The organism is Ornithinimicrobium humiphilum, assembly GCF_006716885.1.
Lineage (GTDB): Bacteria > Actinomycetota > Actinomycetes > Actinomycetales > Dermatophilaceae > Ornithinicoccus > Ornithinicoccus humiphilus.
In genome coordinates this window covers 1-461373 of the sequence record NZ_VFPU01000001.1, presented here as the reverse complement: position 1 = coordinate 461373, position 461373 = coordinate 1, and the positions used below count along the sequence as shown (strand labels likewise).

The 461373-nt window shown below is 73.2% G+C and carries 406 protein-coding genes, 5 tRNA genes and 3 pseudogenes (1 of these 414 only partly in view); 168 read left to right on the top strand and 246 right to left on the bottom strand.

All coding sequences use genetic code 11. The features are described from left to right. Both FB476_RS02065 and FB476_RS02060 read right to left on the bottom strand, forming a co-directional pair. Positions 1-89, bottom strand: partial view of a methylated-DNA--[protein]-cysteine S-methyltransferase gene (locus tag FB476_RS02065; RefSeq protein WP_141817309.1) — the start only. Its footprint begins 433 nt before the window's first position; the window shows 89 of its 522 coding nt (coding positions 1-89); it begins with the start codon at positions 87-89; its stop codon lies beyond the left edge, outside the window. Next, complete coding sequence (locus FB476_RS02060) at positions 86-1711, bottom strand: DNA-3-methyladenine glycosylase 2 family protein (RefSeq protein WP_272949386.1); 1626 nt, start codon at positions 1709-1711, stop codon at positions 86-88. Before FB476_RS02060 ends, FB476_RS02065 begins: the two co-directional genes overlap by 4 nt. A 58-nt stretch (positions 1712-1769) precedes the next feature. On the opposite strand from FB476_RS02060, the gene FB476_RS02055 reads away from it, so the two are divergent. Together FB476_RS02055 and FB476_RS02050 are read left to right on the top strand one after the other, a co-directional pair. Then, the gene (locus FB476_RS02055) at positions 1770-2777 is read left to right on the top strand and encodes an SAM-dependent methyltransferase (RefSeq protein WP_238329511.1); all 1008 of its coding nucleotides are present in this window, start codon (positions 1770-1772) and stop codon (positions 2775-2777) included. A gap of 10 nt (positions 2778-2787) precedes the next feature. After that, positions 2788-3960 carry an NADH-quinone oxidoreductase subunit D gene (locus FB476_RS02050; RefSeq protein WP_238329510.1) on the top strand — a complete coding sequence of 391 codons (1173 nt, stop codon included), beginning with the start codon at positions 2788-2790 and terminating at the stop codon, positions 3958-3960. Here the strand turns inward: FB476_RS02050 and FB476_RS02045 are convergent, their stop codons facing one another. The 10 genes from FB476_RS02045 to FB476_RS02000 all read right to left on the bottom strand — a co-directional run bounded on the left by FB476_RS02045 (position 3961) and on the right by FB476_RS02000 (position 14290). Then, on the bottom strand, positions 3961-4641 hold the full coding sequence (locus FB476_RS02045) for a class I SAM-dependent methyltransferase (RefSeq protein WP_141817307.1): 681 nt from the start codon (positions 4639-4641) through the stop codon (positions 3961-3963). A 19-nt stretch (positions 4642-4660) separates the two neighbouring features. Further along, complete coding sequence (locus FB476_RS02040) at positions 4661-5170, bottom strand: DUF3180 domain-containing protein (RefSeq protein WP_141817306.1); 510 nt, start codon at positions 5168-5170, stop codon at positions 4661-4663. Further along, positions 5167-6057: a dihydroneopterin aldolase gene (folB, locus tag FB476_RS02035; RefSeq protein WP_141817305.1), complete on the bottom strand. Its 891-nt coding sequence runs from the start codon at positions 6055-6057 to the stop codon at positions 5167-5169. The genes FB476_RS02040 and folB overlap by 4 nt, the downstream gene beginning before the upstream one ends. Beyond that, the gene (folP, locus tag FB476_RS02030; protein WP_475483643.1) at positions 6057-6947 is read right to left on the bottom strand and encodes a dihydropteroate synthase; all 891 of its coding nucleotides are present in this window, start codon (positions 6945-6947) and stop codon (positions 6057-6059) included. Before folP ends, folB begins: the two co-directional genes overlap by 1 nt. A 2-nt stretch (positions 6948-6949) precedes the next feature. Continuing rightward, positions 6950-7591 (bottom strand): GTP cyclohydrolase I FolE, encoded by a 642-nt coding sequence (gene folE, locus FB476_RS02025; RefSeq protein ID WP_141817304.1) that lies wholly within the window; start codon positions 7589-7591, stop codon positions 6950-6952. After that, on the bottom strand, positions 7569-9611 hold the full coding sequence (gene ftsH / locus FB476_RS02020; protein WP_420359345.1) for an ATP-dependent zinc metalloprotease FtsH: 2043 nt from the start codon (positions 9609-9611) through the stop codon (positions 7569-7571). Before ftsH ends, folE (FB476_RS02025) begins: the two co-directional genes overlap by 23 nt. A gap of 138 nt (positions 9612-9749) precedes the next feature. Beyond that, positions 9750-10301, bottom strand: coding sequence for a hypoxanthine phosphoribosyltransferase (gene hpt, locus FB476_RS02015; protein WP_141817303.1), 552 nt, complete (start codon positions 10299-10301; stop codon positions 9750-9752). A 68-nt stretch (positions 10302-10369) separates the two neighbouring features. Beyond that, entirely contained in the window at positions 10370-11413 is a 1044-nt protein-coding gene (gene tilS / locus FB476_RS02010; RefSeq protein ID WP_141817302.1) for a tRNA lysidine(34) synthetase TilS, read from the bottom strand. A gap of 3 nt (positions 11414-11416) precedes the next feature. Next, positions 11417-12565, bottom strand: a complete 1149-nt coding sequence (locus tag FB476_RS02005) for a zinc-dependent metalloprotease (RefSeq protein ID WP_141817301.1) — start codon at positions 12563-12565, stop codon at positions 11417-11419. A 96-nt stretch (positions 12566-12661) separates the two neighbouring features. Then, positions 12662-14290, bottom strand: coding sequence for a D-alanyl-D-alanine carboxypeptidase/D-alanyl-D-alanine-endopeptidase (locus FB476_RS02000; protein WP_170233499.1), 1629 nt, complete (start codon positions 14288-14290; stop codon positions 12662-12664). Positions 14291-14382: 92 nt separating this feature from the next. On the opposite strand from FB476_RS02000, the gene FB476_RS01995 reads away from it, so the two are divergent. Further along, a complete protein-coding gene (locus FB476_RS01995; RefSeq protein ID WP_141817299.1) occupies positions 14383-14907 on the top strand; it encodes an inorganic diphosphatase in 525 nt (174 codons plus the stop codon). Between the two features lie 285 nt (positions 14908-15192). Beyond that, positions 15193-16758 carry a DUF3352 domain-containing protein gene (locus tag FB476_RS01990; protein ID WP_170233498.1) on the top strand — a complete coding sequence of 522 codons (1566 nt, stop codon included), beginning with the start codon at positions 15193-15195 and terminating at the stop codon, positions 16756-16758. A gap of 65 nt (positions 16759-16823) precedes the next feature. Here FB476_RS01990 and FB476_RS01985 read toward each other — a convergent pair. From FB476_RS01985 to FB476_RS01960, 6 genes are all read right to left on the bottom strand, one after another. Continuing rightward, positions 16824-16897 (bottom strand) — tRNA-Thr (locus FB476_RS01985). Between the two features lie 117 nt (positions 16898-17014). Beyond that, a complete protein-coding gene (locus tag FB476_RS01980) occupies positions 17015-18610 on the bottom strand; it encodes an alpha/beta hydrolase (RefSeq protein ID WP_238329509.1) in 1596 nt (531 codons plus the stop codon). A 16-nt stretch (positions 18611-18626) separates the two neighbouring features. Further along, positions 18627-19829 carry a DNA polymerase III subunit delta' gene (locus FB476_RS01975; RefSeq protein WP_141817297.1) on the bottom strand — a complete coding sequence of 401 codons (1203 nt, stop codon included), beginning with the start codon at positions 19827-19829 and terminating at the stop codon, positions 18627-18629. Further along, on the bottom strand, positions 19826-20491 hold the full coding sequence (gene tmk, locus FB476_RS01970) for a dTMP kinase (protein WP_141817296.1): 666 nt from the start codon (positions 20489-20491) through the stop codon (positions 19826-19828). Before tmk ends, FB476_RS01975 begins: the two co-directional genes overlap by 4 nt. An 80-nt stretch (positions 20492-20571) precedes the next feature. Continuing rightward, the gene (locus FB476_RS01965; RefSeq protein WP_420359344.1) at positions 20572-21351 is read right to left on the bottom strand and encodes a MerR family transcriptional regulator; all 780 of its coding nucleotides are present in this window, start codon (positions 21349-21351) and stop codon (positions 20572-20574) included. Positions 21352-21385: 34 nt separating this feature from the next. Beyond that, positions 21386-21910 carry an Lrp/AsnC family transcriptional regulator gene (locus FB476_RS01960; RefSeq protein WP_141817295.1) on the bottom strand — a complete coding sequence of 175 codons (525 nt, stop codon included), beginning with the start codon at positions 21908-21910 and terminating at the stop codon, positions 21386-21388. A 132-nt stretch (positions 21911-22042) separates the two neighbouring features. Here FB476_RS01960 and FB476_RS01955 point away from each other — a divergent pair, with 132 nt between their 5' ends. Beyond that, complete coding sequence (locus FB476_RS01955; RefSeq protein WP_141817294.1) at positions 22043-23212, top strand: trans-sulfuration enzyme family protein; 1170 nt, start codon at positions 22043-22045, stop codon at positions 23210-23212. A 45-nt stretch (positions 23213-23257) separates the two neighbouring features. Here the strand turns inward: FB476_RS01955 and topA are convergent, their stop codons facing one another. After that, positions 23258-26038, bottom strand: a complete 2781-nt coding sequence (gene topA / locus FB476_RS01950) for a type I DNA topoisomerase (RefSeq protein WP_141817293.1) — start codon at positions 26036-26038, stop codon at positions 23258-23260. A 113-nt stretch (positions 26039-26151) separates the two neighbouring features. Here topA and FB476_RS01945 point away from each other — a divergent pair, with 113 nt between their 5' ends. Beyond that, positions 26152-26859 carry a hypothetical protein gene (locus FB476_RS01945; RefSeq protein ID WP_141817292.1) on the top strand — a complete coding sequence of 236 codons (708 nt, stop codon included), beginning with the start codon at positions 26152-26154 and terminating at the stop codon, positions 26857-26859. Between the two features lie 56 nt (positions 26860-26915). Here FB476_RS01945 and FB476_RS01940 read toward each other — a convergent pair whose 3' ends face one another. The 3 genes from FB476_RS01940 to FB476_RS01930 form a co-directional block, all read right to left on the bottom strand. Beyond that, positions 26916-28430 carry a DUF7059 domain-containing protein gene (locus tag FB476_RS01940; RefSeq protein ID WP_238329508.1) on the bottom strand — a complete coding sequence of 505 codons (1515 nt, stop codon included), beginning with the start codon at positions 28428-28430 and terminating at the stop codon, positions 26916-26918. Positions 28431-28547: 117 nt separating this feature from the next. Further along, the gene (locus tag FB476_RS01935; RefSeq protein ID WP_141817291.1) at positions 28548-29846 is read right to left on the bottom strand and encodes an HNH endonuclease signature motif containing protein; all 1299 of its coding nucleotides are present in this window, start codon (positions 29844-29846) and stop codon (positions 28548-28550) included. Between the two features lie 98 nt (positions 29847-29944). Then, on the bottom strand, positions 29945-32257 hold the full coding sequence (locus tag FB476_RS01930; protein WP_141817290.1) for a sodium-translocating pyrophosphatase: 2313 nt from the start codon (positions 32255-32257) through the stop codon (positions 29945-29947). A gap of 228 nt (positions 32258-32485) precedes the next feature. Between FB476_RS01930 and FB476_RS01925 the strand changes: the two genes are divergently transcribed. Both FB476_RS01925 and FB476_RS01920 read left to right on the top strand, forming a co-directional pair. Then, positions 32486-34822: a DEAD/DEAH box helicase gene (locus FB476_RS01925; protein WP_141817289.1), complete on the top strand. Its 2337-nt coding sequence runs from the start codon at positions 32486-32488 to the stop codon at positions 34820-34822. 94 nt (positions 34823-34916) lie between these two features. After that, complete coding sequence (locus FB476_RS01920) at positions 34917-35348, top strand: LapA family protein (RefSeq protein WP_141817288.1); 432 nt, start codon at positions 34917-34919, stop codon at positions 35346-35348. Positions 35349-35426: 78 nt separating this feature from the next. On the opposite strand, the gene FB476_RS01915 is transcribed toward FB476_RS01920, so the two are convergent. Genes FB476_RS01915 through FB476_RS17085 form a run of 3 tightly spaced genes read right to left on the bottom strand, consistent with a single transcriptional unit; the run spans position 35427 to position 36393 of the window. Then, the gene (locus tag FB476_RS01915; RefSeq protein ID WP_272949385.1) at positions 35427-35819 is read right to left on the bottom strand and encodes an Rv3654c family TadE-like protein; all 393 of its coding nucleotides are present in this window, start codon (positions 35817-35819) and stop codon (positions 35427-35429) included. 8 nt (positions 35820-35827) lie between these two features. After that, a complete protein-coding gene (locus tag FB476_RS01910; RefSeq protein ID WP_141817286.1) occupies positions 35828-36157 on the bottom strand; it encodes a TadE family type IV pilus minor pilin in 330 nt (109 codons plus the stop codon). A gap of 29 nt (positions 36158-36186) precedes the next feature. Then, a complete protein-coding gene (locus FB476_RS17085) occupies positions 36187-36393 on the bottom strand; it encodes a DUF4244 domain-containing protein (protein ID WP_170233497.1) in 207 nt (68 codons plus the stop codon). A gap of 155 nt (positions 36394-36548) precedes the next feature. Between FB476_RS17085 and FB476_RS01900 the strand changes: the two genes are divergently transcribed. Next, positions 36549-38108 carry a recombinase family protein gene (locus FB476_RS01900; RefSeq protein ID WP_141817285.1) on the top strand — a complete coding sequence of 520 codons (1560 nt, stop codon included), beginning with the start codon at positions 36549-36551 and terminating at the stop codon, positions 38106-38108. Here FB476_RS01900 and FB476_RS01895 read toward each other — a convergent pair. From FB476_RS01895 to FB476_RS01870, 6 genes are all read right to left on the bottom strand, one after another. Continuing rightward, on the bottom strand, positions 37997-38851 hold the full coding sequence (locus FB476_RS01895; protein ID WP_141817284.1) for a hypothetical protein: 855 nt from the start codon (positions 38849-38851) through the stop codon (positions 37997-37999). The two genes, FB476_RS01900 and FB476_RS01895, sit on opposite strands and share 112 nt — an antisense overlap. Positions 38852-40687: 1836 nt before the next feature. After that, positions 40688-41440: a hypothetical protein gene (locus FB476_RS01890; RefSeq protein WP_141817283.1), complete on the bottom strand. Its 753-nt coding sequence runs from the start codon at positions 41438-41440 to the stop codon at positions 40688-40690. A gap of 1025 nt (positions 41441-42465) precedes the next feature. Continuing rightward, the gene (locus tag FB476_RS01885; protein ID WP_141817282.1) at positions 42466-42969 is read right to left on the bottom strand and encodes a GNAT family N-acetyltransferase; all 504 of its coding nucleotides are present in this window, start codon (positions 42967-42969) and stop codon (positions 42466-42468) included. Beyond that, complete coding sequence (locus tag FB476_RS01880; protein WP_141817281.1) at positions 42969-46007, bottom strand: type I restriction endonuclease subunit R; 3039 nt, start codon at positions 46005-46007, stop codon at positions 42969-42971. The genes FB476_RS01885 and FB476_RS01880 overlap by 1 nt, the downstream gene beginning before the upstream one ends. Next, a complete protein-coding gene (locus FB476_RS01875; protein WP_170233496.1) occupies positions 46004-47161 on the bottom strand; it encodes a restriction endonuclease subunit S in 1158 nt (385 codons plus the stop codon). The genes FB476_RS01880 and FB476_RS01875 overlap by 4 nt, the downstream gene beginning before the upstream one ends. After that, on the bottom strand, positions 47154-48668 hold the full coding sequence (locus FB476_RS01870) for a type I restriction-modification system subunit M (protein WP_141817279.1): 1515 nt from the start codon (positions 48666-48668) through the stop codon (positions 47154-47156). Before FB476_RS01870 ends, FB476_RS01875 begins: the two co-directional genes overlap by 8 nt. Positions 48669-49700: 1032 nt before the next feature. Between FB476_RS01870 and FB476_RS01865 the strand changes: the two genes are divergently transcribed. Then, positions 49701-53393, top strand: coding sequence for a DUF3854 domain-containing protein (locus FB476_RS01865; protein ID WP_141817278.1), 3693 nt, complete (start codon positions 49701-49703; stop codon positions 53391-53393). Between the two features lie 201 nt (positions 53394-53594). On the opposite strand, the gene FB476_RS01860 is transcribed toward FB476_RS01865, so the two are convergent. Then, a complete protein-coding gene (locus FB476_RS01860; protein ID WP_170233495.1) occupies positions 53595-54797 on the bottom strand; it encodes an AlbA family DNA-binding domain-containing protein in 1203 nt (400 codons plus the stop codon). Between the two features lie 106 nt (positions 54798-54903). On the opposite strand from FB476_RS01860, the gene FB476_RS16330 reads away from it, so the two are divergent. From FB476_RS16330 to FB476_RS01850, 3 genes are all read left to right on the top strand, one after another. Next, entirely contained in the window at positions 54904-55131 is a 228-nt protein-coding gene (locus FB476_RS16330) for a hypothetical protein (protein WP_170233494.1), read from the top strand. Positions 55132-55176: 45 nt separating this feature from the next. Then, positions 55177-55737 (top strand): recombinase family protein, encoded by a 561-nt coding sequence (locus FB476_RS01855; protein WP_141817276.1) that lies wholly within the window; start codon positions 55177-55179, stop codon positions 55735-55737. Between the two features lie 149 nt (positions 55738-55886). Further along, complete coding sequence (locus tag FB476_RS01850) at positions 55887-56429, top strand: hypothetical protein (protein ID WP_141817275.1); 543 nt, start codon at positions 55887-55889, stop codon at positions 56427-56429. Here FB476_RS01850 and FB476_RS01845 read toward each other — a convergent pair. The 3 genes from FB476_RS01845 to FB476_RS01835 all read right to left on the bottom strand — a co-directional run bounded on the left by FB476_RS01845 (position 56426) and on the right by FB476_RS01835 (position 57973). Continuing rightward, positions 56426-56662: a hypothetical protein gene (locus FB476_RS01845; RefSeq protein WP_141817274.1), complete on the bottom strand. Its 237-nt coding sequence runs from the start codon at positions 56660-56662 to the stop codon at positions 56426-56428. The genes FB476_RS01850 and FB476_RS01845 overlap by 4 nt on opposite strands. A gap of 11 nt (positions 56663-56673) precedes the next feature. Next, positions 56674-57105, bottom strand: a complete 432-nt coding sequence (locus tag FB476_RS01840; protein ID WP_141817273.1) for a hypothetical protein — start codon at positions 57103-57105, stop codon at positions 56674-56676. 187 nt (positions 57106-57292) lie between these two features. After that, the gene (locus FB476_RS01835) at positions 57293-57973 is read right to left on the bottom strand and encodes a DUF3800 domain-containing protein (protein ID WP_141817272.1); all 681 of its coding nucleotides are present in this window, start codon (positions 57971-57973) and stop codon (positions 57293-57295) included. A gap of 802 nt (positions 57974-58775) precedes the next feature. Here FB476_RS01835 and FB476_RS01830 point away from each other — a divergent pair. Then, positions 58776-59207 carry a hypothetical protein gene (locus tag FB476_RS01830; protein WP_141817271.1) on the top strand — a complete coding sequence of 144 codons (432 nt, stop codon included), beginning with the start codon at positions 58776-58778 and terminating at the stop codon, positions 59205-59207. A 53-nt stretch (positions 59208-59260) separates the two neighbouring features. Here the strand turns inward: FB476_RS01830 and FB476_RS01825 are convergent, their stop codons facing one another. From FB476_RS01825 to FB476_RS01800, 5 genes are all read right to left on the bottom strand, one after another. Continuing rightward, positions 59261-59500: a hypothetical protein gene (locus tag FB476_RS01825; protein ID WP_141817270.1), complete on the bottom strand. Its 240-nt coding sequence runs from the start codon at positions 59498-59500 to the stop codon at positions 59261-59263. 1256 nt (positions 59501-60756) lie between these two features. Beyond that, positions 60757-61500: a type II secretion system F family protein gene (locus FB476_RS17080; RefSeq protein WP_141817269.1), complete on the bottom strand. Its 744-nt coding sequence runs from the start codon at positions 61498-61500 to the stop codon at positions 60757-60759. After that, the gene (locus FB476_RS01810) at positions 61497-62306 is read right to left on the bottom strand and encodes a type II secretion system F family protein (RefSeq protein ID WP_238329718.1); all 810 of its coding nucleotides are present in this window, start codon (positions 62304-62306) and stop codon (positions 61497-61499) included. Before FB476_RS01810 ends, FB476_RS17080 begins: the two co-directional genes overlap by 4 nt. Continuing rightward, positions 62306-63553, bottom strand: coding sequence for a TadA family conjugal transfer-associated ATPase (locus FB476_RS01805; protein ID WP_420359343.1), 1248 nt, complete (start codon positions 63551-63553; stop codon positions 62306-62308). The genes FB476_RS01810 and FB476_RS01805 overlap by 1 nt, the downstream gene beginning before the upstream one ends. Before the next feature lie 434 nt (positions 63554-63987). After that, the gene (locus FB476_RS01800) at positions 63988-64866 is read right to left on the bottom strand and encodes a Fic family protein (RefSeq protein ID WP_141817266.1); all 879 of its coding nucleotides are present in this window, start codon (positions 64864-64866) and stop codon (positions 63988-63990) included. Positions 64867-65176: 310 nt separating this feature from the next. Here FB476_RS01800 and FB476_RS01795 point away from each other — a divergent pair, with 310 nt between their 5' ends. After that, positions 65177-65656 carry a phage holin family protein gene (locus FB476_RS01795; protein WP_141817265.1) on the top strand — a complete coding sequence of 160 codons (480 nt, stop codon included), beginning with the start codon at positions 65177-65179 and terminating at the stop codon, positions 65654-65656. A gap of 10 nt (positions 65657-65666) precedes the next feature. On the opposite strand, the gene FB476_RS01790 is transcribed toward FB476_RS01795, so the two are convergent. Both FB476_RS01790 and nth read right to left on the bottom strand, forming a co-directional pair. Further along, on the bottom strand, positions 65667-66323 hold the full coding sequence (locus tag FB476_RS01790) for an NUDIX hydrolase (protein WP_141817264.1): 657 nt from the start codon (positions 66321-66323) through the stop codon (positions 65667-65669). Beyond that, positions 66320-67036, bottom strand: a complete 717-nt coding sequence (nth, locus tag FB476_RS01785; RefSeq protein WP_141819720.1) for an endonuclease III — start codon at positions 67034-67036, stop codon at positions 66320-66322. The genes FB476_RS01790 and nth overlap by 4 nt, the downstream gene beginning before the upstream one ends. Before the next feature lie 93 nt (positions 67037-67129). Here nth and FB476_RS01780 point away from each other — a divergent pair, with 93 nt between their 5' ends. Continuing rightward, positions 67130-67807 (top strand): Crp/Fnr family transcriptional regulator, encoded by a 678-nt coding sequence (locus tag FB476_RS01780; protein ID WP_141817263.1) that lies wholly within the window; start codon positions 67130-67132, stop codon positions 67805-67807. Positions 67808-67861: 54 nt separating this feature from the next. Here the strand turns inward: FB476_RS01780 and FB476_RS01775 are convergent, their stop codons facing one another. Genes FB476_RS01775 through FB476_RS01760 form a run of 4 tightly spaced genes read right to left on the bottom strand, consistent with a single transcriptional unit; the run spans position 67862 to position 70228 of the window. Next, positions 67862-68695 carry an MBL fold metallo-hydrolase gene (locus tag FB476_RS01775; protein ID WP_141817262.1) on the bottom strand — a complete coding sequence of 278 codons (834 nt, stop codon included), beginning with the start codon at positions 68693-68695 and terminating at the stop codon, positions 67862-67864. A gap of 5 nt (positions 68696-68700) precedes the next feature. Then, complete coding sequence (locus FB476_RS01770) at positions 68701-69585, bottom strand: NUDIX hydrolase (protein ID WP_202876873.1); 885 nt, start codon at positions 69583-69585, stop codon at positions 68701-68703. A gap of 2 nt (positions 69586-69587) precedes the next feature. After that, positions 69588-70061, bottom strand: coding sequence for a RidA family protein (locus tag FB476_RS01765; protein WP_141817261.1), 474 nt, complete (start codon positions 70059-70061; stop codon positions 69588-69590). A 5-nt stretch (positions 70062-70066) separates the two neighbouring features. After that, complete coding sequence (locus FB476_RS01760; protein WP_141817260.1) at positions 70067-70228, bottom strand: Sp36 family protein; 162 nt, start codon at positions 70226-70228, stop codon at positions 70067-70069. 69 nt (positions 70229-70297) lie between these two features. Here FB476_RS01760 and FB476_RS01755 point away from each other — a divergent pair, with 69 nt between their 5' ends. Together FB476_RS01755 and FB476_RS01750 are read left to right on the top strand one after the other, a co-directional pair. Continuing rightward, positions 70298-71107: an alpha/beta hydrolase family protein gene (locus FB476_RS01755; protein WP_170233493.1), complete on the top strand. Its 810-nt coding sequence runs from the start codon at positions 70298-70300 to the stop codon at positions 71105-71107. A 36-nt stretch (positions 71108-71143) separates the two neighbouring features. After that, the gene (locus FB476_RS01750) at positions 71144-73786 is read left to right on the top strand and encodes a transglycosylase domain-containing protein (protein WP_141817258.1); all 2643 of its coding nucleotides are present in this window, start codon (positions 71144-71146) and stop codon (positions 73784-73786) included. Between the two features lie 59 nt (positions 73787-73845). Here the strand turns inward: FB476_RS01750 and FB476_RS01745 are convergent, their stop codons facing one another. Next, positions 73846-74313: a GatB/YqeY domain-containing protein gene (locus tag FB476_RS01745; protein WP_141817257.1), complete on the bottom strand. Its 468-nt coding sequence runs from the start codon at positions 74311-74313 to the stop codon at positions 73846-73848. Between the two features lie 72 nt (positions 74314-74385). Here FB476_RS01745 and FB476_RS01740 point away from each other — a divergent pair, with 72 nt between their 5' ends. Then, a complete protein-coding gene (locus FB476_RS01740) occupies positions 74386-75372 on the top strand; it encodes a metallophosphoesterase (RefSeq protein ID WP_141817256.1) in 987 nt (328 codons plus the stop codon). A 100-nt stretch (positions 75373-75472) separates the two neighbouring features. Continuing rightward, positions 75473-75549 (top strand) — tRNA-Pro (locus FB476_RS01735). 125 nt (positions 75550-75674) lie between these two features. On the opposite strand, the gene FB476_RS01730 is transcribed toward FB476_RS01735, so the two are convergent. From FB476_RS01730 to FB476_RS01700, 6 genes are all read right to left on the bottom strand, one after another. Further along, entirely contained in the window at positions 75675-76367 is a 693-nt protein-coding gene (locus FB476_RS01730; RefSeq protein ID WP_238329506.1) for a biliverdin-producing heme oxygenase, read from the bottom strand. A gap of 71 nt (positions 76368-76438) precedes the next feature. Further along, entirely contained in the window at positions 76439-78232 is a 1794-nt protein-coding gene (locus tag FB476_RS01725; RefSeq protein WP_141817255.1) for an alkaline phosphatase D family protein, read from the bottom strand. A 26-nt stretch (positions 78233-78258) separates the two neighbouring features. Then, positions 78259-80508, bottom strand: coding sequence for a glycosyltransferase family 2 protein (locus FB476_RS01720; protein ID WP_141817254.1), 2250 nt, complete (start codon positions 80506-80508; stop codon positions 78259-78261). Further along, the gene (locus FB476_RS01715) at positions 80505-81617 is read right to left on the bottom strand and encodes a glycosyltransferase family 1 protein (protein ID WP_141817253.1); all 1113 of its coding nucleotides are present in this window, start codon (positions 81615-81617) and stop codon (positions 80505-80507) included. Before FB476_RS01715 ends, FB476_RS01720 begins: the two co-directional genes overlap by 4 nt. Further along, positions 81614-83524 carry a galactosyltransferase-related protein gene (locus tag FB476_RS17075; RefSeq protein WP_272949384.1) on the bottom strand — a complete coding sequence of 637 codons (1911 nt, stop codon included), beginning with the start codon at positions 83522-83524 and terminating at the stop codon, positions 81614-81616. Before FB476_RS17075 ends, FB476_RS01715 begins: the two co-directional genes overlap by 4 nt. After that, the gene (locus FB476_RS01700) at positions 83521-84714 is read right to left on the bottom strand and encodes a glycosyltransferase family 4 protein (protein WP_141817252.1); all 1194 of its coding nucleotides are present in this window, start codon (positions 84712-84714) and stop codon (positions 83521-83523) included. The genes FB476_RS17075 and FB476_RS01700 overlap by 4 nt, the downstream gene beginning before the upstream one ends. Before the next feature lie 268 nt (positions 84715-84982). On the opposite strand from FB476_RS01700, the gene FB476_RS01695 reads away from it, so the two are divergent. After that, on the top strand, positions 84983-85609 hold the full coding sequence (locus FB476_RS01695) for a superoxide dismutase (RefSeq protein ID WP_202876872.1): 627 nt from the start codon (positions 84983-84985) through the stop codon (positions 85607-85609). A gap of 120 nt (positions 85610-85729) precedes the next feature. Next, a complete protein-coding gene (locus FB476_RS01690; RefSeq protein WP_141817250.1) occupies positions 85730-87133 on the top strand; it encodes a sodium:proton antiporter in 1404 nt (467 codons plus the stop codon). Between the two features lie 12 nt (positions 87134-87145). On the opposite strand, the gene FB476_RS01685 is transcribed toward FB476_RS01690, so the two are convergent. From FB476_RS01685 to FB476_RS01655, 7 genes are all read right to left on the bottom strand, one after another. Beyond that, a complete protein-coding gene (locus FB476_RS01685; protein WP_141817249.1) occupies positions 87146-87718 on the bottom strand; it encodes a DUF5063 domain-containing protein in 573 nt (190 codons plus the stop codon). Between the two features lie 46 nt (positions 87719-87764). Then, entirely contained in the window at positions 87765-88382 is a 618-nt protein-coding gene (gene recR, locus FB476_RS01680) for a recombination mediator RecR (protein ID WP_141817248.1), read from the bottom strand. 30 nt (positions 88383-88412) lie between these two features. Next, complete coding sequence (locus FB476_RS01675; RefSeq protein ID WP_238329505.1) at positions 88413-89084, bottom strand: HAD family hydrolase; 672 nt, start codon at positions 89082-89084, stop codon at positions 88413-88415. Continuing rightward, a complete protein-coding gene (locus tag FB476_RS01670) occupies positions 89081-89755 on the bottom strand; it encodes a lysophospholipid acyltransferase family protein (RefSeq protein WP_141817247.1) in 675 nt (224 codons plus the stop codon). The genes FB476_RS01675 and FB476_RS01670 overlap by 4 nt, the downstream gene beginning before the upstream one ends. Before the next feature lie 10 nt (positions 89756-89765). Then, a complete protein-coding gene (locus tag FB476_RS01665; protein ID WP_141817246.1) occupies positions 89766-92348 on the bottom strand; it encodes a DNA polymerase III subunit gamma and tau in 2583 nt (860 codons plus the stop codon). Between the two features lie 25 nt (positions 92349-92373). Beyond that, a complete protein-coding gene (locus tag FB476_RS01660) occupies positions 92374-94635 on the bottom strand; it encodes a HelD family protein (RefSeq protein WP_141817245.1) in 2262 nt (753 codons plus the stop codon). 100 nt (positions 94636-94735) lie between these two features. Then, complete coding sequence (locus FB476_RS01655) at positions 94736-95773, bottom strand: helix-turn-helix transcriptional regulator (RefSeq protein WP_141817244.1); 1038 nt, start codon at positions 95771-95773, stop codon at positions 94736-94738. 349 nt (positions 95774-96122) lie between these two features. Between FB476_RS01655 and purD the strand changes: the two genes are divergently transcribed. Both purD and purL read left to right on the top strand, forming a co-directional pair. Then, on the top strand, positions 96123-98426 hold the full coding sequence (purD, locus tag FB476_RS01650) for a phosphoribosylamine--glycine ligase (RefSeq protein ID WP_141817243.1): 2304 nt from the start codon (positions 96123-96125) through the stop codon (positions 98424-98426). A gap of 14 nt (positions 98427-98440) precedes the next feature. Next, complete coding sequence (purL, locus tag FB476_RS01645) at positions 98441-102355, top strand: phosphoribosylformylglycinamidine synthase (RefSeq protein ID WP_141817242.1); 3915 nt, start codon at positions 98441-98443, stop codon at positions 102353-102355. A gap of 17 nt (positions 102356-102372) precedes the next feature. Here the strand turns inward: purL and FB476_RS01640 are convergent, their stop codons facing one another. The 3 genes from FB476_RS01640 to FB476_RS01630 are packed head-to-tail and all read right to left on the bottom strand — an operon-like array spanning position 102373 to position 103678. Then, complete coding sequence (locus FB476_RS01640) at positions 102373-102798, bottom strand: iron chaperone (RefSeq protein ID WP_141817241.1); 426 nt, start codon at positions 102796-102798, stop codon at positions 102373-102375. A gap of 23 nt (positions 102799-102821) precedes the next feature. After that, positions 102822-103229 (bottom strand): VOC family protein, encoded by a 408-nt coding sequence (locus FB476_RS01635; RefSeq protein ID WP_141817240.1) that lies wholly within the window; start codon positions 103227-103229, stop codon positions 102822-102824. Positions 103230-103234: 5 nt separating this feature from the next. Next, complete coding sequence (locus tag FB476_RS01630; RefSeq protein WP_238329504.1) at positions 103235-103678, bottom strand: helix-turn-helix transcriptional regulator; 444 nt, start codon at positions 103676-103678, stop codon at positions 103235-103237. 75 nt (positions 103679-103753) lie between these two features. Here FB476_RS01630 and FB476_RS01625 point away from each other — a divergent pair, with 75 nt between their 5' ends. Then, on the top strand, positions 103754-104281 hold the full coding sequence (locus FB476_RS01625; protein ID WP_141817238.1) for a pyridoxamine 5'-phosphate oxidase family protein: 528 nt from the start codon (positions 103754-103756) through the stop codon (positions 104279-104281). Continuing rightward, complete coding sequence (locus FB476_RS01620) at positions 104278-104934, top strand: YdeI/OmpD-associated family protein (protein WP_141817237.1); 657 nt, start codon at positions 104278-104280, stop codon at positions 104932-104934. Before FB476_RS01625 ends, FB476_RS01620 begins: the two co-directional genes overlap by 4 nt. 26 nt (positions 104935-104960) lie before the next feature. On the opposite strand, the gene FB476_RS01615 is transcribed toward FB476_RS01620, so the two are convergent. The 6 genes from FB476_RS01615 to FB476_RS01590 all read right to left on the bottom strand — a co-directional run bounded on the left by FB476_RS01615 (position 104961) and on the right by FB476_RS01590 (position 110193). Beyond that, positions 104961-106259 (bottom strand): adenylosuccinate synthase, encoded by a 1299-nt coding sequence (locus FB476_RS01615; RefSeq protein WP_141817236.1) that lies wholly within the window; start codon positions 106257-106259, stop codon positions 104961-104963. Between the two features lie 41 nt (positions 106260-106300). Beyond that, a complete protein-coding gene (locus FB476_RS01610; protein WP_141817235.1) occupies positions 106301-107287 on the bottom strand; it encodes a helix-turn-helix transcriptional regulator in 987 nt (328 codons plus the stop codon). 189 nt (positions 107288-107476) lie between these two features. Then, positions 107477-107878 (bottom strand): DUF3151 domain-containing protein, encoded by a 402-nt coding sequence (locus FB476_RS01605; RefSeq protein WP_141817234.1) that lies wholly within the window; start codon positions 107876-107878, stop codon positions 107477-107479. After that, a complete protein-coding gene (gene fbaA, locus FB476_RS01600; RefSeq protein WP_141817233.1) occupies positions 107875-108903 on the bottom strand; it encodes a class II fructose-bisphosphate aldolase in 1029 nt (342 codons plus the stop codon). The genes FB476_RS01605 and fbaA overlap by 4 nt, the downstream gene beginning before the upstream one ends. An 88-nt stretch (positions 108904-108991) precedes the next feature. Beyond that, complete coding sequence (locus FB476_RS01595; protein ID WP_202876871.1) at positions 108992-109612, bottom strand: TrmH family RNA methyltransferase; 621 nt, start codon at positions 109610-109612, stop codon at positions 108992-108994. Next, positions 109609-110193, bottom strand: coding sequence for a DedA family protein (locus FB476_RS01590; RefSeq protein WP_141819708.1), 585 nt, complete (start codon positions 110191-110193; stop codon positions 109609-109611). Before FB476_RS01590 ends, FB476_RS01595 begins: the two co-directional genes overlap by 4 nt. 304 nt (positions 110194-110497) lie before the next feature. On the opposite strand from FB476_RS01590, the gene FB476_RS01585 reads away from it, so the two are divergent. Together FB476_RS01585 and FB476_RS01580 are read left to right on the top strand one after the other, a co-directional pair. Further along, entirely contained in the window at positions 110498-112042 is a 1545-nt protein-coding gene (locus FB476_RS01585; protein WP_141817232.1) for a sunset domain-containing protein, read from the top strand. Between the two features lie 383 nt (positions 112043-112425). Then, positions 112426-114078 carry a C40 family peptidase gene (locus tag FB476_RS01580; RefSeq protein WP_141817231.1) on the top strand — a complete coding sequence of 551 codons (1653 nt, stop codon included), beginning with the start codon at positions 112426-112428 and terminating at the stop codon, positions 114076-114078. Positions 114079-114184: 106 nt separating this feature from the next. Here FB476_RS01580 and pyrE read toward each other — a convergent pair whose 3' ends face one another. Both pyrE and FB476_RS01570 read right to left on the bottom strand, forming a co-directional pair. Continuing rightward, positions 114185-114730, bottom strand: coding sequence for an orotate phosphoribosyltransferase (gene pyrE, locus FB476_RS01575; RefSeq protein WP_141817230.1), 546 nt, complete (start codon positions 114728-114730; stop codon positions 114185-114187). 22 nt (positions 114731-114752) lie between these two features. Then, positions 114753-115538, bottom strand: a complete 786-nt coding sequence (locus FB476_RS01570) for an SDR family NAD(P)-dependent oxidoreductase (RefSeq protein WP_141817229.1) — start codon at positions 115536-115538, stop codon at positions 114753-114755. Positions 115539-115619: 81 nt separating this feature from the next. On the opposite strand from FB476_RS01570, the gene FB476_RS01565 reads away from it, so the two are divergent. Next, positions 115620-116030, top strand: coding sequence for a hypothetical protein (locus FB476_RS01565; RefSeq protein WP_141817228.1), 411 nt, complete (start codon positions 115620-115622; stop codon positions 116028-116030). A 45-nt stretch (positions 116031-116075) separates the two neighbouring features. Beyond that, positions 116076-116876 (top strand): exodeoxyribonuclease III, encoded by an 801-nt coding sequence (locus FB476_RS01560; protein ID WP_141817227.1) that lies wholly within the window; start codon positions 116076-116078, stop codon positions 116874-116876. Positions 116877-117116: 240 nt separating this feature from the next. Here FB476_RS01560 and FB476_RS01555 read toward each other — a convergent pair whose 3' ends face one another. Beyond that, positions 117117-118295, bottom strand: coding sequence for an MFS transporter (locus FB476_RS01555; RefSeq protein ID WP_238329502.1), 1179 nt, complete (start codon positions 118293-118295; stop codon positions 117117-117119). Beyond that, a complete protein-coding gene (locus tag FB476_RS01550) occupies positions 118292-118873 on the bottom strand; it encodes an HhH-GPD-type base excision DNA repair protein (RefSeq protein WP_141817226.1) in 582 nt (193 codons plus the stop codon). The genes FB476_RS01555 and FB476_RS01550 overlap by 4 nt, the downstream gene beginning before the upstream one ends. Before the next feature lie 72 nt (positions 118874-118945). Here FB476_RS01550 and FB476_RS01545 point away from each other — a divergent pair, with 72 nt between their 5' ends. Then, positions 118946-119572: a transcriptional regulator gene (locus tag FB476_RS01545; RefSeq protein WP_141817225.1), complete on the top strand. Its 627-nt coding sequence runs from the start codon at positions 118946-118948 to the stop codon at positions 119570-119572. On the opposite strand, the gene FB476_RS01540 is transcribed toward FB476_RS01545, so the two are convergent. The 7 genes from FB476_RS01540 to clpB form a co-directional block, all read right to left on the bottom strand. Next, entirely contained in the window at positions 119569-121350 is a 1782-nt protein-coding gene (locus FB476_RS01540; protein ID WP_141817224.1) for an MFS transporter, read from the bottom strand. The genes FB476_RS01545 and FB476_RS01540 overlap by 4 nt on opposite strands. Before the next feature lies 1 nt (position 121351). Beyond that, positions 121352-122062 carry an LppX_LprAFG lipoprotein gene (locus FB476_RS01535; RefSeq protein WP_141817223.1) on the bottom strand — a complete coding sequence of 237 codons (711 nt, stop codon included), beginning with the start codon at positions 122060-122062 and terminating at the stop codon, positions 121352-121354. 54 nt (positions 122063-122116) lie between these two features. Beyond that, a complete protein-coding gene (gene pstB / locus FB476_RS01530; RefSeq protein WP_141817222.1) occupies positions 122117-122896 on the bottom strand; it encodes a phosphate ABC transporter ATP-binding protein PstB in 780 nt (259 codons plus the stop codon). Positions 122897-122916: 20 nt separating this feature from the next. After that, complete coding sequence (gene pstA / locus FB476_RS01525; RefSeq protein WP_141817221.1) at positions 122917-124074, bottom strand: phosphate ABC transporter permease PstA; 1158 nt, start codon at positions 124072-124074, stop codon at positions 122917-122919. Next, the gene (gene pstC, locus FB476_RS01520) at positions 124074-125015 is read right to left on the bottom strand and encodes a phosphate ABC transporter permease subunit PstC (protein WP_141817220.1); all 942 of its coding nucleotides are present in this window, start codon (positions 125013-125015) and stop codon (positions 124074-124076) included. Before pstC ends, pstA begins: the two co-directional genes overlap by 1 nt. Before the next feature lie 94 nt (positions 125016-125109). Then, on the bottom strand, positions 125110-126213 hold the full coding sequence (pstS, locus tag FB476_RS01515) for a phosphate ABC transporter substrate-binding protein PstS (RefSeq protein ID WP_141817219.1): 1104 nt from the start codon (positions 126211-126213) through the stop codon (positions 125110-125112). 228 nt (positions 126214-126441) lie between these two features. Next, positions 126442-129012 (bottom strand): ATP-dependent chaperone ClpB, encoded by a 2571-nt coding sequence (clpB, locus tag FB476_RS01510; RefSeq protein ID WP_141817218.1) that lies wholly within the window; start codon positions 129010-129012, stop codon positions 126442-126444. A 246-nt stretch (positions 129013-129258) separates the two neighbouring features. On the opposite strand from clpB, the gene FB476_RS01505 reads away from it, so the two are divergent. After that, a complete protein-coding gene (locus tag FB476_RS01505) occupies positions 129259-130296 on the top strand; it encodes a M14 family zinc carboxypeptidase (RefSeq protein WP_170233492.1) in 1038 nt (345 codons plus the stop codon). Positions 130297-130367: 71 nt separating this feature from the next. On the opposite strand, the gene zupT is transcribed toward FB476_RS01505, so the two are convergent. Then, positions 130368-131162 carry a zinc transporter ZupT gene (gene zupT / locus FB476_RS01500; protein WP_170233491.1) on the bottom strand — a complete coding sequence of 265 codons (795 nt, stop codon included), beginning with the start codon at positions 131160-131162 and terminating at the stop codon, positions 130368-130370. Between the two features lie 164 nt (positions 131163-131326). Here zupT and FB476_RS01495 point away from each other — a divergent pair, with 164 nt between their 5' ends. Beyond that, on the top strand, positions 131327-132442 hold the full coding sequence (locus tag FB476_RS01495; RefSeq protein WP_141817215.1) for a hypothetical protein: 1116 nt from the start codon (positions 131327-131329) through the stop codon (positions 132440-132442). 46 nt (positions 132443-132488) lie between these two features. Further along, positions 132489-133007: an O-acetyl-ADP-ribose deacetylase gene (locus FB476_RS01490; RefSeq protein WP_141817214.1), complete on the top strand. Its 519-nt coding sequence runs from the start codon at positions 132489-132491 to the stop codon at positions 133005-133007. 42 nt (positions 133008-133049) lie between these two features. Here the strand turns inward: FB476_RS01490 and FB476_RS01485 are convergent, their stop codons facing one another. Together FB476_RS01485 and FB476_RS01480 are read right to left on the bottom strand one after the other, a co-directional pair. Beyond that, positions 133050-134561, bottom strand: a complete 1512-nt coding sequence (locus tag FB476_RS01485) for a CYTH and CHAD domain-containing protein (protein WP_141817213.1) — start codon at positions 134559-134561, stop codon at positions 133050-133052. Positions 134562-134605: 44 nt separating this feature from the next. Beyond that, entirely contained in the window at positions 134606-134908 is a 303-nt protein-coding gene (locus tag FB476_RS01480) for a ribonuclease E inhibitor RraB (RefSeq protein WP_141817212.1), read from the bottom strand. Positions 134909-135016: 108 nt separating this feature from the next. Here FB476_RS01480 and FB476_RS01475 point away from each other — a divergent pair, with 108 nt between their 5' ends. Further along, the gene (locus FB476_RS01475; RefSeq protein WP_141817211.1) at positions 135017-135595 is read left to right on the top strand and encodes a GNAT family N-acetyltransferase; all 579 of its coding nucleotides are present in this window, start codon (positions 135017-135019) and stop codon (positions 135593-135595) included. On the opposite strand, the gene FB476_RS01470 is transcribed toward FB476_RS01475, so the two are convergent. The 6 genes from FB476_RS01470 to FB476_RS01445 form a co-directional block, all read right to left on the bottom strand. Continuing rightward, entirely contained in the window at positions 135582-136832 is a 1251-nt protein-coding gene (locus tag FB476_RS01470; protein WP_141817210.1) for an MFS transporter, read from the bottom strand. The genes FB476_RS01475 and FB476_RS01470 overlap by 14 nt on opposite strands. Beyond that, the gene (locus FB476_RS01465; RefSeq protein WP_141817209.1) at positions 136819-137928 is read right to left on the bottom strand and encodes an ATP-binding protein; all 1110 of its coding nucleotides are present in this window, start codon (positions 137926-137928) and stop codon (positions 136819-136821) included. Before FB476_RS01465 ends, FB476_RS01470 begins: the two co-directional genes overlap by 14 nt. Positions 137929-138154: 226 nt before the next feature. Continuing rightward, positions 138155-138907 carry a hypothetical protein gene (locus FB476_RS01460; protein WP_141817208.1) on the bottom strand — a complete coding sequence of 251 codons (753 nt, stop codon included), beginning with the start codon at positions 138905-138907 and terminating at the stop codon, positions 138155-138157. Between the two features lie 123 nt (positions 138908-139030). Next, positions 139031-139996, bottom strand: a complete 966-nt coding sequence (locus FB476_RS01455) for a threo-3-hydroxy-L-aspartate ammonia-lyase (protein WP_141817207.1) — start codon at positions 139994-139996, stop codon at positions 139031-139033. A 34-nt stretch (positions 139997-140030) separates the two neighbouring features. Beyond that, positions 140031-140654: a protein-L-isoaspartate O-methyltransferase family protein gene (locus FB476_RS01450; protein WP_141817206.1), complete on the bottom strand. Its 624-nt coding sequence runs from the start codon at positions 140652-140654 to the stop codon at positions 140031-140033. A gap of 17 nt (positions 140655-140671) precedes the next feature. Then, positions 140672-141466, bottom strand: coding sequence for an SIR2 family NAD-dependent protein deacylase (locus tag FB476_RS01445; RefSeq protein ID WP_141817205.1), 795 nt, complete (start codon positions 141464-141466; stop codon positions 140672-140674). 41 nt (positions 141467-141507) lie between these two features. On the opposite strand from FB476_RS01445, the gene FB476_RS01440 reads away from it, so the two are divergent. Beyond that, positions 141508-142419: a phosphotransferase family protein gene (locus FB476_RS01440; protein WP_141817204.1), complete on the top strand. Its 912-nt coding sequence runs from the start codon at positions 141508-141510 to the stop codon at positions 142417-142419. On the opposite strand, the gene FB476_RS01435 is transcribed toward FB476_RS01440, so the two are convergent. Both FB476_RS01435 and FB476_RS01430 read right to left on the bottom strand, forming a co-directional pair. Next, positions 142420-143106 carry a response regulator gene (locus FB476_RS01435; protein WP_202876870.1) on the bottom strand — a complete coding sequence of 229 codons (687 nt, stop codon included), beginning with the start codon at positions 143104-143106 and terminating at the stop codon, positions 142420-142422. After that, positions 143099-144400, bottom strand: coding sequence for a sensor histidine kinase (locus tag FB476_RS01430; protein ID WP_141817203.1), 1302 nt, complete (start codon positions 144398-144400; stop codon positions 143099-143101). Before FB476_RS01430 ends, FB476_RS01435 begins: the two co-directional genes overlap by 8 nt. A gap of 162 nt (positions 144401-144562) precedes the next feature. On the opposite strand from FB476_RS01430, the gene FB476_RS01425 reads away from it, so the two are divergent. Beyond that, on the top strand, positions 144563-145468 hold the full coding sequence (locus tag FB476_RS01425) for an ABC transporter ATP-binding protein (protein WP_141817202.1): 906 nt from the start codon (positions 144563-144565) through the stop codon (positions 145466-145468). After that, complete coding sequence (locus tag FB476_RS01420) at positions 145465-146301, top strand: ABC transporter permease (protein WP_141817201.1); 837 nt, start codon at positions 145465-145467, stop codon at positions 146299-146301. Before FB476_RS01425 ends, FB476_RS01420 begins: the two co-directional genes overlap by 4 nt. A 24-nt stretch (positions 146302-146325) precedes the next feature. Here the strand turns inward: FB476_RS01420 and FB476_RS01415 are convergent, their stop codons facing one another. The 4 genes from FB476_RS01415 to dnaK all read right to left on the bottom strand — a co-directional run bounded on the left by FB476_RS01415 (position 146326) and on the right by dnaK (position 150417). Then, positions 146326-146769: a heat shock protein transcriptional repressor HspR gene (locus FB476_RS01415; RefSeq protein ID WP_141817200.1), complete on the bottom strand. Its 444-nt coding sequence runs from the start codon at positions 146767-146769 to the stop codon at positions 146326-146328. Continuing rightward, positions 146769-147776: a DnaJ C-terminal domain-containing protein gene (locus FB476_RS01410; RefSeq protein WP_141817199.1), complete on the bottom strand. Its 1008-nt coding sequence runs from the start codon at positions 147774-147776 to the stop codon at positions 146769-146771. Before FB476_RS01410 ends, FB476_RS01415 begins: the two co-directional genes overlap by 1 nt. Positions 147777-147886: 110 nt before the next feature. Beyond that, positions 147887-148534, bottom strand: a complete 648-nt coding sequence (locus tag FB476_RS01405; RefSeq protein WP_141817198.1) for a nucleotide exchange factor GrpE — start codon at positions 148532-148534, stop codon at positions 147887-147889. Then, positions 148531-150417, bottom strand: coding sequence for a molecular chaperone DnaK (gene dnaK, locus FB476_RS01400; RefSeq protein ID WP_141817197.1), 1887 nt, complete (start codon positions 150415-150417; stop codon positions 148531-148533). The genes FB476_RS01405 and dnaK overlap by 4 nt, the downstream gene beginning before the upstream one ends. 294 nt (positions 150418-150711) lie before the next feature. Here dnaK and FB476_RS01395 point away from each other — a divergent pair, with 294 nt between their 5' ends. The 3 genes from FB476_RS01395 to FB476_RS01385 all read left to right on the top strand — a co-directional run bounded on the left by FB476_RS01395 (position 150712) and on the right by FB476_RS01385 (position 153438). Further along, entirely contained in the window at positions 150712-151014 is a 303-nt protein-coding gene (locus FB476_RS01395; RefSeq protein ID WP_006593175.1) for a DF family (seleno)protein, read from the top strand. Between the two features lie 1468 nt (positions 151015-152482). Next, on the top strand, positions 152483-152842 hold the full coding sequence (gene cmtR, locus FB476_RS01390) for a Cd(II)/Pb(II)-sensing metalloregulatory transcriptional regulator CmtR (RefSeq protein WP_114906267.1): 360 nt from the start codon (positions 152483-152485) through the stop codon (positions 152840-152842). Continuing rightward, positions 152839-153438: a cadmium resistance transporter gene (locus FB476_RS01385; RefSeq protein WP_114906266.1), complete on the top strand. Its 600-nt coding sequence runs from the start codon at positions 152839-152841 to the stop codon at positions 153436-153438. The genes cmtR and FB476_RS01385 overlap by 4 nt, the downstream gene beginning before the upstream one ends. Before the next feature lie 317 nt (positions 153439-153755). On the opposite strand, the gene FB476_RS01380 is transcribed toward FB476_RS01385, so the two are convergent. After that, positions 153756-154457: an 8-oxoguanine DNA glycosylase OGG fold protein gene (locus FB476_RS01380; protein ID WP_141817196.1), complete on the bottom strand. Its 702-nt coding sequence runs from the start codon at positions 154455-154457 to the stop codon at positions 153756-153758. A 193-nt stretch (positions 154458-154650) separates the two neighbouring features. Here FB476_RS01380 and FB476_RS01375 point away from each other — a divergent pair, with 193 nt between their 5' ends. Then, positions 154651-156078: an SNIPE associated domain-containing protein gene (locus tag FB476_RS01375; protein ID WP_141817195.1), complete on the top strand. Its 1428-nt coding sequence runs from the start codon at positions 154651-154653 to the stop codon at positions 156076-156078. Positions 156079-156138: 60 nt separating this feature from the next. On the opposite strand, the gene FB476_RS01370 is transcribed toward FB476_RS01375, so the two are convergent. Both FB476_RS01370 and FB476_RS01365 read right to left on the bottom strand, forming a co-directional pair. Continuing rightward, positions 156139-157290: a PDDEXK family nuclease gene (locus FB476_RS01370; RefSeq protein WP_141817194.1), complete on the bottom strand. Its 1152-nt coding sequence runs from the start codon at positions 157288-157290 to the stop codon at positions 156139-156141. A gap of 107 nt (positions 157291-157397) precedes the next feature. Next, entirely contained in the window at positions 157398-157742 is a 345-nt protein-coding gene (locus tag FB476_RS01365; RefSeq protein WP_141817193.1) for a MerR family transcriptional regulator, read from the bottom strand. 157 nt (positions 157743-157899) lie between these two features. Between FB476_RS01365 and FB476_RS01360 the strand changes: the two genes are divergently transcribed. Together FB476_RS01360 and FB476_RS01355 are read left to right on the top strand one after the other, a co-directional pair. After that, positions 157900-158220, top strand: coding sequence for a DMT family transporter (locus FB476_RS01360; RefSeq protein ID WP_141817192.1), 321 nt, complete (start codon positions 157900-157902; stop codon positions 158218-158220). 24 nt (positions 158221-158244) lie between these two features. Next, a complete protein-coding gene (locus FB476_RS01355; protein WP_141817191.1) occupies positions 158245-158649 on the top strand; it encodes a DMT family transporter in 405 nt (134 codons plus the stop codon). Positions 158650-158655: 6 nt separating this feature from the next. On the opposite strand, the gene FB476_RS01350 is transcribed toward FB476_RS01355, so the two are convergent. Together FB476_RS01350 and FB476_RS16810 are read right to left on the bottom strand one after the other, a co-directional pair. Continuing rightward, entirely contained in the window at positions 158656-159081 is a 426-nt protein-coding gene (locus FB476_RS01350) for an SRPBCC family protein (protein WP_141817190.1), read from the bottom strand. Between the two features lie 99 nt (positions 159082-159180). Further along, positions 159181-159294 carry a DUF1905 domain-containing protein gene (locus tag FB476_RS16810; RefSeq protein WP_238329501.1) on the bottom strand — a complete coding sequence of 38 codons (114 nt, stop codon included), beginning with the start codon at positions 159292-159294 and terminating at the stop codon, positions 159181-159183. Between the two features lie 638 nt (positions 159295-159932). Here FB476_RS16810 and FB476_RS01335 point away from each other — a divergent pair. From FB476_RS01335 to FB476_RS01315, 5 genes are all read left to right on the top strand, one after another. Beyond that, a complete protein-coding gene (locus FB476_RS01335; RefSeq protein ID WP_141817189.1) occupies positions 159933-160550 on the top strand; it encodes a flavodoxin family protein in 618 nt (205 codons plus the stop codon). Positions 160551-160655: 105 nt separating this feature from the next. Then, positions 160656-161246, top strand: coding sequence for an AMIN-like domain-containing (lipo)protein (locus FB476_RS01330; RefSeq protein WP_141817188.1), 591 nt, complete (start codon positions 160656-160658; stop codon positions 161244-161246). Between the two features lie 63 nt (positions 161247-161309). Next, the gene (locus FB476_RS01325) at positions 161310-162293 is read left to right on the top strand and encodes an NAD-dependent epimerase/dehydratase family protein (RefSeq protein WP_141817187.1); all 984 of its coding nucleotides are present in this window, start codon (positions 161310-161312) and stop codon (positions 162291-162293) included. Between the two features lie 21 nt (positions 162294-162314). Next, positions 162315-163199 (top strand): patatin-like phospholipase family protein, encoded by an 885-nt coding sequence (locus FB476_RS01320; RefSeq protein WP_141817186.1) that lies wholly within the window; start codon positions 162315-162317, stop codon positions 163197-163199. Positions 163200-163281: 82 nt separating this feature from the next. Beyond that, positions 163282-164070: a crotonase/enoyl-CoA hydratase family protein gene (locus tag FB476_RS01315; protein WP_238329500.1), complete on the top strand. Its 789-nt coding sequence runs from the start codon at positions 163282-163284 to the stop codon at positions 164068-164070. Here the strand turns inward: FB476_RS01315 and FB476_RS01310 are convergent, their stop codons facing one another. From FB476_RS01310 to FB476_RS01300, 3 genes are all read right to left on the bottom strand, one after another. After that, positions 164071-164739: an alpha/beta fold hydrolase gene (locus tag FB476_RS01310; protein WP_141817185.1), complete on the bottom strand. Its 669-nt coding sequence runs from the start codon at positions 164737-164739 to the stop codon at positions 164071-164073. A gap of 70 nt (positions 164740-164809) precedes the next feature. Further along, positions 164810-165169: a VOC family protein gene (locus FB476_RS01305; RefSeq protein WP_141817184.1), complete on the bottom strand. Its 360-nt coding sequence runs from the start codon at positions 165167-165169 to the stop codon at positions 164810-164812. A 54-nt stretch (positions 165170-165223) separates the two neighbouring features. Next, on the bottom strand, positions 165224-165775 hold the full coding sequence (locus tag FB476_RS01300) for an NADPH-dependent FMN reductase (protein ID WP_170233489.1): 552 nt from the start codon (positions 165773-165775) through the stop codon (positions 165224-165226). Between the two features lie 75 nt (positions 165776-165850). Here FB476_RS01300 and FB476_RS01295 point away from each other — a divergent pair, with 75 nt between their 5' ends. The 3 genes from FB476_RS01295 to FB476_RS01285 all read left to right on the top strand — a co-directional run bounded on the left by FB476_RS01295 (position 165851) and on the right by FB476_RS01285 (position 171452). Beyond that, positions 165851-168292: an excinuclease ABC subunit UvrA gene (locus FB476_RS01295; protein ID WP_141817182.1), complete on the top strand. Its 2442-nt coding sequence runs from the start codon at positions 165851-165853 to the stop codon at positions 168290-168292. A 500-nt stretch (positions 168293-168792) separates the two neighbouring features. Beyond that, on the top strand, positions 168793-170049 hold the full coding sequence (locus FB476_RS01290) for a glycosyltransferase (protein WP_141817181.1): 1257 nt from the start codon (positions 168793-168795) through the stop codon (positions 170047-170049). Between the two features lie 128 nt (positions 170050-170177). Further along, entirely contained in the window at positions 170178-171452 is a 1275-nt protein-coding gene (locus FB476_RS01285; protein ID WP_141817180.1) for a PQQ-dependent sugar dehydrogenase, read from the top strand. Here the strand turns inward: FB476_RS01285 and FB476_RS01280 are convergent. Further along, positions 171436-173388 carry a glycosyltransferase family A protein gene (locus FB476_RS01280; protein WP_170233488.1) on the bottom strand — a complete coding sequence of 651 codons (1953 nt, stop codon included), beginning with the start codon at positions 173386-173388 and terminating at the stop codon, positions 171436-171438. The two genes, FB476_RS01285 and FB476_RS01280, sit on opposite strands and share 17 nt — an antisense overlap. A 67-nt stretch (positions 173389-173455) precedes the next feature. On the opposite strand from FB476_RS01280, the gene deoD reads away from it, so the two are divergent. Then, positions 173456-174172 (top strand): purine-nucleoside phosphorylase, encoded by a 717-nt coding sequence (gene deoD, locus FB476_RS01275; protein ID WP_141817178.1) that lies wholly within the window; start codon positions 173456-173458, stop codon positions 174170-174172. Here the strand turns inward: deoD and FB476_RS01270 are convergent, their stop codons facing one another. From FB476_RS01270 to FB476_RS01245, 6 genes are all read right to left on the bottom strand, one after another. Beyond that, entirely contained in the window at positions 174173-174694 is a 522-nt protein-coding gene (locus tag FB476_RS01270) for an ASCH domain-containing protein (RefSeq protein ID WP_141817177.1), read from the bottom strand. A gap of 11 nt (positions 174695-174705) precedes the next feature. Continuing rightward, the gene (locus tag FB476_RS01265; protein WP_141817176.1) at positions 174706-176439 is read right to left on the bottom strand and encodes a substrate-binding domain-containing protein; all 1734 of its coding nucleotides are present in this window, start codon (positions 176437-176439) and stop codon (positions 174706-174708) included. A 33-nt stretch (positions 176440-176472) separates the two neighbouring features. Then, entirely contained in the window at positions 176473-177291 is an 819-nt protein-coding gene (locus tag FB476_RS01260; RefSeq protein WP_238329499.1) for an NUDIX hydrolase, read from the bottom strand. Positions 177292-177301: 10 nt separating this feature from the next. Continuing rightward, a complete protein-coding gene (gene paaN / locus FB476_RS01255) occupies positions 177302-179008 on the bottom strand; it encodes a phenylacetic acid degradation protein PaaN (protein WP_141817175.1) in 1707 nt (568 codons plus the stop codon). Between the two features lie 78 nt (positions 179009-179086). Continuing rightward, the gene (locus tag FB476_RS01250) at positions 179087-179995 is read right to left on the bottom strand and encodes an MSMEG_6728 family protein (protein WP_141817174.1); all 909 of its coding nucleotides are present in this window, start codon (positions 179993-179995) and stop codon (positions 179087-179089) included. Positions 179996-180045: 50 nt separating this feature from the next. Beyond that, complete coding sequence (locus tag FB476_RS01245) at positions 180046-181746, bottom strand: ABC-F family ATP-binding cassette domain-containing protein (RefSeq protein WP_141817173.1); 1701 nt, start codon at positions 181744-181746, stop codon at positions 180046-180048. Positions 181747-181979: 233 nt separating this feature from the next. Here FB476_RS01245 and FB476_RS01240 point away from each other — a divergent pair, with 233 nt between their 5' ends. Genes FB476_RS01240 through paaK form a run of 3 tightly spaced genes read left to right on the top strand, consistent with a single transcriptional unit; the run spans position 181980 to position 185059 of the window. Continuing rightward, entirely contained in the window at positions 181980-183269 is a 1290-nt protein-coding gene (locus FB476_RS01240; protein ID WP_141817172.1) for a 3-hydroxyacyl-CoA dehydrogenase NAD-binding domain-containing protein, read from the top strand. After that, entirely contained in the window at positions 183266-183703 is a 438-nt protein-coding gene (paaI, locus tag FB476_RS01235) for a hydroxyphenylacetyl-CoA thioesterase PaaI (RefSeq protein ID WP_238329498.1), read from the top strand. The genes FB476_RS01240 and paaI overlap by 4 nt, the downstream gene beginning before the upstream one ends. 42 nt (positions 183704-183745) lie before the next feature. Beyond that, positions 183746-185059, top strand: coding sequence for a phenylacetate--CoA ligase PaaK (gene paaK, locus FB476_RS01230; protein WP_141817171.1), 1314 nt, complete (start codon positions 183746-183748; stop codon positions 185057-185059). Positions 185060-185315: 256 nt separating this feature from the next. On the opposite strand, the gene FB476_RS01225 is transcribed toward paaK, so the two are convergent. Both FB476_RS01225 and FB476_RS01220 read right to left on the bottom strand, forming a co-directional pair. Beyond that, positions 185316-186110 (bottom strand): hypothetical protein, encoded by a 795-nt coding sequence (locus FB476_RS01225; RefSeq protein ID WP_141817170.1) that lies wholly within the window; start codon positions 186108-186110, stop codon positions 185316-185318. Next, entirely contained in the window at positions 186107-186640 is a 534-nt protein-coding gene (locus FB476_RS01220; RefSeq protein ID WP_141817169.1) for a SigE family RNA polymerase sigma factor, read from the bottom strand. Before FB476_RS01220 ends, FB476_RS01225 begins: the two co-directional genes overlap by 4 nt. 227 nt (positions 186641-186867) lie before the next feature. Between FB476_RS01220 and FB476_RS01215 the strand changes: the two genes are divergently transcribed. From FB476_RS01215 to FB476_RS01125, 19 genes are all read left to right on the top strand, one after another. After that, entirely contained in the window at positions 186868-190434 is a 3567-nt protein-coding gene (locus FB476_RS01215) for an FtsX-like permease family protein (RefSeq protein ID WP_141817168.1), read from the top strand. Beyond that, positions 190431-193217, top strand: coding sequence for an FtsX-like permease family protein (locus FB476_RS01210; RefSeq protein ID WP_141817167.1), 2787 nt, complete (start codon positions 190431-190433; stop codon positions 193215-193217). The genes FB476_RS01215 and FB476_RS01210 overlap by 4 nt, the downstream gene beginning before the upstream one ends. An 18-nt stretch (positions 193218-193235) precedes the next feature. Beyond that, entirely contained in the window at positions 193236-194255 is a 1020-nt protein-coding gene (locus tag FB476_RS01205) for an ABC transporter ATP-binding protein (protein WP_141817166.1), read from the top strand. Beyond that, positions 194252-195001 (top strand): ABC transporter ATP-binding protein, encoded by a 750-nt coding sequence (locus tag FB476_RS01200; RefSeq protein WP_141817165.1) that lies wholly within the window; start codon positions 194252-194254, stop codon positions 194999-195001. The genes FB476_RS01205 and FB476_RS01200 overlap by 4 nt, the downstream gene beginning before the upstream one ends. After that, positions 194991-195317 carry a hypothetical protein gene (locus FB476_RS01195; RefSeq protein WP_141817164.1) on the top strand — a complete coding sequence of 109 codons (327 nt, stop codon included), beginning with the start codon at positions 194991-194993 and terminating at the stop codon, positions 195315-195317. The genes FB476_RS01200 and FB476_RS01195 overlap by 11 nt, the downstream gene beginning before the upstream one ends. Before the next feature lie 54 nt (positions 195318-195371). Then, positions 195372-196394, top strand: a complete 1023-nt coding sequence (gene galE / locus FB476_RS01190; RefSeq protein WP_141817163.1) for a UDP-glucose 4-epimerase GalE — start codon at positions 195372-195374, stop codon at positions 196392-196394. Between the two features lie 69 nt (positions 196395-196463). Further along, positions 196464-196844 carry a BlaI/MecI/CopY family transcriptional regulator gene (locus tag FB476_RS01185; protein ID WP_141817162.1) on the top strand — a complete coding sequence of 127 codons (381 nt, stop codon included), beginning with the start codon at positions 196464-196466 and terminating at the stop codon, positions 196842-196844. Between the two features lie 8 nt (positions 196845-196852). Further along, positions 196853-197767, top strand: a complete 915-nt coding sequence (locus FB476_RS01180; protein ID WP_141817161.1) for a M56 family metallopeptidase — start codon at positions 196853-196855, stop codon at positions 197765-197767. 75 nt (positions 197768-197842) lie between these two features. Next, positions 197843-199309, top strand: a complete 1467-nt coding sequence (locus tag FB476_RS01175) for a cytochrome ubiquinol oxidase subunit I (protein ID WP_141817160.1) — start codon at positions 197843-197845, stop codon at positions 199307-199309. 32 nt (positions 199310-199341) lie between these two features. Beyond that, entirely contained in the window at positions 199342-200409 is a 1068-nt protein-coding gene (cydB, locus tag FB476_RS01170) for a cytochrome d ubiquinol oxidase subunit II (RefSeq protein ID WP_141817159.1), read from the top strand. Further along, positions 200409-203780: a thiol reductant ABC exporter subunit CydC gene (cydC, locus tag FB476_RS16805; RefSeq protein WP_141817158.1), complete on the top strand. Its 3372-nt coding sequence runs from the start codon at positions 200409-200411 to the stop codon at positions 203778-203780. Before cydB ends, cydC begins: the two co-directional genes overlap by 1 nt. A gap of 99 nt (positions 203781-203879) precedes the next feature. Further along, positions 203880-204212 carry a hypothetical protein gene (locus FB476_RS01160; protein WP_141817157.1) on the top strand — a complete coding sequence of 111 codons (333 nt, stop codon included), beginning with the start codon at positions 203880-203882 and terminating at the stop codon, positions 204210-204212. 37 nt (positions 204213-204249) lie between these two features. Next, positions 204250-205689, top strand: coding sequence for an adenylosuccinate lyase (gene purB, locus FB476_RS01155; RefSeq protein WP_141817156.1), 1440 nt, complete (start codon positions 204250-204252; stop codon positions 205687-205689). Beyond that, complete coding sequence (locus FB476_RS01150) at positions 205689-206060, top strand: barstar family protein (RefSeq protein WP_141817155.1); 372 nt, start codon at positions 205689-205691, stop codon at positions 206058-206060. The genes purB and FB476_RS01150 overlap by 1 nt, the downstream gene beginning before the upstream one ends. Next, positions 206057-206668: a guanyl-specific ribonuclease gene (locus tag FB476_RS01145; RefSeq protein ID WP_238329497.1), complete on the top strand. Its 612-nt coding sequence runs from the start codon at positions 206057-206059 to the stop codon at positions 206666-206668. Before FB476_RS01150 ends, FB476_RS01145 begins: the two co-directional genes overlap by 4 nt. A 60-nt stretch (positions 206669-206728) precedes the next feature. Further along, complete coding sequence (locus tag FB476_RS01140; protein ID WP_141819694.1) at positions 206729-207010, top strand: metal-sensitive transcriptional regulator; 282 nt, start codon at positions 206729-206731, stop codon at positions 207008-207010. A gap of 43 nt (positions 207011-207053) precedes the next feature. Next, on the top strand, positions 207054-207302 hold the full coding sequence (locus tag FB476_RS01135) for a heavy-metal-associated domain-containing protein (RefSeq protein WP_141817154.1): 249 nt from the start codon (positions 207054-207056) through the stop codon (positions 207300-207302). 92 nt (positions 207303-207394) lie between these two features. Continuing rightward, a complete protein-coding gene (locus FB476_RS01130; RefSeq protein WP_141817153.1) occupies positions 207395-209608 on the top strand; it encodes a heavy metal translocating P-type ATPase in 2214 nt (737 codons plus the stop codon). A gap of 89 nt (positions 209609-209697) precedes the next feature. Continuing rightward, entirely contained in the window at positions 209698-210348 is a 651-nt protein-coding gene (locus tag FB476_RS01125; protein WP_141817152.1) for a VOC family protein, read from the top strand. 93 nt (positions 210349-210441) lie between these two features. Here FB476_RS01125 and FB476_RS16800 read toward each other — a convergent pair whose 3' ends face one another. After that, the gene (locus FB476_RS16800; RefSeq protein ID WP_238329496.1) at positions 210442-211254 is read right to left on the bottom strand and encodes a TrmH family RNA methyltransferase; all 813 of its coding nucleotides are present in this window, start codon (positions 211252-211254) and stop codon (positions 210442-210444) included. Positions 211255-211291: 37 nt separating this feature from the next. Between FB476_RS16800 and FB476_RS16795 the strand changes: the two genes are divergently transcribed. The 3 genes from FB476_RS16795 to FB476_RS01105 are packed head-to-tail and all read left to right on the top strand — an operon-like array spanning position 211292 to position 213182. Beyond that, positions 211292-211996, top strand: a complete 705-nt coding sequence (locus FB476_RS16795) for a hypothetical protein (protein ID WP_170233465.1) — start codon at positions 211292-211294, stop codon at positions 211994-211996. Continuing rightward, positions 211993-212568: a hypothetical protein gene (locus FB476_RS01110; protein WP_141817150.1), complete on the top strand. Its 576-nt coding sequence runs from the start codon at positions 211993-211995 to the stop codon at positions 212566-212568. Before FB476_RS16795 ends, FB476_RS01110 begins: the two co-directional genes overlap by 4 nt. Next, entirely contained in the window at positions 212565-213182 is a 618-nt protein-coding gene (locus FB476_RS01105) for a hypothetical protein (RefSeq protein ID WP_141817149.1), read from the top strand. Before FB476_RS01110 ends, FB476_RS01105 begins: the two co-directional genes overlap by 4 nt. Here the strand turns inward: FB476_RS01105 and FB476_RS01100 are convergent. The 7 genes from FB476_RS01100 to serS form a co-directional block, all read right to left on the bottom strand. Continuing rightward, complete coding sequence (locus tag FB476_RS01100) at positions 213143-214516, bottom strand: hypothetical protein (protein ID WP_141817148.1); 1374 nt, start codon at positions 214514-214516, stop codon at positions 213143-213145. The genes FB476_RS01105 and FB476_RS01100 overlap by 40 nt on opposite strands. A gap of 31 nt (positions 214517-214547) precedes the next feature. After that, positions 214548-215408: an HAD family hydrolase gene (locus FB476_RS01095; protein ID WP_238329495.1), complete on the bottom strand. Its 861-nt coding sequence runs from the start codon at positions 215406-215408 to the stop codon at positions 214548-214550. A gap of 99 nt (positions 215409-215507) precedes the next feature. Then, positions 215508-216758: an ABC transporter permease gene (locus tag FB476_RS01090; RefSeq protein WP_141817146.1), complete on the bottom strand. Its 1251-nt coding sequence runs from the start codon at positions 216756-216758 to the stop codon at positions 215508-215510. Next, positions 216755-217636 carry an ABC transporter ATP-binding protein gene (locus FB476_RS01085; RefSeq protein ID WP_141817145.1) on the bottom strand — a complete coding sequence of 294 codons (882 nt, stop codon included), beginning with the start codon at positions 217634-217636 and terminating at the stop codon, positions 216755-216757. The genes FB476_RS01090 and FB476_RS01085 overlap by 4 nt, the downstream gene beginning before the upstream one ends. Positions 217637-217751: 115 nt before the next feature. Next, complete coding sequence (locus FB476_RS01080; protein WP_272949383.1) at positions 217752-218429, bottom strand: response regulator; 678 nt, start codon at positions 218427-218429, stop codon at positions 217752-217754. After that, complete coding sequence (locus tag FB476_RS16325) at positions 218426-219805, bottom strand: sensor histidine kinase (protein WP_170233487.1); 1380 nt, start codon at positions 219803-219805, stop codon at positions 218426-218428. Before FB476_RS16325 ends, FB476_RS01080 begins: the two co-directional genes overlap by 4 nt. A gap of 61 nt (positions 219806-219866) precedes the next feature. Further along, entirely contained in the window at positions 219867-221162 is a 1296-nt protein-coding gene (serS, locus tag FB476_RS01065; RefSeq protein WP_141817144.1) for a serine--tRNA ligase, read from the bottom strand. 97 nt (positions 221163-221259) lie between these two features. On the opposite strand from serS, the gene FB476_RS01060 reads away from it, so the two are divergent. Together FB476_RS01060 and FB476_RS01055 are read left to right on the top strand one after the other, a co-directional pair. After that, positions 221260-221496, top strand: a complete 237-nt coding sequence (locus FB476_RS01060) for a hypothetical protein (protein ID WP_141817143.1) — start codon at positions 221260-221262, stop codon at positions 221494-221496. Continuing rightward, on the top strand, positions 221493-222626 hold the full coding sequence (locus tag FB476_RS01055; protein ID WP_238329494.1) for a diacylglycerol/lipid kinase family protein: 1134 nt from the start codon (positions 221493-221495) through the stop codon (positions 222624-222626). Before FB476_RS01060 ends, FB476_RS01055 begins: the two co-directional genes overlap by 4 nt. Positions 222627-222645: 19 nt before the next feature. Here FB476_RS01055 and FB476_RS01050 read toward each other — a convergent pair whose 3' ends face one another. The 4 genes from FB476_RS01050 to FB476_RS01035 all read right to left on the bottom strand — a co-directional run bounded on the left by FB476_RS01050 (position 222646) and on the right by FB476_RS01035 (position 226685). Further along, positions 222646-223347 (bottom strand): response regulator, encoded by a 702-nt coding sequence (locus FB476_RS01050; protein ID WP_141817142.1) that lies wholly within the window; start codon positions 223345-223347, stop codon positions 222646-222648. Next, positions 223344-225317 (bottom strand): histidine kinase, encoded by a 1974-nt coding sequence (locus FB476_RS01045; protein WP_141817141.1) that lies wholly within the window; start codon positions 225315-225317, stop codon positions 223344-223346. Before FB476_RS01045 ends, FB476_RS01050 begins: the two co-directional genes overlap by 4 nt. Positions 225318-225386: 69 nt before the next feature. Next, complete coding sequence (locus tag FB476_RS01040) at positions 225387-226076, bottom strand: hypothetical protein (protein WP_141817140.1); 690 nt, start codon at positions 226074-226076, stop codon at positions 225387-225389. Between the two features lie 159 nt (positions 226077-226235). Continuing rightward, on the bottom strand, positions 226236-226685 hold the full coding sequence (locus FB476_RS01035; RefSeq protein WP_238329493.1) for a DUF4446 family protein: 450 nt from the start codon (positions 226683-226685) through the stop codon (positions 226236-226238). A 165-nt stretch (positions 226686-226850) separates the two neighbouring features. Between FB476_RS01035 and FB476_RS01030 the strand changes: the two genes are divergently transcribed. After that, complete coding sequence (locus FB476_RS01030) at positions 226851-229097, top strand: hypothetical protein (RefSeq protein WP_141817139.1); 2247 nt, start codon at positions 226851-226853, stop codon at positions 229095-229097. Between the two features lie 117 nt (positions 229098-229214). Here the strand turns inward: FB476_RS01030 and FB476_RS01025 are convergent, their stop codons facing one another. Then, a complete protein-coding gene (locus FB476_RS01025; RefSeq protein WP_141817138.1) occupies positions 229215-230027 on the bottom strand; it encodes a glycosyltransferase family 2 protein in 813 nt (270 codons plus the stop codon). Positions 230028-230043: 16 nt separating this feature from the next. Beyond that, positions 230044-230943, bottom strand: coding sequence for a DUF5926 family protein (locus FB476_RS01020; RefSeq protein WP_141817137.1), 900 nt, complete (start codon positions 230941-230943; stop codon positions 230044-230046). A 37-nt stretch (positions 230944-230980) separates the two neighbouring features. Between FB476_RS01020 and FB476_RS01015 the strand changes: the two genes are divergently transcribed. Continuing rightward, on the top strand, positions 230981-232045 hold the full coding sequence (locus tag FB476_RS01015; RefSeq protein WP_141817136.1) for a 3-hydroxyisobutyryl-CoA hydrolase: 1065 nt from the start codon (positions 230981-230983) through the stop codon (positions 232043-232045). A 54-nt stretch (positions 232046-232099) separates the two neighbouring features. Here FB476_RS01015 and FB476_RS17070 read toward each other — a convergent pair whose 3' ends face one another. The 7 genes from FB476_RS17070 to FB476_RS00980 all read right to left on the bottom strand — a co-directional run bounded on the left by FB476_RS17070 (position 232100) and on the right by FB476_RS00980 (position 241759). Further along, the gene (locus tag FB476_RS17070; protein ID WP_141817135.1) at positions 232100-235330 is read right to left on the bottom strand and encodes a helix-turn-helix transcriptional regulator; all 3231 of its coding nucleotides are present in this window, start codon (positions 235328-235330) and stop codon (positions 232100-232102) included. Then, positions 235327-235506: a hypothetical protein gene (locus FB476_RS01005; protein ID WP_141817134.1), complete on the bottom strand. Its 180-nt coding sequence runs from the start codon at positions 235504-235506 to the stop codon at positions 235327-235329. The genes FB476_RS17070 and FB476_RS01005 overlap by 4 nt, the downstream gene beginning before the upstream one ends. 268 nt (positions 235507-235774) lie before the next feature. Further along, on the bottom strand, positions 235775-237283 hold the full coding sequence (locus FB476_RS01000) for a UDP-N-acetylmuramoyl-L-alanyl-D-glutamate--2,6-diaminopimelate ligase (RefSeq protein ID WP_141817133.1): 1509 nt from the start codon (positions 237281-237283) through the stop codon (positions 235775-235777). Between the two features lie 89 nt (positions 237284-237372). After that, positions 237373-238284 carry a carbohydrate ABC transporter permease gene (locus FB476_RS00995; protein ID WP_141817132.1) on the bottom strand — a complete coding sequence of 304 codons (912 nt, stop codon included), beginning with the start codon at positions 238282-238284 and terminating at the stop codon, positions 237373-237375. Further along, positions 238281-239477 (bottom strand): carbohydrate ABC transporter permease, encoded by a 1197-nt coding sequence (locus FB476_RS00990; RefSeq protein WP_141817131.1) that lies wholly within the window; start codon positions 239475-239477, stop codon positions 238281-238283. Before FB476_RS00990 ends, FB476_RS00995 begins: the two co-directional genes overlap by 4 nt. After that, positions 239474-240853 (bottom strand): ABC transporter substrate-binding protein, encoded by a 1380-nt coding sequence (locus tag FB476_RS00985; protein ID WP_238329492.1) that lies wholly within the window; start codon positions 240851-240853, stop codon positions 239474-239476. The genes FB476_RS00990 and FB476_RS00985 overlap by 4 nt, the downstream gene beginning before the upstream one ends. Before the next feature lie 165 nt (positions 240854-241018). Then, positions 241019-241759, bottom strand: a complete 741-nt coding sequence (locus FB476_RS00980; RefSeq protein ID WP_238329491.1) for a SprT-like domain-containing protein — start codon at positions 241757-241759, stop codon at positions 241019-241021. 52 nt (positions 241760-241811) lie between these two features. Here FB476_RS00980 and FB476_RS00975 point away from each other — a divergent pair, with 52 nt between their 5' ends. Both FB476_RS00975 and FB476_RS00970 read left to right on the top strand, forming a co-directional pair. After that, complete coding sequence (locus FB476_RS00975) at positions 241812-242198, top strand: DUF6394 family protein (protein ID WP_141817130.1); 387 nt, start codon at positions 241812-241814, stop codon at positions 242196-242198. 12 nt (positions 242199-242210) lie between these two features. Then, a complete protein-coding gene (locus FB476_RS00970; RefSeq protein ID WP_141817129.1) occupies positions 242211-243968 on the top strand; it encodes an NAD-binding protein in 1758 nt (585 codons plus the stop codon). A gap of 16 nt (positions 243969-243984) precedes the next feature. Here the strand turns inward: FB476_RS00970 and FB476_RS00965 are convergent, their stop codons facing one another. The 3 genes from FB476_RS00965 to FB476_RS16770 form a co-directional block, all read right to left on the bottom strand. Continuing rightward, entirely contained in the window at positions 243985-244497 is a 513-nt protein-coding gene (locus FB476_RS00965; RefSeq protein ID WP_141817128.1) for a DUF3806 domain-containing protein, read from the bottom strand. 65 nt (positions 244498-244562) lie between these two features. After that, positions 244563-245378: a LysM peptidoglycan-binding domain-containing protein gene (locus tag FB476_RS17065; RefSeq protein WP_141817127.1), complete on the bottom strand. Its 816-nt coding sequence runs from the start codon at positions 245376-245378 to the stop codon at positions 244563-244565. A 196-nt stretch (positions 245379-245574) separates the two neighbouring features. Continuing rightward, on the bottom strand, positions 245575-246078 hold the full coding sequence (locus FB476_RS16770) for an ATP-binding cassette domain-containing protein (RefSeq protein ID WP_170233464.1): 504 nt from the start codon (positions 246076-246078) through the stop codon (positions 245575-245577). Positions 246079-246087: 9 nt separating this feature from the next. On the opposite strand from FB476_RS16770, the gene FB476_RS16765 reads away from it, so the two are divergent. After that, positions 246088-246678, top strand: a complete 591-nt coding sequence (locus FB476_RS16765) for a recombinase family protein (protein WP_238329490.1) — start codon at positions 246088-246090, stop codon at positions 246676-246678. A gap of 253 nt (positions 246679-246931) precedes the next feature. Here FB476_RS16765 and FB476_RS00945 read toward each other — a convergent pair whose 3' ends face one another. From FB476_RS00945 to FB476_RS00915, 7 genes are all read right to left on the bottom strand, one after another. Continuing rightward, positions 246932-247765, bottom strand: a complete 834-nt coding sequence (locus FB476_RS00945; RefSeq protein ID WP_141817126.1) for a CPBP family intramembrane glutamic endopeptidase — start codon at positions 247763-247765, stop codon at positions 246932-246934. Then, positions 247762-248760, bottom strand: a complete 999-nt coding sequence (locus tag FB476_RS00940) for a hypothetical protein (RefSeq protein WP_141817125.1) — start codon at positions 248758-248760, stop codon at positions 247762-247764. The genes FB476_RS00945 and FB476_RS00940 overlap by 4 nt, the downstream gene beginning before the upstream one ends. Next, positions 248753-249394 (bottom strand): TetR family transcriptional regulator, encoded by a 642-nt coding sequence (locus FB476_RS00935; protein ID WP_141817124.1) that lies wholly within the window; start codon positions 249392-249394, stop codon positions 248753-248755. Before FB476_RS00935 ends, FB476_RS00940 begins: the two co-directional genes overlap by 8 nt. A 789-nt stretch (positions 249395-250183) precedes the next feature. After that, positions 250184-250861 (bottom strand): response regulator, encoded by a 678-nt coding sequence (locus tag FB476_RS00925; protein WP_141817123.1) that lies wholly within the window; start codon positions 250859-250861, stop codon positions 250184-250186. Beyond that, entirely contained in the window at positions 250858-251142 is a 285-nt protein-coding gene (locus tag FB476_RS17205) for a sensor histidine kinase (RefSeq protein ID WP_420359342.1), read from the bottom strand. The genes FB476_RS00925 and FB476_RS17205 overlap by 4 nt, the downstream gene beginning before the upstream one ends. Before the next feature lie 82 nt (positions 251143-251224). Then, entirely contained in the window at positions 251225-252034 is an 810-nt protein-coding gene (locus FB476_RS00920) for a tetratricopeptide repeat protein (RefSeq protein WP_238329489.1), read from the bottom strand. 461 nt (positions 252035-252495) lie between these two features. Continuing rightward, complete coding sequence (locus FB476_RS00915; protein ID WP_170233486.1) at positions 252496-254370, bottom strand: M14 family zinc carboxypeptidase; 1875 nt, start codon at positions 254368-254370, stop codon at positions 252496-252498. A gap of 225 nt (positions 254371-254595) precedes the next feature. Between FB476_RS00915 and FB476_RS00910 the strand changes: the two genes are divergently transcribed. Continuing rightward, positions 254596-255078, top strand: a complete 483-nt coding sequence (locus FB476_RS00910; protein ID WP_141817121.1) for an SRPBCC family protein — start codon at positions 254596-254598, stop codon at positions 255076-255078. Positions 255079-255087: 9 nt separating this feature from the next. On the opposite strand, the gene FB476_RS00905 is transcribed toward FB476_RS00910, so the two are convergent. Both FB476_RS00905 and FB476_RS00900 read right to left on the bottom strand, forming a co-directional pair. After that, a complete protein-coding gene (locus tag FB476_RS00905; RefSeq protein ID WP_170233485.1) occupies positions 255088-255906 on the bottom strand; it encodes a serine hydrolase domain-containing protein in 819 nt (272 codons plus the stop codon). 40 nt (positions 255907-255946) lie between these two features. Further along, complete coding sequence (locus FB476_RS00900) at positions 255947-256987, bottom strand: cation diffusion facilitator family transporter (protein WP_141817119.1); 1041 nt, start codon at positions 256985-256987, stop codon at positions 255947-255949. A gap of 53 nt (positions 256988-257040) precedes the next feature. Here FB476_RS00900 and FB476_RS00895 point away from each other — a divergent pair, with 53 nt between their 5' ends. Then, positions 257041-257394: an ArsR/SmtB family transcription factor gene (locus FB476_RS00895; RefSeq protein ID WP_141817118.1), complete on the top strand. Its 354-nt coding sequence runs from the start codon at positions 257041-257043 to the stop codon at positions 257392-257394. On the opposite strand, the gene FB476_RS00890 is transcribed toward FB476_RS00895, so the two are convergent. Beyond that, a complete protein-coding gene (locus FB476_RS00890) occupies positions 257382-257738 on the bottom strand; it encodes a type 2 periplasmic-binding domain-containing protein (protein WP_141817117.1) in 357 nt (118 codons plus the stop codon). The genes FB476_RS00895 and FB476_RS00890 overlap by 13 nt on opposite strands. Before the next feature lie 65 nt (positions 257739-257803). On the opposite strand from FB476_RS00890, the gene FB476_RS00885 reads away from it, so the two are divergent. Next, positions 257804-258094 carry a hypothetical protein gene (locus FB476_RS00885; protein ID WP_141817116.1) on the top strand — a complete coding sequence of 97 codons (291 nt, stop codon included), beginning with the start codon at positions 257804-257806 and terminating at the stop codon, positions 258092-258094. Between the two features lie 341 nt (positions 258095-258435). After that, positions 258436-259104, top strand: coding sequence for a response regulator (locus FB476_RS00880; protein WP_170233484.1), 669 nt, complete (start codon positions 258436-258438; stop codon positions 259102-259104). A 12-nt stretch (positions 259105-259116) separates the two neighbouring features. On the opposite strand, the gene FB476_RS00875 is transcribed toward FB476_RS00880, so the two are convergent. From FB476_RS00875 to FB476_RS00860, 4 genes are all read right to left on the bottom strand, one after another. Continuing rightward, positions 259117-259797 carry a Pr6Pr family membrane protein gene (locus FB476_RS00875; RefSeq protein ID WP_170233483.1) on the bottom strand — a complete coding sequence of 227 codons (681 nt, stop codon included), beginning with the start codon at positions 259795-259797 and terminating at the stop codon, positions 259117-259119. Positions 259798-259851: 54 nt separating this feature from the next. Beyond that, positions 259852-260640, bottom strand: a complete 789-nt coding sequence (locus FB476_RS00870) for a phosphotransferase (protein WP_141817114.1) — start codon at positions 260638-260640, stop codon at positions 259852-259854. A 114-nt stretch (positions 260641-260754) separates the two neighbouring features. Next, a complete protein-coding gene (locus FB476_RS00865; RefSeq protein ID WP_141817113.1) occupies positions 260755-261963 on the bottom strand; it encodes an ATP-binding protein in 1209 nt (402 codons plus the stop codon). Between the two features lie 141 nt (positions 261964-262104). Next, positions 262105-262380, bottom strand: coding sequence for a hypothetical protein (locus FB476_RS00860; protein ID WP_141817112.1), 276 nt, complete (start codon positions 262378-262380; stop codon positions 262105-262107). A gap of 177 nt (positions 262381-262557) precedes the next feature. On the opposite strand from FB476_RS00860, the gene FB476_RS00855 reads away from it, so the two are divergent. Continuing rightward, positions 262558-263379 (top strand): putative acetyltransferase, encoded by an 822-nt coding sequence (locus tag FB476_RS00855; RefSeq protein ID WP_141817111.1) that lies wholly within the window; start codon positions 262558-262560, stop codon positions 263377-263379. Between the two features lie 9 nt (positions 263380-263388). On the opposite strand, the gene FB476_RS00850 is transcribed toward FB476_RS00855, so the two are convergent. The 4 genes from FB476_RS00850 to FB476_RS16760 all read right to left on the bottom strand — a co-directional run bounded on the left by FB476_RS00850 (position 263389) and on the right by FB476_RS16760 (position 267590). Beyond that, the gene (locus FB476_RS00850) at positions 263389-263718 is read right to left on the bottom strand and encodes a rhodanese-like domain-containing protein (RefSeq protein ID WP_141817110.1); all 330 of its coding nucleotides are present in this window, start codon (positions 263716-263718) and stop codon (positions 263389-263391) included. 72 nt (positions 263719-263790) lie between these two features. Beyond that, a complete protein-coding gene (locus tag FB476_RS00845) occupies positions 263791-264651 on the bottom strand; it encodes an Fpg/Nei family DNA glycosylase (protein WP_141817109.1) in 861 nt (286 codons plus the stop codon). Beyond that, entirely contained in the window at positions 264644-265771 is a 1128-nt protein-coding gene (locus FB476_RS00840; RefSeq protein WP_141817108.1) for an App1 family protein, read from the bottom strand. The genes FB476_RS00845 and FB476_RS00840 overlap by 8 nt, the downstream gene beginning before the upstream one ends. A 52-nt stretch (positions 265772-265823) precedes the next feature. Further along, positions 265824-267590: a peptidoglycan-binding domain-containing protein gene (locus tag FB476_RS16760; protein WP_141817107.1), complete on the bottom strand. Its 1767-nt coding sequence runs from the start codon at positions 267588-267590 to the stop codon at positions 265824-265826. A 445-nt stretch (positions 267591-268035) separates the two neighbouring features. On the opposite strand from FB476_RS16760, the gene FB476_RS00830 reads away from it, so the two are divergent. Then, the gene (locus FB476_RS00830) at positions 268036-270648 is read left to right on the top strand and encodes a cell wall-binding repeat-containing protein (protein WP_170233482.1); all 2613 of its coding nucleotides are present in this window, start codon (positions 268036-268038) and stop codon (positions 270646-270648) included. Positions 270649-270785: 137 nt separating this feature from the next. Further along, the gene (locus tag FB476_RS00825; protein ID WP_170233481.1) at positions 270786-271760 is read left to right on the top strand and encodes a MerR family transcriptional regulator; all 975 of its coding nucleotides are present in this window, start codon (positions 270786-270788) and stop codon (positions 271758-271760) included. Here FB476_RS00825 and FB476_RS00820 read toward each other — a convergent pair. From FB476_RS00820 to FB476_RS00790, 7 genes are read right to left on the bottom strand one after another with little or no spacing between them, the layout of a single operon-like run. After that, on the bottom strand, positions 271726-272751 hold the full coding sequence (locus FB476_RS00820) for an NAD(P)H-binding protein (RefSeq protein ID WP_141817104.1): 1026 nt from the start codon (positions 272749-272751) through the stop codon (positions 271726-271728). The genes FB476_RS00825 and FB476_RS00820 overlap by 35 nt on opposite strands. 12 nt (positions 272752-272763) lie before the next feature. After that, complete coding sequence (locus tag FB476_RS00815) at positions 272764-273483, bottom strand: CPBP family intramembrane glutamic endopeptidase (RefSeq protein ID WP_141817103.1); 720 nt, start codon at positions 273481-273483, stop codon at positions 272764-272766. A 41-nt stretch (positions 273484-273524) separates the two neighbouring features. Further along, positions 273525-274325: a TspO/MBR family protein gene (locus FB476_RS00810; RefSeq protein ID WP_141817102.1), complete on the bottom strand. Its 801-nt coding sequence runs from the start codon at positions 274323-274325 to the stop codon at positions 273525-273527. Then, the gene (locus FB476_RS00805; RefSeq protein ID WP_141817101.1) at positions 274322-274963 is read right to left on the bottom strand and encodes an anti-sigma factor; all 642 of its coding nucleotides are present in this window, start codon (positions 274961-274963) and stop codon (positions 274322-274324) included. Before FB476_RS00805 ends, FB476_RS00810 begins: the two co-directional genes overlap by 4 nt. Then, positions 274960-275556 (bottom strand): RNA polymerase sigma factor, encoded by a 597-nt coding sequence (locus tag FB476_RS00800; protein WP_141817100.1) that lies wholly within the window; start codon positions 275554-275556, stop codon positions 274960-274962. Before FB476_RS00800 ends, FB476_RS00805 begins: the two co-directional genes overlap by 4 nt. Next, positions 275553-276314 carry a class F sortase gene (locus tag FB476_RS00795; protein WP_141817099.1) on the bottom strand — a complete coding sequence of 254 codons (762 nt, stop codon included), beginning with the start codon at positions 276312-276314 and terminating at the stop codon, positions 275553-275555. Before FB476_RS00795 ends, FB476_RS00800 begins: the two co-directional genes overlap by 4 nt. 5 nt (positions 276315-276319) lie before the next feature. Then, the gene (locus tag FB476_RS00790) at positions 276320-277132 is read right to left on the bottom strand and encodes a DUF4397 domain-containing protein (protein WP_141817098.1); all 813 of its coding nucleotides are present in this window, start codon (positions 277130-277132) and stop codon (positions 276320-276322) included. A gap of 131 nt (positions 277133-277263) precedes the next feature. Here FB476_RS00790 and FB476_RS00785 point away from each other — a divergent pair, with 131 nt between their 5' ends. Next, entirely contained in the window at positions 277264-278625 is a 1362-nt protein-coding gene (locus FB476_RS00785; protein WP_141817097.1) for a cryptochrome/photolyase family protein, read from the top strand. Here the strand turns inward: FB476_RS00785 and FB476_RS00780 are convergent. Genes FB476_RS00780 through FB476_RS00760 form a run of 5 tightly spaced genes read right to left on the bottom strand, consistent with a single transcriptional unit; the run spans position 278622 to position 282457 of the window. Next, complete coding sequence (locus FB476_RS00780) at positions 278622-279077, bottom strand: hypothetical protein (RefSeq protein ID WP_141817096.1); 456 nt, start codon at positions 279075-279077, stop codon at positions 278622-278624. The genes FB476_RS00785 and FB476_RS00780 overlap by 4 nt on opposite strands. Then, positions 279074-280048: an ABC transporter substrate-binding protein gene (locus tag FB476_RS00775; protein WP_238329488.1), complete on the bottom strand. Its 975-nt coding sequence runs from the start codon at positions 280046-280048 to the stop codon at positions 279074-279076. Before FB476_RS00775 ends, FB476_RS00780 begins: the two co-directional genes overlap by 4 nt. Positions 280049-280068: 20 nt before the next feature. Further along, complete coding sequence (locus FB476_RS00770; protein WP_141817095.1) at positions 280069-280758, bottom strand: ABC transporter permease; 690 nt, start codon at positions 280756-280758, stop codon at positions 280069-280071. Continuing rightward, on the bottom strand, positions 280755-281396 hold the full coding sequence (locus FB476_RS00765) for an ABC transporter permease (protein WP_141817094.1): 642 nt from the start codon (positions 281394-281396) through the stop codon (positions 280755-280757). Before FB476_RS00765 ends, FB476_RS00770 begins: the two co-directional genes overlap by 4 nt. Continuing rightward, entirely contained in the window at positions 281393-282457 is a 1065-nt protein-coding gene (locus FB476_RS00760) for an ABC transporter ATP-binding protein (protein WP_141817093.1), read from the bottom strand. The genes FB476_RS00765 and FB476_RS00760 overlap by 4 nt, the downstream gene beginning before the upstream one ends. A 127-nt stretch (positions 282458-282584) precedes the next feature. Between FB476_RS00760 and ribA the strand changes: the two genes are divergently transcribed. Together ribA and FB476_RS00750 are read left to right on the top strand one after the other, a co-directional pair. After that, positions 282585-283997 (top strand): GTP cyclohydrolase II, encoded by a 1413-nt coding sequence (gene ribA, locus FB476_RS00755; RefSeq protein WP_141817092.1) that lies wholly within the window; start codon positions 282585-282587, stop codon positions 283995-283997. Next, complete coding sequence (locus tag FB476_RS00750; protein ID WP_141817091.1) at positions 283994-284521, top strand: hypothetical protein; 528 nt, start codon at positions 283994-283996, stop codon at positions 284519-284521. The genes ribA and FB476_RS00750 overlap by 4 nt, the downstream gene beginning before the upstream one ends. A 13-nt stretch (positions 284522-284534) precedes the next feature. Here the strand turns inward: FB476_RS00750 and FB476_RS00745 are convergent, their stop codons facing one another. From FB476_RS00745 to FB476_RS00730, 4 genes are read right to left on the bottom strand one after another with little or no spacing between them, the layout of a single operon-like run. Then, positions 284535-285398 (bottom strand): class I SAM-dependent methyltransferase, encoded by an 864-nt coding sequence (locus tag FB476_RS00745; RefSeq protein WP_141817090.1) that lies wholly within the window; start codon positions 285396-285398, stop codon positions 284535-284537. Next, positions 285395-286453 (bottom strand): glycosyltransferase family 4 protein, encoded by a 1059-nt coding sequence (locus FB476_RS00740; RefSeq protein WP_170233480.1) that lies wholly within the window; start codon positions 286451-286453, stop codon positions 285395-285397. The genes FB476_RS00745 and FB476_RS00740 overlap by 4 nt, the downstream gene beginning before the upstream one ends. Further along, positions 286450-286830, bottom strand: a complete 381-nt coding sequence (locus tag FB476_RS00735; RefSeq protein WP_141817088.1) for a 6-pyruvoyl trahydropterin synthase family protein — start codon at positions 286828-286830, stop codon at positions 286450-286452. Before FB476_RS00735 ends, FB476_RS00740 begins: the two co-directional genes overlap by 4 nt. A gap of 44 nt (positions 286831-286874) precedes the next feature. After that, entirely contained in the window at positions 286875-287849 is a 975-nt protein-coding gene (locus FB476_RS00730; RefSeq protein WP_141817087.1) for a zinc-dependent alcohol dehydrogenase, read from the bottom strand. A gap of 221 nt (positions 287850-288070) precedes the next feature. On the opposite strand from FB476_RS00730, the gene FB476_RS00725 reads away from it, so the two are divergent. The 11 genes from FB476_RS00725 to FB476_RS00680 are packed head-to-tail and all read left to right on the top strand — an operon-like array spanning position 288071 to position 296963. After that, positions 288071-289297: a polyprenyl synthetase family protein gene (locus tag FB476_RS00725; protein ID WP_170233479.1), complete on the top strand. Its 1227-nt coding sequence runs from the start codon at positions 288071-288073 to the stop codon at positions 289295-289297. Then, the gene (locus tag FB476_RS16320) at positions 289294-290175 is read left to right on the top strand and encodes a phytoene/squalene synthase family protein (protein WP_238329487.1); all 882 of its coding nucleotides are present in this window, start codon (positions 289294-289296) and stop codon (positions 290173-290175) included. The genes FB476_RS00725 and FB476_RS16320 overlap by 4 nt, the downstream gene beginning before the upstream one ends. Then, a complete protein-coding gene (gene crtI / locus FB476_RS00720) occupies positions 290172-291824 on the top strand; it encodes a phytoene desaturase family protein (protein WP_170233478.1) in 1653 nt (550 codons plus the stop codon). Before FB476_RS16320 ends, crtI begins: the two co-directional genes overlap by 4 nt. Continuing rightward, on the top strand, positions 291821-292180 hold the full coding sequence (locus tag FB476_RS00715; protein WP_141817085.1) for a lycopene cyclase domain-containing protein: 360 nt from the start codon (positions 291821-291823) through the stop codon (positions 292178-292180). Before crtI ends, FB476_RS00715 begins: the two co-directional genes overlap by 4 nt. After that, entirely contained in the window at positions 292177-292488 is a 312-nt protein-coding gene (locus FB476_RS00710; RefSeq protein WP_141817084.1) for a lycopene cyclase domain-containing protein, read from the top strand. The genes FB476_RS00715 and FB476_RS00710 overlap by 4 nt, the downstream gene beginning before the upstream one ends. Beyond that, entirely contained in the window at positions 292485-293393 is a 909-nt protein-coding gene (locus FB476_RS00705) for a prenyltransferase (protein ID WP_141817083.1), read from the top strand. The genes FB476_RS00710 and FB476_RS00705 overlap by 4 nt, the downstream gene beginning before the upstream one ends. Next, positions 293383-293943 carry a DUF2238 domain-containing protein gene (locus FB476_RS00700; protein WP_141817082.1) on the top strand — a complete coding sequence of 187 codons (561 nt, stop codon included), beginning with the start codon at positions 293383-293385 and terminating at the stop codon, positions 293941-293943. The genes FB476_RS00705 and FB476_RS00700 overlap by 11 nt, the downstream gene beginning before the upstream one ends. Continuing rightward, on the top strand, positions 293936-294694 hold the full coding sequence (locus FB476_RS00695; protein WP_141817081.1) for a glycosyltransferase family 2 protein: 759 nt from the start codon (positions 293936-293938) through the stop codon (positions 294692-294694). The genes FB476_RS00700 and FB476_RS00695 overlap by 8 nt, the downstream gene beginning before the upstream one ends. Next, on the top strand, positions 294691-295260 hold the full coding sequence (idi, locus tag FB476_RS00690; protein WP_141817080.1) for an isopentenyl-diphosphate Delta-isomerase: 570 nt from the start codon (positions 294691-294693) through the stop codon (positions 295258-295260). Before FB476_RS00695 ends, idi begins: the two co-directional genes overlap by 4 nt. Continuing rightward, positions 295257-295934, top strand: a complete 678-nt coding sequence (locus tag FB476_RS00685; RefSeq protein ID WP_141817079.1) for a CDP-alcohol phosphatidyltransferase family protein — start codon at positions 295257-295259, stop codon at positions 295932-295934. The genes idi and FB476_RS00685 overlap by 4 nt, the downstream gene beginning before the upstream one ends. A gap of 9 nt (positions 295935-295943) precedes the next feature. Further along, positions 295944-296963: an SDR family NAD(P)-dependent oxidoreductase gene (locus FB476_RS00680; RefSeq protein ID WP_141817078.1), complete on the top strand. Its 1020-nt coding sequence runs from the start codon at positions 295944-295946 to the stop codon at positions 296961-296963. Here FB476_RS00680 and FB476_RS00675 read toward each other — a convergent pair. The 3 genes from FB476_RS00675 to FB476_RS00665 are packed head-to-tail and all read right to left on the bottom strand — an operon-like array spanning position 296918 to position 299306. Next, complete coding sequence (locus tag FB476_RS00675) at positions 296918-297451, bottom strand: pyridoxamine 5'-phosphate oxidase family protein (RefSeq protein WP_141817077.1); 534 nt, start codon at positions 297449-297451, stop codon at positions 296918-296920. The genes FB476_RS00680 and FB476_RS00675 overlap by 46 nt on opposite strands. Beyond that, positions 297448-298125: a hypothetical protein gene (locus tag FB476_RS00670; RefSeq protein ID WP_141817076.1), complete on the bottom strand. Its 678-nt coding sequence runs from the start codon at positions 298123-298125 to the stop codon at positions 297448-297450. Before FB476_RS00670 ends, FB476_RS00675 begins: the two co-directional genes overlap by 4 nt. Continuing rightward, positions 298122-299306, bottom strand: a complete 1185-nt coding sequence (locus tag FB476_RS00665; protein WP_141817075.1) for a zinc-dependent alcohol dehydrogenase — start codon at positions 299304-299306, stop codon at positions 298122-298124. The genes FB476_RS00670 and FB476_RS00665 overlap by 4 nt, the downstream gene beginning before the upstream one ends. 86 nt (positions 299307-299392) lie before the next feature. Between FB476_RS00665 and FB476_RS00660 the strand changes: the two genes are divergently transcribed. The 4 genes from FB476_RS00660 (at position 299393) to FB476_RS00645 (ending at position 304054) form a co-directional block, all read left to right on the top strand. Next, positions 299393-300781: an amidase gene (locus FB476_RS00660; protein ID WP_141817074.1), complete on the top strand. Its 1389-nt coding sequence runs from the start codon at positions 299393-299395 to the stop codon at positions 300779-300781. A gap of 186 nt (positions 300782-300967) precedes the next feature. Continuing rightward, the gene (helR, locus tag FB476_RS00655) at positions 300968-303133 is read left to right on the top strand and encodes an RNA polymerase recycling motor ATPase HelR (protein WP_141817073.1); all 2166 of its coding nucleotides are present in this window, start codon (positions 300968-300970) and stop codon (positions 303131-303133) included. 52 nt (positions 303134-303185) lie between these two features. Next, complete coding sequence (locus tag FB476_RS16315) at positions 303186-303485, top strand: hypothetical protein (RefSeq protein WP_170233477.1); 300 nt, start codon at positions 303186-303188, stop codon at positions 303483-303485. Next, positions 303482-304054 carry a YdcF family protein gene (locus FB476_RS00645; protein ID WP_141817072.1) on the top strand — a complete coding sequence of 191 codons (573 nt, stop codon included), beginning with the start codon at positions 303482-303484 and terminating at the stop codon, positions 304052-304054. The genes FB476_RS16315 and FB476_RS00645 overlap by 4 nt, the downstream gene beginning before the upstream one ends. On the opposite strand, the gene FB476_RS00640 is transcribed toward FB476_RS00645, so the two are convergent. Together FB476_RS00640 and rfbA are read right to left on the bottom strand one after the other, a co-directional pair. Next, positions 304026-305174, bottom strand: coding sequence for a glycosyltransferase (locus tag FB476_RS00640; RefSeq protein ID WP_141817071.1), 1149 nt, complete (start codon positions 305172-305174; stop codon positions 304026-304028). The two genes, FB476_RS00645 and FB476_RS00640, sit on opposite strands and share 29 nt — an antisense overlap. A gap of 9 nt (positions 305175-305183) precedes the next feature. Then, a complete protein-coding gene (rfbA, locus tag FB476_RS00635) occupies positions 305184-306050 on the bottom strand; it encodes a glucose-1-phosphate thymidylyltransferase RfbA (protein WP_141817070.1) in 867 nt (288 codons plus the stop codon). An 84-nt stretch (positions 306051-306134) separates the two neighbouring features. On the opposite strand from rfbA, the gene FB476_RS00630 reads away from it, so the two are divergent. Next, a complete protein-coding gene (locus FB476_RS00630; RefSeq protein WP_141817069.1) occupies positions 306135-307271 on the top strand; it encodes an acyltransferase family protein in 1137 nt (378 codons plus the stop codon). On the opposite strand, the gene FB476_RS00625 is transcribed toward FB476_RS00630, so the two are convergent. Genes FB476_RS00625 through FB476_RS00610 form a run of 4 tightly spaced genes read right to left on the bottom strand, consistent with a single transcriptional unit; the run spans position 307235 to position 312455 of the window. Then, positions 307235-308644 carry a sugar nucleotide-binding protein gene (locus tag FB476_RS00625; RefSeq protein ID WP_420359341.1) on the bottom strand — a complete coding sequence of 470 codons (1410 nt, stop codon included), beginning with the start codon at positions 308642-308644 and terminating at the stop codon, positions 307235-307237. The two genes, FB476_RS00630 and FB476_RS00625, sit on opposite strands and share 37 nt — an antisense overlap. 2 nt (positions 308645-308646) lie before the next feature. Continuing rightward, a complete protein-coding gene (gene rfbB, locus FB476_RS00620) occupies positions 308647-309660 on the bottom strand; it encodes a dTDP-glucose 4,6-dehydratase (protein ID WP_141817067.1) in 1014 nt (337 codons plus the stop codon). Between the two features lie 13 nt (positions 309661-309673). Continuing rightward, entirely contained in the window at positions 309674-310675 is a 1002-nt protein-coding gene (locus tag FB476_RS00615; RefSeq protein WP_141817066.1) for a hypothetical protein, read from the bottom strand. After that, on the bottom strand, positions 310668-312455 hold the full coding sequence (locus FB476_RS00610; protein WP_170233476.1) for an ABC transporter ATP-binding protein: 1788 nt from the start codon (positions 312453-312455) through the stop codon (positions 310668-310670). Before FB476_RS00610 ends, FB476_RS00615 begins: the two co-directional genes overlap by 8 nt. Before the next feature lie 129 nt (positions 312456-312584). On the opposite strand from FB476_RS00610, the gene FB476_RS00605 reads away from it, so the two are divergent. From FB476_RS00605 to FB476_RS00595, 3 genes are read left to right on the top strand one after another with little or no spacing between them, the layout of a single operon-like run. Beyond that, positions 312585-313445, top strand: a complete 861-nt coding sequence (locus tag FB476_RS00605; RefSeq protein WP_170233475.1) for a glycosyltransferase — start codon at positions 312585-312587, stop codon at positions 313443-313445. Then, the gene (locus tag FB476_RS00600) at positions 313442-314467 is read left to right on the top strand and encodes a hypothetical protein (protein WP_141817064.1); all 1026 of its coding nucleotides are present in this window, start codon (positions 313442-313444) and stop codon (positions 314465-314467) included. The genes FB476_RS00605 and FB476_RS00600 overlap by 4 nt, the downstream gene beginning before the upstream one ends. Then, on the top strand, positions 314467-315438 hold the full coding sequence (locus FB476_RS00595; RefSeq protein WP_141817063.1) for a glycosyltransferase family 2 protein: 972 nt from the start codon (positions 314467-314469) through the stop codon (positions 315436-315438). Before FB476_RS00600 ends, FB476_RS00595 begins: the two co-directional genes overlap by 1 nt. Here the strand turns inward: FB476_RS00595 and FB476_RS00590 are convergent. Beyond that, positions 315398-316543, bottom strand: a complete 1146-nt coding sequence (locus tag FB476_RS00590; protein WP_141817062.1) for a glycosyltransferase family 4 protein — start codon at positions 316541-316543, stop codon at positions 315398-315400. The genes FB476_RS00595 and FB476_RS00590 overlap by 41 nt on opposite strands. Before the next feature lie 71 nt (positions 316544-316614). On the opposite strand from FB476_RS00590, the gene FB476_RS00585 reads away from it, so the two are divergent. Then, a complete protein-coding gene (locus tag FB476_RS00585) occupies positions 316615-317670 on the top strand; it encodes a glycosyltransferase family 4 protein (protein WP_141817061.1) in 1056 nt (351 codons plus the stop codon). On the opposite strand, the gene FB476_RS00580 is transcribed toward FB476_RS00585, so the two are convergent. The 6 genes from FB476_RS00580 to FB476_RS00555 all read right to left on the bottom strand — a co-directional run bounded on the left by FB476_RS00580 (position 317615) and on the right by FB476_RS00555 (position 325289). Then, positions 317615-318700, bottom strand: coding sequence for a glycosyltransferase family 4 protein (locus tag FB476_RS00580; protein ID WP_141817060.1), 1086 nt, complete (start codon positions 318698-318700; stop codon positions 317615-317617). The two genes, FB476_RS00585 and FB476_RS00580, sit on opposite strands and share 56 nt — an antisense overlap. After that, a complete protein-coding gene (locus tag FB476_RS00575; protein WP_141817059.1) occupies positions 318697-319845 on the bottom strand; it encodes a glycosyltransferase in 1149 nt (382 codons plus the stop codon). The genes FB476_RS00580 and FB476_RS00575 overlap by 4 nt, the downstream gene beginning before the upstream one ends. Next, a complete protein-coding gene (locus tag FB476_RS00570; RefSeq protein WP_141817058.1) occupies positions 319842-320846 on the bottom strand; it encodes a glycosyltransferase family 4 protein in 1005 nt (334 codons plus the stop codon). Before FB476_RS00570 ends, FB476_RS00575 begins: the two co-directional genes overlap by 4 nt. Continuing rightward, complete coding sequence (locus FB476_RS00565; RefSeq protein WP_170233474.1) at positions 320843-321760, bottom strand: glycosyltransferase family 4 protein; 918 nt, start codon at positions 321758-321760, stop codon at positions 320843-320845. The genes FB476_RS00570 and FB476_RS00565 overlap by 4 nt, the downstream gene beginning before the upstream one ends. A 203-nt stretch (positions 321761-321963) precedes the next feature. After that, a complete protein-coding gene (locus FB476_RS00560) occupies positions 321964-323286 on the bottom strand; it encodes an O-antigen ligase family protein (protein ID WP_141817056.1) in 1323 nt (440 codons plus the stop codon). Beyond that, positions 323283-325289: a glycosyltransferase gene (locus FB476_RS00555; protein WP_141817055.1), complete on the bottom strand. Its 2007-nt coding sequence runs from the start codon at positions 325287-325289 to the stop codon at positions 323283-323285. Before FB476_RS00555 ends, FB476_RS00560 begins: the two co-directional genes overlap by 4 nt. A 51-nt stretch (positions 325290-325340) precedes the next feature. On the opposite strand from FB476_RS00555, the gene FB476_RS00550 reads away from it, so the two are divergent. Continuing rightward, the gene (locus tag FB476_RS00550) at positions 325341-326861 is read left to right on the top strand and encodes a tyrosine-protein kinase domain-containing protein (RefSeq protein WP_170233473.1); all 1521 of its coding nucleotides are present in this window, start codon (positions 325341-325343) and stop codon (positions 326859-326861) included. Here the strand turns inward: FB476_RS00550 and FB476_RS00545 are convergent. Beyond that, positions 326853-327158, bottom strand: coding sequence for a hypothetical protein (locus FB476_RS00545; protein WP_141817053.1), 306 nt, complete (start codon positions 327156-327158; stop codon positions 326853-326855). The genes FB476_RS00550 and FB476_RS00545 overlap by 9 nt on opposite strands. Further along, positions 327155-328009, bottom strand: a complete 855-nt coding sequence (locus tag FB476_RS00540; protein WP_141817052.1) for a nucleotidyltransferase family protein — start codon at positions 328007-328009, stop codon at positions 327155-327157. The genes FB476_RS00545 and FB476_RS00540 overlap by 4 nt, the downstream gene beginning before the upstream one ends. A gap of 98 nt (positions 328010-328107) precedes the next feature. On the opposite strand from FB476_RS00540, the gene FB476_RS00535 reads away from it, so the two are divergent. Beyond that, positions 328108-329385 carry an NAD(P)/FAD-dependent oxidoreductase gene (locus FB476_RS00535; RefSeq protein ID WP_141817051.1) on the top strand — a complete coding sequence of 426 codons (1278 nt, stop codon included), beginning with the start codon at positions 328108-328110 and terminating at the stop codon, positions 329383-329385. 14 nt (positions 329386-329399) lie between these two features. Here FB476_RS00535 and FB476_RS00530 read toward each other — a convergent pair whose 3' ends face one another. From FB476_RS00530 to folE (FB476_RS00510), 5 genes are all read right to left on the bottom strand, one after another. Beyond that, complete coding sequence (locus tag FB476_RS00530) at positions 329400-331193, bottom strand: DUF429 domain-containing protein (protein WP_141817050.1); 1794 nt, start codon at positions 331191-331193, stop codon at positions 329400-329402. Between the two features lie 56 nt (positions 331194-331249). Continuing rightward, positions 331250-332491, bottom strand: a complete 1242-nt coding sequence (locus tag FB476_RS00525; protein ID WP_141817049.1) for a dicarboxylate/amino acid:cation symporter — start codon at positions 332489-332491, stop codon at positions 331250-331252. Between the two features lie 79 nt (positions 332492-332570). Continuing rightward, positions 332571-333866, bottom strand: a complete 1296-nt coding sequence (locus FB476_RS00520; RefSeq protein WP_141817048.1) for a cell wall-binding repeat-containing protein — start codon at positions 333864-333866, stop codon at positions 332571-332573. Positions 333867-333930: 64 nt separating this feature from the next. Beyond that, complete coding sequence (locus tag FB476_RS00515; RefSeq protein ID WP_141817047.1) at positions 333931-335148, bottom strand: NAD(P)/FAD-dependent oxidoreductase; 1218 nt, start codon at positions 335146-335148, stop codon at positions 333931-333933. Next, entirely contained in the window at positions 335145-335765 is a 621-nt protein-coding gene (gene folE / locus FB476_RS00510) for a GTP cyclohydrolase I FolE (RefSeq protein ID WP_141817046.1), read from the bottom strand. Before folE (FB476_RS00510) ends, FB476_RS00515 begins: the two co-directional genes overlap by 4 nt. A 105-nt stretch (positions 335766-335870) precedes the next feature. Between folE (FB476_RS00510) and FB476_RS00505 the strand changes: the two genes are divergently transcribed. Then, complete coding sequence (locus FB476_RS00505) at positions 335871-336578, top strand: helix-turn-helix transcriptional regulator (protein WP_141817045.1); 708 nt, start codon at positions 335871-335873, stop codon at positions 336576-336578. Here FB476_RS00505 and FB476_RS00500 read toward each other — a convergent pair. From FB476_RS00500 to FB476_RS00485, 4 genes are all read right to left on the bottom strand, one after another. Next, positions 336571-337332, bottom strand: a complete 762-nt coding sequence (locus tag FB476_RS00500; protein WP_141817044.1) for an SDR family NAD(P)-dependent oxidoreductase — start codon at positions 337330-337332, stop codon at positions 336571-336573. The genes FB476_RS00505 and FB476_RS00500 overlap by 8 nt on opposite strands. A 68-nt stretch (positions 337333-337400) precedes the next feature. Further along, on the bottom strand, positions 337401-338057 hold the full coding sequence (locus FB476_RS00495; protein WP_238329486.1) for a GTP pyrophosphokinase: 657 nt from the start codon (positions 338055-338057) through the stop codon (positions 337401-337403). Positions 338058-338129: 72 nt separating this feature from the next. Then, the gene (locus FB476_RS00490; RefSeq protein ID WP_141817043.1) at positions 338130-339668 is read right to left on the bottom strand and encodes an ATP-dependent DNA ligase; all 1539 of its coding nucleotides are present in this window, start codon (positions 339666-339668) and stop codon (positions 338130-338132) included. A 338-nt stretch (positions 339669-340006) separates the two neighbouring features. Continuing rightward, complete coding sequence (locus FB476_RS00485) at positions 340007-340936, bottom strand: alpha/beta fold hydrolase (protein WP_141817042.1); 930 nt, start codon at positions 340934-340936, stop codon at positions 340007-340009. A 155-nt stretch (positions 340937-341091) separates the two neighbouring features. Between FB476_RS00485 and FB476_RS00480 the strand changes: the two genes are divergently transcribed. Genes FB476_RS00480 through FB476_RS16310 form a run of 3 tightly spaced genes read left to right on the top strand, consistent with a single transcriptional unit; the run spans position 341092 to position 343939 of the window. Then, on the top strand, positions 341092-342474 hold the full coding sequence (locus FB476_RS00480; protein ID WP_141817041.1) for a sensor histidine kinase: 1383 nt from the start codon (positions 341092-341094) through the stop codon (positions 342472-342474). Then, a complete protein-coding gene (locus FB476_RS00475) occupies positions 342471-343160 on the top strand; it encodes a response regulator transcription factor (RefSeq protein WP_141817040.1) in 690 nt (229 codons plus the stop codon). The genes FB476_RS00480 and FB476_RS00475 overlap by 4 nt, the downstream gene beginning before the upstream one ends. Then, entirely contained in the window at positions 343157-343939 is a 783-nt protein-coding gene (locus FB476_RS16310) for a DUF4097 family beta strand repeat-containing protein (RefSeq protein ID WP_170233472.1), read from the top strand. The genes FB476_RS00475 and FB476_RS16310 overlap by 4 nt, the downstream gene beginning before the upstream one ends. 70 nt (positions 343940-344009) lie before the next feature. On the opposite strand, the gene FB476_RS17060 is transcribed toward FB476_RS16310, so the two are convergent. The 3 genes from FB476_RS17060 to FB476_RS00455 form a co-directional block, all read right to left on the bottom strand. Beyond that, positions 344010-347684, bottom strand: coding sequence for a cell wall-binding repeat-containing protein (locus FB476_RS17060; RefSeq protein ID WP_141817039.1), 3675 nt, complete (start codon positions 347682-347684; stop codon positions 344010-344012). A 117-nt stretch (positions 347685-347801) separates the two neighbouring features. Beyond that, entirely contained in the window at positions 347802-348170 is a 369-nt protein-coding gene (locus FB476_RS00460; protein ID WP_141817038.1) for a YchJ family protein, read from the bottom strand. 78 nt (positions 348171-348248) lie between these two features. Further along, positions 348249-349685 (bottom strand): LVIVD repeat-containing protein, encoded by a 1437-nt coding sequence (locus FB476_RS00455; protein ID WP_141817037.1) that lies wholly within the window; start codon positions 349683-349685, stop codon positions 348249-348251. 172 nt (positions 349686-349857) lie between these two features. Between FB476_RS00455 and FB476_RS00450 the strand changes: the two genes are divergently transcribed. Genes FB476_RS00450 through FB476_RS00440 form a run of 3 tightly spaced genes read left to right on the top strand, consistent with a single transcriptional unit; the run spans position 349858 to position 354404 of the window. Continuing rightward, a complete protein-coding gene (locus FB476_RS00450; RefSeq protein ID WP_170233471.1) occupies positions 349858-350592 on the top strand; it encodes a DUF305 domain-containing protein in 735 nt (244 codons plus the stop codon). A gap of 48 nt (positions 350593-350640) precedes the next feature. Continuing rightward, positions 350641-352371, top strand: a complete 1731-nt coding sequence (locus FB476_RS00445; protein ID WP_141817035.1) for an ABC transporter ATP-binding protein — start codon at positions 350641-350643, stop codon at positions 352369-352371. Beyond that, positions 352368-354404: an ABC transporter ATP-binding protein gene (locus FB476_RS00440; protein ID WP_420359340.1), complete on the top strand. Its 2037-nt coding sequence runs from the start codon at positions 352368-352370 to the stop codon at positions 354402-354404. The genes FB476_RS00445 and FB476_RS00440 overlap by 4 nt, the downstream gene beginning before the upstream one ends. Before the next feature lie 15 nt (positions 354405-354419). On the opposite strand, the gene FB476_RS00435 is transcribed toward FB476_RS00440, so the two are convergent. From FB476_RS00435 to FB476_RS00410, 6 genes are read right to left on the bottom strand one after another with little or no spacing between them, the layout of a single operon-like run. Next, positions 354420-355586, bottom strand: a complete 1167-nt coding sequence (locus FB476_RS00435) for an ABC transporter permease (RefSeq protein ID WP_170233470.1) — start codon at positions 355584-355586, stop codon at positions 354420-354422. After that, positions 355583-356755, bottom strand: coding sequence for an ABC transporter permease (locus tag FB476_RS00430; RefSeq protein ID WP_141817033.1), 1173 nt, complete (start codon positions 356753-356755; stop codon positions 355583-355585). Before FB476_RS00430 ends, FB476_RS00435 begins: the two co-directional genes overlap by 4 nt. A gap of 1 nt (position 356756) precedes the next feature. Further along, on the bottom strand, positions 356757-357698 hold the full coding sequence (locus FB476_RS00425; protein WP_238329485.1) for an ABC transporter ATP-binding protein: 942 nt from the start codon (positions 357696-357698) through the stop codon (positions 356757-356759). Beyond that, positions 357695-358681, bottom strand: coding sequence for an exodeoxyribonuclease III (locus FB476_RS00420; RefSeq protein ID WP_141817032.1), 987 nt, complete (start codon positions 358679-358681; stop codon positions 357695-357697). The genes FB476_RS00425 and FB476_RS00420 overlap by 4 nt, the downstream gene beginning before the upstream one ends. Positions 358682-358723: 42 nt before the next feature. After that, positions 358724-359092 carry a hypothetical protein gene (locus FB476_RS00415; protein WP_141817031.1) on the bottom strand — a complete coding sequence of 123 codons (369 nt, stop codon included), beginning with the start codon at positions 359090-359092 and terminating at the stop codon, positions 358724-358726. Between the two features lie 46 nt (positions 359093-359138). Further along, positions 359139-359528: a DUF2237 family protein gene (locus tag FB476_RS00410; RefSeq protein ID WP_141817030.1), complete on the bottom strand. Its 390-nt coding sequence runs from the start codon at positions 359526-359528 to the stop codon at positions 359139-359141. Between the two features lie 62 nt (positions 359529-359590). Here FB476_RS00410 and FB476_RS00405 point away from each other — a divergent pair, with 62 nt between their 5' ends. Continuing rightward, the gene (locus tag FB476_RS00405; RefSeq protein ID WP_141817029.1) at positions 359591-359905 is read left to right on the top strand and encodes a GNAT family N-acetyltransferase; all 315 of its coding nucleotides are present in this window, start codon (positions 359591-359593) and stop codon (positions 359903-359905) included. Positions 359906-360024: 119 nt separating this feature from the next. Next, positions 360025-360108, top strand: a tRNA-Leu gene (locus FB476_RS00400). Positions 360109-360187: 79 nt separating this feature from the next. Here the strand turns inward: FB476_RS00400 and FB476_RS00395 are convergent. The 3 genes from FB476_RS00395 to FB476_RS00385 all read right to left on the bottom strand — a co-directional run bounded on the left by FB476_RS00395 (position 360188) and on the right by FB476_RS00385 (position 366717). Then, positions 360188-360676, bottom strand: coding sequence for an SRPBCC family protein (locus tag FB476_RS00395; RefSeq protein ID WP_141817028.1), 489 nt, complete (start codon positions 360674-360676; stop codon positions 360188-360190). Position 360677: 1 nt separating this feature from the next. Then, entirely contained in the window at positions 360678-361004 is a 327-nt protein-coding gene (locus FB476_RS00390; protein ID WP_141817027.1) for an ArsR/SmtB family transcription factor, read from the bottom strand. A gap of 133 nt (positions 361005-361137) precedes the next feature. Next, complete coding sequence (locus tag FB476_RS00385) at positions 361138-366717, bottom strand: peroxidase family protein (protein WP_170233469.1); 5580 nt, start codon at positions 366715-366717, stop codon at positions 361138-361140. A gap of 349 nt (positions 366718-367066) precedes the next feature. Here FB476_RS00385 and FB476_RS00380 point away from each other — a divergent pair, with 349 nt between their 5' ends. Beyond that, complete coding sequence (locus FB476_RS00380; protein WP_141817025.1) at positions 367067-368551, top strand: MFS transporter; 1485 nt, start codon at positions 367067-367069, stop codon at positions 368549-368551. 9 nt (positions 368552-368560) lie between these two features. On the opposite strand, the gene FB476_RS00375 is transcribed toward FB476_RS00380, so the two are convergent. Then, positions 368561-369700 carry a lipase family protein gene (locus tag FB476_RS00375; protein WP_141817024.1) on the bottom strand — a complete coding sequence of 380 codons (1140 nt, stop codon included), beginning with the start codon at positions 369698-369700 and terminating at the stop codon, positions 368561-368563. Between the two features lie 334 nt (positions 369701-370034). On the opposite strand from FB476_RS00375, the gene FB476_RS00370 reads away from it, so the two are divergent. The 6 genes from FB476_RS00370 to pknB are packed head-to-tail and all read left to right on the top strand — an operon-like array spanning position 370035 to position 377692. Continuing rightward, positions 370035-370877: an FhaA domain-containing protein gene (locus FB476_RS00370; RefSeq protein WP_141817023.1), complete on the top strand. Its 843-nt coding sequence runs from the start codon at positions 370035-370037 to the stop codon at positions 370875-370877. Beyond that, entirely contained in the window at positions 370878-371345 is a 468-nt protein-coding gene (locus tag FB476_RS00365) for an FHA domain-containing protein FhaB/FipA (RefSeq protein WP_141817022.1), read from the top strand. A gap of 3 nt (positions 371346-371348) precedes the next feature. Then, the gene (locus FB476_RS00360) at positions 371349-372830 is read left to right on the top strand and encodes a PP2C family protein-serine/threonine phosphatase (protein ID WP_141817021.1); all 1482 of its coding nucleotides are present in this window, start codon (positions 371349-371351) and stop codon (positions 372828-372830) included. Further along, positions 372821-374215: an FtsW/RodA/SpoVE family cell cycle protein gene (locus FB476_RS00355; protein WP_141817020.1), complete on the top strand. Its 1395-nt coding sequence runs from the start codon at positions 372821-372823 to the stop codon at positions 374213-374215. The genes FB476_RS00360 and FB476_RS00355 overlap by 10 nt, the downstream gene beginning before the upstream one ends. 1 nt (position 374216) lies before the next feature. Further along, complete coding sequence (locus tag FB476_RS00350) at positions 374217-375674, top strand: peptidoglycan D,D-transpeptidase FtsI family protein (RefSeq protein ID WP_141817019.1); 1458 nt, start codon at positions 374217-374219, stop codon at positions 375672-375674. Beyond that, positions 375671-377692, top strand: coding sequence for a Stk1 family PASTA domain-containing Ser/Thr kinase (gene pknB / locus FB476_RS00345; protein ID WP_141817018.1), 2022 nt, complete (start codon positions 375671-375673; stop codon positions 377690-377692). Before FB476_RS00350 ends, pknB begins: the two co-directional genes overlap by 4 nt. A 96-nt stretch (positions 377693-377788) precedes the next feature. Here pknB and FB476_RS00340 read toward each other — a convergent pair whose 3' ends face one another. After that, positions 377789-378586, bottom strand: coding sequence for a DUF881 domain-containing protein (locus FB476_RS00340; RefSeq protein WP_141817017.1), 798 nt, complete (start codon positions 378584-378586; stop codon positions 377789-377791). 53 nt (positions 378587-378639) lie between these two features. Here FB476_RS00340 and FB476_RS00335 point away from each other — a divergent pair, with 53 nt between their 5' ends. Next, the gene (locus FB476_RS00335; RefSeq protein ID WP_141817016.1) at positions 378640-378903 is read left to right on the top strand and encodes a cell division protein CrgA; all 264 of its coding nucleotides are present in this window, start codon (positions 378640-378642) and stop codon (positions 378901-378903) included. A gap of 177 nt (positions 378904-379080) precedes the next feature. On the opposite strand, the gene FB476_RS00330 is transcribed toward FB476_RS00335, so the two are convergent. Both FB476_RS00330 and FB476_RS00325 read right to left on the bottom strand, forming a co-directional pair. Beyond that, entirely contained in the window at positions 379081-380025 is a 945-nt protein-coding gene (locus tag FB476_RS00330; RefSeq protein ID WP_141817015.1) for a rhomboid family intramembrane serine protease, read from the bottom strand. Positions 380026-380035: 10 nt separating this feature from the next. Beyond that, positions 380036-380554: a peptidylprolyl isomerase gene (locus tag FB476_RS00325; protein WP_141817014.1), complete on the bottom strand. Its 519-nt coding sequence runs from the start codon at positions 380552-380554 to the stop codon at positions 380036-380038. Between the two features lie 143 nt (positions 380555-380697). On the opposite strand from FB476_RS00325, the gene FB476_RS16305 reads away from it, so the two are divergent. The 7 genes from FB476_RS16305 to FB476_RS00290 all read left to right on the top strand — a co-directional run bounded on the left by FB476_RS16305 (position 380698) and on the right by FB476_RS00290 (position 390876). After that, positions 380698-381963: a hypothetical protein gene (locus FB476_RS16305; protein ID WP_170233468.1), complete on the top strand. Its 1266-nt coding sequence runs from the start codon at positions 380698-380700 to the stop codon at positions 381961-381963. A 236-nt stretch (positions 381964-382199) separates the two neighbouring features. Next, complete coding sequence (locus FB476_RS16570) at positions 382200-384476, top strand: acyltransferase family protein (RefSeq protein WP_238329484.1); 2277 nt, start codon at positions 382200-382202, stop codon at positions 384474-384476. A gap of 83 nt (positions 384477-384559) precedes the next feature. Then, the gene (locus tag FB476_RS00310; protein ID WP_141817013.1) at positions 384560-385780 is read left to right on the top strand and encodes an ATP-grasp domain-containing protein; all 1221 of its coding nucleotides are present in this window, start codon (positions 384560-384562) and stop codon (positions 385778-385780) included. Then, positions 385770-386825, top strand: coding sequence for a hypothetical protein (locus FB476_RS00305; protein ID WP_141817012.1), 1056 nt, complete (start codon positions 385770-385772; stop codon positions 386823-386825). The genes FB476_RS00310 and FB476_RS00305 overlap by 11 nt, the downstream gene beginning before the upstream one ends. After that, complete coding sequence (locus FB476_RS00300; RefSeq protein ID WP_141817010.1) at positions 386822-388003, top strand: alpha/beta hydrolase; 1182 nt, start codon at positions 386822-386824, stop codon at positions 388001-388003. The genes FB476_RS00305 and FB476_RS00300 overlap by 4 nt, the downstream gene beginning before the upstream one ends. Positions 388004-388039: 36 nt before the next feature. Further along, positions 388040-388591, top strand: a complete 552-nt coding sequence (locus FB476_RS00295; RefSeq protein WP_141817009.1) for an NYN domain-containing protein — start codon at positions 388040-388042, stop codon at positions 388589-388591. 140 nt (positions 388592-388731) lie between these two features. Further along, positions 388732-390876 (top strand): cell wall-binding repeat-containing protein, encoded by a 2145-nt coding sequence (locus FB476_RS00290; RefSeq protein ID WP_141817007.1) that lies wholly within the window; start codon positions 388732-388734, stop codon positions 390874-390876. Positions 390877-391233: 357 nt separating this feature from the next. On the opposite strand, the pseudogene FB476_RS00285 reads toward FB476_RS00290, so the two are convergent. The 5 genes and pseudogenes from FB476_RS00285 to FB476_RS00265 all read right to left on the bottom strand — a co-directional run. Further along, a pseudogene (locus FB476_RS00285) lies at positions 391234-392278 on the bottom strand (ISL3 family transposase); the annotation flags it as partial. A gap of 100 nt (positions 392279-392378) precedes the next feature. After that, entirely contained in the window at positions 392379-392852 is a 474-nt protein-coding gene (locus FB476_RS00280) for a hypothetical protein (protein ID WP_141817005.1), read from the bottom strand. A gap of 82 nt (positions 392853-392934) precedes the next feature. Further along, entirely contained in the window at positions 392935-393624 is a 690-nt protein-coding gene (locus tag FB476_RS00275; protein WP_141817004.1) for a YqeB family protein, read from the bottom strand. Beyond that, entirely contained in the window at positions 393617-394231 is a 615-nt protein-coding gene (locus FB476_RS00270; protein WP_006901568.1) for a TetR/AcrR family transcriptional regulator, read from the bottom strand. Before FB476_RS00270 ends, FB476_RS00275 begins: the two co-directional genes overlap by 8 nt. Before the next feature lie 161 nt (positions 394232-394392). Further along, positions 394393-394938: a TetR/AcrR family transcriptional regulator gene (locus FB476_RS00265; RefSeq protein WP_141819662.1), complete on the bottom strand. Its 546-nt coding sequence runs from the start codon at positions 394936-394938 to the stop codon at positions 394393-394395. A 150-nt stretch (positions 394939-395088) separates the two neighbouring features. Here FB476_RS00265 and FB476_RS00260 point away from each other — a divergent pair, with 150 nt between their 5' ends. Both FB476_RS00260 and FB476_RS16745 read left to right on the top strand, forming a co-directional pair. Further along, the gene (locus FB476_RS00260; RefSeq protein WP_141817003.1) at positions 395089-395370 is read left to right on the top strand and encodes a hypothetical protein; all 282 of its coding nucleotides are present in this window, start codon (positions 395089-395091) and stop codon (positions 395368-395370) included. Next, positions 395367-396419 (top strand): annotated as a pseudogene (locus FB476_RS16745) (recombinase family protein); the annotation flags it as partial. The gene FB476_RS00260 and the pseudogene FB476_RS16745, both read left to right, overlap by 4 nt. Here FB476_RS16745 and FB476_RS16740 read toward each other — a convergent pair. The 4 genes from FB476_RS16740 to FB476_RS00245 form a co-directional block, all read right to left on the bottom strand. Continuing rightward, positions 396402-396686: a hypothetical protein gene (locus FB476_RS16740; RefSeq protein WP_238329483.1), complete on the bottom strand. Its 285-nt coding sequence runs from the start codon at positions 396684-396686 to the stop codon at positions 396402-396404. The pseudogene FB476_RS16745 and the gene FB476_RS16740 overlap by 18 nt on opposite strands. Before the next feature lie 292 nt (positions 396687-396978). Continuing rightward, positions 396979-397051, bottom strand: a tRNA-Ala gene (locus FB476_RS00250). Between the two features lie 64 nt (positions 397052-397115). Continuing rightward, entirely contained in the window at positions 397116-397244 is a 129-nt protein-coding gene (locus FB476_RS16735; RefSeq protein ID WP_238329482.1) for a DLW-39 family protein, read from the bottom strand. 30 nt (positions 397245-397274) lie between these two features. Continuing rightward, positions 397275-397351: transfer RNA gene (locus FB476_RS00245), tRNA-Ile, on the bottom strand. 134 nt (positions 397352-397485) lie between these two features. Between FB476_RS00245 and FB476_RS00240 the strand changes: the two genes are divergently transcribed. The 3 genes from FB476_RS00240 to FB476_RS00230 are packed head-to-tail and all read left to right on the top strand — an operon-like array spanning position 397486 to position 399530. Further along, the gene (locus tag FB476_RS00240) at positions 397486-398418 is read left to right on the top strand and encodes an ABC transporter ATP-binding protein (protein ID WP_202876866.1); all 933 of its coding nucleotides are present in this window, start codon (positions 397486-397488) and stop codon (positions 398416-398418) included. Next, positions 398415-399275 (top strand): ABC transporter permease, encoded by an 861-nt coding sequence (locus tag FB476_RS00235; RefSeq protein ID WP_141817001.1) that lies wholly within the window; start codon positions 398415-398417, stop codon positions 399273-399275. The genes FB476_RS00240 and FB476_RS00235 overlap by 4 nt, the downstream gene beginning before the upstream one ends. A 6-nt stretch (positions 399276-399281) precedes the next feature. After that, positions 399282-399530: a helix-turn-helix transcriptional regulator gene (locus FB476_RS00230; protein WP_141817000.1), complete on the top strand. Its 249-nt coding sequence runs from the start codon at positions 399282-399284 to the stop codon at positions 399528-399530. A 21-nt stretch (positions 399531-399551) separates the two neighbouring features. Here the strand turns inward: FB476_RS00230 and FB476_RS00225 are convergent, their stop codons facing one another. The 8 genes from FB476_RS00225 to dnaA all read right to left on the bottom strand — a co-directional run bounded on the left by FB476_RS00225 (position 399552) and on the right by dnaA (position 411519). Then, complete coding sequence (locus FB476_RS00225) at positions 399552-400283, bottom strand: DUF3566 domain-containing protein (RefSeq protein WP_238329481.1); 732 nt, start codon at positions 400281-400283, stop codon at positions 399552-399554. Continuing rightward, positions 400280-402853, bottom strand: a complete 2574-nt coding sequence (gene gyrA / locus FB476_RS00220) for a DNA gyrase subunit A (RefSeq protein ID WP_238329711.1) — start codon at positions 402851-402853, stop codon at positions 400280-400282. Before gyrA ends, FB476_RS00225 begins: the two co-directional genes overlap by 4 nt. Positions 402854-403045: 192 nt before the next feature. Further along, positions 403046-405103, bottom strand: coding sequence for a DNA topoisomerase (ATP-hydrolyzing) subunit B (gene gyrB, locus FB476_RS00215; protein ID WP_141816996.1), 2058 nt, complete (start codon positions 405101-405103; stop codon positions 403046-403048). A 283-nt stretch (positions 405104-405386) separates the two neighbouring features. After that, positions 405387-405974, bottom strand: a complete 588-nt coding sequence (locus FB476_RS00210) for a DciA family protein (protein ID WP_141816994.1) — start codon at positions 405972-405974, stop codon at positions 405387-405389. After that, a complete protein-coding gene (locus FB476_RS00205) occupies positions 405967-407196 on the bottom strand; it encodes a DNA replication/repair protein RecF (protein WP_141816993.1) in 1230 nt (409 codons plus the stop codon). The genes FB476_RS00210 and FB476_RS00205 overlap by 8 nt, the downstream gene beginning before the upstream one ends. Positions 407197-407220: 24 nt before the next feature. Then, on the bottom strand, positions 407221-408297 hold the full coding sequence (gene gnd / locus FB476_RS00200) for a phosphogluconate dehydrogenase (NAD(+)-dependent, decarboxylating) (protein ID WP_141816992.1): 1077 nt from the start codon (positions 408295-408297) through the stop codon (positions 407221-407223). A gap of 40 nt (positions 408298-408337) precedes the next feature. Further along, positions 408338-409471, bottom strand: a complete 1134-nt coding sequence (gene dnaN, locus FB476_RS00195) for a DNA polymerase III subunit beta (RefSeq protein WP_141816991.1) — start codon at positions 409469-409471, stop codon at positions 408338-408340. Between the two features lie 584 nt (positions 409472-410055). Beyond that, positions 410056-411519, bottom strand: a complete 1464-nt coding sequence (gene dnaA, locus FB476_RS00190; RefSeq protein WP_238329480.1) for a chromosomal replication initiator protein DnaA — start codon at positions 411517-411519, stop codon at positions 410056-410058. A gap of 497 nt (positions 411520-412016) precedes the next feature. Between dnaA and rpmH the strand changes: the two genes are divergently transcribed. From rpmH to FB476_RS00150, 8 genes are all read left to right on the top strand, one after another. Then, positions 412017-412154 carry a 50S ribosomal protein L34 gene (gene rpmH, locus FB476_RS00185; protein ID WP_141816989.1) on the top strand — a complete coding sequence of 46 codons (138 nt, stop codon included), beginning with the start codon at positions 412017-412019 and terminating at the stop codon, positions 412152-412154. Positions 412155-412180: 26 nt separating this feature from the next. Next, positions 412181-412600: a ribonuclease P protein component gene (rnpA, locus tag FB476_RS00180; protein WP_141816988.1), complete on the top strand. Its 420-nt coding sequence runs from the start codon at positions 412181-412183 to the stop codon at positions 412598-412600. Beyond that, on the top strand, positions 412597-412968 hold the full coding sequence (yidD, locus tag FB476_RS00175) for a membrane protein insertion efficiency factor YidD (protein ID WP_420359339.1): 372 nt from the start codon (positions 412597-412599) through the stop codon (positions 412966-412968). Before rnpA ends, yidD begins: the two co-directional genes overlap by 4 nt. Positions 412969-412998: 30 nt before the next feature. Then, entirely contained in the window at positions 412999-413970 is a 972-nt protein-coding gene (yidC, locus tag FB476_RS00170) for a membrane protein insertase YidC (protein WP_141816987.1), read from the top strand. Between the two features lie 76 nt (positions 413971-414046). Beyond that, the gene (locus tag FB476_RS00165) at positions 414047-414706 is read left to right on the top strand and encodes a Jag family protein (protein WP_141816986.1); all 660 of its coding nucleotides are present in this window, start codon (positions 414047-414049) and stop codon (positions 414704-414706) included. Positions 414707-414723: 17 nt separating this feature from the next. Further along, a complete protein-coding gene (gene rsmG, locus FB476_RS00160; RefSeq protein WP_141816985.1) occupies positions 414724-415464 on the top strand; it encodes a 16S rRNA (guanine(527)-N(7))-methyltransferase RsmG in 741 nt (246 codons plus the stop codon). A 77-nt stretch (positions 415465-415541) separates the two neighbouring features. Continuing rightward, positions 415542-416723, top strand: coding sequence for a ParA family protein (locus FB476_RS00155; RefSeq protein WP_272949382.1), 1182 nt, complete (start codon positions 415542-415544; stop codon positions 416721-416723). Next, positions 416720-417775 carry a ParB/RepB/Spo0J family partition protein gene (locus tag FB476_RS00150; RefSeq protein ID WP_141816984.1) on the top strand — a complete coding sequence of 352 codons (1056 nt, stop codon included), beginning with the start codon at positions 416720-416722 and terminating at the stop codon, positions 417773-417775. The genes FB476_RS00155 and FB476_RS00150 overlap by 4 nt, the downstream gene beginning before the upstream one ends. A gap of 94 nt (positions 417776-417869) precedes the next feature. Here FB476_RS00150 and trxA read toward each other — a convergent pair whose 3' ends face one another. From trxA to FB476_RS00115, 7 genes are all read right to left on the bottom strand, one after another. Further along, on the bottom strand, positions 417870-418193 hold the full coding sequence (gene trxA / locus FB476_RS00145; protein WP_141816983.1) for a thioredoxin: 324 nt from the start codon (positions 418191-418193) through the stop codon (positions 417870-417872). Between the two features lie 56 nt (positions 418194-418249). Next, positions 418250-419236 carry a thioredoxin-disulfide reductase gene (gene trxB / locus FB476_RS00140; protein WP_170233467.1) on the bottom strand — a complete coding sequence of 329 codons (987 nt, stop codon included), beginning with the start codon at positions 419234-419236 and terminating at the stop codon, positions 418250-418252. Positions 419237-419462: 226 nt separating this feature from the next. Next, positions 419463-420335 (bottom strand): hypothetical protein, encoded by an 873-nt coding sequence (locus tag FB476_RS00135; protein ID WP_141816981.1) that lies wholly within the window; start codon positions 420333-420335, stop codon positions 419463-419465. 157 nt (positions 420336-420492) lie between these two features. Then, positions 420493-421065: an RNA polymerase sigma factor SigM gene (sigM, locus tag FB476_RS00130; RefSeq protein WP_141819649.1), complete on the bottom strand. Its 573-nt coding sequence runs from the start codon at positions 421063-421065 to the stop codon at positions 420493-420495. Between the two features lie 2 nt (positions 421066-421067). Further along, positions 421068-424979 carry a murein biosynthesis integral membrane protein MurJ gene (gene murJ, locus FB476_RS17055; protein ID WP_141816980.1) on the bottom strand — a complete coding sequence of 1304 codons (3912 nt, stop codon included), beginning with the start codon at positions 424977-424979 and terminating at the stop codon, positions 421068-421070. Then, positions 424976-427585: a DUF6049 family protein gene (locus FB476_RS00120; RefSeq protein ID WP_141816979.1), complete on the bottom strand. Its 2610-nt coding sequence runs from the start codon at positions 427583-427585 to the stop codon at positions 424976-424978. Before FB476_RS00120 ends, murJ begins: the two co-directional genes overlap by 4 nt. 6 nt (positions 427586-427591) lie before the next feature. Beyond that, positions 427592-428074, bottom strand: a complete 483-nt coding sequence (locus FB476_RS00115; RefSeq protein WP_141816978.1) for an NUDIX hydrolase — start codon at positions 428072-428074, stop codon at positions 427592-427594. Between the two features lie 79 nt (positions 428075-428153). Between FB476_RS00115 and FB476_RS00110 the strand changes: the two genes are divergently transcribed. Genes FB476_RS00110 through FB476_RS00100 form a run of 3 tightly spaced genes read left to right on the top strand, consistent with a single transcriptional unit; the run spans position 428154 to position 432728 of the window. Continuing rightward, complete coding sequence (locus FB476_RS00110; RefSeq protein WP_141816977.1) at positions 428154-429653, top strand: CCA tRNA nucleotidyltransferase; 1500 nt, start codon at positions 428154-428156, stop codon at positions 429651-429653. Further along, positions 429646-430347, top strand: coding sequence for a hypothetical protein (locus FB476_RS00105; protein WP_141816975.1), 702 nt, complete (start codon positions 429646-429648; stop codon positions 430345-430347). Before FB476_RS00110 ends, FB476_RS00105 begins: the two co-directional genes overlap by 8 nt. Then, positions 430344-432728 (top strand): acyltransferase family protein, encoded by a 2385-nt coding sequence (locus FB476_RS00100; protein ID WP_141816974.1) that lies wholly within the window; start codon positions 430344-430346, stop codon positions 432726-432728. Before FB476_RS00105 ends, FB476_RS00100 begins: the two co-directional genes overlap by 4 nt. 282 nt (positions 432729-433010) lie before the next feature. Here FB476_RS00100 and FB476_RS16725 read toward each other — a convergent pair. Together FB476_RS16725 and FB476_RS00090 are read right to left on the bottom strand one after the other, a co-directional pair. Next, positions 433011-433844: pseudogene (locus FB476_RS16725) on the bottom strand (glycosyltransferase 87 family protein); the annotation flags it as partial. 244 nt (positions 433845-434088) lie between these two features. Continuing rightward, positions 434089-436278, bottom strand: a complete 2190-nt coding sequence (locus FB476_RS00090) for a transglycosylase domain-containing protein (protein ID WP_170233466.1) — start codon at positions 436276-436278, stop codon at positions 434089-434091. Between the two features lie 122 nt (positions 436279-436400). Here FB476_RS00090 and FB476_RS00085 point away from each other — a divergent pair, with 122 nt between their 5' ends. Both FB476_RS00085 and FB476_RS00080 read left to right on the top strand, forming a co-directional pair. Further along, positions 436401-437471 (top strand): inositol-3-phosphate synthase, encoded by a 1071-nt coding sequence (locus FB476_RS00085; protein WP_141816971.1) that lies wholly within the window; start codon positions 436401-436403, stop codon positions 437469-437471. A gap of 89 nt (positions 437472-437560) precedes the next feature. Continuing rightward, positions 437561-439669, top strand: coding sequence for a glycosyltransferase family 4 protein (locus tag FB476_RS00080; RefSeq protein WP_141816970.1), 2109 nt, complete (start codon positions 437561-437563; stop codon positions 439667-439669). 6 nt (positions 439670-439675) lie between these two features. On the opposite strand, the gene FB476_RS00075 is transcribed toward FB476_RS00080, so the two are convergent. Next, entirely contained in the window at positions 439676-440875 is a 1200-nt protein-coding gene (locus tag FB476_RS00075; protein WP_141816969.1) for a glycosyltransferase family protein, read from the bottom strand. Between the two features lie 84 nt (positions 440876-440959). Between FB476_RS00075 and FB476_RS00070 the strand changes: the two genes are divergently transcribed. Next, positions 440960-441313 (top strand): hypothetical protein, encoded by a 354-nt coding sequence (locus FB476_RS00070; RefSeq protein WP_141816968.1) that lies wholly within the window; start codon positions 440960-440962, stop codon positions 441311-441313. Then, positions 441300-444107, top strand: a complete 2808-nt coding sequence (locus tag FB476_RS17050; RefSeq protein ID WP_141816967.1) for a glycosyltransferase — start codon at positions 441300-441302, stop codon at positions 444105-444107. The genes FB476_RS00070 and FB476_RS17050 overlap by 14 nt, the downstream gene beginning before the upstream one ends. Before the next feature lie 4 nt (positions 444108-444111). Here the strand turns inward: FB476_RS17050 and FB476_RS00060 are convergent, their stop codons facing one another. The 4 genes from FB476_RS00060 to FB476_RS00045 form a co-directional block, all read right to left on the bottom strand. Next, entirely contained in the window at positions 444112-446937 is a 2826-nt protein-coding gene (locus FB476_RS00060; protein WP_141816966.1) for a hypothetical protein, read from the bottom strand. A 25-nt stretch (positions 446938-446962) separates the two neighbouring features. Beyond that, a complete protein-coding gene (gene wecB, locus FB476_RS00055; protein ID WP_238329479.1) occupies positions 446963-448066 on the bottom strand; it encodes a non-hydrolyzing UDP-N-acetylglucosamine 2-epimerase in 1104 nt (367 codons plus the stop codon). A gap of 82 nt (positions 448067-448148) precedes the next feature. Next, positions 448149-448802 (bottom strand): hypothetical protein, encoded by a 654-nt coding sequence (locus tag FB476_RS00050; protein WP_141816965.1) that lies wholly within the window; start codon positions 448800-448802, stop codon positions 448149-448151. After that, positions 448799-449887 (bottom strand): glycosyltransferase family protein, encoded by a 1089-nt coding sequence (locus tag FB476_RS00045; RefSeq protein WP_141816964.1) that lies wholly within the window; start codon positions 449885-449887, stop codon positions 448799-448801. Before FB476_RS00045 ends, FB476_RS00050 begins: the two co-directional genes overlap by 4 nt. 197 nt (positions 449888-450084) lie before the next feature. On the opposite strand from FB476_RS00045, the gene FB476_RS00040 reads away from it, so the two are divergent. The 7 genes from FB476_RS00040 (at position 450085) to FB476_RS00010 (ending at position 459420) form a co-directional block, all read left to right on the top strand. Beyond that, positions 450085-451344: a nucleotide sugar dehydrogenase gene (locus tag FB476_RS00040; RefSeq protein ID WP_141819645.1), complete on the top strand. Its 1260-nt coding sequence runs from the start codon at positions 450085-450087 to the stop codon at positions 451342-451344. Further along, on the top strand, positions 451341-452252 hold the full coding sequence (locus tag FB476_RS00035) for an ABC transporter permease (RefSeq protein ID WP_141816963.1): 912 nt from the start codon (positions 451341-451343) through the stop codon (positions 452250-452252). Before FB476_RS00040 ends, FB476_RS00035 begins: the two co-directional genes overlap by 4 nt. Next, a complete protein-coding gene (locus tag FB476_RS00030) occupies positions 452239-453147 on the top strand; it encodes an ABC transporter ATP-binding protein (RefSeq protein WP_141816962.1) in 909 nt (302 codons plus the stop codon). The genes FB476_RS00035 and FB476_RS00030 overlap by 14 nt, the downstream gene beginning before the upstream one ends. After that, on the top strand, positions 453144-454310 hold the full coding sequence (locus FB476_RS00025) for a glycosyltransferase (RefSeq protein ID WP_141816961.1): 1167 nt from the start codon (positions 453144-453146) through the stop codon (positions 454308-454310). Before FB476_RS00030 ends, FB476_RS00025 begins: the two co-directional genes overlap by 4 nt. A 72-nt stretch (positions 454311-454382) precedes the next feature. Continuing rightward, entirely contained in the window at positions 454383-454757 is a 375-nt protein-coding gene (locus tag FB476_RS00020) for a hypothetical protein (protein ID WP_141816960.1), read from the top strand. Further along, positions 454754-457228, top strand: coding sequence for a glycosyltransferase family A protein (locus FB476_RS00015; protein WP_141816959.1), 2475 nt, complete (start codon positions 454754-454756; stop codon positions 457226-457228). The genes FB476_RS00020 and FB476_RS00015 overlap by 4 nt, the downstream gene beginning before the upstream one ends. Continuing rightward, a complete protein-coding gene (locus FB476_RS00010) occupies positions 457225-459420 on the top strand; it encodes a glycosyltransferase family 4 protein (protein WP_141816958.1) in 2196 nt (731 codons plus the stop codon). Before FB476_RS00015 ends, FB476_RS00010 begins: the two co-directional genes overlap by 4 nt. Here the strand turns inward: FB476_RS00010 and FB476_RS00005 are convergent. Further along, positions 459390-460508 (bottom strand): glycosyltransferase, encoded by a 1119-nt coding sequence (locus FB476_RS00005; protein WP_141816957.1) that lies wholly within the window; start codon positions 460506-460508, stop codon positions 459390-459392. The genes FB476_RS00010 and FB476_RS00005 overlap by 31 nt on opposite strands. Before the next feature lie 699 nt (positions 460509-461207). Then, on the bottom strand, positions 461208-461330 hold the full coding sequence (locus tag FB476_RS17045; protein WP_272949381.1) for a hypothetical protein: 123 nt from the start codon (positions 461328-461330) through the stop codon (positions 461208-461210). Positions 461331-461373 lie beyond the last annotated feature (43 nt).

Below are 461373 nucleotides of genomic sequence, written 5' to 3'. Positions count from 1 at the left end.
AGGGCGGTGCCGTCGGTGACCAGCGTGAGCGGGCCGACGGGCGAGTCGACGACGAGGTGCTCCAGGGCGGAGCGGGTGGCGGTGGTCATGAGGCCTCCTGGGGTCGGAGCGGTGCGGGGGCGGGCGGCCGGGGGCGGCCGGTGGCGTGGTGCGGGTCGGGCGGGGGCAGCCGGGCGGCAGGATGGTCGAGCGAGGACCACAGCAGCTGGACGGCGTAGGAGCGCCACGGCCGCCAGGCCTCCGCCCGGCGTTCCAGGGCTCGTGGGGCGTCGTCGAGACCGACGGCGCGGGCCGCGGCCCGGAGCCCGACGTCGCCGACCGGCAGGGCGTCGGGATCGCCCAGACCGCGGAGGGCGACGATCTCGGCGGTCCACGGCCCGATGCCGGGCAGCGCCAGCAGGCCGGCGCGGGCGGTCGACCAGGAGGCGCCCGGCGAGAGGTCGAGGTCGCCCGTGGCCAGGGCGAGGGCCAGGGCCCGCAGCGCGCCGCGCCGGGCGCCCGGCATCCCGGGGTAGGCCGCGTCCGGCGCCCCGGCCAGGGCCTCCGGCGTCGGGAAGAGCGAGGTGGGACCGCCGGGATCGACGAGCCCCGCGGGCAGCGGCTCCCCCAGCGCGGCGACCAGCGCGGCCGCCAGGGCTCCGGCCCGGACGGTCGAGACCTGCTGCCCCAGGACGGCGCGGAGCGCCAGCTCTCCGGCGTCGACGCTGCCCGGGAGCCGCACGCCCGGCGTGCGCGCGACGAGGGGTCGCAGGGCGGGGTCGAGCGCGAGGTGCTCGTCGACGGCCTGCGGGTCGGCGTCGAGGTCGAGCAGGCGGCGGCAGCGGTCGATGGCGGCCGAGAGGTCGCGCACGTCCAGCAGCCGCAGCACGACGGGGACGTGCCGGTCGTCAGGGCGGGGCGGGCCGAGCCGGACGACGGCGGGCCCGTGCGGCAGGCGGAGCGCGCGCTCGAGGCCGTCGTCCCGCCAGACCTCCACGCCGGGCGCCCGGGTGGCCGCGAGATGACCGAAGAGGCCGGCGGCCGACAGCGGAGGGCGGAAGGGCAGGCGCAGGTGCAGCAGGGCGGGGTGGGCACCACCGCCGACCGTCCCGCCCGACCGGCCGGGCAGGGACGGCGGGGTCCCGTCGCGCCGCCGTGCGGCCGTCCGCAGCTCGCGGGGCGTGGTGGCGTAGACCGCGCGGACCGTGTCGTTGAAGGAGCGGATGCTCGAGAAGCCGGCGGCGAAGGCGACGTCGGCCATGCTCAGGTCGGTCCCCTCGACCAGGAGGCGGGCCGTCTGCGCGCGCTGGGCCCGGGCGAGGGCGAGCGGCCCGGCGCCGAGCTCGGCGGCCACCAGCCGCTCGACCTGTCGCACCGAGTAGCCCAGCCGCGAGGCCAGGCCCGCGACGCCCTCCCGGTCGACGACGCCGTCGGCGACCAGCCGCACGGCCCGGGCTGCGACGTCGCCGCGGGTGCGCCACTCCGGCGAGCCCGGTGTCGCGTCGGGCCGGCAGCGCTTGCAGGCCCGGAAGCCCGCCCCCTGCGCCGCGGCGGCGGAGGGGTAGAAGCGCATGTTGACCACCTTCGGGGTGATCGCCGGGCAGCTGGGCCGGCAGTAGATGCCGGTCGACAGCACGCCCGTGACGAACCACCCGTCGAAGCGGGAGTCCTTGCTCCGCACGGCGGCGGCGCAACGGTCGTGGTCGAGGTGCACCCCTCCATGCTGCGGCACGACCCCGTCCTGGTCTAGCAAGAATGCGACATCACGACCCATGGGCCAGAATCGGCACGTGGGTCCCGAGCCAAGCAGCGACGACGTCCCCCGGCCCTGGCCGGGCGCCTGGCACGACGCGCTCTACGGCTCCGGCGGCTTCTACCGCTCGGCGCCTCCGGCCCGGCACTTCGCCACCTCGGCCCAGGGCATCCCCGGCGGCGGCGAGGTGCTCGCGGCCGCCGTGGCCGAGCTCGCCCACCGGCACGGCTGCACCCGCGTGGTGGACGTCGGGGCGGGCGGGGGCGAGCTGCTCGCGGCGGTGCACGAGATCGATCCCGAGCTCGCGCTCGTCGGCGTCGACGTCGTCGACCGGGCTCCGCCCGGCACGGGTATGCCGTGGCTCGTCTCCCCCGGCGGCGCCGCCCTCCCCGACGGGCTGGCCGGGCCGGGCCGCACGCTCGCCGTCGGCCACGAGTGGCTCGACGTCGTGCCCTGCCCGGTGGTCGAGCGCGACGCGTCGGGGAGCTGGCGCGAGGTCCTGGTCCGCCGCGACGGCGTCGAGGTCCTCGGGCCCGCCGTCGCGGGCGACGACCTCGGCTGGCTGGAGCGCTGGGTGCCCGAGGACGTCGCCCGCGCCGAGGTCGGGCTGCCGCGCGACCGGGCCGCCGCCGACCTGCTGGCCCGCCTCGGCGACGGCGTGCTGCTGCTCGTCGACTACGGGCACGAGCGGGAGGCCCGCCCTCCCGGCGGCAGCCTCACCGGCTATCGCGACGGGCGGCAGGTCGCCCCGGTCCCCGACGGCTCCTGCGACGTCACCGCGCACGTCGCCCTCGACAGCCTGGTCGACGGCCTGCGCGGGGAGGGCCGACGGGTGGAGCTCACCAGCCAGCGGGACGCGCTGGCCGACCTGCTGCCCGGGGCCGACGCGCCGGTGCCGCACGAGCTCGCGCGGAGCCGGCCCACGGCATACCTGCGGGCGCTGGCGCGTCGTGCCGCCCTGGGCGCGCTCAGCGCCCCCGGCGGGCTGGGCGACTTCGGGTGGGTCACCGTCGTGGTGCCGCCGCCCGGCGGGGCCGCTCAGTAGGGTGGGCCGGGTGAGCACCCGCGACCTCGACGTGTCCCTCGGAGCCGGCTCGGGCGTCAGCGGCCTGAGCACGACCGAGATGGTGCTCAACATCGGGCCGCAGCACCCGGCCACGCACGGCGTGCTGCGGCTGCGCATCACGGTGGACGGCGAGCAGATCGTGCGGGCCGAGCCGGTCATCGGCTACATGCACCGCGGGGCGGAGAAGCTCTTCGAGGCGCGCGACTACCGGCAGATCCTCGTGCTCTCCAACCGGCACGACTGGCTCTCCGCCTTCAGCAACGAGGTCGGTGCAGCGCTGGTCGTCGAGCAGATGCTCGGCATGGAGGTGCCCGAGCGCGCCACCTGGACGCGCACCCTGCTCAGCGAGCTCAACCGGGTGCTCAACCACCTGATGTTCCTCGGCTCCTACCCGCTGGAGCTGGGCGCGATCACGCCGATGTTCTACTCCTTCCGCGAGCGCGAGGAGCTGCAGGCCGTGATGGAGGAGTTCTCCGGCGGTCGCATGCACTACATGTGCACGCGGGTCGGGGGTCTGCTGCACGACCTGCCCGACGGCTGGCTCGACCGCGTGGACGCCGCCGTGGAGAAGGTCCGCTCCCGGATGCCGGAGCTGGAGTCGCTGCTGCTGGGCAACGAGATCGTCGAGGCCCGCACCCGCGGGGTCGGGGTGCTCGACGTCGAGCGGGTGCTGGCCCACGGCGTCACCGGTCCGATCGCCCGGGCGTCGGGGCTCGACCTCGACCTGCGGCGCGACGAGCCCTACCTGGCCTACGGCGAGCTCTTCGCCGAGGGCGGTCCGGGCCGGGTCGTGACCCGCGAGGCCGGCGACTGCCACGCCCGCCTCGAGGTGCTGGCCGAGCAGGTGCACGTCTCGCTCGACCTCGCCCGCTCCTGCACCGAGCGGCTGCGCGAGATCGGCCCCGGGCCCTACGACACCAAGCTGCCCAAGGTCCTCAAGGTGCCCGAGGGCGACGCCTACCTGCACACCGAGAACCCCCTCGGCCACAACGGCTACTTCCTGGTCAGCCGCGGCGACAAGGCCCCGCACCGGCTCAAGCTGCGCTCGGCGTCCTTCAACAACGTCCAGGTGCTCCGGGAGATGCTGCCCGGCACGGTGGTCGCCGACATGGTGGCGATCCTGGGGTCGATGTTCTTCGTCGTCGGCGACATCGACCGCTAGCTAGCGGCGCAGCACGCTCACGCAGAAGTCGGCGTCCGGGCCCCAGGGCCGCAGGTCCCAGGTGGCGAAGCGGTGCTCGAGGGTCAGCCCGGCCGACGGCGCGGCCGCGTCGAGGTCCTCCGGGGAGAAGCCACGACCCACGCGGCAGCCGATCACGACGACGCCGTCGCGGCGCACGTGCGCGGCGATCCGCCGCACGGCCTCGGCCTGGTGCTCGGCCGGGACGAAGTCGAGGACGTTGCCGGCGACCAGCGCGCCGTCGAAGGGCTCCGGCTGCCCGAGTGCCGGCAGGTCGAGGGTGACGAGGTCGGCGACCAGCCAGGTCGCCCCGGGGTGGTCCTCGGCCGCCGCGGCCACCAGCTCGGGGTCGATGTCGACGCCGACGACCGTGTGGCCCAGCCGGGCGAGGTGGCCGCCGTGGCGTCCCGGCCCGCAGCCCGCGTCGAGCAGCCGGGCGCCGCGCGGCACGAGCGCGTCGACGAGACGGGCCTCGCCGTGCAGGTCCTGGCCGGAGCGGGCCATGTCGCGGAAGCGCTCGACGTACCAGCGCGAGTGCTCGGGGTCGTCCAGCCCCGGCCACAGGGTGGTGGGCGTCGTCGACGGGACCGGGTCCACCGGCGCCCGACGGCCCTCCGTGGTGCTGCGTCCCTGCTGCTCCCGGTCCTCGCCCTGGCTGCTCATGCCGCCAGGGTAGGCGAGCTCAGCCGTAGGCGAGGTCGCCGTCGGGCACGGCCCCGTCGTCGTCGTCACCGTGCTCGGTCGGGGGTATGCGGCACCACGCCTGGCCGACGAAGCCGCTCGCCGAGAGCGCGAGGGCGACGACCGCGTGGGCCAGCCCCCAGAGCAGCTGGGTCCGCTCGCCGGGCACGTCGGCGTTGGGCAGGTGGGCGAGCGCGTTGGCGGTGTACCAGCCGACGAGGGCCGCGCCGCCGAGCGCGGCCGCCTGGGCACCGACGAGGGTGCTGCGCGCCCGTTGGGGGCTCGGGCGCGGCCGCGAGGGGTCGGCGCCACGGACGTAGCGCCGGACCTGCCAGCTCAGCACCAGCACCAGCACGATGACCGCCACGAGCGGCACCAGGCCGAGCCAGGAGATGACGGGATAGGAGCCGCCCGCGGCCCGCACGAGGGTGAGCAGCAGCCAGCTGGCCATGCCCGAGAGCAGCGCGAGGATGACGGCCGAGGAGATGCGGATGCCCTGGGCAGGGGTCATGCCGGACCCCCCAGCGGGTGGACGTCCTGGTCGGCGACGGTCGGCAGGAGGTCCGCGACCGGGAGCACCCGGTCCCCCACGCGGAGGCGGGCCCGCGGGTCGATGTCGTGCCACGGCACGAGCACGAAGCCGCGCTCGTGGGCGCGGGGGTGCGGGAGCACCAGCGCGGGGTCGGTGCTCGTCACGTCCGTGCCGGCGGCGGGGTCGCCGTACTGCACGAGGTCGAGGTCGAGGGTCCGCGCGCCCCAGCGCACCTCGCGGGTGCGGCCGAAGTCGGCCTCGACCCGGTGCAGAGCGGCCAGCAGGGCGGCGGGCGTGAGACGCGTGCGGGCGACGGCGACGGCGTTGACGTAGTCGGGCTGCTCCGGGCCACCGACGGGGGCGGTGCCGAAGAGGGCGGACAGCCGGACCGCGCGCAGCCCCCGCACCCGGTGCAGCCGCCGGGCCGCCGAGCGCACGGTCGCGGCGGGGTCGGCCCCGTCCACGCCCTCGAGGTTGGCGCCCAGGGCGATCACGACCGGCACGTCGCGCTCGCGACGCACGACCACCTCGACGTCGCCGAAGGGCACGCCGACGGGGGCCTGCGGCTTGTGGACCGTCACCTCGACGGCCTCGACGAGCGGGCGGGCCAGGGTCCGGGCGGCGATCTCCTCGGCGACGGTCTCGATGAGGTCGTGGGGCGGACCGGTGACGACCGCGACGACGTCGGCCGCGACCTCGGCGTAGTTGACGGTGCGGGCGAGGTCGTCGCTCTCCCCCGCCGCGCGCAGGTCGACCGACATGGTCACGTCGACGACGAAGTCCTGGCCGACGCGGCGCTCGTGCTCGAGGACGCCGTGGTGGCCGTAGGCGCGCACCCCGGTGAGCCGGATCAGGTCGCCTCGCATCAGGACCGGTCCTTCCTGGCGGCCCGTCGGTCGTGGGCCTCGGTGGTGAGCTGCCAGACCGACAGCGCGTCGCGGGTGGGACCGACCTCGTGCACGCGGACGGCGGCGGCTCCGGCCCGGGCGGCGAGCAGGCTCGTCGCGGCGGTGGCGGCGTCGCGGGCGGTGGGCTCGGTCGGTGCGGCGTCGTCCGCGATGTGCGCGCCCGGACGGGAGGGCAGGCGGCCCAGGAAGCGCTTGCGGGAGGTGCCGACGAGGACCGGCAGGCCCAGGGCGATCACCTCGTCCAGCCCGGAGAGCAGCTCCCAGTTGTGCCCGGCGTCCTTGGAGAAGCCGAAGCCGGGATCGAGGATCAGCTGGCCGGGGTCGACGCGCTGGTCGACCAGGGTGTCGACGCGCTCCTGCAGCTCCCGGCACACCTCCTCGACCACGTCGTCGTAGACGGGGCGCTCGGCGGGGTCGGTGAGCAGCCCGCGCCAGTGCATGACGACGAAGGGCGTCCCGGTGGCGGCGACCAGCCCGGGCATCGCCGGGTCGGCGAGGCCGCCGGAGACGTCGTTGACGATCGCGGCACCGGCCTCGAGGGCCTCGGCCGCGACGGTCGCGCGCATGGTGTCGACCGACACGACGTGCCCGTCCGCGGCCAGGGCCCGCACGACGGGCAGCACGCGCGCCCTCTCCTCCTCCTCGGAGGGGCGGGCGCTGCCCGGTCGGGTGGACTCGCCCCCGACGTCGAGCCAGTCGGCGCCCTCGGCGGCGAGCTCGCGACCGTGCGCCACGGCGGCCTCCGGGTCGAGCCAGCGACCGCCGTCGCTGAAGGAGTCGGGTGTCACGTTGACCACACCCATGATCCGGGTGCGGCCCGGGAGGAGGAGGTCGGTGACCGGTCGCACGGTCAGGAGGTCCTGCCCATCACGAGGCTCATCGCCTCGGCACGGGTGGCCGGGTTGCGCAGCTGGCCGCGGACCGCCGAGGTGATGGTGCGGGCGCCCGGGCGACGCACGCCGCGCATGGACATGCAGAGGTGCTCGGCCTCGACGACGACGAGCACGCCCGCCGGGTCGAGGTGCTCGACGAGCGCCTCGGCCACCTGCGTGGTGAGACGCTCCTGCACCTGGGGCCGACGGGCGAAGACGTCGACCAGCCGCGCCAGCTTGGACAGCCCCACGACCCGCCCGTCCGCGCCGGGGATGTAGGCGATGTGGGCGGCGCCGTGGAAGGGCACCAGGTGGTGCTCGCAGGTGCTGTGCAGCTCGATGTCGCGCACCAGGATCATCTCCTCGTGCTCCACGTCGAAGGTGGTGCCCAGCACCTCGGCCGGGTCCTGCGAGAGCCCGGAGAAGACCTCGGCGTAGGCGCGCGCGACGCGGGCGGGGGTGTCGCGCAGACCGTCCCGCTCGGGGTCCTCGCCGATGGCGGCGAGGATCTCGCGGACGGCGGCCTCGATCCGGGCGTGGTCGACCTGGGTCGTGGCGGGCGCGCCGGGCGCGTCCTCCTCGTCCGGGCCGACGAGGTCAGTGCTGACCGGGATCGACATACCCACCCTCCGGGACCTCGATCACCTTCTCCGGCGGGTGCTCCTCGCCGGCCGTCGGCACCGGGCCGTGGCCGTTGGCCATCGCCCTCTTCTCGGGCTCGGTGAGGACCGGCCCGTCGGTGTGGATGCCGCGGGTGTCGGAGGAGAGCCACACCGGGCGCTCCGGACGCCTGCGGACGTCCTTGAAGATCTCGGCGATCGCCTCGGCGTTCAGCGTCTCCTTCTCGAGCAGCTCGAGGACGAGCCGGTCGAGGACCTCGCGGTTGTCGTTGAGGGCGTGCCAGGCCTCGTCGTGCGCGGCCTCGATGAGGCGGCGAACCTCCTGGTCGACGACCCCGGCGAGGTTCTCGGAGTAGTCGCGCTCGTGGCCCATGTCGCGGCCGAGGAAGACCTCGGAGGAGCCGGAGCCGAGCTTGACGGCGCCGATGCGCTCGCTCATGCCGAACTGGGTGACCATCTTGCGGGCCAGCGAGGTGGCCTTCTCGATGTCGTTGGCGGCGCCGGTGGTCGGGTCGTGGAAGACCATCTCCTCGGCGACGCGACCACCCAGGGCGTAGGCCAGCTGGTCGAGCAGCTCGTTGCGGGTCGTGGAGTACTTGTCGTCGGCCGGCAGCACCATCGTGTAGCCCAGCGCCCGACCGCGCGGCAGGATCGTCACCTTGCTCACCGGGTCGGTGTGGTTCATCGCCGCGGCGACGAGGGCGTGACCACCCTCGTGGTAGGCGGTGATCTTCTTCTCCTTGGCGCTCATCACGCGGGTGCGCTTCTGCGGACCGGCCATGACGCGGTCGATCGCCTCGTCGAGGTCCTGGTCGGTGATGACCTTCTCGCCCTGGCGGGCGGCCAGGAGCGCGGCCTCGTTGAGCACGTTGGCCAGGTCGGCGCCGGAGAAGCCGGGCGTGCGACGCGCGATCGCCATCAGGTCGACGCCGTCGGCCAGCGGCTTGCCCTTGCCGTGCACCTGGAGGATGTGCAGGCGGCCGAGCATGTCGGGGGCCTCGACGGCGATCTGGCGGTCGAAGCGCCCCGGGCGGAGGAGCGCCGGGTCGAGGATGTCGGGCCGGTTGGTGGCCGCGATGAGGATGACGTTGGTCTTGACGTCGAAGCCGTCCATCTCGACGAGCAGCTGGTTGAGCGTCTGCTCGCGCTCGTCGTGACCGCCGCCCAGGCCGGCGCCACGGTGGCGGCCGACCGCGTCGATCTCGTCGACGAAGATGATCGCGGGCGCGTTTTCCTTGGCCTGCTCGAAGAGGTCACGGACGCGCGAGGCGCCGACACCGACGAACATCTCGACGAAGTCCGAGCCGGAGATCGAGTAGAAGGGCACGCCCGCCTCGCCCGCGACCGCGCGGGCGAGCAGGGTCTTGCCGGTGCCGGGCGGGCCGTAGAGCAGCACGCCCTTGGGGATCTTGGCGCCGACCTCGAGGAACTTGCGCGGCTCGGAGAGGAACTCCTTGATCTCGTGCAGCTCCTCGACGGCCTCGTCCGCGCCGGCGACGTCGGCGAAGGTGACCTTGGGCATGTCCTTGCTGGCCAGCTTGGCCTTGGACTTGCCGAACTGCATGACGCCGCGGCCGCCGCCCTGCATCCGCGTCATCAGCCAGAGGAACAGACCCAGGATGAGCAGCAGCGGCAGGAAGTTCGCCAGCATCGAGACGAAGAAGTTGGGCCGCGCCGGGTCGTCGGTCCAGGTGACGCTCGGGGGGTGCTCGTCGAGCGCCTGGATGATCTGCGGGCCGCGGGCGTCGACGTAGAACGCCTGGACCTTGTCGGTCTCGCGCACGTCGTCGCTGGAGAAGGTCTCGCCCTCCTTGAGGGTGAGGTCGATCCGCTCCGGCGTGATCGTGGCCTCGGCGACCTTGTCGGAGGTGATCAGCTCGAGGGCGTCGACGGTGTCGACGCGGCTGAAGGAGCTCGGAGAGAGCACGGAGAACCACAGGATGCCGAGACCGAGGAAGACGAAGATCCACATCCACGGACTGGGCTTGGGGCGGGGTCGCCGCTGGGTGGCGTTGCTCATGTCTGACGCGTTCGGGTCGCTCGCGCGGGGCGCGACCGTCCCGGTCCTCCTGATCGTGATGTCGGCACGGGGCTTTCCTGCCGACAACGCGCGGCAGATGGTCAGTGTTCCACGACGGGGCGGGGGCCGCCCCGCCGGTCAGCTGTAGACGTGCTTGGCGAGGGTGCCGATCTGGCGCAGGTTGCGGTACTTCTCGGCGTAGTCGAGGCCGTAGCCCACGACGAAGGCGTTGGGGATCTCGAAACCGACGTACTTGACGTCGATCGCCACCTTGGCCGCCTCGGGCTTGCGCAGCAGGGTGCAGATCTCGACCGACGCGGGGCCGCGGGACTCCAGGTTGGTGCGGATCCAGCTCAGCGTCAGGCCGGAGTCGATGATGTCCTCGACGATGAGGACGTGACGCCCGGAGATGTCGGTGTCGAGGTCCTTGAGGATGCGGACCACACCGCTGGACTTGGTGCCCGAGCCGTAGCTGCTCACCGCCATCCAGTCCATCTCCGCGCTGCCGGGCAGCGCCCGGGAGAAGTCGGCCATCACCATGACCGCGCCGCGCAGGACGCCGACGAGGAGGACGTTCTTGTCGTGGTAGTCCTCCCACACCTCGGCGGCCAGCTCGGCGAGCCGCTGCTGGATCTGCTCCTCGGTGAAGAGGACGTTCTCCAGGTCGGCTCCCATGTGCTCGGCGTCCACGCGTGTGCTCCTTCTGGTGAGGTCTCGTGCTGGGGTCGGGCGGTGGCCCGGGTGGTCTCCCGGTCCATTCAACTACGCGCCGGCCCCACGGACACCCGGTCCCCCGTGCGGGCGGCCCGGATCCCGCCCGGCAGGGGCAGCGGACCCTGCCCGCGCCAGGCCGTCACAAGGCCGTCGACGGCCAGCAGGTGCGCGGAGGTCAGGTCGGTCCCGGGGCTGCCGGCCGCGAGCGCCAGGCGCCGCCACAGCCGGGTGCGCACGGCCCTGGGCAGCGGGGCGAGGCGGTCGACGGGCCAGGGCGGCTCACCCAGCTCGAGGTGGGCCGTGGCCGCCGCCTCGTCGAGGGCGTCGGCGTCGTCGCGCAGCAGGTCGGCGGTGCGGGCCAGGCCCGCCACGACGCCCGGCCCGAGGTCGCGGCCGAGGTCCGCCAGCGCACGCCGGGCTCGGACCCGGGCGTAGCGGGGGTCGTCGTTGTGAGGGTCCTCCCAGGGCTCCAACCCCAGCTCGGTGCAGGCCTGCCGGGTGGTCGCCCGGGGCACCCCGAGGAGCGGCCGGGCCAGCAGCACCCCCGGTGCCCCGTCAAGCTCGCGCTCGGCGGGCATCCCCGCGAGGGAGCGGGCGCCCGAGCCGCGAGCCAGGCCCAGCAGCACCTGCTCGGCCTGGTCCTCACGGGTGTGGCCGAGGAGCACGGCCCGTGCGCCGGCACGGTGCGCGGTGGTGGCGAGCGCGGCATACCGGGCTCGACGGGCGTCGGCCTCCGGTCCCTCGGAGCTCTGACCGACCGTCACCGGGGCCACCACGACGGGCTCCAGCCCGAGCGAGCGGCACCGTCCGGCGGCCGTCGCGGCGACCTCGGCCGAGCCCTCCTGCAGGCCGTGGTCGACGACGACCGCGCCGGCGCGCCAGCCCAGCCGCGGGGCGACGAAGGCGGCACCGGCGGCGAGCGCCAGCGAGTCGGCGCCACCGGAGCAGCCGACGAGGAGGAGGGGTGCGTCCGGCCCCGGGCCGACGCCGGGGGGCCGTGGGTCGGACAGGTCGCCGAGGGCACCCTCGGTCAGGGCGCGCCGGACCGCGACGCGCACGGCCGCGACGGCGGGCGGGGGCCCGGGCACGGCTCAGCCGTGGACGCGCGCGACCCAGGCGCGGGGGTCGGCGATCTCGGTCGGGCGCGGCAGCGTCTCGGGAGCGGTCCACACCTGGTTGAAGCCGTCGACGCCGACCTCGTCGATCACGCCGCGCACGAAGGCGGCGCCGTCGCGGTACTGCCGCATCTTGGCATCCATGCCGAGCAGGCGGCGCAGCATCTTGTCGACGTTGCCGGCGCCCTTGCGACGCTGGTCGAACTTCCGGCGGATCTGGGCGACCGTCGGGACGACCTGCGGGCCCACCTCGTCCATGACGACGTCGGCGTGGCCCTCGAGGAGCGACATGACGGCGGTGATCTCGGCCAGCCGCTCGCGCTGGGCCGGGGTGGCCAGCACCTGGGTGATGTCGGTCTCGCCGCGCAGCACGCCGGGGAGCTGGGCGAGCACCTCGCCGAGGCGGTGCGACATGTCGTCGGGGTCGGGCATCATCTCGGCGCCGATAGAGCGGGCGCTGTCGATGACGTGCCGCCGCAGCCACGGGACGGCCGTGAACTGCACCCGGTGGGTCTCCTCGTGGAGCGCCACCCAGAGCCGGAAGTCGGAGGGGTCGACGCCGAGGTCGCGCTCGACGCCGAGGATGTTGGGCGCCACGAACATCAGCCGCGGGGTGCCCTGGGGAGCGAGGTCGTACTGCCCCAGCACCTTGGTCGAGATCCACGACAGGATGCCCGCCACCTCGGTGCCGGTGACCGTGGAGCCGAAGCGCTGCGCGGTCTCGCCCACCGGTGTCAGGGCGCGGCCGGCCTCCTCGGCGCGGGCGCGGTCGGCGTCGCGCTTGCGGGCCACCACGTCGTCGAGGACCGGAGCGAGCATCGCGCCCATGGAGGCGGCGTTGGCGCGGATCCAGCCCGGGCGGTCGACGACGAGGGCCGGCGGCGTGCCGGGCGGCGTCGAGAGGCGGGCGGTGGTGGCGACCGGGTCGACGGCCCGCTCGCCCGCCGAGCGCAGCTCGGCGACGAGGGCCTCGATCTCCCCGCGGGCGGCGCGCGGCCCCGGACGGACCAGCCGGCTGGCGGCGGCCGCGGCGAAGTCCCAGTCGACGAGGTCGCTGCCGCGGACGTCGTGCCCGTCGGACGGGTCGTGGTCCGGGGGCACGGGGGCGGCGGGGGTGGCGCTCATGCCCCGACGGTATGCGGTGCCGCAGGGAGGGCGCGAGCCCGGTGCGCCCGGCCGTGGCCGGCAGCGACGAGGGGACGGGCCCGTGCCGGCCTTCGCTCAGCAGCCGCAGCGGGCGAGCTGGGCCACGACCTCGTCGAGGCTCGAGCGGGCCTCGAGCACGGCGCCATCGGCGCCGATGTCGTCGGCGGTCATCGCGAAGACGAGGAGCCGTCCGTCGGCCGTGACCACGGTGCCGGCGAGGGAGGTCACGCCGGGCAGCGAGCCGGTCTTGGCCCGGGCGTTGCCGATCGCCGCGGCGTGGACGGGCAGGTGGAAACGGGTGGAGAGGGTGCCGGTGTAGCCGGCGATGGGCAGCCCGCCGGCGGCGAGGACGCCCTGCAGGTCGGGGTGCGAGCCGTCGGCGCCCGCAACGAGCACGTCGGCGACGGCCTGGACGGTCAGCCGGGTGCCGTCGGACAGACCGCTGGAGTCGGCCAGCTGCTGGCCCTCCATGTCGACGCCGTAGGCCTCCTGGACGGTGCTGCGGATCCAGGCGGTGACCGACTCGCGGTCGCTGCCCTCCCCGGCGACGCTCGCGGCCTGCCGGGACAGCTGCTCGACCATGGCGTTGTCGCTGGTGGCGAGCGCGTGGGCCAGCACGTCGCGCAGCGCCGCCGACCACACCTCGGCGAGCACCTCGACGTCGTCGGGGCTCCCCGTGGAGGTGGCGCCGTCCGGGCCCGCGGTCACGGCCCTGCCGTCCGCACCGGCCGCCGGCGCGGAGAGGCCCTCCGGGACCGACCCGGGCGGCGTCAGCCCGACCCGCCCGGCCGGGGTCTCCACCAGCTCGGCGGTCCAGGAGCCGGCGGCGTCCTCGCCGGGCCATCCGGCGACCTCGACGCCGCGCTCGTCCAGAGCGGCCGCGAAGGCGCGGGCCACCTCCTGCTCGGGCTGGGTCGGCGACGGGTAGAAGGGCAGGGCGAGGTCCTCGGCGAGGCCCAGCTGGACGATCCGCCCGGCGTAGCCCTCGGAGATCCAGAAGTCGGACCAGCTGTCGAGCTTGTGCGGACCGACGACGTGCTGCAGGTCGAGGCGGACCCGGACCGGTCCTTCCAGGGCCCGACCCTCGAGCGCCTCTGCGGTGCGGGCCGCGAGGTCGGCGACGCCGGCGTGACCGGCCACGGCCCCGGGGTCGCCCTCGCCGCGGGCCAGCAGCATGTCGCCGCCGGCGACCAGGACGACCTCGTCCGCGGACTCCCCGGCGACGACCCGGGTCGCGAAGCGCTGCTCCCCCGGCAGGGACGACACGATCGCGGCCGCCGAGAGGATCTTGGTCGTGGAGGCCGGGGTGACCAGGCGGCTGGCGTTGCGCTGCGCCAGCACCTCGCCGGTGAGGGCGTCGCGCACGATGATCGCGCGACGGTCGGCCGGGCCGAGCCAGTCGGAGTCGAGCTCGTCGGCGATCTCCCGGGCCACGGTGCCGGGGTCGGGCAGGGCCCCGTCGGCGACCTGCCCGAGCGGCCGGGCCAGCGGGGCCAGCCGCGGCCGGGCCTCGGCCTGCGTCGTGGGGCGTGCCGTCTCGGCCGCCTGGTCGGGGGCCGGGGTGCCGGTGACGACGACGTCGTCCGGGGCGCTCGTGGACCCCGCCACGGCCGGCGTTCCCGTCGCGAGGAGGGCCGCGAGCACCCCCGCGGACACGGCATACCGCGGGAGGCGGGAGCGGCGGCGCGAGCCGTCGGGAAGCACCTGCGAACGCCCTCCGTCGAGAAGTACGGCGCGGATAAGGAACACTGGACCCCAGAGCCTAACCGTCCAGCGACGCGAGAGAGAGCATGCACATGCAGTTCGACGTGACGATCGAGATCCCGCAGGGCAGCCGCAACAAGTACGAGGTCGACCACGCGACCGGGCGCATCCGCCTGGACCGCATGCTCTTCACCGCCACGCGCTACCCCGCCGACTACGGCTACATCGAGGAGACCCTCGGCGAGGACGGCGACCCGCTGGACGCGCTCGTGCTCCTGGACGAGCCCACCTGGCCCGGCTGCCTCGTGGCGGTCCGCCCGATCGGCATGTTCCACATGCGCGACGAGGCCGGCGGCGACGACAAGATCATCTGCGTCCCGGCCGACGACCCCCGCAAGGCGAGCATCACCGATCTGGAGCACATCGGCGAGCACACCCGCCTGGAGATCCAGCACTTCTTCGAGGTCTACAAGGACCTCGAGCCCGGCAAGTCGGTCGAGGGCGCCCACTGGGCCGGCCGCGAGGAGGCCGAGCGCGTCTACCTCGAGTCCGTCCAGCGCGCCAAGGACGCCGGCGTCACCACCGCCCGCTGGCCGATGCCGCACCAGGGCCACTGAGCCTCCGCGGGCCTGCCCCGCACCTCTCTCACCGGCGCCCCGGACCCTCGCGGCCCGGGGCGTCGGCGTGACCCGGGCAGGCCCGGACGGCCCGGCGGGGACGGCCCCGCGGCACCTTTCGGGACGGGGAGGGAACCGAACGCCACGCCGCACCGTCGGTTGGGTCGGGAGCCCGACGGCGGCAGGGGACTCCCAGCGTGGATGACTACGCTGGCCGCCAGCACCGCCGAGGACGGCGGGCACGACCCAGGAGCGGCAGGGCGCGCGCTCCGGAGATGGGGACACATGAGCACCGTGATGGAGCACCCGAACGGGGACCTGAGCGAGCGCGGGGGACGGGGACGTGGCCGCAGGCGTGGCCCGCTCGTGGCGGGCGTCGTCGGCGCGGCGGTCCTGGTGGGAGGCGGCGCCTACGCCGCGGTCGCGATCCTGGGAGCCGGCGGCGGGGACCAGCCCGACAGCGTGCTGCCGGCCTCGGCCGCGGTCTACGCCCGGGTCGACGTCAACCCCTCGGTGGGCCAGAAGGTCGCCGCGGTCCGGTTCTTCCAGGGCCTCGACCCCGAGACCAAGGCCCGCCTCGACGCCGGCGAGTGGCGCGAGTGGGCCTGGGAGCAGCTCGCGAACGGGGAAGAGGTCCCCGGCGACGTCGACTTCGAGGCCGACATCGAGCCGTGGCTCGGCGACCGGCTCGGCGTGGCACTCGTGCCCCGCGGGGCCGAGCAGGAGCCGATCGTCGCGGTCGCCCTGCAGGTCAAGGACGGCCAGCTGGCCCTGGACACGCTCGACCGGCTCACCGCCGAGGACGAGATGACCGAGGGCGAGACCGAGCTGGCCTACTACCTCGACGACGACTACGTCGTCTTCACCACGGCGGACGCCCTCGAGGACCTCAGGGCCGCCGCCCAGCAGGGCACGCTGGACGACCACGAGGCCTACGCCGACGACATGGACGCCCTCGGCGACGCCGGCATCGCCTCGGTGTGGGCCGACGCCTCCCGCCTCGGCGACCTGGCCCCGGCGCTGGCCGACCCCGAGCTCGACTCGACCGGCATGCTCGACGAGCTGAGCACCGAGGCCGACCTGATGAACGGTCGCATGGCCGCCGCCGTCCGGCTGTCGGCGGACGCCATCGAGGTCACCGGCGTCAACCGCGGCATGGAGGGCCTGGCCCTGCCTGCCGGCGGCTCGGGGGTGGACCCGCTGGTCGAGCAGCTCCCGGCCGACACGGCCGCCGCGATCTCCATGGAGAACGGCGCCGCCTGGGTCCAGGCCGCGTGGGACTACTACGCCGCGACCTACCCCGAGGACGTCGCCGACGTCACCGCCTCGGCGGCGGAGGAGGGCTTCACCCTCCCCGACGACCTCAAGACCGTCCTGGGCGACTCCATGACGCTGGCCGTCGGCCCGGGCGTGGTCGAGGCCTTCAGCACCGTGAGCGAGACCAGCACCGGGATGCCGGAGCTGCCGATCGGCTACCGCGCGGCCACCGACGCGGCCGCCGTGGTCACGCTGCTCACCGACGCCGGGATGCCGCCCTCGATGCTGGCCCAGCGCACCGACGACGGGGTGCTCACGCTCGGCCTGGACCAGGCCTACGTGGACGGGCTGGCGGCCCCGGAGGGCACGCTCGGCCAGGACGCGACCTTCCGCGCCACGGTCGACGAGGGCGCCGACGCCGTCTTCTACGTCAACGTCAACGCCTTCGAGCAGTACTACCTGCCGATGATCGACGACGAGCAGGTGCGCAGCTCCCTGGAGACGCTGGCCGCCGTGGGCATGACGAGCACGGTGGAGTCGGCGGACGAGGGCCGCTTCACGATGCGCTTCGTCGCCGACGAGGCGCAGGAGTGAGCGTCCCCCGCTGAGACCAGGCACGAGAACGGCCCCCGGTGCGTGCACCGGGGGCCGTTCTGACGAGCCGCCTAAGGGAATCGAACCCTTGACCTATTCATTACGAGTGAATCGCTCTGGCCGACTGAGCTAAGGCGGCATGCCGTCACGGGGACGACCGCAGGAAGGATACCCGAGGACCGGGGCTGGCCCAAAAGCCGGCCCGGGGTCCGGCCGCGCAGGCCGTCGGCGTCCGGAGGCAGGACCCGTCGGCGCCTCAGCAGCGCAGGCCGTCCTCGGGCACGGTGCCCTCCAGCAGGTAGGCGTCCACGGCGTCGTCGACGCAGTCGTTGGAGCGCCCGTAGGCGGTGTGGCCGTCGCCGTCGTAGGAGATCAGCACGCCCGACTCCAGGACCTCCGCGAGCCGCTCGGCCCACTCGTAGGGGGTGGCCGGGTCACGGGTCGTGCCGATCACCACGATCGGCGCGGCGCCGGGGGCGGACCACTCCTCGAGGGTCTCCGTGGCGCTGACCGGCCAGTACTCGCAGGCGCTCGGGGCCGCGAAGTGCCGGCCCCAGGTCGGCGAGACCTCGAGGAACTCGCGCTCCAGCTCCTCCTGGTCCAGGTCGTCGTCCTCCGCCTCGAGGCAGGAGACGGCCGGGAAGGCCTCCATCATGTTGGAGGTGTAGGAGCCGTCGGCGTCGCGGCTGGTGTAGCTGTTGGCGAGGAACATCATCAGGGTCCCGTCGCCGGCCATCGCCCGCTCCAGGGCCTGGGTGAGGATCGGCCAGGTGCCCTGGTCGTACATGGCGACGACGATGCCGTAGAAGGCCCAGCCCTCGGTGAGCCGGCCCACCGTGTCACCGCCGACCGTCGGCGGGTCGGCGTCGACGGCCTCGAGGAAGGCCGGGATCGCGGCGAGCGCCGACTCGACGTCGTCGCCGAGCGGGCAGCCGCCCGAGGCGACGCAGTCCTCGACGTAGGCGCGCGTGGCGCGCTCGAAGCCGGCGGCCTGACCCTTGCCCACCTCGATGCCGTCCAGGGTGGGGTCCATCGCGCCGTCGAGCACGAACCGGCCCACCCGGTCGGGGAAGAGGTTGGCGTAGACGGTGCCGAGGTAGGTGCCGTAGCTCGCACCGAGGTAGGTCAGCGTCTCCTCGCCCAGGGCGGCGCGCAGCACGTCCATGTCGCGGGCCACCTCGATCGTGGAGATGTGGGCCGCGAGGTCGGGGGCGTTCTCGACGCAGCTCTCGGCGAAGTGCCGGAGGGTCTCCTCCAGCTGCTGCTCCTCGGCCTCGTCGTCCGGCGTCGGGTCGGCCCCGAGGAACTCGGTCAGCTCGTCGTCGCTCACGCAGTCGATCGGCGCCGAGCGGCCCACGCCGCGAGGGTCGAAGCCCACCACGTCGAGGGCGGAGCGGACCTCGCCGGAGAAGACGGCACCGGCCATCGAGGCGAAGTCGACCCCCGAGGCACCCGGACCGCCGGGGTTGACCACGAGCGAGCCCTCCGAGTCGCCGCGCGCCGGCACGCGCAGCAGGGCGATCTCGATGGTAGCGCCGTCGGGCTCGGCGTAGTCGATCGGGACCTCGAGGGTGGCGCACTCGAAGGCCGTCTGGCACTCGCTCCACTCCAGCTGCTGGCCGTAGAAGCGCTCCAGCCCCTCGGGCGCGCCGTCGGGCAGCGGCGTGGACGTGCTCGTCGCGCCACCGTCCCCGGACGGTCCGTCCTCGTCGCCGCCCCCGATCGAGCAGCCGGCGAGCAGGGCGAGCGCCGTCAGCGCCGCCGCCAGGGTGCGGGCAGGCCGGGCCGGGCGGCGGGTGCCACCGGCGCCGGTGCTCGTGCGCGACCCCGCAGGGGTGGGTAGGAACGCCACGTCAGTCCTCTCGTCGTCAGCCTCGGGCCACGGTACGTGGACGCGGCCGGCCGGCCGGTCCGGACGCGGGGCCGGTCGGCAGGATCAGCCCGATCATCATCGCCTCGAGCACGAGCAGCGGGGCGCCGTTGGCGACGAGCCGCTGCCGCGCCAGCCCGATGGTCTCCAGCGCCCCGAGCAGGCCCTCGGGCGAGAACGCCCTCGCCAGCCGCTCGACCTGGTCGGGCTCGGTGGCGTTGACGAGGTCGACCGGGCTGCCGGTGGCGACCATCAGGGCGTCGCGGTACATCGAGGCGAGGTCGGTGAGGGCCGCGTCGATGCTGTCGTGCTGCTGGCGCTTGGCCTCGCGCTTCTGCCTGGCCTCGAGGTCGCGCAGGTGGGCACGGACGGCGGGCGGCTGGGTGCGGGCGGACGGGTCGGCACCGAGCTGCTCGAGCAGCGCGCGGCGCTCCTCGGCGGCCCGGTCGCTGGAGACGGACTCCGCGCCCGCTCCCGCCTCGTCGACGAGGTCCTGGGCGGCGCGCAGCGCGGCGCCGAGCCCGGTGAGGGTGAGCGGCAGCGAGATGATCTCGCGGCGCCGGGCGCGGGCGTGCTCGTCGGTGGCCAGCCGCTTGGCGATGCCGATGTGGCTCTGGGCCGCGCGGGCGGCGAAGTGCGCCATGGCCGGGTCGATGCCGTCGCGCCGCACCAGCAGGTCGGCCACCGCGTCGACGGCCGGGGTGCCCAGCCGCAGGTGCCGGCAGCGCGAGCGCACGGTGATGATGAGGTCGTCCTGGGCCGGGGCGCAGAGCACCCAGACGGTGCGCGGCGGCGGCTCCTCCAGCGACTTGAGCAGGGCGTCGGCGGCGGGCTCGTTGAGGCGGTCGGCGTCCTCGACGACGATCACCCGCCAGCGGCCCACCGAGGGGCGGGTCTGGGCCAGCACGGCCAGCTCGCGCGCCTGGGCGACCTTGATGAAGGTCTCGCTCGTCGCCACGACCGTGACGTCGGGGTGGCTGCCCGCCATCGCGGTGCGGCAGGCCTGGCAGGTGCCGCAGCCGGGGTCGCCGGGGGTCTCGCACTGCAGCGCGGCGGCGAAGGCCCGGGCGGCGACGCTGCGTCCCGAGCCGGGCGGGCCGGTGACCAGCCACGCGTGGGTCATCGCCCCCGGCGTGGAGACGGTGTGGCGCAGCGTCTCCACGGCGCGCTCCTGACCGACCAGCTCGTCGAAGACGCTCACCGCGCGACCCCCAGCCGGCTGGCCACCCGCTCGCGCACGGCCGTGGCGAGCTCCGCGGGCGGCAGCGTGCCGTCCAGGACGAGGTAGCGGTCGGGCTCGGCCTGCGCGAGGTCGAGGAAGCCCTGTCGCACGCGGTCGTGGAAGGTGTCGGCCTCGCGCTCCAGGCGGTCGTGGACGTCCCCCCGCCGGACCCGGCCCTCGGCGGCGGGCACGTCGAGCAGCACGGTGAGGTCCGGCAGCAGGCCCATGACCGCCCACAGCGAGAGCGCGCGGACCTCGTCGTGCCCGAGCTGGCGCGCGGCGCCCTGGTAGGCGACGGAGGAGTCGAGGTAGCGGTCGCTGAGCACGACGGCGCCCCGCTCCAGCGCGGGCCGCACGACGGTCGCGACGTGGTGGGCCCGGTCGGCGGCGAAGATCAGCGCCTCGGCGCGCGGGCTCACGGACCCGTCGGGCCCGTGGAGCACCAGCTCGCGCAGCGCGCGGCCCAGCTCGGTGCCCCCGGGCTCGCGGGTCTGCACGACCTCGACGCCCTGCTCGCGCAGCCAGGCGGCCAGCAGACCGGACTGGGTCGACTTGCCCGCCCCGTCACCGCCCTCGAAGGCGACGAACAGACCGCTCCGGTGACCGCATACCTCGGTCCCCGGAAGGGTCTGCTCGCTCACGACGGGAAGCCTACGTGACACCGCTGACGCGACCCGCCCGTCCACAGCCCTCGGGGGCGGCGGACGGGCGGGCGCGAGGGTCAGCTGCGCGCGGCGTTGGCGACGACCGCGTCGCGGACGTACTGCGCCAGGCCCGGCGCGACGTCCTCGTAGGTCTTGGTGAAGCGCGGGTCGGTGACGTACAGCTCGGCGATGTTGGCGTGCATCTCGCGCGGGCAGTCGTAGAACCAGCGGCAGATGTGCTGGCGCGCGTCCTCGGCGGCGTCCATGGCCGCCTCGGAGTCGGCGGGCTCGCCCGCGGCGAGCAGCTCGGCGAGCCGCAGCGTCGGCGCCCCGCTCTCCTCCTTGATCTGCTGCCACTGCTCCTTGGTGTAGGACCGGGTCCGGCGCTGGGACTGCTTCCACGCGTCGGTGCCGCCCCAGCGCTCCTCCGCCTCCTGGGCGTAGCTCTCGTCGAAGGTGTCGCCGAAGAGCTCCCGCTGCTCCTCGCGCGTGATCTGGTAGTCGTTCATCTCGGCCTCCAGGGCTCTGTCGATGGCGCTGACGAGCCCGGCGAGCTCGTCCAGCCTTGCCGTGACCGCCTCCCGCTGCCGCCGCAGGTGCGCGGCGACGTCTGCACCGTCGGACAGCAGCTCCGCGATCTCCTCGAGGGCGAAGCCGAGCCGGCGGTAGACGACGACGTGCTGCAGCCGGCTCAGGTCCGCCTCCGTGTAGAGGCGGTAGCCGGCCCGGCTGCGCTCCGAGGGCACCACGAGGCCGATCTCGTCGTAGTGGTGCAGGGTGCGCACCGTCACGCCGAGGGTCTCGGCCACCTGGCCCACCGTGAGCAGCTCGTCGGTCATCTGCTGGTCCGCGGTCACGTCGACGACCCTGCCGCCTCACGCGGCGTGAGGGTCAAGCGCGATCCGCCGCCTCCTCCTCCGGGTCGTCCTCCGGCGGCGCCAGGGTGCCGCGGCCGCGCAGCGACTCGAAGATGAGCGAGGTCTCGGCGTGGAGCACGCCGGGGCGGTTGGTGAGGTGGTCGAGCACGAAGTCGCGGAGGGCGTCGGCCGACTCGCACGCGACGTGCACGAAGTAGTCGATCGCGCCGGAGACGTGGAAGGCCCCCAGCACCCCGGGGAGCCGGGGCACCTCCTCGGTGAACTGCTCGAAGTGGCTGCGCCGGTGGCCGCCGAAGCGCACGGCGATCATCGCCTCGACGGGCCGCCCGACGGCGACGGGGTCGATGTCGGCGTGGATGCCGCGCACCACGCCGCGCTCGCGCAGCGAGCGGACCCGCACGAGGCAGGTGGACTCGGCGATGCCGACCTCGCGGGCGAGCATCGCGTTGGACATGCGGCCGTCCTGCTCCAGGAGCCGGACCAGGGCGAGGTCGGTCGCGTCGAGGGGCTTGGCGGGAGGCTGAGGATTCTTCGGCACGGGGCCAGGGTATGTCGTCCCGCGGGGCTCGCGCACGTCTCACCACCGCACGATCGACGACTCTTTCTCGATGTGGCGACACGATGCTTCGCGCATCTTGACCTTCTCACGCAGTATCTGCACGATGTGCGCATGACCGCCGAAATCCTGGGCCTCGACAGCCGGGCCGTCCACCTGGGCCGCGCCGACCTCACCGCGATGGGCGTGCACGTGCCGCCGATCGACCTGTCCACCACCTACCCCCTGCCGACCGTCGACGACGGCGGGCAGGCCTACGAGGACATGGCGGGCGGCAAGGCGTGCGGGGAGGGCCAGACCGCGGTCTACCAGCGGCTGTGGAGCCCCGGCGTCGCGCGCTTCGAGGAGGCCCTCGCCGGCCTCGAGGGCGCCGAGGCCGCGGTGGCCTTCGCCTCCGGCATGGCCGCGCTGACCGCCACCCTGCTCGCGACCGTCGCGGACGGCAAGCCGCACGTCGTCGCGGTCCGCCCGCTCTACGGTGGCAGCGACCACCTGCTCGCCAGCGGCCTGCTCGGCACCCGGGTCACCTGGACCACGGCCGAGGGCGTCGCCGACGCGATCGAGGCCGACACCGGCCTCGTGCTCGTCGAGACCCCGGCCAACCCCACCCTGGACCTGGTCGACCTGCAGGCCCTCTGCGAGCGCGCCGGCGACGTCCCCGTGCTCGTGGACAACACCTTCGCCACCCCGGTGCTGCAGCGCCCGCTCGAGCTCGGCGCCAGCCTCGTCCTGCACTCGGTGACCAAGTTCCTCGCCGGCCACGGCGACGTCCTCGGCGGCGTGGTCGCCTGCAGCGAGGAGCACGCCCGTCGCATCCGCCCGGTCCGCGCGATCACCGGTGCCGTCATGCACCCGCTCTCGGCCTACCTCGCCCACCGCGGCCTGCAGACCCTCCCGGTGCGCGTCCGCGCCCAGCAGGACACCGCGCAGGTCGTGGCCCACTGGCTCGCCGCGCACGCCGACGTCGAGAAGGTCTTCTACCCCGGCATCGAGGGCGGCGACCCCGACGGCCTGGTCGGCACGCAGATGAGCGGCCCCGGCGCCGTGCTGTCCTTCGACATGGGCAGCTTCGACCGCGCCTGCCGCGTGGCCGAGAACGTGCAGATGATCGTGCACGCGGTCTCGCTCGGCGGCGTCGACACCCTCATCCAGCACCCGGCCGCGCTGACCCACCGCCCGGTGACCGGCGAGGCCAAGCCCGGTGAGGGCGTGCTGCGCCTCTCGCTCGGCCTGGAGTCGCCGGAGGACATCATCGCCGACCTGGCCAAGGCGCTCACCAACTGAGACGACCGGGCCGGTCGACCGTCGGGTCGACCGGCCCGGTGCGGCTCAGGCCTTCTTGGCGGCGGTCTTGGTCGCGGTCTTGGTCGCGGTCTTCGCGGTCGCCTTCTTGGCCGTCGTCTTCTTGGCGGCGGTCTTCTTCGTCGTCGTCTTCTTCGCCGCCCGCTTGCGGGTGGTCGGGCCCTTGGCACGCTTCTCGGCGAGCAGCTCGTAGGCCCGCTCGGCGGTCAGCGACTCCGGCTCGTCACCCTTGCGGAGCGTGGCGTTGGTCTCGCCGTCGGTGACGTAGGGCCCGAAGCGGCCCTCCTTGACGACGACCTTCTTGCCCGACACCGGGTCCTCGGCGAACTCGGCCAGCGGGGGCTTGGCCGCGGCGCGACCGCGCTGCTTGGGCTGGGCGTAGATCGCGAGGGCCTGGTCGAGCGTGATGTCGAAGATCTGCGACTCGGTCTCCAGCGAGCGCGAGTCGGTGCCCTTCTTGAGGTAGGGGCCGTAGCGGCCGTTCTGCGCCGTGATCTCCTCGCCCGTCTCGGGGTCGACGCCCACGACGCGCGGCAGCGAGAGCAGCCGAAGCGCGGTGTCGAGGTCGATGGACGCGAGGTCCATGTCCTTGAAGAGCGAGCCGGTGCGCGGCTTGGGCTTCTTGGCCCCACGCTTGGGCGCCTCGTCGGTCTCGGGGAGCACCTCGGTGACGTAGGGACCGTAGCGACCGGCCCTCGCGACGATCTCGTGGCCGGTCTCGGGGTCCGTGCCCAGCACCCGGCCGTCGTCGGCAGCCACGGCGAGCAGCTCGTGCGCCTTCTCCACCGACATCTCGTCGGGGGCGATGTCGTCGGGCACCGTGGCACGGCGCGGCTGCCCGCCCTCGCCTGGGGCGTCCTCGCCGACCAGCTCGACGTAGGGCCCGTAGCGACCGACGCGCACGACGACGCCGTCGCCGATCTCGACGGTCGAGACGCCGCGGGCGTCGATCTCGTCGAGGTCCTGGACCAGGTCGCGCAGGCCCTCGGCGTGCGTCGCCTCGTCACCGAAGTAGAAGCGGCGCAGCCAGGCCACGCGCTGGGCCTCGCCGCGGGCGATGCGGTCGAGGTCCTCCTCCATCGACGCGGTGAAGTCGTAGTCGACCAGCGTCGGGAAGTGCCGCTCGAGCAGCTGGGTCACCGCGAACGCGAGCCAGGTCGGGATGAGCGCCGAGCCCCGGGTGCGCACGTAGCCGCGGTCCTGGATCGTGCCGACCGTGGCGGCATACGTGGAGGGGCGGCCGATGCCCTTCTCCTCCAGCGCCTTGACCAGCGTGGCCTCGGTGTAGCGGGCCGGCGGGACCGTCTGGTGCCCCTCGGCCTCGGCGCGCAGCGTCTCGAGCGCGACGCCCTCGGACAGCTTGGGCAGACGGGTGCCGACACCCTCGTCGTCGCCGTAGCGGGCCTCGTCGCGACCCTCCTCGTAGGCGGCGAGGAAGCCGCGGAAGGTGATGACGGTGCCGGAGGCGGAGAACTCGGCGGTGCGCAGCTCGGTGCCGTCACCGGCGCGCGTGCCCTCGGGCAGCGTGGCGCGCAGCCGGACGGTCGCGGTGGAACCCTTGGCGTCGGCCATCTGCGAGGCGACGGTGCGCTTCCAGATGAGCTCGTAGAGGGCGTACTCCTGGTTGCGCAGCTCGCCGGCCACCTGCGCCGGGGTGCGGAAGCGGTCGCCGGCGGGGCGGATCGCCTCGTGCGCCTCCTGGGCGTTCTTCGACTTCTTGCCGTAGACGCGGGGCGTCTCGGGCACGTAGTCGGCGCCGTACATGTCCCGCGCCTGGGCACGGGCGGCGCTGACGGCCGAGCTCGACAGGGTCGTCGAGTCGGTCCGCATGTAGGTGATGTAGCCGCCCTCGTAGAGGCGCTGGGCGGTGCGCATCGTGGTCTGGCTGTTCATGCGCAGCTTGCGGGAGGCCTCCTGCTGCAGCGTGGAGGTCGTGAACGGCGCCGACGGACGACGGGTGTAGGGCTTCTCGGCGACCTCGCTGACGACGACGTCGGCCTCGCGGGTCCCGTCGGCGACGGCCTGCGCGGCGGTGGCGTCGAGGTGGACGACCTTGCTGGACTTCAGCGTGCCGTCGTCGTTGAAGTCGCGGCCGGTGGCGACCTTGCGACCGTCCACCGCGTTCAGCCGGGCGGTGAAGGCGTTGCTGGCGGAGGGGCCGCCACCCTGGGGCGCGAAGTCGCCCTCGACGTCCCAGTACGACGCCGAGCGGAACGCCATACGCTCGCGCTCCCGCTCGACGACCATGCGCGTGGCGACGGACTGCACCCGGCCGGCCGACAGGCCCTGCTTGACCTTGCGCCACAGCACCGGCGAGACCTCGTAGCCGTAGAGGCGGTCGAGGACGCGGCGGGTCTCCTGGGCGTCGACGAGGTGCATGTCCATGTCGCGCGTCTCGTTGACGGCCCGGCGGATGGCCTCCTTGGTGATCTCGTGGAACACCATCCGCTTGACGGGGACCTTGGGCTTGAGGACCTCGAGGAGGTGCCACGCGATGGCCTCGCCCTCGCGGTCCTCGTCGGTGGCGAGGTAGAGCTCGTCGGCCTCCTTGAGCTGGCGCTTGAGCTCGGCGACCTTCTTCTTCTTGTCGGCGTCGACCACGTAGTAGGGCTCGAAGTCGTCCTCGACGTTGATCGCGAACTTGCCGTAGGGCCCCTTCTTCAGCTCCGGGGGCAGCTCGGAGGGGTTCGGGAGGTCACGGATGTGGCCGATGCTGGCGTTGACGGTGTAGTCGGGGCCCAGGTAGTCGCCGATGCTCTTGACCTTGCCTGGCGACTCGACGATGACGAGCTTGCGTCCTGCAGTCACGGGTCTGCTCCAATCGATCGGAAGCCCGCGTGCCGCGGATTCGTCGCGACTCCGACACGGGTCCTCGGCGGTCACGGTAGCCCATGCGCGGTCAACGACTACGCTGCATCCCTATGACGAGGCTGGCAGGTGCAGGTATGCGGTCACGCCGGCGGCAGGCGCCCGCCCTGGCTGCGCTGGCGCTCGCCGGCGCCCTGGCGCTGGCGGGCTGCAGCGGTGACGACGAGGGCGGGGCCGACCCAACCGGGGTCGACGACGCCGCGGGCACCGCCGGGCCGGACGGGGCGCAGCAGACCGAGGGCGGCCCCGTGGCCCCGCCGACCGCGCCCTCCGACATCCCGGTGGCCGCAGGAGACCGCAGCGCGAGCGGCGGCACCACGATCACGATCGACGGCGACCAGGCGGCCTTCGTGCTGCCCTCGGGCAACATCGCCTGCTCCGTGACCGCGGGAGGCGCCGTCTGCCAGATCAACGACAAGAACTTCACGCCCTCCGCCGACCACCTGTCCGAGGCCAACCTCGCCGGGTGCACGGCCGCGGACGCCGACGCGATGCGCCTGGCCGCCGGCCGTGGCGCGTGGACCTGCGTGGAGGAGCCGATCTTCGGGCAGGCCAGCGTGACGACCGGCGGCTGGTGGGTCGAGCAGGTCGACGGCACCACCCTGGACCAGGACGGCGCCACCCTCGCGGTGCTGCCCTACGGCTCGTCCCTGTCCGTCGGGTCGACCTCGTGCGTCTCGTCCGAGGCGGGCGTCTCGTGCACGAGCAGCGAGCTCGGGCGCAGCTTCACGCTGGCCCGGACCACGTACAACTACGGCTGAGGTCGGCGCCCGCGGGGCCCGCGGCCCTCGTCGCACGCGCGGCGGGCCCGTGATGGTCAGCGCAGCAGGCCGTCGGCGACGAGCTCGCGCAACGTGGGAAGCACCGCCGCCGCCACCTCGGCGGGGTCCGTCTCGGTGAGGACCGCCAGGCCCGAGCACAGCTGACGGGCGGTGAGATCGCCGTCGCAGGCACCCACCAGCCCCGCGGTGAGAGTGTCCAGTCGCACCGTGCGACCCAGCCCACCACCCTGGCGCAGCTGGATGACCTGCGGGTCCGGCGCGCCCGGGCGTCCGACGCGTTCCTCGGTCACGTCGTCGGCGACCTGCCACGCGACGTCGAGCACCGCGTCGTCGTCGTGCTCGGCGAGCCAGGTCCGCGCCCGCAGGCCGGCCAGGACCGCAGGGCCCATCGGTGAGGCAACCGGGGTGCGCACGTCCAGGAGGTCCCGCCACGGCTCCCGTGCGGTGGCGGGGCGCTGGAGGGTGACGACGCCGAAACCGACGTGCGTGACGCCGCGGGCGTCGAAGTCGGCCAGCCAGGCCGCGTAGAGCCGGTCGAAGTCGGTCGTCCTGGGCCGGTGACCGCCGTCGCGGACCCAGGTCTCGGCATACTCCGCGACGTCCTGGATCTCGCGCTGCACGACCCAGGCGTCCAGGCCGGTGCCCTCGAGCCAGCCGCCGACGTGCTCGCGCCAGTCCTCCCCGTCCCGCAGCTCCCAGTTGGCGAGCATCTGGGCGATCCCTCCGGGCCGCAGGTGGCCGGCGAGGTCGCGGACCAGACCCGCGACGAGGGCGTCGCCGGCCTGCCCGCCGTCGCGGTACTCGTAGACGGGCACGCCGGCGGTCCGCGGCGTGATGACGAAGGGTGGGTTGGAGACGACGAGGTCGAACTCCTCTCCCGCCACCGGCTCCAGCAGGCTGCCCCGGCGCAGGTCGAGGTCGAGGTCGTCGAGAGCGGCCGTCAGGCGGGCGTAGGCCAGCGCGCGGGCCGACAGGTCGGTCGCCACGACGCTGTCCGCGTGGGTGGACAGGTGCAGGGCCTGGACGCCGCTGCCCGTGCCCAGGTCGAGGGCACGCTCGACCTGGGGACGCGGCGTCCACGACGCCAGGGTCGTCGAGGCACCGCCGATGCCGAGCACGTGGTCGACCGGCAGCGGTCCGTCGAGCACGGCCTCGGGGAGGTCGGAGACCATCCACCAGCCGTGCCGGTCGTCGGCGTACGGTCGCAGGTCGCAGGTCGTCCGGAGCAGACCGTCGGCGTCCTCCACGACGAGCCCGGTCCGCACCAGCCCGGCAGCACGCGTCCGCGGCAGCACGGCGTCGACGGTCGCGCCGGGCACGGGTCGCGCCAGGACGAAGAGGCGCAGCAGGACCGCGGCCGGGTCGTCGCTCCCGCGCGTGGCCTGGTCCGCGAGCAGCAGCCGGTCACGGTGCATGGCGGCCGCGGCCCGCTCCCCCAGCACCTCGGCGACGTGGTCGACCGTGTAGCCGGCGTCGAGGAGGTCGGAACGCAGGTCGTCCGCGGCTGCGGGGTCGAGGACGGGGACTGGAGTGGTGGCGGAGCTGGGCACGAGGGTCACTGTGGCACGAGGAGATGGGAGAACCTCGGACCAGCCGACCCGCCCGTGACGCACGCCGCGTGAGCATGGCTGATCGCCCGGCCGGTCGGGGCCGGGCTCGGGGCGGGGTCATCTCAGATGCCACCGGACCCCGAGCTCCGTCACGGTGGCGGTGAGGTTGCGGTCGTGCACGAACGTGTGGTGCCTCGGACACAACAACGCGTAGTTCGACAGGTCTGACCGTCCACCCATCGCCCACGGGACCACGTGGTGGGCGTCGCACCAGGTCGCGGGCACGGTGCACCCCGGGATCGTGCAGCCCCGGTCACGCGCGGCCAACCTGACCCGCTGTCCTGGGGTGACGAGGCGCTTGCGGCGGCCCTGGTCGAGGATCTCCGACGGTCCACCGAGGACGACGGGGATGATGTCGGCCTCGCACGCGAGTCTGCGGATCGCCTCCGCCCGCAGCGGGGTGCCCTGGAGGGTGGCGCCGACCCCGGGCAGGTGGCCACCGGTCTCGGACAGCTGCCGCTTGAGCGTCTCGAAGTCCAACGTCACCATCAGCATCGCCTTCGGTGTCGTCGGCTGCCCCTCGGTCCCGGCGACACCACGGCGGAGCACGGTCAGGAACGCGTCGTACCTGCGCTGGGTTGCCGTCCGCAGGTCCAGCTCACCGGTGGCGTCCTGCTCCTCCTGCGACGCCGGCGCCGCCAGCGGGGAGTCGATGATGGCCTTCGCGGCCTCGTAGTCGGCGTCGTCGCCAAAGGTGATGACCCACCGCTTCACCGACCCGTCCGCCAGGCTCGACTCGTGGATCCCACGCATCGCGTGCTTCTTGCGGGCCTTCGCCTCGTGGTCCCGCTCGTCCACGCAGGAGGCGACCAACCGGTCCACGATCCGGGAGATGTCCTTCTCGTCGAACACCGGGTCGGACCCGGCCTTGGCCAACAGCTCCACGGCGGCGGCGTACTCCTCCGGCGGCAGGCCCGGCCGCACCCGCTGCAGGGCCCGGTGCAGCCTCGCCGCCCGCGCCAGGCTCATCTGCCCGTTCTTGACGCGTTCGATCAGCGGGGTGTGCACCGGCTCGCGGCCGGCCTGCGCCAACCTGGCCAGGTCCATCAACGCCCGCCGCTCCAGGTCCGGGCACTTCAGCGCGAGCCAGTCCACCACCGAGAACCCCTCGGCCAGGTGCAACCCCCGGTCCACCGCTTCCGTGGCCATCACCAGCCGGGAGCGTTCCAGGTCGGACACCGCGCGGGAGATCCACCCCAACGACTCGACCACCAGGTCGTCCTGCACCAGCTCCGGCCGGCTTACGTCAACCGGGAGGTCTCTGGGCAGCCACGCCCGATCGGCCCGCAGCCAGGAGTCACCGGCCGCCGACTCCGTCCCCCTCGGCGGCCGCACCGTCCCCAACGGCTGCTGCATACCTCGATCATATGTTCGAACACCGACAGACCCCTCCAAGACGCGCCGGAGGGGCGGCACACCGTCGGTGCACCGCCCCTCCTCGAGCCGTCCGCTCCTCAGCCGGAGATGACCCCGGAGCGCTCCTGGACCTCGCCGATGGCGATGTCGCGGCGCTTGGAAACGACGACCGCGGCGACGATGACCGCGACCGCGACGAGCGCGATGGCCCACCGGATCATGTCGTTGGCGCTGTCGCCGTAGGTCAGGCCGACGATGGCCGGGGCGATGAGCAGCGCGACGAGGTTCATCACCTTGATCAGCGGGTTGATGGCCGGGCCCGCGGTGTCCTTGAACGGGTCGCCGATGGTGTCGCCGATGACGGTCGCGGCGTGGGCGTCGGAGCCCTTGCCGCCGTGGGCGCCGTCCTCGACGATCTTCTTGGCGTTGTCCCAGGCGCCGCCGGAGTTGGCCAGGAAGACGGCCATGAGCACGCCGGTGCCGATCGCGCCGGCGAGGTAGCCCGCCAGGGCACCGACGCCGAGGCCGAAGCCGACGGCGATCGGGGCGAAGACCGCGAGCAGACCGGGGGTGGCCAGCTCGCGGAGCGAGTCGCGGGTGCAGATGTCGACGACGCGGGCGTACTCCGGCTTCTCGGAGTAGTCCATGATCCCGGGCTTCTCGCGGAACTGGCGGCGCACCTCGAAGACGATCGCGCCGGCGGCGCGGGTCACGGCGTTGATGGCCAGGCCGGAGAAGAGGAAGACCACCGCGCCGCCGATGAGCACGCCGACGAGGGCGCGCGGGTCGAAGACGAGGAAGGACTGCAGCAGGTCGTCGTTCTCGCCCAGGGCGGTGCCGATCGTCTGCTGGATCGCGTCGAAGTAGGAGCCGAACAGCGCGGTCGCCGCCAGCACGGCCGTGGCGATCGCGATGCCCTTGGTGATCGCCTTGGTGGTGTTGCCCACCGCGTCGAGCTCGGTGAGGATCTGCGCGGCCTCGCCGTCGACGTCGCCGGACATCTCGGCGATGCCCTGGGCGTTGTCGGAGACGGGACCGAAGGTGTCCATGGCGACGATGACGCCGACCGTCGTGAGCAGGCCGCAGCCGGCGAGCGCCACGAAGAAGAGCGACAGGATCAGCGAGCCGCCACCGAGGGTGAACAGGATGTAGACCGCGGCGGCGATCGTCACGGCGGTGTAGACGGCCGACTCGAGGCCGACGCCGATGCCGGAGAGGACCACCGTGGCCGGGCCGGTCAGCGAGGTCTTGGCGACGTCGTTGGTCGGCTTGGTCTCGGTGCCGGTGAAGTAGCCGGTCAGCCACAGGATGAAGGCCGCCAGCACGATGCCGACGACGACGGCGCCCGCGGCACGGACGGCCGGGTTGAGGTCGACGGTCACCTCGCCGCCGAAGACGGACGTCAGGCCGGGCAGGTCTGCGGCGGTGCTCGGCAGGAAGACCAGGGCGGCGGCGACGGACGCCACGGCGGCGACACCTGCGGAGATGTAGAAGCCGCGGTTGATGGCACGCAGGCCGTTCTCGCCCGCGCGGGCCTTGGTGATGTAGACACCGAGGATCGCGGTGAGGGCGCCGATCGCCGGGATGATGAGCGGGAAGGTCAGGCCGCCGTGGACCCCCAGGGCGGCGGTGCCCAGGATCAGGGCCGCGACCAGGGTGACGGCGTAGGACTCGAAGAGGTCCGCAGCCATGCCGGCGCAGTCACCGACGTTGTCGCCGACGTTGTCGGCGATGGTCGCCGCGTTGCGCGGGTCGTCCTCGGGGATGCCGGCCTCGACCTTGCCGACCAGGTCGGCGCCCACGTCGGCCGCCTTGGTGAAGATGCCGCCGCCGACACGCATGAACATCGCGAGCAGCGCGGCACCGAAGCCGAAGCCCTCGAGCACCTTGGGCGCGCCGCCCTCGTAGACGAGGACGACCAGGGCGGCCCCGAAGAGACCGAGGCCGACCGTCGCCATGCCGACGGTGCCCCCGGTGCGGAACGCGATCCGCATACCGGTGTCGCGGCCGGTGGTGCGGGCGGCCTCGGCGACGCGCATGTTGGCCGCCGTCGCGAGGTTCATGCCCAGGTAGCCGATGGCCGCCGAGAAGGCCGCGCCGAAGAGGAAGGCGATCGAGCGCCCGATCCTCATGAACATGTCGTCGGCGGGCAGCACCATGAGGAGGAAGAAGGCGACCACGGCGAAGATCGCCAGGGTGCGGAACTGCCGTCCGAGGTAGGCGGACGCGCCCTCCTGCACGGCTCCGCCGATCTCCTGCATGCTCTCCGTGCCCGGGGAGTGCCCGAGCACCTCGCGCCGGAACAGGAATCCCATCACCAGGGCGACGACGGAGATGACGAGCACCACGATGACGATCGAGCGATCGGTCCCCGACAGGGCGACCTCGCTCGCGGCAAGGACTGGTGTCATGAACAGCCTCCTCAGCTGGCCCGCGACGCTGCGGGCGACGGCGCGGGCATCGGCGCCCGCAGGTTGGTGGCCACACTGTAGTGACCCAGGTCAAGGGGTCGGCCGCCGTCATGGTATGCCGTGCCCCGGCCGGTGCGTGGGGACGCCGGGCCGGGTGTGTCGGCACCGGCCACGGCATCGGCGCACGGGCAGGGGCCTGTCAGGAGCCCGGCGTAGCGTGGTCGCGACATGCCCGAGGACCACACCGAGGCCCAGCAGGCCCAGCCGTTCGAGCCCCGCACCGCGCTCGCGCACCTGACGCGCGGGTCCCGCGGCGAGCGGTTGCGCCACCTGCGCACCGTGCCCGCCCGCGAGGGGCGGACGGTGCCGTGGCCCGACTGGGTGGCACCGGAGGTGACCGCCGCGCTGCACGGCGAGGGCATCTCGACGCTGTGGGAGCACCAGTCGCGCGTCGCCGAGCTGGCCCGGGAGGGGCGGCACGTCGTCGTGGCAACCGGCACAGCCTCGGGCAAGTCGCTGGGCTTCCTGCTGCCCGTGCTCACCGCCCTGTGCGAGGGCACCTCCGCGGCGAGCGGGCGTGGTGCGACGGCGCTCTACCTGGCCCCCACCAAGGCGCTGGGCGCCGATCAGGCCGCGCGACTGCACACCCTCGCGGTGCCCGGCGTCCGGGTGGCCACCCTCGACGGCGACACCCCGTCCGAGGAGCGGCGCTGGATCCGGGACCACGCGCACTACGTGCTGACCAATCCCGACCTGCTGCACCACACCCTGCTGCCGGGACACGAGCGCTGGCGGGGCTTCCTGCGGTCGCTGCGCTACGTCGTCGTCGACGAGTGCCACGTCTACCGCGGGGTCTTCGGGGCGCACGTCTCCGCCGTGCTGCGCCGCCTGCTGCGGATCGCGGCCCGCTACGGCGCCGAGCCGACGGTCGTCCTGGCCTCGGCGACGGTCGCCGAGCCGGAGGTGCTCGCCAGCACCCTGGTCGGCCAGGACGTCGTGGCCGTCACGCAGGACGCCTCGCCCCGGCGCGAGACCGTCGTCGCGCTCTGGCAGCCCCCGGAGCTGGAGGACGGGTCGCGTCGTAGCACGCTGGCGGAGACGTCCTCGTTGCTCGCGGACCTGGTCGAGACCGGGGTGCAGACGGTCGCCTTCGCCCGCTCCCGGCAGGGGGTCGAGGTCGTCGCCTCGCGCACCAGGGAGGAGCTGGACGATCGGGGCGCCGGGGTGCCGGGGCAGGTCGCGGCCTACCGTGGTGGCTACCTGCCCGAGGAGCGCCGTGCTCTCGAGGAGGCTCTCCGCCGACGCGACCTGCTCGGACTGGCCGCGACGAGCGCGCTGGAGCTGGGCATCGACATCGCGGGCCTCGACGCCGTCGTGATGGCCGGCTGGCCGGGCACGCGGGCGTCCTTCTGGCAGCAGGCGGGCCGGGCAGGGCGCCGCGGCTCCCCCTCGCTGGCGGTCCTCGTCGCGGCCGACGACCCGCTCGACAGCTATCTGCTGGCCCACCCGGAGCTGATCTTCGACGCCCCCGTCGAGTCCTGCGTGCTCGACCCCGAGAACCCCTACGTCCTCGCCCCGCACCTCGCCGCGGCCGCCGCCGAGCTGCCGCTGACGCGTGAGGACGAGCGCTGGTTCGGGCCCGGGGTCGCCGGGCTGGCCGAGCAGCTCGTGGCCGGCGGGGTCCTCCGCCGGCGCCCGACGGGCTGGTACTGGGCACGCCCCGACCGCCCCTCCGACCACGTGCAGCTGCGCGACGCCGGGCAGCCGGTCCAGATCGTCGACTCGCGCAGCGGCCGCGTGCTCGGCACGGTCGACGAGGACCGCGCGCTCACGACCGTCCACGCCGGGGCGGTGTACCTCCACCAGGGACAGCCCCACGTCGTGACCGACCTCGACCTGGGGGCGTCCGTCGCGCTCGTCGTCGCGGGCGACCCGGGCTGGACGACCCGGGCCCGCAGCGAGAGCACCTTCGCGATCCGCGCGGTCGACGAGGAACAGGCATGGGGTGCCGCGCGCCTGTGCACCGGGCGCGTCGAGGTCACCACCACCGTGCCGTCCTTCCAGCGGCTGCTCCCCGACGGCACCGTCCTGGGCACGCACCCGCTCGACCTGCCCGAGCGCAGCCTCGTGACCCAGGCCGTCTGGTGGACCCTGCCGTCCGAGGAGCTGGCGCTGGCCGGGCTCGCCGAGGACGACGTGCCCGGCGCCCTGCACGCGGCCGAGCACGCCTCGATCGGGATGCTCCCGCTGCTCGCCACCTGCGACCGGTGGGACATCGGCGGGGTCTCGACCGCCCTGCACCCGGACACCGGCCTGCCGACGGTGATGGTCTTCGACGGACATCCCGGTGGCGCCGGGTTCGCCCGGCGGGCGTTCCGCGAGGCGGCCACCTGGCTGGCGGCGACCCGGGACCTCGTCGAGGCCTGCGCCTGCGAGGCCGGGTGCCCGAGCTGCGTCCAGTCGCCGAAGTGCGGCAGCGGCAACGACCCGCTGCACCGGTCCGGGGCCGTCGCGACACTCTCGCACCTGCTCTCCGAACGGTCGGTCTCGGTCCCCACCTCCTGACGGACGACGCAGAAGGCGCAGGTCGGCTAGCCTCGTCGAGCACCGGTGCACCCGCGGCCCATCGTTCGAACGGGCCGGACGCGAAAGGCCTGACATGCTGATCCTCGGCTTCCTGCTCGTCCTCCTGGCCACTGCCGTCATCACCTACGTCCTCCTCGCCACCGCCGGCATGCCGCCGGTCGAGGTGAGCTATGGCCCTCTCAACGTCGAGGTCGCCCCGCTGTGGCTCTTCCTGTCCGGCGTCATCACGCTGGCCGTGGGCGCCCTGGGCCTGTGGCTCATCGGCGTCGGAGCGCGCAGCAAGGCGCGCAAGGCACGTGAGGTCCGCGAGCTGCGCAAGCAGGCGAAGGAGAGCGACCGCCGCGCGGTGCGCAGCACCGACGTCGACCGGGGTGCCGACCGCGGCACGGTCTCCACCCGCCCGCCGGGGAGCAGCACGGCTCCGCCCACCGGCCAGGGGCTGCCCCGGACCGGCACGAACCCGTCGCCGGCGACGGAGCGCAACCGCCTCGAGCCAGACCGCTGAGGCACGGACCGTCACAGGGCAGCCGGAGCGGCTGGTCCACGGTCCGAGATCGTCCGCCCTCGCCCCCTCCCGTGCGGGTCAACCCCACCACCCCTCCTCGGCAGGCACCGCCCCGGCGGCTGCGCGCGCCCGGACCGTCCACGGCGTGCCGTCCACCGGGCGGCCCACCTCGAGCTCGACCCGCGGGATGCCCGTCTCGGTGGGCGACACGGTGCAGCTGAGCAGCGAGGCGCCGTTCTGCACCGCGACCCGCCCGCCGGCCGCGCAGGCGCCGCTCCGGTCCGCACCCTCCAACGCCCGGCCTGCCGCGGCGAGCGCGGCCAGGTCGGCGGCCGTCCGGACACGCTGACCGGTCGTCGCGACGGCGGCGACGAGCAGTCCGGCCACGAGCAGGACCGCCAGGACCCCGACGAGCCCGACCGCCAGCACGGTGCCCGACCCTCGCTCGTTCCTCCCGGGACGCGTTCGCACCGTCGACCTCACGGTCGCGCCCCGGGCTCCCAGTCCGCGCTCGCCGACGCCCGGGCGCCGGGCAGATCCGGCAGGAGCCGGACACGCGCGGGTGCGCTGATGATGACCTCGACGCACGCCGCCCCACGGTCGACGACGACCTCGGCGCCCTTCGGAGCCCGGGACAGCGCGACCTGCTGGACCACGGAGGTCGGTTCGCCGCGGGACGCGGCGCGCACGGCAGCGCGCGCCGCGTCCTGGGCACGGACGTGGTCGACGCCCAGTGCCATGGCGGTCAGGCACAGCGCGAGCACCAGGACGACGGCGGGCAGCGCCACGGCCAGCTCTGCCGTGGCCATCCCTCGCTCGCCAGGGCGCCCGCGCCCGGTCACAGCGACACCGACAGCGCGGTGGTGATGACCGTCGTGACGAGGCCCTCCACGGCCCCCGACCTGATGACCATCAGCAGCAGCGCGGCGAAGGCGCAGGCCGCGATGGTGCCATGCCAACTGCATGCTGCGCGCAGGCAACGACATATCTGCAGGTCAGCGACCTGAGACCTGAAGAGGCCACCTGGCGTAGAACCACGTGGCACAGGGACGGCATGACCAAGAAGCGAGCAGCCCGCCCCTACCCCCGCGTGACGGTGACGTTCCGCCCCGCGCCCGACCACGGCCAGCTCCAGAAGGTGGCAGAGGTAGTCCTGGCCGCGGTCGCCAAGAGTGCCCCCACCGCTGTTCGGAGGGCCTCATGAGAATCGTCACGTACGGGCGGGTCTCCGGTCGTGAGCAGGCCGAGTCGGGCACGTCTCTGCCCGAGCAGGAGCGTCGGCTGCGGGAATGGGCCAGTCGTGACGGTCACACTCACGTTGAGCACTTCTCGGACCCGGGATTTAGCGGCGGGTCACTGAGCCGGCCGGGCCTGACCGCGCTGCGCCAGCGGGTGGCCATGGGTGATGTCACCATGGTGGCCGTCACGAAGGCGGACCGGTTGGCTCGAGACCAACTGGGGCAGCTCACACTCGTCTACGAGTTCAGCCAACAAGGCGCTGCTGTCACGGCCATCGATGAGGGGACGAGCTCGGCCACCGCGGAGGGGCAACTCACCGCGAACCTACTCGGTGGCGTGGCACAGTTCGAGCGGCAGCGCATCGGTATACGCACCAAGGAAGGACGGCGGGCGGCGGCCAAGCAGGGCCGTTTCGTCGGGTCCACCCCGCCATTCGGTTACCGGGTGGCCGGTGAGCCCCGCGCCAGACTGCTGGTCATCGACAACAAGCAGGCGCAGGCGGTGCGGTACATCTACGAGCAGTTGGTCGTCGGCCGAGCCCGTGCCAAGGACGTTGCCGACGACCTGAACCGGCGCGGGTTGACCCCGGCCAAGAAAGCCACCTGGGATGCAGCCACCCTGCGTCGGTGGGCGAAGGACAGCGGGCACATCGAGGCAGCCGCTGGCATCTGGCGCTTCGATGACATCGAGGTGCCCATCCCGGCCATCATCACCGAAGCCGAAGCCGCCTTCTGGCGGACTTGGCTGCGCGAAGCCCGCACCGTCTACCCGCAACGGGCCCCGCAGTCTTACCTCCTGACCGGGCTGCTCATCATGCCGTGCGGACGCCGCGGCCTGGGACGTACCGCCGGAAGGCAAAGGCCCACCTACTCCTGTCGTGCCCGGTTGGCCGCCGCCAGGGGTCACGACAACTGCCACAACGTCGAGGTAGCTCACCTTGACGTCACCGTGGTCGAGCACGTCCGGCAGGCGCTGCTCCAGCCGGCGGTGCTGAGGGCCGGGGTCATGGGACGAGGGGCGGTCATCTCGCCTGCTGTCGAGCTCACGCGGGTTCAGGCCGAGCTAGCCGCCCTGGACACTCAGATTGCCGAAGAGGTTGCTCTGCTGCGTGAGCACGGCCTCCGACGTGACGCCCTCGAAGCGAGCGTTCGCCCCCTCCAGACCCAGCAGGAAGTACTCACCGCCCGGGCGCGAGGGTTGCGTCGGAAGGTGGCCGAAGAAGCCGCAGGGGTCGACAACGCCCAGGTGCGGCGGGCGGTGACCGCACTCGAGGGTGGGTTCGACACCATCAAGCCCGAAACCTGGCGCGTTGTCCTCGATGCGCTCCACGTCGTAGTCCGCATCGTCGACCACTACGAATGCGAGGCATGCGGCGGGTCTGGCTACACCGGGACGCACCCAGTCACACATCACCCGCTGCGGTGTGACGCATGCCTGGCCGGGTCGCAGCCAGTCGTCGAGGTCGAGATGGACGACGTCGCCGCTCTCGCTGTTGCGGACGGCCTGAGGGCAAGCAGCTGACAATCCCGCTGAAGATACTTGTCCGCGCGTTCGAGGAGGCCGTGGGCGGAGGCCAAGCCGGGCAGCATGAGCTCACCGAACGCGCCACCGCCCGCGGCGACCACACCGAGCCCGCCGGCACCCAGTGCGGCCCGGGCGTCGGAGGGGGCGTCCATGCCGGGCAGGGCGGAGACCACCTGGCCGAGCAGGAACGTGGCGGCCGACTCCGAGGATGCACCGGCGAGGAAGGAGGCGACGAGCACCTCGGAGTCCAGGGAGTGGTGGGTGTAGGAGGCGTTGCGCCGGTGGTTCCACGAGCGGGTCCGGTCGACCTCCCGCTTGCCCGGGCGGCGCAGGGTGACGGCCAGCCACGACCCCGGCTCGGCGGTGCGCGCGATCGTCTGAGCGACCTCGGAGGGGTCGGCGCCGGCCTGGGTGTCACGGGAGGCGGACTGGGAGGGGCGGGCGACCAGGCGGGCGATGACGGGACCGCCGGAGGTGTCGGGCAGCTCGTCGGCCTGGACGGCCTTCGCACCGACGGCGTGGGCGAGCACCTCAGCGGCCTTGGCGGACAGGTCGGGCCGCTTGCCGGGTGTGAGCATGTAGCACTCGACGCCGACCTCGGAGCGGACCGTGAGCAGCGTCACCTCGCGCAGGTCGCGCACCGCCGAGCCGAACGGCTTGGTGCGGTTGGCGTAGGTCGCGGGGTCCATCTGCCCGCTGCGGGCGCGCTGCATACGCCAGACGATCTGCTTGGCAGCCATGCCGAAGAACATGCCGCGACAGCACTTATCGCACCCGGGCAAATGTCCATAATCTGTCCACGGGTGCGAGGGCGGCTGAGTTCAAGGTTGTTGACGCTGTTTGGGGGCTGCCGCAGGCTCGATGTGGGGGTTGTGCTGGCGAGCCGGAGGTGGCGTTGACCTCAACCTGCCGAAGGCGTGGTCGAGCAGGCTCTGTCGAGGATCCGGCTGGGCCGGGAGCAGGGAATGCAACGCAGGCTGTGACGAGTGTGACACCCGTGATGAGAGGTGCGCGTGCCGCCGTCCAAGTAGGTAACAGTGCCGGGACCGTGACGGTGGTGTCGGAGGCGGTGGCGCAGTGTGTCGTGCTCCTCGTCACTGTGCTGGGCGGGCGGAGCGGGGACCAGCCCGGGTGTCCGGCTCGCTCCCCGGATGAACGTGCCCGGCTGGAGTGAACACAGACCGACCCCAGGAGCGACGCATCGTCAACGACGTGTGTGAACGGATCGGCGATCTGCCAGAGTGACCGGGCTCGCAGGGCCAGCGGCCCTCAGGGGGTGTCAGTGATCTCGCGTCGCGGCCGCTCGAACTCGACGGCGAGGTCGAGGCCCAACGCTGAGGAGATGTCGACCACCTCGGTGAACCTGGCCGCTTCTGACCGTTGAGGATCCGGTTGAGGTATGACCCGTGATAGACCAAGACTGTCTTGGCGAGGTCGACCCGGGAGACACGGGCTCCGGCCAGGGTCTCTCGGAAGCGGCGGACGACGACAGTCTCGACATCACTCTGGGGAGGCTTTGCTGACGGCGGCACTTGCCCGAGTAGACCATGTGGCCAAGCACGTCTGAGAGGGACCGACGGACCGGGCTGGTGTAGAACGAGCCGACCACAGAGGCAGACGAGGAGCAGGCACCACGGCAACGACACGGATACCGAGACGGACAAGGCGAAGATCACCAGCCGCGGGACCGGGGTGGTGAAGACCCCGGCAGACACAGACCAAGAGCAGAGCGGACTACCAGGGACCCGGGGGAGACCAGCACGACAAGGAGCAAGACCCGACGGGCCAAAGGCTGGGACGACAACGAGCAGACAAAGAGCAGGGACAGGGGGCGTCGAGACGACGAAGTCGGACCGGAGACCAGCACGCAGAGCAGAGAAGCAGAAGCCCGAGTCAGTACCTGTTGGCCAGTTCGTCCCAGCCCTTGGCTGCCCGCAGTTGGCTGTCCGTTCCCTGACCGCCACCCTCCTCGGCTGAATGCCCGGGCCTAGCGGCCGGCCCCGCGTGCCGGGAGCATCCGGGGGTGGTGGCCTGACCGAGGCGCTCGGCGGCGCCCAGTGCGTCGGCGAGGGTGTCGGGGCGCCACCACGGCATGGCCAGCACGGCGGGGTGGCACATGCGAAGCAGCTGCTTGCGCGCGGAGGAGATGGGGAGCCGCCGATCTTGTCCTCGCCGAAGGTGCGGGACTGCTCACGGGTCAGGGTGCGCAGGCCGGCGGCGGCGGCGACCAGCGGAGCCACCGCGGAGAGCACGAGCTTCTCGGCCTGCACCGCGCTGGTGATGGCGGGGCGGTAGTCCTCGATGGACCAGCGCACGGTCGACTCGACGACCCGGGTCATCTTCTCCACGACCGCCGCCAGGTCGGCCTCGTCCAGCTCGGCCATCTCCACGGGCGGCTCGGGTATCTGCGCCCAGTCGGGCACGGCCGTCTGGTCGGGGGCAGGGGGAGCCTGCGGTGCCTGGTCGGCCGGGTCGGACCCGGGGGCCCTGGTGCGTTGTCGTGATCGTGCTGTCCGCGCATACCCTCCCTGTGCCAGCGGCCGGTCGGTCAGGTGGCCGGTGGCGTCAGGGGCGGGTCAGAACGGCTCGTCGGAGATGGGTTCGAGACGCTCGGCCGCGATGAGCGAGTCAACCATGTGCTCGTCCCAGGACATGCCGCCCAGGATGCGCCCCGCGCGCCAGGACCAGCGGTACAGCGACTCGGACACCCACGCGTCGTCGGCGCTGGTGCCGTAGGAGCGTCGGCGGTAGGTGGCCCACCGCAGCGCCGGGACGGTGTAGGTGTAGATCGGGGAGGGGTGCAGGGTCTGGATGCCCGGCAGGTCGGCCAGGTCGTCGACGGCACTGGTGGAGGAGCCGCGGGGGACAGCGGCGGACACCCCGGCGGCTCCCGACTCCCACCCGCCGGCGGCGAACCCGATGATCGCCTCGGAAACGGGGGCGAGCTCTGCGGCGATCGGCGCGTAGGACGGGTCGAGGGTCAGGTCTTCCTCGGCGGGCGCCCCGAGGGTGTCGACGAAGGAGCGCCAGGTGCCCAGCCGGGCGCCGTCAGGCAGGCGGGCGCCGTCGCGCGCGGGTGGGGTGTCACCGTGCGTGGTGCGACCCAGTCGTGACGAGGCCGTGCGCCAGGGGTCGTTGTCGGGCAGGGAGAGCACGATGTCAGCCAGGGTGCCGCCGAGGACGAGGGAGGCCCAGGTGGGGTGGTCGGCGCAGACCTGACGCATCCGTCGCTCGCGGGCGCTGCGGATCTCCAGGGGAAGCAGCGGCTCCACCAGGGTCTGGGTCCATCGCACCACCGTGTCGCGGGGCGTGGCGGGTGTGTCTGTCACGACGTTCCTTCCGGGTTGGGCTGCGCGGAGCCGTCGAAGCAAGAGGGCATGGCACCGTCTGGGCGGTGGGGGTGTGGCGGCGGACACTGTGCAGCAACATGGCCGCGCCAGGCGGAAACCGGTCACCCCTCCCAGACGCGGGCCCCGTTCTCCAGGGGGGTCCTGGGGGGGTCTTGGGGGGTCTTGGGGGGTCTGTTTCCACTCAGAAAGTTGCTGCCGCCAAGGACATCGGTCGCCTCCTGCCAGTCACAGGTAGGAAAAGGTCCCCCCAGGACCCTCAAGACCCCACCCGCTGATGACGTCGAAAGGCCCCGCCCGGCGGGTGAGGTCCACGAGCGGGGCCTTCGGGCGCTCTCGGGTGGGTTAAGCCCGGTCCTGGCGCTACCCGATCACTGTGCGGGATCAGCACCAACGCCACGGCAACCATGTGATGAGCGTCACATCACAATCCTGGGTACTCTGGTTACCGGTGCATGACGAGCTGGTCGTGCAGGTGGTCGCGGAAAAGGCGGAGCAGGCTGCCCTGGTGTTGACTGCGGCGATGACGACGGAAGTCAACAGTGTCCCCGTGACGGGTACCGCGAGGGTCCTCGGCCCAGTTTGGGGGAAGGCATGACCACGGCACATTCGCTGTGTACGACCTGCGAACGCCCGACGCCCCTGTTCGAGCCGTGGTGCCCAGTGCACGACCCCAGCGGGCGGTTCGGCGGCTATTTTTACGAGGATCCGCCGGAGGCGGAGTCGTCGCCAGAGCCGGTCATGATTGTCGATACTCCCCGAGCCCACGAGGAGCCCCAGGGCCTGGAGCAGCCGCCGGTGGCAGTCCCCAATACGCAAACCCCCTGGCCTCTTCCAACCGACACGTGTGGGTGGTGCGGGACCGAGACGCCGTGGAACTACGAGCACCGGTGCAGGGTTGTGGGTATGTACATCTGAGCCCCCGCGCAGTACTACTGGGGAGCGTGGAACAGGCACGGGAATCACAGACAAAGCCGCGTCGTCTCGGAGGCCGTTAGGCCGGCCGTCTAGGGCATCTGGCCAGGTTCGTCGATGAAGAGGACGTCACAGTGCTCTGGGTCACCGGGATGCTGGAATGCTGTCCAGCCCAAACCGGTCCAGAACGGCTCGGCGCCATCCTTGGCCAAGGCTGCGTAAGGCCCGGGGAGCTGCTCCTGCAACTTCTCAATGGCTGTGCGGCCCCAGCCTTGCCGGCGGTGCTCTCCGTGCACCTCGATCAATTCGATCTCGGTGTAGCCGTTGGCTGGCACGGTTCGGTACAGCGCGCCTACCTCAGATGTGGGTACGACCTCTACGCGGACCAGCTCGTCGCCCGTGGTGTCGTCGATGAGGCTGAACCAGCGCACTGAGGTATCCCAGTTGAAGTCCACCCACCAGTCGTCGGTGAAGCCGGTCGCAGATGTGAACGGCTTGACTACGGGATCCCTCTCATCGGTGTGCTCGGGACAACGTTCCACCAACCGGGTGCTGCTGCCGCAAGTCCCCGCAGCCCTGTTTGGCCCGGCGATCATCAGTAGTGCTCCGCAATGTACTCGTAAGCCCGCTCGAACAACCCGGGCGTCTTGTGCAGCTGGTGCTTCCGAAGGACGCTACGGACGTGTCGGCGTACGAGCTGATCGCCCTGCTGGGTCGCCTCCCAGCCGTCGTAGCGGACCTCCCGGACAATGCTGTCAATGTCATCGACGACACGCTCGACCAGGACCGGCGAGTCCTTCGGCGCGAATTCGCGAAAGATCTGGGTGAGCGCGCCAAGGCGCGGGTCGGGCAGCAGGTCAAGGGTGCCCTGGTCGTCCGCCTTCTCCGCGGCGGTGAGGTCCTTGGCGAGCTGGAACGCCTCCCGAAGCCACTCGATGGACTGCTCTGCCGCAGCCAGGGTGCGTTGGCGCAGGCGGTCCAGACGCTCGGCCAAGGACTTGAACACCGGGTGTTCGCCCGAGGGGGCTGCCTGGCGCTTCTTCAGCCGTTCGGCGATGGAGTCGATGATGTCGTCGGCCGTCTTGCCCTCGATCTCCTTCGGGTCCTCGAGCAGCCCCTCGTCGATGAGGGTGCGGACGGTCTCGGCGTCGGCGACGACGACCTCGTCGGCCCGGGTGACGGTGATGTCGTCCATGTGCCGGTGGACCAGGTCGAGGGTCTTCGCCCCGAGCCGGTGCCACAGGTGGTCGGCCGGCCCGGGAGCCGGCTGCAGGGAGGCGTAGACCTGGGAGAGGAACCGGTAGGTCTTGCGGTGGGTGCGCAGGTCATCGTGGGGCCACAGCGCCTCCCAGATGCCCTCGAGCATCACGTAGTTCGCCGCGAACTTCTGCTCGTCCTCTGGCCGGGGCATCCTCGCCTGCGCGTCCATGAGCGTCTGCGGCCCCTGCTGGTCGACGTCGATGCCGGCGAACCGGAGCATCGTCGTCTCCAGCTGGGTCTCGAAGACCTCGATGAGTCCGTCGATCTCGATCTGCTGCTGCGCCTGCTCCGGGTTGGCCGGGGCCATCGCCTTCGCGAACCCGGCACCCAGGCCGACGTAGTCGACGATGATCCCGTACCGCTTGTCGGCGCCCGTCTCGGGGTTTCGCCAGGTCCGGTTGGCGCGGGTGATCGTCTGGAACAGCGTGTGGTCCTTCAGCGGCTTGTCCAGGTACAGCACGCCCTCGATGGGTGCGTTGAACCCGGTACCGAGCTTGGAGGTGCACACGAGGAACTTCAACGGGTCGCCGTAGGTCCGGAACCGCTTGAGCAGATCGGCCTCCTGCGCCTCGGTCAGGGCGTACTTCTGCCAGGCCGCGTCCTCGCCCTTGGCGGTGCCGACCGTCATCACCACGGCCACCTCGTCCCGCACCAGCGGCACCTCCAACTCCCCGGCCTCGGCCAGCGCCTTCTGGTACCGCTCCTCCAGGATCCGGTCGAGCTCCTCGGTGTACGCCACGCACGCGGCCCGGTCGACCACCACGATCTGGGCCTTCATCCCCAACGGGTCGACGGTGGAGTAGAAGTGGTCCACCAGGTCCTCGCACACGGCCCGGACCCGGTCGGGGTTGGCGAAGAACGTGGCGGCCCGGGACGCACGCCGGGCGAGCTCGTCCTGCTCGGCGTCGTCGAGGTTCTCGTCCTCGGCCAGCACCTTGAACGCCTCGTCCAGGCCTTCCTTGTCGAGGGTGAACTCGACCTTGCGCGGGGCCACGTGGATCGGCACGGTCATCCCGTCGCGGATCGACTCGTCGGTGCCGTAGGTGTGCAGTGCGCTGCCGGGGTCGGACTCGTCGCCGAAGGTGGCGAAGGTGTTGCGGTCCACGTCGGCGATGGGGGTGCCGGTGAACGCGAACAGGTTGGCGTTCGGCAGGGCTGCCCGCATCGTCTGACCCAGGTCGCCCTCCTGGGTGCGGTGCGCCTCGTCCACCAGCACCACGATGTTGGACCGCTCGTTCAGCACCGGGGCGTTCGCGAACTTGTGCACGGTGGTGAAGATCAGACCGCGCCGGTCCCCCTTCAGCAGCGCCTGCAGCGCGCCCGCGGTGGGCGGCACCTGCAGCCGCGGCATGGACGTGGTGCGGAACTGGTCCCACAGCTGCTGCACCAGCTGTACCCGGTCGGCGACCAGGACGATGGTGGGGTTGTTCAGGTCCGGGTCGCGCAGCAGCTTGCCGGCCGCGAACACCATCGCCAGGGTCTTGCCCGAGCCCTGCGTGTGGTAGATCAGGCCCTTGCGTCGCTCCGGGTCTTTCACGCGGTCCACGATCAGGTTGACCGCCTCGTACTGGGTGTACCTGGCCACCAGCTTGTTCAGCGACCCGGTTCCGTCGTCGGACTGCGGCGTCTCGAAGGCGGTGAAGTCGGAGAGGAAGTCCAGCACCGTCCGCGGGGTCAGCATCGAGGTCGCGGCCTCCAGTACGTCGGCCAGGCGCGGCTGGTCCTTCACCGCACCCCAGGTGTGCCAGTACTGGACCGGGGTGCGGACGCCGGCGTAGCGGAACTGCTTGCCCTCGGTGGCGAAGGTCAGCACGTTCGGCACGAAGAACGGCGCCCAGCCCTCCTGGTAGGTCTCGACCAGCTCGGTGGCGCCCTTGACCCAGGACACCTTCTGGTTCACCGGCGTCTTCAACTCACCCACCACCAGCGGGAAGCCGTTGACCCACAGCACCACGTCGAAGCGGGCGACATGGCCGGGCGTGCCGTACCGGACCTCCTCGGAGACCACGAAGACGTTGTTGGACAGGTCGTCGAAGTCGATCAGCCGCACCGGGACCGAGCCCTTGGTCCCGACGAACTCGTGCGTCACCTCCCCGCGCAGCCAGGCCGCGAAGTCCCGGTTGGTCTCCACCAGGCCAACGTCCTGCGCGGTCAGCGGCATCGTCCGCAGCTGCCGCAGCACCTCGTGCACCCGCTCCGGGTCCTCGGCGATCACCGGGTTGAGCCGGACCAGCGCGTCGACCACCTGGTCGATGACGAACGGGTCCTCGTCCGGCCGGCCCAGCTGATCCGCCGGCACGTGCACCCACCCCACCCCGGCCAGGGCAGCCACCAGCGGCGCTTGCACACTGACCAGTTCCCCCATCCCGCTCATGCAGCCGACTCCTCCATCAGCTCGTCGTAAGAATGCGGGATCTCGTGCTCACCCGACAGGAGGGCGGTCAGAAGGTTCAAGCGCAGGTCGCGGAGGGTCAGCACCGCGTTGCGAGCACCCTCGACCGCCGTCTCCGCCGCCGCCAGCTCGTTGGTCAGGAGATCCTGGTCCTCGATTGGGACAGCGACGACTCTCATCTTGGACGCGCCTCCCGATCCGATGTGCTTGATGTTCGTGCCGTTCGCCGCGTCCCGGAACGCCCCAGACTCGTAGGCCCACGAACACCACTGCGAGACGAACGCAGGAGTCGTGACACCGTCCACCGCGCGAAATCTCAGGAGGGTGTTTTGGAAGCAGACTGTGCCCTCCAACTCTCCGCTGAACCGGGAAGGGGCACCCACAGCATCAGCACTTGCGCTGCCCTCAGATACAAGAACGTCCCCGGGCCGCAGCGCGTACTTGGAACGCTGCTTCGCGTCGAACGCCATGGTCTTCACGTCATCGAGGAGAAGTCGGCCATGCGTCACGTTCGCCGATCGGAGGTAAGGCGTCTGGTCAGGACCTTTCGCACGGGCAGGAGACCGCTGCAGCCCAATGAGAATGTCGAACATCTCGGCTGCTGAGCGCGTCTCCCCTTGCGCGAAGACCATGTCCCGTCTCTTGGCGAGGGCTATGGACAGTCGTTGCCGCACTTTCTCAGCTGCCATGATGGTGTCATCCAGGGCACCCATCAGGTCCACGATGCGCCGCTGCTCGTTGACGGGAGGGAGCGGGATCTTGACGGGCGTGAGGCTCTTGCGAGTTATCTGCTTCTGGACTTGGCCACCGACCGCACCCTGCCCTACGAGGTCTGCGTGCTCAAGCGCGAGTGCCAGAAAACGCACCTCGAGGCCGGAAGTATCCGCAGGGCGAAGCGCCATGACGTTGTTACCGAACCAGGCTGGCTGGTCTACGAACCGCACAGTTCCCACCGTTCCGCGGCAACCTAAAGCCACGACCGGATCAGCGTAGGTGGACTCGTTCCACGAACCGACGATGCCAGTTGCGCCCAGGACTGGTATCGGCAGCTCACCGGGAGGTGCGTGCACAATCCTCGTCCCTTGCTGAATGAGGGTGACATCCCCCAGAGGTGCCTCGCGCCAACCCTCACGCACTGAAACCAGCCGCCTTCAGTTTCTCGTCCAGCACCCGCTCGGCGGCGCGCAGCTCGGCCCGGGCGTCGTGGTAGGCGGCCAGGGCAGCCTCCACGTCGACCTCGACCGCGGCTTCGGTGGTGATGTACCGCCCGATGTTGAGGTCGAAGTTGTTGCCGGCGATCTCCTCGAGGTCGACCAGGCGCAGGTGCAGGCCGTCCTCGCCGTCGATGTCCTCACCCTGGGCGTAGGCGGCGTGGACGGTCTCGATGTCGGCGTCGGACATCGTGTTCTGGTTCTTCCCCGGAGCGAAACGCGCCGAGGCGTCCACGAAGAGCACCTTGCCCTGCCGCTCGGCGGGCTTGGTCTTTCGGAAGATGAGCAGCGCCACCGGGATGGACGTGGAGTAGAACAGGTTGTTGGGCAGACCGATGACCGCCTCCAGCAGGTCCTTCTCGACCAGGCACTGCCGGATGTCGCCTTCCTTGCCGCCGCGGAAGAGCACGCCGTGGGGCATGACGACACCGACCCGGCCGGTGTCCTCGCGCATCACCGAGATCATGTGCTGGATCCAGGCGAAGTCGCCGTTCTTGGCCGGTGGCACACCGCAGAACGCGCGGCCGTAGGGGTCGTTGGACCACTGCGCCGCGCCCCAGTTCTGCAGGCTGAACGGCGGGTTGGCGATGACGACGTCGAACCGGTCGAGCTTGCCCTTGGTCACGAACTTCGGCTCGCGGAAGGTGTCACCGCGGCGGATCGTGAAGTCGCTCAGGCCGTGCAGGTAGAGGTTCATCTTGGCGATGGCGCTGGTGGTCAGGTTGATCTCCTGACCGTGCAGACGCAGCGTCCGCGGGTCGCCCCCGGCTTCCGACACCGCATTGATCGTCTCCACCAGCATCCCGCCGGAACCGCAGGCCGGGTCGACGATGTGGTCGCCGGGCTTCGGGTCAAGGATTTTGACGAGCAGGTGGACGACGTGGCGGGGGGTGAAGAACTCTCCGGCCTTCTTGCCTGAGGCCTCGGCGAACTCGCGCAGCAGGTACTCGTAGGCGGCGCCGAGCATGTCGCCCTTGACGTGGTTCGGGTCGAGCTTGACCTCGTGGAAGGTCTCGAGCAGAGCGACCAGGGCGGTCTCGGGCAGGCGTTGCTTGTTCGCCCAGTTCACGTCGCCGAAGACACCGACGAGGTCGGGGTTGGCCTGCTCGATCCGCTGCAGCGCGGTGTTGAGCGTCACGCCGACGTTGGTGACGGTCTGGTGCACGTCGGACCAGTGACACCCGTCCGGCACGACGAAGGGTTGGTAGTCAGCCTCGATCTCGTCGGTGAGCTCCTCGCCCCACTCCTCGAGAGCGGTGGCGTGCCAGTAGTCCCAGGTGTCGCTGATCCACTTGAAGAACATGACCGGGAAGACGTACGCCTTGAAGTCACCGGGGTCGACAGGGCCGCGCAGCGCGTTCGCCGCGGCCCACAAAGTGGACTCCAGCTGCCGCTGGGTCATGGTCTGCGAGTCGTTGTTGGTGAGGCTCAACCCCTACCTCCTGTGTCCTGCACTCCTGCCGATCCAGGCAACCTACATGTTGTGACACGTCTGCCCGTGCATCGCTCTTGTCACCGATCCAGATCGCTCACCCCGGTTCGAGTTACGACCGTCCGAACCCCGGGCTAAGCAGGCCGGATTGACCACAGTTGACCACACTTGACCACGGGGTGTGGTCAAGTGGTGCACCGAGCGTAGGTGCAATATCTAGTAGTAGTGAGTAGTAGAGATACCCATATTTAGTAGTAGTGGTAGTGGGTGCTGAAATTGACCACATTGACCACCGACGCGCCCTCCCCATATGACTGGAGAGAGTGCACCCCCCTCGAGCTCGTCGAAGTGTCTACTCTCTTCCCGAGAGGCCTACCCGTAGGCGTGGTCAATGTGGTCAAGTGGCCTGTTGCGAGCGAAACTGCAGGTCAGCGGCCACCTGAGACGTGACCACGAGCGCGTGCTCACGTGGTCAAGTGTGGTCAACTGCGGTCAATCGCCTGTGCCGGCCCCGTGTGCCGGCCATCTGGTCGTACGCCGCGGACCCACCTCGGGCATCAGCCGACGGCCGTGGCCTTGGGTGACTGGTCCGGGTGTGTGTCGAGCAAAGAGACAGGCTGGGCGCAGGTCGATTCGTCCCCGTCGCGGTTGCGAATTGGCCTGGACCGGGCCGGAGGCACGGCGACGCGGACCTCCAGGCGCCCCATGAGTCGCCTGCCCCATCACCAAACCGACGTATGGGCTGCAGCCCACTCGCCTGCAACCCCTGCGTCCTGGCGGACCGAAGGGCCCCTGGACGCCCGCCCCGGTCGTGCTCACGGTGACGAGTTCCACCGTTGAGAAAGGCCCGAACCGGTCTCTGACGAGCTACCGAGGACCTGGGGTGCAAGCACTTGGCACAGGGAGGGCATGACCAGAAGACGTGAACCCGCAGCCCTCATCAAGACCGAAACCATGGGACCACACACTCCGCGCCCCGGCGCAGTGACTTCTCCACAGCTCAGCGTGAACGAAGCGGCCATGGCGAAATCTGTGGACCAACTCACTCGCACCGTAGAAGCCCTGCGTTGGTCCATCGAGGACTACCGCCCCGCCATCACCTCCGCCGTGCAGGCCGAGAAGCTCGTGCTCTCCGCCGTCGCCCCGCTCGTCGCCGTCGCCGCCGGCCTGCGCACCCTCACCCGGGAGCAGTCGCGCGCCTTCGGCGAGGACAAGCTCGGCGGCTCCCCCAACTCCACCGCCCGCAAGCAGCTGCAGCGCATGTGCACCCCCGCCGGGCTCGCCATGCCCTGGTGGCGTCCCGACACTCTCGCCGACGCCCTCACCGCCGCCGAGCGCCTCGGCCAGGCGTCCACGCCCCGGATGCCCCCGGCCTCCTCCTGGCAGGTCCGTCCCGACGAGCCGATGGCCGACGCCACCGGCAAGCCGCGCAAGTACGAGAACCTCACCGGCCAGGCCACCGTCATCGGCGTGCACCCCTCCACACCGCGCTCGTGGTTGGGTGCACGCCGAGTCCTCCTCACCGAGGGCCTCCTCAAGGGTGCCTCCGCCCTCACCGGGCTGCTGCTGGAGTCCGGCGTCGACGCCGACAAGCTGCGCCTGACCGACGCGGAGAAGGACATGGGCCCCGACGCCCTCGCCGACGCCGCCCGCAACCGGCTGCGCGACATCATGGCCGGCGTCCCCGAGCGCCACCGCGTCCTCGTCCTCGTCGTCGTTGGTGTCGGCAACTGGCACCACAACCCCGAGTGGAACGCCATCGACCTGCGCGGCGGAAAGGAGGTCATGGTCGCCTTCGACGGTGACGTCGAGACCAACCCGGCCGTCTACGCCCAGGCGCTCCAGCTGTTCCAGATGGTCGAGAACAAGGGTGGCGAGCCGTCCTGGCTGCGCATCCCCGACGACGGTGACGCCAAGCGCGGCATCGACGACTTCCTCGCCGTCGGCACCTTCGGCGAGCTGCTCGCCGGGCTCGAGCGCGAGCTGCCCGAGCCGCCGAAGGCCGAGACCGTCCTGCGCAACGGCGACACCCGCATGAACGAGGAGGAGCTGCGGTACGAGAAGTTCACGCAGGTCACCGACGAGTTCGGCGGCACGTCCTCGGCGTGGGTCCGCGTCAACGACATCATCGGCCGCGTCGCCGCCACCGTGCAGCGCCGCCCCGCCACCGAGGCCGAGCTGGAGACCGGACGCTTCGACGCCCGCGCCTCAGACGACGCCGAGGGCGACGTCAAGGTCGAGATTTCGCTCCGTGGCCCTGACGGGAACCGCGTCGACGCAACCGTTCACGGCCCTGCCCGCCTGCTGGCCGAGCCGCCGGACCGCTGGCACCTCACCGAGGGTGCCCGCGTGCCAGTGAGGGTCCTGGAGCAGGCCGACTGGCCGCCCAAGGACCCCGACTGGCTGGCGGGGGCGAAGCGCCACCGGGTCGAGGAGCGCAAGCGCAGCTTCGTCTGGCAGCAGATGGGCTGGGTCCCGACCGAGGCCGCCTCCCCCGTCTTCATCGCCGGCAACAGCGTCGTCGGGGCACGCGGCGACGCCGCCGCCCAGGCCGCCCCCGGCATCACCGACCGCGAGGTGCCCGCCGCCTCCCGCTTCGGCCTGCACCCGCTCGTGCTCGAGGACGGGCACATGGACAAGGCCGCCGTCGCCGACGCCGTCCGCACCGTGCTGTCCACCTACACCGCCGGCGCCTGGTCCTCCGACGGTGTCGCTGCCGTCGCCCTCGCCGCGGCGCTGCGCCCGACCGTGCCGGTGCTGCCGAACTCGGTCATCTTCTTCTCCGGCGCCCGACGCTCCGGCAAGGCCCTGCCGATGTCGACGGTCCTGCCGACCCCGGTCGGGAACGTCTGCCTGGGCGACCTGGCCGTCGGCGACATCGTCCTGGCCGGTGACGGCACCCCCACCCGGGTGCGGTCCATGTCGGAGGTGCACCGCGCCCCCTGCGTCCGGGTCCACCTCGCCGACGGCCGCGAGCTCGTCACCTCCACCAACCACCTGTGGCGGGCCCGCACCCGCGCCCAGGTCGAGGCGGGCCACGAGCCGATGTCGGAGCGGGTCCGCGCCGGCCTGGAGTCCGTCGGCTCCGGTTCCGCGGCGACCCTGGAGGCCCTCGCCGACGCCCTCGGCCTGCCCGAGCCGCTCCTGGAGGCGTGGGTGGTCTCCGCCGGCATCCCGTTCGAGGACCTGGCGTCCACCTACGGCCCGGTGCGCGTCTACCCCGTCGGTGAGGTGCTGGCGCTGGCCTCGGCGATGCGCGGCACCGACGACCCCGACCACCCGACCCCGTTCACCACCGTCACCGCCACCGCCCTGGCGGTCATGTGCACCACCGGCACGGTGCAGGTCGACGACGGCAACGGCGGCTGGGTCGACGTCGACCTGGTCACGGTCGCCGACACCGAGTGGGTGCGCTGCATCACCGTCGAGCACTGGACCGGCACCTTCCAGGCCGGTGACGCGGTGACGACGCACAACTCGTGGACCGCCAAGCAGGTCATGTCGTTCTGGCAGGAGAAGCCCGGTGCGTTCGACCGTGCCCTGCCCGGCACCGCCGCCGACACCGGCTACTACATGGAGAACGCCGTCGCGCACACCCCCATCTGGGTCGCCGACGACGTGGCCCCCACGGTGGACAAGCGCAAGGCCGAGATGACCGAGGCGAAAATCGGCGACATCATCCGGGCCGTCTTCAACCAGGCATCCAAGGGCCGTATGCACGCCTCAGGCTCGACCCGGGAGATGATGCGCCCGCGTGCCCTGTTCATGGTGACCGCGGAGAACCCTCAGGCCGCGGCCTCCGAGATGGACCGCGTGGTGCACGTGGTCACCGGGGAGAAGTTCTTCGGCGACGACGCCGCCAAGGACGCCTGCGACGAGCTGGCGCGAACGTCGCTGGTCGCCAACCACGTCACCGCCGCGTGCGTGCAGATGGTCGCCGCGTCCATCAACCGCTCCGGCTCCTGGGCCGACGTGGTGGCGCACTGGAAAGTGCTGCGCACCAACGCCATCGACTTCTCGCTGCGCAAGATGGGCGGCGGCGGCAAGGCGTCGCGTCACGCCGAGATGGCCGGCGACCTGCTGCTGGGGCTGGAGGTGCTGGACCGCCTCGTCGCCGAGGTCGGGCTGCGCGACGAGTTCGGCCCCACCGTGCACAAGCTGCGCCTGGCGCTCATCTCCTACGTGCGCATCAGCCTCAACGACGCCGACGCCACCAGCCCCGGCGTCTCCATCATCCGGGCGCTGCGTGCCGCGCTGGCGTCGGGGTCGATGCACCTGGCGACGTCCACCAGCGGTCAGCCGCCGTACCTGAACTCCGACGACCTCAACGAGCAGGTCCGCATCAACCAGATGCTCGGCTGGTCCTACCCGTCGGCCGAGGGCCAGGGCGAACGTCCCGGCGGCCGGCGCGTCGGTGAACTCGTTCAGTACGGGGGCGCCTGGTACGCCCTGTTCGACCCGTCGGTAGCGTTCAACGAGGCCCAGCGGGCCCACCCCGAGCTCATCCTGCACGGCTCGAAGGCGGAGCCGACATGGGCCTCGGCGTGGTCGGAAGGCCTGTGCGGCGGGCCGTGGGCGCGCAAGAAGACCCGCGGCGGCCGGCTACGCTCAACGGCGCGGGTCCAGGGCCGCGACGTTGTCCAGGTCCCGCTGAGCGTGCTGCTGGGCCTGGACGAGCCGGACAGTAAGGCGCAGCAGGACCCGGCCTTGGGGCTTATCGGCTGAGGCGCGACCAGGTTGAACGGCACATCCCAGTCGCCCGGGGTGTGCCGTTCGGCAACAGGATGCCCGCGTGTGCAGTCGTCGTTGATGACACGGCGGCCGAACCTTACGGACCCTGGCCGGTGCCGGGGTGGCACGGGTGGTCTGGCCGCAGGGCGAGTACGACCCGGTGGCCGAGCACGCCCGCCGCACCGGGGCCCTGACTCAGCCGTGGCGCCTCAGCATTACATCGACGCTCCACCCGTCGATGCCGAGGCCGCGGAAGAAGCCTGAGAGCAGCTGCTCAGCGGCCTCGTCGGCCGACCCGCTGCCGCCCCACGTTGCCGGCGTCGTGACGATCGTGCGCTGGTAGTCGGCCGCCCGATACTCGCCCACGCTGTCGAGGGCGTCGAGCAGGGGCGGCAGTCCACGCAGGTCGGTGGCGAGCACGCCAACCTGCCAGGGCCCCTGGTACCCCCAGGCGTCAAGACTGAGGTTCCGCACGAGCTGGAGCGTCTGATACGTGAGCCTGGTGATCAGGCCGATAAGGATCCCCCGGTGCTCGCCACCACGCTGCGGCAGGACGGCCGTGGCCCCACCGGACACCACGACCAGCCGACCGTCATCCTTGAGAGAGACGAAGGTGAGCCCTCGTTCGCGGTCGGCCGCCACCTCCTCAGCGATGGTGACGAGCGCGGCGCCGTCCGGATCCCGACCCGAGCTCGAGCATTTCTCCAGCCCGGACCTCCACCCCGAGGGGGAGACCTTGCGCAGCTGCTCGCGGAGCAGGTCGGCGTCGGAGAGAGGGTGCGGGTGCGGGATCGGCCCGAGGGGCTCGGCAAGCACGTAGAGGTGACCGTTCTCGGGGCCACCGACGACCCGGGAGTCCAGGGGGTCGTCGGCTGCCAGGGCACGCAACCGGTCCTCGAACCCCTCCTGGGCGGCGGCTCTGAGGAGGAGGAGCCGCCGGACGTCGGGGTCCGACAGCACCTGCTTGCCGTGGGAGGACCGTCCCCAGTACCGGTCGTCGACCATGTGCGGACCGACGGGGGAGGCGGGGACGGCGACGATGAGCACCGCCTTGCCCGGGTCCTCCGGGTGGGGGATCGGGTTGTGGATGACGGGGGAGAGCGCCGGGGTGATGCCGTGCCCGGCGACCTGGGAGATGCGGGGGATGATGGCCTCGGCGTCGCAGCCGACCGGCGTTCCGTCGTCGGCCACCCCGAAGATGAGCAGGCCGCCGTCGACGGACAGCGATGCGAGGTCCTTGGCGAGCTCGGTGTTGACAGCCTTGTTGGCCGGGCCGAGGTCCTTCTTGAGCTCGACCCACTGGTTCTCCTCCAGCAGCCCACCCTGGGCGGCGAGCTCCACCTCCTCCCAGGTGCTGAGGCTGGTCACGGGCCGGGTGGGGCCAAGGTAGAAACTCACGCAGGTCTCCTCATCGGTAATACCCATGCGGTCCGTGCGCGGCACCTCCCCGGGCGCGCACCGGAGCACATCGTGTCTCATCCGCTGCCGCCACACCAGCCCCGGCATGAACGCCACCGCGCCCACCACCATCACCTCCGCCACCGACGTCCAGGGCGTCACCAACGACGAGCAGGCCTCGGTCCCGCTGCGCAAGATGGACGGCGAGTTCGTGGAGCTGACCGGCCGCAACGGTTCCGGTTCGCGAAGCGCCGGCATCGAGTCGGCGCGCATAGTGTCGCTGGGGTACACCCCAGCGATCCACATCGACACATGCCGCCACACCGTCCGTTAGGGTCCGAGATAGGCCCGTGAGACGGTTCTGAACGGAGATCTAGACATGACCGAACAGGGACAAGTCGTCGCTTACGTCCGGGTGAGCAGTTGGGATCAGCGGACCGATAGACAGGACGTAGGTCGGGTCGACCGGGTCTTTGAAGACCACGCGTCTGCTGGCACCACCGACCGGCCGGCCTATCGCGACATGATGAGCTATCTGCGGGACGGCGACACTTTACGCGTTTGGTCGATGGACCGGCTGGCCCGGTCGCTCGTCGACCTAGTCACGACAGTCCAGTCGCTCGTCGATCGTGGGGTCGTTGTCGAATTCCTACGCGAACAGCTGGTTTTTCGGCCAGGCGCCGACGACCCCTACGCGAACTTCCAGTTGCAGTTGCTCGGCTCGGTGGCTGAACTCGAGCGTGCCCTGATCCGCCAACGCCAGCGCGAGGGCGTCGCGAAGGCGCGGGCTCGCGGCGCCTACCGTGGACGGGCACCGAAGTTGTCCCCTGACCAGGTCGCCGAGATACGGGCACAGGTCGCAGCTGGAGTTCCTAAAGCCGCGGTGGCCCGGCGCTTCTCCGTGGGGAGAGCCACTCTGTACCGAGCGCTGGCCAACTGACAGCGGGCCGCGCTGACGAGCCCGCCGGCTTGCACACGACTCAAGCGCCGTGTGCTCGGATCCTCAAACCCAAGGTTCTGAATATTGGATCTAGCGCGTCTCAGGGGTGCGAAGGTACCGGTCAGCCACCTCAGCAGTAGGGTCCGAGCATGGCGGCAGAGGAAGCGGCGACTGCGACTCAGATCTGGGGCGCGATAGCGCCAGCGGTGACGTTCCTAGGGTCGGTACTAGGGGGCGGCTTCGTTGGCAAGTGGTTAGACAACCGTAGGGAGGACCGCTACCGCTACGCGGCGATTCAAAGGGAAGCAGCGTCCACCTTCTTAGCCGATACCGTGCGCCTTGGACACTCGATCACCAAGCGGAACAAGACGCTCGGGGGTCAGGGTGACAAGGACGAGGCCAAAGAGAAGTACCAAGAAGCAGTCAGGACGGTCGTGTTCTCGCTCCAGCAGATTCGGCTGCTGTTCGACGACTCGACATTCAAGGCGGCCGAGGGCTTGCGCGATTCCTATCGAAGGTGGGCATCGTCATCCGACACGGCTGACAAGGCCGGCCGCGAGGCGGCGCGACAGAAGTGGGAGGGCGAGATCGAGGACCTCCGCGAAGCCTTCGCCAAGGAAGCGCGCAGCGTCATCGGGCTGAAGAACACCAAACCGAAGTCTCCCCGGTGGCTGTGGGTCGTACTTCTCTAGGACACGTTCGACGCGTTGGCGATGTGCGAGACCCGCGCCACCGACAGCCCAGTGGTCCGGCTGATCTCGGCATAGGAGACCCCGGCGCGCACCGCCGCGTGGATCGCTCGGTCCCGCGCCTCCCGCGCGACCCGCTCGGCTCGGGCCGCTCGCTCGTGCGCGGCGTGGGCGTCCGCGACAGCTTCGAGCTTTCGCCGCTCGTGCGCGACGCTGGCACCAATGTGCATGTCCATGTGTCGGCCCCCTACGACGTAGCGGTGAAGGAGTGGGTCTCCTCGGAGCCCGCGCCGCTCTCATACGTGTACCGCCAGCCCTCCCACTCGTCCCCGGCCTCAAGATCGCTGCTCGCACCCGGGAAGCCCGTGTGCTCACTCATGCAGTCGAGTCCCGCGAGGAGGGCAAGCCCCACGCCGAACCCGCTCAGGTCCATGTCCTGCGGGTCGGTCCCGATCTGTCCCGCGATGTCCGGCATGTTGCCCAGTTGCCGTGCGTTGTCACCCTTCAACTCGACGTGCACGGTGTCTCCGTCCAGGCGGAAGAGTGGCGCGTCGGCCTCGCTGTCCGCACACGCGTCGTAAGCCGCCTGCGCGGCTTCGTCTGTTGCACCTCCCCCGCACCCGGTCAGCGCCATCGCTCCGAACGCGACGCCTGAGACCACTCCGGCGGTCCGGCTCATCACTACCCCCTCGTAGGTTGACCTTGGGCGACACCCTAAAGGAGCAGAGGTAGGGCGGGTCAGCCCCACGAACGTTGTCCTTGTCACACACTCCTGCCGCACACCCTGTCCCTCGTTCGTGCTTTACTGAGGTTGCCGGTGATAAGAGGCCCAGGGGGCCTCTTCCCCTGATGGGGATAGCCGGCATTTAACTTGTCGGCAGTGGGGGCGTGACGGGCTCGACGCCCCACGGGGCGAACCTCGACTGCAGGGTCGGCTCCACGCACTTGCCGTACCAGTAGCAGTGCTTCCCGCGCAGGTCTCGGTGCGCCGCCCACAGACCGTAATCAGCCACCTGGAGCCCCCATGAGGTGGCGGCCTCCCAGACGCAGAGCCGGATGTCTCGATTCACCTGCCGACAGACGTCGTGCAGGGCTGCTTCGGCCTGGCTGCGTCGCTGCTTGGTGCCGAAGGTGCCTGCGATGACGTAGAGACGGTCACCTCGGTTCGACACCTGCAGTGCGATCTCCTTGAAGTGGAGGTACCACGCCAACTTGTAGAGCCGCATCTCGCCCTCGGCCTTGACGCGGGGATACGCACCCGCCTTGAGCAAGAAGGTGGTGTCGAACCGGGGAGCCTGTTCTGCGATCAGCTCGAACATCTGCCCCCGGGTGGCGTTCGAGTCATCCACCGCGTGGAAGCCCCTCGGCAGCGTGACCCCCGTGGCGGTCACCTCCGCCCGCAGTCGCAGTCCCTCCATCAGGGCGTCCCCGTGGTCACCGTTGAAGACGGCGGTGCCGAAGCCGAAGTACGCCGACGCGCCGTGCTTGCCCGCACCCGCGTAGTCGAGGTTGCCGGTCTCATCGGCGTAGAGGAACACATCTGCCATGTCTGGCTTCTCCTTGGTCGTTCTGAACCACTGAGAGAACCCTTGCACGTCACACCGTCACCCCTCGCGTCCGTCCACAGGCACGTCTTACCCCGCTACGGTTATCCACACCCGCGGGGTGACGCGGGCATCGCGTCTCTGCAGGTGGTACAGCACTTCCGCCCCGTTGACCACCACTTCGCGAGCTCTCGGAGAAGATCCCAAGCTGAATACTCGTGTGCGATTCTCGTGCGCCGCAAGTCGCTGACCAGAGCTTTCATTGGACGTCAGCCCCGCGCGGCACGAACCTGCGGCTTGGTCGCGTTGAAGTGCTCGATGATCCTGCCGCGATTGCGTACCACGTTGTGCAAGATCTCGTGTGTCGGGCGGTAGTTGCGCGCCTCACCCCGCGCTCACGCACCTGGACCGGGGATCCAGCCCACTCCTCCCCCACGTGTGCGCTCGGCGCCTCCTGGGCGTAGACATGGCACAAATCGACCAGCGGGCACGCCTCGCGGCCCGCGGCTGCCGCTCCGCCCCAGACCCCGTGACCCATGCTGCCCTCGGGAGCATACGTGACCGGCTCGGGGTCGCGCTGGCACACGGGGCCGCCGCCCGGTCTCGTTCAACGTGGCCGAGCACAAGGGCAGGGTGCTCATCACCGCCGCGCCCTACGACGCGATGACCTCCGCCTCGAACCCCCCTGTGGTCGCGGGCCGACGAGTCCGCGATGACCCCGCTGGCACCGCTGAACATGCCGGTGGACCTGGCTGTCGCCGGTCAGGGCACCTGTCCCCGCCGTCGTCGGGGCTAGGGTCGCCCCATGAACGAGGACGACGACGACCTGGAGCTGCCGGAGGCCCACCCTGCCTTCCGTGCCCACTTCGTCGACCCGCTCTACGAGGACACGGGCGAGGAGTTCGCCCCGTTCGGCTCAGACGAGGGGTGGGACATCGTCCGGGATCTTGCTTACCGGCGCGACGAGCTCGGCCCTGGGACGACCGTCGCCAGGCTCCTCGCCGAGCAGGGCCTCGACGATGTCGGCATGGAGCCCGCAGCTGACCCTGACGAGACCGACGTCGACACGCCCACCATCGTGAACTCCACCGGGTTCGCCCTGCTCCGGCTCACCGGCCGGATCGACGAGCCGGGTCGCCAGCTGGTGCTGCGGGCGCTCCGGGTGCTCGAGGACTTCTACGGTCCCCAGTCGCAGCTCGCCGTTCAGCGGCGTGACCTGGAGGCGTGGCGCAGCTGAGCCGCAGCCGGCCGGGAGCGCCGGTCAAGGCCGACCGGCGCTCCCTCCTTACCTCACCGGACCGTGATCCACTGCTTGTGAGACTTGGGGGTGAACGACCCCTGCAGCGCCCGGAAGCCGACCGGAGTCCACCGGCCGTCGGCCTTCTTGTAGCACTTGACGTTGATCTGGTACTTCGTCTTCTTGCCGAGCGCCACCTTGGGGTAGACGACGTTGTCGCCGTCCCCCTCCCAGTTGATCGTCGAGGACCCTCCGCTCCACTGGAAGTTGGCCTGGACGTTGCGGACCTTCACGCCCGGTGTTCCGCAGACGCTGTGGTCGACGACGACGTAGACTCAGCCGCTATTTCGTTGCTGCCGCCGCGGGCGTGGTCGTCATCATCGCTGGCGCCAGGGCCAGTGCCGCGCTGGCCGTTGCCGCAGTAGACGGCGACGTAGAAGTGTCCTGTTCATTCGATTTACGTCCCCTGCACGAGGGCGACCTGCCGCTCGAGTAGGCGAACTCTAGGGCCTGAAGAGCGCGCCTGTCATGGCAATTCGCGGAATGAGACATAAGTCGTTTGAGCCCCGCCTCAACCTCCAGGGGTCGACGGTCGTGCAGGTTCGGTGCCGTCGTGCCAAGAGTCAGCCGGCCTCCCCGAGAGCGCGCAAACCCGGGCTAAGCGCTGGCCAGCATTCTGCCGGTTGCAAAATGGTCCCGACGGACGAGCTCGCGAGGCGTCGCCGTCGTACACCTGACCAGCCAGGACAAGGAGCTCCACCGGGTCGCGCGAACTCTGTACGGCGCCAGCCTGGCCTTCCGGATAGCCTCCCGTCCCGTGGCAAGCGACGAGGACATCCCGCGCGCGACAGCGGCTCTAGCCAAGGTGCAAGCGTCCGGACGTGAGTTGGAGGAAGTCAGACACGTCCTTGTTCGCCGTGCCGCGGTAGCACTCGCCGCCGGGGCGGACGAGCGCTCGGTGGCTGCTGCTGCTGGTGTACAAGTCCCGACGCTCCGACGGTGGCTCACCGCGCTGGACTACGGCACCTCCGCGACGCACCCTTAAGGCACGGCAAGTCCCGACGGTTCGGTGTTCGCGATCGCTGTTGGCCCCGCAAAACCCCAGGTCAGACCGTGTTAGGTCGCGGAGTACGCTGACCAACATGGCACCATGGTGCCCACGGCGTATTCCGCCGTGCTCATGCCGGCATCGGGCCTGCGACGCAGCTCCCCGGCCATCAGAACCAGACGCTGCCTCAAGGTGCTCTTCCTCATGTCCCCTCCTGTGGGTCGGCGCAGCGCGGCGGGTGTGCCGGCTGCGTGCTGCCACGCTCCTGCGCCTCGGGAGGCGCGGCCAGGGTCCGCCGGCCTGGTGTGGACAGCCGCGCCGCCACCCGCCCGGTGTGGACGACCCCGCTCACCCGAAGGCCCGAGGATGCGCCGACGTGCGAGGTCCCCGCACGGGCCAGCGGCGGGCACGGGGAAGGGAGCGGCCATGGAGGACACGGGGAAGGGAGCGGCCATGGAGGACACGGGGAAGGGACAGGCAGGGCGGAGGGGCGGGCGTGCCTCACCAGGACAGGTCGCGCATCAGTGCCAGGACGAGCGGCAGCACGGTCGTCAGCACGAAGGCCGGGAGGAAAGCCAGCCCGAGGGGCACGACGAGCCGGATCCCGAGCTTGGCGGCGGCGACCTCGACGTCGGCCACCGCGTCGCGCCGCAGGTCCTGGGCAGCGCGGCCCAACGCCTGGCCGGGCGGCACTCCCGCAGCCTCGGCGAGCTGGAGGCTTCGCCAGGCCGGTTCCCACGACGGCTCCAGCCCCTCCCAGGCCTCCTCACCGGGCATGCCCCGACGGAGGCGGACGGCGACCTCGGACAGGTCGGCTCCGACACCTCCCGGGAGCACCGCCCCGACGCGTGAGACGGCGGAGGAGAGCGAACCGCCACCGAGGAGGGCCAGCGCCAGCAGCTCCAGCGCCTCGGGCACCGTGGCCGGGTGGGCCGGGGCCACCGCCGAGGGCCCGGTCGCCCCCACCCGCGCCGAGCCGATCCCCCGAGAACCGATCACGCGAGAACCGGCCACGCGAGAACCGATCACGCGAGAGCCGATCCCGCCTCGCCGCCACCGAGGTCGGACGCCTCCCCTGCGACCGACGAGCAGCGCGACGACCCCGCCCGGCCGCGTGGGCAGACGGGTGCCCGAGGCCCCCCACGCCGCGCGCGGGGTCCACTCCGGATCGCTCCGGCGCGGCAGCACGAGGACTGCGGCCCCCGCGGCGACGCCGCACAGCAGCGGCAGGACGAGCGCGATCACGTCACGGCCGCCAGGACGCTGGCCACCATGCGGCGGACGACGAGCGCGCCGACCGCCAGCAGCACGACACCGAGCGCAGCGGACGCGACGGCGAGCGGGTGGCCGTAGAGGTGCTGCGGTGGCACGCCCAGCAGGGTCGCCAGGCCCACACCCGCGACGGGCAGGACGGTGAGCACGGTTGCCGTCGCCCGCGCTCCCGCGGTCGCGGTCTCGACGGCGCGCTCGAGCCGGCGCCGTTCGCGGGCGGCCTGGGCGCTGGACCGGACGGCGGCCGCCACCGGCGCGCCGCTCGCCGCCGCGACGGCCCAGGCCCGTGCGACCGCGGCCGCCGTGGGGCTCCGTGTGCGACGGGCCACGCGCTGCCAGGCCTGGCCGAGCGGCTGACCCTCGACCGCGGCCCGGTGCAGCTCCGCCCAGGGCCCGTCGACGGCGCCGCCCTGCGGTGCCAGCGCGACCTCGACCGCCTGGGGGACGGGCAGCCCGGCCTCCAGCGCGGCGGCCAGTCCGTCCAGGAGCTGGACCTCCCGAGCCACGTCCCGCGCCGTCGAACTCCTGCTCCTCAGGGCGGACCGCACCCGACGGACGAGGTCCTGCGCCACCCGCGCGGCAGCGCCCAGGCCCGCCCGCTGGCTCGGCCGCCGACGCCGCTCGCCGAGGTCCGGCCGGGCAGCGCGCGGTCCACCCTGGCCTCGGCCGGGCACGGCGCCGCCGTCTGGGGTCGTCGCGTCACCGGCGACGTCGCGTCGAGGCCAGACCAGCACGGCGAGCGCCGCCAGCGGTCCTGCGATCCAGACCGCGACGTCCATCACCGGCTCGCTCCTACGTGCACCTCGCCACCGGCGTCGATCACCGGAACGTGCGCCGGAATCTGCGCCGGAATCTGCGCCGGAACCCGCCCTTGCCCATTCCCTGGGCTGGGGCGGTGACCGACCTGCTCCGGCTCGTCGCCCGGCCCGGGCCACACACCCTCCGGCTCGTCCGGCAGCCCCGCGCGGCGCGCCAGCCGTGGCCAGGCCGGCCCGGCGGTCCAGGCTCCCGGAGCGCCGAGGAGGGCGGGCACTGACCTGACGACGCCGGTGACCGGCTCCAGGACGGCCACCTCGGCCAGCCGCCGGGCCCCGTCCCGACCACGCACCACGTGCAGGACGACCTCGATCGCGCTGGCGAGCTGGGCGTGGACGGCGGCGGGGCCGAGACCGGCCAGCGCCCCCAGCGCCTCCATCCGGCTGACGACGTCTGCGGCCGCATTGGCGTGCACGGTGCCGCACCCGCCCTCGTGCCCGGTGTTGAGCGCGGTGAGCAGCTCGCGGACCTCGGCGCCGCGCACCTCGCCCACGACGAGCCGGTCCGGCCGCATCCGCAGGCTCTGCCGGACCAGCGTCGGCAGGGTCACCTCGCCCCGGCCCTCGACGTTGTTGCTCCGGCCCTGCAGGTGCACCACGTGCGGGTGGTCGACCCGCAGCTCGCGGACGTCCTCCACCACCGCGATCCGCTCGGAGGCCGGCACCCGCGCCAGCATCGCCGCCAGGACGGTCGTCTTGCCCGACCCGGTGCCGCCCGACACGACGAACGACACCTTTGCGGCCACCACCGCCTCCAGCACCCGGAGGGCCACGGCGTCGAGCGCGCCCCAGGCCCGCAGGTCCTCCAGCGTCGGGCCCGCCCGCCTCGGCACCCGCAGGCTGACGTGGGCGCCCCCGGCCACCAGGGGCGGCAGGACGGCGTGCAGCCGGATGCCTCCGGGCAGCAGCCCGTCGACCCACGGGCTGGCGTCGTCGAGACGCTGACCGGCCAGACCTGCCAGCCGCACCGCCAACCGCCGCACCGTGCGCTCGTCCCGCAACGGGCTCTCGACGGGCTCGACACCGCCGCCTCGGTCGACCCAGACCCCGGCCGCACCGTTGACCAGGATGTCGGTCACCCGACCGTCCGACAGGTGGGCGGCCAGCGGTCCGAGCGCGGCCGCGACCTCCGCCCGCTCGTCCACGTCGCTCATCCCGCGACCCCCGCCAGCACCCCCGGAGCCGGCTGTCCGGGCCGACGTCGCGGACACCTGAGGCGGAGGGCGCGAAGATCCATGCCCCCCACGGTGCGCGGCGCCGCAGGCCCGCGGCCACGACCCGAGACCCGGCTGTGGACGCCGAGCCCCGCCACCGCAACCATGTGGATGTCGCCCGAGGAGCGCCGGAAGAACTGGCCCGGAATAGGGGACGGCCCCGGCGGGGGGGAAGCCGGGGCCGTCGGTGTCCGAGATCAGGGGGGGATGACCCCGGACACCCGCGCTGCAACTCTTGCGAGGAGCGCTGTCCCGTCAGTATGTCACGCGCTCAACTACCGGTGCAAGGGCGAAATCGAGCCGTCACGGTTGCGTCGATCACACAAAAGCCCTGTTCAGAGACCTAAACGGGACTCCTGGTCCCGTCTACGACCGATTGTCGGGGATCGCACAGGTCCACCACCCCTGCGGGTGGGGGCGCGCGAAGCCCCCTAGCGCAGACCGTCCAGGCGGCCGGCCAGGACCGCGTCGGCGATCCGCGTGCCCTCCGCGGCGGCCCTCTCGACGGCCTCGGCGCAGTGCAGCAGCCACAGCCGGACACCGTCCGCGGAGCCCTCCGCGTAGGCCCCCAGGGCGCCCCGGTAGTCGGTGCCCGCCCGGTCGGCGTGCCCCACCTCGGGCACGGCGACCCCGGTGGGGTCGAGCCCTCCGGCGCGCAGCACCACCCGCTCGACGGCACGCGCCACGACGCCGTTGCCGAGGACGAACGGGCGGGCGCTCACGATCTCGGCATGCGCGACGGCCGCCACGAGGAGGACGGGGGTGCGCCCCGCGGGCACGGTCGCGAGCAGCTCGTGCACCAGCCCGAGCCGCTCCTGGACCTCCGCCGGGCCGGGCGCCGGCCCCAGCTCGGCCCACTCGCGGCACTCCTCGCCCTCGCGTCGCGGGCGCCCGACCTGGTCCATCGGCAGCAGCTCGCCCGTGGCGGCGGTATGCAGTGCGGCCAGGACCTGCGCGGGGGCCCGCAGCGAGGCCGCCGTGACCGTCTCGGTGGCGGCGGTGGCGCGGACCACCCCGGCCAGCACACGCCATACCGGGTCGTCGGCGCGGGCGTCCCAGGCGACGGCCCCGCGGACCAGGTCGCGGACGAGGTCGGTGCTGCCCCGCGAGCCAGCCGGCTCGGCGCCCTCGAGCAGGGCGCTCGCAGCCGCACCGCGGACCCGCGACTCGGCGGCGGCCTCGGGGATGCGACGGCGCAGCGCCTGGTGCCAGCGCAGCTGGGTGCAGGCGTCGCGCGCGGCGACGACACCGTCCTCGACCCCGGGAAGGCGGGCGAGGTCCTGGAGGGCGTCGGCCACGGGAGAAGTCACCCGGTCACTGTAAGGACGCGGACCCGGGAGCCCGATACCGGTAGGTCTTTAACAAACCTTGACCGAATTTGGCTAGTACCCCCGTGCCACGGGTGGCAAACTTGCCTCATCGACGAGGCGGCCCCTTCGGGAGAGGCCCCGCCGGCTGTCACGGGACCGGAGAGTCGACACGGTGTCCGCCCGGCACTAAACAGGGGGTGCTGGGCGGACACCGTCTGCGCGGGCGACGAGATCGGCTCGGGATCGCGCCAGGCCCGGGGGCACCCCGTCGGACCTGCAGGCCACGAAACCCCGCGCTAGCATCCCAGGCATGGCATCCCCCGTTGACCCCCGCAAGCAGCCCCTCCTGGGCACCGAGCGCACCATCGGCCAGCTCGTCAGCGACGTGTCCACGGATCTGTCCCAGATCGTGCGCGGCGAGGTCGAGCTCGCCAAGGCCGAGATCAAGGCCGACCTGCAGCACGCGGGCAAGGGTGCCGGCATGTTCGCCGGGGCGGGGGTGCTCGGTCTCTACGGCCTCATGCTCCTGCTCCTGGGGCTGGCCGGCGTGATCGCCATCTGGCTGCCCTGGTGGGCGGGCCTGCTCATCGTGGCCGGCATCCTCTTCCTGATCGCCGGCGTCCTGGCGCTCATCGGCAAGAAGTCCGTGACCCAGGTCAAGGGCAAGCCGCAGCGCACGATCGACAACGCCCAGCAGACGGTGGCGGCGCTCAAGACCGCTCCCGAGCAGCTCAAGAACCCCACCCCGCCGGCGCGTCTCGTCGAGCCGGGGCCGGGCGGCGGCGCCTGAGGCCCGCCCCCTAGATCGACAGCTCCCGCACGACCGAGCGGTCCCAGTCCTGCGCAATCCCCGCGAGGTCGAGGATCCGGTCGAGCACGCCGGCGGTGAAGCCCCACACGAGCAGGCCGTCGACGTCCCACGCGGGCCCCACGAACCCGCTCGGGTGACGCACCAGGAAGCGGTTGCGCGGGTCGACGAGCCAGGACACCGACGGCTGGACCACGCGCGCCACCTCACGCCGGTCGCGCGCCCACAGGCTCTGCGGCGCGGGGTCGCGCCACCACCCGAGGACCGGCGTGACGTCGTAGCCGCTGACGGGGATGTGCAGGGTGGGCAGGTCGGCGAGGACCTCGACGCTCGTCGGGTCGAGGCCCACCTCCTCCTCGGCCTCGCGCAGCGCCGTGCCGACCGCGTTGGCGTCCTGCTCCTCGGTGCCGCCGCCCGGGAAGGCGGGCTGCCCCGCGTGCGAGCGCATGCTGTGCGCCCGCTCGGTGATGACCACGCTCGTCTCCTCGGGGCGGTCCGGCTCCACGCCCGGGGCGAAGAGCACGAGCACCGCCGACGAACGGCGCCCGCCCTCCGGCGGCGGCAGGAACCGGCTGAACCGGTGACCGCCCAGGCTCGGCACCGCCTCGACGAAGGCGGTGAGCCACTCCGGGGGCGGGTATGCCGTCACGCCCGCGGCCCCGTGCGCAGCAGCTTCTGCGCCTTGACGGGATCGGTCTCGCCTGCGCCGTAGGCCGGGCAGAGCCGCGCGACCGGGCACGCCCCGCAGGCGGGGTTGCGGGCGTGGCAGGTGCGCCGACCGTGGAAGATCAGCACGTTGGACAGCTGGGTCCACTCCTTGCGCGGGAAGAGCGCCCCCACCTCGTGCTCGACCTTGACCGGGTCCTCGGAGTCGGTCCAGCCGAAGCGCCGGGCGAGCCGGCCGAAGTGGGTGTCGACCGTGATGCCAGGGATGCCGAAGGCGTTGCCCAGCACGACGTTGGCGGTCTTGCGGCCGACGCCGGGAAGCGTCACGAGGTCCTTGAGCCGCGAGGGCACCTCGCCGTCGTACTTCTCCACCAGGGTGCTGGCCAGCTTGAGCAGGCTGTCGGTCTTGGCGCGGAAGAAGCCGGTCGGCTGGATGATCGTCTCGACCTCGGTGCGGTCGGCCGCCGCGAGCGCCCGCGCGTCGGGATAGCGGGCGAAGAGCGTCGGCGTCACGCCGTTGACCCGGACGTCGGTCGTCTGCGCCGAGAGCACGGTGGCGACCAGGAGCTGGTAGGGGTTGGTGAAGTCGAGCTCGGCCCGCGCGTCGGGATAGCGCTCGGACAGCAGCCGGTAGATGCGACGCGCCCGGCGGGTCAGCGCCAACGTCGTCTCCCCGGTCGGCGTGGACGGCTCCATCAGGGCGTTGTCGCTGCTCACGGACCTAGCCTAGACGTGACCCCCGACACACCCCATGCGCCCCGTTGGTCCCTCAGGTGGCACTATGGGGTCGTGGACCGTCATGTGGTGATGAAGGCGCCGCTCTTCTCGGCGCTGGACGAGGAGTCGGCCCGTCGGCTGCTGGACTCGATGACGCCGCGTCGACTGTCTCGAGGGGACATCGTCTTCCGGGAGGGCGACAAGGGCGATTCCCTGCACGTCATCGTCACCGGCAAGGTCAAGCTCGCCAGGGGGTCCGCGGACGGCCGCGAGAGCCTGCTGTCGGTGCTCGGCCCCGGCGAGATGTTCGGCGAGCTGAGCCTGTTCGACCCCGGCCCCCGGCTGTCGACCGCCTACGTCGTGAGCAACACCGAGCTGGTCTCGCTGGGCAACGACGCGCTGCGCGTCTTCCTCGGCGACCATCCCGAGGTCGCGATGCAGATGCTCGCGGGCCTGGCGCACCGCCTGCGGCGCACCAACGAGGGCATCTCCGACCTGGTGTTCACCGACGTGCCCGGCCGTGTGGCCAAGGCCCTGCTCGACCTGTCCGACCGCTTCGGCCGGCGCACCGAGAACGGCCTGCTCGTCGCCCACGAGCTCACCCAGGAGGAGCTGGCCCAGCTCGTCGGCGCCAGCCGCGAGACGGTCAACAAGGCCCTCGCCGACTTCGCGCACCGCGGCTGGATCACCCTCGGGGCCAAGTCGGTCACGCTGCACGACCTCGACCGCCTGCGCCGCCGCGCCCGCTGAGCGGGGGACGCCCCCGGCCGGTTGCAGGGCCGCCACGGCGGATGACGCCGCGACTCAGCCCAGACGACCCAGGTAGTCCAGCTGCGCCAGCACGCTGAGCCGCGCCGCAGGCCACACCTCGCGAGGCACGTCGGCGTAGACCCGCTCCACCACCCGGTCGGCAAGGTCGCGGCGCAGCCCGCCCACAGGCTCGGGCTCCTGCTCGAGCTCGAGGACGGCCGCCCGCACCTGCTCGAGCCGCTCGGCCCGGTGCCGCAGGTAGTGCTCGACCGTGCCCGCCGCGTCGGGTACGACCGGCCCGTGGCCGGGGGCGATGCTGGCGGCCCGGCCCGACCGCGTCAGCCGCTGCAGGCGCTCCAGCGACTCCAGGTATGCCGTGAGGTCGCCGTCGGGATAGGCCACCACCGTGGTGCCGCGCCCGAGGACGGTGTCCCCGGTGAGCAGCACCTGCTCGGCGGGCAGCAGGAAGGAGACGGAGTCGGCGGTGTGCCCCGGTGTGGGGACGACGAGCAGCTCCAGCCCGCCGACCTCGAGGGTCTCCCCCGGCGCCAGGTCGTCGTGCCCGCGACCGACGGCCCGCACCGGCGCCCCGGTGAGCTCGGCCCACCGGTCGGCCGACTCGGCGTGGTCCCAGTGGCCGTGGCTGAGCAGCGTGAGGGCGACCCGCGCGTCGCGCCCGGCGACGTGGTCGAGCACCGCCCGCAGGTGGCCCTCGTCGAGCGGCCCGGGGTCGACGACCACGACCTCGGCGCTGCCCGGCTCGGCGAGCACCCAGGTGTTGGTGCCCTCAAGGGTCATCGGCGAGGGGTTGGGGCAGAGCACGCAGGTGGCGCGCTCGCCCCAGGCCCCGCCCTTCCAGGACGGGTCCGCGGGCCCGGCCGGCTGCATACCCCTCAGTCCTCCTGCACCAGGGGGCAGCGCATCCACAGCGCCCCGTCGTGCTCGACCGGCCACGGCTGGACGACCTGCACCCGCGCCGGCCCCGAGGCCAGCCAGGTGTCGAGGTCGGCGACCTCGGCCAGCTCCTCGACCATGACCTGCGTCGGCGGCAGGAGGATCTCGGTGCCCTGCCGCTGGGCGGCCAGCAGCTCGGTCGGCACGGCCCAGTGCACGCGGTCGGCCTCGGTGGTCAGGTGCGCCGCGCGCTGCCCCTCGGGGAGCCGGGCGGCGAAGAAGCGGGTGTCGTAGCGACGCGGCTCGCACACCGGCGTCCGCCAGTGGGCCCGGGCGGCGAGCAGGTCGCTGCGCAGCACCAGGCCCAGGCCGGTGAGCAGCTCGCCGAAGCTGGTCTCGCGCGCCAGCAGCCGTTGCCGCTCGACCTCCCAGGAGGGGTCGGTGAGGTCGGCGACGACCTGCCCGGCGGACGGGCCGGCGAGCAGGACGCCGCACTCCTCGAAGACCTCGCGAGCCGCCGCGATGACGAGCTCGCGCGCGACGGACTCGGGCGTGCCGAGCCGCTCCGCCCACTGCGCGGGGGACGGACCGGCCCACGGCACGTCCGGGTCGGCGTCGCGGGGGTCGACCCCGCCGCCGGGGAAGGCGACCATCCCCGGGGCGAAGGCCATCGACGACGCGCGGCGCAGCACGAAGACCTCCACACCGGCGCTGCCGTCGCGCAGCAGCATCACCGTGGCGGACGGCCGCGGCTCCGGCACGGCCCGCTCCTGCGCCGGCGTGGCCAGCCAGGCGCGGGTGTGCTCCTCGATGACGACGGGCATCGGGAAGTCGCGGTAGGGCCCCGGGACCACGCCCAGCTGCGCCGCGGCGACGTCGTCCATCGTCAGTCGGCGACGGCGACGGTGATCTCGACCTCGACCGGGGTGTCCATCGGCAGGCTCGCGACACCCACCGCGGAGCGGGCGTGGACGCCGGCCTCGCCGAACGCCGCGCCGAGCAGCTCGGAGGCGCCGTTGATGACGCCCGGCTGGCCGGTGAAGGCCGGGTCGCTCGACACGAAGCCGACGACCTTGACGACGCGGACGACCTTGTCGAGGTCACCCACGACGGACTTCACCGCGGCGATGGCGTTGAGCGCGCACAGGGCGGCGAGGCGCTTGGCCTCCTCCGGGTCGACCAGACCCTCGCCCTCGCCGACCTTGCCGGTCGTCGGGAGCGTGCCGTCGACGAACGGCAGCTGGCCGGACGTGAAGACGAGGTCGCCGTGCCGCATGGCGGGCACGTAGGCCGCGACGGGGGCGGCGACCTCCGGGACGGTGTGACCGAGTTCTGCGAGTCGCTGCTCGACGGTGCTCATCCGGTTCAGCCCTTCTGACGCTTGAGGTAGGCGACGAGGTTGGTGCCGTCGGGTCCCTGGACCACCTGCACCAGCTCCCAGCCGTCCTCGCCCCACTGGTCGAGGATCTGCTTGGTCGCGTGGATGATGAGGGGGACGGTGGCGTACTCCCACTTGGCGTTGCTCATAGGGCTCGACCCTACCGCTCCGCCATCGTCGCGCAGCGCCGCACCGACCCTCCTGGAGGACGCCCCACCGTGGACGCCGACGACGCCACCGCCACCGCCGACCGCGGCATCCTCGACCGCCCCGCCCCGGACCCCGACGAGGTGCTGCGCACCGGCCCCGAGGACCACCACGTCGTCGACCTCTACCTCCCCACCGGCCCGCCCCGGGCATGGGTCGTGCTCGTGCACGGCGGCTTCTGGCGGGCCGAGTGGGACCGCACCCACCTGCGGCCGCTGGCCGACGCCCTCCGGGCCCAGGGGTATGCCGTGGCGCTGGTGGAGTACGTCCGCACCGGGATGCCGGGCGGCGGCTGGCCGGGGACCTTCGCCGACGCCGCCGCGGGGCTGACCGCGGTCCGACGGCGCGCCGCCACCGAGCCGGCGCCCGTCGTCCTCGTCGGCCACTCCGCCGGCGGCCACCTGGCGGCCTGGCTGCTCCACCAGCCCGCGGCAGCCGCCGGCGGCGACCTGCCCGACGTCGCCGGCGCCGTCAGCCTCGCCGGCTGCCTCGACCTGGCGGCCGTGGCCGAGCTCGACCTCGACGAGGGCGCGGCCGTCGACCTGCTCGGCGGCACGCCCGCCGAGGTGCCGGAGCGCTACGCCGCGGCGGACCCCGCCCGGCTCGGGCCCACGCCATACCCCCTGGTCGTGGTGCACGGCACCGCCGACGAGAAGGTGCCGCTGGAGGTGGCCTCCTCGTGGTGGCGCGCCGCCGCGACCCCCGGCCGCGACCGGCTGGTGCTGCTCGACGGGGTGACCCACTTCCCCGTCATCGACCCGGCGGCCCCCACCTTCGCGGTGCTCACCGAGCAGATCGAGCAGCTCCTCGGCCGTCGTTGACGGGGGCTTTTCAGGCTCGTCCCGTACCGTTGTGCCATGCGTTCTGCTCTGACCGTCGCGCGGGTGACCTCGCTCCTCGGGGTGTTCCTCGCCGTCGCGATGCTGATGGGTGTCATCGCCGCCGGACTCGCCGCGCCCGTGATCGGCGCCGCCGGGCTCGCCGCGCGCGAGGGTGTCGGCATGTTCGAGCGCCTGCCCGGCGACCTCGACCAGAACCCCCTGGCGCAGCAGTCGCGCATCCTCACGGCCGACGGCGCCATCCTCGCCACACCGGCGAAGCAGAACCGCATCATCGTCGACAGCGACGAGATCTCCCCGCACATGAAGAACGCGCAGATCGCCATCGAGGACGAGCGCTTCTTCCAGCACGGCGGCCTCGACGTCGAGGCGCTGGCCCGTGCCGTGGTCTCCAACGCCACCAGCGACCGCACCCAGGGTGGCTCCACCCTGACCCAGCAGTACATCAAGATGGCGCTCGAGCAGGAGGCGGTCAAGGAGCGCGACGCCGAGGCCCTCAAGCAGCTGCGCGCCCGCGGCGGCATGGAGGGCTACATCCGCAAGCTGCGCGAGCTCAAGTACGCCGTCACCCTCGAGGAGCGCCTGACCAAGGACGAGATCCTCACCGGCTACCTCAACCTGGCCTTCTACGGCGACAACGTCTACGGCGTCGAGGCGGCCGCGCGGCACTACTTCAACGTCAAGGCCAAGGACCTCAACATCGCCCAGGCGGCGACCCTGGCCGGCATCGTCCGCGCCCCCTCCACGACCAACCCGGTCTACGACATCGAGACCTCCACGGCGCGGCGCAACACCGTGCTCAACAACATGCTCAACCAGGGCTACATCACCAAGGAGGAGTGGGCCGAGGCCACCGCGAGCCCGATCGAGCTGGAGCTGACCGACAGCCAGCGCTCCTGCATCAACTCGCGCAACCCCTACTTCTGCGACTACGTCACCGCGTGGCTGCTGCGCCAGCCGGCCCTCGGCGCGACGCAGGAGGAGCGCCTCGAGAACCTCACGACCGGCGGTCTGACGATCACCACGACGCTGGACAGCAAGATCAACAGCGAGCTGCGCAAGATCCTGCGCGAGACCACCCCGAAGAACAAGTACAACATCGGCTCGGCGGCCACGATCATCGAGCCGGGCACCGGCAAGGTGCTCGCCTTCCACCAGTCGAGCAAGTACACCTTCGACGAGTCGGGCGACAAGGTCACCACCACCTCGATCAACTGGAACGTCGACAGCGCCTACGGCGGCCCGGGCGGTATGGAGCTGGGCTCGGTCGCGAAGGCCTACACCGTCGTCGAGGCGCTGGAGAAGGGCGTGCCGATCGAGGCGACCCTGGAGATGCCGCCGCCGCAGCAGGCCGACGCCTCGGGGGTGTGGATCAACAACCCCGAGAGCCCGCAGTCCCCGACCGGCAGCGTCCACCCCGTGGCCGTCTTCAAGCCCGAGGACTTCCAGGAGGGCTGCACGATCGGTGAGGACTACTGGACGGTCCGCAACGCCTCCGACCTCAACCACGACCGGCAGATCACGCTGCGCAAGGCGACCGCGCTGTCGATCAACACCGCCTTCGCGACGCTGGCCTCCCAGGTCGGCACCTGCGACATCGTGGAGACGATGACGCGGCTGGGCATGCACGACAGCACCGGCGAGCAGTTCAGCCCCTTCCCGCCGGCCATCGTGCTCGGATCGGACTACGCCTCCCCGATGACGGTGGCGGCCTCCTACGCGACCTTCGCCTCCGGCGGCATCTACTGCCCGCCGGTCCCGGTCACCAAGATCGTCGACGGCAACGGCAACGAGATCCCGCTCGACCTGCCCGAGTGCGAGCGCGTCCTCGACGAGGAGATCGCCCTCGGCACCGTCGAGCTGCTCAAGGGCGTCGTCAGCCCGCAGGGCTCGGGCTTCCAGGCGATCCTCGCCGGCAACCGCCCCGCGGGCGGCAAGACCGGCACCAACAACAACTCGACCCACACCTGGTTCGCCGGCTTCACCAAGCAGCTGTCCGCCGCGGTCTTCGTCGGCGTGCCGACCGGTGCCTCCCCGGGCGCCGACCGCGAGAACCTCACGATCGGCGACACCTACATCGACGGTCCGCTCTTCGGCTCCTCGCTGGCGGCCCCGACGTGGAAGAAGATCATGGACATGGCCTCCGAGGGCCTGCCCGTCGAGGACTGGGAGAAGCCGTCGCAGGAGATCCTCAACGGCCGCCGCGTCACCATCCCGCCGGTCATCGGCCTCGACCAGGAGGCCGCGCGCGAGAAGCTGCGCGAGGCGGGTCTGACCGCGACGACCCAGGACGTCGCCTCCGGCTCGCCCGCGGGCACGGTCCTCTACACGACGCCGGGCGTGGGCAGCTCGATCCAGACCTCCCGCCAGGTGGTCCTGCACGTCTCGACCGGCCGCCCGGGCGTGGTCCAGCCCTCGCGCCCGTCCACCTCCGGCGGGACGACCTCGGCACCGCCCCCGTCCGCGCCGTCGACCCCCGACCCCGGCACCGACCCGCCGGGCGACGGCGGCGACACCGGTGGCGGTGGGAACGACGGCGGCCCCGGCAACGGCAACGGCGGTGGCCCCGGCAACGGCGGTGGCCCCGGCAACGGCGGTGGCCCCGGCAACGGTGGCGGCGGCGGCAACGACGGGTCACCCGGGGACGGCGAGGACTCCTAGGCGCACGAGAGAGGCGGCGCGGGCGCCGGCCCGCGCCGCCTCTCCGCGTCCTCGGGACGTCAGGCGCCGAGCGCCGCGCGCACCGCGGCGGCCACCCGGCCACCCTCGGCGCGCCCTGCGATCTTGGGCTGCAGCGCCTTCATGACCTGGCCCATGCCGGCCATCCCGGAGACCCCGAGCTCGGCGACGGTCTCCTGGGCGAGCCGGGTGAGCTCGGCGTCGTCCAGCTGCGCCGGCAGGTAGCCCTCGAGCACCGCCAGCTCGGCCTCCTCCTGCGCCGCCAGCTCGGGGCGCCCCGCCCCGGTGTAGGCCTCGGCGGCCTCGCGGCGCTTCTTGGCCTCCTTGGCGACCACGCGCAGCACCTCCTCCTCGGAGAGGGTGCGCTGCTCCTTGCCCGCGACCTCCTCGTTGGTGACGGCGGTCAGGGCCATCCGCAGCGTGCCGGCCCGCACCTTGTCCTGGGCGCGCATGGCCTCGGTGAGGTCGCGCTGCAGGGTCGCCTTGAGTCCGGTCTGCTCTGTCGTCATGGCAGCCAGTCTCTCACCCGCGGGCTCGGGCGGGCACCGCCTTTCCCGGGACCACCTGCGAGGATCGGGGGCATGACTCGACCGGTATGGGGTGTGCTCGGAACCGGCGCGGCGCTCGCCGCGGGAGCGGCCGCCTACGCCACCTGGGTGGAGCCGCGGTGGTTCGCGCTGCGCCGGGTCGAGGTGCCCTGCCTGCCCCCGGGGGCCTCCCCGCTGCGGGTGCTGCACCTGTCCGACCTGCACCTCGTGCCGCGCCAGCACCGCAAGCGGGAGTGGGTCGCCGGCCTGGCCGCGCTGCACCCCGACCTCGTCGTCACCACCGGCGACAACATCGCCGCCCGCGACGCGGTCCCGGCGCTGCTGGAGGCCTACGGCGAGCTGCTCGACGTCCCGGGCGCCTTCGTCCTGGGCAGCAACGACTACTTCCCGCCCCGGGCCAAGAACCCCCTGCGCTACCTCGACGACAGCCACGTCAAGGCCGAGCGGACCACCAGGCCCGAGCCCGGCCAGCACGGCCCGGGGCCGGCCGATCCCCGGGACCCGCACCGGTTGCCGACCGAGGACCTCGTGGCCGGGCTGGGCCGGGGCGGCTGGCTCGACCTGACCAACGCCCGCGGGCGCCTCGACGTGGGCGGCCTGCGCCTGGAGCTCGTCGGCGTGGACGACCCACACCTGCGCTACGACGACTACGCCTCCGTGGCGGGCCCGGCCGCCCCCGACGCCGACCTCACCGTCGGGGTCACCCACGCGCCCTACCAGCGGGTGCTCGACGCGATGGCGTCCGACGGGGCGCAGCTGCTGATCGCGGGGCACACGCACGGCGGGCAGCTGCAGGTGCCCTTCGTCGGCGCCCTGGTCACCAACTGCGACCTCGACACGTCACGGGCGTCGGGCCTGTCCCGCTGGTGGCCCGGGGCCGGCAGCACCCCTTCCTCAGCCGCTCCCCCGGACGCCGCCTGGCTGCACGTCTCCGCCGGTCTGGGTGGCAATCCCTACACGCCGTTCCGCTTCTGCTGCCGGCCCGAGGCGACCCTGCTGACCCTGCTCCCGGCAGGCTGAACGGGCCGCGTCCGCGACGACCCGGGCGGGATTCGGCGCAGCCGACGGTGTGCGTTATCCTTGTCGACGCTGCCCGCCGGAGACGACGGGGAGCGAGCCACGGGGTGTGGCGCAGCTTGGTAGCGCGCTTCGTTCGGGACGAAGAGGTCGCAGGTTCAAATCCTGTCACCCCGACCACGAGACCGGCCCGGCCTGCGAGAGCAGGCCGGGCCGGTCTTCTTGTGCCGGGCACCCGGTGCGAGTGCCCCAGACAGATCGCTCGCCGGTCGTCCGGCCCGACGTCGGTGGTGCACTTGCAGCACTCAGCCTGTGGCCGAGAACCGACGTCCGAGATCGGCGAAGACCGCGGCGTTGTGCCGGAAGGCCACGCGCGCCTCCTCGACGACACGCTCCCGCTCCCCCGTCGACAGGGGGAGGATGTCGAGGGCGTGGCGGTAGGCGTCCTTGTAGGGCTTCGGCTTCGGGATCGCCCGGAAGTCGTAGAAGCGCAGGCCGTCCTCGCCCGGCACCAGGCCGTAGGTGCGGGCCAGGATGCGGCCCAGCGCGAGGCCGCCCGACAGGTCGCCGAGGTAGCGCGTGTAGTGGTGCGCCACGAAGCCGCCGGGCCAGGACGCGCAGCCGCGGATCCGGTCGGCGTAGGCGTGCGCGGCCGCGCTGGGAGCGATACCCCCACGGAAGTCGGGGCCCACCAGCACGGCGAGGTCGGCCTCCAGGGCGGGCAGCCGCTCCAGCGCGGGGTCGAGGAAAGCCGCCACGACCGGGTCGGCGGCGAGCCGGGCCGCCGTCTCCTCCAGGGCCCCGTAGATCACCCAGTGCTCGGCGGCGAGCGCGGCATACCCCTCCAGGGCGACCTGCCCGTCGAGCATCCGGGCCATGAAGTCGGAGGTCTCGGCCTCCTCGTGCACCTGGCGGGTGCCGGTGCGGATGGCCTCGGAGAACGGGACGGAGCCCGCCGCGGCGTCGTCGCGCCAGGTCTCCAGGGCAGAGTCCGTCACGGGGATGCTCCTCGGGGGACAGGGGCGGTCGGGGGGTCCAGCACGGAAGGTACCAGCGGCCGGCACGTCTCCTACCGCAGCGACCGCCGGGCGACCAGCCGTTCGCGAAGTCGCCGCAGGCGGCCGCGCATGCCACCCACCACCCCGGGGTGGACCCGCGCCACGGCGTCGTGGTGCTCCGACCCGACCGGCGGGACGTCGAGCTCGAGGTCGGCGACGACGGCCAGCCGGGGGCGGTCGTGCTCGCCACCGAGCACCTTCCCGCCCACCCAGGCGGCGCGCAGGTCGGTGCCGTCGAGCTCGAGCAGGGCGAGGTTGTTGTCGAACCACGGGCCCGCGACGCCGTGCCAGTCCCACCGCGGGTCCGGCACCCGCGCCGACCGGGCGAGGAGGGTCCCCAATGGCCGGGCGCCGTGCGAGAGCCCCGCGACGATGGCGCGCGCCGCCCGGGGCAGGGGGTTGCGGATGGGTGAGCAGACCAGCTGCAGGATGCGGGAGCCGGTCCTCCGCTCGACCTCCGTGACGTAGGAGTGGTGCACGTCCCCGGACAGGAAGAGGACCGACGAGGGGGCGGCGCCCCGCCGGCCATCGGCCACCTCGTCGACCATCTCCGCGACCCGGTCGAAGGAGGCGGCGAAGGCGCCCCAGTGCTCGAGGTCCAGCTCCTGCCGCAGCCGCTCCCCCACCCCGGTGAGGCGGTGCCCCCACCCGCCGTTGACGAGGGCCTCGTTCCAGGACTCCAGGTGGTGCAGGCCGCGGGGCAGCAGGAAGGGCAGCGAGGTGCCCACGAGCAGGTGGTCGACGTCGCCGACCAGCTGCTCGTCCACCCAGCGCGTCTCGCGCTCGTCGAGCATCGCGCGGTCCCCCGGGTCGAGGCGGCGCGAGGCCCGCGAGTCGACGACGACGAGCCGGTTGCGGCCGAGGCGGTGGGTGTAGCTCCACCGGTAGCTCAGCGGCTCGGCGTCGGTGCGCTCGGCGAAGGCGTCGACGGCGTCGGTCAGGTCGACCTCGGCCTCCCCGGCCCCCTCCTGGCGGCGGCGCAGCTCGACCCACAGCGGGTCCTCGGCCCGCGCTGCGGGCGAGAGGTTGCCCAGGTGCTGGTAGACCCAGTAGGAGCCCAGCCCGGCGACGATGCGGCCGTGCCACCAGCTGGTGGCCTCCATCTCCTCGCGCCACTGCTGCGAGGTGTTCCAGTCGTCCCGCACGTCGTGGTCGTCGAAGATCATCAGCGAGGGCAGCCAGGAGAGGAGCCAGCGCAGCGCGGGCTCGCTCCACGCGAGGCGGTAGAGGTGGGCGTACTCCTCGTAGTCAGCCAGCTCCGGCCCGGGCTCCTCGTCGAGATCCCGCCGCGCCGCGATGAACTCGCGCATCGCGGCGCTGGTGGAGTCGGCGTACACCTGGTCGCCCAGCAGCAGGAGCAGCTGGGGCGGGGTCCCGAGCGGGCCGGGGTCGCCGTCGGCGAGCGCCAGGGCGTAGGAGCGCAGCGCGTCGACGCCGTGGCTGAGGTGGTGGACCGCGTCGTGCGGCACGCTCGTGCGGCACGAGCCGAACGCCAGCCGCACGGCGCCGTCCTCGGGCAGGGTCGTCAGCGTGCTCGCGGGCAGGTCGGTGCCAGCCGGCGGCCAGACCACCTCGCCGTCGACCAGCACCTGGTATGCCGTGCGCGTGCCAGGATCGAGGCCGTCCACCTCGACGAGCGCGTAGTGGTGGCCGTGCACGGCGAAGGTGCGGGCCCGCCAGACCCGGTCGGGCTGCTCGATCAGGCGCACCGCGACCTTTCCCGCCCGCCCGGTCTCCACCCAGACCGCCGCCGAGGTCGCGTCGACGTGCCGCAGCAGCGGGCCGAGCACCAGGTCCTCCGCCATGTCCCCAGTCTGCCCCGTGGTCGCGCTCAGGGGTGGCCCTGCCGCCACCGCTCGACGACGACGTCGACGGCCACGGGCTCGAGGTCGTCCGGCGGGAGGAAGGCCGGCTCCGGGAGACGCCCCGCGAGCCGCGCGGCGCCGGCCGACCTCGTCAGGGTGACCTGCACGGCCGTGGGCCCGGACGTCAGGGCGTCACCCGACCCCGACACGTCGGCCGCCCACGCCTCCCAGGTCAGGCGGTCCACGGAGACCGGCTCCAGCACCTCCACCAGGGCACGCGCCCTGCCCAGCACGCGCAACGGCGGCCGACCGGCGCGCACCCGCGGGTCCGCCGGGACGTCGGCGGCGCCGACCACCCACAGCCCGACGTCGCCATGCCGCAGCAGCGACTCGGTGACGACGGCGACCTGCGCGGAGCTCCAGCCGCGGGCGTGCAGCACCGCGACCACGTCGGGCTGCTCGTGCGTCCAGCCGCGGCCGCGCACCAGCGGGTGCGGCAGGAGCGGGGCGAGGCGCGCCGTCTCGGCGTTCTTGACCTCGGCCAGGACCGCCGGGTCGTCGGAGCGACCGTCGAGGTCGGCACCGTCGTGCCAGGCCACGGCCCCGGGCACGTGCCGCAGGCCGACGCCCGCGAGCCACGCCCGCCACGCCAGGTCCCAGTCCTCGCCGCCGTAGCCCACGAGCGACTCGTCGAAGCCGCCCGTCGCCTCCCAGACGGACCGTGAGGCCGCGGCCACCGCGGAGATGACGAAGCGGAAGGAGGTGTCGTCGGCGGCGCGCAGGTCGGAGGTCTCGGCATACCCCTGGGCGAGCCACTCCGGCTCGGGCAGCGGCACGGGCGGCGGCCACGTCGTGCCTCCGTCGCGCAGGAGCTCACGCAGGTCGGCGTGCCGACGGCGGCCCACCGCCAGGACCGGCTCGGCGAGACAGGCCTGCTGCATCGCGGCGAGGTAGCCGTCGTCGGGCACGGTGTCGCCGTCGAGGAAGACCAGCACCCGACCGCGCGCGGCCCGGGCACCGAGGTTGCGCGCGGCGCCCGCCCGGAAGCCGCGGTCCTCCTGGCGCACCACCCGGACGGGCAGGGGACCCGCACCCCGGACGTCCGGAGGCTCCGGCGAGCCGTCGTCGGCGACCACGACCTCGACGCCGCCGGCCACCCCCGTCTGGGCGGCGACCCGGCGCAGGAGGAGGTCGAGCAGCTCCTGGTCGCGATACCAGGGCACGACGACCGACACCGCCGGCCCGCGCGCCACCTCGCCCAGCCGGGTCCCGGCCTCGGCGGCCGAGGGCGACAGCCGGACCGAGTCGTCGAGCCAGGTCGAGGAGGGGTCGGCGAGGGCGTCGGCGACCGCGGCGGCGAGCTCGTCGGGCCGGACGAGGGTGAGCGCGCCGGGCATCCGCTCCGCCAGCTCGGCGGAGTAGCGCGAGCGCAGCACGACAGGCCGTCGACCTGCCCCGAGCCAGGTCGCGATCGAGCCGGAGGCGGACAGGTGCTGGTGGGCCGCGACGGGGACGGTGGCCGCCGCGAGCGCCGCCGGCAGGTCGGCGTCGTCCACCCACCCGCTCGTGGTCCACGTGGTGCCCGCGGCCGTGGCCCGACGGGCGAGCTCGTCGACCAGGTCGTCGTGGCCGGCGGAGGCGCGGCCGAGGTTGGAGGCGGCCACCGACCGACCTGCCAGTCGCGGGTCGCGGGAGGCGGCCGCCGTCGCGTCGACGGTCTCCTCGAGCCCCTTGCCCGGATAGATGTGGCCCAGGGTCACGACGGTGGCGGGTGCGGACGGGTCCTCCGGAGGACGCGGGGCCGCGCCGGGGTCCCGTTCCACGGGCAGGGCTATGACGTGCGTCCGCGCCAGCACGGCCTCCGCGGCCCCGGGGCGGGCGGCCCGCAGCGCGACCGTCAGCAGGAGCAGCTCGTGACGACTGGCGACGACGACGTCGTCCGACGTGGCGGCCAGCGTGGCGTAGAGCCGGGTCCGGGCCTCGCGCCAGCGCCCGTCGGAGGCCTGCGGCAGGTCGTGCAGCACCGCGGTGACCCGGGCGGCGGCGCGGGTGACCCGCAGCCACACCTCGACGGCGGCCCCCGGGTCGTCGGCGAGGAGCCGGTCCGTGACCTGCACCGCGACCGTCCGGCCGGCGAGCGCGTCCGGGTCGAGCTCGTCGAGCCGCTCGACGCGGAGGAGCTCGGCGTCGTCCAGGTGCGGGTGGACGAGCACCCCGTGCCGCGCGACGCCGTGCACGTCCGGCCCGGGGACGACGTGCAGGAGCGGTGCGGTCACGCCACCCGTCCGTCGCGGTCGGCGTCGACGCGCGCCCCGGCGACGACAGCGGCATACACCTCGGCGTGGCGGGCGGCGACGAGGTCGCGCTCGCGCTCCCGCTCCTCCCGGGTGACCGATGGCGCGGGCCGGCGAGCCGCCTTCCGGAGCAGCTGGACGAGGTGGTCGACCGGCGCGTCCCGGTCGGCCGGGCCCCAGGTCAGGACGCCCGCCTGCTCGCGCAGGTGGCCGACCTCGGGGGCGAGCACCCAGGTGCCGAGGTCGCGGCAGGCCTCGGCCCAGCCCGAGTGGGTGCCCCAGGCGTAGGCCAGGACCGAGGCGTCCAGGTCGCCGAGATAGGCCCAGAGGGCGTCGTCGTCGAGCCGAGGCGCGAGGACGACCTCCACCCCGGGGGGCGGGTCCTCGCGGAGCGACTCCAGCACGGCCGCCAGCTCGGGGTCGTGCCGCGGGGCGGTGGGGTCGAGCACCTCGGGGTGGCCGCGCACCTCCAGGGAGACGCCGTCCGCGAGGTCGGCCGTGCGGACGGCCTCGACGAGCGCGGGCAGCACCCGCATCGGGGTGATGTTGGGACGCAGGCTCTTGAGGTGCAGCCCCACGCGCAGGCCCTCCCGGTGCCTGCCGGCCCGCCCGACCAGCTCCAGGGGGACGACGTGCGGGTGCGGGACGACGACCGGTCTCCGGCCGTAGGTGCGCGCGACCTCGTCGGCGGCCCCGTGCGTGAGGGTGAGCAACGCCGCGGCACGCTCGACGAGGAGGGCCAGCTGGGCGGCGTGCGGGGTCTGGTCGAGCAGGTGGGGGTTGACCAGGTCGTGGACGGTGTGGACGAGCGGCAGCCCGACCTCGTCGAGGGTGTCGAGCCACTCCTCGAGCTCGGCAGGGGTGCGGCCCTCCAGCCCGAAGTGGGTGTGGACGACGTCCTGCTCGCCGGCGTGCTCGCGGACCCAGGCGGGCTCGAGGCCGGGATGGGGCCACCACTGCCCGGGCGGGGCGCCGGGCACCGGCGGGTCGGGCAGCACCTCGAACGCCGGTGCGCCCGCGACGGGTCGGAGGCTGTCGACGTAGGCGTGGGTCGCGGGCACCATGCGGACCCGCGGCGGGCGGGTGCTCATGCCAGCACCCGCCAGCGACCGGTCTCGTCCGGTGCGGCCAGACCACGCTCCTCGAAGGCCTCCAGCCAGCCCTCCATCGGCCACCAGCCCCAGCGGTCGGCGAAGACGCCGGCGTTGCGCACGACGGCCTCGAGGTGGTGCACCGGAGGCCCACCACCCTCGTGATGCTGGTGGTAGGCGGTGGCGCCGCCGACCCAGGTCAGGATGCCGCCCCGGGCGCCGACGACCTGGGCGAAGTCGGTGTCCTCGCCGCCGTAGCCGACGTACTCCTCGCAGAAGCCCCCGCACGCGGCGAAGTCGTCGGCGGTGAGGGCGAAGCTGAGCGACCAGAACTGCCGCAGGTCGGGCTCGCGCAGCCGGCGGCCCGGCGGCAGCAGCACACGGTCGGAGCGGTGCCGACCGGCCTGCGGCAGCTGGTCCAGGCAGGTGACCCAGCCGTCCCGACCCTCGGGCACCGGAGGCAGGTAGGCGACGTCGCCGCAGAGCACGGCCGGGTGCGGAGCCCGGCGGGTGGCGGGCGAGGCCAGCTCGCGGGCGTAGGTCGCGACGGTCCCCGGGCCGGGTATGCAGTCCACGTCGAGGAAGATCAGGGCGCCGCCCCCACGGTCGCGGGCCGTCCGGGCGGCGAGGTTGCGGGCCCGGGCCAGGGGCAGCCCGTCCGCGTCGACCGGCACCTCGACCACCGACAGCTCGGGTCGCGGCCCGTCGGCAGCGGCCCAGGCGGCCTCGGCGACCGCACGGACGTCGGGATCGCCCATGGCGACGACGACGTGCAGGTCGGGGCGCCGCTCCCCCGCGGCGAGGCCGGCGATCTGGCCGCGCAGGTGGTCGTGGCGCCCGTGGGCCAGGGTGAGGACCGCGACCGGGCCGTCCGTCGCCCCGACGGGGGCGGGTGCCAGCCGTTCGGCGAGCTCGTCGAGGTGGGCGGCGGCCCGGCGCGCTCCGTCGGCGCCCCAGCGGGACCAGCCCTCGCCGCCGAGCTCGGTCGCCCGCTGCAGCAGGTCGGCCCACCGGTGGGCCGGCGGCCAACCCTCGGCGGTCACCGCGACGCTCAGGCGCTCCAGCGCCCGGACCGTGGCGGCCTGCTCGTCGTGCGGGCGGGGCTGGGCGAGGACGACGGCGGCCCGGCGGGCGAACGCGACGTCGGCGACGGCGTTCTGCCCGGCGTGGCACACGACCACGTCGGCCGCGGCGAGGTCGGCGGGCAGGTCGGCGCTGCGCGGGGACCCGCCGCCCCGGACGCTCCAGGTCCAGCCCGGGGTGGCCTCGCGGGCGGCCCGCAGCGCACCGGGGTCCAGGTCGGCGCCACCGCTGCCCCAGAGGACGAGGACGCGACGGTCGCCGTCGGCGGGGGCCCTGTCCTCGTCGCGGCCCGGCACCGGCCGGTCGGCGAGCGCGCTGATCCCACCGACGTGCCAGGTCTTGTCGAGCCAGGACTGAGGCCAGCCGGCGTCGGGGTGCGCGTCGGCGGGCCACGGTGCGAGGAGCGCCTCGGCCAGGTCGTAGGCCGTGCGGTGGGCGCGGTCGAGCCGGTCCCCGGGCATGGCCCCCACGACGACGGGCACGCCGCACAACCGGGCCAGCAGGCTGATCTCGACCGAGACGTCGACCACGAGGAGGGCGGGGCGCTCCTCGGCGAGCCACTGGACCAGCTGACGGTGGCGCTCGAGCAGGCCGGGGTGGTGGCGGGGCACCCAGTGCAGCGTGCCGCCGGCGGTCGCGTCCGCGGCGACGGGGTCGATCACGGGCGGGCGGTCGTCGGGCGACAGGCTCACCCAGGGTCCCGGCCAGCCGACCGGAGCCGGGCCGGGGCCGAGGCCGGTGACCTCCGAGCGCAGCGCGCGGGCCACGGAGGTGCCCCGGCGCCGGTGGCCCTCCCCGTGCCCGTGCAGGTAGTAGCCGATCACGGGGCGGACCGCCCGAGGTCGACCTCCGGCACCGCGGACGCGGCCAGCGCGGCCCCGGCCATCGGGGACGCCACGCGTCGCCGGTCCGACCGACGCCGCCGGGGTGCCGGCGCACCCTGGGTGATCCTGTCGTACAGCCGCAGGTAGTCGTCCACCATCCGGTCCGTCGAGAGCTGGTCCTCGGCGCGGGCGCGGCAGGCCGCGCGGGAGAGCTCGAGCACCTCGGGGAGCGCGGCAACGGCGCGCGCCACGACCTCGTCCTCGGTGCCGGTCGGGTCGACCAGGCGGCCGGCGTCGGGGCCGACGACCTCGGCCAGACCACCCCGCCGCAGACCCAGGACCGGCGTCCCGCAGGCCAGGGCCTCGGCGGCGACCAGGCCGAAGGGCTCGTCCCAGACCGGCGTCACGAGCGCGGCGGAGCTGCGGCCGACGAGGTCGGCGAGCTCGGCGTCGGACAGGTGCCCGGCGTAGGTGATCGAGTCGTCCAGGAGGGGGCGGAGCACCTCGCACTCGTAGGCCGCGTCCGACACGGGCCCGGCGAGCACGAGCGGCATACCCGCGGCCCTGGCGATGCGGACCGCGAGGTGGGGAGCCTTCTCGGGGACGATGCGCCCGGACCAGACCAGGGGGCCACCACCCGGGCCGGGTCGCCAGACGGAGGTGTCCACCCCGTTGCGCACGACGGTCGCGTCGACGACGTGGCGCCAGGCGGCGGCGGTGTGGCCGCTGACCGCCGCCGCGTGCAGCGGGGCGCCGCCGTCGGCCGCCCGGGCGATGCGGATCGCGGACTCCAGCCAGGGGGTCGGCGGGGTGTGGAGCGTGAGGAGGGTCGGGACCTTCAGCGTGGGGGCCATCGCGGCGGGCAGGTGGTGCAGCGCGTGGCTGTGGACCAGGTCGATGTCGTCGCGGCGGGCCAGGTCGAGCATGACGCGCAGGTAGGCGTGGTGGCGGCGCAGCCAGCCCTCCTCCGGCATCGAGACGTCGGTGCGGGCGGTGTCGGACAGCGGCAGCTCGTCCGGCCACAGGTGCTCCACCCCGGGTATGACGTCGCTGCCGCGGGCGGCGAAGACCGTGACCTTGTGCCCCCGGGCGCTCAGCCCGCGGGCGAGGTGCCAGCTGACCGACTCCAGGCCGCCGGCGAAGGGCTGCCGGACGGGAAAGCGCGTGTGCGCGACGACGAAGACATGCACGACGAACCTCCGGAGGGCGTGGTTGGGGAATGGTCCGGGAGCCCTGCACGGCGGGGGGACCGACTCCTTCGGATGCTAGGGCTGCGGGTGCGGCCCCGCTCGTCGGACCGACGGGCCATCCATGCGGGCGAGGGTGTGCGGTCCACCGGGTCACGGCCGTGGGTCGGTGCCGCCCCGGTGCCCCTCCAGCCTCGTCGGGCGAGGTCAGAGGCCCCGCGTCTATAGTGCAAGGAGCCCGTTGACCGCCACTTCCAAGGAGCGATGTGCAGTGAGCACCTACACCCTTCCCGATCTCGCCTACGACTACGGCGCGCTGGAGCCGCACATCAGCGGCCAGATCATGGAGCTGCACCACAGCAAGCACCACAAGGCCTACGTCGACGGCGCCAACCAGGCGCTGGAGAAGCTGGCCGCCGCGCGCGAGTCCGGCGACTTCGCGACCGTGCCGATGCTCGAGAAGAACCTCGCCTTCAACCTGGGCGGCCACACCAACCACTCGGTGTTCTGGCAGAACATGTCTCCCGAGGGCGGCGGCCGCCCCGAGGGCGAGGTCGGCGCCATGATCGACGACTACTTCGGCTCCTTCGACGGCTTCAAGGGCCAGTTCGAGGCTGCCGGCACCACCATCCAGGGCTCTGGCTGGGCCGTGCTGTCCTGGGACGCCATCTCGCAGCGCCCGCTGATCTTCCAGCTGTGGGACCAGCAGGGCAACGTGCCGATCGGCCAGACCCCGCTGCTCATGCTGGACATGTGGGAGCACGCCTTCTACCTGCAGTACAAGAACGTCAAGGCCGACTACGTCAGCGCCTGGTGGAACGTCGTCAACTGGGCGGACGTCACCCGTCGCCTGGAGACCGCGCGCTCCGCGACCGCGGGTCTGATCAACCCCGCCTGAGGCGACAGCGCCGCACCGCACGGGGCGGAGGGAGCCGCGGCTCCCTCCGCCCCGTGCCGCGTCGGGGGGCCGGAACGCGAGGTCTACCCTGAAGCCTGACCCCTGGGAGGAAGGCAAGGCATGCAGGTGCAGTGGTGGGGCATCATCCCCTTCGTCGTCATGCTGCTCACGATCGCGATCGCCCCGCTGGTGCCGGCGACCCGCGAGCTGTGGGAGCGCCAGCGCGTGCAGCTGCAGGTCTCGCTGCTGCTGGGCCTGCCCGTGGCGATCTGGTTCCTCGCCGCGGGCGAAGGGTCGACGGTCGTGCACTCCCTCGTCGAGTACGGGCAGTTCATCATGCTGCTGCTCGCCCTCTTCGTGGTCTCGGGCGGCATCTACCTGGCCGGCGACATCCGCGCCACGCCCGCGGTCAACACCGCCTTCCTGGGCGTGGGCGCCGTGCTGGCGTCCTTCATCGGCACCACCGGTGCGGCCATGCTGCTCATCCGGCCGCTGCTCAACACCAACGCGGAGCGTTCGCACAAGGTCCACACGGTCGTCTTCGCGATCTTCGTCATCGCCAACACAGGTGGCCTGCTGACCCCCCTGGGCGACCCGCCGCTCTTCCTGGGGATGCTGCGTGGGGTCCCCTTCGAGTGGACCTTCTCGCTCTTCCCGATGTGGCTCTTCGTCAACATCCTGCTGCTGGTGTCCTACTACGGCCTCGACCGGCGCCTCGCGGCCACCGAGACCGAGGAGGCTCTGGCCCTCGACTCCAGCCAGGTCGAGCCGCTGCGCGTGCGCGGCGCCGTGCACTTCCTCTACCTCGCCGCCATCGTCGCCTCGGTGGCCTTCGCGCCGAGCATCGACCTGCACGCCGTCGAGGAGGGTCACGCCCACTGGTGGCAGTGGATCCCCTGGCGCGAGCTGATCATGATCTCCGTGGCGCTGCTCTCGCTGCGCACGGGGCCGCGGACCGCCCGCTACGAGGACAACCGGTTCACCTGGGGCCCGATCCAGGAGGTCGCGGCCATCTTCATCGGCATCTTCCTGACGATGATGCCCGCGCTGCGCTACCTGGCGCAGGTGGCTCCCGAGCTCCCGCTCAACCGGGTCACCTTCTTCGCCTTCACCGGCGGCCTGTCGGCCGTGCTCGACAACGCCCCGACCTACGTCACCTTCTTCGAGATGGCCCGCGAGCTGGGCGGGGAGCCGGCGGTCGCGGGCGTCTACGAGCCGTTCCTGGTCTCGATCAGCCTCGGCGCCGTCTTCTGCGGCGCGATCACCTACATCGGCAACGGCCCCAACTTCATGGTCAAGGCCGTGGCCGACCGTGCCGGGGTCCACATGCCGTCCTTCGGCGGCTACGTGGTGTGGGCCTTCCTCCACCTGGTGCCCGTGCTCGTGGCCATGTCGCTCGTCTTCACGACCGGCGTCCGCTGGGCCCAGGTCGCCGGGTGGGTGCTGGCCGCCGCGCTGGTCGTCCGGGCGCTGCTCCCGCGCCGCGGTCGTCCCAGCGAGGAGAAGACCGAGGTGACGGCATAGGTCGTCCGGTCGTCAGTCGACCGCGTGGAGGGCGGCCATCTCCGCCTCCATGACCTGCTCCTCCTCGGCGTCGAGGCGCACGTGGGAGAGCAGCGTCAGCAGCACGCGCAGTGCGGACGCGGCCCGCTCCCCCCACGAGGAGAGATAGCTGAACTGCCACCACCACATGGCCTCGGTCGGGCGGCCCGCCTCGAAGTGGGCGCGGCCGTGCTCGAGGTCGGCGGCGATGGCCACCAGGTCGGCGGACAGCGAGCCGCTCGTCACCTCGGTGGAGAGGACGGGGTCGACGAGGTCGCAGTAGGGGTCGACGCCCCCGAGCAGCTCGTGGAGCCGGGCGCGGACCTCCTCCAGGTCGCAGTCGGGACCGGGGTCGGGCTCGAAGCGCTCGTCGGGCAGCACGTCGACGAGCGCGCCGACGCGCGCACCGGCCGCGCACAGCTGGCCGACGGCCAGCAGCAGGACCGGCAGGGCGGCGCCCGGGGCCTCCCCCGAGGCCACCTCGTGCAACGAGTCGAAGTAGGCGGACACCTCGGCGTTCATCTGCTCCGCCACAGCGCCCCAGCCCTGGTCCAGCGTCTCGTCCATGACCCCACACTAGGCCAGAACGGCGGGCCCGGCGCGGGGGGAACGGCTAGGCGGAGGGCGTGCCGCCGGAGAGCAGCCGGCGACCCTCGAAGGCCCGCCCGAGGGTCACCTCGTCGGCGTACTCCAGGTCGCCGCCGACGGGGAGCCCGGAGGCCAGCCGGCTGACGCGGACCCCCTCGAAGGGGGTGAGCAGGCGCGCCAGGTACGTCGCGGTCGCCTCGCCCTCGAGGTTGGGGTCGGTCGCGAGGATGACCTCGCTGACCGACCCATCGGCGAGGCGCGCCACGAGCTCGCGGACGCGCAGGTCCTCCGGGCCGACGCCGCCGATGGGGTTGATGGCGCCGCCGAGCACGTGATACCGACCGCGGAACTCGCGGGTGCGCTCGATGGCGGCGACGTCCTGGCTCTGCTCCACGACGCAGATGAGCGAGGCGTCGCGGCGCGGGTCGAGGCAGATGCGGCACTGCTCGGCCTCCGCCACGTTGCCGCAGACCTCGCAGAAGCGGACCTTCTCGCGGATCTGGACGAGGGCGTCCGCGAGCCGCGTGATGTCCTCGGGGTCGGCCGTCAGCAGGTGGAAGGCGATCCGCTGGGCCCCCTTGGGCCCGACGCCGGGCAGCCGGCCGAGCTCGTCGATCAGGTCCTGGACCACACCTTCGTACACAAGGGTCGACTCTACGTCGGCGGACCGCCGCTACCGACCAGGCGCCCCCGGCCCGGCACCGCCGAGGAGGACGGCCCGCAGGGCGGCGACGTCGTCGACCACGTGGTCGGCGGCGTCCAGCACGTCGCGGGTGCCGGCGCCCCAGGTCACGGCTACCGCGACCATGCCAGCGGCGCGGGCCGCCTGGACGTCGACGAGGGCGTCGCCGACGTAGACGCTGCGCGCGGGGTCGACGCCCATGCGGCGGGCACCCTCGAGCAGCGGGGCCGGGTCGGGCTTGTGCGCGCCCGTGTCCTCCATGCCGACGACGTGTTCCACCTCGGGCAGTCCGGTGACCCGCATCCCGCGGATCACCGTGCGTCGGCTCTTGGAGGAGACGACCCCCACCGGGACGCCCTCCTCCAGCAGGTCGGTGACGAGGCCGGCCGCACCCGGCACGGTGCGGATGAGGGCGTCGTGGTGGCTCAGGTTGTGCTCGCGGTAGCGGTGGACCAGCTCCTCGCCACGCCCGGGCGAGAGCTCCTCGAGGACGTCGATCAGGACGCGTCCGATCCAGGAGCGGATGACCGTCTCGTCGGGGGCCGGCTCCAGGTCCAGCCCCAGCACCGTGTGGTGGTAGGACTCGACGATGAGCGGGATGGTGTCGGCGAGGGTGCCGTCGAAGTCGAAGAGCACGCCCCCGCGGGCGTCGGTGGCGCTCACGCGGGCAGGTCGGGCTGGCGCTGGTTGTACTCGCCCGCCCACTCCTGCCCGGACATCGCCAGGATCGCGGCCATCACCTCGTCGGTGAGCTCGCGGCGGGCCCGGCCCTGCGGCATACCGGCGAAGCGGTCACCGACCTCGATGGGACGACCGAACTCGACGCGCACCTTGGCCCGTCGGGGGAGGCGCGCACCGACCGGCTGGATCTGGTCGGTGCCGGTCAGCGCGACCGGCACGATCGGGCAGCCGGACTGCAGCGCGAGCCACGCGACGCCGGTGCGTCCGCGGTAGAGGCGCCCGTCCCGCGAACGGGTGCCCTCGGGGTAGATGCCGAACGCTCCGCCGCCCTGGATGTGGGTCAGGGCGAGGTCGAGCGACTCCTGCGCCGCGCGGGCGTCGTCGCGGTTGACCGGGATCGAGCCCACACCGGTGAACCACTCGCGGCTGATCCAGCCCTTGAGGCCGGTGCCGGTGAAGTACTCGGCCTTGGCGAGGAAGGCCACCTGCCGCGGCGAGGTGAGGGGGATGACGACGCTGTCGACGAAGGACAGGTGGTTGCTCGCGAGGATCACGCCGCCGCTCATGGGCACGTTCTCCCTGCCCACGACCTCGGGTCGCCAGATCGCCGTCGCCAGGGGCGTGACGACCGGGTGCAGCAGCTCGTAGAGCATGACCGTCCTTTCAGCCGACGATGTCGTCGTTGATGGCGATGACGGTACCGCCCAGCACCTGCTCGATCACCGGCTGACCCACGACGCCGGAGGACGCGAGGTCCTCGTCGTCGTCGCTCGGGGCGTCGCCGTAGCCCGACCCGCCCTGCGGTGCGGTGGCCTGGGGCGGGGCCTGCGGGGCGCGGGGGCCCGACGGCTGCGGGGCGGGTGCGTCGCCCGGCGCGGCCGAGGCCCACGCGGGCGCCGCGGTGCTGCGCGTCTGCTGCGACCAGTCCGGCCCGTCGGCGGCGGCCGGGGCCCGCCGACCGGCACCGAGCTGGTCGGCCATCGAGGGCTCGGGGCCGGCGGGCGACCCGCTGGACGGAGCGCCGGTGGCCGGGCCCGGCGCTCCGGTGGTCGGTGCCAGGGGTCGTGTCGGCGCTGGGGGGCGCGGGCCCGGTGCGGCGGCGACGCCGGAGGGGTTGGCCCGGGTGCGGATGCGCACGCCGGGCGGCGGGCCGTCACCCGACGGCGGCTGCCACTGCGGCGGGCCCGCGGGAGGCTCGGCGGCTGCCGGGGCCGGGCTGTCGGGGACGACCGCCGCAACGGGGCCCGTCGGTGACGGACCGGCGGACGGTCGTCCCCCCGGAGCAGGGCCCGCGGGGCCCGGGCCGGAGCTCGTGCCCGTGGGAGCCGGACCGGATCTCGGGCCCGTGGGAGCCGGGCCGGAGGGGGCGGGCGCACCGCCGGAAGGGGCGCCGCTGGGGCGTGCCGGACCACCGGGACCCGTCGGGCCGGCCGGACCGGAGGGAGGCGCCTGCCCGCCCGCGGGGCCACCCGGACCCGCCACGACGGCCTCGATGCGGGTGTCGAGGGCGATGGCCTCGATGAGGGCCTGGCGCAGCGCCTCGGAGTGCTGGGTGCCGATGAAGTGGCGGATCCAGTTCTCGTCCGGCATACCGAGCAGCACCCGGCGGCCGTCGTAGTCGAGCAGCACCGCCATCTGCAGGCCGCTCCACGTGCGCCGGCTGATCTCCTTGACCCGCTCCAGCACGTCGGGCCACTGGCGGCGCAGGGCGGCGGTGTCGAGGGCACCGGGGGCGGCGGGCTGCTGCTGGGCGGCGGGGCCCTGGCCCGCGGGCTGCGGAGCACCCTGGGCGGCACCGGGGCCAGCGGCGGGCCCCTGGGCGGGCGTCGGCGACTCCGGGGCGGCCGGGCGACCGGCAGGAGCCGCAGCACCCTGCGGAGCCTGACCGCCCTGCGGACCCGGGCCACCCTGCGGAGCCTGACCGCCCTGTGCCGGAGCGGGCTGCCGGGCGTGCGCGGGCTGCCCTGCGGGCGCGGGCTGCGACGTCGGTGCGGGCTGCGGGGCGGCCGGCCGGGTCTGCTGGACCTGCGGACGGCTCGTGGCAGCGGGGCCCGCAGCAGCCGGTGCGGCAGAGCCGTCCGCGGCCGTGAGGCGACGCTCGATGCGGTCCAGGCGTGCGCCATACCCCTCCTCGCCGGAGGCGGCGGGGAGCAGGAGGCGGGCGACGAGCAGCTCGAGCAGCAGGCGGGTGGAGACCGCGCCGCCCATCTCGGACAACCCGCGGCTGATGATGTCGGCGGCGCGGGAGAGGGCCTCGGGCCCCTGCACCGCGGCCTGGTGGCGCATCCGCTCGATCTGGTCGGCGGGCAGGCCGGGGAGCAGGCCGGCCGCGGCCGCGGAGTCACCCACGGCCGCGAGCACGATGAGGTCGCGATAGCGCTCCAGCAGGTCCTCGACGAAGCGGCGCGGGTCGTGGCCCGAGCTCATCACCTTGTCGACCTGGGCGAAGACGGTGGCCGCGTCGCCCGCCGCGACGGCGTCGACGACCGCGTCGAGCAGCTCGACGTCGGTGAAGCCGAGCAGCGCTGCCGTGCGCTCGTAGGTCAGGCCCTCGGCACCGGCGCCCGAGATGAGCTGGTCGAGGACCGAGAGCGAGTCACGCACCGACCCGCCACCGGCACGGGTGACGAAGGACAGCACGCCCGGCTCCAGGCTCACGCCCTCCCGCTCGCAGACCTGCTCGAGATAGCCGGTCAGGCGCTGCGGCGGCACGAGGTGGAAGGGGTAGTGGTGGGTGCGCGAGCGGATGGTCGCGAGGACCTTCTCCGGCTCCGTCGTCGCGAAGATGAACTTCACGTGCGGCGGCGGCTCCTCGACGACCTTGAGCAGGGCGTTGAAGCCGTTGGGCGTCACCATGTGCGCCTCGTCGATGATGTAGACCTTGTAGCGCGACTGGGCCGGCCCGAAGGCCGCGCGCTCGCGCAGGTCACGGGCGTCGTCGACGCCGCCGTGGCTGGCCGCGTCGATCTCGATGACGTCGACCGAGCCGGCGCCGTCACGTGCCAGGGCGACGCACGAGTCGCAGGTGCCGCAGGGCTCCGGCGTGGGCCCCTCCTCGCAGTTGAGGCAGCGGGCCAGGATCCGGGCGCTGGTGGTCTTGCCGCACCCGCGGGGACCGGAGAACAGGTAGGCGTGGTTGACCCGCCCCGAGCGCAGCGCCTGCATGAGCGGCTCGGTGACGTGCTCCTGCCCGATGACGTCGGCGAAGGACTCGGGACGGTATCGGCGGTACAGCGCGGTGCTCACGGCTCGACCCTAGTCGCCGGGACCCTCACGCCCGAGCCCCGTCCACAGGACGCAGGACGGTCATCCGGTGCGCCGCCCGGGTGAGGACCACGTAGAGCGCGCGGACGCCGCCGGGCGACTCCGCGACGATCTCGTCGGGGTCCACGACGAGGGTGGCGTCGTACTCCAGACCCTTGGTGGACAGCGGGTCGATGACCAGCACGCGGTCGGCCAGCGCCTCCAGGCCGGAGAGCTGCTCGCGCCAGGCGGCGGGCGCGATGATCGCGACCGACCCGTCGACCTCGCCGAGCAGGTCGTCGACCGCCTCGCGGGCGGCCTCGACGACGCCCTCGGGGGCGCAGGTGAGCTCCTCCGGCAGGTGCCCGGTCTCGCGGACCGCCCGCGGGATGTCCGCGTCCGGCACGTGCTCCTGGATGACGGCCGCGGCGTGGTCGAAGATCTCGCGGGCGTTGCGGTAGTTGGTGTCCATGTGGAAGCTCCGGCGCACGTTGCTGCCGAAGGCCTCCTCCCGCGCGCGGGCGGACTCCTCCAGGTCGTCCCACGACGCCTGCGCGAGGTCGCCCACGACGGTCCACGACGCCCAGCGGCCGCGCCGGCCGAGCATCCGCCACTGCATCGGCGAGAGGTCCTGGGCCTCGTCCACGAGCACGTGGGCGTACTCCTCCGCGCCGCCGAGACGCCCGGCGAGCAGCCGGGTGCGCGGGTCGCGGGAGAGGCGCTGGGAGGCGGTCGCCTCCACGGCCACGGCGACGGGGTTGCCGTCCTCGTCCAGGACCGGGCCGGCGGGGCGAGCGGCGCCCTCGCTGCCGAGACGGATGGCGGCGACGCCGTACTGCGAGGCGTCGTCGAGCTCCTCGATCTCGTAGAAGCCGCGCTCCTCGCTCGGCAGGTCGACGACCGGCCCGAGCCGGGCGTGGAGGTCGTCCACGAGCGCGACGTCGGCGACGGTCCACTCGCCGTCCTCGAGGGCGCGCTGGTAGGACTCGGCCAGCAGCCGTGCCTCGTCCGCGCTCACCACCCCGAGCCGACGGACCAGCTGCTCGTCGGCGAGCCACAGCAGCACCTCGCGGGGATCGACCGGGCGCCACCACTGGCGCACGAAGGCCTCGACGTCGCTGGAGTCGGTGAACCGGTCGACGAACTCGGCGCGCTCCCCGTGCTGCACCTGCTCCCAGGCCAGCGCGGCCAGGGCGTCGACGGCGGCGTCGTAGGAGGTGTTGCGGTGGTGGTGCCGCAGCACCTGGGAGCGAGCGCGGCGCAGGTGCTCCTCGGTGAGCCGCACCGCGTGACCGCCGACGAAGACGCGCAGCTGGGTCGGCGCGTCCGGGATCGGCTCGCGGGACAGCCGCGCGAGCAGCTGGCGGATGCGCAACGACCCCTTGACCGCGGCGGTCGCCGGCGGGTCGAGCCGCGTGGCCGTCATCCCCGCGACGACGTCGCCCAGGCTGCGCAGCACCACGCTGTCCTCGCCGAGCGAGGGCAGGACGCGCTCGATGTATGCCGTGTAGGCGGCGGACGGACCGACGACGAGGACGCCGCCGCCCTCGTAGCGGCGACGGTCGGAGTAGAGCAGGTAGGCGGCGCGGTGGAGCGCGACGACCGTCTTGCCCGTGCCCGGACCCCCGGTGATCTCGGTGACGCCGCGGGCAGGGGCGCGGATGGCCTCGTCCTGGTGCTGCTGGATGGTGGCGACGATGTCGCGCATGCGGGTGCCGCGGCTGCGCGTCAGCGCCGCCATGAGCGCACCGTCACCGACGACGACGATGTCCTCCGGCGGGTCGGCGACCATGAGGTCGTCCTCGACGCCGACGACGCGCTCGCCCTGGCAGCGCAGCACGCGGCGGCGGATCACGCCCTGGGGGTCGACCGGCGTCGCGCGGTAGAAGGGCGCCGCGGCCGGGGCGCGCCAGTCCACGACCAGGGGCTCGTAGTCGTCGTCGCGCACGCCGAGGCGTCCGACGTAGCGGATCTCGCGTCCGGCCGCCGGACCGCCCCCCGTGTGCTCGAGGTCGAGGCGGCCGAAGACCAGACCCTCGTGCTGGTGCTCGAGGGAGGCGCGGCGCTTGCTCGCGGAGTAGACGAGGGCGTCGCGCTCGAAGAGCCCGGCGAGCTCCTCCTCGCGCGGGTCGCCGGTGCCGCGGCGGTCGGTCTGGCCGCGCTGCATACCCTCCGCGTGCACGAGCTCCGCCCGCTGAGCCGCCTTGGCGAGCTCGGCGTAGACCCGGTCGACGTGCTCCTGCTCGGCCGCGATCTCGGCCTCGACGAGGTCGTTCGTCGTGGTGCTCACTCGCCCACCCTTCGTCCGACGTCCATCGCCGGGCGGTCCTCCACCACCCCTGGCAAAGGGATAACTCTAACGCCTGCGGGACCGGGCCCGGCGCAGGGATTCAGAGCCAGCCGCGGCGCGCGGCCTGCACCCCGGCCTGGAAACGGGTGGCCGCGCCGAGATGGTCCATGAGGTAGCGGACGCGGCGTTCCACGGTGCGCACGGACACCCCCGTCTGACGGGCGATGACCTGGTCGCTGGCACCGCTGGTGAGCAGGGCGAGGATGCGCTGGTCGCGCTCGGGCAGCGGCAGGCGCGCCTCCCCCTGCGCCGCCTCGCGCAGGTGGCGGCCGTAGGGGGTCGAGAGCCCCCAGACCACCTCGAGCAGCCGGCTGATCGCCTGGACGGCCGCCGGGAGCTCCACCGCGATCGAGCCCTCCGCGTCCCGTTCGAGGGCGGTGAGGTCGACCACCGCCGCGGTCGAGTCCGCGACCAGGATCGAGAACGGCATCCCCGTCGCGACCCCGACCGCGTGACCGGCGGCCCTGCTCCGGTCGAGGTGGAGGAGGGCGGCCTCGTCGTCGAGCATCGCCGTGTCCAGGACGACGCGGCGGCGGACCCCGTCGCGCACCGCGAGCAGGTCCGGGTCGAGCAGGGCCTCCTCGAGCAGGCGGCGGGCCGCCGGGGACGCGTCGACGGCCCACCAGAGGCGGGAGGTCGCGGTCCGGTGCAGCAGGGCCAGCCGTTCGGCGACGGCCTCCGGACCGAGCAGCAGCTCCAGGCCCTCGAGCGTCCGGGCGGGCGCCTCGCCGGCCGCGCGCCGCCAGAGCGCCTCGACCTGCATCGCGGTGGCCCGGGTCGTCTCCATGCGCCGCTCGACCGCTGCAGCGTAGCGGGGCATCGACTCGCTCGGGGGCACCACGCGCCAGGTGTCCGCGTCGTCGGTCGCGGCGAGCAGGCCGCGGGCGACCAGCTCGCGGGTGCCGACCTCGATCTCCTCGGCGTCGAACTCGCCCCCGGCGAGCAGCCGGGCCCGGGTCGGCGTGCGGAGCCGGATGGCGTTGACGTAGAGGGCGCTGACGAAGTCCTCGTAGGCCTCGCCGTAGGCGTTCCAGGACGTCGGGCGCCCCGTGCGCGCGGTCCTCTCGTCAGCCTCCACGGCGCACATCATGGCGGATTTCCGTCAATGTCGCGAACCCGTCAGAGCACGACGTGACATCCCCGCCACCGTGTGTCACTCTGAGGGGACCGACCTCGGTCGGCGCAGGGACCGTGCGAGTCGCCGGGCAGCCCCCCATCAGCCTGGCAGACCCTGCCCTGTGACGTGGCCCTCCTGGGAGTTACCCCCCTGCCTTCCAGGAGGGCCACTTCTTTGCCCTCGGGGCCCTCCTGCGGCGCCGCGGCCGTCGGCCCGCCCCGCCGACCGTCGCCCCCGCCCCGCCTGCAGGTGTGCACCACCCCCTGTCCGCGGCAGAGGCACCCAGCGCGCGCCGGTAGGCTCGACCGGCGTGAAGGTCCTCCTGCTCGGTTCCGGTGCCCGGGAGCACGCCCTGGCCCGCTCGCTCGCCGCCGACCCCGACGTCGAGAAGCTGACGGCACTGCCCGGCAACCCCGGCATCGCCGCGGTCGCCCGCTGCCTGCCCGGCGATCCCGCCGACCCCACCGCCGTGACCGAGCTGGCCCGCTCGCTGGGCGTCGACCTCGTGGTCGTCGGCCCGGAGGCGCCCCTCGTGGCCGGTGTCGCCGACGCGCTCGCCGCGGCCGGGATCGCCTGCTTCGGCCCGACGGCCGCCGCCGCCCGGCTGGAGGGCAGCAAGGCCTTCGCCAAGGAGGTCATGGCCGCCGCCGGCGTGCCGACCGCCGCCGCCCACGTGTGCACCGACCTCGACCAGGTCCGGGCCGCCCTCGACGTCACGGGAGCCCCCTACGTCGTCAAGGAGGACGGCCTCGCCGCCGGCAAGGGCGTCGTCGTGACCGACGACCGCGACGCCGCGCTGGAGCATGCCGCTGCCTGCCTGTCCGGCGAGGGCGGGCAGGTCGTCGTCGAGGACTACCTCGACGGCCCCGAGGTCTCGCTCTTCTGCCTCGCCGACGGCAGCACCGTGGTGCCGCTCGCTCCCGCCCAGGACTTCAAGCGGGTCGGTGACGGCGACGAGGGCCCCAACACCGGCGGCATGGGCGCCTACACCCCGCTCTCCTGGGCGCCCGCGGGCCTCGTCGAGGAGGTCGTCGCGACCGTCGCCCAGCCGACCGTCGAGGAGATGGCCCGCCGCGGCACGCCCTTCACCGGCGTCCTCTACGTCGGGCTCGCGCTCTGCGCCGAGGGCCCCCGCGTGGTCGAGTTCAACGCCCGCTTCGGCGACCCCGAGACCCAGTCCGTCCTCGCCCGCCTGCGCACCCCGCTCGCGGGCGTCCTCATGGCCGCGGCCCAGGGCCGGCTGGCCGAGCTCGCGCCGCTGCGGTGGTCCGAGCAGAGCAGCGTGACGGTCGTGGTGGCCGCCGACGGCTATCCCGCCTCGCCCCGGACCGGTGACGAGATCACCGGGCTCGAGGAGGCCGAGGCCGTCGAGGGCGTGCACGTCCTCCAGGCCGGCACGCGCGAGGTCGACGGCCGGCTGGTCTCCTCGGGCGGGCGCGTGCTCAGCGTCGTGGCCCTCGGCGACGACCTCGTCGCCGCCCGCGAGCGCGCCTACGCCGCGGCGGACCGCCTCCACCTCGCCGGCTCGCACGCGCGCACCGACATCGCCCTGGCCGCCGCGGAGGGCCGTGTGCACGTGCCCTCCCGCCCGGCCCCAGACACCAAGACCCCGGAGGTACCCGTGGAGCTGCCCGGCCACGAGCTCGTCTACACCGGCAAGGTGCGGGGCCTCTACGCCCCGCTCGACCCCGCGACCGGCGAGCGCGACGCCTCGCGGCTGCTGCTCGTCGCCTCCGACCGGATCAGCGCCTACGACCACGTCCTGGACACCCCGATCCCCGACAAGGGGACGGTCCTCACCCAGCTCTCGCTGTGGTGGATCGACCAGCTCGCCGACGTCCTCGACCTCCCCCACCACGTGGTCTCCACCGACGTGCCGGCCGAGGTCGCCGGGCGCGCGATCTACGTGCGCCGGCTGCGGATGCTCCCGGTCGAGTGCGTCGCCCGTGCCTTCCTCACCGGCGGCGGCCTGGCGGAGTATGCCGCCACCCGCTCGGTCTCCGGCGTGCGCCTGCCGGAAGGCCTCAGCGACGGCTCCCGGCTGCCCGCCCCGATCTTCACCCCGAGCACCAAGGCCCCGGTCGGCGAGCACGACCAGCCGATCTCCTACGAGCAGGTCGTGGAGATCGTCGGGCCACGGCTGGCCGAGCGGCTGCGCGACCTGACGGTGACGATCCTGCAGCACGGCAACGAGATCGCCGGCCAGCGCGGCATCCTCATCGCCGACACCAAGGTAGAGTTCGGCGTCGACCCCGCCCAGCTCGCCGAGGCCCTCGGCATCTCCGTCGAGCAGGCGCTCGAGGGCGAGGTCGACTGGGCCGCGGTCGACCCGGACGTCGTCGACGTCGTCCTGGCCGACGAGGTGCTCACCCCCGACTCCTCGCGCTTCTGGCGCGCCAGCGAGTGGGAGCCCGGCCGCCCGCAGACGTCCTACGACAAGCAGGTGCTCCGCGACTGGCTGACCTCGCCCGCCAGCGGCTGGGACCGGGCCTCCGACACGCCCCCGCCAGCCCTGCCGGACGAGGTGGTGGAGCTCACCCGGGCCCGCTACGTCGAGGCCTACGAGAACCTCACCGGCCAGCCGTTCACCGTTCCCTCTCCCTCCGCCTCCTGAAGGAGACTGCCCCGATGGCCGTCCACGACTACTGGCTGACGACGTTCGCGGGCGGGTCGGCCCTCTCCGACTTCCGGGCGCGGGCGCTGCTGCGCCGCCTGCAGGACGTGGCCGACCAGGTCACCGGCGTGTCCGCGCGCCACGTGCACTGGGTGGCCGCCGACGCGGAGCTGCCGGCCGGCGACCTGGAGCGGCTCGGCGCGCTCCTCACCTACGGCGACCCGTGGACCGGGCCGACCGACGCGGGCGTGCTCGTCGTCGTCGCCCCGCGCCTGGGCACCATCTCGCCGTGGGCCAGCAAGGCGACCGACATCGTCCACAACTGCGGGATCGACATCCACCGGGTCGAGCGGGTCACCGAGTACACCCTCGCGCTGGCCCCCGGCACCGGCCTGGACGAGGAGACCTGGCAGCGCTGCGCCCGCGTGCTCCACGACCGGATGACCGAGACCGTGCTCGCCACCCGCGAGGAGGCCGCGGTGCTCTTCGCCGAGCGCGAGGCCGCGCCGATGGAGCAGGTCGACGTGCTGGGCCGCGGGCGCGAGGCGCTCGTCGAGGCCGACGCCGCCTGGGGCCTGGCCCTGGCACCGGACGAGATCGACTACCTCGTCGAGGCCTTCACCGGTCTGGGCCGCAATCCCACCGACGTCGAGCTGACGATGTTCGCGCAGGCCAACTCCGAGCACTGCCGGCACAAGATCTTCAACGCCGACTTCATCCTCGACGGCGAGGCCCAGCCGCGCTCGCTCTTCGGGATGATCCGCCACACCGAGGCCAGCAACCCGCAGGGCACGGTCGTCGCCTACAAGGACAACGCCTCCGTCATCGAGGGCGGCCGCATCACCCGCTGGCTGCCCGAGCGGGTCGACCCCGGCACCCCCGAGCTCCCGGCCGGCCCGGGCCGCTGGACCGCCCGCGAGGAGGACGTCCACGTCCTCATGAAGGTGGAGACCCACAACCACCCGACGGCGATCTCCCCGTTCGCGGGGGCGGCCACCGGCGCGGGCGGCGAGATCCGCGACGAGGGCGCGACCGGCCGCGGCAGCGCGCCCAAGGCCGGCCTGACGGGCTTCGCGGTGTCGGCGCTGCGGCTGCCCGGCACGGACGAGCCGTGGGAGGCCGACGACTACGGCCGGCCCGAGCACATCGCCAGCCCGCTCGACATCATGCTCGAGGGCCCGATCGGAGCCGCCGCCTTCAACAACGAGTTCGGCCGCCCCGGCCTGGGCGGCTTCTTCCGGGTCTACGAGCAGACGGTCGACGGCGTCCGCCGTGGCTACCACAAGCCGATCATGAGCGCCGGCGGCCTGGGCTCGATCAGCGCCTCGCAGACCGAGAAGATCCGCTTCGCCCCGGGCACCCTGCTGGTGCAGATCGGCGGGCCGGGCATGCGCATCGGCATGGGCGGCGGCGCCGCCAGCTCGATGGCCTCCGGCGTCAACGCCGCCGAGCTCGACTTCGACTCGGTGCAGCGCGGCAACCCCGAGATGCAGCGGCGCGCGCAGGAGGTCATCCTCCAGTGCGCGGCGATGGGCGAGGACAACCCCGTGCTGGCCATCCACGACGTCGGCGCGGGTGGCCTGTCCAACGCCTTCCCCGAGCTCGTCGACGACGCCGGGCTGGGCGCCCGCTTCGACCTGTCGGCGGTGCCGCTGGAGGAGTCCGGCCTGGCGCCCAAGGAGATCTGGTCCAACGAGAGCCAGGAGCGCTACGTCCTGGCGCTCGACCCCGACGCGCTGCCGGCCTTCGCCGCGCTCTGCGAGCGGGAGCGCTGCCCCTACGCCGTGGTCGGTGTCGCGACCGGCGAGCCGCAGCTGGTGCTCGAGCAGGAGGAGCCGCCGGTGCAGGCGGTCGACATGCCGATGGAGGTCCTCCTGGGCAAGCCCCCGCGCATGACCCGCGACGCCACCCGCCTGCGCCGCGCCACCCCCGAGCTGGACCTCTCCGGCCTGCACGCCGATGCCGTGCGCGACGCGGCCTACGCCGTGCTGCGCCACCCGACGGTCGCCTCCAAGCGCTTCCTCGTCACCATCGCCGACCGCACCGTCGGCGGCCTGAGCCACCGCGACCAGATGGTCGGCCCGTGGCAGGTGCCGGTGGCCGACGTCGCCGTCACGCTCTCCGACCTCGTCGGTCTGGCCGGTCAGGCGATGTCCAGCGGGGAGCGTATGCCGCTCGCCGCCGTCGACGCGCCCGCGTCCGGGCGGATGGCGGTCGGCGAGGCGCTCACCAACCTGCTCGCGGCGCCGGTGCTCGGCCTCGACCGGGTCAAGCTGTCCTGCAACTGGATGGCCGCCGCGGGCGAGCCGGGCGAGGACGCCGCGCTCTACGACACCGTGCACGCGGTCGCGATGGAGCTGTGCCCCGCCCTGGGCGTCTCCGTCCCCGTCGGCAAGGACTCGTTGTCCATGCGCACCACCTGGGCCGACGAGGAGGGCACGACCCGGCAGGTCGTCTCCCCCGTCTCGCTCGTCGTCTCGGCCTTCGCCTCGCTGCCGGACGTGCGCGGCACCTGGACGCCGCAGCTGCTCCCCGGCTCCGCGCTCGTGCTCGTGGACCTCGGCGCCGGCCGTGACCGCCTCGGCGGCTCCGTGCTGGCGCAGGTGCGGGGCGAGTTCGGCGGCACCGTCCCGGACCTGGACGACCCGCAGCGCCTCGTCGTGCTCACGGCCGCCCTGGCCGAGCTGCGCGAGCACGACCTGGTCACGGCCTACCACGACCGCTCCGACGGCGGCCTGTGGGCGGCGGCCTGCGAGATGGCCTTCGCCGGTGCCGTGGGCGTCGAGCTCGAGGTGGGCTCGGTGCCCGCGCTCTTCGCCGAGGAGCTCGGCGTCGTCCTCGGCGTGCCGCTCGACCGGGTGGACGCCGTGACGGAGGTGCTGGGCCGGCACGGACTGGGCGACCTCGCGACGACGGTGGGCCGCACGGCCGACGAGCGCCGGGTGACCGTGCTCGTGGACGGCGAGCCGCTGCTCGGGGAGCCTGTGCGCGAGCTGGCGCAGGCGTGGGACGAGGTCTCGTGGCGCATCAGCGCGCTGCGCGACAACCCCGACTGCGCCGACGAGGAGCACGCCGCCTTCGCCGCCGACGGGGACCCCGGCCTGCAGGTCAGCCCGACCTTCGACCCGCGCGAGGACGTCGCGGCCCCCTACGTCAACCTCGGGGCCCGGCCCCGGGTGGCGATCCTGCGCGAGCAGGGGGTCAACTCCCACGTCGAGACCGCCTTCGCCTTCGACCGGGCCGGCTTCGAGACCTACGACGTGCACATGACCGACCTGCAGGCGGGCCGCTTCGACCTCGCCGACGTCGTCGGCCTCGTCGCCTGCGGCGGTTTCTCCTACGGCGACACGCTCGGGGCCGGCGAGGGCTGGGCCCGCTCGGTGCTCTTCAACGAGCGCCTGCTGGAGGGCTTCACGACCTTCTTCGCCCGTGACGACACCTTCGGCCTCGGCATCTGCAACGGGTGCCAGATGTTCGCGGCGCTGGCCGACCTCATCCCCGGGGCGGACGCGTGGCCCCGCTTCACCCGCAACCGCAGCGAGCAGTACGAGGCGCGCCTCTCGATGGTCGAGGTGCTCGAGAGCCCGTCGGTCTTCTTCACCGGCATGGCGGGCTCCCGGTTGCCGATCGCGGTGGCGCACGGCGAGGGCTTCGCCAACTTCGACGCCCGCGGCGACCGGTCCGCGGTGCAGGTGGCGGCGCGCTTCGTCACCACCACGGGCGAGGTCGCGACCAGCTATCCGGCCAACCCCAACGGCTCGCCCGAGGGCATCACCGCGGTGACGACCCCGGACGGCCGGTTCACGGCGCTCATGCCGCACCCCGAGCGGGTGCAGCGCAACGTGCAGATGTCGTGGACGTCCGGGCCGCTCGACGAGGCCAGCCCCTGGCTGCGGATGTTCCGCAACGCCAGGGTGTGGGTGGGCTGACGGGCCACGCCGGCCCCTCAGTCGGTGGCGACGGCCCGGCGCACCAGCTCGCGGAGCTTCTTCTCCTCGGCGTCGCCGAGGCGGGTGACCGCCCATCCGGTGGGCCACATGGTGCCCTCGTCCAGGTTGGCCGCCTCGTCGAAGCCGATCGTGGAGTAGCGCGCGTCGAACTTCGAGGCGCCCTGGAAGAACACGACGATCTTGCCGGCCTCGTTCGCGTAGGCGGGCATGCCGTACCACGTCTTCGCCGTCAGGTGCGGCGCCTCCTCCTTGACGATCTCGTGGACCTTGCGGGCGAGAACCTGCTCGTCCTCGGGCATCTCGGCGATCTTGGCCATCACCGCCTGCTCGAGCTTGTCCTTCTTCTGGCTCGCCTTGAGCTCGGCCGCTCGCTCCTTGATGGCCTTCTTCTCGGCCGCGGACAGGGTGGTGGTCTCTGCCATGAGGGTCTGCTCTCGTGTCAGAGTCAGGCCTGCTGGATGCGGATCGAGTTGCCGGCGGGGTCGCGGACCGCGAAGTCGCGGGCGCCCCAGTCCTGGTCCATCGGCTCCTGCATGATGTCGGCGCCGCTGGCCTGGACCTTCTCGAAGAGGGCGTCCAGGTCGGTGGACGCGAGGTTGATGCCGGCGTAGGTGCCCTTGGCCATCATCTCGGCGATGACCGCGCGCTCCTCCTCACTGATCCCCGGGTCGACCGCGGGCGGGTGCAGCACGATGGAGGTCTGCGGCTGGTTGGGCGGGCCGACGGTGATCCAGCGCATGGTGCCCTGGCCGACGTCGCCGCGGACCTCGAAGCCGAGGACGTCGCGGTAGAACGCCAGCGAGGCCTCCGGGTCGTCGGCGGGCAGGAAGCTCGAGGAGATCGTGATGTCCATGTCGATCACGGTAGGCGTGTGGTCGGCAGCGGCGCTTCTCGATTCCTGATCGGTCGGGTGACCCGCTTCGTCACGCACGGGGGTATGGAGAGCAGCTCGGCGTCGCGCCGGTAGACGCTCGGGGGCATGCCCACGAGCTCGGAGAAGCGGGTGCTGAAGGTGCCGAGGGAGGAGAAACCGACCTCGAAGCAGATGTCCGTGACGCTGAGGTCGCCGCGGCGCAGGAGCGTCATCGCGCGTTCGATGCGACGGGTCATGAGGTAGGAGTAGGGCGACTCGCCGTAGGCCTCCCGGAACTGCCGTGACAGGTGACCCGCGGACATGTGCACCTCGCGCGCCAGCGCGGGCACGTCGAGCGGCTGGGCGTAGTCGCGGTCGATGCGGTCGCGGACCCGACGCAGGGCCGCCAGGTCCCGCAGCCGTTGCTCGGTCGGCGGTCGGGGTGCCACCCGATGCATGATGTCATCCGGTCGGGTCCTGCGCAGGTCTCCCACGGTGTCGGTCCCCGGGTCTACGGTCGAGGGATGGAGACGACACCGAGAGCGACACCGACGTCGAGCCGGCCCGAGTTCCCCGAGGGCTACGGCCTCCCGGAGACCACCGACGGTCTCCTGACCTGGGATCAGGTCGAGCCACGGCTGCGCGACGCGCAGCACTACTGGATCTCCAGCGTGCGGCCGGACGGGCGGCCGCACTCCGTGCCCCGCTGGGGCGTCTGGTTCGACGGCCGGTTCTGGTACGACGGTGCGCCGACGACCCGGCACACCCGCAACGTGGAGCACAACCCGGCCGTCACGCTCACGCTGGAGAGCGGCACCGAGGTGGTGATCGTCGAGGGCGAGTCGCACGCCACCCGTGTCGACCCCGACGACCTGGGCGGACGGTTGTCCGAGGCCTTCGGCAAGTACGCCGCGGCCGGCTACACGCCGGCGCCCGACTCGTGGGCGGGCGAGGACGGCGGCGGCCTGCGCGTGATCACGCCGGGCCGGGTGCTCGCGTGGTTCGACTTCCCGAACGACTGCACACGCTTCAGCTTTCCGTCGTCCGCATGACCGTCGGCTGGGTCGAGGGAGGCACGCCGGAGCGTCCCGCGATCTTCTTCTCCGGCCCCGACGCCTTCCGCGCCTGGCTGGAGGAGCACCACGCCACCGCCGACGAGCTGTGGATGGGGCTCTGGAAGAAGCACGTGCCGGTCCGGGGACTGACCTGGGAGGAGGCGGTGCCGGTCGCGCTCTGCTTCGGGTGGATCGACTCCGTCAGCCAGCGCATCGACGACGACGCGCGCCGCCAGCGGTGGACGCCCCGCCGGCCCGGGAGCCGCTGGAGCGCCGTCAACGTCGCGCACGTCGAGCGGCTGCAGGCCCAGGGCCTGATGCGGCCCGAGGGCCTGGTGGTCTTCGAGGCCCGACGCGAGCGCACCGGCTACTCCTACGGCCCGGAGGAGCTGGCGCCGGACGAGCTCGCCGCCCTGGAGGCCGTCCCGGCCGCCGCGGCGTTCTGGGCGGCGGCCACGGCGGGCTACCGCCGGGTGGTGGCGGTCTGGCTGCACGACGCCAAGCAGGAGACGACCCGGCAGCGGCGGCTGCAGCAGCTGGTCCAGGACAGCGCGGCCGGGCAACTGGTGCCGCCGCAGCGCTACGGCGAGGTCCCGGCGTGGGTCGCCCGGGCCGCGGCGGCCGCCCGGGAGGCCGGCGGGTCGGGCTGACCCCGCCGGGCCCGGGGGGGCGCTGGTCAGGCGGCGGGGCCGCCCACCATGTCGTGCAGGACGATCGACTGGTCACGGCCCGGGCCGACACCGATGACCGAGACGCGGGTGCCCATGAGCTCCTCGAGCCGGCGGACGTAGCGCTGGGCGTTGACGGGCAGGTCCTCGAAGGTGCGGCAGCCGGTGATGTCCTCCGACCAGCCGGGCAGCTCCTCGTAGACCGGCCGGGCGTGGTGGAAGTCGGACTGGTTGACCGGCATCTCGTCGAAGCGCGTGCCCTGGACGTCGTAGGCGACGCAGACCGGGATCCGCTCGAGCCCGGTGAGCACGTCGAGCTTGGTGATGACCATGTCGGTGATGCCGTTGATGCGCTGGGCGAAGCGGCCGATGACGACGTCGGCCCACCCGCACCGCCGCGGGCGGCCGGTGGTCGTGCCGTACTCGTGCCCGGCGTCGCGCAGGAACTGGCCGTCGTCGTCGAGCAGCTCGGTCGGGAACGGACCCTCGCCGACACGGGTGGTGTAGGCCTTGAAGATGCCGATGACCCGGTCGACGCGCGTCGGGGGCACGCCCGAGCCGGTGCAGGCGCCGCCCGCGGTGGCATTGGAGGACGTCACGAACGGGTAGGTGCCGTGGTCGACGTCGAGCAGGGTGGCCTGCCCGGCCTCGAAGAGCACCGTCTCGCCGCGGTCGAGGGCGTTGTTGAGCTCCAGGGCGGTGTCGGTGACCATCGGGCGGATCCGCTCGGCGTGGCGGAGCAGCTCCTCCATCACCTCGTCGACCTCGACCGCGCGGCGGTTGTAGATCTTCACGAGCAGCTGGTTCTTGGTCGCCAGGGCGGCCTCGACCTTCTGCCGCAGGATCGACTCGTCGTAGAGGTCCTGGACCCGGATGCCGACGCGGCTCATCTTGTCGGCGTAGGTCGGACCGATCCCGCGACCTGTCGTGCCGATCTTGCGGCTGCCGAGGAAGCGCTCGGTCACCTTGTCGAGCACCCGGTTGTAGGGCGGGATGACGTGGGCGTTGGCGCTGATCTGCAGCTTGGAGACGTCGACGCCACGCTCCGCGAGCCCGTCGAGCTCGGTGATGAGGACGGCCAGGTCGATGACCACGCCGTTGGCGATGACGGGCGTGCACCCCGGGGAGAGGATGCCGCTGGGGAGGAGGTGGAGGGCGTACTTCTGGTCGCCGATGACGACGGTGTGGCCGGCGTTGTTGCCGCCGTTGAACTTCACCACGTAGTCCACCTCGCTGCCGAGGAGGTCGGTGGCCTTGCCCTTGCCCTCGTCGCCCCACTGGGCGCCCACCAGGACGATCGCTGGCATTCGCTGACCTTTCGCTACGGCAACCGGCTTGTCCCCCCAGCCTAACGTCGTCCGCGGTCGAGCAGACCCAGCCGTCCCACGGCCAGCCCCAGCTGGTAGCGCGTGTCGGCGGCGTGCTCCTCCATGAGGGCGGCGATCCGGCGCCGCACGGTGCGCAGCGAGAGGCCCAGCTGACGGGCGATCGCCTCGTCCTTGAAACCCAGGGCGAGCAGCTCCAGGAGGCGGATCTCCCCCTCCGAGGCGTCCTGGCCGAGAGCCGGCTCGGCCCGGCGCCAGAGCTCCTCGAAGAGCACCGTGAAGGCGTCGATCAGCACCGGCTCGCGCACCAGGAGGTAGTCCTCGTCCACCCCGCCGGTGGGCAGGACGACCCCGCTGCGACCGAAGACCCCGAAGCTGCGGGGGATGGAGTCCATGGGAAGGAAGCGCTGCTGCTCGCCGCCGACGGCCCGGGCCTCGGCAAAGGCCGCCCAGCGCGGGCTCTCCAGCACGTGCTGGGAGAAGACCGTGCGGGCACCGCGCCCCTCGGCGATCCAGCGCCGACGCTGTCGCTGGACCTCCTCGTCGTGGCCGGGGCCGTACTCGATGTAGCGGATGACCTGGAGCAACGGCCCGTCCGAGGTGCGCAGCAGCAGGTCGACGGCGGCACCCGCCTCGGACGGCGCGACCCGCTCCCACGGGGGCGTGCGCGGGCCCGAGAGCTGGAGCCCACGCCGGTAGTCGTACTCGAAGGCCGCGAGCGTCTCCCGCAGCTCCAGCAGGCGGCGGCGACGGCTGTCGAGCTCGACCTCCTCGCTGTCGAGCAGGCGCCCCACGGTCGCGCGCGGGTCGTCGACCCGGACCGTCCCGTCGGCGGCCTGCCGGACCAGCCCCAGCCGCTCGAGCTGGGTCAGGGTCTCCTCGGTGTGCCGGGGCGACCAGCCCACCGCCTCGGCGTGGTCGGCTACGGTGCCGGGAAGGCTGCGCAGCACGTGCCGGTAGAGCAGCACCGCCTCGTCCCCCAGGTCGAAGGTCGCTGGTTGAGGAATCACGTATGGCAGGTTAGGGCCACTGGCAGCGTTAGGCCACCCGCGCGCGGCGAAGTCTGGTTACATTGGCCTCACGGGCAATACCGTCAGGGGACGCGAGTGCCCGTCTCAGGGGGCGCGGTCGGCGCCGGGGGCCTCGGTGCCGACCGCGCGAGGGGGACCGGGTCAGCTCCGCACCGAGACCGCTGACGTCTACAGCCCCAGGATCCGCGCGGCCTCCACCGACGAGGCCCGCAGGAACTCCGTGCAGCGGACCTCTTCCTCGGTCTCCCCGATCCGGCCGGCCGCGCGCGCCAGCGCCCCGAGGGCCCGCAGGAAGCCCTGGTTGGGCTCGTGCTCCCACGGCACCGGGCCCTGGCCGCGCCACCCGGCGCGGCGCAGGGAGTCGAGGCCGCGGTGGTAACCGGTGCGGGCGAAGGCGTAGGCGCCGACGTCGTCGCCCTCCTGCAGCGCCCGCTCTGCCAGCGCGGCCCACGCCAGGCTCGAGGCGGGGTGGGCGGTGGCCACGGCCCGCGGGTCCTGCCCCTCGCGGAGCGCCGCGGTGGCCGGGTCCTCGGGCAGGCGGGTCTCGGGGATGCCGAGCAGGTCGGTCACAGCGAGGTTCCCGCCGAGCGCAGGTGCTCGCAGGCCTCGACGACCCGGGCCGCCATGGAGGCCTCGGCCTCCTTGCCCCAGGTGCGGGGGTCGTAGAGCTTCTTGTTGCCGACCTCGCCGTCGATCTTCAGCACGCCGTCGTAGTTCTTCATCATGAAGCCGGCGACCGGGCGGGTGAAGGCGTACTGGGTGTCGGTGTCGATGTTCATCTTCACGACGCCGTAGTCGACCGCGTCGGAGATCTCCTGGGCGCTGGAGCCGGAGCCGCCGTGGAAGACGAGGTCGAAGGGACGCTCGCCCTCGGGCAGGCCGAGCTCGCGGGCCGCGGCCGCCTGGGCCTCCTTGAGGATCTCAGGGCGCAGCTTGACGTTGCCCGGCTTGTAGACGCCGTGGACGTTGCCGAAGGTCAGGGCCGTCAGGTAGCGGGCCTTGTCGGCACCGCCGAGCGCCCGCACGGTGGCGATGGCGTCCTCGGGGGTGGTGTAGAGCTGCTCGTTGATCTCGTTGGCGACGCCGTCCTCCTCGCCGCCGACGACGCCGATCTCGACCTCGAGGATCGTCCGGGCGCGGGCGGAGAGCTGGAGCAGCTCCTCGGCGATCTGCAGGTTCTCCTCCAGCGGGGTGGCGGAGCCGTCCCACATGTGCGACTGGAAGTAGGGGAGGCCGCCCTGCTCGACACGCTCGATGGAGGCGGCCAGCAGCGGACGGACGAAGGTGTCGAGCTTGTCCTTGGGGCAGTGGTCGGTGTGCAGCGCGATGTTGACGCTGTACTTCTTGGCCACCTCGTGGGCGAACGCGCTGAACGCGAGAGCGCCCGTGACCATCTCCTTGACGTTCTGGCCCGAGAAGTACTCGGCGCCACCGGTGGAGACCTGGATGATGCCGTCGCTCCCGGCGTCCGCGAAGCCCTTGAGGGCGGCGTTGAGGGTCTGGCTCGAGGTCACGTTGATCGCCGGGTAGGCGAAGCTGCCGGACTTCGCCCGGTCGATCATCTCGGCGTAGACCTCGGGGGTGGCGATGGGCATGGGTCCTCCTCGGAACGCGGCTGTGCGGTCGGCTGGCCCCATGCTCGCACAGCCGTGCCGCGCCGCGGCCGCCGGTCCGTGGGAGGCGTCAGGAGCGAGCGGCGTGCTGCAGGGCCCAGTGGTACATGACGATCGCCGCGGCCGCGCCGGCGTTCACCGAGCGGGTCGAGCCGTACTGCGTGATCGCCAGCACCACCTCGCTGGCCTCCAGCGCCTCGGGGCTGAGCCCGGGACCCTCCTGGCCGAGCAGGAGCACGCAGCGCCGGGGCACGGCATACCCCTCGAGGGGTCGCGACCCGGGGACGTTGTCCACACCGAGGATCGGCAGCCCCTCCTCACGCGCCCAGGCGGCGAGGGAGGCGACGTCCGGGTGGTGGTGCTCGTGCTGGTAGCGGTCGGTGACCATCGCGCCGCGGCGGTTCCACCGGCGACGTCCGACGATGTGGAAGGCGGCGGCGTTGAAGGCGTTGGCGGTGCGCACGACGGAGCCGATGTTGAAGTCGTGCTCCCAGTTCTCCACCGCGACGTGGAAGTCGTGACGGTGCTGGTCGAGGTCCGCGACGATCGCCTCGTGCCGCCAGTAGCGGTAGCGGTCGAGCACGTTGCGCCGGTCGCCCTCGCGGAGCAGCTCGGGGTCGAGGTGCGCGGGCAGGTTCCCCTCCGGGGCCTCCGGCCAGGACCCCTCCCAGGGCCCGACCCCGACGGTCACGCGGCCCGGTCCCGCTGCATCCGCCGGACGCGGGACACCACGAACCAGCCGACGAAGAGCACGACGGCGACGAGGACGATCTTCTGGAAGACGTCGGCGTACTGCTCGACGACGTGCCAGTTCTCGCCGAGCTGGTAGCCGGCGACGACGAAGAGCGAGTTCCAGATCAGGCTGCCGGCCGTCGTCAGGCCGACGAAGATCGGCAGCGGCATCCGCTCGATGCCCGCGGGGATGGAGATGAGGCTGCGGAAGATCGGGATCATCCGGCCGAAGAAGATCGCCTTGGTGCCGTGCCGCTCGAACCACGCCTCGGTCTTGTCGAGGTCCTCGAGCGTGACGAGCGGCAGCATCCCCCAGACCTTCCGGAAGCGCTCGCGCCCGAAGACCGCACCCAGGGTGTAGAGCAAGAGGGCGCCGACGACCGACCCGGCCGTGGTCCAGGCGATGGCGCCGGCGACGGTGAAGGTGCCCTGGCTCGCGGTGAAGCCGGCCAGCGGCAGGATCACCTCGCTCGGCAGCGGCGGGAAGAGGTTCTCGGCCGCGATGATCAACCCCGCTCCCGGCCCGCCAAGGCGTTCCATCACGTCCACGGCCCAGCCGGCCACACCGGTCAGCTCGGTCTGGGTGCTCACACGCTTCTCCTGTCGGGGGGGGGGGAGGGGGTCGCCGTCGATTCTCCCATCCGGTGACGGCAGGGGTCGGTCGTGCGAGCACCCGCTCCCGCCGGAGGCTCTCCCCCAGGGTGGCGGGGGGGTGGCCCGCGGGGGCGGCGCCACGGGGCCTGATCCCGTGCGCGACCTGCGGCGTCGCACTACGGTGGGCTCAGCGCCGCAACATCGCGGGTGCCTCGGACGCGGCCCCGGCCGTCACTAGGAGGAACACCTCATGGACGACACGACGAAGTGGATCATGATCATCCTGCTGCTGCTGCTCATCGCGGCCGCGGTGTTCATGCTCCTGCGCTCCCCCGGGAAGGACAACGGCGACGGCGACGCGGATTCCGGCAGCGGGGGTGCGACCGGCACCCCCGACCGGGCGACCGACCGCCTGACCTCGCCGGAGCGCGAGGACCGCGACGTCTACGACCAGGACGCCGACCTGCGCGCGTCGGAGGCGGCTCCCGCGGCCGGGGCCGGGGCCGGGGCGGCGGCCATCGCCGCGTCCGGCGCAGGGTCGACGCACCAGGCCGACGACGCCGACGAGCCGTTCCCGAACGAGCCCGGGGACTACGACGCCGACCGGACCGACGACGCCGACCTCGCCCCGACCGGGGGGCCGCAGGTCGAGGACCCCTCGCTCTACGACGAGCCCGTGGACGACGAACCCGTCGCCCCCGCCGACGTCCCGCCGACGCACTTCGACGACGGCACCGGGCACGACCCCGAGAACACCTCGGCCGGGTGGGACCAGCCCGACCAGCCCGCGACCGACGTCGCCCCGATGCCGGGCACCGCCGAGGTCACGCCCCTCACCGATGCGGACGTCGACGAGGGCGCCAGCGAGGAACCGCTGACCCGCGGCGAGCAGGAGCCGGTCGACCTCGGCGCGGACGAGGCACCGCCCGCCGCCTACGACGACGGCCCGTCCTACGAGGCCTACGAGGAGCCCCCCGTCCCCGAGGCACCCGTGTCCGAGGAGCCCCCGGGCGCCGAGGCTCCCGTGGAGCAGTCCTTCGGCGACGAGGCTCCTGCCCAGGCCAGCGACGACGACGCGTCGGGTGAGGAGTACCCCGTCGGCGACAGCACCACCTACCGGGCCGCCGGCGGCGAGGCGGTCGTGGTCGACGACGAGGGTCCCTGGGACGCCGACGCCCGCACCGAGGGCGACGACCGCACCTGGGAGCAGACGCACGCCGGCCCGGTCGACGACCTGACGACGGCGACGGCGACGGCGACGGACACGACCGACGCTGGCGACACCGGCACGTCCACCCAAGAGCCCGTCACCGGCACCGGCTGGGACACCCCGGCCGACGGCGGCACCGACGCCCCGGAGACCGCCGACGACATCGTGGCGCGTGCGGACCACGGCCCGGACACCACGGACGACGGCGCCGGCGCACCCGCCGCGGCGCCGCTCTACGTCGACCCGGACGCGCCCGCGGTCACCCCGACCGCCGAGCCCGCTCCCGCGTCGGACGCCACCGCCGGGTCGTGGGACTCCCCGGCGTCGGAGGACACCGCCCCGGCCGTCGAGGACACGGGCGCCGCGCCCGTCTTCTCGGAGTCGGTCTACGGCGCCGGGTCCGCCGAGCCGCTTCCGGACGGCTCCGGCCCCGCCGGCTGGGAGATCAAGGGCAACGTCGGCTCGATGCTCTTCCACACCCCCGAGTCGCCGAGCTACGACAGCGTGCGCGCGGAGGTCTGGTTCGAGAGCGAGGAGGCCGCCCGCGCGGCCGGCTTCGCGCACTGGGACCGCCGCCGCCGCTGACCGACCAGCCCGAGGGGCCCCGCCGACCACCGTGTCGGCGGGGCCCTTTCGTCGTGGTCCGGGGGCTCGTGGCGACGCCCCACCCGTCACACCAGGACACGCCCACCACGGCCTTCCGTGAGTCGCCTGTGACGCCCGAAACGGGTGTGACATCGCCACAAATCTGCTGGTCAGCGAGTTACACCGGTGTGATATCCGGCGTGACCTGCGGCGTTGTCGCAACGCTGTGACGAAAATCACAGAGTTACATGCTTGTGGTTCCCCCAGGAAACGCCCAGCCAGCCCGGTGCGGGTCTTGCGCCCCCGCAGATTCCTGGCTTCACTGCTCCTGTCCCGCTCGTCCCCTGTGAGTGTCCCGCCCCCGATTTCAGATGGATTGGTCTATGACGTCCCGCACGCGCAGTCTGTCCCGCACCCTGATCGCGGTCACCGCAGCCACGGCACCGGTGGTCGCCCTCGCGCCGACCGCGCAGGCTGCCCCCGCTCCTCAGCTCCCGCGCACGCCGCAGCTGCCCGCCACCCCGAAGGCACCGGCGACCCCGCGGGTCCTGCCGACGGTCGACCAGAACACCGTGACCCGCTGGGTGAGCGTCCCGGTGGCCAACGTGCGCTCCGGGCCGGGCACGAACTACAGCGTCGTCGGGACGAAGACGCAGGGGACGGCCCTCAAGGGCACCCTGACCACCGGTGGCTGGCTCAAGGTGTCCGCCAACCAGTACCTCGCGCCGTCCGTCGTCTCGGCGACCAACCCCGCCCCCTCCGCGGGGTCGGGCTCCACGGGGCAGACCGTGACGATGTACCTGTCGGTCAAGGTCGGCAACGTCCGCTCCGGCCCCGGTCTGGAGCACCGCGTCGTCGGGACGATGCTCAGCGGCACCGCCGTGACGGGCACCATGACCTCCAACGGCTGGCTCAAGGTCGGCACCGACCGCTACCTCAGCAGCACGATCCTCACCTCGACCGCCCCCTCGGCCCCGGGTGCGGGCTCCGGCGGCGGCGTCGTCACCGCTCCGCAGGCGGAGACGGTGTCACGCTGGGTGAGCGTCCCGGTCGCCAACGTCCGCAAGGGCCCCTCGACCACCCACGCCGTGGTCGGCACCAAGACCGCCGGCGCCGAGGTGCGCGGCACGCTGGCCGACAACGGCTGGCTGAAGATCTCCGACACCCAGTACATGGCGCCGTCGGTGCTCACCGCGAGCGCCCCGGCGGGCAGCACGCCCAGCGCCCCGTCGTCCTCGCGAGCCTCGGCCTACGTCACCGCGGCGGTGGCCAACGTCCGCTCCGGCCCGGGCCTGAACTACTCGATCGTCGGCACCACCACCGCCGGCACCAAGCTCACCGGCACGTGGACCAGCAACGACTGGTTGGACCTGGGCAACGGCCGCTACGTCAGCGGGCTCGTGCTCAGCAGCGCGCCGGCGCCGACCACGCCCGCCCCCGCGCCGCCGGCCGCCCAGAAGGTCGACCGCTGGGTCAGCGTCGCCGTGGCCAACGTCCGCTCCGGGCCCGGCACGACCTACTCGATCGTGGGCACCAAGACCCAGGGCACCAAGGTCACCGGTGAGCTGACCTCCAACGGGTGGCTGAAGATCAGCTCCACCCAGTACATGGCGCCCAGCGTGCTGTCCTCGACGCCGCCGGCGAGCAACCCGGCCCCGGCCCCGGCCCCCGCCCCGCCGGCCCCGACGCCGCTGCGGCAGTCGCTGCTCAACACGGCGGCGCAGTACGTCGGCTTCCCGTACGTGCTCTACGGGACCCCGCCGAACGCCTTCGACTGCTCCGCCTACACCTGGTGGATCTACAAGCAGAACGGGATCAACATCCCCAACACCGTGCGTGACCAGCGCACCTTCGTCATCCCGGTCACCGACCCCCAGCCGGGCGACCTGGTCTTCTACAAGAACTACTACCACGTGGGTCTCTACGCCGGGAACGGCATGAGCTACGAGGCGCAGAACCCCTCGACCGGCGTGGTCTACGGCAAGATCTGGGACCGGCCCGAGAACGTCTGGTACGGCCGGGTCCCCGGCGTCTGAGCCGGCCCGACGAGCCCGGAGCCCCCGCACAAGGGGAAGGTGCGGGGGCTCCGTCGTGCCCGGGGTCAGGGGTGTGCGATGCCCGCGGCACCGCAGATCCTGGGTCTCAGGCGAGGCCGAGGTCGGTCAGCGAGTAGGCGAAGCGGTAGTCCAGGCCGGTCTCGCGGATGCGCTCCTCGGCGCCGCTGGCCCGGTCGGCGATGACCGCCACCGCGACGACCTCGGCTCCGGCCTCGCGCAGCGCCTCGATCGCGGTCAGCGGGGAGCCGCCGGTCGTGGAGGTGTCCTCGACGACGAGCACGCGGCGGCCCGTCACCGAGGGGCCCTCGACCCGCTGCTGCAGGCCGTGCGCCTTCTCGGCCTTGCGCACGACGAAGGCGTCCAGCCGCTGCCCGCGGCGGTGCGCGGCGTGCAGCATGGCGGTGGCGACCGGGTCGGCACCCATCGTCAGACCGCCCACGGCGTCGAACTCGAGGTCGGCGACCAGGTCGAGCATGACGTCGCCGACGAGCGGCGCGGCCTCGCCGTGGAGGGTGATGCGGCGCAGGTCGACGTAGTAGTCGGCCTCCCGGCCGGAGGAGAGCGTGACCCGGCCGTGCACGACGGCCTTGTCCGTGATGAGCTCGAGCAGGCGGTCGCGTGCGGCAGTCATGGCACGGAGCGTAGTCGCCCGCTCAGCCGAGCCGGTCCTGCGGTCGACGCCGGGTGGCCAGGGCCCCCGAGACCCGCCTGCTGACCCGCCGCGGCACGACGCGCAGCACGCCCACGACGCCCTTGTAGACCGGCGACGGCACCGAGACGACCTTCCCGGCGGCTACGGCGTCGAGGCCGGCGGCGACGACCGAGGGCGCGTCGAGCCAGAGCCGGTCGGGCAGCCGCGACATGTCCATCTCCGCGCGCTGGTGGAACTCCGTCCGCACGAAGCCCGGGCACAGCGCCGTCACGTGCACGCCGTGGAGCGCGAGCTCGGTCGCCAGCCCCTCGGAGAGCACGGTCACGTAGGCCTTGATCGCCGAGTAGTGGCCCATCGCGGTGAACGAGGCGACCGAGGAGACGTTGAGGATGCCGCCCGTGCCGCGCTCGCGCATCGCCCCGCCGGCGGCGTGGCAGAGCACCATCACGGCCCGCACCATGACGTCGAGGGCGTGCTCCTCCTCCTCGAGGTCGTTGCGCACGAACGCCCGGCGCGAGCCGAGGCCCGCGTTGTTGACGAGCAGGTCCACCGGCCGGTCGGGGTCGGACACCCGGCCGGCCACCCGGCCCAGCTGCTCGCGGTCGGCGAGGTCGGCCACCAGCACCTCCACCGTGATCCCGTGGCGCCCTGCGAGCTCCTCGGCGAGGGCGTCCAGCCGCTCGCGGTCGCGGGCGACCAGGACCAGGTCGGAGCCACGGGCGGCCAGCTGCTCGGCGAACTCCCGACCGAGTCCGGCGGAGGCGCCGGTGACGAGTGCGACGGACATGCCCCGAGCGTATGCGGTGCACCGCGCCGGGGCGGCCCGTGACGGCTACGCTGGCGGTCCCGCAGGACCAGGAGGTGGGCGGTGCCGGAGTTCGCGTTCGACGTGCTCGTCGAGGACCCGCCCGAGCAGGTCTGGGAGCGGCTCTGGGACCTGCGCCGCCACACCGCCACGGTGCCCCTGACGACGGTCGCCGGCGAGCCGCTGCGCGAGGGCGCCCGCTTCACCGGCCGGACCGCGGTGGGACCGTTGGGGTTTGACGACGACATGGTCGTCCGCACCTGGGAGCCGCCGCGGCTCGCGGTGGTCGACAAGGTCGGTCGCGTCCTCACGGGCACGATCACGGTGACGCTGACCCGCACGGCCCGGGGCACGTCGGTCCGGTGGCGGCAGACTTATGGCGCCGCCCTCGTGCCGGACCGCCTGGCCGCGCTGGCGCGCCCGGCCGTGCGCACGGCATACCGGAGCGCGGTGCGGAGGATCACCGCCCCCTGAGCCCGGCCGGCTCGCGCGCGACCCGCCCCACCTAGGCTGGGCCGCGTGCGTATCGCCACCTGGAACTGCAACAGCATCCGAACCCGCGTCGACCGCGTCGTCGCCTTCCTCGAGCGGCACGACGTCGACGTGCTGGCGCTGCAGGAGACCAAGTGCCGGGACGACCAGTTCCCGATGATGCCCTTCCAGGCGGCGGGATATGACGTCGCGCACGTCGGCTACAACCAGTGGAACGGCGTCGCGGTCGTCTCCCGGGTGGGGCTGGAGGACGTGCAGGTCGGCTTCGAGGGGATGCCGACGTGGGGCGAGGGCGAGGACGCGGCCGCCGAGGCCCGCGCGCTGGGCGCGACCTGTGGCGGCGTCCGGATCTGGTCGCTCTACGTGCCCAACGGCCGCTCGTTGGTCGACCCGCACCTGCTCTACAAGCTGGACTGGCTGCGGGCGCTGCGCGAGGCCGGCGAGGGCTGGCTGCGCGAGGACCCCGAGGCGCCGATCGCGCTCATGGGCGACTGGAACATCGCGCCCACCGACGAGGACGTGTGGTCGGTCGAGTACTACGAGGGGCGTACCCACACCTCGCCCGAGGAGCGGGCCGCCTTCCAGGGTGTCGTCGACGTGGGCTTCGCCGACGTCACGCGCGAGCACACGCCGGGGCCGGGGACCTACACCTACTGGGACTACACCCAGCTGGCCTTCCCCAAGCGCCGCGGCATGCGCATCGACTTCTGCCTCGGCAGCCCCGGCCTGGCGCGCCGCGTCGAGGGGGCGTTCATCGACCGGGACGAGCGGAAGGGCAAGGGGGCGAGCGACCACGCGCCTGTCGTCGTCGACCTGACAGTCGGCTGAGGACACGGAGCGCAGCGCAGCGAGCACCGGCCCGGAGGACGGCGCGGAAGGTCGACAGAGAGCAGGGTCGACCTGACAGCCGGCTGAGGACACGGAGCGCAGCGCAGCGAGCACCGGCCCGGAGGACGGCGCGGAAGGTCGACAGAAACTCGACCTGACAGCCGGCTGAGGACACGGAGCGCAGCGCAGCGAGCACCGGCCCGGAAGACGGCGCGGAAGGTCGACAGAAACTCGCGTGAGCTAGCGGCGGGCGCGCAGCGCCAGCGGCAGCGTGAGCGCCACGAGGACCGCGGTGATGGCCGTCCCCACGCCGAAGCCGCTGCCGACCGCGACGGCACCGACGAGCACCGAGCCGGAGGCGGTGCCGGCGTCGAAGCCGGCGTTCCACAGCGCACTGGCCGCGCCCACCCGCTGCGGGCCCGCCACCTCGAAGGCGCGGATCATCGTCAGGCTCTGCAGGGCGCCGTAGCCGGAGCCGACGATCGCGCAGGCGAGCAGCCAGGGCACGACCTCGCCGGTCGTGACCGGCTCGTGCACCAGCCAGGCGAGCCACGCCAGCCCGGCCGCGGCCACCACCACGAACGGCCACGCCAGCCGCCCCGCGCCGAAGCGGTCGGCCAGGCCCCCGACCCGCCAGCGCACCAGCGTCGAGACGAGCCCGAAGACGAACAGCCCGGCGGCCGACAGCCACGCCACCGCGACCATCTGCGGGGCGAAGGTGATGAGCCCGCCGCCCGCGAGGGTGATGGCCATGAGCACCAGGGTCGGCGGGAGGACCGCCAGGTAGGCCCCCCGCGCCGGGGGCTGGCCCTCCGCGGCCGGGTGGCGACTGTCGGAGGTCGCCCGGTCGGGCAGGTGGCGGGCGAGCGCGAAGCACCACGGGATGCCGACGACCGGCACCGCGCTGAGCGCGAAGACCGGCCAGAAGGCCCAGGCCTCGGAGATCCAGCCACCGACCGGCATCAGCAGCACGTTGGGGGCGGCGAGCGCCAGCGAGTAGGCACCGACCGCAGCTCCCCGGCGCAGCGGGTCGACGAGCAGGACGGCGGCCGCGCTGGCCGCGACCGTGAGGATGCCGAAGCCCACGCCCCGCACGGCGGACAGCAGCAGGATGACGTCGAGCCGGTCGCTGAGGACGTGCAGCAGGGCGGGCACGCCGAGCAGCAGGAGCGACAGCGAGAGGGTCGGACCCCACCCGAGCCGGCGGATGACGGCGGGCACCGCGAACTGCGTGGCCACGGTCGCGCCGAGCAGCACGAAGTTGACCAGGCCGGCACCGGCGGAGTCGGCCCCGCCGTGCACGGCCCACAGCGGCGCGACCGGCAGCAGTGCGGCATAGCCCGCGAAGCCGACGAAGGCGGCCACCGCGAGCGGCACCATGCCGGGGACGGCCCAGATGCCGCCTCCCGTGCGGGTCACGCCTTCGCGGCGCGTGCCGCGGCCTTCTTCTCCTTCTTGTAGGCACGCACCTTGGTCAGGGAGTCGGCGTCGGTGACGTCGGCGATCGACATGTGCACGCCGTCGCGGCCGTAGTCACCGGCGGCCTCGCGCCAGCCGGATGCCTCGAGGCCGCGCTGCTTGCCGAGGAGGGCCAGGAAGATCCGGGCCTTCTGGTCGCCGAAGCCGGGCAGCGCCTTGAGCCGGCGCAGCACCTCCTTGCCGTCGGGCTCGCCCTGGGTCCAGATCGCCGCGGCGTCACCGTCCCAGTCGCGCACGACGGCGGTCGCGAGATCGTGCACGCGCTGCCCCATCGACTTCGGGAAGCGGTGGACCGCCGGCGGGGTCGCGCACAGCGCGATGAACTCCTCCGGGTCGGTGGCCGCGATCGCCTCCGGGTCGACCGAGCCGAGGCGCTCGACGATCTTGCGCGGCCCGTCGAAGGCCACCTCCATCGGGATCTGCTGGTCGAGCAGCATGCCGGTGAGCAGCGCGAACGGGTGCTCGGTGAGGATGCGGTCGGCCTCGGGCGTGCCGACGAGGTGGAGGGTCTGGCTCATGCCCCGATGGTAGGCCGTGCGGGCGCGGCCGGACCGGGGGCGGGCGCGACGACCGCCGCCTAGGGTGACGGTATGTCGTCGCACGCCCTGCTCTCGGTCCACGGAGTGCGCGTCCTCGGCCACGCGAGCGCCCGGGAGGTCGCCGCGCTCTACGACCTGGACGCCGCCGAGGTCGAGGAGCACCTGCTCGACGCCGAGGCCAGGGGGCACGTCCGGCGGCCGGCCTTCGTGCCGAGCAGCCGGTGGTCGGTGACCGACCTCGGCCGCGAGCACGGCGAGCGGCTCCTCGCCGAGGAGCTGGACGGGCTCGGCGTGCGGGAGCAGGTCGCCGAGGGGCATCGGCGGTTCGTGCCCCTCAACCGTCGCCTCGGCCCGCTGATGACGAGGTGGCAGCTCCGGCCCACCGCGGACGACCCGCTCGCGGCCAACGACCACACCGACCACCGCTACGACGACCGTGTGCTCCGCGAGCTCGACCGGCTGGCGCAGGTGCTGGGCGAGGTCACCGCCGGGCTGCGGACGGCCCTGCCCAGGCTGGGCGTGCACCAGCCGCGCGTCGACGTCGCCGTGGCGAGCGCCGTCGCCGGTGACCTGCGCTGGGTCGACTCCCCGGAGGTCGCGTCGGTGAACCTCGTCTGGATCCAGCTGCACGAGGACCTGCTCGCCACGCTGGGCCTGCAGCGGGGCGAGGACGTCTAGCGCGCCGCGTCCTCCGCGGACGCGTGGGCGACCGGCCGCAACCCCAGGCCCAGCGCGACGACCGCGGCGAGCGCCGCGCACACTCCGGCCCCCGTCAGGACGGTCTGCACCTGGACGACGGCGGCGTCCAGCAGGGCCTCGGTGTCGGTCGGGTCGGGCAGCGTGGCGACCTCGAGGTGGAAGCGTCGCAGCCCCCACGAGGTGAGCAGCGCCAGGCCGACGACCATCCCGACCATCCGGGCCACCACGACGAGCGAGCTGACCGTGCCGTGCCCGTCCTCGCGCGCGTCCGCGAGCGCGGCGTCGTTGACCGGCGCGATGGCCAGCCCGACGCCGAGCCCGGCCCCGACGAGCGGGACGGTGGTCGCGACCAGCTCGTCCAGCGACCCGCGGTCCCAGCGGGCCATGGCCAGGATCGAGACGGCGGCCAGGGCCAGCCCGGGCGCGGCGACGACCGCCGGTCCGAGCCGCCGCAGCAGCCATCCGCCGAGCACCGCCCCGACGGGCACCGCGACGAGGAAGCGCACCAGCACGAGCGCCGCGTCGGTCTCGTCCGTGTCCTGCACCAGCCGCGAGAGCAGCGGCACGTCCACCACGACGGCGACGATGGCCGCGCCGACGAGCACGCTCGTGCCCAGGGCCGGCCAGACGCGGCGCCGCACCACCCCGGGCGGCACCAGCGGCGAGGCGGCCGTGCGCTGGCGCACGAGGAAGGCGACCGTCGCCAGCGCCGCCACCGGCAGCAGCCACAGGCCCCACTCCCCCAGCACCTCGGTCTCGGGGTCGGCGGTGCTGAAGGTGAGCACCACCGCGCCCAGCGCGACCGCGACGAAGGTGGCACCGAGCAGGTCGGCGCGCAGGAGCAGAGGCAGCCAGCGGCGGGGCGTGACGACGGCGAGGACCAGCCACGCCGCGCCGGCCGCCAGGCCGATCGGCGTCAGCACCCGTGAGCCGGAGGTCGGGTCGAGGGGCACGAACGGCCCGCCCAGCGCGATCGAGCGGGTCAGCGGCTCGGGCGCCCAGAGGGTGAGCGTCGTCAGCACCGCGGCCACCCCCGTCAGCAGGTATGCCGTGCCGCGGGCCAGGCGGTGGCTGCCCGCTCCCCGGGGCGCGGCTCGCCCGCCGGGCGTGACGTCGTCCTCGGTCCGGGCGTCGGGCCCGTCCCCCTCGACGCGCAGCACCGCGATCGCCGCGAGGCACCCCAGTCCGAGCACGACGTTGAGCCAGAAGATCTCGCGCCAGCTCGCGACCGCGAGCACGAGGGCGCCGAGCAGCGGGCCCAGCACCGAGCCCAGCTCCTGGACCGCGCCGACGACGCCCAGTGGCATGCCCCGGCGGCCCGGGGGCCACAGGTCGGCGACGAGGGCGAGGGTGGCCGGGACCAGGCCGCCACCGCCCAGGCCCTGCAGGAAGCGCCCGCCGACCATGACCGGCAGCTCGACCGCGGCGGCGGTGATCGCGGAACCGACGACGAAGACGACCAGGCACCAGAGCAGGATCCGGCGCCGGTCGACGAGGTCGGAGAGCCGGCCGATGAGTGGCAGCACCGCGACGTAGCCGAGGAGGAAGCCGGAGATGATCGGCGTCGCCCGCTGCAGCGACTCGATGCCGACCCCGACGCCGGCCATCATGTCGGTCAGCGCGAGCACGACGACGTAGGTGTCGGCCGCGGCGAGCGCGACCGCGAGCGCGGCGACGGCGAGCAGCCACCGGGCCCGGCCCGCGACCGTCCGCGCGCGGCCCTCCGGGGGCGCGTCGGCCCCTCCCCTCGAGGTCACGTCAGGGGCGGGTGACGGTGACCGGCGCGCCGTAGGCGTCGAGGGTCACCGTGTAGGTCGAGGTCGCGGGCGGGTAGAAGGGACCGGTGATCTCGACGGTGCGCACCTGCCAGTCGTCCTCGACCAGGCCGTAGGTGACGTCGTAGGAGGCGGCGGCGTCGCCGACCTGCAGCAGCTCGGTCACGGCCTCGCCGGGGATGGTGCCGGTGATCTCCTGCACCGTCTCGGCCCCTTCGCGGGCGCGCTCGCCGAACTGCGCGTCCTCGGTCAGGGGCAGCAGCCCCACGAGGCCGGCCTCCGGGTCGAAGAGCGAGGCCGGGTCGGGCACGCCGAGGTCGGCCGGGTCGGTCCTGACGTGCGAGGGGGCGAAGGGCAGCTTGACCCACAGCTCCCCGTCGACCGCGACGGTGGGCACGTCGGCCTGGATGCCCGCGAGCTTGGCGGTGATGGTGCCGTCGAAGGCGGGCGGGTCCATCGTGCCGTCGCCCTCGGCGCTGATGATGTAGCTCTTCTCGTCCTCGGGCAGCTCGCTGCCGGTCAGCACGAGGTGCACCGTGCCGGCCTCGACCAGGACGGTGCGCGCCTGCTCGAGGCGGTCGGCCGCCGAGGGCGCCTCGCTCGACGTCGCCTCGTCGTCGCCACCGCTGCAGGCGGCGAGCAGGAGGGCCGCGCCCAGCGAGAGCGCAGCCACGGACCGCCCCGGAGATCTCATGCGGTCAGTATGTCGTGCCGCCACACCCTCGGGTGGGACCCGCGGCGCCGCCGCTCAGCCGAAGCGGCCGGAGATGTAGTCCTCGGTGGCCTTCTGGCTGGGGTTGTTGAAGATCGTCTGGGTGGTGTCGAACTCCACGAGCTGGCCCGGCTGCCCGGTGGCCTTGAGGTTGAAGAAGCCGGTCTTGTCCGAGACACGGGCGGCCTGCTGCATGTTGTGGGTCACGATGACGACCGTGTAGTCGGACTTGAGGTCGTTGATGAGGTCCTCGATCGCCAGCGTCGAGATCGGGTCCAGGGCCGAGCAGGGCTCGTCCATGAGGATGACCTCGGGCTGGATCGCGATGGCGCGGGCGATGCAGAGCCGCTGCTGCTGGCCGCCCGAGAGGCCCGAGCCGGGCTTGTCGAGGCGGTCCTTGACCTCGTTCCACAGGTTGGCGCCGCGCAGCGCGCGCTCGGTGAGCTCGTCCGCGGCCTTCGAGGAGATGCGCCTGGCGTTGAGGCGCACGCCGGCCAGCACGTTCTCCTTGATCGACATCGTCGGGAAGGGGTTGGGGCGCTGGAAGACCATGCCCACCTGGCGGCGCACGTCGACCGGGTCGACGTTCTTGCCGTAGAGGTTCTTGCCGTCGATGAGCACCTCGCCCTCGACACGGGCGCCGGGGATCACCTCGTGCATCCGGTTGAGGGTGCGCAGGAAGGTGGACTTGCCGCAGCCCGAGGGGCCGATGAAGGCGGTGACGGTGCGGGGCTCGATGGTCATCGAGACACCCTTCACGGCGAGGAAGTCGCCGTAGTAGATGTCGAGGTCCTTGACGTCGATTCGCTTGGACATGGGGTCGGGTCTCCTGGGGGTCAGCGGCCGGACTTGGGCGCGAAGATCGTGGCGATGAGGCGCGCCAGCAGGTTGAGGGCGACGACGATGAGCACGAGCAGCAGCGCCGCGGCCCACGCGCGCTCCAGGCTGGGGTCGCGCACCGCGGGGCTCAGCGGCTTGGTGAACATCGAGTAGGCGTAGACCGCCAGGGTGTTCATCGGGCCGGCGAGGGCGTCGAGGTTGAGGGCACGGGCGTAGCCGACCGCGACGAGCAACGGGGCCGTCTCGCCGATGACGCGGGCGATCGCCAGCGTGATGCCCGAGGCCAGGCCGGAGGCCGCCGTCGGCAGCACGACCTTGGCGATCGTGCGCCACTTGGGCACCCCGAGGGCGAGGGCGGCCTCGCGCAGCTCGTTGGGCACGATCCGCAGCATCTCCTCGGAGTTGCGGACCACCGTCGGGATCATCAGCACCGACAGCGCCACGGCCCCGGCGATGCCCATCTTGGCGTCGCGCGGCCCGAAGATCTGCACGAAGAGGGCGAAGGCGAACAGGCCGGCGACGATCGAGGGGATCCCGGTCATGACGTCGACGAAGAACCGGATCCAGCGCGCGAGCCGGCTCTTCGCGCCGTACTCGACGATGTAGATCGAGGTGAACAGCCCGATCGGCACCGAGATCAGGGTGGCCAGCCCGGTGATGACCAGCGTGCCGACGATCGCGTGGTAGGCACCGCCCACGAACGGCCCGGTGCCCTCGACGTAGTCCTGGTCGTGCAGGCCGGTGACGCCGTTCATCGTCTGGTTGAGGAAGGAGGGGTTGAACGCCCGCGCGGCCCCCTCCGAGACGACCGTCCACAGCAGCGAGGCCAGGGGCACGATCGCGCAGACGAAGGCGAAGTAGATCAGCGCCCGCAGCACCTGGTCGACGGCGACCCGGGGGCCACCGAGGGTGCGGTAGACGGCATACACGGAGACGAGGTAGACGACGAAGGCGAGCACGAGCGCCAGGGCGACGTGCACGTCGAGCGCCAGCCGCAGCACGAGCGCGACGACCACGGCGACGCCGGCGAGCAGCAGCGCGGGCCGGTTGGTCGTGGGCCGCACGCGCGAGAGGACGACCCCGTCGACGTCCTCGAGGCGGGAGGGCCGGGGCGGGTCCTGGGTGCCGGTCGGGGGCGTGGTCAGCGTGCTCATCAGTTGGCTCCCGAGAAGGCGGCGCGGCGGTCCACGATCCACCGGGCGAAGAGGTTGACGGCGAGGGTGATGACGAAGAGCACCAGGCCGGCCGCGATGAGCTCGGAGAGCCGCAGCCCGGACGCCTCGGGGAAGTTGAGCGCGATCTCGGCGGGGATGGTCACGTTGCCCGAGCCGATGAGGTTCCAGGTGAAGGCGCCGGGCGAGAGGATGATCGCGACCGCCATCGTCTCGCCGAGCGCGCGGCCCAGGCCGAGCATCGTCCCTCCGATGACGCCGGGCATCCCGAAGGGGATCACCGCGGTGCGGATCATCTCCCACTTGGTCGCGCCGAGCGCCAGCGCCGCCTCCTCGTGCAGCCGCGGCGTCTGCAGGAAGACCTCGCGGGAGACCGAGGTGATGATCGGCAGGATCATCACGGCCAGCACGATCGAGGCGGTCAGCAGCGTGCGCCCGGAGGCGGAGGCGTCGGCGAAGAGCGGGATCCAGCCGAGGTTGGCCTCGAGCCAGGCGTAGAGGGGGCCCAGCCGCGGCGCGAAGACCGCCATGCCCCACATCCCGAAGACCACCGAGGGCACCGCGGCGAGCAGGTCGATGACGAAGCCGACCGCCCGCCCGAGCCGCCGTGGGGCGTAGTGGGAGACGAAGAGTGCGATGCCGATGGCGATCGGGGTGGCGATGACCATCGCGATGACCGAGGCCACCACCGTGCCGAAGACCATCGGCCAGATGTAGGCCCACAGCCCGCGGCCGCCGGTGATGTCCTCGCCGGGGGCGGTGAGGGCGGGCAGGGCCTCCAGGACGAGGAAGACAGCGACGCCGGCCAGGACCAGCAGGATCAGGACGGCGGAGCCGAGCGAGGCACCGCCGAAGAGGACGTCGCCCGGGCGACGCACCGCCGAGCCGCGGGTCCGCGGGCTCGACGTGGCAGGGGCGTTCATGAGCTTCCTCCGGGGGACGTGGGACGGGAGGGGCGGGGCACGCCGGAGCCGGCGGTCGTCGGGGACGACCGCCGGCCGGCGCGGGGACGGGCGGTCAGCGTCCGTCCCCCGAGATGGTGTCGACGAGGCTCAGGGCCTGCTCGCGCAGGTCCGCCGAGATCGGGGCCGAGCCGGCCGCCCTCGCGGCGACGTCCTGACCCTCCTCGGAGACGACGTAGGACAGGAAGTCCTTGACCGCGGCGGCGCGCTCCGGGTCGTCGTAGGCCGAGCAGGCGATGTGATAGCTCACCAGGACGATCGGGTAGGCGCCCGACTCGGTGGTGTCGCGGGCCAGCTCGAGGGCCAGGTCGCCCTCCACGCCGGTGTCGGCCGGCTCCGAGGCGTCGACCACCTTGGCCGCGGCCTCCGGGGAGAACTCGACGAACTCCTCCCCCACACCGATGGCGGCGGCCTGACCCGTGACGGCGGAGGCGTCGGCATACCCGATGGCGCCGGGGGTGCGGGTGACGACGTCGACGACACCGGTCGTCTGGGCGGCGGCCTCGCCGCCGCTGACCGGCCAGCTCTTGCCGGGCTCGTGCGGCCAGGCCTCGGGCGCGACCTCGTGGAGGTACTCGGTGAAGTTCTCGGTGGTGCCCGAGTCGTCGGAGCGGTTGACGACGGTGATGTCGAGGGCGGGCAGGTCGGCGTCGGGGTTGTCGGCCACGATCGCCGGGTCGTCCCAGCTGGTGATCTGCTGGTCGAAGATCTGCGCCAGCACCTCGGGGCGCAGGTTGAGCCGGTCGACGCCCTCGAGGTTGTAGGGGATCGCCACCGGGGAGATGTAGACGGGCAGGTGGATCGCGCCCTGCGGGCCGCAGACCTCGGTCACCTTCTGCCGCTCCTCCTCGTCGAGGTAAGCGTCGGAACCGGCGAAGTCGGTGGCGCCGGCGATGAGGTTCTCGCGCCCGCCGCCGGAGCCGATGGAGTCGTACTGCACGGTGACGCCGGGCTGGACCTTCTGGTAGCCCGCGATCCAGGCGGTCATCGCCGACTCCTGGGAGGAGGCGCCGGAGGCCTTGACGTCGCCGGTGAGGTCGCCGGCCTCGGCGGCGCCCGCCGTCAGGCCGGCGGTGGGGTTGTCGTTGCCGCAGGCGGCGAGGAGCAGTCCGGCGGCTGTCGCGAGAGCGACGACCGTCCCGGGGTGGTGCAGCTTCACAGTGGAACCTCTCTGGGGGTTGCTTCGTGGGGGTGCACCGGCCTGCGCAGACCGGTGCGGGTCCGGCAGCGCTGCCAGGACGAACGTAGGGAGCCCAGGTGACCCCGAGGGTCGGCCAGGGTGAACTCCTCGTGAACGAGCGCCGAACCTCCGGGCACGCCGACGGCCCGGCCCTCACCAGAAGGACCGGGCCGTCGGGGTGGTGCAGGACCTGCCGGAGGTATGCCGTCAGGCCAGGGTCAGACCGTCCGCACCCTCGGAGGGGTCCACGTCGACCGTGACCCGCTGCCCGTCGCGGACCTCGCCCGCGAGCAGGGCCCGCGCGAGCCGGTCGCCGATCTCGGTCTGCACCAGGCGACGCAGCGGTCGGGCACCGTAGGCCGGGTCGTAGCCGCGCTCGGCGAGCCAGGCCGTGGCCGCCTCGGTGACGTCGAGCTCGATGCGCCGGTCGGCCAGGCGGGCGGCCAGCTGCCTGACCTGCAGCCCGACGATGACGGCGAGCTCGTCGCGGGTGAGCGCGTCGAAGACCACGATCTCGTCGAGCCGGTTGAGGAACTCCGGCTTGAACGCCTGCCGCACCGTCGCCATGACCTGCTCCCGGCGGGCCACCGGGTCCAGCGTCAGGTCGACGAGGAACTGGCTGCCCAGGTTGGAGGTCATCACGAGGATCACGTTGCGGAAGTCCACCGTGCGGCCCTGGCCGTCGGTGAGACGACCGTCGTCGAGCACCTGCAGCAGGATGTCGAAGGTCTCGGGGTGGGCCTTCTCGACCTCGTCGAGCAGGACGACCGAGTAGGGCCGGCGACGGACCGCCTCGGTCAGCTGACCGCCCTCGTCGTAGCCGACGTAGCCGGGCGGGGCGCCGATGAGCCGGGCCACGGCGTGCCGCTCGGAGTACTCCGACATGTCGATGCGGATCATCGCCCGCTCGTCGTCGAAGAGGAAGTCCGCGAGCGCCTTGGCCAGCTCGGTCTTGCCGACACCCGTGGGTCCGAGGAAGAGGAAGCTGCCGGTCGGCCGGTCGGGGTCGGAGATGCCGGCCCGGGCACGGCGCACCGCGTCGCTGACCGCGCGCACGGCGTCGCGCTGACCGATGAGGCGCTCACCGATGACCTGCTCCATCCGGAGCAGCTTCTCGGTCTCGCCCTCGAGGAGGCGACCGGCCGGGATGCCGGTCCAGGCGGAGATGACGTCGGCGATGTCGTCGGCGCCGACCTCCTCCTTGACCATCGGACCCTCGCCGCGGGAGTGGGCGGCCTCGCTCTCGACCGCGGCCGTCAGCTCGGCCTCGGCGGCCGGGATCTCGCCGTAGAGCAGGCGCGAGGCGGCCTCGTAGTCGCCCTGGCGCTGCAGCCGCTCGGCCTGCGTGCGCAGGTCGTCGAGGCGGGCCTTGAGCTCACCGACCCGGTTGAGGTCGGCCTTCTCGGCCTCCCACCGCGCGGTGAGCGCGGCCAGCTGCTCGCGCTTGTCGGCCAGGTCGGCGCGCAGCCGCTCCAGCCGCTGGCGCGAGGCCTCGTCCTCCTCGCGCTGGAGGTGCATCTCCTCCATCGTCAGGCGGTCGACCTGGCGCTGCAGCTCGTCGATCTCGACCGGCGAGGAGTCGATCTCCATGCGCAGCCGCGAGGCGGCCTCGTCGACGAGGTCGATGGCCTTGTCCGGCAGCTGCCGGCCGGTGATGTAGCGGTGCGACAGGGTCGCGGCCGCGACGAGGGCCGAGTCGGCGATGGCGACCTTGTGGTGCGCCTCGTAGCGCTCCTTGAGGCCGCGCAGGATCGCGATCGTGTCCTCGACCGAGGGCTCGCCGACGAAGACCTGCTGGAAGCGGCGCTCCAGGGCGGCATCCTTCTCGATGTTCTCCCGGTACTCGTCGAGCGTGGTCGCGCCGACCATCCGCAGCTCACCCCGGGCGAGCAGCGGCTTGAGCATGTTGCCGGCGTCCATCGAGGAGTCGCCGGACGCGCCGGCCCCCACGACGGTGTGCAGCTCGTCGATGAAGGTGATGACCTGACCCTCGCTGGCGCGGATCTCGCCCAGGACGGCCTTGAGCCGCTCCTCGAACTCGCCGCGGTACTTGGCACCGGCGACCATCGCGCCCAGGTCGAGCGAGATGAGCGTCTTGCCGCGCAGCGACTCGGGCACGTCGCCCGCGACGATGCGTTGGGCCAGCCCCTCGACCACGGCGGTCTTGCCGACGCCAGGCTCGCCGATGAGGACCGGGTTGTTCTTGGTCCGGCGCGAGAGCACCTGCACGACGCGCCGGATCTCGGCGTCGCGCCCGATGACCGGGTCCAGCTTGCCCTCGCGAGCCATGGCGGTGAGGTCGGTGCCGTACTTGCCGAGGGCGTCGAAGGTGGCCTCGGGGTCGGCGGTGTCGACCTTCTTGCCACCGCGCAGGGTGGGGATGCGCTCCTCGATCGCCCGGGCGTCGAGGCCCGGGAACTGCCCGGTCCGGGCGATGCCCAGCAGCAGGTGGTCGGTCGACACGAAGCTGTCGCCCATCGTGGCCATGGCGTCCTGCGCGTCCTTCACGACCGTGTGGAGGGCGCGGGAGAAACCGGGATTGCCGACGGTGGAGCCGCTGGCGCTCGGCAGGGAGCGCAGCGCAGCCTCGGCCGCCTGCAGCGCGGTGGCGGCGGAGGTGCCGGTCGCGTCGAGCAGCGGCCCGGTGGTGGTGTCGGTCTGCTGCACCAGCGCGCGCAGCAGGTGCGCCGGCTCGACCTGCGGATGACCCGCGGCGGCGGCGTCACGGACGGCGGTGGACAGGGCCTCCTGGGCCTTGGTCGTCAGGGACAGATCCATGGGTTACCTCGTCTGTCGTGCAGGGTGGATCGGGACTCTGAGCAGTACAACCTCGTCAAAGTTGAGTCTATTCCGCTCAACTCTTTCGCGCTACCACTGTGCCTCGTCCGACGACCTGCCACTCCGGCACCCCGGACACGCCCGTCTCCCCCGCCTGCTCTTGCTGACAATGGTCTGATGTACTACGTGTTCCCGGCAGCGACGCCGGCTCGGGGATCACTCTTCAACGTCGAAGGAGTAGTTTTCGTGCGCAAGCGCCTTCCCCTCGCCCTGGCTGCGGCCGGCAGCCTGCTCGCTGCGGGCCTCATCACCACCACCCCGGCCGTCGCCGAGCCGACCATGAACCCGGGCGGTCCCTGCCTGCAGGAGAACCAGACCGTCATGCGGTCCAGCGTCCCGGACTACCGGGCCATGGAGCGCCAGCTGCTCAACATCGAGAAGAACAGCAAGGGCCGCGTCAAGGTCGCCAGCGCCGGCAAGTCCGGCGAGGGTCGTGAGCTCTACTACGCCACCCTCGGCACTGGCGACACCGTGATCTGGCTGCAGGCCCGCATCCACGGCAACGAGCTGCACTCCACCGAGTCGGTCCTGCAGATCCTGCAGGAGCTGGGCAGCAGCGGCAGCCCGTCGGTCAAGCAGATCCTCTCCGAGCTGACCATCGTCGCCATCCCGATGTACAACCCGGACGGCGCCGAGGCCAACATCCGCCAGAGCACCACCCCCAACCGCCAGGACCTCAACCGCGACTGGGAGCGGTTCACCCAGCCGGAGTCCGAGGCGTTCTGGCACCTCTTCGTCGAGAAGGCCCCGAGCATCGCGCTCGACCTGCACCACATGGGCCAGGCGCCGCGCGTGGCCGGCACCGACGACCTCAACCAGTTCCAGATCGGCGCGCACTCGGTCGACCCGAGCCGCATGTCGGCGGACCAGTGGAAGCTGGCCCGTCAGCTGTCCGAGGTCAGCATCGACGCCATCTCGGGCTACGGCCAGACCCACGTCGCCAAGTACCCGTACATCGACATCACCGGTGGCGTCATCTCCCGCATGATCCTGGGCGGCACCGCCCCGGACGGCTTCAGCCCGAGCATGCAGAAGAACGTCGACGCGGCGATCTTCTACGAGGTGCGCAGCGTGGGTCAGAAGAGCAACGGCTACCTGGAGCAGCTCTTCACCCGTCCGGTGATGGCCGTGCTCAAGGCCGCCGCCGACGGCAGCCTCTACTCCTCCGACTGGTCGGACTACGACAGGCTCAGCTACGCGACCAACGCCCCCTGCGGCGCCTGATCACCGACTCCTGGGCGAGGGGCACCGGGCCGTCGGGCCGGTGCCCCTCGTCACGTCCGGGGCTCGTCGCGTCAGGAGGTCGGTGCCGCCAGCAGCACCAGGCTCAGCGCCATGACCACCGCGCCGAGGAAGAAGCCCACGAGGGACTGGCTGTAGTGCGTCTCGTAGCGGCGGGCGGCCGGCAGCAGCTCCAGGAAGCTGACGGCGAGCATCATCCCGGCCACGAGGGCCAGGGAGAGGACCACCCACTCCTCGGGGAGCAGCGTCTGCAGCAGCAGGAAGCCGACGATCGCCCCGAAGGGCTCGGCCAGGCCGGACAACGTCGCCCAGACGAGCGCGCGGGCGCGGCTGCCGGTCGCGGCGTAGATCGGGGCCGCCACCGCCAGCCCCTCGGGCACGTTGTGGATCGCGATCGCGACCGCCAGCGCGATGCCGCCCGTGGGCTGCTGCAGGGTGGCGACGAAGGTCGCCAGCCCCTCGGGGAGGTTGTGGAGGGTGACGACACCGGCCAGCAGGATCCCGCTGCGCAGCAGCCGGCCGTCCACCGCCGCCGCGTCCTCGCCCTCGAGGTCGGCGAGGTTCACGTCGTGAGGGATGGCCCGGTCGATGCCCAGCACCACGAGGGCGCCGAGCAGCAGCGCTCCCCCGACCCAGACCAGCGCGCCGCGCTGGCCGACGACCTCCGCGAGCGAGCGCACGGCGACGGGCGCGATCTCGACGACCGAGATCGTGATCATCAGGCCGGCCGCGAAGGCCAGCGAGGCCGCGAGCGCGTCGCGGCGCAGCAGCTGCCGCTGCGTGCCGAGCCAGCCGCCCACGACCGTCGACAGGCCCGCGAGCAGCGCGACGACGAAGGCGAGCGTCACGGCATACCCCCTCGTCACGGTCGGTGCGGCGCCGGGACCGGCGCGGTCGCTGCGATTGTGCCCCAGTGCGGCGCGGTTCGGCAGCGATCCCGATCCTGACCTAGGATGCTGGAGGCACACGGGGGGGCGCGCTGCCGTCCCCGCGGACGACGGGAGGGGATGCGGTGCGAGCTCGGGTCTGGGGTGCGCTGGCTGCGGTGTCGGCGCTGACGGCGGCGTGCGGCGGGGACGGGGGCGGCGGCCTCGCGAGCGGTGAGGACTACTCGGTCCTCGGGGCCCTGGGCGAGCTGCCCGCGTCGATGGCCGACGACGGCGAGGTGCGGATCTACACCGCCGACCTGACGGCCGCGACCGAGGCGGCCGAGCTCGAGCGCCCGACCTCCGTGGAGGAGGACGCGCTCGTGGACTGGATCGGGACGCTCGAGGGCTTCGGCGTCGAGCCCGGCGGTGGGCAGGTCTTCGTCCCGATGGCGCCGGTCTTCAACGTCAACCACCTGAGACGGCACGAGGGGTTCGCCGAGGAGCTCGGCTGGTCGCTGCTCGACGTCGACTCGGTGGTCGAGGTGCGCTCGGGGCCGGGATCCTTCGCGGTGGTCGCGGGCGACTTCGCCGACTCCGCCCCCGCCGGGGACGAGCGCACCGAGGGCGTGCGGTCGGTCGGGAGCGGTGAGGACCTGCAGGTGAACGTCGACGACACCTCCGACGCGCGACCCAGCGGGGTGCCGCTGCACCAGGCGCGCGAGGAGGGGCGCATCGCCGTGACCACGACCCCGGCCGCAGCCCAGGACTGGCTCGCCGGGCAGGAGGAGACGCTCGCCGACGACGAGCCGCTCGCCGCGGCGGCCCGCGCGCTCGACGACGCCGACGTGCTGTCGGCGATGCTGTTCACGGGGACCTTCCTGGACCTGGAGACGGCCGTGGCCGGCTCGGTCGTCGTCGACGCGGACGTCGAGGGACTGGTCGACCTGGTGCCCGCCGACCCCTTCTCGGCCGTCGGCGTGGGCTGGGGCCTCGACGACGCCGGGACGGCGGAGATCACCCTCGCCTACGTCTTCGACGACGACGCTGCCGCCGAGGCCGCTGTCGCCCCGCTGGAGCGGCAGTTCGCCGAGGCCCGCACCCTCTTCATGGGCCAGTCCCTGGAGGACCTGCTGACCCCCACCGAGGTCGTGGCCGACGGCCCGGTGACCGTGGTGACCGCGTCGATCCCGCGCGGGAGCTCGCCCGGCGTCGTGCAGAGCCTGCTGGAGATCCCCGACCTGCCCTTCGTCCACCGCTGAGCCGGATCGCCGCGCGCGATCCCAGCCAGGTGCGAGGCTGAGCGGTATGGAGATCAGCTGCGTCCGGGGCGACATCACCACCCAGCAGGTCGACGCGGTCGTCAACGCCGCCAACTCCTCCCTGCTGGGCGGCGGCGGGGTCGACGGAGCCATCCACCGCGCGGCGGGACCCGAGCTGCTGGCCGAGTGCCGGAGGCTGCGCGAGACGTCGTGGCCGGAGGGTCTGCCCACGGGTGAGGCCGTGGCGACCGCCGCCGGGCGCCTGCCGGCCCGATGGGTGGTGCACACGGTCGGACCCGACAGGCGCCGCGGCCAGCGAGACCCGCAGCTGCTCGCCTCGTGCTTCCGGCGGAGCCTGCAGGTGGCCGACGAGCTGGGGGCTCGGTCGGTGGCGCTGCCGGCGGTGAGCGCGGGCGTCTACGGCTGGGACCGCGAGGAGGTCGCGGACGTGGCCGTCGCGACGGTGCGCGGGCTCGACGGGACGCTCACGTCGGTCGAGGAGGTGCGCTTCGTGCTCTTCGGCGCCGACGTGCTGACGGCCTTCGAGCGGGCGCTGGACGCCTGAGACCGTCCGCGGTCCGCTCACGGACGACGCTCCCGCGGGCGTTCAGCCGAGCGGCACGTCCGCGTCCAGCGCCTCGGCGAGCGCGTGCAGACCACCGGCGATGCGTTCCCCCGACCGGGTGGCGGTCTCGCGGCCGACGAGCACCCCGTAGGTGAAGGTCGGCTCCCCCGCCTCCTCCGCCGCGCGGGCCAGCGACGTGAGCTCGGCCTCCGCCACGACCGAGTCCTGCACCTGGCCCAGCTCCTCGGTGACCCGCTCCCAGCGGGCGGCGGCCTCGGCGGCGCGGGCGCCGAAGGACGGTGCCAGGGCCTCGTAGGCGTAGCGGACGGCCTTGGCACGCTTGCGCGCCTCGTGCAGCTGGTGCAGCTGCTCGGCCCCCGTCGATGCGCTCGCGAGGGCCGCGGTCGCGCTGGCCCGGTCGACGGCCCTCGCCACCTGGGTCGGCAGGACGGCGTCCGCCGGGCGGTGCGCCCGCCCGCGCCAGGGCGGTTCGGCGAGCAGCTCGACGAGGCGGTCGGCGAGCTCGCGGTAGCGCTCCGAGTCGAGCACCCCGACCAGCTCGGCACGGGCCCGGGTGTGCCGCTCGTCCAGGCTGGTCCGCACGCGCTCGCGGACCGGGCCGACGACCTCGTCCTGCGCCTCGAGGGCGGTGAGGATGCGGTCGCGCACGACCTCGGCGTCCCTGGGCGCGCCCAGCGCCCCGGCGAACCACCGCACCTCCTCCCGGAGGGGGTCGGTCACGTCGCGGTGCAGCAGACGACGGAAGGTGCGCAGGGCGCTGCGCAGGCGGCGGGTGGCCACCCGGGCCTTGTGCACCGCGTCGGGGGCGTCGGCGCGCAGGTCGTCCTCGCGGCCGAGGATCCCCGCCACCTGCTCGGCCAGGTAGGTGTGGACCACGTCGGCGGCGGGCCCTTCGGGCGACGGGGCCTCGCCGCGGGCGGCCCGCTCGGGCCGGTCACCGAGCGCCCGGGCCAGCTTGGAGGGGCTCGTCGCCGGCCGCACCCCCTGACGGGCGAAGACCTCGGCGACCGCGTCGAGGAAGGCGACGTCGCCGTCCACGAGCTCGACCTCCAGCTCGCGCCAGCTCTCGCCCCCGGGCAGCGCCGTGACGGCGTCGTCGCACATCTCGGCGAGGACGTGTCCCGGGTCCTCGGGGTCGGTCAGGTCGAGCTGGAGCCGGACCGTCCGCAGCACCGCGACGGGCAGCAGGACGCCAAGGACGCCCTCGGGCCAGGCGTGGCCCAGCGCGGACCGCAGCTCGGCGACCAGCTCCGCGGGCACCCGGGTGCGGCCGGGCCCGTCGACCAGCGGCGCGTGGACCTCCAGCCGGGAGCCGTCCGGCCGCGGCAGTTTGAGGTGCCAGCCGGCGTCCGTGCCGCCCTCGCGCCGCCGGAGCGTGATCCGGTGGCGCACCAGGAGCAGATCCCGGGTGTCCAGGTAGACCGCCCGCAACGCGTGCGCGCGCACCGGCCCGGTGCGGGCCAGGTCGCCCGGAGAAGGCAGCGGGTCCTGCCTGCCCAGGGCGAACTTGAGCTCGGTCTCGACCTGCTTCATACGCCCTCCGGGCCGTGGGTGGGGGGTGTGCCGCGCCGTGCCGGTCAGGGGGCCGGGACGTCACCGGGCTGGTCGTACCAGCCGTCGTGCTCGCGGGCGAGGGCGGCGAAGCGGCGGCGCAGGCCCTCGTAGGCGGCGTCACCGGCGAGGTCCGGAAGCCGCGTGTCGACGACGTGGACCGCCCACTCGGCGTCCTCGTCGTCCTCCTCGGTCCGGGCCGCCTCGCGCAGCACGCGCACGTGCTCGAAACCCTCCTCGCGCAGCTCCTCGGCGATCTCCTCCGCGATCTCGCGGTCGGGCAGGATGAGGAGGTGCTCGCTGCCGGTGTGGAGGGGCTCGGTGCTCACGTGACCAAGGGTAGACAGTGGCGGGCCCACGGGGCGCCGGGGCGCGCGGTGCCGGGTGGACGGGTCCGGCCGTCGAAAGCCGGTTGACGGGCCGGTGAGGATGGGGCCATGACGGACTTCACGACGACGCCCACGTTGACCGGCGACCTCGTCGTCCTGCGTCCTGCCGGACGGGCGGACGCCCCGCGCCTGCACGAGCTGCTCGGCGACCCCGAGGTCTCCCGGCTGACCGGTTCGGTGCACGCCACGGAGGAGCTGACGGCCGTGCCGTGGACGGTGGAGGAGCTGGAGGAGATCTACGAACGCTGGGCCCGCGCCGACGACCGCGTCGTCTGGGTCGTGGTCGAGCGGTCGAGCGGCACCGTCGTCGGCGAGGCCCTGCTGCTGGACCACGACCCCGAAAATCGGTCGTGCGGCTTCCGCGTCTGGCTCAGCGGGGCGCGTGACCGTGGGCTGGGCACCGAGGCGACCCGGCTGGCCGTCGGGCACGCCTTCGACGGGCTGGGGCTGCACCGGGTGCAGCTGGAGGTCTACGACTTCAACCCCCGGGCGCGACGGGTCTACGAGAAGGTCGGCTTCGTGCACGAGGGCACGCAGCGAGAGGCGCTGCTCTTCGACGGCGAGTGGATCGACGCGCACGTCATGGGCATCCTCGAGCAGGACTGGCGGGCGCTCACCGGTCGCTGAGCCGCGCTGGGCCCGGCGGCGTCAGCGGCTCCGGTGCCCGCAGCCAGGGCAACGCCCCGAGGACGCAGACCAGGCCGGTGACGAGGAAGGCCGTGGGGAAGCCGGCGCGGTCGGCCACGAGGCCGATGAGCACGGGGCCGACGATCGCCCCGCCGTCCTGGGCCATCTGGAAGGCCGAGAGCACCGGGCCGCCGTTGCGGTCGGACCCGACGACGTCGGCCACCGCGGCCTGCTGCGCCGGGTTGACCAGCCCCGCCCCGACGCCGGAGACGAGCGAGAGGGCGAGAAGCGCGACGAGACCGGTGGTCGTGCCCAGCGTGGTGGTCAGCCCGAGCACGCCCATGGAGACGCCGATGACGAGCAGCCCGGTCAGCACGAGCGGCCGCCGCCCGACCCGGTCGGCGAGCCGCCCGGAGAACTGCAGGGTCGCCGCCGTCCCGACGGCCCCCACGGCCAGCACCGCCCCGGCCACCCAGGGCCGGTCGAGCACGGCGATCGCGAGCAATGGCAGCACCGCCATCCGCACGCCGAAGTTGGCCCAGCCGTTGGCGACCGCCGCGCAGAGGACGGCCCGGTAGACCGGCGACGCCCAGGCCTCGGCCAGCCGCATCACGGGACGGTCGGCGGCGTCGGGCGCGGGGCGCAGCCGTGCCCCGCCCAGACCCACGGCCACCACCGCGGCCGCGAGGAGCAGAGCGACGCCATACACGACGAACGGGGCGCGCAGCCCCCACCCGGCGAGCAGCCCGCCCAGCAGCGGACCGACCATGCCACCGATGAGGAAGGAGGAGCCGTAGGCGGAGGAGACACGGCCGCGGGCCTGCGGCGGGGCGAGGCGCACGAGCAACGCCATGGCCGAGATCGTGAACATCGTCGAGCCCACGCCGCCGAGACCGCGGAAGAGCAGCAGCTGGCCGTAGGACTGGGCGAAGGCGGTGGCGAAGGACGACGCCGCGACGACGAGCAGGCCGGTGAGGTAGACCGGTCGCTCGCCCAGACGGGAGACGAGCAACCCGCCGGCCGGGGCGAAGACGAGCCGGAAGAAGGCGAAGGCCGAGACGATGACGGAGGCCGCGGCGACGCCGACGTCGAAGGACCGGGCGTAGGCGGGCAGCACCGGCGAGACGATCCCGAAGCCGACGGCGATGACGAAGGCCGCACCGACGAGGATCCAGATCTCGCGCGGGATCGGTGGCCTCGTGGCGGTCGCGGCGGTGGAGCGCTCAGCCTCGGGCACGGAGGTGCTCGCGCAGGTAGGGAAGGGTGAAGTCGACGTAGCCGTGGCCCGCGGGCTGGACGAGTTCGCGGTCGATGAGGCGGGCGCGGTAGACGTTCTGCTGCTGCATGGGCACGCCCATCCGCTCGGCGACCGTGCGCGTCGAGGCCGGACCGTCGTCGACCGCCATGGCCCGCAGGTAGCGGCGCTGGCCCTCCGGGAGCGGACCGATCGCGGGGGCGTGGACGAGGCGGCCCATGCGCTCGATCACCAGCGGCAGCGTGCGCTCCACGTCGTCGGCGGTGATCTCCTCCCGCTGCGGGTCGACCCGCCACGCGTGGTAGCCGACGAGCTGCAGCAGGTAGGGATAGCCGTGGACGACCTCGACGTAGCGGTCGAGGGCGGGCTCCCCGATGGTGCGACCGGCGTCCACGACGGTGGCCCGCGCGGCGGTGCGGACGTCGTCGTCGGTGAGCGTCGCGAGGTGGATGCGCTCGGCCCGGCGCAGGAAGGTGGTGCCGGCCTGGCGCAGCAGGCTGTCGATGCCGGTCGGCAGGCCCGCGGCGGCGAAGGCCACCTCGCGGTCGTCGCGGACCAGGTGCTGGTAGGTCGCGGCGAACCGGCCGACGACGTCGGGCCTGGCCGCCTGGACCTCGTCGAGCGTGAAGAGCAGACCGGTCTCGTGCTCGGCGAGCAGGTCGAGCAGGCGACCGAGCAGCTGGGCGAGCGAGTGCCGCACGGGATAACGGTCGTCGACCTCGGTCGTGATGCTGCCGACCGGGCCGATGCCGCCACCGGTCACGCGTCGGCGGACGGCCGTGGCGTCGTGCTCGGCGAGCAGGGCGGGGATCGTGGAGCTCTCCAGCTCGCCGAGCAGGTCGTCGCCCTCGGGCAGCCGGACCACGAGCCAGCCGCGGGTGCGGGCGATGTCCTCGAGCTCGTTGAGGACGACCGTCTTGCCCATCCCCCGGGCTCCGCTGACGAGCAGCGAGCGCAGCGGCGAGCCGGGCCCCTCGTCGAGGGCGACGTCGAAGTCCGAGAGCAGGTCCTCACGCCCGGCGAGCACGCGCGGGGACACCCCGAAGCTGGGGCGGAAGGGGTTGGCACCGCTCACCATGGCAGTCCTCCTCTCGGTCGGTCTCGGTCGGTGGGGAAGGGGTCCACGCTAGGGACGACCACCGACGGACCTGGAGCGACGTTACACCTGTTACATTTCAGATGGTTTGTTACATCTGTTATATGTAGGCGCCGCCGCAGGCATGCGAGTGCCCCACCTACGTCGGCGATCTCGCGGATCGGCCGATGCAACCGGGGCACTCGCCGGGTCCGAGTCGGCGGGTCCGTCAGAGGTTGGTGATCCCCCCGGTCGGAGCCTCGCCCTCGCCCTCCGCGTCGGCCGCGCGCTTCTGCTCGGTCTGGATCGCGAGGTTGCGCATCATCCAGCCGGCCAGCAGGTTGAAGCCGGCGAAGCCGAGGAAGAGCCAGGTCAGCCAGCTGGTGTCACCCGCGTAGACGCGCAGCAGCGAGAAGACCAGCAGCGCGGCGCCGATGACCAGGTAGAGGACCGCGCGGCGGCGCAGCATCCGGGGGTCGACGCGCGGGTCGTTCAGCGGGTCGACCGGGCCGGCGGGCGTCGCCGGGACACCGGCCGCGGGGGCGTCGTCCACGAGGTCGTCCGAGCCGTCGTCGAAGAGCCCGTCGTAGCCCCGCCCCGTCTGCGGGTCGTAGGCCTCGTAGCCCGTCTCCATCGCGACCGCGCGCACGGCGCGGCGGGCGAGGTCGTGCACCCGGGCGCGGCCGGCCGTCTCCTCGGTCGGGAAGGACACCGACGCGGACCGGTCGTAGAGCTCGACCTGCAGACCGCTCTCGGTCGCGGTCAGCTCGCCCACGACGTCGCCGTCGGTCTCCTCGGCGACCCAGACCTCGACGGGCTCGGTCAGCACCTCGCGCAGCCGCGCCTCGATCCGGCGGAAGGTCGCGACACCGGCCTCCAGCGCCGCGGCGTCCATGGGCGGGCCGTCCAGCTCGTCGGCGGCGACCACCTCGGCCCAGTCCTGGCCGGGCCGTCGGGGGTAGAGGGCGATCTCGTAGGTCATGGGCCCATCCTGACGGCCCCGGGGGCCGCCGTGCCAATCCGCGCCTGCGGGGTATGCCGTGCCACGACCCGCCGAGACCCGCCACCGCGACGCAGCAAGGCCGCCGCCCAGGCCGTGTCCCCGTCAGCCGACGAGGGAGGCGAAGCGCGCGAGGTCGACGTTGCCGCCCGACAGCACGACGCCCACGCGGCGACCGGCGACGTCGGGGATCGCGCCGGAGAGCAGGGCGGCCAGCCCGAGCACGGACGTCGGCTCGACGACCTGCTTGAGCGTCGAGGCGACGACAGCCATCGCCTCGACCAGCTGCTCGTCGCCGGCGGTGACGATCCCGGTCACGCCGTCGCGCAGGATCGGGAAGGTCAGCTCGCCCAGGTGCAGGGTCTGCGCGCCGTCGGCGATGGTCCGCGGGGTCTCGATGGAGACGATCCGGCCCTCCGCCAGCGAGCGACGGGCGTCGTCGCCGGCCTCCGGCTCGACGCCGTAGACCCGGGCCTCGGGGGCCAGCGCCCCGGCCGCGAGGATGCTGCCCGAGAGCAGGCCGCCCCCGCCGAGCGGGGTGACGACCACGTCCATCGGGCCGCAGTCCTCGAGCAGCTCCTTGACCGCCGTCCCCTGCCCCGCGATGACGTGGGGGTGGTCGTAGGGCGGCACCACCGTCATACCCCGCTCCTGCGCGAGGGCCGCGCCGATGGCCTCACGGTCCTCCGTGTAACGGTCGTAGCGCACGACCTCGGCGCCGTAGCCCTGCGTCGCCGCGACCTTGAGCTCGGGCGCGTCGTGCGGCATGACGATGACCGCCGGGATCCCCAGCTCGCGAGCCGCGAGCGCCACCGCCTGGGCGTGGTTGCCCGAGGAGTAGGCGACGACGCCGCCCCGCCGCTGGTCGGCGTCGAAGGCCGACAGCGCGGTGAAGGCCCCGCGGAACTTGAAGGCCCCCACCCGCTGCAGGTGCTCGGCCTTGAGGTGCACCTCGCACCCCGCCAGGTCGTCGAGCCGCCGCGAGCGCAGCACCGGCGTCCGGTGGGCGACCCCCTCGAGCACGGCCGCTGCGGCCTCGACGTCGGCATACGTGGGGAGCGCGGTGCTCATGCGGCCTCCTGGGGGCGTGGTCCGGGTGCGCCCCTCAGTCTTCCCGGTCCCGCCGCCGGGGCCACCACCGACCCCGGCGGCGCGCGGTCCGCAGGGGCACGAAGACGTAGGCCCCCGGCTCGGTCTCCACCTCGGGGCCCTCGGCGGCGTGCCGGACCCGCACCATGCGACCTCCGAGCGGCAGGACCATCAGCCCGTCCGGAGCGAGCTGGTCGACCAGCTCGGCCGGCAGCTCGGAGGCCATGGCCGAGACGAGGATGCGGTCGAAGGGTGCCTCGTCCGGCGCTCCCAGGACGTCCGGGTCGGCGACCCGCACCGCCGCGTGGGCCAGCCCGTCCCGCTCCAGCCGTCGGGAGGCGTCGGCGACGAGGTCCTCGACCAGCTCGACGCCCAGGACGCTCCCGGTCGGCCCGACCAGCCGGGCGAGGATGGCGGTGGTCCAGCCCGAGCCGCTGCCGACGTCGAGCACCCGCTGGCCCTCCTGCGCGTCGAGCAGCTCGAGCATGATCCGCACGGTGGTCGGCTGGGAGCAGGTGGAGCCGTGCCCGAGCTCGACCGGCCGGTCCACGGCGGCGAGGTGCGCGACCGACTCCGGCAGGTATGCCGTGCGCGGCGTCGCGCGCATCGCCGCCTCGACCCTCTCCCGCGCCGTGGTCATGACCTCGCCCCGTCCGGTCAGCCGCTCGCGCGGGCCCGCTCGACGACCGACACGAGGGCGGGCAGCGCCTCGCCGGCGGGCGCACGCCAGACCTCGTCGGCGGCCTCGGTGATGCCGCTCTCGCGCGGGTTGATCTCCACGACGGGCACGCCGCGGGCGCCCGCGAGATGGGGCAGCGTCGCGGCCGGGTAGACCAGCCCCGAGGTGCCGACGACGAGCACGAGGTCGGCGGAGCGGGCGGCCTCCGCGGCGGCGTCGAAGTCGTCCTCCGGCAGCGCCTCGCCGAACCACACCACCCCCGGCCGGACCGGCCCGCCGCAGACCCCGCACTCCGGCGGCTCCAGCAGGGCGACCGGCTCGGTCACCTCGGGATAGGTCTCCTCGCTGGCGCGCCCGCAGGCCGAGCACCGCAGGTCGAAGAGCCCGCCGTGCACGTGGGCGAGCACCCGGGCGCCGGCCCGCTCGTGCAGGTCGTCGACGTTCTGCGTGGCGATCGTCAGGTCGACGTCGGGCAGCTGCTGCCAGCGGGCGATCGCGACGTGGCCGGCGTTGGGCTGCGCCCGGCGCACGAGGGTGGCGCGCCAGGAGTACCACGCCCACACCTGCTCGGGGTTGCGTTCCCACGCCTCCGGGGTGGCCAGCTCGCCCGGGTCGAAGTGCTCCCACAGGCCCACCTGCACGTCGCGGAAGGTCGGCACGCCGGACTCGGCGGACATGCCGGCCCCGGTGAGCACGCAGACGCGCCGGGCGGGGACCGCGAGCGCGGCGACGGCCTCGGGCACGTCCTGGATGACATCCTGCTGGTCGGTCATGCACCCATGATCGTGGACCGACGCCGGGGAGGGCAGGCTCGATGGCCACCAGCACGTCGTCCGGGGCGGCGCACCGAGGCACCGCCGCGCTGCTGCGGCTGTGGGACCGGCTCGACCTGCCGCCGGACGAGCCCCAGGTGCTCTCCGACCGCGGGTCGCTCATGGTCCGGATGCCCGCCGCCGGCGTGGTGGCGCGGGTCTCCAGCCACACGAGCCTCGGTCGCCCCGACCCAGGTCGCTGGTTCGACCTCGAGGTCACCGTGGGGCGGCTCGCGCACGCCGCCGGCGCCCCGGTCGTCCCCCCGGCGGAGCGCCCGCCCGCGGGTCCGCACGAGGTCGACGGCGTCTGGATCTCGCTGTGGACCGACGTCGGCGACGGCGCCGACCGCCGCGCCGACCCGGTCGAGACGGCGACCGCGCTGGCCGCCTGGCACGACGCGCTCACCGGCGCGGGTGCCGACCTGCCCTGGCTGACGGTCGCCCACGAGGTCATCACCGGGCCGTTGGAGCACGCCCGGCGCCACGGCTTCCTCGACGAGCGCGAGCACGCCGCCCTCCGGCGCGAGCACGAGGAGGCCCTGGCAGGGATCGAGGGGCTGGGCACGACGTCGGTGCTGCTCCACGGCGACGCGCACCGGGGCAACGTGCTGCGCGACCGCTCGGGCCGCTGGCTCTGGGCCGACCTCGAGGAGGCCTGCCGCGGCCCGGTCGAGTGGGACCTGGCGGTCCTCGGCAGCACGCCGACGCCGGAGATCGGGGCGCAGGCCCTCACGGCCTACGCGCGGATCACGGGGCGCCGGGTTCCCGACGCCGACGAGCTGACGCGCTGGCGCCGGCTGCGCGACCTCGAGGGCAACGCCTGGGCGATCGGGTGCGCCGTCAGCTTCCCCGAGCGGTATGCCGCTCCCGCCCGGGCCTACGTCGACCGCGTCCTCGGCGGCCGGGTCGGCTGATCAGTCGCCCTCGATGAGCGTCGCGTCGTGCACGAGCAGCGCGATCTGCACCCGGTTGGCGAGCCCGAGCTTGGCCAGGATGCTGGAGACGTGCGCCTTCACCGTGGGCACCCCGAGGTAGAGCTCGCGGGAGATCTCGGCGTTGGAGGCGCCCCGCGCCACGGCCCGGGCGACCTCGAGCTCGCGCTCGGTCAGCACCGCCAGCCGCTCCCGCGCCTGCCGGGAGCGCTCGTCGCGCTGGTCGCCGCCGTGGGCCCCGCTGGAGACCTGGCCGACCAGCAGCGCGGTCACCGAGGGAGAGAGCGCGTGGTCGCCGGCGGCCACCTCGTGGACCGCGGCGACGAGCCGCTCGGGCGGGGTGTCCTTGAGCACGAAGCCCCGCGCGCCCGAGCGCAGCGCCTCGACGACGTAGTCGTCGGCGTCGAAGGTGGTGAGCACGAGGACCTGGGTCGAGGGATAGGCCTGGAGCACCGCGCGGGTCGCGGCCAGCCCGTCGACGCGGGCCATGCGGATGTCCATGAGCACGACGTCGGGCCGGAACTTGCCGACGATCTCCACGGCCCGGTCGCCGTCGTCGGCCTCGGCCACGACGTCGACGCCGTCGGGACCGCCGAGCATCATCCGCAGGCCGGCGCGCACCAGCGCGTCGTCGTCGATGATCACCACGCGCGGCCGTCGCTCAGCCACGTCCGTCCTCCTGCTCCGGCCACGGCAGCTCGACCCGCACCACGAAGTCCGTCACCTCCACGCCCGCCGAGAACCGTCCGCCGGCCAGCTGCACCCGCTCGGCCATGCCGGCGAGCCCGCGGCCACCGTCCGCCACCGTACCCTCCTCGACCGGCCGCACCGGGTTGCTCACCACGACGTGCAGCCCCCGCCCGGGTGCCCCGTCCACGGTGACCGTCGCGCTGCCGTCCCGCCCGTGGCGCCGGGCGTTGGTCAGCGCCTCCTGCACCACCCGGTAGGTGTGCCGACCGGTGCTCGCGGGCAGCGAGACCGAGCGCCGCCACAGGTCCTCCTCGGCGACGAGCCGCACGGGCTGCCCGCTGCTCGTGACCTCCGCGACCAGCGCGGGGATGCCGCTCAGGCCCGGCTGAGGTGCCTCGACGCGTCCGTCCTCCCCGGCGTTCTCGCCGTCGTCGCGCAGCACGCCGAGCACCTCGCGCAGCTCCTCCAGCGCCTGGTGCGTGCCCTCGCGGATGACCTCGGCGGCCTCGCGCCGCTCGTCCTCCGGGAGGTCGGGCCGGTGCGCGAGCACCCCCGCGTGCATGGCGACGAGCGAGAGCCGGTGGGCGAGCACGTCGTGCATCTCGCGCGCGATCCGGGCCCGCTCGGCCAGCTGGGCCTGCGAGACCCGCGCCGCCTGCTCCCGCATCGCGGTCTCGGCCTGCCGCCGCCAGCTCTGCACCAGCTCGCGGCGTGACCCGACGTTCCAGCCGATCAGCACGACGATCGCGTAGACGAGCGTCATGAAGACCGCGTAGGCGAGGGCGTCCCACCAGAAGCCCAGCCCGGTGACCTGACGCTCCATGCTCGGCGGCATCATCACCGGCAGCATGACGAGCTCGTTGAAGGCCCCGGCAGCCAGGTTGACGACCCCCAGCCAGACCAGCGGCACGAGGCGCCGGCGGGTGGCCAGCGAGAGGAGCGCCAGGAAGGCCGCCGGTGCCCCGAAGGCCGAGATCGCCGAAAGACCCATCGAGACCATCGCGACCGCGACGGGGGCCCGGCGCCGGAAGGCGACGAGCACGATCACGATGTGCCCCACGAGCAGGTCGAGGACGAAGAGGGTCGTCATCGCCCGGGGCGGGTCCCCCACCTCCGCGGCCACCGACCACGGCACGACGTAGACCGTCAGGACGACCACCCAGCCGAGGACCCAGGCCAGTCCCAGCCGCCAGCCGTTCTGCCACCACGACAGCCTCGCGACCTCGTCCGTCCGCGCCGGGGCGGGGCGGATCAGGGCGGGCGCGGGCGGCATACCTCCGTATGCTAGGGGCGCCCAGGTGCGCCGACCTCCGTCCGGGGGCGGTGCCACCCCCTACCTTGGTATGCCGCTCGCCCGCCCGCGCGCGACCAAGGACACCCGGGTGCAGCCCTCCGGCCGAGGCGCGCACCCGCCCCCGCTCGCGAGGCTGGAGCCATGATCCAGATCGAGAACCTGACACGGCGCTACGGCACGTTCACCGCCGTCGACGACATCACCTTCACGGCCCGGCCCGGGCGGGTGACCGGCTTCCTCGGACCGAACGGCGCGGGCAAGTCGACCGCGATGCGGATGATGGTCGGCCTCACCACCCCGACCTCGGGGCACGCGCTCGTGCTCGGCCGGCCCTACCGCGCGCTGCCGACCCCGGCGCGGCACGTCGGCGTCATGCTCGACGCCACCGCCCAGCACGCCGGCCGGACCGGGCGCGAGACCCTCGCCCTGGCCGCGGCGATGGCGGGGATGCCGCGGCGCGCCGTGGACACCGCCCTGGAGCGGGTCGGGCTGACGCCGCGCGAGGCGGAGCGCCGCGTCGGTGCCTACTCCCTCGGCATGCGGCAGCGCCTCGGCCTGGCGGGGGCGCTCGTGGGCGACCCGCGGGTGCTCGTCCTCGACGAGCCGGCGAACGGGCTCGACCCGGCCGGGATCCGGTGGATGCGCGGTCTGCTGCGCGACTACGCCGCCGACGGGGGCACGGTGCTGCTCAGCTCGCACCTGCTGCACGAGGTCGAGCAGATCGCCGACGACCTCGTGATGATCGGTCACGGCCGGATCGTGGCGCAGGGCACCAAGGAGGAGCTGCTCCGCGGCGGTGGCACCCAGGTCGGCTCCCCCGACCGGGCACGGCTGGGCGCGGCGCTGGAGCGCGCCGGGCACGAGGTCACCGTCCGGCAGGACGGCCATCTCGTCACCAGCGCCACGGCAGAGCAGGTCGCCCGTCTGGCGCTGACCGAGCAGCTGCTCGTCACCGACCTGCGGCCCTCCGCCGGGAGCGGCCTGGAGGAGATGTTCCTGCAGCTCACCGCCGCCGAGGCCCGCGAGTCCGTGGAGGTGGCGGCATGAGCACCGTCGCCCCGCCGACCCGTTCCACCCCCGAGGAGCCCCAGATGACCACCACCACCCGTGACCCCCGGCCCGAGCTGGTCGACGTGGGGCCGGTCCCCTTCGGCCGGCTGCTGCGCACCGAGCTGCGCAAGCTCGTCGACACCCGCAGCGGACGCTGGCTGCTGATCTCGATCGTGGCGATCACCGCGATCTCCATGGCGGGGACGTTGTGGGTCAACCGGGACACGGGGGCGGGGCTGCTGCCCCTGCTCGTCGCGGCCAACATCCCCCAGGCGCTGCTGGTGCCGGTGCTCGGCGTGATGACGGCGGCCAACGAGTGGAGCCAGCGCACCGCGCTCATCACCTTCACCCAGGAGCCGCGCCGGCTGCGGGTGATGGTGGCCAAGACGCTGGCCGCGGTGCTGCTGGGGCTGGGGGTGCTCGTCGTGACGAGCCTGCTCGCGGCCGGGGCGCACGTGGCGTCGATGACGGCCGTCGACGGCGGTGAGGTCGACCTGGCGATCGGCTGGCCGATGGCCTTCAACGTGGTCGTCCTGCAGGCGCTGGGGGTGCTGCTCGGCGTGGCCTTCGGCGCGCTCTTCCTCAACGTGCCGCTGGGCATCGTGGGCTACTTCCTCGTGCCGACGCTCTCGCCGATGATCTTCCTGCTCACCGCCTGGCTGCGGGAGCACGCCGCCTGGCTCGACCTGGCGACCGCGCAGGGCCCGCTGCTGGAGCCGGCGTGGTTGACGGGCCGGGAGTGGGCGCAGGTCGGCACGACCTCCGCGCTGTGGATCCTGCTGCCGCTGGCGGTCGGCTGCTGGCGGGTGGTGCGCCGCGAGGTGAAGTGATCTGCGGCGCCCGTGCGCCGTGGCTCAGCCCGTCGGCCAGCCGCGCGGGCGCCACAGCGCGAGGGCCGTGGTCGAGGACGTGCCGCGCGGGCGGGTGCCGGCGCGGAGCGCGACGACCTCGCCGGAGCGGCCCGCGGCGAAGACCCGCGGGGCCTGGCCGAGGGCCTCGCGCAGGGCGTGGTTCTCGGCGGACAGGCGGGCGGCGTGCTCGCGCAGCTGCTCGACCTCGCGCTCGAGGTCGAGGATGCGCTGGATGCCCGCGAGGCTCACGCCCTCGGAGGAGAGCCGCTGCACCTCCCGGAGACGGTCGATGTCCCGGGAGGAGTAGCGGCGTCCGCCGCCCCGGGTGCGCGAGGGGACGACCAGGCCGAGGCGGTCGTACTGGCGCAGGGTCTGGGCGTGCATCCCGGCGAGCTCGGCGGCCACCGAGATCACGTAGACCGGGGTGTCACGGTCGACGACGGCCATCACGCCCCCGCTCTGCGCACCAGGTCTGCCCGCGGGTCGAAGCCGGCCTCCTCCTCGCGCAGCGTCTCGACGGCCTGGCGGGCCGCGTCGGACAGCCGCTGCGGGACGACGACCTGCACCTTGACGAGCAGGTCGCCGGTGCCCTTCCTGGTCGCGATGCCGCGGCCCTTGACGCGCAGCACGCGGCCGGAGGGGGTGCCCTCGGGGATGCGGACCTTCACGGTGCCGCCGTCGAGGGTCGGCACCGGGACGGTCGCGCCGAGCGCGGCCTCGCTGAAGGTGACGGGCAGGTCGACCGTGAGGTTGTCGCCGTCGCGCCCGAAGACGGGGTGCGGGGTGACCGTGACGTGCAGGATCAGGTCACCGGGCTCGCCGCCCTGGACGGGCGAGGGCATGCCCTTGCCGCGCAGCCTGATCTTCTGGCCGTCCTTGACGCCGGCGGGGATGCGGGTGGTGACCCGGCCCCCGTCGGGCTTGCTGAGGGTGATCGTGTCGCCGCTGGCGGCCGACCGGAAGTCGAGGGTGGTGCGGGCCTCCACGTCCTGGCCCTTCGGCACGCCCCGTCCGGCGAAGCCACCCGGGAAGCCGCCGCCGCGCCCGCCCTGCTGGCCGAAGCCGCCGGCCGCGCCGCCGAAGGCCCCGAGCAGGTCCTCGAGGTCGATGCCGCCGCCGTTGCCGAAGCGGACGTTCTGGGCGCCCCCGCCGAACATCTGCGAGAAGACGTCCTCGAAACCCGCCCCACCAGGGCCGCCGGCGGTGAAGCGCGCGCCGCCGCCCATCGCGCGGACGGCGTCGTACTGGCGGCGCTGGTCGGGGTCGGAGAGGACCGCGTAGGCCTCGCCGATGTCCTTGAACTTCTGCTCGGCCGCCTTGTCACCCGGCTTGGAGTCCGGGTGCCACTCGCGAGCCAGCTTGCGATAACGCTTCTTCAGCGTCGCCTCGTCGACGTCCTTGGGCACACCGAGGATCGCGTAGAAGTCCTTGTCGACCCAGTCCTGGCTGACCAACGGTCCTCACCTCCTCTGGTCCGTGTCGGTTCGTTCACATCGTCGTGGGTCCCCCGCCCCCTCCCGGCCGACACGCTGGCCGGCCGGGAGGGACGAGGGGTATGCGGTGCTCAGGCCGGGTCGGCCACCGCCACGCGGGCGGGTCGCACGACCTTGTCGTTGACCACGAAGCCGGGCTGGATGACCTGGACGACCGTCATCTCCGTGGTGCCCTCGGGCAGCTCGACACCCGGCGCGTCGGCCGGCATGTGCATGAGCGCCTCGTGGACGTTGGGGTCGAAGACGTCCCCGACCTCGCCCACCCGGCGCACCCCGAACTTCTCCAGGGTGCCCTCGAGCTTGTCGGCGATGGCCCGCAGCGGGGTGCCCTCGGCGAGGTCACCGTGCTGGCGGGCGGAGTGGATGTCGTCCATGACCGGCAGCAGGGCCTCGATCACCGTGGACACGGCCCGGTCGCGGTCGGCCTCCCGCTCCCGCTGGGTGCGGTTGCGGAAGTTGACGAACTCCGCCTGCATCCGGCGCATCTCCTCCAGCCGCTCGGCGGCCAGGGCGGTGTCCGGGTGCACGTCGTCGGCCGCGGCCTCGCCCTCGGCTGCCGGAGCGGCGTCGGGCCGGCCGGCGTCCTCGGACGCCTCGGGCGTGCGGGGCTTGCCGGTCTCGGGGTCGATGCGGCGCTTGTCCCGGATCACCGGCCCCGTGGCGGGGTGCTCCTCCTCGCGGGGAGCACCGCCGCCCGTGGTGCCGTCGATGTCGGTCACTTGGTCTCCTCGTCGTCGACGACCTCGGCGTCGACCACGTCGTCACCGTCGGTCGAGGTCGAGCCCTCGGAGCCGGTGGTGCCGGCACCCGCACCGGCGTCGCCGGCGGCGGCGCCCTGCGCGGCATACATCGCGGAGCCCATCTTCTGCGACTCGGTCGACAGGGTCTCCATCTTGGCCTTGATGTCGTCGAGGGAGGCGCCGGAGTCGGCCTTCAGGGCGTCCTTGAGGTCGGCCAGGGCCGTGTCGACCGGGCCGCGGGCGTCGGCCGGGACCTGCTCGCCGTTGTCGGCGAGGAACTTCTCCGTCGAGTAGACGAGCTGCTCGGCGGTGTTGCGGGTCTCGGTCTCCTCCTTGCGCTTGCGGTCCTCCTCGGCGTGCGCCTCGGCGTCCTTGATCATGCGCTCGATCTCGTCCTTCGGCAGCGCGCTGCCGCCGGAGATCGTCATCGACTGCTCCTTGCCGGTGCCGCGGTCCTTGGCGGACACGTGCACGATGCCGTTGGCGTCGATGTCGAAGGTCACCTCGATCTGCGGCACGCCGCGCGGGGCGGGGGCGATGCCGGTCAGCTCGAAGTTGCCGAGCAGCTTGTTGTGCTGGGCGATCTCGCGCTCACCCTGGTAGACCTGGATGCCCACCGACGGCTGGTTGTCGCTGGCCGTGGTGAAGACCTCGCTGCGCTTGGTCGGGATCGCGGTGTTGCGCTCGATCAGGCGGGTCATGATGCCGCCCTGGGTCTCGATGCCCAGGCTCAGCGGGGTGACGTCGATCAGCAGGACGTCCTTGCGCTCGCCCTTGAGGACACCGGCCTGCAGGGCGGCACCGACGGCGACGACCTCGTCCGGGTTGACGCCCTTGTTGGGCTCCTTGCCGCCGGTGAGCTTCTTGACGAGCTCGGTCACGGCGGGCATCCGGGTCGAGCCACCGACGAGGACGACGTGGTCGATCTTGTCGACGGAGATGCCGGCGTCCTTGATGACCTGGTCGAACGGCGCCTTGGTGCGCTCCAGCAGGTCGGCCGTCATCTGCTCGAACTGCGCGCGGGTCAGGGTCTCGTCCAGGTGGACGGGGCCGTTCTCACCCATCGACAGGTACTGCAGGTTGATCGACGTGCTGGTCGAGGAGCTGAGCTCCTTCTTGGCCTGCTCGGCGGCGTCCTTGAGACGCTGCAGGGCGATCTTGTCCTTGGACAGGTCCACGCCGGACTGGTTCTTCACGACGGTGACCAGGTGGTCGATGATGCGCTGGTCCCAGTCGTCACCACCGAGCTTGTTGTCACCGTGGGTGGCCTTGACCTGGATGGTCGCGAAGCCGTCGTCGGCGTCCTTGCCCACCTCGAGGAGGGAGACGTCGAAGGTGCCGCCACCGAGGTCGAAGACAAGGATGAGCTCGTCCTCCTTGCCCTTGTCGAGGCCGTAGGCCAGGGCGGCCGCGGTCGGCTCGTTGACGATGCGCAGGACGTTGAGGCCGGCGATCTCGCCGGCGTCCTTGGTGGCCTGGCGCTCGGCGTCGTCGAAGTAGGCCGGGACGGTGATGACCGCGTCGGTCACCGGCTCGCCCAGGTAGGCCTCGGCGTCGCGCTTGAGCTTCATGAGGGTCCGCGCGCTGATCTCCTGCGCGGTGTAGGTCTTGCCGTCGATCTCCGGGCTCTTCCAGTCCGTGCCCATGTGGCGCTTGACGGAGCGGATGGTCCGGTCGACGTTGGTGACGGCCTGCCGCTTGGCGACCTCACCGACGAGGACCTCGCCGTTCTTGGCGAAGCTCACCACGGACGGCGTGGTCCGGCCGCCCTCGGCGTTGGCGATGATCTCGGGCTCGCCGCCGGTCAGCACGGCGACAGCGGAGTTGGTGGTGCCCAGGTCGATGCCGACTGCACGTCCCATGTGGTTCTCCTTGATCGGAAGGTACGGCCACCCGCGTGGGTGGGCGTGGGGTTGACACGTCTGCACTCAACTCTGTGCGGACGGCTTGGTGTTGTCAAACCGAGGCTCACTGAAGTTGAGTTCATTAGGCTCAACTCTGGGGGTGGTCGAATTGTTCCCGCCGGGCGGGGGCGGGGGGGTCGTGGCGAACAGACCAGCCCGTAGGTTGCTCGCGCAAGTTGTCATAGCCACCCGGTGGTCGAGAATGGAGAGCCCGTTGACCAACTTGGTGCAGGGGTCAGGAGATGGAGGCAAGTGTTGCGACTCGAACTCTTCTACTTCGACGGCTGTCCGCACTGGACCGTCGCGAATGAGCGACTGTCCGAGGCGTTGACCCGACTGGGTCGTGTCGACGTTGTGGTCGAGCGGCGCAAGGTTGAAACACCTGAGGACGCCGAACGGGTTGGTTTCACCGGATCACCCACGATCCGCATCGACGGCCACGATCCATTCTCCAGCGGCGCCGAGCAGGTCGGTCTGGCGTGCCGGGTCTACCAGATACCAGCAGGTCTCGCGGGCTCACCGACCGTAGATCAACTCACCGAGGTGCTCTCGTGAGGCGTGTACTGAGGCTGCTCGCTGGTGGCTACCTACTTCTCGCTCTCGGCAACAAGGCAGCCGAGGCGGCCGGAGCGATCAGGTGCGGCTGCGCGGAGGACTGCTGGTGCAGACGTCCTGGCCTGAATCTGTTCCGGTGGGTCTTCCCGTGGGGACACCGCAGCACCCACACCGCCCATGAAAAGGCCTCACTCGAGGTATCGCAGGAGTAGTCGCAGGTCGACGTCCGTCCCAACGCTTCCTTCGACGAACGCGACGCCACCGATTCGGATGTGCGGAGAAGCGGCCTACCGGTTTACCGCGGCTCGCTCGGGCGGTCAGCACCAAGGGTGTTCCGCGGAGCACCCCTTCGCCGGGTGCGCGAGGGTTGCCGCCAAGACAGCAGACTCGCCGTTAGGCCACTCATGTGGCGCCACGCCGGGCCTAGCCCTGGCCGTGACCAGGAGCAGGGCGCACCCAGGAGCCCCGGTGCCAACGACCCGGAGAGAAGCACGTTTGCTGGGTCAGCCTCGCTGAGCGCCGATCCACCACTCGGGCCGCAAGACCAGCGGACCCTCGTATACGACACTGCGGCACCGATGCTGATCACCGCCGGCGACAACGCCAAACCGAATCAAGTCAGAGGTTTCGCTCGCCAAGATGTGTGCTAGCGTGGCGGCGACTGGACAATAAGGAAGGATCGTCACCGTCGTCGCCGCTATTGCCGTTGCCGCTGTTGCCTGGTGCGTTAGAGGGGCACTCGCTTCCCTAGTCCCCTCCGCTCTGCAGGCTATGGCGAACCGAGCGAACCGGAACATTTCCCCTCCCACGTGGGTTTCGAACGCAATCTTCGGCTGTGCAGGTGGGCCCGTGCTTCGCGTTCTCACTTCGCAGTGGCTGAGGAATAAGTTCGTGGCTGCTGTCCTCGCAATGGTCATTCGACTTAACTCGTAGATGGCTCAGCTCTGGTTCCCCGCCCTCATCCTGTTTGCGTGCGTAGCGATAAACTTCAGTGCGCTAAAGGCGGCAGGTGAATCTCGTCCCGATCATCCCCTGGTGGAGCGTCGCTCCCCCGAGAGTCGAAAGCATTTCGCTGCGGCTACCCTGGTTTATGCGGTCGCACTAGGGGTGCTCCTAGTGAAAGTTAATGCTTGGCCCTGGTCTGCTTCTTTGGCGCTCCTCGGAATGCTATTCACGTTGGTTGGATGGCATGGGTCGAAGAAGTAGGTCGGAGACGTTGACTGACCTGAGCGGACGCTGTCACCTTCGGGGAAGGCGGGCGGCACCGCGCCCAGTGATGCGGTACCCGGGCTGCAGGACTGCGTGGCCGCCCACTTCTCCGTCAGCATGAAGCACTTCCACTTTCCAGCTCGAACCACCCGACCACGCCCGAACGCGAGCACGCCGCCCACGCATGAGGCAGGCCTGCCCGCCCTAATGCGCTTGCCGTCACCGTGATCAATTCAGTCGTTGCTGTATTGTTCAGCGTGTGCTGACCGTTGCTTCTCGTCTCGATGTGATGAACCGGTTGGGCCGGGCTCTGGCCGACCCCACCCGGTCACGACTTCTTCTGGTGCTGCTCGAGCGGCCGGCCTACCCCGCGGAGCTGGCGAGCGACCTAGGGCTGACGCGCTCTAACGTGTCCAACCATCTCGCGTGCCTGCGGGACTGCGGCATCGTGATCGCCGAGCTCGAGGGCCGTCGGACACGTTATGAGATCGCGGACCCACACCTGACGCGCGCGCTGAACGCACTGGTTGAGGTCACTCTCGCAGTAGACGAGAACGCGCCGTGCCTCGATCCTGCTTGCTCGATTGACGGAGGCTGCACCGCCGAGGCGCGCGCATGATCCTGTCCGCGGTCCTGCAGGCGATCGGCCTGTTCATCGCGACCAACATCGACGACATCATCGTGCTCTCGCTGTTCTTCGCCCGTGGTGCGGGACAGCCCGGGACGACCGCCCGGATCGCCGTGGGCCAGTATCTGGGGTTCGCGGGCATTCTTGGCGCGGCCGTACTCGTCACCGTGGGCGCGGATGCGTTCCTGCCCCCGGCAGTTATCCCGTACTTCGGACTCATCCCCTTGGCCCTGGGTGTTTGGGCCGCCTGGCAGGCCTGGCGCGGGGACGACGATGATGATGACGACGCCGAGGTCGCCGGCAAGAACGTCGCGGTCTGGACCGTCGCCGGGGTCACCTTCGCCAACGGCGGGGACAACATCGGCGTCTACGTGCCGGTCTTCCTCAGCGTGGGACCGGCGGCCGTGGTGGCCTACTGCATCGTGTTCCTCGTGCTTGTCGCGGCCCTTGTGATGCTGGCCAAGTTCGTGGCCACCCGCCCCCCGATCGCCGAAGTCCTCGAGCGGTGGGAGCACATCCTGTTCCCCATCGTCCTGATCGGCCTGGGCATCGCCATCCTGGTTGGTGGCGGGGCCTTCGGTCTCTGAGGATTCCGACAAGTTAGTGAGACAGCGCCTCGTCTCACCAACTTGTCGCCCCGCAGGTCAGCGAACCACTCCCCCGGACAGATCACGCGAGAACCTACACGAGCGAATCTCGACGATCCGCGATCACGTGAGCACCGCGACGCCCCACCGGGCAGCCCGCCGCGCGCTCAGCGGGCCCCCCGGCGTGTCGTGCACATCGACAAGGTGTCCTGCGGCGTGTCGGTCGTCAGAGCGACCAATCTGCACCAGCCACTTCGCACGCGTCGTTCCTTACGGTCCGCCGATGGGCCGGGCGAGATGGCGTCGCTGCTAGCAGGTCATCTTTCGGCGCTGGCGAAGGCCCATCGCTCGACCTCGTCCGGCCCGACCGACCTTCCCACCTCGGTCTGCGCCGCCTCGGCCCAGGCTCGGAGCTGGTCGAGGGTCACGAGGTAGTCACTCACGCCGTACTGGGAAAGAGGGCGGAACCGCGGATCCTGCCCCGTGTCACGAAACAGGGCAGCTCGGACGAACTGGTCCACGATGAGGCACGGGTGTTGCGGCTCACCGCCGCCGGCGAAGTAGAGGAACTTAGTGAAGAAGTTGGGCCCCAGCCACGGATAGGCGTTGCGCCGATCTGGACGGAGCATGGTGAAGGCCGGCGCCGGGTCGCTCTTGGATGCCTGTGCCGCTTCTCGCAGACGGCTGCCGCTGTTGGGGTCGGCAAGAACGCTCTGGATCCGGCGCGCGTTGTTACGATGTCTGGTACCCGTTCCCCACGCCAACGTGTGCCACAACAGGGTCAGTGCTCCTTCACCACTCTCGTCCGCAGACGCACGTGCGGCGAGCGAGAACAGATCGGAACGCGCGATCCACTGGTGTCCGTCGGCGGCAGTCCCGCGCACGGGCCCACCTGGAAGCACCTTCGAGTTCCACCAATCCGTCCGCACCTTCACCGCATGGGCGTGGATCGCCTGATCGCGTGACCGCGAACGCAGCCATTCGACCAGTGGTGCGGGAGGCGGCACTACCTCGGTCATGGCTCTCCTCAGATTTGCGAGACGTGGTGGAACCATAGCGACCCCATCGAACCAGGAGGCCGCTTCGACGGCCACCGCCCCAGCAGCCAGGGCGCCTCGCGGTCGCCAACCTGCAGGTCAACCGAATACACCGCGTCCGCCGACTGCGAGGTCGGTTAACGTCCCTTCGAGTGACACGATCAAGGGGAAGGTCATGAGTACACCACCTGCAAACTGGTATCCAGACCCGCAGCAGCCGGGCATGCTGCGGTACTGGGACGGCATCCGCTGGACCGAGCACGTTCACCCGCAAGCACCAACCCAGCAGGCCCCCGTGCAGCCCCACCCCGCCCAATCCGAGCAGCCATGGGGTGGTTCGACCATCCCGCAGCAGACTCCTGACAAACCCAAGGTGAAGTTCTTCGGCGCCCGCAAGCAGGCCGAAGAACTTCTCGAGCGGAATGCCCACCTGGAGCAGGTCGTGTCCGAGATGGGCGCGCTGGACGTTGCAGACATGAACGCCCGCCGAGCCGGGCTTCAGCGCGAGATCGCCCAGCTCGAGACGCAGATCACCACACTCACAGCTCAGCTGCGCGACGTCGAGCAACAACTCGTCGATGCTAAGGAACAGGTCGAGCTCCAGGAGTTCGGTTACTACAGGTTCCATCACCCAGCGGAGAACTCCGTGCAGCTGGCGGCGGAACTCGCCTCCGTGCGCGACCAGCTGAAGCAGCTTCAGCGGGAGAAGAAGGCCGCGACCCGTTCCACCAACTTCACCTACAACAACTCGGCGAGCCAGGGGCGGAAGTTCGTCAACGACCTGCACGACATGATGCTGGCCGCCTACAACGCGGAGGCCGAGAACGCGGTCAAGTCTGTCAAGGCCGGCAATCTCGGGGCGGCCAAAGCACGGCTCGAGAAGGCTGCCGAACGCATCCGGAAGCGGGGAAAGATGGTGGACGTCGCCATCACCCCCTCCTACCACTGGCTCCGCCTGAAAGAGCTCGAGCTCGCTGCCGACTTCTGGATGATGAAGGAGCAGGAGAAGGAAGCGGAGCGGGCGCGCCGGGAAGAGCTGCGCGAGCAGAAGAAGGCCGAGCTAGAGCTCGCCCGTGAACGGGAGAAGCTGGAGAAGGAGCGCCAGCACTACGTATCGGCCCTAGTTGCACTTGAGGCGCGAGGCGACACCGAGGGGGCCGAGAAGATCCGCGCACAGCTGGCCGAGACCGAGCAGGCCATCGAGACCGTGGACTACCGCGCGGCGAACCAACGAGCCGGGTACGTCTACGTCATCTCGAACATCGGCGCCTTCGGCGAGCGGATGGTCAAGATCGGCATGACCAGGCGGCTCGAACCCATGGACCGCATCAACGAGCTCGGAGACGCCTCCGTCCCCTTCCGGTTCGATGTCCACGCCCTCTTCTTCTCACCCGATGCGGTGGGCGTGGAGACGGCACTCCACCAACGGTTCGCTGCCCAACGGGTCAACAAGGTCAACACACGCCGCGAGTTCTTCTACGTCACCCCCCACGAGGTGCTCGAGGCTCTACGCGAGCACGTGGGCGCCGTCACGGAGTTCATCGAGGTGCCCGCCGCCGAGGAATTCCGGCTCAGCCAGGGCAACCCGGACACAGCCTTCTAGGTCGGAACTCCGGGACGGGCAACCCGGTGGTCAGGCCCTCCCGAGGGACCACCTCCGTGCTCATGCGGTGCTCCAGTGCGGAAACCTTGCCTTCAGGCGCTCGATGGTGTGTGCCCACTTGGGGTCCTGGGGCTGAGCCACGATGTTCTGGTTCCCGAAAAGCCCGGGTTCGTTGAAAGGATCTTCCCCTGCCGCCACGCAGTCGAGCCACTTCACCGCGACGAAATGCTCGATCGCGTCGCCCTCCTCAGGCCCGTGCCACTCATGCTGCGTCACCTGGGAGAAGCACTTCTGGACCCCGTCTACGGACACCTGGAAATCCGTGAGCGGAACAGGACGTGCGAGGACCTCCGCCACGCCGAGATAACCGGTCTTCGGCGCATGAACCCAGATTCGGCCGCCTACCGGAAGCCGGAAGAGCGGCTGGCTGAAGAGCCGGCCAGAATCACTACGACCGCCCGCACTTACGAACCCATACGTGCGAGCTTCACCCCAGGGGCGCCCCCCGTACGCCATGTACCACTCGCCGTTCCAGGGGACCTTATTACGTCGGAGCTCCTGCTCGGCCTGCTCCTTGGTACGCACCCGAACCTGGTAGTCCTCGGCTCCCTTGAACGGGATCACCTGGAGAAAGTCGAGAAGGAGCCGCCCCTCGAGCTTGTGGACCGCCAGGCGAATGGCTGTGATGTCGATGCCCTTGGCGCTGAGCCACATGATGGCTGACGTGACCTCGAGCGAGAAGTCCTCCGACACGAGCACTATGCGCACATCCCGACCGAACTCCTCCTCCGCGTCCTCGGCATCGATGTGCTCCACGATGCGCGTCCGCGCCGCCTCTACGTCGACCGGCTCGCCGGCGGCAGCGAGGAACTGGGCGAAAGCTCGTGCTGCTTGATCAAGTGTCATTGTCGACACCATGGCGGCGTAGCGAACCGCCTGGAGTTCCATGTGCTCGCCCGTGTTGCCCCGTTTGAGCTCGATCACCACGAGATTGCCGCGGCGGTCAACTCCCAGGAGGTCGATTCGCCGCTTGGAGTCCGTCCAGTCGGCAAACTCCTCGGCAATGACCAGTAGATCTCTGGCCCCGTCGATCTCGTGCAGGTGCTGGCGCAGGTAGGCCTGGAGATGGCGACGCTCCCACAGATGCTCGGCAGCCAAGGTGGTTTGGTCGAGCTTCAGAAGTCCATCATCTTTCACTTCGAAGAGCGGCACGGCGAATCCTTCACATTGCTGAGCGGCGGCCCCCAGACCCCGCAACGTACCGCACGGTCCCTCGCACTTGGCGCGCCCGGACAGGCAGCGCGGCACGAGCTAGCGCGCTACACCACGGCCTCCCGCCGAAGTTCGGTCAGCACCCCCAGCTCGTGGTCCAGGTGCCGGCGCTCGTGCTCCAGCCGCCTGATCTCGGCGTCGAGGCGGTCCGCCAGCTCCGACGTCCGCTCCTCCGGTGGGGCGGCGAGACAAGGCAGGAGCTCGACGATGACCGAGCTGCTCAACCCGGCGGCGAAGAGGTGCTGGATGAGGATGACCCGGTCCACGGCCTCGGCGTCGAAGCACCTCCACCCGCGCCCGTCGCGGTGGGCCTCGATGAGGCCCTCCTGCTCGTAGTAGCGCAGCGACCGGGCACTCACCCCGGTGGCGTCGGCAAGCTCTCCGATGCGCACGTCCGATCCCCTCCCGTGTCGTCGGCGGCGCGGCCAGGCCCATCGTAGGCACACGAAAGAGACTTGAACCTGACATCGGTGTCAGGTCCGACAGTGACCGCATGACACGTCACACACCCTTAGAACGCGCGCCAGGCCCACCCCGGGGAGGTCGCCCATGAGCTGGATCTTCCTCGCCGTCGCGGTGGTCTTCGAGGTCGCCGTGGCCGTCTCGGCCGGGCTGGCTCGGGGCTTCACCCGCCTGTGGTGGACCGCTGCCACCCTCGTCTGCGGCGCCGTCGCGACCTTCTTCCTCAGCCTGGCGCTGCTCACCTTCGACGTCGGCGTCGGTTACGCGCTGTGGACCTCGCTGTCCGGCGTGATCCTCGTCGTCGTCGGCACCCTCTTCCTCGACCAGCCGCTCACCGCCTCCGAGCTGCTCGGCATGGCCGTCGTCCTCACGGGCGTCGTCGGGCTCAACCTCACCGGCGCCGCCTGACGGCCGCGGACGACAAGGACCCCCATGACGACGACCATCAACCCTGCTTCCGCCCCCGGCACCGTGCCGCCCCAGCGTCAGCGCCGCAGCGGCGCGTGGGCTGCGCTGCTCACCGCCGGCGCCTTCGAGGTCGGCTACGCCCTCAGCGTCAACGGCAGCGACGGCTTCACCGATCCGATGTGGTCGGCCGCTGCCGCGGTCTACTTCCTCGGCACCCTCTTCTTCCTCAGCGTCGCGCTGCGGCGGATCGACGTCGGGATCGGGTATGCCGTGTGGGCCGGCATCGGCGCCGTCGGCGCCCCCGTGCTCGGCCCCGTCCTCTTCGACGAGACCCTGACCCTGACGAAGGCCGCCTGGCTGGCGGTCATCATCGGCGGGGTGGTCTGGCTCAAGCTCGCCGACGCCCCGCCCAGGGAGAGCGATGGATGACGACCCTCAGCCGGCACCCTCGCACCGGGCCTTGAGCCCCTGCGCCTCGTTCGCCAGGTAGCGGTCGGTCAACCCTCGGTAGAACCGTCCCATCAGCGACCCGAGCCACCCCTCCTGGGCCACGGACAGGCGGACCCGCGTGCCGCCGTCGGCCAGCGGCTCGAGGTCGTGCCGGGCGGTCGTGTGCACGCCGGGACCCGTCGCGACCCAGGTGAACGAGCGGCCCGGCTCCAGCTCGGTGACGGCATACTCCGTGGTCGGGATCCGGGGCTGGCTGACCCGCGCGCGGCTGCCCACCTGCAGCGGGCCCTCCTCGAGCCGCTCGACCGAGGTCACGGTCGGGGTCCACGCCAACCACGACTCCACGTCGCTGAGCACGTCCCACACCCGCTCGGACGGTGCGGCGATCTCCACGCTGATGCTCTGCTCCATGGCCCCATCCTGGCCCTCGGCGCCAGCGCAGGACACCCGTTCCGCGACATCTGCCCATGCTCGAGCACGGGCGGATGTCGCGGATCGCGTGTCGAGCGCTCAGCTGAGCCGCTCGGTCAGGTGCACCTCGACCTCGTCCCCGTCGGTCTTCCCGATCGCCTTCCGGACCTCGGCGGCCATGGGCAGCTTGTGGGTGCCGTCGCCCAGCGCCATGAAGGCCCCGCGGAAGGGATGCCCGTCGACCGTCCCGGCACCTTGACCAGCCCACGCGTGCCGAAGATCGTCGCCGAGTCCGGCAGCTGGACGCAGGTCCAGGTGTCGCCGGGACGCACCTTGCCCAGCCGTGCGGTGAAGGTGAGGTCCAGCGGCCCGGCGGTCACGCGCCCTCACCCCCGTCGTCCTCGAGGTAGACGAGGCCGTTGCCCTCGGGGTCGGTGAAGGAGAACATCGGCGGCACGCCGTCCAGCAGCACCAGCTCCTCGTTGTGCAACGTCACCCCGGACCCACGGATGCGTTCGTGCGCCTCCCGGGCGTCGGTGGTCCCGAGCCGCACGGCCACCGGGGATCTCGCCGTCCGGCGGCAGCAGGAGGATCGCCACCGACGAGCCGGGCGGCACCACCTCGATCAGGCGCGCGCCGGGCCAGACCTCCACGTCGGCACGCACCTCGCAGCCCAGCACCTCGGTGTAGAAGCGCAGCGCGACGTCCTGGTCCGCCACCGGGACCGAGACGCTCAGGACACGGGTCGTCTTCGCCATGGTGGTTCGACTCCGCGGGCCGCCCGCACTCATCGCCGGACCGGCCCGGCGTCCCGCCCTGCGCCCCGCCCGGGACGGGCCTAGCGTCGATCCATGACCGACACCCAGCCCCTCACCGCGCTCGTCCTCAACTGCACGCTCAACCCCTCGCCCGCCGCGTCGAGCACCGAGCTGCTCGGCCAGCAGGTGCTCGACGAGCTCGCGAAGCACGGCGTGACCGGCAGCCAGGTCCGCGTCGTCGACCATGACATCCGTCCCGGCGTGGAGCTCGACATGGGCGAGGGCGACGAGTGGCCGGCGATCCGTGAGCGGGTCATGGCCGCCGACATCCTCGTGCTCGCCACCCCGACCTGGATGGGCCAGCACTCCAGCGTCGCCCAGCGGGTCCTCGAGCGGCTCGACGCCGAGCTGTCCGAGACCGACGACGAGGGCCGCCAGCTGACCTTCGGCAAGGTGGCGATCGCCGTCGTCGTCGGCAACGAGGACGGCGCGCACCACATCACCGCCATCCTCTTCCAGGCGCTCAACGACGTCGGCTTCACGGTGCCCGCCCAGGGCGGCACCTACTGGAACGGCGAGGCCATGCACTCGGTCGACTTCAAGGACCTCGACGAGACGCCCGAGGAGACCGCCTCGGCCACCGCCACCGCGGCGCGCAACGCCGCCCACCTGGCCCGGCTGCTCCGGGAGACCCCCTACCCGCCGGCCTGAGGTCGTATCTGCACCTTTTCCTCCCCCTCCGGCGACATAGAGGTATGACGCGAGCGCGCGCCATACCCACCGGGGCACCCGCCCCACGTCCGAGGGGAAGAACTCATGGGGACTCGACAGCACCTCCGCCGTCTCGGCACCGTGGCCACCGCCGTCGCGCTGGCCGCCGGGCTGACGGCACCCGCCTCCGCGGTGACCGCGCCCGCCGCGCCCGTCGCGGCGGCCACGCCCTACTGCGGCATCACGTGGGGCTCGCTGGCCAAGAGCAGCTCCACGACCACGACCGGCACGCTGACCAACGTGCGCTCGGGCCGCCACGCCTGCTTCGACCGGCTCGTCCTGGACGTCGCCAAGGTCCCGGGCTCGCTCGGCTACGACGTCCGCTACGTCACGACCGTGCGGGAGGACGGCAGCGGCAAGGCCGTCCCGCTCAAGGGCGACGCCGACCTGCAGATCGTCCTGCGGGCACCGGCCTACGACGGCAAGGGGCGGGCCACCTACACCCCGAGGAGCCGCACCAACCTCGTCGACGTCACCGGCTACTCGACGTTCCGGCAGGTCGCATGGGCGGGCAGCTTCGAGGGGCAGACCACGATCGGGCTGGGCGTGCGCGCCCGGCTGCCCATGAGGGTCATGGTCCTCGACGGCCCCGGTGACGGGGCACGGCTGGTCATCGACGTCGCCCACCGCTGGTGAGCGACCCGCCGGCGCAGGGCACGCCCCCTGCGCCGGCGGCCCTCCGTGCCGCAGGATGACCCCATGGACCTCCTCATCCTTGGTGGCACCGGCTTCCTGAGCGGCGAGATCGCCCGCGCCGCCCTGGCCGACGGCCACACCGTCACCTGCTTCGCCCGCGGCTCGCGGCCCGCACCGGTCGGCGCCGATCTCGTCACGGGCGACCGTGAGGACGACGACGCGCTGACGCCGCTGTCCGGTCGCCACTTCGACGCGATCGTCGAGATCACCAGCCAGCCCGGCCGGGCGAAGCGGGCGGTGCGCGACCTCGACACCGACCACTGGGTGTTCGTGTCGACCGCCAACGTCTACACCGAGTCGCCCGACCTCGAGCGCGACGAGGACGCCCCGTTGCAGACGCCGCTGGGGTCCGACGTGCTGGAGGGCATGGAGGACTACGGCGCGGCCAAGGTCGCCTGCGAGCAGATCTTCTCCGGCTCCGGGCGCACCGCGACCCTCGTGCGCTCCGGCCTCATCGGCGGCGACGGCGACGCCTCTGGCCGCACCGGCTACTGGCCGTGGCGCTTCGCGCACCCGGTCGACGGCGGCCCAGACGTGGTCGTCCCCGACGACCCCGACTTCCCGTGCGCCGTCGTCGACGTGCGCGACCTCGCCGACTTCTGCCTGCGGGCCGCGGTCGAGCGCCTCGAGGGTCCGTTCAACGTCACCGGCCCGACCGTCCCGCTCTCGGAGGTCCTCGCCACGGCCAACGAGGTCGCCGGCAGCAACGCCCGTCCGCTCCCGGTCGCCCCCGAGCGCCTGCGCGAGCTCGGCGTCAACCCGTGGATGGGCCCGCGCTCGCTGCCGATGTGGATCGACGTCCCCGAGATCCGCGGCTTCGCGACCATGGGCACCACCCGCGCCCGGGCCGCCGGCCTCACGACCCGGCCCCTGGCCGAGACCCTGGCAGCAGCTCTCACCTACGAGGAGACCCGCGAGGGCGACCGGCCCAGCGGCCTGACCGACGAGGTCGAGCGCGAGGTGCTGGCCGCCGTCCGCGGGGCCTGACACGCGGCATACCCTCGCAGGGTGGCGCTGACCAGCAAGGTGACCGACACCGCCCTCGTCTTCGAGGGCGGTGGCATGCGCGCGTCCTACACCTCCGGACTGCTCGTCGCGCTGCTCGAGGCGGACATCCACCTCCCCTGGGTCGGTGGCATCTCCGCGGGCTCGAGCAACACCTGCAACTACGTCTCGCGCGACCCGTGGCGGGCGCGGCACAGCTTCACCGACTTCGCGGCGGACCCGCGCTTCGGCGACTGGCGCACGTTTCTCCGCGGCCAGGGTCTCTTCAACGCGCAGTACATCTACGAGGAGACCGGTCTGCCCGGTGCTGCTCTGCCCTTCGACTGGGAGACCTGGTCGGCCAACCCGGCGACGGTGCGGATCGGCGGGTTCAACGCCACCCGCGGCGAGCCCGTCTACTGGGGCCGGGAGGACCTGCCCTCGCTGACCGAGCTCATGATCCGCATCCGGGCGTCCTCGACCATGCCGGTCGTCATGCCACCGGTGACGATCGACGGCGAGGTCTACGTCGACGGAGCGCTGGGGCCGAGCGGCGGCATCCCCCTCGACGCCGCGCAGGCCGACGGCTACGAGAAGTTCCTCGTCGTGCTCACCCGCGAGCGCGGCTACGTCAAGACGCCCTCGCGCGGCGACTGGTACGTCCGGCGCCACTTCCGCACCCTCCCCTCGGTCGCCGAGGCGCTGCGGCAGCGGCCGGCCCACTACAACGCGATGCGCGAGCAGGTGCTGGAGCTGGAGCGGGCGGGCCGGGCCTACGTCTTCGCCCCCGACCACATGCCGGTGAGCAACAGCACCCGCGACGTCGCGAGGCTCCGCGCCAGCCACCAGGCGGGTCTCGCGCAGGCACGGCGCGAGCTGCCGGCGATCCGGGAGTTCCTCGGTCTGTGACGCTGACCGGAGCGCGGACCTGACACGCGGGGCGACGAGGTGTGCGCGCCCTTTCCCGACGCCCTGTGGGAGAGTCCCGGGCATGCCGCCGCACACCATGCAGCAGGGGGACGTCACCTGCGAGGTGGTGGACGGGGTCGCCGCCGTCCGCCTGTCCCGTCCCGACAAGCTCAACGCCCTGACCCTGCCCATGCTCGACGCGCTCGTCTCGACCGCCCGGCAGCTGCGCCGGCGGCCCGACGTGCGGGCGGTCGTCCTCTCCGGCGAGGGGGACGCCTTCTGCGCCGGGATGGACCTCGGGACCGCGCTGCGCGATCCCCAGGGCATCGCACGCCGCTTCGTCCCCGGGCTGCGGGGCACCAACGTCTTCCAGGAGGCCTGCTGGGCCTGGCGCCGGCTGCCCGTGCCGGTGGCCGCGGCCGTCCACGGCCACTGCCTCGGCGGAGGGCTGCAGCTGGCGCTCGGCGCCGACTTCCGCATCAGCACGCCGGACGCCGCGTGGTCGGTCCGCGAGACCCGCTGGGGCCTGGTGCCCGACATGTCCGGCACCCGCTCGCTCGTCGAGGTCGTCGGGCTCGACGTCGCCAAGGACCTGACGCTCACGGCGCGCACGGTCAGCGGCGACGAGGCCCACCGGATCGGGCTCGTCACGCGGCTCGCCGAGGACCCGGTGGCCGCGGCCTCCGACCTCGTCTCCCAGATCGTGGTCCACGACCGCGAGGCGGTGGCCCGGGGCAAGCGGTTGCTCGACCGGGCCTACGGCGCGTCGGCGCGGGCGACCTTCCGCCGCGAGCGCCTCGCCCAGCTGGGCCTGCTGGCGCGGATGGACCGCAGCGGGCTGCCCGGCGGAGCCGCGCCGAGGAAGGGCTGATCAGCCCGTCGGCTCCAGCGCGTCGAGGAAGTCGGTGAGGATGGTCGTCAGCTCCTCGGGCTTCTCGGTGTTGACCAGGTGCCCCGCGCCCTCGACGACGCGCAGGCTCGCACCGGCGATCCCGTCGGCGAGCGCCCGGGCCCCGGCCTGGTTGGCGAGGTCCTTGGCCCCGACCACCACCAGGGTGCGGGCCGTGATCCGCGGCAGCGCGTCGGTCAGGTCCAGGGCGCGCACCACCTCCTGGCTGCGCAGCACCTGCTCCTTGGACACGCCCATGTCGACGAAGCGCGAGCGCGGGATCATCCGCAGCAGCACCTTCTGCATCCGCAGCACCGACCTCGGCGGCCGCACCTGCCCGCCGACGAGCACCAGCCGCCGCACCCGCTCGGGGAAGTCGGCGGCAAGCTGCGCGGCGACCATCGCCCCGTAGGACACCCCGCACAGGTCGACCTGCTGCAGCCCCTCGAGCATGAGCGTCTGGTCGAGCGCGGCCGCGGCGTCGGCCATCGGCACGGGCGCGCGCTCGGTCGGCTTCAGCCCCGGCACCCACGGCGTGAGCAGCCGGCGCGAGCCGTAGAGCCGCACCACGACGTCCTCCCACGCCATGGGCGCCTGCCCGCCCGCGTGCAGCAGGACGAGCGGGGTGGCGGTCGCATTCGGAGGAGTCACACCGGCAGGGTATGGGGTGCGCCGGGTGGCCGCACCACGTCCCCGGGGCGGGGGCCGGGGAGGTCGCGCCTCAGCCGTGCGGGTCGGAGACGCAGAAGACGTTGCCGGCGGGGTCGCGCAGCACCCTCCAGCGGAAGTCGTCGTCGCCCTGCTGCTCGACGATCTCGGCGCCGAGGCCGACGAGCCGCTCGACCTCCGCCTCGCGGTCGCCGCCGGAGAGGTCGAGGTGCATCCGGTTCTTGCCGGGCGTGGGGTCGTCGACGCGCTGGAAGGCCAGCCGCGGGCGGCCGCGCAGGATGACGAAGTCGGGGGTGTCCATGCCGATCTCCGTGTGCAGCGCCTGCGCCCAGAAGCCGGCCAGGGCCCTCGGGTCCTCGCAGTCGACGGTCACCATGTCGACGTGCAGGGGTCGGGGAGTGTCCTCGCTCATGGCGACAGTCTGTCCGACCGGCGCCGTCCGCGCGAGGACCCGAGGGTCAGGGGCTCAGACGGAGGCGGAGGCCGACTCGCGGGCGGCGGCGACCAGCTGGTCGTAGAGGCCGCGCACGGCCTCCTCGGGGGCGTTCTCGAGGATCTCGCCCTCGGGGGTGAGGTCCTCGCCGAAGCGCAGGCCCGGGCCGTCGAGGCGGAGGGTCTGCAGGCGGTCGAGGACGGTCGCGAGGGCACCGGTGGCGGCGGCCGCGCCGCCCCAGCCGTAGCCGACGACGCCGACCGGCAGACCCTTCCACTCGGCGTGGAGGGTGTCGAGGGCGTTCTTGAGGACGGCCGGGTAGCCGCCGTTGTACTCGGCGACCGTGAGGATGAGGGCGTCGTAGGAGCGCACGCGCTCGGACCAGGCGATGGTGCTGGGCTGGTCGTACTCACCCGCGGACGGCATCTGACCGTCGGCCAGGAAGGGCAGGCCGATGGCGGCGAGGTCGACGAGCTCGACCTCCGTGCCGTAGGGGGCGAGCCCGGTGATCCAGCCGGCCACCTTCGGGCCGATCCGGGCAGGGCGGGTGGTGCTGACGACGACGCCGATCCTGGGGAAAGTCATGTCTGGTCCAATGGGTGACACTTCAACCATGTTCCCGATCCGCCCGAACTGTGGTCAACGCCATACCCTGACCGCGTGAGCGGACGGATCGAGGTGCGGGGCGCCCGCCTGCACAACCTGCGGGACGTCGACGTCGACCTGCCCCGCGACGCGCTGGTCGCGGTGACGGGGGTCTCGGGGTCGGGAAAGTCGAGCCTGGCCTTCGGGACGGTGCACGGAGAGGCGCAGCGCCGCTACCTCGACTCGGTCGCGCCCTACGCCCGCCGCCTCATCTCCACCGCGGTCGACCCGCAGGTCCGCGACGTGCGCGGACTGCCGCCGACGGTGGCCCTGGAGCAGGGCCGCGGCGGCTTCGGCGGACGTTCGACCGTCGGCACCGTGACGACGACCGGGTCGACGCTGCGGATGCTGTGGTCGCGGTGCGGCACCTACCCCGAGGGCGCAGCGCGGCTCGACTCGGACTCCTTCTCCCCCAACACCCCCGACGGCGCCTGCCCGACCTGCGGCGGCCTCGGGGTGGTCCACGAGCCGACCGAGGCCTCGATGGTGCCCGACGACACGCTGTCGATCGCCGAGGGCGCGGTCGCCGCGTGGCCCGGCGCCTGGCTCGGCAAGAACTACCGCGACATCGTCGCCACGCTCGGGCACGACGTCGACGTCCCCTGGCGCGAGCTGCCGCGGGAGACCCGCGAGTGGATCCTCTTCACCGACGAGCAGCCGGTCGTCACCGTCGTGCCCACCCGCGACGCCGAGCGCATCAACCGCCCCTACCAGGGCACCTTCTCCTCGGCGGCCCGCTACGTGCGGCGCACCCTGGCCGAGACGCGCAGCGCCACCCAGCGCGCCCGGACGCTGCGCTTCGTCGAGACCCGTCCGTGCGCGACCTGCGGCGGGCGGCGGCTGCGCACCGAGGCCCTCGCGGTCACCTGGCAGGGCCTGGCCATCGACGAGGCCGCCGCGCTGCCCGTCACGCGGCTGCTGGAGCCGGTCCGCCGGCGCCTCGACGAGCTCGCCGTCCTCCCCGAGCGCGACGCGCGGCAGCAGGCCGAGGTGCTCCTCCTCGAGGACCTGTGCGGCCGGCTCGCCCTCATGGAGGAGCTCGGCCTGGGCCATCTCACGCTCGGCCGCCCCACCGGCGGCGTCTCCTCCGGCGAGCTGCAGCGGCTGCGGCTCGCGACCGCGCTGCGCTCCGGTCTCTTCGGCGTCGTCTACGTCCTCGACGAGCCGTCGGCCGGGCTGCACCCCGCGGACACCGACCAGCTCGTCGCGCTGCTGCGCCGGCTCGTCGAGGCCGGCAACACCGTCGTCGTGGTCGAGCACGACATGGGCGTGGTCGCCCGCTGCGACTGGGTCGTCGACGTCGGCCCGGGCGCCGGCGCCGAGGGCGGGCACGTCCTCTGGTGCGGTCCCCCCGCCCGGCTCGCCGAGGTCGAGGACTCGGTCACCGCCCGCTACCTGCACGAGCGGGTGCACCTCGACGAGATCCGCCCCGGTATGCCATCGCGCCGGGAGGGCACCGGCACGCTCCGCTTCACCGGGCTCACCCGCCACACGGTGCGCGGCGTCGACCTCGACCTGCCGCTCGGGACGCTCACCGTCGTCACCGGCGTCTCCGGCTCGGGCAAGACCAGCCTGCTCGACGCGGTCCACGACGTCACGGGCGCACGGCTGGCCAGGGTCGAGGACCAGCCGGACGCCGACGACGCCGGCGAGGGCGACGACACCGAGGGCACCCCGGCCCCGGTGGCCGAGGACGCACCCGCCGCGGGCGAGGTGCGCGGCGAGGGCGACGGCATACCCCGGCGCGTGGTGCGCATCTCGCAGAAGCCGATCGGGCGCTCGCCACGCTCGACCCTGGCGACCTACACCGGGATGTGGGACGCCGTGCGCAAGCTCTTCGCGGCCACGCCCGAGGCCAGGGAGCGGGGCTGGACGGCCAGCCGTTTCAGCTTCAACACCGCCGCCGGGCAGTGCCCGACGTGCGGCGGCGAGGGCGCGGTGGCGGTCGAGCTGCTCTTCCTGCCCGGCACCTACTCGACCTGCCCCACCTGCCGCGGCGCACGCTTCGACGCCCGGACGCTCGAGGTGACCTGGGACGGCCGTACCGTCGCCGACCTGCTGGCGATGACCGTGGTGCAGGCGCAGGAGGCGCTGGCCGAGGTGCCCGCGGCCCGCCGCGCCCTGGACGCCCTCGAGGCGCTGGGGCTGGGCTACCTGACGCTGGGCCAGCCCGCGACCGAGCTGTCCGGCGGCGAGGCGCAGCGGATCAAGCTGGCCACCGAGCTGCAGCGGGGCAGGCGGGCGGCCACGCTCTACCTCTTCGACGAGCCGACGACCGGGCTGCACCCGGCCGACGTGCACCGCCTGCTCGCCCAGCTCCACACCCTCGTCGACGCCGGGCACACGGTGCTCGTCGCCGAGCACGACGAGGCCGCGGTGGCGAGCGCCGACGTGGTCGTCGAGCTGGGGCCCGGCGCCGGCGACGAGGGCGGTCGGGTCGTCAGCGTCCGGCGATGAAGCCCGGCAGCCAGACGGCCTCCCAGGCCGGCACTCGGGATAGACGTGTCGCGGCTCGAAGCGGGAGAGCAGCTCGAGCAGCACCACCGTCCGGCGGCGCCGCTTCGTCGGGATCCGCAGCAGGCGCTGCCCGTCGAAGAGCTGCGCCACCGCCCTCTCCTGCTCCATGCGGGCGGCCTCGGCGGCCTCCGCGTCGGGCCGCAGCGCGGCGCGGGCCGCGGTGTAGGTCTCGCCGGTGCGCTCCATGCGCTCGCGCACGCGGCGCTTGAAGTCGGCGTCCTGGGTCATCGTTCCTCGTTCCCGGCCACGGAGCCCCAGCCCTCCCGCGGCCGTGCACGCAGGGACGATCGACGCCCGAGGAACTGCTCCCCTTCGCCCGACGACGTCCGAGCTGGGGGCCGGTCGCGCTCGCGGGCTGGGCGCCGGGTCGCGCCCCGCGCACCAGGGTAGACCGTCCGGCCCGCAGGACCCAGCGACGTCGCGGCGGCCACACTGGAGGTATGCGGATCGCGATGCTCGCCGCCGGCAGCCGCGGCGACTACCAACCGGTCGTCGCCGTCGGCCGCGCCCTGGCCGCCCGGGGCCACGACGTGGGCGTGACCGTGACGTCCGACTACGTCGACCTGGTCCGCGCCGGCGGGCTGCGGCCGGAGGAGGTCCGGTTCGACCTCATGGAGCGCTACCGCGAGGACGTGCTCTCGGGCGAGGGGATGCCCGACGCCTGGGAGGGGCAGCTGGGCATGGTCGGCGAGATGGCGCGCGTGCTCGCGCCCGAGGTGACGCGGACCCTGCACGACCTCTCGCCGCGCTACGACGGCTTCGTCACGACCGCCCTCACGGCGACCTGGCCCGGGCTCTTCCTCGACGGGCCGCGCCGGCGCCAGGTGCTCATGATGTTCGTCCCGGCCCTGCCGTCGGTCTGGGGCGACTCGAGCCTCTTCTCGGTCGAGGAGGGCCGCTCGTGGCGCAATCTCGCCGCCGGGCTGCGGGTGCTGCGCTCGGCGAGGGGCGCGGTGGCCCCGCGCGGGGCGGACGCCGCCGGGGTCGACGTGGGCGTCCGAGCCCGCGCCCGCGCCTCGTGGCAGATGATGACCGCGCCGGCGTTCGTCGCGATGACGCCGCAGCTGGTCACGCCGCGCCGGGTGGGTGGCCGCGACGTGCGGGTCGTCGGCTATCCGGTGGCGCCGCTGCCGGCCGGATCCTCGCTGCCCGCCGGGGTCGAGGCCTTCCTGGCGGCCGGGTCACCGCCGGTCTTCGTCGGCCTCGGGTCGCACACGCTCCCGGCCGTGCGCGACGCCCTCCGGAGCGCGGTCGGGGCGGCGCTCTCGCTCGGCCACCGGGTGCTGGTCCAGGAGGGGTCCGGACTCGAGGACGAGGGCGGGCACGGCGATCACGTCGCCTTCGTCGGCGACGCCCCTCACGAGCTGCTGATGCCGCGGACGGCGGCGGTCGTCTCGCACGCCGGTGCCGGCACGTCGGTGACCGCGCTGCGGGCCGGGCGGCCGCAGGTGCCGGTGCCCTTCACGATGGACCAGCCGTTCCTGGCCCGTCGGCTGCACGAGATCGGGGTGGCCGGGACGCCGGTGCCCGCGGGCGTCGCCGCCGGCGCCGACGGCGAGCGCCGGCTGCGGGCGTCGCTGGAGGAGGCGCTCGCGCCCGAGGTCGTGGCCCGGGCGGCCGAGGTCGCCGAGGCCGTGCGGCAGGAGGACGGCGTCGCGGGGGCGGTCGCCGAGATCGAGCGGGCGCTGCTGCGCTGAGCGGTCGACCCAGAGGTTCGATCCGTCCCGGCGACATGCCCGGCACGAGCGGCTCGAGCGAGCACGTGCTCGCTGGAGCCGGTCCGGACGGGCGTGTCGCCGGGACCGAGGCGACCTACGCTGGCTGCATGGGACGCCGCAGCCCTCTCCTCAGCGTCGTCGCCGTCGCGGGCCTCGCCCTGACGGCCTGCTCCGGCGAGGGCGACAGCGCGTCGCCTCCCGCCACGTCCAGCGCGCCCGCTGCCTCGACCACGCCGGCCGGCACGGACGACGGCACCGCGACGACCGCTCCCTCCGACGACGCGGTGAGCGAGACCTCGTCGGAGCCCACCGAGGAGCCGGCCGCACCCGAGGCCCTCGACGTCGAGGTCGTCCTCGAGGGCCTTCGCCTCCCCTGGGACGTCCAGCTGCTGCCGGACGGCACCGCCCTGGTCACCGAGCGCGGCGGGCGGCTCCTCGCCGCCGACCCGACCGGGACGCCCGCCGAGGCCCGCGAGGTGGCGCTCGACCTGCCCGAGCTCTTCGTCGGCAGCGAGGCGGGCCTCATGGGCCTGGCGGTCTCGCCCGACTTCGAGCAGGACCGCACGATCTTCCTCTGCCACGCCGCGCAGCCCACGGGCGCCGCGCCGGACGTCCGCGTGACCCGCTGGACGCTCGACGAGGACCTGGCCCGCGCGACCCGCGACGGCGTGGTCGTCGACGGCCTCCCGCTGACCTCCGGACGTCACGCCGGCTGCCGGCTCCTCCTGCTGCCCGACGACACGCTGCTCGTCGGCACCGGCGACGCCGCGGACGGCCGGAACCCGCAGGCGCTCGACTCCCTCGGCGGCAAGGTGCTGGCCCTGACCACCGACGGCGGGCCGGCGGAGCCGGACGGCTCCGTCGAGGGCGCCGACCCGCGCATCCTCACCTACGGCCACCGCAACGTGCAGGGCCTGGCCGTCCAGCCGGGCACCGACCCGCCGGTCGTGTGGTCGGTCGAGCACGGCCCCTCGGTCGACGACGAGGTCAACGTGCTGGAGCCCGGCGGCAACTACGGCTGGGACCCGGTCCCCGGCTACGACGAGTCTGTGCCGATGACCGACCTCGACGCCTTCCCCGACGCGGTCGAGGCGGTGTGGAGCAGCGGCTCGCCCACGCGGGCGACGAGCGGTGCGGCCTTCCTCCGGGGCGGGGCGTGGGGCGCCTGGGAGGGCGCGCTGGCCGTCGCCGAGCTCAAGGGCAGCGGGCTGACGCTGCTGCTGGTCGACGGCACCGAGGTGGTCGACGAGCTGCGGCCGCGGGAGCTCGACGGCACCTACGGCCGGCTGCGCTCGCTCACCGTCGACGAGGACGGGGCCCTGTGGGTGACCTCGTCCAACGGCGAGGGCGACGTGGTGCTGCGCGTCACCCCCGCAGGCTGACCCCCGCCGCACCGGCGCCGAGCAGGTCCGTCACCAAGGGCAGCTCCCAGCCGTCGGCGGCCCACGCCTGCTGCTCGGCGGGGGTCCGGGCGACCCACTCGGCCCGCACGCCCCAGTGGGAGCGGACCGTCGCGGCAGCGCCCTCGAGGTCGCGGACCGGCTCGACCTCGGAGGGCGGGACCGCCGCCAGCAGCACCCGGTCCGTCGTCACCGAGGGCATCGGCCGGGCGGCCGGGGCCAGCGCCGCCGGCTCGAGGACGACGACCACGTCCGCGCGCACCTGATCGGTGTCGGTGACCAGGTCGACCACCCCGTCCCGGGCGGCCTCGAGCAGCACCGGGCTCCAGTCCGGCGACATCATCCCGGAGCGGGTGAGGTCCTCCCGGCCGAGCACGGCGACCGTCGGACCCTCGGCGCCCGTCACGGGCGCCCGGTCGGCGGCACCCGTGCCGTCGGACCGCGGACCCGCCTCCACGAGCCCCTCCAGCACCTCGACCGGCGGCCGCGCCTGGTCGACGACGAGCACCATCCGGTAGTCGCTGCGGGGCACCGGCCTCCCGGCCAGGTCGCGCACGAAGCTGCGCGGCACCGGGAAGGGCCGCATCCCGTCCCGCTCCAGGCGCACGTCCGCCGGGGCGGACGCACCGGCAGCGCGCAGCCCGGCGTGCCAGACCCGGAAAGAGCTGCGGAAGAGCACCCGGTCGGGACTGTGCCGCCCGAAGGCGAAGTCCGCCCGCGAGAGCGAGCCGGCGGCCAGCCGGGTGATCGCCAGCGGCTCCGTCACGTTGACGACGCCGCCGACCAGCCCCAGCCGCTCCTGCATCTCCGAGTCGGCCCCCTTGCGGATCGCGTCGAAGCCACCGACCGCCTCCAGCACCTCGCGCCGCACGAGCAGCGAGCTGGCGTTCATCCGCTCGGGCCGGTAGCCGAACCACTGCCGGGTCAGGTCGGGCCTGGCCCGGATCGCGACGCTGCGGCTCGCGGCGGCCTCCGGCGCCTCCTCCAGGGCGGCCACCTGCAGCGCGAGCCGCTCGGGGTGCGACCAGTCGTCGGCGTCCTGCGTCGTCACGTAGGCACCCCGGGCGACGGCGAGCGCGGCGTTGCGGGCGAGGTAGGACCCGCCGTTGACCGCCTGCCGCAGCAGCCTCACCCGGTCGTCGAGCGCCGCGCACTCCTCGAGCAGCTCGGCATGCCCCGGCTCGGAGCAGTCGTCGACGAGCAGCAACTCGAGGTTGCCCCACGACTGGTCGAGGACCGAGCGCACCGACGTCACCAGCCCGCGGTCGGGGCGGAAGGCGGGGACGACGACGGTGACCATCGGGCCGTCGACGGAGCGGGTGGCGGGCAGCCGCAGCCCGTCGAAGACCGGGTCGCGCGCGCCGTCCACACGGGGACCATCCAGGTCGCGCGCGGCGAACCGGGAGCCCAGCAGCTTCTCCCACCGGGCGTGCGACGCCGGCTGCTGCGTGCCCTCGGCGTAGGGGTTGACCAGGTCGGCGCGCAGCCCCTCGACCACGTCGGGGTGCACGCCCTGGAGCGTGTCCAGCCCGGTCCGCACCAGGTCGTGCCGACCGGTGAGGAAGGCCGCCTGCAGGTAGTGACGCCGCTCGGCCTGGCGCAGCGCCTTCGGCCCGCCCGCCTCCACCGCCTGCCGGAAGAGCTCGACGGCGGCGCGCTGCTCGACCTCGTCGCGCCCGAGCGCGAACCACGCCGTCGCCAGCGCGCCCGCGGCGGACAGGGCCGCCCCCGGCCGCGTCACGCGCCCCGGCAGCTCGGCGCCGCCGGCGAGACGCACCGCCAGCGACCGCGCCGTGCCGCCGGCACCCGCCCGGCGCGCCAGCTCGTCGAGGACCTCGTCGGCGCCGCTGCGCAGCGCGGCACCGAGCAGCGGGTCCTCGTCCCGGGCGTCGGCACCGGGTGCGGGCGGGGGGAGCATGCCGCTCATTGTGCCCGGCAGGGCGGTCAAGTTCCGCCGCGGCGCCGCCCGCCCGTAGGGTTTGCCCGTGAGCACCCACATCGCCGCCCAGCCCGGTCAGATCGCCCCCCGTGTCCTCCTCCCCGGTGACCCGCTGCGGGCCCGCTGGATCGCCGAGACCTTCCTCGACGGCGCCGAGTGCTACACAGAGGTGCGCGGGATGCTCGGCTACACCGGCACCTACCGCGGCGAGCGGGTCTCGGTGCAGGGCACCGGCATGGGGCAGCCGTCGGCCTCGATCTACGTCAACGAGCTGATCCGCGAGTACGACGCCCAGCAGCTCGTGCGGGTCGGCTCCTGCGGCGCCCTGACCGAGCGCCTCAAGGTGCGCGACGTCGTGCTGGCCCAGGCGGCCGCGACCGACAGCTCGATGAACACGCTGCGCTTCTCCGGCTACCACTACCCCGCGACCGCCCACTTCGGCCTGCTGCGCAACGCCGTCGAGGCCGCCGAGCAGGCCCGGGCCGCCCACCTGGTCGGCACCGTCTTCAGCTCCGACAGCTTCTACCACTCGCGCCCCGAGCTGACCCAGAAGGTCGTCGAGTACGGCGTCGTCGCGGTCGAGATGGAGGCGGCGGAGATCTACACCCTCGCCGCGCAGCACGGCCGCCAGGCGCTGGGCGTCATGACGGTCAGCGACCACATCGTCACGGGCGAGGAGACCACCGCCCAGGAGCGCGAGCAGACCTTCGGCGACATGGTCACCATCGCCCTCGAGGCGATGCTGGCGACGCCGCTGCCCTGATCAGCCGACCGGGTCGGCGTGCTCCGGCGGCCAGACCACGGTGAAGCGCTCCAGGACGATCTCGTCCTGCTCCGACCAGGTCTCGCCGCGGGCGGCGCAGGTGCGCGTCCAGTAGCGGGCGTGCTCCCTGCGCCAGCTCTCCAGCGTCCCGTCGTCCTCGCCCTCGGCGGCGGCGACGTCGGCGTCGACCTCGTCGAAGGTCGCGACCCGCAGCTCCGTGCTGCGCAGGACCACGCGCGGCACGCCCCGCCCGTCGCAGGCGATCCAGTGCGAGCCGACGCGGGGCAGCTGCTCGCCCTCGGCGAGGAAGTCGGGGACGAGCGCGGCCGTGGCCCGCTTGCCGCCCTCCAGCACCAGGGCGAGGAGCTCGTCGGCGAGCTCCTCGGAGTCGCCGAAGCGCTCGACGGTGTGGTCGGGGCAGGCAGCGACCCGCTCGGGGTGCGCTGCGGCATACGCCTCCCAGAGCGCGGCGGCCGCGGCGAGGTCGGGCTCGCCCGGGGGACGGCGGGTGGGTTCGCTCATGGTTCGGCTCCTCAGGGCGCCCTGCGGGCGACGACGTCGACGAAGACCTGCGGCAGCTCGCGCGGGTCGCGCAGCACGAAGGACTCCCCGCCGGCGGCGTCGGCGAGGCGCTGCAGCGCGTCGGCGTCGACGTCGGGGCCCACGCCGATGAGCACGACGGTGACGGGCCGCTCCGCGCGCTCCCGGGCCGAGGTCAGCAGGTCGACGACCTCGTCCTCGGAGAGGCCGCCGGTGCTGTCATCGTTGACGCCGTCGGTGAGCAGCAGCACCGAGCTGATCGCGTCGGGGCGGTAGTCGTCCTGCATGTGCTGGTAGGCGGCCCAGAGCGCGTCGTGCAGCCCGGTGTCGCCCGTCAGGGTGGTCGCGTCGAGCCCGTCGGTCTCGGCGAGCAGCACCTGCTGCTGGGTGACGCCGCTGCGCACCTCCTCGTCGAGCGGTCGCAGCGGGACGACCTCTCGGTGGTCGCGCTCCCCGTCGAGGGCCGTGGCGAAGTACCAGAGCCCGATGGCGGTCTGACCGGGGACGACCGCGAGCGCGGTCTGCGCGGCCTCGCGGGTCAGGTCGATGCGGGTGGTCGAGCCCTCGACCGGCGCGGCCATCGAGCCGGAGATGTCGACGAGGGTGAGGATGCGCGACTGCGGCGCGATGACGGCCCAGGTCTGCGCCAGCGCGATCACGATCTCTGGGTCGGCGTCGGTGGGGTCGGTCGGGAGGTCGTCGGGCACGCCCTCGGCACCCGGCGTGCCACCGGACGCGGGGCGCACCGACAGGTCGAGCAGGTCGGCCGCGCCCTGCTCGGAGAGCAGCTGCTCCTCGAGCGCGTCGACGGCGTCGGCCGAGGCCGCCTCCCCGACGCGCACGAGCGGCACGGTCACGGTGCCGATGCCGGACCCCAGCGCCAGACCCTGCACCTCCTCGCCGTCGGCCGCCGCGGCGAGGAGCTGCTGCTCGGTCATCGGGACGATCGTGGCGGGATCGGCGCGCACCGCGGAGACGGGGTCGGAGCGCAGGGAGTTCTGGGCCAGCAGCACCAGCAGGCTGCGGCCCGGGCCGCCCGCCTGGGAGAGGCTGCCGAGCTCGTCGGCGGTCGCGCCGAGCAGCGCCATGCTGGCCGGGTCGGTGCGCGGGTCGCCGACCCGCAGCGTGAGGTCCGAACCGCCGTCGGCGACCGCCTGCTGGTAGGCCTGCACGACCTCGGCGAAGGTGGAGGACGGGCTCACGCCGAGCTCGCCCAGCCCGGCCAGGGCCTCCGGCCGCCCGGCGAGCAGCACGGGGGTGGTGGCGAGCGTCTCGCCGACCTCGAGATCGACACCGTCGGCACGGGCCACCTCCGCCCACGCCGTCGAGCTGGGCACCCAGGCGTCGGGCCGGTCGCCGTCGCGCAGCTCGGAGGCGACGGTGGCGGTCTCCCGGCCGACCACGGCATAGCCGAAGCAGTCGTCGGAGGCCTGCGCGGCGCGGTGGGCCGCGGCCTCGACGGCGGGCAGCAGCTCGGGGGCGCTCCAGACCGTCACCTCCCCGCACGTGGGCGGGGCGGCGTCGTCGGTCGCGCGGGCGTCGTCGGTCGCCGTCGTGCCGTCGGAGGTGCCGGCCGGGTCCGTCCCGTCGCCCGTGCCGCGACCGGTGCCGCCGTCGCGGCCGAGCAGCCACCAGGCGCCGAGCCCGACGGCGAGGAGGATCGCGCCGACGAGCACGACGATCGAGACTGACCGGCCCACGGAAGCCGGTGCGGTGTGCCTACCCACCAGCGCAAGGTAGCGCAGACCGCCGGAACGGCGTCAGGCGCGAGGCAGGCCGTCCTCGAGGAAGACCGTGCCCGCGCCCTCCCGGGCAGCGCCCAGCACCGAGACGAGCATCCGGTGGACGTAGGGGGCGACGTGGTCCTCCGCCTCCTCCGGCGTGCACCAGTGGACGGCCCGCAGCTCGCTGGGCTGGAGCACGACCCGGTCGAGCAGGTCGGGGTGCCGGCCGAGGTCGAAGACGAGGAGCAGGGCGTCGGTCCACTGCTTGTAGGGCGGCAGCCAGTCGACCGCCAGCAGGTCGCCGACGGGCAGGTCGACGCCCAGCTCCTCCTGCACCTCGCGCTCCAGGGAGGCGACCGGCGTCTCGGCGGGCTCGGCCACCCCGCCGACGAGGTCCCAGTCGCGCTTGTAGGTCAGCTCGCACAGCAGCACCCGGCCCGCACCGTCGCCGACGAGCCCCTGCACGATGAGCCGCTTGGTCGGCAGCGTGGCGTCGAGCATGCCCAGGAAGGCCGCCGGGGTCCCCGGCGGTGGGTCGTCGTGGAGCCGGGCCAGGCGCAGCAGGTCGTGGGGCGTCCCGTCGTCCCCGACCCCGCGGCCGCGGGCGCGGCCCTCGGGGCGCATCCCGGCGCGCTGCAGCACGCGCCGCACCGGGTCGTCGGGGTGCACCTCGGCCTCGACGCGGTGGTGCCCGGCGGCGAACGCCTCCTCGACCGCGGCGGTCACCGCGGCGAGCGCCGCGTCGTCGTCGCCGGCCCCGAGGTGCTCGAGGCCGGCGAGGCTGACGACGCCGGGCTGCTCCGGGCGGACGCGCAGGTGCGGTCCGCCCGGGCCCGACGGCCTACCTCCGGGCACCACCGACGCGTCAGACGTGCCGGCGGCTGGTGATGACCCGGAAGCGGGCGGCCACGAACGCCGCGTCGGCGTAGGCCGAGTTGGCGGCCGGGTTGGCGCCGGTGCCGTGGAAGTCGGAGAACGCCGCGGTCTGGTTGACGAAGACCTGGCCGGTGAGGTTCTCCGAGAGCGCCACGCCGGCCTCGGCGGCCGCGTCGCGGGCGGCGTCGAGGACCTGCTCGTCGGTGGAGTAGACCGCGGCCGTCATGCCGCCGTGCTCGCGGACGGTCTCGGCGAAGCGGCGCAGCGACTCGGTCGTGTCCTGCGTCCTGACGACGAAGGCGACCGGGCCGAAGCACTCCTGGGTGTAGGCCTCGGTGTTGTCCGCCTCCACCGCGATGAGCGCGGGGGTGCGCACGACGGCGTCGGGGTAGGTCGGGTGGGTGACCGGACGGGCGTCGAGCACAACCTCGCCGCCGAGGCGGGCGGCCAGGGCCGGGACGTCGGTCGCGCGGGAGCGGACGTCGTCGTTGACCGTGGCACCGAGGATCTCGACGGCGCGCGCGTCGTCGGAGGTGAAGCGGGTGATCGCGCCGGCCAGCTTCTCGGCGAACTCCTCCGCGGACAGGTGGCCCTCGTCGGTCTGCACGCCGGTCGCCGGGACGTAGACGTTCTGCGGCGCGGTGCACATCTGCCCGGAGTAGAGGGAGAAGGAGAAGGCGAGGTTGCCCAGCATGCCCTTGAGGTCGTCGGTGGAGTCGACGACGACGGTGTTGAGGCCGGCCTTCTCGGTGTAGACGAGCTTGCCCCGGGCCGCCGCCTCGGTCTCCAGCCAGTGGCCGAAGCCGGGGCCGCCGGTGTAGTCGATGATGCGGACCGCGGGGTCGAGGGCGAGGTCCTTGGCGAGGGTGCCGCCGTCCTCCTCGGGCGCGAGCTGGACCAGGGCGCGGTCGAAGCCGGCCTCCGCCAGGACGTCGCGGGCGATGGCGGTCGTCAGCGCCAGCGGCAGCACCCCGCGCGGGTGCGGCTTGATGACGACCGGGTTGCCGGTCGCCAGGCTGGCGAAGATGCCCGGATAGGCGTTCCAGGTCGGGAAGGTGTTGCAGCCGATGACCAGCGCGACACCGCGGGGCACCAGGCGGTAGTCCTTCTGCATCCGGATCGGCTCGCCCTTGGCGGGCTTCTCCCAGGTCACGGACGCGGGGATGCGGCGCTGCTCCTCGAGCGCGACGACCACGGCCTCCAGCGCGCGGTCCTGCGCGTGCGGGCCGCCGGCCTGGAAGGACATGACGAACGGCTGGCCGCTCGTGTGCATGACCGCGTGGGCCATCTCGTGGGAACGCTTGTTGATGCGCTCGATGATCTCGACGCAGACGGCGGCGCGGACCTCGGGGCCGGCGTCGCGCCAGGCCGGGATCGCGGCCTGGGCCGCGGCGATGGCGGCGGGGACGTCGAGCTCGGGGTAGCGCACCCCCAGGGCGGGACCGTAGGGGCTGCGCTCGGAGCCGACCGTCCGGCCCGTGGTGGGCTGGTCGGCGAGGGCGGTGAAGTCGCTGTTGAGGACGGCCTCGTGGGCCGCCTGCCCGTCCTGCGGGGCGGTCTCGCCGTAGACGCGCGGGCTCGGGGACTCGGGGTAGCGGCTGTAGTAGCTGCGCTCGCGCAGCGCCTGCGTGGCGGCGTCGAGCGTCTCGCGGTGGGCTTCCAGCAGCGGATGCGTGGTGGTGGTGGGAACGGCCATGGGTGCCAGCCTACGAGGTGGCTCCCGGCCGGTCCCCCCGGCTCCGTCCCGGCCTCCCGGCGCCGCCGCCGGACCGCTTCAGGGTCGGTCCGCGACGGCGGGGTCGAGGTCGACCGCGAAGAGGGCGCGCGGGTCCTGCAGGGTCGCCGGCCGCAGCGCCGAGGTCCGGGGCACGACGCGCTCCCAGCCCACGGTCCGCCGGTGCGGCAGCGGCCCGCGGCCGGTCCAGGCGTAGTCGCCGGTCACGGTGCCGAGCAGCAGGGCCGTGCCGTCCTGGACGGGCAGCGCCACCCGGTCTCCGGGGGCGACCTCGTCGAGGAAGGTCACGAGCTGGCGCAGGTCCTTGGCCCGGCGCCGGCCGGTGCGCTCCCTGGCCAGCGCGGCGAGCTCGTCCGGGCCCAGGCCGCTGGCGTCGAAGTCCACCCCCGACTGGCTGCCGAGGCCGACGACCCCCTCCGAGACGCAGACACCCACCTCGTCCTCGTAGCGCGGCCGGACGACCCACACCCTCCGACCCTGCGGCGGCTCGGGGACGGGCGCCCCGTCCGGGCCGGGCCAGACGTAGGGCAGGTCGTCGGGCACGTCGGGGAAGAGCGGGCCGTAGAACTCGGGGTCCTTGGCTATCAGGTTGGAGCGGTGCGAGCGGTGCAGCTCCTCGTCGCCCAGCCAGGCCGGCAGCAGTCCCGCGCGGGCCAGCTCCTCCTGGGGGACGTCCACGACCTCCGGCGCGAACTCCGCGATGAGCGGCGCCGTGCTGTCCGCGTGGCCGCGCTCACGCCATACCCGCACGGTGGCGAGGCCGTAGGCCACGAGCGCGGGGGTGTGCCCTCGCCACATGAGCGTGACCGGGTGTGAGGTCCAGCCGTAGTCGGGCAGCTCGAGGGCACGGAGCACCTGGAGGGTCTCCACCCGCTGCTTGCCCAGGCGGGGGCCGTCGAGCAGGCGGGCGCTCTCCTCGAAGTCGGGGACGGGCAGGAAGGTCTGCACCCGGCCATCCTTCCCGCTGGGGTCGCCGCGCGCGCGGTGGTCGCGCCTCCCTACCGCGCCCGGCGCACCCGGCTCTCGTCCCAGACCGGCTCGTCGGCCTCGTAGACGCGGCCGTCGGCCCCGAGCACGAGGAAGCGGTCGAAGCCGCGGGCGAACCACCGGTCGTGGGTCACGGCGAGCACGGTGCCCTCGAACGACCGCAGCCCCTCCTCCAGCGCCTCGGCCGAGTGCAGGTCGAGGTTGTCGGTCGGCTCGTCGAGCAGCAGGAGCGTCGCCCCGGACAGCTCCAGGAGCAGGATCTGGAAGCGCGCCTGCTGACCGCCGGAGAGGCTGTCGAAGGTCTGCTCGGCCTGCCGCGCCAGCTCGTAGCGGTCGAGCACCCGCGCGGCCTCCTCGCGGGTCCGTCCGCGCCGGTGGTCGTCGCCGCGGTGCAGGATCTCCAGCAGCGTGCGGCCGGCCAGCCCGTGGCCCTCGTGGGTCTGGGCGAACCAGCCCGGCCGGACCCGGGACCCCAACCGCGCCACCCCGGTATGCCGTACCTCCGGCGGGTGCACCTCGCCGACCGGCCGGTGCTCGACGTCGGGGTCGCTGCCGCCGGCCGCGAGCAGCCGCAGCAGGTGCGACTTGCCGGAGCCGTTGGAGCCGAGGACCGCGACCCGTTCGCCGTACCAGACCTCCAGGTCGAAGGGCTGCATCAGCGGGTCGCCGCCGTCGGGCCCGAGCAGCTCGAGACGCTCGCAGACGATCGCCCGCTTGGCGGTGCGGCCGCCCGTGAGGCGCATCGTCACCCGCTGCTCGGTGGCGACCTTCTCGGGCGGGCCGGCCTCCTCGAAGCGGCGCAGCCGGGTCTGCGCCGCCTGGTAGCGGGCCGCCATGTCGGCGTTGTAGGCCGCCTTCTGCTTGTACATCAGCATGAGCTTGCGCAGCTTGGCGTGCTCCTCGTCCCAGCGCTTGAGCGCCTCCTCGAGCCGGGCGTTGCGCTCCTGGCGGGCCTGGTGCCAGGTCGCGAACGAGCCCGGGTGCGTCCAGGCGGTCGCTCCCGCGGCACCGGGCTCGAGCGTGACGACGCGGTCGGCGGCGCGGCTGAGCAGCTCGCGGTCGTGGCTGACGAGCAGCACCGTCTTGGGCGTGGCCCGCAGCTGCTCCTCCAGCCAGGTCTTGCCGGGGACGTCGAGGTAGTTGTCGGGCTCGTCGAGGAGCAGCACCTCCTCGGGCCCCCGCAGCAGCGCCTCCAGCACGAGCCGCTTCTGCTCGCCGCCGGAGAGCGTGGCGACGGCGCGCCACTGGGCGCGCTCGAACGGCATACCGAGGGCGGTCGTGGTGACCTCGTCCCAGCGGGTCTCCTGCTCGTAGCCGCCGACGTCGCCCCAGTCGACGAGCGCCTGGGCGTAGGCCATCTGCGCCGGTTCGTCGTCGACCTCCATGATCGCCAGCTCGGCGGCGTCGAGGGCGCGCGCCGCGTCGGCGATCGCCGGCGGCGCGACGGAGACGAGCAGGTCCCGGACGGTCGAGTCGTCCCGCACCGAGCCGACGAACTGGCGCATGACGCCCAGCCCGCCGGTGCGGGTCACCTGCCCGCCGTGCGGCTCCAGCTCGCCGCCGACGATGCGCAGCAGCGTGGTCTTGCCGGTGCCGTTGGGGCCGACGAGGGCGACGGTGGCGCCCTCCCCCACCCGGAAGCTCACCTCGTCGAGCAGCGGCCTGCCGTCCGGGAGGACGTAGGAGATCGAGGTGACGTCGAGATGGCCCACGGACGTCGATGCTCGCAAGGTCGGCGGGTCCGTGTCCACGGGATTGCGGCGCGGCGGACGGAGGAGGGACGGCCCGGCGGCGACCGGGCGGACGCCACCCGGGACGCGCGGTACCGCCTAGCCGCTCCCACCTGCGGCTCCGGTGGACGTAACGTCAATCGACGGCGTGGCGCCGTCCGTGCTCCCCCTGCCCGGCGGTCGTGTCTCATCGACAGCGTGCGAGAGTGACGCCCATGAACGACAGCCCGGAGAACCCCACCCCGGACACCGCCGGCGACCCCGGCTCGGCGCACAGCCCCCTCGTCGGCACCCCCGCGGACCAGCTCGCCGTCGCCGTCATCGGCGCCGGTGCCATGGGCAGCGGCATCGCCCAGGTGGCCGCCCAGGCCGGGCACCCCGTCGTCCTCGTGGACGCCCAGCCGGGCGCGGCCGAGAAGGGGCTGGAGAAGATGGCCGGGGCCTTCGACAAGCTCGTCGCCAAGGGGCGCGTGAGCCGCGAGGACGCCGACGCGACGCTCGGGCGCATCCGCCCGCTGACGACCGCCGACATGACCGCGGTCCCGCCGGTGGGGCTCGTCGTCGAGGCCGTCGTCGAGCACCTCGACGTCAAGCGCCAGATCTTCCGCCAGCTCGAGCAGACGCAAAGCCCGACCACGGTGCTCGCCACCAACACCTCCAGCCTGCCCATCGACGGCATCACCGACGAGGCATCCTCCGGCCACGACGCCGCGCTCCACGGCGGGACCTCGCCGCGGATGACGGCCCCCGGCCGGGTGATCGGGCTCCACTTCTTCAACCCGCCGCCGGTCATGCGCCTCGTCGAGGTCGTCGGCGGCGTCTCCTCCGACCCCTCGGTCCTCGAGGACGCGGCCGAGCTGATGCGCCGCTGGGGCAAGGTCCCGGTGCGCTGCACCTCGACGCCCGGCTTCATCGTCAACCGGGTCGCGCGGCCGTTCTACGGCGAGGCCCAGCGGATGGTCGAGGAGGGCGTCGTCGACCCGGCGACCGTCGACCTGGTGCTGCGCCGCGCCGGCTTCCGGATGGGCCCGATGGAGCTCACCGACCTCATCGGCCAGGACGTCAACTTCGCCGTGGGCGAGTCGGTCTGGCGCCAGACGGGCGAGGACCCCCGCTACGCCCCCACCGAGATCCAGCGCAACCTCGTCCGCGAGGGCCGCCTCGGCCGCAAGACCGGTCACGGCTTCTTCCGCTACGACGAGTCCGGCACCCCGGTCGACGCCGTCCCGGACGAGGAGCTCGCCGACCGTCTCGTCGGTGGCCCGGTCGCCACCGACCCGGTGGCCCGCACCATCGCGATGCTCGTCAACGAGGGCGTCGACCTGGTGGCCCGCGGCGAGGCCACGGCCGAGGACGTCGACACCGCGATGAAGCTCGGCACCAACTACCCCAAGGGTCCCTTCGAGTGGCTGGCCGAGATCGGCGCGGACACCGTCCGGGCCCAGCTGGCCGAGCTCGACGCAGCCTTCCCCGGCGGGCGCTACCGCGCCAGCGAGGCGCTGTGAGCGGCGCCCCGGACCTCACCCACGTCCGCCGGATGTGGGACGAGGACCGCGCCTCGGCCGGCCTGGGCATCGAGCTGCTCGACGTCGGCGTCGACACCTCCGGGGACCGGCCGCTGGGCTCCGCCCGCGCCCGGATGACGGTCACCGGGACGATGGTCAACGGCCACGAGATCGCGCACGGCGGGCTGATCTTCACGCTGGCGGACTCGACCTTCGCCCTCGCCTGCAACGCCACCGGCAGCACCACGGTCGCGGCCGGCTGCGACATCAGCTACGTCACCGCGGCCCGGCTCGGCGACGTGCTCGTCGCCGAGGCCCGCGAGCGCGTCGTCTACGGCCGCAGCGGCATCACCGACGTCACGGTGACCCGCGAGGCCGACGGCGCGGTGATCGCCGAGTTCCGCGGCCGCAGCCGCACGCTCCCCCAGCGGTGAGCGACCTCATACCCCAGCACTGAAGGACCAGGAGGAGCACCCATGGCACTGCCGGAGATCGATCCGCGGCCGGACCTGCACGACGAGGCGGAGAACTGGTCGGTCGACCAGCTCCGCGCCGTGCAGCTCGAGCGGCTGCAGGACACGGTGCGTCGCGCCTACGAGGGCGTGCCGCACTACCGCCGTCAGCTCGAGGAGCGCGGGGTGCACCCCGACGACATCCGGAGCCTGGACGACATCCGTCTCCTGCCCTTCACGACCAAGGCCGACCTGCGCGACAACTACCCCTTCGGGATGTTCGCCGTGCCGCGCGAGCAGTGCGTCCGCGTGCACGCCAGCTCGGGCACGACCGGCCGGCCGACGGTCGTCGGCTACACCCAGAAGGACATCGACACCTGGGCCGGGCTGGTCGCGCGCTCGCTGCGGGCCGCCGGCGTGCGCCCGGGCAACATGGTGCAGGTCTCCTACGGCTACGGCCTCTTCACCGGTGGCCTGGGTGCGCACTACGGGGCCGAGCGCCTCGGCTGCACCGTCGTGCCGATGAGCGGCGGCCAGACCGAGAAGCAGATCCAGCTCATCCAGGACTTCCAGCCGGACGCGATCATGGTCACGCCGTCCTACTTCCTGTCGATGGTCGACCACGTCAAGGAGAAGGGCCTGGACCCGGCCGAGACCTCGCTGCGCATCGGCGTCTTCGGCGCCGAGCCGTGGACCGAGGCGATGCGCGCCGAGATCGAGCAGACCTGCCAGATGCACGCCACCGACATCTTCGGCCTCTCCGAGATGATGGGCCCCGGCGTCGCGCAGGAGTGCGTCGAGACCAAGGACGGGCTCACGCTCTGGGAGGACCACTTCTACCCCGAGATCCTCGACCCGCTGACCGACGAGCCGGTCGCCGACGGGGAGGAGGGCGAGCTGGTGCTCACCGCGATGACCCGCGAGGCGATGCCGGTGCTGCGCTACCGCACCCGCGACCTCACCCGGCTGCTGCCCGGCACCGCCCGGCCGTCGATGCGGCGCCTGGCCAAGATCACCGGCCGCTCCGACGACCTGATGATCGTGCGCGGCGTCAACGTCTTCCCGACCCAGATCGAGGAGATCGTCCTCGCGGTCCCCGGCCTCACGCCGCACTTCCAGTGCGTGCTCACCCGCCCCGGCCGCCTCGACCAGCTCACGGTCAACGTCGAGGCCGCCCCCGGCACCGACCCGTCGACCTTCGACGGCCTGGCCCGCCACGTCTCGCACGAGATCAAGTCCCGCATCGGCACCAGCGCCCAGGTCGTCATCCTCGCCGAGGGCGGCGTCGAGCGCTCCGTCGGCAAGGCCCGCCGGATCGTCGACAAGCGCGACCACTGACCACGCCCGAGGCCTGAGGCACGCCGGCACCCCTGAGGGGTCCGGAGACGACTGTCGCGGATCGTCGATCACCCGCTGATCGACGATCCGCGATCGTCGGTCGCCACCGGGGGTCGCGTGCGGCTGCCCGGTCGACCGGACAAGGTTGTGCCGCTGATGCGCAGGCGGCGAGCACGTCTGGGCGGCACAACCTTGCCCGAGGCGGAGGCAGCCACGTCCGACCGGCACAACCTTGCCCGCGGCGGAGGCCGGCCCCTCAGCGACCGCCGACGGGGCAGGCCGCGCGCACCAGCTCGTAGTGGCCCTGGGCGGCCGCGGCGGTCCACGGGTGCCAGGACGGCATCCACTCGCGGGCGAACCGGTCGACGAACTCCTCGGCCGGCGGCGCCTCGTCGACCGGCAGGCCCTGGGCGCGCACGCAGTCGGCGGTCGCGACATATCCGTCGTAGACGTCGCGCAGCGCCTCGGCGGCCGGCGGCGCCACCTCGCCGTCGACGATGGCGATCTCCACCGGGGGCAGCCGCATCATGAGCTCGACGTCGCAGGTGCCGGTGTCGCGGGAGTACTCGCCCGCCTGCGCCCCGCGCTGGGTCGCGCTGAGCGTGGAGCCGGTGACGACCACCGTGTAGCCCCGGGCCTCCAGGCAGGCCGAGCGCAGCTGCGCCCAGACCCGCTGCGTCTCGGCCGACGCGGCCACGGGGACGTCGTCGTCGGACGAGGCGTCGGGAACCGTCTCGACCAGTGCCGGACCGGACCCGTCGTCGACCGCGGGAGCGGGCGCCGGGGCGGACGAGGTCGCCGCCGGCACCACGTCGTCGCCCGTCGACGGGGCCGCCAGCATCCCGACCGGCCCGAGCAGCGCCCACGCGAGCGCGGTCGAGCCCGCGGCGACCGTCCCGCCGAGGCCACCGATCGTGGCCCGCCGCCGGCGCACCCGCCGCCCGCGCATCCACGTCGTCTCGGCCAGCCCGTCGGACGGGGCGACCCCGGTGGAGGCCACGTCGAGGGCCCGGCGCAACCTGTCGGGCACGGGTCCGTCCAGCTCGCTCACGGCTCGTCCCCTTCCTGGTCCAGGGCCGGCACCAGCCGGCGCAGCGTGCGGATCGCGTCGCTGGCCTGGCTCTTGACCGTGCCCCGCGCGATGCCGAGGGTCTCGGCGATCTCCTGCTCGGACAGGTCCTCGAAGTAGCGCAGCACCACCACGGCCCGCTGCCGCGGCGGCAGCAGCGCCAGCGCGGACCGCACGGCGGCGCCGTCGAGCCAGCCGGCCGTGGCGTCGGGGGCGGTCAGCGTCGACAGCACGCCCTCGGGGTCGTGGTGGTCCACGAGCCGCTCGCGGCGGACGCGCCGCCATCGGGAGACGGCGTCTCGGTAGAGGATGCGTCGCACGTACGCCTCCGGGGCCTCGTCGCGGAGCCGCTCCCACCGGCTGGCCAGCTTGACCAGCGCCTCCTGGACGAGGTCCTCGGCCAGGTGGTGGTCGCCGCAGATCAGGTAGGCCGCCCGCAGCAGAGCGTCCTGCCGCGCCCGGACGAAGGCGACGTAGTCGGGACCTGTGCCCGTGCCCGTGGTGCGCGTCATCGACTCTCCATGTCGGTGGCCTACCTCCTCAACGCACCGGACCGGCCCCGCGGTTGGGTCGCCCTGCCGACCTTCTTCTCGGATCCGTTCCCCGACCGACCCAACCACACCGGGGGCCCGCTGCGTTGGGGAGGTATGACGTCGCGCAGGGACAGGCGGTCACGATCCGGTCACACCCGTGCCCGGCTCGTTGCCGTGCCCCGGGGGGCGTGCCTAGGGTCCGCCCCATGACGTCGTGGTGGGGCTGGGCCCTGCGCCGGGCCCGGGCCTCGACAGGACTGCTCCTCACGCTCCTGCTCCTGGTGACCGCGACGACCGCGATCCTGGCCGGGGCCGTCGGCTACTCCGGCGCCGCCGCGACCACCGCCGCCCGCGAGGCGCTGACCGGCGCCGTCCCCGACGAGGCCGGCATCCGCGTGCAGACCCGCGAGGGTGCCGACCCGCAGGCCCAGGACGCCGCGGCCCGGGCGCGCATCGACGAAGCCTTCCGGCCTGCCCCGGTGAGCGTGCAGCGCACGGTCGTCACCCCGCCCCGCCCGGTCACCGCCGGTGGCGAGCGCCTCGACGGCTCACTCGTCGCCCTCGCGAGCGACTCGCTGACCGCGTCCGACCCCGACGCCGGTGATCGGGTCGAGATCGTCGGTGGTGGATGGCCCCAGGCCGGGGCCGACCCGGTGCAGGGCCTGCTCCACGCGGGCACCGCCGCCGACTGGGAGGTCGCCGTCGGCGACACGCTCGAGGTCGGCGGCACCGAGGTCGCGGTCGTCGGGCTGTGGCGGCCGGTCGACCCGGAAGACCCGTTCTGGTTCGGCGACCAGCTCGTCACCGCCGGCCGGGACGGCGACGACCGCGGCCCGCTCGTGGTCGCCCCGGGAGCGGTGGGCGAGCTCGTCGACGCGCCCTTCGTGCGCTGGACCGTGCAGCCGGACGCCACCTCGATCCAGCCGGCCGACCTGGCGCACCTGGCCTCCGCCGCGGAGAGCCTGCGCTCCTCGCTCAAGACGCCCGAGGTCGAGGTGCGCGGCGTCACGGTCGACGGCGACCTCGCCCCCACCGCCGCGACCGCCTCGCACAACCTGGCCACCGCCAACGCCCTCGGCGTGGTCCCGCTGTCGGTCCTCGCGCTCGTCACCCTGCTCTCCGTCACCCAGCTGGCCCGGCTGCTCTCCGGCACCCGCGAGGCGCAGGCCCAGCTGCTCGTCGCCCGCGGCGCCACCCGCACCCAGGTGCTCGTGACCACGCTCGCCGAGTCGGCCGTCGTCACGGTCGTGGGGTCGGCGCTCGGCGCCTTCGTCGCCTGGGGCGTGCTGCAGGCGGTCCCCGCCGGCGACGCCCAGGGCGGCCGGGTCCTCACGGTCGCGGCCGCCTCCGGCCTGGCCGTGCTCCTCGTCCTCAGCGCCGTGGCCCTGCTCCAGGTCTGGCGTCTCACCACCGGCGGGCGCGCCGACCTCTCCGGGCGGACGCGGGCGGCGACCGCGCTGGCCACGCTGGTCCTCGTGCTCGGCGCGGCCGGCATCGCCTGGTGGCAGCTGCGCCGGACCGGCTCGCCGCTCGTCACCCGCGAGGACGGCACGCTCGCGACCGATCTCGTCGCCGGTGCCGCGCCCGCGCTCCTGCTCGCGGCCGCCGCCGTGGTCGCGATGGCGCTGCTCGGCCCGATCGGCCGCGCCGTCGAGGGCCTGACCCGCCCGGCCCGCAGCGCCGCCGGCCACCTGGCGGCCGCGCAGGTCGCCCGGCGCCTGCAGGTCTACGCCGTGCCCGCCGTGCTCACCGTCCTCGCCGTCGGCGCGACGACGCTGGCCGGCCTCTACTCCGGCACTTCCGCGGTGCTGCGCGACAACCTCGCGGCGGTCGCGCAGGGTGCCCCGGTGCGGGCGACCCTCGACGAGCCGCCGCGCACGACCGGCGACGGCGTCGTGCCCCCGCCGCCCGCGCTGCCGACCGACCTGGAGGGCGCGGCGTCCGCCCCGGTGTGGCTGGACGCCAACGGCCGCCTGGGCGACCTGTCGGTGCCGCTGACCATGGCCTCCAGCGGCGAGCTCGCCGAGGTGGTCACGGCACCCGACCTCCCGGGCGGCGCCGCCCTGGTGCCGGTCGCCTCGCTGGCCCCGGAGGCGGTCGACCGCGACGGCGTGCCGGTCCCGGAGGACACCGACGAGCTCGAGGTGGCGCTCGACGTGGCCCTCACCGTGGACGAGCGCACCCTCGAGGGGCTGCAGCGCGGCTACGAGCAGACCGTCCAGGACGTCCGCGACGGGGTCTACGGCACGCCCGAGGAGGACGAGGAGGTCGCCCGCGACACCGCGCGCCAGGTGATGGACACCCTGCTGCTGCGCTCGCTCGGCCAGGTCGAGTGGCAGGTCACCCTGCTCCTCGTCGAGGAGGGCAGCGGGCTCTACCACCGGGTGGAGTCGGCACCCGTCGTCCTCGACCTGCCGCAGGTCCGCCCGCCGTGGGTCGGCCCCGACGCGGTCGAGGCGACCGAGGTCCCCGAGGGCACGGTGATCGACTACACCGAGGCCGACGTCCGGCAGGGCGGCGGCTCGGCGGAGCTGACCTTCACCTTCCCCGGGGCGGAGGGCACGGCATACACGCTGACGGGGGTGGAGCTGACGACCCCGCGTTCGTCCGGGGACTTCTTCGGCTCGCTGTGGCCCGACGTGGAGGCGAGCCTCACGGTGACCACGGCGGACGGCACGAGCCTGCTCGACGGGCCGACCGAGGGCTGGGGCTCGGCCGACGCCGGCACCCCCGCGCAGGTGGCCGAGGTCGAGGCCGAGAACGCCACCGGCCCCGATGCCGGACCCCTGGTCATCCTCCCGAGCGGCAGCGGGCTGGGCCACGTCGGCTCCCGGCCCGTCCCGGCCACGCTGGACACCGGGGCCGAGCGCTGGACGCTCACTGCCCGCACCGACCACCTCCTGCCCGAGCGGCTCACCGTCGGTCCCGGGCTCGGTCTGGACGACGGTGCAGCAGGCCGACCGGAGGAGGACGACACGGACCCGTCGAGCGAGGGCATCCCGGTGGCGCTCACGGCCGCGACCGCGCGCGCCGCGACCCTGCAGGTCGGCGACCGGGCCGAGCTCACGGCCTTCGGCACGCGCCTGCCGGTGCGGATCGCCGCGCTGGTGCCCGCGGTGCCGGGCTCGCTCGCCCCGCAGGCCGTCCTCGTCGACCGCGACGCCGTCGCGGCGCACTTCGCCGAGGTGGGCCGAACGCTCCCCTATCCGACCGAGCTGTGGGTGCGGCCCGCCGCCGGCACCGACGTCGAGGCCGCGCGGCCGGTGGTCGAGCAGCTCGCCGCCGTCGACGGGGTCGCCCTCGTCGCCGGTCCGGGCCGGGTCGCGGTCACCGACGCCACCAGCGCCGCCCGGCTCGTCTTCTGGGTCGCCTCGGCCGGCGCCGTGCTGCTCGCGGTCACCGGCATCGCCGCGGTCGCCGCCACCCTGCTCGGCCACCGCCGTCCCGAGGTCGCCGTGCTCCGCGCGCTCGGTATGCCGCCCGCCACCCAGGCGCGCTCGCGCGCCCTGGAGCTGGGCGGGGTGGTGCTGGCCTCGATCGTCCTCGGCCTCGGCGCCTCGTGGCTCGTCGGCCGGGCCGTGGTCGTCGAGCTGGCCCGCTCGACCACGCTGCCCGGGCAGGTCCGGCTGCCCGCCGCGCTCCTGCTCGAGCCCGGCCCGTGGGCGGCGCTGCTCGGCCTCGGCCTGGCGGCCGTGCTCGCCGTCGTGGTCGTCCAGGCCGGGCGGGTCCGGGCGCAGGCCCTCGACCTCGACTACCGAGAGGAGATCCGGTGAGCGGGCGGCACAGCGAGCGGGCGACGCGCGGGCGGGGCTACGGCGCGGCGGGCCTGGCCTGGCGCCAGTTCGCCTCCGACCCCTGGGTGTCCGCGGCCCTGGCACTGCTGGTCGGACTGGTGTCGCTGCTGGTCACCGCCGTGCCGCGTGCGCTGGAGGACGTCCAGGCCCGGCAGCTGGCCCAGGACGTCAGCAGCATGTCGGCCCTGCAGCGGGACGTCACCGGCACCTGGGGCACGACCGTGGAGTCGCCGGTCGTCCTCGACGCCTCGGGCCAGCAGCTGGACCCGTGGCAGGCCTTCCGCGAGGGGGCCGAGCAGGTGCGCCTCTCCCAGCCGGAGCCGCTGCGCTCGCTGCTGGGGCAGGCGCAGATGCACACCTACCTCACCCGGGACATCGACACGGTCCCGCCGATCGAGTCGACCTACTACCAGGCGACCATCACCGTGCACGCCGACCCGGACCTGCAGGAGCACGTCGAGCTGGTCGAGGGTGCCTGGCCGGAGCCGGGTCAGCCCGCGGCGACCGGCGCGCCCCGACCGGTCGCCGGGGAGCCGTCCGACCCGTCGACCACCGACCGACCGGTCGAGGTCGTCGTGCTCGACTCGGCCGCCGAGGAGCTGCACTGGGAGGTCGGCGACGAGATCGGCGGCGGGCTGGTGCTGGTCGGCACCTACCGACCCGTCGACCCCGAGGACCCTCGCTGGCAGCACGTCGTCAACGGCACGCGGATGGGGATCCTGGCCGACCCCAACCGCGGCGAGGCCGGGCAGGTGACCGCCTACGTCAGCCCCCTCAACCGCGGCAGCCTGGGCCAGCCCACCTCGGTGCGGACCGAGCTGTGGTTCCCGGTCGACCCGGCCAGGGTCACCACCGGTCGCGTCGACACCGTCCAGGTGCGCCAGCAGCTCACCCGGATGCTCGCCCAGCAGCACGTCGTGGTCCCGGCCGGCGACCCGTCCCTCGGCACCCTCGAGGGGCCGCAGGTGCCGTCCTTCAGCACCAGCCTGACCGGCGCCCTCGACCAGGTGGCCAGGCAGCAGCGGGCGACCGCCTCGCTGCTCGCGGTCGTCGCGGCCGGACCGCTCGGCGTGGCCGCCGCGGTCACCGCCCTCGGCGCCCGGCTGGTCGTGCAGCGGCGCCGCCCGGCGCTGGCGATGACCCTCGCCCGCGGCGCCAGCCCCACCCAGCTGCGCCGGCTGGTCGCGGCCGAGGGTCTGGCCCTCGGCGTGCCGGCCGCGCTCCTCGGGCACCTCGCCGCGCGCCTGCTGCTGCCCGGCCCCGGCCGCTGGTGGGAGTGGGCGCTCACGCTGGCCGTCGCAGTCGTGCCCGCCGCCGCCCTGGCCGCCTCGCTCGACGACGCCTCGCTGCTCCAGACCCGCAGCGACCTGTCGGCCCGGGGCCGCAGCCGCTGGCGCTGGGTGGTCGAGGTCGCGGTCCTCGCGCTGGCCGGCCTGGCGACCTGGCGCCTCCTCGACCGCGAGACGCGGGGCGACGACGCGACCGAGTCGGGCATCGACCTGCTCGCGGCCGCCGCCCCGGTGCTGCTGGCGCTCGCCGCCTGCGTGGTGGCGCTGCGCCTCTACCCGCTGCCGCTGGCCGCCCTGACCCGGGTGCTGCGCCGTCGGCCCGGCCTGACCCCCTTCCTCGGCGCCGCGCGGGCGCTGCGGGACCCGGCGGGCGGGCTGGTGCCGGCGCTGTCGGTCGTGCTCGGCACCTCGATCGCGCTCGTCAGCGCCGTCCTCCTCACCACCGTCACGCAGGGTGCCGAGACCGCCGCCTGGCAGGGCAACGGCGCGGCGGTCCGCGTGACCGGCCCGATCGTCGACGAGGCCTTCGTCGAGCAGGTCTCGGCGGTCGACGGGGTCACCGCCGTCGCCGGCGTGCGGGACCTGGGGTCGCGGCTCGACCTGACCGTCGGCCCGACCCACGAGACGCTGCGCCTGCTCATCGTCGACGACGGGCTGGACCTGGTGACGGCGCCGCCGTCCCTGGCCGAGGCCCCGCCCGCCGCGTTCTACGCCGAGGGCGGTCCGGTGCCGCTCGTCACCGGGGGCGACGTCACCGTGACCCCCGGGCGGGGGACGCTCGGCACCCTGCGCGAGCCGGTGGTCGTCGTGGGCCACCTCGACGAGCTCCCGGGCCAGCCGACCCCGGGCAGCTGGGCCATCGTCGAGCGCTCGCGGTGGGAGGCCGCGGGCAAGAGCACGCCGGCGGCCCGCACCGCCCTCGTCGGCGTGGCCGCCGACGCCGACCCGGAGCAGGTGGCCGAGGACATCCGCGGCCTCATCGGCGCCGGCGTCGTCACGACCGTGCAGCGCGAGCTCGACGAGTTCACCTCCGCACCGGTGACCACCGGCCTCACGCGCGCCTTCGTCGGCGCGGCGGCCGTCAGCGGCGTCCTCACCGTGCTCGCCATCGTCGTCGTCCAGCTCATGGGAGCCGCGGCCCGCACCCGGCTGCTCGCCGTGCTGCGCACGCTCGGCCTGGCCCCGCGCCAGACCCGGGCGCTGACCGCGTGGGAGCTCGGCCCGCTGCTCGTCACGTCGCTGCTCGTCGGCGCCGTGCTGGGCCTCGCCGTCCCGTGGGTGCTGGTCCGGGCCGTGGACCTGCGCGGCCTCACCGGCGGGCGTACCCAGCCCGCCCTCGCGATCGACCTGCCGACGGTCGGAGGCGTGCTGCTGGCCGTCCTCCTCACCGTCCTGCTCGCCATCACCGTCAGCGCCTGGCTCGCCGGGCGCACCAACCTCGCGCAGTCGCTGCGCGTCGGGGAGGAACGATGAACACCACGATGAGGTCCGATGAACACCACGACTGACCACGCTCCCGGCACCCCCGCCGGCGTCGTGCGCGAGCACGGCGGCCCCGACATCTGGTGCGAGGACCTGGTCCGCATCTACTCCACCGAGGGGGTGGAGGTGCAGGCGCTGCAGGGCCTCAACCTCGTCGTCGACCCGGGCGACGTCGTCGCGCTCGTCGGCGCCTCGGGCTCGGGCAAGTCGACGCTGCTGGGCATCCTCTCCGGCCTGGACCGGCCGACCGGCGGCCGGGCCCGCGTCGCGGGCGTCGACCTGCTGACGATGAACCGCGCCCAGCGGGTCGACTACCAGCGGCACGTCGTCGGCTTCGTCTGGCAGCAGACCTCCCGCAACCTGCTGCCCTTCCTCACCGCCGCCGAGAACGTCGCGCTCCCGATGGTCATCAGCAACCGGACCGACCGCCGCACCCGGGTCGCCGAGCTGCTCGACCTGCTCGACGTGGGTGGCTGCGCCGACCGCCGGCCCTCGCAGCTCTCGGGCGGTCAGCAGCAGCGCGTGGCCATCGCCACCGCCCTCGCCAACTCCCCCGCGGTGCTCCTCGCCGACGAGCCGACCGGCGAGCTCGACGACGCCGCCTCCGAGCAGGTGCTCGAGGCCATGCGGACCGCCGCCCAGGAGCTGGGCACCACGGTGCTCGTGGTCACGCACGACCCGACGGTCTCCGACCACGTCCGCCGCACGGTGCAGATCCGCGACGGACGGACCTCGACCGAGGTGCTGCGCCAGCGGGTCGTCGGGGCCGACGGGGTGGAGCGGGTCGTCGCCCGCGAGTACACCGTCATCGACCGCGCCGGGCGCATCCAGCTGCCCCGCCAGCACGTGCAGGACCTGGGCCTGCGCGACCGCGTGCGGATCGAGAAGGAGACCACCCACGTGCAGGTCTGGCCCGACGACCAGGACCACGGGCTGCCACCCGCCGGCGGGGACGACGCCGCCTCGCCGACGAGCGCCCCGACGACCTCACCGACCACCGCCCCCGCGAGCCCGGAGGACGCCCGATGAGCGAGCACGCCGCCGACCCGGCACTCCATACCCCCGTCCGGAGCGGTGTCCCGGTGCTGACCGCCCGCGGCCTGCACCGCACCTTCGGCAGCGGGGCGACCGCGGTGCACGCGCTGGCCGGGGTCGACCTCGAGGTCCCCGCGGCCCGCCTCACCGTGGTCCGCGGTCCGTCCGGCTCGGGCAAGACCACCCTGCTCAACCTGCTCGGCGGCCTGGACCGCCCCACGTCCGGCCAGGTCGTGCTCGACGACGGGCGGGTGCTCTCGTCCCTGCCGGAGCGCGACGTGCTGGCGGTGCGACGGGAGCGGATCGGCTACGTCTTCCAGAGCTTCGGTCTCGTCCCGGTGCTCTCGGCGGCCGAGAACGTCGAGGTGCCGCTCCGGCTGCAGCGCACCTCCCCCGCGGAGCGTTCCCGCCGCGTGGCCGAGGCGCTGGAGCTGGTCGGCCTGGCACGCCACGCCACGCAGCGCCCCTACGAGCTCTCCGGCGGCCAGCAGCAGCGCGTGGGCATCGCGCGGGCGCTGGTCTCCCGCCCCGACATCCTCATCGCCGACGAGCCGACGGGGCAGCTCGACTCCGAGACGGCGGCGACGATCATGGACCTGCTCGTCGAGCTCACGCACAGCCAGGGCATCGCCTCGGTGGTCTCCACGCACGACGCCGTGCTCATCTCCCGCGCGGACCAGCTGGTCGAGCTCCACGACGGGAAACGCGTGACGGTGGCACCATCGGAGGATGAGCACTGACGACACCCCCACCGTCCCCGTCCCCGACGGGGTCTCGGAGGGCGATCTCCCGCAGCCGGGAGAGTTCCCCACCACCCGCGTCAGCCAGGGCTACAAGCCCGAGCAGGTCGACGCGCTGATCGAGGACGTCTTCGACGCCGTGCGCACCGGCAGCCCGGCCCCGTCCATCGCCGACGCCAAGTTCGACGCCACCCGCGGGGTCCGCAAGGGCTACGAGGAGGAGGCGGTCGACGACTACCTCGACGAGCTCTCCGAGGCTCTCGGCCAGGACCCGACCCCCGAGCCGGACGACGGCACGACCACGGGGACCGAGTGACCCTCCCGACCACGGGCGTCCGCGTCCGCACCGACGCCACCTAGGCTTGCCCCCATGCGCGTCCTCGTGACCGGCGGAGCCGGCTACATCGGTTCACACACCGTCCTGCAGCTGGTCGCCGCCGGTCACGACGTCGTCGTGGTCGACGACTTCAGCAACGCCAAGCCCGCCGTCGTCGACCGCATCGCCGAGCTCGCGGGACGGCCCGTGCCCGTCCACGCCTTCGACGTCGCCGACCGCGAGCGCCTCGACGCCCTGCTGGGCGACCCCGACGCACCGGTCGAGGGCGTCGTGCACTTCGCCGCCTACAAGGCGGTCGGCGAGTCGGTCGAGAAGCCGCTGGACTACTACCGCAACAACGTCGGCGGCACGCTGGCGGTCGCCGAGGCGATGGTCCGCCACGGCGTGCGCCACCTCGTCTTCTCCTCCTCCGCCACCGTCTACGGCGCGGATGCCCCGGTGCCGATGACCGAGGACCTCCCGACGTCCGCGACCAACCCCTACGGCTGGTCCAAGGTCATGAGCGAGCAGATCCTGCGCGACCTGACCGTGGCCCACCCCGAGCTGCGGGTGGCGCTGCTGCGCTACTTCAACCCGGTGGGCGCGCACCCGAGCGGGCGGATCGGCGAGGACCCCTCCGACATCCCCAACAACCTCATGCCCTACGTCGCCCAGGTCGCGGTGGGGCGGCGCGAGAGGCTCTCGGTCTTCGGCGACGACTACGACACCCCGGACGGCACCGGCGTGCGCGACTACATCCACGTCGAGGACCTGGCCGCCGGCCACGTCGCGGCGCTCGCACGGATCGCCTCCGACGACCGCCCGCTGTCGGTGTGGAACCTCGGCTCGGGCACCGGCACCTCCGTCCTCGAGCTGGTCCGGGCCTTCGAGGAGGCCAGCGGCCGGCCGGTCCCCTACGAGATCGTGGCCCGCCGCCCGGGCGACGTCGCGGTCTCCTACGCCGACCCCTCGCTGGCCGAGCGGGAGCTCGGGTGGCGCACGACCCGCACCGTCCGGGACATGTGCGCCGACACGTGGCGCTGGCAGCAGGCCAACCCGCAGGGCTATCCCGACTGAGGGGCGACCCCGGACGGGGTGGGGACGGCTCGGCACGGCTACTACGCCGGGGCGTAGTAAAATCGGAGGATGCGCCAGCGAAGCACCTCTCTCGGCGACCTCGAGCGGGTCGTCATGGACACCCTCTGGTCCCACGGCCCCGCCCTGTCCGTCCGTGACGTCATGGACAACATGGAGGGCACCAAGGACCTGGCCTACACGACGATCATGACCGTCCTCGACCGGCTCGCGAAGAAGGGTCTGGCCGAGCGCGTCCGTGACGGCCGCGCCTGGCGCTACACCGCGGCGTCCTCTCGCGAGGAGCTCGCGGCGACCGCCCTGCGCTCGACCCTGGAGAACGTCCAGGCCGACCGCAAGCTGGCGATGATGCACTTCCTCGACGACGCCAGCCCCGCCGAGATCGACGACCTGCGGGCGGCCCTCGCCGAGGTCGAACGCCGTCACGGCTGACCGGACCCGTGACGGGCGTCGTCGTCACCGCGGCGCTGATCGTCGGCGCCCTCTTCACGGTCCTGCTGGCCCCCCACCTGCTGGCTCGCCAGACCTGGCTGCGCACCGCGCCCGGTGAGACCCTCTTCCTCTGGCAGGCGGTCTCGCTGTCCGGGGTCGCGGCCGCGCTGCTGGCCGCCCCCGTCGCGGCGCTGACCCTGCCGCACGACCGCCCGTGGCTGCGTTCGGCGGCCTACCTGCTCTCGATCCTCATGCTGCTGCGGCTGCTGGTCTCCGGGCACCTCGTCGGCACCGACCTGCGCCGACGCCGCGCCGAGCACCGCAATCTCATCGACCTCCTCGGCGAGCGCGTCGAGCGGCCCGGCGCCTGCGCCGAGGGGGTCGCGGTCATCGCCCGCGGCAACCCGACCGTCTACTGCCTGCCCGGCCGGCACGACCGGATCATCCTCAGCCAGGAGGCGGTCGACCGCCTCTCCCCCGAGGAGCTCGAGGCCGTGATGGCCCACGAGGAGGCCCACCTGCAGCAGCGCCACGACCTGCTGCTCGAGCTCTTCACGGTGCTGCACGAGGCCGTGCCCCGTCGGCTGCGGGCCGACGAGGCGCTGCGCGAGGCCAACCTGCTGGCCGAGGTGCTCGCCGACCGGGCCGCCGTCCGCCGGGCCGGACCGGTCGCCCTCGCCCGCGCCCTCGTCACGATGGCGGGCGGCGCACCCACCGGCGCCACGTCATACCCGAGGACGCCCCTGGGGGCGGTGGGGGCCGTCTCCGGCGGCGCCCAGGTGGCGGTGCGCCTGAAGGTCCTCGCCAGCGAACCGGCCGACCGCGTGCTGCGCACGGCGGTGCTGCTCACCGGGGTGGCGATGCTGCTGCTGCCGGGGGTGCTGCTCCTGCCGCTGCTGTGGGGTGCGTCACAGATCCGCTAAATCCGGCGGGAGCGCCTCCGGGACGGGGGTATCTTACGACTCGAAGTAGTACGTCCCGTTCCGTAGGAGTCGTCCGTGGACCCGTTGGACCTTGCACGGTGGCAGTTCGGCATCACGACCGTCTACCACTTCTTCTTCGTGCCGATCACGATCGGCCTGTCGTTGCTCGTCGCCGTCATGCAGACGGTGTGGATGCGCACCCGCAACCCGCAGTGGCTGCGGCTGACGAAGTTCTTCGGCAAGCTCTTCACCATCAACTTCGCCCTCGGCCTGGTCACCGGCATCGTGCAGGAGTTCCAGTTCGGGATGAACTGGTCGGACTACTCCCGCTTCGTCGGTGACATCTTCGGCGCCCCGCTGGCGATCGAGGCGCTGCTGGCGTTCTTCCTCGAGTCGACCTTCCTGGGACTGTGGCTCTTCGGCTGGGGCCGGATCCCGGAGAAGCTGCACGCCTCCTTCATCTGGCTGGTCCACATCGGCACGGTGCTCTCGGCCTACTTCATCCTGGCCGCCAACTCCTTCATGCAGAACCCCGTCGGCTACACCCTCAACGAGGCCAACGGCCGCGCCGAGCTGACCGACTTCGTCGCGGTGCTGACCAACCCGGTCCAGCTGGTCACCTTCCCGCACGTGCTGAGCGCGGCCTACATGACCGGCGGCGCCTTCGTGCTCGCCTTCGCCATCTGGCACCTGTGGCGCCAGGGCACCGCGCAGTCGGACAAGCCGATGTACCGCCGCGCCGCCAAGGTCGGCGCCTGGACCGTCCTTCTGGCCTCGCTCGCCGTCATCGTCTCCGGCGACTTCCAGGGCAAGGTCATGACCGAGGTGCAGCCGATGAAGATGGCCGCGGCCGAGGGCCTCTACGAGGACGTCCCCGAGGGCGTCGGCGCGCCCTTCTCGATCATCACCGTGGGCACGCTCGACGGCAGCGAGGAGATCTGGGCGGTCACCGTGCCCAAGCTGCTCTCCTACCTGGCGACCGGCTCGCTCGAGGGCGCGGTCGAGGGCATCGACCACATCCAGGAGCGCTACCAGCTCACCTACGCCGGCTCCGAGCTCACCGCCGTCGACGACTACCGCCCGGTCGTGCCGGTCACCTACTGGAGCTTCCGCCTCATGATGGGCCTGGGCTTCGTGGGTATGGCGATCGCCGCCGCCGTGCTCTGGGCGCTGCGCGGCAAGGGTGACGAGTCGGGCGAGACCCGCCTCGAGGGGAACGTCTGGTGGGCCCGCGCCGGTGCGGTGGTGCTCTTCCTGCCGCTGCTGGCCAACAGCTTCGGCTGGATCTTCACCGAGATGGGCCGCCAGCCCTGGCTCGTCATGGGCCTGATGACCACCCAGACCGGCGTCTCCCCCGGCACCACCGCCGGCGAGGTGCTCACCTCGATGGTCCTGTTCACCCTCGTCTACGGCGCCCTGGCGGTCGTCATGGTCATGCTGACGCTGCGCTACGGGCGCGCCGGGGCCGAGCAGGTCCCCGAGGACGCGTCCTACGACCCCGCGACCCGCTCCGAGGACGACGCGTTCGTCTTCACCTACTGAGCCCGCCGGCACGAACTCTAAGGAATTGACCCATGGATCTGCCCACCCTCTGGTTCGCCCTCATCGCCGTGCTGTGGATCGGCTACTTCGTCCTCGAGGGCTTCGACTACGGCGTCGGCTCGCTGCTGCCCGTCCTCGGCAGGGACGGCGCGGACGGCGCGCCCGCCGAGACCCGCCGCCGCCAGATGCTCGGCTCGATCGGCCCGTTCTGGGACGGCAACGAGGTCTGGCTGCTCACCGCGGGCGGCGCGACCTTCGCGGCCTTCCCGCACTGGTACGCCACCCTGTTCTCCGGCTTCTACCTGCCGCTGCTGCTCATCCTGCTCGCGCTGATCCTGCGCGGCGTTGGCCTGGAGTACCGCGGCAAGGTCGACTCCGCCGTCTGGCGGCAGCGCATGGACTGGATGATCATCGCCGGCTCGGCGCTGCCCGCGCTGCTGTGGGGCGTCGCCTTCACCAACATCGTGCGCGGCGTGCCGATCGACGCCGAGATGGAGTACGTCGGCGGCTTCTGGAACCTGCTCAACCCGGTCGCGCTGCTCGGCGGCCTGGTGACGCTGACGCTCTTCCTCACCCACGGCGGGCTCTTCATCGCGCTGAAGACCGACGGGCGGCTGCGCCACGACGCCAGGGCGCTGGCGCTCCGGCTCGGCGTCGTCGCGGCCGGGCTGGCCGTCGTCTGGCTCGCCGTGATGCACGGCTCGACCGGCAACGCCCTCTCCTGGGTGCTCGCCGGCCTGGCCGCCGCCGCGCTGGTCGGCGGCCTGGTGGCCGCCCGCGGCGGTCGTGAGGGCTGGGGCTTCACCGGCACGTTCGTCGCGATCGCGCTGGCCACCGCCTCGCTCTTCGTCGCGCTCTTCCCCGACGTCATGCCGTCCACGCTCGACCCCGCCTGGTCGCTGACGATCGAGAACGCCTCGTCCTCGCAGAAGACGCTCGGGATCATGACGTGGGTCGCGGTGGTCTTCACCCCGATCGTGCTGCTCTACCAGTCCTGGACCTACTGGACCTTCCGCAAGCGGATCTCCGGGCACCACATCCCCACCGACGTGCACCACGCCGCGGCGACCGCGGAGACCCGCGACCGCACGACGGCCTGATGCGACCGTTCGACCCCGCTCTCATCCGCGCCCTGCCCGCCACCCGGGGCCCGGTGGCCCTGCTGTCGGTGGTGGGCGTGGTCTCGGGCGGGGTCGCGATCTGCCAGGCGCTCCTGCTGGCGGTCCTCGTCTCCCGGGTCGTCTCGGGCGAGGAGCTGTCACCGGTCCTCGCCCTCCTCGTCGGCACGCTCGCCCTGCGCGGCGTGCTGGCGGGGACGACCGAGCTCGTCGCCCGGCGCGCCGGGCTGCAGGTCGCCGAGGAGGTGCGGGCGGCCACGCTGCGGCACTGGCTGCGTCGCCCCGTCGAGGGCCGACCGGAGCAGGACGTCGCCGTCGCCCGGGCCACCGAGGGCATCTCGGCCGTCGAGGCCTACGTCGCGCGCTACCTCCCCGCCCTCGTCAGCGGCGGCGTGGTGCCGGCGCTGGCGGTGCTCACGCTGCTGCTCGTCGACCCGTGGAGCGCGCTCGTCGTCGTGCTCACGCTGCCGCTGCTGCCGGTCTTCGCCGCGCTCATCGGCATGCACACCCAGGACCAGACCGAGCGCCGCTGGGGCGCGATGGCCCTGCTGGCCGGTCACTTCCTCGACGTCGTGCGCGGCCTGCCGACCCTGGTGACCTACGGTCGGGCCAGGGCGCAGGTCGGCGTCGTCCGCGAGGTCGGCGAGCGCCACCGCGAGGCGACCGTCCGCACGCTGCGCACGGCCTTCCTGTCGACCGCCGCGCTCGAGCTGCTGGCGACGATCTCGGTGGCGATGGTCGCGGTGGCGGTCGGCCTGCGGCTCGCCTACGGCGCGATGGACCTGGTCGTCGGGCTGGCCGCGATCCTGCTGGCGCCGGAGGCGTACTGGCCGGTGCGGCGCGTGGGCGCGGAGTTCCACAACGCCGCCGACGGCGCGACGACGCTCGAGGCGTTGAAGGAGGAGGGCGTGCTGGTGCCGGCGGCCGCGGCGTCCGTCCCGGAGACACGCCCGGCCTCGTCGGCCGCAGCGAGCACGTGCACGCTCGAGCCGGTCCCGGCGGGCGCGTCGTCGGCACGGATCGGCCTGACCGGCGTCTGCTACGCCCACCCCGGCCGCGCCCGGACCCTCGAGGACGTCACCCTCGCGACCCCGGCCTCCCCCGGGCTGACCGCCCTGACCGGCCCCTCCGGCGCCGGCAAGACCACGGTCCTGGAGCTGCTCGCCGGCCTGCGCACCCCCTCGACCGGCACCGTGACCGCCCCCGGCGCCCACCTCGCGGCCCAGCGCCCGGTGATCCTGCCCGGGACCGTCCGCGACAACCTCGCCCTCGTCGGGACGACCGACGACGCCGCGATGGTCGAGGCCCTCGAGCAGGTCGGCCTGTGGCCGCAGCTCGCCTCGCGCGAGGGCCTGGACACCCCGCTCGGCGACGACGGATTCGGCCTGTCCGCGGGACAGCGGGCCCGGCTGGCCCTGGCGCGCGCCGTGCTCGGCGACGCCCCGTTGGTGCTCCTCGACGAGCCGACCGCCAACGTCGCCGCCGCGTCGGTGCCGACGCTGCACGAGACGATCCTCCACCTGGCCGCGACCCGCCGGGTCGTCGTCGTCACGCACGACCCCGTCCTGGCCGCCCTGGCCGACGACTCCTGGCACCTCGAGCCCGTCCCCCAGCCGGAGGCCGCGGCGACCCCGACCCTCGTGCCCGAGGTCACGACTCCGGGCCACGACCCGGCCGCGCCGCTCCCCGGCCACGTCGAGCCGGTCCCCGTCCCGGGCGGTCGGGTCGGGCTCCACCTCGCCAGCCTGCTCGGCGGGGCGTCGGTGGCCTGCGGTGTCGCGCTCACCGCCACCTCGGGGTGGCTGATCGTCCAGGCGTCGACCCGCCCGGTGATCCTCACGCTCATGGTCGCGATCGTCGGCGTCCGCGCGTTCGGCATCTTCCGCCCGGTCCTGCGCTACGCCGAGCGCGTGGTCTCCCACCACGTCGCGCTCGAGAACCTCGCCGAGCGCCGCGCCGACGTCTTCGCCCGACTGATCCCCCTCACCCCCGCCCGCCTCGGCCGGCGCAGCCGCGGCGAGCTGCTCACCACCGTCGTGCGCGACCTCGACGACGTCGTGGACGAGCAGGTCCGGGCCACCGTTCCCAGCTGGTCGGCCGCGATCGCCTCCGTCGTCGGTGCCCTCCTGGCCGCCTGGCACCTCCCCCTCGCCGGTGCGGTCGTCGCCGGCGGCGCCCTGCTCGTCCTGCTCCTCGCCGCGGTGGGGTATGCCGTGGAGCGGGCCTCCCAGCAGGCGGCCGTCGACGCCCGGGGCGAGCTGCAGCACCGGGTCACCGCGCTCACCTCCCGGCTGCTGCCGGTGCAGGCGGTGACCGGCCTGCACGGCGGCAGCAGCCTCCTGCTCGACGGCGTCCTCGAGGCCGAGCAGGTCCAGCGCCGTGCCGAGGCCCGCCTCGTGCGGGCCCGGGCCCTCGGCATCGTCGGGACCTGGCTGGTCGTGGCCGCCACGACCGCGACGGTCGCCGTCCTGGCCTGGCAGGCGCACGCGGCGGGCGTGGTGACCGGCCCCTACGCCGCGCTCGTCGCCCTCGTGCCCGTCGCCCTCGCCGACACCTGGGCGGGCGTCCCGGAGATCGCCGGCGCCAAGGCCCGCGCCCGTGCGGCGGCCGCCCGGCTCGAGGCGGTCCTCGGCCAGTCCCCCGCCGTGGCCGACAACGGCACCGACCGGCCCGCCGTCGCCGCCACCCCCGAGCTGACCCTCGAGGGCGTCGGAGCCACGTGGCGTCCCGACGGGGCGGGCGCGCTGGACCTGGCTCCGCTGGACCTCACGCTGGCCCCCGGCAGCCGCGTCGCCCTGACCGGCCCCAACGGCATCGGCAAGTCGACCGCGCTGGCCGTGCTGGCGCGGCACCTCGACCCGGCGACCGGCCGCTACCTGCTGGACGACGCCGACGCCACCGACCTCGACCTCGACGCGACCCGCGAGCTGGTCGCCGTGGTCGACGACGAGCCGCACGCCTTCGCCGGCTCGGTCCGCGCCAACCTGGTCCTGGCCCGCCCCGACGCGACCGACGAGGAGATCGTCGCGGCGCTGCGGGCGGTCGACCTCGGCTACTGGTTCTCCACCCTGCCGGAGGGCCTCGACACCCTGCTCACCGGCCTGTCCGGCGGCGAGCGGGCACGCCTCTCGCTGGCCCGGGCGCTGCTCTCGGGGCGGCCGGTCGTGCTCCTCGACGAACCGGCCGCCCACCTCGACGACGCCACCGCGGAGCGGGCGCTCGGCGGCCTCCTCGCCGCCGACGCCGGGCGCCGCCGGACCCACGTGCTCGTCAGCCACCGCGAGGGCGACCTCGCCGGCTGGGACGCCGTCGACCTGTCGCGGGCGGCAGTCGTGGAGACCACGGCGGGCTGAACGGCATACCCCTGGTGCACCCGCAGGGGGCGACAGCGGTGGTGCGCCGGCCCGGTCGGCCCTAGGTTGGCGGCAACGCCCAAGACCGAGGAGGTCGGCATGGAACCCTGGACGTGGTGGGTGATCGGCGCCGTCGTGGTGCTGCTGGTGATCGTCGTGGCCGTGCTGGCCGCGCAGCGCCGCAAAAAGATGGAGGCCGCCCGTGCGCAGGCCGCCGAGCTGCGCGACCGCGCGAGCGGCGGTGAGCGCTACGTCGAGGGCACCGAGGACCGCGCCCGCGAGCTGCAGGGCAAGGCCCGGGAGGCCGAGGAGCGTGCCGAGCAGCTGCGTGCCCAGGCCGACGAGGCGACCGACATCGCCCGCCAGCACCGCGACCGGGTGACGGACGACTACCTCAAGGCCGACGAGATCGACCCCGACGCCGGACGCTGACGCACCGGCCGGCGCGGGCGCTGCGACAATAGGGGTCATGCCGCTGCCTGCCGCCCGCACGCCCCTGTCCGAGCTCGACCCGGCGATCGCCCTCGGCGCGCTCGACGGCCGCTACCGCGGCGCCGTCGCCCCGCTGGTCGACCACCTGTCGGAGGCCGCCCTCAACCGGGCCCGCCTGCACGTCGAGGTCGAGTGGCTGATCCACCTGACGACCCAGGAGGTCGTCCCCGGGGCCGACACGCTGTCGGCGTCCGAGCAGGAGGCGCTGCGCGCGCTCGTCACCGACTTCGACGCCGCCGCGATCGCCGAGCTCAAGGAGATCGAGGCCGAGACCGTCCACGACGTCAAGGCGATCGAGTACTACCTGCGCCGCCGCCTCGTCGGCATCGTCGGCAGCAACGACCCCGCGCGGGCGACATCGTTGTCCGAGCTCGTCCACTTCGCCTGCACCAGCGAGGACATCAACAACACCTCCTACGCCCTCATGGTCCAGGGCGCGATCACCCAGGTCTGGCTGCCGAGGGCCGTCAACCTCGTCGACCAGCTCGTCGGCATGGCGCACGACCTGCGCGAGGTGCCACTGTTGGCGCACACCCACGGCCAGCCGGCGACGCCGACGACCATGGGCAAGGAGCTCGCCGTGCTGGCCTGGCGGCTGCGGCGCCAGCTGGAGCGGGTGAGCGGCACGACCTACCTGGGCAAGCTCAACGGCGCGACCGGCACCTACGGCGCCCACGTCGAGGCGGTGCCCGGCGCGGACTGGCAGGAGGTCAGCCGCACGTTCGTCGAGCACCTGGGCCTGACCTGGAACCCGCTGACGACGCAGATCGAGAGCCACGACTGGCAGGCCGAGCTCTACAGCGACGTCGCGCGCTTCAACCGCATCCTGCACAACCTCTGCACCGACGTGTGGACCTACATCTCGATGGGCTACTTCGCCCAGGTCCGCGGGCAGGGCACGGTCGGCTCCAGCACGATGCCGCACAAGGTCAACCCGATCCGCTTCGAGAACGCCGAGGCCAACCTGGAGGTCTCCAACGCCCTCCTCGACGTCCTCGCCTCGACCCTCGTCAACAGCCGTCTGCAGCGCGACCTCACCGACTCCTCGATGCAGCGCAACATCGGCACCGCGCTGGGCCACAGCCTGCTGGCGCTCGACAACGCCTCGCGCGGTCTCGCCGGCCTCGACGCCGTGCCCGAGGCGATGGCCGCCGACCTCGACGCCAACTGGGAGGTGCTCGCCGAGCCGATCCAGTCGGTGATGCGCGCGCTGGCCGCCCGCGGCGTGGAGGGCATGACCAACCCCTACGAGCGGCTCAAGGAGCTCACCCGCGGCCGCCGCATCGGCCAGGCCGAGCTCGTGGAGTTCGTGCGCGGGCTGGGGCTGCCGGCCGAGGAGGAGGAGCGTCTCGTCGCTCTCACCCCCGCCGGCTACACCGGCATCGCGGCACAGCTCGTGGACCACCTGACCCGCTGATGCACCTGCTGCCCGCCGACCAGCTCGAGCCGGTCACCGCCTGGCTCCTCGAGCGGGGGTATGCCGTGGCCTCCGCCGTCACCCCCCTCGAGGGCGGGCTGCGCGCGTCGCAGGCGGAGATCGCCCGCGCCCTGCGCCTGCCCGCGACCGCGGCCGGCAACCTCGACGCGATGGTCGACTCGCTGCGCGACCTGCCGGACATCTGGGGCACCTCGCAGGTGGCCCTGCTCTGGCAGGACGCCGAGCGGCTGGCCGTCGCCGAGGGCCGCTCGTGGTGGCTGCTCGCCGAGATCCTCGACGACGCCGACGACCTGACGGTCGTGGCCTTCGGCGAGGCGCGGCTCGGCCGGCCGAAGGACGAGCTCCGATGAAGCGCGCAGGACGCGGGTCTCTCGTCCTCGCGCTGATCTGCCTCGCGGCCGTCGTCTGGCTGGTGGTGCGGACGATGGCGGGCGGGTCGGAGGACGGCACGGCGGGGGCTCCCGCCGGGGAGACCGCCCCGCCGAGCACGTTCGCCACCTTCCCGAGCGCCACACCGTCGGCGTCCTCGGCCCCCGCCACCTCGGCGGTGCCGAAGCCCTCGCCGCCACCCTCGCGGCCGAGCGCAACACCGTCGCCGAGCCCCACGCCGACACCGTCCGTCGCCGACACCGGGCCCACCGGCACCGACACCCGCGACTGGGACGGCATCGACGCCTGCCGCGACAGCATCCTCCCGCCCGAGCTGGACGAGGTCGCCGACGACGTCGAGGACGGCGGCCCGTTCGCCTACCCTGGCAAGGACGGCTCGACCTTCGGCAACTACGAGGGCTACCTGCCCGACGAGCGCCGCGGCTACTACCGCGAGTACACCGTCGAGACCCCCGGCCTGCACCACCGCGGCGCCCGACGGATCATCACCGGCGGCGACGCCCGCGACCCCGAGGTCTGGTACTACACCGACGACCACTACGAGACGTTCTGCGAGTTCGCGCCCTGACCCGAGGTGCCGGAGCCGGCCTCCAGGAATACCCTCGGGGGGTATGGTGTTGGCATGGCTGTGAACGGCTACACCGGGTCCAAGGACGCCTACCTCAAGCGGCTGCGCCGCATCGAGGGCCAGGTGCGCGGGATCGCGCGTATGGTCGAGGAGGACACCTACTGCATCGACGTGCTCACCCAGGTGAGCGCGGTCACGAAGGCCCTGCAGGCGGTGAGCCTCGGTCTGCTCGAGGACCACATCAGCCACTGCGTCGTCGAGGCTGCGGCGGAGTCGGAGGAGGCCAAGGACGCCAAGGTCCGCGAGGCCGCCGACGCCATCGCCCGTCTCGTGCGCAGCTGACCGGCCGCACCGCGCGGCACACCCCACCACAGGAGGCACCCCCATGAGCGACAACGCCGACACCCCGGTGCAGAACCAGACCACCAAGATCGTCGTCACCGGCATGACCTGCGGCCACTGCGTCGCCTCGGTGACCGAGGAGCTCAAGGGCGTCGACGGCGTCCTCGACGTGCGCGTCGGCGAGCTCGTCAAGGGTGGCGACACCGACGTCTTCGTCGAGTCCGACGGCCCGCTGGACCTCCCCGCCGCCCGCGCGGCCGTGGAGGAGGCCGGCTACACCGCCTCCGTCTGACCCACCCGCCGCGGCGGGCGTCACCGTCAGCACGAGACGCTCGCCGCGGCACCTCACCCACCCCAGCACCACCAGGTCGCCAGGAAGGGCCCATGAGCACCCGCACCACCACTCCCCCCGACACGCAGACGCAGCACGTGGACCTGGCCATCACCGGTATGACGTGCGCCTCCTGCTCGGCACGGATCGAGCGCAAGCTCAACAAGCTCGACGGTGTCGAGGCGAGCGTCAACCTCGCCACGGAGAAGGCCAGCGTGACCTTCCCGTCGGCGCTGAGCGTGACCGACATCGTCGCGACCGTCGAGAAGACCGGCTACGGCGCCACCCCGATCGAGCAGCACCGCGGGGGCTCGGGCCCGGTCATGACGCACGACGTCGTCACCGGCGACTCCCTCCGCCGGCGGATGGTCGTGGCCTCGGCGCTCGCGGCCCTCGTCGCCGTCATCCACATGGTCCCCCCGATCGAGGAGGCCCTGGGGATGACGGGCATGTGGCTGCAGCTGCTCCTCACGCTGCCCGTCTACCTGTGGGCGGCCTGGCCCTTCCACCGGGCCGCGGCCGTCAACGCCCGCCACCTGGCCTCGACGATGGACACCCTCGTCTCGGTCGGCACGACGGCGGCGATGGGCTGGTCGGTCGTGGCACTGTTCACCGGCTTCAGCCACGACGTCTACTTCGAGGTCGTCGCCGTCGTCACCGCCTTCCTGCTCATCGGCCGCTACATCGAGTCCCGGGCCAAGGCCCAGGGCCGCTCGGCGCTCCGGTCCTTGCTCGAGCTCGGGGCCAAGGACGTCGCGGTGCTGCGCCACGACGCCCCCAGCGGGGCCTGGAGAGAGGTCCGGGTGCCCGTCGAGGACCTCGAGGTCGGCACGCGCTTCGTCGTGCGCCCCGGCGAGAAGATCGCCACGGACGGCCGCGTCGTCGACGGCACCAGCACCGTCGACACCAGCATGGTGACCGGCGAGTCGATGCCCGTCGAGGTCGGCCCGGGCGACACCGTCACCGGGGCGACGGTCAACGGCCACGGCCGGCTGGTCGTCGAGGCCACTCGGGTCGGCCGCGAGACGACCCTCGCGCGCATGACCGAGCTCGTCGAGCAGGCGCAGACCGGCAAGGCCCCGGTCCAGCGCCTGGCCGACCGGATCTCGGCGGTCTTCGTCCCCGCGGTCCTCGTGGTCGCGCTCGTCACCCTCCTGCTGTGGCTGCTGACCGGCCACTCCTTCGCCGAGGCCCTGGCCCCCGCCGTGGCGGTGCTCATCATCGCCTGCCCGTGCGCGCTGGGCCTGGCCACCCCGACGGCCCTGCTCACCGGCACCGGTCGCGGCGCCCAGCTGGGCATCCTCATCAAGGGTCCGCAGATCCTGGAGTCCACCCGCCGGGTCGACACCGTCGTGCTCGACAAGACGGGCACGCTCACCACCGGCCGCCCGGTGCTGACCGAGGTGGTCACCGCCGGCGCCCTCCCCGAGGACGCCGCCCTCAAGGCCGCGGCGAGCGTGGAGTCCGGCAGCGAGCACCCCGTCGCCCGGGCGATCGTGGAGGGAGCCGCCGCGCGGGGCGTGGAGCCCAGCCCGATCACCGACTTCACCAACCTGCCCGGCCAGGGCGCCCGCGCCGCGATCAAGGGCGTGCCGGTGACCGTCGGCAAGGCCAACCTCTTCGACGAGGTGCCGCAGGTGCTGCGTGACGCGCTCGACGCGGGCACCGGCACGACCGTCCTGGTCGGCTGGGAGGGCATCGCCCGGGCCGCGATCACCGTCGCGGACACCCCCCGGCCCTCCAGCGCCGCCGCCGTGGCGCGGCTGCGCGAGCTCGGCCTCACGCCATACCTGCTGACCGGTGACAACGCGCACACGGCCCGCGCCGTCGCCCGCAAGGTCGGGATCGAGGAGGCCAACGTCGACGCCGGCGTCCTGCCGCAGGACAAGTACGCCCACGTGCGCGCCCTCCAGCAGCGCGGCAGGGTGGTGGCGATGGTCGGCGACGGCGTCAACGACGCCGCGGCGCTGGCGCAGGCCGACCTCGGGATGGCGATGGGCTCGGGCACCGACGTCGCGGCCGAGTCGGCCGACATCGTGCTCATGCGCTCCGACGTCGACGCGGTCGCCGACGCGATCGGGCTGTCCCGGCAGACGCTGCGCATCATCAAGCAGAACCTCGTCTGGGCGTTCGGCTACAACACGCTGGCGATCCCGCTCGCGGCGTTCGGCCTGCTCACGCCGATGATCGCCGGTGGAGCCATGGCGCTCTCGTCGGTCCTGGTCGTGCTCAACAGCCTGCGGCTCAAGGCCTACGCACGCCGCTGACCGGCGGCGGCACTCCTTGCACGGACGGCTCCCCACCCCACACACAGGGGGGTGTGGGGAGCCGTCGGGCCGTGTGCCACGATGACGGCATGCGCATCGACCACGTGAGCTATGCCGCAGGGCCGGACGGGTTGCAGGCCACGGCTGCCCGTCTCGGGGAGCAGCTCGGCGTCACCCCCTTCGACGGTGGGGTCCACCCCCGGTTCGGCACACGCAACGTCATCCTGCCCCTCGCCGACGACCGTTACCTGGAGGTCGTCGAGGCGCTGGACCACCCGGCGTCCGACAAGGCGCCCTTCGGCCAGGCGGTCAAGGCCCGCTCGGCCCGCGGCGGCGGCTGGATGGCCTGGGTCGTCGCGGTCGAGGACCTCGCGCCGGTCGAGGAGCGCCTGGGCCGCGGGGCCGTCGAGGGCAACCGCCACACGCCGGAGGGCAACCAGCTGCAGTGGCTGCAGATCGGCGTCAAGAACGTCATCAACCACGGCAACCTGCCCTTCTTCATCAAGTGGATCTCGGACCCGGCCGAGCACCCCTCGCGCCTGGCGGACAGCGCGGCCAGGCTGGTCGGCCTGACCATCGGCGGCGAGCCGACCGTCGTGCGCGCCTGGCTCGGCATGCCCGACCTGGAGCGCCGCGACCCGACCTTCGAGACGGCCGTCGAGTTCGGCTTCGTCGAGGACGACGAGCCCTGCCTCTTCGACGTGACCTTCGAGACCCCGAACGGCCGCGTCACCATCTGAGACGTCCGACCGAGACCCCTGCGGAGCCGCTCCGCAGGGGTCTCGTCGTGCTCGGGGGTGTGCCGTGACCGCGACGGACCACGCTCGCCGTCGTCAGCGTGCGCGACGCTGCCTGACGGCCTCGTAGACGACGATCGCGGCGGAGGTCGCGACGTTGAGCGAGTTGGCGCGTCCCACCATGGGGATCCGCACCCGGTGGCCGGCCCCGTCGAGCACCTCGTCCGTGAGGCCGGTCTTCTCGGTGCCGACGGCGATCGCCACGCCGCCGGTGTAGTCGAGATCGGTGTGCTCGGTGTCGGTGTCGGGCGTGGTCGCCACCAGCTCGATGCCCCGCTCCTCCAGCCACGCCACCACGGTGGCGGTGTCGTCGGAGGCCACCGGCACCGAGAAGACCGTGCCCTTGGAGGCCCGCACGGTGTTGGGGTTGCCCCAGTCGGTGACCGGGTCGGCGGCGATCACGGCGTCGACGCCGGCGGCGTCCGCGGTGCGCAGCATCGCGCCCAGGTTGCCCGGCTTCTCCACTCCCTGGCAGACGAGCAGCAGGGCGCCCTCCGGCACGTCGAGGTCGGCGCAGCGGCGGTCGACCGTCGCGACCACGGCGAGGAAGCCGTCCGGGCCCTCGCGGTAGGCCGCCTTCTCGAAGGCCGCCCGCGACAGCTGCACGACCTCGGTGCCCAGCGCTCCCACCCGCTCGACCAGGCCGGCAGCGCGGGCCTGCTCGCCCATGAGCTCGGGGCAGTAGTAGAGCTCCTCGGGCACCACGCCGGCGTCCAGCGCGAGCCCGAGCTCCTCGTAGCCCTCGACCAGGGTGCGACGACGCTCCTCGCGGACGCGTCGGCGGCGCAGCGTCCCCAGCGCCTTGACGCGCGGGTTGGCCGGGGAGGTGATCACGGTCGGCTCGGGCACGCGGCCCAGTGTCTCAGGTCGGTTAGGCTCCCTGCTCGTGGCGAAGGGGAGGAACGTCAGGGTGCCGCTGCGCGCGGCGACCACGGGGGCACGGGCGTGGCTGACGAAGAGCCCGGCCCGGGGCGGGTATGCCGTGGTCGGCTCCCTCCTCCTGCTCTCGTGGCCGTTCGGCGGCTGGGCCCCGGCCGAGGAGGAGGCCCCGGAGGCGACCGAGCCGGGCACGGAGGTGGCGGCCGCGCCGTTCACCGTCACGGTCGAGCGGGCCGTCGCCGGACCCGACCTCGGGCCGCCCTTCTGGGCCCTCGACGACGGCCTCGATCCGGCGCAGGCCGACGACCAGCACGTGCTCCTCTTCCTCACCGTGCGCAACGACTCCGACCGCACGCTCCCCGCGCGCGAGCTCACCACCGGCCTGCTCGAGATCTCCGGCCTCGACGAGCCCGTCACGGTGACCGGCTCACCGCAGGCGGACATCACGCTCTGGAGCGAGGTCTACACCGACCACGAGCAGCCCCAGACCCTCGTCGGTCTGGGGCCCGGCCTGGAGCACCGGGTCGTGCTCCACCAGCCCGCCTCCGGACCGGCGCCGGAGGCGCTCACGGTCGAGATCCACGCCCGCACCTACCGGCAGAGCACCCTCGACGACACCATGCTCTGGGCCGACCCCACGCCCGTGACCACGGTCACGGTGCCCGTCGAGACCGCCTCCTCCCCCCTCTACGGCACCGGCGACGGCCGATGACCGGGCGCTGGACCGGGCGGCTCGGCACGACCGCCTTCATCCTCGCCGCGCTCGCGCTGGGCCGGGTGATCGGCGACGAGCTGCCGCGCCCCTTCGACCGCCTCAACGAGCCGCGGGACGTCGAGGTCGGCATCGGGGCGACCGCCGCGCTGCGGACCGCCGAGGTGTCCGTGACGCGCGTCCAGCTGGGGACCGCGCTGGCCGACACCTCCTCGACGCTGACCACGCCCGGTCTCTGGCTGGTGGCCGACGTGCAGCTCACCCCGACCGACGCCGACGCCTGGCTGGCGACCTGGGAGGTCGTCGGCGCCGACGGCCGGGAGTGGGGGCGCACCCGCCCGTTGCTGGACACCTGCCGCATCACGCCGCCGGGGATCACCCAGACCTGCGGCGTCGCCCTGGAGGTGGCGCCCGAGGCGCTGCCGGGTGCCCGGCTGCGACTGGCCACGCAGGAGGACGTCCGCTACGACGACCGGGCGGTGGTCGACCTCGGCCTCACCGAGGCGCACGTCGAGCAGGCCGGCGACGAGCCCCTGGAGATCCGTCCCTTCGACATGGTGGGCCGCCCGTGAGCGGCACGTGGTGGCGGCGCAACCGTCTGGCCCTCCTGGTCCTGCCGTTCGTGCTCACCCTGGTCGCGGTCACCGGCGCCTCGCGGCTGGTCAACTTCTGGTGGCCGACCCAGCTCCGCGACGCCACGGTGGGCGCCGTTGGCGAGCCGGTGCGGCATACCGTGCGCACCACCGACCTCGAGGGCACGCCCCTGACGTTCGACGCGACGGTCGTGGTCGGAGCGACCACCGAGGCCACGGACGTGACCGACGCCGACGGCATGATGCACCTCGTGCCGTGGGTCGACGGCACCCGCGTCTGGCGGACCGACCTGACCATCACCGCCCCGGTGGAGCACGACCCGTCCGGCTGCTCCGTCGAGGTGGTCGACACCCTCGGGCGCACGACGAGCTACAGCTCGGCCACGGTCGGGGCCGACGGGCTGCCCTTCACCGCCTGCTCCCCGCCGCGGCCGAGCGACACGCTCTTCGACGACACCTGGGTGCGCGAGGAGACCTACACGGTGCCGGTCCTGGTGCGGCTCACCGAGGACGTCGAGCCCGCCGAGCTGCGGCTGAGCTGGCAGCGGCCCGACTACGTGTCGGTGCCGCTGGAGGTGGCCGACGAGGGCTGAGCCCCCGCCGGGGCGTCGACGACGGGGCCGTCCTTCACCGCCGCGCCCTCCGCGGTCCCGCCCACGACGAGGAAGCGGTCGACCGCGGCCGCGACGAGCGAGACCACGAGCACCGAGCTCACCGCCGAGAAGAGGATCGACAGGTAGGGCGCCAGCGCGACCATGAGATCGGCGTCCAGCGGCGGCAGCACGGCCCGCAGCCCCTCGGCGACGAGCAGCTCGGACTGCCGCGCGAGCAGGAAGACCAGGCAGAGCGTGACCATCGGCACCAGCCCGGCGCGGGCCAGCGTGCGCAGCCCGGTGCCCAGGGTGGCGAAGCGCGAGGTGAAGTCGGCCAGCGGCTCGGCCAGCCAGGAGCGCAGCCACTCCGGCAGCAGGCTCAGCCGCTCCCTCGCCCGCGCGACCGCCCGGCGCTGCTCCAGGGCGCGCAGCCGCTGCGCCACCCGCTCGGGCACCGCGCCCGCGGGCGGCGGCGCCGGCTCGCCCAGCTGCCGGCCGTAGACGACGGCGCCGACGACCATCCAGGCGAGCGGCACCACGACGAGCGCGTCGACGTCGCCGAGCACGCCCCAGACCCAGGCGCCGAGGGTGTCGAGCAGGGAGCCGAGCGGGCCGAGCGCCGCGGCGAGCGCCGCCCACCCGTCGGCGAGGCCGTCGACGGCCCGGCGCTGCAGCAGCCAGTCCTGCGCGTCGTCCCACTGGCTGGCCAGCGACTTGGCGGCGAAGGCCAGCCAGACGACCTCCAGCCACGCGGCCAGGAAGCCGAGGCCGACGTTGCGCGACGGCAGGTCGAGGCGGTCCAGCAACCAGCGCAGCACGAGCGCCGTCACGACCGTGCCGACCAGGACCGGCGTCTCGACGGTGCCGATGGTCCGGGCGTCGGCGGTCTCGCCGGCGAACCAGTTGGTCGAGAGGAACTCGTCGGCGAAGGTCTCGTTGACGAAGCGGCGCATGTCGTCGCGCAGGTAGCCCTGCGCGGCGTAGATCGCCAGGAACGGGATCAGGGCGCCGGAGACCACCCGCAGCCGCTGCGACATCGTCTCCCGCACCGGGGTGCCGTCGACGTGGCGCAGCGAGGGCAGCACCGCGCGCAGCATGAGGATGAAGGCGGTCAGCGTCGCCAGCGGGGCGAGGGTGACGGTGAGCGAGGCGAGCACGGGGTGCTCCTTGCTCAGCTCGAAGCTGCCCCAGAGCACCAGCTCGCGCACCGCGGCGCCGAGCAGGAAGATCACGAGCAGCACCGGCCAGTGCGCGACCAGCAGCCGCAGACCGTCCAGGACGACGCCCAGCGCGGTCCGGACCGTCCGGGCGGCCTCCCCCAGTGCTCCCCTCACGGGGAGCGAGTGTATGCCGTGCCCGGGCGCCTCAGGCGAGCTCGGCCAGGACCTCCTCGAGCGCGTCGGCGAGGCCGTCCTCCTCGACCGGACCGGTGACGCGGTCGGCGGCCGCGACGACCTCCGGCGGGGCCTGGCCCATGGCGTAGCCGCAGGCCGCCCACTGGAGCATCTCGACGTCGTTGCGCTGGTCGCCGGCGGCGACGGTGCGGTAGGGCTCGACGCCGAGTCGGCGGCGGACCTGCTCCAGGGCGGAGGCCTTGCTCACGCCCTCCGGAGCGAGGTCGAGCCAGGCGCTCCAGCCGACGGCGTAGCCGACGCCGTGCAGACCCATCCGCTCGACGAGGGCGGAGAACTCCTCCGAGGTCGAGGAGGGGTCGCGGATCGTCACGCGGGTGACGGGGTCGACGAGCAGCTCCTCCATCGGCACGACGGTCTCCTCGCCCATGAGCTCACCGGGCGGGAAGGGGGTGCTGACCTTGAAGCCGACGCCGATCTCCTCGACCGCGATGAGCGCGTCGGGCAGCTCGCGCCGCAGCAGCGAGACGGCGGGGGCCGGGTCGAAGGTGACGACGTCGAGGATGCGGAAGCCGCCCTCGCCCTCCGGGTCGACCTCGACGGTGACGGCGCCGTTGGAGCAGACGACGGGGCGGCCGGGCGTGAGCAGGCCGAACTCCTCGAGGATCGGCCAGGTCGCGACGGTGGAGCGGCCGGTGGCGACGACGACGTGGACGTGCGGGAGGGCGTCGAGGCGGCGGACCACGTCGAGGACGCGCGGGGAGATCGCTCCGTCGTGGTGGATAAGGGTGCCGTCCACGTCGAGCGCGACGAGCAGGGCGCTGTCGCGCACCGGGTGGCGGGTGTCCGTCGGGGTCGTCTGGGCGCTGCTCACACCGCCGAGCCTAGCCTCCGGCGGACGGCCCGGCATCAGCGCGTGCGCCGTCGGAGCAGGCCCGCGACCTGCTCCGACGGCGTCCAGGCAGTCGCTCGCTCAGTCGCGCAGGCGCAGCGCCTTGCGCCACGTCAGGCTGCCGGAGGTGTGCAGCAGGGCCCGCTGGTAGAGGCGGCTGCCGAGGACGATGGTCAGCGCGCAGAAGGCGACGACGAGCGCCAGGGCCAGGGCCGGCTCCCACCAGGCGGTGTCGCCCTCGAGGATGCGGATCGGCATGAGGATGGTCGACAGGATCGGCACGAACGAGGCGACTTCGCGCCATACCCCCTCGAGGTTGATGCCGCCGAGCAGCGCGGCGACGAGCACCATCGTCAGCGGCAGGGTGGTCGACTGGAGGTCCTCGGTGCGGGAGGCGAGGGCGCCGGCGGCCGCCCAGACGCAGGCCAGGGCGAGGAAGCCGACGAGGAAGAACGGCAGGTACCAGCCGAGCGCCTCCGCCACGCCGGGCAGGGCGATGTCGAGGTCGGTGAAGGTGAGCCCGACGAGGGCCGCCGCGACGATGAGAGCCATCTGCCCCACCGCGAGGAGGGTGTTGCCCAGCACCTTGCCGAGGAGCAGCGAGCGGATCGGGATGGCGGCGGCGAGGATCTCCACGATCCGCGACTGCTTCTCCTCGACGACGCTGCTGGCGATCTGCATGCCAAACATCACCGCCGCGAAGTAGAAGACCATCGCGAAGCCGAAGCCCAGGAAGAAGAGCATCTGCCCGCCCATGCCCTCCTGCTCGCCCACGTCGACGGTGGTCAGCTGCGACCCCGCGGTCAGCTCTTCGAGGGTGGTGCCGGCGGCCGCCGCGTTGGCCTCCAGGGCCCGCTGCTGGACGGTGCCGGCGAGCGCGGTCTCCAGGGTCAGCGGCGGCTCGCCGTCGGCGAGCACCTCCCAGGCGCCGTCGGAGCCGACCAGCGCCACGTCGACGTCACCGTCGACCACGGCCACCTCGGCGGCGGCACGGTCGGCCATCCGCTCGGCGACCACGGTGGTCTCCTCCTCCCCGGACAGGCCCGGGAGGCCGGTGATCCCGGTCGCCGCCTCGTCGACGATCGCGGCCGCGGTGTCGTCCGTGACGGCGACGGTGTACTCGGTGCCCCCGCTGTTGAGTATCGCGGGCAGCACCATCGCGCCCAGCAGCAGGCCGACGGTGAGGACGGTGCTGACGAGGAAGGTCTTGTCGCTGAGCCGCACGCGGATCTCGCGTGCGGCGACGAGGGCCCACGGAGCGCGCGGCGGGGTGAGCCGCTGCCCGGTGCCGGGGTCCGTCGAGGCGGTCGCGGGGGTCTGCACGGTGGTCATGCCGCCACCTCTCGGTAGATCTCGGACAGGGACGGGACGATGCGGCTGAACTCGCGCACACCGCCACGGGCGACGGCGTCGACGAGCAGCCGCTCGGCGACCTGCTCGTCGGCGGGCTGCACGAGGGCGGTGGGGCCGTCGAGGTCGACGACCTCGATCCCGGGCACGCCGCGCACCCAGCCGGTGTCACCGGTCGTCGTGAGCCGGTAGCGCAGCGGCGCGGAGGCCCGCAGCTGCTCGGAGGTGCCGGACGCGACGACCCTCCCCTGGTGGAGCACGACGAGGGCGTCGCAGAGCCGGTCGACGAGGTCGAGCTGGTGGGAGCTGAAGAGCACCGGCACGCCCCGGGCCGTGTGCTCGCGCAGCAGGGCGCTCATCTGGTCGACGGCGGAGGGGTCCAGGCCCGAGAACGGCTCGTCGAGGATGAGGAGGGCCGGGTCGCCGAGCACCGAGGCGATGATCTGCGCCCGCTGCTGGTTGCCCAGCGAGAGGGTCTCGAGCTTGTCCTTGACCCGCCCCCCGAGGCCGAAGCGCTCGAGCAGCTCGGTCGAGCGCGCGCGGGCGTCGAGGGCGCTCATGCCGTGCAGCTGACCGAGGTAGGTGAGCTGGGCCAGCACCGGCTGCTTGGGGTAGAGGCCGCGCTCCTCGGGCATGTAGCCGAAGCGGCGGCGCTCGGCGGCGGTGACGGGGCGGCCCTGCCAGCGGACCTCCCCCGCGGTGGGCGCGAGCACGCCCATGACCATCCGCATCGTCGTGGTCTTGCCCGCGCCGTTGCCGCCGACGAAGCCGACCATGGCCCCGGTGGGCACGGTGAACGACACGTCGTCGACGGCCAGGTGGTCGCCGTAGCGACGGGTGAGCCCGGAGAGCTCGAGCATGGGGTTCCTCCTCGGTGAGCCTTCTGGGACAACGCTAGGGAGGAGAGGGCCGGGAGCACATCGCCCGCGGGTGGGAGATCGCTCTCCGTCCCCGGTCGGAGGGGGTATGCCGTGCTCAGCCGCCGGGCGAGACCAGCCCCGCCTCGTAGGCGGCGATGACCGCCTGCACCCGGTCGCGGACGCCGAGCTTGGCCAGGATGTTGGAGATGTGGGTCTTGACCGTCGCCTCGGTGACGTAGGCCTGCGCCGCGATCTCGCCGTTGGACAGGCCGCGGGCGACGAGCTCGAGCATCTCCCGCTCGCGCTGGGTGAGGTCGGGCAGCGGGACGGTGTCGGTCGGGGAGGGCCCATGCTCCGCCGGGGCCTCGCCCGCCCGCGTCATGCGGGCGATGACCCGGCGGGTCACCTCGGGGGCCAGCAGCGCGTGACCCTCGGCGACGGCGCGGACGGCGTCGACGAGGTCGTCGGGGTCGGAGTTCTTGAGCAGGAAGCCGCTCGCCCCCGCCTCGAGCGCCGCGAAGAGGTAGTCGTCGCGGTCGAAGGTCGTGAGGATGAGCACCCTGACGTCGGGATGGCCGGCGACGATCCGACGGGTCGCCTCGATGCCGTCGAGCACGGGCATCTGCACGTCCATGAGCACCACGTCGGGCTGCAGCCGCGCGACGGCCGCGGCGGCCTTCTCGCCGTCGGTGACCTGACCGACGACCTCGAGGTCGTCCTCGACCGAGAGGATCATCGCGAAGCCCTGCAGCAGCAGGGGCTGGTCGTCGACCAGCAGAACGCGCACGCTCACGCGCCCACCTCCACCGGCGCGAGCCCGGCGGGGCCGGAGCGCCTGATGCCGTCGAGCGGGCACCACAGCCGCACCCGCCAGCCCTGGGAGGCGGTGCGGGGGCCGGCTTCGACGCCTCCGCCGAGGTGGTCGGCGCGCTCGCGCATGCCGAGCAGGCCCAGCCCGGTGCCGGCCGTGCCGGCGCGCTGCAGTCCGTCGTCGACGACCTCGACCTCCAGCCGGTCGGCCTCCTCCTCCACCCGGACGACGACACTGACGTGCCGCGCCGTGGAGTGGCGGTGGACGTTGGCCAGGGCCTCCTGCACGACCCGGTAGGCCGACAGCTGCACCGGCGGCGGCACCCGCCCGGCGGCTCCCTCGCGGTCCTCGACGAGCTGGAAGGTCACCTCGCACGTCGGGGTCGTGGCGCCCGCGACCAGCGCGGGCAGGGCGGCCAGCGTGGGCTGCGGCGAGCGGTCGCCGGCCTCCTCGGGCCGGGCGCCGCCCGACTCCAGCTCGCCGCTGCGCAGGGTGCCGACGAGGTCGCGCATCTGGCCGACCGCCTCGCGGGAGGCCTTCTCGACCGTGCCGAGCGCCGCGCTGGCCGCGGAGGGGTCGCGCTCCATGACCCGGCGGGCCGCCGCGGCCTGCACGCCCATGACCGAGACGTGGTGGGCCACGACGTCGTGCAGCTCGCGGGCGATCCGCAGCCGCTCGGCGACGACGGCCTGGTCGCGCAGCTGCAGCGACTGGGCGGCGATCGTCCCCGCCTGCTCCACGACCCGCGCGGTGTTGCGGGCGCCCCGCCAGGCGAGCTGGCCGAGCAGGATCGCCCCGCCGAAGAACAGCCCGTTGTTGAGGAGCATGAAGCCGGCCACCGCGGTGGGCACGTCGAAGATGCCGATCTGCTCCGGGACGTCCTCGGCGAAGCGGGCGGTGAGCTGCTGCATACCGCTGCCGACCGCGTAGGCCCAGGCCACCCAGGCGACCATGAGGGCGATGACCAGACCCACGGCCGCGAGCAGCATCCGGCGGTCGCGGGCCCAGGCGACGCCGGAGAAGATGAGGAAGAAGTAGAGGAGCTGCATCGGCAGCGAGCTCATCGTCATCGGCAGGAGCACGCCGAGCGTGATCATGTGCACCCCGGTGACCGCGGTCACGAGCACCGGGTGGGTGCGCCGGACCAGCACGAGGGCGACGAGCGAGACCATGCCGAGGTACTGCCAGGCCACGCCGTGCGGCTCCTCGCTGAACGCGCCGAGGCTGCGCATGACCTCCGCGCCCAGCGCCACCGTGACCAGGCTGGCCAGGGCCAGCCGCACGTCACGGGCCTCGGCGACCCGCGGGCGCGGGCGCACCCAGTCCTCGTCGGTCCCGAACCAGCCCTCGATGCTCACCGACCCAGGGTAGGCAGCGCGGCGGGGCGGGCGCCTCCGCCGGAGGGCGGAGACGCGGGTCTCAGCCGGCCGTGGGCTCCGTCTGCGGACGGAGGACGGCCTTCCCGCCGAGGTAGGGACGCAGCGCCTCGGGCACGGTGATCGAGCCGTCGGCCTGCTGGTGGTTCTCCAGCAGCGCGATGATCGGGCGGGTGCTGGTGATCGCCGTGCCGTTGAGGGTGGCGACGGTCCGCGTGCCGCCGCCCTGCGGGTCGCGCTCGCGCACGGACAGCCGGCGGGCCTGGTAGGTCGTGCAGTTGGAGGTCGAGGTCAGCTCGCGGTAGGTGCCCTGGGTGGGGATCCACGCCTCGCAGTCGAACTTGCGGGCCGCGGGGCCGCCCAGGTCGCCGGCGGCGACGTCGATGACCCGGTAGGGGACCTCGAGGGCGTCGAGGATGCGGCGCTCGATGCGCAGCAGGTTGGCGTGCTCGGCCTCGGCGTCCTCAGGACGGCAGTAGACGAACATCTCGGTCTTGGTGAACTGGTGCACCCGGAAGATGCCGCGGGTGTCCTTGCCGTAGGAGCCCGCCTCGCGGCGGTAGCAGGTGGAGGTCGCGGCATACCGGAGCGGCCCGGCGGAGAGGTCGACGATCTCGTCGGCGTGCAGGCCGGCGAGCGCGACCTCGCTGGTGCCGGTCAGGTAGAGCTCGTCCGACTCGAGACGGTAGACCTCGTCGGCGTGGGCGTCGAGGAAGCCCGCCCCGGCCATCGCCTCCTCGCGCACCAGGGTCGGCGGCACGACGGGCACGAAGCCCTCCTCCGTCGTGATGTCGCGCGCGAGCGCCATGAGGGCGTGCTCGAGCTGGGCGCCGATGCCGAGCAGGAAGTAGAAGCGGGCGCCGGACACCTTGGCGCCGCGGGCGGTGTCGATGGCCCCGTGCAGCTCGCCGAGCTCGAGGTGGTCGCGCGGCGCGAAGCCCTCGGCCTCGAAGTCCCGGGGCGCGCCGATCTCCTCGAGCACGACGTAGTCGTCCTCGCCGCCGACCGGGACGCCCTCCATGACGACGTTGCCGATCCTGCGCAGCGCGGCCTCGCGCTCCGCCTCGGCGGCACCGGCCTCGGCCTCGAGCTCCTTGACGCGCGCGGCGAGGTCCTTGACCTCGGCGAGCAGCGCCTGCTTCTCCGCGCCCTGGGCCTGGGCGACCTTCTTGCCGAAGGCCTTCTGCTCGGCGCGGGCGGACTCGAAGCCGGCGAGGGCGGTGCGGTAGCGCTCGTCGGCGGACAGCACGACGTCGACCATCCCGGGGTCCTCGCCACGGGCCTGCTGCGAGGCGCGCACGCGGTCGGGGTCGTTCCGGAGCTCGCGAAGGTCGATCATGGGCGCAAGCCTACTGGCCCCGCGGCCGCTCTCCCCCGGCCCGTCGGCGCCGGGCTCGGGTCGCCGCGGCGGACGGGCGACGGCTACCGTGGCGGGTATGCAGAACGATGCGAGCTGGGCGTTGCTCGCCCTCGCCCTGGGCCTGGTGCTGGCCCTCACCGCCGCGGCCGCCTGGCTGGCGGTGACCGAGGTGCGGGCGGTGCGTCCGGCTCGCGCGGGACGCCGGGGCGTCGCGGTCGAGGGCGGCGTGGCCGCCGGGGCCGTCGAGCCGGGCGGTTCCGTCGCGGAGACCTCCGCCGAGGACGGCCGGCAGGACCGCGAGGACCACGCGTGAGCGCGGCGCCCGAGCAGGGCACCCGGCGCGCCGCGATCATCGTCAACCCGACGAAGTTCGACGACGTCGACAAGGTGCGACGGCACGTCACCGACCTCTGCCACCGGCACGGCTGGGCCGACCCGTTGTGGCTGGAGACGACCGCCGAGGACACCGGCGTGGGCCAGACCCACGAGGCCCTGGCCGCCGGGGTCGACCTCGTCTGCCCGCTCGGTGGCGACGGCACGGTCCGCACCGTCGGCGCCGAGATGGTGGGCTCGGAGGTGCCGATGGGGCTGCTGCCCGGCGGCACCGGCAACCTGCTCGCCCGCAACCTCGAGCTGCCCTTCCACTCCCTCGACCAGTGCCTCACCATCGCGCTGACCGGTCAGGACCTGTGGATCGACACCTGCCGGCTCGACCTGGTCCGACCCACGACCGCCGAGCTGCAGGCGCGTCTGGACGACGAGGACGACCCCTCCGAGAACGTCGACCTCGACGACGCCGTGGACGACCGCTTCTCCGACGCCGCCCGCGAGACGCACACCTTCCTCGTCATGGCCGGCCTGGGCTTCGACGCCGAGGTCATGGCCGGGGCGCCGGAGGGGCTCAAGGCCAAGGTGGGCTGGCTCGCCTACCTCGTGGCCGGGCTCCGCCACCTCAAGGGCCCGCAGTTCACCGTCGCGGTCAAGGTCGACGGCGGGCGCACCTTCACCCGCCGGGTCCGCAGCGTCATGGTCGGCAACGTCGGCAAGCTGCAGGGCGGCATGGAGCTGCTGCCCGACGCCCTCGCCGACGACGGCAGCGTCGACGCGGTGCTGCTCTCGCCGGAGGGGATCGTCGGCTGGGCCGCGACCTTCGGCCAGCTCGTCACCCGCCACCGGATCGGGCACTCGCGCGTCGACCACCTGCAGGGCCGGGAGGTCCGCGTGGTCTCCGACAAGCCGGTCGAGCTCGAGATCGACGGAGACACGCTCGGCTCGGCGACCGCGATCCGGGTGCTCGTGCAGCCGGGTAGCCTGCTCGTGCGGGTGCCGGCCGGGCGGCGCGCCGAGGTCCGCCGGTCGATCGACGCGCTGAGCGACCCAACGGAGGACGCGGGCGGCGGGGCGCAGCCCCACCACGACGACCGGCTGGTGCACGAGGGCTGAGGCGGCCGGGTCCGGCGCGTCAGTCGACGCCGAGCCCCTCCTCGCGCGCCCGGACGATCGCCGCTGCCCGGTGCGGCACGGCGAGCTTGGTCAGCACGTTGGCGACGTGGTTGCGCACCGTCTTGGGGCTGAGGACCAGGCGGCGCGCGATGGTGCTGTTGTCCAGGCCGCGTGCCATCAGGTCGAGCACCTCCCGCTCCCGGTCGGTCAGCTCGGGGAAGGGCAGCCGGACGGCGGTCCGGCCGCTCGCGAGCGTCGCCATCGCCCGGGCCGCCACCTCGCGACCCAGGATGAGCTCCCCGGCGGCGACCGACCGCACCGCCCGCTCGACCTGGTCCGGCCCCGCCGACTTGAGCAGGTAGCCGCGGGCACCGACCCGCAGCGCGGCGGCGACCGACTCGTCGTCCTCGTTGCTGGTGACCACGAGCACCGCCAGGTCGGGGTCGGCGGCGACCAGCTCGCGGGTCACCTCGATGCCGCTGCAGTCGCCCAGGTGCAGGTCCATGAGCACCACATCGGCGGTCCCGGGGCGCACCAGCTCCCGGGCCTCGGCCGCCGAGGCCGCCTGCCCGGCGACGGTGAGACCGGGCAGCGAGGACAGCAGCCCGACCATGCCGAGCCGGAAGAGGGGGTGGTCGTCCACCACGACCACACGCACGGTCCCGTCCACCTGGCTCGGCGTCGCGCTCGTCCCGACCCTCGCATCTCCCGTCCCGCTCATCGCACCTCCTCCATCAGGCTCACCTCTCCACCCGCCCCCGCCGCGAGGGGCAGGACGGCCTCCACCTCGGTCCCTCCCGGGACCAGCCGTTGCAGCCGCAGCGTGCCCCCGAGCTCCTCGGCCCGCTCGCGCATCGACCGGGTGCCGACGCCGGGCCGGGCGTCGTCGTCGACGCCCACGCCGTCGTCGCGGCACCGCAGGCGGAGGGTCGTCGCGGCCGCCTCCACGACCAGGTCGCAGCCCGGGGCACCGCTGTGGCGGGCGGCGTTGAGCACGGCCTCGGAGGCGATGCCGTAGGCCGCCGCCGCGAGGGGCGCGGGGAGCGGGACCGGCACGGCATACCGGAGCCGGACCGAGAAGCCGCTCTCGGCGTGCCGATCCACCAGCTCGAGGAGCGCCGGCTCCAGGCCGAGCTCCTCGAGGACCGGCGGGAGCAGGGCGCGGGAGGCGGTGCGGACGTCCTCGACCCGCTGCTCCAGCTCGCGCTGCAGCGCCTCGATCATGGTGCGGGCGGCAGCGGGATCGGTCTCGACGAGGTTCGCGACGCCCTGGAGACCGAGCCGCAGCCCGGAGAGCCACGGACCCAGGCCGTCGTGCAGCTCGCGGCGGATCACCCGCCGCTCCTGCAGCCGGGCCTCGGTGAGCCGGGCACGGGTGCGCTCGAGGTCGGCCGCGGTGCGCCGCATGAGGAGAGCCGTGGCGACGATGCCGGACAGCTCGTCGAGGGCCGTGCGGGTGCGGGGGTCGAGGGCCTCCCCCGGGCGCGGGGTCGCGGCCAGCGTCCCGACCGGGCGCGACCCGGCGGCGAGCTCGACCGAGACCGGCTGGGCGGTCGGGGCGCCGGAGGACGCGAGCACCTCGCCGCCGGGGTCGAGCACCCGCACCGACTCCAGCCGCAGGGCGCCGGCCACCTGCTCGGCGAGGGAGGCCAGCAGCCGGTCGGGGTCGACGGCGCGGCCGAGCTGGCTGCCCAGCCGGCCGGCGACGCGGGTCGGGTCGGCGACGCCGTAGACGAGGCGATGCACCCGCCGCTGCAGCCACAGCCGGCTGGGCTGGACCGCGACGACGACGACCGCGGTGGCGATGGTCCGGGCCCAGCCCTCCCCCGGCACCACCCGGGCCAGCAGCACGCTCAGCACCAGGTAGAGGGCACCGAGGCCCAGGGTGAGCGCCGTTCCCAGGAGCGCGCGGGAGACGGCCACCTCGACGCCCCACAGCCGTTGGCGCAGCACCACCGACAGGATCGCGGCGGGGAAGAGCGCCTGGCTGGCCAGGTGGAGGGCGGGGGTGACCCAGATCGGGGTCAGCTCGGGCGGCAGCACGAGCGGCACGAACGACAGGGCCAGCACGAGGGTGCCCAGTGCCAGCCACCCCAGCCCGACCGCCTCGTGCTCGGGAGAGCGGCGGCGCCGCACCTCCACCGCGAGCGCCGTGAGGAGCCCGCCGACGACCGCCACGCCGACGACCATCATGAGGGTGCCGTAGCGCTGGGTGAGCGAGGACACCAGGGCGGCGACCGCGACGAGCCCGCCGACGACCGGGGCCCAGCGCGCGGGCCCCGTCGCGGGCCGTTCCCGCACGAGCCACGGCACGACGAGGAAGAGCGCGAGCGTGCCCGGGATCCACGCCCAGCCGAAGGTGTAGGCGAACGCCCCCGGGTCGAGGCCCCGCGCCTCGGCCAGCACCTGCCAGCCGCCCCCGGCTGCCGCCAGCCCGCCACCGAGGGCCGTCAGCGCCAGCAGGTAGCCGACGACGTGGCGACGCCGGCTGAGGATCAGGGCCGCGGTGGCGCCGTAGACGACGGCGACCGTCGCGTCGACGACGAGGAAGAGCGCATCGGGCCCGAGGACCGGCCGCGCGGCCGCGAACATCGCCGTGCCGGCGATCCCGAGAGCACCCGCTGCCACCACCAGCACGACCACCGGGGCCTCGGACGCGATGCGTCCGACGCCCCGGCGGCTGCTACCCATGTGCACCCCTGCACGCCATGGGTGAACTGTAGGGACTGGCAGCCCCGTCGTGCGCGATCCCGAACGGGTTCACCGACGGCGCTCGCCGACCAGCAGGCCGAGAGCGACGACGAGCAGCCAGACCGGGCCGACGAAGCCGGCCATGTACTGCAGCGGCGAGATGCCGACCAGCAGCGTGAGCCCGCCGAGCGCGAGGCTGGCGATCCCCAGGCCCTTGCCCATCGCCCCGTGGCGCACGGCGGCCAGACCGACCGCGACGCCCGCGACGCCGGCGGTCACCCACAGCCATGCGATCGTCGCCACCCAGTGGGAGTAGAACGACGCGTCGCTGGGGACGAGCAGCTCGGGGGTGAGGAAGCCGAAGACGAACTCGGTGTTGAGGCCCGACCCCAGGACGAGCACCGCCGACAGCACCGTCAGGGCCAGCGCGGCGACGGTCCCGTGCAGCGAGCCGGCGGGCGCCTGCGCGGCGAGGCGCCGGGCCAGCCCGGCGGCGAACGGCAGCAGCAGCACGGCCGCCAGGACCGTCGCGAGGTGGAAGCCGATGAGGTTGGGCACCATGTCGCCGTAGTGCTCGACCACCTGCTCGGCGGTCAGCGGCGAGTCCGGGTCGTTGGGCGGCGAGACGGACAGCGAGAGCCCGATGCTCGCGGCACCCGCCACGCCGGCGGCGACCCCGGACAGCGCCCAGCCCCTGCCCCCCTGGCGGGCCTGGCTGCGCGAGGTCGTCGCGGTCTCGGTCGGAAGAGTTGCGGTCACGGTCGTTCTCCTTCACGCCCGCGCTGTCCCGACGACCACCCTGGTCGCCCGCACGGGCTCGACACCTACCGTGCGGCGCCCGGCGTCCCGGGTGACAGGGCCCGATGTCCCGACCTCCCGGGCAGTTCCGCCGGGACCAGCAGCGGGTGCCTCGGACCGTCAGGAGGGCGGGCCGCCGCGCGCCGCGTCGAGCGCCTCGCGCTCCTCGGGCGTGAGCACCACCTCGGAGTCGCCGCCGACGACCCCCTTGGCGTAGGTGCGGCTCTCGCCCCGGGCGTGGATGGAGCTGATGACCAGCCCGTCACCGGCGTCGTCGACCAGGGCGGCGCTGAACGACATCCGCCCGCCCATGTCGCCGAAGGCGTCGTAGCGGACCACCGCCACGTGCCGCAGCGCGCCGGCCAGGTCGGAGCGCACGGCGCGCAGCTCGTCCTCGAGCTCGAGCAGGCGCTCGGCGCCCGGGCCGACGGGCGTGCCGGAGTCGAGGAGGCGGGCCAGGCGCCGGTCGACCACCCGCATCCGCTGCCACGCGACGGCCGCGAACAGGATCGCCAGCACGGCGACACCGACGGCGGTCCACGCCAGCACGAGGGGGTCGAGGGAGGCCACGACCCGAGGGTATGCGGTGCCCGCCCCCTCCCGGCGCAGGCTCGGTGAAGACGCTGGTCAGCGCGCCACCCGCCGTGGCACCATGCTGCTGGCCGACGCGGGGCCGGCCGACCCCGGTCCTCCCGTGGCGGCCGACCTGCGGGGATGCGACGGGGAAGGACACCGATGTTCTGGGCGCGACGGATGGCGTGGGGTCTCGTGCTGCTGGTGCTGGGGTCGTGGCTGGCCGCGCTCGCGGCGTCGGGGATCGGGGCCGCGCCGCGGCTGACCGACCCGACGGCGGTGCTGGGCGGCACGGCGGACCCGGTGCTGGAGGGTGGGGGCGACGAGGACGGAACCGGCGGGCCGGACGAACCCCTGGACGCGCCCAGGGTGGTCCTGGTCGGCATACCCAACCTGACGTGGGACCTCATCAGTCGCGACATGACGCCGACCATGAGCAACCTGGCAGGCTCCGGCGGCTCGGCAGCGCTGGTGCTGCGCGGCACCCACGAGGTGACCTGCGTGGCCGACGCCTGGCTGACGCTGGGGGCCGGGCAGCGGGCGGCGGCGGACGTCGCGGGCTGCGGCGACGCCGGGTCCGACGCCGCCGCGCTCGGCGACCTGCTCTCCGAGGACGCGGTGGACGGGGAGGCGTGGAGCCGCTGGCAGGAGGCCGCCGCCGACCGGTCCCTCCGGGGCGAGCTCGGCACGCTGGCCGCGCTCGCCGAGGCAGGAGGCACCTGCGTGTCGGCCTCGAGCGGCCCGGCGCTGCTCGGGGCGACGGACGCGGACGGGGAGGCACGGCTCTTCGGCGAGGACGGGAACATCTGCGCGATCCACCTGGTGAGCGCGGCGCCGGTCGCCGAGCCCGAGGACGAGGACGTCGAGCTGGGCAGCACGGGCAACCCGGTCACCGGCGAGAAGATGACCGAGGCCGCGGCCGACCGGGTCGTGAGCAGCGCGCTGTCGGGGCTTGGACCCGACTCGACGCTGGTCGTGGTCGGGATGGGCCACACCTCCGACCGGGCCGAGGCCATGGCGCTGATCGTCGTGCCGGCCGAGGACGCGCGGAGCGGTCTGCTGTCGTCGGGCTCCACGCGGCAGGAGGGGCTCGTGCAGCTGACCGACCTCACGCCGACCCTGCTCGACCTGGCGGGGATCGACCCCGCGGACGTCGACACCGACGGGCTGCTCGCCGGGCAGCCGGTGACGATCGAGGACGCGACGGACGACCGCCAGGTCGAGGTGGCCCGTGACCTGTCGACCGCCTCCGCGCTGGCGAAGTCGTCGGTCCTCCCGGTGATCGGCATCCTCGCGGCCCTGGTCTTCCCGCTGCTCCTGCTGACGGCGCTGCTGCGGCGGGGCGCGTGGTTCCGCGCCGTGGTGACCTTCGCGATGGCGGTGCCCGTGGCGACCTTCCTCGCCGGGCTGGTGCCCTGGTGGCGGGCCGGCTCGCCCGTGACCATGCTGACCCTCGACGTGGTCGCCTTCGCCGTGGTGGTCGCGCTCTTCGGCCTCCTGGGTCCGTGGCGGACCTCGCCGCTGGGGCCGCCCGCCGCCGTGGCGGCGCTGACCCTGGCGGTGCTCGGGGTCGACCTGCTCTGGTCGGCGCGTCTCGGGCTGGTGTCCGTCCTCGGGCTGCAGCCGCTGACGGCCGGGCGCTTCTACGGGCAGGGCAACGTGGGCTACGGGATCGCGCTGGGGTCCTTCGTCGTGCTGGCCGCGGCCCTGCTGACGTGGCTGCGTCCCGACGGCGGGAACGCGGCCGGGCGGGCGGGGGTGGCGAGCCCCGGTGCGCGAGCGGCCCGGGCGGGTCGGGACGCCGACGCCCCCCGACCGGCCGGCCCGCGCGAGGCCGCGCTGGCGGTCGGTCTGCTGGGTCTGGCGTTCCTGCTGCTCGGGGCCGCGCCGATGGCCGGGGCCGACTTCGGCAGCGTGCCCTCGACCGTGGTCGCCGCCGGTCTCCTGCTGCTCGTCGCGCTCGGGGTGCCGTGGAGCGCCCGCAACCTGCTCGGTCTGGCCGCGGTCGCCGTGGTCGTGGCCGCGCTCGCGATGGTCCTCGACTGGCTGCGCGGGGCCGAGCGCCGGACCCACCTGGGCGACTTCGTGCAGAGCGTGATCGACGGCGACGCCCTCGGAATCGTCGGGCGCAAGCTCGACCAGAGCCTCGGCATCCTGCTCGACTACCCGTTGTCCTGGCTCGCGGTCCTCGCGCTCGTGCTCGTCGCGGTCGTCGTGATCCGGCGCCCGGCGTGGTCGACGCCGCTGTGGCAGGAGCCCGGGACACACCCGGCCTTCGTCGCCGGGCTGGTCGCGATCGTGCTCGCGTGGGCGCTCAACGACTCCGGCATCGCGGTCGTCGCGCTGGCGCTGGCCATGCTCGTCGCGGCGGCGCTGCACGTCCTCGGGCGGTCGCTCGCACGACGCTGAGGAGGCCTCGCTCGAGCCTCGGACGGAGTGGTGACTTGTGGTCACCATGACGACCACAACTCACCACTGTGTCAGCGGGACGCGGTCGATCGGGTCGGTGACCGGGCCTCGACTCCCCTACAGCTCGTGCCAGGTGCCGCCGCGGCGCGGGACCGCCCGGGACAACCGGCCGGCACGGCCCGCCACGCGGGTGCCCGCCTGCTTCGCCCGGCCGGCCACCCGGCCCGCGGCGGCGGAGCGCTGCAGCAGCGCTCGGCTGACGTCGGCGAGCTGGCGGGCCCGGTGCACCTGCGACGCGAGGTCGCGGCCGGTGACCCGGTGGCGCAGCTCGCACGGGACCTCGACCACGCGGCCACCGGCGCGCAGCACGTCGACGGTCAGGCCGACCTCGACGCCCCAGCCGGAGGCGAGCGGCATCGCGGCGTCGAGGGCCGCGCGGGTGAGGCAGCGCTGGCCCGACAGCGGCTGCTGGGGGCTCCAGCCCGTCAGCCGCGCGATGCCCTCGCGAGCGGTCCTCACGACGATCCCGAAGCCGCCGCCGGGCCGGTCCTGCGGCGGCAGCACGGCGATCGCCATGTCCGCCTCTCCGGCCAGGACGACGTCGACCAACGGCCCGAGGTTGGCGGCCGAGGACTCGAGGTCGGCGTCGACGAAGAGCACCGGGGCGCCCGGAGCCAGCTCGGCCGCGCGCGCGGCACCGGTGGTCATGGCCGCCGCCTTGCCCCGGTTGCGGGGGTGGCGGACGACCTCGACCTGACCGGTCCACTCGGCGACGGCCGCCGTCTGGTCCTGCGAGCCGTCGTCGACGACCACGACGTGCTCGACCCGGGGCAGCTGGCGCAGCGCGGCGACGGTGGTGCCGACCCGCGCCTCCTCGTCCTTGGCGGGCACGACGGCGACGACGCCGCGTGCGGGGAGAGGTGCGTTCACGCCATACCCCGGGAGGTCAGCGCAGCGTGACCTGGCGAGAGATCAGGCCGTCGCGGGCCCGGCGCTCGTCGGTGGTCAGCGGCTCGTCGACGGTCAGCGCCTTCTCGTAACGCGCCTGCAGCTCGGCGAGCGCGGACGAGTGCGACGCCGGCTCGGCGGCCGGGTCGACCTCGAGCACCGGCACCAGCAGGCCGTTGGCGCGGAACGCACCCAGCAGCTCGCTGCCCTCGCCGAGGGTGTGCTCGCCGGCAGCCTGCAGGCGGGCCATCGCCTGGACGGCGGTGTCCTCGTCCTCGGAGAGGATCCAGCGGATGTAGGCGCGACCGGTCATGAGGCACCAGTAGGCCGACGGCGCGCCCCCGAGGCGGACCATCGGGACGGCGTTCTCGTTCATCGCCGCGAGCGCCTCCTTCTGCTCCTCGGTGGCGTCCTCGCCGAGCCAGAAGCCGAAGTCGTCCTCGACCGTGACCTCGAGGCGCTGCCCCTCGAGCAGGAGGTCCTGCAGGCGCGGGGTGTCGGCGGTCGCCGGGCGCACGGAGTTGATGGCGGAGCCGGGCTCGGACGCGAGCGCGACGAGCAGCGCCTGCGCGATGTCGCGCGAGGCGTCGCCGCTGGAGGTGCGCGACTGCATCGCCACGAGCACCTCGCCGGTGTCGCGGTGGACCGCGGGCACGGCACCGGGCAGGACGGTCACCAGCGTGACCTCGTGCTCGCCGGCCGGCACGGGGCGGCCCTCGACCTCGGTGCTCTCCGGCACGACGACGGTGACCTTGGCCGTCGCGGTGGGGAGGATCTCCCGCATCGCGACCCAGTCGGCCTCGTCGGCCAGGCCCTCGAACGGACGCGCGACGTAGGGCGCGCGCCTGGCGGCCTTCGTGCCAGCAGCCTGGCCCTTCTTGCGTGATGCCTTACCCATGCGGGGGAGTCTACGTGCGCCGTTAGAGTGCGGAGGCATGAGCAAGAGCGACGACCTGCTCCCCTGGGCACCGGCACCCGGTCACGGCGACGAGGTCCTGTATGCCGTGGACGGCCCCCTGGGGCGGGTGCGCCTCAACCGGCCCCGCGCCATCAACGCCCTCGACCGGCCCACGATCGACTCGCTGCTCGACCGGCTGGGCGCATGGGCGGCCGACGACGCGATCGCCGCGGTGGTGATCGACGGCGCCGGCGAGCGGGGGCTGTGCGCCGGCGGTGACGTGCGCGCGCTGCGCACCTCGATCGTCGAGGGACGGCAGGACGAGGCGGTCGACTACTGGCGTGCGGAGTATGCCGTCAACGCCCTCGTCGCCTCCTACCCCAAGCCCTACGTCGCCTGGATGGACGGCATCGTCATGGGCGGGGGCGTGGGCGTCTCGGCGCACGGCTCGCTGGGCATCGTCACCGAGCGCACCCAGCTGGCGATGCCGGAGACGATCATCGGCTTCTTCCCCGACGTGGCCGGCCTGTGGTTCCTGTCCCGCTCCCCCGGCGAGATCGGCACGCACGTGGCGCTCACCGGCACCCCGGTCGGCGGGGCCGACGCCCTCGCGCTCGACATGGCCGACGTGCTCGTCGCCTCCTCGTCCAAGGACGCGGTGCTCGCGGCGCTGCGCCAGGACCCGACGCGACCCGCCAGCGAGCTGGCCCAGGTCGTGGGGCAGCAGCACGGGGACTGCTGGCTCGAGGACAACCGGTCGTGGATCGACGAGTGCTACGTCGGCGACGACGCGGCGGCGATCCTCGAGCGGCTCCGTGCGCACGCCACCCCCGAGGCGCAGGAGGCTGCCGGGACGATCGCGGCGCGGTCGCCGCACTCGGTCGCGGTCACCCTCGAGGCGCTGCGGCGGGCGCGGACGATGACGGTGGAGCAGGTGCTGGAGCAGGACCTGGTCCTGGGCCGGGCGTTCGCGACCCATCCCGACTTCGTCGAGGGCGTGCGTGCGCAGCTCGTCGACAAGGACCGCTCGCCACGCTGGATGCACGGCTCGCTGGCCGAGGTGCCCCGCGAGGAGGTGCTGGCCGCTTTCGGCGAGCGCTGAGGTCGGGGCCGGCCCAGACCCCCGGCGGCCCGGGCGGGTGCGCGAGCCCCCGTCTCAGCCCAGCAGCCCCTGCTCCCGCGCGACGGCCGCCGCCTCCGTGCGGCCGCTCACGCCGAGCTTGGCCAGGATGTTGGAGACGTGGACGCTCACGGTCTTGGTCGAGATGAAGAGCTGCCGGCCGATCTCGCCGTTGGTGCGCCCGGCGGCGACGAGCTCGAGCACCTCCCGCTCGCGCGGCGTCAGCTCGACCACCGGGGCGGGGCGTGCCGACGCGGCCGGAGCGGTCGCGGATCCACCTGACGCACCTCGCGGCCGTCGTCGCCCGACGCCGCCCAGCTCGGCCAGCAGCGGCAGCGCACCGAGGCGCTCGGCGACCTCACGGGCCTCCTCGACCAGCTGGCGCGAACGCGCGGCGTGCTCCGGCCCGGCGGTGACCAGCACCGACGCCAGGCGCGAGGCCGTGCGGGCCCGCTCGTAGGCGTGTCCCAGCCGTTCGAAGCCGTCGAGCGCCGCCTCCCAGGCCGTGACCAGCTCGTCGAGCGGCGGCGGGTCGGCGTCGGCCCGCCAGCGCAGGCGGAGGTGCTCGGCATGGTGGCGCAGGTTCCACGCCACACCCTCCGGACCGTCCTTGCGGTCCAGCTCGTGGCGCCGCCCCGCGACGGCCTCGCGGTCCTGCACGAGGCGTTCACCCACGAGGACCAGTCGGTCGCGCTCGGGGCCGGCCGCGGTCGCGGCACGGGCGGCGAGCTGCCCCAGCAGCAGCGCGCCGAAGCGCACCTGGGCGGGAAAGCTCGAGACGTGCCAGAGGTCCTTGACCGCCGAGGTGGCCCGGTCGTAGGCCGCGATGGCGCCGTCGAGGTCGCCCGCGTCGCCGCGGACGTCGATGGCCGGCCCGGTCGCCAGCACGACGGCCCAGCCGTCCCGGAAGGTCGACCGGGGCAGCGACTCCAGCACCGCCGTCGCCGAGGGGTCGCCCCGCCCGGCGAGGGTATGGAGCCCCAGCCCCGTCAGCATGGGCGCCAGCACCGCGGGTGGCGTCTCGCCCGAGACGTCGGCCAGCCGGTCGACGTCCCCCCAGTCGCCGACGAGATAGGCGCAGATGCCGCCCAGCACGCGCGCGTCGAAGCCGAAGGGCGCCCAGGGCCGGCCGTGCTCGCGCGCCAGCTCGACGGCCTCGCGGTAGTAGGGGCGGGCCTCCTCGTAGCAGGCCTGCTCGTAGAGGATGCCGCCCATCTGGTGCAGCGCCCGGACCAGGCCGATGGTGTGGCTGGAGCGGCGCAGCCGGCGGATGACGTCGGACATCGCCTCGACCGCCGCGTCGGGCTCGCCAACGAACGACTTGAGCCGTCCCAGGATCGTCGCCGCCTCGTCCTGCAGGCGCTCCAGCCCCAGCTCGGCCGCCAGCTCGGAGGCCGCGGTCGCCGCACGGGTCGCCACCTCGAAGCGGCCGCGCTCGGCCAGCGCGCGGGAGTGGACGGCGAGCGCGCGGGCGCGCCGCTTGGTGCGCTCGTCGTGCAGCAGGTCGAGGGCCTCCTCGCTGGCGGCCAGGGCGCTGACGCCAGGCTCGTCGACGAGCAGCGCGGCGTGGGCGAGCGCGACGAGCAGGTCGGCGCGGGCGGAGGCCTCGGGGTCGGTGGCGCCCGTGGGGCCGGCGACGGGCACGAGCCCGCCGGAGAGCACGACGGTGGCGGGGTGGTCGCCGTCGGCGCGGCCACCCCCGACGGGGCCCGCCTCCGAGCGCAGCAGCTTGACGGCCCGGGGACCTTCCCCGGCGGTGACGAGCGCCTCGGCCGCCTGGATGACCACCGACGTGCGAGCGACCTCGGCGCGCTCGGCCACGCCGGGCACGTCGAGCAGCTCCAGCGCCGTGAGGAAGTGGCGGGCCGCCTCGTCGGGACCGCCGACCCCCAGAGCTTCCTCGCCCGCCTGCACGGAGGCGCGGACCGCGGTCACGGGGTCGTGGCCGGCGCGGGCGTGGCGCGCGAGCTCGGCGGCAGCACCGGGCACGCGACCGTCGCCCAGCGCGCGGGCGCAGGCGGCGTGGATGCGGGCGCGTTCGCCCGGCAGCAGGTCGTCGTAGACCGCCTCGCCGAGGAGTGCGTGGCGGAAGGAGTAGCTGGCGTCGGGCTGCGGCAGCAGGATGTTGGCCTCGACCGCCGCGCGCAGGGCCTCGTCGAGGGCGGAGCCGGCGAGGTCGACGACCTCGGCCAGCATCGTGTGGGAGACCCGGCGCCCGATGCAGGCCGCGGCGCGAACGACCGCGCGGGCGTCGTCGGGCAACCGGTCGAGGCGGACGAGCAGGAGGTCGGCGAGGTCGGTCGGCAGGGCGTCGTCGCCGAGCTCGCGGGCGACGACGAGCTCCTCGGCGAAGAAGGCGTTGCCCTCGGCGCGGCGGACGATCTCCTCGACGGCGCGGCCGTCGGCCAGGCCAGGACGCACCGCGCGGACGAGCGCCCGCACGTCGGCGTCCTCGAGCGGGGTGAGGTGCATGCGGTGCACTGCGGGCATCCGGCCCCACTCGGCCACGGCCGGGCGGAGCGGGTGGCGGCGGTGCAGGTCGTCGGCGCGGTAGGAGGCGACGACCGAGACGGGCGTGGTGAAGCCGCGGGCGAAGAGGAACGCGAGCAGGTCGCGGGTGGAGCGGTCGGCCCAGTGCACGTCCTCGACGACGAGCAGCAGCGGGCGGTCGGCGCCCAGCGCCTCGAGCGCGGCGTGCAGCGACTCGAAGAGGTCGGCACGGACGGCGCCCTCGTCGGTCTCGCGCGGCAGCAGCGGGGCGCCGTCGGCGAGGGTGCGCGAGGCGGGGCCGGACGTGGCCAGCCCGTCGAAGGCGTCCTGGTCGCGGCCGTGCGCGGCGCTCAGGACGCGCCCTGCGGGCAGCAGGCGGCCCAGGCCGGGGTGGTGGGCGACGAGCGACGCCACCAGGTCGCGGGCGTCGTCGTCGAGCCGGCCGAGGATCTCGGTGAAGGGCAGCAGCGGCAGCGCGCTGTCGCCGAAGTCGAGGCAGTGGCCGACGAGCACGCGCCAGCCCTGTCCGCGGGCGCGCGCGCCGAGCTCGCGCAGCAGCCGGGTCTTGCCGACGCCGGCGTCGCCGCCGAGCACGACGGGGGCCGGCCTCGGGTCGTCCCCGAGACCGACCCTCGCCTGCAGCTCCGCGAGCTCTCGGTCGCGGCCCAGCAGCGGCGTCGATGCGCGCTCCTGTGGTGTCACGTCCCCCATCATCGCGGCCAGCACGGACAGGTCCAGTCCTTTATGGGCCGTGGCGGGCGACGTGTCGGTGCTCACCGGGCCCCGACGACGGCGCCGCGGCGGGCGAGGTGCTCCGGCCGGTGAGCGCGGCGAGCGCTGGCGGTTCGGACGCGACGGCGCAGGCCCAGGAGCCGGCCGCCACCCCACGCGCGGCGGAGCTGCTCGCGACGGTAGGTGTTCTCGACGTCCAGGAAGGCACTGGTGACGAACATGGTCTTTCCTCTCGCTGACGGACCCGGACGGGCCCGACACCAGCAAGATTCGTCCTCTGAGGTAGGCCGGGACATCGGACGAGATCCCTATCTCTGCCCGGCCGACTACCTCAGATCGCGCCGGTCTCCCTACCTCAGAGGTGCCTCAGAGGGGTATGCCGTCGCCGCCCAGCCTGGTCTGTCCCGGCGACACGCCCGGCTGGACCGGCTGGAGCGAGCACGTGCACGCTCGGGCCGACGAGATTGGGCATGTCGCCGGGACGAAGCGCTACGCGCAGCCGCCGTCGCGGCGGATGCGGAGGGCCGTGCGGGCCTCCTCGATCTCCGCCCACGGGATCGTCTCGGTGTCACGCTCGAGGGTCTCCTCCGGACCCTTGCCGGCCAGCAGGACGGTGTCGTCCGGGGCGGCGCTGCAGACGACGTGGCGGATCGCCTGCACGCGGTCGCCGATCGAGACGAAGTTGTCGCGGCCGGCCTCACGGGCGCCGCGCTCCATCTCGTCGAGGATCTCCTGCAGCGGCGTGGTGCGGTGGTCCTCCTCGGAGAAGACCGCGTGGTCGGCCAGGCGGGTGGCGACCTCGCCCAGCGGCGCGCGCTTGGAGGGGTCGCGGGGGCCTCCGGCGGAGCCGATGACGACCCACAGCGCCCCGTCGGTGGTCACGCGCACGGTCTCCAGCGCCTTCTCCAGGCTGGGCGGCGTGTGGGCGAAGTCGACGATGACGCGCGGCTCGCCGGGGTGGCGCTCGACCATCTCCATGCGCCCGGCGACGCCGCCGAAGGACGCGAGCGCCTCGACGAGGTCGGCGGTCGCGACGCCGGTGGCAGCGACCCCGGCCATCGCGGCGAGCGCGTTGGCGACGTTGAAGCGGCCGATCATCGGCAGCGAGGCGGCGAACTCGCCGTCGGGGGCGTGCAGCGTGAAGGTGATCGCCTCGGCGCCCTCCACGACGTCGGACGCGCGCCAGTCGGCGTCGGAGCCCTCGGCGGAGTAGGTGGTGACGGCGCGGCCGCCCTCGGTCGCCAGCGGCAGGAGCCGGTCGAACCACGGCTGGTCGTCGACGTTGAGCACGCTGTGCGCGGCCCGCTGGACGAGCTTGGCCTTGTCGGCGAAGTACTGCTCCATCGTGCCGTGGAAGTCGAGGTGCTCCCCGGTGAGGTTGGTCCAGATGCCGACGTCGTAGGAGACGCCGCGGACCCGGTCCATGGCCAGCGCGTGGGAGGACGACTCGACCACGGCGTGGGTGGCCTCGTGGCGGAGCATGTCGCGCAGGATCTGCTGCACCTGCGGCGCCTCGGGAGTGGTGAAGTGCGAGGGCGGCTGGCGCAGGAGGCCGTCGGGCAGCTCGTAGCCGATCGTGGACAGCAGCCCGGTGGGGCGGCCGGTGGCGCGCAGCAGGTGGAGGGCCAGGCAGGAGGTGGTCGTCTTGCCGTCGGTGCCGGTGACGCCCAGCACGACCAGGTCGTCGCTCGGGCGGCCCAGGATCGCGGTCGCGGCGTCGGCGAGCGCGGCGCGGGCGTGCGGGACCTCGAGGTACGGCAGCGGGCAGATCGCGCCCTGCGGCAGGCCCTCGCCGATCACGACGACGGCGCCGGCCTCGGCGGCCTCGCCGATGAAGTCGTGCCCGTCGAAGCGCGCGCCCTTGATGGCCACGAAGGCCTGGCCGGGGCGGATCCAGTCGGCCTGGTGGCTGACGCCGGTGACGACGGTCTCACCGACGTGACCGGTGCGGTCGTCGAGGGAGGAACCCAGGGCGGCGGCGAGGTCGGCGAGCTTCATGGCGCACAGACTAGGCCAGAGCACGCCGACGGGCGGGCGCCCCCGCCGAGGGGGACGCCCGCCCGTGGTGCGGACCGGCGGACCGGGGCTCAGCCCTTGACCGCGCCCGACGTCATACCGCGCACCAGGAAGTTCTGGAGCACGAAGAAGACGATCATCGGCAGCACCATCGAGATGAAGGCACCGGCCGTGAGCAGCTCGGCACCCTGACCCTGGGTGCCCAGCAGCTGCTGCAGCTTGACGATGACGGTCGTGTTGTTGTTGGTCAGGAACAGCTTGGCGATGAGCAGGTCGTTCCAGACCCACAGGAACTGCAGGGTGGCGAAGGCCGCCATCGCCGGCATCGCCATCGGGGCGATGAGCTTCCAGAAGATCTGGAAGTTGGAGCACCCGTCGATCCGCGCCGACTCGACGACGCTGAACGGCAGCGAGGCCATGTAGTTGCGGAGGACGTAGATGCACAGCGGCATACCGAAGCCGGTGTGGAGCAGCCAGACCGCGAGGTACTGGCCCGAGATGCCCAGGCCGCGCGGGCCGAGCAGGTCGAGCAGCGGCTGGAAGGCCACCTGGATCGGCACCACCATGACGGCCACGATCACGATGAAGAGCACGTCCTTGCCCTTGAAGTCCATGAACGTGAACGCGTAGGCGGCGAACGCCGCGAACATGATCGGGATGATCGTCGCGGGCACGGCCACCAGGATCCCGTTGAGGAAGGCGGTGCCGAGGTCGGCCTGCTCGAAGACGGCCCGGTAGTTCTGGGTCGTCCAGCCGCCGACCCACAGCGCCTCCCACCAGCCGGAGGTCTCGGCCGCCGACCGGGTGCGGAAGCTGGTGATGAGCAGACCGATCGTGGGCAGCGACCACAGCACCACCAGCAGGAGCATCACGATCATCGCGACGGGGCTGCGGGGGCGCCCGTCCTTCATCCGGCCCGCGTTGCGACGCCGGGTGGCCATGACCTCCTGGGCCGTGGGGGCCGACTCTGTCGTCGCGCTCATCGCTGTGCCTCCTGCTCGCGGAACTGCTTGACCTGGTAGATGAGGATCGGGATGACCAGGATCAGCAGCACCACGACGAGGGCGCTGGCGACGCCGGCCTGACCGCGGGCGAAGAGCTGGTTGAAGAACATGTTCGCGATGACGTCGGTGTTGTTGCGACCGTTGGTCAGCACGTAGACGATGTCGAACACCTTCAGCACCAGGATCAGCACGGTGATGAAGACCGTGATGATCGTGCCCTTGATCTGCGGGATGATCACCTTCCAGAAGATCTGCCACTCCGAGGCGCCGTCGATGCGGGCCGCCTCGAGGGTGTCCTCGGGGACGCCCTTGATGGCCGCCGACAGCAGCACCATCGCGAAACCCGTCTGCAGCCAGACGAGGATCACCATGAGCAGCAGGCTGTTGAGCCGCGCCGTGTCGATCGAGAGCCAGTTCTGCGGCGTGCCGCCGAAGAGGTCCACGATCGCGTTGAGCGCGCCCGTCTGCGGCCGCCCCGGCGCCTGGTAGGCGTAGACCGAGGTCAGCCAGATCGCCGACGCCGCGACGAAGCTGATGGCCATCGGCAGGAAGATGAAGCTCTTGGCCCACTTCTCGCCCTGGGCGGACAGCTTGTCGGCCATCACCGCCACGACCACACCGATCGCGACCGTGACCGCCGGGACGATCGCGATCCACAGGAAGTTGTTGAGGATCGCCGACCAGAACGCCCGGTCCGTGAACAGGTCACGGTAGTTCTGCAGCCCCACGTAGGCCGTGCTGTCGGCGTTGGCGAAGCTGTAGTGGATGGTCTGGGCGGTCGGGAAGAGCAGCATCAGCCCGATGAGCGAGAACCCCGGCAGCAGGAAGGCGTAGGGGATCAGCCCGTGCTCGAGCTTGCGCGGCAAGGCCTCGATCGCGACGTTGATGAAGTAGAAGAGCAGCGCCGCGCCGCCGACCCCGGCGACGAGGCCGAGGACCCCCATGAGGATCTTGCTGTCGAAGAACCAGCCGGGGTAGTAGGCGAACGCGAGGAACAGGTTGAACATGGCCCAGAGGGTGAAGGCCACGCCCACGACGCCGATCAGGAGCTTGACGGGCTGCAGCCCCTGGTCGTCGGGCACCGCCGCCTGCGGCGGCGCCTCGTCCGCACGCTCGTCGGGGACGACACTCGTGTCGTCACCGACGGGTGGAGGGGTGTGCGAGTAGCTCATCGCCCGTCACCGGTCTCCGCTGCACCGTCGTCGCCGCCCGTCGGCCAGCTGGACTCGATGGCGTCCGCCACCTGCTGCGGCGTGCGGTCACCGCTCTGCAGGTCGACCATGCCCTTCCAGAACGAGTCGGAGCCGACCTCCTTGGGCATGACGTCCGAGCCGTCGAAGCGGAAGACGTCGGCCTCGTAGGCCATCTGGGCGATCTGCTTGGTGATCTCGTCGGGATAGTTCTCCTGGTCGAAGGTGGTGTGCGGGTTGAGCCAGCCACCGCGCTGCGCCGCCTCGGCACCGAACTGGTCGGAGGTGATGTAGCGCATGAACTCGACCGTGTCGGTGTCGTAGGAGAAGGCCGCCGCGAGGTCGCCACCGCCCAGCACCGGGACGCCGTCGTAGCCGTCCTCGGCCGGCGGGAACATGAAGATGCCGATCTCCTCGTCGAGGTTCTCGGCGACCTCCGGCGGGAAGAAGCTGGCCGCGAAGTTGCCCTGCCGCATGAGGTAGCACGCGGGCGGGTCCTCGAGGGCCGGCGTCATCGCCGCGTCGAAGGAGGTGGACAGGACGCCGTCCCGCCCGCCGAGGACGTTGCCCTCCTTGTTGGCGAGGTCGTCGTAGGCCTGGATGGCCTCCACGACGCGCTCGTCGTTGAACGGGATGCGGTGGTAGATCCAGTCGTCGTAGACGTCGGGCCCGTGCAGGCGGAGCATGTACTCCTCCACCCAGTCGGTGCCGACCCACCCCGTGGCCTGCGCCGACTCCCAGCCGATGCACCACGGTGCCGCGCCGGTGTCGGCCTTGATCTGCTCGGCGATCTCGTCGAGCTCCTCGAGGGTGGCGGGCTCGGTGTTCCAGCCGCCCTCCTCGTAGGCCTTCTTCGGGTACCAGACGATCGACTTGACCGCCATGCGCATGGGGGCGGCGTAGACGCGGCCCTGGTAGCGCGCCGAGTCGAGGAAGCCCGGGACCAGCGTCGAGTCGAGCGAGTCGTAGTCGAGGAACATGTCGATCGGGACGATGTCGCCGGAGGCGGCCATCTGCAGCACGCCACCGGGCTGCGGGAAGAGTCCGACGTCGGGGGCGTCTCCCGAGCCGACCCGCAGCAGGATCGTCGTGGTGAAGTCCTGGTCGGGGACGTACTCGACCTGGATGCCGGTCTCCTCGGTGAACGCCTCGAGGGAGGCCCTGAAGGCCTCCTCCTCGGGTCCGCCGAAGGCGCCGAGGACGGTGACGACGCCGTCACCCTCCTCCGGCTCGGCGTCGGCGTTGAACCCGCCGGAACCCGACCCTGCGTTCGGGTTCTGCAGGCAGGCCGTCAGGGTCAGCGCGGCGGCCACCGACGTCGTCGTCACCAGGCCGCGCTTCATGCGTGAGCTCGCCACGTTGAGGCTCCTTCCTCGCGGTGCCGGGCGCACGGGCCGCTGGGATGGTCGTGCATCAGCCGGCACATCTCTCTGGACATTACCCACATCACGTGATCTACGTCACGCACTTGGGTCACGATGTGGTCACGGTTGTCCCAGGAGTCACTCGAGCCCCACCTGGAACTACCGTCCGGACGCCCCATGCTGGACCCCCGCGACCGGTTCTGCCAGCGAGAACGGCACGTGAAGCCGCTGGCCAGGGACCTGGACGAGGTAGCGGGTGCGTCCGCGGCGCACGACGCGGCCCACGAGGCCGCAGTAGCGGCCCGGCGCGGTGATGCGCAGGAGGGCCCCGGGCTCGAGCGTGGCGGGGCCCGGGCCGGCCGGGACGACGGAGCGGGAGGCGCCCTCGGCGAGCGCCCGCAGCTGCTCCAGCCCGGCGACCACCTCGGGCCCCAGCTGCTCGTGGGCCACCGGCCGGCCGTCGTGGGTCCACGACAGCACCCGGTCGAGGTGGGGCTCGGTGCGGCAGCGGGCGCAGAGCAGCAGCCGCTGCGGCCGCCGGTGCCGGTGGACGACGTGCCCGGCGACGCAGCGCCCCTGCCAGCGCCCGGGCACGACGGGCTCCTCCGCGGAGTAGCAGCGCTCCCCGGTGGCGCCGATCGCGCGAGCCTTCGCACGCCATACCTGGTCGTGGCCGTGCCGGGGACCCACCAGGGCGTGCGCGATCTCGTGGAGGATCGTCTCGCGCACCTCCGCCTCCTCCTGCACGGCCGCGAGCGCCCGGCTCACGGTGATCCGGCGGTCGGCGAAGTGGCACGCGCCGGCACGCACCCGCGCCCGGTCGAAGGCGAACGTCCAGTCGTGCAGGCCGTGCTCGTCCATGAGGGCGCGAGCGGTGCGCGCGGCGAGAGCCAGGTCCACGCCGACGATCGTAGGAGCACCCGCCGACACGCCCCGGCGTTATGGTCGGCGTGTGAATCTAGAGAAGGTCGTCTTCGGCTTCTTCGTGCTCCTCGCGGCGACGCTCAACTTCGGCTACGTCATCGGGGACATCAGCAACCCCGACCTGCACAACGTCTACGAGCTCTACGCCGCCGTGGCGGTCAACATCATCGCCACCATCCTCAAGTTCGGCGACCGCACCCAGATCGGCGCGGTGCACCTGGCGACCAGCCTCGTGGCGAGCATCCAGCTCATCATCGCGGCGCTGGTGTGGATCTGGGGCTCGCAGGTCGACGCCGCGGGCCTGACCGACCAGCACATGGCCAGCGTGGTCTCGATCGCCGCGGGCGCGCTGCTGGCCAACTTCGTCTCGGTCATCCTGCTCGTCGTCGAGACCGTCTCCTTCCGCCGCCGCTGAGGTCCCGCCCCCGTGGTCAACCTTCTCCAGCTGCTGCCCCGCGGCAAGCGCGCCCGGCCCCGCCCGGACTCGCTGCGGCGGGTGCGCGTGGAGGTCCCGCGCGAGCCGCCGTCGACCGACGCGGTCTTCCTCGTGCTGCGCCGGATGCGCACGCCGCTCGTGGTGGTCGTCGGCGTCTTCGCGGTGATGACCTTCGGCCTCTCGCTCATGCCGGGCTCGCCCGAGCACCCCGAGCGCCTGTCGGTCTTCGACGCCTTCTACGTCGTCAGCTACACCGGTCTGACGATCGGCTTCGGCGAGCTGCCGCACCCCTTCTCCTACGCCCAACGGGTGTGGGTGACGCTGACGATCTACGCCAGCGTGCTGTCGTGGTCCTACGCCCTCGCGGTGCTGCTGGCCCTCTCGCAGGAGCAGACCTTCCGCCGGGCGATCCAGCTGCAGCGCTTCAGCCGCAAGGTGCGCGGGATCAACGAGCCCTTCGTGCTCGTCGTCGGCTACGGCCAGGCGGGCGAGGCGGTATGCCGTGCGCTGGAGGACCAGGGCCGCACCTTCGTCGTCCTCGACAACGAGCCGGACCGGGTGCAGCGGCTCGCGCTGGACGGCTACAGCACGGACGTGCCGGCCTTCGCCGCCAGCGGCCGGGACCCACGGATCCTCGGCATGGCGGGGCTCGCCAACGACTACTGCGAGGCCGTGCTGGCGCTGACCGACAGCGACGAGACCAACCTGTCGGTCGTCATGAACGTCAACCTGCTGCGGCCCGAGCTCATGGTCATCGCCCGCTCCAGCGAGCGCGAGATGGCGCAGCAGATGCACGACTTCGCCGCCGACGTCGTCATCAACCCCTTCGACCGCTACGGCGCCTACCTCGTCATGGCGCTGCGCCGCCCGGCGGGCTTCCGGCTGGCGTCGTGGCTGATGAGCCCGCGCGGCAGCGAGCTGCCGCACAACCTCGAGCACCTCACGGACGGGCACTGGGTGGTCTGCGCCGACGGCACCTTCGGCTTCGAGGTCACCCGCGACCTGGAGAGCGCCGGGCTCGACGTGGTGCTGGTCGACCCGCGCGACGGGCGGCCCGACGTGACCGACGCGGTCGGCTTCATCGCCGGCGCGGAGTCGGACATCGTCAACCTGGCGATGGCGGCGCACGCCCGGATCGAGAACGACGACCTCTTCATCGCGATCCGGCAGAACTCCGCGGTCAACGCGGCTCCGCTGCGGGCCTTCGACGCCGACTCGGTCTTCGTGCCGACCGAGCTGCTGGCCCGCGAGGCGGTGGCGCGGATCACCTCGCCCAACTACTGGAGCTTCATCGACCACGTGCTGCACGAGGACGACGACTGGGACGCGCGCGTCATGGACGAGATCGTCTCCGTCGTCGGCGACGAGGCGCCGGTCAGCCTGCGCATCGACATTGACCAGGTGCACGCCCCGGCGGCCGTGCGGTGGGTGCGCACGGAGCAGCTGACCATCGGCGACCTGCTGCGGGACCCGGACGACCGGGAGAGACGGCTCGCGGCATACCCCGCGGTGCTGGTGCGCGACGGCCGACGGGTCTTCACCCCGGGTCTGGACACCCCGCTCGCCGAGGGTGACGGGCTGCTGCTGCTCGGGCGCGACCAGGACCTGCAGGTGGCGCACGAGACGCTCTTCCACGACGCCATGGTCGAGTACGTCGCCACGGGGCGGGAGGTCGCGACCTCCTGGGTGGTGCGGCAGCTGCAGGAGTGGCGCTGGCGGCGGCGCGCGAGGGTGGCCCGGCGCGGTTGAGTCCGCGTCCCCTCCGTCAGCGGGAGCGGAGGGTGACCAGGTGCCCGACGACCTTGGGGATCCAGCCGGTCTCGCGCCTCATCCAGCGGACGGCGACGAGGTTGGCCGGGACGACCACGAAGTCGCCCGCGACCACCGCGAGGTCGGTGCCGAAGACGTCGGTGGCGACCTCCCAGGCGAGGTCGGTCTGCCGGTGCAGGTGCTCGCCGACGGCGATGGCGTAGCGCTGCACGATCGCGGCGTGGTCGCCGCCGCTGCTGGTCCAGGCGAGCAGCGCGCGGTCGAAGCCGGCGCCGATCGAGGCGAGGTCGTCGACGTCGACGCCTTCGGCCTGCAGCTCGGCGAGGACGGAGTCGATCCACTCGCGCTCCTCCGGCGCGAGCCGCCGTGACTCGGGCTTGAGCGGCAGCTCCTCGAGCGGGGTGTCGCCGGTGTCGGGAAGCGCGCGGACACGGCCGGTGTCGGGGGCGTCCGGCTGGGTGTCACGGGTGCCGCGCGCCGCCGACCTGATGCGGTCGAAGAGGCCCATCGCCCCAATGTAGGGCGACGGGCCTCCTCGTGCGCCCGGGATCAGCCGGGCGGGATGCGGCTCGGTCAGCCGAGCTCGAGGGTCTCGCCCTCGACGACGAGGTCGGCGTCGGCGAGGTCGTTGACCCGCACGAGCACCTCGACCTCGGTGCCGTTGTCGGCGGCGATGGTCGCCAGGGTGTCGCCGCGCTCCACGACGACGGTGCCCTCGGCGCCGCCGGCCGGGACGAGCAGCGTGTCACCGGCGAAGATCAGCTCGCCGCCGTCGGGCAGCTCGTTGATCGCCACGAGCTCCTCGACGGTGGAGCTGTGGTCCTCGGCGATGGAGGCGGTGGTCTCGCCGCGCTCGATGACGTGCTCCTCGAGGTCGCTCGCGGTCTCCTCGGCCGGGGCGGCCTGCTGGACCGGGGCCTGCTCGGCGGGAGCCTGCTGCTGGACCGGCGCCTGCTCGGCGGCGGGCTGCTCGGTGGGGGCCTGCTGCTGCGCGGGCTGCTCGGCGGGGGCCGGCGCCTCGGGGGCGGGGCCACCGGCGGTCAGCCCGGCCTTGACGGAGCAGGTGGGCCAGGCGCCCGGACCCTGCGACGCGAGCACCTTCTCGGCGATCGCGATCTGCTGGTCGCGGGAGGCCAGGTCGGCGCGGGGGGCGTAGGACGTGCCCCCGAAGCCCTCCCAGGTGCTCTGGGCGAACTGCAGGCCGCCGTAGTAGCCGTTGCCGGTGTTGATGCTCCAGTTGCCGCCGGACTCGCAGGCCGCGACGGCGTCCCAGGTCGAGCCGCTGGCGGCCGAGGCGGAGCCGGCGGTGGTCACGCCGGCCAGGGTGGCCAGGCCGGCGGCCGCGGCGACCGCGGAGAGGTGACGAGTTCGGATGGCGCGGTGCTTCATGTAAGTCCTCACGGGCTCGGGGTCAGGTCTGTCGGCGGGGCAGGACGGGGGCGTCCGCCACCGGCCAAGTTCTCCACAATGGGAGCCTCGTGGAGGAGATGCAAATGCAGCTCTCACATACTTCTCCCAGGATTTCTTCTTCGGTCGTCGTGATCGTCCCGTGATCTGCGATGTTGCGACTATGACGTGAAATGGATCACTTCCGGCCGTCGCCGAGCATCTCGTCGACCAGCCCCGACCTGTGGAGCGAGAGCCGGCGGGTGAGCCCGAGGTCGTCCAGGAAGCGGTCGTCGTGGCTGACGACGAGGAGCGCGCCGCGGTAGGCCTGCAGGGCCGAGACCAGCTGCTCGACGCTGGCCAGGTCGAGGTTGTTGGTCGGCTCGTCGAGCACCAGCAGCTGGGGCGGCGGCTCGGCGAGGAGGATCCGCGCCAGCGCCACCCGGAAGCGCTCCCCGCCCGAGAGCGTGCCGACCCGCTGCGCCACGGCGTCGCCGCGGAGCAGGAAGCGCGCGAGCCCGGCCCGGACCTCGTGCGGGGCCGCCTGCGGCGCCGCCGACCGCACGAGGTCGAGCACGGTGGCGTCCTCGTCGAGGACCAGCCGCTGCGGGAGGTATCCGACGCGTCCGGTGACGTGGTGCACCGTGACGTGCGGTGCGGCATACCGGCCGAGCAGTGCCTCCAGGAGCGTGGTCTTCTCCACTTGGTGCGAATGACGCACCTGTCGAGTGGAGGTATCGAGATGGCGATGAGTGCGTTGGAGAAGCCGCGGACGGGCGAGATTGCTGGTGTCGCGGAACAGGTGCTGGTCTATCTGCGGATCAGCGAAGACCGGACGGGCGAGGAGGCCGGCGTCGAGCGGCAGCGCGATGACTGCCTGGCTCTGTGCGGTCGCCTCGGCCTGGATGTGTCCGCCGGGGACGTGTTCATGGACAACGACACGTCGGCGTATCTGAACAAAAAGCGTCCGGAGTTCGAGAAGATGCTGGCCCGTGTGCGGCAGGGTCCGTCGCGGGTCGTGGTGTGGCATGTGGATCGCCTCTACCGGCGTCCGCGCGAACTGGAAGACCTGATCGACTTGGTGGAGTCGCACCCGATCCGCATCGAAGCGGTGATGGGTGGCGCGTTCGATCTGAACACGCACGAGGGCCGGTTGATGGCCCGCCAACTCGTCGCGATGGCCGCATACGAGTCCGGGCACAAGGCTGACCGGATCAGGCGTGCGAACCGGCAGAAGGCCGAGCGGCCGTCGTGGACCCGTTCTCCGACACGCGGTAGATCGTCAGGCCGGAAGCGACGGTAGGGCCTTCGTCGGCGGGCGCACATACTCGGCAAGCAACTCCATCGGATCACGGCCCTCATTCCGAGCCACGATGTTCGGAGGGTCTTCGGAAGGAATCACCGGCTGCTCGTTCAGCAGGAGGGCATGGCCGACGTGATGGTACTAGCGACGCGGGTGCGGTCTCGTGACGGCGAAATGCTTCGTGGCTGAGTTCTGCACACCCGCCTCGGCGTAGTAGCGGTTCAGCTAGTCGGGGACACTGTCGCGAATCTGATCAACGGGTGCCGCCGGAGTCGGGGTGAACGATACGGGGGATGCCGGTGCTGCTGACGAGGATCGCGGCGACCGAGAACGGGATGACGCCCAGGGCGAGCATGGCCGCGCCGGTTCCACCGGCGAAGTCGATAGCGTCGTGAGTGAGGACCAGTTGCGCCCCAGTCTGGAACGCGGTGTGAAACCCGATAGGCATCCATATCGAGCCGGTGATCATGCGCAGATAGCCGAAGCCGATGCCCATCGCGAGGAAGAGCGAGAGGTCGGCGGGGTTCGCGTTCTGCCGCAGGAGCGCGGCGAAGAGCACGAAGAGCAGAGCCTGCGCGACGATGACGCCCCACCCGCGGGTGAGGGTTCCGAGCACAGTGGTGGCGTAGCCCCGGAAGACCACCTCCTCCGGAAGCGCCTCGGCGACGAGCACTGCGAGGAAGAGAAGGACGATGGTTCGCGCGAGCTCCGGCCCGGCGACGGTGACGGTCAGCGGGGCGCCGAGGAGGGCGAGCACCCCGAAGGTCGCCGCGGCCGGGATGGTCCAGACGATCGCGCCCCACACCGCCAGTCGCCATCCTGTCCGCATGCTCGTGAGCCCCACCCCGCTCATCCGGCGGTGATCGGAGAGGCGGACCAGGAGAGCGATCACGGTGAGAGTGGCGGCGCTGATCGCGACACCAAGCGCGATCCGGGCGCTCAGGGTCCCGGGGTCGGAGGGGTTATCTGATGCGGGAAGCAGAATGGTCGCGAGGGCCAGTCCCGCGCCGAGCGGGAGGATGGCCAACGCGATCCGCCACGCGGCGGAGGCAAGGCGTCGGGAACGTGGTCTGGGCGATGTGGTCATGGCGTCCCCCGGTATCGATGAGCGAGAGCGTGGTAGGCGCGTTTGGGTGTCCAAGTGCCGTCGGCGTGGGCGGTGACGATGCCGTAGCTGGCCAGGTCGAGGTCTCGGCCGGGCTCATCTGAGGTGGTCAGGGCGGGTTCGCTGAATCCCCAGACGAAGGTCCCGTCCGCTCCCGCGCGGTCGAACACGTCGAGAAGGTCGGTGAGGTAGTCGGCCTGCTCCTGCTCGTCTCGCACGAGGTTCTTTGGCACGGACGGTTCGGCGAGTCCACCGAGCACGCCCGACGCAGTAGAGGCCTTCGCGGCCGCTCCCCGGTAGGTGCAGGACCCGAACTCGAAGATGTAGCAGAGCTTGTTCTGCGCGTGGGCCCGATCGGCGAGCGCACGGATGTCGTCTTCGAACCGCCAGGCGTTGCGCGCGTCGCGGTATCGGTCGGCGCCGACGACATCGAAGATCGACCAGTCCGGACGCTCCCAGTCCCCCGCCCCGTAGGAGACCGGTCCGGCGAAGCGCTCCCGCGCCTCGCCTACGAGCTCTGCAAGCAGACGCCGTAGGCGCAGGTTCGCAATGGGCAGCAGCGGGAACGTCACCGTCAGCAAGGTTCCCCTGGTCCAGAACGTTGGACCCGGGAGCATTCCCGGGATCGACAGCGTGAGTTCACAGCCGACGACCAGCCCCACCTCGGCGCCTGAGGTTCGAAGACGCTCGGCGGCGAGGGCCGCTGCCCGCACGGCCTCTACGAGTTCATGGCGGGGCCGATCGAAGGGACGCGGCTGCAGCCAGACCCCCAGGCCCTCCTCCGCGGCGATGCTCGCCGCGATCGCGAGGCGGTCGGCGTCGCTGGCCATGATCAGCACCGCATCGCAGCCGAGGTCTTCACGGATCGCCCGGAAGTCTCGGCGTGCGCGCTGTTCGGTGAAGAAGGGGTTGCTCTCGAAGCCTTTCTCGTAGAGGACACCGGCGTCGTAACCGATCCCGCGCACCGGCTCAGTCATCGGCTGCTCCCAACGCCCGGAACAAGAACGGCACCACATGCGCACGCAAAGCTCTGAGGTCTGCACCGGGGTTGCGTTGCACGAGGGTGATCGCACGATCCAGCACACTCTCCGCAAGCCCGGTCGCGACATCGAGCGGCATCGCCCTGAAGACGCCCTGGTCGATTCCGGCCCGCAGAATGCTCCGCAACAGGGCCGTATCATCTTCATCTTCGACGAGATACAGCGGTGTGCCGTCCACCGTGCGATGCGAGACCACGATCTCCACCGCCGCCGCGATCGCGTGACGCTGCGCATCCACATGCGCCACATACGCATCCGCATAGGCCCGCAGACGAGCCGCAGGCTCGTCGACCCCGTCAACCGCCGCCAGCACGCTCTCCCCCAGAGCCGCGAACACGGTCTCCACGACGTCGAGTAGCAGCCCCTCCTTCGACGCGAAGTAGTACGCCACCGCGCTCTTGGCGATCTGCGCACGCCCCGCGATCTCCGCCAGCGATGCCCGGTGGTACCCGACCTCGTTCACCGTCACCACTGCGGCATCGATCAGCTGCCGGCGCCGCGCCCTCTCGATGAACGAGGTCGACCGCTCACGAGACGTCGTGGTCCCTGGCATGGCATTTTCAGAACGCATGGACTGATTTTAGAACAACTGGCCTGTCAAGTTCTAGACGCTGCCGCGCGAGCTTCGACAGCGGGAAGTCCTCGTTTGAAAGACGTGTACTGGCTTGTGGCCGAGGGAATAGTTCCGGTGCGGGCAAATCGGCGCGGTGCGTGGGATATCGGGGCGAACGGCCGCGATGGATCGGGCGACTGCGCACCTGGTCGCTGACCAGCCCGGCGGCGATGTCCTGTGAGGCCTCCGACCGGAAAGCACTCGTCAGCCGGAGTCCTCATGATCGATCCCAACCGCCACGACCGCCCGCTAAGTCGGCTCCCTGTTCGGCGGAAATGGCGTGCTTGACCTCGCCGTCGAGTACGCCCTGGGCGGCGAGACGGCCTGGGTTCTCCAAGAACGACGGGCACGTCGCTCGCGTCTTTGCCTACCACTGGCCCAACGCCCTAACCCTGGGGGACATCACCATCATCGGCTGCAACGAAATACCTCCCGTCGATGTACTCGGCGGCGGTTATCCCTGTTAAGACGTTGTGGTCGCTGGTCGAGGACGTCGTCACCGCTGGGGACGCTACGCCGACGCCATTGCCGAATGGGAGCACGTCATCGGAAGGTCGGCTCCGGCCCCCGCGCTCCTGAGCGACGTCAATGGGCCAAGACCGGCGTGGGGGTTCGTGGAATGGCTGATGGGCCTGCCTGGTGGCTGGGTAATCGATCCGGCGCACGAGCTCGCTCGGAATCAGCAGATCACAGCACTCGGCAATGGTGTGCTCCCTTTGCAAGCGATGTCAGCCATGCGCACTTTCATCAGCCAGTAGCTGAGTCGGTGTCTCCGGGGGTGATGAGTCCTGATTCGTAGCTGAGGATGACCAGTTGTGATCTGTCGCGGGCGGAGAGCTTGGACAGCAGGCGGCTGACGTAGGTGCGTGCGGTGGCGGGGCTGATGTGGAGGCTCGCGCCGATTTCTTCGTTCGATTCCCCCAGCCCGATCCGGGCGAGGACTTCGCGTTCGCGCTCGGTGAGTGATGCGAGCAGTTCCGGGCGAGTGCTGGTGGTCGGGCCTTCTGCCAGCGTACTCAGCACCTTTCGCGTGATCGCAGGTGACAGCAGGGCGTCGCCGGTAGCGACGGTGCGGATTGCGCTTCGCAAGTCACCTGGGGTGATGTCTTTGAGCAGGTAGCCAGCCGATCCCGCGCGGATCGCTGCGAGCACGTTCTCATCTTTATCGAAGGTTGTCAGCACCACGACGCGCACATCCGCAAGTGCGCGATCCGCCACGATCGCCCGGGTTGCGTCGATCCCATCCATCTGCGGCATGCGGATGTCCATGAGGACGACATCCGGCTTGTGCTCGCGGACCACGCTGATACCGGTCCTGCCATTGTCGGCTTCGGCGACGACCTCGATATCGCCGTCGTGCTGGGCAAGGGTGCGAAGGCCTGTTCGGACGAGTTCTTGGTCATCAACCAGCACGACACGGATCATGGCAACCTCGCAGGGATCGTAGCTTCGACGGCGAATCCGGCACCGGGGAGAGTGCGAGTGATCAATGAGCCGCCGAGTAGTCTGACCCGTTCGCTCATGCCAGCCATTCCATATCCACCCTTCACGGCCGCGCCTGTTGCCGGGCCGCGCCCGTTGTCGGTGACGCTGACATGAAGTAGACCATCGTGGATGCCGACTCGTACTTGCGCGCGGGTGGCGCCGGCATGGCGGATGACGTTGGTGATCGACTCCTGAATGACGCGATACGCCGCCGCGTCCACCGGGGCGGACAGCTCCGAGGGTGTAGCGGTGATGTCGGTTGCGACCTCGACACCAGCGCCCTGGCCACCGGGAGGCGCAGAGTCAGATGGGGTCTGTCCCTGCACCGGCCCTGCCGGCAAGATCGTCCGGAGGCTCGGAGCCGGCGACGGCCTCCTCGGCCTCGCCGAGGGCCTGCCTGACCGTGGCCAGGTCTTCAGGACCCAGGGTGTCGTCCGTGGCCAGGCCGGTGAGACGGTCGAGGGTCTGGCGGGCCGCGTCGGGCTGGCCGGCCCGGACCTGCAGCTCCGCGAGGTAGGCGAGGGCCGGAGCGAGTTCGGTCGGCGGGCCGTCGTGCTTGCCGATCGCGCCGCTGAGGATGCGCAACGCCTGCGGGACGTCGCCGTGGGAGTCGGCCATGACGACGGCGTTCTCGACCGCGACGGCGAGCCGGCCGCCGCCCGCGGACACCCACTCGACGCGGTCGTCGACGGCCCGCGGCTGGTGCCGGGCGTCCGGCAGCCGGCTGACCCGCACCCAGTTGCCAGCCGGGTCGACGACGCTGAACCCGCTCAGGCCCGCGTTGTTGGCACGCTTGCGGGGTCGGGTGATCCGAGGGAAGCCGGTCACCGGGACCTTCCCGTAGAGCGATCTCAGTCCGGAGGTGAAGAGGTCGTAGAGCGCGCCGGTGTCCGGCACGAGGATCATGCAGGTCGAGTAGCTGTCCTCGGGCGCCACTCCCGGCATCCCGAAGTAGTGGAGGTCGATGCCGCCGCGCTTGAGGGCGACATAGGGGTTGGGCCGCTGCTGGTGATAGGTGATGGAGAGCCCGAGCGCGGTCCAGAACCCCGCCATCTCGTCGATGTCGGGGCACGGGAGCATGGCGACCATCAGGGCGTGGTCGGCGGCGTCCACGGGAGTCACGCTACGCCTGTTGCGGCAAGGCGAAGCACAGACCACTCTCGCCGACGGCGCGCGCTCGAGGGCGACCTCGCCGTGCTCGAGCTGGTCGACCAGATCCGCTACCAACCAGCAGCGCTGACGATGTTCGTCCTGGGCCTGACCCTGCTGGCTGTCGCCGGCGTCCTCGTCGCCGCCACCTGGCAGCGCCGCGGCGGGCGCCCCGCCTGGGCCGCATGGCCGCTCTGCCTCATGGTGGCCGCGATCGCGCCGCAGTTCTACCTGCCGCATCGCCTTCGGCATCGGGTATGCCGTGGCCGCCGCGATCCTCGCCGTCGCCACCCTGCGCGGCGACGAGGCGACGTCCGCGGGTCGCGGCTGAACGGCATACCCCGGAGACCAGCGATCCCGGCGGGACACCCAGGTCGGAGCGACCAGGGGTCCCGCCGGGACCGGGTCAGGCGGTCAGGCGAGGGTCACTTGCCGGAGGCGACCGCCTTGGAGATGGCCGAGGCCTCCTTGTTGCTGAGCAGGCCCTTGCCACGCAGGTCGTTGACCACGTGGTTGACGTGGCTCACGAACTGACCCTTGTTGGGCCACGCCTGCTCGTCGGCGATCAGGTCGTTGACGCTGCAGCCGTCGGTGCCGACGCGGTTCGGGACACCGGTGCTCACGCCCTTGACGAAGACCGTCGAGCGGCGGTCGTCGAGACGGGTCGCGTCGACCATGCCGATGTTGGGCGTGCCCTGCGGGCGCACCGTCGAGGTCTCGAGGTCGGGGTCGAGCATGAACGGGATGAGCCCGCGCAGCGGCTGCGCCAGCTTCACCTGGACGATGCCGGAGCCGACGTTCTCCACGACGACGCCGTGGGCCGCCAGGCGGTCCTTCACCGGGGCCGACTTCCACGAGACGGTGGCGTTCTCGTCGCTGCCGTCGCGCGCGGCGTACTGCTCCGGGCTGAGGCGGTAGCCGCAGTAGGGCTGGAACATGATCGTGTTCGCGTCGGTGATCGGCGGGCTGACCGGGATCGGGTAGGCGCCGTCCAGGTAGAGCGGGCCGGTGTTGGCCGACTGGTAGGCCGCGGCGCCGGCCTTCGTGGCCTTCACCGTCGCCTTGTTCTCGTGGTGGTAGTCGAGGATCGTCTCGAAGGCCCAGTAGGCGGCGGCGGTCCGGCGGCGCAGGTTCTCTGGCCCGCCCTGGACACCCTCGGCCGGGTGGGCGGAGGTCGCACCCCACGGGACCTCGACCAGGAGGCCGACGGTGTTCTTCAGCCCGGAGACGTTGCTCAGCAGCGTCTCCCAGTTGTCGACGCGGTGGGTGCCCCACTGGCCGGGGGAGATGCCGGCCTCGGAGGCCTTGGCGTAGATCGACCCGCGGCCGACCAGCATCTGGTTGTAGGTGAAGAGGTTGGACTCCACCGCGAGGCTGCGCGGCCACAGGAACTGGATGTCGGTGCCGGCGCCGGGGTTCTCGTGGGCGTCGACGATGATGTCGGGCTGGTAGTCCCGGATGACCTTGGCGATGCCGAGGGCCTCGGGGTGACGCAGCAGGATGTGGTCACGGTTGAGGTCCTGGCCCGAGATGTTGCTGCGCTGGCTGTTGGCCTGACCGTCAGGGTTCTGCGTCGGGACGATGATGACCGTGGTCGTGCTCAACAGGTCGGTGACCCACTGCTCGTCCGAGAAGGCGAGGCGGCGCAGCATCGTCAGGCCGGCCTCGCGGCCGGAGCGCTCGGTGCCGTGCACGTTGCCGGCGAGGAGGACCGAGCCGTTCTTGGCGATCTGCTGCGGGGTGCCGGGCGGGTTGCCGACGACGGCCGCGAGGATCGGGCGACCCTCGTAGGTGGTGCCGAGGGACTCGAGACGGACGCGCGGGCTGTCCGCGGCGATGCGCGTCATCAGCTCGACCTCTTCGGCGTCCGTGGTGTAGCGGACGCCGTCGCTCATCTCGTGTCCGGTCAGGTACTGCGACGGGCCGGGGTGGTCGGGTGTGCTCATCACGATCGGCTCGGACCAGTCGCCCGGCGTGCCACCGATGACGGGACGGACCCGCCACTGGTAGCGCTCGCCCACGACGAAGCCGTGGTCGGCGAAGACCGTGGGGCCCTGGGTGATGTTGTCGCCACCGCGGGTCGGCGTCCAGATGCCGACGATGGTGCCGGGGCCGGCCGGGGTGCTGCCGTTCATCAGGGTGCGCTCGATCTCGTAGCGCTGTGCTCCATCGACAGCGGTCCAGGAGATATGGGCCATGCCGACGCCGGTCTCGACCGAGACCTGCGGGGTGTCGGCCTTCGCGGCCTCCAGGGGCACGACCGTGGCCAGGGCCAGGGCAGCTGCTGCGGACGCGCTCACGACAAAGCCGCGCCGCCGCGTCAGGGTGCTTCGATCACGTCGTTGAGATCGGAACATTGGGGGACTCTCCCTCGTTCGGGCACAGCCTCGGTCTTGGCGGTGCTCTGGCCGCATCCTGGCAGATCTATGTGATCTATGTGATTGATTCGTGATGTTTTTACGACCATTTCCCAGGACGGAACAATCCGGAAACCTCGTGTGCCGCAACCGGATTACGGTGGGGGTATGGAGCTCACCCACCGCGCCTCGATCGTCGTCAACGCCTCCCCCGAGGTCGTCTACTCGCTGGTGAGCGACGTGACGCGCACGGGTGAGTGGAGCCCGACGTGCCGCGCCTGCGAGTGGGAGGACCCTTCGGAGACGGGCGTCGGGGCACGCTTCACCGGGCACAACGACAACGGTGCGCGGCAGTGGAGCACCACCTCCACCGTCGCCGCCGCCGACCCCGGGAGGACCTTCGCGTGGGAGGTCGGGGCCGGCTACGTGCGGTGGGCCTACCTCCTCGAGCCCGTCGGGGGCGGCACCGAGCTGACGCACACGTGGGAGTTCACCGAGACGGGGCAGGCGTTCTTCCACGAGAAGTACGGAGACGACGCTCCCGCGCAGATGGAGCAGCGCACCGCCGCGGCGCGCTGCGACATGCCGCGCACGCTGGACACCATCCGCGAGATCGCGGAGCGCGAGGTGGCGAGCGTCGCGGCCTCCTGAGTCGCTTCCTCAGGCCGGGTTCGCGACCGCCTCGAGGCAACGTCGGACCAGATCCTCGTCGGGACGCTCGGTCGCGCCGACCTCGCCGCGCCACCGCGTGCCGTCCGCGCTGGCGGCCGCGAAGAGCGAGAACCCCGGCCCACCTCCTCCGTGACCGACGGCCGAGACCGGTATGCCGTGGGTCATCAACCCGAGCCCGTAGCCCGCGGTGGGGGCGAACGGGTCGTCGGCGGGCACGTCCACCGGCATGGTCCTCTTCATCGCCGCCGCGACGTCGGCCCCGAGGCGACCCTGCAGGATCAGCGCGATCCCGCGTGCGGCCTCGTCCGGCTCCGCGGCGAAGGTGCCGGTGTAGACCCAGCCCAGGTGGTAGCGACGGAGCGAGTCGTCGATCGCCGGGTGGTCGCAGTGGTCCCAGTCCTCGGGCTCCGAGAAGGGCCAGGCCTGGATGCCGAGCGGTCCGAGCACGAGGTCGTCCAGGACCTCGAAGAAGGGCGTGCCGTGCTTCGTCTCGAGGGCCAGCCGGACGAGCAGGTAGCCGATGTTGGAGTAGACGAAACGGCCCGGCTCCCCGACCCTCGCTCGTCCGAGCACGTCCGCGACCGGCCAGGGCGTCTCCCGAGCGGCGACGGCCGGGCCGTAGTCCGGCCACCCGGCATAGTCCTCCAGCCCCGAGCGGTGCGAGAGCAGGTCGCGGAAGGTCAGCCGCGCCAGCACCGACGGGAGGTCGGGCAGCACCGTCCCCACCGGCGCCTCGGGGTCGAAGGACAGCAGGGCCGCGGCCGCCGTGGAGGACTTCGCGATGCTGTAGACGGGGACGACGCTCACGACCCCAGTCTGGCCCCCGCGACGACTCCCTCGCTTCGGCTCAGCCAGGGACGACCGTGACCGCGACCCGGTCGAGGTGCGGCACCCTGCCGACGAGGTCGTGCTGAACCCGCTCGCCCAGCGCGTGCGCGTCGGGCAGGCTCAGCGTGGCGTCGGCGACGACCCCGAGCTCGGCCTCGAGCCGGTGGCCGGACCAGCGGGCGCGTGCGTCCTGCACGGCGAGCACGCCGGGGACCGCGGCGGCGGCCTGCTCGAGCCGGCCGAGGGTGCTCTCGTCCACACCGTCCATGAGCCGGTGCACCACGGTGCGCATCGACGACACCAGGACGGCGAGGATGACGCCCGCGATCACGAGGCCGATGAACGGGTCGAGGCGCGGCATACCGAGCCACACGCCGACGACGCCCACCGCGACGGCCACGGACGTGAGAGCGTCGGTGCGGGCGTGCTGCCCCTCGGCGATCAGGGCGGCGGACCCGATCCGACGCCCGGCGCGGATGCGGTAGATGGCCACCGCCTCGTTGCCCGCGGCACCGATGAGGGCCGCAGCCAGCACCCACCCCAGGTTGGTCAGCTCGGGAGGCTGGAGCAGCCCCCGCACCGACTCCCAGACGATGAGCGCCGCGGACAGGGCGATGACCAGGCCGATGAGCAGCCCCACGAGGTCCTCGGCCCGGCGGTAGCCGTAGCTGTAGCGCCGCGTGGGCGCCCGCCGCCCGAGGCGGAAGGCGATGATCAGCGGGATCGTCGTCGCCAGGTGGCCGAGGTTGTGCACGGTGTCGGCCAGCAGCGCCACGGAGCCGCTCAGCGCCACGATGACGATCTGCAGGGCCGCGGTGAGACCCATGCCCACCAGGCTGATCCACGCCGCGCGGATCCCGACCCGGCTGGACTCCTCCGCGCTCTGGATCGCCTCGGTGTGGTCGTGGCTGTGCGGGGTCAGGGCGTGGCGGAGCCTCCCGAGCAGCCCACCGGCGTGCTCATGGTCGTGGTCATGGCCATGGCCGTGCTCATGGTCGTGCTCGTGGTGATGGCCGTCCCCGTGGTGGGTGTCGCCGCTGCGCTTCAGCTCGGTGGTCACCCGAGGAGATTATTTGCATAGTCGCGCAAATAGCAAAACGTAAGATGGTTCCCATGCCTGACGTCCGCGCCAGTTCCGTGCCCACCGACGAGCACGCCCAGCTGGCCGTCGAGACCTTCCGGATGCTCGCCGACCCCACGCGGGTCAAGATCCTGTGGCTCCTGCTGCACGACGAGCACAACGTCTCCGCGCTCTGCCAGGAGGTGGGCGCCTCGGCACCCGCGGTCAGCCAGCACCTCGCCAAGCTCCGGCTCGCGGGCCTGGTGACCAGCCGGCGGGAGGGCACCTTCATCTACTACCGCGCCACCAGCGCCCACGTCCGCCGTCTCCTGACCGAGGCCCTGTCGCACGCCGAGCACGTGGCCGGCGAGGTCAGCGGCGACGCCCCGCACAGCTACCGGGACTGACCGTCAGTCGCAGGTGAAGACGTCGGGCGGTGCGCCAGCTCGGCCTTGAGCGCCTCGATCTCGTCGAGGTATGCCGCTGCCCCCGCGACGGCTCGCAGCGCCTCGTAGGCCGGCTCGACCGCGGCCCGCACGGCGGCCAGCTCGTCCTCGGTGAGCTCCACCATCTCCAGGCCGGCACCGCAGACCTCGGCGCGGTGGTCATCGGGGAGGCGGTCCTCGGTGCGGGTGGCCTCGAGGGCGTCCTCGAAGCTCACGGCCGCGGCCTCGAGCAGCGCCGTCCGGTACTCCTCGGGCCACGCCTCCAACGCCTCGGAGTTGGCGACGAGGACGAGCGATCGGGCCACAGGTTGAGGTTGGTCGTGAACGCGACGGCGTCGTCCTGGTAGGTGTTGCCGACGACCGCGCCGACGTGGGCGACCAGTCCGTCGAGACCGTCGAGCGCGTTGGCCTCCACCCCGGCGACCGGCTCGTCGGCACCCAGGGCCTCGAGCATCGCGACGGCCGCGGCGTTGAGCTCGCTCTGGACGACCGCCCCTTCGAAGTCTGCCGGGGTGCGGAACTCGTGCGTCACCCCGAGCATCCGGCGGAGCGCGCCCGGCAGGACGCCGATCCCGGTCACGCCCTCGATCCCGATGTCGGCGAGCATCCGATCGGCGATCCCACCCTCCAGGGGCTCGGCCTCGTCGCCTCACACTCGTAGCGGCCCTCGGGGATGCGGTCCTCAGACATCTCGGTCTCGGGTTCCGTGGTGGTCTCGGGTTCCGTGGTGGTGGGTTGTCCCGAGGTCTGGGGTGCGGGCGAGGTGGTCGGTTCCTCCGCCGCCGCCTCGCCCGTGGGCTCGTCCTGCCCGCAGCCGCCGAGCAGCAGGAGCGCGGTCGTCGCAGCAGCCAGACGGGTCGTGGTGGTGCTCATGGTCGTGGCCCTCCGTATCGGGATAGCGATGTCCCTCGACGGTGGCGGGCGACGGTATCTCCCTGGGAGACGGGAGTTATCCGGGCGGTATCCATGGTCAGCAGTCATGCCGGGTGCCAGACTGCAAGGGTGCGCGCGGCCTCAGGCGTGGGTCTCGACGAGATCAGCACCTTCCTCGGCGCGGTGGCGTGGCCACTCGTCGTCCTGGTCATCGCGCTCTTCTTCCGCAAGCCCCTGACCGCACTGCTGCGCCGCGACGACGTCCAGGTCAGTGCCCCGGGCGGGTTCAGCATCAGCGCCAAGAGCCAGGTGGTTGCGACCCGGGCCCTCATGGAGGCCGCCGCCAAGAGTCCGGAGACCCCGCTGACGCCGGAGGACGCCGAGTCCGGCGTCGAGGTGGCGGCGCTCGGGGTCGAGGCGCTCGGGCGGGCCCCTCGGATCCTCTGGGTCGACGACAACCCGAGCAACAACCGCTCCGAGATGGCCGCGCTGCACGCCCTGGGCATGCACGTGACGCTGAGCACCTCCACCGAGGAGGCCCTGGGCCAGATGGCCTCCGTCGGCGCCTTCGACCTGGTCATCTCCGACATGGGCCGACCGGGTGACCGCCGCGCCGGCTACACCCTGCTCGACACGCTGCGGCAGCGCGGTGATCGGACGCCCTACGTCATCTACGCCTCGTCGCGGTCGAGGGACGACTTCGACGAAGCCGTCCGGCGCGGGGCGCTCGGGTGCACCAACCGGCCGGACGAGCTCATCACCTTCGTGACGAACGCGCTGCGCGGGCCGCGGGTCTGACCCCGCTGCCTCCTACGGTGCGACAAATCCCGGTTCCTTCCCCGGCAGGAAGCGAGTCGACCGGACCACCAGCCACCCGAAGGCAGCGACGCCGAGCGAGATGACCAGCACCGTCACCGCGATCCGTCCGTAGCCCTGCTCGGGGTCGAGGAAGGGATAGGGAACCCAGCCGTCGGTGGCGCCACGGATGAGCACGACGACCAGCCACACGATCGGATAGATCAAGATCGCGCCCACGAGACGGTCGGGCAGCCGCCGGCGACCGGGTGCGAGCACCCAGTCGACGACGGCGTAGATCGGCGTCACGACGTGCAGCACGGTGTTGGCCCACTCGACCGGCACACCGCCCTCGGCCCCGAGGGGGGCGAGCAGCACGGCATACACGATCCCGACGAGGACGATGTAGGTGACGCACGCCGCCCGCGCGGGCTCGGCCCAGGTGGGGCGGACGCGGCCGGTCAGTGCCAGGACGCCGAGCAGGATGTAGAGAGCCGCGAGCAGCAGGTTCGACTGGATCGTGAAGTAGCCGAAGATGTTGAACGGGTTGATCCGCGACCGGCCCGCGACCTCGGCCACGGTCGCCGCGACGGCCGCGACGGTGAGCCCGGCCACGGCGAGCCGCAGCCAGTCCCAAACGCCCGCGGACCGGGTCGAGGACCCTTGACGATCGACCTCCGCGGGCGACGCTCCCATGCCGCGCAAACTAGCAGCGGTGGGCCAGGCTGCGCAGCAGTCGCGCGGAAGCCCTCAGGAGCGCAGCGCGTCAGCCAGGTCCTCGGCGTTCTCGGCGAGCCAGGCCTGCCGCCGCCGGATCTTGTCACCGACGCCCTCGTCCCACATCCGTGCCCAGCCGCCGCCGTCGCGCCGGGCGCGATCGCGCATCCGGCGCCAGGACCGCTCGGCCAGGTAGCGGGCCACCGGCACGACCTGGGCGGTCTCGGTCGCGTCGAGACCGTAGGCCCGGACGACCGCCCGGCCCCGGTCGGCCGCGTCGACCTCTTGCATCACCGGCTCGCGGTCCGGCACCGGCATCCACGCACCCCACCAGAGGAGCAGGTTCGACACCTCCTGCACCCGCGAGACCGGGCCGGCCAGGTCGAAGTCGATGACGGCCACGGCCTGCCCGTCACGGAAGACGGTGTTCTCGGGCGTGAAGTCGCGATGCCCGACGAAGGTGGGCACCGGACCTGGCCCCTGAGTGTCCACCGGCTCAGCACCGTCGGGTAGGCCGAGGGGCAGCATCACGTCGTCCAGCCGCCTGGCGAGCCGGGCCACCGAGCACGCCCGCTCCTCGTCGGCGACCCACTCCGGCCAGGGACGACCTGCGACCTCGCCGTCGACGAACGTCAGGATCTCCCTGCCCTGCTCGTCGATCCCGAGCAGCCGCGGAGCACCGTCGAAGCCGACCACCTCGAGGTGGCGCAGGACGGTGTGGACCAGCGGCGAGTGGTCGCCCAGCGGCCGCCGCACCGTCTCCCCGACCCGCACGACACCCTCGGTGACGTCACCGCCCAGCAGCGGGATCTCCTCGGTCATGAGGGTCAACCCTAGGCGCTGACCGCACGAGTGCAGGGGATATGTACGGAACTCCGGCCATACGCGTGCACGACCCCTGCACTGGTGCACCGCGCGGCGGCCCGAGTCCCGTCGTCAGGTCTGCGAGCGCAGGTAGCGCCCGAAGTGCGGCACCGTGAACGCGATCCGTCCTCGCTCGCCGGAGTAGATCAGCCCCTTCTTGAGCAGGGCGTCGCGTGCGGGCGAGAGCGACTGCGGCTTGCGGCCGAGGTGGGTGGCGATGTCGGCGGTCGCGACCGAGCCGACCTCGTCGACGTCCTGCCCGTCCTCGGCATACTTCACGGCCAGCTCGGCCATCGCCCGGAGGTACTCCCGCTCCCCCGGCGTCGCCCGCTCGTAGCGCGAGCCGAAGAAGCCGACGGCCAGCTCGGCCTCCGCCTCGGGCGAGGCGACCCGCACGTCCTCGGCGGTGATCGGCGACGCGGGCGCCAGGTCCCAGACCTCCTTGCCGTAGGCCTGGATGAAGTAGGGATAGCCGCCGGTCGCGGCATACATCGCCTCCAGCGCCTCGGGCGACCACTCCGCGTCCTCGTCCTCGGCGGGCGCCTGCAGCGCGCGGTCCGCGGCGTCGCGGGACAGCCGGTCGATGCGGGTGTAGCGGAAGAGCCGCTCGGAGTAGGACTTGCTGGCGGACAGCACTGCGGGCAGGTGCGGCAGGCCGGCGCCCACGACGATGACCGGCAGCGCCGACTGGCTCAGCTCGTGGCAGGCGGCGCAGATGGCCGAGACGTCCTCGGGCCCGAGGTCCTGCATCTCGTCGATGAAGATCGCGACGCCCTTGCCCACGTCCGCGGCCAGGCCGCCCACGTCGGTGAAGAGCTCGACCAGGTCGATCTCGATGTCGCCGGAGTCGGCGCGGCCCAGCACGGCGGGGGCGTCGATGCCGGGGTTCCACCTGTCGCGCAGCTTGGCGCCGGGCTGGTCCTTCTGCGCGAACGCCTTGATGACGCCGAGCACGTGGTCGACCTCGTCGCCCTGGGGATGGCCGAGCTCGCGCACCGCGACGTGCAGCGCCGCCGCCATCGGGCGCCGCATCCCCTGCTCGGGGCGCGCCTCGTACTTCCCGGTCCCCCACCGTGCCCGCACCGCGGTCGATCGCAGCGCGTTGAGCAGCACCGTCTTGCCGACGCCGCGCAGCCCGGTGAGGATCATCGACCGCTCGGGACGACCACGCTGGATCCGCTCGAGCACCACCCGGAAGCGGTCGAGCTGCTCGTCGCGGCCGGCGAGCTCGGGCGGGCGCTGGCCCGCGCCGGGGGCGTAGGGGTTACGGATCGGATCCACGCGAGGACTGTATGGCGTTGTCTAGCGCCATCGCGAGAGACACGCAGAGAGCGTCAGAGGTGACGATCCAGAGGCACCGATCGCCTGATCTACACGACTATCGCTCTGGCATTAGAGAGCGATAGACGATGGCATCGACGCTCAGAGCCGCTCCGACCGCCCCACCGCGGCGGCCAGGTTGTTGTGCTGCGTGCGCACGTCGGCGGCCGAGGCCCGCAGCACGCTGGTGAGGGTCGGCCGCACCACCCGCCGCTGGGCCAGCCACACCGACCTCAGCTCGTCGGCCTGCCGGCCGGTCCACAGCTCGACACCGACGGCCCGGTCCAGGTCCCCCGCGATCCGCTCCAGGTCCTGCGCCGCGCGCTCCACCACGTCGTGCAGCTCGCGCAGGGCGAGCAGCTCGTGCTCCACGGTCACGCCGAAGCACCTCCTTCGGACGGCCGGATGTCCCTACGACCGGCGCCCTGCATCGCCGCCGGTCCCCGGCCCGCACCTCGAGCCTAGGACGCCCGGGCAGCCGGGTAAAGCATCGGGCTCGCCAGCGCTCGATCGCGCCGTCTGCCACCCTCTAGCGCCGCGACTAGAGTGGGCCAGATGAACCGATCGGACCTGGCCACGGTGCCTCTCGGAGAGCGCCTGACCGTCCGCCACCGGCTCCCGGACGGGCGCGCGACCGACGTCGTCGGCACCCTGGTCGCCCGGGACCGCACGGCCGTCACCGTGCGCACCCGCACGGGGGAGGACGTCCGGGTCGACCTCGCCGCCGTGATCGTCCACCGCGTGGTGCGTCCCGCCCCCTGGCGGGTGGCCACCTTCCTGCAGCGGGCGCAGGTCGCGGTGCTCGACCTGGACGGCGTGGTCCGCAGCTTCGACGCCGACGGCTGGCTGGCCCGGGCAGAGCGTGACCTCGGCGTCGACGCCGGCGGGTTGCTCGAGCTCGCCTTCGGCCTCCCCGAGGCGGAGGCGATGCTCGTCGGCCGGTCGACCTACGACGGCTGGCTGGCCGCGGTCCGAGCCCGGCTGCTGGCCGACGGGCGTCCCGCCCACGTGGTCGGGGAGACGATGTCGACCTGGGTCGCCGACCGCGGGGCACCCGTCGCCGCCACCGTCGCCCTCGTCGACGAGCTGGCGGCACGCGGGACGCCCACCTTCGTCTTCACCAACGGCACCGACCGGGTGCCCGCCGAGCTCGAGCACATCGGGCTCGGGCACCTCGTGCCGTGGCTCATCAACAGCGCCGACCTCGGCGCCGCCAAGCCTGACCTCGAGGCGTATGCCGCCGCGCACGCGCGCATCGAGGCCCACCTCGGGCGCACGGTGGCGAGAGAGGACGTCCGCTTCACCGACGACCGTCCGGCCAACGTGGACGCCGCCCGCGAGTTCGGCTGGCAGGGGCGGGTCTTCACCCACCCCTGACCCAGCGCGTCAGATGACCGTCGGCTCCTGGCCGGAGTCGGACGTCATCGCCTTGTCAGCCGCGTGCCAGGCCCGCATGCCGCCGTCGACGTTGACCACGTCGAAGCCCTGGGTGACCAGCCACTGCACGACCCGGCCGGACCGACCGCCGCTGCGGCAGATGATCGGCAGCGGGTCGTCGGAGTCGGGAAGGTCCTCGAGGCGGCTGGGGATGTCGCCCATCGGGATGTGCACCGCGCCCGGCGCATGGCCGGCGGCCCACTCGTCGGGCTCGCGGACGTCGACGACGAGCGCGTCGTCGGGCAGGTCGGTGACGGAGACCGTGGGGGTGTCAGACATGCGGCCATCCTCCCAAACCTGCGGGCCGACCGCACCCGCGTCGACGGACGGGCTCCGGCCAGCGACCCGCCGTCAGCGCAGCAGCCGCGACATCCGCCGGTCGGCCAGCTCCTTGCCGCCGGTCTGGCAGGTCGGGCAGTACTGCAGCGAGGAGTCGGCGAAGGAGACCTCGTGGACGGTGTCCCCGCAGACGGGGCAGGCCTCGCCGGTGCGGCCGTGGACGTTCATCCCCTGGCGCTTGGCGTCCTTGAGCTCGGCGGCGGGGCGCCCCTCGGCGGCCATCACCGCGGCGGTCAGCGTGGTGCGCAGCGCCTCGTAGAGGCGGGCGACCTCCTCCTCGGTGAGCGAGGACGCGAGCGCGAAGGGCGACAGGCGTGCGGCGTGCAGGACCTCGTCGGAGTAGGCGTTGCCGACGCCGGCGATCACCGACTGGTCGCGCAGCAGCCCCTTGATCTGGGTGCGACGGCCGGTGAGCAGGGCGGTGAAGGCCTCGAGCGTGAAGTCGTCGGCGAGCGGGTCGAGGCCGAGCGAGGCGATGCCGGGGACCGCGGAGGGCTCGGGCACGACATAGGCCGCCAGCCCCTTCTTGGTGCCCGCCTCGGTGAGGTCGAAGCCGGAGCCGTCGTCGAGGCGCACCCGCAGCGCGATCGGCGTCTTGCCGGGCCGGACGCGGGTGGCCGGGACCTCCTCGTACCACCGCAGCCAGCCGGCGCGGGCCAGGTGGAAGACCAGGTGCGTGCCGTCGACATCGACGTCGACGAACTTGCCGTGCCGCGTCACCCCGTCGACCGGTCGCCCGACGAGGGCGTCCGGCGGCGGGTCGAAGGTCTTGAGGACCGCGATCGAGCCCAGCTCGACGTCGGTGACGACGCGGTCCTTCATCCGCCCGTCGAGATAGTCGGCGAGCGCCTGCACCTCGGGCAGCTCAGGCACTGCGGGGCTCCTCTCCCTCGTCCGTCCGGTCGGCGTCCCCGGCCGCGAGCGGCCCCCTCCCGGCGCCCCCGGCCGCAAGGGTCCCCCGCGCGGTCATGAGCAGCTGGTGGAGGCCGTAGCCGTTGGACGCCTTGAGCATGGGCACGTCGGCCCGCTTGCCGAGCAGCTCGTCGGTCGCGACGGGCAGACCGCTGGAGAGCAGCTGCTCGGCCGGCGTCAGCTCGCGGAGACAGATCGCCAGGACACGGTCGGGGTGCTCCTGGGCGAACTCGCCGTAGATGACGGGGTCGTGCTGCCCGTCGTCGCCGACGAGGATCCAACGGATCCGAGGGAACTCCTCGGCGAGGCGGCGCAGCTCGCGCTCCTTGTGCTCCTGGCCGGAGCGGAACCACCCGGTGTTGGTGGGGCCCCAGTCCGTGAGCAGCAGCGGGCCCACGGGGAAGTCGTGCCGGCGCAGGAAGCGGGTGAGCGCCGGCGCGGTGTTCCACGCCCCGGTCGAGAGGTAGAAGACGGGCGTGCGAGGGTCCTCGGCGGCGATCGCGCGGTAGAGCGAGCCCATCCCGGGCACCCGCTGGCGGACCTGCTCGGAACGCACGAAGGTGTTCCAGCCGGCGATGAACATGCGGGGCAGGTGGGTGATCATCACGGTGTCGTCGATATCGCTGACCAGCCCGAGCTCGGCCTCCGGGTCGACGACCATGACCGAGACGGTGACGGAGTCGCCGTTGTCGAGGCCGATCGTGGCCTCCCGCCAGCCCGGCCCCAGGCCGTGGCCCGGGACGTCGACGTCGACGTAGCCGCCGCGGTCGCTGGTCGCCGTGACGGTCGCCTCACCCATCCGCACCGTGACGCGCACCCCGCCGGCCGGGGCCGTGAGGAAGACGCGCCACCCCCGTTGGGCGATGTCGAGCAGGGAGTCCTGGGCGTGGGTCAGCGCGGTGCGCCGCTCCTCGGGCTCGGTGCGGGAGAGCGTCACGCGGGCGAAGACCCGGGCCTTCTCCGTGCTGCCGTAGCCGGTGTAGCCGGCGACCCTCTCGTGCCAGCCCCGACCGCGCAGCCGGGACTCGATGCGACGACGCACCGAGTCCTCGAACCGGGCCGCGATGTGGGGACGGGCCATGGAGGACACCCTAGTTGGCCGCGGCGACGCCGACCGTCGCCGCGGTCACCGGTCAGCTCGCGCGCGCGACCGCGGCCTCGTGGGCGCGGCGGGCCTTCTCCTGCGCCCGGTGGGTGCGTTCCTCGAGCTCGCGCTCGGCACGCTCCATCTCGGCCAGCTCGGCGGTGGCTCGGTGCTTGGCCTCCTCGAGCGCCTTGCGACGCTCCTCGGCCTCCTTCTTGGCCTTGGCCTTCTTCTCGGCCTCGGCCTTGGCCTTCTTCATCGCCTCGACGGTGCCAGGGGCGCCCTCGACACGACCTTCCTCGAGCGCGACCGTCTCGATCGCCGCCCAGGTGGGACCGTCGACGACTCCCGTGGCCTCCAGGCCGGCGGCCTCCTGCACGGCCTTGACCGCCTTCTCGGTGGCGGGACCGAAGCTGCCGTCCGCCTCGATGCCCAGCAGCTCCTGCAGCAGGGTCACCGCGCCGCCCATGTAGGGGCTGTCGCTGCGGCCCTCCATCGTGGCGCGCTTGACCAGCTCGCCGTCAGGGTCGGCCTGCTCGTCCAGGCTGCCGTGCTCGAGCTCGACGTCGCGGATGGCGAGCGTCGGGTGGGTCGCGCGCTCCAGCAGCAGCCAGGTCAGCGGGGTCACGGCCGCCGGACCGTCACCTCGGCGCGAGGCCTGGGACTTGAGCACCGGGTCGGTCTGCTCCCAGTCGGACAGCGCCTTGGCCGTGATCGGGCCGAAGGACCCGTCGGCCTCGACGCCCAGCGCCTCCTGGAGAACCTTGACGGCCTCGCCCGTGTCACCCTCGGTCAGCGTGGTGCGGAGGTAGGGGGTGAAGTCGGTGGTCTGCCAGTCCTCGCGCTCGACGGCGAGCGCGTCGGCCGGGAGGGGGCCGACCTCCTGGCCGAGCGCGACGGCGTAGGAGAAGTCGTCGGCGACACCGGTCGCCGGGATGCCGTGCTCCTCCTGCCAGACGATGAGCGCCTCGCGGGTCTTCGCGTCGAGGACACCGGTGGTGTCGAGACCCAGGGCCTCCTGCAGCATCCGCACGCCCGGGCCGGACTCGCCGGGGCGGACGCGGCCGATGCCGGTGCTCGGAGCGGTCGCGATCGCGGTCGGGTCGCACGGGGTCGTCCGCGGCACCCGGTGGAGGGCGGCGTACTGCCAGGGCGTCACGTCGCACGGACCGAGGTCGGGCTCGGTCACCGCCACACCGGTCCACCACGAGGTGCGCATGAGCGCGCCGTCCCAGGTGAAGGAGAAGTGGATGTGGTCGGTGTGCGGGTTGCCGGTGTAGTAGGTCCAGGAGGCGCTGTTGGTGTTGTAGATCAGGCCGTTCCAGATCATGTACTCGATGCCGAAGCGCTTGGCCATCTCGCCCTCGTCGGCGGTGAGCCACACCAGGACGGCGTCGGCGATCTGTCGGTCGGTCGGGTCGCCCGCGGCCAGCGGCCAGTCGAGGGCGCGTCCGTCGTGGTGGAAGGAGGCGTAGTCGATGCAGGACCGGGCACCGGAGAAGTTGGGTCGGCCGTAGTGGTCGCTCACCAGCAGGGCGAAGGCCAGGACGCCGGGCCGCGACTCGGGGTCGCAGGAGATCTGCTGCTCGAAGGGGCCCTTCTCGTCGACCTGCGACGGGAGGTCCTCCTTGGTCGGGGGCTCGGGCACGACGGCCGGGTCGATGGGGACGGGCACGAACGCGGCCGCACCACCGAAGCCGCCGTTGGGACCGAAACCGGTCCGCGGCGTGCCGGGAGCCGAAGACGTCGAGCCGTCCCCCTGAGGGTCGTCCCCCAGCGCGGGCAGCACACCAGCAGCCGCGATCACCCCTGCCACGACGGCCGATGCACTCCACCGCGCTGCCCGAACCCGCGCTCCGCTACCCCTGCGGAACGCGCCCGCGCTGCGTCGCATCTGTCAGCCAGCTCCCTTGCGTGAACCCATCCTTGGACCCCGAACGCGCCTCCCCCGTGGAGACACGTGCAGAGACTCTATGCCGCTCCCCGCGACCAGACAATGGCCGGGAGGACCATTTCCGGTCACGATTTCCTGGGGATCGTCACACCAGTCACATGCGTCACAGTTTCGCGGTTTTCCGGCCCCTTCGGGACGCGGGCCCTTGCCCCGGCAGGACGATGGACTACCTTGCTTTCACGACTCGATGCCGAGCCGTTCATCGCCTGTGAGGAGCATCATCACCATGTCCCTGTCACCGCGTTCCCGACGCCGTGCCTGGGTAGCTGCCAGCGCCGCGCTGGCGCTCGTGGGAGGAGGCGCCTCCATGGCGACCTCCGCGCCCACCGCGCCCGACGCCGAGGCCGCCCCGCACGCGCCCGTCCTGACGGACCCCTCGACGGTCCACCGCATCTCCGGCGCCGACCGCTACGCGACCGCCGCCGAGATCGCCCGCTCCTTCCCGGCCGAGGCCACCCGCACCGTGGTCGTCGCCTCGGGTCTCGACTTCCCGGACGCGCTCTCGGCCCAGCTGCCGGCGTCCATCACCGACGCGGTCCTGGGGGAGGACCGCGAGGCCGGTGCGCCCGTGCCGATCCTGCTGACCAAGCCCAAGCAGCTGCCCTCGGCCACGGCCGCCGCGCTGCGGGACCTCCGCCCGAGCAAGATCATCGTCGTCGGCGGCAACAACGCCGTCTCGCCCGCCGTCGAGGAGGCCCTGGAGGCCTATGCCGGCACCGTGCAGCGCATCTCCGGCATCGACCGCTACGCCACCTCGGCGCAGATCGCGCAGGCCTACCCGGTCGGGCTGCCGACCCTCTACGTCGTCTCCGGCGCGTCTTACGCCGACGCCCTCGCCGCCGGGGCCCGTGCCGGCGCCGACGGCGTGCCGATCCTCCTCACCCACCCGACCGGCCTGCGCGCCTCGACGGCCGCCGCCATCCGCAACCTCCGCCCCGAGTCGGTGGTCGTCGTCGGTGGCGAAGGTGCCGTGGCGCCGGGCGTCCTCGCCGACATCGCCGAGATCGTGCCGGACACGACCCGCGTGAGCGGCGGCGACCGCTACGAGACCGCCGCCGCCGTCGCCGCCTCCTTCGAGGCCGACACCGTGCCGTTCCTGGCCAGTGGCCTGGACTACCCCGACGGCCTCACCGGTGGCGCCCTGGCCGGCTACCACCGCAGCCCGCTGCTGCTGTCCCAGGCGGGCCACCTGCCCGCCGCCACCCAGGCGACCCTCGACGTCCTCTCGCCGCAGGGCCTGGTCGTCCTCGGCGGCGCCGGAGCGATCGGCAACGGCGTCGTCAACGTGCTGGATGCGCAGCTGCCGGCCTGGATCGACGAGCTCGTCGTCCAGCTGCTGTCGTTCAACGACTACCACGGCCACATCGCCGTCGACGGCGACGGCGTGCTCTCCCCGGAGCAGGACCCCGAGCAGAACCGCGTCGGCGGTGCCGTCAACCTGTCGACCACGCTGCAGATGCTGCGCTCCCGCTCCTACGACGAACAGACCCTGACCGTCGCCGCGGGCGACCTCATCGGCGGCTCGACCTTCGTGTCCGGCCTGTTCCAGGACGAGCCGGCGGTCGAGACCCTCGAGCTCGCCGGGCTGGACATCTCCAGCGTCGGCAACCACGAGTTTGACGAGGGCGTCGACGAGCTGCTCCGTATGCAGCACGGCGGCTGCCACCCCGAGCTCGGCTGCTTCGAGGGTGACGACAACCCCTACGACGGCGCCGACTTCCAGTGGCTGGCGGCCAACGTCGTCGACCGCGAGTCCGGCGAGACGATCCTGCCGGGCACCGAGGTGCGCACCGTCGACGGCGTCGACGTGGGCTTCATCGGCATGACGCTCGAGGCCACCCCGGCCCTGGTCAGCCCCAGCGGCGTGGCCAGCGTCGAGTTCCTCGACGAGGTCGAGACCGCCAACGCCCAGGCCGCCGCGCTGCACGCCCAGGGCGTGGAGTCGATCGTCGTGCTGCTGCACGAGGGCGGCTACCAGACCGGCACCTACAACGAGTGCGAGGGCATCTCCGGCGCCGTCGTCGAGATCGCGGAGAACCTCGACCCGGCCATCGACGCCGTCATCACCGGGCACACGCACCAGCCCTACATCTGCTCCATCGACGACCCGGCCGGCAACCCGCGCACGGTCACCAGCGCCAACCAGTACGCCCGCGTCGTCACCGAGACCGCGCTGACGGTCAGCCGCAGCACCGGCGACGTGATCCGCGACCGCGTCCGCGCCGAGAACCACCTGGTCCTGCAGTCCGTCAAGGACGACCCGGCCATGGCCGAGGTCGTCGCCAAGTGGGAGGCCCGGGCCGCCGTCATCGGCGCGACCGTCGTCGGGTCCACCTCCGAGGCGATCACCGGTGACTCCAGCGGCAACCGCGGCATCGAGACCCCGATGGCCGACCTGGTGGCCGACGCCATCCTGGCCGCCACCGACGGCCCGGACGAGGGCGGTGCCCAGATCTCGTTCATGAACGTCGGCGGTGTCCGCGCCAGCCTCCCGGCCGGCGACGTCACCTACGCGCAGGCCTACGCGGTCCTGCCGTTCGGCAACCTGCTGGTCTCGGTCGACATGACCGGCGCCCAGATCGACGAGGTCCTGGAGCAGCAGTACCAGCCGATCCCGGACCGTGGCAGCCGCCCGATGCTCGCGCTCGGCGTCAGCGACGGCTTCACCTACACCTGGGACGCCTCGCAGCCGCAGGGCTCGCGGGCCAGCGACCTCAGGCTGAACGGCGAGCCGCTCGACCCGGACGGCGTCTACCGCGTCTCGACGCTGAACTTCCTCCAGGAGGGCGGCGACAGCTTCACCGCCTTCACCGAGGGCACCAACCTCCTGGGCGGCCCCGAGGACCTGGCTGCGTTCATCGCCTACCTGCAGGCCAACCCGGGCATCTCCGCTCCGCCGGACCGCATCAGCGGTCTCTGACGGGCAGCACCCGCACGACCGGCCCCGGGGGTCGTCACCATCACGGTGGCGGCCCCCGGGGCTCGTTCATGTACAAGGTCCGTCCAATCTTGCGGTACGCTGGTCCGGACGAACATCGAACGGACCCAGGAGGCACGGTGGCGGTGCGCTACACGGTGAAGCAGGTGAGCCAGCTCACGGGCATCTCCACCGATCTGCTGCGTGCGTGGGAACGCCGCTACGGCGTGGTCAGCCCGCGCCGGACGGCCTCGCGCTACCGCCTCTACGGCGACGACGACGTGGCCCGCCTGCGTCGGATGGCCGAGCTGGTCGCCGCGGGCAGCCCTGCGTCGCTGGCCGCCGAGCAGGTCCTCTCCGAGCACCCGCCGATGCCCGACGTCGAGGACGTCCCCGAGGGCGGCGTCCCCGTCCCGGCCCGGACACCCGTGCCCGAGGTCGACCTCGAGTGGAGCCCTTCGACCCCGCCGACCACGGCGCTGCCACCCGTCGAGGCGCTCTCGCAGGCCGCCCGTGACCTCGACCGCGAGCTCCTCGAGCGCACGCTCGACCAGGTGATGACCGGCGGGTCCTTCGAGACCATCTTCGACGAGTGGATCACCCCCGCCCTGGTCGCCGTCGGCGACGGCTGGGCGGCCGAGGAGATCAGCGTCGCCGGCGAGCACTTCGTCAGCTCGGCGGTCCAGCGCCGGCTGAGCCAGGCCTTCGAGGCCGCGGGCACCGCCGTCAACGCGCCGGTCGTGCTGGTCGGGCTGCCTCCGCGCACCCACCACCAGCTCGCGGCCCTCGCCTTCGCCACCTGTCTGCGCCGGCGGGGCATGGACGTGCGCTACCTGGGCTCGGACCTGCCCGTCGAGAGCTGGATCGCGGCGGTCCGCAGGCTCTCCCCGGCCGCGGTCACCATCTCGGTGCCCAACCCGAACGACTCCGAGGTCGGCGCCGAGCTGGTGCGCGCGCTCGCCGACGCCCACCCGCAGGTGCTCGTCTTCGCCGGCGGCGGCGGGTGCGTCGGCTGGCCCGAGGACCTGCCGGTCACGCTGCTGCCCCAGCCCGTGACCCGCGCCGCCTACGAGCTGGCCGTCACCCTCGTCGCCGGCCGTTCCTCCGCGAGCTGAGGGCCGCCAGCCCGCCGGCCGCGGCCAGCCCGGCGGCGACCGCGCCCGCCCGCCCCAGGGCGTGCGCCGGGTCGGCGGGCACCCCGTGCATGGCACGGCGCACGGCCTCGCGGTAGGGCGTCGGGCCGCCGGGCGGACCCTCGACCAGCGTGCCGAGGTCGGACTCCCGGCAGACCACCTCGTGGACGAGCGAGCCGACCAGGGGCTTGGCCACGCCGGCGTCCACCGGGGTCACCAGTCCCACCCAGTGGCTCGCCAGCCAGGGCGTCATGACCGGCAGCGTGACGATGACCCGTCGCCGCTGCCCGGTCTCCTCCGCGAAGACCTGCATCATCTCGGCGTAGGTCATCACGTCGGGGCCGCCGATGTCGAAGGTCCTGCTGACCTCCGGCGGCAGGTCGGCGGCGGCGACCAGCCAGTGCAGGACGTCGTCGATCCCCGCCGGCTGTATCCGGTTGCCGAGCCAGCGCGGGGCCACCATCGCGGGCAGCCGGGTGGTGAGATAGCGCAGCATCTCGAAGCTCGCGGAGCCGCGGCCGATGACGGTCGCGGCCTGCAGCACCGCCGTCGGCACGCCCGAGTCGAGCAGGATCTGCCCGACCTCCACGCGGGAGGCCAGGTGCTCGGAGAGCTCCCCGTCGGGGTGGAGGCCCGAGAGGTAGACGATCCGGCCCACCGACTCCTGGGAGGCAGCGCGGCCGAAGCCCTCGGCGAGCGCGCGGTCACGCGCGGCGAAGGAGCCGCCGCCGTCCATCGAGTGGATGAGGTAGTAGGCGACGTCGACCCCGCGCAGGGCGCGGCGCAGGTCGTCCTCGTCGTTGGCGTCACCGCGGACCACCTCGACGTCGTCGACCCAGGGGGCGCGCAGGGCGCCGGACCGGGTGAGGACGCGCACGGCACGTCCCGCCTCGAGAAGCCGGGGGACGAGCAGTCCCCCGACGTAGCCGGAGGCGCCGGTGACGAGGGCGGTGCGGGAGGTGTGCGGATCCATCGGAGGTCCCCTTCAGAGGGTGGAGAGCAGCGGGGGCAGGAGCAGGAGCATCCCGGAGGACCACGTGATGTGCGTGATCGCCGGACCGAGGACGCCTCCGGTGACGCGCCGCTGGAGGGCGCAGACGAGACCGACGCAGACGGCGGCCAGCACGAGCAGCGGCACGCCCGAGCCGACGGTGGTGAGCGCGTAGACGACCGTGGTCACGGCCACCGTCCAGCGCTCGGGGACCGCGGCGTAGAGCGCGCCGCGGAAGAAGATCTCCTCGGCGACGCCGTTGACGACGGTGATGAGCAGGACCAGGGCGAGCGAGCCGGAGCGCGCGTGGTCGAGCAGGTCGTCGACGGGTCCGCGCAGCGCGGGCACCTGGGCGACGAGCAGGGCGCCGGCCAGGAAGATCGCGAGCAGCGCCAGTCCGAGGACGAGCGACTGCACGACCCCCCGGGCGTATGCCGTGCCGGCACGGGTGTACGCGCGCCCCAGGTAGAGCGGCCCCCCGAGGAGGGCCCCGACCACCCAGGTGAGGGCCAGCAGCGCGGTGCCGAGGTAGAAGAGCGGGTCGCCGGGCTCCAGCCGCAGCGACCACCACAGCAGCGCCGCGCCGACGACGAGGGTGACGGCAGCGACGATCCGACGTCGCCTGAGGACGGGCGCCGGGTCGTGCTGGGAGCGCGGCACCTTGGTGACCAGCGCCGCGCGGACGAACGCCCGCAGCTCGGCGACCGGGTTCACCGGTGCTCCCCCGGGGCGGTCCGCGTCACGCGCCGCGGTCCTCAGACGCGCACCGCCGCACGGGTGCGCGGCAGGGCCGAGACGACGCCGAGGCCCACCACGAGGACGGCGGCGACGACCGCCGCCCACCCGACGAGGTCGCTGGCAGGCTCGCCCGAGAAGCGGCCGACGGCGACCCAGGCGACGCCCCACGTTGCGGCGGCAACGAGCGCGAGGCGGAGGACCAGGTCGTCGGTGCGGGTCAGCAGGAGGGCGGTGAGCGCGACCACGACGACGAGGACCGCGACGGTGGTCCAGGCGGGCGCGGTGCCCTCGGCCGGGACCCCGAGGTCCACCAGCCAGGTGGCGACGTTGGCGCAGGTCGCCACGCAGACCCAGCCCAGGTAGAGCCCGAAGGTCACCGAGACGGCGGCCCGGGGGACCCAGCCCTCGTCGGGCAGCCCCGCCGTCCGGCGCAGGACGACGCCGAGGGAGATCGCGATGGCGAGGATGACGAGGACGGAGCCGAGGATCCACCCGGCGAAGACGACGAGCAGCCAGATGCCGTTGAGGGCCAGCGAGGCAGCAGCGGGCAGCCGGGTGCGGCGGGCCCACTCGGAGCCGGCCGCGGCGGGCAGCCACTGCCAGACCGTGTAGATCGCCAGGAACAGGTAGATCACCGACCAGATCGAGAAGGCCGGACCGTCGGGCGCGATGAGCGTGGCCTGGTCGGAGAAGGAGCCCTCGCCCTGCTCCTCGACGCCACCACCGCCTCCCACGACGCCGGTCCCGATGAGGGTGCCCACGACCCAGACCACGGCGGCCAGGGTCACGATCAGCTGGTCTCGTCGCAGGGGGGTCATCCTTCGAGGCTAGTGGAGTCGGGCGCGGCGGGCGCGGCGTTCTGCCCCGCCCCGGTGGCGACCTCGCCGCGGACGAGGCTGTCGCCGCCGTGACCGGGGTCGCCGTCCATGTGCTCGCGGGAGATGTCGACCACGGGGTAGTCGCCGAGGTCGAGACCGGCGGGGAGGGGGAACTCGGCGGTGGTGCCGTCGAGGACCCCGAGGGTCACCATGCCCGAGACGTCGGGGCGGAGCAGCCAGACCTCGAGGTAGCCGTCGCCGGCGTCCGGAAGGTCGTCGAGCTCGACCCGAAGCCGCTGGCCGCCGGCGGTCTCGACGACCGAGACCGAGCCGCCGACGCCCGTGTCCGTGAGGGGGGCGAGGGGGCCGCTGGCGACGACGTCACCGCCCTCCTCGCCGAGGAGGGACAGGCCGCCCCACGTGAGCAGGGCGCCGACGGCGGCGGCCGCGACCAGCTGGGGTCCCGTACGACGACGGCTGGGCCGCACGAGCGGCACCACGGGGGCGGCCGACGGGTCGGAGAGATCCCGCTCGACGGCGCTCCACACCCGGGGCGGGGGCGGATCCTCGACGGGACCGGCGCGGTGCAGCAGGGCGGCGACCCGGGCGTGCGGGTCGACGGCGGTGAGGTCGTTCATCGCGCTCCTCCTCCCAGGATCGAGCGGAGCCGGGCCATGGTGCGGGTGGTGTGGGTCTTGACGGTCCCCAGGGGCAGGTCGAGCTCCTCGGCGATCTCGCGCTGGGTGCGGTCGTGGACGTAGGCGAGCAGCACGATCTGGCGCTGCGGCTCCCCGATCTTCTCCAGCTCCGCGTAGACGGCCATGAGGTCGTCGGCGTCGTCGGGGCTCCAGCGGGGGTCGGTGCCCTCGGGCAGGTCCTCGGCCGTGGTCGGGACCTCGGCGGTGCGGTGCCGGCGGCGCAGGAAGTCGGCGACCTGCCGGCGGGTGATGCCGACGAGCCAGGCGCCGAGCGGCGCGTCGGCCGGGCGGTAGGTGCTGCGTCCCCGCCAGGCGGCGAGGAAGACCTGCTGGGTCACGTCCTCGGCGTCGGCGGGACCGACGGCACGTCGGGCCAGGCCGTGGACGAGGGGTCCCCAGCGCTCGTAGGCGAGCTGGACGACGGTCTCGTCGCCGTCGGCCCAGGCGGCCGCCAGCTCCTCCTCGGCGACCAGGGGCGCGGCGGGAGCTCCGGTGGTCACCGTCACGGCGGGGGGATCGGGAACGGCTCTCATGAGGTGCTCGGCTCGGCGGTCAGGACGAGGTTGTCGGTGTAGTGCCCGGTCGCCCGCGACCACTCGCCCGTGCAGGTGACCAGGCGCAGGACGGACGGGCCGTCGCGGCGGAAGAGGTCGTCGACCGCCAGCTCGGGCTTGGCGACGGTCTCCCGCGCCGTGATGCGGTAGCGGACGGTCGTGCCGTCCTCGAGGTCGACGAGGACGTCGTCACCCTCGGCCGCCTCGGTGAGGGCGAGGAACGCCCCCGGGCCGGTGGGGTCGTCGACGTGCCCGGCGACGACGGCGGAGCCGGCAGCGGAGCCGGGAGGGGGGCCGTGGCGGTACCAACCGGCACGCGAGGCGTCGTCCGGCACCTCCATCTGCCCGTCCGCGGCGACGGCGACCGCGTCGAGCGGGACGTCGAGCCCGACCGACGGCACCCGCAGCCGGACCGGCGCCGGGTCGCGCGCGGGACGCTCTGCCAGGGAGGCCGAGCGGTAGGTGGGAGGGACGGGTGCCGACCCGCGCTCGGGGTCCGGGACGGCGGTGGTCCGGGCGTCGTCGTCCGGGACCGCGGTGGCCCCCGCCGGGTCGTCCGAGGGGCTGGACCCGGCGGTGGCCACCGCGGCGTTCTCGGGGGTGCCGAAGTCGTCGACCTGCGGCACCGGGTCGGCCAGGAGGCCGCGCAGCGCCCACCCGGCGACGGCCACGCAGACGACCGTGACCAGGAGGGCGGTCAGGTCGACGCGGGTCCGTCGCCGGGTTCGGGGGCGCATGGTCGTCAGGCGACGGTGGCGTTGGCGCGGACGACGGAACGACCGGCGACGACGGCACCGGCGGCGCCGGCGAGAGCCAGCACGAGCAGGGCGCCGGAGTCGGCGAGGCCGCCCTGGCCGGAGGGCACGCCCTCGGGGGCGCTGTGCAGGCCGTCGATGGTCTGGACGGCGAGGTCGAGCGAGCCGTCCTCCGCCGAGCCCCACGCGTAGACGATCGTGTTCGTGCCCTCGGCGAGCTCGACGTCGGCCGGGCCGAGGACGACCTCGTCGGTGCCCGCGAGCACGACGTCGGCGGAGACGGTGCCGGCGTCGAGGTTCAGGACCTCCTCGTCCGGGTTGGTCAGACCCTCGATGACCGGGCTGCCGCCGGCGCGGACGTCGACGGCCGGGGCGGCCGCGGCGTGACGGACGGTCAGCCGCGCCTGGCCGGCCTCGGTGGCGGAGACGTCGTTGACGAAGGCGCTGAGCATCGGGGTGCCGTCCTCGCCCAGGTGGGCCGCGAGGGTCAGGTTGGCGCCGCCCGGCACCTCCAGGCCCGCGGCGGAGATGGCCGGCTCGGCGGAGTCGGGGGTGTCGCCGTCGGCGTAGACGTCGATGTCGTAGGTGCCCGCGGCCAGCATCATCGGGTCGGTCAGGGTGCCGGGGGCGAAGTCGGGCAGGGCCTCCTCGCCGTTGATGTAGACGTCGACGGTCAGGCCCGGCACACCGTGCAGCACGGAGACGGTCGACTCGTCCTCGGCGGCGGTGGCCGGGGCGGCCAGCGCGGCGAGGGCGACGCCGCCCAGCAGGACGGTGGCGGTGGTGGCGGTCTTGCGCATCGGGTGCTCCTCGGTTCTCGGGGGGCGGCGGATCCGCCCTCACCTGTCACTACGGGCGGCGATCCCCGTCCGGATTCACAGTTTGTCATATTTTTGTCACGTGTTTGTCCATAGCGATCTAGACTGGCTCCATGACCGCCCTCCTGTGGCTCCGCCGCGACCTCCGGACCAGCGACCACCCGGCCCTGCTGGCCGCCCGCGAGGCCGCGGGAGGAGGAGCGCTGGCGGTGGTCTTCGTCGTCGACCCGGCGCTCTGGCGCGGTGGCGGTCCGGTCCGCCGCGCCTGGGTCGCCGCCTCCGTCCGCGCGGTGGCGGAGCGGCTGGACGGTCGGCTGGTCCTGCGCGCCGGCGACCCCGTCGAGGTGGTGCCCGCGCTGGCCCGTGAGCTCGGCGCGACCTCGGTGCACGTCACCCGCGAGACCTTCCCCACCGGCGCCCGGCGCGACGCGCGGGTGCGTGCGGCGCTCGACGAGGAGGTCGCCTGGGTCGAGACCGGCACGCCCTATGCCGTGGGGCCCGGCCTGGTCCGCAACGGCTCCGGTGACCCCTACAAGGTGTTCACCCCCTTCTCCCGCGCCTGGGAGGAGCACGGCTGGCCGCAGCCCGCTCCCACGCCCCGCCGCCTCGACCTCGTCGACGCACCGTCCGACCCCGCCGCCGAGCGGGCTCTCGTCGAGGCGCTCGCCGTGGACGACCTGCCCCGGCTGCCCGAGCCCGGCCAGGCCGCGGCCCTGGCGCGCTGGCGGTCCTTCCTCGGGGCCGACCTCGCCGGCTACCGCTCCGGCCGGGACCGGCCAGACCTCGACGCGACCAGCCGGCTCTCGCCCTACCTCAAGGTCGGGGCCGTCCACCCGCGCACCCTGCTCGTCGAGCTGGAGGAGCACCGCGGCGAGGGTGCCACGGCATACCGGACCGAGCTGGCATGGCGGGAGTTCTACGCCGACGTCCTCCACCACCACCCCCACAGCGCCTGGCGCGACCTGCGCGACGGGCTGTCAGGGCTGCGCTACGACGAGCCCGAGGACGCGGTCGAGGCGTGGCGGACCGGACGGACCGGCTATCCGGTCGTCGACGCGGGCATGCGGCAGCTGCTCGCCGAGGGCTGGATGCACAACCGGGTGCGGATGATCACCGCCAGCTTCCTCACCAAGGACCTGCACGTGTGGTGGCCGGTCGGCGCGCGGCACTTCCTCGACCACCTGGTCGACGGCGACCTCGCCTCCAACAACCACGGCTGGCAGTGGGTGGCCGGCACCGGGACCGATGCCGCGCCCTACTTCCGCGTCTTCAACCCGGTGACCCAGGGGCTGCGCTTCGACCCCGACGGCGACTACGTGCGGCGCTGGGTGCCCGAGCTGGCCCATCTGCCGGGCCGGGCCGCGCACGAGCCGTGGGACCACCCCCAGGGCTACGACCACGACTACCCGCGACGCATCGTCGACCACGCCGAGGAGCGGCGCGAGGCGCTGCGGCGCTACGAGGCCGTGCGCTAGTCGACGTCGGCGGGCGTGGCCTCGTGGCCCGACCGGCCGTGGGTGCGGCGCTCCTGCTTGAGCTCGGCCTCGTAGACGTGCCGGCGCTCGTCGGTGACCGCGTCCCGGACGACCCGGTCGAGCTCGCGCGCCGTGGTCCAGTAACCGTCGTCGAAGTCCTCGACGACCTGGAAGCTCCAGCGGCCCGCGAGCACGTTGAGGCCGATGAGCTCCGTGCGGAGCCGCTCGGCCAGCTCGCGGTGACCGCTCGCCTCGAGCTGGTCGGCACCGTCCTCGAAGCCGAAGTCGGCCGCCCCGATGAGCTGGTGGAAGGAGTAGAGGTGCCCGCGCGCCCGCTCGACCTTCTCCAGCGCCTCGCTGATCGTGCCGGCCGCCTCGACCTCGGCGTCCGTGGCGCCCTCGGGACGGGAGTGCTCGGCGTCGACGCTGCGCCGCGTGTCGTCGCCGCTCATCGCAGGTTCTCGTCGACGAACTGGCGGGCGACGTCGGCGGGGTCCTGGCCCTCGGTGATGACCTGCACCATCATCGCCGTGAGGTTCTCCGTCGTCAGGGCCGCGGAGACCGCGTCGAGCGCGTCCTCGACCGCGGGGTTGACCACCTCGCTGCTGATCAGGGGCACGATGTTCTGGGCGGCGAAGAGCGACTCCGGGTCCTCGAGGATCACGAGGTCGTTCTCCTCGATCGCCGGGTCGGTCGTGAAGATGTTGGCCGCGTTGACCTGGCCGTTGACCAGCGCCTGGACGGTGAGGTTGGACCCGGCGGCCAGCGGACGGAAGCTGCCGAACTCCACGCCGTAGACCTCGGCCAGCCCGGCGACGCCGTTGGGGCGGGTCTCGAACTCCGGCGGACCGCCGAGCACGAGGTCGCCGGCCTGGTCCGTGAGGTCGGCGATGGAAGTGAGGCCGAGCTCGTCGGCGGTCTCGCGGGTCACGACGAGCGCGTCCTTGTCCTCGGCCTCGCTGATCTCCAGCAGCTGCAGCCCCGCGGGCAGGTTGTCCTGGGCCTCCTGCAGCACGTCCTCCGGGGAGGTCGCGGTGATCTCGGGGTTGAGGTAGGTGGCCAGGCCCCCGGTGTACTCGGGGATGAGGTCGATCGACCCGTCCTGCAGGCCGGCCATGTAGGTCTCGCGGCTGCCGATGTTGAGCGTGGTCGAGACCTCGACGCCCGCGTCGGAGAGGGCGGCGGCGTAGATCTCGGCGAGCAGCTCGTTCTCGGGGAAGTTCGCCGAGCCGATGACGACGGTCGCGGCACCGTCACCGGTGCCGGCCCCGGTCTCCGAGCCGGTGTCCTCGGTGTCGGCGTCGAGCGGGTCGCCGCCGCCTCCGCAGCCGGTGAGCACGAGGGCGGCGGTCAGGGACAGGACGGTCAGGCTGGTGCGGCGCATGAGCACCCTTTCGACGGTGGTCCGGGCGAGGTCCAGCATGTCTGCTCCGGCCGCTGCGCTCAACGCCGAACGGCAGCGGTGAGGCCGGGCGAGACGACGACCCGCTGGGCCAGGGCGAGCACGAGGTCGACGGTGAGGGCGAGCGCGGCGACGACGATCGCGCCGCCGGCCATCTGCGCGTAGTCGCGGCTGGCCTGCCCGTCGATGAGGAAACGGCCGAGCCCGCCCAGCCCGACCACCGCCGCGATCGTCGCGGTCCCGATGATCTGCAGCATCGCCGCCCGCAGGCCGGACATCACCAGCGGCATGGCTCCCGGGACCTCCACCTGGAGCAGGACCTGGGTGCCGGTCATCCCCATGCCCCGGGCCGCGTCGCGGGCGGCGGCATCGGTCGCCTGCACGCCGGCATAGGTGCCGGACAGGATCGGGGGTATGGCCAGCAGCACCAGCACGAGCAGGGCCGGGAGCTCGAAGGCCAGCTCGCCGCGCAGCCGGGGCAGCAGCAGGAGCACGGCGATGAACAGCACCCCGAGGGAGGGGATCGCCCGGAAGGAGCCGGCGACGTTGACCGCCAGCCAGCGGCCTCGTCCGGTGTGCCCGACCGACAGCCCCACCGGGACCGCGACCACCGCGGCGACGAGGAGCGCGACGAAGGAGTAGCGCAGGTGCGCCAGCGACTGCGCCAGGATGCCCCGCGTCCCGGTCCAGCTGGCGGGGTCGGTCAGCCACGCCCAGGTCTGGTCGATCACGACGGCACCCCCCGGCGGAGCCACGGCGTCAGACCCCGGGCGACGAGCGCGATGAGCGCGTCGAGGAGCAGCGCGAGCACGACGCAGGCGAGGGTGCCGACGACGATCGGCCCCATCGCGTTGCGGTTGAAGCCGTCGGTGAAGAGCGAGCCGAACTGGCTGACGCCGATCAGCGCGGCGACCGAGACGATCGAGACGTTGCTCACCGCGGCGACGCGCAGGCCCGCGGCGATGACGGGGATCGCCAGGGGCAGGTCGACCGCCACCACGCGGCGCAGCTCGCCGTAACCCATCGCGGTGGCGGCCTGCCGCACGTGCGCGGGCACCGAGCCGACGCCGTCGGCGACCGTGCGGGTGAGCAGCGCGACGGTGTAGATCGTCATCGCGACGAGCACGTTGGTGTCGTCGAGGATCCGGGTGCCCAGCACGAGCGGCAGCAGGATGAAGAGCGCGAGCGAGGGGATCGTGTACATCAGCCCGGTGCCCGCGACCACGGTCGAGCCGAGCCAGCGCACCCGGGACGCGAGCCAGCCGAGCGGGAGGCTGACGAGCAGCCCGACCAGCAGGGGCACCCCGGCGAGGTAGAGGTGGCGCAGCGCCAGGTCGCCCAGGGTGTCCCAGGCCACCCCTGCGATCACCGGCGCTCCCCCAGGGCTGCGAGGACCTCGTCGGCGCCCACGGTCCCGACCACCCTGCCGTCGGCGACGACCACGCCGCGGCGGCTCGGCGAGGACAGCGCGGCGTCGAGGAGGGTGCGGGCGCTCGCCCCGAGCGGGGCCAGGCCGCCCAGCCGCTGGAGCCGCTGCTCGGTGAGGGGGCCGCCCCAGCCGGTGGCGTCGGCCCAGCCGAGCGGTGCACCGGCCTCGTCGACGGCGAGCACCCAGCCCGCGCCGGCGGGCACGCTCTCGCCGAGGCGGGCCGTGGGCACCGGCCGGGGCTCGACGGCCACGTCCGCGAAGCCCAGCGCACGGTAGCCGCGGTCGCGGCCGACGAAGCTGGCCACGAAGTCGTCCGCCGGCTCGGCCAGCAGGGTGGCGGGGTCGGCGACCTGGGCGAGATGACCGCCCTCGCGCAGCACGGCGACGGTGTCTCCCAGGCCGAGGGCCTCGTCGATGTCGTGGGTGACGAGGACGACGGTGATGCCGAGCTCGCGCTGCAGCCGGCGCACCTCGTCCTGCAACTCGGCGCGCACGATGGGGTCGACGGCGCTGAAGGGCTCGTCCATGAGCACGACCTCCGGCCCGCTCGCGAGCGCCCGGGCGACGCCGACCCGCTGCTGCTGGCCGCCGGAGAGCTGCGCGGGATAGCGGCGCGCCTGGTCGGCGGTGAGCCCCACCTTCTCCAGCGCCTCCATCGCGGCGGCGCGCGCCCTGGCCCGGTCCCAGCCGAGCAGCCGGGGCACGGTCATGACGTTGCCCAGCACCGTGCGGTGCGGGAAGAGGCCGGCGTGCTGGATGACGTAGCCGATGCTGCGCCGCAGCTGGGCGGCCGGGCGGGCGGCGACGTCCTCCCCGTCGAGGAGCACGCGGCCGGACGTCGGCTCCACCATCCGGTTGACCATCCGCAGGCTGGTGGTCTTGCCGCAGCCGGACGGGCCCACGAGCACGGTGATCCCGCCCCGGGGCACCTCCAGGGTGAGGTCGTCGACGGCGACCGTGCCGTCGGCATACCTCTTGGTGACGCTCTCGAACCGGATCATCGACGCCACCCTAGGGCCAGCGGCGCCCTGGCGACCATCGGACGACCGAAGGGGATCCGAGCAGGTCGGGCCGCCCGCCCGCACGTTTGGGCAGGATGAGCCCCGCGCCCACGGACATACTCGGAGAATGTCTTCCGAACCCGTTCTCGAGGACGGCCCGCTGACATCGGTGCAGCGCCTCGCCGACACCGTCCTGCCCACGCGGCACGGCACCTTCCGGATGACCGCCTACCGCGACGAGGGCGGCGAGGAGCACGTGGCCCTCAGCGTGGGCATCGCCGACGACGACCCGCTCGACGCGCCACCACCGCTGGTGCGCGTCCACTCCGAGTGCCTCACCGGCGACGCCCTGGGCTCCTTCCGCTGCGACTGCGGCGAGCAGCTGCAGCACGCGCTGCACCTCGTCGCCCGCGACGGCCGGGGCGCCGTGCTCTACGTCCGTGGCCACGAGGGGCGCGGCATCGGCCTGGTGCAGAAGCTGCGCGCCTACGCCCTGCAGGACACCGGGGTCGACACCGTGGACGCCAACCTCCGCCTCGGGCACCCCGCCGACGCCCGCACCTACGACCAGAGCGCGGCGATGCTCGCCGACCTGGGCGTGCGGAGCATCCGGCTGCTCTCCTCCAACCCGGCCAAGGAGCACGCGCTGACGGCGCTCGGGGTCCGGGTGGTCGGCCGCGAGGCCCTCGTCGTGCCCGCCCGGCCCGAGAACGAGCACTACCTGCGGACCAAGCGCGAGCGGATGGGCCACGACCGTGTCGAGGGCGGCGAGTGGGAGGTGCTGCTCGCCGGCGGGACGGTCGCCGGCGGGGTCCTCTCGGAGCGCTACGGCGACCTGGTCCGGGCCGGTGGCCCGACGGTGCTGGCGCAGCTGGGGCAGAGCCTCGACGGCTTCATCGCCAGCCGCACCGGCGACGCCGTCTTCGTCACCGGCGAGGAGGACAGGGAGCACCTGCACCGGCTCCGCGCGCTCGTGGACGCGGTCGTCGTGGGTGCGAGCACCGCCGTCGCCGACGATCCCCGGCTCACCGTGCGCGCGGTCCCCGGCGACAACCCGGCCCGGGTCGTGCTCGACCCCCGCGGGGTGCTCCCCCGCGAGGCCGCGCTCCTCACCGACGGCGCCGCCCCGACCCTGTGGGTGGTGGGCCCCGACGTCGAGGCGGGAGCGACCGCGGAGCACGTCGAGGTGGTGCGATGGCCGGGCGCAGGACCGATGGATCCCCGCGAGGTGCTCGCGCTGCTGCGGGCCCGCGGACTGCGGCGGGTGCTCGTCGAGGGTGGCGGCCGGCTGGTGTCGGCCTTCGTCGACGCGGGCACGGTCGACCGCCTCTACCTGACGACGGCCCCGCTGCTCATCGGCGACGGCGTCCCCGGCCTGCGGGTGGACGGCACCGACCGGCTGGCCGACGCGCTGCGGCCGCCGGTGCGGCGCTGGCTGCTCGGGCAGGACGTCGTGACCGAGTTCGACCTGGGCGGGTCGGGGGCCGGGCGGCCGGTGCTGCGGCCGGTCGGCTCGCTCGACACCGAGGGCGACGCGTGACGGCGCCGCAGGAGACCAGGCTGCACCGCTGGACGAGGTGGGGGCCGGCAGCGGTCCGCAGGCTCGACACCGGCGTGGAGGCGGTCGTCGGCGACCAGACGGTCGAGCTCGACGTGACGCACCGTGGGCTCATCTACGAGCAGACCTCGAGGCCGTTGCGCCTGGGGTTCTACGCCTGCCTCGAGATCGGCGTCCTCGTGCGCTGGAACGGCGAGGACGTGGCGACGATCCGTCATGCCGAGCCCCGGCGCCTCGGCCTCGCACGCCGGTCCCGCTACGACGTCGTCGGGGACGACCGCTTCGTCGTGCCGGGTATGCAGCTCACCGAGCGCGCCATCCCGCCCCTGCTCACGTTGCGTGCCGACAGCGGCGTGCTGGTGTCCTCGCGCCGTTGGGCCGAGCCGCTGAACATCGCGGTCACCGAGTGGTCGTTCGTCCGCGAGGACGACGTCGTGCCGCCGCGCGTCCGTGGGGGCACGCGCCCCGAGCACGTGGCGCTGTGGATGGCGGTGCGGCACGCCTGACCGCCGGCCCGCCTCAGCGGGACCCGGCCGCTCCGTCCGTCGCCGGCAGCACGAGCAGGTCGACGTGGTCGACGACGGCGACCACGCCGTCGCCGCGCAGCTGCTGACGTCGGCGCCCCTGCCAGGCGAGCACGCGCTCGCGCTCGCCCCCGGCCGCTTCCTCCAGCGCCGCCTCGACGCGCTCGTCGAGCCAGCGCTCCAGCAGCTCGGGACGGCGGTCGTCGAGCCGCCAGGGGGTCGGGGCGCTCAGCACCTCGAGGCCGCGGGCGCGCAGGTCGGTGGCGAGCAGGTCGACCGCGTCCGGGCCCGGTCGCCCGCCCCGTCGCTGGTGGGCGTCGAAGAGCCGGCCGACGAGGGCGTCGTCCTCGTCGGCCGGCGACCAGGTGACGTCGCCGGTGACCGACAGCGAGACCAGGGCCACCGCGCCGAGACCCTCGACCGCGTCGGCCAGGCACCCCAGCTCGTGGGTCGGCAGCACGTCGAGCAGCGCTGCGCAGGTGAGCAGCAGCGGCCCGTCGTCGACGGGCAGCCCCGCCAGCACCTCGGCGAGGTCGCAGACCCCGGCCTCGACGCGCAGCGCGTCCCCGTGGTGCGCGGCGTCCAGCAGGTCCGCGTCGTGGTCGACGACGACCCAGCGCTGCTCGAGCGGCAGCCGCGGCGCGAGGTAGGCGTGGTTGGCGCCCGTCCCCGCCCCGAGGTCGACCACGAGGACCTCGCCCCGTCCCTGGCGCCGCAGCGCGGTCTCCAGCCGCAGCAGCAGGTCGTGGGCGCCGGTGTCGCGGGCCTCGGTGTCGGCCTCCCGCCGCAGCGCGAGCCAGTCGGGGCAGGCCCGCTGGGCCGGCGCGCCGGTCGGGGGCGCCTCCTGCTGCGTCGTCATGGGCCGATCCTGTCGAGTGCGCGGTCGATCTGCTCGGCGGTACGTCCCCAGCCCGTCAGGAGATTGCGCCGCCCGTGCGCCCGACGTCGCCAGACCTGGCGCAACGGGGCGTCGGTCAACCACCGGCGCAGGGTCTCCGCGAGCTCTCCCGGGTCGTCGGTCGGGACCGCGGCGCCGGCGAGCGCCTCCCACGAGGAGCCCTCGCCGGCCAGCACCTCCTCGGCACCGGTCCCGGCCCCCACCACGGCGGGTATGCCGTGCGCCAGCGCCTCGGCGACGGCCATGCCGTAGGTCTCGCTGCGGGACGGGTGCATGAGCAGGTCGGTGCCGTCCCACAGCCGCTCGAGCTCCTCGCCCTCGACCGTGCCCGCCCAGGTGACCCTGCCGGCCAGGCAGCCGGAGGCGGTGCGCGCCTCGAGGGTGCGGGCGAGGTCGGGGTCCGCGACCGGCCCGGCCACGACCAGTCGCCAGGGCAGGTCGGCGACCCGCTCGAGGGCGTCGAGCAGCAGGGCCTGGTTCTTGACCCGCGAGACGGCGCCGAGGGCCAGCAGGCCGGGGGTGCCGGTGGTCGCCAGCCCGCCCCGGGCCACCGGCGCCCTCGTGGTGCCCGGCGGGGCGATGACGACGTCGCGCCGGCCGTGGCGCTCGGTCAGGCGCCGGGCGGCCCAGCCGCTCGTCACGATCACGGTCGAGGCGGCGGCGAGCGCCCGCTGCTCGACGGCGTCCAGGGCCGCGGCACGGTCCCCGGTCGCGCCGGCACCGTCGGCCAGGAGGGCGTGGACGAGGAGGGTCAGGGGACGACCCGTTCCCTCGACCACCTCCGGGGCGGCGCAGCCCACGAGCCCGTCGAGGAGCACGGGGCCGGCCGGCGCGTCGGAGACCAGCTCCGCGAGGCGCTCCAGCTCGGCCGGGCCGGGGTCCGGCCAGGGACCGGGGACCGGGAGGAGCTCGACGTCGCGGCCGCGGTCCCGCCACGCTGCGGCGAGGGCCGCGTCGTAGCGGTCGCCACCGCTCGGGCCGAGACCTGTGCGAGCAGGGACGAGGATCCGGGTCACGTCAGGGCCAGGCGGTAGGACGCCCAGGCGTCCGGGTGCTCGCGCAGCACGACGGTCACCGCGGACAGGCCGGCGGTGTCCAGCGAGGCGGCCAGCTGCTCGGCGACCCACCGCGCCAGCCACTCGGTGGTGGTGACCACGCCGGCGAGCTCCTCCACCTCGTCGAGGTTGCGGTAGGCGATGCGCCCGAGCACCGCGGACAGCGCCTCGGAGGCGGCGCCGATGTCGAGGACCACCCCGTGCTCGTCGAGGTCGGCCCTCTCGAAACCGGCCTCCACCACGTAGGTGGCCCCGTGGAGGCCCTGCGCCGGGCCGAAGAACGGGTCGGGCAGGGAGTGGGCGACCATCACGTGGTCGCGGACGGTGAGGGTGAACACGTCGGCGGTCCTCTCGGATCGGGGTCGGGCGGTAGGTCAGGGAGTCAGTCGTCGTAGGTGACGACGTGGCACAGCCCCGGCGCGCCGTCGGCGAGCCGGGGCAGCAGGTCGGGAAGCTCGGCGAAGGGGGTGGGCCCGGCGAGGAGCGCGTCGAGGCGGTCGTCGTGCGCCGCCCGCAGCGCCACGGCCATGCGGCCGGCGTGGTCGCGCCGGGGGGCGCGGTGCGGGCTGACGGTGCTCACCTGGCTGGCCCGGATCCTCAGCCGCCGGGCGTGGAAGGCCGAGCCGAGCTCGACCGGCACGGCGCGATCGCCGTACCAGGACAGCTCGACGACCTCGCCCTCGGGACCGAGGAGGTCGAGGGAGGCCTGGAGCCCCTCCGGCGAGGCGGAGCAGTGGAAGACCACGTCGCAGCCGGGAGTCGCACCCTCCGGTGCCACGCCGCGGGCGCCGAGCCGCTCGCCCAGCGCCGCACGCTCCGGGTCGGGATCGACCAGCTCGAGCCGCTCGAGCGGCAGCTGCGCGAGCAGGGCCGCGACGCTGGCGCCGACCATGCCGGCGCCGACCACCGCGACCCGGTCGCCGTAGAGCGGCCGACCGTCCCACAGCGCGTTGACGGCCGTCTCCAGGGTGCCGAGCAGGACGGCCCGGTGGTCGGGCACCTCGTCGGGGAGGGGGCTGAGCGCGGACACGGGCACGACATACCGGTCCTGGTGGGGGTGCAGGCAGAAGACGCGGCGGCCCACCCAGTCCGGCTCGCCGTCCTCGACGACGCCGACCGAGAGGTAGCCGTACTTGACCGGGCCCCCGCCGGCCAGGTCCCCCACCTGGAAGGGCGCGCGCATCTGGTCGGCGACCGAGGCCGGGACCCCTCCGCGATGGACGAGCAGCTCGCTGCCCCGGCTCACGCCGGAGGCCGTGGCGCGCACGAGGGCCTCGCCGTGTCCGGGGTTGGACAGCTCCTCGACGCGGAGCTCTCCCCGACCCGGGGCGACGGTCCAGTAGGCACGTGCTCGCATGTCGGCATTGTGTCCCGCCGCAGGTCGGCGCGCCCTCCGGACGGACGCGACCGCCCGCCCTCACCGATGGCGGGAACCCGCCCGAACACCTAGGGTGGACGCGGAGGGGGAACTCCGTGTCCAAGGTTAGTTGTCAAATGTTTGTCCCATCTGGCATGCTGGCTCCACCGCACGGATCCGCACCCCTTCTCGCACCACCACCGACGACGGAACGAGCCGACATGACAGCTGGCACCCTCGCACCGGACCCCGATGCCGCGCCGCTGGCTCCCGGGGTTCCTCCTGCCGGGACCGACCCGCACGCACGCTTCTTCACCACCGGGCGCTCCGCGGTGGTCGACGATCACGACGCCGTCCTCTGGGACGCCCTGCACGGGCTGACCGAGGGCGGCAAGCGCTTCCGCCCCACCCTGCTGCTCCGCATGCACGACGCACTCGGGGGCACCGAGCACGCGGCCGCGCGGGCCGTGGCGGACGCGGTCGAGCTGCTCCACACCGCCTTCGTCGTCCACGACGACGTCATCGACGGCGACGTCGTGCGACGGGGGCGTCCCAACGTCACCGGCACCTTCACCGCCCGGGCCGTGAAGGCCGGCGCCTCCCCCGAGCGCGCCCGCCGCTACGGCGAGGCGGCGGGCATCCTCGCCGGCGACCTGGCCCTCGCCGGGGCGGTCCGCGAGGTCGCCCTCTGCGGAGCCCGGCCCGACGTGGTCGCCGCCCTCCTGGACCTGCTCGAGGACGTGCTGCACCGCAGCGCGGCCGGCGAGCTCGCCGACGTGCGGGTGAGCCTGACCGGGGAGGCCACCCTCGACGAGGCGCTCGACGTCGCCGCCTGGAAGACGGCCGCCTACTCCTTCGAGCTGCCCATGCAGGCGGCCGCCCTCCTCGCCGACGCGGGGCCCGACGTGGTGTCGGCCCTCGGCGAGGCCGGCCGCTGCCTGGGGCTGGCCTTCCAGCTGCGCGACGACCTCGACGGCGTCTTCGGCACCCTCGAGCAGACCGGCAAGGACCCGCTCAGCGACCTCCGTGAGGGCAAGTGCACCGCCCTCGTGGCCTTCGCCCGGGACAGCCGGCTGTGGCCCGAGCTGGCCACCCATCTCGGCGACCCCGCGCTGACCGAGGAGGATGCGGCACGGGCCCGCGAGCTGCTCGTCGCGTGCGGGGCCCGGTCGGCGGTGGAGGCGATGGCCTCCGAGCTGGCCGCCTCGGCGATCGCCGCCACCCGTTCCCTCCCGGTGGAGGCCGCGGGTGTCCTGCGCGACATGGCGCACCGGCTGGTGGCCGCCGAGCCCACCCAGACCGACGTCCCCGCGACGCTGGTGGCCGAGGTCCTGGCGGAGGCGGAGGCGGAGGCGAGCACGCCCCTGCTGGAGCAGCCGCTGGCCGTCCCGGCCGCCGGGCCCGACGGGCCCGTGCTCGACCGGGTGCGTGTCCGGGGCGCCGCATGATGTTCGTCCGCCCGCCTCGCGGCGAGGGTTCGGCACCGGCGTGCACGTCCACCTACGACCGGGCGGCCCGCGCCAGCGCGGCGGTGGTCATCGGGGAGTACTCCACCTCCTTCGGGTGGGCCACCCGCCTGCTGCACGAGCCGGTCCGCACGCACGTGCGCTCGATCTACGCCCTCGTCCGCGTCGCGGACGAGCTCGTGGACGACGCCCGCCAGCCGTGGTCCCGCGAGCGCCGGTCCCTTCTCCTCGACGGGCTGCAGGAGGAGACCCACCGGGCGATGGGGAGCGGCGGCAGCGCCAACCTCGTCGTCCACGCCTTCGCACTCACGGCGAAGGAGTTCGGCATCGGTCGGGACCTGGTCGACCCCTTCTTCGACTCCATGCGCGCCGACCTGTCGGTGCAGGTCCACGACCCCGAGAGCCTCTCGGGCTACCTCTACGGCTCGGCGGAGGTCGTCGGCCTGATGTGCCTGCGCGTCTTCGTCGACGGCGACCAGGACCGCTACGACGCGCTCACCCCGGGCGCGCGCGCCCTCGGCGCGGCCTTCCAGAAGGTCAACTTCCTGCGCGACCTCCACGACGACCAGGAGCTGCTGGGCCGCACCTACTTCCCCGGCGTCGACCTGACCACCTTCACCGACCGCGAGCGCGACCTGCTGCTCGCCGACATCGACGCCGACCTCGCCGCCGCGGCCGCGGTCATCCCGCTGCTGCCGCCGAGCAGCCGCTGCGCCGTGCACGCCGCGCACGGGCTCTTCGCCGAGCTCTCCCGCCGCCTGCACCGCACGCCGGCCGCAGAGATCGCCCGCCGCCGGGTGCGCGTCCCCGACGTCGTCAAGGCCCGCATCGTCGCCCAGAGCCTGGCGGCGACCCGATGAGCGCCCGCACCGCGTCCGGCCCCCGCCGGGTCGCCGTGATCGGGGGTGGCATCGCCGGCCTGGCCACCGCAGCCCTGCTGGCTGCCGAGGGCCACGACGTCGAGGTCTTCGAGCAGCGCGACGACGTCGGGGGCCGTGCCGGCTCGCTGGCCGTGGACGGCTTCCGCTTCGACACCGGCCCGTCGTGGTACCTCATGCCGGAGGTCTTCGAGCACTTCTTCCGGCTGCTCGGGACGAGTGTCGAGGAGCAGCTGCGGCTCGAGGTGCTGGACCCCGCCTACCGGGTCTTCTTCGAGGCCGACCGCCCCGGCACGCCGGCGCCGTCCCCGCTCGACATCACCGCCGACACCGGCGCCAACCTGGCGACCTTCGAGGACGTCGAGCCGGGTGCTGGCCGGGCGCTGGCCGACTACCTGAGCTCCTCGTCGGAGGCCTACGACGTGGCGCTGCGCCACTTCCTCTACACGAGCTTCACCTCCCCGCTCGGCCTCGCCTCGCCCGACGTGCTGCGGCGCCTGCCGCGCCTGCTGCCGCTGCTGACACGCTCGCTGCAGGACTTCGTCGGTGCCCGGTTCTCGGACCGGCGGCTGCGCCAGATCCTCGGCTATCCGGCCGTCTTCCTCGGGTCCTCCCCGGAGCGGGTGCCGGCGCTCTACCACCTCATGAGCGGGCTCGACCTCACCGGCGGGGTGATGTACCCCGAGGGCGGCTTCACCCGCCTCATCGAGGCGGTGGCCGGGCAGGCCGCGCACCACGGCGCCCGGATCCGCACCGGGGCGACGGTCGTGGGCATCACGACCGAGGAGCTCCCCGCCGGGCGACGGCCCCGCCGCGGCCCACGATCCCGGGCGACCGGGCTGCGCTGGCGCGACCGCGAGGGCCAGGAGCACGTCCACGCCGCCGACCTCGTGGTCGGCGCCGGCGACCTGCACCACCTGGAGACCCGCCTGCTCCCGCCGGACCTGCAGACCTACCCGCAGTCCTACTGGGACCGTCGCACGTCGGGCCCCGGCGCCGTCCTGGTGCTGCTCGGCGTGCGCGGCGAGCTGCCCGAGATGCCGCACCACTCGCTCTTCTTCACGCGCGACTGGAAGGCCAACTTCGACGCGATCTTCGCCGGCAGCGTGCCGGACCCCGCGTCGGCCTACGTCTGCAAGCCCTCGGCCACCGATCCCACCGTCGCGCCGGAGGGGCACGAGAACCTCTTCGTCCTCGTGCCCGTCCCCGCCGACCCGGGCCTCGGCCGCGGCGGTGCCGACGGGCAGGGCGACGCCGCCGTCGAGGCCGTCGCGGACGCCGCGATCCGGCAGGTCGCCGACTGGGCGGGTGTCCCCGACCTGGCCGAGCGCGTCGTCGTGCGCCGCACCATCGGTCCCGGCGACTTCGCCGCCGACCTGTCCGCCTGGCAGGGCGGCATGCTCGGCCCGGGCCACACCCTGCGGCAGAGCGCGATGTTCCGCACCGGCAACGTCAGCAAGCGGGTCGACGGCCTCCTCTACGCCGGGTCGAGCACCATCCCGGGCATCGGGCTGCCGATGTGCCTCATCAGCGCCGAGCTCGTCCTCAAGCGCCTGCGCGGCGACACCTCCGCGGGGCCGTCCCCGGAGCCCGCCCGCCCGGCCGAGGACCTGGCGGTCGGTCCGCGGTGACCGCCCTCCTCTACGGCGCGTTCCTGCTGGGCGCGACCGCGTGCATGGCGCTGCTCGACGCGCGCTTCCGGCTCGTGCTGTGGCGCGACCCGCGGCGCAGCGCCGCGGTGCTCGCGACGGGCATCGTCCTCTTCCTCCTCTGGGACGTCGCGGCGATCGCGCTCGGCTTCTACCACCGCGGCGAGAGCGAGGCGATGACCGGCATCATGCTGGCCCCGGAGCTGCCGCTCGAGGAGCTGCTCTTCATCACCTTCCTCTGCTACCTCACCCTCGTGCTCCACGGCCTGGTGGGTCTGGCGCTCGACCGCGCCTCCGCGGGCGGCGGACGCGCCGCGGCCACGGGAGGCCCCCGATGACCTACGCCGGCCTGGCCCTGGTCTTCGTCGCGCTGTCGGCCGCCGTGGCCGTCGGCGTCGCCGTCGCCCGTCGGCTCCCGGCCCGCTGGTGGCTGACCACGGCGATCACGATCGCCGTCCTGCTCGTCCTGACGGTCGTCTTCGACAGCCTGATGATCATCTCCGACCTGTTCCGCTTCGACGAGAGCTCGCTGCTCGGCGTGCACCTGTGGCACGCTCCGCTCGAGGACCTCGCCTGGCCGCTGGCGGCCGGGCTGCTGCTCCCCGCGCTGCGGGAGCTGCTGCACCCCAGGGAGACGAGCGAGTGACCACGACCGGACAGACCCCCACGGCCCCGGCGCCCGCGGCACCGGGCGCCCTGCGCCAGCTGGTCGGCTCGTCACGCCCGCTGAGCTGGGTCAACACCGCCTATCCCTTCGCCGCGGCATACCTGCTGGCGGGCGGGGGGATCACCCTGACGCTGGTGCTGGGGACCCTGTGGTTCCTCATCCCCTACAACCTGCTCATGTACGGCGTCAACGACGTCTTCGACTACGAGTCCGACCTGCGCAACCCGCGCAAGGGCGGCGTCGAGGGCGTCGTGCTCTCGCGGCGCTGGCACCGGCTGACGCTGTGGGCGGCGGCGCTGACCAACCTGCCCTTCGTGGTCGCGCTGGTGCTGCTCGGCGACGTCTTCTCGACGGTCGTGCTGGCGATCAGCGTCTTCGCGGTCATCGCCTACTCCGCGCCGGGGCTGCGCTTCAAGGAGCGCCCGGTCCTCGACTCGGTCACCTCGAGCACCCACTTCGTCAGCCCCGCGGTCTTCGCGCTCGCGATCGCCGACGCGGAGCTGACGACGCCGGTCCTCCTGGCGCTGGCCGCCTTCTTCGTCTGGGGCATGGCCTCGCAGGCCTTCGGCGCGGTGCAGGACATCATCGCCGACCGGGAGGGCGGGATCTCCTCGATCGCGACCGTGCTCGGGGCCGCGACGACCGTGCGGGCCGCCTTCGTCGCCTACCTGGTCGCGGGGGTCCTGCTGCTGCCGGTCGGCTGGCCCGGGGCGCTCGCCGCGCTCCTCGTGATCCCCTACGCCGCCAGCGTGGCCCCCTTCCTCTCGCTCTCCGACGCCGACTGCGAGCGGGCCAACGCCGGGTGGCGCCGCTTCCTGTGGCTCAACCTGGTCACCGGCTTCCTCGTCACGCAGCTGTTCATCTGGATGACCCTTGCCTCCTGACCTGCTCTCCGTCCCCGGCCCGCGGTGGGCGAGGGTCGCGACCGACCTCGTCGCCGTCGCCGGCCTGACCTCCTTCGTCGTCGCCTTCTGGCGCGACGGCGTGACGGTCGCGCTCTTCGCGCTGGTGCTGCTCGGCCTGGTCCTGCCCCGGGTCGGGCGGCTGCCGGGCTGGCTGCAGGCCGCGACCGGGGCGACGCTGGTCCTCGGGGGCTGGAGCGCGGTCCTCGACTGGTACGTCGCCGTCCCGTGGCTCGACATCGTCGTGCACGCCGTCGCCAACGGCCTGCTGGCCGCCGCGGCGGTGGTGCTCCTGCAGCGGGCGCGCCAGCTCCCGGTGACGCTGCCCGCCGCCGGGCTGGTCCTCGTCACCGCCGCCGTCGGCGCGCTCCTCGCGGTGATCTGGGAGGCCGGGGAGTGGTTCGGCCACACCGTCCTCGACGACAGCATCCAGGTCGGCTACGACGACACGATCGGCGACCTCGTCTGCGGCACCGCCGGCTCCTTCGTGGCCGGGCTGGCCCTGGTCGCCGGACGGGGGCGCGATGACTGACGTCAGCGTGGTCATCCCGGTGCGCGACGACGCCGAGCACCTGCGGCGCTGCCTGGAGGCGCTGGCCGCGCAGACGGTGCCGCCGGCGGAGGTCGTCGTGGTCGACAACGCCTCGACCGACGACTCGGCCGCGGTGGCCCGCTCCTTCGGGGCCCGTGTCGTGCCCGAGCCGCGCGTCGGCATCCCCGCCGCCGCGGCGACCGGGTATGACGCCGCCGCCTGCGCGGTCGTGGCCCGGCTGGACGCCGACTCCCTGCCGCCCACGGACTGGGTGGAGCGGGTCGTCCGGGCCCTCGACGAGCGGCCGGACGCCGTGGCCGTCACCGGGGCCGGCACGTTCGCCGACAGCCCGCCCGTGGCGCGCACGCTCCTGGCGCTGCTCTACCTCGGCAGCTACTACGCCCTCGGCTTCCTCGCCGCCGGCCACCACGTCCTGTGGGGCTCCTCGATGGCGCTGCGCCGCTCGGCCTGGGAGCTGGCCTCGCCGCGGGTGCACCGTGACGACCCCGAGCTGCACGACGACATGGACCTGGCCCTCGTGCTCGGGCCCCGGGCGCGGATCGCGCTCGTCCCCGGGCTGTCCGTCGGCGTCTCCGCCCGCTCGCTCCGCGGCGGACGCCAGTGGCGCCGCCGGATGCGCCGGGCCTTCCGCACCTTGTCCGTCAACTGGGCGGACGCCCCTCCCTGGGAGCGCTGGGCCGCGCGCCTGGCTCCCGCCGCACGCCATACCCCTGAACGAGAGACGACATGACCACCGCGAGCTTCCACCCGCCCACAGCCGACACCGCCACCGAGGTGCCCGACGAGGTCGTCCTGCTCGACGAGCAGGGCATGCCGATCGGCACCGCCCCCCGGGCCACCGTCCACTCCACCGACACCCCGCTGCACCTGGCGTTCTCCTGCCATCTCTCCGACGAGGAGGGCCGGGTCCTGCTGACGCGCCGGGCGCTGGCCAAGCGCACCTGGCCGGGGGTGTGGACCAACGCCTTCTGCGGCCACCCGCGACCGGGCGAGGACGTGCTCGACGCGATCCGCCGGCACGCGCGCACCGAGCTGGGGGTGGAGATCACCGACGTGCAGCCGCTGCTGCCGGACTTCCGCTATCGCGCGGTCGACGCCGCCGGGGTGGTCGAGAACGAGGTCTGCCCGGTCTTCACCGCGCGGACCTCGCAGCTCCCGGTGCCGGACCCGGACGAGGTGATGGAGCTGGTCTGGGTCACCCCCGAGCAGCTGCGCGACGCGGCCACGGCCGCTCCGTGGGCGCTGAGCCCGTGGCTGCGCGAGCAGCTGACCGAGCTGGAGCAGCGCCAGGCGTGACGACCCGGCCCGGCTCCCCCCGGCGGTCGCCGCGCGTGACCGCCATCCCGGAGGGCCGCGCCGGACGTAGCACCGGTATGGCCCGCGCCGCCGCCCCTGCCGTGACCGCTTCGACCACCACGTGGTTCGCACCGCCGACGCCGGCCGACCTCGTCACCGGCTTCCGGGGCCTGCTGATCCTCGTCGCCGGCGGGCTGGTGGTGGCGGCCCTCGTCGCCGGCGAGCCCGCACGCACCTGGCCGGTCGTCTGGCTGTGCATCGCCGGCTGGGCGCTGGACGGCGTGGACGGCTGGGTGGCCCGGCGCACCGGCACCGTCAGCGAGCGCGGCGCGCTCTTCGACTCCGGCGCGGACGGGGTGCTCGTGCTGGTCCTGTCGCTCGTCCACGTCCCCGGCGCTCCCTGGGCGCTGCTGGGCGGCCTGCTCTGGCCGCTCTTCGTGCTCGTGCAGACCGTCCGGCCGGCCTGGCGGCGCACCCTGCCGCACAGCGTGCGCCGCAAGCTCGCGGGCGGCACCCTGACGGGCACGCTGGCCATCGCGGGCGCGCCCTTCTGGCCCGAGGCCGCGGTGCAGGTCGCAGTCGCCCTCGCGGTCGCCCTCGTCACCTGGTCCTTCGCCGTCGACGTGCGCTGGCTGGAACGCGCTGCGGTCGCGCCGCGGCGCTCGACCTCCTAGGTTCGGCCCATGGACTTCAGCGCACGCCCCGTCGCCCTCGTCGCCGGAGGCTCCCGCGGCCTCGGCCTCCTCGTCGCCACCGAGCTCGCCGAGCTCGGCCACGACGTCGCGATCTTCGCCCGGGACCTCGAGGAGACGACCGAGGGTGCCCGCCTGGCCGAGGAGCGCGCCCGAGAGGCGAGCGGGGTCCGGGCCGGTCGGGTGCGCCCCTACCGTGGCGACGTCACGGACCGCGACTCCGTGGACGCCGTCGTGGCGGACGTCGAGCGCGACCTGGGGCCGATCGAGGTGCTCGTCCACGTCGCCGGCATCATCCAGGTCGGCCCGGCCGAGACGATGACGCTGGAGCACTTCGACAGGGCGGTCGGCGTCATGCTCATGGGCCCGGTCAACACGGCGTGGGCGGTGCTGCCGGGCATGCGCGAGCGCGGGCACGGCCGCATCGGCGTCGTGACGAGCATCGGCGGCAAGGTGCCCTCACCGCACCTGCTGCCCTACGTCACCGCCAAGTTCGGCGCCGTCGGCTTCACCGAGGCGCTGGCGGCCGAGCTGGCCGGCACCGGGGTCACGGCGACCACTCTCGTCCCCGGCCTGATGCGGACCGGCTCACCGGAGCAGGCGCTCTTCACCGGCGACCGCGAGGCGGAGTACGCCTGGTTCGCGCCGGGCGCCTCGATCCCCCTCGTCTCGATGGACGCGCGTCGCGCGGCGCGCAAGATGGTCCGCGCCACGCTCGCCGGCCGCCCGGTGCTGCAGCTGAGCCCGATGACGCTGGTCGGCACCCGGGTGCACGGGCTGATGCCCGCCACCACGGTGCGCCTGGTCGGGGTGATGAACCGCCTGCTGCCCTCGGCCCCGGGGACCCCCGACCAGAGCGAGGCGCGGCCCGGCCGGGAGGCCGCCGCGGGGCTCGACACGGGGGTCGTGGGTGCGCTGACCGTGCTCGGCCGGCGCGCCGCGCGGCGGCTCAACCAGCGGTCGTCTCAGGGCAGCTCGACCACCGTGGGGCCCGCGTCCTCGTCGTCCTGACGACCGGCGATCGCCCTGACCGTGCTCACCACGGTCCCGACGAGCGAGCCTCCGCCCCAGTACTCCGCGGTGTCGCCGCTGACGCGGAGCACGACGTTGTCGGGGTTGTCCGGGCCGCCCTCCATGAAGGCGCTGGCGCCCTTGCTCCACAGCTGCTCGACGAGGGTGCGGTCGCGCACGACGGTCGCCGTGCCGGCCAGGGAGACCCAGGCCTTCGTGGAGGCATAGGCGACGTTGACCGAGGGGTTGGCCTCGACGTCGCGCACGAGGGGGCTGCCGTCGCGGACGAGGAAGAGCACGTCACCGCCCTCCTCGGCCCGCTGGGTAGACAGCGGCCGGCTGGTCAGCCGGCCCGGCGAGGTGGCGTCCTCGGTCGTCACCATCGCGACGTCCATGCTGTCGATGAGCTCGGTGACCTTGGCGACCTCGGCGGGGTCGTCGGTCACGGTCACGGGGTCGTTCGGGTGGGTGTCGTGGACCTCGGTCATGGGGTCTCCTCGGGGGTCTCGGGGGTGGCCGCGACCTGCTGGGACGCGGCGTAGGAGGGGTCGCGCAGACGCGCCAGCAGGGGGTGCGTCCAGGCTCCGGCGGGCGGGTGCCCGACGGGGTCGTGCCGGCGGGTGCAGTCCCGACGGGTCCAGGTGATCGTCAGCGCGCCCCGCTCGTGCCACGGGCGGCCGGGGGCCGCGACCATCAGCCGGTATGCCGTGGGCGGCTCGTCGGGCGCGTCCCCGCCCGGCGTCGTGGGGTCGAGCCGCAGCAGCAGGGGCCCGCGGGCCGTCGAGAGGGGCAGCAGCGTCGTCAGCGGCCCGTGGTGGTCGTGGCGGCGCGCGACGAGGAGGTGCCGCCCGACGACGCCGGTGCCGGTCGACGACAGCAGCACGTCACCGGCGGCCGGTCCCTCGACGCGCAGCGCCAGGCCCTCGACGTCACGGCCGCGCTCGCGCCCGACCGAGCGCGACCAGCGCAGCAGGCAGGGGTGCGGGCCGGGGTCGTCGAGCAGCACGACCCCGCTGGGCGGGCCGGGCTCCACGGTCAGCGAGCCGGCACCGCATACCCCGACGGCGTGGAGCGCCCGGGTGCCGCGCAGGCGGGCCACCTGCCCGAAGACGCCTGCGAGGAGGGCGCCGCCGGCGCTGGCGAGCGGCTCGGCGAGGCTCACGGCGTGAGGACGACCTTGACGCAGCCGTCCGCCTTGTCGTTGAAGGTCTGGTACATCTCCGCGGCCTCCTCGAGGGGCACGCGGTGGGTGGCCAGGCCCTCGAGGCCGAGGACGTCCTCGGCGCCGCTGACGAGCGCGTAGAGCTCGTCGGTCCAGCGGCGGACGTTGCACTGTCCCATGCGCAGCTGCACCTGCTTGTCGAAGAGCTCCATCATCGGCATCGGGTCGGCCATGCCGCCGTAGACGCCGCTGAGCGAGACGGTGCCACCGCGTCGGACCGCGTCGATGGCGGTGTGCAGGGCCGCGAGCCGGTCGACGCCGGCGGTCTCGATGGCCTTGCGGGCGATCGGCTTGGGCAGCCGCTTGGCGGCCGAGACGGCGGCGCCGAGCACGGGGCTGCCGTGCGCCTCCATGCCGACGGCGTCGATGACGCTGTCCGGGCCGCGCCCGTCGGTCATCTCGCGCAGGGTCTCGGCGACGTCGTCGACCTGCGAGAGGTCGACGACCTCGGCGCCGTGCTGCCGCGCCAGCTCGAGGCGCTCGGGCACGAGGTCGACCGCGATGACGCGCTGCACGCCCTGCTGGAACGCGGAGCGGACGGAGAGCTGACCGACGGGGCCGAGCCCGAGGACGGCGAGCGTGCCGCCCTCCTCGACGTCGGCGTAGGCGACGGCCTGCCAGGCGGTCGGGAGGATGTCGGAGAGGTAGAGGAAGCGCTCGTCCGGCAGGTCGGAGTCGATCTTCACCGGGCCGAAGTCGGCGTGGGGCACCCGCACCCGCTCGGCCTGGCCGCCGGGGACCGAGCCGTAGAGGCTGGTGTAGCCGTAGAGGCTCGCGCCCTTGCCGGTCTGCCGGTTCTGGGTCGTCTCGCACTGGGAGTAGAGCTCGCGGTCGCACATGAAGCACGACCCGCAGCAGATCGTGAAGGGCACGACCACGCGGTCGCCGACGGCGAGGTTCTCGACCGCGGGGCCGACCTCCTCGACGATGCCCATGAACTCGTGGCCGAGCACGTCGCCGGGCGTCAGGTAGGCGCCCAGGACGTTGTAGAGGTGCAGGTCTGAGCCGCAGATGGCGGTCGAGGTCACCCGCACCACCGCGTCGGTCGGCTGCTCGATGCGCGGGTCCGGGACCTCCTGGACCGAGACGTCCTTCAGGCCCTGCCAGGTGAGTGCTCTCATGCAGCCACGCTAGGTCGGGGGATCGCGGCCCGCTCGGTGAATTGGGGTCCACGACGGCCGTGCAGGCTGACGCTACAGTGCCAGACGTGGCAGCCCTCGACGTCGCACCCGGCCCCGACCGTCCTGACGCCGCGGCGCTCGGCGCGGCCTTCGCGGCGGGGACGACGACCCCGCTGGAGGTCGCCCAGGAGGCCCTGCGGCTCATGGACGAGCGTGAGCCCGTGGTCAACGCGATGTGGGTGCGCGACCCGGTGGAGGACGTCCTGGGGCGGGCCGAGGCGGCGACCCGGCGCTGGGCCGAGGGTCGTCAGCTCGGGCCGCTCGACGGCGTGCCGGTGACGATCAAGGAGAACGTCGCCCGGGCCGGGGTGCCGATGCCCGCGGGCTGCGCCGGGGTCGAGCCGGTCGTGCCCGACGTCGACTCCCCGGTCGCGCGACGCGTCGACGGGGCCGGGATGGTGGTGCTCGGCTCCACCGTCATGCCCGACTGGGGGATGCTCTCCTCCGGCGTCTCCAGCCTGCACGGCATCACCCGTTCACCGCTCGACCCGTCGTGGACCACCGGCGGCTCGAGCTCGGGCGCCGGCGCCAGCGTGGCTGCCGGCTACGCGCCGCTGGCCGTCGGCACCGACATCGGCGGCTCGATCCGGCTGCCCGGCACCTGGCTGGGCCTGGCCACGCTCAAGCCGAGCGCCGGACGCATCCCCCTGCACGCGCCATACCTCGGCCGGGTGGCGGGCCCGATGGCGACGACCGCCGCCGACTGCGCCGCGTTCATGGCCGTGCTCTCCGGGCCGGACCCCCTCGACTGGACCAGCCTGCCCGGGCAGGACCTCGACTGGACCTCCGTCGGCACCGGCACGGACGTGGCCGGGCTGCGGGTGGGGGTCTGGACCACCGCGGGGTATGGCGTGGAGCCGGAGCCCGAGGTGGCCGCCGCCGTGCGCGAGGCCGCCGACGCCCTGGCGGACGCGGGCGCCGAGGTCGTGGAGGTGGGGCCGTGGCTGACCCAGGCGCACCTCGACGGGGTCAACCAGTTCTGGCAGGCGCGCTCGTGGGCCGACTTCGCGCGGCTGTCGCCGGAGCGGCAGGAGCGGGTGCTGCCCTACGTCGCCGACTGGGTGCGGGCCGCGAGCGGCCTCGGCGGCACCGAGGTCGTCGACGCCTACCACGCCTTCGGCAGGGTGCAGGCCGACACGGTCGCGGCGTGGGACGCCCTGGGGCTGGACGTGATGGTCTCGCCCGTGGCCCCGTGCGCGGCCTTCCCCGCGGAGCAGCCGATGCCCTATCCGGACGGCGGGCGCGGGATGTGGCACATCAACTTCACGATGCCCTGGAACATGACCGGTCAGCCGGCCGGGACGGTGCCGTGGGGCGCGATGCCCGACGGGCGGCCCGTCGGGGTGCAGGTCGTGGGGCGGGCGTTCGACGACCTCGGGGTGCTGCGGGTGATGGACCGGCTCGAGCGACGGTAGGTCCGCGAGCCGGACGTCGCCCCCTTGGCCCCGCCCCTCGACCCACGGGACGACGAAGGAGAGGGCGCCATGCGTCCTCTCCACTCTCAATCTATAGCGCAGAGGGGGGCTTGCGGCAAGGCCCCCGTCAGGCCGCACAATCGCTCTCCTCCCGGGGCGGGCCCGGGCGGAGAGGGGTGGGTGCGCATGACGACGACCACGGTGTTCGACCTGACCAGGGGCGGTCGGGACGCAGTGCGGGACCACGGGCTGGTGGCGGCGGACGAGGCCCACCTGGCGGCCGTCGCGGACGCCGTGGGGGCCACCGTCGCCGAGCTGGAGGAGCGGCTGGCGCAGGAGCGCCGGGCGCCGGCGGGGCTGGGTCAGCAGGCGTTGGAGCGGGACCAGCAGGTGCACCGGCTCAGCGCCCGGCTGCGCACCCTGCAGCGCTTCGGGGCCGACCTGTGCCTGGGCCGCATGGTGCTCGCCGGGCAGGACGAGCCGGTCTACGTCGGGCGGCTGGGGCTGACGGACCGTGAGGGGCGGCGGCTGCTCGTCGACTGGCGCTCCCCGGCCGCCGAGCCGTTCTTCGGCGCGACCTGGGCCGACCCGATGGGGCTCGTCAGCCGACGCCGCTACCGCTGGACCGGCGGCCGGGTGACGGACTTCTGGGACGAGGTCTTCACCACCGACCCGGTCGAGGGGGTGGTGCCCGACGAGGAGTCGTCCTTCCTGCTCAGCCTCGGCACCGCCCGGACCTCGCGGATGCGCGACGTGCTCGCCACCCTCCAGGCCGACCAGGACGCGATCATCCGCGCGGGCTCGCGTGGCACCCTCGTCGTCGACGGTGGCCCCGGCACGGGCAAGACGGTCGTGGCCCTGCACCGGGCGGCCTACCTGCTCTACGCCGATCCTCGCCTGGGCCACCACCGGGGCGGGGTGCTCTTCGTCGGGCCGCACGAGCCCTACCTGTCGTGGGTCGCCGACGTGCTGCCGGGCCTGGGCGAGGAGGGCGTGCAGACCTGCACGCTGCGCGACCTCGTGCCGGAGGGTGCCGTCGCCCGGGAGGAGGACGACCCTCGCGTGGCCCTCCTCAAGGCGTCGGCCGAGCTGGTGCGGGCGGTCGAGCCCGCGGTGCAGCTCTACGAGGAGCCGCCGACCGAACCGACCTCGGTGACGACCGAGCTCGTCGACGTCGTCATCTCCCCGGAGGAGTGGGCGGAGGCCTTCGGGGCCCGCGAAGCCGCGGTGCCGCACAACGAGGCGCGCGAGGAGATCCTCGAGGAGCTCGTGGCCATCCTCGTGGACCGGCTCGTCGACGCGGACGACGACACCGACCCCGACCGGCTGCGGGCCTCCCTCCTGCGCAGCCCCGAGCTGCGGCACGCCGTGGCGCGCGCCTGGCCGCTCATCGAACCGACCGACCTGGTGGGCGACCTGTGGACGGTGCCGGCCTACCTGCGCCGCTGCGCCCCGGGCCTCACCCTGGAGGAGGTGCGGGCGCTGCAGCGCGAGGACCCGCAGGCCTGGACCACCGCCGACCTGCCGCTGCTCGACGCGGCCCGGCTGCGGCTGGGCGACGTCACTGCCGGGCGCCGGCGGCAGCGGCGCGCGGCGCTGCAGGCGGCCGAGCGGGCCCGGATGGACGACGTCGTCGAGCACCTGGTGGCCACGGACGACTCCGAGATGCAGGTCATGTCGATGCTGCGGGGCCGCGACCTGCAGGCCGCGCTCGTCGACGCGGACGCGGCTCCGGCGGAGGTCGCCGACCGTCTGGCGGGGCCGTTCCTGCACGTGGTCGTCGACGAGGCGCAGGAGCTCACCGACGCGCAGTGGCAGATGCTGCTGCGCCGGTGCCCCTCGCGCAGCTTCACCGTGGTCGGCGACCGGGCGCAGGCGCGCGAGGGCTTCCCGGAGACGTGGGAGGAGCGGCTCGCGCGGGTCGGTCTGGACCGGGTCGAGGTGCGCTCGCTGACCGTCAACTACCGCACGCCGGTCGAGGTGATGGAGGCGGCGGAGCCGGTGGTCCGCGCCGTCCTGCCGGACGCCAACGTGCCGGTCTCGGTGCGGTCCACCGGGCTGCCCGTCCTGCAGGTCGCCGTCGAGGAGGTGCCCTCCCTCGTGGACCGCTGGCTGGCCGAGCACGCCGAGGGCACCGTGTGCGTGCTGGGCGACCCGGCCTTCCCGGAGGGCCCCCGGGTCCGCTCCCTGACACCGGTGACGGCCAAGGGTATGGAGTTCGACCTGGTCGTCCTGGTGCGTCCGCAGAGCTGGGGCGCGGGCACCCGCGGGGCCGTCGACCGCTACGTCGCCATGACGCGGGCGACGCGGCAGCTGGTGGTCGCCGAGGACTCCCCGGCGGTGGAAGGATGAGAACACCACAGCGGCGTGCCCGCCGGCACCCGCCGCACCGCAAGGAGGCACCGTGACCCCGCTCGTCCAGCGGCTCCTCGGCACCGCGATCCTGCTGGTCACCGGGATCTTCTCGCTGCCCGTCGTGGCCTACTTCCTCGACGGGCCGGGGACGGAGGACTGGATCCTGCCGGTGCAGCTGGTGCTGATGGCCGCGATCGGGGCCGGCTGCGCCGTCGGGCTGCCCGCACTGGCGCCGGCGGGAGCCGCGCGGGGTCGGCGCGCCCTGGTCGGCGTCGGCTGGGGGCTGCTCGCCGCGCTCGTCGGCGTGCTGCTCTTCTGGTTCCTCCTCAACGGCCTGCGGGGCGCGTGACGGCGCGCCGTCCTCGCCGGCGCCGGGGGGTCCTGATCGCGGTCGCCGCCGCGCTGGCGGTGGCGCTGGCCGCGTGGGTGGTCCTGTGCGTGGACGTCCTCGTGCACCCCGAGGTGGACGAGGTGGTGCCGGTCGATGCCGCATACGTGCTGGGGCCGGTGGAGACGCGGATCGAGGACACCCGCGCGGTGCTCGACCGAGGCGTCGCCCCCGTGCTGCTCGCCACGCTGTCGGTCGACGAGGACACCGGCGAGGCCTACGCCACGGACCACTGCGGCACCCGGACCGAGCTCTACGAGGTGCGCTGCGTGCTGCCCGATCCGTACACGACCCAGGGGGAAGCGCGGACCCTCGCAGCGGAGGTGCAGGAGCACGGGTGGGAGCGGGTGGCTGTCCTCACGAGCACCCCGCACGCGGCGCGGGCGCGGATGCTGATGGAGCGGTGCACCGACGCCGAGGTGCTGGTGTGGACCGTGGGCGACGAGCCCGACGGCCTCGGTGACTGGGCGAAGGCGTTCGTCTACCAGTCGGCCGCGTGGGTCAAGACGCAGCTGGTCCGGGACTGCTGACGTCCCGCCCCTCGAGGAGGGCGTCGACCTCGGCGCGGATGCGGGCCGCGAAGCCGACCTCGCCGAAGCCGTCGGCGTGCCGGCGCAGGGCCCCCTCCGACCAGGTGTGCTGCTGGGCTCGGTCGAGCGCCGCGCCGACGGCGGCCGGGGTGGGCTCGTCGAAGAAGACGCCGCTGCGGCCCTCCACCACCGTGTCGAGGTAGCCGCCGGCCCGCAGCGCGACGACCGGCACGCCCCAAGCGTTGGCCTCGAGCGGGGTCAGGCCGAAGTCCTCGAAGCTTGGAGCGACCAGCCCGCCCGCGTGCGCGTAGATCCAGCGCAGCTCGGCGTCGCTGACCCCGGAGACGATGCGGACGTTGTCGGGCGCGGCGGCGACGAGGCGGTCGCGCTCGGGACCGGCCCCGACGACGACCAGACGCTCGCCGGGGCGTCCGCGGAAGGCCTCGAGCGCGACGTCGACGTTCTTGTAGGGCAGCAGCCGCGAGACCACGAGCCAGAAGGGTCGGTCGGCCCAGGCGGCCAGCTCGGGGTGCGCCTCCTGCGGGCCGGACGAGTCGAGCCCGGGCGGGGGCGGGACCACGTCGGCCTCGATGCCGTAGGCACGGGCGACGCGCTCCCGGACCACGCCGGAGTTGGCCAGGTAGCGGTCGGCGCGGGCGGCGGCGCGGCGGTCCCAGCGGCGGAGGGGGGTCGTGAGGACCCCGAGGGCCAGGCGCGTGGGCGAGCGGCGTCCGGCGTCGCCGAGGTACTCGTCGGCCTGGTAGAGCCAGCGGGCAGGGTTGTGGCAGTAGACGAGCGTGCGACCGGTCGTGGCGAAGCCGTGCGCCCAGCCGCTGCTGGAGGCGACCGTGACGTCGGCGTCGACCCGCAGCCGGCTGGAGACCGGCGCGAGGAGCGGCAGCGCGCGGCGGTGGTCGTGGCGCAGGGCGGGTATGCGGCTCAGCGGGCTGGTGACGATCTCGCGGTCGGCGAAGTCGGGGAAGGTCCCCTCCGGGTCGTAGATCGTCGTGTAGATCGGCGCCTCGGGGAAGGCCCGGCTGAGCGCCAGCACCACCCGCTCCGCCCCGCCGCGCTGGGTCAGGTAGTCGTGGGCGATCGCCACCCGGGGACGGTTCGTCATACCCATGCCTCAGGCGCGGTCGAGGAGACCGAGGAGGTAGTCGCCGTAGCCGGACTTCCGCAGGGGTTCGGCGCGTTCGGCGAGCTGGTCGTCGGTGAGGAAGCCCATGCGCCAGGCGACCTCCTCGGGCGCGCCGATCTTGTAGCCCTGGCGGGCCTCGAGGGTGCGGACGAAGGAGGAGGCGTCGTTGAGGGAGTCGAAGGTGCCGGTGTCGAGCCAGGCGGTGCCGCGGGGCAGGACCTCGACGTGGAGCTCGCCGTCGCGCAGGTAGCGGCGGTTGAGGTCGGTGATCTCCAGCTCGCCGCGGGCCGAGGGGGTGAGCTCGCGGGCGTAGTCGACCACGCGCTCGTCGTAGAAGTAGAGCCCGGGCACGGCGTAGGAGCTCTTCGGATGCTCGGGCTTCTCCTCCAGGGAGACGGCGCGGCCCTGCTCGTCGAACTCGACGACGCCGTAGGCGGTGGGGTCGGCGACGCGGTAGCCGAAGACGGCGGCGCCGACGAGGTCGGTGAAGCGGCGCAGCTGGGTGCCCATGCCGGGCCCGTAAAAGATGTTGTCGCCCAGCACGAGGGCCGAGCGGTGCCCGGCGACGTGGTCGGCGCCGAGGAGGAACGCCTGGGCCAGCCCGTCGGGGGAGGGCTGGACGGCGTAGCTGATCGAGATGCCGAACTGCGACCCGTCGCCCAGGAGGCGGGTGAACTGGTCGGCCTCGTGCGGGGTGGTGATGACCAGCACGTCCCGGATCCCGGCCAGCATGAGCGTGGACAGCGGGTAGTAAATCATCGGCTTGTCGTAGACCGGCACGAGCTGCTTGGACACCGCGAGGGTGATCGGGTGCAGCCGCGAACCGGTCCCCCCGGCCAGGATGATGCCGCGCATGTCGCAGAGCCTAGGGGGCCGCTACAGTTTCTGTCCGACGGGGCCGTCCGACCGCCCCGCGCAGGGAACCGGGAGCACAGCACGATGACGTCGCCCTCGCCCCCGGCAGGACGACTGGCGGGGATCGACACGCTGCGGGGTCTGTCCGCCGTGGCGGTGCTCGTGTGCCACATCGCCGGCTACTGGGCCTTCCTGACGCTGCCCGGCAAGCTGCCCCAGCTCATGGCGCTCGGGGCCCACGGTGTGGACGTCTTCATCGTGATCTCCGGCTTCGTGCTCTTCGTGCCGGTCGTCCGGGCCTCCGGCCGGCTGGACGCGCGGCAGTTCTACGGGCGCCGGGCGCTGCGGATCCTGCCCGCCTACTATCTGGCGCTGGCCATCGCCGCCGTCCTCGCCATGTCCCCGGCGACCTGGGACCTCGTGGTGGCCCAGCAGGCGTCCTGGCCCGAGCTGGTGCTGCACGCCCTGGGCGTCCAGACCTGGTTCCCGGGTGCGCTCGGGACGATCAACGGATCGCTCTGGAGCGTGTCCCTCGAGCTGCACCTCTACCTGGTGTTCCCCCTCCTCGTCCTGGTCTGGCGCCGGTGGGGGATGACGCCCCTGCTCCTGGGGTCCGTGGTCCTGGCTGCCGCCTGGAGCGCCACCGACGGATGGGGGGTCACCGGGCCGGTCGGGTTCGGCCTGGGTGACGGCCATGCCCTACCGTCCCGTCTGCTCCAGTTCGTCGCGGGTATGTGGTGCGCCACCCGCGTGGTGCCCGGCCGGGAGGGGCGCGGGGCCGCCTGGGCGGTGGCATCCGTGGGCACCGGCGTGCTGGCTGTCGTCGCCACCTCGACCGACCAGCACGAGGTCGTCAAGCACGTGGTGTGGGCCGCGCTCGGGGTTTCCCTCGTCATGCTCATGTGCAGCGCGCGACCGCGGCCCGAGCGTCTGGCGATCACCGAGTCCTTCGGCGAACGCGCCTACAGCTTCTACCTCCTCCACCAGCCGGTGCTCTTCCTCCTGGCGCCGGTCGTCGCCCGGTTCCCGGGGGGATGGACGGTGCAGCTGCTGCTCGGGGGGCTGGTCTCGCTCGCCGTGACCACCGTGCTCGCGTACCTGATGTACCGGACGGTCGAGGCTCCGACCCACCGGCTCGGGCGGCGGCTGTTCCCCAGCCCGACCAGGCGGCCGGGTGCCGTGGGTCAGGCTCCGGTCCCGGGCGGGAACGACCTCAGGTAGGTGGCCAGGCCCCGGTGCTGGTCGGTCGGGGTGAACCCGGTGGCGGTGATCTTGTCCAGGGACAGGACCGAGCGGGGCGGGCGGGGCGCGACCGGGCCCGGCTTCTCGGCGGCCCACGCGTCGGTGGTGGTGGGGGTGACCAGGGCCGGGTCGGCCCCGCGGGAGGTGTAGACGGCACGGGCGAGGTCGGCCCAGCTGGCCGGTTCGCCGCTGCCGGTGAGGTTGTAGGTCCCGTACGGCGCACCGGTGGTGAGCAGGTGCAGGGTGCCGGCGCCGAGGTCGGTCGCGAACGAGAGCCGCCCGACCTGGTCGTCCACCACCGTCACCGGCCTGCCCTGGTCGGCCAGGGCGGCCATGGTCGCCACGAAGTTGCGGCCGTCCCCGACGACCCAGGACGTGCGGATCACGTAGTGCCGCGGTGTGGCCACGACGGCGAGGTCACCGGCGGCCTTGGACTGCCCGTACACCCCCAGCGGCGCCAGGGGCGCGTCCTCGTCGTACGCCCCGGCGGTGCCGTCGAAGACGTAGTCGCTGGAGTAGTGCACGAGGGTGAACCGGTACCGGGTCGCAGCCCGCGCCAGCGCGGCGACACCGGTGGCGTTGGTCGCCCACGCCACCGCCCGACCCTCGACAGTCTGCGCGGCGTCGACCGCGGTGTAGGCGGCGGCGTTGACCACCGTGCCGACACCGGTGAAGTCGAAGCCCTCGACCGCGCCCGGGACCGCCAGGTCCAGCTCGGCCCGGGTCACGCCCTGCGCGCCCGGCAGCACCTGAAGGAGGGCCCTGCCGACCTGCCCGTCCGCACCCAGGACCAGTGTTGCCGGCGGCGCGACGGGGGTCACGTCGGCCAGGCGCGGGTGGGTCAGGTCCTTCTCCGAGACCACGGCCTGGCTCAACGGGATGGGCCAGTCGATGGCGACGGTCTCGTCGGCGAGGTTGAGCATCGTGTACTCGGCGTGCGGCGACCAGTGGTCGTTGACGAGGTAGGAGTAGACCGTCTCCGCCTCCAGGGTCTGGTAGGAGTTGCCGACACCGCGGGGCACGAACACCGCCGTGGCCGGATCCAGCACCTCGGTGTGGACGGTCCCGAACGTCGGACCTTCACGCAGGTCGACCCAGGCGCCGAACGCGCGGCCGTGCACGACCGAGACGAACTTGTCCCACGGCTCGGCATGGATCCCGCGGGTCGTGCCCACCGCGGTGTTGTGCGCGACCGAGTGCTGCACCGGCCCGAAGTCCGGCAACCCCGCCGCCGTCATACGAGCGCGCTGCCAGTTCTCCTTGAACCAGCCCCGCGCGTCGGCATGGACCGTCAGGTCCACCACGACCAACCCCGGGATCGACGTGCCCCGCACCCCCTGACCGCCCGTCACGGTCACTGGCCCTTGGCCGCGTAGGCCGCCTCGATCGCGGCCTTCTTCGGCCCCCACCAGTCCCGGTGGTCGGCGTACCAGGCGATCGTGCGCTCCAGGCCCTCCTCGAAGGAGGTGTACCGCGGCTCCCAGCCCAGCTCGGTCCGCAGCTTCGTCGAGTCGATCGCATACCGCAGGTCGTGCCCGGCCCGGTCGGTCACGTGGTCGAAGTCGCCCGGGTCGCGGCCCATCAGCTCCAGGATCAACCGCACCACCTCCAGGTTCGACCTCTCCCCGTCCGCGCCGATCAGGTACGTCTCCCCGACCGCCCCGTCCTGCAGGATCCGCAGGACCGCGCTGGAGTGGTCCTCGGCATGGATCCAGTCCCGCACGTTCGCGCCGGACCCGTAGAGCTTGACCCGGCCCCCGTCGAGCAGGTTCGTGACCTGGCGCGGGATGAACTTCTCCACGTGCTGCCACGGGCCGTAGTTGTTCGAGCAGTTCGACAACGTCGCCGCCACCCCGAACGAACGCACCCACGCCCGCACCAGGTGGTCCGCCCCCGCCTTCGACGCCGAGTACGGCGAGGAGGGCCGGTAGGCGGTGGTCTCGGTGAACCGCTCCGGGTCATCCAGCTCCAGGTCCCCGTACACCTCGTCCGTCGACACGTGGTGCAACCGCACCCCGTGGCGGCGCACCGCCTCCAGCAACGTGAACGTGCCCACGATGTTCGTCGTCACGAACGGCGAGGGGTCGTGCAACGAGTTGTCGTTGTGCGACTCCGCCGCGAAGTGCACCACCGCACCATCGCCGGACTCCGCGAGCTCAGCCACCAAGGAGTCGGCCAGGGCCGCGTCGCACACATCACCACGCACCACCCGCACCCGATCCGCAGGCAACCCCTCCAACGCCTCCGGAGACGCGGCATAGGTGAACGCGTCCAGCACCACCACCTGCGCGTCCGTGGCCCCCACCACGTGATGCACGAAGTTCGACCCGATGAACCCCGCACCACCGGTCACGAGAAGGCGTCGCATGGGCGAACTGTATCTACGGTCGGGCGCCGGGCTGGCGCGGCTCTTCGGCGGTCAGCTCGTCCAGGATGTCCATGAGCGCGGCGCTCCCGGCGTCGGCCGCGTCGACCTTCCGGCAGAAGGGCGCACCGCTGGCCCGGATCCTCGGCACGTCCGCCGCGGTCAGGACGCGGGGACGATCGCGCTCGGCATCCCACTCCATGAAGGACACGGGCTGCGCGACCAGTGGCACACCCTCCTGACGGAGCAGGGTCTGCAGATAGGCCTCATCCGGGATCACGCTCCGGGAGAAGATCCACCGCAGCATGCGCCGGGACCGGTGCGCCCGTCCCAGCAGCGCGAGCGCGTCACCGTCGAGCGCCAGCCACTGCGAGGCCTTGATCTCGTTCGCCCTTCCGGGCACCAGGCTGACGGGGTTGCGGATACCGACCCGCAAGCCGTCGCCGCGGGCGAGATCACGGAGGTCGAGGACGGGCTCGACACGATGTGCCGCTCGGAAGGCGACGTTCCGCACGCGGCAAGCCGCGGAACGGGTGGAGCGAGACAACGACTGTCCGCCCGGCACTCGCCACCAGAGGTAGTTGTAGCGAGTCCAGTCGTCCTGCCCCACGCCGGATGATCGGCCCCATCGCGGTCGGTAGGACAGCCGCTCGACGGCACACTGCCAACCTCCGCCCTGCGCTGCGAACTCATCTTCCCACTCCCGCAGGCGCCGCGCCGGGTAGTCCTGGCCCGAGACGAGCGCAAGCACATCGGCACCCGTCGCCTCGCTGGCCTCCTCGAGCGCCCGCAGCCCCTCGACCGCCAAGGGCCATGACCCCCAGTCGGTCGCCCGTCGGTGCTCATGGACCGCCATCCAGTTCCCCAGCGCTTCGGGAGCGGAGCCTTGGCGGGCGTCGTGGTGGATGACGACACGAGCCTCGGGGCTCGACCGGCGGATGGCCGTGGCGAGGCGGAGCACCCCGTTCCCACGACCGTGCGACAGCACGACGTAGGCGACGACCGGCCGCTCAGTCATCCAACGACCCAAGGCGGACGAGTCGGTCGAAGGCGTCGCTCTGGGCACGAACCTCCTTGAACGCGCCCGTTGCCTGCACCCGGCCGTCCTCGAGGAGGACGACCTGGTCGACGTTCTTGACGGTCGACAGCCGGTGCGCGACAACGATGACCGTCACGTCTCCCGACAACCCGTAGACAGCCTGCGCGACACGGTGCTCCGTCTCGTTGTCCAGGGCAGAGGTGGCCTCGTCGAGCACCAGGAGTGACGGTCTGCGGTACAGCGCCCTGGCGATGCCCACTCGCTGGCGCTGCCCGCCGGACAGCCGCGATCCCCCTTCTCCCAGCTGGGTGCTGACGCCGTCGGGCAGCGATGCCACGACATCGTCGAGCTGGGCCCGCGCGATGCACTCCGAGAGAAGATCGTGGTCGATGTCCACGCGGTGCCGGTCGAAGGCGATGTTCTCGGCCAGGGTGCCGTCAAGGAGGAAGACCTCCTGAGGAACGTAACCGATGCCGGCCTGCCAGGCGGGAAGGTCCTCTCGGATGTCGGTGCCGTCCACGACCACCGCGCCGCTCTGAGGCTCGAAGAGGCCGAGGACGACGTCGACGAGTGTGCTCTTGCCGGCCCCGCTGCCCCCCACCAGCGCCACGGACGAACCCTTGGGCACCACCAGAGTCACGTCATCGAGGGCGGGACGGGCGGAGCCGGGGTAGGTGAAGTTCACGTCCTGGACCCGTATCTCCTGGCGGAGATGTCTGGGCTTCGAGGGAGATTCGGAAGCCGCCGGCAGATCGCGCATGGAGGCCATGTCTGCGTGGACGAGGTCCAGGAACGGCATCCCGAAGCGCAGGCTGTTGATCGACCCGACGATGAGGGTGATGTTGGGGAGGATGCGGAAACCGGCCGCGACGAACAGCGCGACGATGCCCACGTCGCCAACGGCGGAGGTTGATGTGCTGGTCGCCAGGATCACCCCGACGGCCACGATGAAGAGGATCTCGAGGACGAACCGCGGCACGGCGCCGATGAACTCCGCGAGACGGGTCGCTCGCGCACCACGCATCGAGGCGTCACGAAAGGTCTTGACGAAGAAGTCCTCGCTGGAGCGCAGCTTCGTCTCCTTCTTGGCGCCGAGAGCAGCCAGGGCACCTCGCCAGGAGGCGGCGGTCGCCTCGGCAGACATCGAGCCGGCCCGCTCGACCCTCGGTCGCATCACGAGGAGATACAGCAGCGAGGCGATCCCGAGGTAGATGATGAGCGCCACCGTCGGGACCGGAGCCGACCACAGCAGGGCGAGGACGATGGCCACCACCGCCAGCGACGCGTTGACCAGGTTCATCAGGCTATAGACCACGGAACCGTAGACCTGGATGACCCCCTCGCTCATCGTGCGGATGAGGTCGCCGGTGCTCCGGCGGGCGGTCTCGAGGTAGGGGGCCCTGAGGTAGTAACGCAGGAGGCGTGCCGACAGCCGTGCCCGGTTGAACGCCTTGAACCCGGCCAACCACCAGGCGAAGGCCATGGACAGCAGGTCCTTGACGATGAAGAGGCCGACGACCAGGGCCGCGACCACCAGGGTGAGGGACCGCTGGTCGGAGATCCCCAGGAGCCGGGCGAGGACCTCGAGCGCCGGATGGTCCGGCCGCTCGCCCCCGGCAAGGTTCACCAGAGGCAGGACGAGCGCGATCGCCACCATGTCGAACACAGCGATCACGGTGGACGCCACCGTGCCCAGGACCATGCCTCGCTTGGCGCGGCCGTCCAGCACGGTGCGCAACTTCTCGATCGTGGCGCGCATCCCCGTCCTTTCCCAGATACCGACCAGGCCGCCCTGTCGCACGATCAGCGGACCGCGGCCGGCCGGATCGGGCCTGCCTGCGGTCGCAGCATACCCAGCCACCGCGACGCACGGCCCTACGATTCGGACATGCAGAGCGCTGCGTGGATCAAGACCCGTGTGGGACGGACGGCCGATTGGTTGCAGGACTCCGGACCCGTCATCGCCGCTCATGCGGCGGGCGCACGCCTGGCCGCTCGCATCTCGCCGAGCACGTACTGGCCGGGACGGTATCCCCACACGTTTCTCGAGCGCCAGCCCCCCGCGGACGCCCGTACCGACGGGGACGTCCCTGACGTCATCTGGTGCTGCTGGACGGGAGACAACCCGCTGACCCCCGCGAGGAAAGCGGGTCTCGAATCCATCCGAGCCCTGCACCCGGACATCCCGGTCCGGCTGGTCACGCCCGCCAACCTGCACGAGGTCGTCCTACCCGAGCATCCGCTCCACCCGGCCTACGAGTTCCTGTCGCTCAACCACCGGTCCGACTACCTGCGCGCCTACCTCCTGTACCACCACGGGGGCGCCTACACCGACATCAAGACGCTACGCACGTCCTGGGCACCCGCCTTCGCGCGTCTGCGGGGAAGACCTGACGCTTGGGTTCTTGCCACCGCCCTCACCGACCCCAAGTGGGCCGGCAATCCCCCGGGCCGCCTGGGCAGCCACGTCCGGCGCTATTACCAGACGATCCTGTCGGGCGGCACGCTCATGGCCCGAGCCGGCAACCCGCTGCTCGCCGAGTGGCTGCGGGAGATCGACCGCCGGCTGGACTACGGTCTCCCGGCGCTCCAGGAATGTCCCGGTGACACCTGGGGCGAGGATCCTCGGTACTGCTTCGAATGGATGGATCTGCAGGGCAACATCCTCCAGCCGCTATGCCTGAAGTACCAGGACCACCTTGTGATCGACGCCACCCTGGCCTGGGACGAGGAGACGCCCTACCGATGACCGAGCGCCCCGTCTCGGTGCACTTCTGGACCGATCGTGACGTCACCGGCGTCGATGACTGGAACCCCGACGCGGCTCCGGAGCTCCATCCCTCGGGTTACGGCCACACCTTCCTCGAGCTCTACGCCCGCCTGCGGTCTCAGGGGCGTGCCGTGTCCATCGGCCCACGCGCACCACGGGCGACGACCGTGCTGCTCGCCTCGCTCGAGGAGCTGACGAGCTGGCTGCCCCGGTGCGAGCCCTCCCTGGTGCGCGCCCTGGCCCGGAGCGTCCTCCGGACGGGGGCGCCGCTCGTGGTCGTCCGCGCGGACGTGCATCCCCACATCCCCGCGCCACCCTTCACGGCGCTGGAGGTCAGGCCGACCCAGGCCGCGGTGGTCGACCCCACCCGAGAGGCCCATCTGCCGCTCCTCCCGCAGCGCGGACTGGTCCCCAGAGACCCGGGGCGCGGCACCCGGGTGGAGACCCTCGTCCTGAAGGCCTACCGCAAGAACGTGCCCGAGTGGGTGAGCAACTCGTTCGTGGCCGAGGTCCGTGCCCTGGGCATGACGTTCGAGCTGCATACCGAGGAGTCCGGCACCGCTGGCTGGGAGGACTTCAGGGCGGTCGACGTCTCACTCTGCAGCCAGCCGTCGGACACCCTCGGAGATCCCGCCCGCAAGCCCGCGACCAAGCTCGTCAAGGCGTGGCGCGCGTGGTCGATCCCGCTGGTGGTGCCCACCCTCCCCTACGCGGACATCGGTCGCAACGGGGTGGACATGCTCACCGCGGAGACACCCGAGCAGGTGCTGGCCGTGCTGGGCCGACTCCGTATTGATACGAGCTTCGCGACCAACCTGTTCCGCAGTTCCGCAGAGGCGGGACGGCGCTACGAGACCGACGCCGTGGCTTCGGTGTGGTGGAAGCATCTCGCGGGGGCCCGACCGGTTCCCCGCCGCATCCCGGCAGCGAGCCTGGTCCGTGAGTATGCTGCCGCCCTCCGGCGCCGTCTTCCGCGGAGCCCGGCAGTGAGAGGTGCCTGATGGACGAGCACGCTGAGGACACCACGCTGAGCGTGTGCGTGGTGACGTACGAACGGCCGGCCTTCGTCGACCGCTGCCTCGAATCGCTGCGGGGGGAACGCGCCGAGATTCTCGATGTGGTCGTCGTCGACGCCTCTGCGCAGGCATGCCGGCCAGAGGCTCTACTGGAGAACGACACCTACGTCCATGCTCCAGAGCTGGCCGGGTGGATGACGCGCTCACGCAACCGTGCCCTCCTCCATGCGCGTGGGGCGGTCATCGCCTTCCTCGACGACGACGTCGTCGTCCACCCAGGATGGGCCTGGCGACTCCGCGAGGCGTTCAGGAGGACGGACGCCGCAGCGATCGCCGGGCGAACGCTCAACGGCCGACCTGGTGAGGAGACCTACGACGCACCCGTCGGGCGTCTGCTTCCCGACGGGCGGCTGACCGAGGGATTCGCCGCCGATCGGCCGCAGCGCGAGCGCGTCGATCACGGCATCGGTGCCAACATGAGCTTTCGCAGGTCGGTCCTGGCCCACCTCGGGGGCTTCCGCGACGACTATCCCGGAACGGCCCTTCGGGAGGACACCGACATCTTCCTGCGCGTCCGCCGGCTCGGGCTGCCCGCCTACTTCGACCCCGCGGTCGTCGTGGACCACCTCCCGGCACCACACGTCAAGGGAGCCCGCTTCGACACCCGCTACAAGTTGTACGGCCGGCGCAACCACATGGTGCTGCTCGCCAGGGACGGCGGGCTGGCTTCCCCGGCGTTGCGCCGGTGGGCGGTGCAGCAGGTCAGGGACATCGGCGAGCCCTCAGGGGCACGTGCCCGGCTCCAACGGGCCGGCGTGGTGGCGCTGGGGCTCGGGTTCGGGGCGGTGGCGATGCTCCGCCAGGCCCGTCTGAGCCCCACCGATCCCGTCAGGCGGGATGCCGAGGCAGATCGGATCAGACGGGCGTTGGCCGATCGGGCCCCGGATAGGTCGTGACGTACTCGTCGACCACCGCGCTCCACGTGTAGCGGCGCACCGTCCGTCGCCCCCCGCTCGCCAGTGACCGCCACAGCCCGTCGTCCTCCAGCACCCGCTGCAGAGCACCGGCGAGCGCCCGGGGGTCGCGAGGGTCGACGAGCAGCCCGTCCTGGCCGTCGGTGACGAAGCTCGCTGGACCGGCCACGGAGGTCGCGACGACCGGTGTCCCCGCTGCCCACGCCTCCAGCACCACGATGCCGAAGGGCTCCTTACGGCTCGGCACCACCACCACGTCCGCGTCAGCCATGGCCTGCAGCACGCCCGATGGGCTCGTCGGCCCGAGGAACCGGACCCGCTCCTCCAGCCCCAGCTCGCGTGCGCGTGAGCGCAGGGCCTCCTCCTGACTACCGCTGCCCACGATGTCCAGACCTACGTGCTCCGAGAGGAGGGGCAGCGCCTCGATCAGGAGGTCGAATCCCTTGTTGTGCTCCAGCCGACCGGCGGCCAGGATCACGCGTCGCTCCGCGCGCGGCTCCCGCGGCCCCGACGCCGGGGTGGTGACGCCGTTGGGCACGATCCGCACCTCGCCGGCATCGAAACGCGCGCGGAGGTCCGCAGCGACCTCGGGGGAGCACGCCGTCACCGCTCGCGCCCCTCGCAGGGCGGCACGGAGGGCGGTGCGCAGCACGAGCGACCGTCCGTAGACGTCGTGGTCGTCCATGTAGGTCTCGCCGTGGCTGCTGACCACCCGCGGGATACGGGACAGGCGCCCGAGGGCCTCGGCGTACACCCCGTTGGGTCCGAAGCAGTGGACGTGGAGCACGTCGGGGTGGAAGTCCCTGCGGGCCCAAGCCCACTCCCGGAACGCGGACGGGACCTTCCGCAGGAAGGACACGACGCCGCGAGGGGAGAGCGTCGGGAGTGGCGTCGGGAGATAGCGGACGGTGACCCCCTGCACCTGGGTCCTCACCGACGCCCTGCCACGGTCCACGGTCCAGACCTCCACGGCATACCCGCGACCCAAGAGCTCGCGCGCCACCTGGGCCGTGTGCTGCTCCACGCCACCGATGTCCGGGAAGTAGGAGCTCGACACGAGCGCCACCCGCGGCCCCGACCCGTCCATCCGTCACCGCCCTTCACCGCACGCTGGCTGACAACGGTACTGTGCGCTGCACGTCGATCAGGGAGGTGGGCATGGCCGCGTCGGTCGTCGTCGCCACCACGGCGGTGGAGACCCCGATGGGGGCACAGGCCTACGAGGAGGCCGTCGCGGCGCGAGCACCCGCCGCACTTGAAGCGCTGCGCCCCGGTGCCACGGTCGCCCGGAGCGTGGCACGCTCGCTGCGTTCCCCGCTCCCCGGGACGGTCCGGCTGCCGATGGGCCTGCTGCGGACGGCGGGCCCGGGCGCGCGGCGGGCCGTGGGAGCCCTCGCCTACCCCAGGGGAAGCCTCGTCCATCGGATGGACCTGATCCTTCCGCCGCCCCCCGGACCCGACGTCGTGACCCTGCACGACGTCGTCGCGTGGACCTTTCCCGACGAGGCGCCACCGGCGACCAGCGCCCCGGCCGAGCTCCGGGCCGCTGACGCCGTCGTCTGCGTCTCGCAGTTCACGGCCGACCAGGCGGCAGAGATGCTCGGGCTGCGCAACACCGTGGTCGTCCACAACGGGGTCGACCAGCGCTACTTCGATCCGACGCCGCTCGACCGGGCGCGCCGCCGCGAGCTTGGGCTGCCGGAGCTCTACGCCCTCTACGCCGGGGGATCGGCCGCACGCAAGAACCTTCCCGCGCTCGCCGCCGCATGGAGGGCCGTCGCCCCATCCCTCCCCGAGTGGGGCCTCGTGCTCGCGGGTCCCACCTCGCTGGCGCGCACGGAGCTCTTCGCAGGGGCGCCCCGGGTGACCCATCTCGGCCGGCTCCCCGACGAGACCATGCCCGGACTGGTCGGGGGGGCCGGGATGGTCGTCGTCCCCTCGACCTACGAGGGCTTCGGGCTGCCCGCCCTCGAGGCCATGGCTGCGGGTGTCCCTCTCGTCTCCAGCAACCGGTCGTCCCTGCCGGAGGTGGTGGGCGGGTGCGGACTCCTCGTCGATCCCACCCCGGACGGCCTCGCAGACGGGATCCTCGCCGCGGCGCAGGGGGGGTCAGCCATCGAGGCGATGGTGGCCCGGGGGTCGCATCGCTCCCGGGAGTTCACCTGGGAGAGGTCGGCGGCAGCTCACGCCGAGGTCTGGGCCCGGCTTCTGTGAACCAGCTCGTCAGGACGGCGTCCAGACGGGCGATCGTTGCCCTGTCGGTGTAGTCCTGCGCCCGACGCACCCCCCAGGCGGTCACCTCCTGATAACGCGGAAGAACCTTCGCGATCGCCCCCGCGAGACCGTCAGGACTCCCGGGCGGGTACAGGAGGGGCACCGGGGCGTGCTCGAGGATCTCGGTCGGTCCCCCGTGCGCGCTCGCCAGGACCGGGATCCCCGCTGCCAGACCCTGCACCACGACCTGCCCGAAGGGCTCGGGTGTGGTCGAGCAGTGCACGAGTAGGTCATGGGACGCGAGGAGTGCTTCGACGTCGGAAACGTGACCTGTCATCGTCACACCCGCCACGGACGACGCGAGATCAGCGAGCTCGCCCGCGTAGTGGTCTTCACCGAAGTGCGACCCACCGGCCACGGTCAGACTGGCCGAGATCCCCCGCTCGCGGAGCACGTCGACCGCGCGCACCGCCACGTGCGGTGCCTTCCACGCGGCGATCCGGCCCAGGTAGAGGAGGCGCAGTGGTGCCGCAGGCACGCGCCGAGGCGGGCCTGGAACCTCCCCGATCCCGCTGGGACTGGGAACGACCTCGATCTGCTCCGCTGCCCGACCGAGCGCCGTTCGCACGGTCTGGGCGGTCCACACGGAGTTGGCGAGGTAGTGCGACGTCCTGCGGGCGGTGATGTGCCTTGTCAGCGCGAGAGCCACAGGCGACATCGCGCTCTCCGTCAGCCCGTCGCGAACCCAGTACGCAAGGGCGCGGCGACGGGGAGACAGGAGCGCGGCGTAGAAGGCCGCCCGCATGGAGTTGGCCACCACTGGACCGCTCCCACTACGCAGCGCACGTCGAACCTGCCGCACGGAGGGGGCCACGGCGACCGGGCAGGGAAGGCCGTCCCACACGTCCCCGGCCTCCATCGTCACCAGCTCCACGTCGAGCGACGTTGCCCGCAGGTAACGGCGCAGCGCCAGCTCTCCGCCACCGGGAGCGCCCGTGTGGGAGAGGAAGGTGATGCGCGGTCGGGTCATCCGCCAACGGCTTCCACTCGGTCCAGGACCGCGGACAGCTGGGCGACACGATCGAGCCAGGAGGGCAGATCCCGCGGCAAGGTCGGGCTCCACGGAACGGGGGACTCGAACGCCTCGGCCACCGCCGCGGGAAAGTCCTCGGTGCCGACGGCCCGGACAAGCGGATCGGCCACGTCGACGAACCCGGGGACCGGCGTGGCGATCACCGGTCGGCGGGCCGCGCGGTACTCGTACGCCTTGATCGGGTCGAGCGATGCCGTGAACTCGCTCAGGACGTGCGGGACCAGCAGCACGTCCGCGTGCTGGAGGTAAGCAGGCACCGAGTCGCTCGGCCGCGGCCCGAGCAACGCGACGCCCGCCCGTTCCAGCCGGTCCAGATCACGTCGGGGAAGCGGTGCGGGGCCCACCAGGAGGACCCGACCACCTTCAGGGAGGGCGCGCAAGACCTCGGCGGTGCGAACGACCAGCTCCACGTCGAGTCGATCGCGATGCGCGGTGCCCAGGTAGAGCGCGATCCGTCCCTCACCCAGGTCCGAGGGTCGCGGCTGCCGGACGCGGTAGGGCTCGAGGTCCACACCGTTGGGGACCAGCACCACGTCGCGCAGTTCCGACCGGGTGCGTTCGAGACCGACGGAGCACACGACGACCTCGCGACATTCACTCATCAGCCGGTCCTCCTGCCGTCGGAGCCTCTCCAGCTCGGCGTCCGACCTGTCAGCCGCGAGCCAGTCGTCCGTCATGTCGTAGAAAGCGTTCCATCCTGTCGCGGCAAGCACCTCGGCACCGCCTGGGTCGTTCACCCACAGCACCGGGTCCTCCATCCCGACCTTCCTGGCGGCCCTGGCCACCCCTTCCGCCCGTCGTCGATCGCCTCGTCCGTCGATGCGACGAGGGAGAACCTTGACGGGACGCAGACCCCACAGTTGGCCGGTGCGTGGAGCCCCAGAAAGCTCGATCGTTCGCAGGCCAACCCTCCGCAGGTCGGGACGACGTCCGCTGCGGACCTGGTGCAGAGCGTCCACGGGCGGCTCGACGAACAGGACGCGGTCCACCCGGCCGCCGCGCAGAAGTCCCGCCACGAGGTGCTGGTTGCGTCTCCACACGTCGTCCCACACCTCGAGGGACATGACCACCAGGTCGGTCATCCCATCACCTTCCGGTACACCGCGTCCGTCCCGGCGACCTGCGCCTCCGGGGTGAACCTAGCGCGCTGCGCATCCGCGAGACGGGCACCGTAATCCTCACGCTCGCCGGCGTCCGCCACGAGTTCGGCCAGCAGTCGACCTGCCATCTCCCAGTCCTCGGGGTCGTGGAGTCGGGCGCCGGCGACGCTGCCGACGGTCTCGCCGTGCGCACCGGCACGACTGGCCACCACCGGGAGAGCGTGCGCCATCGCCTCCAGGACGCTGAGGCCCAGCCCCTCCACGTCGCACGGGGCGAGCAGGACGCCTGCGCCGGACATCTGCTCGGACACGTCGTCGCGGAACCCGAGGAACCGGACGCGGTCCGCCACACCGAGGCGCCTTGCCAGGGCACGCAGGGCCGGTTCCTCCGGCCCCCGCCCGATGATGTCGAGCGTCCAGCCCGCAGGATCCGCCGCCGCGAACGCACGCAGGGCGATATCGGTCCGCTTCTCCGGCTGGAGCCGTTGCACGACGAGCACCGCCGGGCGTCGAGGGCCGGGGGCCACGTCCACGACCGGGACCCCCGGGTAGATGACCGTCGCCTCGCCGTCGACGGCCTTGGCGACGTATCGACTGATGGCGATCTGGGCCCGCACCCGGCGCCGCACGAGAACGCCGGCCAACCGACCGGTGGACGTCATCCCGCGGGCGCGTGCGAAATGACGTGTGACGACCAGTGGGGATTGGGCGGAGACGGAGGCCGCCACCTCAGCCGCGGTCATGTGCGCATGAACGATCTCGGCCTCAGCGCCCTCACGACGAATCGCCAACAGCACGTCTGCGGTGCTCCGGGCCGCGATGGTTCGCACGCCGCTAGGCGACAGCTCTGCTGCCATCCGATCGGGGTCGCCTCCTACGACCACCACATCGTGGCCGGCGTTCGCCTGCGCGGCCGCCAGCGTGGCGATATGCCTCTCCACGCCTGCGAAGCCGTCGGAACGGACGGCGTGCACAATCCTCATGGACCACTCTTCTGATCCAGGGTCCTGAACAGCTCGAGGTACTGGCGTGCCACCTCGGACCACGAGTGGTCGGCGACCGCACCTCGCGCCCGCCCTCGCATCGCCTTCCTGTCCTGTCGCTCGTGCAGGGCGAGGATCCGTGCCATGTCGGCCGGCGTGCCGTCGGTCAGGTATCCGGTCACGCCCTCCTCCAGCACCTCGGGAGCGATCCCCACGGGCGTGGACATGACCGGGACGCCGGTCGCGAGTGCCTCGACCACCACCAGACCGTAGGACTCGTATCGGCTCGGCTGCGCAAGCAGGTCCGCCCCGGCCAGGACAGGTCGGGGATCTTGCACCCCGAGCAGGTGCGTCCGGGCGCCCAGGCCCAACGCCGCGACCCGTCGATGTAGATCAGAAATCATCGACTCGGTGCCGCCGACGACGGCGAGGTGATGACGGTCCCCGATGCCGGCCATCGCCTCCAAGAGCTGGAAGAGCCCCTTGCGCTCGAACTCGTGCCCCACGAAGACGGTGAGGATGTCCTCCTCCCGAAGGTCCAGCTCTTCTCTGGCCGAGAGCCGTTCGGTCTCGGTGGGCACCGTGAAGCGTTCCAGGTCCACGCCGTTGCCGATCACGACGGTCCTCGAGCGCAGGTGCGGGTTCAGGGTGCACAAGGTTCGGTCGTCCTCCTGCGTCAGGTTGACGACCACGCGGTGCACGCCGGACCGGTATCGCAGGGCGTCCCGGGCCTCCGTCAGGAGGTGGAGCGGGTTGCGCACCATGCGCCAGGCGTAGTGGCCCCGGGCACGCATGGCCGCCCGAAGCACGCCGTGGTTGACGTAGACGTGGCCCGCGAGCGCGTCGTTGTGGCAGATCGCGATCGCGCCCGCTGGTAGCGCCCGGACCGCGGCCCGGGCTCGCACGGTGCCCATGGTCGAGAAGCAGAGCACCCGAGCAGCGTGGCGCAGGCGGCCTCCAAGACCTCCTGAGCGACCCTCCAACCAGCCGCAACCAGCAGACCGGAGATCGAAGCGTCTGACGTCGTGGCCCATCCGAATCCACTCTTGCTCGAGGGCCCAGGCGACGGCTCCCACCCCGGTGCCGGGACTGAACTCCGGGGAGATCTGGAGGATGATCACGCCAGCACCGGCCTCGCGTCGCGACGAGGCCTTGCCTCCGTGGACGTGCGATCCAAGGCCCGCTGCTCACCCCCGAGACAGACCCCGATGAGCATGAACGGGACGGAGACCGACACGCTCACCCAGAACAGGTCGAGCTGGGACTGACCCAAGCGGGACAGCGCAACGGCCAGGGCCAAGGTCCCGTAGACGGGATTCATCCGCATGAGGACGACGACCACGCCCACCCACAAGACCAGGAAGCCCACCAGGCCCACGAGCCCGGCAGAGGCCGCGACCTCGAGGAAGGCGTTGGGCGGCTGGAAGACCCCCGGTGCGTCAGGCTGAGTCCAGTAGCGCAGCCCGTGACCGACGAGCGGGGCGTCGGCCCAGATCCGGACGGACTCGGCGTACCACTCCAGGCGCTGGAACCAGGAGTTGTGCTGGTTACCACTGGCGATCTGGTCGCGCACCATCGTCAGGACCAGGTAACCCACCGGGACGAGCCCGACCAGCAGCAGCCAGACCCGGCCCGCGCGCTCGCGCTGCCGCAGCGAGATCACGAGCAGACCGATCGCCAGTCCGATGAGCGCCTGACGCGACTGCGAGGCCGCGATCGCCGCGACCATCACCCAGAAGGCCGACCTTGCCCACAGTCGGCTCCACCCCAGCCACGTGGGTCGGGCATACACGACCAGAGCCGCCGAGCCCAGCAAGGTCCCGATGAAGTTCTTGTGCATCGACCAGGGCCAGGACGGATAGACCGCGCCGAAGTCGCCGGAGGCCACCTGCAGAGCACCCTGCACGATCGTCGGGATGGCGAGGCCGAGGCAGGCCAGGAGGAAGAGCGTGAGGCCGGCCCGGGCATGACCCGCGGCGCCGACGGCCCAACCCACGAGCAGCGCCCCGGACACGAGCATCCAGGCGTGGAACCACTCCACGGTGTTGGCCAGGAACGGGTTGGCGACCAGGGTGAAGAGGGTGGCTGCCTGGTAGACGACGTTGAGCCAGAGGAGGGTCCGCAGCTGCGGGCTGAAGGGCCGTGGCGCCAGCACCACGGCCGGGGCGAAGGCCAGCCCGAGCGCCACGTCGGAGACCGTGAGGTCCACGCCGCCACCGCCGACGCGTGCCACCACGACGATGAGCGGCATGGCCAGCAGCGGGAGGGTCACGGGGTGGACGAGCGCGGCGACGGCGACGAGCACCGTGCCGGCGAGGCCGAGCGCGACCTCGGGCCGCTCGGGCACCAGGTAGGCGACCGCGAGCGTCAGGGCGACGGCCAGGAGCACGAGGGCTCCCGCCCCCGCCCTGGTCGCCAGGTCGCGCCACGCCATCGTCATGGGGACACCTTCTCCCGGACGGGCCTGGCAGGTCGAGGGAAACGCTGGCGCTCGGTGCGCCAGGGGCCGGCGCGCAGCAGCGCGGCGCGGGCCCGGGCGGCCTCACCCCGGGCACCGGGCAGCACCACGGAGCGCGCGGCGGCACCGAGCCACTCACCCACGCGGGCGACCTGCCAGCCCGCGGCGCCGTGGTGCTTGCGCAGGTAGCGCTCACGTCCGGCGTGGAAGTAGGTCTCCCGGCGCACCGGATCGCTCGAGGTCGCCGCCCCGACGTGGACAGCGGTCACCTCCGGCACCAGGCGGTGGCGCCAGCCCATCAGGGCTGCCCGCCGGGCCCAGTCGGTCTCCTCGGCGTAGAGGAAGAAGTCCTCGTCGAAGAGGCCGACCTGCTCGAGCGCCTCGGCCCGCAGCAGCAGGACCGACCCGATGACGTAGTCCTCGTGCCGGTCGTTGAGCCGGCCCAGCCCCACGGCCTCGACCCACGACCGCAGCGGTGTCGGGAAGGGCCAGGCCACCCGGGAGCGGTGCCCCTCGGCGTCGGTCTGCGCCGGCGCCACGCTGGCGAGGTCGTCCTCGGCGCGCAGGGCGGCGTGCAGCGCCCGCACGGTCTCGACCGAGACGACCGCGTCGGGGTTGAGCAGCAGCACGTCGGTGCCAGGCGTGAGCCGGTGCCGCAGGGCGTGGTTGACCCCTGCGCCGAAGCCGCCGTTCCACCCCGGGTCGAGATAGCGCACGCCGAGCTCGTCGCACAGCTCACGGATCTCCGGCAACGACGAGTTGTCGACGACCGTGACCGCGAGGGAACGGACCGGCTCCAGCGCGTCGCGCAGCAGGTCGGCCGAGCCGTAGGCGACCACGACCACCTCGGGGTCCTGCTCGTCGGCCGCGGCGCTGCGCACCGCCTTGGTCATCCGCCGGTAGATCTCGTCGTAGCGGGCGGCCACCCGCTGCCAGGAGCACTCCTGCGCCCGCTCGAGCCCGCGCTCCCGCAACTGCTCCCACAGGCCCGGCTCACGGCATACCCGCAGCAGGGCTGCGCCCAGCGCCCTCGCGTCGGCCTCGGGCACGAGCAGTCCCGCGTCGCCGACGACGTCGGGCAGCGCACCGCTGTCGCTCGACACCACGGGCACCCCGGCCGCCATCGCCTCGACGACCACGCGGCCGAACTGCTCCACCCAGCCCGGGGTGGTCAGCGAGGGCACGGCGAGCACGTCGAGCCGGCGCAGCAGCTCCGGCAGCTCCTCCGGGGTGGCCGACCCGACGAAGGTCACGCGGCCGGCCAGGTCGGGCGCGGCGGCTCGTGCGCGCAGCTCCGCCTCCTGCGGCCCGGCACCGACGACCGTCAACCTCAGGTCGGGGTATGCCGCCACCGCCTCGAGCAGGACCGTCACCCCCTTGTGCGGGGCCAGGCGACCGACGTAGCCGACCTCGACGGGGGCGTCCTGGCGCGGCGGCGGCCGGTCGGCAGGGGAGTAGAGGGAGACGTCGACGCCGAGCGGCACGACGTCGGGCACCCCGGGAAAGCCCCGGTCCTGGCAGATGCGACCGGCCTCGCTGTTGCACACCACCACCGCGCGGGCGTGCCGCAGCGCCCAGCGCTGCCACCACCGGAAGGGCACGGGATAGCGCTTGTCGAGGTTCTGCGCCGAGTAGAGGGCGTAGGGGACCGACGGCTGGCGCAGGGCCCGGACCAGGAGCGTCTCGAGGGTGCTCACCGCGAACGGCTCCTCGTGCACGTCCAGGACGTCACGCCGTTTCCCGAGCGCGCGCCACAGCGGCCGCGGGTCGTAGGAGAAGAGGGCCGGGTGGCGGCCCACCGTGGCCACCCCCTGGACCGAGCCGGCGGGCTCGGCGGGGTCGGCTCGGAGGGTGACGACCGCACCCCCCTCGTTCCACCGGGAGGCGGAGAGCAGGTCCACGTCGTGGCCGAGCCCCCTCAGCTCACGCTCGCGCGCCCTCCATGCCGTCATCACCCCGCTGTGAAAGATGCGGAGCACGCGCATGGCTGTACCATACGTCTCCGTACAACAACGTCGTGGCGGGAGGAGGGCCCGGTGACGGTCCGTGACCTGCTCCTGACCTTGAAGACACGCTGGCGCATCATCGTCGCCACGCTGCTCGTCGTCGTCGCCGCGACCGCCTGGCTGACCCTCCAGATCACCCCGGTCTACCAGTCGTCGACGCGGGTCTACCTGCTGGCCAACAACCAGACCGACTCGGCCAACGTCTACAACATGCCCGCGGCCGAGCTGGAGACGATCATCCAGGTCGCGACCTCCCCGATCGTGCTCGACCCGGTCCGCGAGGAGCTCGGGATCGACGAGAGCACGATGCTGGCCGTGTCGGCGGAGCGGTCCGGCGACACCCCGCTGCTCGACGTCGTCGTCCGCGCGCACGACGCCCGCGTGGCCGCGGCCGCCGCCACGGCCGTGCCCCAGCACCTGGCCGCGGTCGCCCGCGACTTCTCCCCGATGCTGCAGCTCAGCGGCACCACGGTGTCCGCACAGACCGTCGTCCCCTCCACCGTGGCGAGCTCACCGGTGGAGCCGAAGCCGGTCCAGAACCTCGCCCTCGGCGCCCTCGCGGGTCTGCTGCTCGGCATCGCCTTCGCGCTGGCCCGGCAGGCCCTCGACCAGCGGGTGCGCGACCCCCGGGACCTCGAGGCGCTCGCCGACCGTCCGGTCCTCGGCAGCATCCCCGTGCGCAGGGGCAGCGACCGCCACGCGCTCTACCTGGAGATCGACCCCTTCGGCCCGCACGCCGAGGCGATCCGTCGTCTGCGCACGAACATGATGTTCGTCGACGTGACGACGGGGCGGCACTCCTTCGTGATCAGCTCCACGCTCCCGGGCGAGGGCAAGACCACCACGGCCATCAACCTGGCCCTGGCCATGTCCGACGCCGGCAGCAAGGTGCTCCTCATCGACGCCGACCTGCGCCACCCCTCGGTCGCGACCAACCTCGGCCTGGAGGGTGCCGTCGGCCTGACCACCGTCCTGCTCGGCGAGGCCGACGTCCAGGACGTCATCCAGCGCTGGGGCGGCACCAGCATGCACGTGCTCACGTCCGGTGACATCCCGCCGAACCCGAGCGAGCTGCTGGGGTCGACCAAGATGCGCGAGCTCTTCGAGAGCCTCAGCGACGACTACGACTTCATCCTCGTCGACAGCCCGCCCGTCCTCCCGGTCACCGACGCGCTCGTCGTCGAGAAGCTCACCGGCGGCGTGCTGATGGTCGTCGCCAGCGGCGAGACCCGCAAGCGCCACCTCTCGGAGGCGATGCGCGTGCTCGGCACGAGCGACAGCACGATCGCCGGTTTCGTGCTGACCAAGACCCCGTCGCAGCCCACCTCCTACTACACCTACTACTCCACCCAGGACAGTGGCGGGCGTCGTCGGGCCAGCGGCCGCGACAAGAAGATGGCCAAGGCCTACCCGCACGCCGAGGCCGCTGCCGCCGAGCGCGCCCGCCGGACCGAGACCCGTGCGGAGTCGCGAGCAGAAGCACGGGCCGAGTCCCGGGCCGACAGCCAGGGCCGCCCCCGCGGCGAACGCTCGGCCCGCCGCTCAGGCTGAGACCGGCGCCCCCTCGCGCCGCAGCACGCCCACCTCGACCAGCTCCACGAGGAGCTCCTCCAGCGCCTCCTCGTCGACGCTCGACGGGTCGGCGCCGAGCTCGTGGGCGACGGCGTCGCGCACCTCGGTCAGGGCACGTCCGGGCAGGGCCGCGCGGCAGGTCGCGGCCGCCGGGCCCTGCAGCACGTGGATCACGCCGGCGTCGAGCGCTGCGGCGTAGAGGCTGCCGCCGTGCGGCCCCTCCTCGGGACGGTCGACGACGCCCCAGCCCGGACTGCGAGCCCACATCGCGGTCACGAGCCGCCCCGCCGTCCGGTGCGCGCGCCCCAGATCTCGACCGCTCCGCGGCGCAGCCGGTCGACGAACTCCTGGGCCACCTCACGGGTCGAGGGTGGCCGGCCCCGCGTGTTGGCCAGGTGCTCGGTGTTGACGAGGGGAGCGCGCAGCACGGTGGCGACCTTCCCGGCGAGCGTCGGCTGTGCCTTGACCCGCGCCCGCCACTCCTCGACGCGCCCGGAGCCGGTCGTGATCGCCCGCCACAGGTCGTGCTCGCGGTGGTCGCGCATCCGGTCCAGCTCACCCAGGGCTGCCGCGAAGGCCACCTCCGCCCCCACCCTGGGCACGAGGGCACGCACCTCGTCCGCGAGCGGGTCCTCCGCGAGCGACGCCGGCCACGGCTCGACGGACCGGTTGCGGGTCGCGTTGAGCACCATCACCAGCGCCTGCCCCGCCCGGGACGGCACCGCGCAGGGCACCGACGCCAGCTCCACGCCGCCCCGGTCGGCCCACAGCACGTCGAAGGTCGCGTCGTCGGCACCCATCCCCGGGAAGAAGCGGTGCACGTCGGCATAGCCCAGGTGGTCGTGCCAGTAGGTCTGCGCGTGACCGAACGGCGAACCGGTCTGGAAGCGGGAGCGCCGCTGCCAGCCCGCGGCCTCGACCGCGGCGACGAACCGCCGCACCTGCGACGGCCGCACGAGCACGTCGGCGTCGGTGCCGCCGCTGCTGGAGCGCCACCGCGGCTCGGCCGCGACGCCCTTGAGGTGGAGGAGGTCGGCCCCGGCGCGGTCGGCCAGGTGCTGCAGCGCGGCGTGGCACATCTCCATGCGCACGGCGAGCGGCACGGCGACCTCGGGCAGGGACTCCACGAGGTCATCGTGCCACCGCGGCTCGCGGCGCCGGTGCACCTGACCTGTGATTCGGGCTCCAACAGGAAGAACTGCAGGCCGCGCCCTAGGCTGACGGCATGTCCCGTGACTGTGACGTCGTCATCGTGGGAGCCGGCCTGGCCGGAATCACCTGCGCCCTAGCCCTGCAGCATCGCGGCGTCTCCGCCCGCGTCCTCGAGGCGGGCGACGCCGTGGGCGGTCGCGTCCGCACCGACGTCGTGGACGGCTTCCGCCTGGACCGTGGCTTCCACGTCCTGGACCCGGGTTATCCGATGGTCCGCAACCACGTCGACCTCAAGGCGCTGGGGGTGCGCAAGTTCACCGCCGGTCTGGCGATCCGCACCGCCCGGACGGCCAACCTTCAGATCGTGGCCGACCCGCGCCGTGAGCCCCAGTTCATCCCGCAGACCGTCATGTCCGGCAAGCTGCACCCCGCGAGCCTCGCCGCCCTGGCGCGCTGGGCCTCCCCGACCGTCGCCTCGATCCTGGGCGGTGACGAGGACGAGATGGACGTGCCCCGTCGCGAGTCGATGGACGCCGCCGGGCTCCAGGGCCCGCTGCGCCGGATCGTCGACTCCGCCCTGGCCGGCGTGCTCCTCGAGGACGACGGCAGCACGTCGACGGCCTTCGCCCGGCTCGTGACCATGAGCTTCGTCAACGGCACCCCCAAGCTGCCCGCCGAGGGCATGCAGGCGCTCCCCGAGCAGCTGGCCTCCCGCCTCGACCGCCCCGTCGAGCTCGGCACGCCGGTGGCCGAGGTCGGGTCCAGGTATGTCGTGACCGAGGGCGGCGAGCGCATCGAGGCCGACCTGGTCGTCGTGGCCACCGACCCGCAGACCGCGGAGCGCCTCACCGGCCGCCCGGCTCCGGAGGGCAAGGGCCAGACCACCCACTGGTATGCCGTGCCCGACGCCCCGACCGACTTCGGCTCCATCCTCATCGACGTCCGCGAGGACCGCGGCCCCGTCGTCAGCACCGTCGTCATGAGCAACGTGCAGCCGACCTACGCCCCCGAGGGCATGCACCTGGTCGCGGCCAGCAGCCTGCTCCGCCCGGGCCAGGAGCCGGTGCGCGACGAGGACGTGATCCAGCACGTCGGCTCGATCTACGGCGTCAGCACCTTCGGCTGGCAGCTGCTCCGTCGCGACGACATCCCGTATGCCGTGCCCGTGCAGCCCGCCCCCTTCGTCGAGCGGCACCGGATGCAGCTCGAGGACGGCCTCATCGTCGCCGGCGACCACATGGACACCGCGTCCGTGCAGGGCGCCATGGTCAGCGGCCGGCGCGCCGCCGAGGGCTACCTGCAGCGTCGTGGCCTCCTCGAGGAGGACTACGCCGAGCTCGCCATCGGCTGACCGGCCGCGGGCCGTCAGGCCCCGGAGAGCCGCGCCAGCCGGGCGCGCAGCAGGTCCACGCGGTGCGCGTTTCCGTGCAGCGCGACATACCTCTCCCCGAAGGACGCGAGCAGCGCGTCGTCGAGGCGGCGCACCGCGCCGGGCGGGTACTTGTAGGCCATCTGCTCGGTGATCGCCGCCGAGTCGACCTCCTGCAGCACGCTGCCCAGCTCCTTGAGCGAGGTGATGCCGAGCTCGAGCAGCAGCGAGGAGACCCACGCGTAGTGGTCGGTGCGTGACCACCCGGCGTCGGGGAAGCGCCCGGCGAGGAAGGCCGCCAGGTCGGTCGCGTCGATGCGCGGGTCGGTGTCCTCCTCGGCCGCCTCGACGACGCTGACCCGCAGCCGGTCGCGGATCGTCTCGAACTCGCGGTCGGCCAGCTCCAGCAGCCCCGCGGCCAGCGCGAACCGGCGGTCGAGGTCGTTGGCGTGCTCCTCCGGCACCGAGCCCTTGTAACGGATGTCGTGCTCGAACTCGGCCCACGCGTGCTGCAGCACGGTCCGCACCTGCACCGAGGCCGTGCGGCCCGCGAGCGCGGCCCGCGCCGGGTCGTCGGCCACCCGCGCGCTGTCCTCGTCCACCTGGACGAGCACGTGCCGGCTGGCGTAGCCCCACCGTCCCTCCGAGGCGGTCTCCCGCCCCATGTCCCGGTCGTCGAGCACGCGCAGCTGGTCGCCGAGCAGGTCGGCCACGGCGGCGACGTCGGTCAGCACGTAGGTCACCACCCGCACGCCGACCTGGTCGGTGATCTGCTCCTCGAGGTCCTCGGGCGCGACGCCGCGGTCGAGCAGGCGCTCCACCTTCCCCGCGAACGACTCCACGCTCTTGGTCCGGCCGGTCACGGCGAGGTAGTTGATGCCGGCCTCGTCGAGGAGGTCGGTGACCAGTCGGACGTAGCCCCGGGTGGCCTCCTCCAGGGCCGGACGGTCGCGCACGTAGGCCCGCACGGCCGCGCGCACGGGGTCGGGCTCGGTCGGGGGCGCCTCGTCCTCCGACGGCTCCGCCCGACCCGCCCGCGCCCGCGGCTCGGGCACCAGGTCCTCGGGCAGCGTGGGCGTGACGATGTAGCCGGTGGCGAGGTCGCCGTAGGTGGTCGTGCGCCCGGGGTGCGCGTCGGCATACCTCGCGACGTAGGCGCAGACCACGGCGTCGACCTGGTCCTCCACCACGCGCAGCTCGCTCTTGCGGCGCGCCTCGCGGAGGCGCGTGACGAGCCCCTCCCAGGCCGGGTTGCCCGTCAGCGTCATCGGCGGGTCGGCCGTCGCCAGGCCCTCCAGGTGTCCGGCCAGCTCGAGCAGGGCGGCGCGCAGGGTCTCCAGCGACCGGCCCTGCTTGTTCTTGTACTTCAGCGTCCGACCGAGGCGGAAGAGCACGACGGTGGCGGGGTGCGGGTAGACCTCGATGGCCCGCCGGGCACGCCCGGAGGCGGGGTTCATGTCCAGCCCCAGGCGCTTGACGAGCCGCGCTCCGCGCGGGGTGCCGGCCAGCTCGGCCTTGCCGGTGTTGGACGGGTGCGCGCCCGCGTCGAAGCGCGCGAAGTCGCGGTTGAGGGCCGCCTCCGCCGGGCGGTTGCCGGTCGCGTTCGTCACCACGAGCGGGGCGTCGACGGCCACGAGGCAGGCCTCGGAGGTGTATGGCGTGACCGCCGCCACCACCTCGTCGTCGGTCTGCGCGACCGAGACGTGGACCAGTCGCCCGTCGGCGTCGAGGACCGCCACGCCCGTGGGGCTGCGGTCGCCCCAGGCGAGGTCGATGCCGACGTAGTGCATGCCCCTACTCTGCCGGTTCCTCCCCTGCGACGGGGCCCGACCGGCCGGCGGCGCCGTCAGCGCTCGTCGGGGAGCGGGTCCTCGTCGTCGCCGACCGTGATCAGGCGGCCGTCCTCGGTCTCGACGAAGGTGCCGTGCTGCAGCTCGTCGCCGCTGAGCTTGTCGACGACCATGGCGATCGCCGCGTCACCGGTGACGTTGGTCGCGGTGCCGAAGGAGTCGATCGCGATGTAGGTCGCGATCATCAGCCCGACCATCTCCTCGGAGAAGCCGAGCATGGAGGTGAGCAGGCCGGCCGCCGTGACGATGGCTCCGCCCGGCACGCCGGGCGCGGCCACCATCGTGATGCCGAGCATGAAGACGAAGCCGATGAAGACGCCCAGGCTGATCTGCCCCCCGGAGAGCAGCAGCACGGCCATCGAGAAGGACACGATCTTCACCGTCGAGCCGGCGAGGTGGATGGTGGCGCACAGCGGGATGACGAAGGACGCCACCGGGCGGCTCACGCCGGCGGCGACGGCCTGGCGCAGCGTGACCGGGATGGTCGCCGCCGAGGACGACGTGCCGAGGGCCGTGGCGTAGGCCGGGAGCATGGTGCGCAGGGCCTTGAGCGGGTTGCGCCCGGTCACCGCACCGGCCACGGAGTACTGCGCCAGGAGCAGCAGGACCGTGAGCACGAAGACGAGCAGGATGACCCCGATGAAGGTGGTGATGACCTCCCACACCTGCCCGGCCGACGTCATGTTGAGGAAGATGCCGAAGACGTAGAGCGGCAGGAACGGGATGATGATCGCCGCGATGACCTTCTCCACGATCGAGCGCAGCTCGACGAAGCCCTTGTGCAGGGTGTCCGTGTGCAGCAGCGTCAGGCCGATGCCGACGAGGAAGGAGACCAGCAGCGCGGTCATCACGCCGAACACCGGGGGCATCTCCACCGTGAAGAACGGCTCGAGCAGCCCCGCCTCGGGATCGGCGACCTGGTCGATGGAGCCCGCCTCGAGCATCCGAGGCAGCACCACCGCGCACACCGCGAAGGCTGCCAGCCCGGCGAGCACCGTCGAGCCGTAGGCGATGCCGGCGGTGATACCGAGCCACTTGCCCGCGCCCTTGCCCAGCTCGGAGATCGCCGGCGTGATCAGCCCGACGATGATGAGCGGGATGATGAAGGTCAGGAAGTTGCCGAACAGCCCGTTGAAGGTGACGAAGATCCGCACCACCGGGTCGGGCAGGAACAGTCCGAGGGCGATGCCCAGGACGATGGCGAGGACGATGCGGACGAGGAGGCCGGGCTTCTTCACCTCCGCATGATGGCACCGTGAGGTGCTACTCGGAAGTTGGCAGGGACGTGCCGAGCGCCCGGCCGGGGCCGGGCGGGCGTCAGCCGGCCCCGGGCCCGTCCACCTTCAGCCGGCGCAGCGTGGTGAGCACCTTCTCCTGCACGCTGGCGGTGCCGCCGAGGGCGTCGATCGAGGTCAGGCCGTGCTGCACGATCGCCTGCTGCGTGGCCAGCGGTGCCGAGTCGCTCTTGAGCAGCAGCAGCTTGTCGCCCATGAGCCCGGCGAACGCGCTGCCCGCCAGGGCGTCGGCCCAGTCCTGACCGTTGGCGACGGTGGCGCCGTGCTGGGTCGGGTGGACGGCGGCCACGGCGGCGGCCACCGCGAAACGGTCCGTCCCCGAGACGCGCGTCACCGGCACCCTGAGCGTCGAGCTCAGGCGCCACACCACGGTGTCGCTCACCGCGTCCGTGCCGCCGACGACGTAGACGCGCTGCGGGCGGACCTCCTGCAGGGCGGACATCACGACGGAGGGCACCGAGTCGCGCTTGGTGATGAGCAGCGGCGACGTGACGGTGCCCGCGGCGGCGCCGCCCGACAGTCCGTCGGGGAAGTTCTCCCCGCTGGCGACGAAGGCGACCGGCGCCCGTCCGATGAGCCCGGCGGTCCCGGCGGAGACCTCCCAGCGGTTGCTGCCACCGACGCGGTAGACGTTGTCGGCGGTGGGCACGTAGGCCCGGAGGGCGCGCTCGACGGTCGCGTCCACGGCGTCCGGCCCGCCGAGCACGACGATGGCGTCGGGACGCAGCCCCGCCAGGCTGGCCTTGGTCGCCGACGGCAGCCGGTCGGTCTTGGTCAGCAGGATCGGGCCGCCCCACGAGGCCGCGGCGGCGCCGCCGGAGAGGGCGTCGGCGAAGGTCGCGCCGTTGGCCACGAAGGCGATCTTCTCGAACTCCTTGGGGAAGGGGCTCTTCGTCTCGTCCCAGAAGTAGTCGCGGTACCAGGTGTCGGCGAGCGCGGCCGCCGTCGCGTAGCGGTCGGTCCCGGCGTGGCGGGTCACCACGGGGTTCGTCGACGCCGCAGGGGCGAGCCCGGCGTCCGGCTGCGGGCCGACGGGGCGGTCGGCCCGCACCTGCTCGACGCGGGCGCGGACGGCCTCGACGTGCTCAGGACCGAGGACCAGCTCTTCCGCGGCAGCGGTGGTGGCGGGTGGCTCGGAGGTGCTGGCGACGGCCGGGGCGAGCCCGGGTCCGGCCAGGACGGCCAGGGAGATCAGCGCGGCGGGTATGCGGTGCAGGGACGGAATCGTCGGCCTCCTCGGGACGCGGTCGGAGGGGCCCGACCAGGGACGTGCGGGGACGCGGCGCCGCCCCCGACGCGCACCAGGGTACGTTCCCATGCGTCACTTCATACACTCTTGTGCCGAAGATCACACGCGTCACGCTTGACCCGGCCCGCGAGCGTCAGGACCGAGCCGCGGCTCCCAGCTCGGCCAGCGGCACGTCGGGGTCGTCGAGGCCGGCAGGTGCCGGAGCTCCCACCAGCCGGCGCAGCACGTCGGTGGCGTCCCAGTCGTTGACCTGCATGCCGGCCACGACGCGCCCGGCGCGCGTCCACACGAGGACCAGCCCGCTGTCCGGCCGGCCACGCACAACGACGTCGTCGTCGGGGCGGCAGTGGCCGACGTACTCCATGCCCCAGTCGTACTGGTCGGTGAAGAAGTAGGGCTGGACCGCATAGGGGGTGACGTCACCGAGCATGCCGCGGGCGACGTGCCTCCCCTGCTGGATCGCGGTGTCCCAGTGCTCCACGCGCAGCCGCCCGAGCATGGGGTGGTCGTGGGAGGCGACGTCGCCGGCGGCCCACACCCGGAGGTCCGCCGTGCGCAGGGCGCCGTCGACGAGGATGCCGTCGTCGGTGTCCAGGCCCGCCTGCTGCGCCAGGCCCACCTCGGGCCGGACGCCGATCCCGACCACCACCAGGTCGGCCTCCACCCGCGTCCCGTCACCGAGGGTGACGACGGCGCCGTCCCGACCGCCCCGGAAACCCTCGACCCCGGTGCCCAGCCGCAGGTCGACCCCGTGGCCCCGGTGCAGGTCCGCGAAGAAGGCTCCCGCCCTGGCTCCCAGCGAGCGGGCGAGGGGAGCCTCGGCCGGGTCCACCATGACGACGTCGGCGCCCGCCCGCCGCGCGGCCGAGGCGACCTCGAGCCCGATCCAGCCGGCGCCCACGACCAGGGTGCGGGCCCCGCCCGCCAGCGTCGCGCGCAGGGCCAGGGAGTCCTCCATCGTCCGCAGGTAGAGCACCGGTGCACCGGAGTCGTCCGCCGCCGGCAGACGCCGGGGCGTCGCGCCGGTGGCGAGCAGGAGGGCGTCGTAGCCGAGCTGTCGGTCGCCCACCTCGACCGTCCGGGCGGCGCGGTCGATCGCGGTCGCCGGCTCGCCGAGGAGCAGCTCGACGTCGTGCTCGGCATACCACTCCGCAGGGTGGACGAGCGCGGTGTCCGGCTCCTCGTCGCCGGTCAGCACCCCCTTGGACAGGGGCGGCCGCTCGTAGGGCGCCCGGGACTCCACCCCGACGACCGTGACGGAGCCGGCGAACCCCCGCTCGCGCAGCTCGGTGACCGCGGTGGCGGCCGCAAGCCCGCCCCCGACGACGACGATCCTGCTGGTCCCGGTCATGGCAGCCTCCTGGCGAGGGAGAGGAACTCGGCCCGGCTGCTCGGATCGTCGCGCAGCCGGCCCAGGACGGCGGAGGTCAGGGTGCGCGCCCCGGGGGCACGGGCGCCGCGCAGGGTCATGCAGGTGTGCTCGGCCTCCACGACGACGCCCACCCCGGCGGGCGCGAGCTCGCGCCGGAGGTGGTCGGCGACCGCCGTGGTCAGGCGCTCCTGGGTCTGCGGGCGGCGGGAGTGCAGGTCCACCATCCGCGCCAGCTTGGACAGCCCGAGGATGCGGCGGTCCGGCAGGTAGCCCACGTGGGCGACGCCGACGAGGGGCAGCATGTGGTGCTCGCACAGGGAGCGGACCGGGATGTCGCGGACCAGGACCAGCTCGTCGTAGCCCTCCTCGTTGGCGAAGGACGTCAGCTCGAACCCCTCGGGGGCCATCAGCTCGTGCAGGGCCCGCGCCATCCGGCGCGGGGTGTCGACCAGGCTCTCCTGGGTCAGGTCCAGGCCCAGCGCGGCCAGCAGGTCGGCGGCGGCGGCCTCGGCCGCCTCCAGGTCGACCACGGGGCGTTCGGCCACGATCCGGGGCCGCAACGGGGTGGCCTGCTCGACGGCGGCGACGGCGTTCACAGGGCCGACCTCCTTCTCGGGGCGACGCTCTCTAAAGCACGATGCGATCCACGTTAGAACCGCGCCTCTCTTGTGTCAACGGTTCTCTGTTTTAGAATCGGTCGCATGGATCGCGCATCCCTGGTCGCGGGCATCGGAGCCCTGGCGGAGCCGACGCGCCGCCGTCTCTACGACTACGTCGTGGCGCAGCCCGGCCCGGTCGGGCGCGAGCAGGCCGCGCGGGAGCTGGACCTGCCGCTGCACACCGTGAGCTTCCACCTCGACCGGCTGGTGCGTGACGAGCTGCTCGAGGTGGAGTACCGCCGGCTCGGGCAGCGCACCGGCCCCGGCTCGGGTCGCCCGAGCAAGCTCTACCGCCGCGCGGCGCGGGAGGTGGCCGTCTCCCTCCCGCCGCGCCGCTACGACCTCGTCGGCGAGGTGCTCGCGGCCGGTGTCGCTCGTGCTCTCGCCGGGACACCGCTCGAAGCGTCGCTGGAGCGGGAGGCAGCAGAGGCCGGCCGTGTCGCGGGCGAGGAGGCTGCGGGCGAGGACCCCGTGGGCGGCGGACCCGGCGAGGCCCTCGAGGCGCTCGCGGCGACGCTCGAGCCGCTCGGCTACGAGCCCCGGCGGACGGGGCCCGAGGATGCCGACGCGCCCTCGCTGCTCCTGGCCAACTGCCCCTTCCACGCCCTGGCGCAGCGCCACACCGAGCTGGTGTGCGGCCTCAACCAGCACTTCGTGCAGGGAGTCGCCGAGGGTCTGGGCCGGGGCGAGGTGCAGGCCTGCCTGGAGCCCGGCGAGGGCCGGTGCTGCGTGGTCGCCCGGCTCAGGTGATGGTCAGACCACCGTCGACGACGAGCGTCTGCCCCGTGACGTAGCCGGCGGCGCGGGAGGCGAGGTAGACGACGCTGGCCGCCAGCTCGTCGGGATCGCCCTGGCGCCCGGCCAGGATGCGCCCCTGCTGGGCCTCGAGATAACCGGGCGGGTACTGCTCGGTCATCTCGCTGGCGAAGAACCCCGGGGCGATGGCGTTGACGCGGATGCCGCGGCGACCGGTCCACTGCTGGGCGAGGTCGCGCGTCAGGCCGAGGAGGCCCGCCTTGCTCGCGGAGTAGGCGGCCTGGGGCAGTCCGGCGGTGGTGAGGGCCAGGACGCTCGAGACGTTGACGATGCTCGACCCGGGGCGCATGACGCGCGCGCACGCCTGCGCCATCCAGTAGCAGCCGGCGAGGTTGACGTCGATCACCCCGCGGAACTGGTCGGGCGTCTCCCGGGTCGCCGGCACCGCGGTGCCGACGCCGGCGTTGTTGACCAGCACGTCGACCGACCCCAGCTCGGCCACGGCGGCGTCCACGACCTCCTGGCACTGCTGCGGGTCGGCGACGTCGAGCTGGTGCACCAGCGCCCGCCGCCCCGTGCCGCGGACCAGCTGCGCGGTCTCCTCCAGCCGGTCGACGCGGCGAGCGGCGAGGACGACGTCGGCACCGGCCCCCGCGAGCGCCCGCGCGAAGGCCACGCCCAGGCCGCTGGAGGCCCCGGTGACGATCGCCACCGAGCCGTCGAGACGGAACAGGTCGAGGGTCGCCATGCGCGCGACTCTGCCACAGCCGGGGTAGGCCGTGCCCGGCCCCGCTCGCGCGCGCCGCGCGGGCTGCCTCAGTCGAGCGTGCCGTGCACCCGCTCGTGCAGCGACTCCATCCGTGCGTCGAGGTCGGCCGAGACGACCGCGGCCTCACGCAGGTCGCGCAGGATGTCGGCGGGCACGTGCTTGTCGTACTTGTAGTAGATCTTGTGCTCCAGCGCGGCCCAGAAGTCCATCGCCACGGTGCGCAGCTGGAGCTCGACGACGACGGGGACGGTGCGGTCGGACAGGTGCACCGGGACCTCGACCTGGGCGTGCAGGCTGCGGTAGCCGTTGGGCTTGGGGTCGGCCACGTAGTCCTTGACCTGCAGCACCCGCAGGTCGGGCTGGCCGGCGATCATGTCGAAGACGGCGTAGACGTCGGAGACGAACGCGCAGGTGATGCGGATCCCGGCGATGTCGGTGACCTCGCGGCGGATGTTCTCCAGCGTGGGCTCGAAGCCGCGCCTCGTGACCTTCTCGACGATCGAGCGGACGCTCTTGAGCCGGGCGTCCACGTGCTCGATCGGGTTGGTGTCGTGCAGGTGGGTGAACTCGTCCTGGAGGATCGAGATCTTGGTGGTGAGCTCCTCGATCCCGAACTGGTGCTCCATGAGGAGCCGCGTGACCTCGGCGTTGACGGACTCCAGCTCGTCCAGGCGCGACCGGGTGCGTTCGAGAGAGGTGCTCACGCGGGCACCGTAGGGTTCGGGGCTGGGTGGACGCTGGGGGTGGTGCGGACGCGGTGGCGCGAGCGGGAGGGCTCAGCCGTCGCGCAGGCTCGCCAGCGTGTCGGTCTCGTCCGGGCCCTTGTCGTCGCGATAGCGCAGCACCCTGGCGAAGCGCAGCGCGATGCCGCCGGGATAGCGCCGCGAGGTCTGCACCCCGTCGTAGGCGATCTCCACGACCTGCTCGGGCCGGACGTGGACGACGTGCCCCTCGCGAGCGGTCTCGAGCGCGAGGAAGCGCTCGGTCTGCCAGGCCAGGATCGCGTCGGTCATCCCCTTGAAGGTCTTGCCCACCATGACCAGCTCGCCGGTGGCGGCGTCGCGGGCGCCGAGGTGGATGTTGGACAGCCAGCCCTGCCGCCGCCCGCTGCCCCACTCGACCGCGAGGACGACGAGGTCGGCGGTGCGGCGCGGCTTGACCTTGACCCAGCCGGCACCGCGGCGACCGGCGGCGTAGGGCGCCTCGGGGTCCTTGACCACCACGCCCTCGTGCCCGCGCGCCAGGACGTCGGCGAAGAACTCCTGCGCCACCTCCGGGCGATCGGTGACGACGCGGTCGACGACGAGGTCGGGCGCCAGGCCCGCGAGCGCCTCCCAACGGACGACCGCCGCCTCGTCGACCAGGTCGCGGCCGTCGAGGTGGAGCAGGTCGAAGAGGAAGGTCGTCACCGGCGTCGACCTCGACAGGGCGGCGGGGTCGGCGCTCGAGGCGGTGCGGGCCCCGGTCACCTGGAAGGGCAGCGGCCGACCGTCGTCACCGAGCGCGATCACCTCGCCGTCGAGCACGGCGGTCCTCGCGGGCAGCGCGAGCACGGTCTCCACGACCTCGGGCAGCCGGTCGGTGATCTCGTCGAGGCTGCGGGTGAAGAGGCGCACCGGGGTCTGCGCGTCGCGGTCGAGGTGCACCTGGAGGCGGATGCCGTCGAGCTTGGTGTCGACCGCGACCTCGCGGGTGCCGTCCACGACCGAGGCCACGTCGGGCTCGGAGCCGGCCAGCATCGGCCGCAGGGGTCGTCCGACCTCGAGCCGCAGGGCCTCCAGCGCGGCTGCCCCCTCGAGCAGCGCGGCCGCGGCCACCGGGCCGGGGAACCCCGCGAGCATGACGGCGCGACGGACGAGCGGCTCCGGCACGTCGGCCGCCCTCGCGACGGCCGGCAGGAGCACCCCGTCGGAGGCGCCCTGCCGCAGCTCGCCGGTGATCAGGCCGACGAGCCAGGCCTGCTCCTGCTGGGTCGCCCGGCCGAAGAGCTCACGCACCGCCGCGGCGCGGGAGGCCTGCGAGCCCGAGCCGGTGGTGGCACGCAGCCGGGTCAGGGCGTCGTCGACCTCGAGCACCTCCAGGGACGGCTCGGGAGCGGGCTCGGGCAGGTCGCGCAGGCCGCGCCAGCTCACCCCGACGGTGCGCTGCGGGAGGGTCCCCGCCAGGTAGTCGGCGACGACCGCGACGAGCCGGGCCGAGGGTGGCTCGGCGGCCGCGACCTCGCGCAGCGTCCCGGCGAGGAGCTCCACCTTGGTGGTGCGGGAGCGGGTCGCCGCGACGGCGGCGGACGTGTCGATCACCCGGGAGAGCCGCATGTCCGGCAGTCTGCCGCAGCGGTGGCGACGGCGCCCCCGGGAGACGCCCACCCCGGGGTGGGCGGGAGCGGGGCGGGGAGTGCGGGCGGCACGACGTGACTCGCACGACATACCTCCGCACGCGTTGAAGGGCGCGCCGGGCCCGTGACAGCCGGCGCGCCCTTCGGCGCGTTGCACGCCTTCCCCCCTATGAGCGACCGGGTGCAGGGGGTCCGGTCGCCAGGCGACGTGCGCGCTCGATCGAGTCCTCGGGGCCGTCCGTCAGAGCCAGGGGTAGGGGACTCCGGCGGGGTGGTTCCCGTCAACGTCGATCGAGATCGACGTTAGCCCGGGGTTGGTCAAGACGGGGTATGGGCTTGGTCAGGGTTCGGTAAATCTTCCCGGACCGGCCCCGGCACCCGTTCCGGGACCCGCTCCCGGGCCGTCGGACGGCCGTCGCGGACCGCTCCGGTGGTGGCCACGAGCGGGCGGTCCTTGTCGGCCGCGTGCTGCGCCTCGATGAACTCCTCGATCACGGTCGCCAGGCGGATCGGCGTCTCGAACATCGGGTAGTGGCCGGCGTTGCGGAGCACGATGACCTGCGAGCTCGGGTGCAGCGCGCACCAGCTGTCGCGGACGACCTGCTCGGTGATGGCCGGGTCGTGCTCGCCGACGATCGCGAGCGCCGGCACCCGGTCACCGGGCACCTCGGCGGCGTGGTCGGTGTCGGCCCAGGCCTCGAAGTAGGCCGCGAAGGCCTCCTGGTCGGAGCGGGCGCGGCTGTGGCGGACCAGCTTGTCGATCCACACGTAGGACAGGCGCTTGCCGGTCGTGATGTCGATGATCGCCTGACGGGCCGAGTCGTCCGCGGCCGCCGCCTCGAACAACGAACGCCCCTCGGCGTCGAAGGGCGTTCCTGAGGCGGGCACGGGCGTGACGCCCACGATGCACTCCACCCGCTCCGGGGCGAGGGCGAGCACGCGCTGGATCGCCGACCCTCCCATCGAGTGACCCACGAGGGAGAAGCTCTCGACGCCGAGGTCGTCCGCGAGCTCGAGGACGTCGGCGGCGATCTGGTCGATCGTGTAGGGACCGCCCGAGCCCCGGCGCTCGCCGTAGCCGCGGTAGTCCATGAACTCGTAGCGGAGACGCTCGCGGTCGAGCGTGTCCACGAAACCCTGGCCCCAGCCGGTCGACGAACCGAACCAGCCCGGCAGGCAGATGACGGTCTTCGGTCCGTGACCGATCTCGGTGGCCGTGTCTACAGAGGTGTCATCGTTGACGATCATGATCCGACGCTACGCCGGATCCGCAGGAAGGCAAGAGGTCCCGCGGGAGAGGTGGATCACGGGCACCGGGCGGGTCGTGACGGGGGTTGTCCCCCCTCCCACCTCGGAGGTCGGCACCCTCGTCCGCACGCCCCCGGCCTCACTACGGTGGACGCATGACCGCTCCTGCCCTGCCCTCCGAGGGCGCCGGGACCACCGGGCCGCCGCCGCCCCTGCCCGGCAGGGTCCCCGACGGCACCTTCGCGAACCCTCCCGTGCGCCCGCGCCTGCTGCGCCGCTGGGCGCAGGGCTGGTGGGTCGCCGTGGGCCTCGTGCTGGGTCTGGGCACGGCGCTCGCCGCCCTGGTGATCGTCTCCCTGACGGTCGCCGGCCTGTTCTCCACGCCCGTCATGGGCGCCGGTCTCGTCCTGGTGGCCCTCGGTCTCTGGGCGGCCTGGCTGCTCGGCCGCGCCCACCGCTGGATGCTCACCGTCTTCTCCGGCATCGACGTCGGGCCGGTCCCGGTCAGCGGGGCACCCACCTGGCGGCGGGTGCTCGGGCTGGACGAGCCGCGGCTCCGGGCGCTCGGGTGGGCCGCCCTCCACGGGTTGTGGGGGGTGCTGGCCGGTCTGCTCGTGCTGGGCCTGCTCGTGCAGGGCGTCGCGCTGGCCGCCCTGCCGTTCCTGTCGACCGTGGCCCCGGAGGACGGGGTGCGCGTGCTGTGGCTCCTGCGCGTCTCCACCTCCACCGGATATGCCGTGGGCGGGCTGGGCGGGCTCGTCATGCTGCTGGCCGTGCCCTGGGTGGCCCGGGGCCTGGGCAGCGTCGACGTGGCGCTGGCCCGCTGGCTGCTCGGGGACGACCCGCAGCGCCAGCTGCGCGAGATGAGCCACCGGGTCGAGACCCTCGCCGCCTCCCGTTCCGAGACCATCGACTCGGTCGAGGCCGAGCGCCGCCGCATCGAGCGCGACCTGCACGACGGACCGCAGCAGCGGCTGGTGGCGATCGCGATGAACCTCGGCCTGGCCCGGTCCACCCTCGACAGCGACCCCGACGGTGCCCGAGCCCTCATCGACGAGGCGCACGCCGCGGCCAAGGAGGCGATCGTCGAGATGCGCCAGGTGGCGCGCGGCATCGTGCCCCCGATCCTCACCGACCGTGGCCTGGACGCCGCCGTCTCGGCGCTGGCCGCCCGCAGCCCGGTGCCGGTGTCGGTCTCCATCCACCTGCCGGACCCCGCCGTCCGCCGTCCCGACCCGACGGTCGAGGCGATCGCCTACTTCTGCGTCTCGGAGGCGCTGACCAACGTGGCCAAGCACTCCGGCGCCCGGCGGGCCACGGTCGACCTCGGTCTCCGCGACGGCCCGGCGGGGGAGCAGCTCAGCGTCGTCGTCGGTGACGACGGTCGGGGCGGTGCGGCGCTCGGTCGCGGCACCGGCCTCACCGGCCTGCGCCAGCGCGTCGCCTCCGTCGACGGCGAGCTGCACGTCGACTCCCCGCCCGGAGCCGGCACCACCTTGTCCATCACCCTGCCCATGCGACCCGGAAGGACGCGATGACCACCCCCGACCAGAGCGCGCCGGACCGGCTGCGCGTCATCCTCGCCGAGGACTCCGTGCTGCTCCGCGACGGCCTCGTCCGCCTGCTGCAGGCCGCCGGCCTCGAGGTCGTCGACGCCTGCCCCGACGCCGAGACCTTCCTGGCCGCGGTGCGCGAGCACCGTCCCGACATCGTCGTCGTCGACGTCCGCATGCCCCCGACCTTCACCTCCGAGGGCCTGGAGGCGGCGCTCGTGGTGCGCTCCGAGCTGCCCGAGACCGCCGTGATGGTGCTCAGCCAGTACGTCGAGGAGACCTACGCCACCGAGCTGCTCGCCGGGCGGCCGCGGGGCGTGGGCTACCTCCTCAAGGACCGGGTGGCCGACACCAGCGAGTTCATCGAGGCGATCCGCACGGTGGCCGAGGGCGGGACGGCGCTCGACCCGGAGGTCATCTCGCAGCTGATGTCGCGGGCCCGGCACGTCGACCCGCTCTCGCGCCTCACCCCGCGCGAGCAGGACGTGCTGCGGCTCATGGCGCAGGGCCGCACCAACAGCGCGATCTCCCGCGAGCTGTTCATCGGCGAGGGCGCGGTGGAGAAGAACGTCTCGTCGATCTTCAGCAAGCTCGACCTGGCTCCCACCGGCGACGACCACCGGCGGGTGCTCGCGGTGCTGCAGTGGCTCGAGCACGGGAACGAGCCGTGACCGGGCCCCGGGACCAGCCCGTCCAGCCGCAGGACCACCCGGCCCAGCCGCCCCTGCCGGCTCCCGCCTACGCGCGACGGCACGGGCCGGTCCGCGCCGTCGGGGGCGCCGCCGTCGCGCTGCTCGTCGCGGGCGGCGTCGCGGCCACCGTGCCCGCCATGGTGGAGGACGCCGAGCACCAGGTGCTGACCCTGCCCGCGGGCACCGCCGAGCTCGTGGTCCACGGCGACGCGGGGGACGTCGACGTGCGGGCGGCCGCACCCGGTGAGGAGCCGGTCGTGGCGGCCACCAAGCACTGGTCCTTCCGCGAGCCCACGCCCGTCGTCACCACGACCGGCGGGGTGACCACGGTCTCCCTGGACTGCCCGTCCGCCGCGCAGCTCGCGCAGTGCTACGCCGACTGGCAGGTCGCCGTCCCCACCGGGATGCCGGTGACCGTCCGGGCGAGCGTCGGCGAGGTCGACGTCACCGGGCTGACCGGAGACGTCACGGTCGACGGGTCCGTCGGCGACGTCACCGTCACCGGGGCGCCGACCTCGCTCCGGGTCACCACGTCCGTCGGTCAGATCCGTGCCACCCTCGCGGAGCCGCCCGGCTCGGTCGAGCTGCGCACCGCGGTGGGCGACGTCGAGCTCCGGCTGCCCGACGGGGCCACCTACGACGTGCGGGCGACCGCGACCCTCGACCCCGCGGTCGTCGAGGTGGAGTCCGACCCCGCCTCCGAGCACGAGGTGCGGGTGTCCTCGAGCGTCGGCTCGGTGCTGGTCACCGGCGGCTGAGGACCACGGCAGGAGGCCCCCGCACCACGTGGTGCGGGGGCCTCCCGTGCCGGGCCGTGCGGTCAGGACCTCACGGGTAGACCAGGGCCTCCAGCTGCTCCTGGACGGCCCCGGAGACCGCCCCGTAGCCGCCGGCGATCGTGATCTCCTGCGCCCGCAGGTCGACGACCGCCCCGAGCACCGAGGCCGGCAGCCCACCGGGGCGGGTCAGCAGCACCGGGCTCTGGTAGTGCGCGGCGACCGGGCCGGACGCGAGCGCGTCGGGGAAGTTCAGCCCGTTGGCCAGCAGCGCGTGGTCCGTCGGCGTCGGGAAGAACTCCGCCGCGACCGCGGCCGAGGTCGCGTAGCGGTCGGCGCCGGAGATCCGGACGACGTCCGCCCCGTAGGCACCGGCAGCCGCCGCGACCTGCTCGGAGACCGCGAGCTCACCGCCGACGACGACGACGGTCTGCGGACGGAGCCGGTCGAGCTCGCCCCGCACGGAGGCGGGGAGGTGGTCCGGCCGGGTCAGCAGGACCGGGGCCTGCTCGACCCCGGCGGGTGCCGTCGCCGACAGCGCGTCCGCGAAGGCCGTGCCGGCGGCCAGGAAGACCACGTCGGCGGAGTCGTACTCCGCCGCGACCGCGGCCGAGGTGGCGTAGCGGTCGGTGCCGGCGATGCGCTCGACGACCGGGGCGTAGCCGGCCAGCCGCTGCTCGACGGCCGGGCTGATCGCCCCGGAGCCGCCCAGGATGACGATCCGCTCGGGGGCGAGCGTCTGCAGGGCCATCCGGGTGGCCGCCGGGACGAGGTCCGGGCGGGTGAGCAGGACGGGCGCGTCCAGGGCGCCGGCGAGCGCCGCGCCGGAGAGCGCGTCCGGGAAGTCCAGCGAGCTGCCCACGAAGACCGTCCCGACGCCGGGCTCGAAGTTCTCCACCGCGAGCTCGGCCGCCGTGGAGTAGCGGTCGGTGCCCAGCGCACGGTTGACCTTCGGACGGTCGACCAGGCCGGTGCCGGCCCAGGCGATCTCGAAGACCGGGCTGGTCCAGACCTCCGTGCCCGGCTCGCGGTCGTCGTTCCAGGCGCTGGCCTTGGTGATGGTGATCTCGAGGATGTAGTCGCCGTTCGGCACCCGTTCGCGGGCCCCGGTCTCCGTCACGACCATGCCGTCCCAGGTGTAGGCCGAGATGCCGTTGCGGGAGGCGCTGCGGGCGAGGTAGTCCTCCTCGCGCACGAGTCCGAGCGAGGCGCCCTTCGAGCCGTCGGCATCGGCCTCGAAGACCTCCCAGTCCATCGCGCGCGCCTGGTGCTCGAAGTGGATCAGCGCGGTCGGCACGTCACCCTCGTCCATCGTGAAGACGGTGCCGGGCCCGGCGATGTCCCAGTCGCCGTCCGGGTCGACGCAGTCGATGCCGAGGAACCGGCCGCAGCTCAGGAGCTGGCCCAGCACGGGCATCTCGACCGCGACGGTGCCGTCGGGGTTGATCAGGTCGGCCAGCACCTCGACGTCCTGCAGGTCGAAGGACGCGCCACCGACCGGCACCGTGTAGGTGCTGGAGTCGGTGCCGGTGGCCACGACGTAGCCGCCGAAGAGGTAGTCCTCGTCGGGCGAGGTGATCGTCACGTCGACGCTGGCGCTCCCGCCCGCCGGGACGGTGACGGAGGGCGCGGAGAACTCCGCCGTGCCCTCGGCGAGGTAGTAGCCCCAGTCGTTGCCGGTGCCGGAGGTGGCGACGGCCGACACGTAGGACAGGTCGTAGATCTCGGCGCTGCCGGAGGTGTTGGTGAAGGTGAGCGTGTGCGTGCTCGACTCCCCGGGCAGCTGCTGCCCGAGGTCGACCAGACCCGGCTCGATCACGACGTCCGCGAGGATCGTCTTGTCGACCTGGATCATGCCCGCGCCCTGCCGGTGGACGACCTCGAGACCGGCGGTCGGGGCGATGCTCAGCGGCAGCTGCTCGGCGGAGTTCTGGAGCCGGGTGCGGACCTCGGGCACCGTCAGGTCGGGGTCGGCCTCGAGCATGAGGGCCACGGCGCCGGCCACGTGCGGGGCGGCCATCGAGGTGCCCGACAGGGTGGCGTGCGGCTGGATCTCGAGCGGGTAGGTCGAGTAGATCTGACCACCGGGCGCCGAGACGTCCGGCTTGTAGCGCAGGTCCGCGGTGGCGCCGAAGGAGCTGAAGGAGCTCATCAGACCGCCGGTCGGGCTCGGGATCGAGACCTCGCCCTCCTGCCAGGTCAGGGTGGTCCCCCCGTCGGCCAGCGCGGCGGCGACCAGGCGGGCGCCGTCGGCCTGGGAGACCGACACGACCGGCACCGTGATCGGCGGGTCACCGGCGACGCTGGGGTTCACCATGCCCGCCGCGTTGTTGTAGATGATGACGCCGGCCGCGCCGGCGGCCTGGCCGTTGAAGGCCTTCTCGTAGAACGAGCACGCCTCGCCACCGGGCGGGCCGCCACGCTGCACGAGCAGCCAGTTGCCGTCGATGAGCGCCTCTTGCTCGTCGCTGAACGGGTCGGTGCCGCAGGCCGGGGCCAGCTCGGTGCCCGGCTCGGCCACCGCGACCGCCGTGGAGGTGCCGGAGGTCGGCGGCTCCGGGGCGGGGGTGCCGACGGTGTAGGGCACCTCCTCGCCGGTCTCGTCGGTGAAGAAGTTGGCCATGAAGCTGGTGTTGTCGACCGAGCCGACGCCGATGGTGTCGACGCCGACGCCCGGGGCGCCGGCGGAGTAGATGCCGTTGGCGCCGCTGTTGCCGATCGAGGCGACGACGACCACGCCCTCGCGGGCGAGCGCGTCCGAGGCCTGCGCGGTGGGGTACTCGGCCCAGGTCATGAAGGAGGAGCCGATGGACATGTTGACGACGTCCATGCCGTCGGAGAGGGCGCGCTCCATCGCGCGCAGCATGACGTCGCTCTCGGTCGAGCCGTCGCAGCCGAAGACGCGGTAGGCGCCGAAGGTCACGCCCGGCGCGACGCCGGTGACCTCGCCGTCCGCCCCGACGATACCGGCGACGTGCGTGCCGTGCCCCTGGCAGTCGTCGGGGTTGGCGTCCGGCACCGGGTCGGGCGAGTAGGCGGGGTCGCTGGGGTCGGAGTTGTAGTCGTCGCCGACGAGGTCGACGCCGTGCGTCACCCGCGCGGTCGGGAAGGTGGTGCTGCCCGGCGTCCCGTTGCCACCGAGGTCGGGGTGGTCGATGTCGATGCCGGTGTCGATGATGCCGACCCGCACGCCCGTGCCGTCGAAGCCCAGCTCGCTCTGGACGACGTCGGCGCCGGTCATCGTGATGGCGGTGAACAGCTCGGGGTCGATCGTGGTCGCCTCCGGGCGCTCCGGGGCGTCGACGACGACCACTGGGTAGATCGCCTCGACGACGTCCGAGGCCGCGATCTTGGCGAGGTCGCCCTCGGCCGCGGACACGGACACGCCGTTCCACAGGGACCCGAACTCGGAACGGATCTCGAGCTCGACGCCGGCCTGCTCGGCGTGCGCCATCAGCTCCTGGCGCTCGGCCCGGATGCTCGAGAGCGAGCCCCCCAGGCTGGTGGGCTCGCTCGCGAGTTCGACGAAGTAGGCGGAGGGTGCGACCTGCGCCCCGCTGATCTGGTTGCCGTGGATCTTGCTCTCCGGCGCCGGCGACCCCGGCGCGATCCGGTCACCGTCGTCCGCGCTGGCGCTGAGCGGGGCCAGGACAGCTCCCGTCAGGGCCAGGACGGCGACGCCGGCGAGAGCTCGGCGTGGGGGCGTTCCCCCGTGTGCTGATGTCACGCGATATCTCCCTCGATATGTCGCGCGAGCGCCCCCGTGGCGCACGCACCGCCCACCACCGTACGAAACGGATCGGGCCCGGGGAAGAGGTCAGGTCACGGGCGGATAACGATCGGGTCAGGATTCGACAGGTCCGGTGTAGAACCAGCGCCCGCCCCGTCTCGTGAACAGGCTGCGCTCCTCCAGCCGGCCGTCGACGCCGTGGGTGGCGACGAAGGCGACGACGCCGGTCCGGTCCTCCGGGCCCCCGTCGACCACCTCGTGCACGACCAGCCCGGTCCAGCCGGCCTCGCCGAGGTAGGGCTCCTCGGGGCGGGTGCGCGGGTCCCAGGTGCGCCACAGGTGCTCGGCGTCGCCCAGGACGTAGGCCGTGTAGCGGCTGCGCATCAGCTCCTCGGCCGTCTCCGCCAGCCGCTCGGTCGCCAGCAGCGGCCCGCAGCACGCGTCGAGGGACCGGCCGGTGCCGCACGGGCAGGGTGCACTCATGATCCAGACCCTAGACGCGCCGAGGGCGCCGGACGCTGCACACCTGCTGCAGGTCCGACGCCCTCGGGGCGATCAGGATCAGCGACCCTTGGTCTTGTACTTCGGCTGCGTCTGGACGTTGAGGGTGTCCATCTTGACCTTCTCGGCGGGCTTGGTCCGCTTGTCGTCGATCTTGAGGACGTCCAGCCCCTCGGTGATGTCCGAGGAGTAGATGTGGCCGTTGTAGTAGTACGTCGACCAGGCACCGCCCAGGATCAGGCGCTCCTCGCTGATCGGGCCGCGCTCGAAGTAGGCGAACTCCTCCGGCTGGTTCGACTTCGTGAAGTCCCAGACGGACAGGCCACCCTGGTACCACGCCTGCACCATGATGTCCTTGCCCTTGACCGGGACGAGCGAGCCGTTGTGCGCCACGCAGTTCTCGGTCGTGCCCTGGTCGCGGGGGATCTTGAAGTACGACGTGAAGCTGAGCTTGTTCTTCTTGCTCAGGTCGTAGATCGCGTTGGCGCCCTTGGTGTCCGGGATGGTGTCGAGGCAGGTGGCCGCACCGCCGCCGCCGAGCTCGTCGGTGAAGACGACCTTGTCAGCGTCCTGGCTGAACGTCGCCGAGTGCCAGAAGGCGAAGTTCTCGGTGTCACGCACCCGCTCGACGACCTTCGGCTTCACGGGGTCCTTGATGTCCAGGATGATGCCGTCACCCATGCACGCGCCGGCCGCGATCTTCTTCTCCGGGTAGGCGGTGATGTCGTGGCAGCCGCTGGTGTTGGTGTAACCGCCGCCGTCCGCGGCGAAGAGGTCGGGCTTGGCGACGACCTTGGCCTTGTGCGGCTGCTTGACCGGCACCTCGACGATCGAGATGGAGTCGTGCGGGGGCTGGCAGTTGGGGAAGGTGTCGCGCGGGCCGTAGCTGCTCACGTAGAGGTAGACGTTCTTCTTGTTCTTCCCCGTGCCCGGCACCAGCGTGTGGGTGTGCGATCCGCAGTCGGTCTGCACCGCGGCGACGTAGCGGGGGTTGCGCACGTCGCTGATGTCGAAGATCCGCATGCCTTCCCAGGCCGTCGGGTCGGCGGCGTTGGAGGCCTGGCTGCTGCACGAGTCGTCGGTGCGCGGGGCGTCGACCGACAGGAAGAGCAGGTCGCCGTCCACCGTGATGTCGGCCTGGCCACCGGGGCACAGGACCGTGCTGACGATCTTGGGCTTGCTGGGCTTGGAGACGTCCACCACCCAGAAGCCGTTGTAGCTGCCGATGAAGGCCAGGTCGTCCTGGAAGGCCAGGTCCGTGCCGTAGCCACCGGCCAGCACGTCCGGGATCGGGAGGTTGGCCAGGTGCTTGATGTTCTTGCTCTTGGAGATCTCGCCCGGGGCCAGCTGCGCGACGGCCATGTCGCCGGCGTTCGCCTCGGTGGTGTCGGGCGTCGCCAGACCCGTCGTGGCGGTGGTGATCGTGAGCGCGGCGGCACCCGCCAGCGCGAGCGCGGTGCGCAGGCCGCGTCGTGGCGGTCGCGAGGACTTCGTCATGGGGATCCTTCCTGTCCGGGACCCGGGGGCAGGGTCGACGTCCGGTGGGGCTGACAGTAGGGACCCGAGAAGCCCCGTGGGCCCCTCTTGGCCATCTTTTTACCCAACCCGAACGGTTCCTTGACCGATGCCCTCTGTGCGGGGCGAGGGGCGCCGTGATGAGGTTGTGCCCATGTCCGCGCGCCCCGTTCCCGCCCTCCTTCTCGTCGCCCTGCTCTCCCTCGGCGTGGCTGGTTGCGCCGGCTCGGACGACTCGCCCGACCGGGCGGCGGCCACGACGATCACCCCGGAGCAGCCGGTCATCCAGCCCGGGGCACCGGGGGAGGCCAACACCACGCACACCGGTCCTGTGGTCCTGCCGGTCGAGCAGGCCAGCGAGGCAGACGTCACCTTCGTGCAGTCGATGATCGTCCACCACGCCCAGGCCATCGAGATGGTCGACCTCGCCGAGGACGGCCTCGAGGACGAGCAGGTGCGTGCGATGGCCGACCGGATCCGCGCCGCGCAGCGTCCCGAGATCGGCGCGATGGTGGCCTGGCTGGCCGAGCGCGGCGAGCTGGTCCCGCCGGAGGCCGAGGACGCCGGCGTCGACGTGGCCGGGCACGGGGCGACCCTGGGCGCGCGGGCGCGCGGCGACAGCCACGGGCACGCCGGCTCCGCCGACAGCATGGCCGGGATGGCGACGCCGGAGCAGCTGCAGCAGCTGGGTGCAGCACAGGGACGCAAGGCCGACACCCTCTTCCTCCGCCTCATGACGGCGCACCACGAGGGGGCGCTCATCATGCTCGAGGAGCACGGTCCCCAGGGCATCGACGCCCGGGCCAGGGAGATGGCCGACGAGATGTACGTCGAGCAGACGGCCGAGATCGACCGCATGGCGCAGCTGCTGGAGCGCCTGGAGGGCTGAGCCGGAAAACCGGTCCCGCCTGTCAGGGGCAGGAGGCACAATGCACGGGTGCTCCTGCGACTCCTGAGGACCCAGCTGCGCCCCTACGCGGGGCTGGTGGCCATGGTCCTGATCCTCCAGCTCGTCGCGACGGTGGCCAGCCTGTGGCTGCCCACCCTCAACGCCGACATCATCGACAACGGCATCGCCCGCGGTGACACGGCATACATCTGGCGCGTCGGCGGGCTGATGCTCGCCGCCAGCGCGGTGCAGGTCGCGGCGCAGATCGCCGGGGTCTGGGGTGCCGCCCGGGTGGCGATGGGCGTCGGGCGCGACCTGCGCGCGGGGGTCTTCGACCGCGTCCTGACCTTCTCCTCGCGCGAGCTCGGGAGCTTCGGGGCACCGACGCTCATCACCCGCAGCACCAACGACGTGCAGCAGGTGCAGATGCTCACCTTCATGTCGCTGATCATGCTGGCGTCGGCCCCCATCACGGGCGTCGGCGGCGTGATCATGGCGATGCGTCAGGACGTCGGGCTGTCCTGGCTCATCGCCGTCGCCGTGGTCGTGCTCCTCGCCGGCGTCGGCCTGGTGATCCGGGCGATGGTGCCCCTCTTCCGCGCCCAGCAGCTGCGGCTCGACAACGTCAACCGTGTCCTGCGCGAGCAGATCTCCGGTATCCGCGTGGTGCGCGCCTTCACCCGCGAGGAGGCCGAGCGGGAGCGCTTCGGACGGACCAACACCGAGCTCACCGAGGTGGGGCTCCGGGTCGGCGACCTCATCGCCGTGATGTTCCCCTTCGTCATGCTCGTCATGAACCTCTCGAGCGTGGGGGTGCTCTGGTTCGGCGCCCAGCGCATCGACGCCGGGGCGATGGAGGTCGGCTCGCTGACGGCCTACATCAGCTATCTCATCCAGATCCTCATGTCGATCATGATGGCCACGATGGTGGCCACGATGATCCCGCGGGCCGCCGTCTCCGCCGAGCGCATCGGCGCCGTCCTCGACACCCGCACCAGCGTCGTCGCCCCCGAGCGGCCCGTCGCTGTGGGCGAGACCCGCGGCCTGGTCCAGGTCGAGGGTGCCGGTTTCACCTACCCCGGGGCGGAGACGCCCGTGCTGCACGACATCACCTTCACCGCCCGCCCCGGCACGACCACCGCGATCGTCGGGGGCACCGGCTCGGGCAAGACCACGCTGCTGCGGCTGCTGCCGCGGCTGGCGGACGTGACCGCGGGCCGGGTCCGGGTGGACGACGTCGACGTGCGCGACCTCGCACCCGCCGACCTGTGGTCCCGGGTCGGCCTGGTGCCCCAGCGCCCCTACCTCTTCTCGGGCACCGTCGCCAGCAACCTGCGCTTCGGCAGGCCGGACGCGACCGACGAGGAGCTGTGGGAGGCGCTGCGCGTGGCGCAGGCCGAGGACTTCGTGCGGGGCTTCCCCGAGGGTCTTGACCACCCCGTCTCCCAGGGCGGCACCAACGTCTCGGGCGGGCAGCGGCAACGGCTGTGCATCGCCCGCGCGCTCGTCGGGCGGCCCGAGATCTACCTCTTCGACGACAGCTTCTCGGCGCTCGACCTCGCGACCGACGCCCGGCTGCGCGCGGCCCTGCGGCCGCTGACCCGGGAGGCCACGGTGATCACCGTCGCGCAGCGCATCTCCACGATCGTCGACGCCGACCAGATCGTCGTCCTCGACGCCGGTCGGGTCGTCGGCATCGGCACCCACGACGAGCTGGTCGCGACCAACCCGACCTACGGGGAGATCGTCCGGTCGCAGGAGCAGGGGGCGGCGGTATGACGCAGGAGGACCAGGTGGGCACGGACGAGACCCGGGGTGCCGAGGACAACGCGCCCGCGCGGCCGCCGCGCCGCGGCGGGCCGGGCGGTGGGCATCCCGGCATGGGGGTGCCCGTCCAGAAGGCGTCCGACTTCCGGGGCTCGGCCAAGCGGCTGCTCGGACGGCTCGCTCCCTACCGCGGGCTGATCCTGCTCAGCGTCGCCCTGACCGTGGTCTCGGTGGTGCTCGGCGTGCTGGGACCGCGGGTCCTGGGGCGGGCGACCGACATCATCTTCGCCGGCTTCCTGGGTCGCAACCTGCCCGCCGGGGTGCCGGTCGAGGACGTCGTGGCCGGGTTGCGGGCGGAGGGCCAGGACACCTTCGCCGACCTCATCGCCGGCACCCCGCACCTGGTGCCGGGGCAGGGCATCGACTTCGGCGCGCTGGCCCTCACCATCGGGGAGGTCGTCGGTCTCTACGTCGCCGCGGCGCTGCTCATGTGGGTCTCCGTGCGCATCGTCAACCGGATCTCGATGTGGACGGTGCGCGACCTTCGCACCGAGGCCGAGGACCAGCTGCACCGCCTGCCGCTCGCCTACTTCGACAAGCAGCCCCGCGGCGAGATCCTCTCGCGGGTCACCAACGACCTCGACAACCTCCAGCAGACGCTGCAGCAGACCTTCGGCCAGCTGCTCAACTCGCTGGTCACCGTGCTGGCCATCCTGGCGATGATGCTGTGGATCAGCCCCACGCTCACGCTCATCGCGCTGGCCACCATCCCGGTCTCGGTCCTGGTCACCATCGCGATCGCCTCGCGCTCGCAGAAGCTGTTCAAGGCGCAGTGGGCGCACACCGGCACCCTCAACGGGCAGGTCGAGGAGGCCTTCACGGGCCACGAGCTGGTGACCGTCTTCGGCCGGCGCGAGGAGGTCACCGCGCAGATGCGCGAGACCAACGACAAGCTCTACGACGTGACCTGGCGGGCCCAGTTCGTCAGCGGCATCATCATGCCGGCGATGTTCTTCATCGGGAACCTCGGCTACGTCCTCGTGGCCGTGGTCGGTGGCCTCAAGGTCGCCAACGGCCAGCTCAGCCTCGGCTCGGTCCAGGCCTTCATCCAGTACTCCCGCCAGTTCACCCAGCCGGTGACGCAGGTGGCCAGCATGGCCAACCTCATGCAGTCGGGCGTGGCCTCGGCCGAGCGCGTCTTCGAGCTGCTCGACGCCGAGCAGCAGGTGCCGGACCCGGTCGGCGGCGGCCCCGTGGCGGCCTCGGTCGGCGGCGGCCGGATCGAGTTCGAGGACGTCTCCTTCTCCTACGGTGCCGAGCCCCTCATCGAGCACCTCTCGCTGGTGGCCGAGCCCGGCCAGACCGTGGCGATCGTCGGTCCCACCGGCGCCGGCAAGACCACGCTGGTCAACCTGATCATGCGCTTCTACGAGCTGGACGGCGGCCGCATCACGCTCGACGGCCGCGACATCACCTCGATGACGCGCCACGACCTGCGCTCCCGCATCGGCATGGTCCTCCAGGACGCGTGGACCTTCGGGGGCACGATCAGGGAGAACATCGCCTACGGCCGGCCCGGCGCCACCGAGGAGGAGGTGCTCGCGGCCGCGCGTGCCGCCTACGTCGACCGGTTCGTCCAGCACCTGCCGGACGGCTACGACACGGTGCTCGACGACGAGGGCTCGTCGATATCGGTGGGCGAGAAGCAGCTCATCACCATCGCGCGGGCCTTCGTGTCCCAGCCCTCGCTGCTCATCCTCGACGAGGCCACGAGCTCGGTCGACACCCGCACCGAGCTGCTCGTCCAGGAGGCCATGGCGCGCCTGCGGGCCGACCGCACGAGCTTCGTCATCGCCCACCGGCTCTCGACGATCCGCGACGCCGACCTCATCCTCGTCATGGAGCGGGGTCGCATCGTCGAGCAGGGCACCCACGCCGAGCTGCTGGCTGCGGGGGGCGCCTACGCCCGGCTGCACGCCGCGCAGTTCAGCGGGGCGGCGGTGGACGTCGACGAGGCCGGCGCGCCCGAGGTGCTGCCGACCTGACGGCGGCGCGGGCGGTCACATCGCGCGCTCGAGGCTCCTGCGCAGCAGCCAGCCGCCGAGCACGAGCGTGACCGCCGCCATCGCGGCCAGCACGCCCAGCTGCGGCAGGACGTCGAGCACCCCGCCACCGTGCCGCTGGATCTCGGCGACCGCCTCGTAGCCCCAGGCGTGGGGGGTGAGGTGCGCCAGCGTGCGCAGCCGGTCGGGGAAGAGCTCCAGCGGGAACATCGTGCCGCCCAGCGCGCCGAGCACCAGCCCCAGCCCCACGGACGACCCCGCGGCCGCGCCCTCGTTGTCGAAGACCGAGCCGAGGACCATCGAGACCCCGGCGGCGACCAGCCCGAAGACGAGCAGCAGCACGGCGACGGCGAGCAGGTCTCCCCAGCGGACGCCGAAGAGCAGGCGGGTCGCGACGAGGATGTAGAGCGCCTGGAAACCACCGATGGCCAGCCTGCCCAGGGCGATGCCCGTGATGGTCTGACCGGGGGTGACCGGGGCGGCCAGCGTCCGCCGGACGATGCCGTCCCGCCGGGCCTGGATGAGCGTCGCCGCGCCGCCCGCGAGCGTGTTGAGGAAGGTGAAGAGCAGCAGCATGCTGCCCGAGGACAGCTCGACCCCGCTGGTGCCGGAGAGCTCCTGGGCGACCTGGCTGGTGTCCCTCACGGTGACCGTGGCCGGGGCGATGGCGCCCTCGGCGTCCGCGAGCGCCACGGCCGCCTCCGCCGGACCGGCTCCCGTGGCCTCGAGCACGGACAGCTGTCCGGCGCGCAGCATCACGCCGTCGGTGGCCGTGCGCACCACCTCCGCGACGGCGAGCGCGGTGGTCTGTCCCCCGGTCACCATCTCCAGCTCGACAGCCTCCCCGGCCTCGTGGGCCGCCACGGCGGCGTCCGGCACGACGACGCCCACCTGCTGGAGCCCCTGGGCCACGCCGGCGCGCATGGTGGCCGCGTCGGTCTCCTCCACCTCCACGTCGGCGGCGACCAGCGCCTCGACGAGGGCCGCCTGCAGGGCCGATCCGTCCCCGACGATCGCGACCCGACCGGCCACCCCGCCGCCGGAGCTCTGGATGCCGAGCACGACGACGAGGAGGAGCGGGAAGACGAAGGCGAAGAAGATGTTGGCCCGCTCGGCGAGGAAGCGGCGCACCTCGACGAGCGTGATGGCGAGCACGGCCCTCACAGCAGCTCCTTCCGTCCGGGGAGGAGCCAGGCCAGCGCCAGGCACGCCGCGGTGAAGCCCAGCAGGACCGCCACCGGCATCCCGAGGTCGGCCACCCCTCCGCCACCGGAGGTGATCCCCAGGCCCCGGGTGAACGCCGTCACCGGGTTGGCGAGCAGCAGCCCGCCCAGGGGGCCCGAGAGGTTGAGCTGGAAGAACGCCCCGCCGAACATGCCGAGCGCGACGGCCACGATCGACTGGGCGATGTTGGCCTGCTCCGCCGACCGCGCGAGGGTGGCCACGACGAAGGTCAGGGAGGTCGCCGCAGCCACGACGAGGACCACCAGCAGGGCGACGGCGGGGACGGACCCGAAGCCCACCTCGTCGAAGAGCAGGCTGCTGACCGTGAGGAGCACGGTCATCGACACCAGGCCCAGCACGAAGCTGCTCAGCCCCTTGGCGGTGACCACCGTCCAGGGCCGCAGCGGCATGGACAGCAGGCGGCGCAGCGTGCCCTGCTCACGCTCGTTGACCAGGGCGAGCACGCCGAAACCGACGGTGAAGAAGAGGAACATGCCGGCCTGGCCGGCCACGATGTTCTCGGCCAGGGACAGCTGCTCGTCGGCGGCCCGACCCTCGCTCCACGCCACCTCCGGCACCGCCTCCGCCAGCGACCGCGCCAGGCCGGCCGTCTGGTCGGGCGGCACGCCCAGGTCGGCGGCCGCCGTCGCCACCCGGGCGCCCGCGGTGAGCTCGGCGAGCGTGCCCTCGACGATCGAGGTGACCACCGTGCCCTCGAGGCCGAGCCCGTCGGCCAGGGTCACCTGCACCTCGGGCCCCCTGCCCGCCCGGAGGTCCCCGGCGAATCCGCCCGGGACGACGACCCCCACCCCGACGGTGCCCGCGTCGACGAGGCCGGCGACCTCCTCGGGCCCGGCGGCGCGCACGGTGACGCCGAGGCCCGCGCCCGCCTCCTCCAGGACGGCCGGGACGACGGCGGCCAGCTGGTCGCCCTCGGGCACGGCGACGGCCACGGTCACCGGGCTGATCTCGATGTCCTCCACGCCGCCGATGAGCAGGTTCATCACGTAGATGAGCGCGAGGGGGACGACCACGGCATACATGACGGCGGAGAGGTTGCGGACGTGCCGCCGCAGGTCGGTGGCGACCATGACGAGGACCTGGCGCACGTCAGTCCCTCAGCGCCTTGCCCGTCAGGTGCAGGAAGACCGACTCGAGGTCGGGGCGGGAGATCTCCACGTCGGTGAGCGACAACCCGGCTCCCGTGGCGGCGTTGACGATGGGCGCGACCGCCGTCGGGGCGCTGCGGACGGTGAGCACGAGCGTGCTCCCGTCACGTACGACCCGCTCCACGGCCGGCACCCGCCCCACCGCCTCCGCGCCCGTGTCGAGGGCGCCGGTCCCGGTCAGCCGGATGGTGTCGACCCCGCCGGTCAGCTCGATGAGCTGGTCACGAGTGCCCTCGGCGCGCACCCGGCCGTCGTCGACGATGGCGATGCGGTCGCAGAGGCGCTCGGCCTCCTCCATGTAGTGCGTCGTGTAGAGCACGGCCATCCCCTCGACGGACAGGGCCTCGACCGCCTCGAGGATCGAGTTGCGCGACTGCGGGTCGACGCCGACCGTCGGCTCGTCGAGGACGAGCAGGTCCGGTTGGTGCAGCAGGCCGATGCCGATGTTGAGCCGGCGCTTCATACCGCCGGAGAACCTCTTGCTGGGCTCCTTGGCACGGTCGGCCAGCCCGACCATCTCGAGGACCTCGCCGATCCGCCGCCGCAGCGCGGCACCGCGCAGTCCCTGGAGCCGGCCGAAGTAGTCGAGGTTGGCCCGGGCGGACAGGTCGGGGTAGATCGCCAGGTCCTGCGGGACCAGCCCGATGTGCCGCCTCGCCCCGACGGGGTCGTCGGCCATCTGGACCCCGGCCACCGTCACGCTGCCCGCGTCGGGCACGAGCAGGCCGGCGATCATCGAGATCGTCGTCGTCTTGCCCGCCCCGTTGGGGCCGAGCAGCCCGAGGGTCTCCCCGGGAGCGATCGAGAAGCTCACGTCGTCGACCGCGGTGGCCGACCCGAACCTCTTGACCAGCCCGTCGACCCGGAGCACTGCGTCGGTCACGGCCGTCCCTCCTGCGTCGTTCCGGTTGAACCGTAGTGCTCGGAGCCGCGGTCGCGCAGCAGCCGGGCCAGGTCGTAGTCGACGACGACCGGCGAGTGGTCGGACAGCCGGGTGCCGCGGTGGTCGCGGTCGACCACCGCGGTCGTGGCCACGCGGGCCAGCCGCGGGGTCGCGAGGTGGTAGTCGATCCGCCACCCGGTGTCCTTCTCGTAGGCGCCGGCCAGCCAGCTCCACCACGAGTAGGGACCCTGCGTGTCCGGGTGCAGCCGACGCACGACGTCGACGAGGATGCGCGGCGAGAGCTGGGCGTCGAGCCAGTCCCGCTCCTCGGGCAGGAAGCCCTCCATCTGCGTCTTGCGCCGCCAGGAGGCGACGTCGAGCGGACCGTGGGCGATGTTGAGGTCGCCCATGAGGAGGAACTCGCGCCCGCGGGCGGCGGCTGCTCGGCGCGTGCGGGCGAGCTGGCGGGCGAAGGCGTCGAGGAAGTGCATCTTGCGCCGGTAGCGGGCACCACCGTCGGGGGCCTCGCGCATCCGACCCGGCTTCTGCAGGTGCGCGGGCAGGCCGCCCTTGGGGAGGTAGAGCGAGGCGACCGTGACCGGTGCCTCGGCGAGGTCGACCTCGACGTAGCGGCCCTCGGTGGCGTAGCGCGACAGGCCCCGGGCGAGCGGGACGTCGTCAGGAGCGGGCTCGGTGTGCAGGTGCTCCTCGCCGGGCGCCCGGACCAGCACCTCGGCGTCCCAGGTGCGGACGGCCACCGGGCGCTCGCGGGTGAGCACGGCCACCCCGTTGCGACCGGCGACCTGCCCGGGCTCGTAGACCACGTGGTAGTCGCCGAAGGCGCCCTCGGGAAGCGCGTGCAGCGGCGCGCGGACCTCCTGCAGGGCCACGACGTCGCAGTCGCGCCCGGCGAGCCAGTCGTCGAACCCCCGGCGCAGGGACGCCCGGACGCCGTTGATGTTCAAGGTGGCGATGCGCAGCACCGGGCGAGGGTAGAACGCCCCCGCCCGGCGCCGCTCAGCGGGTCAGGCAGGACCTTCCAGCACGTCCTCGCCGGCCGGGATCGCGTCCGGGTCGTCGCCGCCGAGCATGTCGGCCTCGCCGCGCTCCTCGCGCTCCTCCTGGCCGGTGCCGGGAGCGCCGTAGGCCGTGCCCGCCTCGGGCTCCTCCTGGCGGACGCGCTGGTCGATCGTCTCTCCGTCCTGGTCGTCGCCCCCGTCGAGCAGCTGGGCACCCATCGGCCGCTGCTCCGGCGGGTTCCAGGGGACGTCGTCGACGGACTCGGGCATCTCGAGGTCGTTCTCGGCCCGCTCGCGCTGATCGGGGTCCAGGTCGAGGTCCTGGAGGTCTTCCTCGTAGGTGATCGGCTGACGGTCCTGCGGCTGGTCGGTCATGCTCCCCACGGTGCCCCCGGCCGGGGGGACCGGCAACTCCAGCCGCTCAGGGCCCGAGGAGCCCCGAGAGGTCGTCGGGCACGTCCACCGCGTGGGCCCGGAGCAGGTCCAGGGGAACCACCTCGAGGACGGCCTCCGAGGTGCTCGCGAGCACCACCGGCGCCGCGAGACCGGCCCGGGCCGACTGGAGCCAGCGCGCCGCCACCACGCACCAGCGGTCGCCCGGGCGCAGCCCCGGGAAGCCCCACTCCGGCCTGGGCGTGACCAGGTCGTTGCCCAGCTGTCGCTGGTGCTCGAGGAAGTCGGCCGTCATCACGCTGCAGACGCCGTGGACGCCGACGTCCTCCGGCGTGACCTCGCACCTGCCGGTGCGGGTGAACCCCGTGACGGGATCGGTCCCGCACTCCTCCAGCGCCCCTCCGAGCACGTTGCGCATGGCGCCATTCTGGCAGCGTCGCGCCCGGGACGGGAGGGGCGTGGAGATGGCAGGGTGGGGACATGACGACCGACGTCCGCAGGAGCGCCCCCGACCGGTTCGAGATCAGTCTGGACGGCACGCCCGTCGGGTTCACCCAGTTCGTCGAGCTGGACGGCAGGCGGGTCTTCTTCCACACCGAGGTCGAGCCGGGCCACGAGGGCCAGGGCCTCGCGGGCACCCTCGTTCGGCAGGCCCTCGAGACGACCCGGGCCGAGGGGCTGCGCGTGGTGGCCGTGTGCCCGTTCGTGAAGAAGTACGTGGAGACGCACCCGGAGTGGTCCGATCTCGTCGACCCCATCACCCGGGACATCCTGAAGGCCCTGCCCCGGCACTGAGCCCCCGTCCCGGACTCGGTCGATGACGCCGGCGGGACGACGGACCCGACCGCCCCGGCGGTGCCGGACCGCGCGATTTCTTGGCGCTCCCGCTGCCGTGCTAGTCTTGCCCGGCACTTGCGCGAGTGGCGGAATAGGCAGACGCGCACGGTTCAGGTCCGTGTGCCCGAAAGGGCGTGGGGGTTCAACTCCCCCCTCGCGCACGCAAGGTCGAAGGTCCCGGTCAGCAGACCGGGACCTTCGTCGTTGTCGGGGAGGGCGGGCCGGCAGCGGCCCACCGCCTCAGGCCGCGAGGGCGGCGTCGATCTGGTTGATGGCCGAGACCGACCCCTCCTCGACCCCCATGTCCACGACCTGCTGGAGGGCCTCGGCCGTGGCGTAGGTGGAGGTGTAGACCGCACGGGTGCCCCCGTCCTCGGTCGCCTCGAAGGTGTAGACGCACTCGCTCACCGGCATGCTCGGGTCGGGCTGGAGGTCGGTGTCGGTGAAGCCGTCGTGGAAGGCGAACCGGTGCGGCTCGTCGACCTCGGTGATCTCCCACCAGCCGCCGAAGCGCTCGCCCTCGGGGCTCGTCATGTAGTAGATGGTGCGGGCGCCCGGCTCGAGCGCGTGCTCGACGAAGGTCGCGGGGTAGGTCGGGGGGCCCCACACCTTCTCCAGCTGCCGCGCGTCGGCGTAGAGGCCCCAGACGCGCTCCACGGGGGCGGCGAACTGCGCCGTGATCGTGATGGTGCGGGTGTCGGGGTCGGTGGTGAACTCGGTGACGGGCATCTCAGTCTCCTTGCAGGAAGGTGTCGATGCGGTCGATGCGACCGCGCCAGAGGTCCTCGAGCTCGGCGAGCATCGAGGCGACCGAGCGGACGGCCTCCACGTCACCGCTGGCGAGCTGCTCCCGCCCGCGGCGGCGCTTGGTGACCAGGCCCGCACGCTCCAGGACGGCGACGTGCTTCTGCACCGCCGCGAAGCTCATGTCGTAGTGCTCCGCCAGCGCCGAGACCGAGTGCTCCCCCGTCAGCACCCGCCGCAGGATGTCGCGCCGGGTGCGGTCGGCGAGGGCGCGGAACATCGCGTCCGCCCGGTCCTCGCTCGTGCCGTCCATGCACAGAACATACAACCAAACAGTTGTATGTTGTCAAGGGTCTCGAGCGGGCTGCACAGGGAAGGGGTCCCGCCGCTCGTGCGACGGGACCCCTCCATCCCTGGTGTTCAGCTGCTCAGCGAGCAGCGGCTTCTCACGGCCCGAAGGCCTCAGCAGGGAGTATGGCGGCGGTCACCGGCGAGACGTAGGTCTCCTCCGTGCCCTGGTCATCGGTGTACTCGATGACCACCCTGAGGTAACGCCCCTCGTCAGCCGGCTGGATGGTGTAGCCCAGCTGGTTGGTGTCGGGGGTCACCTTGACCGCGACCGGGACGACGTCGCCGCTGAAGTCGGCGTTGGACGACGTCTGCCAGGTGTAGGTCATGCCGGCCTCGACAGCCTCCTCGAGCCCGTCCGGGTCGACGAAGGGGCTGGCGACGACCGACTGGCCCACCCGCGGGGTCATGTTCGACAACGTGAGCCCGTAGGGCGCGTCGTTGATGTTGACCACCGAGAGCTCGGACGGGTCGGTGCCGTCCTCGGAGCCGACCACGGGCGAGACGACCTGGCGGAGCACGCCGTCGTCGTCCTGGAAGGTCACCACGACCCGGATGATCGCCCCGGCGTCGCCGTCACCGGGCGTGAACGTCTGGGTCCAGGCGTTCCGTCCGGCCACCTTGGTCACCGGGCCACCCTCGGTCGGGGACGGGTCCCAGGCCTCGCCGACCTCGCCGGCCTGCCAGTTGAACCGGATCGACCTCGGGTTGACGACGGTCGGGTTGCCGTCCTCGTCCTCGAAGACCACGGTGGCGGTGATCGCCTGGTCCTCGGTGGGCGGGTTGGTCTGACCGGAGAAGGTCACCGAGCCCAGGGTCGGGCACGGGGTGAACTCCTCGGACAGCTCGAAGCAGCCACCGTCACCGAACACGACGCGCTCGATGTTGACGAGGATGTCGGCACCCTCGGACTCCTCGAACTCGGGCCCGCCGACGTGCATGATCTCCCAGTAGCCGTCGGGCAGCGGGTTGATCACGTAGTTGGGCTCGCCCGCGTCGTTCAGGAACGGGTCCTGGAAGACCGCGGTGTCGACGTCGTCCGGCGTACCGTCCATGACGATCTCGCGGATGATCTCGATGTCACCGGGGTTGATCTCCCCGGCGAAGACGGCGTTCTTCATGTCGGCGGCGCTCGCGTAGCGCGTGCCGGTCGGCACGTGCAGCAGCGAGACCCGGAGGACCCGGTCACCGTCGATGAAGTCGTCGCCGAACCGGCCCTCGAGGATGTCGCTACCGGCACCACCCAGCAGCAGGTTCGAGACGCCGTCGTTGTCCTGGAGCAGCGGGTTGTCCGCCATGATCCGCAGCATGTAGTTCTGCTCGTGGCCCGGGTCCATCAGGTCACGCATGCCGTCGATCAGGTCCAGGTTCTCGTTGGAGAGCTTGTTGACCTCCTCCGCGGCCAGGTCGTCGGGAGCGACGCCCAGACCACGGATGACGTCGTCACCCTGACCACCGGAGAGAGCCTCCACCTGCAGGTAGCGGTCGCGGATCGCGGTCACGTCCGGCGGCTGCAGCAGGTTGAAGTTGAGGTCCGCGTCGACACCCGTGGACACGCCGTCGTAGGTGACGTAGTCGAACCCGAACATGCCGTGGAAGCGGTCGGTGCCACCCGGGGTGCCGACCATGATGTCGTCGCCACCCTCGGCGTCCATGTCGTCAGATCCGGTGCCGCCGATGAGGACGTCGTTGCCGCCGTCCACGTCGTCCTGGAACTGCTGACCGTTGTCGCCCATCAGGAGGTCGGCGTGCGGACCACCCTCGAGCCAGTCGTCGCCCTCGTTGCCGAACGGGTTGTCACGCCCGGTCCCGCCGACGAAGACGTCGTTGCCCACACCCAGGAAGGCGGTGGCGCCGCCGGAGTTGTCGGCCGACTTCGAGGCGAAGTCGTTGCCGGCCTGGCCGAGGAGCAGGTCGATGCCGGGACCGCCGTCGATGGCGTCGTGCCCGTCACCACCCTTGATGTTGTCGTCACCGAAGGAGTCGGTGAGGATGTCGTCTCCCTGGCCGCCGAGGATGGTGTCGTTGCCCGACCCGCCCTCGATCCGGTCGTTGCCGCCGTAGCCCCAGATCGAGTCGTCACCCTGGCCACCGCGGATGTTGTCCGCCACGTTCCGGAAGCCGTGGATCTCGATGTGCTCGTCACCGTCCCAGCGCCACTGACCGTTGGCCATCTGGCTGAGGCCGGCCGGGAGCGGCGTGGGCAGGTTCTCGAGGTCGATGAACGGGTCGTGCGACAGGAAGATGTCCGCGGGCAGGAGGGACGCGTCCGTGTTGCGCTGGATCAGCGACGAGAACGAGTTGGCCTCCAGGGCCGCGAACAGCTGGTTGCCCTGGTTGCGGAACAGGTAGTAGAACCGGTCACCGAACTGCAGGTCCTCCAGCTGCTGCTCGAACACGTAGTTGAACGTGCTGCCGAGCATGCCGCCGAAGGGGTCCAGCGCCTCGGCCAGGCCGCCGACCCAGAAGTCGACGTCCTCGAGACCGGTGATGTTCATCCCGTTCTGGTCCGCCCAGTCCCCGGTGCTGTTGAGGAAGTCCAGCCGGTCGGCCGGAGCCTCGGGCGCCGGGAACAGCGCGTTGACGGCGGCCACCACGTTGTCCCCGATGGCGAGCGGGCCGCCCAGGACGACGACCTTGCTCGGCATCAGCCGGAGCAGCTCGGCCCGGATGACGCTGGGCGTCAGGTCCGAGCGGACGAGCAGCAGCGGCGCCTTCTGCAGACCCGCCGCCGACGCGGCCGACAGGGCGTCCGGGAAGGCGCCGCCGTAGGCCAGGAACACCGTGCCGCCGGGGGCGGCGAAGTGCTGGGCCACCTTGGCGCTCGTCTCGTAGCGGTCGGTACCACCCAGGCGGGTGACGGTCACGCCGGAGACGATCGAGCGCAGCTGCGTCTCCACCGCGGGGCTGATCGCGGCGTCGCCACCCAGGACGACGATCTCGCTGGGTGCGAGCCGTCGCAGCTGGGTCGCGACCTCCGCCGGGACGCTGCCCGGGCGGGTGAGCAGCAGCGGCGAACCGTCAGCGGCCGCCGCCGCGCCGCCGCCGAGGGCGTCGGGGTAGGAGGCGCCGCTGGCGAGGTAGACGCGGTCGACGTCGGCCGCGTTCGGGAAGGCGTCGGCCACGACCGCGGCCGAGGTGGCGTACCGGTCGAGACCGGAACGGCGCTCCACCACGGGCGCGTAGGTCCGCAGCGAGTTGAAGACCTGCTGGCTGACGGCGGTGGTGCCACCCAGCACGACGATCTTCGTCGGCTGCAGCCGGATGATCTCGAGCGCGGTGGCAGCCGGGATGCCGTTCTGCTGGACCAGCAGCACCGGGCCACCGTTGACGGCCGCGGCCGGGCCACCGGACAGGGCGTCCGGGAACTCCAGGCCGCTCGCGACGTAGACCGTGCTGGCCGTCGGGAAGTGAGCGGTGCTCACCGCCGCGGCGGTCGCGTAGCGGTTGTCGCCGGCGATGCGCTGGACCAGGTCGGTCGCCCGGACGCCGTTGACGAGGACCTCGGCGGCGGTCCGCTTGGCGGCCGTCGTCTGGGCCTCGAGGACCGTCGGGTGCTGGCCGTAAGCGGCGACGAAGTTGATCAGCGAGCTGTTGCTGTCGCCACGCCCGAAGTTGTTGCCGTTCTTCAGCGACAGACCGAAGTCATGCCAGCTGGTGTAGGGCTCGAGCTGCGGGTTGCCCGACTGCGCGTGGAAGGTGCGGCGGGCCTGGTTGAGCCCGGGCACACCCGCGTCGCGGCCGCGCATGATGTTGATCGACGCGAGGTCGAGCGGCAGGCCCAGCAGGTTGTTGCGGAGCGTGCTGGTGACCAGCTCGTCGATCTGGTTGGCGACCTGCCGCGTGGTGCCGTTCACGATGGAGCCGGCGGCCTCGTCGGGGGTCATCTCCTGCCCTGCGGGGCAGACGCTGGTGCCGTCCTCCTGCAGGGTCGGCTGGACCTTGCAGTGGAAGGCGACCGGGTTGAGGAAGCCGTCGAGCAACGGCATCGTCTCGGCGTCGAAGCCCTCACGCATGATGTCCTCGGTCAGCATGGAGTGACCGAAGCGGTAGACCACGTGCGCGAACTCCGCCTTGATGGAGGCGTCGATCGTGCTGTCGTAGGCGTTCTCGTTGAAGACGACCACGTCGATCTGCGGCTGGACCGTGCGGGCGAACTCCTCGAAGACGAGGTGCTGGTACTGCATCTCGTTCGCGAAGCGAGCGGTCTGGAAGACCCGCTCCTCGAAGGTCCAGTCGTCCTCCTCGCCGCTGCTCATGTAGCGGGCCTTGAGGTCGGGGTTCTCGTCCAGGATGGACAGGACGTGGTCGACGAGCCGGTTGTGCTCGCTGTGGAAGACGTGGTGCACCGCGGTCAGGCCGATGTTCTCGTTGCCACGGCCGTCACCGGTGATGAAGTGCTTGCCCAGCGAGACGTTGTCGTAGCCCGGAGGAGCCTCGGGGTCGGCGCCTGGGATCGGCGTCGAGCCGTGGGCGATGTCGTCCAGGAACGACTGGTGCAGCGTGAGCGCCTCGGTCGAGCGGACCGGGTTGTCCAGGTCGCCCGTCATCGAGCCGCCGGGCGTGATCAGCTGCGGGAAGCCCGTGATCGGGTCCGGGATGAACTGGCCGTAGAGGTCGACGGCGACCTGCGGGACGGCGAGCACGCTCTCGTCCACCAGGTCGATGCCGAGCACCTCACGGGCCTGGCGCTGGACGTCGTCCCAGGTGGCCAGGCCACCGTCGGCGCCGTCGAGCAGCCGGCCGGTCGCCACCGGACGGCCCTCGCGCAGCTCGTACTCGCGCAGGAAGACCTGGTGCGACGGGTGGGAGGTGTAGGTCTGGTTCTGGTCGACCCACGGCGTGGTGCGGTTCTCGTGCTCACGGACGTCGTCGGCGGTGCCGAGGACGTTGTCCGGGCCGGGCTGGTTGGTGGCGCGGCTCAGCGCCAGCCACCGCATGCTCGGCGGGGTCTGGGCCCAGAGCGGGTCGTCCTGGGCCAGCGGCACGATGATCACGTCGTCGGGGTTCTTGTCGACCAGGTCGAGACCGTGGTCGAAGAACTGCCCGAAGAAGACGAACCACATGTTGACCGGCGGGGAGAGCTCCTCGTCGGCCGTGGTGTTGGGCAGGTAGAGCTCGCCGGTGACCGGGTCGATCACGGCGCCCTCGTTGTCGGCCGCCGCGTCCACGACGGTCGGGTTGTTGTCGGAGTTGTCGGAGATCAGGTTGCTGATCAGGCGCGGCTGGGCGTCGTAGACGGCTCCGTCGTACTGCCCGTAGCAGCTGCCGGCGCCGTCCTCGCACATCGAGGTGTCACCCACCGGAGGGCCCTGCGGCGCGGGCGGGGCCTCGCCGGAGCGCCACCGGATCGGCAGCAGTCGCGGCATGACCTTGTTGGCCTTGCCGATCGTGGTGTCGAACTCAAGGTTGTTGAACGATCCGTCGACGGTGCGCAGGCCGTGCGGGAGCATCGGGTCGCGCACGCACTTGCCGCTGCTGTCGTCGCGCGTCTGGCACAGCAGCGTGTAGCTCGTGTCGTTGGTGTTGACCGCGTGAGCGTGTGCCTCGGAGATCTCGATCTGCTTGAGGATGAACTCGAGGTCGCTCGGGATGAGCTGGAACGCCGGGTTCTGGTCCGTCGCCAGCGGGGCCACCTCGTCGGCGAGGACGGCACCGGTGGAGGCGGACGAGAGCACGACCGCGGCTGCCGCCCCTACGGCAGCGGAGCGACGCCAGGAATGTCGGCGTCGGAGTGAGAGAAGTAAGAGCAGTGTCATGGCACCGAAAACGGCACCCCAGATTGCAACCATGTGAGAAGCACCCCTGCTTTGTGGTTGGTTCCCAGGCTCTTGCCAGGTAGGCCCATTCCTAGCGCCGCGGTGGCACGGGGGCAATAGTCCTCTGGACGGATTCTCTTGACCCTCGCTTGACCTTGCCTTTGCAGAGCCTTGACCTGCGACGATGCATCACAGACCTCCCAAGGCGCCCCGAAAAAAGTTCGCCGGGGGCCGATGCATCCGGGCCGGGAGGGGAGTCGGACAGGGCATGAGGACCACGCCGGACGCCTACCGCACCTTCCTGCACCTGCTCGTCAACACCGCGGCAGCGGGTCTGACGACCAGCTACCTGTGGTTCGCCCTGACCTTCTGGGCCTACCTGGAGACCCGCTCGGTGCTGGCCACGGGCCTGATCGGCGGGGCCTACATGCTGCTGGTGTCGATGAGCAGCATCTTCTTCGGGTCGGTGGTCGACCACCACCGCAAGCTCCCGGTCATGCGCTTCTCGACGGTGGTCACGCTGACCTTCTTCACGGTCGCCGCCCTGGTGCACGCCGTCACCCCCGCCGACCTGATGACCGACCTGACCGCCCCGTGGTTCTGGGTGTTCTGCGCGCTCGTGCTGACCGGCTCGGTCGTCGAGCACATGCGCAACATCGCGCTGTCCACGTCCGTGACGATCCTCGTCCCCGACGACCGCCGCGACCGCGCCAACGGCCTGGTGGGCACCGCGCAGGGCATCACCTTCCTGGCCACCAGCGTCCTGTCGGGGCTCTCGGTCGGCTTCCTCGGGATGCGGTGGACGATCCTGCTCGCCCTCGTGGCGGTCGCCCTCGGGCTGGTCCACCTGCTGGTCGTCCGAATGCCCCAGGAGGTGGAGCCGGCCGCCGCGGGCAGCGACGACCACGGCCGCATCGACCTGGCCGGCTCGATCGCGGTCATCAAGGTCTCCGCCGGGCTGCTCGCCCTCATCCTGTTCTCGACCTTCAACAACCTCATCGGCGGCGTCTACATGGCCCTGATGGACCCCTACGGCCTGGAGATGTTCGCCGTCGAGGTGTGGGGCCTGGTGCTCGGGGTGTGCTCCGTGGGCTTCATCGTCGGCGGCATGCTCGTCGCGAGGTTCGGTCTCGGCCGCAACCCGATCCGCAGCCTGCTGCTGGCCGTGGTCGTCATGGGGCTGGTGGGGGCGGCCTTCGCGGTGCGGGAGCTCTGGTGGCTCTACGCCGGCGGCATCTTCGTCTACATGTGCCTCGTGCCGGTGGCCGAGGCCGCGGAGCAGACCGTCATCCAGCGGGTCGTCCCGCTCGAGCGGCAGGGCAGGGTCTTCGGCTTCGCGATGGCGGTCGAGGCGGCGTCGGCACCGTTGACGGCCTTCGCCATCGCTCCCGTCGCGGACCGCTGGATCATCCCGTTCGCCGCCTCCGAGCGCGGTCGCCTGGCGCTGGAGCCGCTGCTGGGCGTGGGGACGCCGGTGTCGCGCGGCATCGCCGTCGTCTTCGTCGTCGCCGGGCTGGTCATGACCGTGACGGCGATCCTGGCCCTCGCCTCGCCGGCCTACCGGACGCTCTCCCGCACCTACGCCTCGGCGGCACCTGCGGACGACGCCGACGCCGGGGCGGTGCCCGTCCCCGGAGCCGCCCCGGGGCAGGTCGTGGCCTCGGCCTCGGCGGCGGCCGCGCTGGCGCCGACCGGACCGGAGGACCTGACGGTCCCCGACCGCGAGGCCTCCGGAGAGGGACTCGGCGACTGACGACCGGTCTCAGGCCGGACGGGTGGGGACGGCGGTGCCGAAGAGCTCGTCGAACCAGCGCCGCGCCCGTCCGACCGCCTCGAAGGCGGTCCCCCGGTGGTCGTGGGGCCCCACGTCGACGACGTCGACCCGGCTGCCACGGCCCCGCAGCAGCTCGGCGGTGAGGTGGGCGTCCGAGGGCGGGGCGTCGACGTCCCGGCTGCCCGTGTAGAGACGGACGGGGACCCGGGTGGCCAGGTCGCCCACGCTGTTGACCTTGAGCCGGCGGGCGAACCATCCCTCGCCGCGCCCGAGCAGGTCCTCGACCGTCTCGCGGGTGAGCACGAGCGTCGGGTCGCGCGGCAGCGCACGCTCGACCTCCATCAGACCGTGCGACCCGTCCATCAGCCGGGGCAGCCGCCGCACCCAGGCCGGACGCGCGATCGAGGAGAGCGGCCGTCGGTAGATCCGGGAGTAGGCCGTGGCCAGGTAGGCCAGGTAGGTGGCGTGGTGGGGCGAGACCCCGGACAGCGTGTGGGGTCCGGCGCTCTCGAAGAGCCGGTGCACCCCCGCCACCGAGGCGGCGCCCACGACCTCGAGCCGGCTGGTGCCGGCGCCCAGCTCCGCCAGCGCCGCCAGCGTGGCGTGCCCGCCCTGGGAGAAGCCGAGCAGCGCGGCACGCTCCGGCACCGGTGTCCCCGTCCGGTGGAGCACCTCGGGCACCGCGTCCAGCAGGTCGACGACGGCACCGGCCTCGGTGGGGGCGTGCAGGTAGGGGTGGGGGCCCCAGGCGCTGCCAAGCCCGAGGTAGTCGGGCGCGACGAAGACGTAGCCGGCCCCCGCGAAGACCATCGAGGTCAGCACCCCCTCGAGGCGGTGCGGGGTCGAGGGCACGTTGAGGCGGTGACCCTGCGTGCCGTGCTGGTAGCCGACGACGGCGTGCGGCGCCCTGCCCACGAGCCCGGAGGCGACGGTCGGCCGACCGTCGACCCCGGTGGTGGCGTAGAGGACCCGGCGCAGCGCGACTCCCGAGGCGATCGGCAGGTGGCCCAGCCCGAGCAGGCGCAACGAGACCCGGGCGGCGGGCAGCGGGATCCACCGCAGCCGCGACACCACCGGCAGCCCGCGCCGGTCCGGACCTGTCGCATACATCCATACCCCTGCGGTCACGCCCCTGCGCGTGCCCGCGTATGCCGTCACGGTGCGACCGCGCACCGGGCCTGTCAAGACCCGCGCGGAGGGTCGGCTCGAACGTCCACCCAACCGGCCGCGGAGGAGCGCCATCCCAGGGACGTAGGGCGTCGAGGTCGCGGGAGCGGGGTCCCCCGCGGCGGCCGTGGCCGGCGAGGACCACGCGGTCACGCGGCTGACGATCACCGCCGACGACCGCTGGGTCTGACGGGCGGGGGTCGCTTCCTCCAGGGTCCTCGCAGTCCTGACAAGTACGATCGGCGGGCGGGGCGCGTGCCCGCCCGTGGTGGGAACGTCAGTGGAAGGAGAGACCGTGGGAGTCTTCGACCGGCTCGAGCGTGGTCTCGAGCGCGCCGTGAAGCAGCCGTTCGCGCGCGTCTTCAAGGCCGAGGTGCAGCCCGTCGAGATCGCCTCCGCGATGCGGGGCGCCATGGACGACCGGGCGGCCGTCCTCGGGCCGGGACGGACGATGGTCCCCAACGTCTTCACGATCGAGCTGGCCGAGACCGACTACGAGCGACTGTCCTCCTACTCGACCGCCCTGACGGACGAGCTGGTCGCCGCCGCCGAGGACCACGCCGACGCGCAGCGCTACGTCACACCCGGCCCCTTCGAGGTCCGCCTCGTCTCCGGCGACGACCTCGAGACGGGGATCTTCCGGGTGCGTCCGGCTGCCAAGGACGGTCGCGCCCGTTCCTCCCGTCCCGCCCCCGCTACCTCGGCCGCCCGTCCGCGCCCGGCCGAGGACGACCTCTCCGCCTACCGTCCGCAGCCGCGTCCCACGCCGGAGCGGCGCCCTGACCCCCGGCCGCAGACGCCCGCCACGCGGGAGGTGCCCTCGTCGCGTCCGGCGCGAGGCCGCGGCCCCCGCCCGGTCCTGGAGATCGACGGCCGCCCCGTGCCGCTGACCGCCGCCGTGACGGTGCTGGGTCGTGACGGCTCCGCCGACCTCGTGGTCGACGACCCCGGCGTGTCGCGCCGCCACGCCGAGGTGCGCATCAGCCACGACGGCCCGCACCTGCAGGTGCTGCTCCGCGACCTGGGCTCGACCAACGGCACCTACCTCAACGGGGAGCAGATCGGTGACGAGGAGCTGCACGACGGCGACCGGGTGACGATGGGCCGGAGCACGCTGATCTTCCGGCTGGAGGGCTGAATGGGTGAGCTGACCCTCAACCTCATCCGGCTCGGGGTGATCGTCCTCCTCTGGGCCTTCGTGTTCTCGATCGTCGGCGCCCTGCGCGGCGACCTCTACGGCACCCGCGTGGTGTCCCGGAGCGCCGGCCCCGCCCGGGCCCGCGAGAGCAAGGGCGAGAAGCGCCGACGGCGCAACGTCCCCACCCATCTCGTCGTCACCGAGGGCAGCCTGCGCGGCACCTCGGTGCCGCTGCACGAGGGGGGGCTGCTGGTCGGCCGCAACCCCGAGTGCACCCTCGTGCTCACCGACGACTACGCCTCCGGGCGCCACCTGCGGATCTACCCCGGCGCCGACGCCTGGTACGCCGACGACCTGGGGTCCACCAACGGCACGCTCGTCAACGGCCAGCGCATCGACGAGGGCGCCCGCCTCGACCCCGGGGCGCAGATCCGCATCGGCCAGACCGTGCTCGAGCTGCGCCGCTGACCCATGGTCGCCCTCCGCTACGCAGCCCGCACCAACGTCGGACTCGGCAGCAAGTCCCGCAACGAGGACTCCGCCTACGCCGGGCCCGAGCTGCTGGTGCTCTGCGACGGCATGGGCGGGCACGCGGCCGGCGACGTGGCCTCGTCCCTCGTGGTCAGCGAGCTCGTCCACCTCGACGGCGAGTCCCACGGCGCCGACGACTCGCTCGACATCCTCGAGCGCGCGATCGAGGAGGCCAACTCCCGCCTCGCGGAGGTCATGGAGGTCTATCCCGACTCCGAGGGGATGGGCACGACCTGCATCGCGATGATGCGCGCCGGCACCAAGCTCGCGGTCGCCAACATCGGAGACTCCCGCGCCTACCTGCTGCGCGAGGGCCGGCTGACCCAGATCACCAAGGACCACTCCTTCGTCCAGAAGCTGCTCGACGAGGGCCGGATCACCAAGGACGAGGCGCTGCACCACCCGCAGCGCTCGCTCGTGACCCGGGTGCTCACGGGCCGGCCCGAGGACACCCCCGACCTGTCCCTGCGCGAGCTGCGCCTCGGCGACCGCATCCTCATCTGCAGCGACGGCCTGACCGACTACGTCGCCGAGGACACGGTGGCCGAGCTGCTCCGGAGCGACGAGCGCAGCCCCGGCCAGGTCGCCGACGAGCTGGTCCAGGTCGCCCTGCGCGCCTCCACCCGGGACAACGTGACCGTCATCGTGGCCGACCTCGTGCTGGCCAAGGACGGCACGACGAAGCCCCAGGTCGTCGGCGCCGCCAGCGAGCGCCGGCGCGCCCAGACCCTCGCCCCGCTGACACCCGCCGAGAAGGCCGCGCAGCTCTCCCGCGAGGCGTCCGGCACCACCCTCGCCGAGGGTCCGGTCCTCGCCGAGGAGGGTCCCACCAACCCGGTGCTGCGCTGGGTGCGCCGCATCCTCGTCGCCGTCGCCGCCGTGGCCGTCCTGGGTGCGGCCGGCTGGGGCTCCTGGACCTGGACCCAGCAGCAGTACTTCGTCGGCGAGCAGGACGGGATGGTCACGATCTACCGGGGCGTCTCGCAGGACCTCGGGCCGATCTCGCTCAGCACGCCCGAGGACCAGACCGACGTGCGCGTGGACGCGCTGCCCGTCTTCTACCAGTCCCAGGTGCGTCGCACCCTGTCCGCCGACGACCGCGCCGGGGCCGAGACGATCGTCGCCGAGCTGCGCCGCCTCGCGCAGGCCGGCTGCGCGCCGATCGTCATCCTGCCCGACGGCACCCGCACCACCGGGATCCCCGAGGGCGCGGTCGCGATCACCGTCGACCCCGACGACGCCGCCCGCGAGGCACTCCCGGTGCCGACCGGTGCCGCGACGTCGACCGACCGCCCCCGCGCGACCGGCGACACCGACCGCACGACGGCCGGCCCGGTCGGTCCGGTCGACGACGGCGCCTCCGCCACCGCGGACCCGGCCCGCCCGACCGTCCAGGTCCTCTACCCGAAGGGATGCCCGTGAGCGCTCCCGCGACCAACCCCAGCCCCTCGACCGTGACGAGCCTGCGCGTGCGCAGCGGCCGCACGATCGAGCTGGTGCTCACGGTGCTCGCGCTCGTCATCGTGACCCTGGCCTACGTCAACGTCGAGCTGGCGGTCCGGGGCGAGGTGCCGCCGAACCTGTGGCGCCACCTGGGCATCCTCGCCGGGGCAGCACTGGCCCTCCACGTGGTGCTCCGCTGGCGGGCGAGGTATGCCGATCCCCTGCTCCTGCCCGTCGCCACCCTCCTCAACGGGCTGGGTCTGGTGATGATCCACCGCATCGACCTCGGCACCGGAGGCGGTTCGGTCGCCTCCCGCCAGCTGCTGTGGACCGGCCTGGCCGTCGCCGCCGCGGCGGGCACCCTGCTGCTGGTGCGCGACCACCGGGTGCTCAAGCGCTGGACCTACCTGGCGATGGCGCTGGGTTTCGTGCTCCTGCTCCTGCCGATGCTGCCGGTGATCGGTCGCGAGGTGAACGGCTCCCGGCTGTGGATCAGCATCGGCGGGATGAGCCTGCAGCCCGGCGAGCTGGCCAAGATCGCCCTGACCGTCTTCTTCGCCGGCTACCTCGTGGCCACGCGGGACGCGCTCTCGCTCGTGGGCCGCCGGGTGCTCGGCCTGCAGCTGCCCCGTGCCCGCGACCTCGGACCCATCCTCGTCGCCTGGATGCTCTCGGTGATGGTGCTGGTCCTGCAGCGCGACCTCGGGTCGTCCCTGCTGTTCTTCGGCCTCTTCGTGGCGATGCTCTACGTCGCGACCGAGCGCACCAGCTGGATCGTCATCGGCCTCTCGCTCTTCGTCGGCGGCGCCGTGCTGGCCTGGCGCCTCTTCGACCACGTCCAGCGCCGCGTGACGCTCTGGCTGGACCCCTTCGCCCCCGACCAGTCCGACCAGGTCGCCAAGGGGTTGATGGGCCTGGCCCACGGCGGCATCTTCGGCACCGGGCTGGGGGAGGGTTTCCCCTACATCACCTACTTCGCCAACAGCGACTACATCGTGGCGTCCTTCGGCGAGGAACTCGGGATGGTCGGGCTGTTCGCGATGCTCATGCTCTACGCCCTGCTGGTCGAGCGCGGGATGCGCACGGCCATCGGCGCACGCGAGGGCTTCGGCAAGCTGCTGGCCGCGGGCCTGTCCTTCACGCTCGCCCTGCAGGTCTTCGTCATCGTCGGGGGCATCACGCGGGTCATCCCGCTCACCGGCCTGACCACGCCCTTCCTGTCCGCGGGGGGCTCCTCCCTGCTCGCCAACTGGATCATCGTCGCGCTGCTGCTGCGGATCAGCGACCACGCCCGCCGCCCGGTCTCCGAGCGCCGGCAGGAGCAGGCGCGGGACACCACCACGAGGACGAAGGAGGTCGGCTGAGATGAACACCCCCATCCGACGGCTCGCCTACGTCGTCATCGCGATGTTCACGGCGCTGCTGCTGGCCACCACGTGGATCCAGTTCGTCACCGCGCAGGACCTGCGCGAGCGCCCCGGCAACCGCCGCACGCTCATCGACACCTACAACCGCGAGCGCGGAGCCATCCTCGTCGACGGCACCGCGATCGCCCGCTCCGAGGCCACGAACACCGACCTCGGCTGGATCCGCCGCTACGACCAGGCGACCCGCTACGCCCACGTGACCGGCTACTGGTCGTTCACCTACGGCGCCGGGCTCGGGCTGGAGCGCGCCCGCAACTCGGTGCTCGCGGGGACCGACGACAGCCTCTTCTACCAGCGCCTGGTCGACGTCGTGACCGGGCGGCCGCCGCAGGGGGCCAGCCTGGAGCTCACCCTCGACCCGGCGGTCCAGGCCGCCGCCATCGAGGCCCTGGGCGACCGCCGTGGTGCCGCCGTCGCCCTCGACCCGCGGACCGGCGCCATCCTGGCGCTGGTGAGCCGCCCGAGCTTCGACCCCAACGCGTTGTCCAGCCACCAGCTCACCTCGGTGGACGAGGCCTACGTCCAGCTCACCGAGGACCCCGAGAAGCCGCTGGTCAACCGCGCCATCGCGGGCGACCTCTACCCGCCGGGCTCGACCTACAAGCTCGTCGTCGCCGCCGCCGCGCTGGAGAGCGGGGAGTACCAGCCCGACACCGAGCTCGAGGGCGGCCTGACCTACACCCTTCCCGGGACCTCCACCACGCTGCCCAACTTCGGCGGCGCCGCCTGCGACCCCGACGGCCGGCCCACGCTGGCGCGGTCGATCCAGGTCTCGTGCAACACGTCCTTCGCCTGGCTCGCCGACCAGCTCGGCGCGGACGAGCTGCGCGAGCAGTCCGCCCGCTTCGGCTTCGGCCAGCAGCTGGAGATCCCCATGTCGGTGACCCCGTCGACCTATCCGGAGGACCCCGACGACGCCCAGGTCGCCCTGACCGGCATCGGTCAGCACGAGGTGCGCGTCACACCGCTCCAGGTCGCCATGGTCGCCTCGGCCATCGCCAACGACGGCGAGCTGATGACGCCCTATCTCATCGAGGCCGTGCGCAACCGCGACCTCGAGGTGATCGAGGAGACCGGGCCGCGCACCCTCTCGCGGAGCGTGTCGGCCTCCACCGCCGAGGCGCTGACCGAGATGATGGTCTCCGTGGTCGAGGCGGGGTCCGGGACCTCCGCCCAGATCCCGGGGATGCGGGTGGCCGGCAAGACCGGCACCGCGGAGTACGGCAGCAGCGGGGGCGCCCACGCCTGGTTCACCGGCTTCGCCCCCGCGGACGACCCGCAGATCGCGGTCGCGGTGATCGTGGAGTCCGCGACCGACAACTGGACCGGAGAGACCGGCGGCCTCGTCGCGGCCCCGGTCGCACGTGCCATGCTCGAGGCAGGAGTGCAACGATGACCGACGACCCGACGCAGGCGACCCCTGCTCCCGGCGGTGACCCGGGGGAGCCGCGGGTGCTGGGCGGCAGGTACGAGGTGGGCGAGCTCGTGGGCCGCGGCGGCATGGCCGACGTGCACGCGGGCCACGACCTGCGGCTCGGCCGCCAGGTTGCCATCAAGATCCTCCGGACCGACCTGGCCCGCGACTCCTCCTTCCTCGCGCGCTTCCGTCGCGAGGCGCAGGCCGCCGCCGGGCTCAACCACCCCTCGATCGTCGGTGTCTTCGACTCCGGCGAGCAGCTGGTGCACGAGCCCCACGGTGCGCCCCTGCACGTGCCCTACATCGTCATGGAGTACGTCGAGGGCCGGACGCTGCGCGAGCTGCTCAACGAGAAGCGCCAGCTGCTGCCCGACGAGGCCGCCCGCATCACCGCCGCCGTGCTCTCCGCCCTGGAGTACGCCCACGAGCGCGGGCTCGTCCACCGGGACATCAAGCCGGCCAACGTCATGGTCACCGACCAGGGCGCGGTCAAGGTCATGGACTTCGGGATCGCCCGGGCGCTGGCCGACACCGCCGCGACGATGACCCAGACGCAGGCGGTGATGGGCACCGCCCGCTACCTCTCGCCCGAGCAGGCGCAGGGTCTCGACGTCGACGGCCGCTCCGACCTCTACTCCGTGGGCTGCCTGCTCTACGAGCTCCTGGCCGGGCGCACGCCCTTCCAGGGCGACCCGGTCTCGCTCGTCTACCAGCACCTGGGCGAGAACCCCAAGCCGCCCTCGACCTACCAGCCCTCGCTGCCGCAGGCGCTCGACGCCATCACGCTGCACGCCCTGGAGAAGAACCGCGACGACCGCTACCAGAGCGCCGCCGACTTCCGCGCCGACCTCAACGCCGCGCGCGCCGACGAGCCGATCTCGGCCGCGGCGATGGCCAGCTACGCCACCCTCCTGGGCGTCGGGGGGGCCGGGGCGGCCGCGATCGCCCGCTCCCGCGCCGGGGCGGAGGCGACCGAGGCCGTGCCCACCGTGCCGGCGCGGGACCCGGACTACCTGCACGACCCGACCTCGACCGAGGACGAGCGCTGGGAACGGACCGACGAGCTGCCGGTGCGCGAGCGCCGGCACCGCGGGGCCGCGCTGCTGCTGGGGGCGCTCTCGCTGCTCGCCGTGGCAGGTGTCGCCTGGGTGCTCTTCCAGGTCCTCGGCCCCGGCGGCGAGCCGGAACCGACGATGGTCGCGGTGCCCAGCACCGTGGGCATGACCGAGCCGCAGGCCCGCACGCAGCTGGTGGGGCTGGGCTTCACCGTGCCGCCGGCCACGGAGCGCAACAGCGACCAGCCCGCGGGCCAGGTCATCGAGCAGAACCCGCCCGGAGGTGAGCTCGAGGAGGGCGGCACCGTCGAGCTGGTGGTGTCCGCCGGACCGGAGGCGCGGGCGGTCCCCGACGTCTCGGGCATGGAGGAGCAGGCGGCCCGCGACCTGCTGGAGCGCGAGGGCTTCACGAACGTCCGGGCCAAGGCCGAGGAGGAGGACGACCCCGACGTCGAGGGAGGGCTGGTCGTCCGGACCGACCCTGCCGCCGGCGAGGAGGTCGAGCCCGACCGCGAGATCGTGCTGCACGTCTCCAGCGGCCGGACCGAGGTGCCCGACGTCGTCGGGCAGGACCAGAGCTCCGCCGTGCTCATGCTCAACGACGCCGGGCTGGCCTTCACGATCGACTTCGAGCGCACCTGGGAGGCCGAGCCCGGCACCGTCCTGCGCCAGTCCGAGGAGCCCGGCGAGCGCGTCAAGGTGGGCACCGAGATCGCCCTCGTCGTCGCCGCCGAGCCGGTGGTCATCACGACGGAGACGGTGACGGTCGAGCCGCCGCCCCCGCCGACGACCAGCGAGCCCGAGCCTCCGCCGACGACGGAGGAGCCGCCCCCCACCGACGAGCCCACGACCAGCGAGCCCGCCCCGACCGACGGGGGCGGGGGCGGTGGACGAGGCGGGGGACCGCCGACCAGCCCGGGCCCGCCCGGCGACGGGGGCTGACCGCTCGACCGGACGCACCGAGAGGCCGCCCTGCGCGCCGCCCCGGCCCTGGGGCCTGCCGAAGGGGGCCTCTTGGCTCCTCACCTGCGGTGCGCCTCAGCCGGCGTCGGGCATCGGGCTCTCGCCCGGCTCGATGTCGGCGACCCGGGCGTAGCGCGCCCGGAAGACGCCGGTGAAGGCCGGGAGCTCGGCCTCCTCGAGCTGCTCCACGGCATACCCGAGACCGATCGCCTCCGCCCACCCGCGGTAGGTGGAGACGACGGGGTCGGCCTCGAGCGCGGCGAGCAGCGACGCGGGGTCGCCGACCGCGGTCACGGTGTAGGGCGGGGAGTAGACGCGGCCCTGCAGGAAGAGGGTGCTGCCGACGCACTGGACGGCGCTGGTCGAGACGATGCGCTGGTCCTGGACCATGATCGCCTCGGCCCCGCCGGCCCAGAGCGCGTTGACGACGCCCTGCAGGTCCTGCTGGTGGACGACGACGTCGTCGACCGAGAAGCCCTCGGGCAGGGTGTCGAGCGTGTAGCCGGCGTCGTCGAGCGTGACGCGCACCGCCGGGCCGGTGACGGGCGCGGTGCCGACCGCGGGCGCCACGGCGTCGGCGGCGCGGGTCAGCTCACGGGTCTCGCTGGTGTCGACGCGCTGCTGGAGGGCGTCCACCTCGGCGCGCAGGGCCTCGGCCTCCTCGTTGAGCTCGCGCACCTGCTCGTCGCGGGTGGTGATGAGGCTGACGAGGTCGGTCGCCCCACCGGTGGACGTGCGCCCCCCGGCGAGGGAGGCGCTGGTGCCGAAGAGGAGCCCGGCCAGGATGCACACGACGGTCACCCCGAGGCTGCGGGAGCGTCGCGGGGCCGGCGCCGGGGACCCGGCGTCGTCGCGTGCGGGAGTGACGGTCATCGAGGGCAGCGTATCCGCGTATCCTGACCGCACCGACTGCGAAGGAGACAGCCGTGCCCGAATCACGAGGACGTGCAGGTGCGAAGAAGCGTGCCCAGCGCGTCAGCGAGCTCGAACCCCAGACCCAGAAGCTTCCGTCGAACCCGGGGTGGTTCGTCCCCGTGATGTGCGGGCTGATGATCCTCGGTGTGCTGTGGGTCGCCACCTTCTACGTGACCTCGGGCGACTGGCCCATCGCGGCGATCCGCTACTGGAACCTCGCGATCGGCATGGGCATGATCATGGCCGGCTTCGGCATGGCCACCCGCTGGCGCTGACCCACCAGTTATCCACAGGTTGTCCCCACACTGGGGACAAACCACACCGTTGTAACTCATACCTGTGGACAACGGGACCGCCCCCGTGTCTGCAGGGCGCGGATCGACGAAAGGGTGTGCACCACGGCGACGTCCACGACGTCCTCCGCGGTGCACACCCTTGTCGGCGTGGCTCTCCTAGAGCTGGAGCGTGAAGGCTGCGGGGCCCAGCACCTGCAGCAGGCGCATCACGGCCAGGCCGACGAGCACGGCACCGACCCCGGCGAGCGCGGGCCAGATGAGCCGCCGCCGCCGCTGCGCCTCGGGCGTGCGGCCCGGCGGGCTGGTCAGCAGGAGCAGCCCGCCGATCGCGGCACCGGTGACGCCGCCGCCCAGGTGCGCCTCCCAGGCGATGCCCCCCACGAAGAAGGGCAGCGCGAGGTTGATGCCGATCATCACCAGCAGGCTGGTCGGCACCTGTCCCTGGCGCAGCACGAGCACGACGTAGAGGAACAGCAGCCCGAAGATCGCGCCCGAGGCCCCGACGACCGAGATGAGCCACCCCGGGTTGGGGCTGCTCAGGAGCAGCACGCCGACCGAGCCGCCGACCGCGCAGAGCAGGTAGGTCGCCAGGAACTTGCCCCGCCCCAGCGTCCGCTCCAGCACGGGGCCGAAGGCCCACAGGATGTACATGTTGAACAGGATGTGGAGCAGGCTCGACGGGGAGTGGACGAACGCCGAGGTGAGGAAGCGCCACGGCTCGACCCCCGCCAGCACGCCGACGAAGGCGAGGTCGCGGGTCAGGCCGGGCACGACGCGCTGGCCCAGGTAGGCCACCACGCAGAGCCCGATGAGGGTGAAGGTCACGTAGGGGGTGCCCGTCGTCACCGGCGCACCGAAGCGCGTGCGCGGGGTGGGGGCCGTCCGCGCGCCCTCCTTGACGCAGTCGACGCACTGGATGCCCACGGCGGCCGGCCGCTGGCAGTCGGGACAGGCCGGGCGACCGCAGCGCTGGCAGCGCACGTAGGAGACCCGGTCGGGGTGGCGCGGACAGGCGGGCGGCGTCGGCCGCCCCTCGGAGGGGTCGGCGCCAGGACCGCCCGGACCGCCGACGGGCGGCGGCCCGGGTGGGGTCGTGCTCACGGGCGAGCCGTCAGCTCTCGACGGAGACGCGCTCGATGACCACCGGCTCGACCGGCTTGTCGTTGGCGCCCGTCTTCACGGCGGCGATGGCGTCCACGACGGCGCGGGAGGCGTCGTCGGCGACCTGGCCGAAGATCGTGTGCTTGCCCTGCAGCCACGTGGTCGGGTCGACGGTGATGAAGAACTGGGAGCCGTTGGTGCCCTTGCCCATCCGCTTGCCGGCGTTGGCCATGGCCAGCATGTAGGGCTGGTTGAAGTTGTGGTCGGGGCTGATCTCGTCGTCGAAGGTGAAGCCGGGGCCGCCGAAGCCCTCGCCGAGGGGGCAGCCGCCCTGGATCATGAAGCCGGGGATCACGCGGTGGAACGTCAGGCCGTCGTAGAAGGGCTGCGGGTTGGTGCGACCCGCCTCGTCCTTGTAGTCCTTCTCGCCCGTGGCGAGGCCGACGAAGTTGGCGACGGTCTTGGGAGCGGCGTGCTCGAAGAGCTCCAGGTGGATGTCGCCGTGGTTGGTGTGAAGCGTCACGTTCATGCCTTCCAGTCTCGCACGGGCGGCGCAGGGGGGCGGGGCCCACGGGTAGGCCGTCACCGGAGGGGCGCGGACCGACGGCCGAGGTAGAGCGCACCGCCGCGACAGGGCAGGATGGGTGCTGACCACAGAAGGAGGGACTTGTCGTGATCTTCAAGACCGAGGCCGACCGAGCGTCCGCCCAGGCCACCAAGGCTCGCCACGACGCCGGCGAGGCCGGCAGCAGCGCGGCCTCGAGCGCCCGCAACCTGGGAGCCGCGGTGCTGGCCACCCTGGCCGAGGCGACCGCCCCCGAGGACGACCGCAAGGGCCGCAAGCACGCCTCCAAGGCGCGCGCCCGCGCCCTGAAGGCCGCGCGCAAGGACAAGGAGACCGCCGCCCGGGCCGCGGCGAAGGCCGCCAGCCACGGCCGCAAGGCCGCCGAGCACACCCGGGCCGCCGCCGACAAGCGCGCCGAGGTCGCGGGCGGCACGCTGGCCGCCCTCGCCGGGACGGCCGGCCACAGCGTGGCCGACGCCGCCACGGTCGCCGCCGGGTCTGCGAAGGAGGCCGGCTCGTCCCTCGCCGCCAAGGTCTCCTCCGCCGAGCTGACCGAGAAGGCCCGCGCCTCCGCGCACTCCGTCGGCAGGGCCGCGGCCGAGCGTTCGGCCCCGCTCGCAGACTCCGCCAAGGAGAGGGCCGGGGCGAGCGCCGCCGTGCTGGCCGCGCTGGCCGCCGCGGCCCGCGAGAAGGCCGAGGAGACCCGCACCCGCGCGCTCCTCGGGGTGGACCACGGCCTCGACGCCGCGCTGCCCCGCGCCTCCGAGGGCCTCGCCGCCGTCGGCCCCCGCGTCGACCACGTGCGCGACGTCATCAACAACGAGCTGCTGCCCAAGTTGCAGGAGATGATCACCGAGGTCCAGCACGGCAAGGACCGCCTGCTCACCGAGCAGCACGGCGCGGTGGCCGCCCTGACCGGCACGCCCAAGAAGCGCCGCCGCAAGGGCCGCGTCCTGCTGACGCTCGGCGTGCTGGCCGCGGCCGGCGCCGGCATCGCCTGGTACCTCGACCAGCAGCAGCGGCAGGGCGCCAGCGACCCGTGGGCCAGCCAGGCCGGAGGGGCCGACCCCTGGGCCAGCCGCACCCCGACCAGCTCGGCCGACCCGCTGGCCGAGCCGGCGCCGGCGCTGGGCGCGACCGGGCACGCCACCGAGGTGACCTCGGACGTGCCGGCGGCCACCACCACGGTGGACGCGACCCCCGCTGCCGGGACGACGACCTTCGAGGAGCCGCACCTGCTGGACTCCGAGGAGATCGACGCGCTGGCGTCCGACACCCCGACGACCGCCGAGGAGGAGACCCCCGGCGAGTCGCCCACCGAGGAGATCGCGGCGGCCAAGGACGCGACCGACGGGGACACCCCCCGCGCCTGACCTCGCACCGTTCCTCGAGCGCCGGGCGTCCCTCCTCCGGGAGGGGCGCCCGGCGTCGTTCGTCCTGGGAGGCGCCGATCTCGGTGCTCATGATCCCCACAGGTCACAGAGGTGATCTCGCGACACACCGGCCGGGGAGGTCAGCCCGGCGGCGGGCCGTCCCTACGCTGGGCACGACGTCGGCGTGCGCCCAGCGTGCAGGGCCTGGACGCACGGTGTCAGTGAGGAGGTCGTCAGTGTCGGTGCTGCCCAGCGACGACCCCGCTGCGCCCGCCGCGCCCGTCCGCCCGCGTCCCCGGCCGTCCTCCGGCCCGGGCACCGAGCAGGGGCTCCTCGCCCCCGGCCGATCCCGCACCACCGGCACCCCACCCTCCTCGCCGCGCTCCTCCGACCTCCTCGTGCGCGAGCAGCCGGCGCCCCGGCGCGGCGGCCGCGGACCTCGTGGCGTCGCGCCCCGCCCCGGCACCATCCCCGGCCTCGACGGCCTGCGGGCGATCGCGATCGTCGCGGTCCTCGTCTACCACTTCCTGCCCGCGGCGCTGCCCGGCGGCTACCTCGGCGTCGACGTCTTCTTCGTCGTCTCGGGCTTCCTCATCACCACGCTGCTGCTGCGCGAGCTCGACCAGCACGGCCGCATCGACCTGCCCGCCTTCTGGAAGCGCCGCGCCCGACGGCTCCTCCCCGCCCTGGCGGTGGTGGTGCTCGTCAGCGTCACCGCGGCCCGGATGGTCGGCGGTGACCTGCTCGTCGGCATCGGGCGGCAGACCCTCGGCGCGCTGACCTTCACGACCAACTGGCTGGAGATCGCGGCCGGCGCCAGCTACTTCCACACGACGTCGCCGATCCTCTTCGTCAACTTCTGGTCGCTGGCGGTGGAGGAGCAGTTCTACCTGCTCTGGCCGCTCACCCTCGTGCTGGCCCTCGCGCTGACCCGCACCACGCGGCAGCGCCTGATCGCCGTCGGCGGCATCGGCGTTGCCTCCGCGATCGCGATGGCGACCCTCTACACCCCGGGCACCGACGCCACCCGCGTCTACTACGGCACCGACACCCACCTCATGGGCCTGATGGCCGGCGCCGCGCTCGCGCTGGCGTGGGCCGACCCCGCCCACCGGGCCGGGCTGCGCACGCGGGTATGGCGTCGCTGGCGCTGGGCGGCCGTGCTCGGCTCGCTCGTCGTGCTGGGCTCGCTGATGCGGTGGATGGGCGAGTCTTCCCCGCTGACCTTCCGCGGCGGGATCCTGCTCGCCTCGCTGGCGACCGTCGTCCTCATCGCCGCGCTGCTGGAGTCCCCGAGCCCTTGGCGCCGCGCGATGGACCTCGCACCGCTGCGGTGGATCGGCGAGCGCTCCTACGGCATCTACCTCTGGCACTGGCCGGTCCTCATCCTGCTCGGCGCGGTCGTGCCGCACGCGGAGGGCACCCTCAAGGGCTGGGCCGTCCTGGGGGCGGCCCTGCTCACGACCCTGCTGCTCTCCGAGCTGTCGCTGCGCGTCGTCGAGCGCCCGGTCCGGCGTCACGGGCTGCGCGCCTGCCTGCGGGGCCTGGTGGCCTGGCTGCGGACCCCGTGGCAGGTGAGCCGCACGCCGCGGATCGTGGCCTGCGTCGTGGCCGCGATGGTCGTGCTGACCGGCGTCGCGCTCGCCACCGCCCCCGAGAAGTCCAGCACCCAGCAGCAGATCGAGGACACCGAGGCACGTCTCAACGGGAGCGCGGCGGGTGGCCCGGCGACCGGCCGCGAGGGCACCGACCCGGGCACCCCCGCCGACGCCGGCAGCGCGGCAGCCGTCCAGGACGGCACCGAGGCCGCGGGAGCCGGGGTCGGCCTCGGCTCCGGGACCGAGGAGGCGGCCGGGCCGGAGGATGCCACCCAGGCCGGCGGGGCGGCCGACGCCGAGGGCGACACCGCCGAGAAGCCCGCCGACGACGCCGCGGCCGAGGAGAAGGACGCCGAGGCGGCACCCGCGGGCAGCACCGAGGTCAACGGCTCGCCGTTCACCCCCGACGCCGACGGCCTGCTCGTGCCGGCGGGCGAGACCCTGACCGCCATCGGCGACTCGCTCGTGGTCACCAGCGCCGACGGGCTGACCTACCGCTTCCCGGGCATCAACTACGTCGCCAAGTCCAACCGGCAGTGGCGCGACGCCCCGCCGATCATCGAGCAGGCGCTCGCCGAGGGCAGCGTGCGCGACAACGTCGTGCTCCACCTGGGCACCAACGCCGGCGTCGACGAACAGGGCCTGCGGGACGCGCTCGACGCCTTCGGGCCGGAGCGCAACGTGGTCGTGATGAACCTCTACGTCCGCGCCACCTTCACCGCCGACTCCAACGCCACGATCGCCAAGGTCGTCGCGGACTACCCCAACGCCGTCGTCGGCGACTGGAACGGCACGATCAGCCAGCAGCCGGGCGTGCTGCAGGCCGACAACGTCCACCCGGACATGGACGGCATGCACGTCTACGCAGCCGTCGTCGCGCGGGCCTTCGACGAGCTCGCGCGCCGCGCCGGCTGACCCGGCGCACGGCATACCCCCGCGCCCCGGCGGGCGTCGCGTCCCGTCGCCGCGCCCCCCTGATCTGTGGCAGGCTCGACCTCGTGAACATCGTGTTCGTCGAGCCGCACTTCCCGCGCAACCAGCGGGAGTTCCCCAGGGCGCTGGCCGAAGTCGGGGCGAACGTGATCGGGATCGGGGAGACCCCGCTCGAGTACCTCGACCACCAGCTCAAGGACTGGATGGTCCACTACGAGCAGGTGGGCTCCGTCACCAACCTCGAGGAGATGACCGCCGCCGTCCGCCGCGTGCAGGACATGGTCTGGGTCGACCGGCTGGAGTCCACGATCGAGGCCCACCAGCTGGTGGCCGCGCAGGTGCGCGAGCGCCTCGGGATCCCCGGCACGTCGGTGCGCACCACCTGGCTGTGCCGCGACAAGCCCTCCATGAAGGAGGCGCTGCGCCAGGCCGGCGTGCCGGTCGCCCGCTCGATCGGTGCCGACACCGCCGACCAGGTGCTCAGCTTCGCCCGCCAGGTGGGCTACCCCCTCATCCTCAAGCCGCGCGACGCCGCCGGGGCGGCCGGGACCTTCCGCGTCGACAACGACACCGAGCTCGACGCCGCCCTGGCCTCGCTCGGCACCTACGGCTCGATCGCGGTCGAGGAGTTCATCGAGGGGCACGAGGGCTTCTACGACACCATCTCGATCGACGGGGAGCCGGTGCTCGACTTCGCCTCGCACTACTACCCGGGCGTGCTGGAGGCGATGCGCACCCGCTGGATCTCGCCCCAGTTCGTGGCGACCAACCGGATCGATCAGAGCGGCGGGCTCTACGACGAGCTGCGCGCGATGGGCGCCCGGGTCAACCAGGCCCTGGGCATCGGCACCTCAGCCACCCACATGGAGTTCTTCGCCGGGCCCAAGGGCCTGACCTTCAGCGAGATCGGCTGCCGGCCCCCCGGCGTCGGCTGCTGGGACCTCTACTGCGCCGCCAACGACATGGACGTCTACAAGGCCTGGGCCGAGGCGATCGTGCACGGGCACATCTCGGCGCGACCGAGCCGCAGCCACTCCGCCGGCATCATCGCGCTGCGGCCCGACCGCGACGGCGTGATCACCGGCTACTCCGGGCTCGAGGACGTCGAGAACCGCTACGGCCGCTGGATCATCGACGCCCACATCCCGCCGCAGGGCAGCGGCACGCAGCCGGTGGAGGCCGGCTTCATGGCCAACGCCTGGATCCGGATGCGGCACCCGGACTACGACCACCTGCGGGAGATGCTCGACGACGTCGGCCGCACCGTGCAGGTCCATGCCGGCTGACGATCCGCTGGCCGACCCACGCATCACCCTGCTCGGCCCCCAGCGCGACCCCCGGGTGCCCCAGGTCGCCGAACGGCTGGGCCTGCGCGGGCGGCGCTTCGCCCTGATCACGGCCGGCTGGCGCGACCGCGAGCGCGAGGACGAGCTGCTCACCGAGCTGCTCGGCGGCGACACGCTCAACCTCGGGCTGTGGGGCCTCATGCAGCAGGTCTGGGAGCTCGACCCCGAGCTGGCCGAGGGCGACCGGCGTCGCCGCCAGCTGCACGCCCAGATGCAGGAGCTCTACCTCATCGGGCTCGAGAAGGCCGCCGAGGCCATCCGTCGGATCCGCGATCGCACCTCGCTCGACGAGCGGGCCCGGGCGATGGCGGTCGAGGACGTCCTCGACGTGATGCGGGGCCTCGACACCCGGCACCTGGAGCGGGTCGCCGACCTCAACCACGCCTTCTTCGCCCGCTACCGGCCCCAGCACCGCGACGCCGTGGCCGAGGGCCGGATGCGGGTCGGTCGCATGATCGCCGAGTGCGAGGCGATCGCGGTGACCGGCGGGCACGTCGGGGTCCTCATGGGCGCCCTGCACCTGTTCAACCTGGCTCCGGCGCTGGCGGCCCCGGCGGCCCCGGCGGCTCCGGCCGGTCCCGACGCCGACGCGGCCGAGCGTCCGGCGCCGGTGCTGCTGCGCCCGGTGCTCGCCTGGGGCGCCGGGGCGATGGCGCTCACCGAGCGCGTCCTGCTCTTCTACGACCACGCGGTCTCCAGCCCACCCGTGTCCGAACTGCTGATGAACGGTCTCGGCCTCACGCGCGGCATCGTCGCGCTGCCCTCGGCCACCGACCGGCTGGACCTGCGCAACCCCGACCGCATGTCGGTGCTGGCCCTGCGGACGGCCCCCCGGCTGCCGGTGCTGCTCGACGCCCAGGCCGAGATCACGCTCACCGTCGACGGACGGCTGCCGGCCGGGACCCGCATCGTCGGCACCGACGGGCTCACCACGGCATACCTCCCCGCGGAGGCGCCCCCCTCGCCCGAGGAGGTGGACGCATGAGCCTGGCCACCGTCTTCCCCGAGGTGCCGAAGCACAAGGGCAAGCTCGCGATCAACGCGCTCAAGGCCCGGGCTCCGCTCAACGCGGAGAAGGTCGACGCCTTCCTGGCCTCGCACCCCGTCCCGATCGTCGAAGGCTCCCGGTGCACCTTCGTGCACCGCGGCGAGGCCGACGCCGTCGCGCTGCGGCACCGGATCGTCAACCAGCCGCAGCACGTGCCGATGCGCCGGCTCGAGGGCACCGACCTCTGGTACGTGACGATCGAGGTGCCCGCGCAGTCGCGCGTGGAGTACCAGATCGAGGTGCGTCACGGCTCGGAGACCTCGACCTTCAACGACCCCCTCAACCCGCGCGTCGCGCACTCGCCGGTCGGGTCGTCCAGCGTGCTCCAGGCAGCCGGCTACGAGACGCCGGAGTGGGTCCTGCCCCGGGAGGACGCGCGGCCCGGCGAGATCGTGCCGTGGTCGATGCACTCCAAGGCGCTGCGGCGCACGGTGCACAACCGCCTCTACCTGCCGGCGCGCTTCCGCCGCTCGAGCACCTACCCGCTGCTCGTCGTCCACGACGGCGACGACTACGTCAACTACGCGGCGCTGAAGACGGTGCTCGACAACCTCATCCACGACCTCGACATGGCCGAGACCATCGTGGTGCTGTCCAACCCCGGCGACCGGCTGCGGGAGTATCCCAACTACGCCCCGCACGCGCGGCACCTCACGCACGAGCTGCTCCCGGCGATCGAGGAGCAGCTGCCGGTGGTGCGCCGCTCCGAGGCCCGCTGCCTCATGGGGGCGAGTTTCGGCGGGGTGGCCTCGCTGTCCACGGCCTACCGGAACCCCGACACGTGGGGCAACCTGCTCCTGCAGTCGGGCTCCTTCGTCTTCACCGACATCGGTGACGACCACGGCGGCGGACCCGCGTTCGACCCCGTGGTGACGTTCATGAACAAGTACCGCGCGCGGCCCCGCAAGGTCGCCGACCGGATGTTCGTGCACTGCGGCATCTACGAGCCGCTCATCGTGCACAACCGCTCGATGGTCCCCGTCTTCGAGTCGACCGGCGCCCAGGTGCGCTACGTCGAGTCGCGGGACGGGCACTCGTGGGAGAACTGGCGCGACCGGTTGCGGGACGGTCTGTCATGGATCTTCCCAGGACCGCAGAAGCTCGTCTACGAATAACCCGATACAGACCGATATCAACCTAGGAGAACACCCATGGCCACGTCATACCTGCTGGTCGACGGCGAGAACATCGACGCCACCCTCGGCAACTCGATCCTCGGCCGCCGCCCCCACCCGGACGAGCGTCCGCGCTGGGACCGGCTGCTCACCTTCACCCAGGACACCTGGGGCCAGCCCGCCAAGGGCCTCTTCTTCCTCAACGCCAGCAGCGGGCTGCCGATGGCCTTCGTCCAGGCGTTGCGCGCGCTGGGCTACACGCCGGTGCCGCTGTCGGGCACGGCGGAGGAGAAGGTCGTCGACATCGCGATCCAGCGCACCCTCGACGCGCTGCTCGAGCGCGACGACGACGTCATGCTCGTCAGCCACGACGGCGACTTCCTGGAGTCCATCGAGCCGCTGATCGACGGCAGCCGCCGCGTCGGCCTCATCGCCTTCGAGGAGTTCCGCAACTCCGGCTTCACGCCCCTGGTGGCACGGGGTATGGAGTTCTTCGACCTCGAGCACGACACGCTCGCCTTCAACGCGCCGCTGCCGCGCCTGCGGATCATCCCGATCGACGAGTTCGACCCGCAGCAGTTCCTGTAAGGGGTCGCCGGCGGCGCGGAGGAGACGCGCCTGTCCACCCACCGGGGGATGTTGCGCGTGGGACGGACGTGGTTTCATGGCATGTCCTTATCGCCTCCGGGTCGCCCGGCAGTTCGGGCGCCCGACCACCGGAGTGACCCATGCGACTGCTGCCTCGCCCTCTGTCCCGACGACCGCGACGAGGAGGGGCGGCCCTCGGGGTCGTCTCGCTCGTCGCCGCCCTGTCCCTGACCACGACCCCGGTCGGTGCTGCGCCGGCGGCGCCGCCCGCCGCTGCTGCTCCTGGTGCTTCCGACGCGCCCGGTGCCGCCGGGGCGGACCCCGGCGCCACGCACCGGAGCGTGCCCCTCGGGGCCGACGTCGCCGCCCGGGTGCTGCCCGGCACCGACGCCACGCCCAGCGGGCCCTCGCGCGCGACCACGCTGTCCCTCGGTGAGGGCGTGCACGTCCTCGGCCTGCGGTGGACCGGTCCCGAGCCGGCCGCGGCGGAGCTGCGCCTGCGCACGCCGGACGGGGCCTGGGGGGAGTGGGCGCCGCTGGACGACGCCACCCCCGTCGAGCGGTCGTCCGGCGACCCGCTCGCGCACGCCAGCACCGACGTGACGGACGCCTCGGGGGAGCCCGTCACCGACGACCTGGCCGTGACGCGGGCGACCACCGGCGACGTGGTCGTGGGCCCGGCGGAGGTCGAGGTCCGGCTGGTCGGCGAGGCGAGCGACGCCTCCGTCGAGGTCTGGACCACGCAGGCCACGGCCGACGACGCCGCGGCCGTGGCGGCCCTGCCCGTCACCTCCAACGAGCTGGTCATCGGCACCCGCGCCGACTGGGGCGCCGACGAGTCCGCGCCCCGCGTGTCGCGGCCGATCGACCTCGTCCACGACTTCCCCAAGATGGGCGTGACCGTCCACCACACCGCGGGCGTCAACGACTACGCCTCGACCGACGTGCCGTCGATCATCCGCGGCATCTTCTACTACCACGGGCAGACGCTGCAGTGGGACGACATCGGCTATGCCGCGCTCGTCGACAAGTACGGCCGCGTCTGGGAGGGCCGGGCCGGCGGCGTCGAGGAGAACATCCAGCTGGCGCACGCCTTCGGCATGAACCGCGACTGGACCGGCGTCTCCGTGCTGGGCAACCACGAGACCGCCATCGTGTGGGCCACCGAGCTCACCGCGCTGTCGGAGCTGACGGCCTGGGAGCTCGCCACCCACGGCGTCACCCCCGGCACGACCGTGGACTACGAGAACCCCTACTTCGGCTGGACGCGGACGCTCGACGTCGTCCACGGTCACCGCGACGTGGATGACACGCTCTGCCCCGGCTGGCAGCTCTACGCGCTGATGGACACGCTGCGGGCGCGGGTCGCCGCCGACCACGCCGAGGACCCCGTCGCCGTGCAGCGGCACGGCGGCGCGGACCGGTATGCCGTGGCCGCCGGCATCGCGCGGCGCGCTTACCTGGAAGGTGCCCGCACGGCATACCTCGCCTCGGGGAACCACATCGCCGACGCGCTCGGGGTCGGGCCGATCGCGGCGCAGACCGGTGCCGCCGTGATGCTGACCCGCACCGCGACCGTGCCGATCGACACGATGGCCTCGCTGGACGCGCTGGGCGTCCGCGAGGTCGTGCTGGTCGGCGGTGAGGAGGCGATCGCCCCCTCGGTGGTCGGCCAGCTGACGACGGCGGGCTACACCGTCCAGCGGGTCCACGGGTCCGACCGCTACGAGACGGCGGCCATGCTGGCCACCCAGAACGGGCGGCCGGGCGGGACCGTCTACCTGGCCGCGGGCACCGAGCTGGCGGACGCGCTGAGCGCCGCGGCGGCCGCGGCCGAGCAGGACGCCGTCGTGGTCCTCACGCAACCGGGCCGGCTGCCCTCGGTGACCGCGACCGCGCTGACCACCCTGCAGCCCTCGCGCGTCGTCGTGCTGGGCGGGGAGCTGTCGGTGTCGGAGCCAGTGCGCGCGCAGGTCGCCTCGCTGCTGCCGGGGGCGCAGGTCGACCGCGTGGGCGGCGGCGATCGCTTCGAGACCAGCGCCCTCGTCGCCATGGACGCCTTCGACTCGGCGTCCGCGGCCGTGGTGGCCAACGCCTACGGCTCCGCCGACGCGGTCGTCGCCACCCAGCTCGCGGCACGCCACGGAAGCCCGGTGCTCCTGGTCAAGAAGGACTGCCGTCCGGGGTCGGTCAACGCCGCCTACACCGCGCTGGGCATCACGCTGTCGCGGCTGGCCGGCGGGACCGGCGTGCTGTCGTGGTCGGCGGGCTACCGGGTCTGCTGAGAGCACGCCGTCCCCAGCGACGACGAAGGCCCCTCCCGGTCGGGAGGGGCCTTCGTCACGGGTGGACCCGGCTGGACCCAAACCGAACACCCAACGTCGGCTCGAACGGCTGAGTTCGGCGTGGGAGCAGGCGAGACGGGGCATCGCGAGCGAACAGCCACCGGCGTCCGAGCCCGAGCCGGGGGTGGTGTCGAACCCAACGAGACGGTCTCGAACACCGCTGACCGAGAGGGAAGTGGACGCTATCCGAACCGCCCGGGCGAGCGGTGAGAGCGTCCTGTCGATCGCAAAGCGCTTCGGCATCCATCGGGTGACAGTGTGGGAGCACACGAAGCGCCGACCGGCTTAACGGGCTCTTCACAATTCAGGGTGTAGTCGTGGCCTGAATTCGCCGGCCTCAAGCAGTGCTCGGGCGATGTAGTGGGTGAGGTTGCGGAAGCCGAGGGCTAGGCCGCGCAGGTGCTCGAGTCGTCCGTTCACGGCTTCGCTAGGCCCGTTGCTGGTGCGGGGCCGTTCGAAGTAGGCCAGGACGTCGCAGACCCGGCGGGCCAGGGTGCGGCCGAGCGCGCGCAGCTCGACCAGCGGCCTGGGCACGCCGTCGGTGAGGGCGTCGATGACCGAGCGCATCTCGACACGGCCGCCAGCGCGGTCGGGGTCCCGGTAGGCGGCGATCATGCGCTGGTAGATGCCCCAGGTGCACTCGACCTGCACGTGCCGCTCGCCGGCGAAGAGCTTGACGAGGCGGTCCTGCTGGCGATCGGTGAGCAGGTCCGCGCCGGTGTGCAGGGTCCGCCGGGCGGAGTAGAGGGGGTCGCCCTTACGGCCGCGGTGACCGTGGAGCTCCTGCTGGACCCGGCGACGGCACCCGTCGAGCGCGTCGCCGGCCAGGCGGATCACGTGGAACGGATCCATCACCGTGACGGCGTCGGGCAGCTCCTCGGTGGTGGCGGTCTTGAACCCGGCGAAGCCGTCCATGGCGACGACCTCGATCCCACTCCGCCAGGCCTGGTCCCGCTGCGCCAACCAGTCCTTGAACGCCTTCTTCGAGCGGCCCTCGACCACGTCCAACAGTCGGGAAGGGCCGGTGCCGTCGCGGACCGGGGTGAGGTCGATGACCACGGTGGCGTACTTGTCACCGCGCCTCGTGTGCCGCCACACGTGCTCATCAACACCTACGACGCGGACGCCGTCGAGGCGGGCCGGGTCGGCGATGAGCAGCCGTTGGCCCTCGGCCAGGACGGCGTCGTTGGCGGACCGTCACCAGCAGGGTCGTGGGGCGCCACCCGAAGGGCTCGTGCGCCAGCTCCCTGGTCACGGTGTCACGCGGGACGCCCTGGCAGCCGCACCCCTTGCACCAGTCGTCCGGGTCCACGACCCGGCAGGCGAGCACCGCACGATGAGGGGTAGCGTCGGGCACGTCGAGGTCTTCCGGATGGGCAGTGTGAGAACTTCCATCTTCGGAGGGCCTCGACGTCTACCCCGGATCGACGCGCCAGCCCCCTCTACACCCTCATCTGCGAAGAGCCGTGAAACCTCTCCGGTGACGGGCTGTCGGCGCTGAGTGCAACCAGTTCGTTTAACCAGGGCGCCAGCCTTCGGACACCGTTTTCACCGAGACGGAGAATCTGCGCGCGCTCCGGGTACAGCTCGTCGGCGAAGTCCCGCGCGTCCCACCGGTCGGCCAGCAACGCGGAGTGCTGCCAGAACACTTGATCGACGATGTAGTCGTGGTCCAAGTACACCGTCGTGATGGTGATCGTGCCCTCGGGTTCACTCCCACATGGGGTGTCGGGGGCCAGTGCGATGACATCGCCGACCCTAACGGGCTTCTCGCCGAACTCACTCGTCAGGATCGCCGAGCCGTCGCGGACGACGACTAGTCTCGCGCAGTGGTAACTGACCGGCGCCGTCGGCGATCGGATGGAGCGGGTGCAAGCGGCGATAGGTCCGTACTGGCACTCATTCAGGCCTCGCATAGGGATCTCGGGGCTCTTACACGACAGTCCGTGAGCGGGTTGCCGGATGCATGCGTTCGAGTTCTCCTCTGTCGACTGGCTACTACTCGCCGCGCCCGATGACCCGGTACTGCTGGGCGTCGTGGCGGTCGCGTACGGCGATGCCGAGGTTGCGGAGTTCGTCTCGGGCGTCCTCGGCGGCGCCGGGACGCTTGTCGGCCAGCGCACGTTGCCGGGCTCGCAGGAGGTCGTGCGTGCGGGCATCCAGCAGCCCGCTGCCGTCGACCCAGGTGGCGAAGGCGTGGTCGTGGGGGTCTCGTGTTCCTTGCCAGGGGTAGTCGAAGCGTTCGAAGGCGTCGCGCAGCCTGTCGACGAGCACCTTGTCGGTATTGACGCGCAGCAGCTCGTTCGTGGCGCTGTCGGTGACGATAAGGTCGCGACCGTCGGTGAACACACCGCCGATACGTTCACGAGCGACGTAGCGGTTGCTCCCGGCACGGTGCACCGTCACTCCCTCGGGAGTGGTTGTGATGGTGCCGTTCTCCTTCTGCCACTCTTTGGCGAACCAGAACCCGACACCGAGCCCAGCCAGAGTGAGTACCGGGATCGCCCAGACCAGGGGCAGGCCCGCAGCCAAGCGCAGCGGACCGGGTGCGTCACCGGCGAGCCCGAGCAGCCAGGTCACGAGCGGTCCGATGACGAAGGCGGCGCCGAAGCCGAGCAGTGCGCCTGCCGCGTGCATGCCGACGATCCATCGCCGTGGGATCGATACGTTGACGGTGTTCTCAGCCATTAGGTTCCTCCTGGCGGCCTTGCGGAGGGTTGAGGTAACCCAGCACGGTGCGGTGCAACTCGATATGTGGGGAGTGCCCTGGCCGGGCGTTGAGATAGGTCGCATCGACGATGGCCTGCAACCAGGCCGCCGTCTCGGTGGCGTCCAGGTCCGGGTCGATGGCTCCCTCGGTGATCCCGCGAGAGATCAGCGCGGCCAGGCCCTCACGTAGGACGTTTGCGGTGCGCCCCACCACGGCGAGCAGCTCGGGGTCATCGCCAGCGCGGCGTAGCAGCTCGATCAGCATGCCCGAGGCCGACGGGTCGGCGGCGTCTCGGGCCAGGGCGTCGAGTACGTCCAAGATCGCCGTCACCGGGTCGGGCGCTTCGACATGACGGGCGATCAACGCCTCGGCGGCAGGCAGGTCACGCTCGAACACCGCCCGGAACAAGGAAGCCTTGTCCTCGAAGTAGTAGAAGACACTGGCCGGACTCGTGCCGACCGCTTTGGCGACCTCCGCGACGCTCGTGCGGTCATAGCCCTGAGCGGCGAACAGACGGCCAGCCTCCACGGCGATCTGCTCCCGCTTCTGCGCGATCCGCTCCGGATCAGCTCGTCTCGGCACCATTCTCCAATCATTACCTGATCAGTCAGTCAAAGAATACGATGGGGGCATGACTCAGGACAACCCACCTGCCGGCTGTGGGGTCCACGTCAAGCAACGCGGTGCCGGCGTAACGCCGCGCTCGCCGCCACGGCGGGCCGGTACGTCACATGCCCACCGCGGACTCAGGGAGTCTGGTCAGGGGTCAGCGGGATCCAGGAGGACAATCCGAGCAGCGCGTGACCGAGCACCGTGGCACTGCGGGCTCGAACGATCGACGTAAGCTCACCCGCCAACCGCGGCTTCTTTTGGTCGTGCTCATCGGTTCGCAGCGCATTGACACCGGCGGCTTGGATGTCGGCCAGCCACTGCTTGACGGCTGCGCCCAGCTCGGGACTGGCCCCGACAGTGGGGTCGGCGAGCAGGCGGATGAGGGCTTGGCCGTCGCGCTTGTCGAAGGTGACCGTGAGCGCGTGGGCCAGGTAGTCGCTGGCGGAGGGCTGGTCGTCGAGGAACTTCGCCAGGGACCGAACATGTCGAGGGCGCATGGTCTCGATCGCCGCGAGTCCGAGGTCCTGTTTGGTGTCGAAGTGGTGGTACAGGCTGCCTTTGCCGAGTCCCGCACGGTCCAGAACCATCCTCGGGCTGGTGGCGGTGTAGCCCCGCTCGGACATCAGGTGGCTCATCGCGGCGATGAGCCTGTCCCTGCTGTCATACGGTCGGCGTCCCATCTTCTCCACGCTAGCCGTCATCGGCGCGGTTCTGTACCTACTGGTATGACACGATCTTCGGCCTGCCAGCGCTGGCATCTTGCATCGGCGCAGGTTGTTTTATCTCCATTCTGGACCGTTGTGCTGGGAACGGGCGCGCACCTATCGTTCATGAAGTACCACCGCGCCACCGAGACCGGACGCCGCTTGAGCGCCGAACCGGTCGTGAAGGCTGAGCCGGACATGCGGCGGCTTGTCGGGCTGGTGCTGCACCTGGCCGACAGCCTCCACGCCGAGGAGGTGGCCGAGGCGCACCGCGCGCCGGACGCGGACACCGGAGAGGCTCAGGCACCTCGGGATGTCCAAGCGGCGCGAGACGATGGAGATGCTGCCGCTCCATCCGCCGGGCAGGGACAGCAGGCGGCGGCGAACACGAGGAGGCGACCACGATGACGATCACAGAACCCACCGGACCTGGACCAGTGGCCGCGACCACGGCGGTCGAGGACGAGGCGCCGTCGGTGACGGCGGTGACCTATCAGCGTGTCTCGACCAAGGAGCAGGCCTCCAAGGGCGGGCGCGATGAGGGGTTCTCCATCCCGGCTCAGCGTGAAGCCAACGGCCGTAAGGCCGAGGCGTTGGGTGCGCGGATCGTGGCGGAGTTCGTCGACGCGGGCGAGTCCGCACGCTCGGCCGACCGGCCGGACTTGCAGCGGATGCTGGACTACATCGCCTCCCATCAGGTCACCTACTGCATCGTGCACAAGGTCGACCGCCTGGCCCGCAACAGACTCGACGATGTCGAGATTCACCGCCGCCTCGTCGAAGCCGGCGTCCGACTCGTCTCAGCCACAGAAAACATCGACGAGACTCCCTCCGGCATGCTGTTGCACGGGATCATGTCGAGCATTGCGGAGTTCTACTCCAAGAATCTCGCTTCTGAGGTCACCAAAGGGCTGACGCAGAAGGTCGCCGCAGGTGGCACACCCATGCGCGCTCCCATCGGCTATCTGAACGTCCGCAAGCACGACGAGCAGGGCCGCGAGTACCGCACCGTCGAGATCGACCCCGAGCGGGCGCATCTGATCCGATGGTCCTTCACCGCCTACGCCACCGGCGACTACTCCGTCACCGACCTCCTCGCAGAAGTCACCGCACGGGGCCTGACCACCGTGGCGACGCCGAAGCGACCCTCCGGGCCGGTAGGGCGCTCGACGTTCTTCAAGCTGCTGCGGAACCCCTACTACGTCGGCCAGGTCCGCTACAAGGGCGCCGTCCACCCCGGCAACCACAAACCACTCATCGACGTGGAGACCTGGCAGCAGGTCCAGACCCTGCTCGAAGCCCGCGGCACGGCCTCGGAGCGGCGTAGGCGTCACGACCACTACCTCAAGGGCACTTTGTACTGCGGCACCTGCGCATCACGGCTCCAGTTGGACTATGCGAAGAACAAGCAGGGCATCCGCTACGCCTACTACGTCTGCTCAGGACGAGCCACCGGCCGCAAACCCTGCACCCGCAAAGCCGTCCCGGTCGGCGTCGCCGAGAAGCTCGTCGAGGACTGCTACCAAGAGATCTCCATCAGCGAGCAGACCTACACGACTCTGGCCGAGCAAGTCGACGCCGCGTTCGACGAACGCCTCGCCTCCCGCTCCCAGGCCCTGGCTGAGCTGACCGCCAACCGTAAGAGGTTGGAGGCCGAGAGTGACAAGCTGCTGGCTGCGCACTTCGCCGACGCCATCGACCTCGACACACTCAAGCGCCACCAAGACCGCATCCGCATTGGCCTAACCGACATCGACCGGCGCCTCACCACCGAGCACGGCCACCACGAAGGCCCCCGCAAACACCTCGGCACAGCGCTGCGGCTCCTGGTGGACTGCGGGCAGATGTATGCCCGTACCGACGACCACGGCCGGCGCCTCGCGAACCAGACCTTCTACGACCGCATCGACATCAGCGAAGACGAAAGGGCGACGATCCGACTCGCTGAGCCGTTCGCCGCCCTGACACCAGAACCGACGTCAACCGATGTCAGGTGTTCTAGTACGTCGTCTTGGGTGGAGGCGAGGGGACTCGAACCCCTAACCCCCTGCTTGCAAAGCAGGTGCGCTACCAATTGCGCCACGCCCCCGTGTCGGTGCGCCCTGGGCAGGGCGTGCCGGGGTGTTCAGTTGTGAAGAGGGAGGCCCGTCAGGTCACTGACCGGGGGAGGTCACGTCGTCCGTGGCCTCGGCCCAGAGCTCCCGCTCGGCCTGGGTGTCCTGGAGCTTCTTCAGGACGGCAACGCCGGCGGCGACAGCGGCCAACATCAGCAGGCGCTTCATGGTGTCTCCCTCGTCCGACGGCGACGTTGGTGGTGGGCCTAACAGGACTTGAACCTGTGACCTCTTCCTTATCAGGGAAGCGCTCTAACCGACTGAGCTATAGGCCCGTGCGAACCACGTGGGTCACGCGACGCACGAGGTTACCGCACCGTCGTCGGCGTCCCCAAATCCAGGGGGCCACCTCGACCCTCCCCACCCAAGATCTATCCCCGTATGTAGTACTCCTGCTACATTTCGCAGCATGAACGCGAGGGGAACGCCAGTCGTCAGCTGCCGCGGGCTCACCATGGCCTACGGCGAGCACGTCGTGCTCGACCAGGTCGACCTCGACATCCCGCGGGGCCAGGTGGTGGCCCTGCTCGGCCCCAACGGGGCGGGCAAGACCACCACGGTGGAGATCCTCGAGGGCTTCCGTCGCCGCAGCGGCGGCACCGTCGAGGTCCTCGGCGTCGACCCGCAGTCGGCCCCCGAGGACTGGCGGTCCCGGGTCGGGGTCGTGCTGCAGAGCTGGCGCGACCACGCCTACTGGAAGGTCCGCGACCTGCTCGAGGTCATGGGCGGCTACTACGCCCCCTTCTCGACCCCCGAGGTGCCCCGACCCTGGGACACCACCGAGCTTCTCGAGCGCGTCGGGCTGGCCGAGCACGCCGGCAAGCGCATCGACCGGCTCTCCGGAGGCCAGCGCCGCCGGCTCGACGTCGCGATCGGCCTCGTCGGCCGCCCCGAGCTGCTCTTCCTCGACGAACCGACGACCGGCCTCGACCCCGCGGGCCGGCGCGACGTGCACGACCTGCTCGCCGACCTGGCCGACCTCGACACCACGATCCTGCTGACGACCCACGACCTCGCCGAGGCCGAGAAGGTCGCCGACCGGCTGCTCATCCTCGCCGGCGGCTCCCTCGTCGCGGACGGCAGCCCCGACCAGCTCCGGATGGAGCTGTCGCGCTCCAGCGAGGTGCGGCTGCGCGACCTGACCACCGGGCAGGTGACGGTGCACGCCGAGCCCGACCCCACGGCATACCTGACCGACGTGCTGGCCCGCCGCCCCGGCGAGGTCCAGGTGGTGGAGGTGCGAGCGGCCTCGCTCGAGGACGTCTACCTCGAGCTCGTCCGCCGCGCCGAGAGCGGCGAGGACCTCGGCCCGCTGCAGAGCATCCAGGAGGTGGCCCGATGACCGGCCCGACCATTCCCCGGGCGGTGCTGCAGGCCGCCCTGCGGCAGGCGCGCACCACGCTGATCCGCAAGTGGACCTCGCCCTCGGGCATCGGCACCCTCTTCGTGCCCGTCGTGCTGATCGCCGTGCTGCTCTTCCTGCGCGACGTCGACTTCGCCGACGGCGTCGTCGCGGCGGGCGGCTACGTCTTCGCCGGCTTCCTCGGCTTCGGGGTGGTCGCGGCGGCGATCATGGGCGTGGCGGGCGAGCTGCACCAGGAGCGTGAGGACGGCACCCTGCTGCGGGCCAAGGCCGTGCCGCACGGCATGACCGGCCACCTGCTCTCCAAGCTCTTCGTCACCCCCGTCGACGCCCTCGTGCCCGTCGTGCCGGCCGTCGTCGGCGCGATGGTGCTGCTGCCGGAGGACACGCTCCCGTCCACCGTGGGCGGCTGGCTGCTGCTGCTCGTCGTCTTCCTGCTCACCGTGGCCGCGATGATGCCCTGGGGCGCGGTCCTCGGGGCGATCTTCCGCTCCATGGTGGGCCTGGCCTGGTCGATGATCGCGATCTACGCCCTCGCGGTCGTCTCGGGCCTGTTCTTCCCCGCCTCGCTGATGCCGACGTGGGCGCAGTGGCTGGCCCAGGCGACGCCGATGTACTGGATCGGCCGCGCCTTCCGCGCCGTGCTGCTCCCCGCCGATGCCGCGGCCGTCGAGGTGGGAGGGGAGTGGCGTCTCGGCCTCACCCTCGCCGTCCTGCTGGCGTGGACCGTCGTCGGCCTGGTGGTCTCCCCGGTGCTGCTGCGCCGGATGGCCCGCCGTCAGTCCGGCAGCGTCGTGGCCGCGGCCCGTGAGCGCGTCATGCAGCGGGGGTACTGAGCCCCGATGACGCCCCCGCAGCAGGTCTCAGGCGCGGAGACCATCCACAACCGCATCGCCATGCTCCGCGTGGAGCGGGGCATCAGCCGTCGCCAGCTCGCCGAGGCCCTTGGCGTGCACTACCAGACCATCGGCTACCTCGAGCGCGGCGAGTACAGCCCCTCGCTGCACCTGGCGCTGCGCATCGCCGCCTACTTCGAGGTGCCCGTCGAGGTGGTCTTCTCCCTGACGGAGTTCCCCCGCCTCGGCAGCTGAGCCGGGCGGGGGAGGCCGGGGTCACTCGTCGGAGAGCGTGACCTGCGCACCGCCGACGAGGGCGGCGCAGATGTTGTAGAGGAAGGCCGTCAGCGTCGCCAGCGCGGTGAGCAGGAAGACGTTGAGCACGCCCAGCACCGCCGCGAGCGAGACCACCCGGCCGAAGCCGAAGTAGTCCATGAGGTCGAACGACGGGCCGCCGGTCTCGCCGCTCGTGACCTGGGTGAAGAAGTCGCTGATCGTCGAGAAGACGTTCATCCCCGACAGCACCGTCCACAGCAGCGCCACCATGACGACACCGGCGATGCCGAGCGCCACGGAGACGAGGAAGCTGATCTTCAGCACCGACCACGGGTCGATCCGCTGGGCCGTCAGCCGCACCCGGCGGGGACCGCCGCGGCGCGGTGCCGGACGGGAACCGCGCGAGGTCGAGCCCGAGGGTCGTGCCGAGGAGGACGGGGCCGCGCTCCGGGAGGAGGAGGCCGCGCGCCCGGCGGTCGCACCCGCCGCGGACCCGGCGGCCAGGCCGCCGCTGGTCGCACCCCGGAGGGCGCGGGCGCGGCGGGAGGCCAGGTCACGGCCCGACGCGGTGCGGGCCATGGCGCCGTCGCGCATCTTGGCCGCGGTGGAGCGGTCGGCCGCGCCCTCGCCGGACGAGCCGCCCGACCCCTCGGGACTCACCCGCGGGTGGGCCTGCGTCTCGTCACCGGGGGTCGGCGACGAACCCGAGGGGGCGCCGGGGGTGGTGCTCATTCATCGTCTCCCGTGGGGGGTTCGGTGGTCTCGTCGGCCGGGACGGGCTCCGCCGACACCTCCGACGGTACGGCATCGGTCCCCTCGGGCGTGGTCTCCCCGCCCTCGGCGTCAGGTGTGCCGTCCGCCTCCGGGGTGTCGGCCCCGATCTCCTCGACCTCCTCCATCGCGCTGCCCTCGGCGTTGCGCGCCACGGCCACGATCGAGTCGTTCTTGGCCGGCGAGGCGAAGATGACGCCGGCGGTGTCGCGCCCGGTGACCCGCACCTGGTCGACGGAGGACCGCACGACGTTGCCGCGCTCCATGACGACGAGGACCTCGTCGCCGCTGTGGACCGTGAGGGCGCCGACGAGCTCGCCGCCCTTGCCGTTGGTCTTGGCCACCTTGATGCCCAGGCCGCCTCGGCCCTGCACGCGGTAGGCCGACACCGGGGTGCGCTTGGCCATGCCGGTCTCGAAGACGACGAAGACGTAGGGGTCGTCGCCCTGGGGGATCACGGACATCGAGAGGAGCTCGTCGCCCGGGCGGAACTTCATACCCGTGACACCGGAGGTGGCCCGGCCCATGGGCCGCAGCGCCTCGTCGGTGGCGGTGAAGCGCACCGACTGGCCGCGGCGGGAGACGAGGAGCACGTCGTCGGAGGCCGATGCCAGCTGCGCACCGACCAGCTCGTCCTCGTCGCGCAGGTTGATCGCGATGAGGCCACCGGAGCGGGGGGAGTCGTAGTCGGCCAGGCGCGACTTCTTGACCAGGCCGCGACGGGTGGCGAGCAGCAGGTAGGGCGCCTGCTGGTAGTCCTTGATCGTCAGGACCTGGGCGATCCGCTCCCCGGGCTGGAAGGCCATGAGGTTGGCGACGTGCTGGCCCTTGCCGGTCGGCCCGCCCTCCGGGAACTCGTAGGCCTTGGCGCGGTAGACGCGGCCGGCGTCGGTGAAGAACAGCATCCACTGGTGGGTGCTGGTGATGAAGAAGTGCTCCACCACGTCGTCGGCGCGCAGCGCAGCGCCACGGCGACCCTTGCCGCCGCGGTTCTGCGGGCGGTACTCGCGCACCGGGGTGCGCTTGACGTAGCCGCCGCGGGTGATGGTGACGACCACGTCCTCCTCGGGGATGAGGTCCTCCATCGACACGTCGCCCTCGTCGGGCACGATCTGGGTGCGGCGGTCGTCGCCGTAGCGCTCGACGATGGTCCCCAGCTCGTCGCTGATGATCTGCCGCTGCCGCTCGGGACGGGCCAGGATGTCCTGGTAGTCCTCGATGAGGGCCTGCAGCTCGTCGTGCTGCTCGATGATGCGCTGACGCTCGAGCGCGGCCAGGCGGCGCAGCTGCATGTCGAGGATCGCGCGCGCCTGGATGTCGTCGATGCCGAGCAGCTCGATCAGGCCCTCGCGGGCGTCGTCGGCCGAGGGGCTGCGACGGATGAGCGCGATGACCTCGTCGAGCATGTCGAGGGCCTTGAGCAGACCGCGCAGCACGTGGATGCGCTTCTCGGCCTCGTCGAGGCGGAACTGCGTCCGGCGGACGATGACCTCGACCTGGTGGTCGACCCAGTGGCGCACGAAGGCCGAGATCGGCAGGGTGCGCGGCACGCCGTCGACCAGCGCCAGCATGTTGGCGCTGAAGTTGGTCTGCAGCTGGGTGTGCTTGTAGAGGTTGTTGAGGACGACCTTGGCCACGGCGTCGCGCTTGAGCACGATGACCAGGCGCTGACCGGTGCGGCCGGAGGTCTCGTCGCGCAGGTCGGCGATGCCGGCCAGGCGACCCTCGTTGACCAGCTGGGCGATCTTGCGGACCAGGTTGTCCGGGTTGACCATGTAGGGCAGCTCGGTGACGACCAGGCACTGCCGGCCGTGGATCTCCTCGACCTCCACGACCGCGCGCTGCACGATCGAGCCGCGACCGGTGCGGTAGGCCTCCTCGATGCCCCTGTGGCCCATGATCCGGGCGCCGGTCGGGAAGTCCGGGCCGGGGACGAGCTCGAGGGTCTTCTCCAGCAGCTCCTCGCGGGTGGCCTCGGGGTGCTCCAGCAGCCACTGGGCGGCTGAGGCGACCTCGCGCAGGTTGTGCGGCGGGATCTGGGTGGCCATGCCGACCGCGATGCCCGCGGAGCCGTTGACGAGCAGGTTGGGGAAGCGCGACGGCAGCACCGTCGGCTCCTTGGTCTTGCCGTCGTAGTTGTCGGTGAAGTCGACGGTGCCCTCGTCGATGTCCCGCACCATCTCCATGGCCAGCGGGGCCATCCGGCACTCGGTGTACCGCGGGGCGGCAGCGCCCTCGTCGCCCGGCGTGCCGAAGTTGCCCTGGCCGGCGATGAGGGGGTAGCGCAGCGACCAGGGCTGGACCAGGCGCACCATGGCGTCGTAGATCGCCGAGTCACCGTGCGGGTGGTAGTGACCCATGACGTCGCCCACGACGCGCGCGCACTTGTTGAAGCCGCGGTCGGGCCGGTAGCCACCGTCGTACATCGCGTAGACGACGCGGCGGTGCACCGGCTTGAGGCCGTCCCGCACGTCCGGCAGCGCACGCGAGACGATGACGCTCATCGCGTACTCGATGTAGCTGCGCTGCATCTCGGCGTTGAGGTCGACGGCCTCGATGCGGTCGGTCTCGCCGTCGGAGCGGTCCACGGGGGCCGTCCGCGGGTCGGGGTTCTCGTCCACGTCGGTGGCGGTCTCGTCCGTGGGCAGGTCAGGCAGATCGTCGTCAGCCACAGTTCACCTTGGGTCTCGGTCGTGCAGGTATGTCGTCGGTGCCGGTCAGGGCTAAATGTCTAGGAACCGAACGTCCTTGGCGTTGCGCTGGATGAACCCGCGCCGTGACTCGACGTCCTCTCCCATGAGCACGGCGAAGATCTCGTCGGCCGCGGCGGCGTCCTCGAGCGTCACCTGGAGCAGCACCCGGGTCTCGGGGTTCATCGTCGTCTCCCACAGCTCCTGCGGGTTCATCTCGCCCAGACCCTTGTAGCGCTGCACGCCGGAGTCCTTCGGCAGACGCCACCCCTTGGCCAGGCCCTGCTGGATCAGCGCGTCGCGCTCGCGGTCGGAGTAGGCGAACTCGTGGTCGGCGTTGGCCCACTTGAGACGGTAGAGCGGCGGCTGCGCGAGGTAGACGTAGCCGTGCTCGATGAGCGGCCGCATGAAGCGGAAGAGCAGCGTCAGCAGCAGCGTGCGGATGTGCATGCCGTCGACGTCGGCGTCCGCCATGAGGACGATCTTGTGGTAGCGGGCCTTGGTGATGTCGAAGTCCTCGCCGATGCCGGTGCCGAAGCCGCTGATGAGCGCCTGCACCTCGAGGTTGGCGAGGACCTTGTCCAGCCGGGCCTTCTCGACGTTGAGGATCTTGCCGCGGATCGGCAGGATCGCCTGGTTGTGGGGGTCGCGGCCGGAGACGGCCGAGCCGCCCGCCGAGTCACCCTCGACGATGAAGACCTCGGATACCGCCGGGTCCTTGGACTGGCAGTCCTTGAGCTTGCCGGGCAGGCCCAGGCTCTCCAGGGGGCCCTTGCGCCGGGTGGCGTCGCGCGCCTTGCGGGCCGCGATCCTGGCGGTGGCGGCGTTGATCGCCTTGCTGACGATCTGCTTGCCCTCGCGCGGGTGCGACTCCAGCCAGGCGCCGAAGCGGTCGGTCATCGCCGCCTGGACGAAGCCCTTGACCTCGGAGTTGCCGAGCTTGGTCTTCGTCTGACCCTCGAACTGCGGCTCGCCGAGCTTGACGGAGATGACGGCCGTCAGGCCCTCGCGGACGTCGTCGCCGGTGAGGTTGTCGTCCTTCTCCTTGAGCAGCTTGTGGGTGCGCGCGAAGTCGTTGACGAGGCGGGTCAGGGAGGCCCGGAAGCCCTCCTCGTGGGTGCCGCCCTCGTAGGTGTTGATCGCGTTGGCGTAGGTGTGGACCGACTCGCTGTAGGCCGCGGTCCACTGCATCGCGACCTCGAGGCTGAGCTGGCGCTTGGGGTCCTCGAGCTCGAAGGCGACGACGCCCTCGTGGATCGGCTCGGCCCGCTTGCTGCGGTTGATGTGCTTGACGTAGTCGAGGATGCCGTCGTCGTAGCGGTAGGAGACGGTGCGGGCCTTGTCGGCCACCGCCGCGTCGCTGTCGGTGTCCTCCTCGATGGCCTCCTCGTCCTCGTCCCGCTCGACCGGGCGCTCGTCGGTCAGCGTGATGGTCAGCCCCTTGTTGAGGAAGGCCATCTGCTGCAGGCGGGCGCGCAGGGTCTCGAAGTCGAAGACGACGGTGTCGAAGATGTCCGGGCTCGGCCAGAAGGTGATGGTCGTGCCGGTCTCGTCGGCCGGGATCTCCTCGTCCTCCGAGAGCGGGGCCAGCGGCACGCCGAGCTCGTAGGCCTGGCGGTAGACACGGCCCTTCTGCCGCACCTCGACCTCCATGCGGTCCGAGAGCGCGTTGACGACCGAGGAGCCGACGCCGTGGAGGCCGCCGGAGACCTTGTAGCCGCCACCGCCGAACTTGCCGCCCGCGTGCAGGACGGTGAGGACGACCTCGACCGCGGGCCGCTTCTCCACCGGGTGGATGTCGGTGGGGATGCCTCGGCCGTTGTCCACGACCCGGCAGCCACCGTCGGCGAGCAGCGTGACCTCGACGTGGTCGGCGAAGCCGGCCATCGCCTCGTCGACGGAGTTGTCGACGATCTCGTAGACGAGGTGGTGCAGACCGCGCTCGCCGGTGGAGCCGATGTACATGCCCGGGCGCTTGCGGACGGCCTCGAGGCCCTCCAGGACCTGGATCGCCGAGGCGTCGTAGGCCGGGCTGGTGGCCAGGGACTCGGGATCCCCCTCCGTGGGTGTCGCCTCCGGAAGCTCCGGCATGGCGGGCTCGTTCGGGGTCTCGGGACCGACCTCAGGCACGGTGCTCCTCGGGTTGGGGACCAAACATGGACAACATCCCGATCTTACCCGTTCGGCCCTGGCAAACCCGCATTCCACAGCCCTTCTGGTGCGGTTTTATGCCGATCTGGCCGAAGAATCCGCCCCTGACCCACCCCCCTCACGTCACCGGGGGCCTCAGGCGCGCAGATCGGCGTCCAGCAGGCGGCCCTCCCGCGGGCGGGAGCAGGGCCTTCCCGCATACCGGACGAGCCCGTCCACGGACTCAGCCGTAGGTGTCCCGGGGGCCCCTGCCACCGGAGGAGAGCGGACCCTTGCGCCAGGACGGACCACCCGGTCCCCGCACCACGATCTCGGTGACGACGCCAGGCCCGACCTCCTGCTCGATCCGGCTCAGAACGCTGGAGAGCAGCAGCCGCATCTGGGTGGCCCAGGCCGTGGAGACCGCCCGGACGGTGAGCACCGTCCCCTCGAACGCGACGACCTCGACGTGGGCGGCGACCTGCGGGCCGACGATGTCGGCCCACCGGCCGACCACCGACCCGACCTGCACCTCGGCGTCCCAGCCGCGGCTGGCCACGAGCCGCTCGATCTCCGAGCCCACGGGGAGCGGGTCGCGCTTGTCCATGGTGCTCTTCCCCGTCGAGGGCGGCAGACGCCGGCGCCCGGCCCCTGCGGGGGCGCCCGGTCGCAGGCCACGGGCCCGGGCGCTGCGGCGGGCGCGGGCCAGGGCCTCGCGGGCGGCGAGCAGCGGGTCGGCCTCCCCCTCGGGCAGGTCGGGGCCGGTCCCCTCGGGGACCCCGGTCGCCCGGGCGTCGTCGTCCGCAGCGGGATCGCGCGGCGGCTCAGTCACGACCGGTCACCGACCCGAGGACCACGTCGAGGACCCGACCCTGCCCCTCGAGGAGCCGGTCGGGCACGTCACCGGGCACGGCGGCCGTGACCAGCACCTGCTCGGCGTCCGCCACCAGGTCCGCCAGCCGCTCGCGCCGGCCCACGTCGAGCTCGGCGAAGACGTCGTCGAGCACCAGCACGGGATCGGTCCCGAGGTCGTGCCGCAGCAGCGCGAACCCCGCGAGCCGCAGCGCCAGCGCCAGGCTCCACGACTCCCCGTGCGAGGCGTAGCCCTTCGCCGGGAGCTCCCCGAGCTGCAGCAGGACGTCGTCGCGGTGCGGCCCGACCAGGGTCACCCCGCGCTCCTGCTCCTGGCTGCGCACCTGCTCCAGGGACGCCAGCAGCGCGGCCACCACCTCCTCCTGCTCCGGCACCTCGCCGCGCGCGACGGCCTCGGCGACCGGGGTGCCCTCCGCGAGGGAGGAACGATAAGTGGCCCCGGCGTGGGTGTCGCTGTCGCTGATGGTGGCGTAGGCCAAGGACAGGTAGGGCCGCAGGTCGCGCAGCAGCCGCAGCCGGGCGTAGACCAGGGCCCCACCGATCTGGGCCAGGTGGGTGTCGAAGACCGTGAGCGTGGACAGCGCCGAGGCCCGCGCGTCCTCGAGGCTCTCCCCGGGGGCGAGCCGGGGGCCGGCACCGCGTCCCCGGCCCGGGCGGGGCTCCCGCCACAGCGGCGCCGCGGACCGGAGCAGCGCGTTGCGCTGCTTCAGCGCCCGCTCGTAGTCGGCCCTCACGCCCGCCCACCGCGGCTGACGCGCGACCAGGAGGTCGTCCAGGAGGCGCCGTCGCTCGGAGGGGTCGCCCTTGACGAGGGCGAGGTCCTCCGGGGCGAAGAGCACGGTGCGCAGCGTCCCGAGGACGTCCCGCTGCCGGGTCACCGGCGAGCGGTTGAGCCGGGCCTTGTTGGCGCGTCCCGGCACGATCTCCAGCTCGACCAGCGTCTCGCGGCCGTCGCGCACCACCGTGGCGCGGATGACCGCGGTCTCGGCCCCGGCCCGGACCAGCGGGCCGTCCTGCGCCACGCGGTGCGAGCCCAGGGTGGCGACGTAGCCCGCCGCCTCGACCAGGTTGGTCTTGCCCTGGCCGTTGCGGCCGAGCAGCACGGTGACGCCGGGGGCGAGCGAGACGTCGGCCGTGGCGTAGCTGCGGAAGTCCGTGAGGGACAGGTGACTCAGGTGCACGGGGGCGTTCGGGGTCCTCCCGGCTCAGCGGTCGGTGTCGCCGCTGCCCGAGGTCGGGCCGGAGCCGCCACCCGTGGAGCCGGATCCGGACGAGGGACCCGCGTCGTCGGCGGAGCCGCCCGAGCCCTCGCCCTCCGCGCCGACGCGCGCCTCACCGGCGTCGTCCTGCTTGGGCTCGGCGGCGTGGTGCACCTCGACCTGGCCCTCGCCGAGCTCGTCCTCGAGCATCTTGACGGCGTGGCCGCCGAACTGGCCGCGGAGCGCGGCCACCATCTGCATCGCCGGGGAGTTCTCCTGGCGGGAGGCGAACCGCGCGAAGAGCGCAGCGGCGAGCACGGGCATGGGCACCGCCATCTCGATGCCCTCCTCCAGCGTCCAGCGTCCCTCGCCGGAGTCGGTGGTGTACTCGCTGATCCCCTCGAGACCGGGGGTCTCGTCGAGCGCCTTGACGGCGAGGTCGAGCAGCCAGGAGCGCACGACCGTCCCACGGCTCCACGCCTGGAAGCAGCCCTGGACGTCCTTGACGATGTCCTTGGCGGCGAGGAGCTCGTAGCCCTCGGCGTAGGCGTGCATGAGGCCGTACTCGATGCCGTTGTGGACCATCTTGGCGTAGTGGCCGGCGCCCACGTCGCCGGCGTGGACGAAACCCTCCTCGCGGGGGCCCTCGGGGCGCAGCGCGTCGAAGATCGGCATCGCCATCTCGACGTGCTCGGCCCGACCGCCGCACATCAGGCCGTAGCCGTTCTCCAGGCCCCAGATGCCGCCGGAGACACCGCAGTCGAGGTAGCCGATGCCCTTGGCGGACAGGATGGCGTCGAGCTCGGCGTCCTCGGTGAACTTGCTGTTGCCGCCCTCGATGACCAGGTCACCCTCCTCGAGCAGCTCGCCGAGCTCCTCGACGGTGCGGCGGGTGGGCTCGCCGTGGGGCACCATCACCCAGACGATGCGCGGCGCGTCGAGGGCCTCGACGAGCTCGGGGAGCGAGCCCACGTCGCGCAGGCTCTCGTCGAGGTCGAATCCCACGACCTCGTGCCCCGCGCGGGCGAGGCGCTGCCGCATGTTGCCGCCCATCTTGCCCAGGCCGATCATGCCGATCTTCATCGCGTCTCCTCGTCTCGGTGGGGCGGCGGCTCGCCGGCGGTCAGCCGGCGAAGCGCACGGGCATCAGGACGTAACGGTAGGACTCGTCGGACTCGCCGTCGATCTCAGCCTGACCGGACAGCACCGCCGGGCGGGAGGGCTGGGTGAACGCCAGGCGGGCGTAGGGGGCGTTGAGGACGCCCAGCCCGTCGAGGAGGAACTGCGGGTTGAAGGCGATCTCGATCTCGGGACCGGTCAGGGAGGCCTCGACGGCCTCGCTGCCCTGGGCGTCGTCGCCGGTGCCGGCCTCGATGGCCAGCTGGCCGTCGGTGAAGCGCAGGCGGACCGGGGTGTTGCGCTCGGCCACGAGGGCGACGCGGCGCACGGCCTCGATGAGGGCCTGGGTGTCGACGACCGCGACGGTGTCGACCGAGGTCGGGAAGATCGAGGTGACCTTGGGGTACTCGCCGTCGAGCAGGCGCGTGGTGGTGCGGCGCTGACCGGCCTCGAAGCCGACAAGGCCGTCCGAGCGCGAGGCGTCGCCGAAGGCGACGTTGACCGAACCGGCGGCGCCCAGCGCCTTGGCCGTCTCCGACAGCGTGCGCGCCGGGATGAGGCTCACGTGGCCCGCGTCGGGGGAGGCGGGGCTCCAGGTGAACTCGCGCAGCGCGAGCCGGTAGCGGTCGGTCGCCAGCATGGTGACCTTCTCGCCGTCGATCTCGACCCGGACTCCGGTGAGGATCGGCAGGGTGTCGCCGCGGTCGGCCGCGATCGAGACCTGGTGCACGGCCTGGGTGAAGACGTCGCCGGCCATGCTGCCGCTGGGCTCGGCCTGCGTCGGCAGCTGCGGGTAGTCCGAGACGGGCATCTGGATGAGCGCGAATCGGCTCGAGCCGCAGGTGAGCTGCACCTTGGCGCCGTCGGTGGCGACCTCGACCGGCTTGGCCGGCAGGTTGCGGGCGATGTCGGCGAGGAGCCGGCCCAGGACCAGGACCTGGCCACCCTCGGTGACGTCGGCCTCCACGGTGACGGTCGCGGAGACCTCGTAGTCGTAGGCGGAGAGCGTCAGGGTGCCCTCGGGGTCCGCGGTGAGCAGGACGCCGGCGAGCACGGGGACGGGGGGACGGTTGCTGAGCCCACGGACCACCCAGGCCACGGCCTCGGACAGGACATCGCGCTCGACACGGAACTTCACGGCACAGTGCCTTTCGGCTCAACTCGGACGACAACGGGACGCGAGCTCGCCGGGGGCGGCACGCGGGGGAGTGCAGCATGTCATGAGACTTGCCGCCAGGTCCATCGGCGGTCGGCTCCCCCGGCAGGATCGCGCACGACCACTCTGCCACGGCCCGCACCCGCAGCGGTCGCCCGTCCCCAGGGACGCGGGGCGAACTTCTCTCCTGGTGGGAACTCGTCATCGTCATCGGGCCTGTGGATGCTGTGGACGACGTGCTCGCGGCGGCTCGTCCTCGCAGGTCGGAGGGCATGACCAGGGGTGCTCAGGGGGTGTGCACCACGGGTGGACGTCCCTGCGGACGACGAGCGGGTCGGTGTGGACGCAGGAGCGCCCTCCACAGGAGCGCGCCCGCCACGCACCACCCGTCCCCAGGGCGCGGGGGGTGTCGTCCGCAGCCCGTCCACAGGCCGTCCACACCCTCCGGGGACGGCCTGAAGCCTCGAAGAACCGTGCCGCGACGGGCAGGACGGGTCATCGGAACAACCCACAGGTTCGTCCACAGCCTGTGGACAACGTGGGTATGACGGAGGACGGGCCTTCGGCTAGCGGGCGGAGGCCTTGCGGATGATGCCGGTGAGCTCGGTGATCTGGTCGTACAGCGCGCGCCGCTCGCCGATGAGCTGGCGGATCTTGCGCTCGGCGTGCATCACCGTCGTGTGGTCGCGGCCGCCGAACTCCTGCCCGATCTTGGGCAGCGAGAGGTCGGTGAGCTCCCGGCACAGGTACATCGCGATCTGCCGGGCGTTGACGAGCGTTCGCGAGCGGGAGGTGCCGCACAGCTCGTCCATGCTGATGGAGAAGTAGTCGGCGACCTCGGCCATGATCGTCGTCACGGTGATCGCGGCCGACTCGCTGCTCGGGATGATGTCCTTGAGCACGTGCGAGGCCAGGGCGGCGTCGGGGGGCGTGCTCGACAGCGACGCGAAGGCCGTGACACGGATCAGCGCGCCCTCCAGCTCGCGGATGTTGGTGCTGATCTTGCTGCCGATGAGCTCGAGCACCTCGTCGGGCAGCTGCATGCCTTCCTGCGCCGCCTTCTTCTTGAGGATGGCGATGCGAGTCTCGAGGTCGGGCGGCTGCACGTCGGTGAGCAGGCCCCACTCGAAGCGGCTGCGCATGCGCTCGGCGAAGCCGGAGAGCCGCTTGGGCGGCTGGTCGGAGGTGATCACCACCTGCTTCTCGCTGTTGTGCAGCGTGTTGAAGGTGTGGAAGAACTCCTCGACCGTCTGCTCCTTGCCCTGGAGGAACTGGATGTCGTCCACGAGCAGGAAGTCGACGTTGCGGTAACGGCGCTGGAAGGCACCGGCCTTGTCGTCGCGGATGCTGTTGATGAAGTCGTTGGTGAACTCCTCGGAGTTCACGTAGCGGACCCGGACGCCCGGGTAGAGGCTGCGCGCGTAGTGCCCGATCGCGTGGAGCAGGTGGGTCTTGCCCAGTCCCGACTCCCCGTAGATGAAGAGCGGGTTGTAGGCGCGTGCCGGGGACTCGGCGACCGCGAGCGAGGCGGCGTGCGCGAAGCGGTTGGACGAGCCGGACACGAACGTGTCGAAGGTGTACTTCGGGTTCAGTCGGGCGTCCTCGGCGCCGGCCGTCTGGGCCGCACCCCCCGAGGCGCGCTGCACGTCGGGGGACGACCCGTTGGGACGGTATGCCGTGCGGCCGGAGGCCGCGGGCGGCTCCTCCGGAGGCGCGGCCGGCGCGGCGGGGGCCTCGTCGCTCTCGTCCTCGACCTGCTTGCGCAGGTCCTCGTCGACCGTGATCGCCAGGCGCACGTCGTGACCCAGCTCGGAGGCGAGCGCCTCGACGATCGGCTGCCGCAGCGTGGTCTCGAGCGTGTCCTTGGTGTGCTGGTAGGGCACGGCCAGGAGCGCGGTGCTGTCGAGCAGCCCGACGAGCTGGGTGAGGCGGAGGAAGGCGCGGTCGCGGGCGGTGACCCCCCGGGACTCGATCGTGGCGACGACGCGGTTCCACACGGCGGCGGAGTCGACGGGGGACTGCGCGCTCACGAACTGCTCATCCCCCTCGTCATAGGCCGGCACATACATTGTCCACAGAATTGTCCACAGGGTGTGGACGAACCGGTGGAAAGGGCGGTGAAGCCGCGACGCTAACAGCCCGGGTCAGCGTCCGGCAAGTGTCCCTCCCGGATTCGGGACGACATTCTTGCACCCGTTCGGCGTGTCTCCGGCACGTGGGTTCGCAGACCGTGGATGATGGCGGGTTCGCCTCGTGACACCCCTGACGAGCTGCGTCCCCCGGCGCTGGTTTGACCCTGGGGCCGGCGCTCCCGTACCGTGGGACGAGGCCGTTTCGGCCGCTTTCGCCTGCCCATGGGTGCGCCGGACCGGGGATCGACACCAGATGTCGCCCGGTTCCCGTCGGCGTGTGGGCTTTCGTCGGCGGCCGAAGTCGCACCGGTCGTCGCTGCCGCAGTCCTGCGCAACGACGACCGTCCATGAACCACGGACCGTTCCCCTCGGTCCCCGTCACCGGAGCACCAACGATGAGCAAGCGTACGTTCCAGCCGAACAACCGCCGCCGCGCCAAGAAGCACGGCTTCCGCCTGCGGATGCGCACCCGTGCGGGCCGCGCCATCCTGGCCGCCCGCCGTCGCAAGGGCCGCTCCTCCATCTCCGCCTGAGCCGCGGCCGCCCCCGGCAGCCGCAGATGCTCCCGCGACGGCACCGCCTGACGCGTCCCCAGGACTACCGCGCCGTGCTGCGCGGAGGTCCCGGTCGGGCGCGCAGGGCCCGGGCGGGCACCGACCTGCTCGTGGTGCACCTGGCACGCCCCGAGGGCTCCGGCTCCTCGGGCGGTCCTGCGGGGGCGAGCCCGGACCCACCACCCACGCGTTCGCCGCGCGTGGGTTTTGTGGTGTCCAAGGCCGTGGGGGGATCGGTGGTCCGGCACCGCGTCGTGCGTCGGCTCCGCGCCCAGGTCGCCGCGCGTCTGGACCGGCTCCCCGAGGGGTCCGACCTCGTGGTGCGCGCCCTGCCACCCTCGGCCACCGCGAGCTCCTCGCAGCTGGGCGAGGCGCTCGACGCCGCGCTCGCGCAGGTGATGCGGTCCGGCCGGAGGACGCGGTGACCGCCGTGGCCCCCACCGACGAGCTGCGCGACGTGCACCGCGGCGGGGTCGCGGAGGGCGAGCCCCGCAGCCGTGCGGCGCTGCCGCTGGTGCTGCTCGTCCGCCTCTACCAACGCACGATCTCGCCGCTGCTCGGGCCGGTGTGCCGCTACTACCCGTCCTGCTCGGCCTACTCCGTGACGGCCCTCGAGCGGTTCGGCCCGGTGCGCGGCACCTGGCTGACGCTGCTGCGGCTGCTCCGGTGCAACCCCTTCGCGCGCGGGGGCGTGGACCACGTCCCGCCGCGCCGACGCCCCGAGGGCGTCCCCTGCACCCACGACCACGTCGGGACCGGCGCCCCAGGGCGCCCCGACCCCGCTTCCCGGTGAGCCCCGCTCGCCGCCGACCCTGAGGACTCCATGGGTTTCTTCGACACCATCCTCTTCCCGTTCATCTGGTTCGACTCCGCCATCCTGGTCGGTTTCGAGTGGCTGCTGACCCGGCTGGGCCTGCCGGACACGAGCGGGTGGACCTGGGTGCTGGCCATCGTCGGCCTCGTCATCACGCTGCGTGCGCTGCTGACGCCGCTGATGATCCGGCAGATCAAGAGCCAGCGCCGGCTGCAGATGGTCCAGCCCGAGCTGGCCAAGATCCAGGCCCGCTACAAGGGCAAGAAGGACCAGGCCTCGCAGAAGGCGTTCCAGGAGGAGACCTTCGCGCTCTACCGCGAGGCGGGGGCCAACCCCTTCAGCGCCTGCCTGCCGATCCTCATCCAGATGCCGTTCTTCTTCGCGCTGTTCCGGCTGCTCAACAGCGCCGAGGCGGTCTCCGACGGCCGGGCCGACCCGCTGGGCCTGTTCTCCTTCGAGCTCGCCACCAAGATGGCCAACTCCGAGATCCTCGGCGCGGGGCTGACCTCGACCTTCCTGCACGACCAGGACACCTCCGCCAAGATCCTCTCGGCGGTCCTCATCGTCGTGATGTCGGCGACGCAGTTCATCACCAGCCACCAGCTGATGCGCCAGAACATGTCGCCCGAGGCGCTCAACAGCCCGATGGCCAAGCAGCAGCAGATGCTGATCTACATCCTGCCGATCGTCTTCGCCGTCACAGGTGTGAACTTCCCGGTCGCGCTGCTCATCTACTGGACGGTCAGCAACCTGTGGACGATGGGCCAGCAGTTCTTCGTCATCCGCAACATGCCGGCGCCCGGCTCGCCCGCGGAGAAGAAGTACCGCGAGCGGATGGCCCGCAAGGGTCGTGACGCCTCGGGCATCCAGCTCAAGAACCCCAACCTGCTCAAGGAGCGCGAGGCGGCGTCGGCGGAGACGCAGCAGCGCACCGGCCAGCGCACGCAGCCCAAGAGCAAGAAGCGCTCCAAGAAGCGCTGACCCGACCTCGCCCGGTCCTGCCGGGCGCCCACCTCAGCCCGCCGGCGACGCCGGCCATCCGGAGGAGAGACACCACATGAGCACGTCCCCCGAGACCACGACCACCGACGACGCCGTCGCCCCGGTCGGGACCGAGACCGCCGCGGCGGAGCCGACCACCGAGGCCACCGCGCCGGCCACCGACGGTGCCGGGAGCGCGGAGGCCGCGGAGAAGGAGGCCGCTGACGACGCCGGTGACCGGCCCGTCCGCTCCTCCCGCAACCGGACCGAGGAGCTGGTGCGCGAGGGAGAGGTCGCGGCCGACTTCCTGGAGGGTCTCCTCGACATCGCCGATCTCGCCGGAGACCTCGAGGTCGACATCGAGGGCGACCGCGCGGCGGTGGCGATCGTGGACTCCGAGGACGGGCCGGCCCCCCGTCGCCTGGTCGGGCCCGGAGGTTCGGTGCTGGACGCCCTCCAGGAGCTCACCCGTCTCGCCGTGCAGGCGGAGACGGGTGAGCGCAGCCGGCTGATGCTCGACGTCGCGGGCTACCGCGCCGACCGTCGGTCCGCGTTGGTCAAGACCGCGCGCCGCGCGATCGAGGAGGTCAAGGAGTCCGGTGAGTCCCGTGAGCTGGAGCCCATGACGGCCTTCGAGCGCAAGGTCGTCCACGACGAGGTCCTCGCCGCCGGTCTGACCTCGGAGTCCGAGGGCGTCGAGCCCTCGCGCTACGTCGTCATCCACCCCGCCTCCTGATCTCCGTCAGCACCACGATGACGGACCAGGCCGGCCTCGAGCCGGCGGCTCCTCCGCCGCCGGCCGAGGCCGCCGACGTCTTCGGACCCCAGCTCGAGCTGGCGGCGCGCTATGCCGAGCTGCTCGCGACGACGGGGATCTCCCACGGGCTCGTGGGTCCACGCGAGGCGCCCCGGCTGTGGGAGCGCCACCTGGTCAACTGCGCGGTCATGGAGTCGCTCCTGCCCGAGGGCGAGACCATCATCGACATCGGGTCGGGAGCGGGGCTCCCCGGTCTGGTGCTCGCGATCGTGCGTCCCGACCTCACGCTGCACCTCGTCGAGCCGCTGCTGCGGCGGACGACGTGGCTGGAGAACGCGATCGCCACCTTGGGGCTGCCCAACGTCAGCGTGCACCGAGGACGTGCGGAGGAGACCGAGCTGACAGCGCCCGTCGTCACGGCCCGTGCGGTCGCCTCGCTCGACAAGCTGGTGCGGTGGTCCTTCCCGCTCCTGTCGCCCGGTGGGCGGCTGCTCGCGCTCAAGGGCGAGTCGGCATCGCGCGAGCTGGACGAGGCGGCCCCCCTGCTCGACGGGCTGGGCGTCGAGATCGCCCACCTGCACGTCGTCGGTGAAGGCAGGGTCAGCGATCCCGTGAGGGTCGTCGAGATCGTCCGGCCCGAGACGTTGCGGGAGCCCGCCCGGAGTCCGTCCCCGACGTCGCGGCGCGGGCGGAAGACGCGGTCGAAGAGCGCGCGTCGCTCACGCGGCTCGGTCTGACCACGAGTTCCCGGGGGGCCGACACGACCGGGGGCGGCTTGGGAACTGCCACCTCGATCGGCGATGATGGAGTCCTCATGACTACCACTCACCACGGCGCCCTCGGCTGGCCGGGAACGCGCCCCACCTCGTCCTTCGATGCCCCCTCCGGTGCGGCGCGCACGGGCCTGGGGTGGCCGGGCTCCGCCTCGCTGGACACGCTCGTCGGTGGTGACGTTTCCCGTGAAACATCGACGGAAGAGGGTCACGTGGCGGACATCGCCCACTCGGACGGCGCCGCGGAGGACGAGAACACCTCCGAAGGTGATCATCGACCAGCAGGCGGACAGCCTGCGGCGCCCGAGCGAGGTGCAGCCCTCCAGTCGTCGGGCGGTGCTGACGTTTCCCGTGAAACGGAGGTTTCCCGTGAAACGTCCACCGGGATCGCACAGCCAGATCCGACCGCGCGGACGCACGGCTGGACCGGCACGCGCATCCTCACGGTCGCCAACCAGAAGGGCGGCGTCGGCAAGACGACCTCGACGGTCAACATCGCGGCGGCGATGGCGGAAGCGGGCCTGCGCGTCCTGGTGGTCGACATGGACCCGCAGGGCAATGCGAGCACGGCCCTGAGCATCCCGCACCAGAGCGGCACGACCGGGATCTACGACGTCCTGATCGACGGCGTCCCGCTCGAGGAGGTCGTGCGCGAGAGTCCGCACGTCCCCGGTCTGCTCGGTGCCCCTGCCACCATCGACCTGGCCGGCGCGGAGATCGAGCTCGTCCCCCTGGTGGCGCGCGAGCACCGCCTCCGACGTGCGCTGGACGTCTACCTCTCCAGCCGCGCCGAGGGTGACGAGATCGACCTGGTGCTCATCGACTGCCCACCGAGCCTCGGGCTCCTCACGGTCAACGCCTTCGTCGCGGCACGCGAGGTGCTCATCCCGATCCAGTGCGAGTACTACGCGCTCGAGGGTCTGAGCCAGCTGCTCAAGAACGTCGAGCTCATCCAGCAGCACCTCAACGCCGAGCTCGAGGTCAGCACCATCCTGCTGACCATGTACGACGCACGCACGCGACTCTCCGCCGACGTGGCCGCCCAGGTGCGAGAGTACTTCGGCCCCCGTGTGCTGCGCGCCGCCATCCCGCGCTCGGTCCGCATCAGCGAGGCTCCGAGCCACGGCGAGACCGTCATCACCTACGACCCGACCAGCACGGGTGCCCTGTCCTACGTCGAAGCTGCTGCCGAGATGCGTCAGCTCCAGGAGGTTTCAGCATGAGTGACCGTCGCCGAGGACTGGGCAAGGGCCTGGGTGCCCTCATCCCGTCGGCACCCGCAGGCGACCGGCCCGCCGACGTCTTCTTCCCCCGCGCGGGGGTCGTCACCGGCACCACCGAGCGCGAGGTCGGGCCCGAGGACGGTTTCACGGGAAACATCGACCCCGACGGGGCGTCGGTGGTGTCCGATCCGCCCGTGGCCGCTGAGACCTCCCTCCCCGAGGGGCTGTCGCCGGTCCCCGGAGCCACCTTCGCCGAGGTGCCCGTCTCTGCCATCAGGCCCAACCCCAAGCAGCCTCGCCAGGTCTTCGACGAGGACGACCTCGCCGAGCTCGTGGCCTCCATCTCCGAGCTCGGGGTGCTGCAGCCGGTCGTCGTGCGGCCCGTGCCGGCCGACGAGGTCGAGGCGGGAGAGCCGCCCTACGAGCTCGTCATGGGCGAGCGCCGGCTGCGCGCCTCCAAGGTGGCCGGCAAGGAGACCGTCCCCGCGATCGTGCGCAGCACCGGCGACGAGCACATGCTGCGTGACGCCCTGCTGGAGAACCTGCACCGGGCCCAGCTCAACCCCCTCGAGGAGGCTGCGGCCTACCAGCAGCTGCTCGAGGACTTCGGCTGCACCCACGAAGAGCTCGCCGCGCGCATCGGCCGGTCGCGACCCCAGATCTCCAACACCATCCGGCTGCTCAAGCTGCCGCCGCTGGTCCAGCGACGTGTCGCCTCCGGCGTCCTGACCGCCGGGCACGCCCGCGCCCTCCTCGGCCTGCCCGACGGCGCCGCCATGGAGCGGCTGGCCCAGCGCATCGTCGCCGAGGGTCTCTCCGTGCGTTCCGTGGAGGAGATCGTCCTCCTCGGCGAGGACGGCCCCACCCCGGTGCAGCGCCGCCGTGGCCGGGCCGCTCCCTCCCCGGAGCTGGAGGAGGTCGCCCAGCAGCTCTCCGAGCGCCTCGACACGCGGGTCCAGGTGACCATGGGTCGGCGCAAGGGCAAGATCACCGTCGAGTTCGCAGGTCAGGACGATCTGCAGCGCATCCTGGGAGCCCTCGCCAGCGAGTGACACCGGCGTGGTTCTCCACAGAAACGAGACCGGCCGTCCACAGGGTTGTGGATAACCCGTGTGGACGGCCGGTCTCGGCGTCGGTGATGGTGCGTCAGCTGGTGAACTGCTCCAGCTCCTGGGCCAGCTTCTTCTTCGGGAGCGCCCCGACGAGGGTCTTGACGACCTCCCCGCCCTGGTAGACGTTCATCGTGGGGATGCCCGTGATGCCGTAGGCCTGCGTGATCTGGGGGTTCTCGTCGGTGTTGAGCTTGACGACCTTGAGCTTGTCGCCCCACTCCTCGGAGAGCTCCTCGAGGATGGGCGCGACCATCTTGCAGGGCCCGCACCAGGGGGCCCAGAAGTCGACGAGGACGGGGCCGTCGTGCTGCAGCACGTCCTCGGTGAAGGTGGCGTCGGTGGTCTGGGTGGTGGCCATGGGATGTCCTTCCAGGCGGTCGGGTGTTCGGTACAGAAGGATAGGCGGGAGGTCTGTCAGACGGTCTGGGGAAGCGCCGCCAGGTAGCGCTCGGCGTCGAGCGCGGCCATGCAGCCGCTGCCGGCGGCGGTGATCGCCTGCCGGTAGGTGTGGTCGACGAGGTCGCCGCAGGCGAAGACGCCCTCGAGGTTGGTGGCCGAGCCGCGTCCCCGGGTGAGGACGTAGCCCTCCTCGTCCAGCTCGACCTGGCCCTGCACGAGCTCGTTGCGCGGGTCGTGGCCGATGGCGATGAACAGCCCGGACGCCTCGAGCTCGCGCGTCTCGCCAGTTACGGTGTCCCGCAACGTGATCGAGGTGAGCTTGGGGTCGCCGTGGAGGGCGACGACCTCGGAGTTCCAGGCGAAGCTGATCTTGGGGTCGTTGAGTGCGCGCTCGGCCATGATGCGGCTGGCGCGCAGCTCGTCGCGGCGGTGCACCACGGTCACGGTGCGCCCGAACCGGCTCAGGAAGGTGGCCTCCTCCATCGCGGAGTCGCCCCCGCCGACGACCACGATGTCCTGGTCGCGGAAGAACGCGCCGTCGCAGGTGGCGCACCAGGAGACCCCGTGCCCCGAGAGGCGGTGCTCGTCCGGGATGCCGAGCTCGCGGTAGGCCGAGCCCATGGCCAGGATGACGGCGTGCGCCCGGTGGACGTCGCCGTTGCCGTCGGTCACGACCTTGACCGGGCCGGTGAGGTCGACCTCGACGACGTCGTCGCGCACCAGCTCGGCGCCGAAGCGCTCGGCCTGCTCGCGCATGTTCATCATGAGCTCGGGGCCCATGACGCCGTCCGGGAAGCCGGGGAAGTTCTCGACGTCCGTGGTGTTCATCAGTGCGCCGCCGGCGGTGACGGAGCCCTCGAAGACCAGGGGGGCGAGGTTCGCGCGCGCCGCGTAGACGGCGGCGGTGTAACCCGCGGGGCCGGAGCCGATGATGATGACCTCGCGCACGCCGTCGCCGGCGGGCTGGGGCGTGGGCGTCATGACGTCGGTCTGGCTGGTCATGGGGTCCTTCCTGGACACGATCGGTGGCGGGCACGGTGCCGGCCGGTGCAGCGGACGGCAGGGTGCTGTCCTGTCCAACCGATCCTAGGCGGCGCGTGTTCCCGGTCCTGCGTCAGGCGCGTCGGGTGGGACCCCCGGGACGCCTGGGGTAGTCGTACCGCGGGTTCGTGGACGATGCCCGGGCAGGGAGGCTCGGGACGGGTCCCCGAGCCGCGAGCGGCCTGCGTCAGGGAGCCGGCCAGGTCACGGAGTGCAGAGGCGCGGGTGCCTCTCCCGTGGTGCACGACCACGGGAGGACGACGACCTCGCCGGCGTCGGTCCCGGCCTGCTCGGTGCCCAGGAGGACGACGACCCGGTCGCCCTCGAGCTCCGCCTGCGCGGCCCGCGCGACGGGCCAGGTGCCGGAGAGCCCGGCGTCCTGCCAGCAGGTCCGGGCGGCGGCGACGGTCAGGCCGGCCGTGCCGCCCACGGCGCCGTCGGAGGACGTCTGCTCGTCCGTCACGGCGTCGACGAGGCGGTCGCGGAGGTCGGATGCCGACACGGCGCCCAGCGGGGGCAGGACCAGCACGGACTCGGTGAGGCTGGTGATCTCCCCGCCCTCCGCGTCGCTGTCCTCGGCGGACCCACCACCCATGGCCTCGAGGTCGTCCCCGGACTCCTCGTCGGCCCCGCCGGCGGAGTCGGAGCCTGCGTCGGACCCGTCCTCGGCGGCCGGGCGCGTGGGGACCTGCGCCGCGCTGTCGAACATCGGCCCGCCTGCGGGACCGACCCCGGCCAGCTCCCCGATGGTGACCGTCGCGACCAGCAGGCCTGCGGCGGCGACGCCGAGCATGGCGACGGTGCGGCCCGGACGGCGGCGCGAGCGCTCCGCCGCGAGGTCGATGACCGAGTCGGAGCGGGCGGCGAGACCGCCGGCGGCAGAGCGGGTCCGGTGCTCCTGCTCCACGGCCAGCCGGGCCTCGATCCGCTCCACCAGGTCGGCGGGCATCGGTCCGGGGTCGGGCAGGGCGGAGAGCAGGGCGCGGATGCCGGTGGGGTCGTCCTCGTGCGCCTCGGGCTCGCGCTCGGGGAGCGGACCCGGGGTGGTGCTGGGCGTCACGCGGAGACCTCCTTCGCAAGGGTGCGATCCGACCCGGGGACGAGGTCGGCGTGAGCCGGACCGCGGAGCGGCTCACGTGGGTACGACGAGCAGGAGGCCCCAGGGGTTCCCGAGCGCTCCACGTGGCCTGCACCACAGCCCGGCAGCACGCCGTGGATCATCCGCGGACCCCGTCGGTGCCGTCCTCGCCGAGGCCCAGCAGGCGCGCCATCGCCTCGCGGCCGCGGGAGCAGCGGGACTTGATCGTCCCCTCCGCCACGTCGAGCACCTGGGCGGCCTCGGCGACGCTGAGCCCGTGCATGTCGACGAGCGTCAGCGCGAGCCGCTGACCCTCGGGCAGCTGCTCCAGCGCCGCCCGCACGTCGAGACGCACGTCGACCGAGGTGTGCCGGTCACGGGGCTCCACCGGGTCGTGGTCGGCGATGTCGGAGGTCGGCTTCACCCGTCGGAGCCGGTCCAGGCAGGCGTTGACGGTGATGCGGTGCAGCCAGGTGGTCACCTGGGCGTCGCCGCGGAAGGACCCGGCCCGGCGGAAGGCGTTGAGGAAGGCGTCCTGGACCGCGTCGGAGGCCATCTCCGGGTCGCGGGTGGTGCGCAGCGCCAGGGCCCACATCCGGTCGCGGTGGCGGCGGAAGATCTCCCCGAAGGCCTCCGCGTCGCCCTCCTGGTGCAGCTGCAGCAGGGCATGGTCGTCGAGCTCGGCGAGCTCGCGCGACGGGCCCACGCTCACGCTCACCGGACGGTGATCTCGCGCACGCTGACGACCTCTCCCTCCGGGGAGGACCAGGCCCGGTCGAACCACACGATGAGGTAGCGCCCGGTCGCAGGCTCGCCCGGGGTGGCGGTGAAGGTGCCGCTGGCGGACTCGGAGGACCCGAGCTCGGTCGCCCCGTCCGTGGTGGCCGCGTCGGAGAGGTAGGCCGTGACGCCCATGTCGCCCTCGCCGAGCTGAACCTCGACCGAGCTCACCTGCGCCCCGTCGCCGAGGTCGAGCACGAGGCCCGTGCCGGTCTTCAGGCCGCCCCAGTCGGCGGAGAAGTAGGTGTGGGAGCGCCACTCCGTGGCCGGGTCGCCGTCGACGGCGAGCGGGCTCAGGTCGGAGTTCTCGTCGCCGTCGCCCTGCGGGTCGAAGGAGCTGATGCCCAGGATCGACACCGCTCCGCCCGAGGCCACCGGGGGTGCCGGCTGCGCGGGCTCGGTGGTCTCGGCCGGTGCGGACGGCGCGGGTCCGGCCGTCGTGGGGGCCGGGTCCGAGGTCGCGGTCGCGGTGGCCACCCCGCCGTCGGGCTGGGCGACCTCGGGGTCGTCGCCGCCGCCCAGGCCGCGCAGCGCGCTCCAGCCGAGGACCACGGCCAGGCCGAGCAGGCCGAGCAGGACCAGCATGACGACGGCGGTCTGGGCGCCGGTGCCACGCTCCTCGCGCAGCGTCGGCGGCTCGCCCTCGGTGCTCCGCTCCGGAGCGGGACGGGAGGCCCCGGAGGTGCGGGGGGAGATCCGGTCGCCGGTGCTGCGGACGCCGAGCAGCTCGGCGGTCGAGGGGCGACCGCCGCGGCCGGCGGGCTCCTGCGGACCGGTGAGGTCTCGGCCGCGCCCGAAGAAGCCCTCCCCGGTCTCGTCACCGCCGCGGGGCGGCGCGGGCACGCGGGCGGTGGCGTCGGGGTCGGCGTGCTCGGTGTCGGAAGGATGCGCGGCGGCCGCGGCGGCGCTCGCGCCCGAGGCCGAGGACAGCACGCCGTCCGTGGGGTTGCTCGCGCCCCGGCCCGGTGCGCTCAGCGAGCCCGGGCGCCGCCCGACGACCATCTCCGAGGACCAGGGCGAGAGCTGGCGGGCCAGCTCGCCGGGGGTCTGGGGCAGCGCGCCGCCCTCGGGGCCCAGCACGGCCCGGCACAGCGCGTCGAGGTCGCCGGGGACGCCGCCCACGACCTCGGACGGGGCCAGGTAGGAGCCGTCGGCGGTGCGACGGGCGGGGCGCAGGCCGGGGAGGTCCTCGCCGGGCCAGCGGCCGGTGAGGCCGGTGTAGAGCAGCGAGACGAGGTCCGCGGTGTCGATGAGCGAGGCCTCGGCCGCCGTGACGTCGTCGGCGCCCTCGAGCGCCGCCGCGACGCCCACGCCGGAGATCTTCACGGTGCCGTCGCTGGTGCGCAGCACCGAGTGGGGGTTGAGGTAGAGGTGGTGCAGGCCGCGGCGGCGGGCGGACTCCAGGCCGGCGGCGCTCTCGCCGACGATCCGGCGGGCCTCCTCCGGTGCCAGCGGCTCCTGCGAGACGAGCGAGGCGAGCGACTCGGCCTCGCTCAGGCCCTCCTCGATGATCCAGCAGAGGCCGTCCTCGCTGCCGACGTCGAGCACGCGCACCAGGCGCGGGTCGTCGACAGAGGCCACCCGGCGGGCACCGTCGAGCACCGCCGACGCCGTCGCCTCGAAGCCGCCGGTGGCGGGCAGCACGGTGACCGCGACGAGGCGGCCGAGCGTCACGTCCCGGGCGGACCAGTACTCGAGGGTCCCGCCCTCGCGGCGGGCCAGCAGCTCGTCGAGCGCGTAGCGTTCACCCAGCAGGGTGCCCACCTCGAGCCGATCCATGTCGCCGTCCTTCCTGGTCGCCCCAGGCGGGGCGGTGTCCCACCTTAGTGTGTCCGCTGTCGCGTCCGACCCCTCGCGCGACGCGCGTGCGCCGGAGGACCCGTCCGCGGAGGCCCCCGTCTCCCCCCTCGAGGGTAGGGGGTCGGGCTGCGGCGAGGGCGCAGCGCCGCCGCGACCCTCCCAGGGGATGTCGGACCAGACGGCCAGCGGCAGGGCGCCGCTGTCGTCCGGGTGCCCCGGCGTGGGGCCGGTGGGCAGGTCGGAGACCCCGCGGTAGCCCGGGTCCGGGCCGTCCCCCTCGGAGGCACCGGTGGTGTCCTCGGTCGAGGACTCCTCGCCGGCGGTGCCGGAGGACCTGGCTCCGGCACCGGGGAGGAAGCGCGCCCCACCGGGTATGCGGCGCAGCAGCGGCCCTGCCGCCTCGGCGAGCTCGGCCACACCCAGGCGGTGGGCCACGACGGCGTAGACCGCGAGGTAGACCAGCCCGCAGGACGCGAGCGCGAGGACGGTGCGCAGCCACTGGCCCCCGTCGACCGAGAAGGTGCGGAGGTAGTCGCCCGGCACGAGGAGGTGCATGAGCGCCCAGGTGGGGATCGCGGCGACGACCGCGGCGCCGGCGGCGCGCAGGAAGGTGGTGGCCACGGCGCGCAGCTGCAGCTGCGCGGCCGGCAGCCGCCGTCGCACGGCCCGCAGGCCCAGCACCGCCGCCGTCGTCTGCCCCAGCGCCTGCCCGAGCGCCACCATCATGGCGGCGCGGGTGGGCGAGGTGAACGCCAGCAGCAGGAAGACGATCAGCACGGCGGTGATGGCCAGCTGGAAGCGGAACGGCGTCCGGGCGTCCTCGAAGGAGTAGAACACCCGCGCGCAGAGCAGGTAGACGCCGTAGGAGACCAGGCCGAGCGACAGCGTCAGCAGGATCGGGGCCATGGCCCGGGGGTCGGAGTTGCGCGGGAAGATCACGCGGATGATGTAGGGCGCGAAGACGATCATGGCGACCGCCAGCGGCACCATGGCGGTCCCGAGCAGCCGCAGCCCGCGCGAGGTGTGCTCGGCCATCTCGCCGAGGGCGTCGCGGGCCGCCGCCTTGGACAGCACCGGGTAGATCGCGGTGAGCAGCGAGAGCGCCACCATCGAGTGAGGGAGGATGTAGACGAGGAAGGCGTTGTCGTAGGCCGCCTTGGCGGGCGCGGTGGGGGCCGCGACGGTGACCCACGCCAGCACGTTGTAGACCGCGAGCATGCCCAGCTGGCTGACACCGACGTCCGAGAGCGACCAGCCCGCCATCCGCGAGGCCGAGCCCAGCCCCACGCCGCGGAAGCCCCACCGGAACGCCCACCGGAAGCCGGTGCTGCGCACCACCGGGACCAGCACGACCGCCTGGAGCACGATCCCGAGGGTCGCCGTCCCGGCCAGCAGCCAGATCATCCCCGGGGTCCACGCGTCGAGGGGGATGCCACCGTCGTCGGGGGCCAGGCGCGCCTCGGGATAGCGGCGCATGAAGACGACGATGCCGGCGATCGCGACGACGTTGGCGAGGGCGGGGCTCCACATGAAGGCCGCGAACCGGTGGTGCGCGGAGAGCACCTGGCCGAGCAGGGCGTGGAGGCCGTAGAAGAGGATCTGCGGGATGCACAGGTAGGCGAAGAGGATCGCCAGGCTCAGCTCCGGTCCGCCCCAGGCCCACTTGAGGTTGTAGACCTTGGTGATGAGCGGGGCCGCGGCGACGAAGACCACGGTGCCCACGACGAGGACGGTCAGGGCGAGGGTGAGGAGACGGTCGGTGTAGTCGCGTCCCTCGTCGCCGCGCAGCAGCGCGCGGGTGATCTGCGGCAGCAGCACGACGTTGAGCACGCCGGCCGCCATCAGCACGTAGATGGTGTTGGGCAGGCTGTTGGCGGCCTGCCAGACGTTGGCGGCGGGAGTGGTCACGCCGATCGCCGCGACGAGCAGGGTGACCCGCAGCAGCCCGAGCAGCCGGGAGACGAAGGTGCCCCCGGCCATCACCAGGCTCGACCGTGCCAGCGAGGCCGACGAGGCGGGCGACGAGGGGGGCGGGGACGTGCTCACCGGTTCTCCTCCGGGGTGGGGGTGCTGCTCGGGTCCGGACCACCGGACGCGGCCACGACGGCGGACCGGGGCGCGGTGCGCCGGGCGCGGACCAGCCCGAGGACGAGGACCAGCCCGGCGAGGCTGCCCAGGACCCAGTAGATCCACACACCCGTGGGCTGCACCCGCACGCTCACCCTGGCGTCGTCCCCGAGGGTCGTGCCGTTGGGGGTCGTCAGGCGCGCGTTGACGGTCGTCACGCCGCGGGTGACGGCCTGGGCGGTGAAGGAGACCGTCGCCCGGCTGCGGGGACCGATGGTGACCGGATCGGGCTGCTGGATCACGCGCAGGATGTTGTGGTCGGGGACCAGCTCGACCCGGACGCCCTCGACGGCGACCGGCAGGTCGTTGACCACGGTCACCTGCACGATGCCCTGCTCGGACAGGAAGTTGACGGTGCTCGGGTTGACGTGGACGGCGCGCTGGGCCTGCACGGCCGGCCGCCGGGCGCCCTGCCAGGCCTGCCCCCACGCGTCCTGCGACCCGCGCCAGCGGGCGGACCACAGGTGGGCCAGGAGGGTCTCCCACGAGCGCACGGCCGAGCCGTCCTCGAGGATCTCCGTCAGGCCGGCCAGCGAGCTGCCCAGCCGGGCGAGCCGCCGCTGGGAGGCGGCGTCGAGGGGGCTGGCGCCGGGCTCGACGCGGCCGGTGATGGTGGAGCCGAGCACGCTCGGCTCCGGGGCCACCCCGGTCAGGGCCACGGGCGGGGTCGCCTGGGCGGCGGTGAGGAGGTCCCCGGCCGCGACGGTGCGGATCCAGGGCGCCTCGCCGAGGCCCTCGGAGAGCGCCGTGAGCACGTCGGAGGGCACGTCCGTGGCGCGCGGGGGGACGTAGAGCATGGAGCGGACCGCGTCCGGGTCCTGCTGGTATGCCGTGAGGCTGTCCGCGAGGAGGCGCTGGGTCACCGCTCCCGCACCCGACCGCGCCGAGTCCTCGCGGGCCCCGGCGAGCAGCGAGGAGGCCCGGGTGTCCACGCCCAGGGCGACGATCCCGTCCACGCCCTGCAGGGGGCGCGCGGCCGTGCCGACCACGGCGTTGGACCCGCCGGTGAGCGACTCGCGGGGCACGACGATCCCGGCCAGGCCCTCCGGCGTGGCCGTCCGGGTCGCCCAGTAGCGGTCCAGCCCGATCACCTGGTCGGCCCCCGGGGCCGCGAGGACGGGCCAGGCGACGTCGCTGCGTCCGCGGCGCAGCAGGCGCTCCACCGTGACCGGGGTGTCGGCCATCGGCAGGTCGAGCACGCCGCGGGCCGTGGCCGGGGACTGCCCGTCCTCGAGCAGCGCGGCCACGTCGGGATCCCCGACGGGCGTCCACCACAGCTGGTCCTCGTCGGCGCGGGCGAGCAGACCCCGCAGGGCCACGAGGCCGCTCGTCACGTCCGCGGCGGTCACCGGCTCCTCGGGGTCGTCGGGCCGGGAGCCGAGGTCCTGCCCCTCCTCCAGACCTCCGGGGGAGGCGGTGCTGGTGGCCTCGTCCGGGGCCGCGGTCGCCGTCGCCCCGGCCTCGTCGACGTCCGGTGAGCCGTCCTCCTCGGACCCGTCCTCGCCGCCGGGCGTCCCGTCGGCGTCGTCGGAGGCGGCGTTCCGGTCCGGCCCCGGGTCGCCCCCGTCCTCCTCCTCGCCGGGGGCGGAGGTGACGGCGGGGTCGTCGGAGTCCTCCCGGCCGGTGGGGGACGGCTCGGACGTGGTGCCGGGGGCGTCGGTCCCGTCACCCCCGGTCCCAGGGGCCTCCTCGGGATCCTCCTCGGCGAGGTCGTCGGCGGGGTCGACGGGCACGAGCACCGAGGGGTCCACCAGCCAGGTGACCGACGGCAGGGTGAGGTCCTCCAGCCAGGTGCGCAGGGGCGACCCGGGACCGGTGGCCGCGGCCCAGGCCCGGTGGCGGTCGGTGTCGTCGCGGCTCGTCAGGTCGGGGTCGGCCGGCAGCGTCAGCGGCACGACCCAGGCGGTGTCGAGCGGGGTGGCGACCCGGTCGGTCCGGGCCGCCGTCACGACGGTGCGCAGGCTCACCGGCTCGGGGACGGGCCCGGTCGAGCCGGGCTCGGCCTCGCCGGTCGCGACGATCTCCAGCGCCAGCACGGCCAGGTCGCCGGGCAGGGCGTCCAGACCGGTCTCGGGGACGGTCACGGAGAACGGCACGCTCGCGCCGGGCACGACCACCGGACCGACGTCGTCCTGACCCAGGAACCAGCCGGCGTCGCGCTCGTCGCGGCCCTCCAGCCAGTGCGTGACGTCGGCGCGGTTCACCAGGGGCGACCACGCCGCCCGCACCGTGACGAGGCCCAACCGGTGGCGCTGGTCGCCGTCGTTGACGATGCGGCCGCGGAGCGTCAGCGGCTCGCCCACCCGGGCGACGGCGGGGACGACCTGGTCGAGCACGACGCGCACCCCGGGGGCGTCCTGCTCCTCGTCGTCCTGCTCCTCGGCGACGGACGCCGGTGCCGGCGTCGCCACGGCCGGTGCCGGCAGCCCGGGGAGGACCGAGAGGAGGAGGCCGGCGAGCGCGACGGTCGCTGCCGCGGCGCGGGGACGAACCGCCCACGCGGAGCGGCGGGCTGACCGGTGCACGAGGTGTCAGGCGCTCCGGGTCAGGCGCATCCACGCCTCACGCGCGATGCGACGCTCGTTGGGGAAGGTGAGCTTGCGGTGCACCTCGTCGAGGGGGACCCAGATGGCGTCGATGGCCTCCTGGTCGGGGTCGTTCTCGACGGTGAGGTCACCGCCCGTCGCCTCGAGCAGGTAGTGGTGGACCATCTTGTGGATGCGGTGCGAGGGGGTCGTGAACCAGTACTCGATCGTGCCGAGGGTGATGAGGACCCGGCCCTCGATGCCGGTCTCCTCCGCGACCTCCCGCTCGGCGGTCTGCACGAGGGTCTCGCCCGGCTCGACGTGACCCTTGGGCAGGCACCACTCGATCTTGCCGGAGCGGTTGCGGCGGGCGATGATCGCGATCCGGGCCCGACCGTCCTGGACGTCGATCACGACGCCTCCCGCGGAGGTCTCGCTCACCGACGGCAGCCGTCGCGTGGACGGCTGGGGTCGGGAGGCGGTGGTCATCCCAACACTGTAACGAGTCCAGCCTGGAGTGCCCAGGGATCAGCGACCCCCCAGGCGCGTCCCCTACCCTTGGTGCGATATGTCCACCTCCACCACGGCTGACGGCGAGCTCCTCGTCCGGGCCCTCCGTCACCTCCGTCCGACGCTGCCCCTCCTCTCCGACATCGGGAGGCTGTTCGCCGACGCCGGGCACGAGATCGCCCTGGTGGGCGGGCCGGTCCGCGACGCCTTCCTGGGGCGCACCTCGCCGGACCTCGACTTCACCACCTCCGCACGCCCGGAGGAGATCGAGCAGGTCCTCGCCGGGTGGGCGGACACGACCTGGGACGTGGGTCGCGCCTTCGGCACCATCGGGGCCCGCCGGGGTGAGGTGACGGTGGAGATCACGACCTACCGCGCGGACGCCTACGACCCCGACTCCCGCAAGCCGGTCGTGGCCTTCGGCGACAACCTCGCCGACGACCTCGTGCGCCGTGACTTCACGGTCAACGCCATGGCGCTGCAGCTGCCGGAGCTGACCTTCGTCGACCCCCACGACGGCCTGCGCGACCTCGCCGAGCGGATGCTGCGCACACCGCACACCCCGGAGGTCTCCTTCAGCGACGACCCGCTGCGCATGATGCGGGCGGCGCGCTTCGCCTCGCAGATCGGCCTGCGGCCCGCCCCCGAGGTGCTCGCGGCGATGACGGACATGGCCTCGCGCATCTCGATCGTCTCCGCTGAGCGGGTGCGCGACGAGCTGGTCAAGCTGCTGCTGGGGCCCGACCCGCGGGCCGGCCTCGAGGTCCTCGTCGACACCGGCCTGGCCGACCACGTGCTGCCCGAGCTGCCGGCCCTCCGTCTCGAGGTCGACGAGCACCACCGCCACAAGGACGTCTACGAGCACACCCTCACCGTGCTCGAGCAGGCCATCGCGCTCGAGGACGGGCCGCTCGACCCCGACGAGGAGATCGACGAGGACGCCGCGGCCGACCGCGTGCCGGGTCCCGACCTGGTGCTGCGTCTGGCGGCCCTGCTGCACGACATCGGCAAGCCCGCCACCCGGCGCTTCGAGCCCGGTGGCGGCGTGAGCTTCCACCACCACGAGATCGTGGGCGCCAAGCTCACCCGCGCGCGCCTGCGGGCACTGCGCTTCGACAAGGAGACCGTCCGCGACGTCTCCCGGCTCGTCGAGCTGCACCTGCGCTTCCACGGCTACGGCAGCGGGGAGTGGACCGACTCCGCCGTCCGCCGCTACGTCACGGACGCCGGCCCGCTCCTGGGCCGCCTGCACAAGCTCACCCGTTCCGACAGCACCACGCGCAACCGGCGCAAGGCCGCGCGGCTCGCCGCCAGCTACGACCACCTGGAGGAGCGCATCGCGCGGCTCCGTCAGGAGGAGGAGCTGCGGGCGGTGCGCCCGGAGCTGGACGGCCATCAGATCGGGGAGATCCTGGGGATCTCCCCGGGTCCCGTCCTCGGACGGGCCTACAAGCACCTCCTGGCCGTGCGCCTCGACCAGGGACCGCTCGGGGAGGAGGGGGCCCGCCGCGAGCTCGAGCGCTGGTGGGCGACCCAGCCGGAGTCGGGGCATGGGTAGGCATCGCTCCGCGGGCGCCACCGCCTACACCCCGTCCGACCCCTCCCGCCGTTCCCGCATCCCGTCCGAGTCCCCGCGACGTGCGGCCAAGGCCGCCCTCCGCGAGGAGGCCCGTCGCGAGCGGCGCACGGCCCGCTCCCGGCGCCGCAGAAGTCGCGGCCGCCGGGCCGCCACCCTCTCGCCCGGCCAGCGGCTGCTGGCCCTGCCCTGGACCACCTTCGTGCTGCTGCTCCTCGTCGTCGTCGGCGTGGTGGGCCTGGTGCGCCCCGCGACCTACGAGGCGCGCAGCACCGTGACGGCCGCGACGGCCCCGGCGGCCGCGCAGGCCGCGGTGGCCCTCACGCGCACCGACGTCGTCGGCAACGTCGAGGACGAGGTCGAGCTCGAGCCGCACCTGCGGGGCGACGTGGCCCTGACCGTCGAGCGCCCCGCCGACACCCAGGTCGTCGTCATCGCCTCGGCGCCCGACCCCCGCCTGGCGGCGCTCGCCGCCGACACCGCGGCAGCGCTCGTGGTGGAGGGCGACGGCGACCTCACGCTCTCCGACGCCGCCGTCGTCCCGACCCGGCCCACCGGCATCGGCACCTGGTGGCCCTGGGCCGCCGCCGGCGGCACCGCGCTGCTGCTGGCCCTGGCCGTCGAACGGCGGCGCGACCTGGGGTCCCCCGGACTGCTCCCGGCGGAGGCGGCATGAGCGAGGTCCCCACCACCCCCGCCGGCCACGTGCCGGAGACCCGCGCGTCCCGCTCCGGCGAGGTGCCGCTGACCCGCGCCCGCCTCAAGGCGATGCAGGCGGCCCGGCACGCCCTCAAGGTCCCGCCCGTCCCGCGCGACTTCCGCTCCGACATCGAGGGCATGCGCGCCATCGCCGTCGTCGGCGTCATGCTCTGGCACGCGGGCGTGCCGCTCCTGCCGGGCGGGTTCGTCGGGGTCGACGTCTTCTTCGTGGTCAGCGGCTTCCTCATGACCGCCCTGCTGCTCGAGGAGGCCCGCGCCCGGGGCCGGATCGACCTGGGCCGCTTCTACGCCCGGCGTGCCCGACGGCTGCTGCCGGCCGCGCTCACGGCGCTGCTCGGCACGGCGCTGCTCACGGTCGCGCTGATCCCACGCACCCGGTGGGGCGAGATCGGCGGCGACCTGCTGGCCTCCGCCGGCTACGTCGTCAACTGGCGCCTGTCGCAGCGGTCCGTCGACTACCTCGACCTCGACCGCGCACCCTCGCCGGTCCAGCACTACTGGTCGCTCTCGGTCGAGGAGCAGTTCTACGTGCTCTGGCCGATCCTGCTCCTGCTCGTGCTGCTCCTGGCCCGAGGTCGGGCCAAGGTCTTCGTCGGCTGGTCCTGGGGCATCACCCTGGCCATCCTCGTCGCCTCCCTGGGCCTGTCGTGGTGGTGGACCGGGCACAACGCCGCCCAGGCCTACTTCGTCACCCCCACCCGGGTGCACGAGCTCATGCTCGGCGCCGTCGTCGCCCTCGGTGCGCGCAGCTGGCCGCGGCTGCCCCGGGCGCTCGCGGCCGCCCTGGGCTGGGTCGGTCTGGCCATGATCGTCACGGCGCTCTTCGTCATCGACTCCGCCACACCCTTCCCGGGCACGGCCGCCCTGCTGCCGACCGTCGGCACCGCGCTGGTCATCGTCTCCGGCTTCGCCGCGGGCGGTCTCGGCCCGGACCTGGTCCTGCGGGCGGGCGTGCTGCAGTGGACGGGCCGCATCAGCTACAGCCTCTACCTGTGGCACTGGCCCTTCGTCGCCGCCGCGGCCTCGCTGGCGCACGTCGGCTCGGGCGGACCGCAGCACCTGCCCGTGCACTGGGGGCTGCTGGCCGTCCTGGTCTCGGTGGTCCCCGCATGGCTGTCGTTCCGCTACGTCGAAGAACCGGTCCGCGTCCGCGGGCGCCAGCTCGCGAGCCGGCTGCCGCAGGGCGTCGTCACGCAGCGCACGCTGCGGCTCGGGCTCAACTGCACCCTCGCGGGCGTCCTCGCGGGCATCCTCCTGATGACCGTCGCGCCCGGCACCGGCACCAGCGGCCCGGTCGCCTGGCGCACCCCGGCCGTCGTGGAGGAGCTGCGGGCCCCCGTCGGGGCCGGCACCCTGGCCGCCGGCGGTGCCGGCTCCGACGAGGGGGCCGGGCTGGGCAGCGGGGCCGGGACCGGCACCGCCTCGGGCCACGTCGGGGTCGACAGCGGCTCCTCCCTCGGCTCCGGCGGCCAGCGCCTGCCGCAGCCGCAGATCCCGGACCGGCTCGGCACGCTCGCCATACCCCTGGAGCAGGTGCGTGACGACCTGCCGGTGCTCCAGCCCGAGGGCTGCTTCGTCGGCATCACCGGCTCCCAGGTCGGGGTGTGCGAGGCAGGGGACCCCGACGGCACCGTGACCGTCGCCCTGTCCGGCGACAGCCACGCGGCCATGTGGGTCACGGCGCTCGACAAGATCGGCCGGGACCGGGGCTGGCGGGTCCTGGTCCTCGCCAAGTCGTCCTGCCCGCCGGCGCCCGGGATGGACCTGCCGCGCGAGGGGCAGCCCGACGGCTACGCCCAGTGCCGCGCCTACCAGGAGGACCTCGGTCCCCGGCTCGTGGAGCTCGACCCCGACGTGGTGCTGCTCTCCTCCGCTTCCTACGGCCGGGTGGAGCCCGCCGACCTCGCCTCGGCGATGGCGGAGCGGGTCGACGAGCTGCGGCGTGCGGGCATCGTGCCCGCGATCATCCGCGACGTCCCCCGCCCGCCCTTCGACGTGCCCGAGTGCCTGGTCAGCAACTCCGACCACGTCGCCGAGTGCGCCTTCCCGCGCGCCGACGCGCTCGAGCGCGCCGGCACCGGTCAGGACGAGCTCGTCGCGCTGCGGCCCACGCTGCCGGTCGTCGACCTCAACGACGCCGTGTGCCCGGCCGCCACCTGCTCACCGGTCGTCGGCGGCGTCGTCGTCTGGCGCGACAGCAACCACCTGTCCGCCACCTACGTCGACTCCCTGCGGGACCTCGTCGAGGAGCGCGTCGCGCCCGTCGTGCGGACCGCCCGGCTGCCCGAGCCGGCCCGCTCGCCCCTCCTGGAGGGCGAGCGCCTCGGCCGCTCCTGAGGTCGTGGCGAGGTCGTCCGGCTCCTCGGCGACGAGCCAGAGGATCCAGGCCCACGCGGCCGCCCGCAGCACGACGACGATCGCGTAGGCCTGCGGCGGCAGCCCCCGACCGGGGTCGCTGGCGAAGGCGATGTGCAGCCAGGTCGCGACGAAGTGCACGGTCTCGACGAGCGCCCACAGCAGGTGCTCCCACCAGGGGCGGGACGACAGCGCCAGGAGGACCAGCACCCACAGGCCCGACTGGACCGACAGGGACGGGGCGCTGAGCGCCACGACGGCCGTCATCGCCGCCGCGACCTGGGCCTCGCCCGGCCGGCGACCCGGTCGCCGCACCAGCCAGGCGCCGAGCCCGACCGCCGCGACCCAGCCCGCGACGGCGACGGCCGTCGAGGTGGCCCGCAGCAGGGGCAGGCCCGCCAGGGTGGGCACCATCTGCAGCGCGCCGTAGGAGGGCACCATGCCCCCGCGCCACCAGTGGGTCGCCGCCGTGAGCGACTGCGGCTCGACGAGCAGGAGCGGCACGACGACCGCCAGCGCCCCCAGGAGCGTGCCGACGCAGAGCTGCCCGGCGCGCAGGGCCGTCGCGCGCGGGTCGGCCTCCCCGAGCGCCGCCCGGCGGCGGGCGACGAGGAGCATGGCCAGGAGCACCAAGAGGGGGAAGGGACGGACCAGCGCCGCGAGGCCGAGCAGGACCCCCGCCGGCCAGCTGCGCTCCCGCCGCCAGGCCCACACGGCCAGGAGCGTGAGCGTGACGCCGAGCAGGTCCGTCGAGACGAGGCCGAGCGTGACGACGACGGGGCTGAGCGCCAGGTGCGCGGCCTGCCAGGGCCGCGCGGGCCGCAGGGCGACCACCGCCAGCACGCCGGCGCCCATCAGGAGGACGCAGCACAGGGCCCAGAGCACGAAGACCCACTGCTGGGCCGCGAGGCCCGGCCCCGCGTCGGGCGAGAGCCGGGCGAGCACCCACATCGCCAGCCCGGAGAGCGGTGGCTGGGTCGACGGTGCGCCCCCGGTCCACGGCAGCTGCCGGTCGGCCAGCGCGGAGCTGACGTGCACGACGGGGAGGTCGGAGTAGCAGGCGCGCCAGAACTGGTCGGGGGTGCTCCACCCCTTCATCAGGCAGTGGCCCTTCTGCCAGACGCCGAGCGCCAGGGCGAGGGCACCCAGCAGGATCCCCGCCGCGGCCACGCCGGCGAGCCCGCGTCCCCCGACCACGGCGGCCCGGCCGAGCGGACCGCCGAGGAAGCCGGTGGCCGCCCGGGCGACCGGGTCGGACCACGAGGGGACGTCCCACGGGGCGTCGCGTCGGGTCCGTTCCCTCGGGTCGCTCATGGGAGCCCAGGGTAGGCGGCGTCCACCGTCAGCCGGTGGGCGCCGGCGGTGCGCCACCGCCCTGCCCGGGCTGGCCCTCGTCGGCCGGAGGTCCGGTCTCGCCGGGGTCGGTCTCCGTCGGCTCCGTCGGCTCCGTCGGCTCCGGCGTGGTCGGCTCGGGCGTCGTGGGCTCCGGCTCGGTGGTCTCGGTCTCCGTGGGCTCCTCGGTCTCGGTCTCGGTGGGCTCCTCGGTCTCGATCGGCTCCTGGGTGACCACCTCGGTCTCGACCGGTGCCTCGCTCGTCGCCACGATCTCGCCGACGCCGACACGCTCGGGGAAGGGCACGACCTCCTCGCCCTCCATCGCCCGGCGCATGAACTCGCCCCACACCTCGGCGGGGAAGGTGCCACCGCTGACCTGGTCGAGGCCGGCGACGTCCTGCATCGGCACGGTGCCGTCGCCCTTATACATGACCACCCCCGCCGCCAGCTGCGGGACGAAGCCGTCGAACCACGCGGAGACGTTCTGCTCGCTCGTGCCGGACTTGCCGGCCGAGGGGCGGCCGATGTCACCGGCCCCGGTGCCCGAGCCCTGGGTCATGACGTAGGTCATCGCGTCGGTGACGTCCACGGCCACGTCACGGTCGACCCCGCGGGTGGTCTCGGGCTGCGCCTCGTAGGTGGTCTCGCCGGAGACCGTGCGCACCTCCGCCACGAGGTAGGGCTCGGCCCGCTCGCCCTCGGCCGCCAACGTGGCGTAGGCGTTGGTCATCTCGACGAGCGTCGGGGAGGCGGTGCCCAGCACGTTGGTGAGGTCCGCGCCCAGGCCAGGGGTGTCCTCGGGCAGACCCAGGTCGATCGCGGCCTGCACGGTCTTCTCCGGGCCGATCATCTCGTTGAGGGTGACGTAGATCGTGTTGACCGACTCCGCCAGCGCGACCCGCAGGTCCAGGGTGCCGAAGGAGAGGTCCCGGAAGTTGCGCACGTCGATCTGGTCGCCCTGCCACTGGTAGGTCATCGGCGAGGGGCCGGGGAGCATCGTCAGGGTGTCGATGCCGTCGGCCACGGCGGCCGTGAGCGTGATCGGCTTGAAGAGCGAGCCCGCCTGCACGCGCGCGGCGGTGGCGGCGTTGAGCTGGGTCTGCTGGTAGTCGTCGCCGCCGTACATGGCGGTGATGGCGCCGTCGCCGGGCCGCACGGCGGTGAGTGCGGTGGTGATGTCGTCCGCACCCTCGCCCGTGGGCCGGTAGGCCTCGACGGCGGCCTTGGCGGCGTCCTGGTGCTTCTTGACGATCGTCGTCGTCACGCGCAGGCCGCCGGTGTCGATCGTCGCGTCGTCCAGCCCCAGGAGCTCGCGCAGGTCCGCGCGGACCTCCTGGGCGACGTACCCCTCCACGCCCTGGACCGCGCTCGACGGGGCCGCCTCGGCGACCTCGGGGAACGACAGGCCGTCGCGGACGCCCTGCTCGAGCCAGCCGGACTGGACCATGCCGTCGAGCACGTAGGACCAGCGCTGCTCGGCCCGCTCCTGGTTGCCCTCGGCGTAGTGCGGGTCGAAGAGCGACGGGGCGTTCATCACCGCGGCGAGGAAGGCGCCCTCGCCCTCGCTGAGCTCGGAGACGTCCTTGCGGAAGTAGGCCTCGCTCGCGGTCTGGATGCCGTAGGCGCCGCGGCCGAAGTAGATCGTGTTGAGGTAGTTCTCGAGGATCTGGTCCTTGGTGAGCTCGTTGTCGATCTTCACCGAGATGAGGATCTCCCGGAACTTCCGCGACAGCGTCTGGTCGGCGGTCAGGTAGTAGTTCTTGACGTACTGCTGGGTGATCGTCGAGCCGCTCTGCACGCCCTCGCCGCGCAGCGTGCGCCATACCCCGCGGGCGGTGCCGGTGATCGAGACGCCCTCGTTCTCGTAGAAGGAGCGGTCCTCGGCGGCGAGCACCGCGCGCTGGACGTGCAGGGGCACCTGGTCGAGCGTGACCGACTCGCGGTCGATGCCGCCGGTGAAGCGGGCGAGCTCGGTCTCGCCGTCGGCGTAGTAGAGGATCGAGCTCTGCGCCTCCGCGAAGTCGTTGGGCGCGGGGATCTCGGTGCGCGAGTAGGCGACCGCGAAGGCGGCGACCACCGCGATCACGCCCACCAGCGCCAGGCCCGCCAGCCACAGCAGGACCTTGCGCCACCGGCCCTGCTGCCTGCGGCGACGCGCGGATCGACGGGTCGTGCTGGACGGCTTCGATCGGCTCACCGGGCCATTGTGCCTGCTGGGTGCTGGAAGATCCGTGGGAAACAGGGGGTACCGTGGATGGTTGTGCAAGAGGCGGGCGGCCCGAGGTGGGCCGCCCGAGCCGTGACTCAAGGAGATGGCAGATGGCTTCCGTACGCGTCGCGATCGTTGGTGTGGGCAACTGCGCAACGTCGCTCGTCCAGGGTGTTGAGTACTACAGGGACGCCGATCGCGAGCAGACCGTGCCGGGGCTGATGCACGTGCAGTTCGGGGACTACCACGTCAGCGACGTGGAGTTCGTCGCCGCCTTCGACGTCGACGCCAAGAAGGTCGGGCTCGACCTGGCCGACGCCCTGCACGCCAGCGAGAACAACACGATCAAGATCGCCGACGTGCCGCCGACGGGCGTGACCGTCCAGCGCGGCCACACCCTCGACGGCCTGGGCAAGTACTACTCGCTGACCATCGAGGAGTCCGACGCCGAGCCGGTGGACGTCGTGCAGGTCCTCAAGGACACGCAGGCCGACGTGCTGGTCTCCTACCTGCCGGTCGGCAGCGAGCAGGCCGACAAGTTCTACGCCCAGTGCGCCATCGACGCCGGCGTGGCCTTCGTCAACGCGCTGCCCGTCTTCATCGCCTCCGACCCCGAGTGGGCCGAGAAGTTCCGCGCCGCGGGCGTGCCGATCGTCGGCGACGACATCAAGAGCCAGGTGGGCGCCACCATCACCCACCGCGTCATGGCCAAGCTCTTCGAGGACCGCGGCGTCGTGCTGGACCGCACCTACCAGCTCAACGTCGGCGGCAACATGGACTTCAAGAACATGCTCGAGCGCGAGCGCCTGGAGTCCAAGAAGATCTCCAAGACGCAGGCCGTCACCTCCAACGTCACCAAGCAGTTCGCCGACCGCGACGTGCACATCGGCCCGTCCGACTACGTGCAGTGGCTCGACGACCGCAAGTGGGCCTACGTCCGCCTCGAGGGCCGCGCCTTCGGCGACGTGCCGCTCAGCCTGGAGTACAAGCTCGAGGTCTGGGACTCCCCGAACTCCGCGGGCATCATCATCGACGCGATCCGCGCGGCGAAGATCGCCAAGGACCGCGGCCTGGGCGGCCCGGTCATCGGCGCCTCCGCCTACCTCATGAAGTCCCCGCCGGTGCAGATGCCCGACGACCAGGGCCGCGCCGAGGTCGAGGCCTTCATCCGCGGCGAGTGAGCCCGGGCCGGTCGGCCCGCGCCGACCGGCCCTCCGCGCGCACCGGGAGCCCCGCCCACGGGTCCCGGTGCGCGGCATACACTCCCACCGTGACTGCCCGTGACCAGCAGGACCTCAAGCTGGTGCCCCCGCCGGCGGACGGTGAGGTCCTGTCCACGACGCGCCCCCAGCGCCTCGTGGTGCTCGCGCACGACGCCGAGGACCTCTACCGGTCCCGGACGTTCCTGCGGGGGATGGCGATGGCCGGGCACGACCTCGTCGTCGCCTGGCTGGAGGGGGAGCCGCCCGCCAAGGTGCCGCCGCCGGGCCGCCCGCTGCGGATCCGGGCCCACCTGGAGCGCTCCCCGGCCAGGCTGGCCGGACAGCTCGCGACGACCCCGCTGACCGCGTGGCGGGACCGGACCTCGCTGACCGGGGCGGCCCGCCTCGATCCCGCGTTGCAGCGCGCGCTGCGCTCGGCCGACGCCCTGGTCGCGATCGGCGACCGGGCGCGGGCGGTCGCCGCCGAGGTCGCGGCCGACCGCTGCCCCGTCGTGCCCCACACCGACCTGGCGGGCTGGGCCACGCTGCCGCGCACCTGGCACCAGCTGCGGGCGCGGGTGCGCGCGGGGATGCTCAGCGCCACCTACGCCAGGAATCTCGCGCAGCGTCTGCAGATCCTGCGGGGCGTCGTGCCCGACAGCTCCCAGGGCGACCTCACCGAGCTGCTGTGCCAGCTGTTCCGCTCCGGCGGCTACGAGGCCGCCGCGGAGCTGCTGCCCCACCTCGACCACGGCCCCGACGACCCCGTCGAGCGGGCCCGACGACGCGCGCTGGCGGCCGGCATCCGCACGAGCGCCGACGGCGCCGAGGACCCCGACCTGCGCGGGGCCGTCGCCGAGCTGCTCCCGGCGGCGGACGAGGTCCTGCACGCCGGCGACCTGGCCCGGGCCGCCGACCTCGCCACCCTGGCGCTGCGCCTGCTCTTCCACCCGGAGCTGCACTCCGACGGCCTCACCTCGCCCCTGGTCGAGGAGCCCGAGGCCTTCCTCGCCCCGTGGCACGAGTCGCAGGTGGGGGCCGTGCTGGCCCGTCCGGTGCCCCGCGCCCCCGCCCCCGCGGCGGAGCGTCCCCCGTCCGCCCGGCCGCGCGTCGTGGTCGTGCCGGGCTCCTACCCACGGTTCGCGGCCCAGGTCATCGAGGTGATGCGGGAGCACGCGGACGTCGACGTGGTCGACCTCGCCGCACGGGGGCACCTGCGGGGGCTCGCCACCCGGGGCGAGCTGGTCGAGTCGCGGCTGCGCCAGGCGGTGGGGGAGCAGGTCGTCGTCGAGGAGACCTTCGCCGAGGAGATCGTCGGGGCGGACGCCCTCTTCGTCGACTGGGCCGACCGCGGGGCGCTCGCGGCGCTGATGACCGTGCCCGAGGGCGTGGCGGTCACGCTCCGCATCCACAGCATGGACGCGCTCTCCCCGTGGATCCACCTCGTGGACTGGGAGCGCGTCGGCGACCTCGTCCTGGTCAGCGACCACCTGCGCGACCTCGTGGTGCGCCTGCTCGGCCCCCGCCTGCTGCGCACCCGGGTGCACGTGCTGCCCAACTCGGTGGACATCTCCCGGCTGCCGGAGGGCGACAAGACCGAGGGCGCCGCCCGCACGCTCCTCATGATCGGGTGGGCCCAGCGGGTCAAGGACCCGGTCTGGGCGCTGGACGTGCTGGGGCGGCTCCGGCGCGAGGACCCGAGCTGGCGGTTGCTGCTCGTCGGTCCCGACTTCGCGCCCGGCGCGGTGCGCTCGAGCGTCGACTACGTCGCGGAGTTCCGGCGCCGGCTGGCCGCCGAGGACGTCTGCGGCGGGGTCGACTTCGTGGGCGAGACCACGGACGTGGCCCCCTGCCTCGCGGCCGCGGGCTTCGTCATCAGCAGCAGCCGGCGCGAGTCCTTCGGGGTCGGGCTCGTCGAGGGGGCGGCGTCCGGAGCGGTCCCCGTCGTGCGCAACTGGCCGATCTTCGCCCCGCTCGACGGCGCGCGCCGCCTGTTCCCGCCGTCGTGGGTGGTCGACACGGTCGAGGAGGCGGCGCAGCGGGTGCTGGCCCACGCCGAGCCCCAGGCCTGGACCCGCGCCTCGGAGGAGGCGCGGGCCGAGGTGGCCGTGCGCTTCCTGTCCCGCTCGCCCGCGCAGCAGCTCGCCGCCGTGGTGCTGGGGCAGGGCGGGCCCTGAGCCCCGTCAGCCCCGGGCGATCTCCGCGAGCACCTGCACCGCGGCGCTGACGTGCCGCACCGGGGTGCGGTGGTCCAGGTCCTGCTCCGACAGCGGGCTGCCCGGCTCGACGATGCCCCACACCTCGCGGCCGCTGCCGCGGTAGTCGCTCCACTTGCTCGGCAGGAAGGGGTTGACCGGGAAGGTGCCCTCGGTGATGGCGTCGTTGACGATGAGCACGTCCATGCGCGCGCTCAGCGCCAGGAAGTCGAGGAAGCCGACGAAGGGCGCCACCCGCACGACGTCCTGCAGGCCCGCGGCCTCGACGCTGCGCAGCAGGTCGTCCTGCTGCCCGGTGTGGACGTGCAGCTGGAGCCGGTCGCGCAGCTCCTGCGGGAGCGCGGCCAGCGCGGAGAGCACCGTCGACATCCCGCGGGTGGCGTAGAAGTTGCCGAAGTAGGCGATGTGCCGCCGGTCGGGGTCGAGGTCGGCCTTCGGGGAGGCGATCCGGTAGAACTCCGGCGGCAGCGTCGGGTGCGGGCGCACCACGGAGCGCTCCCGCGCCCGGTCGGCGAGCGCCTCGTCCTCGATGCGCGAGAGCATCAGGTCGCGCTGGCGGGCGTTGGTGAAGAGCAGCTCGTCGGCGAGGGCGTAGGGCAGCGTCTCGACCCAGCGGAAGAGGTTGTCGCCCGGCGGCTCCACCCCGACCGCGAGCAGGTCGGCCCGGAGCTGGTCCAGCAGCTCGCCCTCCACGACGTCGGTATGCCGTTCGCGGGCGTCCACGTAGACCGACAGGGGGTCGGAGAACTCGGCCGTCCACCGCACGTGCGGGCGCTCGCTCTTGAAGCGCGCCGCCAGGACGTGGCTGGGCACCCAGTGGGCGCGGCTGTAGAGGCGCTCGTAGCCGGGGCCGTCGGCGTCCCACTCCAGCGCCCGGGGCAGCCCCTCGACGGTGAAGCCCTCCACGGCCTTCCACGACGAGAACCAGGTCGGCGTGGGCAGGGTGGCCCGGCGCCGCACGAGGTCGCCGGCGATGACCTCTAGCGCAGGGTCCTGCGGGCGCTGGGAGGACATGTCGTTGGTGACGAGGTCGACGGGCCGACCCTCCTCGCGCACCCGCTTGGCGGCGACGATGGCCGCGGTGTCGACGAAGGGCGCGAAGGCGAAGCAGACCACCAGGTCGCGGGCGGGCGCCGGGGACGGGTCCGGGGCTGCGGGGGGCACCATGGGCGCCACTGTAGAGGGGTGGTGCGGGGCCCGGCCGTCCCCGGCCGCGCGACCGGCGCCGTCCCGGGCAGGTACCGTGGCGCCGTGCGTGCCCAGCAGCTCCTCCTCGCGGGCGCCGGCGCGGCCGGCGTCCTCACCGTCGTCGCCACCGTCGCCGCCGCCCTCGGGTGGTGGTGGCTCGTCGTCCTCGCCGCCATGCTGCTGCTCGGCGGCATCCTTCTCGTGGCGCTCGACGCCGACCGACGGGTCCGCGCGCTGCGCACCGTCGTGCGCGCCGAGCTGGCCAAGGTCGAGGCGCCTGCCGCGCCGCGGCCGGCCCCCGCCGGCGAGGACGTCGTGGGCGCGGTGCGGACGCTCCAGGCGCAGTACACCGGGCGCCTCGACCGGCTCCAGGACACCGTCGAGCAGGCGCTGCGCTCCCGTGATGGACGCGGCTGACCCGGTCCCGGGGACCCCGGTCGCCACCCGCGCGGGCGTCAGCCGCGACACCGCCCGCAACCGGAACCTCACCGCCCGTCCCGACGCGCTCGCGGCGACGGCCCTGCGCACCAAGTCGCTGCACGCCCGCGAGGTGCTCGTCGAGGCCGCCTGGCCCGGGCGCTCCGCCGAGGACGTCGACCGCTGGGCCGCGGCGGCCCGGGCCGGCAGGGAGACGGACGTGCCGGAGGGAGCCGACGCCTACGCCCTCGGCCAGCTGGCCCGGGTGCTCGCGCTCCAGCTGCCCGAGCCCGACGACGTGGCCCGCGCCCGGACGCTGCTCGAGGCGCTCGCGGCGGTCGGACGCCTCGACGAGCTGCACCCGCAGGCGGTCCAGGTGCTGCTCCACCTGCGCTGCCAGGAGGGGGACGCCGAGGGCTGCCGGGCCCTGCTGCGCCACCGGCACGTCCCCGGCGACGTGGCCGCCGCGGTCCGGGCCGACCTGGCCAACCCGTTCTCCCCCGTCGCCGCACCGGGGTCCGACCTCGACCGGTGGCTCCCGCTGCTCGGCGGTGCCCTCGTCTCCGACGGGCTGGCCCCGCTGCGGCTGCGCCCGGAGAGCGACGGTCCCGGCGTCACCCCCTTCGACCGGCTCACGACCGACCCGCTGCCGCCGGCGGACGTCGAGGGCGACCGTCTGGTCACGGTCGCGATGAGCACCTACCGGCCCGGGCCGGCGCTGCTGACCGCCGTGTCCTCCCTGCTGGCGCAGACCTGGCGCGCCCTGGAGGTCCTCGTCGTCGACGACGCCTCCGGGCCCGGGGCCGAGCCGTGGCTGCGGCGGGCCGAGGACCTGGACCCGCGGGTCCGGGTGATCCGCAAGGCGGTCAACGGCGGCACCTACCGTGCCCGCAACACCGCGCTGCGCCAGGCCCGGGGCGCCTACTTCACCACCCTCGACTCCGACGACTGGCTGCACCCCGAGGCGATCGCCACGCTGGTGCGCACGCTCGAGGCCGACCCCCGCCTGGTCGCCGTCCGCGCGCTGGGGGCCCGGGTGACCGAGGAGCTGCGGCTGGTCCGCCTCGGCTACCGTCACCGGGCGGTCGCGGCACCGACCCTGCTCGTCCGCCTCGACCCGGCCCTCGACCGGGTCGGCTTCTTCGACCCGACCCGCAAGAGCGCGGACACGGAGTACGCCCGCCGGCTGCAGGCCGCTTTCGGGACCCGGTCGGTGCACACGGTCGACGAGTGCCTCCTGCTGCTGCGCGCCGGCGAGGACAGCCTGTCGGCGGCGGAGTTCTCGCGGGGGTGGCGGCACCCGGCCCGACACGCCTACAAGGCCCTCTACACGCCCTGGCACGAGGAGATCGCCGCCGGCGCACCGGCCTACCTCGACCCGGACGGGCCCCGGGCGTTCCCGGAGCCCCGCCGATGGCGCAAGGACCTGCACCCCGCGCTGCCCGCCCCCCGTCGGCTGGACCTCGTGCTCGGCGGCGACTGGCGGCGCTACGGCGGCCCGCAGCGCTCGATGCTCGAGGAGATCCGCGCCGCCCGGGAGGCGGGGATGCGGGTCGGCGTTCTGCACCTGGAGGCGCTGCGCTTCGCCTCCAACAAGGACCTGCCGCTGTGCGGGCCCGTCACGGAGGCGATCCGCCGCGGCGAGGTCGAGTGGGTCCAGGTGGACGACGACGTCGACGTGGACGTGCTGATGATCCGCTACCCGCTCGTGCTGCAGCACCCTCCGCACGTGCCCGGCGGTCGTGCGCTGCGGCCGCGGCACCTGCTCGTCGTCGCCAACCAGGCCCCCGTCGAGCCAGACGGGAGCGACCAGCGCTACGTCGTCGCCGACGTGACCGAGCGGTCCCGTGAGCTCTTCGGCGTCGAGCCGGTCTGGGTGCCGCAGGGAGCCGTGGTGCGCGAGGTGCTCCGTGCCCAGGACCCGACGGTGCGGCTGACCGACTGGGACAACCCCGGGCTCGTCGACCTCGCCGAGTGGCACGTGCGCGACGACCGTGCGCCGGGCGCGGACGGCGCCCCCGTCGTGGTGGGCCGCTACTCGCGCGACGACCCGCTGAAGTTCCCGCCGACGCACGCCGACCTGGTGGCGGCCTACGACCTCGGTCCCGGGTATGCCGTGCGCCTCATGGGCGCGCGCACCACCTGGCGGCGGCTGGCGGCCGAGGCGGGTCTGGACGAGGACCCGCCGGTGCCGCCGGGCTGGGAGATCCTGCCGGCCGGCGCCGTGGACCCCAAGGAGTTCCTGGCCGGGCTCGACTTCTTCCTCTACCAGGACCATCCCGGTCGGCACGAGGCCTTCGGCCGGGTGCTGCTGGAGGCCGCGGCCTCGGGGCTCGTGGTGGTGGCGCACCCCAAGCACGAGGCGGTCTTCGGCGCGGTGCTCGACTACGCCCTGCCCCAGGACGCCCGGGAGGTGATCGCCGGCTACGTCGCCGACCCGGACCGCTACCGCGCCCGGGTGGCGCAGGTGCAGCGCCTCGTCCTCGAGCGCTACTCCCACGCCTCCTTCGTGCGTCGGCTGGCGTCGGTCCAGGGGGGCGGCGCCCCGGCCGCCGACGCCCCCGTGGCCCGGGGACGGGTGGAGGTGGCGCTGCGCACCCCTGCCGACGCCGCTCATCGCGACGTCGTCGTCCTCGACGTCCCCGACGACGCACCGGAGGCCGCGGTCGACCGGGTGCGGGAGGCGCTGGCAGAGGCTCCCGACGGCTCGGCCCTCGAGGCGCTGGTCGCCGCCGCCGAGCAGGGCGGTGCGGTCCGGCTGGTCGAGGTGCGACGCCAGGAACGCCCCCGCTGACGGCTCAGTCGGGCAGCAGCTCGAGCAGCCGGTCGGCGAGCGGCAGCGCGACGGGACGGACCCCCTGGACCAGCTCCCAGGTCCGGTCGGGCAGCGGGAGCGCCCCACGGTCCGGGCCGGGCGCGGACCCCAGCCACAGCACCGCGGCGGCGGGCAGCGCGTCGCGGAGGGCCGGTGACACCGCGAGGAGCCCGTCGGCCTCCGGCCCCCAGGTGCGGGTCAGCGCCCGGGCGGCGGCGGCGCGCCGCAGCGTGCCGGTGTCGCTGGTGCCTCCGTCCACGTCCTCCCGCAGCCCGACGACGCGGTGGGGGACTCCGGCGTCGGCGGCCAGGGCGGAGGCCGCGAAGACCTCGTCGGCCGCGCTCGCGTCGGCGCGGCGGTCCCACCAGGTCACCGCACCGCCGCCCGCGGCGGCCACGAGGGGGAGCAGCCCGGCCGAGCCGTCCCCGCCGTCCAGGGCGAGCCAGGGCGTGCCCCGGCGACGCAGGACGTCCGCGTGGCGGGCGAGCCGGCCCGAGCGCGTCGCCGCACCGGCAGGGTGGGGGGAGGATCCGCCGGCGGGGGCTCCGGACGTCTCGCCGAGCCGGACCGCGAGGGACCCGAGGTCGACCTCGCTGCCCAGCGGCCGGCGCACCAGACCGCAGCCGCTGCCGCGGCGGCCGACGACGAGGACCTCGCCGGGCGACACCGGCTCGGTCCGGCCGGGCGCGAGGCGGGCGTGCGAGACGACCCCGGCGCCCGCGGCCCCGGTGCCGCCGTCGAGCAGGTGGACGCCCAGCGCCGTGAGCGGGTCGGGGACGACGACCGTGCGGTGCACGTCACCGACCAGGACGACGTAGCGCCCGGCCAGCCCCGCCGCGCGCGCCACGACGGCGTCGAGCACGTCGCCGCGCCCGCGGGGCGTCGCGGCCCCCGGCCCGGCCAGGACCGCCGCGAGCTCGGCCGCCACCGCCCGCGCGCCACCCGTGCCGCCGACCGGTCCGTCGAGCAGCACCGGGTCGCCGAGCACGAGCACCCAGCCCTCCGCGTCGCCGGCCCGCCCGCGGGGGAGGCCGGGATGGTGCCGCAGCTGCGCCCCGGACGCCCGTCCCAGGACCCCGTCGGGCAGGGGGAGCCGCGGCCAGGACCGGGGCACGGCGACGCCGACGGCGTCGGGCGGCAGCACGGCATACCCGCCGGGGAAGGTGTCGCGCCTCCGGGGCCGGGCCAGCACCCGGCGGGTGCGGGGCAGCACGCGCCGCCGCACCGGCCCGGGCAGCCTGCGCACGGCGTCCTGGACGCGCGCGGCCGGCAGCGCGGGGGCGGTCGGCACCCGCGCGGCCGGGACGTCCTCGAGCACCCGCTGCAGGAGGACCTTCGCCTCCCGCAGGGGGTAGGGCAGCGAGAGCATCGTCTCGACGAGCTCGCGGTCGTTGAAGGGCAGCAGCACCCGGTGCCCGAGGTCGCCGTCGGCGAACTTCTGCCAGCCCCACCGGCCGATGCGCTGCTCCCAGTAGAAGACGTCGTGGTGGTCGTGGCCGAGGAGCGTCGCCGCCGACATCTGCGCGTGCTCGAGGTAGTCGCCGTACATCGCCCCGGCCAGGTCCTCGAGACCCTCGGTGGCGTGCAGCATCATCCGGGCCAGCCGCAGCGGGCTCAGCGCCTCGTCGGTGCGGTGGCGGATGAACGTGGTGCCCGTCTCGGCGCAGTTGGACTGCAGCTGCACCAGGTCGCCGGGCAGGTCCGACCACATCGCGAAGGCCGCGCCGTGCGATCCCGGGACGGGGGCGAAGGTGCGCCCGTGCAGCGTCGCGAAGGTCCCGCCACGCGGGGCCTGGCGCCAGCGCAGCACCCGGTGCGGCAGCCCGAGCTGGGCGGCGACGGCGCTCGCCGCGGTCACGTCGGCCGTCGCGGCGGACCCGTTGCGGGCGTCGCGCGGGTTGACGTAGGTGAACGTGAACCCTCCGCCCGCCCGGACCGCCGGGGCGGTGACGGCCGCGGTCACCCGGCTGTCACCGCCAGCGGTCAGGCTGACCGACGGCCGCCCCAGGCCGGCGAGCAGCACGCCGTGCGCCTCGATCCGCTCGCGGAAGCGCCGGTAGACCGCGTCGACGTCCTCGGTCTCGACGCGCTCGGTCCACGGCCAGAACCGCCGGTGCTCGACGCGCACCGGGTCGAGGTCCACCCGCAGCAGGCAGTTGGGGACGAGCGGGTCCACCCCCCGGTATGCCGTGAGCCGGCCGGGCAGGTAGGTCACCGCGCCGGGGCGTCGGCGCCGCAGCTCCTTGCGCAGCTCGACCTCGTCCTCGGCGACGGGCAGACCGAGGGCGCCGGCCGGCAGCGACGGCGCGCTGCCGAGCGCCAGGCGGCCGGCGTCGGCGGCGTAGAAGACCGGCTGGGTGGCGTGGGTGTCGGGCACGACGAGCAGGTCGGGACCGGCTCCCGGGTCGGTCCCGCCGGGACCGGAGGGCGAGCGCCGGGCCAGGAGCGTCCAGCGGCCCCCGAGGTAGGCGGCCCGGCGCACCATCGCCTCGTCGCCCCCGGCGGTCCAGGTGGCGAGCAGGTCGGCCGCGATCCGGGCGCCGTCGGCGTGCCCGGCCCCGACGTCCACGGGATGGCCCAGCAGGACCACGGTCCCCTGCCCGGACGAGGCCGAGGAGAGCACCGTGCGCGGGTGGAGCAGCAGCACCGTGCCCGGCAGCAGGCCGTCCGCGACGCGCCAGCCCGCCGTCTCGGACGGCGCGGTCACCCCGGCCGAGACGAGCAGGTAGCCGTGGCCGTGCGCACCGTCGAGCACGAGCGCCGCGTCGACCTGGTGCGGGGCGTCGGCCCGGACGGGGGAGGGGCTCACGGCAGGCACGCCACCGTCCGGCGGGTCAGATCCCGAGGAAGCGGGCGATCACGCGCGCGATGCGGGGGCCGGCCTCCCCGTCCCACAGCGGCGGGACGGGGGTGGTGCCGGGTTCGGCGGGGCCGGCGGCCAGGACCTCGGCGACGGCACCGGGCAGGGACTCGCGGGTGACGAGCTGGTTGGTGCCGTGGGTGATGGTGACGGGGCGCTCGGTGTTGGGGCGCAGCGTCAGGCAGGGCACGCCCATGACCGTGGTCTCCTCCTGCACGCCGCCGGAGTCGGTGACGACGGCGACCGAGCCGTTGACCAGGCCGAGGAACTCGACGTAGCCGAGGGGGTCGATGACCAGCAGGTTGTCGTGGTCCATGAACCCGGCCTCCTGCAGCCGGCCGCGGCCGCGGGGGTGCAGCGGCACCACGACGCGGACCTGGTCGGCGACGGCGTGCACGGCGCGCACGAGCTCGGCGACGTCGGCGGGGTCGTCGACGTTGCCCGGGCGGTGCAGGGTGGCCACGACGTAGGGGGTGGCGGCGTCCACCCCGACGGCGGCGGTGACGCCGGCGGTGTCCAGGCCCTGCAGGTGGCGCAGCAGGGTGTCGATCATGGGGTTGCCGACGAGGTGGATCTTGTCGGGGTGCACGCCCTCGTTGCCGAGGTGGGCGATCGCGTCGGGGCTGGTGACGAGCAGCAGGTCCGAGAGCCGGTCGGTGACCAGGCGGTTGATCTCCTCGGGCATGGTCATGTCGAAGGAGCGCAGGCCGGCCTCGACGTGGGCCAGCGGGATGCCCATCTTGGAGGCGACCAGGGCGGCGGCCACGGTGGAGTTGACGTCGCCGTAGACGACGACCAGGTCGGGGCGCTGCTCGGTGAACAGCTCCTCCAGGCCGACCATGATGGCGGCGGTCTGGGCGCCGTGGGAGCCGGAGCCGACGCCGAGGTTGACATCGGGCTCGGGCAGTCCGAGCTGGCGGAAGAAGACCTCGCTCATCTTCTCGTCGTAGTGCTGGCCGGTGTGGACCAGCAGCTGGCGCACGGGCAGCTCGCCGAGCGCGGCGATGACCGGGGCGGCCTTGGGGAAGTTGGGTCGGGCACCGGTGATGTGCACCACGAGCGGCTGGGAGCCGGTCACGACGAGGGACCTCCTGGAGGGACGAGCGGTTCGGCCGCCATGCTGTCACAGCGGCGGGCGGGGGGACGGATCGGCGAGGGGCTCACGCCGGGTCGGAAGGGCCGGGAGCGGGCTCGGCCGCCCGGACGTCGAGCGTGCCGGGCAGCCGGCCGGGCAGGGCTCGCAGGACCGCCAGGTCGACGGGGGCGAGGCCCTGCGGTCCGGCGTGGGCGAGGTGCCAGAGCTGGTAGTGGTCGACCAGGCCCGCCAGCCGGCGGCCCAGGTAGTCCTCCCACGCGACCGGCTCGGGGCGGTCGCCCTGCGGCTGGTCGGCCCAGGCGTGCTGCGGCACGACGACCTCGACGACGTAGCCGTGGCGGCGGGCGACCGCGAAGAGCGGACGGTCGAGGACGAGGAGAGGTCGGAAGGCCAGGTCCCGGCGCTGGAGGTCCGCCACCTGCTCGACCACCGTGTCGACCTGCTCCTCGGCCAGCCCGACGGCGACGACGCCGACGACGGGCAGCAGGAGGGTGTCCCGGCCGGTGAGGTAGCGCCCGCCGTGCAGCGGCACCGGGAGCGTGCCAGCGCCCTCCTGCGGCGTGAAGACCCGCCACACGACGTCGTTGAGCGTGCCGTTGCGGCGCACGGCCGGGAGCACGCGGTCGACGGCGACGCGGTAGGCGGGGGTGCGCCGGGCCCACCTGGCCAGCCGCTGCTGCCGGGCCCGGGCCGCCCGGGCGCGCTCCTGCTCGCTCACGCGGTCACCGTCCCACGGGCCGGCAGCGCGGCGACGCGCAGCAGCTCGGCGGCGGCGTCGGCCGCGCCGTTGCCGGGGTCGTCGGCCTGCGCCAGGGCGGCCATCCCGGGACCCTGCTCGACGAGCCGCCCCACCAGGTCCGGGGCCCGCCCGTCGGTGAGGGTCCGGGCGCTCAGCGCCCAGCCGCGGTCGGCGGCGTGCCCGGCCCGCGCGACCTGGTCGTCGAGGGAGGTCGCGTCGTTGGGCACGAAGAGCGCGGGCACCCCGAAGCGCAGCGTCTCGTGGAAGGAGTTGTAGCCCGCGGCCACGACGGCGTAGTCGAAGGCGGCGAAGTGCTGCGAGAGCGGGAAGTGGCGCACCAGGTGCACCCCCGAGCCGGCGTAGGCCCGCTCGGCGATGGACGGGGCGGTGACGCAGACCCCGATGCCGTGCTCGCGCAGGGCGGCGGCCGCGGCGCCCACCTCGTCGTCGGTGTCGTTGATGTTGCCGGCTCCGAGCGAGACCAGCGCCAGCGGGCCGTCCTCGGGCAGGCCGAGTGCCCGGCGGGCGGTGGCGCGGTCGGAGAGCTCGTCGGGGTCGAGGAGCGTGACCGGACGCACCCGCACGGCCTCAGCTCGGACGGTCTCCCCGGTGTCGGCCGGCGCGGCGAGGTCGGTCGGTTCGAGGACGCTGTCGAACCAGGCCGACTTCTCCAGCTGGGGGGCGTTGCGGCCCGGCTTCCACATGCCGCGCCTCGACCACACCGCCCGGGTGCGGGGGTGGGAGGCCAGGGCCACGTCCAGCCCGGCGTAGGGGTGGGTGCCGTCGAAGACCAGCACGTCGGGGTCGACCCGGTCGAGGATCTCGGCGACCCGGTCGGCGAAGAGGGCCCGCCAGCTGGCGGGTCGCAGGCCGGAGGCGCCCTGGCTGGGGAGGTACTCCCAGGTCACGCCGTCGGCGGCGACGGCGGGGACGGCCTGGGACAGCGACAGCACGTGCCGACGGACGTCGGCCGGGAGGCGCCGGCCGTAGGCCAGGAGCCGGGTGAGGTGGCCCATCCCCGCGCCGTTGCTGGAGACCAGGAGCACGGTGGTCGGGTCGGGCATGTCCCGATGATGGCATGTCGGGCGGTTCGGGCCGTTATGATGCTGGGCGCGCCGTTTCTCTTCGGCGTGCGAGCCCGCGCGAGGCGGCCCGCGCCCGAAGGCGCGCGGGTGTGGTCGACGCGGCGGCCGTCCGGTCAGGCCGGGTGGCGCGTGCTCTCCCGGCGGGGCTCGGCCGGACGATCAAGGAGACGACCACTGTGGCTGTGGACGCCGTCATTCTCGGCCTGGGGTATGTGGGCCTGCCGTTGGCGCAGGAGGCGACCCGGGCGGGCAAGAAGGTCCTGGGCTTCGACATCAACACGGGCGTGGTCGATGCGTTGAACGCGGGGCGTTCGCACGTGGACGACCTGTCGGACGCTGACATCGCCGAGATGATCGCCGGGGGGTTCGAGGCCACGACGGATGAGTCGCGGATCGCCGAGGCGAAGGTCGCGGTGATCTGCGTGCCGACGCCGTTGTCGGAGGAGGGTGGTCCGGACCTGCGGGCGGTGGAGTCCGCGGTGGACGCGGTCGCGCGGAACCTGCGTCCGGGGATGCTGGTGATCCTGGAGTCCACGACCTACCCGGGCACGACGGACGAGGTGGTGCGGCCCAAGCTGGAGGCTGGTGGGCTGGTCGCGGGTGTGGACTTCAACCTGGCGTTCTCCCCGGAGCGGATCGACCCGGGGAACGAGAAGTTCGGGGCGAAGAACACCCCGAAGGTGGTGGGTGGTCACACCCCGGCGTGCAGCGACGCGGCGGCGGCGTTCTACGGCGCGTTCGTGGACACGGTGGTGCGGGCGCGGGGCACGCGTGAGGCGGAGACGGCCAAGCTGCTGGAGAACACCTACCGGCACATCAACATCGCGTTGGTGAACGAGATGGCGCGGTTCTGCCACGAGCTGGGTATCGACCTGTGGGACGTGATCGAGGCCGCGTCCTCGAAGCCGTTCGGGTTCCAGGCGTTCTACCCGGGTCCGGGCGTGGGTGGGCACTGCATCCCGATCGACCCGAACTACCTGTCGCACAATGTGCGGGCGAAGCTGGGGTACCCGTTCCGGTTCGTGGAGCTGGCGCAGGAGATCAACACCCAGATGCCGGCCTACGTGGTCTCGCGGGCGCAGGACCTGCTGAACACCGCGGCCAAGCCGTTGAAGGGTTCGTCGGTGCTGCTGCTGGGTGTGACGTACAAGCCGAACATCGCCGACCAGCGTGAGTCGCCGGCGGTGCCGTTGGCCAGGCAGCTGCTGGCCAAGGGTGCGGTGGTGCGCTACCACGACCCGCACGTGTCCGACTGGCGCGCGGTGCCGGACGCCCAGCGCGTGGAGGACGCCGCGTCCGCGGCGGCCGAGGCCGACCTGACGATCCTGGTGCAGAACCACCGCGAGTACGACCTGGCGGCCCTGGCCTCCGGCGCCCGCCTGTTCTTCGACACCCGCGGCAAGGTCCAGCCCGGCGAGAGGGTCCACCGGCTGTGACCGACCTGGGGCCTGACCCGACCCGGCTCCCCGAGGCACTCTCCGCGCAGGAGGCCGAGGCCCTCGCGGCCCGGCACGGGCTTCGTCTGGTCGGTGTCAGGCCCTCGATGGGCGCCTACCTCAAGGACATCTGGCACTACCGCCACCTCGCGTGGTCGATGGCCAGGGGCGAGTTCGTCAGCGAGCACCGGGACAACTACCTCGGCCTCGTGTGGGCCGTGCTCAACCCGATCCTGCTGGGTGTCGCCTACTACCTGATCTTCGGCGTCCTGCTCGGCCTGAAGCGCGACGTGGGCAACTTCATCGCCTTCCTGACCATCGGGCTGTTCACCTTCGTCTTCTTCTCAGCCGCGCTGACCTCGGGGGCCAAGGCTCTGGTCGGCAAGGTCTCGATGATGCGCTCCCTGGCCTTCCCCCGGGTGCTGCTGCCCGCCGTCGTGGTGCTCTCGAACTTCGTCTCCAACATCCCGGCGTTCCTGGTCCTGCTGCTCATCGCCGTCCTCACGGGGGAGCCGATCACCTGGTCGTGGCTGCTCTTCCCGGTCGCGCTGGGCATCGTCGGGGTGATGGGCCTGGGGATGGCCATGATCGTGTCGCGGGTGGTGCACGCCGCCCGCGACCTGGCCAACCTGGTGCCGTTGATCGTGCGGCTGCTCCGTTACGTCTCCGGTGTCTTCTTCTCCATCGAGGCCCGGGTGGCGGCGATCGACGACCCCCCGGTGTGGATCGGGCCGCTGCTGGAGTACCAGCCCGCCGCCGTCGCCCTGACCGTCGTGCGGCAGACCCTCATGAGCGACATGCCGCTCCGGGCCGCCGACTGGATCGCCGCGGGCGGCTGGGCGATCTTCTTCCTCGTCGCCGGCTTCGTCGTCTTCTGGCGGGCGGAGGGCACCTATGGCCGCGCCTGAGACCGCCCCGACCCCCGGCGGCGACGCGGACGGCCGCGTGCCGTCGGTCGTGTGCTCCGGCGTCAGCATCACCTACCGGGTCTACGGCGTGGGCCGGGAGGAGTCCGACGAGGAGGGTGCCCTGCGGCGCCTGCTCAGCCGGAGCACCCGCGGGGTGGGCCGCCGCGAGGTGCACGCCGTGCGCGACGTGTCCTTCGTCGCCTACCGCGGCGAGTCGATCGGCATCGTCGGCAGCAACGGCTCGGGCAAGTCGACCCTGCTGCGCACCATCGCCGGACTCGTCCCGCCCACGTCCGGCAAGCTCTGGCTGGGCGGCAAGGCGGCGCTCCTCGGCGTCAACGCCGTCCTCATGCCCAAGCTGACCGGCCGCGAGAACATCTGGATCGGCGCCCAGGCGCTCGGGCTCACCCCCGGCCAGGTCCGGGCCGCCTTCGACGACATCGTCGAGTTCGCCGACATCGGCGACTTCCTCGACCTGCCGATGGCGTCCTACTCCTCCGGCATGGGCGCCCGGCTGCGGTTCGCCATCTCGACCGCGGTCACCCCGGACATCCTCGTCGTCGACGAGGCCCTGTCGACCGGTGACGCCCACTTCCGCGCCAAGGCCAACGAGCGGATCACCCGGATCCGCGAGCAGGCGGGCACCGTCTTCATCGTCAGCCACAGCGACAAGACGATCCAGACGATGTGCTCGCGGGCGCTGTGGATCGACAAGGGCCGGCTGCTCGCCGACGGCGATCCCGTCGCGGTCAACGGCCTCTACGCGCGCAAGTACGGCAAGCACCGCCACGTGTGGCGCGAACGCTTCGAGGAGGCGCGGCGCCTCGAGGAGACCGAGGGCCCCGAGGCGGCCCGGGCCTACCTGGCGCGCTGGGACCGGAGCCTGGACTCGTGACGGGCGGGGACCCGGCCCGCGCCCCCGGCACGGGACGGCGCGCACTCGTGGTCACCGTCGTGCACCACCCGCACGACGCGCGCATCCGTCACCGGCAGATCCCCGCGCTGCTCGCCGCGGGCTGGCAGGTCACCTACGCCGCCCCCTGGGGGGACTACGACCTCGCCCCCGACGCCGCCGTCCCCGGGCTGACCGCGGTCGAGGTCCGGCGCGCCCGTGGTCGCCACCGGCTCGCGGCCCAGCGCTCCGCGCGCGAGCTGCTCCGGCGGCTGGGGCCGGACCACGACGTCGTCCTGCTCCACGACCCCGAGCTGGTCCCGACCACGGTGGGCCTGCGCCTGCCGCCCGTCGTGTGGGACGTGCACGAGGACACCGCGGCCGCCGTCAGCGTGCGGCCGTGGGTGCCGGACCGGCTCCGTCCCGTGGTCGCCCGGGCGGTCAGCGGGGTGGAGCGGCTGGCCGAGCGGCGCATGGCGCTCCTGCTCGCCGACGAGCACTACGCCGCGCGGTTCCGCTCCGAGCACCCCGTCGTGCTCAACACCACGACCGTCCCGGCAGATCCGCCCCCGGCCGCGACGACGGACGCCGACGGCGCCCTGCGCGTCGTCTACCTCGGCAGCGTCACGGTCGAGCGTGGCGCCCGGGAGCTGGCCGCCATCGGCCGACGCCTGAGGGCGGTCGCCGGCGACCGGGTCGTGCTCCAGGTCGTCGGACCGGCCCACGGGGAGGCCGAGGAGGTGCTGCGCACCGCCCGTGACGAGGGCGCCCTGCGCTGGGAGGGCTTCGTCGCCAGCGACCGCGCCCTGGCCATGCTCGGGGGCGCGCTGGCGGGCCTGTCTCCTCTGCACGACACCGCCAACTTCCGGCCGAGCGTGCCGACCAAGATCGTCGAGTACATGGCCTGGGGGATCCCCGTCGTCAGCACCCCCCTGCCCCTCGCCACGTCGCTCGTCGAGCGCAGCGGCGGCGGCGTGCTCGTGCCCTTCGGCGACGTCGACCGGACGGTCGAGCAGCTGCTGGCCTGGGCCGACGACCCGGCCCTCGCCCGCGAGGTGGGCCGACGCGGCCACGACTACGCCCTCGCGCGGCTCGACTGGTCGACCCAGGCGCCGGCCTTCGTGGCGGCGCTGCAGCAGGTCGCCGACGCAGGGGCACGGTCGTGACCGGTCCCACCGTCCCGGCGTGGCATGCTGGACCGTCGGGAACGAACCAGCGTCGACGGGAGGGAGACGACCATGGCTGACCGTGCACCGTCCGCCGGACGGGCGTTGCGCCGCGTGCCCGCGACCGCCGTGCTCGCCGCCCTGGGCACCGTCGGCGTCGTCACCGTCGTGCTCGCCGTCCTCGGCCTGTGGGCCGGGGCCGTGACCGGGCTCGTCGTGCTCCACCTCGGCACCGCGCTCGCGGTGCTCGGCCCCTGGGGGGCCGGCCGCGCCGTCTCCGCCCCGAAGGCCGCTGCGACCGCCGACCCGGTCCGCGCCGAGCTGCAGGACCTCGAGCGTCGCGTCGACGCCCTCGGCGCCCGGCTGGTGGCCGGCACCGAGCGGGCCCGGGTCGAGATCCTCGACGCCCTCGCCGGCTCCCGGCCCGCCGGCGACGACCCGCGGTGACCTCCGCCCCCGACGACCTGGCCGCCGCGGCGGCGGGTGCCCTGCCCCCCGGCGAGGACGTCGTGGAGGCGATGGAACGCTTCGCCCTGCGCACCCGCAGCCCGCTCGCCGCCGACACCCTCGCGCGCGCCGCGACCGGCGGGACCCGCGCCCTCGACGCGCTGCTCGCCGATGCCGCCGCCGACCCGGCGCTGGTCCTCGACCCCGCCTGGGGCGCGGCCACCGCCCGCGTGCTGGCCCTCGGTCCGCGTCCCGACGCCTGGGACCGTGCGGCCGAGGTCTACACGGCCCTCCTCCGCACGGTCCCCGCGGCCGCGCTCGGGCGCCGCGCCGTCACGACCTGGGCCCAGCTGCTGCTGCGGCTGGGCCGCGACGACGAGCTGCGGGCCCTGCTCGCCGACCCCGGTGTCGGCCTGGCCGACGTCGACCGGTGGGCGCTGCGGACCGACCTGGCCAACCCGTGGCGGGAGGGTGCCGCCGGCCCGGTCTCCCCCTCGGCCGAGAGGGAGTGGGCCGCGACCTTCAACGAGGTCCACGCCGCGGACGACCTCGAGCCGGTGGAGCTCCTGCCCGACGGCGACACGGCATACCAGCGGCTCTCCGCCACCCCGCGGAGCACGGTCGACGGGGAGCTGGTGACCGTGCTCATGTCGGCCTACCGCCCCGATCGCGACATCCTCATGGCGGCGCGCTCCGTCCTGGCCTCGAGCTGGACCAACCTCGAGCTGCTCGTCGTCGACGACGCCTCGCCCCCCGGCTCGGAGGCGCTGCTCGAGGAGGTGGAGGCCCTCGACGAGCGGGTGCGCGTGGTCCGCGCCCCGCGCAACGCCGGCACCTACGAGGCGCGCAACCTGGCACTGGGCACCGCGCGGGGCCGCTGGCTCACCTTCCAGGACAGCGACGACTGGACCCACCCGCGGCGGGTGGAGGCGCAGGTCCGGGCCCTGCAGGAGCGGCCGGGCCTCGTCTCCTGCCGCACCTGGACGCTGCGTGCCTATCCCGACCTCACCCTGACCTACGTCGGCTACCCGCCGGAGCGGCTCAACGCCTCCTCCCTGCTGCTCGACCGGCTCGAGACGGTCCGCCTGGTGGGCGGCTTCGACGCCACCCGCAAGTCCGGCGACATGGAGCTGCCGCTGCGGCTCAGGGCCGTGCGCCCCGGCAGCCACCGCGACCTGCGCCACCCCGCACCGCTGGCCGTCACCCAGCTGCGCAGCGGCTCGTTGTCGCGCACCGATGCCGTCCCCGGGTGGACGCGCTGGACCCGCCTGGCCTACCGCGACCTCTACGTCGAGTGGCACCGCCGGATCGCCGCCGACCGCGCCGACGCCGTGCTGCCGGGATCCCGCCGACCGTTCCCCCTGCCCGATCCCACCTGGGCCCCCGACCGTCCCGCGACGCCCCCCACGCCCCGCGAGCACGACGTCGTGGTGCTGGGCGACCTGCGGGCCGACCAGCCGCGGTCGCGGGCCACCACGGCACTGGCGACCGCGCTCGCCGGCACGAGCCCGCGCGTCGCGCTGGCCCACGTCGAGGTGCCCGACCCGCTCCTGGCCGCGCGTCCCGACCTGCTGGCCGAGGCCAGCGCCGCAGTCGTCGACGGCCGGGTCGCGCTGACCGACGCCGGCGAGCCCGAGCACGCCGCGGTCCTCGTCGTCGACGGGCCGGCCGCCCTGCTCCACCTGCCCGAGGCCCGCCTCGCCGTGGACGAGGTCCTGGTCCTCGCGGACGCCCCGCCGGCTCCCGGGAGCTGGACGGTGGACGCGGTCGAGCAGCGCTCGCAGGAGCTCTTCGGCCACCGCCCCCGGTGGGCCGTGCGGGGCGAGCCGTCGGGGGAGCTGCGCGAGCTCCTCGCGCAGGAGCGGCTGCTCCCGGCCGGCCTCGCCACCGTCGTCGACCTCGACGCCGCGCCGCCGCGGCCGCGTCCGCGGACCGGCGTGCCCGGCGGGGACCGCGTCGTCGTCGGGCACCACCTTCCCGACGCCCGGGCGCGCTGGCCGCGCACCGCCGACGAGGTGCGCGACGCCTACCTCGGCGAGCACCTCGACGTCCGGTCGCTCCGCGGGACGAAGACCCCGACCGCGGCCCTCGGGCGCCCGCTGCCGCCCCCGTCCTGGCTGTCGCTGGCCCGGACCGGGATGACCGTGCGCGAGTTCCTCGGGTCCCTCGACGTCTTCGTCTACCAGGGCACCTGGGACGCCGCGGCCGAGGTCGCGACCCTGGAGGCGCTCGCCGCCGGTCTGCCGTGCGTCCTCCCGCCCGAGGCGGCCGGCTCGCTCGCCGACGCCACCGACCTGCCCGACCCACCCGTCCGCCTCGTCCCGCCCGCGGCCGTCCCCGCCGCGGTCGACGAGCTGCTGCGGGGCACCGCGGAGCCCGCCGCCGTCCCGCGGTCGCGGCTGGCGGCCTGGACCCGGGCCCTCCGCACCCTGACCACCCCGACCGAGACCGCTCGAGGAGCACTCGTATGAGCCTTGTCCGATCCGTCCCCCGCCGAGTCCGAGCGGCGCTGCTGCCCGCGGTGAGGCACCTGCCGCGGGGCGTGCGCCCCGGACCGCTCGCGCGGCTCGGCCGGGACGCCCGCGTCGAGGTCGCCCGCCGCCGGATCGACACGGACCCGGTGGGCGCCCTGGCCGACCTCGAGGGAGAGCTGGGGCCGGAGGCCCCGCCGCGCGTGTGGCGGCTGGCGGCCCAGGCCGCCGCCCGTGCCAAGCGTCACGACAAGGTGGTCGAGCTCGACGTCCGCGGGCTCGAGCGGCGCTACGCGGGCCCCGGCGACGCCCTGCGCCTGCGCCGGGCCGCCGTGGCGACCGGCGACACCGAGCGTGCCCAGCTGGCCCTCGACTACCTGCTCGGCCTCACTCCCGCCAAGAACGGCGCGGTGCGCAAGAGCGCCGAGGCGCTGCGGCACGTCGACGGGAGCCGGCTGCCCCGGTTGGTGGAGTGGCGCGAGCGGATCGCCCGCACGCATCCGGCGCTCGACCTCGAGCCGGTCGACGAGGCGATCCTGCAGGTGCGCCTGCGGGACCAGGTGGAGCGCGGCGCCGACCTCGCGGAGATCCTCTCCGAGGCGCTGGTCCGGCCCGCCGACACGCCCCGGCTGGTGCGGGCCCTGATGGGGGCCCGGCGCTACGACGACCTGGAGGAGCTGCTCCGCCGGCTCACCCCCGAGCAGGCCCTGACGGTGCCCGCGGAGACCTGGCGCACCCTGGCGCAGAAGGCCACCAGCACGGGCTGGAGCGAGCTGGCCGGCCTGGCCGCGCAGCTGGCCCTCCGGGCCGGGACGGGCACCGAGGACCCGGCGACCACGGCCAGGCTGGAGGCGATGGTCGCGGTGGGCCAGGACGAGGCCCGCACGATGGTGGAGGGCTGGACGCCTCCCGTCCGGGGGAGCGTCGCCCGGCCGACCGACGTCGACCCGCTCGGCGTGGTCTCGGTGCTGGGCCAGTCGCTGCCGCTGCGTTCCGGGGGCTACGCCACCCGCTCCCACGGCATCCTGACCAGCCTGGTCGACCGCGGCTGGCACATGAACGCCGTCACCCGCCTCGGCTTCCCCTACGACCTGTGGTGGAAGGCCGACGACGAGCGGGTCGTCGCCCCCGTGGACGTCGTCGACGGCGTGCCCTACCACCGCCTGCTCACCGAGGGGGTGCGGTCCTACCCGCGCACGCCGCTCGTGCCCTACGTGGAGGAGGGCGCCCGCGGCATCGCGAAGCTCGCCCGGGAGAAGCGGGCGGGCCTGATCCACGCCTCGAGCCTCTACGACGTCGGCATGGCCGGTCTGCTGGCCGCCCGCGAGGTCGGGGTGCCCTTCGTCTACGAGATGCGCGGTCTCAAGCAGCTGCTGGAGAGCGCGCGGCAGCCCCGCTTCGCCGAGTCGCCCCGCAGCCGTTACCTCGACCTGCTCGAGGGCACGGTGGCCCGCGAGGCCGACGCGCTCTTCGTCATCACCGAGGCGCTCGGCCGCCAGATGGTGGAGATGGGCGTGGACCCCGAGCGCATCACCGTGGTGCCCAACGGGGTCAACGCCGCCCGGTTCGAGCCGCGGGAGCGGGACGAGGAGCTCGCCGCCTCCCTGGGGCTCGCCGGCCGCACGATCATCGGCTACGTCGGCGGCCTGGTCCACTACGAGGGGCTCGACCTGCTCTTCGAGGCCGTGGCACGGCTGCGCCGCGAGCGCGACGACTTCCACGTGCTCGTCGTCGGCGACGGCGCCCACCAGCGCGCGCTGCACCGCACCGTCGAGCAGCTGGGCGTCGGTGACCTGGTCACCTTCACCGGCCGCGTGCCGCACGAGGAGGTGGAGGCCTACCTCTCCCTGGTCGACATCACCCCCTTCCCGCGCAAGCCGCTGCCGGTCTGCGAGCTCATCTCCCCGATCAAGCCGTTCGAGTCCATGGCGATGGAGAAGGCCGTCGTCGCCTCCGACGTCGCGGCGCTGGCCGAGATCGTCCAGGACGGCGTGACCGGGCGCCTCTTCGCCAAGGGCGACGCCGACGACCTGGCGCGCGTGCTCGGCGAGCTCGTGGACGACCCGGAGCAGCGGGTCCGCCTGGGACGTTCGGCGCGGGAGTGGGTCGTCGCCGAGCGTGACTGGAGCCGGATCACCGACGCCGTGGACGGGGTCTACCGTCAGCTGCTGGGCGTCAGCACCGAGGAGTAGATCGCCCCGTAGCGCTCCCCGTTGCGCGCCCAGTCACGCTCCGTCACGACCCACTCACGGGCCGTGGCGGCGTGCCGGGCGCGGCGCTCGGGATCCTCGTGCAGCCGCTGCAGCACGTCGGCGAGCGAGCGGGCGTCACCGGTGGTGAAGGTCTCGCCGCGCTCGCCGTCACCGGTGATCTCCCGCAGCGCCGGGAGGTCGGAGACGACGAGCGGCACCGACAGGGCCATCGCCTCGTAGGGCTTGAGCGGGGTGACGAGGCGGGCGGCGCGCTCGTCGATGCGCGGGATCACGAAGACGTCGAGCTGGGCGTAGTAGTCGCCCACCTCGGTGTGCGGCACCTTGCCGGTGAAGTGCACGGCGTCGCCGGCGCCGACCTCGCGGGCGTGCGCCTCCAGCAGCTCGCGACGGTTGCCGTCACCGACGATCAGCGCGGTGGCGGGCACGCCCCGGCGGCGCAGCTCGACGGCCGCGTCGACGAGCAGCTCCTGGCCCTCGCGGTAGTGGTCCAGGTTGGAGACGTAGCCGAAGACGAACCGGTCCTCCAGGCCCAGCCGGGCCGTGAGCTCGTCGTCGCGCTCGCGGGGGACGAAGACGGTCGGGTCGACGCCGTTGGGCACGACGTGCACGTGCTCGGCGGGGATGCCGCGGCCGACGATGTCGTCCTTCATCGACTCGCTGAGGGTCACCACGGCGGCCGCCTCGCGCATGCACCGGGCCTCCTGCGCGTGGCGGCGCCGGTAGACCTCCGCCTGCTCGGCCCAGGCGGTGTCGGAGCTCCACAGCGACTCGAAGAAGCCGCGGACCTCGTAGACCACGGGCAGGTCCAGGGCGCGGCCCACGGCCAGCGCCACCAGGGCGGCCTCGTAGCCGCGGTTGCCGGAGTGGACGTGGATCAGGTCGGGGTCCTCCGCGGCGACGACGGGGGCCAGGGCCGTGGCGTAGGCGTCGAGGTAGGCGTCCCACGGCTCGGACGACGGGATCTCGTCGCGGAGCAGGTGGACGTAGCGGACGCCCCCGACCTCGTCGACCGGCGGGGCGTCGAGGACGCCGACCGTGTGTGGGAAGTCGAGCGCGGTGACGGCCACCGGGGACAGGCCCGGCGCGGAGCTCGCCGGTGAGCGTGTACATCGTCCGCATCGAGTAGCCGCTCTGGCGCTGCGGCATACCGATCTTGACCAGGTGCAGCACCCGGCCGGTGGGCTCGCTGTGGCGGGGCCGGGTGGGGAGCGACCCCAGCACGGCCGGCTCGATCGTCGGCAGCCAGCTCGGGTCCGTCTCCCGCCACCGCCCTCCCTGGGTGCGCAGCTGACGCAGCAGGCTCGGGTCGTCGGGGAAGATCTCGAGGCGGCGGCGCAGGGCGCGCAGGTGCAGGCTGATCGCCCCGGCCCTGCCGGCGCTCATCTGCAGCTGGCGCAGCAGCACGGGGGACGGGTCGTCCTCCTGCTCGAGGCGCGCGAGCTCGCTCTCCACGAGGGCGAGGGCCTCGGCGTGCCGACCCTCCTCGGTCAGGGCGGCGAGGCGGGCCGCCGTCGGGTCCGAGCTGGGGTCGACCGGACCCGCGGTGGGCCGGGGAGCGGGCGGCTCGCTCCCGGAGGAGGGTCGGGCGCCAGAGCGGCGCAGCAGACGGTCGGCCCAGCGCTTGAGATCAACCACGCCCCAGACGATACGCGGCGGCGCTCGAGCGCACCGCCGCGCCGGGTCCCCGAGGTCTACTCGGCCGCGCGGACCGGCACCTCGTCCAGGGCGATCTCGTCCGGCCTCGGCGGCCGTGAGCCCGAGCTCGCTCAGCTCCCGGTGCGGAAGGGGGTCAGAGAGCGCGCGAAGGTGTCGGTGATGTGGCTGCCCTGGCGGTAGATGAGCTGCCCCCCGATGGCCACGGGGCAGGCCGAGGGTCGGGGCAGATCCACACGGTCGGGTCGATGGTGGGCACCCCGACGGCCTCCGCGACGA

Excerpts from the sequence above, each read along its gene's own strand:
- FB476_RS00440 (WP_420359340.1), top strand. The coding sequence starts at position 352,368 with ATGACGCAGGAGGACCAGGTGGGCACGGACGAGACCCGGGGTGCCGAG.
- FB476_RS00790 (WP_141817098.1), bottom strand. The coding sequence starts at position 277,132 with ATGCGCAAGACCGCCACCACCGCCACCGTCCTGCTGGGCGGCGTCGCC.
- FB476_RS01690 (WP_141817250.1), top strand. The coding sequence starts at position 85,730 with ATGCAGGTGCAGTGGTGGGGCATCATCCCCTTCGTCGTCATGCTGCTC.
- FB476_RS01240 (WP_141817172.1), top strand. The coding sequence starts at position 181,980 with ATGAACGACAGCCCGGAGAACCCCACCCCGGACACCGCCGGCGACCCC.
- FB476_RS16735 (WP_238329482.1), bottom strand. The coding sequence starts at position 397,244 with ATGAAGCGCCTGCTGATGTTGGCCGCTGTCGCCGCCGGCGTTGCCGTC.
- FB476_RS01580 (WP_141817231.1), top strand. The coding sequence starts at position 112,426 with ATGACGTCCCGCACGCGCAGTCTGTCCCGCACCCTGATCGCGGTCACC.
- FB476_RS00260 (WP_141817003.1), top strand. The coding sequence starts at position 395,089 with ATGAAGTACCACCGCGCCACCGAGACCGGACGCCGCTTGAGCGCCGAA.
- FB476_RS01925 (WP_141817289.1), top strand. The coding sequence starts at position 32,486 with ATGCCCGAGGACCACACCGAGGCCCAGCAGGCCCAGCCGTTCGAGCCC.
- FB476_RS01770 (WP_202876873.1), bottom strand. The coding sequence starts at position 69,585 with ATGGACGACGTCGCCGCGGCGCAGCTGGGCGTGGTCCCGGGGCCCTAC.
- FB476_RS01545 (WP_141817225.1), top strand. The coding sequence starts at position 118,946 with ATGTCGTCGCACGCCCTGCTCTCGGTCCACGGAGTGCGCGTCCTCGGC.
- rsmG (WP_141816985.1), top strand. The coding sequence starts at position 414,724 with ATGACGGACCAGGCCGGCCTCGAGCCGGCGGCTCCTCCGCCGCCGGCC.
- FB476_RS00150 (WP_141816984.1), top strand. The coding sequence starts at position 416,720 with ATGAGTGACCGTCGCCGAGGACTGGGCAAGGGCCTGGGTGCCCTCATC.
- FB476_RS01280 (WP_170233488.1), bottom strand. The coding sequence starts at position 173,388 with ATGCTCCCCCCGCCCGCACCCGGTGCCGACGCCCGGGACGAGGACCCG.
- FB476_RS00480 (WP_141817041.1), top strand. The coding sequence starts at position 341,092 with ATGACCGCTCCTGCCCTGCCCTCCGAGGGCGCCGGGACCACCGGGCCG.
- FB476_RS00515 (WP_141817047.1), bottom strand. The coding sequence starts at position 335,148 with ATGACCGGGACCAGCAGGATCGTCGTCGTCGGGGGCGGGCTTGCGGCC.
- FB476_RS00355 (WP_141817020.1), top strand. The coding sequence starts at position 372,821 with ATGCCCGTGAGCGCTCCCGCGACCAACCCCAGCCCCTCGACCGTGACG.
- FB476_RS00675 (WP_141817077.1), bottom strand. The coding sequence starts at position 297,451 with ATGACCGAGGTCCACGACACCCACCCGAACGACCCCGTGACCGTGACC.
- FB476_RS00680 (WP_141817078.1), top strand. The coding sequence starts at position 295,944 with ATGGACTTCAGCGCACGCCCCGTCGCCCTCGTCGCCGGAGGCTCCCGC.
- FB476_RS01185 (WP_141817162.1), top strand. The coding sequence starts at position 196,464 with ATGCGCCAGCGAAGCACCTCTCTCGGCGACCTCGAGCGGGTCGTCATG.
- FB476_RS01360 (WP_141817192.1), top strand. The coding sequence starts at position 157,900 with ATGAGCTGGATCTTCCTCGCCGTCGCGGTGGTCTTCGAGGTCGCCGTG.
- FB476_RS00295 (WP_141817009.1), top strand. The coding sequence starts at position 388,040 with ATGGCCACGTCATACCTGCTGGTCGACGGCGAGAACATCGACGCCACC.
- trxB (WP_170233467.1), bottom strand. The coding sequence starts at position 419,236 with ATGACCAGCCAGACCGACGTCATGACGCCCACGCCCCAGCCCGCCGGC.
- FB476_RS01475 (WP_141817211.1), top strand. The coding sequence starts at position 135,017 with ATGACGGACTTCACGACGACGCCCACGTTGACCGGCGACCTCGTCGTC.
- FB476_RS01615 (WP_141817236.1), bottom strand. The coding sequence starts at position 106,259 with ATGCCAGCGATCGTCCTGGTGGGCGCCCAGTGGGGCGACGAGGGCAAG.
- FB476_RS01005 (WP_141817134.1), bottom strand. The coding sequence starts at position 235,506 with ATGTTCGTCACCAGTGCCTTCCTGGACGTCGAGAACACCTACCGTCGC.
- FB476_RS00280 (WP_141817005.1), bottom strand. The coding sequence starts at position 392,852 with ATGCGAGGCCTGAATGAGTGCCAGTACGGACCTATCGCCGCTTGCACC.
- FB476_RS01935 (WP_141817291.1), bottom strand. The coding sequence starts at position 29,846 with ATGCAGCAGCCGTTGGGGACGGTGCGGCCGCCGAGGGGGACGGAGTCG.
- purL (WP_141817242.1), top strand. The coding sequence starts at position 98,441 with ATGGCCGTCCACGACTACTGGCTGACGACGTTCGCGGGCGGGTCGGCC.
- FB476_RS01020 (WP_141817137.1), bottom strand. The coding sequence starts at position 230,943 with ATGGGTAAGGCATCACGCAAGAAGGGCCAGGCTGCTGGCACGAAGGCC.
- FB476_RS01150 (WP_141817155.1), top strand. The coding sequence starts at position 205,689 with ATGCACCTGCTGCCCGCCGACCAGCTCGAGCCGGTCACCGCCTGGCTC.
- FB476_RS00605 (WP_170233475.1), top strand. The coding sequence starts at position 312,585 with ATGCAGAGCGCTGCGTGGATCAAGACCCGTGTGGGACGGACGGCCGAT.
- FB476_RS00780 (WP_141817096.1), bottom strand. The coding sequence starts at position 279,077 with ATGAGCGGCGACGACACGCGGCGCAGCGTCGACGCCGAGCACTCCCGT.
- FB476_RS01085 (WP_141817145.1), bottom strand. The coding sequence starts at position 217,636 with ATGCTCGAGCTCTCCGGGCTCACCCGTCGCTACGGCGACCACCTGGCC.
- FB476_RS01570 (WP_141817229.1), bottom strand. The coding sequence starts at position 115,538 with ATGTCCGTCGCACTCGTCACCGGCGCCTCCGCCGGACTCGGTCGGGAG.
- FB476_RS00305 (WP_141817012.1), top strand. The coding sequence starts at position 385,770 with ATGCCGGCTGACGATCCGCTGGCCGACCCACGCATCACCCTGCTCGGC.
- FB476_RS16810 (WP_238329501.1), bottom strand. The coding sequence starts at position 159,294 with ATGGCGCTGGGCGACGGCACCCACAAGCTGCCCATGGCCGCCGAGGTC.
- FB476_RS00895 (WP_141817118.1), top strand. The coding sequence starts at position 257,041 with ATGCCTGACGTCCGCGCCAGTTCCGTGCCCACCGACGAGCACGCCCAG.
- FB476_RS01300 (WP_170233489.1), bottom strand. The coding sequence starts at position 165,775 with ATGACTTTCCCCAGGATCGGCGTCGTCGTCAGCACCACCCGCCCTGCC.
- FB476_RS00725 (WP_170233479.1), top strand. The coding sequence starts at position 288,071 with ATGACAGCTGGCACCCTCGCACCGGACCCCGATGCCGCGCCGCTGGCT.
- FB476_RS00850 (WP_141817110.1), bottom strand. The coding sequence starts at position 263,718 with ATGTCTGACACCCCCACGGTCTCCGTCACCGACCTGCCCGACGACGCG.
- FB476_RS00805 (WP_141817101.1), bottom strand. The coding sequence starts at position 274,963 with ATGAACGACCTCACCGCCGTCGACCCGCACGCCCGGGTCGCCGCCCTG.
- FB476_RS01795 (WP_141817265.1), top strand. The coding sequence starts at position 65,177 with ATGGCATCCCCCGTTGACCCCCGCAAGCAGCCCCTCCTGGGCACCGAG.
- FB476_RS00455 (WP_141817037.1), bottom strand. The coding sequence starts at position 349,685 with ATGACGAAGTCCTCGCGACCGCCACGACGCGGCCTGCGCACCGCGCTC.
- FB476_RS00300 (WP_141817010.1), top strand. The coding sequence starts at position 386,822 with ATGAGCCTGGCCACCGTCTTCCCCGAGGTGCCGAAGCACAAGGGCAAG.
- FB476_RS01220 (WP_141817169.1), bottom strand. The coding sequence starts at position 186,640 with ATGACGCGCACCACGGGCACGGGCACAGGTCCCGACTACGTCGCCTTC.
- trxA (WP_141816983.1), bottom strand. The coding sequence starts at position 418,193 with ATGGCCACCACCCAGACCACCGACGCCACCTTCACCGAGGACGTGCTG.
- crtI (WP_170233478.1), top strand. The coding sequence starts at position 290,172 with ATGAGCGCCCGCACCGCGTCCGGCCCCCGCCGGGTCGCCGTGATCGGG.
- serS (WP_141817144.1), bottom strand. The coding sequence starts at position 221,162 with ATGATCGACCTTCGCGAGCTCCGGAACGACCCCGACCGCGTGCGCGCC.
- FB476_RS01145 (WP_238329497.1), top strand. The coding sequence starts at position 206,057 with ATGAAGCGCGCAGGACGCGGGTCTCTCGTCCTCGCGCTGATCTGCCTC.
- gyrA (WP_238329711.1), bottom strand. The coding sequence starts at position 402,853 with ATGCAGCGCAGCTACATCGAGTACGCGATGAGCGTCATCGTCTCGCGT.
- FB476_RS01350 (WP_141817190.1), bottom strand. The coding sequence starts at position 159,081 with ATGGAGCAGAGCATCAGCGTGGAGATCGCCGCACCGTCCGAGCGGGTG.
- FB476_RS01775 (WP_141817262.1), bottom strand. The coding sequence starts at position 68,695 with ATGCAGCCGGCCGGGCCCGCGGACCCGTCCTGGAAGGGCGGGGCCTGG.
- FB476_RS01490 (WP_141817214.1), top strand. The coding sequence starts at position 132,489 with ATGGAGATCAGCTGCGTCCGGGGCGACATCACCACCCAGCAGGTCGAC.
- FB476_RS01550 (WP_141817226.1), bottom strand. The coding sequence starts at position 118,873 with ATGAGCCAGACCCTCCACCTCGTCGGCACGCCCGAGGCCGACCGCATC.
- FB476_RS00360 (WP_141817021.1), top strand. The coding sequence starts at position 371,349 with ATGGTCGCCCTCCGCTACGCAGCCCGCACCAACGTCGGACTCGGCAGC.
- helR (WP_141817073.1), top strand. The coding sequence starts at position 300,968 with ATGACGACGACCACGGTGTTCGACCTGACCAGGGGCGGTCGGGACGCA.
- FB476_RS01215 (WP_141817168.1), top strand. The coding sequence starts at position 186,868 with ATGACGTCGTGGTGGGGCTGGGCCCTGCGCCGGGCCCGGGCCTCGACA.
- FB476_RS00380 (WP_141817025.1), top strand. The coding sequence starts at position 367,067 with ATGAGGACCACGCCGGACGCCTACCGCACCTTCCTGCACCTGCTCGTC.
- FB476_RS01425 (WP_141817202.1), top strand. The coding sequence starts at position 144,563 with ATGATCCAGATCGAGAACCTGACACGGCGCTACGGCACGTTCACCGCC.
- purB (WP_141817156.1), top strand. The coding sequence starts at position 204,250 with ATGCCGCTGCCTGCCGCCCGCACGCCCCTGTCCGAGCTCGACCCGGCG.
- gnd (WP_141816992.1), bottom strand. The coding sequence starts at position 408,297 with ATGAAGATCGGCATGATCGGCCTGGGCAAGATGGGCGGCAACATGCGG.
- FB476_RS17065 (WP_141817127.1), bottom strand. The coding sequence starts at position 245,378 with ATGAAGCACCGCGCCATCCGAACTCGTCACCTCTCCGCGGTCGCCGCG.
- FB476_RS00580 (WP_141817060.1), bottom strand. The coding sequence starts at position 318,700 with ATGACCCGACCGCGCATCACCTTCCTCTCCCACACGGGCGCTCCCGGT.
- pstB (WP_141817222.1), bottom strand. The coding sequence starts at position 122,896 with ATGTCCAAGCGAATCGACGTCAAGGACCTCGACATCTACTACGGCGAC.
- FB476_RS00785 (WP_141817097.1), top strand. The coding sequence starts at position 277,264 with ATGACCGCCCTCCTGTGGCTCCGCCGCGACCTCCGGACCAGCGACCAC.
- ftsH (WP_420359345.1), bottom strand. The coding sequence starts at position 9,611 with ATGAGCAACGCCACCCAGCGGCGACCCCGCCCCAAGCCCAGTCCGTGG.
- FB476_RS01760 (WP_141817260.1), bottom strand. The coding sequence starts at position 70,228 with ATGAGCAACGCCAAGTGGGAGTACGCCACCGTCCCCCTCATCATCCAC.
- FB476_RS00350 (WP_141817019.1), top strand. The coding sequence starts at position 374,217 with ATGAACACCCCCATCCGACGGCTCGCCTACGTCGTCATCGCGATGTTC.
- FB476_RS00225 (WP_238329481.1), bottom strand. The coding sequence starts at position 400,283 with ATGAGCACCACCCCCGGCGCCCCCTCGGGTTCGTCGCCGACCCCCGGT.
- rnpA (WP_141816988.1), top strand. The coding sequence starts at position 412,181 with ATGCTCCCGCGACGGCACCGCCTGACGCGTCCCCAGGACTACCGCGCC.
- FB476_RS01325 (WP_141817187.1), top strand. The coding sequence starts at position 161,310 with ATGGACCTCCTCATCCTTGGTGGCACCGGCTTCCTGAGCGGCGAGATC.
- yidC (WP_141816987.1), top strand. The coding sequence starts at position 412,999 with ATGGGTTTCTTCGACACCATCCTCTTCCCGTTCATCTGGTTCGACTCC.
- clpB (WP_141817218.1), bottom strand. The coding sequence starts at position 129,012 with ATGGATCTGTCCCTGACGACCAAGGCCCAGGAGGCCCTGTCCACCGCC.
- FB476_RS02040 (WP_141817306.1), bottom strand. The coding sequence starts at position 5,170 with ATGACCCCTGCCCAGGGCATCCGCATCTCCTCGGCCGTCATCCTCGCG.
- cydC (WP_141817158.1), top strand. The coding sequence starts at position 200,409 with ATGCGACCGTTCGACCCCGCTCTCATCCGCGCCCTGCCCGCCACCCGG.
- FB476_RS00505 (WP_141817045.1), top strand. The coding sequence starts at position 335,871 with ATGGATCGCGCATCCCTGGTCGCGGGCATCGGAGCCCTGGCGGAGCCG.
- FB476_RS01810 (WP_238329718.1), bottom strand. The coding sequence starts at position 62,306 with ATGGACGTCGCGGTCTGGATCGCAGGACCGCTGGCGGCGCTCGCCGTG.
- FB476_RS01195 (WP_141817164.1), top strand. The coding sequence starts at position 194,991 with ATGAGCACTGACGACACCCCCACCGTCCCCGTCCCCGACGGGGTCTCG.
- pyrE (WP_141817230.1), bottom strand. The coding sequence starts at position 114,730 with ATGACTGCCGCACGCGACCGCCTGCTCGAGCTCATCACGGACAAGGCC.
- FB476_RS16765 (WP_238329490.1), top strand. The coding sequence starts at position 246,088 with ATGACGCACCTGTCGAGTGGAGGTATCGAGATGGCGATGAGTGCGTTG.
- pstA (WP_141817221.1), bottom strand. The coding sequence starts at position 124,074 with ATGAGCACGCTGACCACGCCCCCGACCGGCACCCAGGACCCGCCCCGG.
- FB476_RS00415 (WP_141817031.1), bottom strand. The coding sequence starts at position 359,092 with ATGACCGACCAGCCGCAGGACCGTCAGCCGATCACCTACGAGGAAGAC.
- FB476_RS01335 (WP_141817189.1), top strand. The coding sequence starts at position 159,933 with ATGACCGACACCCAGCCCCTCACCGCGCTCGTCCTCAACTGCACGCTC.
- FB476_RS01620 (WP_141817237.1), top strand. The coding sequence starts at position 104,278 with ATGACCGTCGGCTGGGTCGAGGGAGGCACGCCGGAGCGTCCCGCGATC.
- FB476_RS01205 (WP_141817166.1), top strand. The coding sequence starts at position 193,236 with ATGAACACCACGACTGACCACGCTCCCGGCACCCCCGCCGGCGTCGTG.
- FB476_RS01880 (WP_141817281.1), bottom strand. The coding sequence starts at position 46,007 with ATGAGCGGGATGGGGGAACTGGTCAGTGTGCAAGCGCCGCTGGTGGCT.
- FB476_RS01910 (WP_141817286.1), bottom strand. The coding sequence starts at position 36,157 with ATGGCCACGGCAGAGCTGGCCGTGGCGCTGCCCGCCGTCGTCCTGGTG.
- FB476_RS00105 (WP_141816975.1), top strand. The coding sequence starts at position 429,646 with ATGGGTAGGCATCGCTCCGCGGGCGCCACCGCCTACACCCCGTCCGAC.
- FB476_RS02005 (WP_141817301.1), bottom strand. The coding sequence starts at position 12,565 with ATGAGCGCCACCCCCGCCGCCCCCGTGCCCCCGGACCACGACCCGTCC.
- FB476_RS01585 (WP_141817232.1), top strand. The coding sequence starts at position 110,498 with ATGGACGACACGACGAAGTGGATCATGATCATCCTGCTGCTGCTGCTC.
- FB476_RS01920 (WP_141817288.1), top strand. The coding sequence starts at position 34,917 with ATGCTGATCCTCGGCTTCCTGCTCGTCCTCCTGGCCACTGCCGTCATC.
- FB476_RS00390 (WP_141817027.1), bottom strand. The coding sequence starts at position 361,004 with ATGGACGGCACGAGCGAGGACCGGGCGGACGCGATGTTCCGCGCCCTC.
- FB476_RS00760 (WP_141817093.1), bottom strand. The coding sequence starts at position 282,457 with ATGATCCGGTTCGAGAGCGTCACCAAGAGGTATGCCGACGGCACGGTC.
- FB476_RS00100 (WP_141816974.1), top strand. The coding sequence starts at position 430,344 with ATGAGCGAGGTCCCCACCACCCCCGCCGGCCACGTGCCGGAGACCCGC.
- folB (WP_141817305.1), bottom strand. The coding sequence starts at position 6,057 with ATGCGAGGCGACCTGATCCGGCTCACCGGGGTGCGCGCCTACGGCCAC.
- FB476_RS00910 (WP_141817121.1), top strand. The coding sequence starts at position 254,596 with ATGGAGCTCACCCACCGCGCCTCGATCGTCGTCAACGCCTCCCCCGAG.
- FB476_RS00935 (WP_141817124.1), bottom strand. The coding sequence starts at position 249,394 with ATGCGTTCTGAAAATGCCATGCCAGGGACCACGACGTCTCGTGAGCGG.
- FB476_RS01450 (WP_141817206.1), bottom strand. The coding sequence starts at position 140,654 with ATGACCACGGCGCGGGAGAGGGTCGAGGCGGCGATGCGCGCGACGCCG.
- FB476_RS01290 (WP_141817181.1), top strand. The coding sequence starts at position 168,793 with ATGCGGATCGCGATGCTCGCCGCCGGCAGCCGCGGCGACTACCAACCG.
- FB476_RS00340 (WP_141817017.1), bottom strand. The coding sequence starts at position 378,586 with ATGACCGTCACTCCCGCACGCGACGACGCCGGGTCCCCGGCGCCGGCC.
- fbaA (WP_141817233.1), bottom strand. The coding sequence starts at position 108,903 with ATGCCCATCGCCACCCCCGAGGTCTACGCCGAGATGATCGACCGGGCG.
- FB476_RS01900 (WP_141817285.1), top strand. The coding sequence starts at position 36,549 with ATGAGAATCGTCACGTACGGGCGGGTCTCCGGTCGTGAGCAGGCCGAG.
- FB476_RS00115 (WP_141816978.1), bottom strand. The coding sequence starts at position 428,074 with ATGACCACCGCCTCCCGACCCCAGCCGTCCACGCGACGGCTGCCGTCG.
- FB476_RS01840 (WP_141817273.1), bottom strand. The coding sequence starts at position 57,105 with ATGAGCCGGACCGCCGGAGTGGTCTCAGGCGTCGCGTTCGGAGCGATG.
- FB476_RS01830 (WP_141817271.1), top strand. The coding sequence starts at position 58,776 with ATGAACGAGGACGACGACGACCTGGAGCTGCCGGAGGCCCACCCTGCC.
- galE (WP_141817163.1), top strand. The coding sequence starts at position 195,372 with ATGCGCGTCCTCGTGACCGGCGGAGCCGGCTACATCGGTTCACACACC.
- FB476_RS00640 (WP_141817071.1), bottom strand. The coding sequence starts at position 305,174 with ATGACGAACCGTCCCCGGGTGGCGATCGCCCACGACTACCTGACCCAG.
- FB476_RS00870 (WP_141817114.1), bottom strand. The coding sequence starts at position 260,640 with ATGACCGAGGAGATCCCGCTGCTGGGCGGTGACGTCACCGAGGGTGTC.
- FB476_RS01465 (WP_141817209.1), bottom strand. The coding sequence starts at position 137,928 with ATGGTGAGCGGTGCCAACCCCTTCCGCCCCAGCTTCGGGGTGTCCCCG.
- FB476_RS01725 (WP_141817255.1), bottom strand. The coding sequence starts at position 78,232 with ATGGCGGAGGACCTGGTGCTCGGCCCGCTGCTGCGGCACGTCGACGCG.
- FB476_RS01930 (WP_141817290.1), bottom strand. The coding sequence starts at position 32,257 with ATGACACCAGTCCTTGCCGCGAGCGAGGTCGCCCTGTCGGGGACCGAT.
- FB476_RS01745 (WP_141817257.1), bottom strand. The coding sequence starts at position 74,313 with ATGACGACAGAGCAGACCGGACTCAAGGCGACCCTGCAGCGCGACCTC.
- FB476_RS00630 (WP_141817069.1), top strand. The coding sequence starts at position 306,135 with ATGACGTCGCCCTCGCCCCCGGCAGGACGACTGGCGGGGATCGACACG.
- FB476_RS01285 (WP_141817180.1), top strand. The coding sequence starts at position 170,178 with ATGGGACGCCGCAGCCCTCTCCTCAGCGTCGTCGCCGTCGCGGGCCTC.
- FB476_RS00925 (WP_141817123.1), bottom strand. The coding sequence starts at position 250,861 with ATGATCCGTGTCGTGCTGGTTGATGACCAAGAACTCGTCCGAACAGGC.
- FB476_RS01270 (WP_141817177.1), bottom strand. The coding sequence starts at position 174,694 with ATGAGCGAACCCACCCGCCGTCCCCCGGGCGAGCCCGACCTCGCCGCG.
- FB476_RS00490 (WP_141817043.1), bottom strand. The coding sequence starts at position 339,668 with ATGCGGCTCTCCCGGGTGATCGACACGTCCGCCGCCGTCGCGGCGACC.
- FB476_RS00235 (WP_141817001.1), top strand. The coding sequence starts at position 398,415 with ATGACCGGCCCGACCATTCCCCGGGCGGTGCTGCAGGCCGCCCTGCGG.
- FB476_RS00855 (WP_141817111.1), top strand. The coding sequence starts at position 262,558 with ATGAACCGATCGGACCTGGCCACGGTGCCTCTCGGAGAGCGCCTGACC.
- FB476_RS01415 (WP_141817200.1), bottom strand. The coding sequence starts at position 146,769 with ATGGCCGTCGTCGACCGTGACACCCCGGTCTACGTGATCTCGGTGGCC.
- FB476_RS01305 (WP_141817184.1), bottom strand. The coding sequence starts at position 165,169 with ATGAGCGAGGACACTCCCCGACCCCTGCACGTCGACATGGTGACCGTC.
- cydB (WP_141817159.1), top strand. The coding sequence starts at position 199,342 with ATGGATCTGCCCACCCTCTGGTTCGCCCTCATCGCCGTGCTGTGGATC.
- FB476_RS00990 (WP_141817131.1), bottom strand. The coding sequence starts at position 239,477 with ATGAGCTACTCGCACACCCCTCCACCCGTCGGTGACGACACGAGTGTC.
- FB476_RS01050 (WP_141817142.1), bottom strand. The coding sequence starts at position 223,347 with ATGAGCGGGACGGGAGATGCGAGGGTCGGGACGAGCGCGACGCCGAGC.
- FB476_RS00410 (WP_141817030.1), bottom strand. The coding sequence starts at position 359,528 with ATGCGCAACGTGCTCGGAGGGGCGCTGGAGGAGTGCGGGACCGATCCC.
- FB476_RS01715 (WP_141817253.1), bottom strand. The coding sequence starts at position 81,617 with ATGAGCACCCGCCCGCCGCGGGTCCGCATGGTGCCCGCGACCCACGCC.
- FB476_RS00265 (WP_141819662.1), bottom strand. The coding sequence starts at position 394,938 with ATGGGACGCCGACCGTATGACAGCAGGGACAGGCTCATCGCCGCGATG.
- FB476_RS00290 (WP_141817007.1), top strand. The coding sequence starts at position 388,732 with ATGCGACTGCTGCCTCGCCCTCTGTCCCGACGACCGCGACGAGGAGGG.
- rfbB (WP_141817067.1), bottom strand. The coding sequence starts at position 309,660 with ATGCGACGCCTTCTCGTGACCGGTGGTGCGGGGTTCATCGGGTCGAAC.
- FB476_RS01135 (WP_141817154.1), top strand. The coding sequence starts at position 207,054 with ATGAGCGACAACGCCGACACCCCGGTGCAGAACCAGACCACCAAGATC.
- rpmH (WP_141816989.1), top strand. The coding sequence starts at position 412,017 with ATGAGCAAGCGTACGTTCCAGCCGAACAACCGCCGCCGCGCCAAGAAG.
- FB476_RS00565 (WP_170233474.1), bottom strand. The coding sequence starts at position 321,760 with ATGGGCACCGTGCGAGCCCGGGCCGCGGTCCGGGCGCTACCAGCGGGC.
- ribA (WP_141817092.1), top strand. The coding sequence starts at position 282,585 with ATGTCTTCCGAACCCGTTCTCGAGGACGGCCCGCTGACATCGGTGCAG.
- FB476_RS00365 (WP_141817022.1), top strand. The coding sequence starts at position 370,878 with ATGGGTGAGCTGACCCTCAACCTCATCCGGCTCGGGGTGATCGTCCTC.
- FB476_RS00830 (WP_170233482.1), top strand. The coding sequence starts at position 268,036 with ATGGCGACCTCCGCGCCCACCGCGCCCGACGCCGAGGCCGCCCCGCAC.
- FB476_RS00875 (WP_170233483.1), bottom strand. The coding sequence starts at position 259,797 with ATGGGAGCGTCGCCCGCGGAGGTCGATCGTCAAGGGTCCTCGACCCGG.
- FB476_RS00085 (WP_141816971.1), top strand. The coding sequence starts at position 436,401 with ATGGCTTCCGTACGCGTCGCGATCGTTGGTGTGGGCAACTGCGCAACG.
- FB476_RS01670 (WP_141817247.1), bottom strand. The coding sequence starts at position 89,755 with ATGCTCTACGAGCTGCTGCACCCGGTCGTCACGCCCCTGGCGACGGCG.
- pknB (WP_141817018.1), top strand. The coding sequence starts at position 375,671 with ATGACCGACGACCCGACGCAGGCGACCCCTGCTCCCGGCGGTGACCCG.
- FB476_RS01535 (WP_141817223.1), bottom strand. The coding sequence starts at position 122,062 with ATGAGATCTCCGGGGCGGTCCGTGGCTGCGCTCTCGCTGGGCGCGGCC.
- FB476_RS01015 (WP_141817136.1), top strand. The coding sequence starts at position 230,981 with ATGAGCAAGAGCGACGACCTGCTCCCCTGGGCACCGGCACCCGGTCAC.
- FB476_RS01385 (WP_114906266.1), top strand. The coding sequence starts at position 152,839 with ATGATCCTGTCCGCGGTCCTGCAGGCGATCGGCCTGTTCATCGCGACC.
- FB476_RS01355 (WP_141817191.1), top strand. The coding sequence starts at position 158,245 with ATGACGACGACCATCAACCCTGCTTCCGCCCCCGGCACCGTGCCGCCC.
- FB476_RS00745 (WP_141817090.1), bottom strand. The coding sequence starts at position 285,398 with ATGACGACGCAGCAGGAGGCGCCCCCGACCGGCGCGCCGGCCCAGCGG.
- paaK (WP_141817171.1), top strand. The coding sequence starts at position 183,746 with ATGGCACTGCCGGAGATCGATCCGCGGCCGGACCTGCACGACGAGGCG.
- FB476_RS00500 (WP_141817044.1), bottom strand. The coding sequence starts at position 337,332 with ATGGCGACCCTCGACCTGTTCCGTCTCGACGGCTCGGTGGCGATCGTC.
- FB476_RS17050 (WP_141816967.1), top strand. The coding sequence starts at position 441,300 with ATGGACGCGGCTGACCCGGTCCCGGGGACCCCGGTCGCCACCCGCGCG.
- FB476_RS00800 (WP_141817100.1), bottom strand. The coding sequence starts at position 275,556 with ATGAGAGCCGTTCCCGATCCCCCCGCCGTGACGGTGACCACCGGAGCT.
- FB476_RS00450 (WP_170233471.1), top strand. The coding sequence starts at position 349,858 with ATGTCCGCGCGCCCCGTTCCCGCCCTCCTTCTCGTCGCCCTGCTCTCC.
- FB476_RS00595 (WP_141817063.1), top strand. The coding sequence starts at position 314,467 with ATGGACGAGCACGCTGAGGACACCACGCTGAGCGTGTGCGTGGTGACG.
- FB476_RS01685 (WP_141817249.1), bottom strand. The coding sequence starts at position 87,718 with ATGGACGAGACGCTGGACCAGGGCTGGGGCGCTGTGGCGGAGCAGATG.
- FB476_RS00030 (WP_141816962.1), top strand. The coding sequence starts at position 452,239 with ATGGCCGCGCCTGAGACCGCCCCGACCCCCGGCGGCGACGCGGACGGC.
- FB476_RS00460 (WP_141817038.1), bottom strand. The coding sequence starts at position 348,170 with ATGAGTGCACCCTGCCCGTGCGGCACCGGCCGGTCCCTCGACGCGTGC.
- FB476_RS01955 (WP_141817294.1), top strand. The coding sequence starts at position 22,043 with ATGACCGCCGAAATCCTGGGCCTCGACAGCCGGGCCGTCCACCTGGGC.
- FB476_RS01850 (WP_141817275.1), top strand. The coding sequence starts at position 55,887 with ATGGCGGCAGAGGAAGCGGCGACTGCGACTCAGATCTGGGGCGCGATA.
- FB476_RS01060 (WP_141817143.1), top strand. The coding sequence starts at position 221,260 with ATGCAGAACGATGCGAGCTGGGCGTTGCTCGCCCTCGCCCTGGGCCTG.
- FB476_RS00325 (WP_141817014.1), bottom strand. The coding sequence starts at position 380,554 with ATGAACGTGACGCTTCACACCAACCACGGCGACATCCACCTGGAGCTC.
- FB476_RS01160 (WP_141817157.1), top strand. The coding sequence starts at position 203,880 with ATGGAACCCTGGACGTGGTGGGTGATCGGCGCCGTCGTGGTGCTGCTG.
- FB476_RS00570 (WP_141817058.1), bottom strand. The coding sequence starts at position 320,846 with ATGAGGATTGTGCACGCCGTCCGTTCCGACGGCTTCGCAGGCGTGGAG.
- FB476_RS00730 (WP_141817087.1), bottom strand. The coding sequence starts at position 287,849 with ATGCGAGCACGTGCCTACTGGACCGTCGCCCCGGGTCGGGGAGAGCTC.
- FB476_RS00695 (WP_141817081.1), top strand. The coding sequence starts at position 293,936 with ATGACTGACGTCAGCGTGGTCATCCCGGTGCGCGACGACGCCGAGCAC.
- FB476_RS01045 (WP_141817141.1), bottom strand. The coding sequence starts at position 225,317 with ATGGGTAGCAGCCGCCGGGGCGTCGGACGCATCGCGTCCGAGGCCCCG.
- FB476_RS01130 (WP_141817153.1), top strand. The coding sequence starts at position 207,395 with ATGAGCACCCGCACCACCACTCCCCCCGACACGCAGACGCAGCACGTG.
- FB476_RS01000 (WP_141817133.1), bottom strand. The coding sequence starts at position 237,283 with ATGAAGCTCGCCGACCTCGCCGCCGCCCTGGGTTCCTCCCTCGACGAC.
- FB476_RS00940 (WP_141817125.1), bottom strand. The coding sequence starts at position 248,760 with ATGACTGAGCCGGTGCGCGGGATCGGTTACGACGCCGGTGTCCTCTAC.
- FB476_RS01375 (WP_141817195.1), top strand. The coding sequence starts at position 154,651 with ATGAGTACACCACCTGCAAACTGGTATCCAGACCCGCAGCAGCCGGGC.
- FB476_RS00240 (WP_202876866.1), top strand. The coding sequence starts at position 397,486 with ATGAACGCGAGGGGAACGCCAGTCGTCAGCTGCCGCGGGCTCACCATG.
- FB476_RS00600 (WP_141817064.1), top strand. The coding sequence starts at position 313,442 with ATGACCGAGCGCCCCGTCTCGGTGCACTTCTGGACCGATCGTGACGTC.
- FB476_RS01945 (WP_141817292.1), top strand. The coding sequence starts at position 26,152 with ATGACGAGGCTGGCAGGTGCAGGTATGCGGTCACGCCGGCGGCAGGCG.
- FB476_RS00560 (WP_141817056.1), bottom strand. The coding sequence starts at position 323,286 with ATGACGATGGCGTGGCGCGACCTGGCGACCAGGGCGGGGGCGGGAGCC.
- FB476_RS00965 (WP_141817128.1), bottom strand. The coding sequence starts at position 244,497 with ATGGGCCTCTTCGACCGCATCAGGTCGGCGGCGCGCGGCACCCGTGAC.
- FB476_RS00165 (WP_141816986.1), top strand. The coding sequence starts at position 414,047 with ATGAGCACGTCCCCCGAGACCACGACCACCGACGACGCCGTCGCCCCG.
- gyrB (WP_141816996.1), bottom strand. The coding sequence starts at position 405,103 with ATGCCGGAGCTTCCGGAGGCGACACCCACGGAGGGGGATCCCGAGTCC.
- FB476_RS00520 (WP_141817048.1), bottom strand. The coding sequence starts at position 333,866 with ATGGGAACGTACCCTGGTGCGCGTCGGGGGCGGCGCCGCGTCCCCGCA.
- FB476_RS00535 (WP_141817051.1), top strand. The coding sequence starts at position 328,108 with ATGTCCCGTGACTGTGACGTCGTCATCGTGGGAGCCGGCCTGGCCGGA.
- FB476_RS00665 (WP_141817075.1), bottom strand. The coding sequence starts at position 299,306 with ATGAGAGCACTCACCTGGCAGGGCCTGAAGGACGTCTCGGTCCAGGAG.
- FB476_RS01640 (WP_141817241.1), bottom strand. The coding sequence starts at position 102,798 with ATGGCAGAGACCACCACCCTGTCCGCGGCCGAGAAGAAGGCCATCAAG.
- FB476_RS00020 (WP_141816960.1), top strand. The coding sequence starts at position 454,383 with ATGGCTGACCGTGCACCGTCCGCCGGACGGGCGTTGCGCCGCGTGCCC.
- FB476_RS01740 (WP_141817256.1), top strand. The coding sequence starts at position 74,386 with ATGACTCGACCGGTATGGGGTGTGCTCGGAACCGGCGCGGCGCTCGCC.
- FB476_RS01090 (WP_141817146.1), bottom strand. The coding sequence starts at position 216,758 with ATGACCACCGTGCAGACCCCCGCGACCGCCTCGACGGACCCCGGCACC.
- idi (WP_141817080.1), top strand. The coding sequence starts at position 294,691 with ATGACCACCGCGAGCTTCCACCCGCCCACAGCCGACACCGCCACCGAG.
- FB476_RS00045 (WP_141816964.1), bottom strand. The coding sequence starts at position 449,887 with ATGCCCGACCCGACCACCGTGCTCCTGGTCTCCAGCAACGGCGCGGGG.
- FB476_RS00010 (WP_141816958.1), top strand. The coding sequence starts at position 457,225 with ATGAGCCTTGTCCGATCCGTCCCCCGCCGAGTCCGAGCGGCGCTGCTG.
- FB476_RS00395 (WP_141817028.1), bottom strand. The coding sequence starts at position 360,676 with ATGCCCGTCACCGAGTTCACCACCGACCCCGACACCCGCACCATCACG.
- FB476_RS00155 (WP_272949382.1), top strand. The coding sequence starts at position 415,542 with ATGACTACCACTCACCACGGCGCCCTCGGCTGGCCGGGAACGCGCCCC.
- FB476_RS01110 (WP_141817150.1), top strand. The coding sequence starts at position 211,993 with ATGACCGGGCGCTGGACCGGGCGGCTCGGCACGACCGCCTTCATCCTC.
- FB476_RS01895 (WP_141817284.1), bottom strand. The coding sequence starts at position 38,851 with ATGGCTGCCAAGCAGATCGTCTGGCGTATGCAGCGCGCCCGCAGCGGG.
- FB476_RS00270 (WP_006901568.1), bottom strand. The coding sequence starts at position 394,231 with ATGGTGCCGAGACGAGCTGATCCGGAGCGGATCGCGCAGAAGCGGGAG.
- FB476_RS01995 (WP_141817299.1), top strand. The coding sequence starts at position 14,383 with ATGCAGTTCGACGTGACGATCGAGATCCCGCAGGGCAGCCGCAACAAG.
- FB476_RS00405 (WP_141817029.1), top strand. The coding sequence starts at position 359,591 with ATGACGACCGACGTCCGCAGGAGCGCCCCCGACCGGTTCGAGATCAGT.
- FB476_RS01380 (WP_141817196.1), bottom strand. The coding sequence starts at position 154,457 with ATGACCGAGGTAGTGCCGCCTCCCGCACCACTGGTCGAATGGCTGCGT.
- FB476_RS00075 (WP_141816969.1), bottom strand. The coding sequence starts at position 440,875 with ATGGTGCCCCCCGCAGCCCCGGACCCGTCCCCGGCGCCCGCCCGCGAC.
- FB476_RS01030 (WP_141817139.1), top strand. The coding sequence starts at position 226,851 with ATGTTCTGGGCGCGACGGATGGCGTGGGGTCTCGTGCTGCTGGTGCTG.
- FB476_RS01885 (WP_141817282.1), bottom strand. The coding sequence starts at position 42,969 with ATGATCGCCGGGCCAAACAGGGCTGCGGGGACTTGCGGCAGCAGCACC.
- FB476_RS01430 (WP_141817203.1), bottom strand. The coding sequence starts at position 144,400 with ATGCCGCCCGCGCCCGCCCTGATCCGCCCCGCCCCGGCGCGGACGGAC.
- FB476_RS01440 (WP_141817204.1), top strand. The coding sequence starts at position 141,508 with ATGGCCACCAGCACGTCGTCCGGGGCGGCGCACCGAGGCACCGCCGCG.
- FB476_RS00615 (WP_141817066.1), bottom strand. The coding sequence starts at position 310,675 with ATGACTGAGCGGCCGGTCGTCGCCTACGTCGTGCTGTCGCACGGTCGT.
- FB476_RS00110 (WP_141816977.1), top strand. The coding sequence starts at position 428,154 with ATGTCCACCTCCACCACGGCTGACGGCGAGCTCCTCGTCCGGGCCCTC.
- rfbA (WP_141817070.1), bottom strand. The coding sequence starts at position 306,050 with ATGCGCGGCATCATCCTGGCCGGGGGGACCGGTTCGCGGCTGCACCCG.
- FB476_RS00275 (WP_141817004.1), bottom strand. The coding sequence starts at position 393,624 with ATGGCTGAGAACACCGTCAACGTATCGATCCCACGGCGATGGATCGTC.
- FB476_RS00575 (WP_141817059.1), bottom strand. The coding sequence starts at position 319,845 with ATGACCGACCTGGTGGTCATGTCCCTCGAGGTGTGGGACGACGTGTGG.
- nth (WP_141819720.1), bottom strand. The coding sequence starts at position 67,036 with ATGGAGCCGTCCACGCCGACCGGGGAGACGACGTTGGCGCTGACCCGC.
- folE (WP_141817304.1), bottom strand. The coding sequence starts at position 7,591 with ATGTCGATCCCGGTCAGCACTGACCTCGTCGGCCCGGACGAGGAGGAC.
- FB476_RS01330 (WP_141817188.1), top strand. The coding sequence starts at position 160,656 with ATGGGGACTCGACAGCACCTCCGCCGTCTCGGCACCGTGGCCACCGCC.
- FB476_RS00810 (WP_141817102.1), bottom strand. The coding sequence starts at position 274,325 with ATGACCCCCCTGCGACGAGACCAGCTGATCGTGACCCTGGCCGCCGTG.
- FB476_RS01420 (WP_141817201.1), top strand. The coding sequence starts at position 145,465 with ATGAGCACCGTCGCCCCGCCGACCCGTTCCACCCCCGAGGAGCCCCAG.
- FB476_RS01455 (WP_141817207.1), bottom strand. The coding sequence starts at position 139,996 with ATGAGCACCGCGCTCCCCACGTATGCCGACGTCGAGGCCGCAGCGGCC.
- FB476_RS00995 (WP_141817132.1), bottom strand. The coding sequence starts at position 238,284 with ATGAGCGCGACGACAGAGTCGGCCCCCACGGCCCAGGAGGTCATGGCC.
- FB476_RS01990 (WP_170233498.1), top strand. The coding sequence starts at position 15,193 with ATGAGCACCGTGATGGAGCACCCGAACGGGGACCTGAGCGAGCGCGGG.
- FB476_RS01750 (WP_141817258.1), top strand. The coding sequence starts at position 71,144 with ATGCGTTCTGCTCTGACCGTCGCGCGGGTGACCTCGCTCCTCGGGGTG.
- FB476_RS00610 (WP_170233476.1), bottom strand. The coding sequence starts at position 312,455 with ATGCGCGCCACGATCGAGAAGTTGCGCACCGTGCTGGACGGCCGCGCC.
- FB476_RS01625 (WP_141817238.1), top strand. The coding sequence starts at position 103,754 with ATGGAGACGACACCGAGAGCGACACCGACGTCGAGCCGGCCCGAGTTC.
- FB476_RS00775 (WP_238329488.1), bottom strand. The coding sequence starts at position 280,048 with ATGCTGGACCTCGCCCGGACCACCGTCGAAAGGGTGCTCATGCGCCGC.
- FB476_RS00230 (WP_141817000.1), top strand. The coding sequence starts at position 399,282 with ATGACGCCCCCGCAGCAGGTCTCAGGCGCGGAGACCATCCACAACCGC.
- FB476_RS01765 (WP_141817261.1), bottom strand. The coding sequence starts at position 70,061 with ATGAGCACCGTCGAGCAGCGACTCGCAGAACTCGGTCACACCGTCCCG.
- FB476_RS00555 (WP_141817055.1), bottom strand. The coding sequence starts at position 325,289 with ATGCGCGTGCTCCGCATCTTTCACAGCGGGGTGATGACGGCATGGAGG.
- FB476_RS00710 (WP_141817084.1), top strand. The coding sequence starts at position 292,177 with ATGACCTACGCCGGCCTGGCCCTGGTCTTCGTCGCGCTGTCGGCCGCC.
- dnaK (WP_141817197.1), bottom strand. The coding sequence starts at position 150,417 with ATGGGACGTGCAGTCGGCATCGACCTGGGCACCACCAACTCCGCTGTC.
- FB476_RS01590 (WP_141819708.1), bottom strand. The coding sequence starts at position 110,193 with ATGGAACGCCTTGGCGGGCCGGGAGCGGGGTTGATCATCGCGGCCGAG.
- paaN (WP_141817175.1), bottom strand. The coding sequence starts at position 179,008 with ATGGCCGTTCCCACCACCACCACGCATCCGCTGCTGGAAGCCCACCGC.
- FB476_RS01445 (WP_141817205.1), bottom strand. The coding sequence starts at position 141,466 with ATGACCGACCAGCAGGATGTCATCCAGGACGTGCCCGAGGCCGTCGCC.
- FB476_RS02045 (WP_141817307.1), bottom strand. The coding sequence starts at position 4,641 with ATGAGCAGCCAGGGCGAGGACCGGGAGCAGCAGGGACGCAGCACCACG.
- FB476_RS01855 (WP_141817276.1), top strand. The coding sequence starts at position 55,177 with ATGACCGAACAGGGACAAGTCGTCGCTTACGTCCGGGTGAGCAGTTGG.
- FB476_RS01315 (WP_238329500.1), top strand. The coding sequence starts at position 163,282 with ATGCCGCCGCACACCATGCAGCAGGGGGACGTCACCTGCGAGGTGGTG.
- FB476_RS00840 (WP_141817108.1), bottom strand. The coding sequence starts at position 265,771 with ATGGCCCGTCCCCACATCGCGGCCCGGTTCGAGGACTCGGTGCGTCGT.
- FB476_RS00530 (WP_141817050.1), bottom strand. The coding sequence starts at position 331,193 with ATGCACTACGTCGGCATCGACCTCGCCTGGGGCGACCGCAGCCCCACG.
- FB476_RS16320 (WP_238329487.1), top strand. The coding sequence starts at position 289,294 with ATGATGTTCGTCCGCCCGCCTCGCGGCGAGGGTTCGGCACCGGCGTGC.
- FB476_RS01200 (WP_141817165.1), top strand. The coding sequence starts at position 194,252 with ATGAGCGAGCACGCCGCCGACCCGGCACTCCATACCCCCGTCCGGAGC.
- FB476_RS00590 (WP_141817062.1), bottom strand. The coding sequence starts at position 316,543 with ATGGACGGGTCGGGGCCGCGGGTGGCGCTCGTGTCGAGCTCCTACTTC.
- FB476_RS01845 (WP_141817274.1), bottom strand. The coding sequence starts at position 56,662 with ATGGACATGCACATTGGTGCCAGCGTCGCGCACGAGCGGCGAAAGCTC.
- FB476_RS00795 (WP_141817099.1), bottom strand. The coding sequence starts at position 276,314 with ATGCGCCCCCGAACCCGGCGACGGACCCGCGTCGACCTGACCGCCCTC.
- FB476_RS01485 (WP_141817213.1), bottom strand. The coding sequence starts at position 134,561 with ATGAAGCAGGTCGAGACCGAGCTCAAGTTCGCCCTGGGCAGGCAGGAC.
- FB476_RS00820 (WP_141817104.1), bottom strand. The coding sequence starts at position 272,751 with ATGGATCCGCACACCTCCCGCACCGCCCTCGTCACCGGCGCCTCCGGC.
- FB476_RS01125 (WP_141817152.1), top strand. The coding sequence starts at position 209,698 with ATGCGCATCGACCACGTGAGCTATGCCGCAGGGCCGGACGGGTTGCAG.
- FB476_RS00475 (WP_141817040.1), top strand. The coding sequence starts at position 342,471 with ATGACCACCCCCGACCAGAGCGCGCCGGACCGGCTGCGCGTCATCCTC.
- FB476_RS01460 (WP_141817208.1), bottom strand. The coding sequence starts at position 138,907 with ATGACCTACGAGATCGCCCTCTACCCCCGACGGCCCGGCCAGGACTGG.
- FB476_RS16330 (WP_170233494.1), top strand. The coding sequence starts at position 54,904 with ATGAACGCCACCGCGCCCACCACCATCACCTCCGCCACCGACGTCCAG.
- FB476_RS00585 (WP_141817061.1), top strand. The coding sequence starts at position 316,615 with ATGGCCGCGTCGGTCGTCGTCGCCACCACGGCGGTGGAGACCCCGATG.
- pstC (WP_141817220.1), bottom strand. The coding sequence starts at position 125,015 with ATGAACGCCCCTGCCACGTCGAGCCCGCGGACCCGCGGCTCGGCGGTG.
- FB476_RS00945 (WP_141817126.1), bottom strand. The coding sequence starts at position 247,765 with ATGACCACATCGCCCAGACCACGTTCCCGACGCCTTGCCTCCGCCGCG.
- FB476_RS01835 (WP_141817272.1), bottom strand. The coding sequence starts at position 57,973 with ATGGCAGATGTGTTCCTCTACGCCGATGAGACCGGCAACCTCGACTAC.
- FB476_RS00485 (WP_141817042.1), bottom strand. The coding sequence starts at position 340,936 with ATGATCGTCAACGATGACACCTCTGTAGACACGGCCACCGAGATCGGT.
- FB476_RS01635 (WP_141817240.1), bottom strand. The coding sequence starts at position 103,229 with ATGGACATCACGATCTCCTCGAGCTTCCTGCCCGCCGACGACCCGGAG.